This is a genomic window from Paenibacillus sp. FSL F4-0243, from assembly GCF_037963295.1.
In the GTDB taxonomy this organism is placed as follows: domain Bacteria; phylum Bacillota; class Bacilli; order Paenibacillales; family Paenibacillaceae; genus Paenibacillus_AQ.
The window spans coordinates 6,512,742-6,965,501 of record NZ_CP150151.1 but is presented as its reverse complement, the minus strand read 5'-3'; the positions used below and the strand labels follow the sequence as shown (position 1 = coordinate 6,965,501).

Below are 452,760 nucleotides of genomic sequence, written 5' to 3'. Positions count from 1 at the left end.
AGACTGTCACTCCTTTAAATCTTCCAAATGTGGCATCAGCCATGAAGTGGAAATGTCGAAGAAAATAGGTTGGTGCTGATATTTATCCCCAGTAGGCAATATGAAGAGACAAAAAAATATGGATAAATTTGATTTGTTCACAACTTTATCCACAGCTTGTTGATAATTAAGAGAACAAACAAATCTATTCACATTCAAAAGTAATACCATCATAGCAAAACGCCCCTTATTTTTCAATGAGCAGGGCTATTTTATCCACAAATTCAAGCACTTGTGTACAATTATTAGGAACACCACTACATATTGTTGATAATTTGTTTACGGTTCGACACTTTACGCCAAAGCTTCGATAATTTTATACACAGGTTGTGCTCATCTGTGAGTAGTCGACTTTATTTTTTGATCACAGGTGGATAACTGTCATATCTTGTGGATTACTTTTTTTCTAATGGGAGTTGTGGATAAGCGGCTTGAATTAGAGGGAGGGTCTGGAGCCAGCAGTAGGTTGACTTTTGCGCATAAAATATGTTTAAATATATAAAGGTGTTTTCTGTAAGGATATGTCTCGATAATTAAATGATGATTCATGTAGATACTGTCCCTACTATAAGGACGGCTTAGACCGTTTCTGCTTATATGACAGTAATTAAGTTCCTGTAAGGGAGGTGCAATTATGAGACCGACATTTAGACCAAATGTGAGCAAACGCAAGAAGGTTCACGGTTTCCGTAAAAGAATGAGCACGAAAAACGGCCGTAAAGTGCTGGCAGCTCGCCGCTTGAAAGGCAGAAAAGTTTTGAGTGCGTAAGTTAGGCCACTAAGGGACCACTCCGGTGGTCTTTTTTTACTGCTTTTTATTATTATTTGCTCTGCAAACGACTAGGATCTCGCTTAATGCGCTAGCTACACTTTGCGGGGCTATTTAACGTATATACAGAATTATTTTGTGAGAAGTTGAGAATATTTTTCTTTCTATAATATAGAAGGGAAATTTCGGCGTTGTAGTCGCGGTCGTTTATGGCGACATCCAAATGACTATACTATTAGAAGAAAAAAATTCGGAAGGATACTTTTAACCGGATTTATGAAGGAGATTCCCGTGCACAAAAAGTTACGATTACGAAACCGTGCCGACTTCAGTCGTGTATATCGCCATGGGAAGTCATTTGCGAATCATCAATTTGTAGTGTATTGGTTTAGCAAAAAAGAGGTAGAGCGATTTAGAGTTGGGGTATCGGTCAGTAAAAAGGTTGGAAACGCGGTTGTCCGTAACCGAATGAGAAGATTGGTGAAGGAAATCGTCCGTCATCATGAACCTGAAATTGCAGGTGGACTCGATATGGTGTTTATCGTAAGAAAAGGAGCGCTTTCCATGGAATACGCAGAGCTCGAAAAAAGCGTGCTGCATGTACTGCGCAAAGCCAAGCTACTCAAGGCTTCCCGCAAATAAAGGACGCATAAGAGGCTTGTTTATTTGTATTCATAATTATGGTATGATTTACGGTGGAATGGAATGTTCAAGAGAGGGGTTTTGAAGTGTCTCTAATGAAGACTAGACGGGGAAAATGGTTTCTCCTCATCACAGTGATGGTGTTGTCGTTAGCTGTTCTGTCGGGATGCGCTCCGTCAGCTGCTGTTACGCACACTACGGAGGATTTAAAGAATGGAGGCTTCTGGCAAAGTAATGTAGTGTATTATTTCGCCATTGCCTTGGACAAGTTTGCTGATTGGTTTAACGGAGAATATGGTTTAGCCGTACTTGTGATGGTTATTATTGTCCGCACGTTGATTCTTCCGCTTACGATTAAACAGGTGAAGAGCTCGCGGGCAATGCAAGCCATTCAACCGGAACTCCAAAAGATCCAGAAAAAATATAAAGACACACCTGAAAAGGTGCAGCAAGAAACGATGCGTTTGTTCCAAGAGAATAAGGTTAATCCAATGGCGGGTTGTTTACCGCTGATCGTACAAATGCCTATCTTTATCGCTCTCTACAACTCGATCTACTATAATCCACATCTACGGGAGCACTCCTTCTTATGGCTGGAGCTAGGTAAGCCGGATCATCTGTTTATCTTACCAGTGCTTGCAGCATTAACAACATTTATACAAACTAGAATGATGACTAAAATGAACCCGATGCAACAACAAGGGCCAATGCAGTTCATGATGATGATCTATCCAGTTCTGATTTTCGTTATGTCCTACAACTTCCCAGCAGCCTTGCCGCTATACTGGGTTTACAGTAACATTTACACTATTGTTCAGAACTATTTCTTATATCGCAACAACGATAAACATAAATTGGCAATCGCAAGTGCTGTGAAAAGTACAGATGACTCAACTGCTGTGAAGAGCAAAGGCGGCAGTAAAGCATCGAAGGGAGCCAAAAAGTCAAAATGAGCAAAGTCGTCGCAACAGGGAAAACCATTGAAGAAGCTGTAGAACGGGGACTAACCCAGCTTGGAGTTCAAAAGGACCGGGTAACGGTCAACGTACTTGAGCAGCCATCAAGAGGATTCCTGGGATTGATCGGTGCGAAAGGTGCCAAGGTTGAGTTAACCTTGATAGCCGAAGCCGCACCGGCATCAGCGGCGAGTGCTCCGTCACTGCCTCAGCAGTCAACAAGAGAGAGCAAACAGGAGGCTAACGGCGGTGTGCCACGCCAAGATTCCGGACAACCGGTGGAGGAAGCTTACCAAGAAGCCGTTCATTTCATTGTGGATGTCGCTAAGAGCATGGGGCTCGAAGTGGAAGTCGAAATCGTCCACACTAAGGAATCCACGATTCTGCAGATATCAGGTCCAGATTTGGGACTTTTGATTGGTAGAAGAGGACAAACTCTCGATGCTCTGCAGTATTTGGCTAATATCGTAGCTAATCGTTACTCCGACAGTTTTATACGGCTTGTGCTAGATGCGGAGAACTTCCGTGAGCGGCGTAAAAAAACTCTCGAAGAGCTGGCTGATCGTTTAGCCAGTCGTGTCATTCGGACTCGTAAAGAGGTAGTACTGGAACCGATGTCACCTCAGGAACGGAAAATTATTCACTCCAGATTACAGGATCATCGGCAAGTGAATACCCTTAGTAAGGGCGAAGAGCCAAATCGCCGCGTCGTTATAACTTTGAAGTAAAGACTATATGATGCAATGACTCCTTGACCAATGTAAGGGGTCATTGCTTTTTTAACAATATAAGACCGTTTATGATCAAAAAAATATAGGTTTTGGGGTGAAAAACAGCATGCTTAGTGACACCATTGCTGCCGTATCGACGGCATTAGGCGAGGGAGGAATTGCTATTATTCGGGTAAGTGGCCCTCAGGCTATTTCCCAAGTGGCGCCTTTGTTTCGTAGCCGAGTTCCGTTAACTGAAGCGGAATCGCATACCGTTCATTATGGGCATATCGTTAGTCCGGATAACGGAGAGAAGATGGAAGAAGTACTTGTAACCGTAATGAAGGGCCCACGTTCTTTTACGACCGAGGATGTAGTAGAGATCAGTGCTCATGGGGGTGTAATTTCTGTAAGAAGGGTGATGGACTTACTTCTTCAGCAGGAGATAAGGTTAGCCGAGCCGGGTGAGTTCACCAAGCGTGCTTTCTTGGGTGGACGTATTGATTTATCACAGGCTGAGGCGGTTATTGATCTCATTCGCTCGAAGTCGGATCGTGCGTTTTCTGTGGCTTTAAAGCAGGTTAGTGGATCCTTGTCGGATCGAATTCATGCTTTGCGCCATACACTTATTGAGATGCTGGCTCATATCGAAGTGAATATAGATTATCCAGAGCATGATGTAGAATCCATGACAGCTGAATTTATTAAAGATAAAAGCAGTGAAGTGATGGAAGGAATCACAAAGCTTCTTAAGACTTCTAATGAAGGAAAAATTCTTCGTGAGGGGATAACGACAGCTATAGTTGGTCGTCCCAATGTTGGTAAATCTTCTTTATTAAACGCGTTAGCACGTGATAACAAAGCGATTGTAACAGATATTCCTGGAACAACACGTGATGTCATCGAAGAATATATAACGATAAACAACATTCCGCTTAAGCTGCTTGATACCGCGGGAATTCGTGAAACGATGGACGTAGTGGAGAAGATTGGCGTAGAACGTTCCAAGGCGGCAGTTAGTGATGCGGATCTGATTCTACTTGTGCTAAATGCTAACGAAGAGCTGCATGAGGACGAATTGGCATTGATGGAACAAATCCACGGTAGACAATGCCTAGTGATCATGAATAAAATGGACTTACCGCCCAAACTGGATAAGGATAAGTTGCTCTCGTTCTTTGAGGAGTCCAACATCGTACCGATGTCTGTTCTGGAAGAGGAAGGTCTAGACAAACTTGAAGATGCCATTTCGACACTCTTTTTTGGTGGAAAGCTGGAATCGGGTGACTTGACATATGTAAGTAATGTGAGACATATTGCACTGCTTAAAAAAGCCTATAAATCACTACAGGATGCATACGATGCGGCGGAACAGTATATTCCAATTGATATGATTCAAATTGATGTACGGCTAGCATGGGAACAACTCGGTGAAATTATTGGCGATACGGCAGCGGACTCGTTGTTAGATCAAATATTCTCACAATTTTGTTTAGGAAAATAGGTTTTACGTTTTAATATAACATTTAGGGGGAAACAGGACATGAGTTATGATGGAGGCAACTATGACGTAATCGTCATTGGCGCCGGTCATGCCGGTTGCGAAGCAGCTCTAGCGTCAGCACGAATGGGCTGCAGCACGTTGATGATCACAATTAACCTGGATATGGTTGCATTCATGCCCTGCAATCCGTCCATAGGCGGACCTGCCAAAGGACATGTGGTGCGTGAGATTGATGCGCTAGGCGGAGAAATGGGCCGTAATATAGATAAGACTTTTATTCAGCTTCGTATGCTTAACACAGGGAAGGGACCTGCGGTACATGCATTGCGTGCACAAGCTGATAAGTTCTTGTACCAACATACAATGAAGGAAACGATGGAGAAAACGCCTAATTTGACGCTTCGTCAAGGGATGGTTGAGCGTTTAATCGTTGAGGATGGACGTTGTGCAGGTGTAGTTACGAAGACAGGAACAGAATACCATAGTAAGACAGTTATCCTGACTACAGGTACTTACCTGCGTGGTAAAGTGATCATGGGTGAACTGACATATGAGAGTGGACCTAACAATCAGCAGCCATCAGTGAAGCTGTCTGAGAATTTGCGGGAGCTTGGTTTTGAATTGGTGCGTTTTAAGACAGGTACACCTCCACGTGTACATCGCGATACGATCGATTTCTCGAAGACAGAAATTCAACCCGGCGACGATGAGCCTAAATTCTTTTCGTTTGAAACGAAATCATCGAACAATGAACAGCTTCCTTGTTGGTTAACTTATACCTCTGAGGTTACTCATCAGATTATTAATGACAACCTTCATCGTGCGCCGATGTTTACGGGTATTATTGAAGGAACAGGTCCACGTTATTGCCCATCTATTGAAGATAAAGTAGTAAGATTTAGTGATAAATCTAAGCATCAGATCTTTTTAGAGCCAGAAGGAAAAAATACATCGGAATACTATGTACAAGGTCTGTCGACTAGTCTTCCTGAGGATGTACAGCTAGCGATTCTGCGTTCCATCCCTGGTATGGAAAAGGTAGAGATGATGCGTAACGGCTATGCTATTGAATATGATGCAATGGTTCCTACACAGCTATGGCCATCTCTTGAAACTAAACGTCTACCAGGTCTTTTCACTGCTGGACAAATCAATGGTACTTCCGGTTATGAAGAAGCCGCTGGCCAAGGTGTAATGGCTGGAATTAATGCAGCGCGCAAAGTGCAAGACAAAGAACCTGTAATCTTAGATCGTTCACAGGGATACATTGGTGTACTCATTGATGATCTGGTGACTAAGGGCACTAATGAACCTTACCGTCTGCTTACTTCACGTGCAGAATATCGTTTGTTGCTTCGCCATGATAATGCAGATCTAAGACTTACACCTATCGGTTATGACATTGGTTTGATTACGCAGGAACGTTTCGATAACTTCACGGATAAAAAAGAACGGGTGGAGCGTGAAATTGTTCGTCTGCAAGAGACAAAGGTTAAACCTGTTGAGGTAAATCATGTACTAGCACAATATGAATCGGCACCTATTGTTGACGGCAGTAATTTACTTGTTCTGATGCGGCGTCCAGAGCTTGTATATAGTTTCGTGGATCAAGTCTCGCCATCACCGGAAATGCTGGATGCAGAAATGAAGGAGCAAGTAGAAATCCAAATCAAATATGCCGGATATATTGAAAAACAGCTTCAACATGTGGAGCGCTTGCAAAAGATGGAGAAGAAGAAAATTCCAGATGACATTAATTATAATGAAATCCATGGATTAGCGATGGAAGCGCGGCAGAAGCTGACTAAGATCCGTCCAATCTCTATCGGGCAGGCCTCTCGGATCGCGGGAGTCACACCTGCGGACATTTCTATTCTCCTCGTATATCTCGAGCATTACAACCGGGTAACCGCGGCGAAAGGATAATCTATGGATAATACGGAAGTTCAATTCACACAGCTTTTACAAGAAAGAGGCATTACACTTACAGCAGAACAATTGGAGCAATTCGATCTTTACTATAAGGAACTCGTATCCTGGAATGAAAAAATGAATCTCACTGGAATAACAGAGCGTGAGCAGGTTTACACGAAACATTTTTATGATTCGATCTCTCTAGCCTTTTTCCTTAATATCAATGAGATAAACAATTTGGCAGATATCGGTTCGGGAGCCGGGTTTCCAGGCATTCCGCTTAAGATTTGTTTTCCACATTTGAAACTTACGATCATTGATTCATTAAGTAAAAGAATCTCTTTTCTGCAGCATGTCTGTACTACGTTGAAATTAACTGATGTGCAATTGATTCATGGGCGTGCGGAGGATATTGCCCGGCAATTCAAGTATCGTGACGCCTATGATTTGGTGACTGCGCGTGCGGTGGCAAGATTATCCTTGTTGAATGAGTTTTGTCTTCCTTTCACACGTAAGGATGGAGTTTTCGCTGCCATGAAGGGAAGCGATCCATCAGAAGAATTAAGTGAGGCGAAGTACAGCTTAAAAGAGCTTCGTGCTCAACTTGGTAAAGTAGAGTCGTTCAGCTTGCCTGTGGAAGAGTCGGCGCGACATATTGTCATTATTCGTAAGACAGGTGCCACTCCTGCTAAGTACCCACGAAAAGCGGGAATTCCTGCCAAAACACCACTTATCAAATAATGTTTCACGTGAAACATTATAGATTGGTAAATATATTTAAGGTCATTCTCATTTTAGAGGATGACCTTTTTTTGAGTGGAATTGCGATAACGATCTCAAATAAACTTTAATTAAAAGATAAACTAAATTGATATGTTTATTAAGCGGCTATCATTATGAAAATGCAGGAAAAATAGGTCTTTACGGAGAATATGATTATGTAGAGAAAAGTGATAGAATAGCATAGTAGACTTTTAATTTTGTATATAACTCCTTCTCTGTACTCTTGTTCGAAAGAAGGAGAGATTATGATGCCTGATAGCTGCAGGCCATTTCATAATATCAGAATGTTTTTTATTGCTGTACGATACGCTTTCCGAGAAGAAGGTCAAGAAGATCGTACTATAACGAAATTAGGTGGTTATGAACGGAATGAAAGAACAATTTACCAAGCTATTTGGATTTACCGAGCGGAGCAGCGGAGAAGAAATTAAACAAATACCAGTTCATGAGGTCATTAGCAGTCCTTACCAACCACGGACGATATTCGATGACGACAAGATCGATGAGTTGTGCCAGACGATTAAAACTCATGGGGTCATTCAACCCATAGTTGTACGCATGCGAGATTCCGTGTACGAGATCATCGCAGGTGAACGACGCTGGCGTGCGGTCAAAAAGCTTGGTTTAGAGACGATTCCAGCCATTGTTCGTGAATTCAATGATTCACAAGCCGCATCTATTGCGCTTATAGAAAACTTACAGCGTGAGGGCTTGACCTCTATTGAAGAAGCTGTTGCTTATCAAAAGTTAATTGATCTTCATCAATTGACGCAAGAAAGCTTAGCACAACGACTAGGTAAAAGTCAGTCTACCATAGCTAATAAAATTCGCTTACTTAATTTACCTGAAGAGGTTAAGACGGCATTAATGGAGCGTCAGATTTCTGAAAGGCATGCACGTTCATTATTATCACTCGATAGTGTGGAGATGCAACTGAAAGTGTTGGCAGAAATCATTTCAAAAGGCTTAAATGTTAAACAAACAGAAGCTCGTATTGCTTTCTACAAACAAGTCTCACAAACTAAAAAATCAAAGCGGGTCTCCTATACCAAGGATGTTCGTCTAGCTCTTAATACAATTCGTCAATCTATTGATATGGTGTCAGGCTCAGGGATGGAAATCAAAACGTCAGAAAATGACCGTGGTGACCATTACGAGATTGTAATCCAAATCCCCAAAAGATAAATTGTTTCAAAAGCTAAAGGCGGCCTTGAGGTGATTGGCCGCCTTTGGTGTGGCTAGAACCGGGATGTGTTGGCCAGGCCTGTAAAAGTTCCAGTATATAATAGTTGTCTATATTCTTCATAAAGTGTGACGCTATCTCAGCATCAGGAACATTTGTACTTGCGATCTACGAGAAGATTCTTCCTAACTATTCGAGGTGAAATAAGTGTCCAAGATTATTGCCATAGCAAATCAAAAAGGCGGTGTCGGTAAAACAACAACCTCCGTGAACCTAGGTGCCGGTATGGCTACATTAGGAAAAAGAGTGCTTCTAGTTGATATCGATCCTCAAGGTAACACTACTAGCGGCGTTGGCGTCAACAAGGCGGACGTGGCGAATTGTATATATGACATTCTTATAAATGAGGTAAATCCTCTAGAAACCATACTGGAAACTCAAAATGAAGGACTGCATATCATTCCGGCGACCATTCAATTAGCGGGTGCGGAAATCGAGTTAGTATCGACGATTTCCAGAGAGCTAAAGCTAAAAAAGGCGCTGAATGCGGTTAAAAACAATTATGATTATATCATCATCGATTGTCCTCCTTCACTTGGCATTTTAACAATCAATTCCCTTACTGCAGCGGATTCGGTAATCATCCCGATCCAGTGTGAATATTATGCGCTTGAGGGTTTGAGTCAGCTCTTAAACACCGTTCGTCTGGTGCAAAAAAATCTCAACCCGCATCTGAAGATAGAGGGAGTATTATTGACTATGCTTGATGCCCGGACCAATCTGGGAATTCAAGTGATAGAAGAGGTTAAGAAGTATTTCCAAGAAAAAGTATATCGAACGATTATCCCTCGGAATGTCCGGTTAAGTGAAGCGCCGTCACATGGACAATCCATTATTACTTATGATCCTCGCTCTAAAGGAGCGGAAGTGTATTTAGAGTTGGCAAAGGAAGTGATTTCTTATGAGTAAACGATTAGGAAAAGGTCTGGATGCGCTAATTCCATCTTTATCAATTAATGAAGATGATAAGGTAGTTGAGATCCCTTTAGCTCAACTTCGGGCTAATCCATATCAACCGCGCAAAGACTTTAATGAAGAGGCCATTCAAGAACTAGCAGAATCGATCAGACAACATGGCGTGATTCAGCCGATCATTGTTCGTAGCGTATTGAAGGGGTATGAGATCATTGCCGGCGAACGCAGATTCCGTGCCTCGCAGTATTGTGGCAAAGCTACAATTCCAGCAGTCGTTAGAAATCTTAGTGATCAGCAAGTCATGGAGATTGCATTAATCGAGAACTTGCAACGTGAGAACCTAAATGCAATGGAAATTGCAGTGGCTTACCAAGGCTTAATGGATCAGTTTTCACTCACGCAGGAAGAACTCTCGCTTAAGGTAGGAAAGTCCAGATCTCATATCGCCAACTTCCTGAGATTGCTTTCTTTACCTGAAGAAGTAAAAGAATATGTTTCACGTGGAACAATGTCAATGGGGCATGCGCGGGCAATTGTTGCTTTAAAGGATCCAGAAGTAATTAAACAACTGGCCGAACAATGCGTGGAACAACAGTGGAGTGTAAGAGAGTTAGAAGAAACAGTGAAGAACTTGGACCGAAAACCTACTAATGGAGTTAAAGTCAAAGTTATTAAACGTGATCCCTATATTGATAATGTAGAGGAAGTATTGCGTGAACGTTTTAAAACAACGGTGAAAATAAAACAGGGTAAGGAAAAAGGGAAGATTGAACTGAATTACTACAGTGCTCAGGATTTAGAAAGATTGTTGGAATTATTGGGTAACTAAATGGGTATCTATGCCAAGAACATATCCTGAGATATCCTTAATCGGATAATTAGGGGTATGTTTTTTTGAATAAGTTGATTAAAAAAGGGTAATAGACGAGGAGCGAGGTTATGGAAGACTTCGTATATCTGGATCATGCAGCTACTTCCTGGCCTAAACCACCAGAGGTTGCAGCTGCGATGATGAATGCTCTGCAGTCAGGAGCGAATGCTGGTAGAGGTAATTACTCGCTAGCGATAGGAAGCGGTCGAGTGTTAGTAAGGACACGGAGTGTGCTGGCGGGATTGTTCGGTGTATCTAATGCGCAAGATATAGCTTTTACCCATAATACTACGATGAGTTTGAATATGGCGATCAGAGGGACGCTTAAAGCGGGAGATCACGTGATTTCAACGATGACAGAACACAATTCTGTGAGACGGCCGCTGGAATACTTGCGTAAGACACTTGGGATAAAAGTTGACTATTTAAAAGTGGATCGTGAAGGGCAATTGGATTTAAAAGAACTCAAAAATGCTTTCCAGCCGAATACCAAAATGGTGATCTGCAATCACAGCTCCAATTTACTAGGGAGTATACTCCCTATCGGTGATATTGGTGATATCGTTAAATCGCATGGTGCTGTGTTTCTAGTGGATGCAGCTCAAAGTGCAGGCTCAATTGATATTGATGTTAAAAAAATGAATATCGACTTATTGGCATTTCCGGGGCATAAAGGGCTACTTGGACCACAAGGAACCGGCGGGCTTTATATATCACCTGATTTGGATCTTGAACCCTTAATGCATGGAGGAACGGGGAGTCAATCTGAAAATAGTGAACAGCCCTCTGTTCGTCCAGATCGGTATGAAGCGGGGACGCAAAATACGGTAGGGATTGCCGGTTTACTAGCAGGTGTTCAAAAGGTACAATCTTTAGGGACGAAAGTTATCCATGAGAGTGAATGGACATTAACTCAAAAGCTAATGGAAGGGTTGTCCAACATCCCAGGCATTAGAATATTAGGACCCTCTCTAGGGGCGCCGAGAACTGGCATTGTATCTTTTGTGGTAGATGGAGAAGAATCGGCGAATATTGCTCACCGTCTAGATCGTGATTATAAAATAGCGGTCAGAGCGGGTATGCATTGTACCCCTTTGGCACATAAGGCGGTTGACACGCTAGAGAGTGGTGCTGTTCGGGCGAGTGTAGGTGTAGATACGACAGAGCATAATATAAGCAGAATGCTGGCTGCTATGGATGAGTTATATGGCAATGCCCGCAGCAGATGAATAAAAAGGATGGTCCATTCATGTCTGAATTAAATCAATTAATTAGTGAGCAGTTGCAGTGGTTTGTGTTTGGTTTTACAGTAATTATGTTAGGGCTGATAATCACTGTGATCGCCCAGGGGGCTAAGCTGCGTGCTATGCGGCGTAAATATGAGGCCATGATGGCTGGGAGCGGTGTGGAGGATCTGGAAGGCCTTCTAATTGATCTGAAGAACCAAAGCGACATGCTGGAAGAAGAACAACGTGAGCAAAAAACCGTATTAGAAGCAACTCAAACTAGAATGCGTGGCATGAAGTCCAATATTGCGCTGAAGCGTTATAATGCCTTTGGTGAACGTGGCAATGATCTGAGTTTCTCAGTCGCTATACTGGATGACAACAGTAGTGGTATTGTATTAACCAGTCTTCATAATCGTGAGAATTCTTACATTTACTCTAAACCTATGCAGAATGGCGAATCACAATATGTCTTATCACCTGAAGAAAAAGAAGTAGTTACTCTCGCGTTGCAGCGGACCTAGCATGAAGATTCCATTGCTTTAAGGCAGAATATAGACTCGTAGCTATAATATCAGATAATCGCATAACTAAACTTAATCGCGTGTTCTGTAATACAAAATACTCCATAAAGCCGCCGACATTAACGATTCCTGTCAAATGGATATCACCTACCGGCGGCAATTGTTTATTTACGCCAGCACCTGGCCTCAAAGGCCCTTCAACGACTTGGATGCATCCCACACTAGTAGAGTGACCTAAACAAGCATCTATACCGATGATAAAGGGGTTACTATATCTTTCGTTGATTAGGGATAGAGTTTCCTCAAGGTTAACGGCATGGACAGGCTCCTCAAGAGTTCCATATAAATGAAACAACGGACTATGAAAACGCGACAATGCAGTGCCAACAAGAGGGCCAAGAGAGTCTCCTGTGGATCGGTCCGTACCTACACAAATGACGACAATCTGTGTTTCCGGGCGTGTACGTGCAAAGTGAAACAGTAGCCGGTGAGTAATAGCAGAATAGATATCGGGATCGGTATGTGATATTTTTAAACAGGACGTTTCTTGCGCTGATGTAGCTTTGGATGAAAAATTCATACCATCTTCCTTTCTGAAGCTGATTCTATTTGATGGTATCTAGTATATGGATAGAAGAGGGGTTTTATACTACAGCGGCAAGAGATAGGACGATAAACCTATGGGAGGCGTAACGTATATGCAGGAAGAGATGTTGATCGCGTTTGACTCTACCCAGCAGGCGCTTCGTGCTGAAATGCTGCTTGAGTATGCGGAAATTGAAATTGATATATTTCCAACCCCGAAAGAGATCACGGCAGGATGCGCGATATCGATACAGTTTTATCAAAGTGCACTGGAAGAGGTACAAAGGATAGTAACGGAACAGAATATCGAAATACGCGGTATCTACGGAAAACACAACGAGAACTACATACTGATTGAGAGGTAGGGAGGACTATACAATATGAATAGGTGGATATTAGAGGCTACTACTCCCGGTGATGCTGTAAAAGATGCCTTGCGTTTTAAAGATAAGGTGTGGAATTGGTTTACCGATGCTGATATGTGGGCAAATGTTTTATTCTCAGGACTACGAATTCTTATTATTTTTCTCTTAACTAGGGTCATTATTAAGATTGTTTCTAATATTATTGATCGTTCGCTTGAACGTAAAACCGGTGGCAGAATTCTGTCTAACACACGAAGGTTTACTACGGTAGGGGAATTGATGAAAAATGTAGTAACGGTTATCTGTAATTTTGTGATGATCATGCTCGTTCTTTCAGAGTTCCACTTCGATTTAGCACCCTTGTTGGCCGGAGCGGGTGTACTTGGTCTGGCAGTAGGTTTTGGAGCACAAAGTCTGGTGAAGGATGTTATTACAGGGTTCTTTATTATTTTGGAGGACCAATTTGCAGTTGGTGATGTAATTCAGACAGGTACTTATAAAGGGACTGTAGAATTAATCGGATTGCGAACAACAAGACTGTTAAGTGCAACCGGAGAAGTATTTATTATCCCTAATGGACTAATTACGAATGTGACGAACTATTCTCTTTCCAATGCATTGGCTGTAGTTGATGTTCCTGTTAAAATGGAGCGAAGCTTGGAAGTCACGTTAGGATTAATTGGCGAGGCGCTAAAAGGAATAGAACAGCGTAACTTCAATGTGCTTGCTTACCCTAATGTGCTCGGAATACAGTCCATGAGTACCTCGGAATATGTGATTCGTATAGCTGCCAGCTGTGCTCCTAATGCAAGAGATGCAGCGGAGAGACAAATTCAAAACGACATAAAGCAGGCATTAGAGAAACAGAGCATGCTGGAACTGGCTCAAGCTGAAGAAGAAGCACGTAAGAAGGCAGAGGCAGAGGCGAAGGCTCAAATAGATCTTGCAAAAACAGAACATGCACTAGAAGTTACAGGGTCGGCAAGCACTGGATCAAGACGGCAAATCGCAGCTACACAAGAAGGAGAAGAGGGGGAAGAATAGTGGAACGTAAAGTTTTTCAGCTTGGGGATATAGTGCAAATGAAGAAGCAGCATCCTTGTGGATCTAATGAGATGGAAATCATTCGCATGGGGATGGATATCCGAATTAAATGTACAGGCTGTCAGCATAGTGTTCTGATTCCCCGTGCTAAATTCGAGAAGAATATGAAGAAGGTACTGCGCTCTGCGGAGGAAAATACAGACAATAATTAAGCTTGCAAATGGCATGTCTGCATGATACAATTATTTTTGCTGCGGAGAGGTACCCAAGAGGCCCAAGGGGGCTGACTCGAAATCAGTTAGGCGTGTCAAAGCGTGCGTGGGTTCGAATCCCACCCTCTCCGCCACTTCAGCATATATAACATTTAATGAATCCTTCGTTCCTGTAACGGAGGTTTTTTTGTGTCTATAATAGCCGATATACAGGATAATATATAACGCAAAAAGAAGGGCCCTTTCGGGTCCTTCTTCAGGAGGCAGTACATCAATGATGTTTGGAATTTCTCTGTTTATAGCGACTAAAGTGATTTAGGCGTTGCTGAGGCTAATGCTTTTTTAAGGCAATAACCCACTACTCTTCCCAGCTTACAATAGATGCTGAATCAGATCTCCTGTGATTGTGTTCGTCTACGACGGCCAACGGAACCACACCTCTCTTTTGTACTGCCTGAGTATAGTATGTGTAATGTCGGTTTTTTTATACACATTTATTTTTAAAATATTTTTGAATTAGTGGACCCGTGCTTTTTCAACCTTTTTCCACTTTCGATTTTTGTTGGTGGTCTCAGGGAAGGTGTCCCCTTTTTCCATTTTAATGTGCTGTGGATTCGAAATCTCAGTATGGAAGCTTCGCGCTTCGCCTACCTCTGTGTACATGCCTGGATTAGGGGCCTTGTCGCCTTCTTCATATTCCGTTTTCTCACCCATCATTATTCCTCCTTTTTTAGTGTAGATGAATTCGTAATTATTGTGCGCAGGTAGTGATTTTTTCATGTAAAAAGAGGGGGAGGAGTTGTCCTGTATTAATATTGCTTGCACTCTGCTGTTCATTTTGGTATATTAATCAGGTGCGAGTCTATGTTTGTGCTCGTTCCTTGCTCCTGACGTGATTAGGGGCCTCAGACCATAAGGAGGTGAAAATTATGCGCAAATATGAAGTGATGTACATTATTCGTCCTGACATTGAACAAGAAGCCGTTCAAGCAGCAGTCGATAAATTCCAAGGCATCATCTCCAATGGCGGGGAAATTACAAAGCACGAAGTGCAAGGTAAACGCCGTCTTGCGTATGAGATCAAGAAATTCCGTGATGGCGTTTATGTTTTGGTTAACTTCAATGCAGAACCTGCAGTAGTTACTGAATTAGAACGTCTTATGAAGATTTCTGACGAAGTTATTCGTTATCTCATTACGAACGACGTTGCTTAAGATCTTGACAAGCTTTGTAATGAATCGCTCTAAAGGAGGGGACCAGAATTGTTGAACCGTATCATTTTGATCGGACGGTTGACCCGTGACCCGGAACTTCGTTATACTCCCGCTGGTGTTGCCGTAACGCAATTTACGCTAGCCGTAGATCGTAACTTTACGGGCCAGAACGGTGAACGTGAGGCAGACTTCATCCCGGTTGTAACCTGGAGACAGCTAGCAGAAACCTGTGCCAATTACTTGCGCAAAGGTCGTCTGACAGCAGTGGAAGGACGCATCCAAGTGCGGAATTATGAGAATAACGAAGGCAAACGTGTATACGTAACTGAAGTTATTGCTGATAATGTTCGTTTCCTGGAATCTTCACAGAGCCGTGAAGGTGGAAATACTTCAAGTGGTGCAAGTAGTATGCCTGAAGAGCCAGCATATGGTGGCGGTGGTAACGCTGGACGCGGAAATAACAACAATAATTTCTCGCGTAACAACAATACTCAAGATCCTTTTTCGGGCGATGGTAAACCGATTGATATATCGGATGATGATTTGCCATTTTAATTAGGAAGGACTGAAAAGAATATGGCTTTTAAACCAAGAGAAGGCGCCGACAACGACAAAAGACCGGCACGTCGTGGTGGACGCAACAAGCGTAAAAAAGTTTGCTTTTTCACTGTGAACAAGATTACTCACATTGATTATAAAGATACCGAACTTCTTAAGAAGTTCATCAGCGAACGTGGAAAGATTTTGCCACGTCGTGTAACAGGTACAAGTGCAAAATACCAACGCGCTCTTACCATTGCTGTAAAACGCTCGCGTCAAATCGCGTTGCTTCCTTACACAACGGAATAGGACGTTTTATAAAAGCAGTCGGGAAACCGGCTGCTTTTTTTGTATGCAAAAAAGGAAGCATTAATAGTAGGGTAAGCATGAAATCGAATTATTTGGGCGTTGAATCGTTTGACGTTGGCACTTTATTATGTTAAATTACAGCTATCCTATAACTAAAGGGGAAATTTTGATGTCGGTGACCGTTCTTAACTAGCAATTTCATAACACTTGATTAGGAAGGCTTTAGCAGGCTCGTCATTAGGCGATTACGTGCTCTATTTGAGTTCGTATTACGCAGCAGTCTGTTGTTCCTTACGGGTGGATGATTTAGTTAAGAACACACGAAGCGTCAAATGGCCTCTTTACGGCTGTTGTTCTCTTTGTAATTAACCGTGCTCTTATTGCACGGTTTTTTTGTTTTTCGGCACCTGTTCTCATTTCGGGGCCTTAGGACGATAGAGGGCATCAGTATAAAAAGAAGGGCAAGGACTGCCATAGTGGCATTCTTTGCCCTTCTTTGCGTTATGGAGAATTAAGTCCAAACCAATAGAGATTTGAAGGAGGATTTGCTGTGAATTTACAAAGTCTAAACACGCTGGAATACGAAATCATTAAAACAGAGCTTGGGCGCCACGCAGTATCTTATGTAGGAAAAAAAGCTGTAGAAGAGCTTATGCCAATGACCTATTTGCCGACGATTCAAAGAGCAATGGAGGAAACTTCTGAAGCTAAAGAACTGCTGGAACGAGGATCGAGTGTACCCATTCCTTCATTAGAAGGCATTGAGTGGATCATGTCATTAATGGGGACTGGATATTTGTACAGTGAGCAAGATTTCACTGCGATTGCTACATTTCTTAAGAGCTGTAGTCAACTGCGCAAATATATGGCCTCTAAAGAACAGAGCGCTCCACGGATTGCTGCATATGCATCCTCGTTGATGGAGTTAAATCACGTGAGGGAGGCTATTGATCGTTGTATCCGTTTTGGTGCGATTGATGATGGAGCAAGTAAGGGTTTAGAGCGAGTTCGTAAACGGATTGTAGTGGCTAAAGAACGTCTTCATAAAAAAATCGACGGAATTATGTCACGCCATCAATCGATTTTGCAGGAGAATATTTATAGTCAGCGAGGTGGGCGTTACGTTATCCCCGTAAAACGGGAATATCATAAACAAATAAAAGGATCAGTGCTTGATCAATCCACAAGTGGACAGACGGTGTTTATTGAACCAGACGAGATCGCCGCTCTCCAAATTGAGCTTGATTTACTTTTGGGTGAAGAGGCGCGAGAAGAAGCCGTAATCCTCAGCATGCTGACTAGCTTGGTAGAACAGGAACAGGCTGCCCTGCACCTTAATATTGAGGCTACGGGCACGTATGATTTTATTTTTGCTAAAGCTAAATATGCACGAACGCTGGGGGCATCTTCTGTTACGCTGAATGCGAAAGGCTTTCTAAAGATGAATGGAGGCAGGCATCCCATGCTGAAGGGGATGATTCCGATCAATCTGGAGGTAGGTAAGGGGTATAAATCCCTCATCATTACAGGCCCAAATACAGGTGGTAAAACTGTGGTCCTTAAGACACTAGGGCTGCTGACGATCATGGCTCAATCAGGGCTGTTGATTCCGGTCGAGGAGGGCAGCGAATTCACTATTTTTACGGATGTAATCGGTGTAATTGGCGACGGACAAAGTCTGGCACAATCCCTCAGCACATTCTCGGCGCAAATGAAGAGTATTGAGGGAATGCTGAGAGATGCATCTAAGGGGGTGCTGCTGCTCATTGACGAGCTGGCGGCTGGTACGGATCCCGGGGAGGGCATTGCGCTCTCTATCGCGATTCTGGAAGAGCTGAGCCGTAAAGGGGCGAATATTATTGTTACTACACATTTTAATGAGCTAAAAGCCTTTGCAGCCGCAACGACGGGCTTTCAAAATGCGCGAATGGAATTTGATAAAGAAACGCTACAGCCGTTGTATCGATTGACGATTGGAGAAGCGGGGGAAAGTTACGCTCTGCAGATAGCTAAAAAGCTGGGGATAGAGGATAACATTATTAAGAGATCATGGGAAATCGTAGAGGCGCAGCAACAAAGGCTACAGAAAGGCAGCGGAGAGGCATGGGGAAGTCTTTTCAGCAAAGAAGATGGAGAGCAAGAGTATGCTGCACTTCCAGTAGAGGAACATAGCAACGCAGAAGAAGAAGCCACTTCATCTGACCGCAGCAAGGAGAAGTTGATTCAATTTGAAATTGGAGATGCAGTTGTGGTAACGTCACTCGGCCGGACAGGGATCGTTTATGAGAAGAGAGATCATTTAGGAATGGTTGGGGTGATGATCCAGAAACAAAAAATGAAAATTAACCATAAGCGGTTGAAGCCCTATCTTTCAAAAGAAGAGCTATACCCGGAGGAATATGACTTTGATATTATTTTTGAGAGTAAGGATACACGTAAAAAGCGCAAGCTGATGCAGCGTAAACATGTTGAGGGTTTAACGATTACGCACAGAGATGAAGAATAGATTCAATGAAGATCTGTCCACGAGACAGGTCTTTTTTTATAGATATAACGAAATAAGTGAATTTCAAGCAGGAGTAAAGGCCTAGGGCTTAGAAGTTATTGTAACCACCATAAAACTTTGTTACAGTAAAAATATTTATGTTCCATAACTTAAATGTAGATATACGTTCAACTAGAGAAGGGAAGAAACACATGAATAATAAGAAAATATGCAGGTTGTTGTTAACGCTGCTCGTGATGGCAACTCTATTGTCAGCATGTAGTAGAACAACTTCTAGCAGTAATCCATTATCTTCGCGCCATAATATAGTAGACGATAAGCCACAAGCTGGTGGAGTAGTTACCTACGGATTCTCCTCACCATTTACGGGTTTGTTTGAGCCTGCTTTTTATGAAGGTGAAGATGATTTTCATGTGCTGGAATTTATTACTGAGCCGATGTTTCAGGTAAATGATGAACTAGTGACGGTTCCTAATATCGCCTCTTGGCAGGAATCTGATGATCATAAAGTATTTACCTTTAAAATTAAACCGGGAATCCGTTGGCATAACGGTGATGAATTAACGGTAGAGGATTGGAAATTCGCAATTGAAACTATTGCTAGTCCAGATTATACGGGCTCGCATTATTATAGTGTTGAAATGATTCAGGGTGCAGAGGCCTATCATGAGGGAGAAGCGAAGGGCATATCCGGATTGAAGGTTATAGATCCTTATACTTTGAAAATAACTGTAACTGCTGCACGGGTAAACACCATCGATAGTCTGTGGCCCTATCCGATGAATAAAAAATACTATACTGGAATTGCTGTTAAAGATATGCCTGAAAGTGACCAGATGCGAAAATCTCCTATAGGTATTGGCCCTTTTGAGGTTGAACATATTCAGCCTGGCCAGAGGGTAGAAATGAAACGTTTTGATCAATACTACAAGGGCAAAGCGCTATTGGATGGGATAGTGTATAAGGCATTTGACGATAAGGAAGTGGCTGAGCGCTTTCAAACAGGAGAGATTGATATAGAGTCAGCCCCTCGGGATGCTTATGATGATCTAAAAGAACTGGAGAATATAAACATCCTGCAAACTGCTGAGCTAGGCTATGAATATATAGGTTTTAAATTCGGGCATTGGGATACGGAAACCGAGACCATCGTAATGGATAACCCTAAATTTGAAGACAAAAGATTACGGCAAGCTATGTATTATGCTTTAGATCGTGAAGGGATCATCAAAGCATATTCCCACGGTCTAGCTGAGCCTGTAGAGACTCCAATATCTAGCGCTAGCTGGGCGAAGATCCCTGATACTGAGATTAATGCTTATCTGTATAATCCTACAAAGGCCAAGGAACTGCTGGATGCTGCTGGGTTCTTGGATCTAGACGGTGACGGATTACGGGAAGACCCAAAGGGCCAGAAGCTGATGATCCATTTTGATTCTATGCTAGGCAGTCAAACAGCAGAGCTACGTACTAATGCCATTTTAAGAAATTGGCGTGATGTTGGACTCGATGTACAGCTGAACGGTGGAGCCTTAAAGGAATTCCATGTTTTCTACGATGCAGTGGAAGCCGATGATCCGTCTATCGAACTATTTTACGGAGTATGGGGGTTAGCGAGTGATCCCGATCCAACAGGTCTATGGAGAGAAAATGATCTATGGAACTATCCCCGTTGGTCTTCCGAGCGGAATGAAGAGCTGATTCGTGAAGGCGTAAGTATGAAGGCATACGATATGGATTATCGTAAAGAAATATACTATGAGTGGCAGAAGCTGGTTAATGAAGAGGTGCCTATGATCTTTTTTGCCGAACGAAAAGCGATAGTTCCAGTAAATAAGCGCCTACAGGGCGTTCGCGTGAATTCAATGAGTACGATTATTGACCCTTATAAATGGTGGATTAAGGAAGAGGACGAAAAATAAAATAATAATTTTTTGTGAAAAGTGAAATCAAATTGTAGTTTCATTCGTCATATATAGTATGGAGGATGACGACGATGAAGAGACGGATAGTAGTGGGGGCAATCGCAGCTGTATTAGTCGTTGTCTTAATTGCGGTATGGAGGCCAACTGGGCTTGGTTTTAAACCGAATATTGACGCGGAATCAGCAGTGCTTCTAGATATGGATACCGGAGATATATGGGTGGATATTAATGGTGATGTACCCATGCCACCGGCCAGTGTATCTAAATTAATGACAGAAATGATTGTGCTGGATCAAATCTCCTCTGGAATGATTAGATGGGAGGATAGAGTCCCAATTAGTGCCTATGCAAGTAAAATGGGCGGCACAAGTCTCTCATTGAAGCGGGGAGAATTCTATACTATAAGAGAATTATTCGAAGGAGTCACTATTTATTCTGCCAACGATGCTACTGTTGCATTGGCTGAGTATATGGCTGGTTCAGAAGCCTCTTTTGTGCTCATGATGAACGACAAGGCACATAGTCTAGGCTTATCTTCTCGTACAATATTTACTAATGCAACGGGCCTATCAGGTAAGGATCTTGGTTTCACTGATCCGAATATGCATATCAGCGGTGAGACTATGATGACAGCTCGTGATACCGCTAAATTGGCTGCCGCACTAATCTATCATCATCCGGATATTCTCAATATTTCCAGCCGTACACAAATGCATTTGAAGAATAAGGGGCTATATGTAAGTAATAGCAATTTCATGTTGCCAGCTATGGGTGGCATTTACGCTTATGAGGGTACAGATGGTTTAAAGACTGGACATAATAACCGGGCAGGATACTGTATTGCAGGCTCGGCTCAGCGGGATGGGCATAGGCTTATTGCAGTCGTTATGGGGGCAAAGACTTATGAGAGCCGATTTGAAGGGGCAGCAAAATTATTTGATTACGGATTTTTCCGTGGTTTACAATCCGGAGATCGGGTTAAACATATGATGAATCCGCTCAGAATTAGGAACTAAAGTCGGAGCGCCATACCAGTATTTATTACTTGGTTTGGTGCTTTTTCCCTATTCATGTCGTTATTTGTGGTTTCTTTTTATCCATTTAGTGATTACAATAGAAATATTGTTTTAGTCCACATTATTTTAGAACAGCAAAAAACTTTTTTTTCTATAATTTTGAATGACCTGAATTTCTTGAAAGGGGGGACAATAAGATAATGGAATAAGGTCAGTTGATCGCCGTGAGAAATAAAGTCATGACTGCCTGATAAAGATTCAGGAAGCATTATATATATGGCAAGCAATTATTCTACAATAAAGAAGGAATCAAAAATGAAGGAATCAAAGATGAAAAAAATAAAGAAAAGATATATCGCCCTCATTGTTCTTGTTGTTATTATAGCGGGAGGCTTTCTGTTTCGTAATTCCCTGGCTGTATTAGCCTTCGACCTCTTTTTGTCTGATCGGGTTGAAACTAAGCTAAAGGAAGAATCTTACCAGCCGCTTAAGGATGATAATAAGGTTAAGCCAGAACCGGTTGTGTACAAGAGCGATCCGTTCTCAATTATGTTGCTAGGTACCGATCAACGTGATAATGAAACGGCACGTTCAGATACCATGATGTACGCTGTTGTTCGGCCTGAGGACTATAAGATCCTGCTCATTTCTATTCCGCGTGATACGTATACGGAAATTATAGGTCATAAGGATAATAAAAAGGATAAGATTACACATGCCTATGCTTTTGGGGGGCAACAGATGGCCAAGGATTCTCTAGAAGCTCTGCTTGGTCATGATATTCAATATTATGCGACAATAAATTTCCAAGGACTCAAGGATGCTGTAGATGCTATTGGAGGCGTTCCGCTGCCGATTAAGAAAGACATTGTGAACAAGGGTAAGGATCATGAAAAGTTTACAATTGAAGCTGGAAAGTCGCTTTATAACGGACAAGAAGCACTGAACTATACGCGTTATCGTGAGGATAGTGACTTTAACCGTACCAAACGCCAACAGGTTTTTATTGATGTTGTAGCGAATAAAATGTTATCGATCAGTCAAATTGGCAACATTCCGAAGTTGCTGGATATTATGGGAGATAATTTCAAAACCGATATAGAGCCTTCGATGATCATTAGTCTAGCCAAAAAATTCATGGGCGGAAAAGGCATGGATATCTCAAGCTTCACAGTTATGGGTGAAGGTAAACGTATGGATGGTGTTTACTATGATATCGTTGATGAAGAGGATTTGAGTGAAGCTAAGGCGATGATCGACAACTGGATGAGTGCAGCAACACCTGTAGATCAACTAATTGAGCCGGGAAAAGCAAGTAATGCACTGGAGCCTAAATCAACAGCAGTTACGCAATAATTCTAAAGTGGAGTTCAAACTCATATAATTAATTGCAGCAGCCATTCACATTCTTATGGCTGCTGCTTACTGTCTTCATGCTATAATGTATTGGAACGATTATTAAGCTGCCACGTATTAATAATTTTGCATGGTAGTAAAAGGAAGTTAAAGAACCGTAATTCCTTCGGAACTCTTTGAGGAGGATCAAGAGATGAATATTGCATTTTTTTTACTTCCGAAACAGGAAGTCGCTTGCGTAACGATCGATTCAACGCTACGCCAAACGTTGGAGAGGATGGAGTATCACCGTTATACTGCTGTCCCTATTTTGAACCGAAATGGAGAATACGCTGGTACGGTTACAGAGGGTGATCTGCTCTGGTATATGAAGGAATCCGAGGGCAAGGTTACTTTCGAGAACGCTTCAAAATTCTTGCTTAAAGATTTGCCGTTGAGGATGAATAACAGACCTGTCTCGATTGATGCGGATATGGAAGATCTGATTAATTTGGCTAAGGTACAGAACTTTGTTCCTGTAGTCGATGATATGAACCGGTTTATTGGCATCGTTCGCCGGAGTCAAGTCATAGAATATTGTGAGAAATTTGTATCAAAACAATCTCAAGAGTCATTATAGCCCAATTTATTCGCGGTAATAGAAGCAATCGGAACAAGGCCTGTATTTCCGGCGATAACGGAAAGCAGGTCTTTTTTAAAAATGTAAGAAGTACTAGTTCATCCCTTGTTGAAGCATACTTAAGGTGCGTGGGGCGCCCTTGTGTGACACGGAATTTTTTATGCTATAATGGAGAATAAAGCTTTTTGCCGGAGGTAGAGAGACGTGTCCAATGTGCCGAAGGATCTGGATGTCGCTAAACGCGCCAAGGTAATTGAATGGTTAAAAACAGAAGTGATTGACCAAGTTTCACGGTTATTTAAAGCGTTATGGGAAGGCAGTACTACCCGTGTGGGCGACAGCCTGGCTAGTTTGATTATGAGCTCTTATATTTTGGGCCGCAGACTAGGGATTCCCTATCGTCAATTAGATGACTTGCTACTCGAGAAGCTCAGAAAGCATAAGCAGGAAGGGCATCAACTGGAAGAATGGTATCAAGATATATCTGCTTTAGAAGAACATATGCGTAAGAGGTGAATACTGTTGAAATTTCGCTGGTCATCTGTGGCTTGGAGCGTAGTATATTTACTTTTGCTGCTTAGTTTAACGACTCCACTGCTCATCATCACTACCCTATTTATGATTGTTCCGGCAGTAGTGTTATTCACTACGCTGAACACCAAACAATTCGTTATACACGTATTGCCGGTGTTGCTGATTGTTGGTCTGATTACACCTATTTATGTGCTGATCGCGGCGTATTTCTTAATACCTGCTCTGGTAATGGGACGTTGGTATAAAAGACATGCTTCAGCAGTATCTACCGTGATTGCAGGTACGGTTACGATTCTTGGAGAATTCCTGTTACTCTTATTACTCGGTACGGCGTTATTTAACTTTGATTTGTCTAACTATGTGAACGATGTGCTGCAGATGGTTAACTCACCTCTGTCTGATCTTGGTACTGCTAATCCACTGTTTACTGATCTTGGATTTACGACTGAGGATGTAAACAAGCTAAGTCATATGACGGTTCAAATGATCCCAATGACTCTAATCGTAAGCTCTTTTATGATAGCTGTCATTACGCATTCTATTGTTCGTCCGATTCTGAACAGTATGAATTATGCAGTGCCTAAGATGAAGCCTGCTCGTGAATGGAGACTTTCGAGATCGTTTATTTGGTATTATTTGATTGGTGTGGTTCTTCAGCTCTTCTTCTCAGGATCAGAGAATAATTACATCCTCATGATTTCTGCCAATCTACTGCCGTTGCTACGAATTGGCTTTATGATTCAGGCGATTGGATTTTTCTTCTTTCTGGCGCATGAACGCAAATGGAACAAGATGGTTGCCATTCTGCTAGCAATACCGGTCATTTTGCTGCCGCCGCTACGCATTATCGGTATTATTGATCTTGCTTTCCCACTGCGGGAGTATGTGACGAAATCGAAACGATAGGGTGAGAGTTCATGCCTAAATTTCTGCAAAGACGCTGGCACGGCTATCATACCGTATGGGCGTTCATGCTGCTGTTGGCCCTTATTATAATTGTTAGTATTTATAACTGGGCTCTTGGGGTCGTTAGCCTGTTTCTGGCAGGTACATTATGCTTCTATATGCTGAAGACGGAAATTTCGTTCCGCCGTAATCTGGTGGAATATATTAATGGATTAACTTTTCGTATTAAGCGAGTGGAGGGAGAAGCAGTGAGTATGCTGCCCCTCGGAATCATTCTGTTTAGCGAAGATCGAACAGTAGAATGGAATAACCGCTATGCTGGTGATATTTTTGCGCGCAAGTCTTTAGTTGGGGAACCGCTACTGGAATTGCTGCCGGATATGCAGTCTTTTTTTACGACGAATGTATCGGGAAAACGGGATGTTCACAAAGATGGCGTATTGCATGACACTCGCCTTGAGCTCACTGTGGATGAACGATTTTATCAAGCTGTCATTATTCCAAGTGAACGTATTCTTTACATGTATGATATCACTGAGCTTGTGGTGCTACGTGAACGTTATGAGGATGAGAAGCTGGCGATTGGCATAGTGATGATGGATAATCTAGATGAATCTGCTCAAGGAATGGATGATCAACAGCGTACTTCTCTGATCGCTAAGGTAGCGAGTGAGATCACCGAATGGAGTAAACAGTTTGATGTTTACCTGCGTCGTCTGTCGTCTGAGCGTTATCTAATGCTACTTAATCATCGTAGTCTGCAAGCACTGGAAGAAAGTCGATTCGTTATTCTCGATGAGATTAGGGAAATGACGGCCGACCTTAAAGTGCCTATGACACTAAGTATTGGTATGGCATTTGGAGCGGACTCTGCAAGCGAGCTAGGTGCCTTAGCACAATCCAGTTTGGATATGGCGCTCGGCCGAGGTGGAGATCAGGCTGCTGTAAAAGCAGGCCAGAGGTTGTCTTTCTACGGTGGAAAGAGTAATGCTGCGGAGAAGCGTACACGAGTGCGGGCAAGAGTCATTGCGCATGCGCTGCGTGATTTAATGCAGGAGAGCGACCGTGTGCTGATCCTCGGCCACCGAACACCAGATATCGATGCTGTTGGTGCTGCGATTGGCCTTCTAAGAGCCGCACAGATGTATAATGTAGAGGCTAGCATTGTGATGGAGACTCCTAATCCTTCCATAACGAACATGATGGAGCAGATTCGGAAAGATGATGAATTGTTTAAGTCGTTCATCACAACGGAGCAGTCTTTACAAGTGATGACGGAGCATACACTGCTTATTGTTGTAGATACCCATAAGGCATCTATGACAATGGAACCGCGGCTTGTGCAATATGCGAGTAGAATTGTGGTCGTGGATCATCACCGTAGAGGTGAAGAGTTCATCAACGATGCTGTACTTGTCTATTTAGAGCCTTATGCTTCATCAACCTGTGAGCTGGTGACAGAGTTGCTTCAATATATCCATGAGAAGGTAAAGATTAGTCCATTGGATGCTACAATGCTCTTAGCGGGAATTACTGTAGATACGAAGCACTTTGCACTGCATACAGGCTCACGTACATTTGAAGCTGCAGGGTTTCTGCGCCGAAATGGTGCGGATACCGTTCTTATTCAGCGTATGCTGAAAGAGGATTTACAGGAGTATATTTCAAAAGCCGAAATTATCAAACATGCGCGTATGATTTATGATCAAATCGCCTTGGTCGTTACGGCACCAGGTATGAAGATTCCACAGCTACTTATCGCTCAGACTGCGGATACATTACTTGGGATGACGAACGTAGTCGCTTCATTTGTCATTAGTGAGCGACCAGACGGCCTGATAAGCATTAGTGCTCGATCACTTGGGCGTATGAATGTACAGGTCGTGATGGAAAAAATGGGTGGCGGTGGGCATCTATCGAACGCCGCGGTACAGCTAGAAGGAACATGTAAAGAAGCAGAAGCCAGACTGCTGCAAGTGCTGGCTGAAATCGAATCGAAAGAGGGTTTATTCGAATGAAGGTCATTTTCATAAAAGATGTTAAGGGTCAAGGTAAAAAAGGTCAGGTTAAAGAGGTATCCGAAGGTTATGCTTCGAACTTCCTATTACCACGTGGATTAGTTCGTCCGGCAACGGAAGGCAATGTGAAGACGCTTGAGAATCAAGCAGCTGCTGAACAACGCCGTAAAGATAACGAAAAAGAAGAAGCTCAGCAACTGGGCAAGAAGATAGATGAGCTTACTCTTACTATGAAAGCAAAAGCAGGTGAAGGCGGCCGTCTATTCGGCGCAATCACGAGCAAACAAATTGCTGAAACGCTAGCTTCCACTCAAAGCATTTCCATCGATAAGCGCAAGATTGAGCTAGGAGAGCCGATTCGTCATTTGGGAGTGTTTCAAGTAAGTATAAAACTACACACTGAAGTAAAGGCTACCCTTAAGGTTCAGGTAACGGAGGAGTAACATGGGTGGAGATCTCTTTTTCGATCGGGTTCCCCCGCAGAATCTTGAGGCGGAGCAAGCGGTAATTGGTGCTGTTCTGTTGCAGGATGAAGCGCTCATTACTGCAATGGAACGGGTGAATACCGAAGACTTCTACGATAAAGCGCATCAAATGATTTTTGAGGCGATGGTGCAGCTCGGAGAAGAGAGCCAGCCGATTGATCTTGTTACGCTTACTTCTAGACTGCAGGACAAGGGAGAACTCGAAGATATTGGTGGTGTAAGCTACCTAGCTAAGCTGGCGCATGCTGTGCCTACTGCGGCTAACGTAGAATACTACGCGCAGATTATTGAAGAAAAGGCTATGTTACGGCGTTTGATTCGTACAGCGACGCAAATCGTAAGCGAGGGTTACACCGGCGGTGAAGATGTAGCCGATATGCTGAGTGATGCAGAACGGCGAATTCTTGAAATCTCTAACCGGCGTAGCGGCAGTGGATTTATCGCAATCCGCGATGTTTTGATGGAAGTATTTGATAAGGTTGAACTCCTCCATCAGAATAAAGATAAGGGCGGCATGTCAGGTATTCCAACGGGATTTGTGGATTTAGACCATATGACTAATGGATTCCAGCGCAATGATTTAATTATTGTTGCAGCCCGTCCTTCTGTAGGTAAGACAGCATTCGCGCTAAATATTGCTCAGAATGTGGCTGTACGTGCCAAAGAGACGGTTGCCATATTTAGTCTGGAAATGTCTGCGCCGCAGCTAGTACAGCGGATGATTTGTGCCGAAGCTAATCTGGATGCGAATACTATGCGTACCGGTGACTTTAAGAGTGATGATGATTGGTCGAAGCTGACTATGGGCATTCAGTCCCTATCGGAGGCGGAGATTTATATCGATGATACAGCAGGGATTACTGTAACGGATATTCGTGCGAAATGCCGGAGGCTCAAGAAGGAAAAGGGCCTGGGGATGATCGTCATTGACTACTTGCAGCTCATTCAGGGCCGCGGTAAAGGCGGGGAAAACCGTCAACAGGAAGTATCGGATATATCCCGTACATTGAAGCAGATCGCTCGTGAATTGGACGTGCCGGTTATCGCCCTGTCGCAGCTTAGCCGGGGTGTGGAACAACGTCAGGATAAACGACCGATGATGAGTGACTTGCGTGAATCCGGTTCTATCGAGCAGGATGCCGACATTGTTGCGTTCTTGTATCGTGACGACTATTACAATCAGGACACTGAGAAGAAAAATATTATTGAAATTATTATAGCTAAACAGCGTAATGGTCCCGTTGGGACAGTAGAGCTTGTCTTCCTCAAAAACTTCAACAAGTTCGTTAACTACGAGCGAGCACATGCAGAACCATTTGCTGGGTAACCTGTCATGTATGATATCCGAACGATTGCACATTTCTTTGTGTAATCGTTCGTTTTATTTGACTTTGAAAAAAACGGCTGTTACACTGAGTATTGTCCTTTAGTGGGTAAATCCGCTTGGAGTCCGGAGGGCTACGTACATAAGAATGACGTACAGGGCCCATATTTATGAAAAATAATGGTGCTTGCTAGCACCTACGGAGGAATGAACATGTCAACGGTAGTCGTCGTGGGAACACAATGGGGAGACGAAGGTAAAGGGAAAATCACTGACTTTCTAGCGGAAAGTGCAGATGTGGTTGCCCGTTATCAAGGGGGCAATAATGCCGGTCACACGATTCTGATTGACGGTGAGAAGTTTAAGCTCAGCTTAATCCCTTCTGGTGTATTTTATAAAGAAAAGACTTGTGTAATTGGTAACGGGATGGTTATTAATCCAGCTGCCTTGATCCAAGAAATTAATTATATTCACGAGAACGGCTTTGACACTAAAAACTTAGTGATCAGCGACCGGGCTCATGTTATTATGCCTTATCACATGGTACTGGATGCTCTGGAAGAAGACCGCAAGGGTCCGAACAAGATTGGTACAACACGCAAAGGCATTGGTCCATGTTACATGGATAAGGCTGCACGTAACGGTATCCGTATTGCTGACCTGATGGACGCTGAGGAATTCGAATTGAGACTTCGTCACTTGATGGAAGAGAAGAACCAAGTGATTACTCAAGTATATGGCGCGGAAGCTCTTGACGTTGAAGAGATTCTGACTCAGTACCTGGAATATGCGGAAGTGCTACGTAATTATGTGACAGATACGTCGGTCATTCTTAATGAAGCTATTGATGCAGACCGCAAAGTATTGTTTGAGGGCGCACAAGGGGTAATGCTTGATATCGATCAAGGTACGTATCCGTTTGTTACTTCTTCTAACCCTTCTGCAGGTGGCGTATGCATAGGTTCTGGTGTTGGACCTTCTAAGATTAAACAGGTTATCGGGGTTGCTAAAGCCTACACTACTCGTGTTGGAGATGGCCCGTTCCCTACAGAACTGAATGATGCAACTGGTGATTATATCCGTGAAACAGGTCATGAATATGGCACAGTTACAGGACGTGCTCGCCGTGTAGGTTGGTTTGACAGTGTTGTTGTAAGTCACGCTCGTCGTGTAAGTGGAATCACTGGCTTGTCTCTTAACTCGCTGGATGTGCTGAGTGGACTTGAGACTGTGAAGATCTGCACAGGCTACAAATACCGTGGTGAAGTAATCACGCATTACCCAGCTAGCCTTAAGATGCTTGCAGAGTGTGAAGCGGTATATGAGGAGCTTCCAGGTTGGAGCGAAGATATTACTTCTGCAAAAACATTGGACGATCTGCCAGCAAATACACGCAGATATGTTGAACGTGTATCTGAGCTTACAGGGATTCCGATCGCCATCTTCTCAGTAGGCCGTAACCGTGAGCAGACGAATCAAGTAATGCCAATTTATATCTAAATAAATTTAGTCATATATAAGGGACCTCGCGAGAGGTCTCTTTTTTATGTTTACTTTTATGCGTATGTTTCCCGAAGCCGGTTCTAGTCAATACTGGGAGTATAGAAAAACATGGAAAAAATATACCAGATAGACTTGAACATAGGTGAGAGGAGAGAAGAAATGAAGATCGTGAAGCGTGCACTGGGAGTATGTCTAATTGTAGTACTCGCAAGTACACTTTCTATTCTAACTACGGGCGTGGTTGTAAATGCTTATATTCAGTCGGTGCTGGCGAGCTTCGATATTAAAGTGGATAGTCCAGGCCCAGGTTTAGGTGGGATGGTCAAGAGCATTATTGGCATGGATAGCCAATCGGACTCCAATAAAGCGAATAAAGAAGCGACGACAACAGGCAGCGCGGTAAACAAGGATAAAGATAACAGTAAGGATACACCTGAAAAAGGGGAGCCGGTGGAGGAAAAAGCACCCGAGGATGCTTTACCGGTTATGGGCCAAGCCTCAAATGAGTCTTCTACTAACGAAAGCCAGAGTGGAATTTCAGAGGACCAGAAATTGGTAATGACACCTGAGGCAATAGGTGACTTAAAAGATAATCTCCCTTCGGCGGAGAAGGTAAATATATTCAATATCTTGATGTCCAAACTACCGCAGGATGAGATGCAGAAAATCTCCACGGCGATGGAGGATGGTCTAACGGAGGATGAGGTTAAGGAGCTGCAACAAGTCATTGCCAAATATGTTGATCGCGATGAATACGAGAGTATAATGAAAATGCTTACACCAACTACAGAAACTCTACAGCAGCCATAGTAATTGTCAATTTCTAGACACAAGAAAAAGGCTAAATTTTCATATTTGCGCAAAAAACCCGCGTATTTCGTGGGTTTTTTTATGTGTACAAAGTTGAAATTTTTCGCTCAGCTATGGTACATTAGACAAGGATGTTCAAAGGGTTAATTTTTTGTAACCAATTGTAACCTTTTTGAGGGTCCATTAGAAGCAGGAATTTAGAACTAGGATAAGCAGAAACATTCATGGTCGTAATCTATATAATCGAGATCGTACAACTAGCTTGGCCGTTCATATCAGATGACAGAGCGGACTGAAAGGGAGAGTTTCATGAAGGGATTTAAGTTCATGCGCCGGATGGGGAAACTGCGGAATAGTGACACAGCAGAATCCGGAGCAGATGTTCAGCAGAGCCACAATTTCGATCACGACTCCACACACTTTCATCAAGAAAAAGGGACTCGTAGATTCCGGCGTTCTTGGATTTTGGGAGCTGTTGGCCTAGTACTTCTAACCACTGTATTGATCGGTGCAGAGAAAAAGTATGTAGCAGCCAATACCGAAACCTACTATCAAGTGTTGGTGAAGGGTAAGGAGATCGGGAAGCTTAACGATCAGGCACAGCTTAATCAGCTGTATGATAAGAAGCAACAGGAATATCAGGACAAGTATCCAGATTCAACGATGGTGCTTCAGACAGAAGGCATTACAATTAAACAGGAGAAAGCGTACAAGCCGGAAGTTGATAGTGAAGCAACGCTTAATAAACTAGATGGAATGCTGAAGGCCTATGCCGTAGGTGTACAATTATTGGTAGATGGCAAGGTGGTTGGCATTGTTAAGGATCAAGAGACCGCAAATGCGGTGCTTGAAGGGGTAAAGAATCATTATGTTCCGCAAACTAAAGTAGCAACGGCTAGTAAGCTCACAAGAACAGCAGCCTCAAGTTCAAGTGCTGCGAAAGCAAAAGCTCCTAACCAAGTGGAGTCAGTCAAAATTAGTGAAGAAGTTGCTATTGTTCCAGTGAAGACAGATCCTAACAAAGTATTGGATGTCGAGGAAGCGGTCAAAACTCTTACCGAGGGTAAAGAAGCACCACTTCTTTATACCGTTCAAGAGGGCGATACGATTTCGGGGATTGCCAAACGGTTTGAAATTACGCAAAAAGAGATCTATAGTAACAACCCGGATGTGAAAGAGCTAACGTTGAAGATTGGAGATACACTGAAGCTGAAGGTACCACAGCCAGATGTTACAGTTGTTACTGTAGAGCAAGTGTCAGAGCAGGTGGTTACTGAGCCTGAAGTGATCGTGCGGAAAAGTGACCAGTTACCAGCAGGCAAAAGTAAGGTCGTTCGTCCAGGACAAACGGGCCTTAAAGAAATGCAGTATCGGTTAACAAAGAAAAACGGAATGGTCGTACAAGAAGAGTGGTTGGGTCAGACCGTTATTAAATCTTCTCTCCCTGAAGTGGTTTATCGGGGTACGAAGGTAGTTGGTGAAGGAACAGGCATGTTCAGTTGGCCAGTAAGCGGAGCAACCCTTACTAGTAGTTTCGGTGAGCGCTGGAGCCGTGCTCATAAGGGTCTAGATATGGTATCTGGCAACCGGAGCATTAAAGCCTCTGATGCCGGAACTGTAATCTTTGCTGGTGTGAAGAGTGGATATGGAAATGTGGTTATTGTGGATCACCGTAACGGATACGAAACCTATTATGGCCACTTAAACAGCATCTCCGTTTCTACGGGACAGCGTTTGGAGCAAGGCGCCAAAATTGGCGTAATGGGCAATACTGGACGCTCGACGGGAACACATCTGCATTTTGAGATTCGGAAGAATGGCACTGCGGTAAATCCAATGAAGTATTTGCGATAATTCATAGTTTAACCTCAACTGCTCGATTAAACTCGAGCGGTTTTATTTTTTTTAATATAGGAATGACGATATAGCTGTTTCTTTTTGCTGGGGAAGCCGATTCCTTATTTCGTAGGATGTGACGGTAAGACAGGTATGTTAAAATAAAGGAATGATCTTTAAGTAGGGATAGGAAGGTGAAGCTGAGACATGCAGATGGGAACGATTCTGGTAGTAGACGATGAACAGCCTATTGCTGATATATTGAAGTTTAATCTAGAAAAAGAAGGCTACGAGGTTATTTGTGCTTTTGATGGTAACAGTGCAGTAGAATTGGCATTGTCCAAAAAGCCTGATCTTATGCTGCTTGATCTTATGCTGCCTGGTAAGGACGGGATGGATGTTTGTCGTGAGGTTCGTTCTGCACATTTGGACATTCCTATCATTATGCTTACTGCCAAAGACGGAGAGATTGATAAGGTGCTTGGTCTAGAGCTTGGTGCGGATGACTATGTGACCAAACCTTTTAGTACACGTGAGCTACTCGCCAGAGTGAAGGCCCAAATGCGGAGACAGCACAAACCGTCACCGTCGGGAATGGCGAATGAACCTGCAGAGACCAGACAGGGTATATACCATTTTGATCTATTTATTGATACAGATATGTATCTGGTTTATAAGGGTGGGGAGCCGCTTGATTTGACCCATCGTGAATATGAGCTGCTCTACTATATGATTAAACATGCGGGTAAGGTGATGACCCGGGAGCATTTACTGCAGGCTGTGTGGGGATTCGAGTATTTCGGCGATGTGCGGACCGTAGACGTGACGATCCGTCGTCTAAGAGAGAAAATTGAGGAGAATCCCAGCAAGCCGGAATATATTTATACTCGGCGCGGACTTGGCTATTTGATGCATAGCCCTAAAAGCGGAGGACTGTGATGAAGTGGTGGTCCTTTTTCCGGACAATTCAGGCCAAGCTTATTATTATTTATGTGCTGCTGATTCTGATAGCTATGCAGTTAATTGGAGTCTATTTTGTCAGCTCGATGAAGAACTCGTTAACGGATAACTTCACGAAGGATCTTAAAGCACGTGCGGAGATGCTGTCCATCCTGACTGCTGATAAATTCGGTAGTGAGGCTGGTACCGTTGACGAGGAAACGGCTGTAGAAAGTCTGCGTGGTATGGTTAATAATCTTTACATTAACGGGGCCGAGATTCAGGTGCTTGATGCCAGCGGCAAAATCATCACCACCTCCGTGCCCTCACAGAATGACTATGTCGGACAGCGCAACACTCAGACCGTAGTCAATCGCGCCTTGCAGGGGATCAGTGATAATGAAGAATATATTATTGCTGATGATAATGTGCGGAAAAAGGTTGTGGCCAAGCCGGTACTTTCCGGTGACAAGGTAGTAGGTGCAATCTATATTGCTGCTGACATGAAAGATTTATATGCGACCATGGGCAGGATCAACAGTGTATTCATCTCTGGTTTGCTGTTAGCCTTGGGACTGACAGTTGTCCTATGTGTTATTCTTGCACACACCATTACGCAGCCGATTAAAGAAATGACTAGGCATGCAACAGCTGTTGCTGAAGGTCGGTTCAATCGAAAAATGCCCGTACTCGGCAACGATGAAATTGGACAACTCAGTCAGGCATTCAATTATATGACCGGCAGATTGCGTGAGGCGCTCTCTCAGAATGAGGAAGAGAAAGAGAAGCTTACCTCTATTCTGACGAATATGAGTGACGGTGTGGTAGCCACGGATGAGAATGGTGTAGTCATTCTTATGAACCTTCGAGCAGCACTTATGCTGGGAACAGAAGGTCCGTTGCCGGAAGGTGCCCCACTGGATAAATTGCTAGGTCTTGATTATGAGCAGAGTGGTTCCTTGGCTAAAGGAAATGCCCAGTCTGCAATGCTTCATCTGACACATATGGGTGGAGAAGATTCTAATATCGTGAGAGTTACGTTTACTCCGATTCATCGCCGTGAAGGTGGGATTGCCGGTACTATTGCCGTGCTGCAAGATGTAACTGAGCAAGAGAACCTGGAGGAATCACGCCGAGAGTTCGTCGCGAACGTTTCGCATGAGCTAAGAACACCACTTACAACGATTAAAAGCTATGTGGAGGCACTTGATGATGGAGCGCTTGAGGACCCGCAGTTAGCGGTTCGTTTTGTTGGGGTTATTCGTAACGAAACCGAGCGTATGATTCGTTTGGTTACGGATCTACTGCATCTGTCGCGTCTGGATTCCAAGGAGGCACTTCTCAGAATTCAGCAGACGGATATTACTGAAATGCTAGAGGATGTAGCAGACCGCTTTTCTTTTCAGATTCGGCAGAAGCGGATCGACATTAGTACAAGGGTCCGTAGGGATGTCAGCACAGCATGGCTCGATCGTGATCAAATCGATCAGGTCTTGGGGAATTTGGTCTCCAATGCATTAAAATATACGCCAGAAGGCGGTACGATTGAATTGGAAGCCTTGAAAAGTGAGGATGGAATGCTCTCCATTTCTGTACGTGATTCCGGGATTGGTATTCCGAAGAAAGACATCGAGCGGATCTTTGAACGTTTTTATCGGGTGGATAAGGCGCGTTCACGGAATATGGGAGGCACCGGACTTGGCCTTTCCATTGCCCGGGAAATTGTGAAAGCCCATGGAGGCTCTATTTCCCTGCAATCCGAGCTTAATGAAGGCTCTAAGGTAACCTTTACACTACCTCTGAATGCACAAAGGGGGAGTGAGGCATGAAGGAGAGATTGAAGTCATGGATTCTAGCCTTGCTCGTGCTGGGAAGTCTTGTTGAGAGTTACTATTTGATTTATCGCTTGCCTGGTGCAGACTCAGCGGTACTCTCCGAGAATCTATATGTGAAGACAGACAATATGGGACCGGAGGAAAAGGTCGAGAACCTGCTGTACCCTGATAAAATGATCATCCATATGGGCGATAACAAACATACGCTTTTTTATCCAGACTCAACGTTCTATAGTTTGATTATGAATCGGTTAAAAGGGCGTGGATTTGAAAGCTTCCAGCGGCACTCGGTACAGGATTATGATTGGGATAAGATTCGAAATGAGAATCCGGGGATTGAGCTTTCGTTCGGATCCGGCATTCCGGTAACGTTACTGCAGCGGGTTATGCAGCTGTCACCTGATTCCCTATTTGAAGGAGAAAGCATTGATCGCATTTGGATCTATAACATTAAGAATGACTCCAAAGCGCATGCCATTTTCTTCAGTACGAGGGGCGACATTATATATGAAGCGGCAAAAGCGGATTTAACTGTGCAAGACGTGCAGCAGCATGTGGATTTCGGCAAGAACTGGACGCCTTACAAGTCCGTAGATGGTGATTATTATGTGCCAGACAGCAAGATTTCTCTGGTTCAGGTTGAGATGCCTTCAGGCATGTATACCATAGAACAAATGCAGAACAATCTTTTCTTCGATGTTGGAAGCACTAGATATATTCGCGAGAAAAATGGCTCGGAGATTTATACGGATAGCAAACGGAGTCTTCAGGTCGATAAGGAACGGAATTGGATGAGCTATAGCGATCCTGCCGCACTTCCAGCCGGAGACAGTACACCTGCCAAGGATGCGCTTGAAGCTGTAGAATTTGTGAACCAACATGGTGGATGGAATGGAACCTATCGTCTTGAAGCCACCGAGGAGGGGAGACAGGAGAGAAAGGTCTCTTTTCAACAATATTATGGTTCCTATCCATATGGCTCCTATCCGATCATGAGTAACTCGCAGCTGCAGTATGGTGTAATTAATCTGGAATTGCAGCAAGGCACCGTATCCTCTTATGAACGCTCGTTAATCTATATTGATGAGAGTAAGGCAGAAAAGAAAATCGTAGAGCTATCTGGAGGCGTGGAGCTAGAGAATCAATTGTCTGCGGTTAGCAAAACTTCGGCAGTGAAGGATTTAACGCCTGCGTATGTACCTGTAGTGAAAGAAGAGAAGCTGCAACTACTTCCAGTCTGGAAGGTTACGCTTATTGACGGCAGCGTTCTTACATTAAATTAATGTACAAGTTGTTCATATAACATTTAGGAGGTAAGGGTATGGATTGGGGAAGAGCCAAAAATGTACTAATTTGCGCCTTTTTAGGTCTAAATCTGCTGCTATGTTATCAGCTGTGGATTGATTTGCGCGATCAGGTTAGTGCCAATCTCGATTTCACTTCCCTGTCCGAAGAAACCCAGGCGGTCATGGAGCAGAAAGGGATTCGTGTGTTGTGTCCCATTCCGGCTTCTACCCCGCAGCTTCCTAATATAACTTATCGATATTCTGCTGAAGAGCAGAATGAACCACCCATTAAATTAGATGTTCCTATAGACAGCAAGCTGATCTATTCTTCCTTCACTGACCTTAGCAAGGCGCTTGAGAGTCAAATACCGGATATCGCAAATTATCGTTTTGATTCTCAAGAAAGTGAAGTTGGGAAGTTCGTGCTTCACCCGCTAGTTCAGAATCAGTGGTCGCTATTCCGAGTTAGGTTAGAGTTGATTAATAGTGATCAGAAGATTGTAGCTTTCCGCTCACCTAAGATTGAGATAGGGGCAAGCAGTAGCGATAAGGAACAGAAGGTACTGCCGGCATCGCAAGCGCTTAGCAGTTTGATTGAAAAATATTTTCCGGCAGACTCCGTAGTAAAGGAGATTGAGCTTGGTTATTATGGTGAGTTGTTCAACTCCGAAAGTCAGGTAGCGTCGCCAATGTGGCGGTTCATGCTGGAGAACGGCAATGCCTATTATGTGGATGCTATAAGTGCGGACATCATCAGTCCGAAGACAACAGATTAGAAGGAGTAAGGAAAATGGGGATTTCATTTACAGTACTGTCCAGTGGTTCTACCGGAAATGTAACGGTGGTTCGGAACGGGGAGACAACACTTATGATTGACGCGGGACTAAGTGCCAAGCGGATCGATGAGCTGTTGGCCATGCGCGAGCTAACGGGTAATGATATAGACGGGATTCTAGTCACACACGAGCATTCCGATCATATTAAAGGACTCGGGGCAATGGCCCGTAAATACGATCTTCCGATTTATGCGAACACCAATACCTGGGGAGCCATTGAAAAAGGCATTGGAAAAATACCCGACTATAACCGAATCATTATGGAGTCGGGACAGCATAGGGATTTTGGTAGTCTGCGTGTAGAATCGTTTGCAATTTCTCATGATGCGGCGGAGCCGGTGGGTTACAATTTTTATGATGGAAAAGAAAAACTGTGTGTAGCTACAGACCTGGGGTATGTTAGCGACAAGGTAAGAGATGCAATTTCAGAGGCCGACGTATTGGTGCTGGAGGCGAATCATGATATTGAAATGCTGAGGATGGGACGTTATCCGTGGAATACGAAACGACGCATACTTGGCGACATGGGTCACCTTTCTAATGAAGCAGCCGGAGCAGCACTAAGTGAAATTCTCACAGGACGGACTAAACGTACCTATTTAGCGCATTTAAGTCGAGATCATAATATGATGGATTTGGCTAAAATGTCGGTACGTTGCGCAATGGAGGATCGGGGCTGTTTCTTTAAAGATAGTGAGTTTAAGCTTTGCGATACGTATTATGACCAACCTACGCCATGGGATAAGTTGAGCCAGTTGTCATAAGCTGATCAAGCTCGGCAGTCTTTCGTTCTAATTCTTGGCGGGAGATCAGGCCTTTATCGATCATCAATTCGATCATAGCACTGAAGGCAAGGGTCATATGGTAGTGTTCATCCTTCAAATCGCCAAGCTTACCGATAAACTCCACCAGATCCATACTTGTGGAAAAAGAATTCATAATTATACCTCCTTATGTAGTAAAAACAGAACTGGAGTTGTAAAAAATTCGCAGGCTTTTTACCTCAGGAAAATCACGAATTGAGGGTTGCCTGTGATACAATTATAGACGTGATAAGCAAACTCTAAATTTATGGAACCTTTCTATTAGTGTAGTCTTTTAAGTTACAAAATATTCCTAGTAGAGAAGATATATTGAAAGATTCTAAAATTCTTTCGATTAACTGAAACTATTGTGTGGTTAATGGATAAAGTGAAACTTTTTAGTGATTGTTGGAGTCTAAAGGATGCAGAGGTATATGCTTGGAACGTGATTGCTAGAGGTTCAGGTTTTAGATACTGTGAACGGTTGGCAATAGAAGGGGGAGATTTTCGGTGGGATTGTTTGATGACGATTTCTATTCAACTAAAGTATCACGGTCCAGAGGGGATGAAGCATCAAAGGGATCATTTGCTAACCGCAAGCATTCTGTGCGAAGATCGCGCAAGGGCTTATCCACTTGGCAAATATCCGCCGTCTGCTCCTTAATCAGTGCTGTGGTGGCAGTGTTTTTATTCAGTATGCTTACTGGACAAATGAGTCACGAAACTGCCCCGAAGTCGGTAGTAACAACTGGGGAGGTTGCCCCAAGCAGAGATCCGTTTGACCGTATCATTCAAGCCGCTGCTACGGTTCGTCCTGCAGTAGTAAGTATTATCAACCATAAAGAAGATAATAAAGAATTGAACATTCTGGATGAGTCAGCATTAGGCTCTGGAGTGATTTATAAAAAGGTAGATAATAAAGCATTTATCATTACTAATAACCATGTCATCGAAGACTCTAGCAATCTTGAGGTCGTAACAGTAGATGGCGAGACACGTAAAGCTACACTTGTTGGAACGGATAAAGTGAGTGACATCGCGGTGCTTTCTATTGATGCCAAGGGTATCAATACAATCGCAGAGCTCGGGGATTCCTCGAAGCTTCGTCTAGGTGAAACGGTCATTGCCATCGGAAACCCGTTGGGACTTGGTGACACATTGACTTCAGGTATTGTCAGCTATACTGAACGGAAGGTTCCCGTATCCTTGAATCAGGACGGCGTATATGATTGGGAGCAAGAGGTCATTCAGACCGATGCAGCAATTAATGAAGGCAATAGCGGCGGGGCGCTTGTGGATCTGGATGGTAAAGTCATCGGTATTAACACGATGAAAATCTCCGATGCAGGTGTAGAAGGGCTGGGTTTTGCTATTCCAGCTAACCATGTGATAGATACCGCTAATGAACTGGCCGAGAAAGGGCGGATTGCCCGTTCCTACTTAGGCGTATATTCGGTAGATTTAAACAATCCTTACATTCCTCTCGCAGAGGACCAACGCAAGGAACTGAACCTACCGAACAATGTTAAGGATGGGGTTGTCGTTCTGGATGCTGTTGGACCTGCACAAGAAGCGGGAATACAGTTTAATGATGTAATTACGAAATTTAATGATGAACCTATTACATCCACGCTTTCCCTTCGCAAGTATTTATATAATCAGACGAAGATTGGTGAGGATCTGAAGATTACCTATTATCGAAATGGGAAAGTCAATCAGACCACAGTAAAACTTCTTGAAAAACCAGAGGAATAATATGCTGGAAGTCGGCATATAATGATATAGCAGTAATGACAAGTAGAGCGGACTACCCCTTCGGTTGAGAAGGTAGAGCTTCCTGAAATAGCGATACTCTGTATCGCTATCGGGGATCTATTTCTTCTAAGGTTTTGATAAATATGGCAATTATAAGCTGATTTAATCAATTTTGGGCTGACTGGCAACCCTTACATTGGAAGGTAATACTTATTAGGGTAGAAACGGATATATACGGATGCCAGCTTGCCTTTGCTAATCAGGTGTGGTAATATGATATCAATCATACATTTAGTCCCTAATTTTCGCATTGAAAAGGGCTGTTATATTCGGTAATACAACCTTTTTCAATGTGTGAATTTTTTCTTTGTTTGAAGATAAAAAGAACATATTAATTTAAATTTGTGGAGGTAACACACATGCAAACAGGTACAGTTAAATGGTTCAACGCAGAAAAAGGATTCGGATTTATCGAAGTTGAAGGCGGAAGCGACGTATTCGTTCACTTCAGCGCAATCACTGGCGACGGCTTCAAAACTTTGGACGAAGGCCAACGCGTTGAATTCAACGTTGTTCAAGGCAACCGTGGACCACAAGCCGAAAACGTTGTAAAACTGTAATAATAGAAGAAACCGTCCCAGCTTGTGAAAGTTGGGACGGTCTTTTTATATCTAGTTAGTCACTATTGACTTACAGGATGGGAGGAACGGCAATGAACTACCGGAAGAAACCTTTGGAAGAAATACCGGAAGAAAATACCGCGATTTGGGCGTGTACCAATGATGGATGCAACGGATGGATGAGGGATAATTTCGCATTTGAACATGCGCCTTCTTGCCGTCTATGTGACTCTCCAATGGTTCGCAGCACGAAGATGCTACCACAATTGCTTAATTCGAATGGCGATCTCAAATCGCTGAAGAAGGGTATTTCCATTACCTAACCAATGCCTTTATGAGTCAAGCTTGTTATAGAACAGTGAACAACTTCAAGACGGTCAAACCGTCTTATTTTTTTTGCTTTTTTTAAGGTAAATTGTGATTTTTGTCACAAATCATTTGAATTTCACCGTTAAAAGCACCCCTTTGTGTGACATTTATCACAAAAGTGCGTCTAAATTTTTGACACAATATAGTTAACGAAAAGGGGAGAAGGAAGGGAAAAATATGGATACAGTAATGCTGTCGCGTATACAATTTGCGTCGACGACAATATTCCACTATTTCTTTGTACCGGTATCAATCGGACTAGCGCTCTTGATTGCGATCATGGAGACCATGTACGTTAGAAAAGGCAATGAAGAGTACAAAAGAATGGCACAGTTCTGGGGAAAGCTGTTTCTCATCAACTTTGCAGTAGGGGTAGTTACAGGTATTTTGCAGGAATTTCAGTTCGGGATGAACTGGTCTGATTATTCACGTTTTGTGGGTGATGTCTTCGGGGCTCCGCTTGCAGTTGAAGCATTGGCAGCCTTTTTTCTGGAGTCTACTTTTATTGGGATCTGGATATTCGGCTGGGACAAAGTGTCCAAAAGAGTGCACTTGTTATCCATCTGGCTGGTAGCATTCGGTACGATGTTATCCGCTTTCTGGATTCTAGCAGCGAACTCCTTTATGCAGCATCCTGTGGGCTTTGCGATAAATAATGGACGGGCAGAAATGAATGATTTCTTCGCGCTCATTACGAACGGACAATTGCTGGTTGAATTCCCGCACACGGTTCTTGCTGCGTATGCAACAGGCGCCTTCCTCGTAACGGGTATTAGTGCGTATAAGATATTGAAGAAACAAGATGTATCTTTCTTTAAGAAATCTTTTCAAATTGCAGCAATCGTAGGTATCATTTCTTCTATTGGTGTAGCCGTGGCAGGCCATGCGCAAGCACAGTATTTGGTTGAGACTCAACCTATGAAGATGGCGGCTTCTGAAGGACTGTGGGGTAAGAGTGGTGACCCAGCACCTTGGACCGTATGGGCTAACATTGATCCTGACAAGCAGGAAAGTACTGGAGAATTTCAAATTCCGTATATGCTAAGCTTCCTTTCATACAGTAAATTTTCCGGTGAAGTTAAAGGTATGCTTGAGCTGCAAGCTGAGTATGAGCAAACCTATGGCCCCGGTGACTATATCCCGCCAGTACGTACGACATTCTGGAGTTTCCGGATCATGGTTCTAGCAGGAACGTTAATGATCGTAATGGGTATGTACGCAATGTATTTAATGTGGCGCAAAAAGATGGACCGTCCAAACACTTGGTTTATGCGGTTTATGTTATGGGGAATACTGCTTCCTCCAATCGCGAATACAGCAGGTTGGGTCATGACCGAATTCGGGCGTCAGCCATGGACGGTATTCGGATTGATGACAACGGAAGACAGTGTGTCGCCTAACATTACAAGTGGTCAGGTTCTATTCTCTGTTATTTCTTTTACAGCGATTTACGCCATTCTCGGATTAGTTCTAATTGGTTTGTTTATGAAAGTGATTAAAAAAGGTCCTTATGCGATGGATAACGATCACGGGGATTCGCATGATCCATATAACGAGGAGGGCGCCCAATGATGTCTCTTAATGAATTGTGGTTTGTGCTCATTGCAGTTCTGTTTATAGGGTTCTTCTTCCTGGAGGGTTTCGATTTCGGCGTAGGGATGGAAACACAAATTCTCGCTAAGAATGACACTGAGCGCCGGATTCTGATTAACTCGATCGGACCCTTCTGGGATGGAAACGAGGTATGGTTAATTACTGCTGCGGGTGCAATGTTTGCGGCTTTCCCTGAGTGGTATGCAACGTTGTTTAGCGGATTTTACATTCCCTTTGTCTTTGCTTTATTAGCTTTGATTGCACGTGGTGTTGCTTTTGAATTTAGAGGTAAACGGGATTCAGTAGCTTGGAAAAAAACTTGGGATGTTTGTATCTTTTTCGGCAGCTTCCTCCCACCTTTCCTCCTTGCTGTGGTGTTCGCCAGCTTCATCAAAGGTTTGCCGATTGATGGGGATATGCAAATGTACGCAGGTTTTACAGATATCGTAAATGTGTATACCGTAGTAGCTGGTGTGACTGTTGTCCTTCTTTGTTTGGTACATGGTCTCATGTTCACAACGTTGCGTACAGTGGGTGATCTACAGGCTCGCGCTAGAAAAATGGCGCAAAGATTGCTTTTGCCACTTGGGGCTCTATTGCTCGCTTTCGTGGTAATGACTTATTATATGACTGATATTTTCGAACAACGTGGTTTAGTTCTTATGATTATAGTAGCGCTGGGAATTATCGCGTTCATATTATCGGGTTATTTCATGACGAAGAAGAAGGATGGCTATGCTTTTGGAATGACAGGAGCGGTAATAGCATTGTCCGTAACTTCTATCTTTGTAGGATTGTTCCCACGTGTTATGATTAGTTCAATCGATCAAGCCTTTAATTTGACAATTACCAATGCGGCTTCGGGACATTACTCTTTAAAGGTAATGACGATTGTGGCACTGACTATCCTTCCATTCGTATTGGGATATCAAATTTGGAGTTACTTTGTCTTTCATAAACGCGTTCACGAGAAGGAGCATCTTGAATACTAATGGATAAAAATTTGCTTGGGTATAAAGGAGTTAAGCCGGTATTTCTGATTGTTGGCCTCCTTACCCTGGTGCAAAGCATGTCCATACTTCTGCTGGCCAAATGGCTGGCAGAAGTCATCTCTGCGCTATTTGCAGGAGAACCTCTGAAGGAACAATGGGCTACTTCGCTATTGTTCCTTCTTGCATTTCTAGTGCGCCATGCTTGCGCCATGCTGATGAGCCGTATCTCTTACCGCTTTGCGGAAGCAACGGGCAGCAACATGCGGAGGGAAATGATGGATAAGCTCTTCCAGCTTGGACCCAGAATGGTGGGCGGGCGTGGAACCGGGGATCTTGTCACACTAGTGTTGGAAGGCGTAACAAAGTTCCGCACATATTTAGAAGCGATTATCCCTAGAATGGTAGGGATGTCGATAACACCGATTTTGGTGCTTATTTATATCTACAAGATGGATACCGCGAGTGGGATAATTCTAACGATCACCATGCCGATTATTATTGTTTTTATGATCTTGATCGGGATGACGGCTCGCAAGCAGATGGACCGTCAGCTGAAATCTTATCGCACCTTATCTAATCATTTCGTAGACTCCCTCCGTGGGCTAGAAACGCTGAAATTTCTGGGCCGCAGTCGTAGTCATAGCACGAGTATTGCCACCGTCAGCGATCGGTATCGCTCGGCGACGATGCGTACACTGCGAGTAGCCTTTTTGTCTTCGTTCGCGCTGGACTTCTTTACGATGTTATCCGTTGCTTCCGTAGCGGTAAGTCTTGGCCTACGGCTGGTCAACGATCAGATGACCCTTGTTACGGGTTTAACCATTCTGATCTTGGCACCGGAATATTTTTTGCCTGTACGATTGGTAGGTTCGGATTTCCATGCTACTCTCGATGGTAAGGAAGCCGCTGAGGCAATGAAGAGCATTATAGATCAGGATGAAGTGAAAGCTGAAGTAGTAGGTTCTAATGGTGACCAAGCATTGAAATCAGCATCGAAAACACCAGAAGAGATATTCACTTGGCATAAAAATAGCGTACTTACATTAAATGATGTCAGTGTGAAATACGAGGAAGCTGGTCTTTCTTCGCTGGAAGCGGTGAACCTGCAATTTAAAGGAGCAAGCAAAATTGGGATTATCGGAGAGAGTGGGGCCGGTAAATCTACACTAGTCGATATCTTGGGTGGTTTCTTACACCCTACTTCAGGAAGTATCACAGTAAACGGTACAACGGTTAGCGCATTAACGGATGAGGCTTGGCGAAAGCAGACCTCGTATATCCCGCAGCGCCCTTATATTTTTAGTGGTACATTGGCTGATAATATTCGCTTCTATTACCCTGAGGCTTCTATGGAAGCTGTGGCTGCAGCTGTGAAAGCTACTGGATTATCAGAGCTGGCGGCAACCCTTCCGAATGGCTTGGATGAGATGATCGGCGGCGGAGGTCGTTCGTTCAGTGGCGGGCAGGAGCAGCGGGTTGCGCTGGCTCGAGCTTTACTCAGCAGTCGTCCGATTATGTTATTGGATGAGCCAACGGCACATCTGGATATTGAGACGGAATATGAGCTGAAGGAGACGATGGTGCCTCTTTTTGAAGGAAAGCTGGTCTTTCTGGCTACACATCGCCTGCACTGGATGCTTGATATGGACATTATTGTAGTAATGAAACAAGGAAAAGTGGCAGAAATCGGTACCCATCAGGAATTGCTTGCCCGCAAGGGTGCGTATTATGAGTTGATTGGGTCGCAATTGGAGGGAATCCATTGAAACGTGAAGGATGGTTTGCTCCGTATGTATCGTCGTATTTTTGGCGTTTTGTGCTTATTATCGTGCTTGGGGCGTTGACGATTTTTACAGCCTCATCATTAATGTATACTTCAGGATTTCTGATCTCAAAAGCGTCTACACCCGTCGAAAATATTCTAATGATTTATGTACCGATTGTAGGTGTGCGTACGTTCGGAACGAGTAGGGCTGTCATTCATTATGTAGAACGTTTAGTTGGGCATGACACGATTTTGCGAATTCTATCTAAGATGCGTGTGCGTCTGTACAATATTTTGGAGCCACAGGCTTTGTTCCTGTCGTCACGCTTCCGCACTGGGGATATTCTCGGGATGCTTGCAGATGACATTGAATATTTGCAAAATGTATATCTACGCACCGTGTTTCCAAGCATCATTGCTTTGCTGATTTATGGAGCAGCTGTGATTGCACTGGGTACTTTTGATATCGCCTTTGCGCTATTGATGGCTCTGTATATATTGGTGTTAGTAGTGGTGTTGCCGTTCTTATCTCTATTGTTCACACAGAAGCGCCAACGTGAAGTGAAAGTAGAGCGTAATCGTCTCTATCAAAAGCTGACTGACGCCGTACTTGGTATGGGTGACTGGGTCATTAGTGGACGACAAAGCCAGTTCGTAGACACTTACGAAGCAGATGAGAGAAAAGTAGCCAAAACCGATGCAGCGCTGCGCAGCTGGGCACGTATTCGTACGTTCATTGGGCAAGCGGTAATTGGGATTGGCGTGCTTTCTATGCTGTATTGGGCCGCTGGAGAGTTTGCAGATGGTGCTATTGCAGGTACTTTGATCGCGGCTTTTGTATTGGTTGTTTTTCCTATAGCAGATGCTTTTCTGCCAGTGTCCGAAGCGGTGGAGAAAATCCCGCAGTACCGTAACTCCTTGGAGCGATTGTCTGGTGTAAATGGAACTGAGCAGAACATCGTATCTGAAAAAGTATCAGTAGTCGATGCTCTACCTAAGGCCATAAAGAGTGCTCACATCAAGCTCGAAAATGTAGGTTACCACTATGGATCAGCGGATAACTGGTCGGTTCGCGATCTCAGCCTCGATATTCCACAAGGTAAAAAGATTGCGATCATCGGCCGAAGTGGTGCGGGTAAATCGACGTTATTAAAGGCTATTCAAGGTGTTATTGAACCTTCTGAGGGCTCGGTTACGATTAATGGAATCGCTGCAGATGCCTATGGCGAGCATATTCCTTCTATTATAGCGGTGCTTAATCAGAGTCCACATTTATTCGATACTACAGTAGCTAACAATATTCGTATGGGTGATCCGAAGGCTTCCGAACGAGCCATTAAAGAAGCTGGCGCCTTAGCCAAAATGGATACGTTGATCTCCTCGTTGCCAGATGGATATGATACCTTTGTTCGTGAAGCGGGGCAACGTTTCTCCGGTGGAGAGCGTCAGCGGATAGCGTTAGCTCGTATTTTGCTGCAAAATACCCCTGTTGTCATACTCGACGAACCGACTGTAGGGTTGGACCCGCGGACGGAACGTGATCTTTTGAAGACAATGTTTGAAGCCATGAAGGATAAGTCACTAATTTGGGTAACGCATCATTTGGTCGGTGCGGAGCAGATGGATGAAGTGATTTTTATGGAAAATGGCTCGGTAGAAATGCGTGGAACCCATGCGGAGCTGATGAAAAAAGAACCACGTTACCGCAGATTATATGAGCTGGATCGTCCGGTGGAGTTTCTAGGGTAGGATGGAGAGTTTAAAATAATATTTATAGATAATAGAGAGAGAGAAGTGATGAGATTCCTTTTGCCCTTCGGGGTGGGAGGAATCTTTTTTTGGTGAAGGGCAAGAATATAGACAATGGATGAACAGATCGCTGGAATGGATAGATAGGAGTTCCATTTTCGTGGGAAGTATGGTAGAACAATAGAAGGAGTATTAGGCCGTAGCGGCACAGAAAGGGATGCTTGGTTGAATGTATGTAGTATGTAAAGAACATGTAGAATTAGCTATTGATTTGTTTGTGGACGAGTATGAAGATGCACCAGATGTAGTGGATTTGAAGGAAACGGAATTCTCTGACTGGGACCCGCCGGCAAAGTGCACCCAATGTGAGAAGAACGCTGAATATTTGGTGGTCTAAAGGACCTTTAAGACTTATAAAAAAACACCTTGCAGTCCCGGAAATGGGCCGCAAGGTGTTTTTGCGTGGAATAATTATAGGTGCATTGGAGGATTAATCTTATGCATCTGCTGCATCTGCCATATTGGTCAGGGAGCTACCTCGGTTATTCTTGCGGTAGACAATGGCTGAGATGATGGCAAGCATTGCTGCAATAGAGAGTCCCCAGTAGATGTTCGAGTAAGCGGCCCGGAGCGGCAGCCCACGCTGCCATTCCAATGCACTTGCGGCCATAGCTACGCTGAAGGCGCCGCTAAAGAATTGCAGTAGCTGGAACAGTCCCATCCCGGAGCCTATTTGTGAGGAAGGCAGAATCCGTGAGATTTCATTGGATACACTACTGGACAACGTCGTGAAGGCAAGACTCATAATCATATAGATAAGCATAACGGCAATCCAGGACCGCCCAGCGAAGAATGCGAACAGGACGGTAGCAGTCAACACAAGCAGTGGAGCGAAGCGTAATATCCCCGCATTGCCATAACGGTCGATGATTCGTCCGACGGAACGGGAAACGAAGATTGCGAGCAACGAGCCCGGAAAGATCACAAGCCCGGCATGACTTGCACTGAAGCCAAAACGATGAGTTAAAATCTGTGGCAGCAGGAACAAGGTGGCGAAGCTGCATAGATAGGAGGCGATTCCGACCACCGCCAGCACGAGATATGAGCGGTTACGGAAAAGCGCGGGCATTACAAATGGGTCGAGCGTGCTGCGGATGCGGCCAACAAATAAAGCGATGGCGACAAGTCCGGCGACCAAGGCCACCCACAGCCCACTAGTCAGGAACAGCAGCAGACCGGTGGTGCCGACGCCCAAGAGCAGCCCACCAAGCACATCAAAGGAACCCCGGGTGGGCACCTCTTTAGGCAACAGGATGAGGAACAACGGTACGAGAAGCAAAATAGCTGCCGTTACAGCGAACAACCAGATCCAGCCAAGATATTCGACGATGGCTCCGCCCGCGACCGGACCAAGGCCTAGACCGAGTGAAACGGCTGACATAATCGTCGCCATCGATTTGCCGCGACGGGATTGCGGGACATAGCGGGTAAACAACACAAGAGATAAGGACATTACTGCGCCCGCGCCCGACGCCTGTAGAATGCGCACAATAAGTAGAAAGATAAAGTTGGTGCTGAAGAAGCCGGCCACAGCCGCAAAGCCTAGCGTCAACAAGCCTATCACCAGCAGGCGGCGGATCGGCAGAAAATCAGAGAGCCGGCTGTACGTGATTGAAGCAATCGAAAACATAATGGAATACCCGGTAACTATCCAAGAAGCAGATGCAGCTGTAATGCCGAAGGCTTCGGTTACATCAGGCAGTGCCAGATTGAACATGGCTGTATTCATGATGACGAGAACCACAGCGATGCTGAACAGCAGAGTCAGCAGGCCTTCCCGTGGAAGAGTCGCTTCCGGAGCGGAGGCTTCATGATCCGCATTCGCGGAAAGGTTATTTACAGAAGTCATGTGCGAAGCACTCCTTTTTTATTGTTTAATAGTTCGATTACTTACGAACAATTGAAATATAGCATGCGTTGATATAAAATGCAATTAGGATCACCAATATTTTTTTCGCATTAAAAGTAGGACAAAGGGGATAATCATCCATGAAAATACTATTTCATCCGGACCGCAAGGACATTCAGCTTGCTTCCGTATTGTATGCGCTCAGCGATCCAATTCGCCTCCATATCGTATCGGATATTCATAGAAATGGAGAACAGGCTTGCAACGGCTTCAACGTTCCGATCGCCAAATCCACCATGTCTCACCATGCCCGTACGCTGCGCGAGTCAGGGGTTGTGTTTACGCGGGTGCAAGGAACCCAGCGTATACTGTCGCTACGGACAGAGGATCTGAGCGCACGGTTCCCAGGATTGCTGGATTCTATATTGAGTGCTTATGAAGCTGGGGAAAAGCCGGATTTTGTAATGGAGGAGCGGGAGGAGAGTAAGTAGGGGATGGATTGTCTGAAGAATAGGACATTTAAGGAATACGAAAAGGTACTTACTAAAACTACAAGGGACGCCCAGTGCGCGTCCTTTTGCTATTTCAATAGAGGACTATAACAGGAGGCCCTTATGCTTATTCAAATTATTGGCGTAGGAAAATTGAAGGAAAAGTACTTGATTAATGGCATCGCGGAGTATGCTAAACGGCTGACACCGTACCTGAAATTTCAGGTGATTGAGGTGGCAGATGAAAAAGCACCCGACTCTCTAAGCGAAGCAGAGGTCGGTATTGTTAAGGCGCGCGAGGGGGAACGCATCCTCGCGCACATAAAGAGCGAGGCGCATGTCATTGCGCTCGCGATTGACGGCAAGCTGTGGAGCTCGGAAGAGCTTGCCGCAGAAATTGACCGGCTCGGCACCTATGGGACGAGCCATGTCGTGTTCGTCATCGGAGGGAGCCATGGGCTCTCCGACGAGGTCATGCACCGCGCGCAGCAGCGCATGAGCTTCGGGCGCATGACGCTGCCCCATCAGCTCATGCGCCTGGTGCTGGTGGAGCAGATTTATCGCGCGGTGAAGATAAATCGGGGGGAACCTTATCATAAGTAGGGCGAAATATTATGCTTTTGAGTATGAATCTTCGCACAATCTCCGTTGTCGGCTTCGGTAAATGACTACTAAATTAATTTGTCATGTGACAATACTGATGACAGCGGTCACTATTAAATACAATTAGTTCCATTATAATAGATCTAGCTAGTGGTGCTAAGTGGTATACCCGGATTGTTCGCGACAGATGAAGGTAAGGCATATGAGGCAGTGAGCTTTGCTGGAGGAACGGGACTTGAAGGTGATCCCTATCAGATTGAAACCGCCGAACCATTGAATGCTGTTCGTAATTATTTAGGTGCTGGTATCTACTTCGAATTGACTAAATATGGGGGAAAGCAAAGTGATAAAAATAAAAAGACTGCAATTATCTATTGTACTTGTGCTTGTAATGACGTTGTTTGTGGTTCCTGTTGCTCAGGCGGCTCCGGTCGGCCAAGTGGCCGAGATTACTATTATCGTTAATGATAGCGTAATCCCGAGTGACGTCGAACCCGTTGTCCATAAAGGAACCGCGCTTATGCCTTTGAGGGTCCTTGAAGACTCGCTCGGCGTGTCTCTTAACTGGAACAGTTCTACACAAACAATAGCGGTTTTTAAAGGAGATGCATCGGGTACGCTGATTATAGGCGACCCGACCGCCAGCATTAAAGTCGGTGATGTAGAGGAGAAGGTCACGCTCGATCAACCTGCTAAGATCATTCAGAACCGGGTTATGGTACCGGTACGTTTTATTGCCGAATTATTCGGTGCAAAAGTAGTATGGAATTCCACCATGAAAACCATCACCATCAGTACTCAGCCATCGGGTGACCAAGAATCGCAGAATTCTAAAGGCAGTGGAGTCAAGGGTGATAAAGGCGATACCGGAGCGACTGGGCCAGCGGGAGCACAAGGCCCATCAGGACCGGCGGGATCACAAGGAGGTTCAGGGTCAGCGGGAGCACAAGGCCCATCAGGACCGGCGGGAGCACAAGGAGATCCGGGGCCAGCGGGAGCACAAGGCCCATCAGGACCGGCGGGATCACAAGGAGATCCAGGGCCAGCGGGAGCACAAGGCCCATCAGGACCGGCGGGAGCACAAGGAGATCTGGGGCCAGCGGGAGCACAAGGCCCATCAGGACCGGCGGGAGCACAAGGAGATCCAGGGCCAGCGGGAGCACAAGGCCCATCAGGACCGGCGGGAGCACAAGGAGATCCGGGGCCAGCGGGAGCACAAGGCCCAGCAGGACCGGCGGGAGCACAAGGAGATCCAGGGCCAGCGGGAGCACAAGGCCCATCAGGACCGGCGGGACCACAAGGAGATCCGGGGCCAGCGGGAGCGCAAGGCCCAGCAGGACCGGCGGGAGCACAAGGAGATCCAGGGCCAGCGGGGACTTCTTTTACCTCGGAAGGATTTTCTGTTACGGGTACGACATACTCAATCGCTAGTGGCACGATATTTACGAATTGGAGTGAGGCGTCCCCTTATTACGCAAACCCTGCATTTAATCCTGCTACAGGGATATTTACGGCACCGGCCACTGGCAAGTATGCTATACATGCAACTGTTAACTATAAGACTAACGTTCCAGTTAGTATAAGCTTAGGAAGTGGCATTGATCCATTTTTTACCGTAAAGAAGAATGGCAGCACTGATTTAATAAAAGGTTATATGCCTATCTTGGACGTCAATATGGCGTTAATTTTAACTATAAGGACCGTACTAAGTAGTGCGACGGTGACGCTATCCGGTGATGTAGAGCTGCAAGCAGGTGATGAAGTTGGATTATATTACGAAGCTGACGGTCTAACCCTTGGTTTCAGTACGAATATAGTATGGTCGATTCATCGGCTATCCTAATACAAGGTTGCATGAGGTGAAGTTGAAACTTTGGTAATAGAAACACATCTTAACAGATATAGAGTCGGGCCATCCTCTTTGGGAGAATGTCTGGCTCTATTTTTGAATAGGACTCTTTAACGAGGATAGTTAAGCAAATGTCTACAACAAATTATTGATCTTTAGGGGTGACTGGTTCAGAGTAGAACTGTTGATATCGTTCCAACAATTTCTTACCATTCTTCTTGACATAGTCTCGTTACTTTCTAACATTATATCCTTTATAGGAACCATAGAAAATTCCTGAAGATGTGTGTAGATTTACAGCGTTTGATGCCACGCGGTTTGTAGGTTCTGTATTAATTTCTACACTGTCATAAAAGCGACTTCTTTTTGCATCACAACAGTTGCATTCCAACCTTGCTTGTTTTTAATGTGCTTGGCTGGGGAGCGGGCGTTATCGTGTTGGAACCCGAATCATTCCGAAATTGGATTCGTGAGGAAGCCCAAAGAATTCTAAAACGCTACTGACATAACGTTGTCAGTAGCGTTTTTTTATAATTGGACATGTAAATGTAAAGGAGATAGATAGTAAAAAGTATGTTTTACAACGGCTGTGGGACACAGCCAGACCTATTATTAGGAAGGATGATATCTTGTGAATTTCGCTTCTGTACGTATCATTACTGACGACGTGGATCGTCTCGTCGAGTTCTATGAGAAAGTCATGGGGGTTTCGGCAGAGCGACCTGCGCCCGTATTTGCCGAACTCGTTCTGCCATCATGCACCCTTGCAATCGGCCACTCCCAGACGACGCAGCTATTCGGCGCCGGTTCCGCAGTGGGGGCCAATAATCGCACTGTCATTATTGAGTTCCGCATCGACGATATTGAAGCTGAATATATGCGCTTGAAGCCATTTGTTGATGATTGGGTAAAGGAACCGACCATGATGCCGTGGGGGAACCGTTCTATGCTGTTCCGCGATCCCGATGGCAATCTTCTTAACCTCTTCGAGCCGGTGACCGAGGATGCGATTAAACGGTTTAGAAGTAGACATTGACGGGCAGTAAAGGATGGACTTCAAACTTGCCGTTACAGACAGCGCAGGGAACCGTATCATAAGTAGGGCCAAATTTTAATGCATACTATTTTTGGTTAAATCAACGCTCCAGTGAAATAATGCTGGGGCGTTGATTTCTTGTTTGGCGATTAGTTGGCTTCAGCAGAATTTTGCATATGGACAAACTTTCTGACTTCATTTCTAATAAATTTCTTGATTGCGCTTTTATTGTATTGAATTTCGAATAGTTCTGAAAGAGAATATTGAAGGATGTGAGTTTCATTTATTAATAAAAGCATAATGGGTTGAGAAATTACCTTGTAATTGTGTGAGGTTAAGTAGATGTTACGGTGAACCGTATCATAAGTAGGGGCAAGTTTCTTTCATTTTGGGTTGGTGGGTCTTAGTGATAAAAACTTGGATTATAGTCAGAACGGGGTTCAAGCACGTGGCGGATCGGGAAGGGGAACATATGACAAGGGTGCCTGCGGAGAATCTTCCCTCTGCCCGATAAGAAAGAAAATGCCCCCTCCGCTATTTTGGCGGAAGGGGCCGGTTCCTTACATCAAAAACAGCAATCAGGATGTTGTTGTTCTTTCCGCCAGTGTAGTAATCGACTCAATGTCTTGATCGGTTAATAGATCTAGAAAATGCTTGCGTATTGCCTTTGAGACTATGGGAAGGGCTTCGTCTAAGGCTGACCTTCCGGCGGAAGTAATGATGACTTGAACACCGCGATCTGTGTCTAGAGGTTTCCTCAGAACTAGACCTCGTTTTTCCATCCGCGTTAGATGATGTGATAGTCGGCTCTTATCCCAGTCCATCGAGTCAGCTAATTCCTGTTGGCGAAGCTTACCATTGCCAAATTGGACTAGCCGGTCTAATACTCCAAAATCACCCTCTGAGAGTCCTGTGTGTTCAGACATTTCTTTTACAACGCGACCGAAGATTCGTTTAAAGGAGCCTTTCCACATATTCCATATCCGCATTTCATCTTCGTTAAGTTCGTTTATATCCATACGAATATAATATCATGGTTGACGCATCAACCACAAGGTGTTACTATGTATTCATAGGTTGATATGTCAACTTAAGGGAGTGGTATTGTCTTAAGGTTGATACATCAACTGGAAAAGGTATTTAATGGGTCTGCAGATGATGCAAGGAAGGAGAGGGGAAATGCATAAACCCGTCGCCTTGGTCACTGGGGTCAACAAAGGAAACGGCCTTCAAACATCCCGTGCGCCTTGCGCTCCTCGACGAGGACGGTCCGACGGGCACATTTTCAAACGAGAGACGTCAGCTACCTTGGTAATGTAATCACGAGCGACGTATCACCGAGAGATCCACGAAACCTAAAGGCGTAACGCCTTCCCCTACAAATATATAAGGAGTGTGTTATTAAATGGAATATGTGAAGCTTGGACGCAGCGGGTTAGAGGTTTCGAAGTTAAGCCTTGGAACCATGAGTTTCGGCGTACCTGAACGCGGCAATACTCCATGGTCTCTGGATGAGGAGCAAAGCAGACTGATTATTAAGAGGGCACTCGAATTGGGCATCAACTTTTTCAGTACTGCCAACATGTATTCCGACGGAACAAGCGAAGAAATCCTCGGGCGTGCCTTAAAGGACTTCGCTCATCGTGACGAAGTCGTCATAGCTACAAAGGTATTTGTTCCGATGCGCAAAGGTCCGAATGCTATGGGACTTTCCCGCAGGGCCATCATGACCGAAATTGATAACAGTCTAAGACGACTCGGAACAGACTACGTCGATGTGTACCAGATCCATCGGTGGGATCCAAATACGCCGATTGAAGAGACGATGGAGGCTCTTCACGATTTAGTTAAGGCGGGCAAGGTCAGATACCTCGGAGCATCTTCCATGCTGGCATGGCAGTTTGCGAAAGCTCAGCATGTTGCAGAGCGCAACGGTTGGACACGGTTCGTCTCTATGGAGAATAGATTAAACCTGCTCTACCGGGAAGAAGAAAGAGAAATGCTCCCCCTTTGCAGAGACGAGGGAGTTGGCGTCACTCCTTACCTGCCTTTGGCTGCAGGCCGGTTAACTAGGGATTGGAATGAACAGACCTCACGATCCGAGAATGACCAGATAGCTAAAGCGTTGTTTATTAAAACGGAAGAAGCTGATCGTAAAGTAGCAGAGAGAGTTGCGGAAGTCGCTGCTAACCAAGGAATTCCACGCGCACAAGTTGCTCTTGCATGGTTGCTGCAAAAAGAAGAGATCACCGCCCCAATTATCGGTTCGACCAAGACCAGCCATCTCGAAGATGCCGTTTCGGCGTTGTCGGTTAAATTGACACCTGAAGAAATTACCAGTTTAGAAGAACTTTATGTACCACATCCATTAGTATAAATTGGACACATCTATACAACGATCCTATGTATTGAACTCTTCATGGAAACGATCCATGAAGAGTTGATGCATGGAAACTCCCATGAAAGAGGAGCCACAAAAGGTGTTTGTAACACTTAAGAATTCTACGGCAGTTTCAAAAACATGCCGCTTCAGCCATCGCGGTGAACCGTATCATAAGTAGGCCGAAATTTTTGTGCTTTACCACTTAACAACATGAAGAGTTAAGACCACTACCAATTGTCGTTCTGTAGTCTATGTCACTGTTGTGTCTAAAGGTAACAGGCGAACCTTGCCACTCTATTTGGCTGTCACAAGCTCACGCGACGTAGCCGTCGGGGAGATGAATAACTGGTGAAAGAAGATTAATTCCCATTCTGTGTATTCTTTTTGTTTTTAATCAAAATTGCACTTGCGAATGTACCAATTAATAAGAAGATACCAATCAATAGTGTTACATTTTGCATACCTGAATTAAAAGCATTAAAAACGAGCGTCTTCATTTCATCAAAAGCAGGCATAGCTTTAAATGTTTCAGCTTGCTTGCTATCAAAAATTTGTGAACCTGCAAAAGCTCCAGCTTTATGGAAAACATCCAGCATTTGATTTTTAAACTCGGTAGGAATATTGGTTAAATTCATGATATTAGTGTTCAACGAATCGTTATAACCTTCCGTTAATTTAATTCCTAGCATTACAACACCAAAGGAGATTCCCACTTGTCTAAAGACATTTAAGATACCAGAAGCCATACCTACATACTTTTTATCAACTGAACCCATAGCAGCATTTGTAATAGGTGGATTGACTAGAGCATTGCTAATCCCTAAAAGAATAAAGCCAGGCATCAGATAGCTCCATTCAAACGGAACTTTGATCATATAACGCATAACAAATATTCCGATTGCACCGATAAGTAGTGCTCCACTGATTAACCAACGATTACCAATTTTTCCTGAGATAATTCCTGCGATTGGACCAAGAACTATCGTGAAACCACTAATGAGTAGCATTTTTACACCTGTATCAAAAGCTGAATAACCCATGTAATTTTGCATAAGAATGGTTAAGTAAGTAAAACCCCCGTATAGTCCAGCACCTAATACAAAAGCTGCAATATTAGCTCCATTGAATGACCAATTTCTAAAAATAGATAATTCAATCATGGGCTGTGCTACTTTTCTTTCAGTAACGATAAAAGCTATAAGCAAAATAAGTGATAATCCAAGTAGACCTAAAATGTGCCAGTCAGTCCATGCATAATCTCCATTCATCGCCTTTTGAATTAAGGCCAAAATCATCGTAAAAATCATGGCTGTGCTGAAAATCAGTCCCCAAATATCAATTCTTCCATTTTTGTTTGTTTCACTTTCTTTAATAACAAACATTCCTAGTAAAATTGCTACAATCCCAACAGGAATGTTAACTAGAAAAATAGACCGCCAACCATAACTATCAACTAATGCTCCACCAATCAACGGACCACCGGCAATAGCAAGCCCAACGGCGCTACTCCAAATACCTAGTGCAAGTCCTCTTTGTTTTTCAGGAAACGAAGAAGTAACTATCGTTAATGATAATGACATCATAGCTGCTCCACCAATTCCTTGAAATCCACGGAAGATATTTAACCAAATATCACTGCTTGCTAATCCACTGGCTAAAGAGCCAATCACAAAAATACCCAATCCTAATAAAAAGACTTTTTTACGTCCGATAATGTCTCCTAATTTTGAAACTGGCAACAACATCGCAGCATAAACTAAAGTATAGGCATTCAACACCCATTGTAGATTTGAAAAACTCGATAAAAAAGCTTGTTGTATTTCTGGTAATGCAACATTAACAATTGTAATATCTAACATTGCCATAAATACGGTTAAACTAACTGTGGCTAAAACCCACCATTTTCTTTTTGTTTTTATCAAAATAAATGCCCCTTTCATGTATATGTGTGTACAAATGCATGTATTTATTAAAATAAAAAGCACTGCATTATATCAAATTCATGAGTGCTTTCATATTGTTAGCTGTTTGTTCAAATTTATCTACAATGAAATCATTATTAGTTTTGTAATAAACTTCTCGCCCATCTTTTCTTCTTTGAACAATGTCAAAACGACTCATGAAGTCAAGATGCCGAGAGATAACTGAACGATTCTGTGGAAAATGTTCTGCAATACCACCGATAGTCATTTCACCATTAGCTGAAAGAAAAATCAATAACTCACTCCGCACTGGATCAAATACTGCTCGGAAAAACTCAATATCAATATTATCTTCGATCAGTTTTTTACATTTATTTGGATCAAGGTTTAATCCCATTGCCCAACCCCCTTAATTCATTATATGCATACATGCGCACATGTCAACGTTTTTGGAAATGGTATTTCAATAAGTGAAATATTTGACTATGTATCTGCAACAGGATATTCCGCAAGTAAGGTAGAATCTACACCTCTTTTCCCGAATGAATGAAAATCAATGTTCCAATCAAGCTTTTGCTCTATAGATGTTAAGGTGAACCATATGACAAATTTTAGCCATAAAAAAACCCGAAAAGCAACACTTTTCGAGTGTGTTTTCTTTCGGATCATTTCGTCATATCAAGGACGATTCGACCATTGATTTTGCCTTCTAACATAAGATCGTAGATCTCATTAATATCTTCTAGTTTACGTGTCTCAATAATGGTTTTTATTTTTCCTTCTGCAGCGAATTGTAATGTTTCTTGTAAATCTTTGCGAGTGCCGACAATCGAACCGACTACCTTTGTACCGTTTAATACCGTATCAAAGATCGGGACATCCATGGATTCAGGAGGCAGTCCAACCATGACGCAGGTACCGCCGCGACGAATGGCCCGGTAGGCTTGGTCGAATGCTTTTTTCGCAACCGCCGTACAAACGACACCATGCACTCCACCGATTTCTTTTTGAATCCACTCTGCGGCATCTTCTTTTAATGCGTTTACGGTTTTGTCTGCACCAAGTTGTTTGGCAAGCTCCATCTTTTCATCCGACGTGTCGATGGCCACTACGTTCATTCCCATCACTTTTGCATATTGTACGCCAAGATGACCCAATCCTCCGACGCCGAAAATGGCTACCCACTCACCTGGCTTTACACCCGATACTTTCAAAGCTTTATAGGTCGTAACGCCAGCACAAAATAAAGGTGCAGCTTCGATGAAGCTTAAATTATCAGGAACCTTCACTACATAATCGGCAGCTGCCACACAATATTCTGCATATCCACCATCTACGGAATATCCGGAATTTTGCTGATCCAGACAAAGAGTCTCTCTTCCTGTAAGACAATACTCACAATGACCGCAGGCTGAGTACAACCACGGAATTCCTACTCGGTCTCCTATCTTTAAGTGTGTAACTCCTTCACCTATTTCTTCAATAATCCCAACGCCTTCATGTCCGGGAATAAGAGGGAGTTTCGGTTTGACGGGCCAATCGCCATGAGCAGCATGCAAATCAGTATGACACACTCCGCACGCCTGAATATGGACAAGGATTTCTTTGTGTCCGGGTTTTGGTTTAGGTACGTCTTGTAGTTCTAACTTTTCTTTGAATTTCTTTACTACAGCGGCTTTCATCAGCATACTCCTTTAGTTTTTTGCTTTTCAAAAAGTAGTATGTTCATGAGGCTAACTTTAAATTCTTGAGACTTTTATCACTGATTAACACTCACATCACAAGTAATATGTTAGAATATCAGAACAGCTTTACTGCGTTACCGCTTTATCAACTTCATAATTCACGAGCTATGATGGCTAAGGATTACACTTTAGCTGGAGCAGCTTCTGGAGAGACTGCGGAGATTCCGCGGCGCCGAAGGGTTCACAATCTCAGGCAAAAGGACAGAAGAGTACTGAATATGTATTTGTCATGCTGATCGCTATCAGCAGGGCGAATATTATTTGATATTCTTACGATCTGGGAGATTGGATGACATCCAATCTCTCTTTTTTTTATTCCAATTTATTGTACTCACAAGGGGGAACTAGGTATGGCACAACCAGAATTAAAGAGAGAGCTGGCTAATCGGCATGTTCAGCTTATTGCTATTGGCGGCACCATTGGTACAGGATTATTCTTGGGATCAGGCAAGGCGATAGAGAAGGCAGGCCCATCCATTATGATCACGTATTTAATCGTGGGTATTGCTGTGTTTTTTGTGATGAGAGCACTGGGAGAACTCCTATTATCTAAAGCGGGCTATCAATCGTTTACGGATATTGCTGAAGACTACCTTGGATCACGGGTCGCATTCATTACTGGTTGGACCTATTGGTTTTGCTGGATCATGACGGCTATGGCTGATGTCATTGCTGTTGGCGTATATGTACAGTACTGGTTTGATATCCCGCAGTGGGTTCCTGCCATCGCCTGTCTAGTCGTGTTATTAGGACTTAATCTATTAACTGTAAAGAGCTTCGGGGAACTCGAATTTTGGTTTGCTTTAATTAAGGTAATTACGATTCTCGCCTTAATTGGTCTTGGGGTCATTTTGCTGATCATTGGGTTTAAGACGGATGCAGGATCGGTGACGGTACGAAACCTATGGGAGCATGGGGGATTTTTTCCGAACGGCATATCAGGCTTCTTATTTTCTTTTCAAATGGTTGTATTTGCTTACGTGGGTGTGGAATTGGTCGGGGTGTCGGCAGCGGAAACAGCGGATCCGGAAAAAAATATCCCGTCGGCAATCAACAAAATTCCTTTACGGATTCTATTTTTCTATGTCGGTGCGCTTTTTGTCCTGCTATGCATTAACCCTTGGACTGAGCTCAGCCCGGCAGAGAGTCCTTTTGTAAAAACCTTTACTTTAGTAGGGATTCCAATTGCCGCAGGGATTATTAATTTTGTCGTATTAACTTCAGCCGCGTCCGCTTGTAATAGTGGGATGTTCTCGACCAGCCGAATTCTCTATAATTTGAGTAGAAATAACCAAGCGTCACCTCGTTTGGGCAAACTAAATAAAAACCATGTACCAGGTAACTCGTTATTCATTTCTACAATTGTTATATCTGTGGGTGCACTTTTGAGTAAACTTATTCCGGAGCAGGCTTTTGGAATCGTGACAACGATTAGCGCCATTTGTTTTATATGGGTGTGGGGCATTGTTCTTATCTGCCATATTAAGTATAAGAAAACCCGGCCAGACTTACAGGCGAAATCCAAATTCAAAGCACCGTTCACACCGGCTATTAATTATATTGTCTTAGCCTTGTTCGCTGGGATCCTGATCATCATGCTGTTCGCTGGAGAAACACGCCCGGCTTTATTGTGTACTCCGTTATGGTTTATTTTATTATTCATCTTGTATTCGATTAGAAGCAAAAAAGGGAAAAGTAATCAAGCTTGAGTGAGGTCAACATCAACTATCGTATGCCTAGTGTTAACTGCAACTTGGGGTTGCGGGGCTGCAACTAAAGCGTTCTTTACTTCTGCATACGATTAATCCAATATAGGCTTATGAATTGCAGAAAGGTAGTTGCTGCTATGATCTTTGGGGAGAAGTTAAAAGCGGAAAGAAATAAAAAAAGTTGGTCACAAGAAGAACTGGCCGAGAAGCTGTTTGTAAGCCGACAGTCGGTTTCGAAATGGGAGAATGGTCTAAACTACCCAAGCATTGAAATCATTATTAAAATAAGCGATCTTTTTGGGGTAACTATCGATGAGTTACTAAGGAGTGACGAGGAGTTGACCAAAAAGGTGATAGAAGAAGGCAAGAAATTGGCTCACCCGAAATTAAAGTTTGTATTTGATGTCTTCGTAATAGCAGGCATTGTGCTATTAGTGATTAAACTCTGTGTTCTCTTTCTGAACAAAGTAATGGCACTAGAGATTACCTTGAATGGCGGGTCATTCTTTTGGAACTTCGGTTCTTTGATTTTAATGGTTATCGGGGGAATTGGCTCCAGCATACTGAAAGAAAAATATAAACAAGAGTAAGCCGGTGAGCCGGGAATAGCTATTAATAATGTAAAAAGGACAGCTGATCGCTGTCCTTTTTACATTCCACTTTATAAGGTTATTCCTTGTTAACTAGGTTTGCTTTCTTTTCAACCATGATCTTGCTCTTCATCGGCATAAATAATGTTATAACAAACGCGGCGACGGATAAAATCATCATAAAGTAATAGGCGTCACTTGCCCCAAGAATGGATGCAAGAGATTTAAGGATCTCAGGAGTAGTCGAGGGATTGCTCTGCATCACTGTGGCCGCATGACTTGTTGCCTGCACAGTATAAATCGTAATTACGACAGCAGTACCGATGGCTCCGGCAATTTGGCGAACGGTATTGTTCACAGCTGTACCATGCGTGCCGAGTTGTTTGGGCAGTGCATTTAGTCCAGCCGTATTGAGTGGCATAGTGATGAAGCTTAATCCAATTCGCAGGCCAATGGTACGAATCATTAGATACATATACGTTGTAGATTCAGATAGATCAGTTACCGCCCACATAGATGGAATAATAAACAGTAAACCAATAATGAACAGTGGTTTAGCACCAAAACGGTCGTATAATTTACCGGTGACGGGTGACATGAACGCATTTACGAGCGCCCCTGGCAGCAATAGTAGTCCTGCATCAAATGCTGTAAAACCACGGCCATTCTGCAGATAAATAGGCAATAAAATCATATCTGCGTACATCATCATCGTGATTAATACGTTAATAAGAGAAGTCATCGTAAAAACTTTATTTTTGAAGACAGACAGGTTCAGCAGTGGATCATCAGACTTGATTTGTCGAAGACAGAATACGGCCGTAACAGCGATCCCGATCCCTAAGGTCAGAATTACTATTACATCGTCCCAGCCTTTACTGCCTGCACTACTGAAGCCGTATAAAATTAAGCCAAATCCAACGGTTGATAAAAGAACACTTACTACATCAAGCTTAGACTTAGACGTCTCGGATACATTCACTAAATACTTGAATGCCAACGCTATAACAATGATGACGAGTGGAATGAGGCCGATAAATAACCAGCGCCAAGAGTGATATTCAACAATAAATCCTGCAAGCGTCGGCCCAATAGCAGGAGCAAATATCATCGCCAGTCCAAGCAGTCCCATAGCACTGCCGCGTTTTTCAACAGGGAAAATAGCGAGCACAACGCTCATCATGAGCGGCATTATAATACCGGCACCTGCAGCTTGGATCATCCGTCCGACTAAGAGTAGACTAAAGCTCGGCGCTGCTGCACAAATGATTGAGCCAATTAATAAAAATGACATGGCACTTAGAAATAATTGACGTGTTGTAAAACGTTTCATTAAATAGGCTGTAATCGGAATCAAAATCCCGTTGACCAGCATAAAACCTGTTGAAATCCATTGTACAGTTGTTGCCGTGACATCAAATACATCCATCAGACTACTTAAGGCGACATTTAAAAGCGTCTGATTGAGTGTAGATAAGAAACAACCAAAAATTAGAATGGTTAGTAGGATTCCTTTATTTATTTTCTTAATATCTTCTTGCATGGTGCAGGCCTCTCTTCATTGCTTTTTCGACATAGTGTCGATAAAATAAATCATATCAGCATTTAAACGGTATTCCTATTTGCAATTTTATTGAAAATGTCGACTAATCGACAGAATGGGTAAATTAGTTGATGAAATACTATATAAACGATAATAGAGGGATGAAATGTCCGAACATAAAAAAGTTGATCCACGAGCCATTCGCTCAAAAAAGATGCTGAAAAATGCTGTTTTTTCATTATTGGCCGAGAATGTGGAGATTTCTCAATTGACTGTCCAAAAAATCGCCAACCGTGCTGAGCTGAATCGTGCAACGTTTTATTTGCATTATGAGGATATTAACGATTTATTGCGCCAGATCGTACATGAAATCTTTGATGACCTGTCCATGAAGGTTGAACCGTTATTACAAGTGAAGAGCAGTATCGAGCAGGAGCAGTTGGTCACATTTTTAAGTTATTTTTATGAATACCGGCAAATCTTTGCTGTATTGGTAGAGCACAAAGGCTTCAAAAACCAATTAACCAACCTATTAAAAAATACGATCGAAAAGCGAAGAAACGTGAGAAACATAGATTCCACTAAGGAGGTTGTCTCCCTTGATATTATTGCAGCATCACTATTAGGGATTATTATGTGGTGGATTAAGGATGGCAGCCAATATAGTGCGGAATACATAGCAGGCCAAATTACCTTGATGTATAAAAGAAGGTATTTATAATCGCTAGACTTTGCTACAGGAGGATAAAACCGTTGTATGATGTAGAGAGACAAATTTCAAGATAACGGATATTCTCCGCACCAACCTTAGGTAAAACTATAAAAAGCGGCAGTCTAGGGCGGTAATTCTCGTCCAAAGGCTGTCCGCTTTTTTTTATAAATCATTCTATTTAAAATCAACTTTAATTTGTGCTATCTCACTGTTCGTACCAATGCGTAATGGCGGTCCCCAGGTACCCACACCTGATGTAACAATAACTTGAGGACTGTCTAAATTCTTCTGATAGTGCCCGTAATCTACTGTAAACATAGCGTTGGTGATTAGATTTGCAGGAAATACTTGTCCTTGATGCGTATGTCCGCTAAGTATTAAATCGACATCATCTCCGTACTGAATCATATTTGTGGGTTGATGATCCATTACGATAACGGGCATAGTTGTATCAATGTTACCCATCACTTCAGAAGTAACTGCTCTAGCATGTCCTTGATCACCAATCGGTGATGAATCTCTCCTGCCAACTACAACGAATTGATTATCAATAACGACATGCTCATCATTTAGAAGTTTAATATTACTCTTATCTATAAAGTTCACAATCTCATCGTATGATCGTCCTGCATCATGGTTACCTAAACAAGCATAAACCCCATAGGTGGACTGAATAGTATTTAATAACTCTATTCCTTTGGAAGGATTAGAGAGCGCATAGTAGTTACCATTAAATATATCTCCTGACATCAACACAATATCTGGCTGCATGTTATTAATACGATCAACAACGTCTTCAATAAACTTTACATCATTTACGTAGCCTAAATGTAAGTCGCTGATCAGAACAATATTTAAATGATCTAACGACGTGCTTTTATGTATTTGGATCGGATAAGTAACTTCTTTTATCTGATTCGCATTATAAATCCCATAGGACACCAACCCTATGACTAGAATTAATACTACTGACCTTGTATGAAAAATAACACGTTTTGGCGCAGGGGAGGGGATGATTTTGATCCATATACTAATAAGTAAGATTACATCGGAAAGGAGTAACAGCAAGAACAAATAGAAGTAGATCCCCATCCAATAGTCGCCGAATTGACCAATAAAATTAACAATGCTTGAATCGGTCGTCATAGCTGAAGAGGACAATAGTAAATTAATAATGATTGTTACCGCACACAAGCTGTAGATGACTCCGTATATAATCCCATTTATATTTGAAAATACATGTTGTAACCATTTAAAAATTTTTCTTGCGATGTAATAGTTACTTGCCGCGTACATAGCGAATATAAACAGAAATGCGAATACCATATGATGCACCGTCCTATTTTTTTAGATTTCAGAGAGCAATCGTTTATAATCAATAATTATGAGCAAATGGTCAGGTACTCAGTAACAGTAACATATTTTTTCATGTTGGAAGAGGAGATTGTTGATTTTGAATAAGAAGAAAAATGGATCAGATCAAATCGTACTAGCCGCAATCGAAACGATTGAGGAAGTGGATTTTCTACTTATGACGGAGTTAACGGCATGGTTTGTTCTTTCTGGTTATCTGGAAATTATGCGAAACGGTTCGGATATTTTGATTCGGACAGGCGATATTTTCGTTTTTAATAAAGGTGATATTGTCCGTGTAATTGGCAGTGAAGAGAATGCGACGCTCTCGGTAAAGTTTCTAACCAATGAGTATCAAGAGGAGTTTCCGGCATTTAAGCTTAACATTCCACTATCGATGGTGTACAAAAAAGATGGATATGAGCTTGTGAAGAATTGTATGGCGTACTTGTACGTCGAAAGGATATATCCGGGAGCCGGTTCTGATTATATCATCGAAGGGTATTCGAAACGTTTAATCGGATTGCTGTACCGATATCTTGGGCCAGAAGATGAAAAGAAGCAAGTTCATACTGCTTCGGATAAGGTAAAAGAAATTGTATCATATATCAATGTTAATTATGCGGACAAACTCAGCCTGGATGAGATTGCTGAAAAGTCTTATAGTAGCAAATACTACCTGGCACATTCCTTTAAAAATCAGCTAGGGATTTCAATCGGAAATTACATCAAAGAAGTGCGATTGTTTCATAGCTTACGTATGCTGGAAAATACGAACGAGAAGATTGTCACGATTGCTTTAGCTAACGGCTTTCCCAATGTACGCTCATTTAACGAGGCATTTAAAATAAGGTATGAGCTTTCACCTGCTGAATTTCGTGAACAGCGTCAAATAAGAGCGGTGCAGAATCGTGTCGACGCGGAGCTGTCCCAAGATGTATTAGCCTTACTATCGCCGTATGTGCCGTTAGGTGAATTACCGGCTGGCCCATCTATTGCCCCCAATCGCATCGAGGTTCAATTAGATTTGCATAAAACGATCGGCCAGTACTCAAAGGTGAATCATGTTCTTAAAATAAAAGGTAAACTTATGGATAGCCGTTTGCTCGAAGTGCGTCAGCGTCTAGGGGTGAAGTGGGTAGCGGTCAATCGTATTTTTAAAAAAGTGGATATACGGTTGAGCGAAGGGAAGCTGGTCTGTTCATTTAGTGAGTTGGATCGAATATTGCAGCAGATCGTGTCTGTTGGCATGATTCCCTACCTTCAATTTCAATCTATAGATTTGGATGATTGGGAGGAGCGGGGATTTCATAACAATGAATGGTTTCAAACGGTAATGACTGAATTGAATCTCCATCTGCAGCAAAATTATATGACAAGTCAGGATTGGATGTACGAGTTCCGCTGCTTCTATGAAATGAAAAATAGCAGGCAATTGCGTCTGTCGCTAGTGAATGCCATTTCAATTTTTAAAAACTATAAGAACGTGGTCATTCATTTTCCCATCCCGCCAGAAGATGCGGTGTTGCTTGATATAATCTGCCATAATGCCGTTTATTGCATTGATGACTGGACCCGTATGCGCAAGATTCCACTTGAAACTGCGCTTAATTATCTATTTGATGAAGACTACATTCGGGTCATTGGTGAGAATACAAACATACAAGATCAGAACCGTATTTTGGATCGAATGCTGATTTACGATCAGGATGATTATCTACACGCCTATTCGGATCTAGCACAAGCAAATGCAAGCATTTGGCAATATATAAACCTAATGAATCAAAACGAAATTGCAGGTCACTATTTCCCTCCATTATCACTCGATTCAGCGAAGCTGTTTGAGTATTTTCCAGATGAGCTGGCAAGTAAGCTTTCATTACTTACACCGGATGGTCGTTACAAGGACAATTGGTATGCGACAGAGTTTGTGAGTCGCTTGTTTGATGAGATTGTGTTCAAAAACAACTCATGTATCGTGACAAAACAGCAAGATAATTACCGCATTTTAACTGTTTATCCAGAAGAAGAGCAACATCTGTTTATCAATGAAAATAAGGAAAAACTAGAATTAGCTTGGCATAAGGCAAAAAGTCCCTATGTTTTTATAAAGATGGAACTTACAAACCTTGAAGGGACATACCGATTGATCAAGCAACGATTAACTACTGAGCAAGTAGATCAGCGATTAGACCTTGCTGATTTAAGGAAATGCAAAAAGTTGTCTTTCGAAGATATTGCGTATTGGAATGCAATTAATCGACCTTCGAGAAGCGTAGAACAACTGAAAATAAAGGGAAATCATACACTTGAGTTCGAAGTTCCGCTATTTGGGATTGTTATGATCGACTTAGAAAAAACCAACGATTAATGCTAAATATTGCTCACTCGATTTCTTGATAAATCGAATGAACGCAATATTTAGCTTTTTTTTCGACAAGATCCTGATAGTTAAAATGTAAGCGCTATATTATGATTGTGAAAAAGAAAGACGATACCGGAGGGGGTCGCCGTGGTGGACAATTTTAATACTAAACGCGTTAAAAAAAGTGAAATCGTGCAAAAGGTGAAGGAAGATAAAGCTAAGCTGCGAGCGCGAAAGCAAGAAATTAAAGCGCTACCGGAAGCAGAACGAACAGCAGCGATTGAACAGGACAAACAATTAAGAAAAGAGCAAAAGCAACAAACAAAAATGGAGTTGAAAGCTCTAAGTCGCAAAGATCGTAGAGCGATGAAAAAAGAAGCTAAACGCTACAAGAAAATTAAAAATAGACCAAGACGTTTCACCGGCTGGTCGATCGTAGCGCTTGTTGTCATATTGTTGTTCGTACAATTCGGTGCAACCGCTTCTAGCATCATCGATGCGCTGACAGGAAAACACATTACAGCCGTAACCGATTCCCCTGAGGCGCTTGCAGCACGTGAACAGGGCGGGAAAATAGCTGAAGAAATTGCGAATGAAGGCATTGTTCTATTGAAGAATGATGATAAACAGCTGCCTTTGAAAGATAAAAAGGTTAACGTCTTCGGATTAGCTGCATTAGAGCTACGTTATGGCGGTGGAGGATCGGGTGCGGGGGATACTTCCCGTGCGGTTAATTTATTTAAAGGTCTAGAAAATGCAGGTATTTCATACAATACCGAGCTTCATGACTTGTATCAAGAGGTTGGTGCAAAAGCAGGAGTGGGCAGCAAGGCGAGTACCGGAGTCATTCAAGTTGTAAAAGGCATGTTAGGTGGAAACTCTAGCGATGAACCTAAAATCGATTATTTATCGGACGAAGCCATAGCACAAGCGAAATCCTATTCGGGAAATGCAATTATTGTCATTGCTAGTGAGAGTACAGAAGCTAGTGATGCGACCGCTGAGCAGTTGAAATTGACAGCTAATAAACGCGCTTTGATTGAAAAGGTTGCACAGTCCTTTGAAAATGTCACTATCGTTGTAAATGCGGGGAATGCCTTAGAGCTTGGTTTCGTAAATGAATTTAAATCTATTAAATCTGTCTTGTGGATAGGAACACCTGGGCCTTATGGTGCCAACGCATTAGGAAATATTCTTGCAGGAAATATTAATCCATCAGGCCGTATCACGGATACGTACGTGTATGACAATTCATCGGCTCCAGCAAGTGAGAACTTTGGAGACTATAAATACGATAATTTGAAGTATTCATTCCTCAATTATCAAGAAGGTATTTATGTAGGATACCGTTTCTATGAAACCTTCTTTTTAAATGATGAAGCAGGCTATCGAGATACCGTGTTATATCCTTACGGACATGGATTAAGCTACACGGATTTCGAGTGGAAGGTTCTGAATCAGTCATTGTCGGAAGACAAGATTGAACTACAAGTCGAAGTGAAAAATGTTGGCGACAGAGCCGGGAAAGATGTTGTTCAAGTTTATTATTCAGCTCCGTATATTGCAGGCGGCATTGAAAAATCGGCGATCGAACTGGCCACTTATGCAAAGACGTCTCTGCTGGAAGCAGGTCAATCCGAGGTGCTTACCCTTTCGTTCGCTACCGAAGAGATGGCTTCTTATGATATGAACGTAGAAGAAGCGTATGTACTAGACCAGGGCACCTATTCAATTAAAGTGGCTCGCAATGTCCATGATATCGTGGCAAGCTATGACCTTGAGTTGGCTGACAAGAAGGTTTTCAAACAAGATAAGGATACCGGAACGCCTTACGAGAATCGCTTTGAATTAGCAAAAGGTGAAGTTACGTATTTGTCCCGGAACGATTGGGAGAAGACTTATCCTTCGGTTGAAAATATTAGTCATAAAGCACCGCAAAATGTGGTCGACGCATTCTCAAAAGAGCCGGAAGCTTCAACGATGGAAATGCCAACGGTTGGCGCTAATAATGGCTTAGTACTGGAGGATTTGAAAGGTTTAGCCTTTGATGATCCGAAATGGAATGAATTCATGGATCAGTTTACATTGGACGAAATGATTGATTATGTAGCAAACGGCGCTTATAGAACGATGGCAGTAGAGCGTTTGGGTGTTCCTAAAACGTTGTTGATGGACGGACCGGCTGGATTTAGTTACTTCTTTAAGCCAATCGAAGCCGCGTCATATCCGTCTGAAATCGTCATTGCAGCAACATGGAACAATGATCTAGCCTATCAAATGGGAGAAGCGGTCGGTAAAGAAGCGCGTGCGTATGGCATTCAAGGCTGGTATGCACCGGGGATGAATATTCACCGTACAGCACAAGGCGGCCGTAACTTTGAATACTTCTCAGAAGATCCTGTGCTTTCAGGAAAAATGGCGGCATCTATGATAAACGGCGCAGAAGACCAAGGCATTATTGCCTTTATGAAGCACTTCGCGCTGAACGATCAAGAAACCAATGCTCGTTCAGGAAATCTGATCTGGGCCAACGAGCAAGCGATTCGCGAAATCTACTTGAAGCCGTTTGAGATTACGGTTAAAGAAAGCAGCCCTCTAGGCGCAATGTCCAGCTTTTCGATCATCGGGACAAAGTGGGCAGGAGCGAATTCCGTCTTGTTAAATGATGTTCTGCGTAAGGAATGGGGCTTTGATGGATTTGTTTCCAGCGATGCAGTCTTTGGGTTTATGAAAGCGCCGGATGCGGTTGTAGCTGGCAATGACCTCATGCTTGATATTATGACACCAAGTAAAAACGAGAAATTATTAAAACAAGCATACAAGAAGGATCCTGCAGGAATCACAAACGGTGTTCGCACAAGTGTTCAGCATGTGTTGTACACGATCCTGCAAACCTACTTATTCGAAAAATAGGCGTAAGCATGCGGGGTGAAGAGATTGAAGTATAGAGCATTAATCGAAAGTATGACCGTAGAAGAAAAGGCATCTTTAATGTCTGGCGCAAACTTTTGGAATACAAAAGCAATCGACCGGGTGAAGATTCCCAGCATTATGCTGACAGATGGACCGCATGGTTTGAGGAAGCAAGGCGGAAAGGCAGACCACTTAGGCTTAAATAAAAGTCTGCCTGCCACTTGTTTTCCGACGGCGGCAACCTTGGCTAATAGCTGGGACAGACAATTGATCTATGAGGTTGGTCAAACGATTGGAAAAGAAGCAGCTAGCGAAAAAGTGAGTGTGTTGCTTGGTCCTGGATTGAACATCAAGCGGAATCCGTTATGCGGACGAAATTTTGAGTATTTTTCCGAGGACCCTTATTTAACGGGAGAATTAGCGAGTGAGATGGTCAAAGGCATTCAGGTGAACGGCATTTCTGCATGTCCTAAACACTTTGCGGTCAATAGCCAAGAACATATGCGAATGACGATTGACGAAGTCGTGGATGAACGCTCGTTAAGAGAATTGTATTTAGAAGGATTTAGACGTGTAGTTGAGAAGGGTCAACCGAAAACCATCATGACCTCTTACAACAAAGTCAACGGTACGTTCGCCAATGAAAATAACGATTTGTTACAGGATATTCTGTACGGTGAATGGGATTTTAATGGCGTAGTCGTTACGGATTGGGGCGGTAATAATGACCGTGTTGCAGGATTGAAAGCAGGCAATCAATTGGAGATGCCTTCAACCAATGGAATTACGGATCAAGAAATCGTGCAAGCCATTAAAAACAATGAGCTAGACGAAGAAGTGCTGGATGACGCTGTCGATCGTCTGCTTGAGTTAGTCTTTACAACCCAGCTACATGATCAAGATACATCGCGTATCGATTATGAGGAGCACCATGATAAGGCGATTGAAGCTGCCAAACGTTCGATTGTGTTATTGAAAAATGACGACAAGATATTACCGCTTAAACACGGCAATAAAGTTGCGATTATTGGTGATTTCGCCAGTAATCCTCGCTACCAGGGTGCTGGAAGCTCGCTTATTAATCCTGCCAAGCTATCCAATGCCTGCGATGTGCTCGGTCAATCTGGCTTATCGATTGTGGGATATGCGAAAGGCTTCAAGCGAATGGGTGGAAAAAATGACCGTTTACTAAAGGAAGCTGTTACGTTAGCTCAGAAAGCAGATACCATTTTGCTGTTCTTGGGGCTAGACGAAGGAAGCGAAGCCGAAGGTGTTGACCGCGTAAACCTTAGCTTACGTGATAACCAGCTCGAACTGCTTCGTTCATTAACAGAAGTCAATTCCAATATTGTGGTGATTCTCGCTGGCGGTGGTGCCATTGAAATGCCGTTTATAAAGAATGTCAAAGCTATCGTTCATACCTATTTATCTGGACAAGGAAGTGCTGAAGCGTTAAAGAGTGTTTTACTTGGAGAGTACAACCCAAGTGGTAAGCTCAGCGAGACATTCCCGATCAAGTATAGTGATGTCTCTTCTGCTCCTTATTATCCAGGTAAGGAGGCAACCGCAGAGCATATCGAAGGCATTTTTATCGGTTACCGTTATTTTGATACCGTGAATAAACCTGTGTTATTTCCGTTTGGTTATGGGCTGTCCTATACAACCTTTGCATATACAGATTTAACGGTTGATCAGCATCAGGTTTCATTTACCATCACCAATACAGGGGCAGTCGCGGGGGAAGAGGTTGCGCAGCTCTACATCCAGAAACAAGATTCATCGATATTTAGAGCCAAACGAGAATTAAAAGGTTTTGAAAAGGTGAGCTTAGAGCCGGGCGAAAGCAAACGTGTCACAATGATTCTGGAGGAACGTGATTTTTCATATTATAATCCGACGATTCACGATTGGGCGGTCGAGCCTGGCGCTTACGACATTCAAATCGGAGGTTCGATCCAGTCTATTCTTTTGCAGGAACGTGTTATGCTTACGGGCGATTCCGTTTCTTGTGAACATACAAAGGATCAATTCCCGCATTATTTTAGCGGACATGTTCATGAAGTAACGGCAGCGGAATATAAGGGGCTCTTGGGTTATGAACCTCCTTCTCCTTATTGGGATCCAAAGCAGGACTTGGGGTTAAACGACACCATTGCTCAAGCTAAATATAAGAACGCACTTGGAAAAACAATCTATCATATTGTCCTTTTCTTTAACAAGTTTTTTGAAGCAGTCAATAAACCTCTGCTAGCGAATAATGTCTACTTTGTTCTGAATATGCCTTTTCGTCAAATCGACCGTTTTACTGGCGGGAAAATTAGTCGAAAGCAAATCTTGAAGGTGTTGAAATGGATAAACCGATAGGAAAATAGCAAGCGAGGAAAAGGGGATACCACGGTATCTCCTTTTTCTAGGCTTCAAAGGAGAAATAGAAGAGTATGAGCGAAGTAAATATCGAGAAAAACACAGGAATGATGGGTGTTTGGAATAAATTCAAGGGACAACATCCGAATATTGCACAATTCATAGTGTTTTTTATACTGAGTGCTGGAATGACGGTATTACAACTTGTTCTAATGCCTTTATTTAAACTCATATTTGCACAGACATCATTACTATCTACAAGCTTTCAAGTGTTTCAGTTAGGACATAACTTTGATGGGAGTGCTTATTATATATTCGATTATGCGGCTGGTTCGCTTACATCAGGAGGTGGAGGAGGACTTGGCTATTTTCTTGCCGTTCAAATCACGCTCGCCATTGCACAGATCATTAACTTTTTCGCACAGAGAAGCATTACATTTAAATCAAACAGTAACGTTTGGAAGGCTGCTTTCTGGTATGTATTAGCGTATATTTTTATAACCGTTGGTGCTGCCGCGGCGCAAGGATTTTACAAGGCTCCTATCTATAACTTATTAATTAACACATGGGGAATGGGTTCAATGGGGGAGACAACAGCGGATATTATTACAATGATTATCAATAGTACAATTTCGTTCTTGATATTCTACCCTATTTTTAAAATCATTTTTAAACAGGAGCCTGCAAAATAGGCTTAGTAAAGGTACACCTTTCCTGATTTACGGGGGAGGTGTTTTTTTTATTTAAAGCGTTTATTTATCTGAAAGCTTTATAAAAATGTAAACAATAACATTTTACGACAATATTCACCTTACTTTTACATGGGAGGTATGATATATTCTGGTGGAAAATGGATAATAGGAAAAGTGAAAGGAAGAATGCGTATGGAAGCGCTGGTGTGGACATCCAATGATAAGCTAGAGCTCTGCGAATGGGAAGAGCCACAGATTGTAACCCCGGATGAAGTTAAGATTCGGATTGAGATGACAGGCATTTGTGGAACAGATCTAGCGGTCATAACCGGTAAAGAGGAAGGAGTTCCAGGAATCATTCGCGGTCATGAGGCTGTAGGGACCGTAATCGAAATTGGCAGTAATGTTGACCGTGTTAAGGTGGGGGACCGAGTAGTTATCGATCCGAATCAAAGCTGCAACGAATGTTATTTTTGCTTGAAAGAACAGCCGCACTTATGTATAGGCTCCGATGGAAATGGGATGCCTATTGCTGGTTTGAATCGAAATGGGACATTCACTTTTTTTTTCTCAACTGTACAAACGTTTGCACACCTTTTGCCTGATCATATGAGCTGGGAGACGGGGGTATTAATCGAGCCGCTTGCCTGTGTGCTGCACAATTTCAAAGAAGCTAATGTCACGGCTGACGATAAGGTGCTCATTCTTGGATCGGGTCCAATGGGGCTGTTAAGTCAAATGGTGAGTAAATCAAAAGCTGCGCTCACGGTAGCGACGGAAATTAATCCCTATCGGTTGGCATTTGCCAGAGAAATCTCGGATTTTGTTCTAACACCATCCCAATTAAATCAAGCTACCGTAGATGAAATCTGCGCGGGACATAAGTTTGATGTGATTATCGATACGGTGGGCACTCAGCTCGAAGTAGCGGAGGAATGGATTGAGCGAGGAGGGCGCATTGTTCCTTTTGGAATTAATGCGAAGTATCGGTACACCTTTTCCCCTACCAGATTCGTACAGCATGCAATCAAAATTATCGCAGCGGGCGAATACCGCTACATGTTCGAGGAGGCTTTGCGGTTTGCCGCTGAGACACCTGAACTGGAGAAACTGGTGACCAGAAAAGTTAAGCTCAATCAGCACGAGGCAGCAATAAACGAGTTGATCGGCTATGAATTGAACTCTTTGAAGGTGGTTGGGAGTGACACCGTAAAGACGGTTTTTGTTCCCTAAACGTAGAACTGCAATCAATGAGAGGTGGATCTGTTAATGAGCAAAGAAAGCAAATTTAGACTTGTTCAGGATTACTTGTCTACACACAAAGATAAAGACGTCGCGCCAATTTGGATTCCTGCTGTGTGGAATGAGTGCAAATATGAGTGTGTTCTTTTGGAAAAAGACGGTGAAATTTGTCTACATCCGTATGATTTTTTGACAGAGCATTTGAAGTATGTAGACAAGCTTTCGTGGAGATATTCGCTCAAGGAACGCACGAATTTAGACGACAGCGCGATCTATTCTTCATTAATTCGTTATTCGACGGCTTGGGATTATAACCATGATGGAACAATTGAATCCGGCACTTTTTTAAGATTCCTTATTCTTCTGCCGCTGTTAAAAAAAATGGGCATCAATATTCTGTATATGCTTCCAGTGAACCAGTACAGCAAGTTGAATCTGAAAGGAGATATCGGGTCACCTTACGCTGTGCAATCGTTATTCCACTTGGATCAGAACCTACACGATAGCCTGCTGGATGGTATGGAGGAGTTTACGATCCACGATGAGCTCAGCGCTTTGGTAGAAGCTTGTCATTTGCTTGATATTAAGACTGTTGTTGATTTCATTCCCCGTGTAACGGCGAAAAACAGTGCGTTCATTACCGAACATCCTGAATGGGTGTATTGGATCAAAATGCAGGAATTAGAAGGCTTTGCACCGCCATCGATTCCTGAGCTTGGGTTCTTTGAGGAGTGTACGCCTGACAAATTGGAGACGGTCTACCACAGCCAGGAAACCGCAGCATTTCTGCGGAAGTTCTCGCCGCCGCCCAATGAACTTCATCCAATCCTTTGGCAGCAGTTAAAAGAGAGGGCTGCTAAAACTGGAGATGAGCTATTAACTCTGGTGGAGCAAGAGATGGGGATAACGACTGCTCCCGCGCATTCGGATTGGATTAACGATGTGCAGCCGATTTGGACAGACATTACGTTCTTGCGCCTCTACAAGGACTTTTCTCCGCAAGTGAGACATCTTATAAGTTCGGATCAGGCACCATATGTTCTTTTTGATACGATTAAATGCAATGACTACCCCGGTGAGGAGCCGAATCTGGAGCTGTGGGATGTGCTGGAGGAGGCCGTACGGTTTAATCTCGAAAAGTATGGGATTGATGGCTTCCGCATCGATATCGGACATGTACTTCCTATTCCGCTGTTGACTCGTATTTTTGACACGATTAAAGAGTTGAATCCGAATGCGATCTTGATCAGCGAAGATTTGTTCAATCGTAATCACAAGAAGGCGGCGAGCACCGGCTACAACATTATGCTTGGCAGCGGATGGAATGTCATGACGCAAATTAATAAGGACAATCTCGTTTCATTCTTAGAGGAGCTGCCTGAGTTAAACATTCATGTGTTCGCCTGTGCAGAAACAGCAGATACGCCTCGGATCACGAGCCGTGGCGGTGTTGAGGTGGCTCGGATGATTGCGGTATTTAATCAATTTCTTCCGAATGCAATTCCATACGTGACGACTGGCTATGAAATGAATGAGGAGCAGCCCCTCAACTGTGGTCTTGGCGACAACACGAACGGAGAGGAGATTTCTCGCGCTTTTTTTAACGTCATGCAAATCAATTGGACTAATCCTGCACCGATGCTGCCGCTGCTGACGGAGCTGAGTGAATTCAAGAAAGATTGGCCTCAGCTAGTGAAGCCAGAAAACTTTTTCGTGGCTCAATCACCGGAAGGTACAGTTCTGTACGGGTATATGCATGGCGAACAGACGCTGCTCTGCTGCTTTAACTTGAGCGCTGATACCTCCTGCCAAGTTGATTTGAAGGCTGCGGTACCTGGGCGGTGCCCAATGACCGTGACGCTGGATAGTTCCTTAACGGGGAGCATCGTAGGTCAGAAGTTAGACAGCTTACTACTTGCACCTAATCAGGCTTTAGTGCTCGTAAACAATCATAGACAAGTTAGTTAAGGGAGAGAGGCAGCGATGGAAAAGAAGAACAAAGAAATCGTGTTATGGCATGAGTTTGACGGTCCGGGAGATACCTCGATTGAGGTGTTGGAGGGAATTTGCAAGCTGTATACAGAGCGCTTCGGCGTACAAATTACGCCACAAGTGATGAACATTACGGAGTTGACTGCGCGCCTGAACCAAATTAAGGACACCCATCAAGGTCCGCATGTGGCGATGGTTCCTGCGGATATGTCCTCCTATGTTGAGAATGGTCTTTACTCTGAGGTACCGGGCTGGCTATTTGATGATGCATTGACTGAAGGGGCACTTTCAACGATGCAACTGGATGGTGTTCAGTATGGTATTCCGGTATTACGGGGCAATCATCTGGTTGTGTATTACAATCCGGAGATTTACGCCAGTGCGCCGACGACATGGGAAGTGTTCGAAGAGGCAGCAGAGAGGTTGTCCGCTCAAGGCATCATACCGTTTGGAGCAGATTTACAGCAGGGTTATTGGTTTATTCCGTTTCTTACAGCTTTCGGTGGTTGGCCTGTTCAGGATGGAAAGCCAAATATCGTAACCCCTGAAATGAAGCGAGCACTTGAGTTCATCTATGACAAGATGGATCAAGGCGTGCTCGTCAGTCTCGACGGTTCCACAGGACTGCTAGAGCAGTTTATTGACGGTAAGATTGGCGCCATTATTTGTGGAGAGTGGATTTATAACCATCTGGACAAGCAGATGAACAACAGGCTTGCGGTCTGCCAGCTTCCGGTCATAGAAGGCCAGCAATCGCTATCCATGTCTTCTTCTATCGGCCTGATTTACCCGAATCATTCGTTAACGTCGGAGGAACGGGAAGATATCTTGTCTTTCACGCATTTTATGCTGAGTGATGAATGCCAGACCATGTGGACGCTGGGTGTGCAGCGGATTCCAGCTCAGGAAGAGGTGCTGAACCGTCTAGCTGCCTCTGCTACGCCTAACAAACAGATGATTATATCGCTGTTGGAGCACGCACGGCCGATGCCGACGTACCCCTTCATGATTCATGTATGGGAGGCGCTAAATGCGGGTCTAACCGAGCTGCCCTTAAGCAATCCTGAACAAGCATTGAAAAAAATTGAACAGACTATCCAAGCATTCTGGGGTGCATATAAAAGCTAAAAAGAGACGGGGAGAAGAAACATGAAAACAACGATATTCAGCCAAATTTCGATTGACGGTAAGCTCACTATGGGAGCTGGTAATTCGAGTAAGGAGCTTTTTTCTTTGTTTTCCAGTGAGGATATGGAATTCATTCATCTATTCCGGGGGAATGTGCAGGGTATTATGGTCGGCAAAAATACAATTCTGACGGACAATCCCTTTCTTACTAATCGGTATGAGGAGAACAAAAATCCAATCCGGATCATTCCGACGACCACCTTGGATATTCCGCTGGATAGCAATGTACTCTCGGATGAGGGGAGGACGATTATTGTCACAACCGAGAAAGGACGGGATGAATATAAAATCAAGCAGATCCGGGAAAGAGGGAAGGAGTGCCTCATCTGCGGTGAGGATAAAGTCGATTTCGTGGAGCTTGAACGTCAGTTGGAAGACAACTTCGGGATTACCAGCTTGATGGTTGAGGGCGGCGGCTTTTTGAACTGGCATATTTTCGATCAGGACATCGTCGATGAAATTATTCTGATGCAGCTTCCGATCATCATAGGCGGTTCCACGAACATTACTTTAGTGGATGGAGACGGGTATCAGCAATTGTGCTTTGCGAAAAAGTTCAAGGTTGTAGAAATTCAGCCAAAAGATAATTATACGCTCATGCGCTACAAAAAAGTGATATAACCTCACACGAAGTCATAGACTGCGAATGGCTATGGACGCGGTAAAATCGAGAAAATGGGGGTTGTGAATGAGCCATGTCAGAGAAAGAGAACTTCTACAAAAGTGTGTATAAAATCGCTGTACCTGTTACGCTTCAAAGCTTACTGATGGCATTGCTCAATTTGACGGATCAGTTGATGGTCGGGCAGCTTGGAGATGTGGCGATTGCCTCGGTGGGAATGTCCACCAAAATATATGGGATCATCGCGGTTGTCTTGGCTGGTCTATCGACGGGTGTGTCTATTTATGCAGCCCAGTTTTGGGGGAACAAAGATTCTAAAAGCGTCTCCCAGGTGCTGGGCCTTGGACTAATCGTCGGCTTCGCGTTCTCGTTCTTATTTTCTGCGGCTGTCTTCATCGATTCGCCGCTTTTCCTGAGCATGTTCACGACAGATGCGAATGTAATAGATAATGGGTATATTTTTCTGCAGATCATGTCGATCGGCTTTGTACCTGTCATGCTCACGATGATGTATTCCGCGATTTTGCGTAGTACGGGCCATGCCAAATGGCCGATGTATGTAAGCTTAATTGCTGTTGTGTTGAATATTATACTGAATTACGTACTTATTTACGGGAACTTCGGCGCTCCAGCGCTTGGTCTGAAGGGTGCGGCTATTGCTACCCTTATTTCCAGGGTAATAGAATGTTTGTTGATCATTGGTGCCGTGTACCGATATCGTTTACCAGGCGCTGTTGGGTTAAAGAACTTGTTCATCATTCCTAGACCGCTCATCCGCAAGTTTTTTGGAACGACGTATCCGCTGCTGCTGACTGAATTGATCTGGGTATTGGGTGAAACGGCATATGCGATCATCTATAGCCGCATGGGGACGATGGAGATGACGGCGATGACCATTACCTTCCCATTGCAAGGGCTTTGCATCGGCTTATTGTCCGGTCTGGCTAGTGCAGCTGGGGTTTTGGTTGGCAACCGTTTGGGCGCGAACGAAACGGATATCGCACTCGATCATGCGAAAAAGTTCATTCGTCTTGGCATTATCATCTCTCTAATTGTCGGGGTTATCATTGCGGCAGGCTCGAAGCTGTATGTCTCCGCATTCAATATCTCCGAGGATGCTAAACAGATGAGCATATATATCGTTATCGTATTCGCTGGATTTCTTTGGGCCAAAGTTTCCAATATGATTATAGCAGGCGGCATTCTAAACAGTGGGGGAGACAGCAAGTTCGTGTTCAGCATGGAATCGACCGCGACATGGCTGATAGGTGTCCCCTCCGGGCTATTGCTATCATACGTCTGGAAGCAGCCTGTCTACCTTGTATATCTCGTCATATCACTTGAGGAGGTTGTCCGTTTTGGCTTCGGTTACGCCCGGATTTACTCCCGGAAGTGGATGAGAAATTTAGTTAACGATTTGGCTGAAAAAGCGATGTAAGGGCTGATTGGATCGCTCAAGGCTCCCGTGTATTTCCGCTTAAGGGAATGTCACGGGAGTCTTTTTATAACTAATGATATGTTTGTCGTATGGGGTGGCTTTGAACGGGTGATAATTAATTAAACATGTCTAGTCAGAAAGGAACTGCTATGCAAGAAACTTCTAGAAACCATAGGTTCAATTATTTTTTTGAAATGATTCTCTACCTCATTTGCGGAGTATCAATTGTTTATTTTGCCCTGATTGGGAATTATGATAAAACATTTCAAGCGGGTCTTATCATTGTCGTCCTGATACTCTTTAGGGGCTTAATCACATGGACCAAAAGTGAACTGCCTCCTGCACTACGATTCTCGGTGCTGGTCTTTATCGCGATTACGATGATGCTCGCCAATTTGTTCAATATGTATGGTGTTATCCCTTATTTAGACAAGATTGAGCATCTGCTGTCTGGAGTTATTTTATTCTTCGTAGGACGATTCATCTTGATCAAGATGGCTAAGCGTAAAGGGCTGGGCGGTCTGCCTTCCAACATCATCATTTGGTTCGCGTTTCTATTTGCTGTTGCAATGGCTGGAATATGGGAGATTTATGAGTTTACGGTGGATCATCTCTTTGAGCTTCATTCGCAAAATGGTAGTTTGACCGATACGATGATGGATATGATCTGCGGAACATTGAGCGCTGGCATCGCATCCTTTTATTTGTACGATAAAGTACGCAGAACAAGTAGAGTGGATCCACGTTGATTCTAAGGTTCAATGATCTGTTTTTTCGCTGATAGCCCGTTAAGCTCATAAAGGCATAGTTACCTTCATATGACGTACAGGAGAAATACGATCGAACACCGGAAAACTACTGCTTAATCCCGTCAACTACGAGGGACCCGCTTCTTTTTTTATTTTTTTTGTAGTAAGCTCTATAATTATGCTGTTTATTCCAGTAAAGAAAAAGCTTGAAGAGGCTGAGTCTGATTATGGAACGCTTCAGTTCAGGTTAATAAACTAATCATTAAATAATAGGGAGAGACCCTGCTCTTGTATCTCACTAAAATATGATGGAAGCAGGGAGATCTGATGAATAATAGGCAAAAAGAGATTTTTCGCATTTTGTTAACAGAATCGAACCGATTATTGTTAGTGCAGAATCTAGCTGATGAGATCAACTGCTCAGAGAAAACCATTCGGAGCGATCTGAAAATTATAGAAGAATATATAGAAAGGTACTCAAATACAAGCTTGGTGAAAAGGCCGGGGCGGGGCATTTATCTGGAGATTGACGAAGCCGATCAGGCTGATTTATTCCACCGTCTTTATGCAGGAGAAAGTTCGGCTAGACATGAATCCGACGAGGAAAGAGTTCTGCATCTCGCTTATCGGCTGCTGATGGATGCCAAGCCCGTAGCCATTCAGGACTTAGCGTCGCAGTATTTTGTGAACAAAGCTGTTATTCGTAAAGATGTAGAGAAAATTGAGGTGTGGTTACAACCCTTTAATTTAGCCTTAATCTCCAAGCAGAGAGTTGGCCTTGCAATTGAAGGCTCCGAAAAAAATAAAAGGACGGCTTTGGTGCGCTTGGACCAGTTGATAGACAGCTCGGAGTTGACGGGACAGATGATGATGAAGCAATTTGAGCAACACGAGATTGCTGGCGTATACAATGAATTAAGGGCGCTGCAAAAACGGCATTCGCTTTATTACACAGATGAAGCCTTTGAAAGTCTAATGCTACATATTTTGCTGATGGTCAAACGAACCAAACTTAAACAACCAATCTCTCTCTCCGATCAAGAAATTGCTTTTTTGCAGAAAAAAGCGGAATTTATATGGGCCGAGGAGTTTTTGCTGCGTTTGAAACGGCTGTTTGCCGTGTCTTTCCCCAGTAAAGAAGCAGCTTATTTAACATTGCGCCTACTTGGTGGGAAATTCCGCTATCGTCAGGAGAGTGAGGGTTCTAGTGGGGACGATTTGGCGGACAGACAGCCTCTCTTACAGGGGATTGTGGAGCAGCTGACGCGCCGGATGTCGGTGCTTAACATGATTCAGTTTTCCCAAGATCAAGTATTGATGAATGGTCTGAAAGTTCATTTATATACTACCCTGAACCGTCTTGATTACGGGCTGGCCGTGTCCAATCCGATGCTGGCCGAGATCAAAAAAATGTATCCCTATATGTTCGACCGGGTCATTGTTGCGCTGGAAGAGATGGGTGAATCGCTTCATTTATCTATTCCCGAGGAAGAAGCAGCCTATCTGACGCTGCATTTCCAGGCATCTGTTGAAAGGCTTCATAAAGGCCAGAGTAATCCAAAAAAGGTGATTATCATATGTCACATGGGTATTGGTATGTCCCAACTGCTCCGAACGAAAATTGAACGTAAATTTCCATCTGTGCATGTGGAAGCATCGATGGCCAAAGCGGAAGTGCATGACTATTTAGCTACCCATAAAGTTGATCTTGTCATTTCTACCGTCGCTCTTTCGGGGCTGAAGATCCCTCATATCCATGTCTCCCCCTTGCTGGAGGCTAGAGACGAGCGAAAGCTGGAACATGAAATTAAACAGCTTGATGAGCCAAACAACAGACAAGAATCCATTTTTTTGAAGTACACAACACCATTTCTAGTCTTTCTCCAGCAGGATGTGCAGCAGCCAGACCAGATTATAGCTAAGCTGGGGCAAGTATTGGTGGACAAGGGATATGCGGAGGCAGGTTATTCGGAAAGCACTCTGGGGAGAGAAAAAATGTCGTCTACGACTATAGGGGGAGGGATTGCCATTCCGCATGGTAGCCCTCAATTGATCAAACAATCGGTGATTGCAATCGCCACCTTAAAGCAGCCACTCCTCTGGGGAACTGAAAAAGTGGAGCTCGTGTTTATGCTAGCGTTAAAAAGTGAAGAACGGGAAGAAGCGAGGCAGCTATTTAAGGAATTGTCGCTGATCAGTGAGCGTCCGGCTTTTGTCAGTGCTTTGTCCAAGGAAACTGATGTGATGAAATTTCTGAGCAGACTGAAAGGGTAAATTAAAATTAGGCTATACACACGAAAAAGCATGACCTTTTAATATCGCTTTATTTTTTTGACAAGAATAAATTTAGTTTTTCCGGAAGTTGCGGTAAAATTCCAATCTGAGAAGGAGATGGTTGGCGTTTATACTATGAATGTAAGCGGAAACATTTATAGTGAAGGAGAATGGTTATGAAAATATTGGCAATTACCTCGTGTCCTAACGGAATAGCACATACGTATATGGCCGCCGAAAATCTTCAAAAGGCGGCAGCTAAACTAGGCATCAAGATGAAGGTTGAAACTCAGGGTTCTATTGGAGTGGAGAATCAGTTAACCGAGCAGGATATCCGTGAAGCGGATGGCATAATTATCGCGGCAGACAAAACGGTCGTAAAGGATCGGTTTGTCGGCAAGAAGCTGCTTGTAGTTGGCGTACAGGAAGGCATCCGCCATCCGGAAGAGCTGATCAGACGGGTGATGAGCGATGATGTGAAGGTCTACCGAGCACAATTACGGTCTGCTGAAGATATCAAGCAGGAGAAAAAGTCGAAGCAAAATCCGATTTACCGCCATTTGATGAATGGTGTGTCCTATATGGTGCCGTTTATCGTTGTCGGCGGCTTACTGGTCGCAATTGCGCTGACCCTTGGTGGCGTGAAAACTCCGGGAGGACTAGTCATACCGGATGATTCATTCTGGAAGACGATATTGGACATCGGATCGGCCGCATTTACCTTCATGGTGCCCATATTAGCCGGTTTTATTGCGATGAGTATTGCGGATAGACCAGGTCTTGTTCCGGGTATGGTAGGAGGATTCATCGCCGCAAACGGAAGTTTTTACGGAAGTGAGGCGGGAGCTGGATTCATCGGCGGAATTATCGCCGGTTTCCTAGCGGGTTATGTAGCGCTTGGAATCAAGAAAATGAAAGTTCCTAAGGCACTAAAACCTATCATGCCAATCATCATTATTCCAATATTAACCTCCCTGATTGTCGGTTTGATTTTTGTATTCCTGATTGGTTCTCCAATCGCACAGCTGTTTGAATCCCTGACGGGGTGGCTCGCAGGTATGCAGGGTACAAGCTCGATTTTGCTAGCCCTGATTCTGGGTGCGATGATTTCTTTCGATATGGGCGGTCCAGTGAACAAGGTTGCATTCCTATTCGGCTCGGCCATGATCGGAGAAGGTAACTATGAAATTATGGGCCCAATCGCCGCTGCTATTTGTATCCCTCCAATTGGTATGGGACTTGCAACGATGATTAGCAAACGTAAATTTGAACCGGCAGAACGAGAGGCCGGCAAAGCGTCATTTACAATGGGACTGTTTGGTATCACCGAAGGTGCAATTCCGTTTGCCGCACAAGATCCTCTGCGTGTCATTCCGAGTATCATGGTAGGGTCGATGGTCGGTTCGGTGATAGCGATGCTTGGCCATGTTGGGGACAGAGTAGCCCATGGTGGACCGATTGTAGCCGTGCTTGGTGCAGTAGACAATGTGTTGATGTTTTTTGTCGCCGTCATTGTCGGTTCGGCGGTAACAGTTGTCATGATCAGGCTGCTGAAAAAGGATGTTACAGCTGAAACCCAGGCTGTCTTGGGAGAAGCGGATCTTGAATATTCTGTCATAGTAGCTGAGAAAACTACCACAGACGTGTCGGCATTGGAACAGGCAAATGACCGGACCGCGACGGAAGCGCCAGCCATTCACATTGAGAAATTAACCGATATTCTTACACCGGATTTGATTAATCTGGATCTGAATGGAGATACTAAGGACGCTATTATTAACGAAATGATTGGAGCGCTGGAGAGGGCCGGAGCGGTAAGCTCTGCCGGTGAATTCAAAGAGGCTATATTGGCCCGGGAAGAAGAAAGCTCGACAGGCATCGGTCTGAATATAGCCATTCCCCATGGTAAATCGGACGCCGTACTGAAGCCAAGCATTGTATTTGGTATCAAGCAGAACGGAGTAGATTGGAACAGCCTAGACGGAAGCGAAGCTAAACTGATCTTTATGATAGCGGTGCCACGCAGCAGTAAGGGAAACGCCCATCTTAAAGTACTGCAAATCTTATCTCGTAAGCTGATGGATGATGATTTCAGGGGAGATCTCTTGGCGGTTAAATCCAAGGAAGAAGCATACCAGTTGCTTGGTCAGGTGTATTGATCCAATACGCTGAGCTTAAAGTAAATAACAAAAGAGGCTTTCTCGCTGTTGCAGCGGAGAGCCTCTTTTATGATTAATGATTTTGTTTTGAAGAAGAGCTGGTATGGTGCACCGCCCCTTACTCCTGTACAATTTAGAGAATAGTAAAACTGAGGAGGGATAGGAATGGCACGTGTCTTATTTATTAATGCTGGATCAGAGGGACATATCAATCCAACGATTGGCGTTGTACAGGAGCTTATTTCTCGTGGAGAAGAGGTAGTGTACTTCACTATAGAAGCTTTTCGGGAGCGTATGGAGGAGACAGGTGCTATAGTACGGACATTGGACGCTCAACAATTTATAAAAGCCTTTATTTCAGGTGGGAGAGATTATCTGCTTGAAAGAATCAATGGGCTTTTACTTACGGCGGATATCGTTATACCAAGCGTTCTTGAACAGATTAAGGGGGAGCATTTCGATTACATCATCCATGATTCGATGTTTGGTTGTGGACGTTTACTGGCTCAAATTCTTAATCTTCCTGCAATCAACTCTTGTACTTCTTTTGCACAGACAAAGGAATCATTTGATCAAGTCATGGAACGATTCTACACAGAAGCCCCTGCAGAAATAGTAAAAGCTGTAGACGATAGATTTCAAAGTCTGAGCGTAAAAATAAAGGAACAATATGGTGTGCAAATTCACTCTCCTTACGAAGTGTTCTGTAATCCTGCACCACTTACAATCGTGTATACGACAAGGGAGTTTCAACCTTATGGAGAAACCTTCGACCTATCGTATAAATTCGTGGGTCCTTCCATCTCTTCACGATTAACGCCAGATCATTTTGATTTTTCTGCAATCAAGGGGAAGGACCTAATTTACATTTCAATGGGTACGGTCTTCAACCAAGCAAGTGATTTCTATAAGCTTTGTTTTGAGGCATTCGGGAATACGGAGCATACGATTGTTATGTCCATTGGGAACAAAGTGCAAATCTATGATTTGGGAGAAATTCCTCCCAACTTTATAGTTAAAAACTATGTTCCACAGACGGATATATTACAGTACACAAAAATATTCATTACACATGGTGGAATGAATAGTGCGCATGAGGGTCTCTACTATGGGGTTCCGCTAATTGTAATCCCACAAAGTGCGGATCAGCCGATCATTGCGGAGCAAGTCGTCAATATTGGAGCGGGCATTAAATTACAAATGCAAGGATTAACTGCAACCGAACTGCGTGAAGCTGTAGAGCTTGTGCTCACCCTTCCGTCATTCCAAAAAGCTGTTGCAACGACTAAAGATTCCTTTCGGACATCCGGTGGACCTCATCAAGCTGTTGATGAGATTTTCGAATGGAAGTGTCAATATCTTGGTTAGTGTGCATGGCCATCCGTTGAAGGATGGCCATATTTGTTTAACTTTCGAGACAAGCCTATCGCGTACTCTCCACATAATTAAAAATAGCATCTCTCAACTCAAACTCGTACGTTAAACCATTCACAAGTCCCACCACATGATTGCTGTCATACAGATCAAGCATGAAGCCAGCCATTTCCTTTGCGGTATGGAATTTCCGCACAGCGCCGTGATATTCGAAATTCGTGACATCGAAAGCACGTTTCGCGAATTCTGTTTCTGTTGCGGCAGGTGCCAACACTTTAGCCTGCATAGGTGCACCTTGACTCTTCAACTCATGGGATAGTCCTTCAGTAAATGCACTTACATAAAACTTCGTTGCACAGTACGTTATAGCATTGCCTACAATCGTATAACCGCCACCAGATGAAACGTTAATTAATTGCGTGCCATCAATAGTGGAGTAGTCTCGAACGAATAAAGAGGAGAGTATAGTCAACGCTTCTATGTTCAGATGTAGCATTGTAGTTATTTTATTTAAATCTTGCTCGGCCACTGAAGCAAAGTTTCCAAATCCGGCATTGTTGATCCAGGTTTCGATGGCATATCCTCGCAGGCTTTCATACAACGTATAAGCATTCTCGATAACGGATAAGTCAATCTTTTGAATGACAAACTCTACATTAGGATGAATACGAGCGATTTTAGACTGTAATTCCTCTAGCTGTTCCTTTCTGCGGGCCACAAGGATTAAGTTTTTTCCACGAGAAGCAAAAGCTAGGGCAGTTTCATAACCTATCCCTGAACTAGCCCCGGTAATTACAGTATATTTCATGTGATTTCCTCCTATTTTTCTACGAGAATGTAATTCGATCTTACAGCGATTTGATTATATAGGTTAGAGTTTACTCTAAGGCAAATGTTTTTTATAATCAGGGTGACTTTCAAAATAAAATAGATTAGAGGATATGCATGTACACGATTAGCGAGGTATCCAAGTTATTGGAGATAACCACATATACACTGAGATATTATGAAAAAGAAGGGATCGTTGCTCCGATACGCAATGCGAATGGAGAAAGGGTATATGATGATACTCATCTTGCTTGGCTGCGATTTGTACTGAGGTTGAAACAAACCCAAATGCCCATCTCACAAATCCGGCAATATGCCCAGTTATATTTAGAAGGAGAACATACAAGCCAAGCCCGCTTGAATCTTCTGGAAGATCATAGAAGCTCAGTTCAGGATCAAATCAGACATTTAACAGAGACAGAGAGGATGCTGAACGACAAAATTGCTAATTACAAGGTCTTCATTAGTAAAGGGAATACACTGGATTTGTCTATGGATGATTAGTTGTAAAATTACGCTTTATCCATGAAAAAGGGGATTACCTCAGGCCTCACGGCCAACAGGTAATCCCCTTTTCCTCATACATATGGATCTGTTGCAGCGTTTATTATTTCAGAGGAATTTTGATCTCTAGTTGCTTGTTGTAATTTTTAACTACATTACCTTTGGCATCTACTTTATAAGCCCCTGCAGTGCCTTTTTCAAACACTGCTTGATAAGGTCTGATAATGAGATATTCTGCGGCCGGGCGAAGCGCCTCGAACAATAAATCTTCAGAAACAGTATTCTGGGTTGTTGCAACAGATTCCCGTGCAATATATTCTAATTCATTTCCCAGATTATCATAAATATCATATCCTAAAGCCTGTGCTTGGGTAGCAACCCCTTTAACTGCTAAAGCAATGCGCACAGAAGTCTCTCCCACAGCAACACGATTAGTTTTGATTTCAAATTGGTTGTCTTTCTTTAAAGCTGGTAGCTGAATGTTACGCGCTACTCCTGCTTGCTTAAGAGAAAACTTTAGTACATACGGATCTTCGATTCCGTTAAGCTTCACATGGATGCTCAATTCAGAGGAAGCCAGGCTTGCCTTTTGCTGCTCAGTTAGCCATCCGGTCTGCAATACAACAACCGCCTTGTTGGCGTCACCATCACTGATCCAGCGTGGTGATTTAAAATCAATTCCACCTGAATTAGTGAGCTTGGCGTCTACTGCCATAATGGTTCCTTCTGCAAGGTAAGGCTCACCTTTATCGTTCAAGGTTACCCCTGCGAGCATTCCTGAGAACAGGGATCCCTCACGGCTCAGATCGATCTTAATATAATTACCGTCAAACTGTGCACTGCCCTTTAAAGTAAGCTGATCGTGTGAATCGGCGGCTTTTGTTGTATTCAGGGAAGCTTCAGCGGCGGTTTGAACACTGGCTGCTTGGGTTAAAGCCGGCATTCCCAACGCTCCAAGGCATACAGCAGCACTTAAAATTACAGACAATTTCGTTGTCATTTTCTTCATGATATCATTCTCCTTAGTGTTTATTTAACTAGCACGTTTATTTCCAGGCCATCGATATAATGCTTCACAGGATTTCCGGAGCTGTCTGTTTTGAATGCGCCACTCTTACTTTTTGGATCCTCGAACTCATAAAGATAGCCACGGATTGTGAGCATATTGGGATGTTTCTCGAACGGCTCTACAAGCAGATTCAGATCCTGTGATCTATTGGATGAAAGGAGTGCTTTTTGCGATATATTTTCCAAAACCAGTCCCTGTTCATCCGTCACTTCAAAGCCCAATGTATTAAAATCTGCGTAATCCCCGTCAGTCTCTTGTTCAATGTTGAGTAACAGACGCGTGGTTAATGGGCTATATTCCAGCTTTTGCAGCGTCAGACTCCATCCCTCTGCTTGTGCGCGCATATCAGGTACGACAATACTATTTTCTGTAACCTTACGTGCAGGAATCTCCAGAATGTATGGTGTATCTATACCGTTTAAGAGAAGGGTTACAGTCAGTTCAAATTGATCAGGGAAAGGCTTGGTGATCCCCAAATTCGAAGAATCCACCAGTTGAAAAATAGCTGTACTCTGCTCCTTGCCTTCCATCCAGGTTAGAAAAGGAACAGCTTCCCAATGACCATCTGAGAATTCCTCCATTGAAACCCCATCGATCAAAACTTCTGCGGACATTATTGAACCTTTGCCTAGAAAAGGCTTCCCATCCGCTCCAATCGTCACGCCGGTGAGCTTCCCGTCCAGCCCTTCTCCCTCGCGCTTCACTGAGAATGCCAATCGGTTGCCATCAAATACAGCCTCTTCGGAAGACAAGGTGATTCCATCATGCGTATCACTGCTATTCGGTCGGGTAATCAGACCCAGACGCTGAGCAGCTTGCAATCCTATATCATCTGCCCGTTCAAAAATTCCGCCTATCCATGGAAGCTGCTTGAGCGCATTGGCCAACGTTGGCGGATAGACGGCCGTTAGCATAACACTTAGCACTATCGCTGCAGATACAGCAGCTGCGATTTTTGGATATATCCTTTTTTTCTTTTCCTTTTCCACAGGATCCTGGACAATTGTGGCGAGTGATGCATAAATCGAATCCTGCCGCGACCGCAGTAAAGGTGGAAGCTCCTGTATATTAGCCTTTCCTAGCTCCCTGATCTGCTTTTCTAAATTGTTATTATTCATTAGCAAGACCCTCCTCCCGCACAGGATGTATCTGTTTGGACAACAATCTCCGTGCGCGATGAAGTCGTGCCCTGACCGCTCCTTCGGAGATGTCGAGCACATCTGCAATCTGCTTAATGGATAAATCGTCATAATAAAAAAGCACGATAGCAAGCCGCAGGGATTCGTCCAACTGATTAATGAAGCTTTGCAGGTCTACGTTGCCTGAATCTTCAAAATGCACATAGGAATCGACCGGTTCTTCGGGAATTTCCGCCACAGCTATAGTTCGCTCTCGCATACGAAGTAACTGATTGCATTCATTAATCAGGATGCGTATAACCCAGGTTTTAAAAAACTTAGGCTGCTTAAGGTTGGCCAACCCTTTATACACCTTCAGTGTCGTCTCCTGAAGAGCATCCGCGCAATCTTCATCTTTTAGCAGAATGGTTTTGGCTAATCTGTACAACTGGGATTCCAGTTGCCTGAAAAGACGGGTAAACGCCTCGTGGTCGCCTTTCTGCGCTTTTTTGATATCCAGTTCGTTTTCCAGCAAATGATTTTTCCTCCTTGAGGGCCCTCTGTATGATTAGATGGAGAAGGTATACAAAAAGTTATATTTGGATAAAAAAATCTGAAATCTATTTAATATCATCTATTCCAGAATAATGGAAAACGAAGATTAAAGCCTATAAAGCTTGCTTAAGCATACAAAATGTTATCTTTTCATCCGTTACTAAATATTTTAACTATTGGTATATTGATTTGTAAGTGCTTACATAGCTTAGGACGCACACATATGCATCTGAAAATTTAGAATGGAAGGTGATCAGAACGTGAGAGTTAATCAAAAGGGTATCTCTGCATTTTTAGCAGTGTTATTGCTGCTAAGTTCATTCTCATTCAACATGAGGAGTGCTTTGGCTGCAGATTCGAACAGTTCTTTAATAGTAAATGGCGGTTTCGAGGACAATTTCTGGGAAGATGGATCATGGAGTGTCGATACGTCAGATTGGAATCAAGTAGAAATTAAGCATTTTGCATATGCCGATGATACTTGGCTAAATCCAGATGAAGGAGCTCATGCTTTCAAATATTGGATTAACAAAGTCGCTACTGGAAACCAGACCATCTCGCTTAAGCAGACTATAACGAACCTCCCTGCGGGAAGTTATGAGCTCTCAGTCAAGTCGATGGGCGGTACTGACAATGAGACGGGGAATGTTGAATTGTTTGCGGGTGACGAGAAGGCATCCGCTGTTGCTACCACTGGCTATAATGCTTGGGGAACGCTCACCCTGAAATTTATCTTGAAGCAGGATACCCCGAGTCTTGAGGTTGGTGCGAACATAAGCGGCGCTCCAAGCGCATATGGATTTCTGGACAGCTTTGAGTTGAAACAGTTGAGTACGGATACGACCCAGCCGGTGCCGGCGGATATTTTTGTAAAGAAGGTGGAAGGACTCCAGCCTGATTTTATTAAAGGCGTGGATATCTCCAGTATTATTTCTTTAGAGAATAGCGGAGTCGAGTTTTACAATGAAAACGGAGAAGTGCAGGATATTTTTACAACCGTACATGAAGCCGGGGTTAATTACGTTCGGGTACGGATATGGAATGATCCTTTTGATACAGCTGGAAAAGGTTATGGTGGTGGCAATAATGATCTGGCCACCGCGATTGAAATTGGGAAAAGAGCGACCGCAAACGGTATGAAGCTGCTAGTGGACTTCCATTATTCCGACTTTTGGGCCGATCCGGCCAAGCAGCATACGCCTAAGGCATGGGCCAATCTGAGTTTCGAAGATAAGAAGACTGCACTTTACGAATATACCAAAGTGAGCCTGCAAGCCCTGCTTGATGCAGGTATTGATATTGGCATGGTTCAGGTAGGCAATGAAACGAATGGACAATTTGTTGGTGAATCTAATTGGACGAAGATGAGCCAATTGTTCAATGAGGGAAGCAAAGCCATTCGGGAGATCGATCCTAATATTCTGGTTGCTCTGCATTTTACAAATCCGGAGTCGGCAGGCAGATATGCCACTATAGCGAAGAATTTGCAAGATAACAATGTAGACTATGATGTGTTTGCAAGTTCTTATTATCCATTCTGGCACGGTACATTAAGCAATTTGACATCCGTGTTGAAGCAAGTAGCTGATACTTATGGTAAAAAAGTAATGGTAGCCGAAACCTCTTACGCGTATACCGCAGAAGACGGGGATGGACACGGAAATACAGCGCCGCAAAGTTCAGGTCAAACTTTAAACTACCCTATCAGCGTTCAAGGTCAGGCTAACTCAGTTAGAGACGTGATCGAAGCGGTTGCGAATGTGGGTAAAGCGGGAATTGGCGTGTTTTATTGGGAGCCTGCTTGGCTTCCGGTAGGTCCGAAAGAAAATCTGAAGCAGAATAAGTTGATTTGGGAACAGTATGGTTCCGGTTGGGCATCCAGCTACGCGAAGGAATATGACCCTGATGATGCAGGGGAATGGTATGGCGGAAGTGCCGTTGATAACCAGGCTTTGTTTGATTTTAACGGACATCCGCTTGCCTCGCTGAATGTGTTCAAATATGTGAATACAGGCGCAGTGGCCCCTATTGCTGTAGATGAAATTAAGGATGTTTCGATAACGGCGATTGCTGGGGAGCCAATCCATCTGCCAACAGACGTAAGTGTTACTTACAATGATGGAAGTTCCGGCAAGATGTCAGTGGTTTGGGATCAAGTTGCGCTTGAGCAAGCCATTAGCAAGGGTGCGGGCAGCTATGTGATTGGTGGAACGACGGAAGGCGGTCAGGTGGTAAAGGCTCTTCTAGTTATTAAAAAAGAGAACTTTATCATCAACGCAGGCTTTGAAAATAGCGATAGAAGCATGTGGAAAATCACCTATGCTGACGTTAATGCTCCACATACAGACTACCAAAATAAAGTTACAGATGCCAAAACAGGCAACTATTCACTACATTTCTACTCTGCGAAAGCAGTGGATTTTAGAGTAGAGCAGACTATTTCTGGTCTGAAGCCGGGATATTATAATCTTTCGATGTTTATTCAAGGGGGAGATGCTGCCAACCCCAATATGAATCTGTTTGCTGTAACGGATGGTAAGGAAGTAAAAGTAAACACCGGTGTGAAAGGATGGGCACAGTGGAATAATCCTGAGATTCGGGATATTCTCGTTACCGATGGAACGCTAACGATCGGAGCAAATATCAAAGCCGATGGCGGCGCATGGGGAACGATTGATGATTTCTATTTAAGCTATGTAAGAGGTATTGAAGAGTCTGCTATTGTTGATACAAATGCAGAAGTACAACAAATCACTTCTATGACTGCTAAGGTTGGAGGAAACATCACCTCGGATGGTGGTGCTGAGGTTACAGAGCGGGGTGTTGTATATTCCACTACCGCCACTCCTACAATTGCTGACGGTAAGGCCATAGCTGAATCAGGTGGAACAGGAGCCTTTTCAGTGAAACTTACGGGACTTCAATCGGGATCTACCTATCATGTACGTGCCTATGCCGTGAATGGAGTCGGAGTTAGCTATGGGCAAGAGATTACGTTTACGACATTAAGTTCTAGTGCAAGCTTGAATAGCATGAATTTGAGCGGCATAACATTGGATCAAACAGTGAGCGGAAGTGTATACGATTATACAGCGAGTGTACCGTATTCCTTATCTAACTTCACAGTGACGGCAACGGCGAGCGATGCTGTTTATGGTACCTTGACAGCGAGTGTGTACAATAGTGCCAATACGCTTGTGGCTGGTCCGATAAGTTTGGCAAGCGGGGAGACAAGCGTAGAACTTCCTCTTGAAGTAGGTAGTAATCGTTTGGAGTTATTCGTAATTGCCCAGGATGGCACAGGTACTAGATATACTGCAACGATAACGAGAGCTGCGCAAGATAACGGTTCTGATGATAATGGCAACGGTGGTAATGATGGCGGTAGTAGCTCCAACATCGTACTTCCGGTTATCTCCACCAACGGGAAATTGACGCTTCCCGCAGGTCAATCCGGTGAAGTCAGACTGGATAATGGGCTTGTGATTTCTATTCCGGCTAATGCTTCAGGCAAGCAACTGACATTAACAATTGAGAAAGTACTCCAAACAGAGAGTCTTCTCAGCAATCATGAGATTCTCGTAAGCCCGATCTATGAGATTCTAAAAAACTTCGCGGAGAACTTTAGTAAACCGGTCACGCTAACCTTTGTGTTCGATTCAGGACAAGTGAAGAGCGGCCAGACTGTAGCGATCTTTTATTATGATGAAGTGAAGAAGAGCTGGGTGAAAGTTAATGGCGGCAAAATAGATGGAAATCGCATTGCTGCAGATGTGGATCACTTTACGAAGTTTGCTGTACTCGTAGTGGATCAAGCGACTGGATTACCGGTAACCAATGCATCTACTGAACCGACAACAGAGGCTCAATTTAGCGATATCTCGGGACATTGGGCACAGGCTAATATTAAGAAAGCGGTGAGCGAAGGGATCGTCAAGGGTTATACCGACGGAACGTTCAAACCGAATGGTGCGGTGACACGCGCTGAATTTGCGGTGATGCTGATGAATGCGCTGAAGCCAACAGGAAACGGTGTGGAATTGGGCTTCACAGATACAATCCCTGCTTGGGCTGAGAAGTCCATTGCACAAGCTTTAGAGGCGAAGATTATACGCGGCTATGAGGATGTTACCTTCCGTCCGGCAGCGAGCATAACACGTTCGGAGCTAGCAGTTATGATCTCTAGAGCAGCAGGGGGAGATTTAACAACGGCGGCATCAACAGGCTTTGCTGATGATAGCCAAATTCCTGCATGGGCAAAGGATGCGGTTGCAGCCGTGAAGAAATCAGGCATTGTGAGCGGGCGTAACGGCAATGTATTTGCACCAAATGAGACGGCAACAAGAGCAGAGGCAGTAACCATCATTATGAATCTGCTGTAAACTAAATAGTAAACTTACTGTAGTAAGAAAAAAGACCGTCCTTAGGACGGTCTTTTTGTCTATTCTCTATATGTGCCCAAGCTTGGCATTCAAAAAAAGAAGAACCAGCAGAGTCTGCTGGTTCTTCTTACTTATATAAATAATTTGCATGCAAAGAAAGATCGTGATATTATAAAATAATCACTGTTGATTTCACGAATTTACACATAAGTGTAACATCTTATCTACACTATTATAATACCATGTGGATTAACAGTTTGTCAAATTTTAATTTTTGCTTCTTTATAACAAGAATGAAAAGGAGCGTGTTCGTGAAGATGGTAAATGTAATGGATTGGCAGCAAGAACAAGATCGGCTTGATTTGGTTACGGAAAAGCTGCAATCAAGAATCGCAGAACTAGAGCCAGAAGTGACTGGGCTACGTGATCAAGTGGTGGACATTCGCAAGCGGTTTTGGGAAGAAGTCACGGTCAATACGAGCACAGACGAAGATTTCGAAGAGACCTTCTACAGTATAAAGCAGCAAGAAGCGTTGTTGTCGGAGCGGGAGCGCAGCCACCGGCAGCGGGTGCAGCGTTTTAAGAATATGAAACGGCTACTGCCATCTCCCTATTTTGGGCGAATGGATTTTCAAGAAGATGGTTTGGGCTTGAGTGAGAAAATTTATATCGGAGTGGCTTCTTTCGTTGATGCAGACGGTGTGGACTTTCTGGTGTATGACTGGCGAACGCCTATTGCAAGCATGTATTATGATCATTCCCCAGGGCCATCTACTTACGAAACGCCGGGAGGACAGATTACAGGTGAGATGATGCTGAAGCGGCAATATCAGATCCGTTACGGTCAGCTCCAGAACGTGTTCGATACGAGCTTAACGATCGGGGACGAATTGCTTCAGCAGGTGCTTGGCAAAGGCGCAGATTCACAAATGAAGAGCATTGTGGCGACCATCCAGAAGGAACAGAACGCCATCATCCGCAATGACAAAAGCCGTATGCTTATTGTGCAAGGAGCGGCTGGCAGCGGAAAAACGTCTGCAGCGCTGCAACGGGTAGCGTATTTATTATACAAACACCGCGATAGGCTCAAGGCAGATCAGATCGTTCTTTTTTCGCCAAATCCGATGTTTAACAGTTATGTATCGACGGTGCTCCCTGAGCTCGGCGAAGAGAATATGCAGCAAACGACCTTTCAGGAGTACCTTGCCTATTGGCTCGGATCCACGATGAATTTGGAGGACCCCTTCGAGCAGATTGAATATGTACTGACGTCACAATCCTCGCAGGGGTATGAAGCACGGTTAACGGGGATGCAATATAAGGCTTCTGAGGCTTTCCTGCATGCTCTTCAAAGCTACGCGTTATGGTTAGGCAAAGAAGGTATGCTGTTCCACAGTATCCGTTTCCGGGACCGCGAGTTGATTACTGCGGAGCAAATGAAGTCGCAATTTTACAGCTACGACAGCTCTATACGATTGGCTAATCGCGTTGCTTTACTACGTGAATGGCTGCTGCGTGAGCTGACTAAGCTAGAGCGTCAGGAAATGGAAGCGCCCTGGGTTCAAGATGAAGTCGATTACCTCGACAACGATCAATATGCCGAAGCTTACAGTGAGGTGCTTAAGAAGTACCGGCGAGAGGAAGCTGTCTTCGATTTTACAGAGCAGTATCTTGAAATCTATGGCGATTTTCGTACTCAGAAGGACGGGGAAGAGAATGTCTTTGACTTTAGCTCACAGGAAGATGAGTTACTGCGTCGTATGATCGTGAAGGAGCACTTCAAACCGCTAAGACGGGATGCCAAACGGTTGAAATTCATAGATACGATTGGATTATACGAGCAGTTATTTAGGGATGAAGCCACGTATCAGAAAATGACGGGTGAGACCGAAGTGCCTGACCAATGGTCAGAAATTTGTAAGCAGACGAAGGAAAAGTTGAGCCGTACCGAGCTGTTTTATGAGGATGAGACCCCATTCCTATATTTAAAAGAGCTTATCGAGGGTTCGCGTACGAATACAATGGTGCGGCATTTATTTATTGATGAAGGACAGGATTATTCGCCGTTCCAATTCGCGTTCCTCAAGCAATTGTTTCCCCGCGCCAGCATGACAGTTCTCGGCGATTTCAGTCAAGCGATTTTCCCGCAAGCGACGAATCTGCAAGAGGTGAATTCTCCTTTGATCCGGCTTTATGGTGAAGAGGAAACGAATCTATTTCGTTTAATCCGAAGCTATCGTTCGACTCGCGAGATTGTGGAGTTTACGAAGGCGCTGCTACCTAATGAAGAGATCGTGCCTTTTGATAGGGGCGGCAAGAAGCCGCACCTATTGAAGGCTAGCAATGAGGTGGAGCGGGCGGTACGGATAAAAGAGGAGCTTGCGGCGCTTATGGCCGAAGGTCTCGACTCCATCGCCGTTATTACTAAGACTGCTGCGGAAAGCCGCGAAGCCTATGAAGCACTGCTTGCTCAGGGTGGGGAGAATCTGCGGCTTATTACGAAGGAGACACTCACCTTTGAGAAGGGAACGCTAATTATTCCTGCGTATCTTGCTAAGGGCGTAGAGTTCGACGCCGTGCTAATCTACGATGCTTCTACACAGACTTATCATCGGGAGAGCGAACGTAAACTCTTTTATACAGCTTGTACGCGCGCGATGCATCGGCTTCTGCTATACACGACAGGCGATTGGTCGGGCTTTATTCAAGCCTTGGATACCTCTTTGTATGAGGAAGTGTAATTAGACATATCAAAATCAACCTCTTCAAGAAATTCGATAACTTCCCCATTGGGGCTGTGAACGATCGCGTTCTTGATCAGAAGAGGCGGTTCACCAAGAGAAAGCGAATCTGGTTCTATAAAAGCCTTTGCTCCATGAGCAAGGGCTTTTTGGTACATTTCATCTACATTATCCACATAGAAGGCGAAATGTAAGAGTGCTCCGTGAGCTATATCCTCTTCAGACAAGGCTTTTTTGCCTTGGGCTGCAATGACTGCATCCTTATCAAAAATCTCTATGCAAGTTCTTTGATCAGGTGAAATAAGCATTGAAGCTTCTTTGATTTGAAAGGAGGGCAGACTCCAATGATGACCTAACTTAAATCCTAAGGCGTCAATGTAAAATGAAATTGTTGCTTTATAATCTTTGGCTTGAATCGCTATATGTGCAAGACCTTTTACGCTCATTATTAATCACTCCTATATCTAATGTACTATTTATTATAGTTGGATTAAAATAGGAGATACATATATAAGATAAGTGTTTTATCCTGACATGGTTATTGAATATAAGGTATTTTAGTTGAATGGGTTTATTTATTAAAAAGAGCTAGGAGGCGCTTGATATGGAACATCTTATGGATGATATTGATAAAAAGATTATGCAATTATTGCAGTACAATGCTCGAATGCCCATTTCACAAATCAGCAAAGAGGTTTCGATGTCACAACCATCCGTTAAAGAAAGAATCATTAAGTTGGAGGAAAGGAACATCATATCGGGGTATCATACAGCTTTTAATTTGCGGGATCTGAACCGGGGTACGACTACTTTTATTCTAATCAAAACAGAACATTGCCAAGAGCTCATCGATTTTTGCAACGATGCTATGGAAGTTACCGATTTGTTCCGCATTAGTGGAGAATATAATTATCTCATTAAGGTACAGACCTCAACGATTGAGGCGCTTGCTGAATTTCAAGATCATCTTATAAAGTTCGGACCTTCCAAATCGCATATCAGCTTGAAAAATATTTTGGAGAACAGAGTGCTACTCTAAAGCGAAGTTTCCAAATACAAGATATAGTAACCGCTTTCTTTTCATTGTAAAATGGGTCAAAATAGCATTCGTATTGATACGTATATAAGGGAGCATGCGCATGGAGAGGAAACTGTCTAGTAAAAAGTATATTCCATTCACATACAAGATGATGATTCCGTATCTCATTCTTGTATTGCTGACAGATGTGCTGGTTGGCTATATAGCCTATACAATGCTCGTAGAGTCCAGGACTGAAATGGCGGAAACGAATGTCCGGACCGCATTAAAGCAGACGAGGAACAACATCGAATACCAGACAGATGAAATCAAACGTATGACCAACTCGCTGTTTCTAAATACGAATTTTCAGAATGCCCTTCAGTTCAGGGGAGATCCTTTGGAAAACATGCTCAAAATGAGAGATGATATCGTTCCTTATATGAAGGCCCCTCTGCAACTGTATGGCAACAAGCTGAGACTTGCGCTTTTTACGGTCAATGAGACGATGCTTGAAATTACCGGTGATGATATGTCGACACCTATCGGTCGAAGTGATTATTATGTTCTTTCTGATCGGGTGATCGAGAATACGGAGTGGTTTAAGTCGATTGTTGCGAATAATCAAGATAGTTTGTGGCTTCAAGCGGATACCGACCGTGAGCTAGGTAATATTTCATATTTCCGTAAGCTTGTTTCTTCCAAGGCAGCACCTGCGATTATCGGATATATTCGCGTTACGGCGAGGATTGATGAGCTATTTGGTAATTTTGATACTTTTCCGATTGAACAGGGGATTGAACTTCGTCTGTTGGATAGGGCTACAGGAATGACTTTGTATGAACAAGGTGTTGCTGCTGAAGATACGAAACAAGATGATTATTTAATTATTAGTGAAGATATTCCGGTATCAAGCTATGTCATTGAGGCGCGCGTACCTCACTCTTATTTGAACAAAGATGCTAGTAGAATGCGGAAGGTGATTGGTACCGTTTGTTCCATCAGTTTTTTGGTGATGGCTATTATCGGTTTTCTAGTTGCACGTATATCTGGCAAGAAGATCAAGCGGATTGTGTATTTGGTTCGATCTTTTCAGGAGGGTAATTTTTATAAAAGAATCGGATTTCCAGGGAACGATGAATTTGTCTATATCGCTAATAGCTTCAATCAAATGGCGACCAGCATTCAGGAACTCATCCGGAATGTCTATGTGCAGGGCATTCAGAAAAAGCAAGCGGAGCTGGATGTGCTTCAAGCCCAGATCAGTCCGCATTTCTTGTACAATACACTGTCGACCATCGGCAGTTTGGCCAATTTGGGGGAAGTGGAGAAGGTTACGCAGATGGTACAAGGTCTCTCCAAATTTTATCGACTCACATTAAACGATGGGCATGTATATATCTCCCTTGAAAATGAGCTGGAGCAGGTGAGGATGTATCTGGAAATTCAGAGAGTGAAGTATGCGGACGCCTTTGAGGTTTATTATGATATCGATCCGGAAATTTTACAGGTGCCTATTATTAAGCTGATTTTACAACCGTTTGTGGAGAATATATTCAAGCACGCCTGGTTCGGGGAGACTATTGCGATTCGTATTACTGGAAAGCGGCTGGGTGACCGCATCGAACTCAAGGTCATTGATAACGGGATCGGCATGCGGCCGGAGACACTTCAAAACATGCGATCAAGCGCATATCAACCAGGCAGCTACGGTCTGAGAAACGTGGAAGAACGAATTAAACTGCGATACGGGAGCGATTTCGGCATTCAAATCGGTAGCTATTTTGGAGCGGGAACGACAGTTCAAATTATTTTACCGGTGGAAAATGCAGAGATCAGGGAAGTGATGGGGGAGTGAGGAGTATGGCGATGGAAATCAATGTTCTGCTGGTGGATGATGAAGTAATCGATTTGGAATGGCTTAGACGGCGTGTAGCCGGCAGTGATCATTTGCCTTTGCATAGCGTGAGAACGGCAACAAGCGGGTTTGCCGCTCTGAAAATGATGGAGCAGCACCCTGTAGATATCATTCTCTCTGATATCGGTATGCCGATTATGTCAGGCGTGGAATTTGCACGGAAAGCGAAGGAGATTAACCCAGAGGTCCATATTTTATTTATTAGCGGACATCAGGATTTCAATTATGCCAAGGAAGCGATTCAATTGAACGCATACAGTTATTTGCTTAAGCCTGTGGATGATGACGAGCTGAACGAGACGCTGACCGAACTCTGCACAAAGATTGAGAAAGAGAGGACGCAGCGTACTTCCTTGTCGGAAACGCTGACGCTTGTTAATCAGGAGCTACTGCTGCGGTGGTTTAACGAGGCTGCACCGGGACAGGTTGAAACGCACATTCACAACGTTCTCACGCCATACTTACAAGGTGCATCAGCGGTTGCCATCATTGAGATCGACGACATGGCGCGAAAAATCCAAACCTGGACGGAAGAAGAGCGGAGTTTGTGGAGCAGCACTGCCAATCAGTTTATCCGAAAGTTTGCTCAGGATCAAAATTTGGGCATGGTGATTACGACTTATGACTATCACTTTGTGATCCTTGCTGCGGTTCAGGAACAATATTTTACAGCTTTGCTGGAAGAGTTGATTCGGGCGTTCTATCAGGAGTTCTCCTGTTCGATTACGATCGGAAGAGGAATGTACACAACCGACCCGGTCAAGCTACATGATTCCTATCGGCAGGCGCAGGCCGCTCTAAGCATTAAATGGATCGTAGGGAAGAATAGGTTGATCCAAGATGCCTCGGAATGGTCTCCAAAGGAAAAGATGGCTTCGGACTTAGAGGTTATTGTGGATCGTATGCTTAAAGCTATGCTCGACTACGACCTTACCACTATTGATGATTGCTTGCTTCAGCTATTTGCCGGAGACAGCCCGATCTCCCAGAAAAACGACATCTACGATATCATTATCCGGATTACCTCTAAGCTTCATGCTGATCTGCAGCAAATGAATGAGCATTTGTACGAGATTTTGAATTGGGATTCTCATCATCCTTTTGTGCTGTTTCAGTTCGAAACGGTGCATGATATCCTTTCGTGGCTGAGAAGAAGATTCTTTGAACTGTCGGAGCTGCTTTATTTGAAACGCCAAAGGCAAAAGCGCAAGTTAATTGATGAAATCACGGAGTATGTGAAAGAAAGATTAGATCAAAAAATAACGCTAAACGAGGTCGCCGCACATTTCGACTTTACCCCTAACTATCTAGGGCATCTGTTCAAGGTCGAAACCAATAGTCTCTTCAGCGATTTTCTAAGTGAATTGCGTATGAAGCGGGTATGCGAGCTGCTCGAGGATCCAACGAAAAAAGTATATGAGATTGCGGAACAAGCCGGATATAAAAATATTATTTATTTCAATAGGCAGTTCAAGCAATATATGGGCATGTCGCCCGGCGAGTACCGGAAGAAAAATAAAATCTGAATCGATTACTTATTGAGGAGGCTCATGTTCTATATGGAACAGGGGCTTCTTTTTTATCGAAATTGTTTATGAATCGTTGAATTAGTATTATGTTTAGTTGTTTCGCTGAATTATCTCACCGCCGCCTTCCTTTTATAATGAGAGATATAGAGAAGAAAGGGGTGCAAAGATGAAAGGGCATACATTTTGGAGCGATTTAAAAAACTATAGGGTTCTGTTGCTGATGCTGGCTCCGGCGGTTGCTTTTTTTCTTTTGTTTGCCTATGTCCCAATGGCGGGCATTATTATTGCCTTCAAGCATTATGATTACGCGGGCGGTATTTTTGGAAGTGCCTGGAACGGGCTTGATAACTTCCGCTTTTTCTTTGAATCAGGAGATGCCTGGCGGGTAACACGGAATACAGCATTGTACAATATTGCATTCATCGTTGTAAATAACTCTTTGCAAATTTTTGCAGCCATTATGTTGTTTGAGGTCGGTGGCAAATGGTTCCGCAAAATTACGCAATCGGCGTTGTTTCTTCCCTACTTTATTTCATGGGTAGTTGTCGGCGCGATTGCCTATAACCTGCTCAATTATGATATTGGTACTGTGAACGCACTCCTTAGAGGGCTCGGGCTAGAACCTATTGATATTTACAATACGCCTGCCTACTGGCCGTATATCCTAGTTCTCGTTTCCGCCTGGAAAGGCCTTGGATACGGAACAGTAATGTACTTGGCAGCGATTACGGGCATAGATACTGAACAGTATGAGGCAGCTGAAATCGATGGCGCCAATATTTTTCAGCGGATCCGGAAAGTGACGATTCCAAATCTTTACCCGACGATTATTATTTTGGTGCTGCTGGCGGTCGGGAATATTTTCCGCGGTGATTTCGGGATGTTTTATAACATGATCGGTAATAACGGTTTGTTGTTCTCTTCGACGGACGTTATCGATACTTTCGTGTTCAGATCGCTGATTACTTCGAATGATATCGGCATGTCGGCTGCGGCTGGCGTTTTCCAGTCCGTTCTTGGCTTCGCAACGATCATGACTGTGAACTATGCTGTTCGCAAATACGATAAAGACCGCGCCTTATTCTAACCGCATCAGAGGTACAGTTTTCATAATGGAGGTAACGATATGAAGCAGCTCGATCGTAAAATATTCTCGGGTATTGGTTATGTATCCCTAATCTTTCTCGCAATTTTATGTATATTCCCGTTTATACTTGTCGTATCTTCGTCGCTGACGGAAGAGTCAAAAATATTAACAGATGGCTATCAATTTATACCTACGGCCTTCTCAACAGAAGCCTACAGCATTTTGTTTAAGTATCCCGACCAGATGATTCAAGCCTATATGGTGACCATAGGCGTTACTATAATAGGCACACTGTTTGGTTTGTTTCTGACTTCAATGACGGCTTATGCGCTTTCCAGAAAAGATTTTAAATGGCGTAATAAATTTTCATTCTTCTTTTTCTTTACAACTTTATTTAACGGCGGTCTGGTTCCTTGGTATCTGCTTATGGTCAATTACCTCCATATCAAAGATACATTGCTGGCTTTAGTAATTCCGATGATGCTCAACGTCTTCTACATCATTGTTATGAAGTCGTTTATGGGCAGCATTCCGGAAGCAATCGTAGAATCGGCTAAAATTGACGGTGCAGGCGATTTTAAGATCTACGCTCGTCTAATCTTGCCTCTCTCCAAGCCGGCGCTAGCGACTATTGGTTTGTTTCTGGCTCTTGCCTATTGGAACGATTGGTACAATGCCCTTCTATTTATTTCCGATGAGAAGCTGATGCCGCTTCAATATTATTTGTACAAAATGCTTGGCAATATGGATGGCATGCGAAAAGCCATGATGGGTGCAGGAGCAGTCGTAACCACATCGATCCCAAGCGAGAGCTTGAAGATGGCAATGACGGTTGTAGCTACAGGTCCGATTCTGCTCGCTTATCCATTCGTTCAGAGATATTTCGTTCAAGGCTTGACGATTGGCGCTGTGAAAGGATGAACCCGGGGAAATCCGGTTTATCAATATAATTAATACAAGGGGGAAGGCTTGAAATGCTGAGAAAAAATAGATTCATTATGCTCGCACTCGTTTTAACCTTCGTAATGATTTTGAGCGCATGTGGTGGTGGCAACAACAACGCCAATACACCCGCTAAGGCTACCAATAATGCCGCTGAGGTAACAAGTGAGCCTACAGAAACAGCGAGTGCAACGAATGCAGCCGAAACTTCAGATACCATAGACACCTCTAAAGAAGTAAAGTTGAAAATGATCTTCGTTGGGCCTAAACCGATAGACTATGATAGTGTTTTTGCTGAAATTAATAAGAAACTGAAAGAAAAAATTAATGCGACCCTTGAGGGCGAGTTCTTGGACTGGTCTGACTGGGCTCAAAAATATCCACTGAAGCTGGCAGCTAATGAAGATTTTGACCTCATCTATTCGGCAAACTGGGCCGGTTATAATGACCAGGCACTGAAAGGCGGATTTCTAGAATTAACCGATGAGCTAATTACCAAATATATGCCAAAAACTAAGGAAGCTATGTCAGATGTGAGCTGGGATCAGGCAAAAGTAAACGGCAAACTGTACATGGTTCCACAAAACAGAGGGGAATCTGTTGAAAAGCTGATTCTCTATCGTGAAGATTTGCGTAAGAAATACAATCTTCCCGAAATCAACAGCCCGGAAGCATATGCTACTTATTTGAAGACGATAGCAGAAAAGGAAAAAGGAATTACACCGTTCACTCCGGAAACGGGAGACTGGAAGTATCATAACTTGGACCGTGTATTATTGAAGCAGCAAAACGAATGGAATATGTTTGATCTAGATCTTCCATTTGCCTTCAAATTGACCGATGAAACAGGTAAAGTCTTTAACGTCTATGAAACGCAAGAGTTCAAAGATCTACTCGTGTATTACAAAGATCTCGCTGATAACAATGCTTGGTCGAAAAACGTTCTGAACAGTAAAAATGATCATCAGGCGGATTTTAAAGCAGGTAAAACCGCCTCGATTACGCATAATAACGGAACACTTGGAGCACTCATGGCTTTAATGCGCCAAGAAAATTCTCCTTATGAAGTAGCGTTGGCTGATATTAACCAAGGGAAGAAAAAATCAGTGGCGATTTCTACACAAAACGGTACGTCGATTCATGCGACTTCCAAAAATGTAGAACGTTCCTTGATGCTGATCGATCTGATGCAAAACGATAAAGAACTGCACGACCTGATGATGTACGGAATTAGTGGCGTGCACTATGAACCGGTTGGCGACACCAAATATAAAGCACTCGACAAAAATCCGAACTTTACCGGCTTCTCTAATTGGAACTTCAACTCGCCACTTAACCTTGACAATGAAGCATTCCCTCAAGAAGCTAACGATCTGGCTAAGGGCTGGGAAGCTAACGTCTACCACTATGCCCTTGAAACCTTTGTATTCGATAATAGCAAAGTGAAGACGGAAATTGCCAATGTGGGCAATGTAATGCTCCGCTATGCCATTCCGCTTGAGTACGGCGTAATTAAAGATATCGACAAAGGCCTTGCAGATTTGAACAAACAGCTGAAATCAGCTGGCATTGATAAAATCCAAGCTGAGCTGCAAGCGCAAATCGATGCTTTCTTAGCGAACAAGTAAGATACAGGATAAGGGAGGCCCAACAGTCATGAAATGGCTGTTGGGCCTCCCTGTTTTTTGAGATCGATTGTATATGAAGGCGCTATCGGACGCAGCCGAGCGGCGTATGAAGAGTTCTGATGTTGCATTTGTTTTAGTATGAGCTAGTATAATAAGGCAAGAAGCTCCCTCTCGGGAGCCTAAATAGCTTCAAGGGCATCATAAGCGGGCCATTAACTTCGGAAGATTGGAGAGAGAGATGAAAAATATATTGTATAAGTATATGAGTAAATTTACATCTCTTAACGAAGAGGATCAGCAGGATATTGTTGAGGGTATCCTTATAGAGGAATTTAAAAAGGGGACAGTGCTCCTTAGACAAGGAGATGTTCCCACAAAATGTTTTTTCGTGCTAAAAGGTTGTGTTAGGCAGTACTCGATAGATGAATCGGGAAAAGAAGTCACATCTAATTTCTACACAGAAGAGCAAGCGGCTTCGATTTTTAATCGGCATCAAGAAAGTAAGCCCTCTGCGTACACCTTAACCTGTCTAGAAGATAGCACATTGGTGGTTGGTGAACTTAATGCGGAACAAGACATGCTTCACAAACACTCGCAATTGGAAACGATGATCCGCAAAATGGTAGAGGAAAACTTAGGTGAGGTACAGGACGAATTAACTTCATTTATCGCTTCCAATCCTGAAGAACGTTACAAAGCTTTGTTGCGAAAAAGACCTCACTTACTCACTCGCGTACCTCAGCATCAATTGGCCAGCTATCTGGGGATGACACCAGAGTCATTAAGTAGAATCAAGAAGCGGGTTCATTCCAGTAATAACTAAAAAGAAAGTCATACAGTTTTGTGGAGTTTTCCTCCTCTAAGCAGCAGCCATATCCCAAAGCCTAGTTCTCCTACAATCATAGGAATAGTAAAAATATAATTTAATATTGTAATGACCCCTTCGTATTGTGGGAGAAATATTTTGCTTAGATGAATGATCATATAACCTATTGAAGCAAGCAGCAATAAGATGCCGATTACTTTAGGGATGATGCCAGATTTTAAAGCCACATATCCCACAATTAACAGATGCCCGCCAAAAACGACCAATCCCATAGACCAAATCAATTGAAATGCATCCAGAAATAACATTATAAATGCTTGAGTCTGTTCGATTTTTAATGAGGAAAAGTCGATTTTATTTCCCGTGAGCAGCAGCACAACTATCAAGTTAAGTATAGAGACTCCCAATATAGCGGAATAGGTTAGACGAAGCCAGGCGCCGAGTAATGATAGCTTTTGGTTAATCGGTTCTAGAAACACATAAAACGCCCAGGCGACCAGGATGTCAGTAATCATAATGATGATCCAACCCAAGATTTCACCTTTGAAAAGGTTAGTGGATGACACAAGGTTATTGAATGTGACGCTGGCATCGCCCTGAACAACAAGATTCCCATGGACAAAGCCATACGAAAAAAATGAGGCAAGGGTCATGATAATAAGTGAGATTCCAGCAGTTAAAGCGGACTTTCGCTGATTCGATAGATCTTTTTCTGAGATAGCCATAGATAGCCTCCTAAAGGACTTTTTATTTTCATTGTAATTAGGAGTAGTATGGCGGGCATTGACTTAAATCAAGAGTGCATCATCAGACAGAAAAAAATGCTTATTATCACAATAACGGAAGTTCATCCAGCCGTTCGTAAATCAACAATCCTTTCTCTTGCGCAACCTGTACCATTTCATCGGCACCCTGAGATGATCCTCCAACTCGAAGCACGGCATCACAGTAATTAAGCAGGCGAATGGAAGACGGATGGAAAATCCGGTTGAAAACGTCGTCTCCTAGATTAGTGGAACCGGCTGTAGCAATAAGAGGCAAAGCATACCACTCCCCCAGCACTGGCATATGCCCAGCCTCGTAAACTTGAAGAGCAATTTTATTCATGTATTTGACATTTTCCTCTATTAATACTGGATCATCATTGGTTCCAGAACGATAAGGGCCAGCGATAAGGATATGCAGCGGTTTCGATTTTACCTTCAAGAGACCTTGGATCTGAGCGTATTGGAGCAGCATTACCGTCTTAGCATCACGAATCTCGCCGCTTTGGACCATGTCAAGCGCTTGAGCAAACGGAAGTTCCACTACTTCAATATTTTCCTGTTCCTCCTCAAGTCCCCCGCCCGGACCTTTTGTCATGACATCACTATACTCAGCTACAAAGAAGTGAAGGGTTTCGGTAACGGATCCTGGTGACATATAGACCTCGCCAACTTTCTGCACTCGGTCGATATGGTATCCCGTCTCTTCCTCCGTTTCCCTCAGAATACTTTCTTCTGGTGTTTCTTTATCGAGTAGCCCCGCGCAGGTTTCGATAAGCATTCCAGTCACATTGCCGTTTAGATAAGTAGGCATTCGGAATTGTCTCGTAAGTACGATGGTTTGTTTGTGTCGATTATAGAGTAGAATGGTCGCTCCGTTGCCTCGGTCATACACTTCACGGGATTGTGTCTCCCATTGTCCATTTTCTTTTTCATACTTGAATGTGATCTTCTTTAAGATGTACCAGTTATCCGATAGAAGTTCCTCTTTTATGATCCGTACTCTTGGGTTGTAATACTGTGCCTTCATCTCATTTCCTCCCTAGAAAAATCCCATTTTCTTTAGTCATTTCGAGGGCTCCATGCTCCTGTAGAAGCCGATTGACGTGGTTTCGAAATTCGTCTATAGCCGCACCGACAAGTCGCTCTTTTGCGTTCATCGGGGTCGATATCATATATTCAATCAGGGGTTCAGCTTCGTCGACTAACAGACGGTCGTTGTAACGTAGTAACCGAAGATCGGAGAAGCAAGAAGACAGCAGGTCTCCTCCGTTACCCAGATTAAATCTTTTAATAGCTTGATCCAATACATGAAGGTCGGGGTCGAACGAGACCGCCAATTGTTCAATCTCTTGTAGGTGTTGAGTGCTCATTGTAGAGGTGCATATTATACCCCCTCGCTTTAGTACGCGGTGTATCTCGTGGATCGCTTTAGGGATGTCCGGCACGTGATACAGCATGTTGTTAGCGATAACCACATCGAAATGCTCATCGTGGAAGGGGATTTGTTGCGCGTCAACAGATAAGAGCTTAAACTGTGAACTTTTACTTCCTAAGCGGCAACGTGCTTCTTCTACCATCCCGCTCGAAATATCAGTAATTGTGATGCGCCAGCTACTTGGAATTCGTTCGGCGTTTCTTATCCAAAAGGTCCCATCGCCGCCGCCTAACTCTAGAATGTGGGCTCCAGGGTGCACCTCCAATTGTTCAAAGACCCAATTATGCCAGCCTTGTGGATTTGTACTGAACTTGTCATAAAGATGTATCCGCGATTGCAAGCGGCTCGCCGTCCGATACTGTTCCCCCCAATCTTGCTTACTCTGCAAGGTTTGAATAACATTTGCTAAGTGGTTCCAATCAGACCGATTGACCGACATTTGCATAGCATCTCGTATTGCATGAACTACATGCTCCGTATGAGTGATTTTTCTCTGTAGAACATCGAGCTGTGCTTGTAACGAATGTCTGATCTCCCCTATGGATAGCGACTCTGCATCTAAGATGTCTTTTATTTCTTGAAGTGATAGCCCTAAGTATTTCAACGTTTGAATTTGCTGCAATTTTTCTAGGTCTTTCATGTTATAAGATCTTATCGATCCCGCGTGATGATTTTCTGGAATTAGAAGCCCAATCTGATCGTAATATCGCAATGTCCTGACCGTTATTCCTGTACGCTTTGCAAGCTGCCCTGTAGTTAAATAGTACTCTTTGTACATCCTTTCCTCACATCCAATCGATTGCTCCAGCGTGTTGTTCTCAGTTAGTATAGCAGGTGACGTAACGTCACCTTCAAGCAAAATTTATGTATAAGAAACAGAGGGCAAGCACCCTGACAGCAGATGGCCTTTCAGAGCCCTCTTGGAAATAATCGGAGCAAATCAACAAGGGTGGAGATTTCGTTTTCCGGGCATGTTACTTAAAACATGTTAGGAGGGGATAAGGGATGTCCAGAAGAAACAGGAAATATGCAGTGCCGGGAGTCAATCGCGGGATGCAAACGTTTAAGGCCGAGGTGATGCGTCGCGAGGGTTATGATGTAGATCCGGAGCGGCCTGATGATGTGAAATATGAAGTCGCAAAAGAACTTGGTATTCCATTGGAACACGGTGAGAATGGACATTTGAGCACAGAATCAGTGGGTCAGATTGGTGGAAAAATTGGTGGATCGATGGTCCGCGAGATGGTTCGTCTCGCACAGCAGCAATTGGTGGATCAGGAAAGGGAGTAGCATTTTTTCTAAATCATAAAGTTGCAGAAAATATAGGAGGCGGCTTTAGTCCTGAATTGCCTGGGACTGAGACCGTTTTCTTTGTGTTTCCCAAAACAACCTAATTAATGGTAGAATTTTACCGATGTTCCACGGTATAGTGAAGAAGGCTATAACACCATTCAATTCTGTATTGGGAGAGGAATCGTCTGATGAATCAGAGGTATCGTAAACGCAACACAGCTGCTTTCACAGGGGTATCGTATTTTGCATTGGCTGCAGGTCTTTTTCTATTCTGTTTGGGGGTGTACAACGACGATTGGGAATTGAACGTGAAAGGGTATTATTTGCTTTGCATGGTGTTAATTACGATTAGCTGTATCGTTGTGCAAAAGGTCGTTAGAGACAATTCAGAGGATAAAGAAATTAAGCTAGAAAATCCGAAACACAGGATGAGAAATACAGGGGCTTTCACAATTATGGCTTTTGCAGGCTTGGTTATTGGGTATGTAATGTTCTTTATTGGTCTGTACAATGCTCCATTTCAATTGAATGTAAAGGGGTATTATATAGCTGTTATTCTGTTGATTTCATATAGCGCCGTTGGCGTTCAGAAAGTGACGAGAGATAACGCGGAGGACAAAGAGATTCTCGCCGAGCAAGATGCCAGAAGGGACATTCAAGGGTAAAGAGGGACCTAGATAAGGAGTAGTGAGATGAACTTTTTAAAAGAAAATCTTTTTTGGCAGTATCCAGTAAACACTTTTTCTATTACAGATGAGAAGATTGAAATTATAACTGAGCCTAATACGGATTTTTGGCAACGCACCTATTATGGGTTCAGGAACGATAATGCACCTGCGCTGCTAATGAAGACGGATGAGAAATACTTTTCTTTTATAGTGAAAACTGATTTTGACAGCGCTCATAGATTTGACCAGTGTGGAGTAATTGTCTATCAGGACAGTGACAATTGGTTCAAGGCATCGATTGAATATGAGAATGAAGAATATCAAAGATTGGGTAGTGTGGTTACGAATCATGGATATTCAGACTGGGCAACAACAGATCTCGACGCAACAATAAAAACAATGTATTACAGATTAAGTAGACGTGAGAGTGACTTCTGTGTTGAAAATTCTCTTGATGGGATTACATTTAAGCAGATGCGTATTTTTCATTTGTTTGAAGGGAGTGAGCATATCAACTTTGGTTTATATGCTTGTAGCCCAGAGGATTCGTCATTTAAAGCAACATTTACAGAAATAGAAATCACAGAATGTCAGTGGTTGGAACATAAATAAAGTTAAGGAACTAAGATTAAGCTAAAGGAGCCTCGTGAGTAGTGACGAAGCTCCTTTTTATTTTAAAATCTTTGTATGTTAAAAAAGTTTTGAGTGAACTAACTAGGTTCGCGTAGACACTCTTTTTTTAAATAAGCAGCAAAGCTCTTGATATTCATCCGTATATGCCGATTATTTCCCTCGAGCTTACTCATCATGATGCCGCCTTCCATGATGGAAAGGGAGAAGGTAGCTAGTGCCTCAATGTCGAGATCTGCTTTGAATTCACCACTTTGTACACCTTCAGAAATGATTTTCTTTTTGGATTCCAGTGTGCCTATTAGGGCTTGCTGGGCTTTTTCACGCAAGCCTGGATGACTGTCGTCGCTTTCAATAGCCGTGTTGAGGAGCGGACACCCTCCAATAAAGGGTGGCGCTTCAACTACTTTCTCGTACACATGTAAATAAGCTAATAGCTTGCCAGAGGCCGTTTCTTGCTGACTAATGGCATGAGCTAGTTGGGCCCCCACAATACTACCCGCATAGCTAAAGGCTTCATATGCAATCTCATTCTTACTGGAAAAATGACGATAAATGCCACCTTTCTTAATGCCTGTCAATTCTGTTATATCAGATAAGGATGAGCCCGAATATCCTTTCTGGTTAAACAGTTCAGCGGCTTTAGCTATGATGTAATTGCGAGTCTTCTCACCCTTTTCCATTGTCATCCTCCGCCCTTAATTGTATATGTACACGTAGTATATCAAATGAAATTATTCTGTTGCAAAGAAAAGCATCTATGCTATTATAAAAGATACCAATCGGTATCTTTTATAATAGACAGGGGTGGAAACCATAATGGAAACGACATGGTTTAAGGAATCCAGGTATGCATGGATTGGATTAGGATCTCTCTGGGTTATTGGATTTATTGGTGCATTGACTCGCTTCAGCTTGTCTTTTTTTCAGGTGCAAATATCGACGGATTTACAGATTAGCAGGGGATTCATCTCAATGGCATGGTCCACCAATTTATTCATCGTAGCCGTATGCGCGCCTTTGGGGGGCTGGCTCGTGGATCGTTATGGCACAAAGAAGATACTAATGTTAAGTGCAATCATGAGTACTTTGGGTACTGGTATTGTCGTGTTAGGCCACCATCCTATTGTCTTTTTTATTGGATACGGTGTTATCTCTGGTTTGGCAGGTATTGGGGCGACGACAAATTATATATTGATGTTTGAATGGTTTCGGCATCATCGGGCTAAGGCAATGGCCTTGCTGGCGAGTGCCTCTTCTGTAGGGTTAGCGATTATTACACCCATTTTCGTATCCATGGACTGGCTGACTTGGAAAAACGCTTTTATGGCTTCTTTTATCCTAGGTGTTTGTGTAACACTTCCCGTAATTTGGTTAGGAATTAAGAGTTCACAACAGAAAAATACGGAGAGAGCTCCTTCGGATCGTTCAATAGAAGTCGAAGGTCAAGATACATCACCTAGAGTAACTCCACCGTCCAAAAAATTTATTTCTCTTCCTATCTTTGTCGTAGTCGCGATTGCGCTGTTCACCTGCGGTATCAATATGGGATCCGTCGAGATGAATTTGGTAGCCATACATCAGTTGGCAGATGTATCACCAAGCATGATCGCCTTATCTATGAGCATCCTTGGTATTATGGAAATCACGGGGGCACTCATTTGCGGCTATTTTCTGGACCGATACAATAAATTAATGATGATGTCTCTATTGTATGGCATTCGTATTATAGGTTTTGCTTTCCTCTTTATGCACTTGGGAAGTTCACCTATTCTTTTTGCTATAGCGTTCGGAATTACCTACTTAAGTGCATTACCAGGTGGAATGCTTGTCATTAATGAGTTTGCAAAGGGTAAAGGAAAACATACCGGTGTTCTACTTCTCATGCACCAGGGCGGCGGTATAGTAGGTGTATTAATCGGAGGCCTATCCTTCGATTATTTTGGGAATTATCAGAACTTAATTGTAGTTGATGTTATAATCTGTATCCTCGTAACGCTAGGGTACTTCGGATTATTCACGACACATAGAAGGAATCTTCGGATTCAAAATAAGAAGGTTGCAGTAAGTGAGGCACTTTGACTTAGATATGGAGGGATGTAAATATAACTGCGTGCATAATTGGCTATCTTGTCCTTCATATTATAGAGGGTACTCATCTAAGAACAAAGGAGAATATAATTTGCAGCAGCAACCACAGTTAGGAAGTATAACGATGGGCGGACAGCAGCTAGGTCATGGCGCTCACGAAATGTTCGATGTGCACGAGGTATTGTCCTGCCAGATCAATTTACTGGACCAGTTCATGATGTTCAGAACCTTTGTACAGGATCAAGAGCTATTGTCTATCTTGGATCGGCAGTACAATTTCATGCTGGATCAGTACAACTTGACCTGCCAATGCTTTAAGACAGGGCAAAAGCCAAGCCAGGAAACGGCTACCTATCTTATCCCGAATATGACACAGCCGGTTTACGGCCTCCAACCGGCCCCGCCCAAGAAGCCTAACTCGTCACTGGCGGATGTGAAAGATGCGGGCGTCAGCGGGTATATGCTGGGTCTAATCAAATCCCATGCCTCACTGCTGGCCATGTCTTCACCGGAAGTGACGAACCCAGCGTTGCGTCGGGTGCTGGCTTCACAGGTGCAGCATTTTATTGAAATGGGATATGAGTTGTTCCTATATCAGAACAAACATGCCTATTATCAGGTTCCGCAGCTTCAGGTTTCAGTAATACAGCAGATGCTGGATGCCTATGTTCCCGCTGCCGGATCTCCTCAGATGCCCGTAAATAACTAGGGCGCTGACCATTCTAACTGTAGAAGACCCGACTCGCTTGTTGTTGAACAGGAAGTCGGGTCTTCTTTTGCCTGCCTAAGCCTATATCAGAATAAAATAACACCCGATAACGCATAGTAACACCAGACGGAGGGATATACATATGGGTACTCCAACTGGCAAGCTACCTTGGTGGCAGCTTACTTTATTTGGTGTAGGCTGCACGATTGGCACGGGATTCTTTCTTGGTTCCAGCATCGCTATCCGTAAGAGCGGATTATTGGTGTTGGTTATTTTTGTGTTGGCGGCTGTGGCAACTCTGTTCGTCTATGAGGCGCTGGCCCAAATGACTATACAAAATCCTCAAAAGGGCTCTTTTCGTAGTTATGCCAAAGAGGCTTTTGGCCGCTGGGCCGGGTTTGGCATGGGCTGGATCTATTGGTGCTCAGAAATTCTAATACTCGGCAGTACCTTGACTGCTTTGGGCCTGTTTTCGCGGGTCTGGTTTCCGAGTTGGCCGCTTTGGGTTTTTACCGCAATTTATGCTGTACTGGGTCTGCTGGTCATTATTCTAGGTAGCCAGGGGATTAACAAAGCGGAAAATCTATTCGCCATGATCAAAATCGCCGCGGTACTGATGTTCATCGTGGTCGCCGTGGTTGCCCTTTTGAGGGGAAGGGGGAATTGGGATACGGTTCACAGTTCGGCAGCATGGTTGAATAAAGGATGGATGGGTGCTTGGAAAGGGTTACTTTATGCGTTCTATGCTTTTGGGGGTATTGAGGTAATGGGCTTTATGGCGATGGACCTACGCGACTCAAAAGAAGCTCCGAAAGCAGGCAGGTTTATGCTGCTGGGCGTGACCCTGCTCTATGTACTGTCGATAGGACTTGCATTATTATTCGTGAGCCCTGAGAAGTTGAGACCTGATCAAAGCTCAATTATTGCTGCACTTGAAGCGATGGGACTACCTATTCTTGTATATGTACTGAACGGGGTAATGATCGTGGCCGGGTTCTCTATTTTAGTGGCTTCATTGTATGCGGTCTCGACTATGCTGGTAACCTTGGCCGAGGATAAAGATGCTCCTTCTTGGCTGGCGGTGACCAAAGGAAAAAGAAAGATGCCGCTCTACGCGCTTGGTATCAATATGCTGGGCCTGTGCGTGACAATTGTACTGAGCTTGTTTCTGCCAAAGCAAATTTTTGAGCATATCACCACGGCGGCCGGTCTAGTTATTTTGTACACATGGCTATTTATCCTTGCCTCTTTCCTTAAGTTATTGAGACCAAAGATGGGCGGTTGGATTAGATCCATGGTCGCTATGGCGCTGATCATTACTGCCGTGGCAGGTACACTTTTTGAAAAAGGGGGCCGTCCCGGCTTCTGGTCCAGCCTTCTGATCATCTGTGTCATTGCGTTGATTACCTGGTTTAGGGAGCACCTCTTGAAAAAACGCGGACAAACCTCATAAGCGCTTAAGAGTGAAATTTAATTCCTATTGCTTTGAACTTGTTCTTCATATAAGTATATGGACATTTAGACGGCGCACTTTCGTCATCTCGCAGAAAATATTGCTTCCATTCCAGACTATCCTCCTGCCCATACCATTGAAGGGAAGGATGTGCGGGAACACTATCGTAGTCAGCAAGCTTCTTACGGATCTGCTTCTTCATATTGCGCCCAAATGCGGTAGAATCGTTAATATTCTCAAATACCCAACGCGGCTGAAAGGCAATGACAAAATAAGGGGTATGGCGGCTTCTCCGCAGCTCATGTGCCGGGGTTGCGCAGAACGCGAAATACGGGTGCCCATCAAAGCAGAACTCCCACGAAGGATGGGAGGGATCTGTAGAAATTTCATCCGGCCAGGGCACCGTGTCCACCGCACTGACGCGGCCCAGAATGGACCAGAACAAATTCTCATATTCCTCAATGGAGAAACCTTCCGCCAAATCTTCCGGAGTTTCAAAAAATAAAACAAGGGAAGCATATTTTCCGGTATCCCGCGAGCATTCCCCATATTGACGAAGTAATTGAGCGACCTCTATTGCAGACTCTTCACTTCGTGGATCAGCTACGAAGCCAAAACGCAAATGATTGGACAGAAACCCCTGACGTCCCGGAATACAGGGATATTTGCCTTCGGGATCTGCAATCATAGATGTAAATTGACGAAAAGCATCCTGCTGCCAGTACGTCAGCTCAGCTAGATGCTCATCGAGCCAGACCTTTGTGTTCAAATGGGCCATCCAAAAACACCCTCCTCGTTAGGTTCAAAACATCCTATGCGAAGGGAGGGAGATGGGTGAAGGCCTAGAAAAGCTCTTGCTTGTTAAACATATTAGCCAAACAACTGTATAAATGCCTGAGAACCGAAGTAGATGCCAAAACCAAGAAGGCAAATCCCCGCGGCAAGGGAAATGAACCGGAGCATAGAAGGGCCGGTGAACCGATGAAAGAAGCTAGACAGCATCGCCATCACCACATCCCAGAGTAGGATGCCGACAAAAATACCGATGCTGTTCCACAGCACCTGATCGAAATGTTGATTTTCTATGCTTTTGGCCAGAATGGAGCCGTAGATACCTAACCAGAACAGAATGCTGAGTGGGTTCATTAGTGCCATCAAAAAGCCTGAACGGAAGGCGCTAGTGCCGGTCTGTGCACCTCGTGAGGCGGATCCAGGCACGGCATTGAAATTTTTTAAGGTGTCAATTCCGGTATAAAGGAGAACGAAGCTGCCGAATGTCCACAGGAAGGTTTTCATAAACGGGGTATTCAGAAAGTGGGCTAGTCCAAAGTAAATGAGTAGCATATACACTAAATCCGCACACATAGCCCCCAGTCCGATCATCCAGGATTGGAAAAATCCCATCCGCGCTCCCCGGTCGAGCTGGGCTGCATTGATGGGACCAATCGGTGCAGATAACGATATTCCGAGTACGATATAGGTTAAAAAGCTATTCATGGTCATCGCTCCTTGAATGAGATGTTAACTTGTACAAGTCATTCTATTCAAGAAGTAGGTAAGTTAGAAGACGAGCCATTTGGCACGAACCTCTTTGCGACATACTCTAAAGGATCTCCACGGCAATCGGTGTACATTTATACCCGTTGCAGACACTTTCGGAGCAGGGACAAGCCGATATGGCAATGATCAGATCCATCTCAGCCCGCAACTCAATATAATCCCCAGCTTTAGAAAGCGGTCGCTCCACGCTGACTTTTCCAGAAGGATCAATGACAGTATTCATAAAAAGATTAAACGGATAATGCTGATCGGGAGCGGGCAGGCCAAACTCCTCCAGCGCCTCATTCAGGTTATTGTAGCAGCTGGCGTGATTCTTTTTGTTATACAGCACCTCATACATCTCGGGACGACAGGCAGAGTTAATGAAATCATGGCGGCCCACAGTATCCTTAATAATAGTAAACAGTGGTCTGTATTGGTTGGAATAGAGGATGTCCCCCGGAAGAACATTCATCTTGCCTAGAGCATCTATCGTTACACCGGGGTCAATCCGTTCATTAGGGCGAACGGCGTTATAAGCAGCGAAATCGGCTACCTGCTCTCCTTCTACATCGGTTACCCGGACGATCTGCCCTTTGTCCAACTTGAAGCCCAATCCCTTAGTTGCTGGAATCAGCCATTGTTGTTCGCTCATCAGTACTCTCCTTCGGGATAGTCATAGTCTGTGAGGGTTAGTATGGCTCTTTGCCAAAAAAGTCATGCAAAGTATAGAGCTGTCTGCGCGGCATCGTAGAAAGAGTTCGCATTCAATTCGATGACAGTCTTTGAGGATTAGAATGACATTTATTTTGAAGGAAAACTCATTCGAAAGATAGCTCCACCATGCTCTCCGTTATGAGCGGATATAGTACCGTCGCACCGTTCAACAATTGCACGTGAAATGGCGAGTCCAAGTCCCGTTTCTCCATTCTTACCTTTAATAAAACGCTGAAATAGCTGAGGCAGTAATTGATCAGGAATACCTTGACCATCATCAATGACATCGATCTGCACTTGTCCATCCTGCTCCGAAATTTCTATATCCACGGCTTGTGATGCATGTCTGATCGCATTGCTCATAATATTTAGTACTGCTTGTAAGAGTTTTTCCGAATCTCCATGAATATGAAGCTTTCTCGGGTTATCGACTTCGTACTTTACTTTGATGTCAACTCTCTCATTTATAGCTAATGGACGTATTCGATCGGCGGTTTTATCGATTAATTGTTCTACTGACACTTCTTCTTGATCAAAAATACCATCTTCACTTTCAAGCTTGGCTAACAAGATCATCTCTGTAACAATTCCCTTAAGTCGTTCACATTCACTTGAGATGACATCAAGACCATTGTCAGCACGATCCCCGGTGAAAATACCATCTCGTATTCCCTCTGCATAACCTTGAATCGTCATTAGTGGGGTCTTAAGTTCATGAGAAGCATTCTGGAAAAATTGTCTTTGAGCATGATGGTATTGTTTAAGTTCTCCTGCGAGATGATGGACACTTTGGGCTACCTCACCAATTTCCCCGCCAGTTTGAATGAGCTGCACCTCATCGAATTGGCGTTTTTCAACTTTTTTGAGCTCAAGCTTTAATTTCTCTAGAGGAGTAACGAGACGTTTGGTAATAAATAAACTTAGGCCAAAGGCAATAGTGCCCCCAATCACCATAATGAACATCATTCTTGTAAAAAGCTCTGATTGATATGATTTTACTTTGCTTAGCGGTGTAGACAAGACAAGGGTGGCTGCGGTTACAGCACTAGTTGGATCAAGATTCTGTGGATTAGAAGTTAAGGTCTCAACAATATATTTCTCCTGTCCATTTTCCCATAAATCCTGCTGATTGTGACTTGAGTGCTGTTCAATGAGCGGTAGCCATGTCTGTGTCTGCGCTTCAGTCATTGTACTAAATAATATATTACGATTCGGCTCTATGAGTAACGCATCGACGGATCTATTAATTTCTTGAGCCGGCTGTACGATAGCTGCTGCTGACTGGGAAGGTGTTAGGTCTTGAACAGGTAACGAATTGACCAACTCCATCATTGCACTGCCTTGTGATCTTAGCTCTTCTCTTTGATTATTGATTAGTGTGTCCATTAGTAGAGGATAAACGAATGTAGCTGTAAGCACGAGTACACACACCAGTAATATTCCAAATGATAAATGAAGCTTATAGATTAGTTTCATGTTATGTCTTCACTCCATCCACGCGCATTCGATAACCATAGCCCCAAACGGTTTCAAGAGGCAGGTCTTCCATTTTACGACGAAGTCTTTTGACCAAATCGTCAATCGCTCGATCGCTGCCGAAATAGTCATCCCCCCACACTAATGTTAACAACTCATTGCGCGAAAAAGCACGATTCGGTTGCGCTGCTAAGGTATGAAGCAATGAAAATTCCTTCACCGTCATTTCAATTTCTTTAGACCTCCAGTAAACCAGACGACTATCTAATACTAGACGAAGCTCATCGATGATGAGGTCGTTTGATTTAGAAGAGACTATACTCTGTTCTGATCTTTCTGTAAGGGAGTTAAGCCGATGGAATAAACGATTTACTCGTGCGACCAGCTCACGTGGGCTGAAAGGCTTAGTTAAATAATCATCGCTTCCAAGCTCAAGTCCAAGTATCTTATCTACTTCCTCATCACGAGCAGAGATCATAATAATAGGAACTTCGGCTTCCTTGCGAATTTGTTTGCAGAATTCATAGCCATTCATACCTGGAAGCATGATGTCTAGAATCCACATATCCGGGCGCTCTGTGTTCCATAACATGAGCGCTTCTTCTGCTGAACCTAACGATAGGGTGCTATAGCCTTCCTTCTGTAAATAGTTCTCAACGATATCTCTTATATGGCAATCATCTTCAACGATTGCGATTTGATAGTTCTTCATCAACAGACCTCCTGACCAATACATCTATTATTCTAACAAAGTTGTCCTTTCAAGCGGGCTTTTCCATACTTTTTCCACAATTGCTCCAAATTAATACCGAAGCTGATCTATAGAATAGTTATTTGTACGGTAAACATGTTGCTTGTATGGAACAAGCTCGAAAGGAGGTTGAGGCTGTGAGAATTTCATATTTGGCTCGCAAGGAGATTCTTGTGGCGTTCTGCTTTCTTGCTCCGAGTTTGATCGGGTTTGCGCTATTTTATTTGATTCCGTTTGGTCAAAGTGTTGTATTTTCATTTGAGAATCCAAGTGGTGAGGCAGGGTTATCGTTTGCCAATTATCAGAGCCTATTAGCTAGCTCGTCCTTTCAAAAGGCGGCAGGGAATACATTCTGGTTCACAATAATTGGTGTTCCGATCCTTATTCTGTTGTCACTTGCTCTTGCCATGCTGCTTAACAAACGAGTCTATCTTCGGAATTGGCTGCGTACCTCATATGTACTGCCACTGGTTGTTCCAGTAGCGTCAATTGTGCTCGTATGGCAGATCCTATTCGACTGGAATGGTTTTTTCAATCATGCATTAGAGTGGATTGGAATTGAGCGGATCGATTGGATGAAATCAGAGTGGGCGCAAGGGGTCATTATTTTTATCTATGTATGGAAAAACATTGGCTATAATGTGGTTCTATTCTTGGCTGGACTGCAAAATATCCCAGATCAATATTATGAGATAGCAAACCTGGAAGGTGCAAGCTGGGCTCGTAAGCACCAGATCACCTTGATTTATTTAATACCGACAGGATTTTTAGTGATGCTGATGTCGATTCTGAACTCATTCAAGGTATTTCGGGAAATTTATTTAGTTGCGGGTGACTATCCTCATGACAGTATCTATATGCTTCAGCACTATATGAACAATATGTTCTTATCGCTCGATATTCAGAAGCTGTCGGCTGCAGCTTTCTTAATGGTGCTCTGTATTTTAGTCATTGTGTTGATGCTCTTCCGAGTTGAACATAAGTTCCGTTCATTTATGGAGTAAAGGGAGGGGTGTAGATGAACAAGAAACAGATAAGAACACTGCTACTTACTATTATCTTAGCCGTAATCGCGCTGGTAATGCTATTTCCGGTTGTGCTCACAATGGTAAGCTCCTTGATGACGGAGAAGGAAATTATGCTGAATTACGGCATGTTAGGTAATACACAGATGAACGATTTTGTGAATTTGAAGCTGATTCCAGATTGGGTTTCGCTGGAGCAATTTTATAAGGTGCTTATTTCAACCTCGCAATTTCTTCGTATGTTCTGGAACTCTGTATTTATGGTGTTTCCAATCATTATAGGCCAGGTCGTGGTGGCAACATTAGCGGCATTTGCATTTGCTAAGCTGCGATTTCCTGGCAGAGAGCCCTTATTTATTGTGTATCTGATCACGATGCTCATGCCGTTCCAGGTCACGCTTGTGCCGAACTATATCATGTCCGATCGGCTAGGGCTGATTAATAGTCCAAGCTCCATTATTTTACCAGGGATATTTGCGGCGTTTGGTGTGTTCCTGCTCAGACAATTTATGCTCCAAATTCCAACGGCATATATGGAAGCAGCCCAAATGGATGGGGCAGGTTACTTCCGATCCTTTATCAGGATTGTCTTGCCTATGGTGAAACCTGGAATGGCAGCGCTTGTTGTTCTGCTGTTTGCAGATTACTGGAATATGGTGGAGCAGCCCCTGATCTTTCTGCAGGATGCCAATTTGCAGCCCTTGTCCATTTTTCTATCTCGTCTACAGGAAGATGCGCTTGGGGTATCCTTTGCGGCTGCGGTCTTGTATATGATGCCTATGATTCTCTTGTTTCTTTTGGCGGAACGGTATTTTATTGAGGGCATAGAGCTTTCTGGAATTAAAGGATAGGGGAAATGAGATGACAAGCACATCTAAGCGACAACGATTAACGGCTGCTTTGTTTGTATTGTTTTTTGCGATATTGGCTGGCCTGACTTTCTTTAGCAGCACACTCGAAACGATGACGCTGCCCAAAGTAGTTACGGAGAAACTTACCTCGAAATCATTAGTTCATCAGGTTAAAGGGAGTGGAGTCTTAACACCTCGGAAGCAGGTGGATTTGTTGAATGAGACTGGCTCTAAAATTGTGAAGGTTCATGTAAAAGAGAATGCTGAGGTTAAGAAGGGGCAAAAGCTCGTGACATTTGATAGCTCTGATCTGGATGAACAGATCTATCAAGAGGAAACGGCGCTTAAGAAACAAAAGCTAAATCGGGAGATTCTCGAGGAGGATATGCTCAATGCATTGATAGGTGGTGATGAGCAAGTGATTGCCAAGGCAGAGCGAGCTCTTGAACTGGATAGTATGGATCTTGAACTGGCGCAAAGAAAGATGAATAAGCTGCGCAAAGATAAAGCGGATAAACAGACACTGACTGCCCCCTTTGATGGAAAAGTCACAAAGATTACAGCAGAGGATAGTATGAATGCTTCACAAGGGGGGACAATCCTGACCTTAATGGATAGTGGTAAGGGCTTCGAATTTTCATTTGCTGTCGAGTCGGATAATACGGCATTATTCGAGATTGGATCTAAGGTTTCTGTTCGATTGCAGAAAGACAATACACTGGTTAACGGTGTAATTGAAGAGATTAAAGCTGCATCCCAAGAGAGCAGTGAAGAAGATTCATCCGATAAATCGAGTTATCAGGTTGTCGTTTCTGTCTCCGATGATGGTATTAAAGGCGGCGAACAAGTCAGTCTGGACATAAAGAAGGAGTCAAATGAAAAAGGTTATGTGTTACCAAAGAAATGGGTTCATAAAGATACAACAGGGAGCTATGTCTTTGTAATTGAGGAGAAGAAAAGCTCACTCGGCAATACGTTTAATGCACGCAAGGCTTATATTGTAACGGGTGATTCAACCGAGGATGAGATTGTAGCTGTGAGCGGGTTAAGTCCTGATGATGAGATCATTATTGAATCAAGTGAACCATTACAAGAAGGTAATAGAATCCGAGTATATTGAAGGGGATGAATGAATTTGAATAGAAGATGGGTATTGGCCTTATTAGCAATGATAGTCGTATTATCGGGATGCTCTAGCAGCAGCGTGGGATCAGGTACAGAAGGAACATCTAATGAACAATCAGGTCAGGATGGCAAGAAGATTGAGATTGCGACTATGGCGGTAACTCCTTATTTAGAGGAGGCGGTTAAGCAATACAAAAAAATTCGTCCAGATATACAAATTGATATCAAAGAGTATCTAGCTAGACCCCAAACGAATGAAGATGGAATGAGTCAATCAGGAGAAGCATTCTCAAAGGGCGATGTTGAGAAGTATATACAAACAGTGAGCACACAGATGATGTCTGGCAAAGGGGCGGACATGATCGTAATGAACGATCTACCACAGGACAAATATGTCGCCAAGAACATGCTGACTAATTTCTATGATCTGATGGATAAGGATGCTGACTTTGATCGAAATCAGTACTATCAGAATATTTTTGAGGGCTCCCAAGATGGTAATGGTTTGTATGCAATGCCATTCTCATTTGTCATCGACGCGCTAACTGGGAATACAGAGTTGTTAGAACAAGCTAACATTAAAATCGATGATCAGACATGGACATGGGATGAGTTTAAAGATATCTCCAAGAAGCTTAAGGGAAAAGTTGGTGAGGATTATTTCGCATTTGTTAATCTATTCCCGATTCAAATGTTAGCGGAGTATATAGAGGCTAATTATGATAAGCTCATTGATCAAGGTCAAGCGAATTTCGATTCCGATCTGTTTCGAGATATGATGAAGCAAATCAAATCGATGTATGATGAGGGCGTACTTAGTAATGATTTTACGTACGACTATACCAAAACCTTGTTCAACAATGCTAACCTTTTCGATCCAATAGGAGGCCTGTCCCAAGTCCTTGATCCAAAGCTTAAACTATATCAAAAGCCAACAGTAAATGGAAAATATAGTGGAACTTCATTTAAGTCATATTTCACTTTAGGTATTAACAGCAAATCTAAGGTTCAAGAGGAAGCTTGGAACTTTATTAAGTTCATGCTTTCCGAAGAAATGCAATCTTCACCAGTGGTACAGGGTTTTCCGCTGCATAAGGGAGTTGTGGAGAAACAGCTTAATGATGCTAAGCAGCAGGCAGTAGCGGGAACACTACCTCTTCTAGAACAGAAGTTTGATGCTGAGACTGTAGAAAGTAAAATCCAAGAATTACATCAGCTTCTAGATGGAGCAAGTAGGAATTTATCTAGTGATCATAAGGTCGTTTCAATTGCAATTGAAGAATTTGATTCATATATGAGTGGTCAGAAATCCGCTGAAGACGTCAGCAAGCTGATTCAAAATCGAGTCAACACTTACATTAACGAGTAAATAGAACGTTCTAATCGAGAGGCGCTCAATCATTTAACGGTGATTGAACGCCTTTTGTTTATTTTGCAGGAATCATCCCATTTGTCGTTGAATATATCCCGTTAACCGTATTGCGTATTCGAGATACGCAGCCACAGGAGGGAACAGCATTGAAATCGACTACCGTTCAAAGCCTTACAGAGACGTTTAAGCTGGAAGTGCTTGCAGGTGCTAGCTGCATGGATCGTGAAATCACTCGTTCAAAGGCGCATAGACCTGGTCTGGAGTTCGTGGGTTACTTTGATTTTTTCCCAACGAAGCGGGTACAAGTATTGGGCTGCAAGGAAATCAATTATCTGTTAACCCTAAGCGTTGAAGAGCGCAAGTTACATATTGGTAATATCGTCAAGTATCATCCACCATGCTTTATTGTGACGACAGGTCAGCAGGAGATTCCTTATTTAACTCTATTCTGCGAAGAAGAGGGCATCCCGTTGCTTCGGACGCAGGAGACGACGACAGAGATCATCGCAAAGATTGATACCTATCTGGTGAAGGCGCTGGCGCCAGAGCTTTCAATTCATGGAGTATGTGTAAACGTGTCTGGTATAGGTGTCCTACTCAGAGGCAAGTCAGGGATTGGAAAAAGCGAAACCGCGCATACGCTTATTAGAAGAGGTCATCGGTTTGTGGCGGATGATATCGTGGTGCTGAAGAAGCTGGGACCGGCGACGCTTCTCGGCACACATAACGAGACGACCCGCGAATTCCTAGCGCTGCGCAGTATTGGTCTGATCAATGTTGTACGCCAGTACGGGCGTAGAGCTTTTCAGGATGAGACGCGAATTGTACTCGACATCGAGTTATCTCCTTGGCGAGAAAATTCCTTGAATAATGAGCTCGAACTGGAGCCGAAGTTCACAGACTATCTCGGTGTCCAAATTCCGCATATTGAAATCCAGCTTCAGCCCGGCCGTGACGTAGCCGGCCTAATTGAAGCTGCCGCCAACAACTGGTATCTGAAGCAGCTTGGCTATAGCGCCGTTGAAGAGTTCATGCAGAGGATTGAAAACAAGCAATGAGGGGTGCTCATGAATTTGTGTATACGTAACAGACCGCAGAAGAGCTATGTGGTCTGTTTTTTTAACTGAATTTCGCCTTTAATGCGTGATTGGCTGGGCATAGGCTATAAATGGTATAATTTCTAATAGGTATTTTGAGTGATCGTTACTAGGAGGTATTAATGATGAGTGATGAGCTATTGGGAAAATTGGATACTTGGCATGAAGAGGATGAATTTCAAGAAATCGTGGATGCAATAACGGAAATTCCTGAAGAGGAAAGAGATTATGTTCTAACTAGTCATTTGGGCAGAGCGCTTAATAATCTCGGGCAATATGAAGAAGCTTTAGAGCAGTATTTGAGCATTGAAGAAGAGGGTGAAGGTGACCCGCTTTGGCATTACCGTATCGGAGTTTCCTATTATTATCTGAAGCGGTACGACGAAGCTTTAAAAGCATTTACAATTGCAGACGAGCTAGAGCCTGATGATGAGGACACCTTGGAGTTTTTGGGATGGATCAAACGCAAATTGGCTAAGAAAGCTACGAAAAAACCTGTGAGTAAACCTGCAAAGAAGCCTGTAGTAGCGATCGATACCACCAACTTTTGGGATGACAGCGAGTATGCTTTCTCAGAATATATCTCTGAATCGCCTACAGATGCATTGATTGCTTCAGTAGAAGAAGAGCTGGTTTTTAAGCTGCCAAAATACTACGTTGAAATGATGAAGCTACATAATGGGGGAATTCCTCATAACAATCGGTACCCAATTCCGGGAACAGAAGAATTTATTACGATTTCAGGGATCCTTGGAATTGGACGAGATAAGAATAAGTCGCTGTGTGGAGCTTCAGGCAGCCGGACTGTGATTGAAAATGGACGTTATCCTGAGGTTGGTGTGGTGATTTGTGATTGTCCTTCTGAGAATGAAGTAATCATGCTGGATTACCGCGAGTTTGGAAATGATGGCGAACCCGAGGTTATCCATGTAGATCGAGATAACAAATACAAGATCACACGCTTGGCTGACAATTTTGAGTCCTTTATCGGTGGACTGGTGAAATAGTGGATTCGGCGATTTAGCTGAATGTGGGGATGATAAATCAGCCAAATAAACGATCGAAAAAAACAGAGCAGCGGTTCTCCTATAATGGAGGCAGCTGCTCTGTTTTTTAGTCTGCTCAATTGTCGTTATTAAACACCTTGGACTGAAGCACATCGAGTGCTCGGTTGATTTCTTCCAGTTCTTCAGTAGAAGAATCCTTGATCCGGTCCAGGAAACGTTCGCCGATCTGTTCAAAAGCTTTGTTCATCATCGCTTGTCCAGCGTCAGACAACCGAATCATTTGCTTACGCCGATCTTCTGCGACATCCAGCTTTTCACAAAGATTCTTTTCTGTTAATTTCTTGAGCTCACGGCTCGTGTTCGGCATAGAGATATTCTTACAATCACTAATTTGACTGAGGGTAACAGGCTGGCTGACCGCAATATACTCCAGAATACTATATTGAACGGGCGTAATACCTTCCGGTCTAACATCTTTGGTTAAATCGAATGTTACTTCATGGACTGCCGTCGTAAAGGTCACTAATTTATGAAAAAACGCTTCTTTGTCCATAACGATCACCTCTTAGTGTAAACTTTAACAAAATAATTATCATAATACAATTATCATTTGACAACTAAATAAAGATTGTGATACGATTTTGTTATCAAATGATAATTAAAGAGGTGGACCAATGAATGTTTTAGTCATCTATACTCATCCGAATCATAAAAGTTTAAGTTATGCTTTTCTCAATAAAGTCATTCAAGGAAGTAATGAAAATCGAAAGATCACGAACATCGAGGTGCTTGATCTATATGAAGAGCAATTTGATCCGGTGCTGGTCTTTAACGAAAATAAACGTAGAAGAGACATGCATATCGATCCCAAGTTTGAGAAGTATCGTGAGCAGATTCGTCAGGCAGACAAAATTGTGTTTGTGTATCCGATCTGGTGGGGCCGGCCTCCAGCCATGCTGCTCGGGTATATTGATCAAATGTTTGCCTCTAATTTTGCTTATAGAGAAAAGGGCGGCCTTATCCCCGAAGGGCTGCTGAAAGGTAAGTCCGTGGTTTGTATTTCCAGCATGAAGGGGCCAACCCTTTATCCTTTATATTGGTTAAACAATTCCCATAAGGTACTGATGAGAAAAGCATTATTTCAATATTGCGGTATGAAAAAAGTGAAGTTTTTCGAGTTTGGGAATATGGAGAGTCCAAAAGGTAAACATGACAAAAAGCTAAATCAGGTCTATCAATATTTCAAAGCTGTGGCTAATTAATTCTCAAAGATAACGGATCGATGATTATTTGGACTCGTTATAAAGATAGGCAACATAATCCTGCAGCACTGAGGTATGGTCCATTTGTCGCAGCATAGTCCCGATATTCCCACGGTGATAGCTGCCATGGTTTACTACGTGGAAGATAGCACCGGAAATGGATGTCTCAAGTGATCCCATCGTTGGATGATCTAACACAACGGTGGGGTCCTTATCTATTTGACTAGCCAACACCATTTTATTTTTGCTGGTTAGCTCACGATAGAGGACATCCATTTCTTCAATATCTTTTATTGCTAACAAGGGCTCTAATTGGGCAGCTGATGCTTTAGCTTCATTCCTAGTTCGCCCTTCAATCAAGTCAAACCAAATGTTCTCCACGACATAAATATGCGTCACAACCTTCGCTACCGAAGAAAAACCGCTCTGGATATCCTTATGATAAATGTCTTTAGGCAGCTCCTTTAAGCGATGGATGATTGTTTGATTAGCCCATACATTGTAGTCATACATTTCTAACGTCGGATGTTTCTCCATGAGTTTCTCCCCCTAAGATTATAGATACGTTAATTATACCCATTCCAAAAATGTTCGGTACAATTTAGAGATGTTTATTATAGGATCCTTTGTCCAAAGTAAACCAAAATACAGACGACAGCGATAAAGCAGAGGAGTAACCAATTCACTAGCTTCATTCCCATCTAAACCGTACCTGCCTTGATCATTGTTAAATCCTCGCCGCTTACTTGTTTGATTAAGTTCATTACCTTAAAGGCTCCTCTGCCATTCTCATAAGGTTTCATTTTATCTTTGTAAGTAGAGCGGTTCTTGTATACCTTCATTATCGAATGAACAAAGCTTTGAGTGGTCATCTCTTCTTCAAGTAACATTTCAGCGAGTCCAGTTTGTTGAAAATACTCCGCTTGGGCAAGTTGACCAGAGCGGCTCCCACCATTCGTGTGAGGAATTAATAACATTGGCTTTTGCATAGTAAGAAGCTCCATCATAGAGTTTGAGCCTGCACGAGATACGACAACATCAGCCATAGCTAATAAATGCGGCAATTCGCAGCTTGTAACGAATTCATACGATTTGTAGCCTGACATAGAGAGGTGATAATCGACCTTTCCCTCCCCGCAAATATGAACCACTTGAAATTTATCTATCAACTCGGAGAGTACATTTTTCACCATTTGGTTAATGCTATGTGCCCCTTGGCTTCCTCCCATAATGAGAAGAACAGGCTTAACAGAGGTAAATCCGCAAAAGGCAAAACCGCGTTGTTTATCAGCTAATTTGAATTGCTCCTTCAAGATCGGACCGACATGAACGGCTTTGAGGGAAGCAGATTTGGTTACAGTATCCAGAAAATTTGTACATAGATGTGTGGCAAACGGAAGCGAGATTTTATTTGCTAGTCCAAGATTTAGGTCTGGTTCATAAATAATGATAGGCACCTTGTTCAGTTTAGCCCCAATCACAACCGGTACAGAAACAAATCCGCCTTTTGAAAAAATCACACTTGGCTTGATGGTTCGTAGGAGACGGTAGGATTGAGAGATGCCTTTTATGATTTTGAATATATCGGTCACATTCTTCCAATCGAAGTAGCGTCTCAATTTCCCTGTGGAAATGGGATGATAGGTTACCTCCTCCTTGTAGTCAGACAAAAGCTTACGCTCAATCCCGTGTTCGGAGCCTATATAATGAACGTCCCAATCCTCAGCTAGACAGTTAGGAATCAACACCAGGTTCCCTGATACATGGCCTGCGGAGCCTCCACCTGTAAATACGATCGAGGTACTCATGCTAGAAACCCCCCTTGTTGTAACATTTCTTTTATCGCAGGTTTGCTCATCAACACATGATTGGAATCATAGCTCTGGAAGTCCACAGGCGGGCAAGAGGCATAGGCTTCTTGTAAACCTTCTATAGGAAAAGGAGGGAGAATCACATAATAGTGATCATCCAGATGAATGGAAGAAGCACTCTCGAATTCCGAAATTAGGGCCTCACTTAAACTTTCTCCTGGGCGAATCCCCGTTTCATTGATTTGGATCGTGCTAGTTGATAAGTTATCAATTAAGACTTGGGCAAGATCCTTAATGTTACAGGCAGGCATCTTGGTCACAAAGACTTCTCCGCCTCTGCTTTCTTCTGTCGCTTTAAGGAGTAAGGTGATCGCATCATCTATAGTTAGGAAAAAACGAGTCATTCTAGCGTCTGTAAGGGAAATGTCTTTTCCATTTGAAATACTTTGTTTGAAAATAGGCACCACGCTACCCGTTGAACCGAGTACGTTGCCACTTCTCACACATACAAACTGAGTTTTGGTTTGTCTGAGATTGGCATGAACCATTAGCTTTTCACCGAGTGATTTTGTCATTCCGTAGGTGCTCGATGGTTGCGCTGCTTTATCAGTTGAGACATAGACTACTTTTTTTACGCCATGTTTAATAGCGGCTTGAATCACATGCTGAGTTCCGAGTACGTTAGTCTTCATCGCACTGTCCGGTTGTTGTTCACAGATCGGGACATGCTTCAAGGCCGCTAAATGATAGATATAATCTACCTGATGGCAAGCTTGCATCAGTTCTTGCTTATCACGTATATCACCGATGATGAACGTTAGCTTTGGATTATGATGATATTCCTGTTGTAGTTCTACTTGAAGTGACTCATTGCGGGAAAATATTCTAATTTCTTTAGGGTCTCTTTCCAATAACCGTTTCACGAGTTGTCGTCCCCAAGATCCGGTTCCACCGGTAATTAATATGGTTGTATTTTGCACGGTTTGTTCCTCCTATGATCTTAGCTACACAATAATCATAGTGTTCATATGTTACGTGAATATGGCAAAGCGAAAGCTCTCAAAATCAAAAAAAGGTTAAAGAACCCTTATAACAGATCCCTTAACCCTTCATTTAACTTCTAATAACCATCGGTTTGTTTACCGGATTGCTCCGCAATTTCCGCGCCGTCTCGATTCTCTGAAGTACCTAGATGCTTGTGGTCGGCTTTGGCTTGAGCAAGACCTTCAGCCACTCGGCGACCGTAGTCTGGATCAGCTTTTGTAAAATGTTCAATCATATTGGTTTGAATCACAGGCGCACATATTTTTAGGGCATCGACCAGGTTATGAATCAATTCATCCCGTTCCCAATCCTCGAACTTGCGATAGGTATCACCAGCTTGCCCGAAGTCATTTGTCCGACTAATTTTGTCGCGAACTAGTCGATCATTATACATCGGTTGATGTTCTTTGCCAGAAGGAGCTGCCTCCTTTAACCCGCCAAGCGAGGAAGGTTCGTAATTCACATGTGGGTTTTGCTCAGGCGCCTTATCCACATGATAAGTCATTTGCCCATCCCGCTGATTCGTCGCTACCCTTGTCTTTGGAGCATTGATCGGTAATTGAATGTAGTTGGCTCCCACCCGGTGCCGCTGAGTATCCGAATAGGAGAACGTCCGGCCTTGCAGCAGCTTGTCATCCGAGAAATCCAGACCGTCTACTAGAACTCCAGTCCCGAAAGCGACCTGTTCGACCTCGGCAAAATAATTGTCTGGGTTTCGATCCAGAACCATCTTCCCTACAGGTAAAAATGGAAAACGTTCATGATCCCAAAGCTTAGTAGGATCGAGTGGATCAAAATCGAGCTCAGGATGCTCATCGTCACTCAGGATTTGCACACAAAGCTCCCATTCAGGGTAATCCTTGCGCGCAATAGCCTCATATAGATCCTGCGTAGCATGGCTGACGTTTTTGGCTTGTATATCCTCAGCGGCTTGCTGAGTTAGATTCTTAATGCCATGTTTCAGCGGCTCCCAATGGTATTTGATTAAGACAGCTTCGCCGTTTTCATTCACCCATTTATAGGTATTAACTCCAGACCCCTGCATCTGCCGATAGTTGGCTGGAATCCCCCAAGGAGAGAACAGGAATGTAATCATATGAGTAGCTTCAGGAGAGTTCGATACGAAATCAAACATCCGCTCTGGGTTTTGCAGATTGGTCACGGGATCTGGCTTGAAAGCATGAACCATGTCAGGAAATTTCAGCGGATCACGGATAAAGAAAATCTTCAGATTGTTGCCGACCAAGTCCCAGTTGCCATCCTCTGTATAGAACTTTGTGGCGAAGCCACGTGGATCACGAAAGGTCTCCGGAGAGTACACGCCATGAACCACTGTTGAAAACCTTACGAATACAGGTGTTTTTTTGCCTGCTTCTTGAAAAAGCTTAGCACGCGTATACTTCGAGACGGGTTCATCGCCTACTTTTCCATAAGCTTCAAAATACCCGTGGGCTCCTGCACCCCTAGCATGCACAACACGTTCCGGAATACGCTCTCGATCAAAATGAGATATTTTCTCGATAAAGTGGTAGTTTTCGAGCGTCGAGGGCCCGCGATTTCCTACCGTTCGTATATTTTGATTATCTGTAATGGGATGTCCCTGTCGATCCGTTAAAATCATATCTTCTTTTTCCTTATCCATATGACAAAACTCCACCTCTCTTCAGATATGAATAGTATTTTCTACCATAATTCTGAAAAGTATGCGAAATCCACTGACAAGAGATGTTATGAAAGTTACAATTTTTATTGGCATTTGAAATAATGACTGTTATATTTGAAAATACTATGTGTTATAAGCTTAGCAACTTGGTATCGACAGAATGGAGAGGCGGAATTACATGCAACAATTTTTAGATAGTATGATTAGCGTAACAAATGATTTTTTGTGGTCGAAAATATTGGTGATCCTTCTTATTGCTTGTGGACTTTATTTCACCGTAAGATCGAAATTTGTACAGTTTGGTATGTTCAAAGAAATGTTTCGGGTTCTTAAAGGATCCAATGAAAGGTCAAAAGATAGTATTTCATCCTTCCAGGCCTTCTGCATTAGTATGGCGGCGAGGGTAGGGACAGGTAATATAACGGGAATCGCAATTGCTATTGCCATAGGTGGTCCAGGGGCTATTTTCTGGATGTGGGTGATTGCCATTATTGGATCAGCGTCCGGTTTTATAGAAAGCACTTTGGCACAGGTATATAAAGTGAAGGATAAGACCGGATTTCGCGGTGGGCCTGCCTATTATATGGAGAAAGGCCTGAACAAGCGCTGGATGGGTGCGATATTCGCGGTTCTGATTACATTATCCTTCGGGCTTGTATTTAACGCGGTCCAATCGAATACGGTCACAGTGGCCTTTGAGAATTCATTTGGCACCAATCGGGCCATTCTTGGGCTTGTAATGGCTGCTGCCTTTGCGCTGGTTATCTTTGGCGGTGTTAAGCGTATCGCAAGAATGTCCGAATATATTGTAGTGGTAATGGCAGGAATCTACATTGGGGCTGCTCTTATTATTATGCTGATTAATATTACAGAGCTCCCAGGAGTTTTCGCACTCATTGTGAAAAGTGCCTTCGGATTTGAACAAGTCGCTGGTGGCTCTCTTGGTGCAGTAATTTTGCAGGGCGTGAAGCGTGGTTTGTTCTCTAACGAAGCGGGTATGGGTAGTGCACCTAATGCTGCGGCAACGGCAACCACGAGTCATCCGGTGAAGCAAGGGCTAATGCAAGCGCTAGGCGTACTCACAGATACGTTACTTATTTGTTCGAGTACGGCGTTCATTATCTTGTTATCTGATGCCTATAAGCAGCCAGGGCTGGACGGAATCAAGCTGACACAAGCTGCATTAAGCGAGCATATTGGTTCGTGGGCATCCGGATCACTAGCGATTATGATTTTTTTGTTTGCTTTCAGCACGTTAATTGGAAATTATTATTACGGTGAAACTAATATAGAATTTTTGAATTCCAACAAAAAGGTATTACTATTCTATAGATACAGTGTTTTGGCAATGATTATTTTTGGTTCCGTAGCAAAGGTTCAATTGGTATGGGATTTGGCCGACTTATTTATGGGCTTCATGGTTATCGTGAATTTGATTGCCATCCTGCTATTATCTAAAGTGGCCTTTGCCGCCTTGAAGGATTATAAAAAGCAGAAACGTGAAGGGAAGGATCCTGTTTTCTATAAAGACAGCATTCCGGGGCTCGAGAACGTTGAAGGTTGGGACAATTCTTCAGATATAAAAAGATAGAAATGTATTTGAAGGGCTCAGGAGACTGAGCTCTTTTTGCTGTCAAATTAGAAAAACGAGCCTTTAGAATCGCTTCTAAGGCTCGTTTTGCGTACAGTATTTTAAATTAGTCCTGCTTAATTTAGTTTATCCTGCAGCCCAAACATCTAATTCGATTTTCAATTCAGGTAAACCTAATCCTTTAACATAAGCAATGGTCATTGAAGGAGGCGTCATCCCGAATACTTTATTCCAAATTCCATAGAAATGATCCCAATCGATTTCTTCTGTGGCCCAAATGTTGATTTTGATTACGTTATCGGGAGTCAACTTTTGAGAAGAGAGGACTTCCACAATATTACTCATCGTATTTGTTACTTGTTGATTAAAATCTGTAGGGATATCACTGTTTTGATCGATTCCAATTTGACCAGAAAATACATACATTTCAGCGTTTCTGCTAATTTTTGTTACATGACTGTAGTTACCAACGGGTTTCGCAATATTTTCTGGATTATATCTTGTGATCACATGATTATTTAAGTTCATTTTTATGAAGTCTCCTTTAAATAGAAGATACATAACGATAGCTAGGTTATATATCTCCACTGTTTTTTAGTTTTAATTTTTGACAGACTTATCCTATCAATCATTAATTCTAGAAAAAAACAGCAGTAGAATACCCAATACCAAAAGATAAATATTTTAGGGATCTCTTTTTCATCAGGTATTCCTCCTTCATATTTAAAGCAAGATAACTTCATCAGAATGATAACATTAATCCATGTGCGACGGCAACTTTGCCTCCTCCGGCACAACATGACTAGGGTCTTTTTTTGCTGCGTTTTATGAAAACTTCAATGTTTTTTTGAAAAAAAGCAAAAAACACTTACATTAACGGATATTATGTTGTTATAATTACAAACAGACCGGTTGGTATGTTAGGAGGATACGTAATTATGGATACAAAATCACTAATGATTGAGAAGGCGACACTCCTTTTTCAACAAAAAGGTTACAAGAGTGTAGGCGTTAGTGAAATTTTAAAAGCTTGTGATGTTACCAAAGGAGCGCTCTATCATCATTTTCCAAATGGAAAAGAAGAACTATTAATTGCTTGTCTAAAGAGCCTAAAGGAAGCAATCACAATAGATATGGAGGACATTTTCAAAAAGCATTCTTCTACGCAAGAGGCCACGCAATTCATGCTTAATAAGTTAATTCACAACTTGGAAACCGAGGGCAAGCTTACAGGCTATACATTTAGCAGTATTGTCAGTGAAATGGCTACGGTCAGTGAGCCTGTCCGCCAAGCATGTAACTCACTTTATGAGAACATTCAGGCTATTTACTACACGAAGCTTGCAACTGAAGGCTTCTCGAATGAACTAGCTTCTGATATTGCTTTATTGATGACAACCTCGATTGAGGGTGCGATCATGCTGTGTCAAACGCAGCGATCTACCGCACCTTTAAAGACTATTGCGAAACTATTACCGACAATTTTGAAAGGAAGAACATCATGAATCTAGAAACAAGATTACCGAGAAACGGCAAAGAGGGCGCATTATACGGTGCAATTATTTGCACGCTAACCGTTCTGTTTATGTCTTCATTAAATATCATTTTAGCGGTTGGAGAATTTAATGGGGAAGTTGCCTTATCGATCCTTAAGGTGTTTCCGATCATTTGGGTCATTGTTATGATTTTAGAGCCTGTTGTTATTGGGCGTATCGCAGAAAAGCTGACAGCTAAATTCACACAACCTAGCGATAGCTTCAACGCCAAAATTCTGTTTCGCATTCTTTTCACCGTACTAGGAATGTCATTTGTGATGACCTTTATTGGAGACATCATCGGAAACGGATTGAGTTCTGAAACGTTCAATCACTTCTTAGCGAATTGGCCAAGAAATTTCCTAATCGTACTGATCGCTGAAAGTATAGTGATCCAACCTTTTGCACGATTTGTGATGGTAAAGCTACATGCTTCTCAGGATAAAAAGAATTCCAGCGCCGCTGGTATAACTGTAAATGGATTACCGGAACAAAACTCATAACATAACTATGCTCTCAGGCGAAGCGTTTTGTTTGAGAGCTTTTCTATTACCGTATATAATGATATTTTAGTTGAATCATTGAAACCCTCCTATATAACAAAGAAAACTTAACAATGAAAGGTAATATTGAACATGATGATCTATAGTCGTCTTGCCATAATGATGCCCCCATTTCCCTAGCTAGGCTCATATTCTTGTTGCTGTTCGAGGATATAAGCTTGTAGGAGGGCGAATTTAATATGAAAAAATATGCAGCACCATCTTTACTGCTAATGATTGTTCTTGTGGCTTTTCCGCAAATTAGTGAGACGATCTACACTCCATCGTTGCCGGATATTGCGGTAGCACTTGGGGTCTCTAATAGTTCTGTACAGTTAACATTAAGCATATATTTTATCGGATTTGCTTTAGGTGTTTTGTGTTGGGGTTGGCTCTCTGATTTCATCGGACGGAGACCTGCCATGCTAGGTGGCCTCATTGTATATGGTATTGGAAGCTTGATGTGTTTTTACTCGGAATCCATTACTCTACTTCTGGTCAGCCGTTTCATTCAAGCATTTGGAGCAGCAACTGGCTCTATCATTACGCAAACCATTCTTCGGGAGAGTGTATCCGGGAATAAGCGGCATGCCATGTTTGCCCAAATCTCGGCGGTGATCGCTTTTACTCCAGCAGTAGGGCCGCTTATTGGCGGATGGGTGGATCAAGCTTTTGGTTTTCGAGCGGTTTTCTTTACATTAGTGATGATGAGTGTGTTGTTATTTGTGTATGCTTTTTGGAAGCTGCCAGAAACGACTGATGTTTCCGCGAGAAAAAAGGTGGCTATTCTACCTATCGTTAAAAGAATGCTCTCATTGCCACGTGTACTAGTGTTTGGGTTACTGATCGGGGGCATCAATGGAGTTTTATTTAGCTACTATGCGGAAGCACCCTTTATATTTATTGAACACTTTAACATTTCACCGGGAGTATATGGTTTTCTAGGCATTGTTGTGGCTTTGGCATCGATAGTGGGAGCAATGATGTCCAAGAGATTATTGAGTCTCTATGCCGCAGAAAAAATAATTCACATCGGCTGTTTAGTGATGACCAGTGGGGCTTTGCTATTAACAATCGTAAGCAGCCTTGCCTCGTTGCCGAATATGATGTTGATGGTATGCATTCTAATAACCCTTTTTGTCATGTTAATGGGGGCCGGTATCGCTTTACCTAATTGTCTAAGTCTTGCGCTTGTCAATTTTCAGGATGTTGTGGGAACAGCAGGTGCGATCTTCAGTTTGGGATATTACTTATTAGTTAGTTTGGCGACATGGGGAATGAGCGCCCTGCATAATGGTTCATTACTGACGATGCCCATCTATTTCTTAGGGATTAGCGGCGGAATGTGGTTATTAAGTAAAAAGTTTATTGTAGCGGAATAGAATGTACTTCTTAGTTATTTGATTAGAAGGAGATATGGAACGGGGTATCCATAAATGAATGGCAGTCTGGAACTTTTTGAGTTCCGGACTGCTTTTTATTTGTTAGTCCACTTCCGGTACAATGACTTGGATATGACGAGGGAGAACACTTAGCGTAATTGGTAAAATCGGACCTTCTTCACCATCCACATTGGTTTTTACGGCTTCTGGAGAGCTCACAGTCACATTTTGGGCCGTGAAATAGACAACGTCTTTATGATCCTTAAGGCTGCCAAGTAGTAAAGAAATACTGGCTGTAATGGTATTGAGTATACTGAGGTCTTGAATAATAAAACAGTGAAGCAGACCATCGTCAACCTCAGCATCAGGTATCAGATTCTCGAATCCGCCAACGGAGTTGGTTAACACGGCGAGAAAAAGCGGGGAATCGCCTTGCCATGTCTTCTCGTCATAATGAATGACAAGAGGGTGGGGGGAGGTGCTTGTAAGTTGTTTTAGGCCTTCTTTCAAATATGCCAAAGAGCCGAGCTTAGTTTTCTCTTCGATTGAAACGGAGGATAAAGATCCGGCGATTGAACCTACTGCAACAACGTTGCCAAATAAGCGGTCATTCAAGCAACCAACATCCACTGTCTTTACGTTAGAAGAAGCAAGGGTTTGAATGGCTATTTCGGGATTCAGCGGAATCTGTAACGCGCGGGCAAAATCATTAACCGTTCCTAAAGGGACTACACCTAACTTTGGGTGTTGTTTCTGATTCATAAGACCATTAATAGTCTCGTGAAGCGTGCCATCCCCGCCAATGGAGACGACTAGATCGTAACACTCCTCACAGGCAGTGATACAATAACGAGTTGCATCTAGTTCTTTTGCCGTCTCCTTAATCGTAACCAAGTAGCCTTGATCAGCTAGAACTCTTTCTGCATATCTGACATATTCGCCAGCTTCTTCTTTACCAGATGAGGGGTTAATAATAATCATAGCTTGCCGCATAGGGATTATCCTCTCTTGTTCAATCTAATAGCCTATTAGATGATTACCCCAAAGTGGTATAGCAGAAATCATAACAACCTAAAAAAAGGTGAGCAAGAACGACCTAAGTCGTCTTACTCACCTCTTTTATGTTTGTTAATAGACCTTGTCACCATTAAAAATGGAATTCTTAACGATAACATAGTCGACTTTACGAATAGCTTCTAATTTATTGCCTCCAGCATAAGAAATCGAGGACTGAAGATCTTGCTCCATCTCTCTCAACGTTTCTGCTAAAGCACCTTTGTGCTCGACAACAATTTTTTTGCCCTCAACATTCTTCTTTTCACCTTTTTGGTATTCAGAAGCGGAGCCAAAGTACTCTTTATACAGCTTTCCATCAATCTCGATGGTATCACCAGGAGATTCTTCATGCCCAGCAAATAGGGAACCGATCATGACCATGGAAGCACCAAATCTAATGGATTTGGCGATATCGCCGTGTGTCCGAATGCCCCCGTCAGCGATAATAGGCTTACTTGCAGCCTTGGCACACAAGCGTAGTGCGGCTAATTGCCAGCCACCTGTTCCGAATCCTGTCTTAATCTTCGTGATACATACTTTCCCTGGTCCAATTCCCACTTTAGTAGCGTCGGCCCCAGCGTTCTCTAATTCTCTAACGCCTTCAGGAGTTCCCACGTTTCCAGCAATAACGAAACTAGCAGGTAGATATTGTTTAATATGTTTGATCATTCGAATGACAGCCTCGGAATGACCATGTGCAATATCGATCGTAATGAATTCCGGAATCAACTGTTCGTTAGCTAATTGTTCAACGAAATCGTATTCTTCTTCTTTGACTCCGACACTAATGGATGCGATTAATCCGCGGGTGTGCATGTCCTTGATGAAAGACGTACGCTTCTCCGGCTCAAAACGATGCATAATGTAGAAGTAGCCACTTTGGGCTAAGAAGCTGGCGATCTTCTCATCTATGATGGTTTGCATATTTGCAGGTACCACAGGTAATTTAAAAGTATGACCACCTAAGGTGACTGTTGTATCACACTCAGAACGGCTATTTACGATACATTTTGCAGGAATTAACTGAATATCTTCATAATCGAATACTTTTTTCATTATATACACCTCTAAATGCGAACATTATAGTATTTTGGTTTGATTATTGTTCGTCCACTTTGTAATGTACAGCATTCCGAACAAGAAGTCAAAATTCTAGTACATTATGGTGTAAATTGGACTTAATTATACGACGATTTGGTGTACGGGTAATGATTCATATAGTGAACTGAATGTAGGGACAAGAATATGTATAGATATTAACAAAAGGCCATCCCTATAGGGATGGCCTTTCTTCTATTACATCTGAAAAAGCTTGTAAGCAATATATGCTGCAACGACCCAAATGATAATCGCAGAGATCTTATTAATGATCAGCATGATTTTGCCGCTTGAATCTATTTGTCCTACGGTCTTTCCTGCTACAGCAAGCCCAAAGAACCAAATCCAAGAAACAAGGATAGTCGAAACGGCGAATGTAACTTTGTCTATGCCAGTGTAACTAAGGGAGCTGGTGCCGATAACCCCAATTGTATCCAGGATCGCGTGTGGATTTAATAAAGAAACGGACATCGCAAATAAGATCTGTTTTTTTGAAGATAGAGGTGCTGCGTCTTGGGATGAAGAGGTAGGTGTGCTTCTCCAGATGGACCATCCCATATACAAAAGGAATACAAGTCCCACAGCAAATAAAGCGGTCTGCAGAACAGGGATGGCAAACACAAGAACGGAAACACCTAACACGGCTAATAAAATAAGAAGGGTGTCACATAAAGCGGCCGTAATAATAACTGGGATGGCTTTTTTAAACTGTGGCTGTGAGGCACCTTGGTTAAATACAAAAACATTTTGTGCGCCAAGTGGAAGAATTAATCCAAAGGCTAAGGCGATCCCGTGAAGTAGTGCGGCTAACATAGTTGTGTCCTCCGGTGATGAGTAATGCGTTATAAAATTTGCTTTTGAATATGGTGCTCCATATGTTCTAGATAGTCTTGAATCAACCATTCAGGACGTATGGCTGCTCCTCATATTGAATTTTGATGAATCGTTCAAGATTATTGATCGCGGAGTCACATAGATGTCCTAATATTTCTTTTCGTGACCATTTATGCGGCTGGGGGCGCTCTGTCACTTCTGTTTCTGACATAAGTCTGATTTCTTGAGGTGATTTAATGAGCCATTTGTTTAATTGATCCATTACATTTTGTATCTGGATATTCTCGCCCATTGGTTATCGACCCCTTCATCTATAATTTCTGGCTAAATAATATGTACTATCATACAATTTATGCCTTTATAAAAAAAGATGATTAATATAATCTTGTTGTCCCTTAAAAAAGGTAGTAAAGTAACATGATACATACTATTTATGGAAAGAAAGGTTGATATTTTTTGAAAAAAGGAATATTTACAGGTCTTCTTGCGCTCTTGCTGATTACCGCCAGTACGCTATCTTTTAATGTTGTAGAGGCCGCTGGAACAGTAACGAAATTACCTAGCCCCCAATGGAGTCAGCTGAATGTTGTGGGAGCATTAGAAAGCATAGAAGGGGGTCCCGTGGAGGTTCCATCATTAAATACAGTGTATCTCCACACTAAGGAAGAGCATGCTACCCAAACTAAGGTATGGTTGGTTGATACGCTGAAATCTTATGATACACAGACAGGGAAGCTAAAGTGGTCAGTTAATTTTGCAGACCCGGGCACAGCGATGTTTCGTGAATCGAAAGATTATTTAGTGGCGCCAGATGGAACGGTATACATAACCTTTACAGATAATCTTTCACCTGACGCAACTCAGATCTATGCGGTGGGACCAGACGGAAAACGGAAATGGAAAGTGAATTTGTCTCAGACAGAGGGATACTTATATAGACTTGATAACGGGAGTTTAGTCTTTGCATCCCAAGGTAATTTTGATAACAATGGGAATTATAACGGATCACTAACTTTAATTAATAAAAGTGGTACCAAAGTAAAAAATATTTCTTATAAAGGAACGGTGTTGGCGCAAGGAAATCGTGTCTTAATTCAAACGAATTACGGTGGTGGGAAAGGCTCACGTATCCAGGCACTCGATTCTTCCTTAAATTCAGTGTTTACATATCAAATGCCGACCGATTCGTACACTGAAGTGTATTACAATCAGGTGCTTTCCGATGGAACAGTACTAATCCGTACTAATATACCAAAGACAGGGAATCGGTTATTCGGATTCAACTCTAAAGGTAATCTACTGTGGGGAAGAGATATCGCAGGTGATGCTGTCGTATCCTCACTTGGTGAAGTTTATGGGGTTTATGCCAATGGCAAGCTGTCTCTATATAATGTCAAAGGATTGGTTAAGTCGGTAGCGCTTAAAGATGAGACAGAATTTTTTGTATCGTTGGGCCGATTACAGGATGGTAATATTGAGCTTGGCTTCCCGGGTTCCACCACATATGTTTTAAATCCTAAAACGCTCGCAGTAGATTATACTTTTAAGCTGAAGGATGATTTTAATTTAAACTATGTAGGCAATGGCGTGGGGTATGTAATGACAGACAATGGATTTTCACGAATTAAGTTTTAATTCCAGAAATCGATTAGGATTGATCAAGGGATGCTGCCCCTAAAGGGATGGTATCTTTTTTTCTATTCTGTAATTACATCCCTAGCATAAATGTCATCCCATCTCATGACCTTTTGTAACTAGTAAGGCCTCAGGGGGTTACACTATAATAAGGGTCTAGTCAGCAGAATTTATAGGGGGCAATGTCTTGTTTAATCTGGTCAAACAGTGGTTCTGGTACGATTGGCTCGTCCTCCTGTTTCGGATTTGTTTTTCTACTTCTTTTATAGTTACGATGTGTTACCTCTCGGAGGACTTTACGATTCCTTTCTGGATCGTGTTTGTTTGGGGTGTGATCTCTTTTTCAGTGCCTTGGTTTTGTTTGCAGCTGCATTATAAGTATTATCTGATGGCGGAGATCCTTCTTTCAGGTGGTCTATGCTTATATTTGGCTGCTCTGTTTCCTGATTCGTATGTAACTTTTCTGCCAATTGCTTTTATGATTGCCAGCAATAGTGCACAGAAGTCCTATCGTTGGTCAGCTCCGATCACGGTGATCTTGATTCCAATAATGTTATCTAAATTGTCACAACAAATGGATGCTATATCGATGATTGTGAACTTTGGCTTGGTGTATACGATTGGCTTCGCTTTTCACTTGCTGGTGGTGAATCATAAGCAGAACGGGATTATTAAGAACCAGAATGCTGTCCTGGAGCAGTATATCTCACAAGTCGAGCGTATGACCCTTCTGGAGGAAAGAGATCGATTATCCAAAGATTTGCATGACACTGTAGGGCATTCTTATACTTCAATTCTTATGGGGCTGGAGACTTTACGTACGGAGGTGAATACCTCTGAAGGAGAGCAAAAGATAGATTCCTTATTAAAGCTAACTCGCAATGGCTTGGATGATGTGCGTAAATATTTGCACCATGTGGGCTCTTCGCAGGATTCATTGACGCTTATGCAGTCCCTGCAGAAATTAGTGGATGATTTCCAGACCTTTTCGAAGGTTCAGGTTCGTCTAAGAACGTTCGGAGAGGCTTATACAATATCCAAGCAGGCTAAAATGACCTTATATAGATGTTTGCAAGAGTCGATAACCAACGCTGTTCGTCATGGTCAAGCCAGTGAAATTGTCATCACCCTGCATTACGAGGAGAAGTTAATTCGACTGGAAGTGCAGGATAATGGATTAGGCACTGAAGATTTAAAAGCAGGATTTGGTGTGAACGCGATGAAGGAACGTGCTTCCAACCTGCAAGGCCAAGTGTATCTCTACTCTAAGCCAGGGGAAGGAACCTTAGTGACCTGTAGTTTACCAAGGCTTGAAGAGATACAGGAGGAAATGATTCGCTTATTGCTGGTCGATGATCAACCTTATATCCGGGATAGTCTGCGAATTATTTTAGAGCAGCAGCCCGATTTTGAGATCATTGGGTTAGCTGAGAATGGTGAACAAGCAGTAGGCTTCTGTGAGCAGGAACAGCCTCATGTGGTGCTGATGGACTTAAATATGCCTGACATGGACGGTGCGGAAGCAACGAAGCTTATTAAGCAAAAGTGGCCAGGGGTACGAGTGCTGATCCTGACTACTTTTCAAGAAACGGATTTGGCAGTCGAAGCACTGCAAAACGGGGCAGATGGCTACTTGTTAAAGTCTACTGAACCGCAGGAGCTATTCGAAGGGATACGTCTCGTACATCGGGGTGTGAAGATGATAACACCAGCTATTACGAATGTATTAATTGATCATTATGAGATGCATCCAACTTCTGAAGCGCAGACTGAGCAGAGTAATGAGTATGGGCTGACCCCGCGCGAGCTGGAAATTCTAGAATGCCTGTCAAAGGGCATGCGTTATAAATCCATTGCAGCTAAATTGTATTTGTCTGATGGAACGGTGAGAAATTACGCTTCTACCATCTATGCTAAGCTGGGTGTACGGAATCGCGAAGAGGCTCTTGAGAAAGCCTTTGGCACATTGGAATAACTAAAACCGAATGATCTGAAATTGTAGAGCGAGCACCTTGTTGTCTATTTTCCCTTGTGGGAGTAGGCGAAAGGTGCTTTTTTGTATGAAATAACTGTCATATGACATTATGGCACTGGTCGATTTTACATCAGGAGCTCTAACATAGGATTTACAAAGATGAACAAATTTTTAGTGCAGAGAGGAAGAGGAGAATATGAGTCAAATGATCCGGAAGCATGTGAGGAATTTCTGTTTCTTATTAATTACTTTTGCCACAGGGCTATTTTACTTTTGCTTTTATTTGGTAGGCATCACTTTTGGGGTCGCGATGTCCTTCACCATAGTAGGGATTCCGATCCTTTATTATGTTTTGCGTTCTACCGAAACCTTTTTACAACATGAGCGAATTCGAACGAAAGTCTATACGGATATCTCCGTTCGGACGCTTCCAACTCGATCTCAAGAACAAGGAAACATATGGGAAAAGGTTAAGGCGGAGCTGTCCGATGAGCATAACTGGAGAGCAATTATAGGGTTAATGCTGCAATTTGGAATTGGAATGCTCAGTCTCATATGTGCAACTCTTTTCTATTTGTCCCCTATTATTCTCTTGTTGTCCCCTATCTTGTATTTCATCGATATCTCTTCTATATCGTTATTCGGGATTGAAAATAAAACACTCAACACCTCACTTCTGTTCATGCTGTTAGGCGCGGTATCTCTTTGGATAGGTGCTTATCTTGGCAACGGTTTAGTAAAGATGATCGGCAGGTATACGCGGCGTTTAGTGAAAGATTTTGCTAGAAGATAAACTTTTACACGAAAGAAGGAAGATTAATGGTAGCCTCAGTTTCATTTATAAAAGTATTCTCGCAATCTCTTTGGATGATGTGGGAGAACCTATTTGCTATTGTCACCAAATTCCGCAGCCAGTCCGTGTGGAGATACGGGATATGTAAATTGGTCGTGTTAAAGTATCACGGTGAAAGTATAGTCTGCCAAGATGGACATCAGATTCTTCCCGGAGATTGGGTGGGTGAACTTCATCTGGATAATCGTCAGGTAGTGCAGCTTACGCGTACCCTGGGCGCTGATCGGGCCGGAATTCGAACTGCACGTATGCTTCGCGAGGCCATGAAGGAGATTAGTCGTGAACTAGATAGCAATCCAGAACTAAGCAAAGTGCAGGCGCTAACGGGGATTACGCTACTTCACCGGGGGATCATTCATGGAATAGGGTTTGAGCAGCATCCTATCAAGTCCAAATGGCAGCGGCGATGGTTCGGAATCTATCTTCGGTTCTTACTTCGGATGCTGCATCCGGAGGGGAAACATCGCGTTGAGGACAGCACGGAGAAGTTGTCTCCTAAGATGCTCGTGCTTAGTAAGCAGTCTTTGAAAGCGCGGTTTGCTCCTCGAAGGAAAGAGGCGGTTTCCTAATGTGGACGCTCCTTATTTTAGCTATAGATGCGATTATTCTTTATATGATTGTTCCGTTTGTGATTACTCGAATATTGGGATGGGGAGTTGTATCCAGAGGAAATGCCGCGAAGGAAGTTGCCTTTACTTTCGATGACGGGCCAGATCCATGCTATACCCCTGAATTATTGGACTTGCTGCATGAACATGACGTTAAAGCAACTTTTTTCGTATTAGGCAAAAGGGCTGAGCAATTCCCGGATTTAATCCAGCGAATGCACCGTGAAGGACATCAGATCGGCATTCATAATTATACACATACGCCTAACTGGATTTACTCTCCATGGACGAATAGAAGGAAGCAAGTAGATCGAACAGCTGATATTGTCGAGCGGATTACAGGAGAGCGGCCTATCTTGTATCGACCACCATGGGGGCTCCTTAATTTAGGCGATCTTGTCTTTCTTAGACGTTCTTATCGGGTAGTGTTGTGGTCTGTAATGGTGGGAGACTGGAAGGCGTCTGTTAGCGCAGCCCAAATAAAGCATGACTTATTGAAAAAGATAAAACCCGGTTCTATCATCGTTCTGCACGACAATGGTGATACACCGGGGGCAGATCGAGAAGCACCGCTGAACATGATCACCGGACTGGAAGAGGTCTTAAAGGAGATTCCTAGAAGGGGGCTGAAGAGCCATCGAGTGGATGAGCTACTGAACAAGGAAGCTAATCGCATTGGAGAAGCTAGATCCAGCGTCAAACATCACGGTCAGATTAATCTGTAGCTATGGATGACATGATGTCACTAGATTGGAAGGGAATTCAGACATTGAAGAAGAAAACCGTTCGAACCATCGTTATGACCGTTTCTGTAGTATACATGGTGTTGATTTTTGCAGGTCTATGTATGTACACATTTTCTAAGTTTAATGAAATTCTCAGTCATGAAGTTGAACAAAAGCTTAACTATAAGGTGGAGCTTACTTCTACTAAACTGAATAGTCGATTGTCGAATGATTTTCAGAAGAGCTTGGCTGAAATGAGTGAGGAGGATGCAGGTTATTATTTTGTCATAGATAAAGCTGGTCGATATGTAGCAAGCCAGAACCCTAAGCACGATATAGGTAAAGCTATATTTGATGAACCGGACATACAGTTGCAGAAGGTTGGTCAGGTCATAGCACAATCTACGGGAACTAGTGGTACGGAGGACTCGAAGAATGTTTATGCTTTTACAAGGATCGGCGATACAGATTACAAGCTAGTGCTAGTGATGTCTGTAGAACAGATCTTGGAGCCAATGATGAACAACCAATATTTAATTATTGGCGGTTTTGTTATCGCTTTGATTATTTTTATTGTCTTACTCTTCATTATCTTAACCCGACTTATTGTACGACCGCTGCGAAGAATTAATGAGCATGTAATGGAGCTTGTTGAACACGGAGGCGATCTGACTAAGAAGCTGGACATGAAGCGTAATGATGAGATTGGGATGTTGGCGTATTCAATGAATCAGTTTCTGGATAACATTCGGGCCATCGTCGGGAATGTTACTTCACAGGCCAATCATCTGAATGAAAATGCAGAAATACTTCAAGTTTCAGCAGAGCAGACAAATGAGACATCCAAGCAAATTACCACGATTATTACGGATATGGCTGTGAGGTCGACGGAGCAAGCAGATCATGTGCGGCAAGTACTCACGATGATGGAACGGACAGGGGAAATCTCTGAGGAAATTATGCAGGAAACGGTAAAGACAGTTAGCGATTCCAATCATTTAATAAAAGCGGTGCAAACTGGCCAGCGTGCAAACCGGGCATCTGTAGATCACTTGGAAACTATGGTTAGTTCCATTGAGCGCTCAACAGAAACCATTGCACAGTTGAACAGCCGATCCAGCCAAATCGGTGAGATCATTAACGTGATTTCCGAATTGGCTAGTCAGACGAATCTACTCGCGCTAAATGCAGCCATTGAAGCGGCCCGCGCTGGAGAGCAAGGGAAAGGTTTTGCAGTAGTTGCAGGAGAGATCCGTAAGCTTGCTGAAGGTTCCGAAAGAGCAGCCGAGCAGATTGCCGAGCTTGTTGGCGCAATTCAAGCGGATACGAATGCAGCGGTCAAAACGATGGAATCGAGTCAACAAGTGGTCAATCAACAGAATGATTTAGTATTACAAGGGCAACAATCTCTGGAGGAAATCTTTCAGAAGGTTGATCTAACAACCCAAAGCACGCTGCGCATTCAAGGCATATTTGGTGAGCTGTCTACAATGTCACATCAATCATTAAAGGCTCTAGTGCAATCTTCGCAGCTCATTGATCAGTCGGCATCGTCCTCACAGGAAGTAGCGGCTTCCACGGAGGAGCAACTTGCGACTATCGATGAGATGACGACCAAACTTAGAGAACTCAGCGAGTTATCTGTATTTTTAAAGTTAGAAGTTGGGATATTTACGATATAGTCTTATGCTAAAAACCTTTCAAACATTTTTTATATAGGAAGGCTATGGTACCATTTAGGATAAAGTGGTTTGCACCTATATTAAATCGTTGAGAAAAGGATGGGGTAGCATGTTGAATGCTTCTTACTGGTTAACCAATATAAGATTAGAGCAGGGTTATGTTATTGAGGATGGACAAGTGGTTGGTACAGATACGAAGGTTTGTCATATCCGAATTGACGGGGATAAGATTTCGGAAGTGGTTGGAGCGGACGTAGAGCTTCAGAGTCATCTACCTAAATATGACTGCAAAGGGTTATTGATGCTTCCTTCCTTTGAGGAGGCGCATATCCATTTAGATAAAACATATTTCGCTGGACCATGGAAAGCGGTAAAGCCTGCTGCCGGTGTCTTTGAACGCATTGAGGAAGAGAAGGTATTATTGCCTAAGCTGCTGCCTATGGCGAGACAACAAGCGGAGAGCATCTTGACGCTTATACAGCGTTTCGGTGCCACACATGTGCGTAGTCATTGTAATATTGAGCCTGTCAGCGGTCTGAAGCGTTTAGAGGCAACCCTGCAAGCATTGGATACCTTCTCCGGCAAAATTTCATCTGAAATTGTAGCCTTTCCGCAGCATGGTCTGCTTCGCTCTAATTCTGTTGAATTAGTAAAGCAATCCCTAGCAGAGGGGGCAACCTATGTAGGTGGTGTCGATCCATACTCAGTGGATGGAGATATCGAGAAGTCACTCCAGACCATGGTCGAGCTAGCGGTAATGAATAATGCTGGCATTGATCTTCACTTACATGATGGAAAAGAAGCAGGAAAGCAGACGCTGTCGCGTTTGGCTGATCTCACAGAAGAAGCTGGCTTACAGGGCAAGGTGACCGTTAGTCACGCATTCTGGTTCGCAGGTGCATCGCAGCAGGAAGCAGAAGAAATGGCTGCACGGATGGCATCACTTGGTATGGGGATTGCATCCACAGTACCTATCGGAAGAATGATGATGCCACTACCGATGCTGCACAGCCAAGGTGTACAAGTGAAACTGGCAACAGACAGCCTTACGGATCACTGGTCTCCTTTTGGAAATGGAGATCAATTGGAGAAGGCGGGACGGTACGCAGAGTTATATGGGTGTAGTGATGAACGGTCATTATCGCAATCCCTTAGATTCATAACAGGAGGGATAACGCCTCTTAATCTAAAAGGTGAACAGGTATGGCCAAAAGTAGGAGACACGGCAAGCTTTGTGCTGCTGCATGCCAGCTGCTCGGCCGAAGCAGTAGCAAGAAGAGCGGACCGTCAAGCGGTATGGTTCGAAGGGCGTCTCGTGAGTGGATCATTATAGGGACATGAGAGGTGGATGACATGCTCATCTCTAACCATTTACAACAGTATAAATCAGCGATGCTCTCTCTTCCGAAGGGGACCGTGCTATCGAAAGATGATCTGCAGGTGGATAAGCTTCTAATGAAGCGAAGCGGGAAGCTTGAAATGTACTATGCACCGCACAATGAATACATTAATCCATCTGCAAAGGTGATTATTATCGGACTAACGCCCGGGTTTACACAAATGAGAATAGCCATACAAGAAGCAGTTATTGGGTTGAAAGCCGGGCTTTCAGATGAAGAGGTATGCAGAAAAGCAAAAGAAGCGGCGAGGTTCGCAGGCTCCATGAGAAGTACGTTAATTCACATGCTAGATACACTTGGGCTTCATCAGTACTTGAACCTTACCTCTTGTGACCAATTGTTTCAGAAGCAGCAAACGAACCTGCATACCACCTCTGTATTGCGTTTTCCTGTGTTCGTAGAGAAGAAAAATTATAATGGGGCACATCCTAAGCTACGTTCAGATCCGTTCCTTAGAGAATGTACGCTATTGTCGTTAGAGCAGGAGCTGGGCATCCTGAGCCAAGCTTTAATTATTCCTCTAGGAAAAACGGTGGAGGGAATGCTCCAGCTTTTGGTATCTGAGGGTAAGCTCGATGATCACCGCTGTTTATGGGGATTTCCTCATCCTTCTGGAGCGAACGGACATAGATTTAAGCAGTTTGCCAGCCAGCAAGAGGACATGACAAAGACGCTCCAAGATCATTTATGGAACGTCTGAGTGATTGATCTTATCGCAACATTTTTCCTGGACCTCACGTTAAGAATGATAGAGTAGCACAATTTCATTCATCTCAGGAGGTATAATTCACTATGAAAACATTCAAAGTAATCGGAGCGGTCCTCGCTGGCACGCTCATAGCATCGAACGTCATCTCTGCTGCTCCAATCCAGCCAGCTCCAGTCAAACCAGCGACTAATTCCTCAGTACCGCAGGATTCTTATGGTGGTCTAAAATATGTGCTAGTCATTGATGGTAACGGCTACTCCCCAGTCGATGTTCCGCTATACGTAGGTTCAAGCAAGGAAGTTATGATCCCAATCCGTACAGCAGCTGAAGCGCTTGGATACAAGCTAAGATGGACTCAAAGCCTTCAATCGCTAGGTCTTGAGAAAGATAGCCAGTCGATGTCCTTTCAAATTGCAAAAGATGCTTACCGTAATGGTACAACAATTCTTTCGCTGGGTGCTGTACCGGAGCTAAAGAATGGAAAAACCTACGTTCCATTATCATTCTTCGAAAAAGTATTGAAGCTTGAAGTAGTCGCAGGCCCAACTGGAACCATATCGATTAATTCCAAGGAACAAGGCAATGGAGAGACCGCTTCAGACACGATCAAACAAGGATCAATCACTAGTATCTATAAGGGCGAAAAAAATGTTGAAATCGGCCTCAACGGCTATGGTCATGGCGTTCGCCTAGGCATTTCTGATGAAACGGAAATCGTATCTGCTGATAATAAGAAGCTAACCTTTGCTGATCTGCAGCTAGGCATGTCCATCGAGGTCGAGCACAGTATGGTCATGGCTATGAGCATGCCTCCATTGGCGGGCGCGATCAAGATTGTTGTGAAAGAACAAGCTCCCGATCAGCAGACCTTGGGAACAGTTGGCGTGATCGAAGAGGTTACTCCTTCAGATAATGGTACGACCCGCGTTGTAATCAAAGGCGATAAGCTCAGTGATTCTTCCTTCGAGACGATTGTTCTAAATACTTCAGATACTACGACTATTCTCGGCACGAAAGACAATCAGAAGATTGCCATAAGTGAGCTGAAAAAAGGTGACAAAGTGTATGCGTTCTACGGTCCGATGTTGACCAAGAGCTTGCCACCTATCGGCCAAGCGACCAAAATCGTTGTAGAAAACTAATTTACATGAAATCGAAGAAATAACGGATGACATGGAAAAAGACCGGCGAGGTGTAGGTCAAGCTATCCACACGGCTTAAATAGCTTTCTTTTAAAGCTACGAATTTATCGCCATCACCGATGAGCAAATCTCGCTTCAGCACGGAAACCGTTAAGCTACCCAAGAAGCCGCTCAAACTGATTAGCATGCCTGACAGGAAACCGAAGATCGGGTTGAGCGGCGTCAGGTAGGGATAGATCAAATAGGAGACCCCGGTTGTTACGACAAACGCACAGGCAAAACCTTCCCAGGTCAAATACGGGTTGGCGGTTGGGACCACTTTGCGCTTTCCCATATAAAGGGATGCGAGATAGTGGACCACATCATTCAGCTGTGTCAGCACTACTAGGAATAATACAAGCCCCGCTCCATACTCCGGTGTAGCAAATTGAAAATATGCTAAGTGACTAAGTCCGAAGACCATCAGCATTAATCCCCACTGGGTTGAACTAACACTACGCAGGAAGCCAACTGTCCCTTTATTAATGAGCCTAGGTAGCGGTAGGAGTAAGAATACATAGACTGGAATAAACACAATAAACATCCCGTACCATTCGATATAAATCCAGTAGAACTGTAGAGGAATGGATAAGTACGCCCACAGAAATAGTCTGCGGTCGGATTTTCGTGACTTTATCATGGAGAAATATTCTTTGAGTGCGAAGAAGGTCAGCACCATGAGTGCCAATAGTGAGACGACTGGATTAAAGAGAGTAGCCAAACAAAAGATAAAAAGCATTCCCCACCAGGTTTTGATGCGGAAGCCGATCCCTGTATAGTCTTTACTGGGCTGTAATTTGCCTATAACTACATACATCAAGTGAATGGCCGATAAGGCCGCAAAAATCAGGATTACCGTTAATAGAGAGCGGTCGATAGCTAATCACCAACTTGTCGTAGAGTAGATTCCATTAATGGGTTCATATGTTATTATGAAGGAAACGTTCAATCTTGATAAGGGGAAAATTGTAAATGGCAGATGATCCATCGATCTTTATCTTGCTTACGAATACCGGAACGCTCTTTACGAAGCTTATTCAAGGCTACACGAGAGCTCCTTATAATCATGCCTCGATCTCCTTTAATCGGGAGCTTTCCGAGTTATATAGCTTTGGCAGAAAGCACCCGAGCAACCCTCTAAACGGAGGATTCGTGAAGGAGGATATTAAGACAGGCACGTTCAGCAAATATCCAAATACGACGTGTGTTCTATATGAACTTCAAGTTACAGCCCGTGAAGTGGAGAAGATGGAGCGGGTACTCAAAGTCTTTATCCGAAGCCGGCAAAAGTATCTCTATAATATTCTCGGCGTGATTGGTATCGCTTTGAAGGAACCTGTTGAATTCAGCAACTCTTATTTCTGCTCACAATTTGTAGCGGAAATTCTGGAGAGGTCCGGCATTAAGCTATGGAACAAGCTGCCTGCGCTCGTAACGCCGGATGATTTTCGGCAAAGCGATCGGCTGAAGCTAATCTATCAAGGCAAATTAAGTGAGTACGAACCTAAAAGCTAAGGGAGAGTATTGGGATGAATAACAAAGAACGGTTCTCAAATCGGGTAGATTCGTATGTGAAATACCGCCCGAGTTATCCTAAAGAAGCCATTGATTATTTATACAATACGATTGGGCTAAAATCGAATTGTGATATTGCGGATATTGGCGCAGGAACAGGAATATTCTCAGCACTGCTTCTGGAGCGCGGGTGTCGCGTGACTGCCGTTGAACCAAATCCGGAAATGCGTACAGCTGCGGAGGAGAAGTTCGCAAAGGATAACCATTTCCGCGCATTGCCTGGCTCTGCCGAGAAGACAGAATTGCCAGACCAGTCTGTAGACTTTATCGTGTGTGCCCAGGCGTTTCACTGGTTTGATAGGGATGCAGCGCAATTGGAATTCAAGCGGATTCTTAAACCGGGTGGAAAGGCAGTTCTGATATGGAATTCTCGGCGTACTTACGGTACCCCATTTCTGGAGGAATATGAGCAGCTCGTGCAAACCTTCGGCACCGACTACACTCAAGTTAATCATAAGAATATTACCCCCGAAATCCTTAGCTCCTTTTTTAAGGCAGGGCAGATGCAAGTAGCGCACTTTAGCAATCAGCAGGTGTTTGATTTCGAGGGATTAAGCGGACGGGCGAGATCATCTTCCTACATTCCGGCCCCCGGAGATCCACGTTACGAGAATATGATGACGGAGCTGAGGAACCTATTTGAACGAAATAAACAGGATGATAAAGTGTTTTTTGAATATGAGACCGAGGTCTATTGGGGCCAAGTATAATAAATGAAATCAGCATATTAAAAAGACTCAAATCCTAGTGATAACAGGGATTGAGTCTTTTTTTACTTTTAGTTACGAAAGATGAACGTAAAAGGTGGTGGATTCGCCGACCGTGCTTTTGGCGTAAATTTTTCCTTTATGTTGTTCAACGATGGATTTGGCAATCGCCAGCCCCAGGCCATAACCCCCTTGTTTACGCGCTCGGGAAGCATTCGTACGGTAGAATCGGTCAAAGATTCTTGCTAAGTGCTCCGGTGCAATGCCCTCACCCGTATTGGTGACCGATAACACCATATCATTATGTTGTTTTTTAAGGGATAAAGTGACTGAGCCTTTAGGATTCGTATATTTTACAGCGTTGTCCAAAAGGATCATAATCACTTGTTTAATCTGTTCACTATTCCCCATCACAGTCAGGTTAGGCTCAATGTCATATTCAAGCGAGATACGTTTCTCGAAGATAATAGCTTCCATTGTTAAAATAATATTCTCAACCGCTTCGCTCAAATTGAACTTCGAATAGATCATGGTCGATCTGGAGTCGTCCATCTCGGTTAGGTATAGCAGATCATTGGTCAGACTGGTCATTCTCTCTGTTTCCGATTTGATGTAGTGCAGCCACTTTGACTGATTGTGAATAGTATCATCACTGTTGGAGAGAAGAACATCCGCATTGGTGTTAATAATGGTCAACGGCGTCTTCAATTCATGGGAAGCATCGGCAATAAACTGCTTCTGTTTCTCAAAAGCCTCCTTCACCGGTGCGATGGACCGATTAGCGAAAAAACGGCTTGTGAAGTATAAGATAATTAGCATCACCGAGCCAACTACAGAGAAGGTATAGATTAGATTGGTGAGGATTTTCTGCTGGGCAGTGATGTCCAGAAATACAAGCATTGCCCCATCATTCGTATGCTGGATGTTGAAGATCCATTTGCTGCTGTCCAAGGTGAACCTTCCGGTATCTTTATCAGCACTTAGAGCCTCTTGCAGAGCTGTATCATAAAATTCATCGTCCATCGTAAATTTGGAATCTTTCCCGATGAGGTTCGACGCTGTATCTATCTTCAGCATAAATGAGACGGACCGTTCCGGAGGTGGAGTTCCGTTATCCATACGTTTATTATCAGCATGGGGTAACTGGGAACCTCCCTTAGTTGAGCCCATTCGTCCTGTATCACCGCCGGGAGACTTGTAGTTCTCCATAATTCTGTGAAGATCCATCTGAATATTGTTTTGGACATCTTGGTACGTAATGACATAAATCGAGATGAAAGCCACCAGCATTATTACGGATATAGTTACTAGGTTAACAATAAGAAATCGATTTCTGAGCTTCGTGAACATTAGGCCGTCACCTCTAAAACATACCCTACATTTCTGATCGTACTAATGCGTACAGTCGAATTTAAGAAGGTCAATTTTTTTCTCAAAAAAGAAATGTACACCTCCACATTGTTGTGCTCTGCCTCCGAATCGAACCCCCATAACTTCTCAATAATTTGTTCCTTGGAGGTTACGGCTTGTTTTCTAAGAATCAGAAGCTCCAATAATTCACTTTCCTTAAGGTTCAGCTTGATCTCTTTGCCACCCACGGTAAGCTTCAGAGTCGATGTATTCAATTCAATATCCCCGAACTTTAAAGCATCATCTGGAATAACCTCGTTTTTACGTCTTAGTACAGCCCTTATTCGTGCCAGTAAGATCTCCGAGGAAAAAGGCTTGGCGATATAATCATCAGCCCCATAGTCTAGTCCAGTGACCATATCTGTTATCTCCCCCTTTGCGGTAAGCAGGATAACGGGAGTGGATTCCCCTTTCTTGCGCAGCGTCTTGAGGACGCTAACCCCATCCATCTCAGGTAGCATAATGTCGAGCAGCAGCAAATCATAAATTCCGCTCAGTGCGTAATCCAGACCCGATCTACCGTCATGGACTGCATCCACCGAATAATTATGTTTTTTTAATATTTGAGTTAAGGCTTCAGCGAGATGAAGCTCATCTTCTACGATTAATATTCTCATGGTTTTGCATCCCCTACATAAAACGAGTATTTGTTATTGAGGTCATTATATCAGTATTACCTTTACTGAACCTTAATGAAGAGAGACATTGATATGTTTTAAAAACGGACAAATAAGGTGGCAAGTAACGGAGGGGGATTTTGGAACTTTAGGAGCGATAGCGTCCGCCTTTGTCTGCGGATTTCCACTGCGAACAGCAGTTTAAATCAAGAAATTTGCAGACAACAGCGGCCGGAAGTCCAACATTCACCGGAGTTACGATTTACACCTGTAGTGGGGTAGTTTGTAAAACCATTTAAGATTCATTAAAGGTTTGGGATCTAAGATACATTCATAAGCACACGAGACAACGATAAACAGAAAGGGATGATCCCATATGGCGATTGAGGTATTCAACCGTTATGAGAACAAATATTTACTGGATAACGAAGCTTACTATAAATTTTATAACCAATTACTCGAATACATGGAACTAGACGATTTCAACAAGCAGCATGAGTTTTATTCCATCACCAACTTATATTATGATACTGCGCACAATACCCTGATTCGTAATAGTCTTGCGAAGCCCAAGTACAAAGAGAAGCTGCGTTTGCGAGCTTACGGTGTTCCGAATCAAGATACAAAGGTGTATCTGGAAATTAAGAAGAAGGTGTTCGGGCTGGTGAATAAAAGAAGAACGTCGCTCAAATTAGACGAGGCTTATGCTTTTGTTGCCACTGGCAGGGAGCCAGAATTTAAGGATTATATGAACAAACAGGTGATTGAAGAGATTAAATACTTTTTAACGCGGTATGAATTGCAGCCAAAGGTGTATCTGTCTTATGACCGCAAAGCGTTGTTTTGTAAAAAAAATCGTGATTTAAGAATCACGTTCGATACGAATATTCGAAGTCGGCGGTACGATCTCAAGATGGAGCATGGCGTTTATGGCGAACCATTACTAGAGCCAGGTCAGTGGCTTATGGAAGTAAAGGCTGAAAATACGATTCCGGTTTGGTTAGCAAAAATGCTCTCAGAGCATCAAATGTACCGTACAAGCTTCTCCAAGTACGGTAATGAATATAAAAAAATGCTGAAGAACAGTAAAACAGAACGGGGGAGTGCTCTTTATGCTTGATTCATTATTTACCGCAGCAACGAGTACAGAGCTAACGTTTACCAACGCAATCCTAACTATTGTTATAGCTATCGCCCTCGGCGGGATCATTAGCTACACCTATATGAAGACAAATTCCAGTGGGTATTCGCAGAGCTTCACACTCACGATGGTACTGCTGCCCGTAATTGTGGCCATCATCATTCTGCTCATTGGCAGTAATGTTGCCAGAGCCTTCAGTCTTGCCGGAGCGTTCTCCATCATTCGGTTCAGAAGTGCACCTGGTGATCCGAAGGATATCACATTTGTATTGTTTACCATGGCATCAGGACTGGCCTGCGGGGTAGGTTCATTCGGATACGCAGTCTTGTTCACTCTTATCTTGTGCGCACTTATGTTTATTCTTAATCGGACTAATTTCGGGGTAAAAACAACGTTGCAAAAGACACTCAAGGTAACTATTCCAGAGAGTCTGGGCTATGAGGAAGCCTTCGCTGAAGTTTTCAATAAATTTAATGTGGGGTATGAGCTTAAGAAGATTAGAACGACTGAGCTTGGTAGTTTATATGAACTCGTCTACGCCGTTACGCTGGGTGAGACTGTGAACCAGAAGGAATTTCTAGATGCGATTCGCACTCGTAACGGGAATCTAGATCTCTCGTTAACTATGACTCCCTCTGCAAATGACTATTAAAATGATCGAAAGGATTGATGAGATATGAAGAATTATATAACAGTTAGTAAAATAGGGGTCTTGTTACTGTGTGCGGGACTCATGTCGGCTTGCAGCAATAATAATAAGACCGTACAGTCTGAAACCACGTCGAGTGAATTAACGTCGAGCCAGAGTGGAGCTGATAGTGGAGTGCAACTTGCAAGTGCTAAGCTATCGGACTTGGTAACGTTCGATGAAGACGATTCTAATACAAGTTGGACGGCGGACCAATCGACGGAAATTGCTTTGGCTGGAACAAGTGCGCTTGTTGACGGCACCGGGGCTGAGTCTAAGGATGGATCAGTGACAATTACTGCAGCGGGAACTTATGTGCTGTCTGGTAAGCTGAGTGATGGACAGATTGTAGTTAATAATCAGGATGAAGGTATTGTGCATTTGGTACTGAACGGTGTGAACATCACGAACAGCGATAGTGCTGCAATTGATATTAAAGAAGCAGGTAAAGTGATCATTACCTTGGAGGACGGAACAGAGAACTCCGTATCGGATGGAGCAACTTATGTCTATGCTGATGACACTACAGATGAGCCTAGTGCAGCTATCTTTAGTAAAGCAGACTTAACAATCAATGGCACAGGGAAGCTGTCCGTTTCTGCTAATTATAATGATGGGATTACAAGCAAGGACGATCTCAAAATAATGAATGGCACACTTGAAATTCAGGCTGCCGATGACGGGATTGTCGGTAAAGATCTAGTCGCTGTGCAGGATGGAAGTATCAGCATTACAGCTGAAGGTGACGGAATGAAATCAACGAACGATACCGAAACGGACAAAGGCTTCCTTGCTATAGCAGCAGGAACATTTGATATTAAGGCTGGCAATGACGGAATTCAGGCGGAAACTGCACTTGTAATCGATGGCGGAACGTATACCGTGGTTACAGGCGGAGGCAGCGAGAATGGCGAAGTGAAGACAGGTGATCAAGGGGCAGGCATGGGCATGAGAGGTGACCGAGGTCAAGGAACAGGTGGCCAAGCACCGGGAACATCAGAAACATCGACACCAGCAACAAAACCAGAAGCAAAGTCAGAGATAACAACAACGGAAGCACCAACAACTACAACAACAACAGAATCGGAAATACCAAGTACTAAAGGCTTGAAGGCTGGAGGAGATATTAGCGTAAACAACGGAACATTTAACATTGATTCTGCTGATGATGCAGTGCACAGCAACAGTAACGTTGCGATAACCGATGGAGAATTCAACATCAAAACTGGCGACGATGGAATCCATGCGGATGCCTTGGTGGCGATATCCGGTGGCAAAATTGATATTACGAAGAGCTACGAAGGGATTGAAGGAGCAAACATCGAGATTTCCGGTGGTGAAGCTCATGTGGTTGCTTCTGATGATGGAGTGAATGTTGCAGGAGGCAATGATGAAGCGACTGTAGGAGGTGGCCCTCAGGAGCAGGATCAATTCAGCGATGCTGCGGCTAATGTGCTCACGATTAGCGGGGGAACATTAGCAGTCGATGCCACAGGTGACGGATTGGATTCGAACGGCTCTATCGTGATGTCAGGTGGTACAGTAATTGTTAATGGACCTACTAATGGTGGAAACGGTGCTCTCGATTACGATGGCAGCTTTGAACAGAGTGGCGGTACTCTAATAGCCGCGGGAAGCTCGGGTATGGCTCAGGCAACGTCTGACACCTCCAGCCAACATGCAGTCAGCATGACGTTTCCTCAGATCCAGAAGGCCGGAACATTGGTCCATCTGGAGGATAGCGAAGGAAACACGATTCTAACCTTTGCTCCATCGAAGGATTATCAGTCGTTGGTGATGAGCTCCCCTGATTTGAAAGACGGTGGATCATACACCCTCTACTCGGGAGGTACCTCGACTGGCAGTGAAGCAAATGGATTGTATACGGATGGCGAATATACTGGAGGAACGAAAGTAGTAGCGTTTGAAATCACAAGTAGTGTAACTTGGCTGAATGAATCCGGAGTAACCACCGCGAACACCAATCAAGGTCCAGGTGGCGGCGGTGGCGGTGGAAAAGGAAGACCATAATCTATAAATTGCATATTAAAAGCCACTCCAGCACATTGGAGTGGCTTTTTGGTGGTACAGATAATTAGTCGCTATTAATAGAGATTAAATTCTGCTTAATGGGTTGATTTGAAGTCTTTATGATCACATTGTGTGAATTAAAAGACAGAATTTGAATCAGCTGCTCTGCCATATGGTTCGCAGTATATTTGAACCCTCCCTTTACCCATTCCATGATTAATCCAAATAGAGCATAGGCCGTATAGCTAGAAAATAGTTCGATATTTATATTGTTATTAGTATTATTAACCTCGACTAAGTCCTGCTTGGTTAGCTCCTTTAAGATGTCACAAATCTTATTTTGAAACCCAGGCAGAACATTGGAATTTACAATGATGGTATAAAAATTAGAGTAGGAAACGACATGCTCGAAAATTTTGATGCTAGAGGTAGTAAGCTCACTCACCATGAATTTATCGGTATGGAGATAGGGATCTTTATAAGCCTTAATTAAATCCTCCAGCACATCATCAATCAGCTCATTCAGAAGTTCTTCTTTGGTTTGATAATGCTTATAGAAGGTTCCACGGTTTAAATCGGCTAGGGTAACAATATCGGTTATCGTAATGGTGCGGAAATTCTTTTTTTCCATGAGTAATATCAATGCATTTTTTAGTTCTTTCTTCGATTTACTCGTTCTTCGATTTTTAAGCAACAGAAGACCACCTAACTGTCTATTTTCTATTCCTATTTCAACACAATTCCAAGTTATATTTATTTATGAACATTTGATGTCTCATTTGTATATTGATAGTTAAATTGCAGAAGATTAAACTTGAGTAGAATAAATTTTAAGTGATTTAGAGATTTTATAAAATATAAGGAAGTATAAGTTTCACGCTATACTTTATCCTTATATTTCTCGCATATACGCTTACCGTCCCATTAAGGACGCCGAAGGCGTTTTTGCTTGTATTGATACTTACATTATAGATAAACGTAAAGGAGACTTCCAACATGAAACTTCAAGACAGAGTTGCAGTTGTTACCGGAGCAGCCTCGGGTATGGGGAAATCTATCGCAGAGTTGTACGCTAAAGAAGGTGCTAAAGTAATAGTAGCCGATCTTAACCTCGAAGGTGCGGAACAAGTCGCAGCAGGAATCGTTAGTAATGGTGGAGTAGCTAAGGCGTTGAAAGTAAATGTTGCTCTAGTCGAAGATATCAATAACATGATTGATACCGCAGTAAATGAATATGGAACCCTAGATATACTAGTGAATAATGCGGGTATTATGGACGGCTTTGAGCCAGTTGGTGATATTAATGATGAGAGATGGGATCTTATCTTTGACATCAATACCAAAAGTGTAATGCGGTCCACACGTAAAGCGCTACCTATTTTCCTCGAAAAAGGAAGGGGCGTTATTGTGAATACCGCTTCTACCGGTGGCGTAAGTGGTGCTCATGCTGGAGCAACTTATACTGCCTCCAAACATGCAGTAGTAGGCTTGACGAAAAATACAGCTTTTATGTATGCCAACAAAGGCATTCGTTGTAATGCCATCGCACCAGGAGCTACTGCCACTAACATTAGTGCTTCTATGAAAAATATTAATGAGTTCGGCATGAGCCGCACTCAACTAACACAGGCTGTAATTCCTCGTGTAGGTTCACCTGAAGAAATCGCACAAGTTGCGTTATTCCTGGCTTCAGATGATTCCAGTTTTGTAAACGGAGCAGTCCTCGCTGCCGATGCGGGATGGACTTCAGCATTCTAAAATTAGATAGCATAAAAAACTCCGCTAGAGATTACTCTAGCGGAGTTTTTTATGCTCTTGATATTTCCAGGTTAACCCTTCAAAATAGAGAGAATGCTAACTATAGAGGGAGTTATATGAAATGAACGATGTTAGGGCGCGGAATCATGTGAAAGTGATTGGAGAAGGAGAAAGAACCATCCTTTTTGCACATGGATTTGGGTGTGACCAGAGCATGTGGCAGTTTATTACGCCTTCTTTTGAGAAGAAATATCGAATCGTTCTATTTGATTATGTAGGTTCAGGTAACTCAGATTTAAGTGCATATACAACAGATAAATATCATACGCTCCACGGCTATGTACAGGATGTATTGGATGTCATCGAAACGTTGGAACTCAAAGATATTATTTTTATAGGTCATTCGATTAGTTCTATGATCGGGATGCTTGCTTCGATTGAGCGGCCGGATTATTTTGATAAAATGATTATGATTGGTCCTTCTTCATGTTATTTAAATGAGGGGGATACTTATTTCGGAGGCTTCGAGAAGAGCGATATTACTGAGCTTCTGGAGATGATGGAGATGAATTTTGCTGGCTGGGCTAGCTTTATGGCACCTCTTGCTATGAACAACCCTGACCCGATGTTAACGAAAGAGCTGGAGCGCAGCTTTATCTCGGCAGATCCTGTTATTGCAAGGGAATTTGCAGAAGTTACGTTCTTTTCAGATCATAGGGAAGATCTACCTAAGGCTACAATCCCTACACTTATTCTACAATGCTCGGATGACAGTATCGTACCTATAGCGGCTGGAGAATATCTACATAAACACTTGAATAATAGCACCTTCCGGTTAATGGAGGCTAAAGGGCATTACCCGCATATAAGCCATCCTGAGGAGACCATCACTTTAATTAATGAATATCTTACGTAAGCTAGATGAGATTATGCTGTGTTGAAAGGATATTTAGATCATGGATGACCGATTAAGATTTGCGCCTTGTGGCTATGTTTCTATTACCCATGAAGGAATAATCAAGGATGTAAATCAGACGTTCTTGGACCGTATGGGGTATAAGCAGGTTGATTTGGTGCATAAGCATTTTGAATCTATCATGTCTACGGCAAACAAGCTTATTTTTCATTCATACTTCTATCCTTTTATCAATCTGAATGGACAGGTGGAAGAGTTATTTATCAATTTGAAGGACAGCAAGGGACAAGCCGTCCCTTACTTGTTAAATGGCAGACGCCTTGAGTGTGAAGGTGTAGAGGTCATTGATTGTATTTTAGTACAGATGGGCAAACGTATTGATTATGAGCTAGAGTTACGATCTGCGAAGAAGCAAATAGAAGAGGCTTATTGGGAAAAAGATCAGGCGCTGGCAAAGCTCAAACAAATTCACCTGGAAATCGAGCAAAAGCAAGCTGAATTGCTGGAGATGAATGCCGTTTTAGTAGAATTATCTAATACAGATAAGCTGACTGGGCTGAAGAATAGAAGGTTTCTTCAAGAGAAGCTGGAAGAGCAGATTGCAGGGTATGCCCAAGCTGAAGCAGCATTTTCGCTGTGTATTATAGATATTGATCATTTTAAAAAAGTGAACGACACCTATGGGCATCAGACAGGTGACTATGTACTGGAGAAAATGGCGAGTATCTTGAAACTGCAATCTCGTAAAGAGGATATGGCGGTTAGATATGGCGGTGAGGAATTCATACTTCTTTTACCAAATACAGACATCTCGGAGTCAAAGACTATAGCTGAGAATTTACGGCAATCTATCGCGTATTCAACTTGGGAAATGGGCCGGATTACGGTGAGTATTGGTATAGCTACATTTATTCCAGCTGATTCAGAAACCACCCTTCTGCAAAAAGCTGATCAAGCGCTCTATGCCTCTAAAGAACAGGGGAGAAACCGCGTCACGCATAGCATAGATTTGAATGAAAAGCTTCTTTAACAGGGGGCTTTTTTGTTATTTATATACGATACATCCTCTTTGCTCTAATTGCTCTAAAATATCCGTTCCCTTCAAGCTGTGATTCCATCTTAGATCCAGTTTCTCTAATCGTTCAAGCTGTAAAAGGGAATTCGGGATTTCTTGCAGGTTATTATCTCTTAAATCAAGCTCAACAAGGCTGCTTAATTGACCTATTTCCTCAGGCAGCTTATTCAGTTTATTTTTTCGAAGGTTAAGTCTTCTTAACTTGCTTAGTTTACCGATGGATGAGGGCAGTTCAGTGATTCGATTATCACTCATATCGAGTATCCGCAGTTCTTCTAAAGCACCCAAATGCTCTGGCAATACGACCAGTTGATTACCATAAAGATGAATCTCTCTTAACCCTTTAATTTGTGTGATCGAATCAGGTAGACGTTCTAGCTGATTATAATAAAGCCGCAGTTCAATTAGACTGCTCATTTCGCCTATACGGGTAGGCAATTGCTTGAGATGATTATCTGTTACGTTCAGATACTTGAGTTTCTGGAGATTACAAAGCTGCTCCGGCAGCTGTTCGAACTGATTATTACTTAGGTATAGAAAAGAATCTAACCCCTGCAGTCCGCCAATTGTCTCCGGCAATACCTTCAGTCGATTATGGCCTAAATCCAACATTCTTAGGTGAACTAAGCGACCGATGTTCTCGGATAACTGTTCGATTTCATTACCCGCATAATTAAGTACCTCTAATTCGTCATGGAGGAAGAGATGGTCAGGGATTTCTTTAAGATGGTTGTTGTACATGCTCAGTTCTAGTAGAGGATTGCTCTCAAACACGATCTCTGGCGTTTCTGTAAGTCCTTTTCCGTCAAAATTATATCTCATGGAAGGTTCTCCTTTGTTATTGGTTTTGGCATCGTTACGATAGAATATAACAGGATGATGATTTATTATCAGTATGTTGGCATACAAAACTATGGAATGTGGATCATGCCTATGTTATCTATTCGGGGATTATAAGGGTGTACGCTACCACAAAAGGGAAAGAGCATACCGTAGATCTTTTTGGAAAAGGCGATTTATTTGGCGATCTGGAAGTGATCCATCCCTCCAATATAAGAGTGCTGTCTGCGGTGGCTATGAATGATACTGTATTATTTGTGATTAAACGTGAGCCTTTTGAGCAGATGCTTGCCGATTACCCGTTGATTAAGGAACAATTGATGCTGCTGCAAATGGACCGTTTATTTTTATCGAATCGGTTATTACATGAAATGAAATTTCATGATGCGAGAGCGCGTGCGATCTTTACGCTGAGAAGACTATACCAAAGATTTGGAGTCGAGGAGCAAGGCAAACAGAGGATTGATCTTCGATTGACCCATCAGCAGTTCGCGGATATGATCGGAACGTTAAGGGAGACGGCTACCCTTGTGCTTAAAGATCTGCAAGAGCAAAAGATTATTGATATTCAACATCAGCAGATCACCGTGTTAGACCCGACGTATTTACTAGAGTATACGGATTTCGATTGAAGAGCAGTTCCGGGATCTTTTTCAGAGAATTGATTATTAAAGGGGTTATGAATGTGGCATGTAATCATTGTGTAGTAAGAGAGCTGAATTTTGAAATCAAGGCTCATGGTGAGCTTAATCTAAGGATTTTACCTGAGGTTATTCATCACTTGAGTAGAAGTAATACGATACATAAGGTAGAAGAAAATGTGATTACGATTAAGGAGGCTGGGGTGCGGGATTTTCTAGATTTCTGTAATGACCATATGGAGTCGGAGCAGTTTGAATTCCGTATAGATGACCAAACATGGAGACCTCTATCCGAATTACCTACTGTACTTGATATGGAGTGGATTGATGAGGTTATAACTAAGGGCTTAGTTACTTGTCACTTCCAACCGATTGTGAACGTACGGGAAGAGATTTTTGCATACGAGCTCCTATCCAGATTTAAAAAAGAAGATGGGTCCCTTATCTATCCTAATGAGATTTTTGCGGCGGCACGGAATCGTGGGCGTTTATATGCTTTAGACCGGTTATGTAGAATGACTGCTGTAAAATATGCTGCACCCTTAAATAAAAAAACGTTTATTAATTTTATCCCAACGTCGATCTACGCTCCAGAGTTCTGCTTAAGATCAACCGTTGAACTGGCCAATCAATTAGGCGTCGATCCCTCTCTTTTTGTTTTTGAAGTTGTTGAGACGGAGAAAGTGGATGATCTCGCTCATTTGAAAGCTATTTTGACATATTACAAGGATCGGGGATTTGAATACGCTTTAGATGATGTTGGCGAGGGCTTCAGCACGATCGAGATGTTATTGGAGCTTAAACCCCATTACATGAAGCTGGATATGAAATATGTTCAGGGTGTGTCCAGCGATCTGAACAAACAGAAAATAGCTAAACAATTTTTAGAAAAAGCTTTAGAAATCCAATCCGTTCCTCTAGCAGAAGGTGTGGAGTTTAGAGAGGACTTTGAATGGCTTAAGCAGAGTGGTTATCAGTTGTTTCAGGGATATTTATTTGGAAAGCCTGATCCTATTCCCAAACAGTGATCCTAATGAGTATAACTCCGTCTAGAGGATGAGATGAATTTCAGGTCAGAGTCTGAGTGCAGCCAACCCCTAGGGTTGTATAATTAAGGTAATTGAGAAGGGGGACGGGATGGATATGAAATGGCATAAGTACATCACGCACTGGGCGGATTCTAGAGGGTTAGGTGGACGAGAAATTGATTATCAATGGCCGTCTCCATCATTTCCGGTGGTAAGTATTCGCAGCAATTTGGGTCGATACTCAGGTCAGGGGTATGGTCACGGAAGCAAGCCACAAGTGAAGACAGCTGTTGGATTAATTGCTATTGGAGATGTAGCTGTAGGCTTGATTTCCATAGGTGCGATAAGCGTAGGGGTTCTATCCGTGGGTGCAATATCACTAGGAATGTGGTTAGCCCTTGGAGCGATAGCCATTAGCTGGCTTGGCTTCGCAGCTGGGGCGATTGCTATTGCAGGAGTGGCTGTAGGCGCGATCGCGATAGCCGAAAAAGCGTTGGGGGCTGTCGCCATAGGTGATACGGCATTTGGGGCGGTAGCCATAGGACGGATTGCTGGGGGAGCAGTAGCTATTGGCCAATGGGCATATGGTCTAATCGCAGTTGGCGAGCATGGCTTCGGGTTAATTCCCATCACGGGCGATGTGTGGAATTGGTTCCGGCGTTTGTTTGGTGCGGGGAGTTAAGTAGACCTCCAGTCCTAAAGTGTCCTCTCTCTTCCGGGATACTCTATAAAGAATATCTATCACGATAGAAAAAGTAATTGCAATTACCTATTCGGATTTCATACCAATTAATCATGCGATCAGATGTAGCGTTATGTTACTCTTTGTAATGTATTCGAAACTTCATAGGCAAACCTATGGAAATGTAGGGACGCAAAGCTATAGGGACTAAGGTTATCATAACTATTGTCAGCCAGCTGCCAAAGAGTGTATTACGCTTTTTGTTAAAGTTTAATAAAAATTAAGTCTTAGTTTTTATGCGACTTTATACGCAATCAAGCTACTCTTTTGGGGTAGTTTTTTTTGTGCCTATTTTTAGGCACGGAAGAGATTCATATTACATCTGGGGGGTAGAAAAGATGAAAAAAATGATTGCGATCGCTACATCAGCAGCCATGTTAGCTAGTTTTTCGAGTGAGGCAGGTTATGCTTTAGCAAGTGATGTAAGCACGGTAAGTGTAGTGAACACTGTAGTACAAAGCAAGGCTGACCTATTCAGCAATGCGTCAGTTATTCCGTTTGATCTCTACGGCAAGGCTATCCTAAGCGCTTATAATGATGTTTTTAGAATGAATCCTGCGAATATTAAATCCATTACCAATAACGGTGGCAACTACTCAGGTTCACCTATAGCTAAGGCTATGGATGGCGATATGAGTACGCATTGGGAAACGGGCAAACCGAACAGTTCAACGTTTACGAATGAGGTTGTCTTTGTTTTCAATGAGTCCACTGAATTAAATAGAATCGTATACGCTGCAAGACAATCCAGTGCAAAGGGGAAGGGGTTTGCTCAGGAATTTGATATTTATGGCTCAACTACGGATGCAGGCGATTATACGCTAGTATCCTCTGGAGAATATAAAGGCGGAGCAGGTGACGTAGTAGAGATTCAGTTTGCACCTACAGCCTTCAAGAGACTTAAATTTGTCTTCAAAAAAGCTAACCAAGATTGGGCGAGTGCAGCCGAGTTTTCTTTTTACAAAGAAGATACCGTATCCGCTAAAATGAAAAATTTATTTACAGATGATACCTTGAGTCAAGTTAGCACAGCATTTAATACGGTGGAGAAATTAACGGCTTTAGAACAAGAAGTACAGACACATCCACTGTACGCGCAGTTTCAAGCAGATATAGAGAATGCAAAAGTACTTCTGGAGAATCATCAAATAGAGGCAACAGCAGCTAAGGTTTCGAAGCTAAAAGGCTATGGTACAGCATACGAAAATGCCTATAGCGAAGCTTATAGAATGCCCAACTCTAATGTATCAAAAGTAACGGTGAACGGTGGAAGCTATCCAGGTACGAAACCGGAATACATGCTCGATGACCAGCCGAATACACACTGGGAAACGAACAAAAACAATGATGACAGCTTCACGAATGAAGTCGTGTTTGAATTAGCGCAAGCGAAAATACTAGATAGAGTGGCTTTCCTGGCTAGAGATAACCGCAAAGGCTTCCCAGAGGCTTTTGAAATTTATGCATCAGAAACAAGTAAGGGAGAGACCTTCCAACTCGTATCTAGCGGAACCGCGACTAGTACGAATGACTTTCTGGAGTTTAAATTCGAACCTACAAAGTTTAAAAGATTGAAATTCAAGTTCACAAAAGCCAATATCAACAGACCCTTTGCAGCTGAATTTAGATTTTATACAGAGGATAAAGTAAGTGAAGCTGTAAATGGTATTTTCACAGATGGCACGATGAGTGCGGTTGTTCCTGCTTATAATAGCGTCGAAGCAATCAACGAATTAGAAGAAGCGGCAAAAGTACATCCGCTCTATCCAATCCTGAAAGATTCTTTGGATTTAGCTAAGAAGCTAGTGAATGGTGAAGTTCAAACTGAAGGCACCATCATTGAGGCGAAACAACGTGGAGATATGAAAAAGCATGCGCAGGAAAACCTGAGAATTGGTTTCGGGACGAACAACCAGCCTACAGGTCTCGTTGCAATGCCTGGAGATACAATCAACGTTTATGTGGACGCAGCTTCGAGCGATAAACTACCTTCTTTAGTCTTTTCTCAACAAGAGGCGGCTTGGAATGTTTGGGCTAGAGGTGTGCAATTGCGTCCAGGTAAGAATATTATAACCGTTCCTGAATTTGCTACGAATAGTTATTATGCACATGAAGTGACTAAAGGCGGTACAGTGTATATCGTCAATCCATATACAGCAGAGGAACAAGGTAAAGCACCTATGATCCGGTTCGAGGGGCTTACCAAGATCCCTATGATGACCAAGACTACAGATCCTGAACAATTTAAAGCCTTCTTAAACACCTATAAACAAAAATTAGATGAAGATAAGGCAGCGCATCCGAATGTTCAAGATCGCGAGCTCATCGATGTGGTGGAAATGGTCAGCGATCATGTTATTTTCACAGGAACTGCGACAGAAGCTTATAACAAGTTTATTACGCAAGAAAATGATCCGCTGGGTACCGTAACCGGCTATGATACTTGGATGAAGACGATCTTTGACTTCTATGGCTTGGATGGCAGTAGTGTGATTCATGATGCGAAGCTAATTCGTGAGAACATCCGATTGATGCAGCCTTATGGTGCGATGTATGCAGCGGGAGATCATACAGGGATACAAATTGGGACCGTAGGGACGATGTTAGGTGATTTTAACAAAGTCTATCCAGGATGGGGATTGAATCATGAAATAGGGCATCGCTTGGCGATGGGTGAACGAGAATATGGTGAAGTAACCAATAATATGGTGTCTATGCTGATGTCAGTCTATGCGGACTCGATGGATACTCGTATTCCTTTTGAAAGTGATATTTATAAATATGTAATCGAAGAAAATAAAGTGGTTATGAATCAGCAGGGCTTATTTGCACAGCTCGGTGCCTATTGGCAGTTAGAATTAGCGCATCCGGGTTACTGGACAGAACTGACCAAGCTATACCGCGAGCGGAAGGTCTCCCTTCCGAACGGCGACAATTCCAAGCAGCAGTATTTGGTGGAGTTCTCCTCTGAAGTGCTGGGGTTAGACCTAAGTAGCTATTTTGCCAGACATGGCTTCACTGTGAATCCTGAAACGAAAGAGAAGTTAGCTAAATACCCAGCACCGAAAAAGCTCTGGTATTTAAACAATTCAGTGGTTCATTATGAGGGAACAGGAATAGCAGATAAGAATGTTGCGATAAAGGTTAATATCACGCCTAACACTACTGCTAAATCGAACACATTAAGCTTCAGTATAGATAAGGATCTTAAGAAAGATTTCTTAGGTTATGAGGTGTATAGAGACGATAAGTTAGTAGGGTTTACTGGGACTGACCAGTTCGTGGACACGAATGTAGATAGCAGCATCAATTATACGTACAAGATCGTTGGTTATGATAAGAAGCTGAACCCACTGAAGCCGGTACAGGTTAAAGCCTTCAAGCCAGCGCTGTCTGTTGAAGATCAAATTACGTTAAAGCTTAATCAAACTTTTGATCCAATGAACTATGTAAAAGCGACTAACTACCAAGGGAACGATATTACTGCTAATGTCACCCTGAAAGCAAATACCGTTGATGTAACGCAAAAAGGCGACTACGAAGTGGTATATGAAGTGAAGAACGAAGGGGTTACAGAAACCAAAACTACACTGATTACGGTAACGAGTGACTATGCTTATCTTTCGGATCTTACTGCCAAGTCAGTCGTTGTTGGTTGGGGTGAATTAAAGAAAGACAAAGCCGTTTCTGGTGGAATCATCACCCTTGTTCGACAAGGGTTAGCTGCGACCTATACCAAGGGAATCGGTGTACATGCGAACTCTGAAGTTGTTTATGATATTGAGGGTAAAGGTTATGACTTCTTTGAAAGCTACATCGGGATCGATCAAGCGATGAAAGGAAAGCCATCCTCTGCAACCTTTGAAGTGTATGTAGATGGAGAGAAGAAATTCACGAGCGATGTTTTCCGGGCAGGGACAGAGCATGAATTTGTGAAAATACCTGTGACAGGCGCGCGAGAAGTGAAGCTGGTTACCACAGATGCTACAGACGGCAATGCTTCAGATCATACGGTATGGGCGGATGCGAAGTTTACGAATACTTCAAGCAAGCCTACTATCACAGTGCCTGAAGAGACAACGTTTATTGAGCTGAACAGTGACTTTGATGTTTTGACCGGTGTTACAGCCGTTGATAAGGAAGATGGTAACTTGATTGGAGCCGTTGAGGTAAGTCCGAATGGTTTCACTTCAAGCAAAACAGGCACTTACAACGTCGAACTGTCAGTTACAGACCGGGATGGGAATACAGCTGTGCAGACCAGAACAATCGTTGTGTATAGCGCTAGTAAATACTTGAGTGATACAGCGTGGCAGTCGGCAAGAACGGATTATAATGTTGTTCGTAAGGATAAGGCAAGTTCTAACAATCCGATTAAACTACTTGTAAATGGCGTAACCAAAGAGTTCGCTAAGGGCTTAGGAACGCATGCTAACTCTGAGATTGTATATAATCTAGCGGGCGCAAACTATGAATATTTTGAAACGTTTGTAGGGGTTGATAGAAATATCCCGGAGCAAAACAACTCTAGTGTGATCTTTAAAATTTTCGTCGATGGGGTAGAAGTGTATAACAGCGGACTGATGAAATTTGGCACGGAAGCCAAACTAGCTCGAATCCCTGTGAAGGGTGTAAGTGAATTGAAATTGGTATTAGACAATGCAGGCAACGGAAATGCATCAGATCACGGTGATTTCGCGGATGCGAAGTTTATAATTCTGAACAGTACCCCGGAGCTTACCATAGCTAAATCAGTATCTACCAAAGTGGGCCAAGCGATAGCAGTAGGTGTAGACTATTCGGCAACAGATTCAGAAGATGGTGACTTGACGGCACAAGTAAGGGTTACGGGTGAAGATCAAGTTAAATTTAACAGAGCTGGAAAGTATCCGATTACTTATACAGTAACGGATAGTGATGGAAATACGACCACGAAGACTAGAACCATTGCCGTTGTAGACATGACGGACTTTACGTATCTGACGGATTACGACTGGAATTCTACTCAGAACAGCTATACTGCGCCTTTGAAGGATAAATCTATTAGTGCCAATACGCTGAGATTAACCGATGAGAGCAATCAAGTAGTGTCCTACGAGAGAGGGATTGGAGCACACTCTAACTCGACGATTGTATACGATCTAAGCGATAAGAACGCGGACTACTTCACTTCCTATGTGGGTGTAGATCGACAAATGTATGGTACGGTCGGTTCGGTGAGCTTTGAAGTGTTTGTCGATGGAGAGAAGAAATTCGATAGTGGGATTATGGGCTCCAGAGATCCGCAGAAGTTCATCGAATTGGATATTAACGGAGCTAAAGAGCTGAAATTGGTCGTTACAGACGGCGGAAATGGCAACGGATCTGACCATGCTACATGGGGAGGAACCAAACTACATTTTGCGAATGGAGATCACCTATTCACTGGAGATCTGGAGCAAGCCATTGCAGCGGCAAAAGCAATTTCTCTAGAAGGGTTCACGGCTGAGAGTATTGCGGCATTTACGGCAAGCCTTTCGAGTGCAGAAGCGGCTTTGACTAATCCTTCTGTCACACAAAGTGAAATAGATGCAGCCTCGGCAGCGTTACATCAAGCAACAGAAGGTCTGACCGAAATAGACCTTACGCAAGTCATTACCATTGCGGACAAATATTTAAGTGCTTCGATCAAGACTACGTTAGGCGTAACTGGAGAACTAACGCTAGGGGATATGTATAACCTTGCAACGTTAACGAGCGAGACCGGAAGAGCTAGATCCTTGGAAGGTCTACAGTATGCTAAGAACCTAGAGACACTTGATATTACTGGAAATGAAATCACTGACTTCTCCCCATTGCAAGGGTTAACTAAACTAACGAGCTTATTGGCTGACCCTCAAGTGGTAGAGGTGGGAGGATTAAAGGGACCTGTGGTTGAATGGACCAATCCGGTGAAAGGGCTTGATGGCAATAAAGTGATCCCTAGTTCGGCAGGGGTCAGAAACACTGGAACATCTAAAGAAATCATGTTTGATATGAATGAATGGGCAGCTAATCCTGATGTGTTCACTATAGACCTATCGAACGAGGAGAAGGGAACTTACATGCTGGGGTTAACTTACCAAGTCGCAGGTAATCTCGTGCAATTAATTTCTTTTATTGATAACAATTAAATCCCATAGGCAGAAAAAAACAGGCGAATTGTGGTGTATTCAACCATGATTCGCCTGTTTTTATATAGTAGTTGTTTGGGTTGGTGTTAAGCGCTTTTGGATCCGTTGCTCTTCAAGTAGACGTTTCATCCATTGCTGAATACTTCTGCTCTGCTGTGTTGTCAGGGTGGGGTGTGCAAGGTTATATGCCTCCAAAGGATCTTCTGTTAAATTGTACAGCTCATATTCCTCAGGTACGGGTTCTGTCTTAATCCTTGTGGTCCATTCACCGGGTTTTCCCTCCACAGGCTGAAGTGTGACATCCTGAACTCCGGGTTGGCTCCAAAATTGAGGATTATCGAAATAACGCGAGAACTTCCACAGCTCTTTCCGACCATTTCTTTGAAGATACGTTAGAACCGTCTCAATGTGGTTCGGCTGAACGACAGACGAATACGGTTTTCCCAAGGGACTGGTTTGATGCTGGCCGCGTGTAACATCATCGTCGGTCATGAAATAGACGGGCGCATCGACGATTGCAGATGGGCTGTGTCCAAGGATTTGAGGTGCAAGATTGCGGCCTACAAAAGGGCGGGCATCACTGTACCTATTGTGCATACGGCTTTGAAGGTCTGTGATGTTTACATTCGCAAGCCCTAGCATGGTTGGAATCAGATCTACATGACTTGTTAGGGCATGGATGTCCTGAGATTTGGGAAATAAGCGTCTATTATGGATGAGAAAAGGGACATGCAGAAATTCTTCGTAGGCAGAGTACCATTTTTGATGAAGATCTCCATGAGCCCCTAATAAATCTCCATGATCGGAGGTAAAGATGACGATGGTATTGTCATAGAAAGAAGAGCGAGTTAGAGTCTCGAAGATCTTTCGCATTTGAAGGTCAGCGTTTTTTTGAAGTTGATAATACAGTTGGCGATAAAAAGGCTGGTCAATAATAGGCTGCAAGGCTTTTGGATAGAGGTCCCGGTAGCTGGCTTGGCAGCGCGGCTTGGTAGCTAATGATTCATTTTGCGTCGGAGAGGGAGGAACTGCAGGCATAGGCTCGACCTCAAACCTAAAATTAGGTAAATGTGCAGTGAGGGCTCCGTATAGAACAATATCATGTGGATTTACAAGGGAAGAGACGAGAAGCCAGGGAGGCGTATTTTTATCCTGGTTTTTTTGGCGATCCAGCGCTTGGATGAGTTCCACAGTTTCTGCACCGTACACCTCGTCGCGTCCACTTAATCCGATCGCGGCTGAGGAAGCAGAGTTTCGCGGATTTTTTCCAATCGGATCAGGTCCCACCCAACCAGAGAACCCAAAGTTATCTAAGCGATTCGCTCGTAAATAAACTTCTTCAAGATGTCTGTCAGGGACGCCTGTCACCGAATTATAGCTGGGCAAGCTGTCGTGGGTACCGGGAATGATAATATCCTCATTGGAGATATGCCACTTCCCTTTATAGTGGGTCTGGTAACCGGCTTCCCGGAAGTAGTCACCCATTGTAGGTACAGTGTTCCTATCCAGCCAAAACATATTGGAATCAAAGGATTCTTTGGCAATTCCTACGGTCTGACTGACACCATGGAGCGATGGATAATGACCTGTAAACAGCGTTGCCCGGCTGGGGCAGCAAGCGGTAGTTCCAATGTAGTGTCTGTGGAACTCAAGGCTATGGCATTTTAATAATTGCTGTGTGACTAGATTCTGGCGTCGCCATTCTCTGATTTCGGGATGTTCATATATGGGGGCATATCGCTCCTCATCTACGAGAATTAAAAGAAAATTGGGTCTCTCTAAATAGCGTGATGATTCTGCTGCACTGCTCATGGGCATACACATCCTTGGTTAATTAGGTTGTTGCCTTAGATTATGTGGGAAACCGTGGAAACAGTAGCACTCCAATAAAACTCCTTTTACATACTTATATTATAAAATTATCCATTTTGTAATATGACAGAAGTGATGACAACGCTCACTATAACCAGACAAGTCTTTTAATTATAATGAATCAGATGGTCCAACTCTTCCAGCCTATTCAATTAAATACACAAGAGGTGATGTAGATTTTAGGAATCGGATTGGTCATCGCTTTTACAATCGGAGCTTATTTAATAGCTGCTTACATTCGATTGTTTAGCATGCGTAATCTTGTAAAAGAATCTTTTTCTACTATAGAAGTTTATTTGCAAAATCGGTTTGAGGCCTTAACTGAAGTTGCGGAGATGGTTATTGCTTATGCCGCACATGAACACGAAACATTGGCGTTAGTACATAGAATAGGTGCAGGTTTAAGTGATCATCATTCTCCGGTTGAGAAGCTGACTAGATATGTGGAAATGGAAAAGTATCTTCATTCGATCAATGTTCAGGCAGACTATTATCCAGAGCTTAAGGCCAGCGATTCATATATCAAATTGCAACAAAGGATTAATATTTTAGAGGAAAATCTATCTGCTAGTAGACGTATCTATAACGAAAATGTGACAAGCTATAATTCGATGATAAGTACTTTTCCTAATTTTTTATTTGCAGCGGCTATTGGATTTAAGTCGGAATTCCTGCTCAAGATGGAAGGGGCCAAACGGGCAGAAATTAATTGGACGGTAACCTAAGTGGACTTGATATAGAGAATTAAGATTGTCATGAGATTTAGAGGGAGGCGTTTCTATGAAAATCGTTATTGTGGATGATCATCCTTTAGTTAGAAGAGGGCTGGCATCTGTCATTTCAATGCAGCCAGGTGTGCAATTCGCTGGTGAAGCCACGAATGGTCAAGAAGCATTTGATGTGATTGAAGCGACAAAGCCAGATATTGTTCTCATTGATCTTAAGCTTGTTAATGAATCGGGCTTGGATATCATTAAGACAGCACGTGCTCGCGGTATGGTTAGTAAGTTCATTCTGTTGACTTCCTCTGCGAGCAGAGAGGATTTTTTGAGGGCTGAAGAAGTACTAGTAGATGGATATGTCCTAAAAGAGGCACTGCCGGAGGAGTTACTCTTTGCTATCCAATTGGTGCATAAAGGGAGAAAGTACTATGATCCTGGTCTAATGGAAGAAAAGATGCGTATTAGCGGCAGCAGTCCGATGGATGAATTAACACCGAAAGAGAAGGAAGTACTGATTGAACTTGGACAAGGTGCTTGCAACAGAACGATTGCTACACGTCTATATATCAGTGAATTTACGGTGAAGAAGCATGTCAGCCAGATTTTAGCGAAGCTGCAGGTTAATGATCGGACACAGGCAGCATTGTACGCAAACGCGATAGGGCTAACGAAATATGAAATGTGTTATGAGTAAAAATATAACATTAGCTTTAAATACGAGGAGGTGTCTCAGTAGCAGTTCATAGCTCTTGGGACACCTCCTGAATTTTTCTTTTTTTGTATGCAATGTATTTAGGAAGCGGCTATTTTTTGGCGGATTTGGGTAATCGCTTCTCTTGTTACCACTTCTCCGGCGGCTATGTAATCGTCCGCATCCTTAAAGCTGATTTGATTGAAGCCAAGATCGGGACGCAAGATTACATCCGCTAATTGCAGCTCTTCCTTTATCAGCTTTGCGCTCATGATGTCAATCGTATTCATTAAGGAATCTATTAGATGTCTGGCTGCTCCCTTCGTGAAGGATTCAGGGCAAACGTTAACTGCTATCACAATATCAGCTCCCATGCTTCTTACTAGCGCAGCTGGCACAGGATGAACAATGGCTCCATCGGCTAAGTGCTTTCCTTGATAGTTGACAGGTCGCATGGCTACGGGAACGGCTGTACTTGCGGCAATGGCATGTGCAAGCGAACCCGTCCTCATGATATGAGCCTCACCGGTGGAGACGTCTGAGGCTATCGCGCCAAAGGGTATCGGCAGCTCCTCAATTAGACGCTTACCGACATGCTTTTCGATAAAGCTGATGATGGGCGCGTTATGAACAAGGGACCGCATAGGGAAGGTTGGACGCACCAGTTGTCCCCAACTGATCGTAGAAAGAACCTTCATACATTCTTTTACAGACATTCCGGCTGCATAGGCTCCTCCGACCATAGATCCAACGCTTGTTCCTGCGATCATGTCTATGGGAATGCCCTCCTGCTCCAGAATGTTTAACACCCCAAGGTGAGCCATGCCTCTGGCTGCGCCGCTTCCTAACGCCAGACCAATAACTGGGCGGTCTCCTACTTTTCGGACTCGGCCGAAGCGGAGATGGTGACTGTAGATCATACGTCCTTCGCTACGAATATAGGCTTCTCTCACGATATTTCGTAATTCCTCTACATTATTGTCGAGGTAAGGGAACAGGGACAGCATGCTCAGGGCATCTTGAGAGAGGATTTCTTGCGCATTGCCCGCTCCTTCTTTTTCTAGAAAGTATTGCGCAAGCAGCGGTATATCTTCAGTTCGCTCACGAAGAGGAGGCACAGGCAAGACCGCTAAGTGGGAAACAATCTTCAAGGGACAAGTGCTAGTCAGGATGATTCGAATCTGTGCAGTTGCCTCCAGCAGCTGTAGTAGCTTCTCAGAAGGACAGGATTCTGCTTCCTCGATGACAATGGTTCCTCCTTTTGCCGCAATAACCTTGGTCTCCCAATCAACAAGGCTCATGTCTGCTACATTTAACACCAGTAGCGGGTATTGACCGTTCGTTGCTCGGTAATGAAGTGCTCTTGCTACATTTACCTTCCCTGTACCGGATTCACCTATCACGACAACATGGACCCGCTCCGTCGACAGATGTTCAATCGATCTGAGTAGTGTGCGCATTTCGGCACTTTCTCCGATCAGTTCACCATAGCGCTCTTGTTCCTCGGATTCATGAAGCTTCATGATGATCTGACTTTTCGAATGCTCCTCCAGTACACGTTCGTTGGAATTTTGGATTCTCTTGATCATGGATTCGATGATCTGGCTACGGAACTCGCGATTTTTGTCCATTAACAGCAGCATGCCACTTCTGGATACGGATATTACATGAACGTTATCGATCGCTTCTACATGTGCACTGATGGGGTCTCCGGTAAGACAGGACATTTCCCCGAAGAACTGGCCTTTCGAGAGTATAGCCAATTCTACCTTTATTTCCGTACTAATAAATACTTGTACCTGACCGGATACCAAAATATAAACCCGCTGGCTGACCTCGCCCTTTTGCATGATAAGCTTGCCGGGTTCATAATGCTCTTCTTGCATTTCTGGAGCTAACTGCTGTAATTCTTCATCGGACAGGTGCTCAAGCATAGGGTAGTCTATGTAGGAAAGATGCAATTTGAATCCTCCTTATGTGGGGATGATTGAGTATTTTTTCCTATATTATCACAATGGAATTTTATAGATGTCATATGACAAAATAGATGACAAAGTTAATTACAACATAGGATTCTATGGCGAGATCAGATGATATAATGAGTATAATTGCTTTGCGAGATTGCTTATTCTGTCTACCTAATTGTAACTAGGGAGTGCTGTTTATGTTTGAGTTGCAAGGATACCAAACTTTAGATCTGATAGAGACTACCTCAGATATCAGGCTGTACAGACTCCTACGTCAAGAAGATGGCCTTAGGGTTATCGCCAAGACAACTACAGGCGAGTACCCGGGATCTACTATGGTTGATGCTTTTCGTCATGAGTATGACATGCTTAAGCGACTTAGTGGTCGTGGAGCAATCGAGGCATATAGCCTGGAAATCACGCCGGATCGGCCAGTCCTTCTCCTAAAAGATATAGAGGGGAGTACGCTGGATCAGATACTGCGTACACCTGATTCACTGGAGCTTCCAGTGCTGCTTCGGATCGCCATCGCTGTTGCTGATTGCCTTATGCAAATTCATCGTGAAAAAATAACACTAAATGAACTGACCCCCGCTCATCTAATCGTCAATCCAATTACTTTTGAAGTGAAATTTATTGATATACGAATGTGCTCCGCTGAAAATGATACCAGTCCTTTGTCACCCTTAAGCGGGCGGCCGGATGCCTTGCTTCCTTATATATCCCCAGAGCAAACGGGTCGAACTGGGTTGAACCCGGACTATCGTTCTGACTTTTATTCGCTTGGAGTCATTATGTATGAATGTCTCTCAGGCAGTCGCCCCTTTGAGCTTCATGATGTTGTTGATATTGTATACCGTCATCTTGCAGATACACCTGAGCCTTTACATCGCAGGTTTCCCACTATTCCTCTAACTGTCTCTGACATTGTTGCTAAATGCATGGAGAAAATGCCTGATGCGAGATATGCCAGCGCCTTTGGAATCAAGTCGGATCTTGAGGAATGTCTAACCCACCTACAACAATACGGGTACATCGAGCCCTTCCTATTAGGAAGCTGGGATATTCCGGAACGCTGGATGGTATCGGAACGATTCTACGGAAGACATTTTGAGAAACTAAGCTTACGAGAAGCACTGAAACGAGCATCACAAGGTGCTGTAAAGACGGTCTGGCTTAGTGGTGAGAGTGGTATCGGTAAAACAACCTTTCTAAAAGAAACGCTTAGAAATTCGATTTCTTTGGATGGTTTTTTCGCCAGAGGCAAATTCGAATCTCTACATACCTCACTCCCTTATGGCATCTGGCATCAAGTTATAGAAGAATTGGTCAGTCAACTGCTGATGGAAACGAAGCTGCAGGTGGAGGTTTGGAAGCTGCGTATTTTACAGGCAGTGGACAGTTACGGGCAATTATTGATCGAACTTGTCCCTAAGCTTGAGCTCTTGATTGGCCCCCAACCTTCCGTGCCTCCGTTGCCGCCGCTGGAAGCTCAGCATCGATTTCAATTAATTATGAGCCGATTTATTCAACTCTTTCCCCATGAAGATCATCCTTTGATCTTGATATTGGACAATCTGCAATGGGCAGATGAAACATCGCTGCAATATCTCACTTCGCTTATAGAGGACACGGCCACGAGTCATCTGCTAATCGTTCTTTCCTATCGTGATCGGGAAATCACGAGGCTGCACCCACTCAGTAAGCTGGAAAAGCATTTGATAGACCGCAACGTAGTGATGAGTAGAATATCTCTACAAGCGCTTGAACTCACCGATTTAAAACAACTGCTTCTGGATGTTATGCGTTACGAGGCTGCTGACTTGGACGAGTTAGCGCGGGTACTTCTGCATAAGACAGATGGGAATCCACTATTTATTAAGCAATTCCTTCAGGATTTGATTGATGATCAGCGAGTGGAATTTGACGAGGATCTTCGAAGCTGGAAATGGGACCTCCAGCGCATTACTGAATTGAATGTTCCTGATAATGCAGCAGCCTATCTTTCAAGTAAATTACAGCAATTTCCAGATCAGACGGTGTATGCACTTAGTAGAGCTGCATTACTGGGCAGCATATTTGATGTGGGTACGCTTGCCGAAATTACGGAGATTCCGGTAGAGACATTGACCGAAGCGTTGGAAGTCGCTGTAAATGGACGTGTGCTACAACCTGTTAACGGGGAGGAATATACGCATTTTAAATTCCAGCACAACCGCATTCATCGGGCGGCTTATGCTCTTGTTCCCGAAGAGGCGCGCCCAGAGCTACATTGGAGGATTGGCATGCTATTGCTAGGCCGCAGCTCTCTTAGTGAAGGAACGATTCTATTTGAAGCGGTCCATCATTTCAATCAGGCGCTTACATGGATAGATCGCCCCGAACAGAGGCTTCAACTGGTAGAGCTGAACTTACAGGCAGGGATAAAAGCGAAGCAAACCACTGCACATGAGACAGCCTTACAATATATGCTTCAGGCAACAGCGATACTAGAGGAGCAGAGCTGGGAGGAGCATTATGGGCTAACCTTCCGGGTATTTCGTGAGAGGGCCGAGCTCGAATACTTATGTTCACATTTTGATAAGGCTAATGAATTATTTCATCTGTTAATCCATAAAGCTGCGACAAATACGGATAAGGCTTACATCTACGCGATGAAGGTTCAATTGGAAGCAAGTAATGATAACCATGAAGAGGTTATCTCCTTAGGTCGGCATACATTATCGCTATTGAAAGTGAGTCATCAATTTGATCCTAGCTATGTTCAATTGACGCTTCAATGGTTAAAATTGCGGCGCAGACTACAGAAGGTTTCACTCGAATCGCTTAATCTTTTACCGCCGATGACCGACGAGGCTCGTAGAGTCGCAATGATCACTTTAGATCATACGAGCAATGCCTGCTTCTATGTCAACCGAGATGGGTGGCTCGCTTCTTCCTTCACCATGATTGAATTGACGCTCGATTATGGGATGACTCCGGAGGCTTCCATTGGATTCATAGGCTATGCAATGTTTCAATACTATTACTTCCGTAATGATGAAGAAACATTTAAATGGGCCATGCTGGCGTGCAGCTTATCGGAACCCTATCCGAAAGTGCATATGACAACCTTAGCTGCGTTCGCAATGTGCTACGATAGCTGGCGGCATTATGATCCAACTATGCTCCGTATGTTTACCGAGAAAGCAGGTAAAGTGGGACTGGAATCAGGTGACTTATGGAAGGGCAACCAGAGTGTGCTAATCAACTGTGCCTCCCTTTTGCAATTTGGCCATCCGTTAGGCGATATCTATGATCGGTTAATTGCTCATTCCGGTGATTTGCTGCGCCATAACAACAGTCTTCACTGTAAGCAGGCTATCATAGCTGCAGCTACTCTAGTTCGATTGACAGGTTATCGCTCACTAGATGATCCATTTAACATCGTAGAGATTAGCGAACCTGATTTTGCACAGTCGGTTCATGGAGATACCTTTAATTTTATACAAGAAATGGTCTGGATACACCGATATTTGACAGGTTATGTATTTGGGGAGTACCGCGAAGCCAGTGAGGCATTAGCGAAATCAGCTGCCATTATAAAATCACGTGAAGATGGCTTAGACAGTCCTATGCAGACCGTGTATGAATGTTTAGTCTGGGCTCAGTTGTATGAGGAATATAACGCTGAAGAGCAACGTGTATACCGGGTAAAAATGCACAGTCGGCTGAAGAAAATGAAAAAGTTTGCTAAGCGTTGCCCGGAAAATTATGAGCATAAATATTTGTTGATGAAGGCTGAGCTGACTCGCCTATCGCGGGATCCACGACAAGCTGAAGCCTTGTATGAGCAGTCTATTGAGGCTGCTCGTATCAATGGCCATATTCACGATTTAGCGATGGCGGCGGAATGCTACGGCAAATATGGACTTCGTCATGGCAAATTACATCTAGCAAGAATCTATATGACTGAGGCCTACGAGGCTTATCTGCAATGGGGCGCAAAGGCTAAAGCGGCTGACCTTGAGCAGCAGCATAGCCATTTGTTGCATATTAAACGGGAGCCCAGGCTCGATCGAGTCGATTCCCTTTCTGTAGTTATGTCTGCTCAAGCTTTATCGGGCGAGATGGAGATGAGTCGATTGTTGGCCACGCTGATGCGGATCATGCTCCACAATGCTGGGGCCGAATATGGGGCAGTTATTTTTGATCATGATGGCAAATGGATGGTTGAAGCTTATGGTACCTCAGAAGCTCAGCATATCGAATCTGTTCCTCTCGGGGAAGAGTCAGATCTTGTTCCGGCAGCGATTATAGCCTATGCAGCAAGAACACAGGAGCAGGTTGTATTACATGATGCGCTCAGTGAGGGGATATTTACGCGTAACGTTTACGTTAGGAAGAATAGACTGAAATCGGTTCTTTGTCTTCCTATCATGAATCAGAATAAATTGGTTTGCTTGCTCTATTTGGAGAATAACCTATCCCCGGGTGTATTTACGCCAAGTAGACTCGATGTGCTCAAGCTGCTTGGTTCACAATGCGCAATCTCAATCGCTAACGCCAAGCTGTATTCGGGAATCCAATATCTTAAAAAAAATCTAGAGGACCAAGTTGTAGAAAGAACTCGTAGTCTGGAGCGTTCGATGCGAGAAACATCTGCGGCTTTGGCCGAAGCTACCGTCTTTGAGGAACGCAATCGTATTGCCCAAGAGATTCATGATATTGTTGGGCATACACTTACATCGACGATTCTGCAGATTGAAGCTGGCAAGCGGCTGCTTCAGAAAAAAGATATAGATAGTGGTTTTCAGCGACTGGTTGAAGCACAGGATCTTGTTCGGCATAGCTTGAATGAAATCCGCGGCTCTGTCCATATGCTGAAGGAGGACAAGTATTCGGACCTCACGGTCATGTTGAAGCAACTGATACGCGATACTGAACGTAATGCGGGCGTTGTCGTCCATGCCATTATTTATGATCTGCCGGAGGCCATGTCAACAGCCTATAAAAAGGCCATCTATCATGCTTTGCAGGAGGGCCTAACGAACGGAATCAGACACGGTAAGAGTACGGAGTTTCATTTTAGTCTGGAGTCTGTCGGAGCAAATTTACAGTTTAGGCTCAAAGATCGTGGGTCAGGAGATAGTCATATAGTGATGGGGTTTGGACTTAGGACGATGAAAGAACGGGTGGAGCAACTGGGAGGTAGCTTATCCATCGATTCAGAAATGAATGAGGGATGTCTACTGGAAATCGATCTGCCAATGCGAAGGGTTGGGAATAGAAAATGAGTAAGATAAAGATTGTAATTGCCGATGATCAATTGTTGACGCGTGAAGGACTTCGTACCATTCTGGATCTGGAGGATGATATGGAGGTGGTCGGCGCTGCCAAGAACGGGGAAGAGGCCTGCGAGATGGTGGAAGCATTCCAACCCGATCTGGTACTGCTTGATGTTCAAATGCCGATCATGAATGGGATCAGTGCACTAAAACGGATCAAGCAGATACGTCCGGATATATTCATTCTGATTTTAACCACTTTTATAGAGACCGATTATATTGTTGAGGGTATGGCATTTGGAGCAAGCGGCTATATGCTGAAGGATATGGATGCTGATAAAATGATTTCTTCGATCCGTGATACGATATCCGGGCAATTTATTCTGCCAGCTCCGGTAGCAGCCAAATTGGCGACGAGGATGAATAGATTGACGGAGGAGTACGAACATTGGCAAAGATCCAATGTAGATCGTATGAGTCTGACAGAACGGGAAGAGGAGCTGGCGCAGCTCATTATCCGGGGACTTAACAATCGCGAAATTGCCGATACACTGCATATTGCGGAGGGGACAGCCCGTAACTATATTAGTAATCTTTATAGCAAATTAGAGGTGGTTGACCGGGCTCAAGCGATTGTGCGCCTTCAAGCTATTATGTAACCATAGTTGATGCTAACGAATTACTGTAGGGGCCAAGTAATCAAACATTGGAAAATTTCTCAGTACTCCAAATGTAACGGTTAGGATCAACATCACAGCCATAATTCCATGGCTAAGTGGTTGGATACGTTTCTTTTCAGTAATTAAGTACAACATATACAGAGGCGCTAGAATAAATAGCAACGGGTTAAATCTAAACGCCTGAACGAAGTCGAACTTTAACAAGGATAGAATAACTCTTGTGATTCCACATCCCGGACAATAAAATCCAGTCCATTCATGAAATAGACAAGGTATACCTAGATTGGTTAAAGGCATCCATACAGTGAAATACAGTAAGCCAAGGAGACTTAAGGACACACTCCAAAATAGTTTAGGGTGTGTCCTTCTATGAATCGTAAAATTATACCAATTTGTTAACATCAGATTGCACCAAAGCGTATGTGACAATACCAAAACTAAAGATTGTGAGGATCACGTACAGAGCTGAATTATCGGACACGAGATAGCCGCGTTGTCTTTGAGCTTCTGCAACATGTTTACCGATCTGGTAGGCCCAAACCAGGCTCCATATCCCGCAAGTAATCAATGTTAGAAGAAAATGCTTTCCTCCTGTGAATGTGTAGTCTCCACTTAGCTTTCCAACGTCATTCGTTAGAACAATAAACCAAAATATTCCGTATATTCCACATGTAATTAATGACAGTATAATGGAAAATGCGACACTCCTTTGACTAATCATTGTTCACTCTCCTATGTATTTATATGAAAATTTTACATTATTATCATAGACAATTGTGAAAATATATACAAGATAATATTTGGTAGTTTGTTTTTTAAGAAACGTGGAACAAGCTTACTATCTGGATATAGTGGATTCCTTCATGAATATGAAATATACTTTTAAAGATTAGCCGCAAGACAGCTAGAATTTGAACTACGATTGGAGAAAATGAAACAATGTCTAATTTACCGAACTGCCCGAAATGTAATTCTGAGTACACTTATGAAGATGGAAGTCTACTAGTCTGCCCGGAATGTGCACACGAGTGGACATTAGAATCAGAGTCTGAGAATAGTGAAGATCAAAAGGTTATCAAAGATGCCAATGGCAATGTATTAAACGACGGCGACTCAGTAACTGTAATCAAAGACCTTAAGGTAAAAGGAAGCTCATCTGTTCTGAAGATAGGTACCAAAGTCAAAAACATCCGTTTAGTGGACGGAGATCATGATATTGATTGCAAAATTGATGGGTTTGGAGCTATGAAATTAAAATCCGAATTTGTTAAAAAGATATAAAGAAAAGAATCAGCTTACCTTCGATAGAAGTAGGGCTGATTCTTTCTTTTTTTAGGTAATATTTAAAAGCGTGTCATCTTATGATTTCAACAATTTGGTTTCGTCCTGCATTTTTGGCTTGATATAAAGCTTTGTCCACAGATTCGAATAAATCATTTAGTTGATTGGTCGGGCTTTCTGCATACTGCTCTGCAAAATTATTAATGGACAGTAGTCCCATGCTTACAGTGATGGATACAGAATGAGTAACATCATCCACATGTACTTTATTGGCCTCTATCATGAATTTTATATGTTCTGCCCAGAGGTTTGCTTGTGTGTGATTCGTATTTGGTAAATAGACGATAAACTCTTCCCCGCCATAGCGTGCCAGAATATCCGTCTCCCTTAGCGATTGCTTAATGACCTCTACCGTGCTGCAAATTACAACATCGCCCACTAAATGGCCGTAATTGTCATTCACCGTTTTGAAAAAGTCGATATCCAGTAGAATGATGGCAAAAGGCTGCTTCAATATCATATTTTCTATGATCTCTTGTTCTAAGTACTGTGTTAAGTAATGACGGTTATAACAACCTGTTAAGCTGTCGGTTATAGCCATTTGCTTGAGTTTTTGGTTGGTCTGAGAAAGCTCATTCTGGATTGCAATTAATGCCAGATTACGCTCTTGCAGGATCTCGTTCTGCTGATTAGTCTCAGCAATGAGGCGATGCAGCTCGCTTCTATCCTGAAAGGTGAGAATCCGTCCAACCATGATCTCGCCTACGACAATGGGTTCCGCTGTAATATTGATGTATGCTTGGAGCGAGGTGTAGAATACTTCAACTTCGGTTCTCTCCATGGGCTGTTTAAGATATGTATGTTGAAACAATCGGAAAGCGCTGGCAGTCTGCTCCAGGGGTGTTAGCGCCGATAAGTCGAAGCGATCACCGATCTGTAGGTTGATTTTTGGCAAAAGCGATCGATTGATCTCTACCACAGTCTCGTTATCATCCAGTACAAGAATACCTAGTGTGAGTGTGTCAATGATATCCTGATGAGCGATGGTTACGAGATCAAATATTTTATCGCGATGGATGGCAATGACGAAAAAGATGGCAGAGATTAGTATCCCCAGAGAGGTCATCCCCGGAATCACCGGCTGAGATTTAAACAGTACCACATTAAGAAAGACATCCAGTAATACAAATACAGTCAGCACCAGCACACCTTTGAGTACATGAGTAACCTGTTTTTTGATCCGCTGTGTGGCGTTCGATATAAGCGCTGAATAGATGATATACAGAGAAATAATAATGGTGCAGATCAAGAAGAGAATAAACAGCCAAAAAAGCGGACCATAAGATCTTTCAACATATCCACCATGCATTGGCAGTACAAAGCTTTGCTTTGGATTGACGATCACTCCTATTAAGATCAATGCTGCGACAATGTATAGGATCAGCGTTTTCTTTTTTCGGAGGAGATATGATTTTCCAGTGAGAAATATCGTAAAAAGAAGCCATCCAATCGTTAACAGTATCGAGTCAATAAAAGCTAGCTTCACATAAAACAATTGAACATCGGGATCCGCTGTAGTTTTGAGAGCAAATTGACAGAAGGGCCATAACATCATCGTGAAATGGAAAGTCAAGTAAACCTTATGTAAGTTAGTGATTGTTACAGTAACAAATATGTAGATGAATAGAACGAAAAGAACGAAGAATAATGATAAGTCAATCCATGTCATGACATTCAATTCGGTAACACCTTCTTATATAAAAAAATAGGTTCATCTTTATTCATTTAAGCTCGAAACCTTCTCCCACTCGGTTAGCAGCTCTTTTACGCTCTGTGCGGACTGTGGCTTACTGAACAAGTAACCTTGAATTTTATCGCAGCCTTGCTCCTGCAGGTAATCGAGTTGTACAGTTCGCTCCACACCTTCTGCAATAACACACATATTCATGCGTTTACCAATCATAATAATTTGTTCGACAAGAACGGCTTGATGTGTCCCTGTTCGAATGGAATCAATGAAGGACTTGTCTATTTTTAAAGTCGAGATCGGCATATGAGTAAGATAGCTTAAGGAGGAATAACCAGTACCAAAGTCATCCAAGGCAATTTTGATGTTGTGAGCTCTGAGTTCAGTCAGTTTACTGCTCACATATTCGTAAGATTCAACCAGAACACTCTCTGTAATCTCCAGCTCTAAGTATTCAGGATCTAGTCCGGAGGCTTGCAAGGTGTCTAGAACTAACTCATTGAAGTCGCTTTGCAGTAGCTGCAGCATTGAAATATTAACAGACATCGTCAGATGTGATAATCCTTGCTCATGAAGAGTTTTTAAAAAGGCACAGGCTGTTCTGAGCACCCACGCCCCGAGAGGAATGATGAGGTGGGAATCTTCTGCTATTTTGATAAACTTATCCGGAGGGACCATGCCTAGTATAGGGTTGTTCCAGCGCATAAGAGCCTCTAGTCCCGTCACCCTGTTCTGAGTCAGATCAATCTGGGGTTGATAGAATACCTCTAGCTCATTTTTTTCTAAAGCATTATACAACTGCTTTTCAATGTTCATTCGCTCAGTAAAGGTATCATTGAGCGGTTGATCAAAGACAATAATTTGACCCTTGCCAGCGTCTTTGGCTTTATACATAGCGATGTCTGCGCATTTAAGGAGTTCCATAATATTACTTCCATGTTCGGGGTGAGCACTGATTCCGATGCTTAGGCTAACATGTAGCAGACTGTCATCCATCTCAATCGCATCTTTAAAACCGGCAATAATGTGAGAGGCTACACTAGTTATACACTGACTGTTCTCAATAGAATATAAAAGAACGATGAACTCATCCCCGGCGAAACGATACACTTCCCCACTACTCCCAACCAGGGACACCAATCTCTCACTAACCTTAACAATTAGCCGGTCACCAAATTCATGGCCCATCGTATCATTTACATATTTGAAGTAATCAATGTCGATGAACATTAAGGCTGCAATGTTATTCAGTTCAAAGATGTGAGGCCCATTCTCATAAAAAGCTAATTTGTTGGGCAAGCCGGTTAATAGATCATGATACGCCAGGTAATGCATCCTTTCTTCATTCATGGCTAGCTTCTCTTGATTCTCAATGAGCTGATCATATTGCTGTCTGAGCTCTTCTTCCGTAGCTGTGATTTCCTCATAGGCGGCCTCTAGATTCTCGTGGGCGCTCACCCTATCCCTATAGGCAAGATCCAGTTTCTTTTCGATCCTTTTAATCCGTTTCAGAGTACCTAGAATTAATGCAAAGATAAGCAAAGCTGTTATGAGAATAAAGAACCAGCCTTTAATTATATTAATAAGTCTTATCCACTCCGGATCTCTCGTAAAAGTGGAAACGGCCTTATCTGTTAAAGGGATCCATAAGCACCCAACAATAAAATATATTACGGCGATTTTTAAGGAGCCCCGAACAGGATTGAAGGTTTGTTTGGATATGGAATTTTTGTGTTTATTTCTTTGAAGCATATGTCCCTCCTATATCAAGCATGAGATGCATGAGAGCTACTTGTTTTAGATCATTTCAACATATTTCATCAAAATCCTCTATTTGTCAGTGATGTTCTGCAAATTTTAAGAATGAGTTTTTGGACAAGCTGGAGCTAGGCATTAATACCTAGCTCTGCTTGAACGTAACTTGTGTTATAATCAAACAAACAACTCGAAGAGAAAATTATAGTTAAGGGGGAATCGTAAGTGGAAATAGGTATCAGTACGTTCGTAGAAACAACACCGGATGTTCAATCGGGGGAGTTAATAAGTCATGCACAGCGATTGCGCGAGGTAGTAGAGGAGATTGTTCTTGCAGATAAGGTGGGCTTAGATATATTCGGTGTGGGTGAGCATCATCGAAAGGATTATGCCGCATCTTCTCCAGCAGTTTTGCTGGCTGCGGCTGCCTCACAGACGACACGAATTCGGCTGACCAGTGCGGTAACCGTACTGTCCTCTGCTGATCCAGTACGTGTATTTCAGGATTTTGCAACACTTGATGGAATCTCAAATGGACGGGCAGAAATCATGGCAGGGCGGGGTTCTTTTATCGAATCTTTCCCGCTCTTTGGATACGATTTAAATGACTACGATGAGTTATTCGATGAGAAGCTGGACCTGTTGTTAAAAATAACGGCATCCGAAAAAGTAACCTGGAGTGGAAATCACCGACCAGCCATTAATAATCTGGGGATTTATCCGCGCCCCGTTCAGAATCCTTTGCCCGTATGGATTGGCAGTGGAGGCAATACGGAATCTGTGATTCGTGCTGGCCTGCTCGGGCTACCACTTGTGCTCGCGATTATTGGCGGAAGTCCGTTGCAATTTGCTCCACTGGTGAAGCTCTATAAGAAAGCGGCGGCCCAAGCAGGACATGATGTGTCGAAGCTTCCGGTTGCCTCACATTCGCACGGCTTTATTGCAGAGGATAATCAGCTTGCGGCCGATATGTTCTTCCCCTCTACGCAGGCTAGCATGAATGTGATTGGACGGGAGCGCGGCTGGGGTCATTACAGTCGGGCAAGCTATGATGCGGCGCGCAGATTTGAAGGTGCCTTGTATGTAGGAGATCCAGATACTGTTGCTGAGAAGATCATTCACCTACGTAAACACGTAGGCATTACACGCTTTATGCTGCATGTACCGCTAGGTACGATGCCTCATAAGGATGTAATGAGAGCCATTGAGCTATTGGGTACTGAAGTAGCGCCAATTGTTCGAGCTGAGATATCGAGATGGGAAGCAGAGGTCGAACCAAAATAGGATTGACCCTTTCTGGATTAATCAGTATAATCTTACCAATTTATTGAGGTTGTACTGATTGGGGGAGGGAACTGAAGTGGCGGATCGAATCATAGCGGATAGACTTGAGGAATTAGGTATTGTCCTACCTAGTGCTAGTGAACCGGCGGCAAAATATGCTAACTACGTTATTGTTAATGGATTATGTTTTGTATCGGGAAAAGGACCTGCCGGGCATCCCAAAGGCAAGCTGGGACAAGACTTCACCACCGAAGAAGGCTATCATTTTTCACGTCAGACTGGTATAGAGATCCTTGCCGTCCTTGAGTCAGCTTTAGGCTCCTTGGATAAAGTGAAGAGAGTGGTCAAAATTCAAGGATTTGTGAATGCAGATCCCTTATTCGAAGAGCATCATAAAGTGCTCAATGGCTGTTCGGATTTAATGCTGGAGGTATTCGGGGACAAGGGCAGTCATGCTCGTTCGGTATTGGGCGCTGTTTCTGTAAGGGATAATCTTCCGATCATTATCGATTCTATTTTTGAAGTGGATTAAAAAGAGGGCTGTGGCACCGAAAGGTGACCGCAGTCCTCTTTTTTTAAATATAGGCTATGTTAAAACTGGAATTTCTTTTTCCATAATAAAATCATCCATGACGAATCCATTCCCGATATCCGCAATTTGCTCCCGTACGGTCCGGAAGCCTTTTTTCTCATATACCGCAACACTCGATTCGTTATGACGATTGACCGTCAGCCAAATATGGCTTAGGTTTCGATCTTTGCACAGGTCCTCCAAGAATGCCAACGCTTGGCTGGCATAGCTGCGTCCCCTGTACTCCTTGCTTATATAAAACTTGCTCAAGAAGAGCTTTCCCTCTTCTTGTCTGGCCGAAATATATCCGACTGCGGAGCCATCGTTATGGATCAAGTAATAATCGTAGCCCTGATGATGGATCTGATCCGTAATCGCTGGAACCGATTGGTACTTATCAATCATGTAATCTATCTGCTCGATTGTAATAATGGAAACATAATATTCGCGCCATATTTCTGCCGCCAATCGAGCAACCTCAGCGGTTTCTTCCGCTGTATTCACCTGTGGAAACATAAGCCTCATGACATGTGCCTGCCTTTCCTAGATCTTTCGCTTCATCCTATCAATAGAATATCATAAAATGTTTTTATTTCTCGCTGAAACGGCAACCCCAATAATTGTAACAAAACTAATTACCCTAATTTTAGTAATAATAATTGAACATATCAATCAACGAGGTGATGACATCATGAGAATTCATAAGAAAGCGATACTACTTCTACTTCTTACATCTATACTCTACACAGCTCCAGCCCATGCGGCAGTGATGCCTGAGAATCAGGTTACGGGCGTTTTTCTGGATGATCGGCAGCTTGAATTAGAGGTTCAACCCTTGCTCATAAACGGTACAACGCTTGTTCCCATGCGCAAGCTGTTTGAAGAACAGGGAGCAAATATCAACTGGAACAACGATACCAAAACTGTTAAGGCCACTAAGGGAAATCTGGTGCTGACTTATCAAATAGGAGATTTAACCGCGAACAAAAATGGACAAGCCTTAAGCTTAACCGTTCCGGGTCAGGTTGTCGGTGGTAATACGATGATGCCGCTGCGTTTTGTCAGCGAGGCTCTAGGCAGCACCGTGAAGTGGGAGGCCAACACTCGGACCGTCCGTATCTACTCAGCGATGAATTACGATACAACGATTCGTTATGGGGTTAACTTGCGCAGTTCGCCGAATTCATCGGATCAATCAGGTGTCCAGCAAATGTTGTCCGTAGGCGATAAAGTCCATATCGTTAGAGAAGTGGATGCTCTCTGGTTAGAAGTGCGGACGCAAGACAACAAGACGGGATACATATCTGCTAAACCGAAATATAGCGATTATACTAGTGAGTCGCTCGCTGAGAAGCAGGGAAACGCGCTGCTTGCTTACGGAGAGAAGTATCTGGGAACCCCTTATGAATTTGGTGCAGCAACGAACCAAACGTCTACCTTTGACTGTTCTTCTTTCGTAGGGCATTTATTTGAGAACGTATTGTCGGTGGATCTGCCACGTGCCTCTTATAATCAAGCCAAAGAAGGGAAGGAAGTCGGGATCAACGAGCTGCGTAAAGGGGATTTGTTGTTCTTTAGTGCCCGTGGTCTCGACATTGGTCATGTTGCCATGTATGCGGGGAATAATCAGATATTGCATACGTATTCGAAGGAACTTGGCGTGCATTATGAAGATTTTAGTGAGAAGTGGAAGAAGCGTTTCGTGACGGCCCGTAGAATGTTTTAGATTGGATAGCGATTAAGCTATAATGATCACGATGAAGAAGCATCCGAATACATTTGGGGGATGAAGCATAGTGACTAAAACCATCGTAGAAAAGCTGAACTTACAAAAATACAACCAAGTAGCGATATTGAGTAAACCAGAAGGCTCCGATTATTTAGCGGAATTGACGGATTATGATACTTCGCTAAATGGGGCGTATGATCTTATATTTGCCTTTGTACTAGACATGGCGTCGTTACAGGAACTAGTGAACCGTGTGATTGAGCAACAGCATCTTCATAAGAATGGCTATCTCTTTGTGGCGTATCCTAAAAAGGGAAACAAAGTGTATCCGACCTATATTCATCGTGACGACTTACTAGAGGGTCTGGGCAGTGATGAGAAGGGCTACATCGGGACAAGCAATATTAAATTTGCACGCATGGTAGGTTTGGATGATGTCTTTACAGTTGTGGGGTTGAAAGAGGACGCTAAGGGGAAAGGTCAGCTTTCCAATAACCCAAGTCAATCTGTAGATGACTATATTTCTTTCATTCCAAATGTGGAAGAAGATCTGAAAGATACACCGGAGCTTCTAGCCATCTATCAATCGCTTACCCCAGGATACCGCAAAGACTGGGCTCGATATGTCTATAGTGCCAAACAAGAGGCAACAAGAGCTAAGCGTAAAGAGGAAATGAAGATGATTTTACGGGCTGGTTATAAGAGTCGAGAGTTGTATCGGCAAGCCAGTAGTACTGAAATCTAATCCGATCTTTCTTCATTAAAAAGATTATTTGCAGGCATAAAGACGGTTTTTGAACTCCCTTTCCGTCTATGTTATGAGCTTGATTGTTAAGGAGGCAGATAGTGACTTGTACGGATGCAGAACTGGTAAATAAGGTGTGTAAAGGGGATATGGATGCATTCAGTGGACTTATCGGCAAATATTCCAATGCAGTATACGGGGTAGCTTACGGTAAATTGGGTGATTTCCACACAGCGCAAGACATTACACAAGAGGTTTTTGTTAAGACCTATCGTAATTTACCCAACTTAAAGGAGCCAGAGAAACTCGCCAGTTGGTTGTATGCAGTTACTACACGGGAATGTATGGATTGGTTTAGGGCGAATAAGAAGAAAGCTGCCTATGAATTCATGGAGCAAATCGAGTTTTCTCAGCTGGAGACCACTGAAGATCAGCTCCTCCGAAAAGAACTCCAGCAAGATGTGTGGAAGGCATTAAACACCTTATCAGAAGCTAACCGTATAGCCACGATTCTCTACTATATCGACAATTACAAGGTTAGGGAAATCGCCGGTTTTCTTGATCTATCCATCGAAGCTGTTGAGAGTAGACTCCGCAGATCAAGAACGATCTTAAAAAGGGAGATGTTGAGTACAGTGAATAACAATCTAAGTGAAAACAAATTGCAGGACGAATTTAAAAAGAGAGTTTTTCAGGATGAAAGAATGCCTGAAACCAACTTTCGTCGTGTGGCCATGGGCCAAAGTGAATTCGATGATATTGATATGCCTAAGACGAACTTTTCTAATGTAAATATGGCGGGTACTAAGTTTGACAATATTAATATGAGCAGTACTACTTTTAACGATATCAATATGCATCTTGTTAAGTTTAATGAAGTCGGATTGTGGGAAATTGAGATTAGCAATAGTGAATTAGGAGAAGCCTATTTTCATGATATTCACTTGTATGGTAAAGGCAATAAGTTTGAACGATGCCAGCTTAACGGCACATCTTTTGTAGAGTGTGATCTTTCGAATGTAGAGATAAAAGATTGCAATCTTTCAGGCGTCACAGTTAATGGCATCTCATTAGAGGCTCTGCTAGAGAGTTATCATAAAAATAAATAATATTACAACAGTTCTATTTATTCATCATAGATTTCAGCAAAACCACTTCATCCTAGGAGTGGTTTTTAAGTTTGGGGTATAATGGATGTAGATCATATAGCATAAACCTACAGGGGTGAAATATAGATGAAGCGCATTACGATTTTAATTGCGGATGATGAGGCGGAGATTGCGGATCTGGTGGCTTTGCATTTGCAAAAAGAAGGGTATCATATCATTAAAGTATCCGATGGGCGTGCAGCGGTACAAGCTATTGAGTCACAAACGATAGATTTGGCGATTCTGGATATTATGATGCCAGGGCTGGATGGCTATGAGGTAACCCGTCACATTCGGGAGCAGCATCATCTGCCGATTATTTTTTTAAGCGCGAAGACTTCTGATCTGGATAAGATCACGGGACTTGTCATGGGCGCAGATGATTATATGACCAAACCGTTCAATCCAATGGAATTAGTCGCCCGCGTTAATTCTCAACTACGGCGCTCTATACAATTCAGTCAGCCCGCAGCCGTTCTTAAGTCGGTCCTCGAAGTTGGTGGGTTGACGATTTCACCAGATGAACATACCGTCACTCTTTACGGCGAGGTAATAGACCTAACTCCGAAAGAGTTTGATATTCTTCATTTATTGGCGAGCCATCCTAAGCAGGTGTTTAGCGCGGAGAGTATCTTCCAGCAGGTATGGGGAGAAGCTTATTATGAGAGTGGCAACACGGTCATGGTGCATATCCGTACCTTGCGCAAAAAGCTTGGTGAAGACATCAATAAGAATAAATTTATTAAGACAATCTGGGGTGTAGGATATACCTTTACTGGGTAAGGCCGCTGAGCCCTTATACATTTTAAGAAAAACTTTATAATTGTCCTGCTTTTCTTTAAAGTGTCTTCGTTATTCTATTCCTATCAAGCATAAACGTCTTAAGGAAATGGGAGGACATTACGGATGAAAAAGTGGGGCTTTTTGGTGATCGTTGTGTTATTTCTTGGTTACGCAGCCGCTCGTTATTTACCGGATACGGGTAATTTAGCTGATAAGAATGATAAGATCCAGAAAGGATCGATTAGAGATAGTGATAGTTTAAAGGTGGTTACGCAAGATCAGGTATATCAAGGGGATTTATTGCTGGTGAACAAACAATATCCGGTACATGAGGACAGCGTGAAGTCTGATATTGTGACCTTATTTGATCAGAAGGATCTGGTTCAGGGCTATGGATTACTAGATACCTCGATTCGGTTGTCTGAAAGTGTGGCACATAAATTCAATAAGATGATCAAGGCCGCTGAGAAGGATGGCGTGAATCATTTTTTAATTAGCAGTGGGTACAGGGACTTTGAGGAGCAAGAGCAATTGTATGAGGAAAAAGGTTCAGACTATGCTCTTCCAGCGCAATATAGCGAACATAATTTAGGATTATCGCTGGACATCGGATCGTCTCAATCGGAAATGAGCAAAGCACCTGAAGGTAAATGGCTGGAAAAGAATGCGTGGAAATACGGCTTTATTCTACGCTATCCCAAAGACAAAACGGAGATTACGGGGATTAAATATGAACCTTGGCACTTCCGTTATGTCGGCTTGCCGCACAGTGCGATCATTCAGGAGAAGGGGATCGTGCTGGAACAATATTTAGATCTTTTGAAGGAAAATAGTGAAATTTCAACGGTTGTAGACGGCAAAACATATACGGTGAACTATTATCCAGTATCAGGATATACAAGTATTAAGATTCCAAAGGAAGGGCAATATAAAACGTCGGGCGATAATATGGATGGCGTAATTGTCACTACATTTTGATGAGTACGAAGCCTAAGAGCGAGTCTACTATGACATTATTGCTGGCAGCCGTATTTATTGTCTATATGTATTTTTTGATCCGAATTATCGTATTTAAAGGCGCACCTTTTAGCTTGCAATCACTTTGGGAACAGGCAGGGCGTATGCTCGAGCATCCCGACAGAATTTTTAAGCGACAGGGCAACTATGTACCCTTTAAAGAGATCTCGCGGGGGATAGAGCATCTGTCACTTTCAGATCCTTTTTCATCACTTAATTTAGTGGGCAATCTTCTTGCGTTTATTCCGTTTGGAGTCTTTGTTCCAATGCTGTTGTCGCAAAAAGTAAGGTTATTTCAAAAGGTCTTCATGCTCTCTTTTGCGCTGAGTCTGAGCTTTGAAGTTACACAATTAGTATTGTATATCGGCACCTTTGACGTGGATGATCTGATCTTAAACACTTGCGGTGGGGTAGTCGGTTACGCCATATATAGAATGCTGGTTTCTTCTGGATTGTTTACAACTATATCGAAGCGGTGTTAGTATTTGTGGATGGTAGATATAGACAGAGGATAGAAGGGGCATGGTATGAAAAAGCGTATTTCGGATATTGTTTCCATCATTGTAGGAGCATTGCTGTTTTCCTTGGCCGTTAACTTGTTTGTGATTCCGAACGAGTTCGGTGAAGGCGGGGTAACGGGACTGACTATGATTACATACTATTTGTATCAGTGGTCACCAGGTATTGTTAGCTTAATTCTTAATGCTTTATTATTGATTGTGGGTTATAAATTTCTGGACAAAACGACGACAGTATACACGATTATTGCGGTGTTTTTTAACTCGTTATTCCTGATTCTTACGAAGAATTGGCATATCGCCAGCGATGAGTTGATCATCAATGCAATATTTGGAGGCATCTTGTCTGGTGTGGGTATCGGAATGATCATACGTGTGGGTGGGACGACCGCAGGGTCAACCATTATCGCCAGAATCCTGCATAAATTTTTGGATTGGAACGTTAGCTACGCTCTTCTCCTAGTCGATTTAGTTGTGGTATTTGCTTCGTATTTCATCATTGGTGTTCAAAGTCTAATGTTTACGATTGTGATGCTCTATGTAGCGACTAAGGTGATGGACTTCATTATTGAGGGAGTGAATCCTAAGAAGGCTGTTACGATTGTATCCAAGGAGCAGGACAAAATTGCTGAACAAGTTAATGGAATCATGGATAGAGGGGTCACAGTCATTTATGGCCGAGGGTATTATACTAAAGAACCCAAAGAGCTGCTCTATATTGTCATTAGCAAACAGGAAGTAACCATGCTTAAGAAAATCGTAAGATCGATTGATAAAGAGGCTTTTATCGCCATTCACGATGTAAGAGATGTGTTCGGAGAAGGCTTTGTGGAGCTGGCAAAATAAGAGTGAAAGTGCTGTCCGGTAGCTACCTGAGCTGCTTGGGCGGCTTTTTTTTGGATTGGGCATTCGAATGTGATGGATATCATTGCATTTTCTGTTTGTTCACATTTTATTAAATTTTAAAGTGATTCAGCGCACACTCGCTCATTTGCAGCTTCTATATGCTTTTTATAGAGGCATTATCTAATTGCAGGAGAGAGGGTATTCATATGTTAGATCAACAAACGATTGCTATTATAAAATCAACAGTTCCTGTATTACAGGTTCATGGAACAACCATTACTACGACGTTCTATGGCATGTTATTTGAAAACCATCCAGAGCTATTAAATATATTTAATCATGCCAATCAGCGGCAAGGCAGACAGCAGACAGCGCTTGCTAACGCAGTCCTAGCAGCGGCTATGAATATTGATCAACTAGGGAATATCTTACCGGTGGTAAAACAGATTGCAGAGAAGCATCGAGCACTGGGTGTATTACCTGAGCATTATCCGATCGTGGGTGAGACGTTGTTAGCTGCGATTGGACAAGTACTTGGCGATGCGGCAACACCGGAAATTATAGATGCATGGGCCAAAGCCTATGGTGTAATCGCAGATGCTTTCATTGGTGTGGAAGCAGAAAAGTATCGTGAAGCTGCGGAAGCTCCGGGGGGCTGGAGTGGATTCAGAAACTTTGTGGTCACTCGGAAGGTTAGTGAAAGTGAGCTTATTACTTCCTTTTACCTGTCTCCTGAGGATGGAGGGGCGATCTCTTCTTATTTCCCGGGTCAGTACATCACGGTTCGTATTCAGCCCGAGGGGGAAGAATATTCCCATATTCGCCACTACAGTTTGTCCAGTGCTCCGGGACAGGCGTATTACCGTATCACTGTTAAACGGGAAGGTGAAGGGATAGATAGACCTGCGGGCGTCGTATCCACTTATCTGCATGATTTCGTCCAAGTGGGCTCTATATTAGAAGTGGGCTCTCCAGCGGGCGATTTCGTACTGGATCAGCGTAGTGACACTCCGGTGGTTCTAATCAGTGGGGGTGTGGGCTTAACCCCAATGGTAAGTATGCTGGAGACAATAATTGCTGCACAGCCAGAACGCGAGGTAACTTATATTCATGCAGCCATCAATGGAAGTTTGCATGCTATGAAAGATAGGGTGGCAGATTTAGCACAATCTCATTCTTCTCTTCGGTCCTATGTATGTTATGAATCTCCAGGAGAAGGCGACAAGTACAATAGATCTGGTTATATTGATCTTTCTTGGCTTCAAGAAATAGCAGATGTGAACTCTGAATTCTATTTCTGTGGGCCGACCCCATTTATGAAGGTCATATATAAGGCGCTCAAGGAATGGCGGGTACCTGATGACAGAATTCATTTTGAATTTTTTGGACCTGCCGGCAGTTTAGAAGAATAATATAGATAACAAAAAGCGCCTTAGCCGATTGGCTGAAGCGCTTTTTGTTTTGCGTTAGTGTTTATTTGAAAGAAGCAAATGGATCGGTGCCTTTAGGCAGTATTGAGCTGAAATTAAAGGTGTAGGTAGGAATTCCAGCTGCATAAGGTGCGATTTCATATTGTTGATAGAAGATAGCTAAGCCACTTTCACTGACGTAGAAGGCTGGTTTATCTGTGAGTCCACCAGTTGACTCCGGAAAAGCAATATCCTTGGTGCTTTCCTTCAACATTTTATCTAGTTTTTGTTTGTAGTTTGGTTCTGCCTTTAGCAGGTCTTTAAGCTCTATCTTCTTACCATCCTTCAGCGAGAAGGTGTGTCCCTCGCGCATGGTACCGCCGTGTGCTCCACCGCTGTAACCATATTGATCGACTACAATACTAAGTACGCCTTCACGGTTAAAGGTGACAACATAAGTTTGAGAGTAGTCATATTTATTCTCTATTGTACCATCTCTGCGGCTAGCCTCTTTTTCGCTTTCTGATGCGAACAGTTCAGCCTCTTTTTTGAAGGAAGCATTAATCGTGTTTTGTACTTCATCCGCCAGACCGCTGATCTTTGGATATTGTACTTTAATACTAGCATTCTTATTGCTCTTGTCTAAGGTAACAGAGGTGATCTTGATGTCATTCATCACCTTTTTGCTAAGTTCAAGCGATTTCTGGGCTGGATTATATACGCCTTGAACACCTAAATAATCATTTAACAGTTTGAAAGGAACATATAAGCGGTCGTTGATCATCTTCACTTCATGATTTCCGGTCATGCTATAAATGTAATATCCGTTCAAATCGGTACTGACGCCATAGTCAGAGACCTCCATGTTAAGCTTCACCGAGTCACTACTTACACTGTAAGTCTTTGTGGTTGAATTGTATTGAATAGCAAGGCCGAAGGCATCACGCAATACAGTTAAAGGGATCATCGTATTTCCGTCTACGATTTTTCCTTGCTGCGTTAAGACTTGGCCTTTATATTTAAGCACCACAGAAGGCTGCTGAACGGCTTGTGTGACTGTTTTTGTACCAGTGGTTGCAGCTAGAACAGAATTCCCTCCGATGAGTCCAGTACCTCCAAGTAATACTCCAGCTGCTAATACAGCAGACGTCCATTTCACAGTTTTGTTCATGATTTAATTTCTCCTCTCCAATGATGGGCTTATGTAGTTCATTATGATTTTTGATGTTATCTATCACTCCTACAATTATACCTAGGCCCCAAATAGATTTGATTACAAACACGGTTACAGTGTTGTTGCATAGACGTGCAAAAGGTATATACTTTTTAACCATTTATTAATTTTTGACACAATCATGAGGACTTTAAAGTAATTACGGTAAGCTCGGGACGACAATTAAAACGTATAGGCATACGAGTCACTCCAATTCCGCGTGTGGTGTAGACCTGGAGTCGACTATCTGGGAGCTGGTATAATCCGCTTGAATATTTACTGCCATGAGGCGGGGTATACAAGGCACCTACAAATGGGAGACGCACCTGTCCTCCGTGACTATGGCCGGACAATTGCAGATCTATGGGAAGATCACTGTATTCATCGGCAAAATCAGGCTCGTGGGCAAGGAGTAGAGTACATACCTTATCAGGGATATGGCGTAGCGCCTGATGAATATCTGCTTTGCCGACCCACGGATCATCCACTCCAGCTAGATAAAGCGCCTCCGCATCTTTTTTTAAGACAATATGTTCATTATGAAGTACGTGGAATCCAGATTGCGTTAACCCTTTCGTCACAGCTTTCCTAGTGCCAAAAGCATCGTGGTTACCTAACACAGCATATTGTCCAAAGGGTGCCCGCAACTGTGAACAGATGTCCACAGCCTCAGAAATATAATCGACAGAATGATCTAGTAGATCCCCTGTGAAGCAGATCAGATCTGGACTTACATATTGAATTTGCTGTACTAACTCTGTTAAGGCTTCGGACTTCGTATACACGCCTAAGTGTAAATCACTGAAATGAACGATACGAAATCTATCGAATGCTGGAGGGAGTAGAGGAAGCTTTATATCTATATGTTTAACTTCAAGCCAGTAGGGCTCAACCCAGTGTGAATAAATGCCGGATGCACTTGCGGTTCCAAGCAGCCCGAGCGACACTTGAGCACTTTTCTTCAGAAATTGGCGTCTGCTAATAGTATTCATAAACAAATCATACGTGGGGATTGTTACTCTACTATGACAATATTCATTTAATAACCCATTGTGACGATAAAACTACATATACATTTTTTATATGGGAGATGAAGAGATGAGTATTATCGATGCCTTAGTCCTCGCAGCACCTTATTTCAAAAAGATTCACTCGCAGGATATTATGATTGGAATCACGGACAGGGAGATCTTCCATTATTACGCACCAAGTAAAGTTATTGATCTCGGATTGGTTAAGGGTAACCCTATCCCTCCTGAAGATCTGTCGCTTTCAAATGGACTGAAAGGTATAGCAAGCTCTAACCGAATCCCAGCAGAAATTTATGGAGCTCCTGTAATCTCAACATGTGTACCTATCTACGGAACGGATGATGATGTAATCGGGGTTTTTGCCATTGCCTATACACTAGAGAACGAGAATAAGCTTGAAGGATTCACAGATGAGATTAATGAGATAAGTAGTCATCTAATGGAGATGGTGCAGAGCGTAGCTGCCCAATCTCAGGAATTATCAGCTACTTCGCAGCAAATATTAGATAATACGCGTAGAGCCGTAACGGAATCACAAGAAGTGAATAAGGTTGCCGGCTTCATTCGTGAGATTTCTGAGCAGACGAACCTGCTTGGGCTGAATGCGGCAATCGAAGCCGCGCGTGTAGGAGAGCAAGGGGCAGGTTTTGGGGTGGTTGCTACTGAAGTGCGCAAACTGTCCGTTAACACTAAAGAAGCAACCCATAATATTGAAAAATCACTGAGTGATGTTCAAAAGTCCATTAAGCAAATGGAGCAAGAAATTGAAGCGATCTCTGCTTCTTCACACGCACAAGCAGAATTGGTCACTGAATTCAGCGGGGTAATTGAGCGCTTGAATAAGGCCAGCAAAGAAATGACTACTTTCATGCAATCCATCATCCAGTAGGGTGTATGCATAAAGTTACTTATCCTAAACCATGCTAGAAGAGAACAGGCGCATTTCAGAAGGGAGCGAATTTCATTTATGAAACAACCCGATTCCAGTCTGCAAGCGAACGACAATGTAACTCAAGCCAAAAATGCTTTAGGCAAGCTTCATTTCTCTGTCTCTCAGGCGCATAGTCATCCAACAGAACAGACTTTGGCACAGGCTGAGAACCGTTTGGCGCATACCGAACAGGCGGTAGAGCAAGCTCGTGCCTCGTTAGGTCCCCAAGGTGTGGAGTTGGCTGAAGAACTGCTGGCCGAGGATAAGAGCAGGCTTGCTGCATTGAAGACGCAAGGGAAACGTTCAGAACGCTAGATGTTCCTGCTACAACCCGTGAAGCGAATAAGCTTCACGGGTTGTTCTCATGTGCTATTCCCCTAAGGATGTAGCTTAGGAGTGTGGGTGGTATACTGGAACGAGAGTTCTAGCATGGCTTAGATGGAGGATAAAGGATATGAATGGCATGCACATCGAAGAGTTAACCCGGCAGGCGGAGGCTTTCATTCGGCATTGTTATGCTGAACTTGATAAGACTGAAGCTGAGATGGATCAACGCATCCAAGCCGTACGAGAAGAAATTAATCAATCCGGGAGTTACACACATACAAGGGAAGAGCTGGCTCATGGGGCGAGAATGGCTTGGCGAAATAATAGCCGCTGCATTGGCCGTCTCTTTTGGCAATCCATTGAGCTGATGGATGAACGTCTGGCAGAGACCGAGGAGGATATTGCTGAAGCTTTGCTGCGACATCTGGAAAAGGCGAATAATGGAGGACGTATTCGTCCACTTATCACGGTCTTCCGCAGCGGGGAAGCTCCTGATCGGAGAATCCGGATTTGGAACCATCAATTGATTCGTTACGCGGGATATCCTGGTGATGCTGAACATGAACGCGCTGGTGATCCGGCATCGGATGAATTTACGAAAGTGTGCCAACAACTAGGCTGGCAGGGAACAAGGGGCAATTATGATGTATTGCCGCTAGTGATCAGCATAGGTAATGGGCACCCCCATGTATTTCCTATTCCTCAACACCTCATTCAAGAGGTGCCGTTAACACATCCCGAAATTGAACGTTTTGCAGAGCTTCAACTTCGCTGGTATTCTGTGCCGATCATTTCGGACATGCAGTTGGAAATTGGCGGGATTGTATACCCCGCGGCTCCTTTTAACGGCTGGTACATGGAGACCGAAATTGGCTCACGTAACTTAGGGGATACTGGACGATATAACACTTTGCCGGCTGTAGCTGATCTGATGGGACTTGACCGCTCCAGTAACACAACGCTTTGGAAGGATCGGGTGCTTCTTGAGTTGAATCGTGCAGTACTGCATTCCTTTAAGCAAGCTGGGGTCAGTATCGTTGATCACCATACAGCAGCCGATCAATTTGTGAGATTTCAAGAGCAGGAGCAGGGACATGGACGTCAGGTTTCGGGACGCTGGTCATGGCTGATCCCCCCTATGTCTCCGTCGTCTACACCGATTTGGCATGACAGTAAACTGAAAGAATATGATTACAGCCCTCGATTCCTTTATCAGCGATCACCTGTGGCCACCTGTCCTTTTCACTAGCAATCCAATTTATGATCAAAAAAGCGCCAAGTTCCCCTCATAAGGAAACTGGCGCTTTTTAGGCTTTTAAATGCTCTAGAAAGATTTGTTTAAGAAGCTTAAGCTGCTTGTCGGAGTCTAAATCCGATTCTAGCAGGAGGATGTTCTCTTTCATCGTTAGCTTTCTGGAAAAGAGAGCAAAGCTGTTCATCAGCGTGATTAAGGTCTCTTTCACAGGGAGATCGGCGCGAATAGAACCGTCTTCTACTCCATTTTGAATGATCCTGGAGTACTCATGCCAAATCTTACGGTTTAATGCATTGAAATCCAGAACGTCCTCAACAGGCTCATTTAAGTGAGAGGCGTAGCTTTCAAAATTGACCATAAAAATAATGCTTAAATGATTTTGATCCTGAATAAAGAAATCAAATAACATCTCGATCTTTTCGAGACAGGTAAGTGGCAAGTCAGCTACATGCTTAAAGTAATCGAGCATTGGCTCTAGCATTCGGGTGGCCACCGCCACGATGAGCTTTTCTTTTCTAGGAAAATATCGAAACAGCGTCGCAATCCCTATATTTGCTTCGCTAGCGACATCCTGCATCGTCGACTTTTCAATTCCTTTTTGCGAAAATATTCGTTCTGCGGATTCGAGAATCGTATATAATCGCTGCTGTTTACCGTCGGATCGTTCTTTTTCATAGCGTGCTTTAGGATTCATGAGGGATAGACCCTTCCATTTTTTAATTAGGTTCTTTAATTATTAGTATTATATCCACCGTTTATTGGATTAAGCAAGGAGAGGTTGTAGTTATTTCGTAAAAATGATATGATGAATATCACAGTGATAGTGTGACTATCATCACTCGAATTATTATATCACAATACGATTATAGAGGAGACTTAATTATGAATCGTCTAACTAATAAAGTAGCAATTATTACAGGTGCAGGCAGCGGCATGGGTCGTGAAGAAGCCCTTTTATTGTCCAAAGAAGGTGCTACAGTTGTAGCAACTGATATTAACGAAGCTGCTGTACAAGCAGTTGTAAAAGAAATCGAAGCCAATGGTGGAAAAGCCGCAGCTTATGCACATAATGTAGCTTCCGAAGAAGACTGGATCAAAGTTGTAGAAGATGTGATTAGCAAATTTGGAAAAATCGACATCCTGGTAAATAACGCAGGGATCTCGTTCCCAGTTCAATTGCTTGAATCCACTGTTGATCAATGGAACAAAGTAATGAACATTAATGTAAGCAGCGTATTCCTTGGGATGAAACATGTTGTTCCTCAAATGAAGAACAATAAAGGTGGTTCCATCGTCAATATCTCCTCCATCGCAGGTTTGACTGGCAGCAGCGGTGCTGGCGCTTATACAGCTTCTAAAGGTGCCGTTCGTATGCTGAGTAAAGCAGCAGCTGTAGACTTTGGTAAAGATAACATTCGCGTGAACTCTGTTCACCCAGGATTTATCGAAACTCCAATGAGTGCTGAATTTGTAAATGATGAAAGAATGCATAGCTTCTTTATGTCCCAGACTGCATTGCCACGCGTTGGACGTGCTTCTGAAGTAGCTGAAGCTGTATTGTTCTTGGCTTCCGATGAAGCTTCTTACATTACAGGTGTTGAACTGCCAGTTGATGGCGGAGTCGTGGCTAAATAATAAATTTCTAAATAGGCAACACTAAGAAAGCCGTCTCATGCGTAGATGTTATCTATGCGTGGGGCGGCTTTTTTTACATTAGCAAAAGCGTCTCTTTCTATTTAAATGATAAACATTTAATGGCCCATTTCTACCGAACATTAGCCTACATCCCTGCATAACATATAGCACTTGTAAGCAGGAGAAGGGTGTGGTTCAGAGATGGGCATCCAATTAACAGCGCTCCATTATGTATATTTGGCATTCATCGTGTTCATTATGGCACTTCTGATTAAGCGGCGGGATACAACGATGATCTGTATTGCAGGTATCTTTGTATTAGGCTGGCTCGCGACAGAAACGGTTAGTGGTTCAGTCACAGGCGTATTCAACTCTTTTGTATATGCAACAAAAGAGCTAATGGGTACGATTATGATTATTTCGATCATTGTAGCCATGAGCAGAGTATTAACACGTACCGGAATAAACGAGACGATGGTTGCCCCACTTACCCGCTTTTTACGTACGCCGTTTATGGCATTTTGGGGCATTGGCTTGATTATGATGGTGACATCATGGTTCTTCTGGCCTTCGCCAGCAGTGGCCCTGATAGGGGTTGTGCTGCTGCCCGTTGCTATTCGCGTAGGATTGCCTGCACTTGGAGCAGCGATTGCGATGAATCTATTCGGTCATGGGATTGCGCTGTCGAGTGATTATATTATTCAAGGTGCACCTAAATTGACGGCAGATGCGGCAGGACTTCCGGTAAGCAGTGTCATGGAAGCGAGTATTCCGCTTGTTATAGTGATGGGTGTAGTCACTACGGTAACAGCTTATTGGATGATGCGACGAGATCAGAAGAACGGTACTTGGCGAGACGGACTTATTTCCGGGAGAAGTGCCGCGAATGCGCTAGCTGCAGACAGCGACGCGGTCGAGGGTCAAGCGGTGATTCCTCCCACACTGAAGAAATGGCTGGCGATCGTTATCCCACTCTTGTTTCTAGCTGATGTAGCAGGCATGTTTCTACTGGATTTACAGGGTGGAGATGCAACGGCCTTAGTTGGCGGGACTGCTGTATTTATCTTGGTTGTAGTTACGTTGCTCGCACATCGTAATAAGGGACTGGAGCAAGTCACCTCATATCTAATCGATGGACTTACATTTGGCTTTAAAGTATTCGGTCCAGTGATTCCAATTGCGGCATTCTTCTATCTGGGAGATTCGGCCTTTGCTGAATTGTTTGGCAAAGTCTTACCTGCTGCATCTCAGGGAATTGTTAATGATCTAGGAGTTGCTCTGGCGCATAATGTACCTCTAAATGGTGCTGTAGGTGCTGTGACCGCTACCATAACAGGGGCCATTACGGGCCTTGATGGTTCAGGGTTCTCGGGAATCTCACTTGCGGGGTCCATCGGAAAATTGTTCGCTGTTGCCACACATTCCGACGCAGCTACTTTAACTGCACTCGGTCAGGTATCTGCCATTTGGGTTGGCGGGGGAACGCTAATCCCATGGGCATTAATTCCAGCTGCCGCTATCTGCGGCGTAAGTCCATTTGAGCTCGCTAGACGCAATGTCAAACCGGTGCTGATTGGGCTGATAGTTACAACGATTGTTGCTATGTTTCTGGTGTAGACCTGGCATGAATATTGATTCAAAAAAAGGCTGCCGGGAATATCCCGACAGCCTTATATATTTATCGTATACCCTTCATGAAATTTTGAATCTTAGAAGAGAACAGGAAGAGAATTAACGCGAGCACAATGGCGACTCCGCCTATCACTCCAAAGTACAGCATTTCGGTATCCGGGGTATAGAACTTCACAATTTGAGCATTAATAGCTTGTGCAGCAGCATTGGACAAGAACCACATGCTCATCATCTGAGCGGTAAAAGCAGCTGGCGCCAGTTTGGTTGTTGCTGATAAGCCAACAGGCGACAAGCATAGTTCCCCAATGACGACGATAAAGTAGCTGAGAACCAGCCATAATGGATTCACCAGTGAATTGGTTCCACCGAAGTAAGCCGGTACCAGAATCACTAGGAAGGACAGACCGGCAAACAATAAACCAAGCGAGAACTTTTGTGGAATCGTTGGTTGGCGGTTACCGAGCTTTAACCAAAGCCATGCAAATGCAGGTGCAAGGGCGATAATAAATAGCGGGTTAAGCGATTGGAACCAAGCTGGAGAAATGTGTATGCCTGCAAAGTCCAACTGGGTACGCTTATCAGCAAAGCTTGCTAGAACTGTTGATGTTTGTTCCTGAATCGCCCAGAACATAATCGAAGCAATAAATAAAGGGATGTACGCGAGAATCCGTGATCGCTCTACAGCTGTTGTTTTGGGACTGCGGTACATCACGATGAAGTACATTGTAGGAATAAGTAACCCTAACACCCCTACGATTTTAATGAATGTCTCAAAGGTGAGTACTCCAGTAAGAATGCCGACCGTAACTAATACAGCAAGCACAACTAGTCCAATGCCAATCCAAGTAAATAATTTTTTCTTTTGTTCGGCTGGAATCGGGTTGCGTACAATCGTACCTGCCAGACCTAGATTTTTGGTGCGAGTCACTAAGTAAACAACTAATCCAATAAACATGCCCACCGCGGCAATCGAGAAACCGAGATGGAAATTATTCATACCTACAGCGCCTACAATCAGTGGAGAGATGAATCCGCCGAGATTAATACCCATATAAAAAATGCTGAAAGCAGCGTCGCGGCGGTTATCTTGTTCGCTGTAGATTTCGCCTACAATACTTGATACATTGGGCTTAAGAAGTCCGGTTCCAAGCACGATCATAATCATCGAAGCAAAGAATAGTGTGGCATTCCCCGGTATGGCCAATAAAATATGTCCAAACATAATTAAAACGCCGCCGTAAAAGACTGCCTTCGAAGTCCCGAAAATTCGATCCGCAAGCCATCCACCTATAATTCCAGACATATATACGAGTGATCCATAGATAGACATAATCGAAAGGGCCATATCCTCTGGAAATCCGAGCCCGCCTTTGCTTACTTCATAATACATGTAGTAAACAAGGATCGCTCTCATGCCATAATAGGAAAAACGTTCCCAAAATTCAGTAAAGAAGAGTGTGAATAGTCCCTTAGGATGTCCGAAAAATCCGGTTTGCGGGACACTATCTACAATTTTTTGCCTGTCTGTTGCTGACATGAATCAAATCCTCCTAGATGCTAATTGCTCTTTTCATGAAGTTAACACAACTCTACACTACCTTAATATTTATAATACCCTCATGAGGAAAATCACAACCCTTTGGCGAGAAGGTTCTGAATAACGTCATATTTTTTAGTAATATTTCCAGTGGAAATAGGGAAATAACTTTTACTGTATTTTCTGTACGGATGAAAGTTGTAAAAATTATAGTTGATTTTAAGTTGCATTATTTAGGAGATGAGCATATACTCTAATCAAGAAAGTGATTGATCAATAACCTAATGGATTAGGTTGTGTAAGGAGATTATGATGACAACAGAATCTAGTTCCGGTCGCAAGAAAGCGGATGAATCGGTTTCCGTAAACCGCCGAGAACAAATCTTGGAGGCAGCGGTTGTTGTATTCGCCGAGAATGGCTACTACCGAGCTACGACAGCACAGGTTGCGGAAAAGGTAGGTATTTCTCAGCCCTATGTGTTTAAGGTGTTCAAGAATAAAGAAGAATTGTTTGTTGCTTCCTTAGAGCGGGCTTTTGAACGGATTATTCGTTCGTTTCAAGGAGTAGAGGGCACAGCAGATCAAGTGTTAAAGGAAAGCATTAAAGTATACGAGTTGTTGATGGAGACACATCCGAATGAGATTATTTTGCAAGTTCAGGGGTTAGGGATTCGCGATGAAGTCATCCGTGAAACGATGCAAAAAGGAATGCTTGAGATCACCAACCTTGTGCACGAGAAGTTTGTCGCCGCTGGGATCGAGCAGCCTGAAGTAGAGGTAAGTACCTTTATGGCCAATGGTATGCTCTGTAATATTTCTTTGGCTCTTGGAATGCCAGAGTTGAAGCCGAAACACCGGAAAGAGTAGTAGAGATGAAATTCATTCTAACATCTAAGAGCTCAGGCTCTTAGATTTATGATCGTTAGTTAGTGATTAATCAATAACAATAATAGGAGGGATCATTTATGTTAACAAAAGCGCTTGTGCTTGGTGCAACCGGGGGAACAGGGACAGTAATTATCGCTGAATTATTAAAGAGAGGGATAGAAACGGTGGCCTTTGGGCGATCGATTCCAAAGTTGGAGAAGCTTGCAACGAAGCTGGGTAATCCCGCCGCTCTTAAGCTAATAGCAGGGGACGTATTTAATGCGAAGGACGTATTATCAGCTGCACAGGATGTGGATGTTATTTTTCATAGTGCATCTGTTCCGTATAATGAAATGAGCACACGACTGTTACCTATGGGAGAGGCGGTCATGGAGGCGGCTAATAAGCTGGGGATAAAGGTTGTCGCAGTGGATGGCATTTATCCTTATGGAAGAAGACAGAATGACAAGCCGATCAACGAGGAATATCCGAAGAATCCGCATACAAAAAAAGGTAAAGTGAAACTTGAGTTTGAACAAATGTTTTTTAGCCAGCGTTGGAGTAAAGCACAGCGGCTCATTGTCCGTTTACCGGATTATTATGGGCCTACTGCCAATGAGGCTTCCTATTTAGGATCGACTCTGGAGTCCATCGCTGCAGGTAAACCTGCAGTGTTCATCGGAAATATGACCGTTGCCCGTGAGTATGTGTATTTGCCGGATGCCGCTGTCATGATTATTGAGCTCGCTAGTAGAGATGAAGCTTATGGTCAGAATTGGAACATTCCCGGGGCAGGCACAATCTCAGGACGAGATATCGTTAGAATAGCGCAAGCAGCAAGCGGCTCCAAGAAGCCCGTTATCTCATTAGGAAAGACTGGACTATCGCTGCTCGGTATATTCGTTCCAGTCATGAAAGAGATCGTTGAAATGCTGTATTTAACCAAAGAGCCTGTGGTCCTAAGCGGTGGTAAATACGAGCGTGTTGTGGGTCCAATTCCCGCTACTCCTTTTGAGCAAGGGATAACAGAGACTGTTCAAGTTCTAATGAGTCGTCAGTCCAAGGCAGAATAAAGAGCCAGGCTCATTGTGAAAGATAGAATAAAAGGCTAACTTATGATACTATTTACTCCTATATAGAAAGAGGACGTGAGCTAAATGATCAACATAACTATGCCCAATGTGGATGTTAGTATTACTAAACAAATCAACCCGCAGTTAAGCAATATCTACGGATTCACTGATTTCCATCTGATTCCTAGAGATTACGGCGGTATCTTTATGTTCTACAATGACCAAGATGAGTTGTTGTTTGTAGGTAAAGCGAGAAAGCTAAGACCCAGAATCAAAAAACATTTTGAAGATACCGTATCTGATATTAAGCTGCATAGGGACGAGGTCACCAGAATTGATGTAAGTTTAATCGAGAGCCCCGTTCATAGAGAGATCTACGAAACGTATATCATTAATGAATTGAAGTCTAAATACAATGTAGATAAAGTGATGTTCAGATAAGTTTAAGGAAGAGGCGCCGTCTAATGACGGTGCTTTTTTTTATGTAAAGGAAGATAGGAATGAAATAAGAGCATCGGTACACACTATACAAGATTGATAATAGATGCTTAAAAGGAGATAGGTCATATTGAAGCCTAAGTTTTTGATTGCGAAGTTAGTTTTTTTGTGTATGTTCCTTGTTGTTAGTGTAATGCCTGTAACTGCCGATGCTGCAGCCAAAGAGAAAAAGAGTTCACACAAGCAATGCTTTACGCCCTCTGTAATAGAGCTTAAGGATAATCTCAGGAAACTATGGAGCGATCATGTGATATGGACGAAAAACTACATAGTTAGCGCCTTTGCGAATTCCGAGGACAAAGAGAAGGTACTGGCAAGGTTGCTACAGAATCAGCAGGAGATAGGGAATGTTTATAAGCCGTATTACGGTGAGGCAGTAGGTGATAAGCTAGCTCAATTATTGCGGGAGCATATCCTTATTGCCGGAAAAGTAGTTGCTGCTGCACTAGCAGGAAATCAGGCGGATTTAGAAAAATATAATAAAGAGTGGTATGACAACGCTGACGACATTGCTAAGTTCCTTAGCGCACAGAATCCCAAATATTCGTATGAACAATTGAAAGAGATGCTTCATGAACATTTGGAGCTAATAACAGATGATGTGACAGCTAGAGCTAAAAAGGATTGGGATGCCGAGATCGTCGCTTTCGATAAAGGACTCGAGCATATGATTATGTTTGGAGATATACTAACCGAGGGTATTGTTAAACAATTCCCCGATAAATTTAATTAAAACCAGAGCACCCGCAAGGGTGCTTTTTTCTTGTTATTGGCAAGAATTTAGGTCTTTTGATCCAATTCAAAAAGTTAGATATAAAGGCTCACTTACAGACAACACAAGTAAACTATAATAGACTCGTGGGCACTCGACATTTTTTGACATTTTTTTATAATTGAGGTGATAAGATCAATGATTTCTCCCTTTTTTAAAAAGAAAGATTCAGTGGATAAGCAGTCCAAACCGGGTATGGTTCAAAAGGTGCAATTATCAGAAGAGCAGGGCGAGGAAGTAGAGGAACAGATTGCTGGCGAGACTTTAGCAGGAGTGGTTACTACAGGGAAAGCGCCGCTTGATAAAAAATCACTCGATTTGATCTTCTCCGTGGAGCAGATCATTCAGGCCAGACAGCATGCTGAGACGAATATTAATGAACTTCAGGATCGGTTGACTCATTCCAGCAGCCATGTTGAACGTTTGAACCGGGACATGAAGAATCTCAATAAAGTGATTGAGGAAAGAGAGAAGAACGTTCGAGAGCTTGAGCATAAATTGATTGAGAAGAATCTGAAAGTCGATCAAGTGCTGGAAGATTATCGGGAGCTTCAGACTACCCTCACAGCAGAGATTGAAGAATTAAAGAGTACGATTGATCTGGAGCATCAAAAGTATGTAAATCTGATCCAAAAGCATAACGAAGCTCATGCAGAGAAGCTCAAGAAGATGAATGATCTGGAAGAGAAGCTCGGACGGATTGAAACTGAGAACGCGCATTTAAGACAGAAATACGATACGATCCGCCAAGAAAAAGCATATCTCTCCGGTATGATCAGCGATTTTACAAATCGTATGACCGTTCCTTTTGGGAATGGAAGCACACTGGCGGGACGAAATGACGAAAACGGAGATACATAAGATTCATGGCAATGAATGAACCGAGCACTGTTCTAATGATTGAGTTGCTGTCGCTTGAGCATGAACAGGCCGGTTATCAGATTGAAGTAGGTTTAACCCGTGATATTGGGTATGCCAGACGCATGCTAAACATAGACGAATTTACATATGAACAACTAAACGCGCTGGCTCCCTTTTTCGGGGAAAGAATGAGATTGTCATTGTATCCGAAGTGGGATCCATTTCGTAATAGTTATTACAGCACACTGATTATTATGAACCAAACCTTCAGCGAAACTATGTATTTTGCCTGCTCTGAATATTATGTGTCTCAGCTTCTTCAATTAAAGCAAGTGAACGATCCCCATGTACAGGAAGAGATTACTGTTGAAACTACGCCACCCTCTATACCTCCAGCACGCGGGCTAAGAAAGAAGAGCAAAAAACGGGTTGGAAGACTTAGGCTGCAGAGTATCATGTTCGCTTGTTTAGTAGTTGTATTGTTGTCTCTTCGAATGGGTGGTCATGTTATGGACCGTGCAGAAGGATTGGAAGGTCCCTCACTAGGCGCCAGCGCTGAGGGGATCGAGAAAATAGTCTCTCTACCGTTCATTCCTCCTATTGGTAAAATAGAAACGACCCCTAGCCAGCAAGAGGAGTCTGAGCCTACGCCAGAACCTTCTAAACCTACACCAGAACCTACAGAGCCTCCTCAAGAACAAACACAGCGGTATGAGGAGATTAAATTAACCGGGAATAAATACACCTATAGCCTGCCGAAGGGTTACGTGGCCTTGTCATTTGATGATGGTCCGTCGAAGTATACGAAAGAAATCGTAGATATTCTAGTAGAACATGAGGTGGCAGCCACCTTTTTATTTGTTGGGAATAAGGTCGCTCATAATGTGGAAGCGGTTATGTATGCGAATGAACATCAGATGTCGATTGGAAGTCATTCGTGGGATCATAGCAAGATGACCGACAATGGGGCTAACCAGAATCAGAATAATTTGGCGAAGGCTAACCAGGCATTGGAGCAAATCATTCAATCGCCGATTACTGTTTTTCGGCCGCCATATGGTGCGATTAATGATAAGTTAGCAGCCAAAGTGACAGAACAGCAGATGAAAGTATTGTTATGGAATCGTGATTCCGAGGATTGGAGACGCAAGACCCCAGAAGACGTCATTCAATTTGTTCATCATACTGATCCGTCCGGTGCTGTATATCTTTTTCACGAAAAGAAGATTACCGTAGAGGCATTGCCTGCTATCATTCAGTATCTAAAAGGGAAAAACATGAAATTCGTCATTTTTAAATAACATCAATGATCCATGATTGGGTCTTATCTTAGAATAAGAGTAGCTGTTACAGGGTTATGATCGCTGTGTTCAAAAGATAGGTCATGGCCCTGTACGCCACTTATTGTGATATTCGGTGAAACTAGGAAGCCATCAATTACAGCACGGAAATTCACACCTTCTGAATAAGCTATATCAAGTGTCCGGACGGACGGCACTTTAGCATCAACAGCCCATTGAAAGCCCTCCGGTTTGAAATCTTCAGGGAACTGCTGTAGCCATTCTGGCCAAGCTTGTGTAGTCTCAAAGGCCTCAGGGGTTGTGCCCGGTAAAGAATGATTCCAGTCTCCGCCTAAGATGAGGTAATTGCCTTTATCATTCTCTCTCTGAATATAAGTAGAAAGATATTCTAATTGCTGCTTGCGAATCGTTCCCCCTTGGTCAAAGGCTGATAAATGAAGGTTGATCAGGATCAGTTCTTTCCCGTTATCGACGGGGAATCTGCTCTCCAAAAAGGCGCGGTCAAGTTCAAACAGTTGACGAGGCCAGCTTTCTTTTCCCGGAAGATCATATCTAACGTTACTTGTGCTACTGAATTTAGATAAGGTTAATAAACCGCTATTTACTGAGCCCATCGGATCAAGAACGGGAATCGGTACCCAAGGCACCTTGTAGTTCGTCGCGAATACGTTGCTGTAATCAGAGAAGGTATTCGATAACAAGGAGACCTCATCTATATGGTTGCTACGAGAAGAATCGAGATCTACCTCCTGCAACATAAATAAATCTGATCCTGAAGTGGTCATTAGAGAGGCTATTGCCTCAAGATTTGTCCTCGATTGTTCCTCGCTGCTTGAACGTGATTTGGTCCCGCCATCCATAAAGAAATCCTGATCCTTATCCAGCCCAGCATAACCAATATTAAAGGTTGTTATTGCAAAAGGTTCTCCCTGCTTCATCATTTGTTCCTGATTATGGTTTACCGTTAGTGGAGTAGTCTCCTTCGGCTTATAATCGGTAATGGTAATATACAGTAAAAAGCCACCAAAGATTAGAACGGCAGCTAGAAGGGCAAAACCGATGATTTTTATTGTGGTTGAGCTCATTTGATTCGATCTCTCCTCAGATGTAATTTCATAGAACGGACTTCTAATGGTGTAAACTTCGACGCTTCGCTACAACTCCCCTTGTTTAAATAAAAAAAATTTGAGACAATGAGTAGTGATGGACTGAACTTTAATGTTTTGAAAAGAGGATAACGAATGAATATGGAATCCATTTATGGATTAACTTTTGATCAACTGGCGGCATGGCTGTTAGAACGTGGACATAAAAAATTTCGAGCTACGCAGGTCTGGGATTGGCTTTATCGGAAGCGGATTACAGAATTCTCAGAAATGCTCGATGTAAATAAAGATTGTGTAGAATTATTGGAGCAGCACTATGTGATCCATACGTTGGAAGAACATGTGAAGCAGGAGTCTGCGGATGGGACGATCAAGTTCCTATTCCGTTTGAAGGATGGCAACCTGATCGAGACGGTGCTTATGAGACAGAAATACGGTTTGTCCGTATGTGTCACTACTCAGGTTGGATGTAATATCGGCTGCAGCTTTTGCGCTAGTGGACTGTTAGCGAAGAGTCGTGATCTTTCCAGCGGTGAGATTGTAGAGCAGATTATGAAGGTTCAGCAGCATTTGGATGCAGCAAACCTCGAACAAAAGGTTAGTCACGTTGTAGTCATGGGAATTGGCGAACCGTTCGACAACTTCAAGAACCTGCTCAATTTCTTATCGATTATTAAGGACCACAAAGGATTAGCCATCGCAGGAAGAGGTATTACTGTATCGACGAGTGGGCTTGCTAACAAAATCGTTGAATTTGCCGATGCGAATACACAGGTGAACTTGGCAGTATCGCTTCACGCGCCTAATAATGAGCTGCGGACGAAGATTATGAAGATTAACAAGGCCATTCCAATTGAGAAGCTAATGGAGTCCATAGATTATTATTTGGAAAAAACAAATCGCAGAATTACGTTAGAATACATTCTGATGAAGGATGTAAATGACGGCAAGGAGCATGCGCTTGAGCTGACCGAGCTAATCGGCGACCGGCGCCAGCTCGTCAATGTGAACTTGATTCCTTATAATCCAGTCGATGAGCACAGTCAATATCAAAGAAGCGAGCGGGAGACCGTACGAGCCTTTTTTGATACCTTGAAGAAGCAGGGCGTCAGCGTAAGCACTCGTCTGGAGCATGGTGTAGATATTGATGCTGCTTGCGGACAATTGCGAAGCAAGCAGATCAAGAAGTCGAAAGCTATGGCTTAAGGGACGGGCGACCCCTTCATGCAGCTTTTTGTGATACAATGACGTGGCAGGTATTAGGAAAAGAGGTTGATTGAGCAATGTTGACATTTACAAGCTACAACGTGGAGAATGTTAAAGATCCTTTTGGTATACTAACCGGTAAACGGTATGAATTCGTGGTTCAACTGGATGTTCCAGAAGATGATGAGCTCTATTTAGAGAACGGAGTATCCGCTAGAGCGATTATTAAAGTGGATGAAGATCAAGTTAGCATCGTGAGTTATGATCTACAGGAGACAACAACAGGTCAGTTGCTTGACTTTGATATGGAAGAGGACGAGGAAGCAGCATTACTCCTTTTCTGTAAAGAGCATTTGCCAGAATAATGATGCAGCATTGACATCCTTGCCCAATGTTCAATTGTGGCAGGGATTTTTATATTTCTCGCTTAAACGCTTACCGTCCTTACAAGGACGCCGAAGGCGTTTATGCTTGTCGCATGAATGTGAAATATAGGTTAAAATATTAAAAAGCATCCAAAATAGGAGTTGTATACATGTCTAATGAAGAAGTGTTCTTGACCAAAGAAGGATTGGCTCAATTAGAGGAAGAACTGAAGGAATTGAAGGGCCCTGGGCGCAAGGAATTGGCAGCACGGCTCAAATTGGCAATCAGCTATGGAGACTTGAAGGAAAATAGCGAGTACCATTCGGCCAAGGACGACCAATCGTTCATGGAGACTCGTATTATGATTTTGGAGAAAATGCTGACCAAAGCCAAGATCGTAGATGAGAGTCAGATGGATCTGTCAAAGGTTAGTATGGGTTGTATCGTTACCCTGAACGATATCGAATACTCCGAGAAGATTGAATATAGAATTGTAGGGGCTGCTGAAGCAGATGTCCTAAACAACAAGATTTCCTATGAAAGTCCGCTGGGCAAGGAATTGCTGGGTAAAAAAGTCGGGGATATCGTTAGTGTAAACGCACCAATGGGTATCATCAAATATGAATTGCTTGAAATCAAAATGATGTAACACATGATAAAAAGGTCTCAACCCCGTTATAGGGGTTGAGACCTTTTTTAATTATAGGTAATGGCTATTGTGTATATTGATTTCATATCTTAGACGTCTTGCTCTGTTGCGCTTATAGTTTAGAGTAACTTAGAGCAGAGGAGTACTGTTCATGATCCAGAGCGTGTTATCAACGTTGTATCAAGTCATCGTGCCATTATCCATTCCGGTGATCGTCGGTGCACTGCTTGGACGGTTTAAGAATCTGGATACCAAGCCGTTATTGACGCTCTATTTATACTTTTTAACGCCGGCTATTATTCTTAATACACTGGCTACGGCCGAGATTTCTATGGATGATATTTACAAGACTCTCGCTTTTTCGCTGCTAAATCTGTGCTTTTTATGGGCGATTGCAAATATCATCGGAAAGTTATTGAAGCTCGGCCCCTCTGAAATATCGGGATTGACTCTGGTCTCGACATTTACGAATAGTGTGAATTATGGACTTCCCTTGGTGTTGCTGGCTTTCGGACAGCTTGGGCTCGATAAGGCTTCTGTGTATGTGATTGGGCAGATGATTATCGTGAATACTGTGGGCGTTTATTTTGCGGCTAGATCGCAGTTCTCGGTGAAAAATGCGGTAAAGTCCGTGTTCTCTCTCCCTGCCATCTATGCAGCTATGCTAGCACTTTTTCTTAGAATATTTGACCTGCATTTACCTTCTGAGCTTGCTACAGGGGTCTCCATGGTTGCCGGAGGTTATTCACCAGTCGTACTGGCGATTCTGGGTGCACAGATGGTCAAAGTACGAACCATGTCATCTGAACGTAAGGGTCAGTCTACTTTTTGGACAGGGATGATCATTCGATTAATCTTAGCTCCACTAGTGGCCTACCTCGGATTATCTATTCTGCATATTGATGGTATTTTATTCTCTGTGCTGCTGATTCTGGCCTCCATGCCAGTTGCCGTCAACGCGGTGGTATTAGCGGAGCGATTTGACGCCTCTCCAGAGCTGGTATCCAAATGTATTTTATGGACGACGCTTGCTTCCTTTGTTGTGTTGCCGATCCTTATTGTGCTAGTGCAAGGTGCGTAAAGACAAAAAGACCCCTCTTTCATTTCTGAAAGATAGGGTCTTTTTTTACTGTTACTTACCTAGTGGTAATCTCTTAGAAGTCGAAATTATCAGGGTCAGGACCTACCCGTTGATCTTGGTTCAGAGCGTTGATTAGATTCATATCCTCTTCTGTTAACAGAAAATCAAACACATCTACGTTTTCGATGATCCGGTGCTCTTTAGTAGACTTTGGAATGGTAATAATTCCACGCTGCAGGTCCCAACGGATAATCACTTGAGCTACGGATTTACTGTGTTTAGCTGCAATTTGTTTCAGTACAGGCTGATCCAACAATTGCCCTTGCATTAATGGAGACCAAGCCTCCAGTTGAATTCCTTGTTCCTGGCAGAAGCTAAGCAGCGCTTGCTGACTCAAATAAGGATGGAGCTCCACTTGGTTTACCATCGGCTTAATTTCCGCATCCTTCATCACATCTTCAAGATGATGGATCTGGAAATTGCTGACCCCAATTGCTTTTACGCGTCCCTCTTTATACAAGGTTTCAAGTGCTCTCCAAGTCTCTTTATATTTTCCTTTTACAGGCCAGTGGATAAGATATAGATCAAGGTATTCAAGTCCAAGCTTAGCTAGGCTAGCTTCGTAGGCGGCAATGGTTTCTTCGTAGCCCATATCTGCAGTCCAGACCTTTGAAGTTACGAAGAGCTCTTCTCTGGACAGGTTGTTGTCCTGCAAAGCTTCTTTGATCGCTTGACCTACGCCAGTCTCATTCTGATAGATCGCTGCTGTATCGATGCTGCGGTAGCCGTGTGCAATAGCAGATTTAACCGCTTGGATCAGCTCAGAGCCTTCTTCGACTTGAAATACACCAAGTCCAAGCCAAGGCATGTTTACCCCGTTGTGTAATGCAGTTGTATCCTGTAGATGTTGAGCCATAATAAAATTACCTCCTGAGATATTTAAAAGTTTATTGGTATGTTAAGGCAAGGCTGATTAAGCAGCCTCAGACTGGAGAAGAGTCTCATCTTTCTTCTCCAGCGCACGACTCCAAGCGGTTAGGAATACAGCGGATAGAACCATTATAGCACCCACCCAAGTGGTATGAATCAGTCCCATATGATCCGTGACGATACCGCCAAGATAAGCCCCGATGGCAATACCAGCGTTAAAAGCAGCAATATTAAGCGCAGATGCCACATCTCGCGCACTCGGAGCATATCGATCTGCAAGTGTAACTACGTGTACTTGTAGACCAGGTACGTTCATGAAGGCTAACAATCCCATAAAGAAGATCGTAAGTAGTGCAGCCACTTTAAAGGGTGCGGTAAAGGTTAAGACGAAAAGTACAACAGCTTGTATAGCAAACATGTAGAATAGGGCATTCATAGGGTTACGGTTGGCTAATTTGCCTCCAATGACGTTGCCGATGGCGATCGCTATGCCATAAACAAGAAGGATGATGGCAACGGTACTCTCTTTGAAACCGCTGATTTCATGAAGAAGTGGAGATAAATAAGTAAAGACTACAAAGGTACCTCCATACCCTAAAGCAGTGATTGCGAAGGCTAGTAGTAACCGGCCGTTCTTCACGAGTTTGACTTGTTCGCGAAGCGGTGTTCGGGTTCCTTTGCGCAGCCCTGTGGCAGGGACCAAGATCAGATTACCGATGAGCGCTATAAGCCCGATGGCAATAATGGCGATGAATGCAGCTCTCCAGCCTAACTGTTGCCCTAGAAAGGTACCCAGTGGCACACCGGTAACAGTAGCTACGGTTAGCCCTGTGAACATGATCGCAATAGCGCTGGCTTTACGATTCTCAGGCACAAGGTCGGCGGCAATGGTCGAAGCAATCGACATGAACAGACCATGCGAAAGGGCAGATATTACTCTAGCTATTAGCAGAATTGTAATACTGTCCGCAGCTGCGGCAAGGCTATTGCCGATAATAAATACAATCATAATGATAAGCAATAATGTTTTGCGCGATATCGCCGTGGTCAGCGACGTTAAGATTGGGGCGCCAAAGGTTACCCCTAAAGCGTACAAAGTAACAGTTAATCCAGCTGTGGTCAGCGGTATATTCAGGTCATCAGCGATTAAAGGCAGCAGCCCTACACTGATAAACTCGGTGGTTCCGATCGCAAAGGCGCTAATGGCTAAAGCCAGGAGTGCCAGGGTACTTCTTTTTTGGTTTAACAACATGTCTCTCACTCCTACACTCTGATAATCACCGGCCGGTAAGTGCAATTATGAAGGCATGAGTCATTTAAGTATAGTACGTACTTTAAAGTGCTATAGGTACTAAAAAGTACCTATAAGAAATCACCTAAGGATATTGTCATCCATTCCTAGAAAATTATCCGCAAAAAAGCGTTGGGCTTCCTTCAGTTGAAGGGAATACCAACGCTTTGATGATTGATCTATTGTGTTCAGTATGTTATTCGAAGCTGTATTTGATTCCCCATTGTTCTCTAACATTACTCATAATGTCCATGACATCTAAGGAGAGCTTGAGGGTTTCCTGGTTGCTGTTTGCCGCGATATAGCGCTGCATATCCTCGATTTCGTATTGTAGCGCTTTGGAAGTATCGCCGGCTTCGATCGTTTCTAGGGTGCCATCTAAATATTGAATTGTAGCTGTAGAGGCCCGTGGGAAATTGTCTACAGTAATAAAGCCAAGTTCTCCAGCAACGACGCCGCGTTTAGGCATTTTGGAGCGCATGGTAAGGGAGATGATCGCCATTTCATCCGCATCGTTGTTCAGAATGATTCCGGATTGTTCATCGACGCCTGTCTCAAAACGTTTCACTGTCGTTAGAATTTCCTGTGGCTGTTTGGACAGGAAGAATCTTGTGAAGGACAAGGCATACGTCCCAATATCCAGCAGCGCTCCGCCCGCCAGATCTTTGCTGAAGAAACGGTTGTTCACATCATATTCTTTATGGCTGCCAAAGGAGACCTGCACCATTTTGAGGCGTCCGATCTTACCTTCATCCACGATTTTCCGTAGCTTTTTGTACAGTGGCATATGGTAGATGGTCATAGCCTCTGCGACGACTAAGCTTTTTTGTTTAGCAAGCTCGGCGATTTCCTGCAGTTGTTTGCTATTTACGGTGATCGCCTTTTCACAGAGGACATGTTTGTTATTCTGCAAGCTTTCTATGATGTATTCGTAGTGGTTACTATGTGGTGTTGAGATGTAGACGACATCAATTTCTGGATCTTGCAGCATTTCGCTGTAATTGCCATAAGCCTTCTCCGCTCCATATTGGCTCGCGAACGCCTGGGCTTTCTCTAAGGTTCGTGATCCTACCGCATATAAAGTTCCGCCGATGTCATTTAGAGCAGCCGCAAATTCAGTAGCGATACTTCCCGGGCCGATGATTGCCCACTTCAGATTGTTCATGGTTAGCACCTCGCCTGTTTTGATTGTTTGAGCTTACTTAGAGATTACCTTGATTCCATTTGAACCAGCCACAAGTGCTGAGGTAACTTCTTTCGTGAATAGGGAGGTCTCAATGACCCCGTTAATGGCTTTGAGTTCAGTTTGAAGAGCAGTGCTATCCTCTACCTTGTCAAAAAAGACATCCAGCAGCACATTGCCATGATCACTGACCGTATACCCATCTTTACTTGCGCTTGTTCGAATCTCAGGCTTGCCGCCCAGCGATTTCACGGAATGTTGAACATAACTAAGAGCATCCATAAGAATTTCCAATGCTACGGGATGCTTGAAGGTTAGCTTGTTCACAAGTTTAGTTTCATCTACCAGCAATATATAATGATCCGCCATACTAGCAATCAGTTTTTCTTTCGTATGAATGCCGCCACCACTCTTAAGCGCATGCAGTTGCTCATCCACCTCATCACAGCCATCAAAAGCAACAGCTATTCGGTCAACGGACCAAGTGGGTACAACCTGCAATCCATTTTGGACACAGAGTGAAGCTGTAGTGAAGGAGGGGGTCACTACCTTTACTCGAAGATCTGCTTCTTTAATATTCCCGATTAAATTGGAAATCGTACTACCCCCACCTAAACCAATGGTTGTGTCGTTCTCAATATACTTTAGAGCTTCTGCGGCACAACTTTTCTTTCTAAAGTCCATATTCAAAGCCGGTCATCTCCATTAAAAAATTGATAATCTGCACATTTGTGCAATATAATAAAAAATGTGCAAAATAATCGTCTACAGTATAGCTAGGGGTTATGGATCTGTCAAATCCTTGAAAAAAGCGAGGAGTTCTATCATGGATCGAAAAGAAGACAAGAAGCTGCTCATTAAGATTGCACAAATGTACTATGAGCAGAATTTAACGCAAAGTGAAATTTCTAATGAACTTGGCATATATCGCACCACCATAAGTAGGATGCTAAAGAGAGTCCGTGAAGAGGGCATCGTTACAATCACCATCAATTACGATATTGGAGATCGTTGTACACTGGAGCAGGAATTGAAAGAACGGTTCGGGCTGAAGGAAGCCATTGTTGTAGAGATAGATCCAGCCCAGTCAGGGGTGAACAAACGTAAAGCCATTGGACAGGCTTGTGCAAGATGGCTGGAGCAAGTGGTTCAGCCGAAAGATACGATTGGGTTCTCTTGGGGAAGCAGCTTAGCTGCCGTTGTAGACAATCTGACCCTCGGACAGAGGCCTTTTGTAACCTGTGTTCCTACGGTGGGTGGTCCATCTGGAAAGATGGAGAGTGGATACCATGTCAATAATATCTGCTACCAAGCTGCCTTAAAGTGGGGGGCGCGCTCATTAATGATTGACGTGCCAGCGATCACGGAGCAAAAGGAAACCAGAGATCAACTGATGCGTTCGCAGTATTATCAGACCATTGCGAACGCATGGGATCGGCTGGATATCGCTATATTCGGCATTGGATCACCGGAAATTAAAGGCGAAGAGGCATGGCGCGGATTTTATGGCGATGCTGTGATTGATGAGCTGGAGGACGGGAAAGTAGCTGGTGATATTTGCTCGCGTTTTTATGATGGCAATGGATTGCCTGTACGCACAGCAATATCGGACCGAACGTTGACCATTGAGCTGGAGCAGATCAGACGAGCGAGGTACGCTATTGGTGTAGCGGAATCGCTGGAGAAGGTTTCGGGGATCTTGGGCGCGCTAAATGGCGGGTATATGAATGTGCTCGTAACGACCGAAGAAACGGCGCAGAAGATCTTGGAGTAACCCCTACTAAATGTAAACAATTGAATTTCGTGAAAATAACCTGAAAATGGTATGCAAAACACTAAAAATTTTGCTTGTAAGCACCAGACAGAGCGTGTAAGATATACAAGGTATTCATATCGAACATTAATAAAACTCATATAATCTTGGGGATATGGCCCATAAGTTTCTACCGGATAACCATCGTAATTATCCGACTATGAGTGAAATAGCGCATCTAGGGTTCCGCTTTCTTCTTTGGAGGAAAGGTCTGGACCGAGCGATGCGGACACTATGTAGTGTTACACCACTAAGGGACAAAAGCCCAGAAGGACAGATTCACTTGAGAGAAACGACTCAAGGGATTTGTCCTTTTTTTGTTTTTTTAATGAAGAGGAGAGATTAGTTCACGATGAAAGTACTTCAAGAGCGCATTAGACAAGAGGGTCTTATTTTATCAGATACGGTACTGAAGGTAGATTCATTTCTGAATCATCAGGTCGATACGGAGCTAGCGCTGCAAATCGGTCAGGAGTTCAAAAAGTTGTTCGGTCATCAACCGATCACGAAAGTAATTACTATTGAAGCTAGTGGGATTCAGTTTGCCATGGCTACTGCGATTGCATTAGGTGTACCGTTTGTTTATGCGAAGAAAAAGAAAGCAGTAACGCTCTCAGAGGCTGTCTACTCAGCGCCTGTACATTCCTTTACTCGCCAAGAGGATTATCTGGTCAGTGTCTCTCAGAAATATCTTGGGCCGGATGACAAGGTGCTTATTGTGGATGATTTCCTCGCTACTGGTGCTGCTCTTGTAGGACTGGTTGATATCGTAAAAGAGGCGGGAGCAGAGCTCCTTGGCGTCGGTTGTGTCATTGAAAAGAGCTTCCAAGAAGGCCGGAGCCTTCTGGAGAACAGAGGCATAGAAGTCCATGCCTTGGCCCGTATTGCATCTATGTCACCAGGTGAAATTCACTTCATTGATAATGAAAGCTCATTAGAGAAAATCAAGGAGAGTGCGGGATGTTAAGCAAGAAAAAAGTATTTGCGTTAGGATTTCAGCATGTATTGGCGATGTATGCCGGAGCAGTTGTTGTTCCTCTGATCGTAGGGAACGCGCTGAACCTGAATGCCACTCAAATGGCTTATCTTATCGCAGCTGATTTGTTTACTTGCGGGTTAGCTACTTTGCTGCAAATAATGGGCACCAAGTATTTTGGCAGCAGGTTGCCAGTTATTCTTGGATGTACCTTTACGGCAGTTGGACCGATCATCGCTATTGGCAGTTCTAACAATCTGGCGACTGTGTACGGAGCAATTATTTTATCTGGTCTATTCGTGGTACTGGCGGCCCCGCTTTACGGGAAGCTGCTGAGGTTCTTCCCAACGATAGTAACGGGCTCAGTCGTGACCATTATTGGGTTATCTCTTATTCCGGTAGCTATGAATAGCGTAGCTGGTGGAGAAGGCAACGCTGATTTTGGAAATCCTCGTAATTTGTTGCTTGCACTGATCACGCTGCTGGTCATTCTAGCGGTTAACCGTTTTACTACAGGATTTCTTCGCTCGGTTTCTGTTTTGATAGGTCTTTTAGTCGGCACAATAATTGCTTATGGAATGGGCATTGTTAGTTTCTCAACAGTAGGTGAAGCCTCTTGGGTAAGTGTTGCACAGCCTTTCTACTTCGGATGGCCACAGTTCAATCTTACGGCTATTTTCACTATGATCATTGTTAATATTGTTAGTATGGTGGAGTCAACAGGTGTTTACTTTGCGATTGGTAAAGTGACGGATCAGAAAGTGGAACAAAAGCAGATCGTAAACGGCCTACGTTCGGAAGGATTGGCGATTATGCTGGGCGGGATCTTTAATGCATTTCCGTACACAGCATTTTCGCAAAATGTAGGTTTGGTCTCGCTAACTCGGGTCAAAACTCGTAATGTTATTTTTGCAGCTGGTGGGATTATGGTTGTACTGGGACTGTTGCCTAAATTGGCGGCTCTGACGACGGTTATCCCTGATGCCGTACTGGGTGGAGCGATGATCGTGATGTTCGGATCGGTTGCTGTATCTGGTATGTCGATTCTATCAGAGGTAGATCTGCGTAAGGATGGCAATCTGCTAATTGCCGCTTGTAGTATCGCTGTTGGTTTGGGTTCAGCAACTGTGCCTGCGATGTTCGACCAATTGCCTGAATTCGCTCGGATGCTGCTACAAAACGGTATCGTATCTGGTTCGCTTACAGCGATTGTGCTGAACATCTTCCTCTCGAAGACAAAGGATAACGTTCTGGCAGAAGATCCTGCTCCCCCTGTTCTAACGAAAGAAACACAAGTTTCTTAATACGTTTGATTCATGATAAAAGACCAAGCCTGGGTGAAGTATAACCTAAGCTTGGTCTTCTTTTGTGTTCGGGGCTTGTGCATTTGCACAAAAAAATAGGTTGTCCCGTCAATATAATTGGGTTTGTAAGCGCAGTATACTCAGTTTAGAAAGCGTTATCAAAACACACACTTTAAAGTGTCATACTTTTATATTAAGGGGGCAACTAGAGATGGAAGGCACAGTAATTAACTGGATGGGCGCTGTTGCAGGATTGATATTAGCCGTCGTATTGATTTTTAAAAAGGTTAATCCGGTCTACGCACTCTTTTTAGGCGCAATTGCCGGAGGGATATTGGGCGGCGCTTCTATTGCGGAAACGGTACAGTATATTATCGATGGAACGAATAGTGTAATGGGGGCAGTTGTACGTGTACTCGCGGCAGGTGTGCTGGCGGGGGTACTGATTGAATCAGGTGCAGCCGAACGAATGGCTGAGACCATCGTAGACAAGCTTGGTGAAAAGAAAGCCTTATTGTCTATAGCACTAGCTACTATGATTATTACAGCAGTTGGTGTATTCATCACGGTAGCCATCATTATCGTCGCTCCGATTGCTTTGTCTGTGGGTAAAAAAATCGGCATTTCCAAAACAGCCTTACTACTCGCTCTGGTTGGTGGCGGTAAAGCAGGTAATATTATTTCTCCAAACCCAAATACCATTGCCGTAGCGAAGGGCTTTGATGTAGATTTGGCTCAGGTGATGATCCATGGGTTCATCCCAGCTGTTGCGGGTCTGATTGTCACTGTTATTATTGCTAATCTCTTAGTCAACAAAGGTGTGAAAATCGCAGACGGCGATGTTGTAACGAAAGAGGAAGATACCTCTAAGGTTAAACCAAGCTTCGGCCGTGCTATCGTCGCTCCAGTTGTCGCTATTCTGCTTCTGGCCATTAATCCGGTCGGAAATATTCTGAATATCGAATTGCTGAAATCCTTTAAAGTGGACTCTATGATCATCTTGCCTCTTGCCGGTATTATTGGACTGATTGCTATGAAACAGACGAAGAACATCATTTCTTTTACAACCTCAGGGTTAAATAAAATGACAGGTACAGCCATTATCCTGATTGGTGCTGGTGCTATCGCTGGCATTATCTCAAAGTCTGACTTAAGTGCTACGGTTGTTGATGCAATTACAGCTATGGGGATCTCAGGAACCTTCCTTGCTCCGATTGCAGGTATCTTGATGGCGGCCGCTACAGCGTCCACATCTACGGCTTCCATTGTGGCAGCCGGATCGTTCGGGCCCGCTATTCTATCTATGGGGACAGCGCCACTTAATGCGGCGATTATGGTGCATACCGGGGCTACAGTGATTGATCATCTGCCACATGGTAACTTCTTCCACGTCACTGCGGATTCCGTTAAGATGAACATCAAGGACCGGATGTCACTGATTCCTTACGAAAGTCTCGTGGGTCTGACAATGGCTATCGTTGCTACTATACTTTACGGCTTCATCCTATAATAATATCTCTAACTAGAAGGGACAGATATTCTATGAAAAAAGACCTGGTTATCGTTCTGGCACCGGATTCTTTCAAAGAAAGTATGACAGCTAAAGAAGCTTGTGAAGCCATGGAAAGAGGCATTCATAAAGTGAATTCTAATATAAATTGTATTCATGTACCTATGGCGGATGGCGGCGAAGGAACGATGCAGTCCTTAGTCGATGCAACCGAGGGCACCGTATATACTACTAAAGTTAAAGGCCCTCTTGGCAATGAAGTTAGCGCATCCTACGGAATTACAGGTGATGGATTGACAGGCGTACTGGAAATGGCCAGCGCGAGCGGCATTCAGCTGGTATCCCCTGAGGAACGTAACCCTTTGATTACAACAACTTACGGAACAGGACAATTAATCAAAGCCTGTCTGGACCGTGGTGTCAGCAAACTGCTAATAGGTATCGGAGGTAGTGCCACCAATGATGGAGGTGCCGGGTTGGTTCAAGCGCTAGGCGGCAGACTTCTGGACGAAGAAGGGGATGAACTGATATTTGGCGGCGGTGAGCTTGGCAGATTAGCAAGGATCGATTTGAGTGAATTTGACCCTCGCCTGAAGGATGTGCAGGTTGAAGTGGCCTGTGATGTTACGAATCCATTATGTGGTCCGACCGGAGCTTCTAATGTATTTGGTCCGCAAAAGGGTGCTACTTCAGAGATGATCAAACAGCTCGACAGTAATCTTCAGCATTATGCGAGTGTCATCAAGGAACAGCTTGGAAACGATATTATGGATATGCCTGGAGCTGGTGCAGCCGGTGGACTTGGTGGAGGGCTGGTAGTGTTTTTAAACGGAGTGTTAAAAAAGGGCATTGAGCTTGTCATTGACTACACCGGACTTGAAGAAAAGGTGCAACAGGCTGATATGGTGTGGACCGGGGAAGGAAGCATCGACTTCCAGACTCAATATGGCAAGACACCGTTAGGCGTTGCCCAGGTCGCTAAGAAATATAATAAACCCGTGCTAGCCTTCGCGGGACGGATCGGCGATCAGACAGAAGTGCTGTATGATAAAGGAATCGATGCTATTTTTGGCATTATGCCAGGTGCGGCTTCATTGGAGGATGCCCTGAAGAAAGGGCAGGAGAATCTGGAAAGATCCGCTGAGAACGTGGCCCGGCTAGTCGCACTGAACCAAGGTTGATCATTATAAAAAGCGACGGAGATATTACATCATCCTTATTATTCCTACGAGAAACGGTTATCGTCTTTTAAGGACGACAACCGTTTCTTCTTGTTTATTTTTAAGGTAGAAGCTTTCTGAGTAGAATATACAGGAACAGGAGGGGCAGACATGAAGATATCGAAATCACTCGCAGGACAAATCGCACAGGAAATGATGAGTGTAGTTCCTTATAACATTAATGTTATGGATGAGAACGGCTTTATTGTAGGGAGTGGAGATCTAAAACGGGTTGGGACCTTACATGAGGGAGCGAGAATAGCCATTCAAAGTGGGCATGTCTTTGAGGTATACGAGGACGGCATTGGAATGAAGCCAGGGGTGAATGAACCCATTATTATAGACCGTAAAGTTTTGGGTGTGGTAGGCATTACGGGACATCCGGATGAGGTTAGACCGTTTAGCAAGCTGGTCAGAGTTACTACCATATTACTTATAGAGCAGGAAGCAAGGAATAAGCAGGAGCAGGATGACAGAGTAAAGCGTGTGAAATTTTATCATGAATTGTCTTATCGTAAAGAGGCGTATGATCTTGAATTTCTAGAACGGGCGAGTAGCTATGGGCTTGATCTGAAGAAGAAATGCTGGGCCATCCTGGTAGATGGAGACGTGAATGGGAAGGAGTTCAGAAGCGTTTTTAGATCCTATCCGCATTACTGGAATTTGGAGAACGACAAGGCTGTTTTTTTCATCACAGATGGATTTCTCTATAAAGAGCTGATAGGAAAGCTTAGTGCTTGCGGTGATGTGAGACGGATCGGCTCTGGCGAGGCAGAGGAGTTAGCCGCTTATTCGTTGGAACAGGCACAGGCGGCCATTCATATTGGCAGTAGAGTCGATCCACTCAAAAAACTATATACCTATGCAGAATTGAGGTTTCTAATACACTTATCCTATGAAGGGGATGAGCGGCCAGGGACGATTTATGCTCTTCTGGATCAGTCGGGAGACAAGACGGGTCTGATTGAAACACTGCAAGTATTTATTGCGGAGAATGGAGATCATAATCGAACGGTACAGAAGTTGAATATTCACCGAAATACACTGAATTACCGACTTAACCGCATTCATACATTGACGGGTAAAAATCCACGCAACTATATAGAGCTGTTCGAACTGGTATGTGGATTGATGTGGCGCAAGTAATTTCCTCTTCTAATTGCCAACCTCTTTTTATAGGCATAAAATTAGTTGAGCATGTATAGATAAATTAGGACAGGGATGGAGTAGGAATGAATGAGAAAGTAGGAATGAATGATAAAATTGTCATGCCATTATGGACGATGTGCCTCTTTATTGTAGTGATGAACACAACGATGTTTAATGTATCGCTTCCAACCATTATTCAGGATCTCCAAATTTCTGCTGACCTAGGCTCATGGGTCATTTCCAGCTATTCGATTGGATATGCGTTGTCGACGGTTATTTATAGCCGGTTATCAGACTTGGTGCCGATTCGCAAGCTCTTGACCATTGGCTTAATTACGCTTGGGACAGCATCTGTGTTTGGATTGTTCGCACATGACTTTAATATGCTATTGATTACAAGAATCCTACAATCTGCGGGCGCCGGCTCTATGGCTGGATTGGGGCTTGTACTCGCCAGTCGCTATGTTCCGATTGAAAGACGCGGCGCTGCTATTGCGATGATCTCGGCGGGTAGTGCAATGGCCTTTGGTTTGGGCCCTATTGTCGGAGGTGTCATCAGCCAGTACTTTGGCTGGAACGGATTGTTCGGCATAACTTGCCTTGTGCTTATTGTGCTGCCGGTACTACTGCGGTTATTGCCTAAGGAACAGCCACAGCCTGCAAGCTTTGACATCCTGGGGGCGGCGCTGACCGTGGTAAATGCAGCAAGTCTGCTGGTAGCTGTAACTACCCAGTCGCTTGTATGGTTAGCGGTGGGTGTAGTGTCTATTATCGTGCATACCGTACATCTGAAGAAGGCCAAGGAATCATTCATTAATCCACAGCTGCTTACCATGCCGGGTTACTTGAAACTGGTTGCCATAGGCTTTTGTATTCTGGTGCTGAACCTAGGGAACTTGTTCCTGATGCCGCTTGCGCTCGCTAATCTGTTTGATAAATCAGCGCTGATGATTGGTTTGTATATCGCACCGGGAGCGCTATTATCTGCATTTCTGACCCGTTATGTGGGACGTTTTATTGATCGGTACGGTAATATACGCTTCTTAGTGATTGGACATTGTATACTTGCAGCCGTTATGGCTGTGTTTGCCCTGAATCTTTCTGTATCACCTGTAGTACTGCTGCTAGGTTATCTATGCTTCTCTCCCGCTTTCTCAGCTACGATGGCATCCTTAAACAATGAAACTTCTATAGTTCTTCCAAGGACTTGGATTGGTTCTGGTATGGGGCTTTTACAGCTGGTTCAATTCTTCGGAGGCTCTGTATCTGTTGCAGTCTGCGGGCTTTTGCTGCATGCTCAGCGTGATATCTCCCCTGCAAAAGCATATCAGCATGTATACGGCGTGTTGCTCCTCGTTTGCTTATGCTCGTTAGGAATTCTTCTTATATATAGACGTTCTAACGCCAAGAGTAAGGTTGGGCAGTCTATGCACACCTAGAACTGAAACGAAAAGGTAATAAAGACGTATCAGATGCTATAGCAGAACTAAGGAAGGAATGGTAATAATGGACAATGGGATGAATGTAATCTTATTTGAAAAAATGCCGGAAGGCGGGCTGCGAGTCATTGAGGAACGCACGTGGAGCATGAATATGATCGCAGCGCTAGAGCATGTCAATTATATTGTGGTTGGCAGTGTTGAATATGAAACGGTTGAAGGACGGCTGAATGTAGATGAAGGCAAGCTGGAGCTTTTACTTGTTCCGATGCACAACGAATGATTGAGATAAGGGAAGGAGAACCTTACGATGTCTAAAGATGAAAAGGATAAGGAATTAGCGGTATCCAAATTATTCACTTCTGATGGTAAGCCCATTCGAGTATTATCTACTTCGCTAGGCATAGCTTTGTTAGCGAATGCTATGTTTATTCCTGGCGGCGCAGGGGCTAGTGCAAATACTTCTGGAGATGAACCACAGCTAGTGTCCTGGTCTACCGAAGAGGTTAAAGCCTATTTTGACAAAAATGTGGATTGGAATATTCCATATCCGGAAGGTGCACAAGAGGTAGAACAGGAAGGCCAAGGTGTTGTAACCAATAATGGAACGACGGTAGTGAATAACTATGGTGGATATCATTCAGGTTTTGGTTGGGATGACTTGCTGCTATATCACATGCTGTTTAACAGTGGTGGCAATTACTCTTCCAGAGGATGGTCTAAGGACCGTCCAACTTATTATGGAGGCACGAGAACAACTTATAAGCCGCCTACCTATAGCAGTGAGAAATTCCAGAATAAGAAGGTTCCCGGTTCTGTTGTAAAGCCCAAAACATCGACTTCCTCCACAGGCTCCATTACGAGAAGAGGTTCTTCCTCAAAAAATGGAATCGGTGGCACTTCCAGCGGATTAAACTCTTCGAAGAACTCTAAATCTAGCTCAGGCTCGAAGTCCTCTTCGAGATCAGGCTCAAGTAAGAGTGGTTTTGGCGGATGAGTGAGCAGCAGAGTGTATTTGAAATTCTAGATCAGTCTGAGCTTGAAAGAGGTCCACGGGTCAAAGCGTTATATGAACTCGGGTTCACTTGGGCTGATCTTGAGGATGAAGAGTACTGGTTGGATGCAATTGCTCTAATGCAAAGGGACACTTATAAGGAGCTTGAAGAAGCCTCATCAAAACTCTGGGCCATTCTCGATAAAGCGGTTCGCTATGTTCATCTAAAGCGCGATTTGTATGAACTGCTTGGGATTCCCCCTGTACTTTGGGAGATGCTTGACGGGTGTCCTATGCCAGAAGAAGGATTCATTAGTCGGTATGCCAGATTTGACTTTGCCATAGCCCATGATGGGACGATTAAGCTGCTCGAACTGAATGCGGATACCCCAACAGGTTATGTGGAAGCCTCGATAGCTACACCATGGATCTGTGAGCAAGCTGGAATGCAGAGTCCAAATCAAGGGATGAAGGCACAAGTTGCGGCAGCTTGGCAGGTAGAACGTCCGGATACCGCAGCTTGTGTGGCTTATGGATCTCATCTTGAAGATTCAGGTACGATAGAAGCATTAGTGAAGCACAGTGGTCTCGATATCCAGTGTGTGGATTGTCTTGATCTGTGGGTCGACAACGGAATTCTCAAGGATGGGGAGGACCGTGTGATCGAGCGGATGTTCGCTCTATATCCTAAAGAGTGGATGGCTGTGGATGAAGGCGGTGATGCCCTCGCCTATGCGGTAGAGCAAGGGAATCTTCAGCTCTTTAATGGTCCTCACAGTATATTGCTCCAATCCAAGGGGCTGGTTGCAGCGGTGTGGGGAATGTATGAGCTGGGCCTGCTATTCGACAAGGAAGAGCGAGAGACGATCTCGCGCTATATTTTGCCTACTTATAATAAGCCTGTATTCTCAGGGAACTTTGTGTCCAAATCTGTTTTTGGCCGTGAAGGGGGTTCGGTGCGCATGTTTGATGATAGCGGTGCGCTAGAGCTTGAAGATGAAGACGGTTATGACAGTAGTCAGCTCTTCCCCACTGTGTATCAAAAAAGAGCTGATTTAGCACGGATAACGACATCAGAGGGTGAATTTCATCTACTGACAGGCATGTTCGTGATTAACGGGAAGCCTTGTGGTATGCTCGGCCGAGCGGGCGGATTGATTACAGGCAATGCCAGTCATTTTATTGCGTTGGGAGTGAGATAATTGGATAAGAGCAAGAAAGCCCGAATCGGAGTCTTATGTATGATGCTTTTGACGGTACTGTTGCTAAGCGCATGTTCCAGTAATCAGGGCAGTGTATTTGATTCAGGAACAGCTCAAACTTCAGATAGTGTAGCACGGGTACCGTGGGACTACCGGGTGGTAGAGAGTACCGTAGGGGATTTAATTGGGAGTGACATGACGGTTTTGCCGGATAATGAACTGCTCCCGAATGATGGGAATTATGCTACTGGCGATAAAATTTGGACACTTCAGTTCATGGACGCCGAGTTAATCACGGATGCTGATCAGAAGAATGAAGTTCGCCTGTCTTCATGGAGCACGATTAAGTCTTATGCAGATGAAAAAACGGCAGCAGAGGATCTTACCAATCTTAAAGTATCGGTAACCACTGATGTTGATCTTGTAGGAGTATACAAGACTAAGTATAAGGATAAGACAAGAAACTTTGCGGTGCTTGAGCTCCCTTCAGGAAATCGGATTAAGCAGCCGATTGATGATGAACGCTATACCGCATTAGAGAAAAAGAAAACCGCTTCCGTAGTCCTTGAGGAAGTACATGATTTTGCCGACTATGATTCGGCGTATGCGAAATTTCGGGGGTGGGCGAAGTGACGATGGTGGTTAATTTGGTAGTAAGTGTGTTTGTGATTATTCTTTTGCAAGTGTTAGGCATGGTGATCTTTGGTTTAATGACTCCGTTTAAAGATATGGAGGAGCTGAAGAAAGGCAATGTGGCTGTAGCTTTGGCTTTAGGCGGCAAGTTTCTGGCAACGGCTATTATTATTGGCGTAGCGGCGTATACGAATACCTCCATTTTGCACATGATCATTTGGTTTGCGGTAGGTTATGTGTGCTTGATAGCGGCTTATTGGATCTTTGAATTGGCAACCCCAACCTTTAAGATTTCAGAGCATCTGGAGAAAGGGAATGTGGCTGTAGGCACTATGCTTTGCTTGGTGTTTATTGGGACTGCATTTGCGATTAGCAGTTTGATTGTTTAGTTTCAACTTGAAATAGGATAAAGACAAAGGTTGCCCCGATCCATCCGTCGAGTGGCAGCCTTATTGAAAATCTAAGAAAGTATAAGTTTTACTTTTTGCTTGATGTGAAGAAGGGGTGGGCAGATGCATCTGTTTCTGAGAATTTCCACCAAGATGATGCGGTTACGTAAACGGACGATAGGGCTAATCATTCTGATCTTTATAGTTCTTAGTGCGTCGATTGCTTACCTGATCGAGCCGGGTACGTTTCACAGTTGGTTTAATGCATTTTATTGGGTCATGACAACGATGGCGACCGTAGGATATGGAGATTATTTTGCAGAGACCGTAGTTGGAAAGCTGTTTACCATGTTTCTATATATCTTTGGTATCGGCCTCCTCAGCTTGGTTATTGGTAAGGTCATTGACTCCATAGCGGAGGTGCAGAGAAGGAGAGGAGCGGGAACGTTGAGCTTTCGGGGAAAGGATCATGTGATTCTGATTAATTGGAGTAAGAAAGCACAAGCTGCCGTAGAGGAGATTCTATGCTATTCGCCGAAATGCCACATTGTCATCATTGATGAGACTGGAAGTCATCCTCTGGAGCATATGGATCAAGTTCACTTTATAAGTGGCGATGCCTCCAGTGATGAGATTCTTCTTAAGGCTAACATCCATGAAGCAAGAGCAGCCATTGTGTTCGGGGACACAAAGATTGATGAAGCATCGCTGATCGACGGCAAATCTTTGTTAATTGCCTCTAGCATTGAGCGCATTGCACCACAAGTACATACGACTGTAGAAATAATGCAAGAGAAGAATATTCAGAATTTCAGGCATGTCCAAGTAAACGAGTTCGTTCTTTCGCATGATGCCATCTCCAGACTGGCTGTTCGTTCTGCACTGCAAGAGGGCAACTCTGAGGTGATAACGCAGCTGCTGAGCCGTAAATATGGTGATGATATTTATGAGATTCCAGTGAATACTACGTGGAAGACTTATGGGGACGCGTTTCAGAGCCTGCTTCTGCAAGGTGCAACCTTATTGGCGGATCGTAGCGATCTAAGTATCAATCGAAAGCTGGATCAGGCTATTCCTAAGGATGCTAGATTGTATGTTGTTTCCGATGAAGCGACGTATCGTAGGATCAAGGGTTAGGTCAGAATTAGATGGAATAGGCGGATTTTCGGGAGCTATGGCTTCGCGGAATTCCGCCTTTTTTTGTTTGCCAAACTTTCCTAAAGGGTAAGAGATACATGATAATATTTACTTTACCTTTGGAAGGAGCCATTGTTAATGAGTGAACATCAAAAAGTGAACGGAAAAAGCAAGAATGAGCAACTGGAACAGTTTCGCAGTAAGGATGAAGGTCACACCTTAACAACGAACCAGGGTTTAAAAGTATCAGAGGACGAGTTCTCCTTAAAAGCGGGTGATCGGGGCCCAACCTTACTGGAAGACTTTCATTTCCGGGAAAAAATGACGCATTTCGATCATGAGCGAATCCCTGAGCGAGTCGTGCATGCACGTGGATTTGCTGCTCATGGTGAGTTTGAAGTATATAAATCACTGAAAGAATATACAAAGGCGAAATTCCTTCAAGATCCCTCTGTGAAGACACCGGTATTTGTCCGATTCTCGACGGTAGCCGGATCACGGGGATCAGCCGAGACGGTGCGGGATGCCCGCGGATTCTCTACCAAATTCTATACAGAGGAAGGGAATTACGATTTAGTCGGAAATAATATGCCCGTCTTTTTTATTCAGGATGCGATCAAGTTCCCAGATTTAGTACATGCGCTTAAGCCTGAGCCGCACAATGAAATGCCTCAGGCCGCATCGGCTCACGATACCTTTTGGGATTTCATAGCCAATAACCAAGAATCGGCCCATATGGCAATGTGGCTGATGTCGGACCGCGCTATTCCACGTAGCTTCAGAATGATGGAAGGGTTTGGGGTGCATACTTTCAGGTTGATTAATGAGCAAGGAAAAGCCCATTTTGTTAAATTCCACTGGAAACCGGTGCTCGGTGTACACTCTTTAGTGTGGGACGAAGCTCAGAAAATATCAGGTGCGGACCCTGACTTTCATCGCCGTGATTTATGGGAATCGATTGAAGCCGGCAACTTTCCGGAATACGAATTGGGCATTCAGCTTCTAAGTGAAGAAGATGAATTTAAGTTTGATTTTGACGTGCTGGATCCTACAAAGCTCTGGCCAGAGGAAGATGTACCTGTACAGATTGTTGGGAAAATGACCTTGAACCGCAACGTGGATAATGTCTTCGCCGAAACGGAGCAGGTAGCTTTCCACCCTGGACATGTGGTTCCAGGCATCGATTTCACCAATGATCCACTGCTTCAGGGCAGATTGTTCTCATATACGGATACTCAGCTAATTCGGCTTGGCGGTCCTAACTTCCATGAGTTGCCGATCAATAGACCGGTATGTCCTTTCCACAACAATCAACGTGACGGGTATGGACGGCAGACGATTAATCAGGGTTCAGTGAGCTATCACAATAATTCGCTTGCTAACAATACGCCTGCACCTGCAACAGAGGATGCAGGTGGTTATGTACATTATCAGGAGAAGGTTGAGGGCCGTAAGGTGCGTAGCCGGAGCAAAAGCTTTGAAGACCATTTTTCACAAGCCAAGCTGTTCTGGAACAGCATGAGTGCTCCAGAAAAAGCGCATATTATTGAAGCCTATTCATTCGAGCTCGGGAAGGTAAAGAGTAAGTCTGTCCGGCAGCAGGTTGTAGATATGCTCGCGAACGTTACGTTAGAGCTTGCTGTGCCTGTAGCAGAAGCTATTGGAGCGACTTCACCGAAAACAGGGGGTTCCGAGGTAGCTCAAATCTCCCCGGCACTAAGTCAGGCAAATACGAAGAAGCACCCAAACACACGTAAAATAGGTGTGATTATAGGCGACAGATTTGATGAAGACTTGGTGATGCCTGTTCTGGATACGCTTATGAGAGCCGGGATCCAACCAGAAATAATCAGTGATAAGCTTGGATTTATTAAAGGCTCGAAGGGGACAGAGCTTGAAGTCATTCATACCTTATCCACGACAGATTCGGTGCTCTTTGATGCAATTTATGCAGCTGGTGGAAATTCGGAACATAAGAAATTCCATAAAGATACAGCGCAATTCCTGAACCAAGCCTATTCTCACTTTAAGCCCATAGCGGTGACTACTGAAAATGCTAAACTACTTGAAACGGCCGAGCATAGAAGCAGTCCGGGTGTAATCATTGGAGATGGCGGAGAGGTGTTCGCTGCCAGCCTTGTCGCGGCAATTACTGCCCATCGTTTTTGGGAACGTATGAATGAATAAATAACTGATACAGAGGGGATATCCCGCTCGCCAAAGGCGTAAGGATATCTCTTTTTTGTCCAAGGATAGATACATAACACTCACAGTTTGATTTAACATTTTGTTGTATATTACCGTTATAGATAATACTAGGCAGTAAGCAGAATAGGAGAATATTAAAAGGAGGTGATCACTTGAGGAAAATAATTATTGCTGCACTAGCGATATTTGCAGGCATTATAGGGTTAACGGCATGCGAAAAAACGGCAGTACCGAATCCGTCCAATAGTGTTCATACTAATTCTCCAGCTCCAGTAGATTCGGAAAATGATACTAAGGTAATCCAGACGCAGGAAGTAACTAACTTAGAGCAGTTTATTACCTCGAAACTCACAGGTGAGTACGGTGTATATACTAATTTTATTGAAACAGATCAGTCGGCGGAAGCGGCGAGTGGACACGAAGTTCTGAGTGAATCGGCATCTCTCCGGATGCTGGCAGCTGTGCGTAGCGGCCAACAAGAGAGATTTGCAGAACAATGGCAACTGGCTAAGCAAACTTTTGATATCAACAGTGGTTTCAGCTACCGTTACAGTCCTAAACAGCAGAAGCTATACCCCTTGAATGCTGCCGTTGATGATTTGCGTATGATTCAAGCTCTTTATGAGGCGGGGGAGAAGTTCGGCAATAAACGTTATACAGCTGAAGCGGATAAATATGGCGAAAGATTATATGATTATAATGTAAAAGACGGAAAACTTTATGATTTCTACGATATGGAATATTCTTCAACAAACACATTCGTCACTTTGTGTTATATTAATTTGGGCACTTTGCGAAAAATGTCGATTCCTAGCCAATTTAGTAAGAAACTGACGAATGATTTGAACGTAATATTGGAAAACGGATATTTATCGGATGAATTCCCCTTTTATGAGACACGGTTTAATTATGAGAGCGGAAAATATAGTTCGGAAAACATCAATACAGTAGAGTCGCTTTTATCCATTCTAGCCTTAGCTGAGGTGGGCCAGCAGAAAGCCACCAGCATTGATTTTATCAAGCAACAGGTCGAAGCTGGAACGTTGTATGGGCAATATTCGAGAGAAGGTAAGCCGCTGAACGATATCCGCTCCACAGCCATTTATGCCATTACGGCTATGATCGGCTCAGAAATCGGCGATGAATCTCTCCACCATAAAAGCATTGAAAGAATGAACGAGTTCAGAGTAACAGATGTTGATAGCCCACTGTACGGAGGATTCGGTGATGTCGCTAGCGGCCAAGCTTATTCTTTTGACAACCTGATGGCATTACTGGCCTATGTCTATTAACTTAAACTTATTGTATTGAAGGTGAACCTGCATGATGGACAACACGGTGAAAACACCTCTAAGGCAGGGGATAGCACTTGCTAATTTATCGGTTTCTCCGGCATTTCTTGCTGCATTTGGAGTGCTGCTTATAACCATCATTGCGCTGTTCACAGCTCCGTATGTCGGAGTGGCGGATAACGGTGACTTTTTCCGTAGCATTTATAGTAATGGACTCTATTTCAATCTGCCGGATTATGATAGTCAGTACTTTGGTTATTTTGTGAAGCAATATGGGATCTTTCAATATTTTAATGAGAATGGTGCAATGTTATTTTCCTCTCAGTCCTTATTTATCAAGCTGGCTATAGGACTTAACAAGTTGTTCTTCAGTAGTGAGGTATTCGACATCCGCTTTCAAGCGGCGATTTATACGATTCTTTATGTAATCGCAATTTACTTATTAATAGAGGCTATTACATGGAGGATGTCCCGAAAAAAGGGATTCATTATTGCAGGTATTGCTATTTTTATATTCGGAGATACCGGGTATACGGCTTATTTTAACTCCTTTTACGGCGAGAGTGTTGTGATGATCACGATGATCTTCATGTTCGCTTCATGGCTGATGTTATATCGAAAAAGATTCAATGACTACGCGATGCTGGCCTTGTTCGTAATTAGCACGCTGATCCTGACTACTTCTAAGCAGCAGAATGCGCCAGTGGGTATGATCATTGCTGTTCTGGCATGTTCACTGCTGTGGATTCGTAGAGACAAGATATTTCGGATCCTGACAATGGCGTCTCTTGCTCTGATGCTGTTTGCAGGTGTGTTCACGTATTTGAATATCTCAAATGAGTTCGTAAACATTAACCAGTTCCATGCCATGACCCGAGGGGTGCTGAAGGAATCACCTGATCCAGAAGCCGCTTTAAAAGCGTTAGGGATGGACGAGCAATTCGCCATTCTGAAGAACAGCATTCACTATGAGAAATACGTGACCATAGACGTGAATTCACCACTTCTCGAGGAGAATTTCTACAGTCGTTATGGATTTGTATCCATCCTTAAATATTATTTAACGAACCCTGACCAGCTTAATTCGATTCTTAATGTAGCTGCTCAAAGTGCATTCTCGATTAAGCCTGCGGCTATGGGAAATTTCGAGCATTCTGTTGGTAAGGAGTTTCGAGCACAGAGTCACTTTTTCACCGGATACAGCCAACTGAAACAAACGCTGGCCCCGCGAACATTCGGGTTCATCTTCCTCTGGATGGTGCTTGTCATCGGTCTCTATATGCCTTCCTTTGTAAAAGCGATTAAGTCCCGTGACTTCAGAGGTATGCAGCGAATGGTATTGATTGTCGCTTCGATTGGCATTGGGCTTTCAGGTATTTTTGTATCGATTATCGGGGCAGGCGATGCCGATATTTCCAAGCATGAGTTCTTATTTACATTATCCTTTGATTTAGTCACTTTTCTGACCCTATCCAGTGTGATTGGGCGTAGAGTTTCTAAAAACAGCAATCGGGTTAAGCAGGTTAGCAAGAGCACCCCTTCTAGCCTGTATACAAAGCCTCAAAAGGATGTGAGTGTGTGAGCATCAGAGGAGTTTTAAACGGAATATTGCTACTGACGTTGACTCTAACAGCCCTTCTGATTCCCGTCACACCTGTCCAATCTGCTGCTTCGCCACAGCAGGTCCTACTACTCTACGACAGCCTCGCTAAGGGGACAACGAAGGAAGGCAACGTGACTGAACTCCAGCGACTGCTGGCGGCCTATTCCATGAAGGTCACACTTAGGAGTCTGGATCAATATGAACAAGGGATGCTGAATCATTACTCTAAAGTGATTATGGTCCGTAATGCAGCGGATATTTTGATTACTAATAAATTTTATGTAGAGGATTGGGAGCATTATCAGGGACAGTATTTGCACATCGGGTACAGTCCTCCAGCCTCGCTGACAAAGAAACTTCAGTTAACCACAGATGTCATGTATGACGCGAATCCAGATCTCAAGATCGGACAGTTCTCGGGAATTTCACTTCAGGTACAGGATATGCTCTATATAGCCGGAAGTCAGGGAACCCAGTCCCTTGGAAAGCTGATCTTCCAGGATGATAGCCTGCAAGCACCTTATGCTGTGAGTAAAGAGGATGCTGCTTATGTTCCGTATTTTGAACAAGGGAATGTCAGTGCACTGGCGATGGGGTATGTTCTGAAGGATTGGCTTCATATCAACGCAACGCCTAAAGTGTATCTTGCGATCAAAGAGATCTATCCCTTCTCTGATCTGGGACTGCTGACAGAGACTGCGGAGCGGCTGTATCAAGTGGGGATTCCTTTTCTCGCAAGTGTGCGGCCAGTGTTCAGCAATACCGATTATCCAGCAATGCAGCGTTATTTGGTAGCCATCAAAAGAGTGCAATCGAATAATGGCAGCATTCTGGTCAATGCCCCTATTGCGATGCATTCAACGAGTACTAGTAATATGGATCATTCACTTCAGGTAAAGATGAACGCGTTCATTAATCTGCTGGTGCACAACAAGATTGGGCCGCTTGGAATCGGAGCACAAATGCACTGGGCGTATGACAAGGAATACTCGGAGGCGGGGATGGGGTTTTTCGATTCTGTGATACTGTATCCGGATGAAAACGTTGATTATATGGAGCAGAGCGACACCTCCAAGTCCTTTCCATCCTCTTTATATAGTGTGCCGATTGATTTTTTGCAGGATCTGCAAACATCCAATAATGTGATGCCAGAACTGCCGATGGACACGGTAATCACTGTGGATATGCCTAAGGATAAGGAAGAACTTGAGGAAATGCTGAAGATGCTGGAACAATACTGGGTTTCTTTTGCAGATTATAAACAAGAAAGGCATGAGGTTGTTACAGACGTCAATACGATCACTTCATCAGAAGGAGTGATTTCTATTAATGGACAACCCCTGAGTCTGAATTATACGCCAGAAACAGTGAATAGCGATTATCGGTATACAGAAGAGCAGAAGAAGAGCTTTACGACGCTTTTTAATATACAGAATCAGTTCTTTATAGTTGCAATAATGATTTCTCTGTTGCTATTTGGCGGATTAATGATCATCGGATACCGATTGTATAGGAAAAAGTATTTGAAATGAGACAACTAATCGTGATTTGGAGGATCCTATGACGATTTCAGACATACTGATGGTAATTGCAGTGATCTGTATCTGGTCTCTATTACTGGTGAATGTGACCCTCATTATCGCAGGCTATTTATATTACATTAAATCTGAAAATGAGGACATACCAGAGATAGAGGGCGAATATCCTTTGGTTTCAATTATGGTTCCTGCTCACAATGAGGGGGTAGTAATCTGTAAGACGGTAGAGTCTCTGCTAGCGCTTGATTATCCGGAAGATCGATATGAGATTATTGTGATTAATGATAATTCCTCTGATAACAGTGCTGAACTGCTGGCCGGTATCCAAAACCGAAATCCGGGGCGGCAGCTGATCGTCATTAATACGGATGCGATTACGGGTGGCAAGGGGAAATCGAATGCGCTGAATATAGGCTTCACCCATTGCAAAGGGCAGTTAATTGCGATTTATGATGCAGACAACACTCCTGAAAAAACGGCTTTACGTTATCTGGTCGCTGAGATCATGAATGACTCTAGCCTAGGCGCAGTAATCGGTAAGTTTAGAACCCGTAACCGTAACGCAAGCCTACTTACCCGGTTTATTAATATTGAGACGTTGTCCTTTCAATGGATGGCGCAAGCGGGACGCTGGAAGCTGTTCAAGTTATGCACCATTCCCGGCACTAATTTTATTATGCGCAGGTCTATCGTAGAAAGTATCGGTGGCTGGGATGTTAAAGCGATAGCCGAAGATACAGAAATCAGCTTCAGAATATATATGATGGGTTATCGGATCAAGTTCCAGCCGAAATCGGTCACATGGGAGCAAGAGCCACAGACTTTAAAAGTCTGGTTCAAGCAGCGAACGCGCTGGGCTAAGGGCAACATTTATGTCATTGTCAAAAATATCCCCCTGCTGTTCGATAAATCCGCCGCAAAAGTCCGATTCGATATTCTTTATTTTCTAGCCATTTACTTCTTATTGCTGATGTCGTTAATCACCTCGGATGTGCTGCTCATCCTGCATGCTTTGGGCTATGTACATACTACCATTGCTGGGCTTAGCAATTTCCTCTGGCTGCTCGCCATCATTCTGTTCGTTGTAGGTACTTTCATAACGTTGACGACAGAGAAGGGCGAGATGAGCTTCTCCAATTTATGGATCGTAATGTTGATGTACGTCTCTTATTGTCAGCTGTGGATGGTTGTCGCCGCCTACGGACTATATCTTTATGTCAAAGACCTCATCTTCAAAAGAGAAGCAAAGTGGTATAAGACTGAACGCTATTAATAAAGAACAAAGAAGTAATGTGAGAAATATGTGATCACAGGAGAAACAGAACATGATGATGAAAAAACAAATGGTTATACTGTTAACCTGCCTCTCTCTTTTTCTAATTCAATTGAATGTTGCAGCCGCCGAGGCTCCGCCTCAGGATACTAGATTAACCTACACAACCTCTTTTACAGGAACAGATACTGCGTTAAAAGGTTCGAGTGCCCAGCAGCAATATTTTGAGGTCATGGATTATTGGAATGTGGATGAGATCAGAATTAACCTGCACTTTCAAATTTCGCAAATTACCAAGGAGCAGATTTCTAGCGTTACCTTAACACTAAATGGCAGCCCATTCTATACATTTAGACCCTCTCTAAAAGATAATGGCGAACAACAGCTGGTCCTTCAGGCACCTAAAGGGTTTCTAAAAAAAGGAACCAATACGCTTGGAATTCAGGGCTATTTGCAGTCGAACTATACAGATGAACAATCTTGTTCTGTCGATTATGATTTTGATAATTGGCTGCATCTGTTTAATACATCCAGTATTGGCGTGATGTATACGCCAAAGCCCTTGACTGGAGGGATTAGTGACTTTAGCGAGCGCTTCTCTGGCGTTGATACCTTAACGAAGAATTATAGTGTTCTGACCGTACCGGATAAAAGCACAGGGGCAGAACTGGAGTCGGCTACTTATGCGCTCTCCGGACTTGTGAAGGGGAATACATTGGACAATAGAACGATTCCAATGCTTCCCTACCGGTCAGATACGGTGAAGAATAAAGCTGCGGTTGTACTGGTAGCTATGTATGACCGAGTACCAACTGGGCTTAAGGCTCAGTTAAGCACCTCTGAAGATTTAAGTACACATGCACTGCTGCAGTTAGTGAATAAGGATACTCAGCCCACACTAGTCGTAACCTCGAAGGATGAGAACTTACTGATTAAAGCAGGCCGTTTTGTTGCGAATGAAGAGTTATTGGGTCAAATCAGCAGTGATTTAAAGGTGGTCGATGATGCTACAGAAGTATCTGCACCCCCCCTTTCGATTAGCTCCAATATTACGCTTACAGAAACGGGTGATAAACTCACTGGGGCACGTCATCAGGAGCAGACATACTTTGTTGCATTGCCCTCTAACCGCTCGATTGCAGATTCAGGCAGAATCAGATTGGATTTCCGTTATGCACAGAATTTAGATTTCGACCGTTCATTAGTGACTGTCAGCATCAACAACACACCCATTGGCAGCAAGAAGCTGACCAAAGAGCTGGCGAATGGCGATAAGCTGGATCTTCCAGTTCCCCAAAGCTTGAATATTTCGGGTAATTTCACGGTAAATGTAGCCTTTGATTTGGAGCTGAAGGGAGCCGAATGTACTTTAGATAAGCAACAAATGCCTTGGGCGTATATCAGCAAAGATTCTGTAATGCGTCTTAATACTAAGGATCGGACGGATCTTTTGTTTAATAACTATCCGTATCCGTTCATACGCGACGGACTTTACAATCAAGTAGCAGTCGTTCTACCACAAGAAATGGATGATTATTCATATTTGAGTTTAGCTAATGTATTTAATCTACTGGGAAAATACGCTAGCGGAAATATAGGCAACATTCAGTTCTACACGGATAACATTAGCGCTGATCATTTGAAGAATAATAATGTCATCGCCATAGGTACGTATAAGAATAATAAGATCATCCGTGATCATAATGATAAGCTCTATTTTCAATATAACGGGAACGGAACAGCGATTCGCTCCAATGAGAAGATGAGTATTGAAGATCATTACGGTGCTCAAATCGGTACACTGCAGTTGATTGAATCGCCATTTGAAGCGGGACGGGGGTTGCTTGCTGTTACGGGAGCCCACTCTGAAGAGTACTATTTGGCGTCGAAGTTGATCGCAACAGAGCGGGATAAATGGAAGGTGTTTGGCGATGGGGTAATCGTTGATAAGGACGGTAATGTCAATGCGCACCGTTTCAAGATCATTACTGGAGCAGCAGAGGATTCCGTGGTTAAAAAAATAGCGGAACGAACGGACGTGCTGAGTTTCATTATCGTAATTGTGCTGGTGCTGACACTGGTGATTCTATCGCTGATCCTGCTGCTTCGTAAACATATGAAGAAACGTGGTGATAAGCGTGAGACGTAATCGCAGCGGTTTAGTTTCGGATATCGCTCTCTTATCGTTCCTGGTGCTTCTTTTTATTTGTATTGTCTTCATTTCAGGGGCACCCGATGATTATATCCAGAATATTATCATTTTAAATGTGGCCTTTATTCTGGCGATTGTTACGTATTTTACAACGGTGACTGCAGGGTTGGTCTTGAACCTGGTGTTTATATTTGCTTATGGCTTCTACACGATGTATCAGACGATATCTTTGGGAGAGACAATTGGACTGAATACTTACTTCTGGCTAATTATGACCCCATTGTTAACAGTGGTACTGTGGATATTTACACTAAGCAATCGTGAGCTGCAGGCTGAGAATCAGCGTTTGGAGAATAAGACTGCCAATATGGCCATCATCGACGAGAACACAGATCTGCGTAACAGTATTTCTTTTCAGAAGGATGCCGCTTTATTTACAGGCATTTCTACTCGATATCAGATTCCACTCACACTGCTTGTAGTGAAAGTGAAATACTGGAATGAGATTAGACGTATTATTCCCGAAGATAAGCTGGCTGAGGCCATTCATGACGTGTCTCAGCTCAGTCAGGCCAGCATTCGTACCAATGATGCACTGTATCTGCTGGACAAAGATGACGCAACATGGGGCCTTCTGCTGTTCACCGACAACGATGGAGCAAAAATCGTGATCGAGCGGATTAAATTGAAGCTTCAAGAGCTTAATGACACTGAATTTGTCAAAAAGTATAAAGTTAGCCTCGGTCTCAAAATAGGTGCTGTAGAATATCAATCCAGCACTATTGAGAACCCGTTAGATTTTATTGTTCAGGCTAAAAAACAACTGGAGTATGATGTATAAGTCAGTTGAACGTAAGGGAATATAAGGAATATCGGATAGTAGTTGACTTTACATGTCGATTTCACGTATGATGGAGTGGTGGTCTAAATCGTAAGATTTACGAATTTTCCTACGTTTATTAGGTTATACTTATAGATAAACCTACAGATCATTTGGTTAATTTACCATAAAGGCTCCACTAATTTGTTCAGAAGGAGGACGATCAGAATGAGAGAAGGCATACATCCAAAGTACAACAAGGTTATTTTCATGGATGCAAGCGTAGGCTTCAAATTCTTGAGTGCATCTACAAAATCATCCAATGAAACTATGGAATGGGAAGATGGTAACACTTATCCTGTTATCCGCGTGGACGCAAGTTCCGCATCCCACCCATTTTACACTGGTAAACAAAGAGATACAGAACAAGGCGGCCGTGTTGACAAGTTCAAACAACGTCTTGCACAAAAGAAATAAGCATTCATACGGTTTAAAAAGGGACAACCCATTTAGAAGCGATCGCTTCAGGGATGTCCCTTTTTTGTGTTCAGACATGTTAGAATGAAATGGAATTGACAAATTTCGATAGTGGCAGGGGAGCGATTAGTAGTGGAAAATGAAATAAAAGTAGATACCGTCCTTAAGAGTGAGGACGTTCAGGAGTTTAACCTATGGTTCAGCTTGAATAGCCGTATTATACTTAGCTCTTTCAGTGTGGTTGCTTATTTTGTGATTTTGCTGTTAATTACTAAGGATTACAGTATTAAAAATATTTCAATCCTTGCTGTGACTGCTGTGATTCTTGCCGCTGTTTTATGGTATATGACCAAATCAAGCTTGACCAAAAAATCTAAAAAAGCCTTCGCAACAGACAGTTTAGCCCAGCAACCTCAGAGCTATTCCGTATCAGATGAGGGTATAAAGTACGTATCTGAGGCAGGTTCCGGGCAAGTGAAATGGGAAGAGATACATAAAATAGGTGAAACGATGAACCTGTTCGTGTTTTTTGTGTCTTCTAATCGAGCGCTAATTATTCCTAAACGGTACTTTCAGTCGGTACAAGATAAAGATGCATTTAAGGACTTGGCCAGAAAGTATATGTTCTCCCATCGAGTAAAGTTCAAATCGTAAGATGTACAGATGTGCTGGTATTTGTTGATTCATTTGTAGGATTGATTAAGATATAATGATAGGAGCGACTTGAAAAATAGGAGAAATATGGCATGCCGTGGATTCAAGGATATCCGTATTACTTATTAATGGGCAGTGTTCTAAGCTTTTACATGGGCATCAGCTCCTATCGACATCGAAAGTCGGCAGGAAGACGCTATTTATGGATCTTAATGCTGCTGGTCAGCCTCATATTTATTGCAACGGCGGGAGAGATCATGTCATCCTCTTTTCAGGCTAAGCTGTGGTGGAAGAATATGCAGCAGGCTCCGCTTTTTTTAAGTGCGTTATTTACTTATGCTGTCGTTAAAGAATATGTGTCTCCTTCCGCGGAACGCCTACCTGTAAAACTTGCTATTTTCTCGATTCCAATTGCTTTGGACGTACTGCTTATTTTTACGGATACCTATCATCATCTAATGCGTAGTGAAGTGGGCATGGCCACTGTTGCGGGTGTTAGTGGAATTACTGTAAAGCCTACGCTTCTTAGCATGGCTTTTATTGCTTATGATCAGCTATTTGGTCTATATGCGGTCTGCTTGCTAGCTGTTTCCTTAATGAATAGACCGAGAGCTTTTTTGCGACGTGCGTTCTTACTATTTGCCGGGTTACTTGTTCCGGTCGTTTCTGTTTTTTTACTTCCCTTGTTGAAGATCACGCTTACAGGCTTTACGGCCTTCACTTATCTACCCGCAATTATAGCGGCTTATTTGTGTTTATTCATTGACTCCAAATCTACGATCTATCCTTTAACTAAAATTAAAATCCTGGAGCATATGAAAGACGGCGTAGTATTGACAGACCGGAATGATAGTATTATTGGTATAAATGAGGCTGCAACCTCCATTTTGTTTGAGATTACCGGGATATTGAATGAGACCTGGATGGGGAAAAATATTAATCTTTTTATGAGGCATCACAAGGACATTGGCGCTCATTATAGTCAAAGGACCGAAGGACAGTTTGAGATTGTATGTACTGGAATAAGAGAGATTTGTTATGGGGTTTCCTTGATAGCGACTGAACATCAGGCAACAGAGAACAAGGGGATGCTAATTGTTTTTAGTGACCATAGTGAAAAGAAGCGGTATGAACGTGAATTGGTCTATCAAGCAACGGTAGATGATTTGACAGGACTTTATAATCGCAGGCACTTTATGCAAATGGTGCAAAATCAAACGATTCCGGACGGACTTGGACTGGCGCTGTTGTTATTTGATATCGATGATTTTAAGTTAATTAATGATACCTATGGTCATTTAGCAGGAGATCAGGCATTAGTTGATTTCTCGAATAAAATACTTCAGGTGTACCAAAACAAAGGCATTGCCGGAAGAGTCGGGGGCGAGGAGTTTGCTGTATGCTTTTTTGCTGAGGATAAACGTGCAGCCTTGATGGAAGCAGAGGATTTTCGCACTACGATGAGTGATTATAAAATAATTTTGAACGAACACGATAGCATTCAGCTTACCGCTAGCATCGGAATTTCTTTTACAGAGCGCAGAGAGGTGACTTTCGAAGATTTGTATCGGGAAGCGGATGAAGCGTTATATCGTTCCAAGAATTCGGGCAAGAATAGAGTAACACTAGGTCGTGAACCCATTTTAAGAGAAGCGATGAAGGGATAAGAGGTGTTCTAATGAATCTGACAATTAATGAAGTGATGAGTAAGCTTGAAGAAATGGGGACAGAGCAAACGAAGCGTACTTTCGTACGACATGGTGCTAAGGAGCCTTTATTCGGAGTAAAGGTAGGCGATTTGAAGAAGCTGGTAAAGGATATCAAGAAAGACCAAGGTCTAGCTCGCGCTTTGTATCAGACGGGGAATTATGATGCGATGTATTTGGCAGGGCTTACAGTTGACCCCAAGACGCTTACGAAGGAAGAGCTTCAAAGCTGGGTAGTGACAGCTTACTGCTCTGGAATAGCGGAATATACGGTAGCGTCTGTCGCTGCAGAGAGCCCTTACGCACTAGAACTTGCAAGAGAATGGATTTCTTCATCGGATGAAATGGTAGCCACCTGTGGGTGGAGTACTTATGGGAATTACATTTCAGTTACGCCGGATGATCTGCTAGACATCGCTGAGATCAGAATGTTACTACAGCAAATACAATCTACCATTCATCAGGAACAGAATCGAGTCCGTTACACGATGAATATGTTTGTAATTATTGCTGGCAGCAGCGTAGCCCAGTTGCTTGGTGAGGCAACGGAAATTGCTGCAAGCATCGGAAAGGTCCAAGTTCATATGGGACAAACCGCATGTAAAGTACCGTTGGCTGTAGATTATATTGCCAAGGTGGAGCAGGCAGGAAAGCTTGGTGTGAAGAAGAAGACCTGTATTTGTTAATGGAGACAGTATAACATCGCCTTCAAGTTAGTCACTCTATTTCCCCCTCATATTCTATTGAGGAGTGAGTAAACTTGGAGCTTTTTTATGGTCAAATACACAGGTGTTTCAACGGTGCTCAAAAATGTTTAAGTTACCAGCAGTAAAAATTCACATAGAAAACTTAGTGGAGCAGTGAAGAAGGAACAAAGAGCCATTATTATAAGGAATTAGGTAAGGAGTTAGGCTTAGAAGACAGGACGGAGGCACTTTGTGAAAAAACATCGATTTACTTTGCAGTATAAAATACTATCTATAACAATTTTTATCGTGATCTGTCTATTAGGATTCGTGATGGTTATGCATGATAGAATCAATGCGCTGCAGCGGGAAAGTAGCTTTATTTCCCATCAGGATCGAGAGATAACTAGTTTGACTAATCAGATCGAGAAGAACATTCTAGATATGGAAACGGGACAACGAGGTTATATTATCACCGGCGATGATAAGTATCTGGAGCCCTATAATTTGGGGAGAACTCAATGGAAGGCGAATTATGATGAGCTCTCCGTGCTTACTGCTAATGATTCCATGCAACTTCAGCGTCTGATGGGCATTGAAAATAATATCCAGCAGTGGATCAAGCAGTCCGGGGATTATGTGATAGAGTTGAAAAAAGAGGGACAGGAAGCTGAAATCTTACGATATTTCCATTCGGATGATGGCAAAGATCAAATGGACCGAATTCGTAGCCAGATCAGTACTTACCGCGAGACGATGAATAAGAATACTAATGATTTGATAGCTGGACAGGCAGATCAGAATAAATTGCTGCTGGAGCTCCTTTATATTGTTTGGGCGATTATTGCTGTTACCTCAGTGATCGCCTCGTGGATCATTTCACATGCCATCGTTAGTACGATTCGTAAGGTTACTCATACGATTACTGGATTAGATTCCGCTGATGATACGAAGAGAAGAGTGGAGATTACCACGAATGATGAAATCAGGGATCTCAGTTTCGCTACGAATCATCTGATAGACACGCAACAAGAGCGAATATGGATTCAGGATCATGCTAATGATTTGCTGTCAAGGTATCAGGGCATCACACGAGTCTCACAACTGGGCGATATCTTTTTAGGTAAAACTGCAGAAGTTATTGATTATCCATATGGTGCCTTATATATACGGACGCAAGATCATGATCGAGACATGTTAAATAGAACTTCTACTTTTGCTGGAAACAGCGACATAATAGATCATGGGACATTCCAAATTGGAGAAGGTTTGGTTGGTCAATGTGCTAAAGAGGCACGTTTGATTCACATACAGGATCTTCCAGATGAGTATATCAACATTCAGTCCGGGCTGGGCGTTTCCGCACCGAAATTCCTTATATTACTTCCAGTTTGTTTTTCGGGTGAGGTAGTTGCTGTGGTGGAAATTGCCTCCTTTTCTCCACTTACTGAGCCGCAGATTAAATTCTTGGAGTCTATTTCAAATGCATTTGGTGCTGCAATTAACAGTACCATCAGCAGTATGAGAATTGATCAACTTTTGGAGCAATCCCAACGCTTAAACGAAGAACTTCAAGTGTATACTGAAGAACTACAAACCCAGTCTGAGGAGCTGCAAATCCAGACAGAGTCGCTACATGCGACGAATAGAAAGCTGGAAGATAAGAATCTCTTAGCTGAACAAAAGTCATTTGAGGCTGAAAAAGCTCGAATAGAGCTTGCTCAATCTGCAGAATTATTGCGGCAAAGCTCGCAGTATAAATCGGAGTTCTTGGCGAATATGTCTCATGAACTCCGAACTCCGCTTAACGGCATATTGTTACTCTCCGAATTTCTCATGGAGAATCAGTCAGGGTCCTTAAGTGAGGAGGATATTGAATTCTCCCAAGCCATTCATTCTTCTGGGCAAGATCTGCTGGCGCTGATTAACGATATTTTAGATTTGTCCAAGGTTGAGGCAGGGAAGCTGAATATTGAAGTTGAAGCGATAAATCTAACGGAGATCCCGGAGGCAATGCTTCAGAGCTTCAATCACCTGTCTCGAAAAAAAGAGATTCCTTTGCATATACAACTGGGGGAGGACTTACCTCCGCTATTTTATTCGGATGCTCAAAGGGTACGGCAAATTATTATAAATCTGCTGTCCAATGCGTTTAAGTTTACAGCTAATGGTTCAGTAACTCTTGAAATACGTTTGGCGACTACAGACGAACTACGGAGTTTGGCACATTTGGAACCAGGGTTATTTATTGCTTTCGCCATCAAAGATACTGGAATTGGGATTCCTTTTGAGAAGCAGGCTATTATTTTCGAAGCTTTTCAACAGGCGAATGGAAATACAGAACGTCAATACGGTGGAACTGGGCTTGGGTTATCCATATCCAGAGAACTGGCAACACTGCTCGGCGGTAGGATTACAGTGGAGAGTCAAGAAGGAATAGGTAGTGTCTTTACGGTGTATTTGCCAATGAAGCTTCAGGACCCTAGCCTTGAAGAAACCGCTGGGATAGCAGATCTTAATCATGAGGAAGAAAGTTCGGTTGCTCTTCCCGCAGCAACCAGTGAGAACATAAGCAGCGACTTCACCTCTTTAAATCATAAGCATGTTCTAATTGTGGATGATGATGAGCGGAATCTGTTCGCGTTATCTAACACGCTAAGGAAGCGTGGACTGCAAGTAACTACAGCTGCGGATGGAGAGAGAGGCATACATGCGCTGGAGCAATCTGCATCCATAGACATCGTTCTTATGGATATTATGATGCCGGTAATGAACGGATTTGAAGCTATCGCTCGAATCAGAGAAATGCCGGCAGGGAATAAAATTCCAATTATAGCGCTGACCGCGAAGGCGATGAAGGAAGATAAGGCGAAAATCTTACAAGCGGGTGCAACAGATTATCTTAGTAAGCCAATTAACTTAGAACGTTTATTAGCATTGATGCAATTAATCCTAAATAGTGATTCATAAGGTGATAGATTCTAGAAAAATCAAACAGCGCGCGCCAATGGAGTACTGGCGCGCGCTGTTTAGTTTGTACGAGCTGTCGATTGGACAGCTCTAGGGTTGTTGATAATGTTATTGTTGAACGGAATCTACTACGACTTTAGCAGCTGTGCCGATTGGTGGCAGGCTCTTAGTCAGCATAGGGCTGTAGAATCCTATAACTTTTGCGCCTTTTACAAGTTCGCTGCTGTTTACAGCTTTGCCATCGGTATTAATTAGCGCGGTATCTTTGCTAATGCGAAGTACTACTTCTTGTTGTGACTGTTCGTTCAGGCCACTGCCTTTAACGGTGATGCTGATGTTTCCTTCATCGTCTTTTTTAACTTCTTCAATGGTACCTGCAGTACCCAAAAGATCATTTTGTTTCTGCTCATCTAGAACAGTGATCTTGTAAGTTGGAGTTTGCGGTGGCAGGCTCATGGTCATGATCATGGAATGCTCTGCTTTTACGGTCATACCGATATGAAGATCTTTTAGAGCAAGCTTAGTACCGTCTGCCATTTCGATAGTCGTATCTTCACCTACATTCAGTACGATGCCATCTGTGCCTACACCCTGGATCTGAACGGATTGGTATTTGCCCTCATTATTGACAGCTGTAATCACGCCAGTCTTGGTCATATGCTCTTCCTGATTAGCAGCAGTGATCACGATGGAATCTCCCTTCACTGTCATGTTGTGGTGGATGATTTCACTTACAAAGGAAGCTGGAACGTACAAAATGGAGTCAACCAATTGTGGTGCAGTTCCAAGCGTAGTATTCATTTTATTAATGCTATAGCGATCTTCTCCGGCTTTCACTGTAGTGAAGACAGCACCATTGATAAGATCAACGGATTTAGTTTGTCCATTCCAAGTTAATTCAAAGCCAAGTGCTTCAGTAACCGAACGAAGTGGCACCATAGGCTCTTTGCCATTTGTAGTTTGGAAGCCTGTTTCTTTCAGAGCGGAACCGTTGATTTCAATCGCAAATGTTTTTTGGTTAGCGCTAACGGTAGTTTGAGCAGCATCATTTTTGGCAGAAGTTGTTGTTGGTGCGGCATAGGCTGCTCCTGTTGATAGTGCTAGGGACAAAGTTAAAAGAACTGTACTTGTTTTTAAAATGTTGTTCATAGTTGTGAGCTCCTTTTTAAGTTCATTTGTTAGTGTTGTTATTATCTAGACGGGACATCCCTCAAATATGTTGCAGTTTTTTGCATAAAAAAGAGTAAGAGACCCTTCCGTTTGTAGTAAAATGGAAATATTAACAATCGCTCACATTAGGAGGCGCTATGGAGTCATTCAAAGATCGACTTAGATTCATGAAGGTCCAGCAGGACGGGCTTATTAAGGAATATGAAGCTCTGATCGCGGAATATGAAAGTCACGATCTGGTCAACGAGAATGAACACTTAAAGAAGCAATATGAGAAACATAAGCTTGCTTTAGTGGAGTTAAAGACTCAGGTAGGGAAGCTTCAAGAAGAGAATACAGAGCTAAAAGTTACGCTAACGGAACAAATTTTAGATGAGAAGCTTGGCATTCTTAGTCTATCGAGACAGAAGCTGCAGACTTATTTTGCCTCTAAAAGCCTTGCCCATACGGACCGGCTGACGGCTTTTGAGATGGACACAAAGCGTCATATTCAGCAGCTGTACCAAACAGCCGCGAGGCAGCTCGGTGAGGATAAAGCGGAGTTATCCAGTCGACTTGGAGCGTTGTCGGCGGAGTTAAATGAGCGTGTACTAGCGCAGCGACAAAGACTGAGGGAATCCGAAATTGCTCTGAACTCCAGAATGGATAACGGATTACATGATTTTGCCTCAGAAGAGATCAGTGAAGAAGTATTGGAGCGTCGAAGAAAACAAAATCAGATCGAAATGAAAATTGGACTAGGCTGGATTAACAAGCTTGGGATCTTGTTGCTGATCTTGGCCGTGGGAGCGGCATTCAGATACTCCTATTCCAATTGGTTCACCGGTTATATGAAGGGAGGCGCCTTTTTCCTACTGGGTTTACTGATGTTAGGGGGCGGGGAGTGGCTCTACCGCAAAGGAAAAGGGACGTTCGCTTTAGGGCTACTTGGCGGCGGGATTTCAGTGCTGTACGGCTCTATTTTCTATAGCTATTTTTTACTGGATATTATCAGTATTTATGTAGGGCTGTCCTTATCCGTGCTCGTCACTTTGACTGCGGTGCTCCTGTCTTTAAGGTATGAATCACGAAGTATTTGTGCTTTGGGCTTAATCGGAGGGTACCTGCCACTATATTCTTATCTTGGGGCTTTCGGGCTTTCAGGCAACGCAGTTTATGTGGCAATGGGCTACTTATTTCTTCTGAATTTATTCATTCTACTAATCTCCTTCCGCAAACGCTGGAACGTGGTCAATTACATCAGCTACTTATTTAATACACCCTCCATGCTGATATTAATAGCGTTATCGGATAGCAACGGAATGAATATGATTTATGCGGTGCTGACTTTTGCGATGTATTTGGGTATTACGTTATGGTACCCGTTCAAGTATCGCTCCAAGTTGTCTTGGTGGGATTTCTCTCTACTGGGATGCAACACGTTTATTAGCTGTCTTACCTTGTATCTTCTATTTCTGGATGCAGGGCTCAAGGATTACAATGGTGCGCTGGCGCTGCTCTTCTGTCTGCTGTATCTAGGGCTTGGACGAGGGCTTGAAAAACTGATGCCACAAGAAAAAGAAAGCATGCTGCTGTTCTACGCTACTTCGCTGACCTTTGGTATTCTGATGATTCCGTTCCAATTTGGAGCGGCTTGGTGGTCCATTGGCTGGTTGGTTGAAGGCGTTGTGCTTACCTTGTTTGGTAATCTGAATCGGTTTAAAGGGATGGAAAGGGCAGGCTGGGGGATTTTAACGCTTTGCCTTGCGGTGTTCTTCGGATTAAATGTACCAATGCAGCTCAGTATAGCCAATGAATGGTTGAATTCCGCAGACGTCTATTTTCCGCTAAAATATGTCTTCATTACTGCAGGCATGCTGATCATTGCCGTATGGTACGCTGTTCAGCATAATCGAAAGGATGTCCTACAGCGCAGTGAGCCTTACGAAATCACCTTAGCCCTGTGGTTTAAATACGCGGCATTATTGAATTTCTGGATCTATGGTTTGTATGAATCGAGAAGACTGTATCGTCTGGCTGTACCGGAGGATTTCTCGCATAGAACCTTCTATAATTTGCTGCTGTCCGCTCTGTTAACTATTATTCTGGCCTATGTATTGCCAAAGGTGAAGGTGCTTTATGACACGATTGTTAAGTATTTTGTGAGACTTCTCTTTGGGATCGGCTACGCTATTTGTTTGGTGATTACAGTAGGCTTGCCAAGCCTGCAGAATGAGCTTGCACGTAATACCGGGGCTGATTATATCGCACTGGGTGTGCTTATTATCTTCAATATTTTCGTGTGGTTTAGTGGACGTGATCTGCTGATCACCTTGCTTAAACGTGAGTATAAAAGTATGGAGATCTATCCTGTTTTCATGGGAGTGTATCTACTCGGAATCATCACCGCTTTTCTAGGGGTACAGCTGCAATTAAGCGATGCGGGATTAATATTTAGTCTTGTGTATCTGTTGATAGCAGTTCTGTTCATCATGTACGGCTTCCGCAAAAGATATGTGTATATCCGGCGCTTCGGCCTTGGATTAACGCTTCTGGCGACAGGTAAGCTGCTGCTATACGATTTGGGACTACTGAATACCGGAAGTAAAATTATCGCTTATGCCAGCTTTGGGATTTGCCTGCTGGGGATCTCCTATCTCTATCAAAAGGTGTCAAACAAAATGGAGGAGGGGCAGGCAGCGACGGAGAATGTGACTAAGGGGTAACTTACAATGTGAATCATGGGAAGGAAGACGGGGATGTATCAGACTTATATTTTCGATCTGTACGGTACACTGATTGATATTGAGACAGATGAGGAGCAATCTGAGGTATGGGAAAGGTTAGCTCTCCATTTCGGATATCAGGGACTCTCTATATCAGGTAGTGAACTGCAAGAACGGTTTTTGCGGGAGCGGGATCTTCAACTTGGTGAAGCCGCACGGAGCTGCGAGTATCCGGATTTCGTAATGGAGGAAGTGTTTCGGTCTGTGGTCCGTCAATTAGGTGGAGAACCGGATCAAGCGTGGTTATATGAAACCGTGAGGTGGCTACGGACGTTATCAATGGTCCACATCTCTCTATATGAGGGTGTGACTGAAATTCTACAAACGTTAAGAGAACGTGGCAAAAAAGTATTCTTGCTCTCCAACGGGCAGAAGACATTTATTGAGGCAGAGTTAACTATGCTCGGAATCATACATCTATTTGATGGCATTGCGATCTCTTCGGAAGCAGGGGTGAGCAAGCCTGATCCGCTATTTTATCGCTATTTAGTTGAAAGGTATGGAGCGGATTTGAGCTCAGCCATTATGATTGGAAATGATCCTCGTACGGATATTGAGGGGGCTCTGAAGGCAGGGATTGATTCCTGTTACATTCACACGGCTTCTTCACCGTCCGATATGGTTGTGACGAGTACGTATTCTATATGGGATGGTGGTTTGCGGCAAATCCCAGGATGGAACTCATAGTTGAATTAAAAAGTCCCCGTCCCCGGCTTCTTACTCACCGGTTACGGGGACTTCGTATGATCACAACGCCGTTTGTTTATGCTTGATTAGATTACGCCTTCAGCCAACATAGCATCGGCTACTTTCTTGAATCCAGCGATGTTCGCTCCTGCAACGAGGTTGCCGGACTGTCCATACTGCTCGGATGCATCTACAGACTGTTGATAGATGGAAACCATGATCTCATGCAGCTTCGTATCAACTTCTTCAAAGCTCCAGGACATACGCATGCTGTTTTGGGCCATTTCAAGCGCAGATACAGCTACGCCGCCAGCATTAGCAGCTTTGGCAGGTGCGAATAACACGCCAGCTTCTTGGAACTGGTGAATAGCTTCAAGGGTGGATGGCATGTTGGCGCCTTCGCCTACTGCTTTAACACCATTCTCAATCAGTTTCAATGCCATGGCTTCATCAATCTCATTCTGAGTAGCACTCGGAAGGGCGATATCACAAGGAATAGTCCAAATTTGCGTGGAATCTTCGGTATACACAGCGTTAGGGTGTTCATTCACATATTCACTTATCCGTTTTCTTTCGACTTCTTTCAGGCGGCGGACAGTTTCGAGGTTAATGCCGTTTTCGTCATAGATATATCCAGCGGAGTCACTACAAGCTACGACTGTTGCACCTAGCTGTACAGCTTTTTCAATCGCATAGATCGCTACGTTACCAGAACCGGAAACAACAACGCGACTTCCTTCAAAGGAAAGGCCTTTTGCTTTCAGCATCTCGTTTACGAAATAAACTGTACCGTAACCAGTAGCTTCTGTCCGAGCCTGACTACCGCCGTAACCAATACCTTTACCAGTCAATACGCCAGCCGGATATCCTCCGCGGATCCGCTTGTATTGTCCGTACATGTAGCCGATCTCACGACCACCTACACCGATATCTCCTGCAGGAACGTCTTGGTCAGGACCGATGTAATTTTGCAATTCAGTCATGAAGCTTTGTGCAAAACGCATGATTTCGCCTTCGGATTTTCCTTTAGGATCAAAGTCGGATCCGCCTTTACCTCCGCCGATGTGTTGGCCGGTAAGAGCGTTTTTGAAGATTTGCTCGAAGCCGAGGAATTTGATAATACTAGCATTAACGGAAGGGTGAAAGCGAAGTCCACCTTTGTAAGGTCCAATGGCACTGCTGAACTGTACACGATATCCACGGTTAACTCTGACCTTGCCTTGATCATCTGTCCAAGGAACACGGAACATAATCAAACGTTCTGGCTCAACCAATCTTTCCAGAATGGCATTTTCCTGATACTTAGGTTCAGCAGCCAGGATTGGAAGCAAAGATTCAAGGATTTCCTTTACAGCCTGATGGAATTCGGGCTCGAAAGGATTACGCGCAACAACCTGTGCGTATACGTCTTCGATATAACGATGTGCCTTGTTGCTGTTTGTGTCTAATTGCTGGGAAGATACAGAGCTCATGAATTCAACCGCCTTTTCTAGTATTCAATTTGGTCCAACACTTTTTTTATATTTTGGCACAAGTCAATGTTCCTCACAACTGTTTTTATTAAATAACTTACCTGAAGTGGAATGTTGCAGAGCCTGTGATAGCAAGAAAAGTGTGAACAAACCGCGGTATACTTCGCGTAATGACGCGTTAAAGCGTGAAATATGCTACAATGGAGATGTAATAATTGTAGGGAGATGAAATTTGAAAAATGAGTGACAAATTAAACGAGCAGGAATTAGTAACCGTATTATCTGCCAAAACCAAAGTAGATCCTAAATTAATTCGTTTAGTATTGAAGCATGAACAGACCTTTATCAATAACGCCAAGGCCAATGCCAAAGGCGAGGTAGACATCGACAATGATGATCTGGTTGATTATGTTGTTGGCCAGCGTGATGTGAAGCTGGATGAAATCACAGTGGAGACGATTCTTGATGCGGAGATGGATTACTTAATGGATAAAGGGTTGGCAGGATACATCGATTAACCCGTGCACATTTCCGGCTCTAAAGCCTTTAATATAGAGGATATTGAGCCGGAATGAAAAAAGTAGGCATTTACATTGCATTCAATGATTTAGTGTGGTACAATGAAGTTAATCATAAATTTAACCCTTAATTCACATATTGTAAAAGGTTATCATTTGTGCGTATGAGTCCTTTTCCAATGTGTGAATTTTTATTTGTTCGTACACTACGTAGGAATAAAAGGACATGTGTTAAATAAAATATTGGAGGTAATATCATGCAAACAGGTACAGTTAAATGGTTTAATGCAGACAAAGGATTTGGTTTTATCGAGGTTGAAGGTGGAAGCGACGTATTCGTACACTTCTCCGCAATCACAGGCGACGGATTTAAATCTTTGGACGAAGGCCAACGCGTTGAGTTCAACGTAACTCAAGGCGCTCGTGGACCACAAGCCGAAAACGTTGTAAAACTGTAATTCGAAAATTAGGCTGCCCTTAACACAAGTTGAGGGCAGCTTTTTTATTTTTCATCTTATGAATCTGCCCCTAATAGGGTGGCGAAATCGTCTCGATTCGATCCAAGGAGGGGTACTTATGTATTTTCGTAAAAAAGCACTGGAGGATCTTCCGCAGGAAGACACAGCCATTTGGTCTTGTACCAAGGAAGGTTGCACCGGTTGGATGCGCGATAACTTTGCATTTCAGTACGTACCTACCTGCTGGCAATGTAACTCTCCCATGACGAGAAGTATGAAGATACTGCCAATGCTTGTGAACACGAATTCAGATATGAAGGCTATGAAGAAAGGCATCACGATTAAGTAACAGCCTTTACTAAAACCATGCAAGAGATGGTTAAATAGAAGCAGCTAACATACTCAAACAGCTGGACCCTTGATGGTGGGCAGCTGTTTTTTGTTTGAGTATTTTTATTTATGGTCGAGCAATTTCTCCCACTCGGTTAAGATGATATTCTCTGAGAGATGCTTCAAATGTTCAGGAACCTCTACATGGCACATCAATTCCAGGCTGTTGCCGTCCGGGTCGTTGAAGTACACAGAAGCATTCCCTTGATAAGCTCGAATAAAAGGCTCAACGGAAGTTCGATTACGGAACGGAACAGCCTCTACCCCAATGGATTCCAGCCATTGCAGTGATTGCTTCAGATCCTCATAAGTTACGCGGAAGGCAATATGCCGTAAAGATGGGTGGTATGGCGTTGCTACTTCCTTTCCTTCCCAAATGCCGATCCAACTCCGACCTTCCTCCATCCAGAAGAACGCAGTTTCCTCATCCCGCCAGGCCATTTTTAATCCCAATTTCTCATAAAATTCGATAGATACCTCAAGATTACTTACTGGTAAATGTGCTTCGTATAGTCCTTTTATCATATTCTCGTCTCCTCGTGCAGGCTTAGCCTGAATTTTATCAATAACTACCAATTTCTTTCATGTATTAGTTCCCATTCTTTCCAGGGTACCATTCCTAGCTCAGGTCTGGGTGAATCAGGCAGTATAGATAGGAACTCTAAGGAATGACCATCTGGATCACTGAAATACACGGATACGGCTGGCATCCAGCCAAATACATACAATTGTCCCTTATCATCATCGAGGAAGTTGGAGGCTTCAATCCCCTTGGCCTTCAGGTAGGATACTGACTGCTTCAAATCCTCAAGCGTTACTTGAAAAGCAAAGTGCTGACGCACAACCTCGGAAGGTGCCTTCTCCCAAATCCCCAGCATGGCCTGATTACGATCTTCTCCAATCCAGTAAAATCGCCGCTTGCGACCTTCAGTATTCTCCGAATGTGCTAAGGGTAGTCCCAGAACATGTTCATAGAAATGAGCAGATTGTTCAAGGTTAGTCACGTTCAGATGGGTTTCAAACAGTCCTTTGATCATAGGGCGGCACCTGTCGGGCTATTGATTTTGCGAGCTAAATTTAGGAATGATTCTAAGACTAGGCGAATGCGATCTTCAATTTCTTGACCGCCCTCGTACCCGTCGTATTCAACCTCGAACCGCTTGCGCTGCATCCCGCCGATGGAGATCCAGTCTGGCGTATTAATCCCATGTAGATTGCGTACAACCGCCTGCAATTGAAGCAATGAGCTTACACCTACAGCTCCACCTGCAGAGCTAGCGCACAATACCACTTTGCCGTTGAAGTGCGTCTGGCCTAGATGGTCGAGAGCATTTTTCATCACGCCGCTCATGGAACCGTGGTATTCCGGGGTAATCAGGATGATTGCGTTCGCAGTTAGCATCTCTTGATGGAGGGCGCTTAGATGCTCATGCTCCGCGTAAGACTCATCTGGTGAATAAAAGGGCAGTGGGCGTTTATGGAGATTAAACAGGGTGACTTGTTCGCCTTGCTGATTAATAAAATGTGCGGCATGCTCTGCCAACTTCGTGCTGGTCGCTTCTTTTCGATTGCTGCCTGTCAGGATCATGACTTTCATCTGTATCCACTCCTATAAGGTTGATTGCTATAAACCAATGATAGCTGAATCGACATTTGTTGACGTCAGCACATGGAATGAACCTGCATAATAAAAACGCTCAGCCATTGTGCTGAGCGTCTAAGACTATAGTTGTAGATGGGCTGTGGCGCTATGAGTTGTAGCCGCTTTTCAATGCAAAAATGGCAGCTTGAGTCCGATCTGATAAGTTCAGCTTTCCCAGTACATGACTGACATGTGTCTTAACAGTCTTCTCGGTGATGACCAGCTTACTGGCAATCTCTTTGTTGCTCATACCTAGTGCAATGAGGTCTAACACTTCCTGCTCTCGTGGAGTAAGAAGCTCAGATCCGGTGATTGTAACCGATGTAGTACTGGATCCATTCAGATCTGAGTTGCTAACATTCAGTTGTTCTGGTGTAGAAGCTGCCATTAGATTCATCAGTTGACTGGCAGCTGCGGAATGCAGCTCAACTTGACCACTGTGTACCTTGCGGATGGCGACTACCAGCGCTTCTGGTTCTATGTCTTTTAGCAAATACCCTTTGATCCCTACGCGGATAGCAGGGAGTACATGGTCCTGATCTGAAAAGGAGGTCAACACAATGATTTTGACCTGTGGATGGGAGACCCGCAGTTGTTTAGCCGTCTCGATGCCGTCCATAACGGGCATGTGCAAATCCATTAATATGATATCCGGCTGGAGCTCAGCCGTTCTCTCTAGTGCCTCGCGGCCGTTCGACGCTTCTCCGATAACCTTGATGTCCGGTTGTGTCGAGAGAAACACTTGTAGCCCTCGACGAACCATTGCATGATCGTCAACCAGTAATAAACCTATTGTCATTTGTGATCACCCGACTTCATGTGGATTGGAGGGGCAAAGGGATGGTTACCTCAACCGTTGTGCCTTGGTGCTCCTCACTGTGGATCTGAATATGGCCGTAGAGCGCCTCGGCTCTTTCCTTCATAATATGCAGGCCGAGGGATTCATTGGTGTCTGTGTTACAGCGCCGTTTGGCACCACCCTTGCCCTGATCGGCAATGCTCAGTATCACCTCGGTAGCGTTCAAAAATAGAGATACTTCAGCTTTAGAAGCACCGGAGTGCTTTCGTACATTATTAAGTGCTTCTTGACCAATGCGCAGCAGTCCTTCTTCCACATTGCGGGGAAGTTCGAGTACACCGCTGCGTTGAGTCTGTATCAACAGCCCTAGTTGCTGACCATGAGTCTGCAGCGCGGTCAATAACCCGGCTTCCAGTCCTGCAGGACGAAGCTGCATAATTAAAGCACGCATTTCTTTGAGTGCAGATTGAGAGAGCTCTTGAATATCGCGGACAGCCTCAGCTGCCGGATGGGAGGTATGCTCTTGCTGCAGCATGCTTTCTACACCTTTGGCCGTCATCGAGAGGGAGAACAGAATCTGGTTCACCGAGTCGTGGAGGTCACGGGCCAGTCGATTCCGCTCGTCCAGACGCGCGATTTCGCGGCGCTTCTCTCCGAGCTGTACACTTTCCAGTGTAGCTGAAATATGCTCAGCAATCGCTTCGAGTACTTCTCCATCTGCGGTTGCGGAGGCGAGTGCTTTAGGCGAGGTGATGAGTAGAATGGCTGAACCATGTGCAGTAATCTGCCGAAAGGGGACGGCAAGCATTACAACTCGCTCTGTAACAGGCTGTTCGGAACAGCATGAGTTCGTAATTTCCTGTTCTTCGTCAGAGGTTAATGTTGCGAAGCGCTGTCCTTTTGCAATATCCCTTAGACGATTCTTAAAGGAATCCGAGAGCTCAAAAGGAGCTAATTCAGGTGTTATATTAGCTGCATGAGCAGCTGCATGTACTTCGAATTTGCCCGCGTGTTGTCCAATGATCGCTGCAAAAGGCCAATCGAAATATTGACCAATCAGGGCGGTGGTTTTCTCCACCAGAATGCTTGGGGAGATGCATTCACTAGCCGTTATATTCAAAGCAGCGCTGAATTCCCCTAATTTGGCGTACAGATTGGCACGGCGCTGCTCGGTGCTATATAACTGCATGCGTTCAATGGCACTGCCAATTTGCAGGGCCACGGATTGTAGCAGAGCCAGCTCACTGTCGGGGTAATGTGCTTTGCCCGGTGCAGCTACATTCATAAGTCCTAGGTAGCGATCGCCTGAATGCAGTGGGATAGTGGCGTGGTGGGTGATCCCTAATGTATCGCCCCAGTTATTTTGCCTGGCATTACTCAGCCGCTTGCAGTTTAGAATGTTAACAGCATGCTCTAGCCGTCCGTCCCATAGGCGGTCTAAGCACCAGCAGCTTCCACACTGCATCGGCTGTTTATTGTCCCGCTGCAGCGCTGGCGGTAAACCCCGATCTGCGGCGAATTCATACTCCATTTTCTCTTCGCTCAGGAAGATCCAGCCTGCCGTATTTCCTGTTAGATCTAACAGCTTACCCATAACTGTATCGAGCATCGGTTTGAGCTCATTGGAACTGTTTAAGGTCTCCGCAATCGTCTTGAGCGTCAATAACTCGTGGATTCCGGTTTCTTCCGGCATGAGGTTCTCCCCTTTAGATTAATTACGTTCTATCTATTGTAACGTAGAATGCTTCATTCATTCTAATATTTATGTAATCATGAAGCGACAAAAAAGGTGGACCCTTAAGATCTGGTATGACCTTAGAGAACCACCTAAATAAATTCGTTAATTTACAGCTGCAGGGGTAGTGGAAGGCACGCTGTGTTCTACATCATCGTGCTGAATCAGTCCATGTTTCTCCCAAGCTCGACTCTTCCAGCGGAAATACATAATGACAGCTCTTGTCCACTCATCAGCCGCAGTGGCAATCCACACACCGGCTAATCCTAGGTTAAGCTGGAATACCAGAAAATAGCCAAGGGGTAAGCTCATGCAGACCATGGAGATCAGTCCCATATATACTGGGAACTTCGCATCGCCCGAGGCGCGTAGTGAGTTAATGATGACCAAATTAGTTGTGCGCCCGGTCTCTAGGAAGAAACTAAGCAGTATAACCTGAGCCCCCATCAGAATAATGTTCTCGTTGTCTGTGAAGAGGCCGAATAGTGGTACCCGGAAGACGATCACAAGAGCATCTATTACTACTGTGACCAGAAGTGCCCACTTCACACTGGTGAATACACGCGTATAGGCCTCCTTGGGGCGCCTAGCTCCCACCAGATGTCCTACGATAATGGAGGTTCCCATGGAGACGGCTACACTGAATAAATAAATATAATTGGAAATGTTGAGCGCGTATTGACGAGTGGCCATAGCCTCGGCGCCCAGATAGGTAATATACAGCGTGAATACGAGCTGACAAGATTGATAAATAATCGATTCAAACGCGGACGGGATGCCGATTTTGAGAATTTGCTGCACATATTTTTTGGAAAGATGAATGTAGTAGGTTAACTTTACCCGTACCTCCATCACTCTGTAGAGCAGTAAGAAGAAAATAATAAGACAGATAAACCGACTGACAACCGTTGAGATAGCTGCACCTTCGACACCTAACGCTGGAAGTCCAAAATGACCATAGATGAGTAAGTAGTTACCCACCACGTGAATGATGTTCATCAGCAAGGATACGACCATCGTCTGTTTAGTGAAACCGTGCGTACGGATTGTGGTCGCCAGAGCATTGATTAATGCTTGGAGAAAAATACCGCCCCCGACAATATGAATATAGGATTTAGCGTAAACGAGAATGTCCCCTTTTACATTCAGGGCAGTTAGTAGAGTCCCTCCGAATATCAGCAAAAATGTACTTAGGAGAATTCCTACTAACAGGTTTAGAGTAATGGCATTGCCGGTCACTTGAGCGGCTTCCAGAGGTTTTTTGGAACCGAGGTATTGGGAGACTACAATCGCTGCGCCGTTACCAATTACACTGAGAACTAAAATAGCCATCGCGATAATCTGATTCGCTGCGCCAACACCCGATACGGCATCGTCCGATACGGAGCTGATCATAAAAGTATCCACACTGCCCATGAGCATAAATAGGAACAGTTCCAGGAATATCGGCCAAGTTAGTTTTACAAGGTTAAATTCTTGGTGATTATTGTGCTTCATTGTACACCTTCTTACATCATGATTAAATTGCTGTTATTCCATAAACAAACTGTAATGTTAGCACAGCTTTCATGAAAATGCAGTACTTTTACAAAAATATGACAAAAGGTTGTTAATGTCTGCAAAGATAAAGCTGGCAGCAGCACATTAGTATCCTCCAGGTAACTACATCACAATAAAGTGCCTACTTCCCTTAAAGGATGTAAGGATCTACAATTTGTACATGACTTACTAAAATATATTAACAAGGAGTGCAAATAAATATGAAATTGCAATTAGCATTGGATCTAGTGGATATTGCGGGAGCGAAAGAGATTGTCTCAGAGGTTGCTGAATATATAGATATCGTTGAAATTGGAACACCTATCGTTATTAATGAAGGCTTGCATGCGGTGAAAGCAATAAAGGAAGCTTTTCCTGCTTTGACAGTATTGGCTGATTTGAAAATCATGGATGCTGGCGGATATGAAGTGATGAAGGCGGTAGAGGCTGGTGCTGATATCGTTACTGTGCTTGGTGTATCTGATGATGCTACCATTCGAGGTGCGGTGGAGGAAGCTAAGAAGACGAATAGACAGATTCTGGTTGATCTGATCAATGTAAAAGATATTAAGTCAAGAGCGGCTGAAGTAGACGCACTTGGCGTAGACTATGTCTGCGTACACTCTGGATATGACCATCAGGCGGAAGGAAAAAATTCTTTTGCAGATTTGAATGCAATTAAAAGTGTGGTTAAACAGGCTAAAACCGCTATCGCTGGGGGTATCAAGCTAAGTACGCTTCCGGAAGTTATTGCAGCGAATCCTGATCTTGTTATCGTTGGCGGAGGCATTACGGGTGAGGCTGATCAAAAGGCCGCAGCGGCAGAGATGAAACGTCTAGTTAACCAGGCTTAAGATTACAATGGACACATTGAAATATGCGCAGCAAATTATAGAGGAGCTTCAGTGCTCCATTTCTCAGCTTGATCAGCAAGAGGCTGAACGAATGGCTGAACTGCTTCTTCAGTCGAATAAGGTATTTGTGGCCGGGGCTGGTAGATCAGGATTGATGGGACGAGCTTTTGCAATGCGACTCATGCATGTCGGTAAAGAAGCGTACGTCGTGGGAGAAACGGTAACTCCGGGTATTGAGCCTGGTGATGTGCTTGTGCTCGGTTCGGGTTCAGGAGAGACTAAGGGGCTGATCTCTATGGCAGAGAAGGCCAAAGGAGTAGGTGCAGAGGTTATTGCCGTTACGATTGCGCCGGACTCGACCGTCGGACGTTTAGCGAGCTATGTAGTGAAGCTGCCGGGATCTACAAAAGATCAGACCAGCGGAGGCTACAGCACGATTCAGCCAATGGCTTCTTTATTCGAACAGACGATGTTAGTCTTTTACGATGCAGTGATTCTGCGGATGATGGAGAAGACGGGGCAGACGACTAAGCAGATGTTCGGCAAGCATGCTAATTTAGAGTGAGAGTACAGAAACGAATGCCTTCCTAGTAAGGAGGTTATTCGTTTTTGTGTTAGTATGACAACAGGAGAGAGGAGGCGCTTTAGTTATGGCGACCGAGATTAAAGATCGCATCAATTTGAAGGAAATTAACTGCGAGAAGGAACTGACGCTTGCGGTGATCGGAGGCAAATGGAAGCTGATAATCCTGTGGCATCTTGGGCTTGAAGGGACAAAGCGGTTCAGTGAGCTGAAGAAGCTAATTCCTCATATCACGCAGAAAATGTTGACCAATCAGCTTCGAGAGCTTGAAGAAGATCAGTTGGTTCTTCGGAAAGTGTATGCCGAGGTTCCTCCAAAAGTAGAGTATTCTCTGACTTCATATGGACAAAGCCTGCTTCCCGTCCTTCGATTGATGTATGATTGGGGTAAGAATTACGGGGAAAACGTGATCTGGAAAGACACGCCGCCGGAAGAAAGATGCTAATCGAATAGACTTTGAACATTAATAATCCCTGAGAGGTCTGAATCGACCTTTTCAGGGATTTTTTGTGTTCAATATGGAGTGACGTGAATTACGATTTAGGCTTTTTGTTCGAACAGCTTGGCGATCTCGACGATTACGTTTACCGCTTTTTCCATGTTGTCAGCAGAGGCGTATTCGAATTTGCCGTGGAAATTTTCGCCCCCCGTGAAAATATTAGGTGTAGGTAAACCCATGTAGGAAAGCTGTGAGCCATCTGTTCCCCCGCGAATCGGGCGGATGATCGGTGTGATGTTCAGATTCTCCATCGCCTCATGGGCAATATCGACAATATGACGCACCGGTTCGATTTTTTCGCGCATGTTGTAATATTGGTCTTTCATTTCAAGCACGATGTTCTCTTCACCATGGATGCTCTTGAATTCATCTACGATGGCAGAAAGAAAGGCTTTACGTGCCTCGAATTTCTCGCGGTCGAAGTCACGAATGATATATTGAAGCTTGCTGAATTCCGGTGTGCCTTCTATGGAGCTAAGGTGGTAGAAGCCATCATAACCGTCTGTGAATTCTGGAGCTTCCTCAGCAGGGAGTCTAAGGTGGAGCGCCATAGCGATTTTTGCGGAATGAATCATTTTTCCTTTGGCAGTACCAGGATGTACATTGACGCCGTAAACCGAGATTTTGGCTGATGCAGCATTAAAGCTTTCATACTCTAGTTCACCGAGTGGGCCTCCGTCCACAGTGTAAGCATAGGAAGCATTAAAAGCAGCTACGTCAAATTTATGAGGTCCGCGGCCGATTTCTTCGTCCGGTGTGAAGGCAACTCTAATCTTGCCATGTTTGATTTCTGGATGCTGAAGAAGGTAATTCATAGCTGTCATAATCTCGGCAATACCGGCTTTATTGTCTGCGCCAAGCAGGGTGGTACCATCGGTTGTAATTAATGTATGGCCTTTATATTCTGCCAGCTCTGGGAAGCTCGCTTTAGACAATACAACATTTAATTCTTTGTTCAGAAGAATATCTTTGCCATCGTAGTTCTCCACGATCTGTGGCTTTACATTTGTTCCTGTGAAATCAGTTGCTGTATCGAGATGCGCTAAAAAACCAATGGTCGGAACATCCTTCTCCGTATTGGCTGGGAGTGTAGCCATGACATACCCATGCTCGTCCACCTGCACTTCATCCATGCCGATCTCCTTGAGCTCTTCGACCAGCTTGTGAGCCAGCACCATCTGCCCCGGAGTGGACGGACAAGTTTCATTATCCTCGTTCGATTGGGTATCCATTTGAGCATACGAAATAAACCGTTCTATAACCTCTTTTTTCACTGTGGGTCATCTCCTCATTACTGTTGTATCTATATAGTATCACTTTCCATATCCGGTCTCATCCCTGAGGAGGAAGATTAAGAGTTAAGATTAGCTTTAATGAGGCGATATTTCTTTCTTTACTAGCTTCGCTGAAAGTAAATACCGGTCCGGTGCTGACCCCACGTATGAAAAAGGATAACAGGTGATCAAGGTAAGAATAGCCTTATCGCTTGGTTTTATTGCGCCGCGTTCAGTCCCGTCTACAATCGTGCTGCCTGTCACTTCATAGGTGAACGTACCGTCCATGCTTTCCAGTTCGATTAGATCTCCTGCGACAAGTTCTCCTAGATTGCGGAATACGGTATCACGGTGTCCAGCAAGCACGCTATTACCGATGGCACCGATGGCTGCGCTACCTATATAGTGTCCAGCTCCTTTTTTTAATTCAGGGCTTTCCGTACCCTCCAGAATAGCCACCTTCTTATTTAAGGTGGGGAAGCGGATTTCTCCAATCACTTCACCCTCTTTATAGGAGGGAGGAGAAGATGGTTGTTCTTTTGAAGAACTGACCATTCCCTTGGGGAGAGGGTTCTCTTCATTTGAAAGGGGGCGGGCGATGGCTTCCTCCCTCTTTTTTGCCCAATCATTTAGGGCCTGCTTGGCCTCGATGGGTGCTTTGACGACTTGGACGATCGAATAAATCAGCACAACTAAAGAGAGTATGAAGATTAGCTTCACGGTTAATAAAACACCATTACGCTTCTTCATACTCTCTCCTCCAGACTTATATTACTAAATGTTATTCTTTCTTCGATTTCAATCTGCGCATGATGATCACGCTGAGTACCGCAATAGCTAAGCTGGCCAGAATTAAGTTATACCAAGGCTCGGCGGTATTTGGAAGCTCGTTGCCTGCCTCTGGTGCTCCCAAAGGAATGTCGCCGTCAGGTAAGGCTACCTCATCGCTTGGCTGAGGTGTTGCACTGGTGGTTTGACTACCAGCACCTGGTGACGCTGCAGGTGTAGGCTCATTACTGCTTCCGCCCATTGGAATCGGTTCTTCAGTAACGCTTATTTCATCGACTGCAGGCGGTGAAGCCGTAGGTGTAGGCGATGGTGTTGCTGTTGCTGTTGGAGGCACTGACTGACCTGGTGTTACGACAGCTGTAGGTGAGGCAGTAGTCGTTGGTGAATCCGTAGGTGTTGTGGTTGGTGCAACCGTAGGTGACGGTGAAGCTTCAGGTGTAGCTGCTGGTGTTTCAGTAGGTGTTTCAGTAGGTGTTGTAGTAGGTTCAGTTGTTGCTGTTGCTGTTGCTGTAGGTGATGGATCAGGTGTAGGTGCAACCGTCGCTGTTGGCGTAGGCGTTGAAGTAGGCTCGGTGGTTGGACCTGGTTCTCCGGAAGCGGAGAATTCAAAAGCTACGGTCGTGGCCTTCCCTTGATATTCGTTGCCGGCTTCCCATGGGAAGGTTACATCCATTTGAATTACACTCTTCTCTCCTCCAGCAAGTGAACCGATGGTTACTCTGCCAGCAGCCTCACTCATCACTCCCGAATAGATGATTACTCCCTCTTTTTCGAGTGTCATTTGGAGAATATTGTACAACTCTACGTCTCCAGAGATGAATTTAAAGTCCACAAAGTAATCAAAGCCTTCTGTGCCATCATTAATAATCGTGTACTCTGAGCTCATTTCGTCACCGGGCTTCATATTGTTCATGGTGGCTGTGCTCGTGGTATGAGAATTCACAGTAAGCTTAATGGTATCCTGAGCGCTTACCCCTCCAGCGTGCCATATTACTCCTACCAGAATAATCAGAACGTAAGCAGCTATGAAGACCGAATGGTATTTCTTCTTCACTTTCTTTGCTCCTTTCTCCTGAGCCCATTGTAGCTGTTGAAAAACAAAATCTGCGGGCTTCCGGCAAAATCCTCCGTTTTAAACGATTATTCCATTCTACATTGTCGAAATAAGTGGTATTGTGAAGTACCACTCTTTCATTTGTGGGGGGAATCTCTCTGAATGAACGGAGAAAGAGGGCATAGCCAAAATACAAATCGTTCGTTATAGCGAATATATAAAGTATAATCAAAATGATATCCAAAGAAAAATGATGTATTACAACTAATTAGATCATATTTGCTTAAATAGTAAGTATATGGTCTCTTTATCTGTTGATTTCTCTCTATATCTCTTTATTTTTATGTTTTTTACTATCTTAGTAGTGTTTTATTAAGAACGGTTTCGAAAACAAAACAAAAAAGGCAAGACGCATATCTGAAACGGGAGAATTCCCGATACTCAGATAACGTCCTGCCTTGTTAAGACTGCAATCTTACAGTTCTTTCATAGCCTCAGCTACAATTTCATAGGAACGAAGACGAGCTTCATGATCATAAATCCCTGCGGAGATAATCAATTCATCTGCTTGTGTCTCTTTCAGAATGTCTTGAAGTCGTTCTTTAATCGCTGCTTTATCGCCAGAGAAAGAATAACGCTGCTTATCGAGCATGATTGCTTTTTCTTGTACCGTCCATAGCCCATCCATACTCTCAACGGGTGGTTGTAACTTGCCTGTACGCCCGCGGATGATATTGAGGAACTGCTGCTGCTGCGAGGTAGCTAGCTTTCTTGCCTCATCTACAGTATCGGCTGCTGTAACCCCTAGTCCGACCATAACATAAGGTTTGTCTAGTACTTCTGATGGACGGAAATTACTGTGGTATATGTGCAGCGCCTGAAGTAAATACTCAGGTGCAAAATGGCTGGCAAAGGCAAAAGGTAACCCTAGCTTGGCTGCTAGCTCAGCACTAAAGCCGCTGGAGCCTAAGAGCCAGATGGGAACATTTAAGCCTTCCCCAGGAACCGCGCGTACTCCAGCTGGGCGCGATCCTGCTCCTGCAGGGTCGAAGTAAGCTCTTAGCTCACTTAGCTGCTCAGGGAATTCACTGCCATCGCTTCCGAGCCCGCGACGCAGCGCACGGGAAGCTGGTTGATCAGATCCGGGTGCTCTGCCCAGTCCAAGATCGATCCGTCCCGGATATAGAGATTCGAGAGTCCCGAACTGTTCGGCAATAACAAGTGGTGCGTGGTTGGATAGCATAATGCCACCAGAGCCAACACGTATACTTTGGGTGCCACCAGCAATATGTCCGATCAAGAGTGAGGTAGCAGAGCTGGCAACTCCGATCATATTATGATGTTCAGCGAACCAATACCGATGATAGTCCCACTTCTCAGCGTTCCGAGCTAAATCTAGAGAGTTATGAAAAGAGTCTGCCGCGGTCCCTCCTTCCACAATAGAAGCCAGGTCCAGTACGGAGAATCGAATGTCACGAGGTTGTTTCAATGTTATCCCTCCTATAATAAATGCTCTATGCTCATAGAGCAGTATTTGTAGCTACGAATATCGCTACTCGGATAGTATACCATGTAATAAAACTATATACACACTTTAAGTAAGTTGTTTATCTTCCGAGTGAAGAAAGAGGAGGAGAAGATGAATTTTTTAAAATAATGTAAGCGCTTCAAAAATTATATTGTTATTTCCAATCGGGCTTGCTATAATCACATCGAAAAGTTCCCTAAAAAAGGAAGTTATCATTATGAAGCCAACCATAAGAGATGTTGCCAGAATGGCCGAGGTGTCGATTAGCACAGTGTCACGTGTTATGAATGCACCGAATTCGGTAGTGGAGAGCAAACGGAATCGAGTGATGGAGGCTGTAGAACGATTGCGGTATCAACCTAATTCATTTGCACGTGGTCTGATTTACAAGAAGTCCTTTACACTGGGCCTGCTTATTCCCGATATTGAGAACCTGTATTTCGCAGGGGTGATTCGGGGGATGCAGGATGCTTGCATCAAGCTTGGGTATAGTCTAATGATCTGCAATACGGACCGCGACAAAGAACGACTACTGTCCTATATTGATAACTTCCATGAGAAGCAGGTGGATGGAATTGTATTCGCCAGTGATTTTCTTTACCCTGAGTATCATGACAAATTGGTCGGTTGTAGAATTCCATTTGTGCTAGTGTCGTCACATTCCGATGAGTTCGACATTCCAAGTGTGGAGGTGGATGATGAAGCGGCTGCCTATGATGCGGTAAAGTTCCTGATTGATTTAGGTCATAAAGATATTGGTATGATTGGTTTTTACCATGATAATTCGGTATCAGGACCACCACGCTATGAAGGGTTTGTAAGAGCACTAACAGAGTCAGGGTTACAGCAGAATATTGTGAAGAGTAAATATGCCAGTCACCGGTTTGAACATGCTTATCAAGCTGCGCATGAACTATTTACAGATTACCCTGAACTAACTGCTGTTTTCTGTGTGGCTGATGAATTCGCGATGGGGACGATTTCTTATCTGAAGGATCGTAATATTCTTGTTCCGGGTCAGGTATCCGTGATTGGGTTTGATAATCTAAGGATGTCGGGTATGTTCATCCCGAAGCTAACTACGATTGCACAGCCAATTTACGAGTTAGGGTATCGTGCGGCCGAGAAGCTGCATGAATTGCTTACAACTGGTGAAGTGCAGGTATTGAATGAGAAGATGGAGCATAAGCTGATTGTGCGGGAATCTACACGAGAAAAATAGGGGTAGTTCACTTTTGTACCACCCTCTGAAAAGCTTTTCAAAATTCAGTGCTCGTCTTAAGCAACATTTGAATATTTGCTTAGACAATAAAAATAATTTTTACTAAAACATTTCAAATACAGATTGGAAACGCTTACTTTATATGATACTATAACAAATGTAAGCGCTACAATTAATTGGAATTTGTGATTCGATTCTTTTTTAGTATAGATCCTTAGATTCTGAAAAGCTTTGCAAGGAGGTGATCTGCTACAAGCTGCTTATACATGCCAGGGTACCGGATGATTGAGTCAGAAGCAATCTCTAAAACCATTAAAGGGGATGTACAAAAGATGAAGAAAACCTCAGGACGTAAAAAGTCATTGGCTTTAGTACTGTGTTTATCCTTCACTATGATGCTGAGCGCATGCGGCGGAGGCAATAACAACAATGCAGCGCCTACAGATCCACCTGCAGCGACTACCAGCCCAACAGCAGATAACACTGAGAAAGCTACAACTGCTCCTAGCACCGAGCCATCGGGATCTCCGCTAGAGCTAGCCATGAAGGGCGACTATAAAGGAACTAAAGTAACGATGTTCGGCCCCTTCGTAGATGCTGACCAAGTGAAATTTGAGAATAGTATTAAAGAGTTTGAAGAGAAGACAGGAATTGATATTCAATACGAGGGCTCAAAAGAGTTCGAAGCTACGATAAACATTCGAGTAGACGGTGGAAATGCTCCGGATATCGCTGATTTCCCGCAGCCGGGACTGCTAGCCTCGATTGCTAAGACTGGCAAGGTTATCGATTTAACTAACGTGCTGGATCAAGCCAAATTGACGGCTAATTACAACAAGAGCTGGCTTGATATGTCTAATATGGACGGGAAAGACGGCAAGATCATGGCGGGGATCTGGAACCGCAGTAACGTAAAGAGCTTGGTCTGGTATCCAAAAAAGCAATTTGATGAAGCAGGCTACAAGGTTCCTGAGACATGGGATGAGATGATGGCTCTGACGGAACAAATTGCGAAAGATGGTGATCCTGCTTGGGCTATTGGAATCGAGAGTGGTGCTGCAACAGGCTGGCCGGCAACAGACTGGGTAGAAAATATAATGCTGCGCACAACTACACCTGAGAACTACGATAAATGGGTAAAAGGTGAGCTGCCATTTACCTCTCCAGAAGTGAAGAATGCAGTTGAAACCATGTCGAAAATTTGGCTCAACAAGGATTATGTCTATGGTGGTGCAAAATCCATCGTGACGACATCGTTCGGGGATGCCCCAGCGCCAATGTTCAATAATCCTCCTAAAGCATGGTTTAATATGCTCGGCAACTTTATTACAAGCTTCTTCCCTGAAACCGCAAAGGTTGATGTAGATTATGATTGGTTCTACCTGCCGCCTATTGATCCTCAATATGGTAAACCAGTGCTAGTTGCTGGCGATATTTACGCGATGTTCAACGATCGTCCTGAAGTTCGTGCAGTTATGGAATTCTTTACTACAGGAGAATCCATTAAGAGCTGGGTGCAATCGGGCGGCGTAATTGCTCCAATGAATGATGCTTCCCTGGATTGGTATACTTCAGAATCCGATCGCCGGATGGCGAAGCTGGTTCAGGATGCTTCCACGCTGCGCTTTGATGGCTCTGACCTGATGCCGGGCAAAGTGGGCGCAGGTACCTTCTGGAAGGGTATGACCGACTACGTAAGTGGTACTGCGACGCTGGATCAGGCGTTGGAACAAATCCAGTCTGGCTGGAACAACTAACCTAATATTGAAAGCACACAGTTAAAAGAGGGGCAGCGAGATTTGAAGGTTCTCTGCCCCTCTTTTTGTTTTCCAAAGCGCGAGTATAGGAGGAGCTGGAGCTAATATGGGTGGACAATCACAACTACAACCACAACCACAAATGAAGCCACAATTGAAAGCCAAGCAGACGGTAAGCCTTAGGGCGGTATTGCTGTCTCTTTTAGTATTAATAGCCAATGTTGTTGTTAATGGCTCAATCTTTTTATTCTTTCGGGATTCCACGCTAAACCCGCTACTAACGGCGGTTCTGGCTGTTCTATGGGGGGTTCTGGGTGTTTATCTGATCTATTACACACTTACCTGGGCAGTCGAGCAATATCCTGATTACGTACGCCGAAAGGTATTGCCTTATATTTTTATTGGTCCGGCAGTGATTATATTGGGGTGGCTATTGGTGCTGCCTGCGCTGCGGACGCTGTATTTAAGCTTTTTCAATGCTTCTTCAGAGAAATTTGTGGGTCTCAGCAACTATGCAGCGATCTTTAGCGACCATCTAATGGCGACGGCACTGCGTAACAACTTACTTTGGGTATTCGTTGGTACACTGGCATGTGTAGCTTTTGGGCTCTTGATTGCAATTCTTGCCGACAGAAGCAGCTATGAGAAGCTAGCTAAATCGATCATTTTTATGCCGATGGCTATTTCTTTTGTAGCCGCAGGCGTTATTTGGAAGTTTGTATATTACTATCAACCCGGCGATGAACAAATTGGACTTTTGAACGCCATCGTTACTTATTTTGGGGGAGAACCACAGGCATGGACGAGTATGCTTCAGCCGTGGAATAACTTTTTCCTCATCATCATTCTGATCTGGATGCAGACCGGATTTGCGATGGTGATATTCTCGGCAGCTATTAAGGGAGTTCCTGACGACATATTGGAAGCTGCACGAGTAGATGGTGCTAATGAGGTGAAGATCTTCTTTGGAATCATGATCCCCTACATTTCAGCAACCATTCTGACTGTGACAACGACCATTATCGTCTTTACATTGAAAATATTTGACGTCGTCATGGTGATGACAGGAGGTCAATACGATACAGAGGTAGTGGCTACACAGTTTTACCGCCAATTCTTTATGTACCGGAATTTCGGTTACGGCTCCACGCTGGCTATTGTTCTGCTGATCGCGGTGTTGCCTGTGATCATAATCAATCTACGTCAGTTCCGTAAGCAAGGGGGATTCTAATGGCCGGGAAAAAGAAGAGAAAAGGCAGCAAGACGATTGTTAATATCGTGCTGGGTGTGATTTGTTTCATTTGGTTGCTTCCGACCCTTGGGCTGTTCATTTCCTCCTTCCGTCCGGCTGCCGATATTTTGCAGACTGGATGGTGGAAAGCTTTTCCTCATCAGGAGTGGAAGGCTGGAGAGACCCTTCAGCTATCGAAGGATGTGGATCTGCGGGAGCCGATCGAGGTAAACGGTAAAACCTATACCGATGAGCAGCTGAAGGCAGGCGTTAAGGCCGATGGCAGTCGTTTGATGTGGGAGAACCGCAGAGCGCGTACCATAAATCAACAGGAACAAGGCTGGAAAATGACACCGGATCTCACATTGGATAACTACAATAACGTGCTCTCGGGCAAGGAATACAAGCTCAAGCAAGCCGATGGCAGTGAAACGGTGCAAAAAGGCACCGGATTGTCGCAAGCCTTCTGGAATACACTGACGATTGCTGTTCCAGCGACGGTCATTCCGGTGTTAATTGCTTCTTTTGCCGCCTATGCTTTTGCTTGGCTACGTTTTCCTGGGCGCCGCACACTTTTTGTCATCATTATCGCTATGCTCGTTATTCCAATACAAGTGGCACTTATTCCAGTGCTTAAAGATTATACGGCTCTTGGACTGAACGGAAGTTACTTGGGCATTTGGCTGGCGCATACGGCCTTTGGATTACCGCTGGTTACCTACTTTATGTATAACTTTATCAGTCAGCTTCCTAAGGATTTGTTTGAGTCAGCTTTTATGGATGGGGCGAGCCATTTCACTATTTTCAGTAGGCTGATTCTACCGTTATCTGTGCCCGCACTGGCTTCTATCGGAATCTTTCAATTCCTATGGGTGTGGAATGACTATTTAGTCTCGCTGATTTTTATCGGCAATCAACCGTCAGTGCAGGTCATGTCGATGAAGATCGCCGACTTAGTAGGCTCACGAGGCAACGACTGGCATTTACTCACCTCGGCTGCATTTATCTCCATGCTGATGCCGCTCGCGATTTTTTTCCTGCTGCAAAAGTATTTCGTCAGAGGGCTTATGGGTGGATCAATAAAAGGTTGATTTGAACATTGCAGGAATTATAAGGATAAAGTATAGCTAATTGAACAAAACTGTGTCAGGAGGAGCATAGAGAGATGAAGATGAAACCATACGTACATCCGGCTGCGGTGTATCCTTACCGGGAGTGGAGTCTTGATGAGGAGACTTATGATGAAGAGAACAATCAAAGAAGCGAAAGTGTATTTGCTCTGGGTAATGGATACATTGGCATGCGCGGTAATTTCGAGGAAGGCTACCATGGCCACTCGGGCTCATCTGTAATAGGGAACTACTTGAATGGATTTTTTGATTCCGAGCCTATTGTGTATCCAGAGGGAGCTTATGGGTATCCTTCCCGCAACCAAGCCATGCTGAACGTGACGGACGCCAAAATTATTGAGCTCAGCATTGAGGGTCATACCTTTCAGTTGAACAGTGGGCAAGTGCACCGTTATGAACGGAAGCTGGATATGCGAAATGGGATCTTGCATCGGCAGGTAGAATGGGAATCTCCTGCCGGACACAGGGTACAGCTGAACATTCGTCGGATGGTGGCCATGCAGCATAAACATTTAGCGGCCATAGATTATGAGGTCAAGGCATTGAATTTTGAGGGAACCCTAACGTTTACTTCATCGATCGATGGTGAGATCCAAAGGCCGGAGGTCACGGATGACCCCCGGCTGGGATCAGGGAGTAAGGAACCCAATTTGCTGCTAGTCGAAACCGGTCATGAGCTCGAGCAGTCCTTTTTGTGGATGAAGCAGAGGACGCGGCATACCGGGTTTGCTCTTTTAACAGGGATAAGTCACAGTCTGAATTGTAGCGCTGGTTATGAAAGGCTCGTGCAGCTAGAAGATCAGCGATTATCCATGCAATGGGTTGTACCAGTGGTGATGGGGGATAGGATCTCCCTGACCAAGTACATTTCGTATCACACTTCTAAGGATTATGCAGAAGAGGAGCTGTTAAGCAGGTGCTTAGAAGTGCAACACTTGGCGGAGAACTGTGGGTTTGAAGCGCTAGTTCATGAACAACGGGCTTTTCTGGATCATTTCTGGGCACATACCGATGTGGAGATTCAGGGCGATCTTGCGCTTCAACAGGGTATCCGTTTTAATGCTTTTCAATTGCTGCAATCCGTAGGACGTGACGGGGTTACGAACATCGGGGCCAAGGGCCTGACGGGTGAAGGATACGAAGGTCACTATTTCTGGGATACTGAGATGTATATGATACCCTTCTTTACATTTACACAGCCGGAGATTAGCCGGAAGCTACTCGAGTTTCGTTATGCTACGTTAGATAAGGCACGGGAACGGGCAGCAGTGATGTCTCAGAAGGGAGCACTGTATCCTTGGCGCACCATAGACGGGGCTGAGAACTCTTCCTATTTTCCGGCAGGAACAGCACAAATGCATATTAACGCGGATATTGCCTATGCCATTAAACAGTATGTGCGGGCAACTGGCGATTATGAGTTTCTGGTCCTGGAGGGGGCGGAAATGATATTCGAGACCTCCCGCTTTTGGGTGGATCTGGGTCATTTTAATCCGGCCAGAGAGGGTGCGTTCTGTATTGACGCAGTAACAGGTCCCGATGAGTATACAGCTATCGTTAACAATAATGCATACACTAATCTTATGGTACGGGATCAACTCTATTATGCATATGAGATAGCTAGACTGTTAGGAAAGCAGTATCCGGAGGATTTTGAACGTCTGAAGGGCAAGATTGGTCTGACTGAGGAAGAGCCTGGTGATTGGCTGGTCGCCGCAGAAAAAATGTATGTCCCTTTTGATGAGGAGCTTGGCATCTATGCTCAGGATGATACGTTTCTGACTAAGAAGAAGTGGGACTTTGAACATACGCCAGCGGATAAATATCCACTTCTGCTTCATTACCATCCGTTGGTGATTTACCGTCATCAGGTGCTCAAACAGGCAGATCTGGTGATGGCCATGTTTCTGTTAGGTGATCAGTTCAGCTTGGCGGACAAGATCCGCAATTACAATTATTATGAGCCGCTAACGACACATGATTCTTCTTTGTCACCGTGCATTCACAGTATTATTTCTGCTGAGATTGGTGATTTAACGGGGGCATACGCCTATTTTGACCGCACGGTACGGATGGATTTAGATGATATTAACCGCAATGTGAAGGACGGGCTGCATACTGCTGCTATGGCAGGATCTTGGCTATCGATTGTGAATGGGTTTGGTGGGATGCGCTTATGTGGCGGTATGCTATCCTTTAATCCTGCCTTGCCAGCACAATGGGGCAGCTATCGGTTTAAAATAACAAGCGGTGGGCATTTATTGGATATTTATGTTGATAGTAAGGTAGTGATCTATACACTACTGACAGGTGAAGTGGTTGAAATTCTACATAAAGGGAGCCTTGTGCAGTTAACTGTAAAGAAGCCGGTGTCTCTTTCAAATGTGAAGCAGCTTGAAGCTGTTATTTTCGAGCTGGACGGGATTATTACCGATTCTAGTGAGTATCATTATCTGGCCTGGAAAGCCTTAGCCGATGAGCTGGCGATTTCTTTTGATAGAGAGAAGCATGTACGTCTGAAGGGCCATAGTCGAATGGAATGTTTAGAGATTCTACTGGAGGGAAGCGGTCTGAATTTACCCCAACCGGTAAAAGGAATGCTCTGCAACAAAAAGAACGAAAAGTATAAACAGCTGATTCAACAAATGACACCGGATGATTTGCACCCGGGTATCCATAGTCTTCTGACCGATTTGAAGAAAAAGCGAATCCCTGTCGGACTGGCTTCCGTTAATGAGAATGCAATGCTGATTCTTGAACGATTGAAGATCGGGCGCTTGTTTCAGGCGATTGCTGACCCTAAAAACATCCGTATGGGCAAGCCAGATCCGGAAATTTATTTACAGGTTACCGAGATGCTGGGCATATCACCTGACTGCTGCGTAGCTATCGAAGATACAGCGGAGGGGATAGCTGCCAGCAAAGCCGCTGGTATGAGGTCCGTTGGAGCCGGAAGTCCATCCTTGAAAGAGAGTGCTGAGCTCTGGTTTCCTTCTACCGCGGAGTTACATGTAGAGGAATTGGTGCAGCTGTTCAAATAATGAAAAGTGGTTCCTCTGAAAAGTATCAAGCCTCCCAGCCATGGGAGGCTTGCTGCTTTGTCTATTTTAATACTTTTCGTACCAGCTTGATCTTATTCCCATAGGGTGGGTACACAATCCCGAGGTCGATTCGTGTGCCTCTCTTAACGATGCTTTTGCGGTGGGAAAAGACTTCAAAGCTGTGCTTCCCGTGATAACCGCCGATTCCAGAGTTGCCTACCCCACCAAACGGCAAGCTAGCGTTCGCCACATGCGAGATCGTATCATTGATGCAGCCTCCTCCGAAAGAGACTCGGGAAAGCACCTCTTGTTCAACATTTTTATCCTCTGTGAATAGATAAAGTGCAAGTGGTTTTGGGTGCTCGTTAATACTCCGGATAGCTTCATCCAATTGATGATATTCCAATATGGGTAGGATCGGACCGAAGATCTCATCTTCCATAGAAGCGTCAGTCCAAGCGGCAGGATAGATTAGTGTAGGTTCAATATAACGTTCTTCTGAAATGACGGTTCCGCCCATAACCACCTTTTCCCGATCCCGTTCAATGAGACTGGCGAGTCTTTGCAGCTGGCGCTCATTTACGATCCGGCCATAATCTGTATTCGGCTGCGCATTTTGACCGTAGAATTCAGTAATCTGATGTTTGATTTTGGTGATCAATTCATTAGCAATGTCCTTATGAACGAGCAAATAATCGGGGGCGATACAGGTTTGACCGGCATTTAATAATTTTCCCCATACGATTCGCTTCGCTGCAACATCAAGATTGGCTGATGTGTCGACAATGACCGGACTTTTCCCGCCAAGCTCCAAGGTTACAGGCACTAGATTCTTCGCAGCGGCTTCCATCACGATTTTACCGACCGGAACACTGCCCGTGAAGAAAATATAATCAAACTTGGCATGGATCAGCAGATTGGTGGTCTCTTTCTCCCCCTGAACTACGCGAATATACTGGGGTTCGAAGGTCTCCTGAATGAGCTGCTCTATAACAGCCGTAATGGCTGGTGTGCTCTCCGATGGCTTGAGGACAGCGCAGTTTCCAGCGGCAATGGCGCCTATAAGCGGTTCGATCAGCAACTGAAATGGATAATTAAAAGGACCTATAATGAGCACGGTACCGTAAGGTTCACTTAAGATATAACTCTTCGCAGGAAATAAATGCAGTGGTGATCTAACCTTTACGGGCTTCGCCCAACGTCTGAGATGCTTCATCATGTAACCGAGGCTGTCCAAGGTGAAGCCAATCTCTGTGGCATAAGCCTCGAACTCACTTTTTCCTAAATCCTGTTGTAAGGCAGTGATAATGCGAACCTCGTATCGTTTAATGCTGTCTTTGAGTTTCTGAAGCTGACTAAGCCGAAAGGCAACCTCTTTAGTTGCGCCACGATTGAAAAAGTCCTTATGCTCTTCAAGCATCACTTGAATACTAGCCGTTGTATGTGTTGTCATAATACTCCCCTCCTTCATTATAGTAGTTCAGACTATGGGAGCCGATAAAAAGCGAAAGGCTCGCCAAAGCGGAAGGAATCACTTGCCTCATCCAGCTTGCTCACTGTTTCTTCGTTAAGCTGAATGGAGGTGCTATGCAAATTCTGTTCCAGCTGCTCCACGCGTGTAGCCCCCACAATAACTGTCGAGACGGCAGGACGATTCATGAGCCAAGCTAAGGAAAGTGCAGTAGAAGAGGTTCCCAGTTCTTCAGCGATCTGTCCCACTTTGTTCCCCAGTTCGATCCGTTCATGATTCAGGAATCTTTTGAAATTAGGATCGGTATCTGCTCTGGATCCTGAAGGTGCGGAACCGTTTGAATTATATTTGCCTGTGAGAATTCCGCCCGCCAGTGGAAAATAAGGAATAATCCCTACACCTTGATCAAGACAAAGGGAGAGAAGCTCATTCTCCGGGGTCCGATCTGCTAAGGAATAGCTACACTGAATTGAAATATATTTGGCGAAGCTCCGTGCCTCACTAATTCCAATCGCCTTCATTAATTGCCATGCTGTATAGTTGGAAGCCCCGATATAGCGTACTTTGCCCGAAGATACCATATCGTCCAGGGTCCGTAACGTCTCTTCGAGTGGCGTATTGGGATCGAAGGTGTGAATCTGGTATAGATCGACATAGTCCGTTTTTAGGCGGCGAAGACTATCTTCTAATTCCTGCATCAAATGGCGCCTCGAGGAGCCGCTTCCGTTAGGTCCGTCATGCTTAACTAAGCCTGCTTTAGTGGCGAGAACAGCCTCATGTCTTCTACTTTCCAAGGCCAGACCGATGATTCGTTCAGATTCGGAGCCGGCGTAAATATTAGCGGTATCGATAAAGTTAATGCCATGATCCAGCGCAGTATGTACGATCTGAATGGAGGTCTCTTGATCCGCCCTTTTACCAAAAGCATTTGTCCCCAGTCCCAATGCGGATACTTGTAGTCCGCTATTTCCAAGTCTTTTAAAGTTCATCTTCAGCACTCCTCATCATCCATTTTTTTAGGCTTAGTAAAAAGATCCAGAGCTGTATCCATGAACATCTTTACAGCTATGGAAGTATCGGTAAGCGAGCTGACTGCGATATGTATATCTCTATAGGCGTCGGGCTGCAGTTCACGGGTTACTACATTTGGAGGTAAAGATAACAAGGATAGCTCAGACATCACACCTACAGCCAGCCCCTCTTGAACCATATTAAGAGCTGTTGCATAGTTATTAACCACATATTTCACATTCAGATAGCTGCTGCTTCTGCGGAATAAATCTACCACCGGTGGTTCATAACCTGCTTTACAGATCAGCATAGGCTCACCGGCTAATTCTCTAACACCTATGACAGAACGCTCGTGCAAAGGATGGTCATTTCTGATTACAGCGTACAGCTTTTCTCTATATAGTGGGATGGTTTCGAACGCCTCGCAAGGAGCGAGCAATAAGCCAACATCAATTTCTTTGGATTCCAGCCATTCTCTGACTTCGGCGATAGAGCCCTCCTGCAGGCTAATCGTAATATTCGGATATCTTTCAGTGATAGAGCTAATAATCTTCGGTAAAAAATAGGCGGAAGCCACTGGAAAAGCCCCAATTCGAATGCTTCCCTTCTCAAGCCCCCTCTCGGCGGAAATCTCCTGATTGACCTTATCAAAGCCCATTAGAATTTCACGAAAAATAACAAGGATACGCTTGCCGATGTCAGTAAGCATTAGACCGTTCCGTCGATCTCGGAGTAATAGCTTTACATCCAGTTCGGCTTCTAAAGAGGAAATTGCTCGACTGACAGCAGGTTGGGTCATATTCAGTTCTACACCAGCTTTGGTAAAACTACCGCTTTCCGCGATTTTGACGAACAAACGAATTTGATTATTGTTCATAACAAATATGATATGCCCCTTATGAGTATTATTCATTTCATTTATATTCTTAATTATTGTATCATTTGTGATGAATCTACACCAAGGAGTGAATACATGAATCAGCAGAAGAAAAGCATCATCCTTCTTATATTTTTGGTGATTGTATGGGGCATAAATTGGCCTATATCCAAAATCGCCTTAGACTACGCTCCGCCCTTATTATTTGCAGGTATCCGAACCGTCATCGGCGGATTCATTCTGATTCTAATTGCACTTCCTAAGATGAAGGAGCTTCGCTTCAAGCAGCTATGGCCGATCTATCTGACTTCGGCTATATTAAGTATCGTGTTTTATTATGGATTTCAGACGATTGGCTTGCAGTATGTACCCGCAGGATTATTCTCGTCCATTGTATTTCTGCAGCCGGTATTGCTGGGCATTTTTTCATGGCTGTGGTTAGGAGAGAGTATGTACGGGCTCAAAATGGCAGGTCTGTTGCTAGGGTTCATCGGAGTAGGCTCCCTCAGTATTGGAGGACTTAACGGAAGCATCTCTATATGGGGAATTGTGCTTGCTTTAGCCAGTGCTTTGAGCTGGGCATTAGGAACGGTATACATGAAACGAAATGCTATGCGCGTAGATATGCTATGGATGACCGCTATGCAAATAACGATCGGTGGTATCATTTTGCTGCTTTCGGGATCTGCTACAGAGAAGTGGTCGGATATCACCTGGAGTGGAACGTTTATAGCCGATACGCTGTTTATTGCAGTCTTTGTGATTGCTTTAGGCTGGTTGATCTATTTCAAGCTGATTAACGAGGGAGAGGCAGGGAAGGTCGGATCATTCACTTTTTTGATTCCACTGATCTCGATAGGTACTAGCGTAGTCTTTTTAAATGAGCAGATTACTTTGAATCTTGTGATTGGCCTACTGCTTATTGTTAGCAGCATTGTTCTGGTGAATGTGAAAATAGGACGTGCCGCGAAGCAGTCGGTTTAGTTAATTTATGTGGTGATTGTAGTAATCAGGGGCGTATGAGGGCATATTGATGAATAGGCAAGCATTATATTTGAACAAAAGGGACACTCCCGAAGCTTATAGCTTCTGGGAGAGTCCCTTTTTAATAAAACGTAAAGCGCGTGCGACTTCAGCCGTTGAGGGCCGAGTGGCTACAACATAAGTAGCAGATTTAGCCCGCTCTACTTCCTCCAACACCCGGTTTAAGTGACTGAAGACCGCACCAAGATCACGAATGCTTGATAGCGAACAATTCCCTTGTAGTTCAGAGAAACTTGCCAGTTGCAGGTCTCGAGCGCGTTGTATGCAATCGGCAAGAGAACGTTGGCATTCGGCGTCTGATAAGGTTCTGGTTCCATAAAGAGCAATGCAATCTGCGGTTGATTCCAGCACATCCTTCATCCAGTCCGAAGAGGCGTGATGCGCTGGCAGAAGACGAATATCGTCGGCGATTTCTTTGACGTAGGAATGAATGCTTTTTAGATGTGAGGTAGCTTGTATGAGTCCCTTCAGTTCACCACGACACTGATAATGTGTGAGGGTATAGAACATTTCTTTTTGTTCCCGGCTGCTATTCGACAGGAGTTTACCTGCTTCCTCCAGCAAATTGTCTTTCGGAGAATCACGTCTTACGCCTACGAGATCTTTTAATGCATCCGCAAGTAGAAGACTTCCTTCGAATGCCAATGCTTTTACCTTGACGAACCTGTTCGGCGGCACGATAATCATATTGATGGCCAGGGCGATCAGTACACCAATGAACGTTTCCCCTATTCTCCAAAGCACGTAGTCATTCTGGTAAAAGGTAAGAGCTAGAACGGAAGTAACACCCACCTGTGAGACAGCTTGAATGTTCATCTTACAGGCCGTAGCGATGCCAATCCCGATGAGTAGAATGAGCAGGATAGAAAGCCCACCTACATCAAAAAACTGGCCAACAATTAGGCTAACGATCCCGCCAAGAATAATGCCGATCAGGCGGTAGATTCCTTTTTCTAGCGATGCTTTAACACTGGCTTGGGTGATGAGGATAGCCGCAAGGGGTGCAAAGTATAAATATTGGCTACCATATATGCTGTGTACGGCGACCCATGAAAGTGAAGCGGCCAGCGTAATTCGTATCATGTAAAGTGAGAAACCATATTTTTCAAGGCGGTCTTGTAACCCCTCGTTCATTATCATTCATCTTCTTTCGGAAAAAAATGAAAAAACTGTCTGGTCTTTCAGTTCGTTTTCATTATAACATCTTAAAAAAGGCCTGGAGGACTGGATATTTTACAAAGTTGTTAAGTTTACGCATTCCTTATCCATGTAAGCTATCGCATATAATGGTACAATCTAATATGCTATATCTATTGGAGTGTCGAATGAGAGGAGGAATTGTCGCTTATTAGCGCTGAGCATGCCCATTCGATTGTTCTCCGCGAGATGCGGGTAAAATAGTATTGTGATACTTTAGGCAGGGAGGTTGTTAGCTATAGCTATTCAGGAAGGCACCATTATTTCATTTGAAGAGGTTACCAAGCAATATGACGACGAAGATCCGGTGTTAAAAGGAGTCAGCTTTGAGATAGAGCGCGGCAAGTTCTATACACTACTTGGTCCATCAGGCTGTGGTAAAACGACTATTCTACGATTGATCGCTGGGTTCGCAGAGCCAACAAGCGGTTCTATCTATTTAAACGGTAAAGTGATTAACCACATTCCAGCCAATGAGCGGCAGGTCAATACGGTATTTCAGGATTACGCATTGTTTCCACACCTGAACGTATTCGAGAATGTGGCTTTCGGACTGCGCATTAAGAAGCTTAAGAAAGACGTCATCACGAAGAAGGTGCAGGAAGCGCTAAGTTTCGTTAACCTTGTGGGTTACGAGCAGCGTGCCATTAACGAAATGTCCGGTGGTCAACGTCAGCGCGTGGCCATTGCTCGTGCGATTGTGAATGAGCCGCAGGTTCTTTTGCTGGACGAGCCGCTATCTGCGCTCGATCTGAAGCTGCGAACAGAGATGCAGTACATACTGCGTGAAATGCAGCAACGACTTGGCATTACCTTTATTTTTGTTACACATGACCAGGAAGAGGCACTCGCGATGTCCGACTGGATTTTTGTCATGAACAAAGGAAAAATCGAACAAAGCGGAACACCTAATGATATTTATGATGAGCCAATTAACCGTTTCGTGGCTGATTTTATTGGCGAGTCCAACATTGTTCCGGGTGTTATGATTGAAGACTATCTGGTGGAGTTTAATGGGCGCCGCTTTGAATGTTTTGATGCTGGTCTTAAACCAAACGAATCTGTGGAGATTGTTATACGCCCCGAGGATTTGGAAATTTCAACGCTAGAACAGGGTAAGCTACGTGTGCGAGTGGATTCCCAGTTGTTCCGGGGTGTCCACTATGAAATCAGTTGTTATGATGAATCCGGACATGAATGGCTTGTGCATTCTACACGTAAGGCGACGGTAGGTAGTGAAATTGGCCTTTATTTTGATCCGGAAGCGATTCATGTTATGCGTTTTGGTGAAACGGAGGAAGAGTTCGACAAACGTCTGGAAGCTTACGGCGAGGTGGAGAGTCATGAAGAATAAGGGCAGATCGTATTATCTCATCCCTTATTACCTGTGGATCGCCTTGTTTGTAATCGCACCAGTGCTGCTTGTCATCTATTATTCTCTATTTGATCTGGATGGGCATCTTACGCTAGATAACTACGTGAACTTCTTTACACCTGTGTACTTAAAAATGACGCTAACCTCATTCTGGTATGCGTTTTTGATTACAGCATTCTCTTTGCTGGTCGCCTATCCGGCGGCATATCTGTTGACGAGAACGAAGCATAAGCAGCTATGGTTATTGCTGATTATTTTACCAACATGGATTAATTTGCTGCTAAAAACTTACGCTTTTATCGGCATATTTGGTACGTTCGGACCAATCAACAATTTCTTTGATCTGCTTGGAATCGGAGAACAGCAAATTTTGTTTACGGGCTTCAGCTTTGTATTTGTATCTGTGTATATCTTTATCCCATTCATGATCTTGCCGATCTACAGCGCTTTGGAGGATCTTAATTTATCCTTGCTGGATGCGGCACGTGATCTGGGTGCTTCAGGCTGGACGACGTTCCGGCGCGTTATTTTTCCATTGACCATTTCGGGTGTGCGTTCCGGATGTATGGCGGTATTCATACCAGCGCTGTCCCTGTTTATGATTACTCGTCTGATTGCAGGCAACAGGGTCATTACACTCGGCACTGCGATTGAGCAGCATTTTCTGGTCACACAGGACTGGGGCATGGGCTCCACGGTTGCAGTGTTTCTGATTGCTATTATGGCGCTGTTTATGATTATTACCGGCGGATCGCGGAAAGGGGTGCGGAATGAGAAATAAAAACGGTTTCTCCAATCTGTACCTAGTGCTAGTGTTCGCTGTTCTGTATGCGCCAATCTTCTATCTGATGTACTATTCGTTCAACAGCGGGGGGACGATGCACAAGTTCGAGGGCTTTACGCTGGATTACTACCGTGAGGTCCTTCAGGATACACGTCTGATTATCATCATGATTAACACGCTTGTAATCGCGCTTCTGTCCTCGGCTATCGCCACGCTTATCGCTATTATTGGTGCATTGGCCATTAAGAGTGTACAGAACCGCCGTGCTAAAAACACCTTGTTATCTTTGAACAACGTGTTGATCGTTAGTCCGGATGTCATTATCGGTGCATCGTTCCTGATCCTGTTCACCATTGCAGGCATCAAGCTTGGCTTCGTGTCCGTCCTGCTTTCGCATGTCGCGTTCAGTGTGCCGATTGCCGTGTTGATGATTCTGCCGCATTTACAGGATATGAGTCCTTCACTGACGGATGCCGCACGTGACCTCGGCGCAAGCCGCAAGGATGTTCTGACTAAAGTTATTCTGCCGATTATCAAACCGGGGATCTTTAGTGGATTCTTCATGGCACTTACGTATTCACTGGATGACTTTGCAGTTACGTTCTTCGTAACGGGTAATGGTTATTCGACGCTATCGGTTGAGATTTATTCCAGAGCTCGGCAAGGGGTGTCGTTATCCATTAATGCGCTATCGACACTGATCTTCCTATTCACGATACTGCTCGTTGTCGGTTATTACTTCCTGACTCTTAAGAAGAACCGGCAGAATACCTCGGAAGCTGTGGCGGAGCCAGTGGCGGAAGCGGGGGTGCCTAGATGAAACAGCTGGTAAATGCTTTTTTGGCGATCATGATCACGGCATTCGCTCTAATGTACTTGGGCTCTTGGATGAACTCGAGAGAGGGCTATTCCGGTGGGAATACACTGACTATCTATAACTGGGGCGACTATGTCGATCCTGATCTGTTGAAGGAATTTGAAAAAGAGACCGGATTAACGGTCATTTACCAAACTTTTGACTCTAATGAAGCTATGCTAACTAAAGTGGAGCAGGGTGGAACTACTTTTGATGTCGTAATTCCTTCGGATTACGCCATTGCTAAGATGAAAGAAGAAAATTTGCTCATACCGCTGGATCATAGCAAGGTTCCGAATCTAAAGAATATTGATCCGCGGTTTATGGACCTTTCCTTCGATCCTGGCAACAAGTATTCCGTGCCTTACTTCTGGGGAACCGTCGGGATTATCTTCAACCCGGATATGACGAAAGGGATGGATTTCACTAGCTGGGATTCCCTCTGGGACAGCAGGCTGAAGAACAACATTTTCTTGGTGGATGGAGCACGCGAAGTGATGGGTATGGCTTTGAACAGCCTGCACTATTCCGTTAATGACCGGGATGAGGCTCACCTGCAAGAAGCGCTGACCAAGCTGAATAGGCTGTCTCCTAACGTTAAGGCGATTGTCGGAGATGAGATTAAGATGCTGCTTGCCAATGAAGAGGCTGCGGTCGGCATTGTGTGGTCCGGTGATGCTTCTGAGATCATGGATGAGAATGATAAACTGGATTATGTAGTGCCTGAGGAAGGCTCGAACAAGTGGTTTGATAACATGGTCATTCCACGAACTGCGGATAATGTGGATGGAGCACATAAGTTCATTAACTTCATGCTTCGCCCAGATGTAGCGGCTAAGAATGCAGAATACGTAGGTTATTCCACACCTAACATTCCTGCGCTGGAGCTACTTCCGAAAGAAACTTCCGAGGATACCCGTTTCTACCCGCCTGCTGAGATTACGGATCGGCTTGAGGTGTATGATAATCTTGGCAAACGGATGCTTGCTCATTACAATGAGCTCTTCCTGAAGTTTAAGATGAATAAAAAGTAAGTCGTTTGGAGGTAAAGTCAAACGACTTCAAGAGCGTCTACATGCGGATTACCGTGTTAGACGCTCTTTTTTGAAAGATAAGAAAGTATAAGTTTTGCGCTTTTGTGAAACGATCATCACCCTTTAAATGATGCCGAAGGCGTTCCTTCTTGGCTGGAAGTATATTGTAGTATAATGGCTAGGATGGATAACAGGAAAAGAGGGTACGAATGCCTACTATACTAGTTGCTGACGACGACGCGAACATTCGCGAACTCGTCTGTTTATTTCTACGTAACGACGGATTTGATACAGCCGAAGCTGCAGACGGCAAAGAAGCGTTAGCCGTTTACGCCTCAAAGCAGGTTGATCTTGTTGTACTCGATATCATGATGCCGATTATGGATGGGTGGACGTTATGTAAAGAGCTCCGAAAAGCCAATCCGGATCTTCCCTTACTTATGCTAACTGCGAGAGGTGAAACCTGGGAGAAGGTGAAGGGCTTCGAACTGGGGACAGACGATTATTTGACGAAGCCATTCGATCCGCTGGAGTTGACGGTTCGTGTTAGATCCTTATTGAAGCGATACAAGATTGGTTCCACTCAGACGATCCAGTTCGGCAACGTCGTCCTTGATCGGCAAACCTATAAGGTGATGAGAGGAACAGAGTCATTCACGTTGCCACTCAAGGAGTTCGAATTGCTGTATAAGCTCGCTGGAACACCCGGACAAGTCTATACGCGCGAGCAGTTAATCGATCAGATTTGGGGGATTGATTACGCTGGAGACGATCGAACGATAGATGTGCATATCAAACGTCTGCGCGAACGGTTCGCGTCTACACCTGATTTTCGCATTGAGACGGTCCGTGGACTTGGCTACCGGCTTGAGGTATATGAATGATCAAATCGTTATATACACGTGTTGTTCTGACCTTTCTAGTCTCCGTGATCGGAGGCACACTGATTTCTCTATTTGTGACAACCTGGGTATTTCAAGATAAATTAAACGAAAACCTGCGAATTCCCTTACTTCGCTTTGGTCAGGACATCGCCAGGATATACGAAACCTTACCATCACGTGAAGCGGATGTTCTTATAAGTGGAATGAAGCAGCTTGATTCCTACCATATTCGAATTTACGATGAGAATGGTCAGTTTGAGTCTTACGGAGTGCTTAATGGAGAGAGCCCTGTTACCGTGACTAGGGAGCAACTGAAGAAAGTATTGGCTGGTGAAGCTGTTCAAGTTAAACCGAGTATAGGTTCTTCCAACCTCTTAGGACTACCTTTGAAAACTGAAATGGGGACGAAGGCGATGTTTGTGGAGCCGATTGTGCCTCCTACTTTGTCTTCTACGAGGAATCTGCTATTTAATTTTTTGGCGTATTCGTTAATAACGGGAAGCGTATTGATACTGGTCGCTTCTATGTTCTTAGTGAGACCGATCAAAAGGCTTACAAAGGCAACTAGGCGTATAGCAACTGGGGATTTTAATGTCGAATTGAATATTAAGCAGATGGGTGAGCTAGGTACCTTGGCTAATAGCTTCGAGGAAATGATGCACGATCTGCAGCACCTTGAGCAAATGCGCAGGGAGTTCGTAACGAATGTGTCGCACGAGGTTCAGTCTCCGCTTACCTCGATATCTGGTTATGCTATTGCGCTCAAGAAAGTAGCCCTCACAGAGGATGAACGGAATCGTTATCTCGACATTATTATTGCTGAAGCGGAGCGGATGTCCAAGATGAGCGATAGTTTGTTAAAGCTGAGCTTGCTTGAATCGCAATCCCAACAACTGCGGCTTATCACGTTCAGTCTTGACGAACAGATCAGACGTGTAATCGTGGCGATACAGCCCCAATGGTCGGCACGCAACATTAGTTTTGAACTTGATTTGAAATCAGTAATCGTATGGGCAGACCATGATCTGTTAAGTCAGGTGTGGACGAATCTCCTTGGAAATAGCATCAAGTTCTCCAAGGATGACAGTGTGATTAACGTCAGCATCAAACAAGATTTGGACAATGTAATCGTCCGAATATCCGACACTGGCATTGGTATTTCTCCCGAGGACCAAGAACGCATATTTGAACGCTTCTTTAAAGCTGATCGTTCTCACAGTCGCAAGTATGGCGGTAGCGGGATGGGACTAGCCATTGTTAAACAGATCGTATCGCTTCATAAAGGGGATATCCGAGTGGAAAGCGAACCTAGCCAAGGAACGACCTTCATCGTCACCTTACCAATTATAGTGCCGACAGAATAATTATCGTTCAAGGATATTTTGCGAGGGGTTGAACGCGCGCCTCATTGTTCATACTACGGTAGCACAGGTAAGATTTCTTGCTTGCGCTGCCGTAGTATTTTTTTTTGCCTATTCATATTTAGTTCATATTGTGGTCATGAGGAGTACATCATCGTTGGTTAAGATCTCATTAGCGAAACGTTAAGGCGACATAATAAATAGATTAGGACAGGAGAAGATGAGGGTGACACAAACAGAGGTAATAAAAACGGGGAATGAAAAGAAAAAGCATAAAGTACGTAACTTATTGCTTAAAATATTAGGAGCAATAGTGATTTTGATCGTGCTTTTTCTAGCTGTTGTTTATACAGTTAATGTTATTAGCAACAAATCTGATCAGAAAAAAATACATCAATATGGTCAGTTAGTTCCTGTTGACGGAAAAAGTATGAATGTTTTGATCCAAGGACAAGGGAAGCAGACTATTGTACTTATCCCGGGCTTTGGAACTGGAGCGCCAGCACTTGATTTTAAGCCGTTGATTGATGAGTTATCACCATTTTACAAAGTGGTCGCGGTTGAGCCGTTTGGGTATGGATTAAGTGATGAGACCGATAAGGAACGAACTACAGCGAATATCATAAGTGAGGTTCATGAAGCCGTACAGAATCTAAACATTGACCAATATATTCTAATGGGTCACTCCATTGGAGGTATTTACGGATTGGAATATGCGAAGAAATATCCAAACGAAGTGAGTGCATTTGTAGGGGTTGATAGTAGTGTTCCTGAGCAAGGCGGTATGGATGTTAAATTCCCGATAAAAAAATTAAAGCTGCTCAAAGACTCAGGTATCATTAGATTGGGATTGCAATTAAGCGGTGACCCTTATGATGGACTGCCATTTGATGATGAGACCAAAAAACAAATGAAATTGATATCGCTCAAAAATATGAATAATTCCACTACCTTAAATGAAATGGAACATATATATCCTAACTTTGTCGCAGCCAGAGGGTTGAAATTCGACAAGAACCTTCCCATTATATTCTTTATACAAGCGAATAATACAACCGTGAAAGATTGGATTCCTCTGCATGAAGGGCAAGTTAAGGAATCTGTGCATGGAAAAGTGATGACATTCGAAGGCGGACATTATTTACACCATTCCAGATCTAAGGAAATCGTTGAGAACCTAAATTTGTTCATGGAAGAAGTCAAATAAAATAAGAAAACGCTCCGACTTTCCTCCTATAAGGAATATCGGGGCGTTCTTTGCGCTTAAGGGCGGAAATTATTTGATGCCAATTCTCATTCGGTAGCTGATCAGTACCTCTAAGGTGCGTCCTTGAAAATGGTCTTCAACTGCAGCGCTGAAATCTGCAATGTCCTGATTGAGTAGGGTAGCGTCTTGCTTCAGAACGGTTCTTATACCCCCTTGGCTTAGAGCGAGTCCAACATAGCGCTGTGTATCGCAGGACTCAAGATTATGAAATACGATCTCTCTTGCAAAAGAGAAAGCTCCACTAGCCTGAATCCGTGACAAATGCCCTTCTTTGTCCCATTTATGTGCTCTCTCAGCATCAGGTAAGAGTGAGGCGAGCAGTTCCTCGGATTTGGAGATCAGTTGGTTGTAACGTTCTTCTACCTTCTGTTGAAGGGGGAGAGGCCAGTCGCAATCGTAGGCAGCGAAGACACCACCTGTTCTCAAGACCCGGGAGATTTCTCGAAGTGTGCTTTCAGGATCCATCCAGTGGAATGACTGTGAGCAGGTCACTATGTCTACGCTGTCCACTGCAAGAGGAAGCTGGTTAGAATAACCTTGTACAAAAGTGATGGATTGAGGATCTTCTATCCGGCTTAATTTATCGATTGCTTTTCCCAGCATATCTGGATTCGGTTCAATACCAATTACGTTGTCCGCGACATCCTTCCACAGAAAAGTAGACAAGCCCGTGCCGCAGCCTATATCTGCGACGACTGAAGGTGTGCTGCCTAAGTAGTCGGTCAGCAGCTTGATGATCATGCCAGGAGCTTCAGGACGGTAACGGTCATAGTCCTCTTGAAAGCCGAGAAATCGATCGATGTTTTGTTTGCTATTGTTTTCAGGTATCATGTGATCCTCCTTCTTAGAACCTATTTATAGGTCTATTGTATAGCCATCGCTTCGCCATGCCAAATAATGGATCGAAGCAATCGCGGGGAATGTTACTCAGAACAAGCATAAATGCCTTCGGCGTCCTTATAAGGACGGCAAGTGTTTAAGCGAGAAATATAAGACATAAAGTATGGTGTGAAACTTATACTTTCTTATATTTCAAACAAAAATCCCCGGAGAACACCTTATGGTGTACCGGGGATTGTGGGTTATGTCTAGTTTTAAAGTGCGCTAAGAACGTCTAGCAAATGCTACCGAAGTAATGCAGGATCGATGGCAGGTACAAGTCCTTCTGCTGCAGCACGATTTAGTAAGGAGGTGATTGCAGCGTAGCCGTCATCGCCTAGATTCATCGAGAAGTCGTTCACATAGAGATCAATGTGTGATTTAGCCACTTCTGGAGCCAGCTCTTGAGCGTGGCTAAGCACATAGTCTCTAGAATCGGTAGGATGATCCCACGCATATTGTAGAGAGCTGCGAATCCAGCCAGTGATGGCATCGGCATCCAGATCGCGGCGAGCAATGATCGCGCCAAGTGGAATCGGCAGTCCAGTATCGCTTTCCCACCAGCTGCCCAGGTCAGTCAGCATATTAAGACCATAAGATGCGTAAGTAAAACGGGCTTCGTGAATTACCAGTCCAGCGTCGATATGTCCATCGCGTACGGCAGGCATGATCTCATCGAAAGGCATGACGACGATTTCGCCAATCCCTCCCGTTATATGCTGTGCTGCCCATAATCTGAAGAGCAGATAAGCTGTAGAACGTTCGCTAGGTACGGCAATTCTTCGTCCAGCGAGCTTCTCGGGACGTTTAATCGCGGTTGGGCCACTTGCTGTAAGAAGCAACGGCCCGCAGCCACGACCCAGTGCGCCGCCGCATGGCAGCAATTTGTAGCGCTCAAGAACCCAAGGTAGAGCGGCATAGGAGATTTTAAGGACTTCAGGTCCCTCTCCATTAGCAGCAAGCGTGTTGGTAATATCAATGTCGGCATAGGTTACATTAAGCTGTGGTGCATTCGGGACAAGCCCGTGTGCCCAGGCATGGAATACAAAGGTATCGTTAGGGCAAGGGGAAAAAGCGATATTAAGCTCAGTTGTCATTACAGCACCTCCAATAGTATAGCGGCTGCCGCCGTTAATGCTTCCATTGCATCGCCGATCTTCCAGGCGGCCCGGTCGCGGGGACCGACCGGGTTCGAGATGGCGCGGAGCTCCAGTACCGGGAGCCCCAGCGCCTCAGCGGCCACGGCAACTCCGTGGCCTTCCATCGCTTCCGCGACGGCACCGGGATGCCGTGCGATGAGGGCGGCGGCCGTCTCCGCGGTGCCGGTCGCCGTCGAGACCGTAAGCACGGTCCCCGTGCTTACGGTCAGTCCGGCTGCTGCCAGCGCGGCCGAAACTGCCTGTACCGTGCCGCGGTCAGCCGGCACGGACACGCTGCCGAAGCCAAGCTCGGCAGCGCTGCGAAAGCCCTCCGGCGTCTCGGCCCCGAGGTCGGCGGCAATCATCTCGCTGGCAACGACCAGCGAGCCTAAAGGTGCCACCCCCGGGAACCCGCCGCCGATCCCGGCGCTGATTACGCAGCCGTAAGATCCGGCTGCGAGTGCCGCGGCGGTTCCTGCCGCCGCTGCTGCCGTACCTGCGCCGGCAGCAATCACATGGAACCTGTCGCTGCCTTGTAGGCCGCGCAGGACCGCGTCTCGCTCTGCGGCTACGGCTGTTACGATCAGCATGCGCCGCGCACCAGCTTGTTCCTCCACCATCAGGTTGCCTCCTTTGAGAGAAGTGAAATCGCTTACTAAATAGTCATTCGTAAAGACAAGAATACGCCGTTTTAAGGGTCAGGTCAAACTTAGAGTGATTTTCATCACGCTCCTAAAAAGTCGTAGAAAGAACATTAACAGCTCGTTAAGCACCTTATGTTATCTTTTTGGAGTGGCGAGGTTGACAAAGGTAGCGTGAGGAAGTATAGTTATCTTAACTTAAAGATATTTAATGTAAAGACATTTACTTTATATTGAACAACATCGCTGTCAAACTGGAGGTGGGAATGATGAGTAATACCGAAGAGAATGTTCGTAATACAGAGAATACTACGGAGATGGATCAGGCGTCTTCTTTAAAGTTATTTGTTGTATTATCTAAGGCTTACAGAAGCTTGATGGATCAAGCTGTGAAGGATATGAAGAGTTATGGGCTGGCATCTGCCGAGTTCATGGTGCTTGAGGTGCTGTATCACCGGACCCGTATTCCACTACAACAGATCGGGGAGAAGATTCTCGTTACGAGTGGAAGCATCACCTATAATATCGACAAGCTGGAGAAGAAAGGTCTGTTGAAACGTGTGCCGTGTAGTGAGGACAGACGCGTGACCTATGCGGAGATTACGGATGCAGGGCGTGAGCTATTCGATAAGATTTTCCCGCGTCATGTGGCTTCGATTCATGATTTGATGCGTGGACTGGATAAGGATGAGAAGGGTCAGGCGATTGAATTACTGAAGAAGCTAGGCAAAGGTGTGTAGGAGCGCTGAAATATCGCATCAAGGACATTTTATATGGTCGGAAGCAGTTCGCTGCTTCTAACCACTGAAAGATAAAAATTTTTATCATATATCTTAATGTTAAGATAATTAAATCAAAGAAAATTGGAGTGGATTAACAATGATAAGTGTAGGAATATTATTGATGAGATTAGTGATCGGGATTGCGTTTATAGGGCATGGTGCCCAAAAGTTGTTTGGATGGTTTGGTGGTTACGGCCCGAAGGGTACAGGTGGCTGGATGGAATCCATCGGCATTAAACCGGGGGTTACTATGGCGGTATTAGCAGGACTAATGGAGCTGGTAGGCGGATTCATGTTCGCGGCAGGCCTTCTGACGCCTGTTGCAGCGGTGTTGATTGTTGCCACTATGTTGGGGGCTATCATTAAGGTTCACGCTCCAAATGGCTTCTGGTCTACTTCGAACGGAATTGAGTTTCCGCTTACGGTACTGGTAGTCGCTGCAGGTATAGCACTTACAGGGCCAGGTTCGATTTCTCTGGATGCATTGATTTTTAACTAAGAAGGGGGTTTATCATTATGACACTTCAAACTGCAGGAATCCATCATATTACCGCTTTTGTTGGAGATGCTCAGCGTAACGTTGACTTCTACGCCGGTATTCTAGGACTACGGCTTGTGAAGAAGACGATTAATTTTGACGCTCCGGAAGTTTATCATTTATATTTTGGGAATGAAGTAGGTGCTCCGGGAACGATTATTACCTTTTTTCCTTCACCTACCGGGCGTAAAGGCAGAATTGGCAGTGGGCAAGTTGGCGTAACGACTTACGCAGTACCAGTGGGCTCTCTGACATTCTGGGAACAGCGTCTTGCGGCATATCAAATTCCGGTTACTCTTAAGCATAGAATCTCGGAATCTTATCTCTCCTTTGCTGATTATGACGGTTTGCGCATTGAACTCGTGGAACGTGAGGAAGGACCGCTTAGCAAGTGGTCTTTCGGGGGAGTTCCCACGGGGCATGCTATCAAAGGGTTCGGCGGCGCTGTGCTCTACAGCAACAATCCGTCGCAAACTGCAGAAACGCTTGTCGATACAATGGGAATGAAGCATATCGCTGATGGAGACGGGTATAGTCGATATAGAACTACTGGCGATTTGGGTAATATTATTGATCTGAAGACAACACCGGTTCCGCAAGGAGCAGGAGGTACAGGCACCGTTCACCATATCGCTTGGCGTGCACAAGATGACGCTGAGCAGCAGGAATGGGGGCTTCAAGTGCAGAATCATGGGCATCATCCGACACCGGTTCAAGACCGCCAATACTTTAATGCGATTTATTTCCGTGAAAGAGGTGGAATCCTGTTCGAGATTGCTACGGACCCTCCGGGCTTTGCTCGTGATGAAGCGGTGGATGCGCTGGGTGAAAAGCTGATGCTGCCATCTTGGTATGAACCGCATCGTGCGGCTATCGAAGAAAATTTAAGTCCTTTTCAAATAAGAGAAATTGAGGTGAAGCAGGGATGATTCATGTATTCCATAAAGGTAAAGATGTAACGAAACCCACGCTTGTATTATTTCACGGTACTGGAGGCAATGAGCAGGACTTGCTGCCGCTTGCCGGGTTGTTATCTTCTGATTCATCGGTGCTAGGCATCAGAGGGAATGTACTGGAGAATGGTATGCCGCGGTTCTTCCGACGGTTAGCCGAAGGGGTATTCGATGAAGCAGATCTAATCTTCCGTACTCACGAGATCAAGCAGTTTCTGGATGAAGCCGCAGCGCAATACGGATTCGATGCCAACAATCTGGTAGCCGTGGGTTACTCTAATGGTGCGAACATTGCGGGTAGCCTGCTGTTCCATTATAAGGATGTTTTCCGCGCTGCAATTCTACTGCATCCGATGGTACCGCTTCGAAATATTACGCTTCCTTCGATGGAAGGAGTATCTATCTTCATTGGTGCAGGCACAAATGATCCACTTATCGCTTCTTCGGAGACTGAGGATTTGGACATTATTTTACAGAAGGCAGGCGCAGAGGTTACAACACACTGGGGCAACCAAGGTCATCGCCTGAGTGTTGCTGAGGCTGAAGCCGCTAGAGATTGGTTGCAAATGCGCAGCACATCTACAAATGCATAAAACAATCAGAATAACCGCCGAATGGCGGTTATTCTTGTTATACAGGCACCTATAACCCTCCATAAAAGGATTGATCAATCCACTTCCTTTACGTTAGTATGAAGAATACAAAAAAAGGCCCAAGGGTTGCTTTAGAAAGGTTGAAGTAAGGATTATGATTGGAATTCAAAATGGTAATAAGCTTGCCGCAGATGGACCCTCACGGAAGCAGAGATTACAGCTGGCTGTGATTCTCGGCTCCATTACAACAATCGGCCCGTTGTCGATTGATATGTATTTGCCGGCACTGCCTACGCTTGTCGCGGATTTCGGTACGACCGCTGCTTTAGTGCAGCTTAGTCTGACCTTCTTTTTGCTGGGGCTTGCTTCAGGTCAGTTGGTCGCTGGACCTCTGAGTGATGTATATGGCCGCCGTCGCCCGCTGCTTATAGGTATGTTCATCTACGCCGTTTCCTCAGTGCTATGTGCTTTTAGTCCTTCGATTGGACTGCTGATCGTTTTGCGGTTTATTCAAGGTCTTGCTGGTTCAGTGGGGGTGGTTGTCTCTAGAGCGGCTGTTCGTGATTTATATAGTGGCTCTGAACTCACGAAGTTCTTCTCACTATTGATGATTGTGAATGGTCTCGGACCGATATTAGCTCCAGTTATTGGGGGCCAGCTGTTAAGGGTGACTACATGGCAAGGGATATTCCTCGTATTATTTGCTGCCGGAATTATTTTTTGTTTAACTATTCTATTGCGCTTGCCGGAAACGCTGCCGAAGGAGCGACGCTCTAAGAGTGGACTGAAGGGTACACTGCTTACCTTCCGGGTATTGCTGGGCAATCGTAAGTTTATGGGTTATGCCTTGTCTCAAGGTTTCGTTACGGCATCAATGTTCGCGTATATCTCAGGTTCTTCTTTTGTATTGCAAAATATTTTTGCGGTTACCCCGCAAGTTTATAGTCTGATCTTTGCAGTGAATGGGATCGGGATTATTATTACTGGCCAAATAGCCGGTAGACTTGCTGGAAAGGTAAGTGAGACTAAGTTGTTACTTAGTGGACTATTGCTATGTACGATGGGGGGCATCTTGCTACTGCTGACGGTTCTGGTAGGAGGAGGACTGATCCCTATTCTGATCTGTCTATTTGCGGTTGTCTCCAGTGTAGGGATTGTCGGAGCGACCAGCTTCTCACTGGCGATGCAAGATCAAGGTGAAACTGCAGGCAGTGCCTCGGCATTAATCGGATTAATCCCCCTATTGCTGGGTAGCTGTGTAGCGCCACTTGTGGGTCTTGGGGGCGTTGAGTCTGCACTTCCGATGGCGATTGTGATGGCATGTACAGGAATTCTCTCGATTCTATCTTATGTGCTGCTTGTTAGACGAGGAAAAGCAAGCTCCTAGCAGTCTATCATTGTAACCTGGCAAGTAGTACTTTCAGCAAACTTTCAGCGGGTCTTAACGTTCCTTACTTGCAAAAGGATTATATTGGAGGTAAGGAAGGGAGGGATAACCATGAGTATATCGGCAGTCTCAGGTTCCACATCGTATACTACCTCGACATCTAGCACTACAGATACCAGTACGCTTGAGAAACAAAAAGCGAAACTGGAAGCAGAACTGGACAAGATTAATGCCAGCTCAGACGATGACAAGACCAAGGAAACGAAAACGAAGCAAATTGAGCAACAGATTAAGACTATCGAGGCACAAATCTCACAGAAGTCTCAGAGCAGTGCTTCCTCCGCTAGCAGTGTTGTAGAGGCACCTGCCAAACCTGCGAACAATACGCTTGCTGCAGCAAGTCCGCAAGAGATAGCTACCGCAACAACGGATAGTAAAGGCAGATTTGATATTCGAGTATAAACGCTAGTTAAACCCGTGCTACATAACAGAGAGGACATCCTTTGCCGTGAGGGATGTCCTTTTTGTTGTGCAATTTTATGTGTAAACTACAGTCTCAATGTTCTTTAGCTAAATAGAATTTCATTAACATTCTTTAACTATTGCAGGGATTAGGGCTGTGCTGGCAGTCTAATGTAGTAGGTGTTGATTATCATGGGTTTTTTATTCCAATAATTGTTATAATGAAATGGTTGTAAAAATTGTCTAGCACAACGTGTGTCGGCGGTAAGGGTAGGTGGCCTAATGCAATCAAAACAACAAACATTAGAAAGATTCAAAATTGTAAGGCTGTTCTTATCCATCTATCGGATTCGGGCGGTGAGAGCTCTCTTTCCAGTAGCTATCATAGCGCTGGTGTATTGGGAGGGGCAGCATGAGCTGAAGCAGGTTCATTTAGGACTTATTATGCGTGAGCTAAGAAGAGTGCCTACATCTGCCGTTTTGCAAATGATCGGATTTGCACTTCTCGCAGTAGCTGTAATGAGTGCTTATGATTATTTGATACGAGCACATTTTCGTTTAAAAGTAGGGCTGTGGGACACCTTCCGTTATGCTTGGATAGCTAATACATTTAATAATTTAATTGGTTTTGCAGGTCTGGCTGGAGTGGGTTTAAGGACGTTGATGTACAAAAAAAGCGGAGTGTCAACTTCCGTCCTAACGCCGGCAATCGTATTTTTATCACCACTCATGATTACCGGGTTATCTTTACTTTCTTGGGCAAATATTTTTGGTTTACTCCCGGCAACGGCATTGCTGGAAGAGCATCATTGGTTAGTATTTGCGGTATGGGGGATGGCGCTTTATTTGCCGTTTTTTGTGTTTGTACAGCGCTCTGCTCTTTATGCAAAGTGGATTAATCGGGGACAAGGCAGAACACCCTGGCTTACAGTAGTTTCCTCTGTGGGTGCCTCCTTTCTGGAATGGAGTTTTGCTGGCGTAACGTTTTGGACAATCAGTAGTCATCTTTTGCACGAGGTACACTTTCCAGTCATATTCGGCATCTTTACGATTGCTGCCATCGCAGGCATCTTGAGTATGGCGCCTGGTGGTATCGGTGCTTTTGATCTTATTGCATTGCTGGGTCTTACGCAGCTTGGATTTAAAAGTGATCAGGCCATGGCAGTGCTTGTTATTTTTAGATTGTTCTATTATCTCATTCCATGGCTGATCGGATTGGTGCTGGCGGCACTGGAATTTGGTCTGCAGGGAAAAAAGGGACAAGATCGTTCAGCTCCAGGGTTCGAACCGGCTCTTAACATTTGGCAGAGGATTTGGGGTTGGCCGGGTCAGTATACCTTTCTGAGCGATCTTGGTGTGTGGGCTCTAGGCAAGCTTGTACTAGCTAGCGGGCTTATTCTCTTACTATCAACAGCTACGCCCGGATTGTTGTACAGACTGAAGATTACAGAGGAAATATTGTCATTCTCGATCATGCAGCTCTCACATCATTTATCTGTACTTATTGGCTTTATGCTCATTTTGTTGTCGAGAGGCATTACATTACGGGTTCGTAGCGCGTACATCTGGACCAGCATTTTATTATTTTCCGGGTCTGTGTTTGCGGTGGCTAAAGGCTTTGATTATGAAGAGGCGCTGTTTCTGCTCCTCGTTGCACTCATTCTGTGGATCTCCAGATCTCGGTTCTACCGGATCAGTGCTCCCGTAAGCAGACAGAGTACGATTTGGTGGCTTGCGCTTACTTCAGTAATTGCCCTAAGCTATTATCTATTGGGCAGCCATGTCCATCGTGGATTTCTGAAGCATCTCCCGCCCGGTGTAGAGCCAGAGTGGCTACAGCGGCATAGTCATGTTGCTTTTACAGCCGTAGGGGGACTAGCTTTCTCTTGGATCATTCTTACTTTGCTGATCACCCTTAGACCCCATCGTAAACCGGAGGAGTTATTCGGAAATTTTGATATGGCAAGGCTGAAAAACTTCCTAAGTGAAGTTCAAGGCAATGCCTTAACTCATATGTTGTTTTTGGGTGATAAAAGCTTCTTCTGGGCGCAAGAAGGCAAGGTGTTGCTCGCTTTCGCTAGGGTTAGGGATAAGCTCGTAGTCCTTGGTGATCCATTGGGAGAGAGAAGTCTCATGAATGAGGCAATCAGTGAATTTAGACAAGCTGCAGATAAGTACGGTCTGGTCGTAGTTTTTTATCAGGCCACACCTGATTTCTTATCGATCTATCATGAGCAGGGATATCGATTTTTTAAGCTGGGGGAAGAGGCATTAGTAACGCTCGATACCTTTACGCTCAGTGGCAAAAAGAACAGTGATTTGCGAAGCGTATGCAACCGTTTTGAACGGGAAGGCTATGCCTTCGAAGTTGTAGAAGCACCGCACGCTGAAGATTTGCTACGAGAGCTGCGATCCGTTTCGAACGAATGGTTGAATGGGCGTACCGAAAAAGGGTATTCGTTGGGCTGGTTTAATGAAGCCTATCTGCAACTGGCTCCGATCGTGCTGCTTCGGAATGCCAAAGGGACGATCCTGGCATTTGCATCTATTGCATACGGGTATGATCAGGGCATGACCCTATCGATTGATTTAATGCGCCATCGAAAGAATGTACCGAACGGAACGATGGATTATTTATTTGTCCGTTTGCTAGAATGGGCGAAATCTAAGGGATATCATCGATTTAATCTAGGTAATGCTCCGCTGTCCAGTGTAGGTGAGAATGTGGGTGCCTTGAAAGAGGAGAAGCTGGCTCATCTCGTATTTAAAAGAGGGGGGCATTGGTACGGCTTTGTCGGATTGCGCCGGTATAAAGAAAAGTTCAGTCCGGAGTGGGAACCACGTTACTTGGCTTATCCGGCTTCCATAGCGTTGCCGATCTTGACGCTGGATCTGGTGAGGTTGGTATCCCGCCATCCTAAGGCGGAGGAATAGAGGGAGATGAACGCGAAGTCTGCGTACATTGGAGCTAAGGAAAAGGGGACCGTCTCAAAGTAGTTTTAGCTACTTGGGTACGACCCTTTTTTGCGTTGAAGGTTAATTGAAGTTTCAAATGATGGTTTGAGTGAAACATCAATACAACAATTAGGGAATTTTTCCCTGAAATTCTAAGATTACTGGTCATTAGATTTATAATTAGGAAAAATATCCCTAAAATTCATCTGATTTGGTGGGAAATCAAGGCATTACCCTAATTATTAGGGAGGAATTCCCTAATTTCGTTGATTATAAGCGAATATCGAATATTTTTAGGGAGCTTTTCCCTAATTAGTGTTAAATCCACTCTGCCCACCGCAAAAACGTCTACCGCACATCCCCGCTGCATATTCTCATCATCGTCTGCCATCATTACCCAATCTGAAAAGGTTTAATGGTTAAGTGAGATCTTTACTTGGACTATTTCATAAAATAGATGAAGCTGCCCCGTAAGCAGCATTCACTACTTTCGAGAGCAGCCTCATCTATTTTGAGTAACACAACCTTTATTTTTCGTCGGCTTTTTCATCAGGCAGAGCCCAGACAGATACGCTGCCACCGTTGACCGGGAAGGTCGCCCAGCCATCTTTTTCAATCGTTATAGTCGCCTTGTGATTATGAGTGAAATCTACCCATGCTTCACCCGCGCGTTGTTCCCCTACGAACATTCTTTTCTGACCGTTCTCACCGTTACTAATCACAACCGCACAGCCGGAGCGTTCGATGTCTTTCACGCCGAGTCGTGTCCAGCCAATCGTGTTGGGATGATCGAAATAATCCTTCTGCTCACCATAGGCTTTGTGATAGCGGGTATATAGCAGCGGGTCAATCGCCTCTTTTTTGCCTGCGACAGGTGTAGGTCCCTCGATCCCATAATAATCTCCATAAAAGACCACAGGATATCCGTCGCGTCGCAGTAGGATAAGTGCATAAGCACTTTGCTTAAACCAATCATCTACCCAAGATTCCAGAGCTTCATGGGGTTGAGAATCATGATTGTCCACGAATGTTACAGCATTGGTAGGATGGGTCTGCACCAGTGTGTCGTCGAGGATTTTGGTTAAATCAAAGTTTCTACCCCCCAAGGAAGCTGAATGCAGCTTGTAGTGAAGGGAGACATCGAAGAGATCGATCTTATAGTCGACGGTATTTAGAAATTGTCGGCAGGATTCTAAATCCGAATTCCAGAACTCACCCACGATATAGAAATCCTTCTCACATTTATTAAACATTTCTACCGCGAATTGTTTCACAAACTCATGGTTGATATGCTTGATGGCATCTAAGCGAAAGCCGCTGCAGTGGAGCGTGTCCACCAGCCATTTTCCCCATTGGATCATTTCCTTTTTGACTTCTGGATGACTGTAATCAATATTTGCGAACATTAGATAATCGTAGTTGCCGAACTCGTCGTCAACATTCTGGTTCCATGTTTTATTCTCGCCTGTGATACGGAATACACCTGTTCGCCCTGATTTGGCGTCAAAGTCAGTGCCGTTAAAATGATTGTGATTCCATTTAAAGGAAGAGTGTTCATCACCGCGGCCGGGGAAGGTGAATTTCGTCCAGCCCTCAATCTCGAAAGGCTTGGAAATTTCTTTCATCCGGTCATTAGGGTCGACCTCGATCACCTGGAAGACTTCCTTTTCATCCGCTCCTGCCTTGTGATTCATGACCAAATCAACGTACACGGCAATGCCGTTTTTTTGACATTCCGAAATGGCTTCAATCAGTGCTTGTTTGGTGCCATATTTGGTGCGTACCGTACCTTTTTGGTCATATTCGCCCAGATCGTATAGATCATACACGCCATAGCCTGTATCGTCGGCGGAGACGGCCTTTGTCACAGGAGGTACCCAAACAGAATCAATGCCTACGGCTTTTAGTGCGGAAGCTGTTTCTTTTAGGCGATCCCAGTGTTTCCCATCCGCAGCGACATGCCATTCAAAAAATTGCATCATTGTATGGTTCCTCATTATTTCTTGCGCCTCCATATCCATAAAGCGAATTTTTTCTACACTCTGATTAGATTTTCAGATAACTCTTATTAAACGTAAAAACAGACTATGAAAAATAAGGCAGGCTGATGAATGCGCTGGGAGGGACAAAGATGCGATTTATATAGGCTTGAAAAGTGTAATTTCTGATCTCTGGGAGAGGTGGACAGCATTGCGTCCGTTTCGTTTGGAACTGTACAGAGCATGGTCAGCCTCTGACAGTAGCTCTTCTAGAGTGGCTTTAGGACTTAGGGCTTCTACTACTCCGAAGCTGGCAGTCACGTTAATGGACCCGATGAGCGTATATAAGACACTTTGTTCAATATCTGCGCGGATAGTTTCACAGAGTTGTGCGGCTTGCTTCAGCGACGTATCTGGCAAACAGATCACAAATTCCTCACCGCCATAACGTCCGAAGATGTCACCCTCCCGGATATGTCTGTTGCATACCTCGACAATGTGCTGAAGGGCTTGATCTCCATATTGATGTCCGAATCGATCATTAATGCTTTTGAAGAAGTCTACATCCAGCAAAATAATCGATAGTGAACTCCGATTGCTCGCGGCCTGAACAAGAAGCCCTCGGCTCAGCTCCAAAAAATAGGTACGGTTATAAATCCCCGTCAGACTATCCATCGTAGCCAATTGACGCAGCTTATCTTGAAGCAGTATTCGTTCAGTTACGTCAATCAGCATGATCATTTGTCCTGCTAAGTATCCCCCTTGTTTCTGTACGGGAGAGGACCGAATTTGGTAGTAACAAATCTCGTCTCCTTTGATCCAAGCAACTTCCCGTTCTTCGCGTAGCAGTGGCTCTGTATCCATAACATAGGACAAGGCATCTTTGCCGGCATTAAGAAACAGTTGAGCCAGCGGTTTACCAATCGCCGAGGAATTAAGTCCTTCTATCATATCCGCGGCTGCGCGATTGTAATCGACGAGCATGTCCGAACGATCGGTGACAAGCACCCCATCTCGCATGCTTTCGAACAGATTCTCACGGGCGATAGGCGCAGCTGTTAGCATACCTCTTGATAGGATAGCCCAGATATATAGGGTGGAAGTGATACTCATAATGATGGGAACGGGATCCATCCCGTAGGGAGTCAGGCCCATTAAATATAAAAAAGAGCCTAACGTTGGAAGGCTTAGTCCAATTAGAATGGTAACGATTTGTCTCCGGTATACCCGTTTCATCCGGTTCCACTGCCATAACATAAGGCAGATAGCTGCCAGTAGACAGCCAAAAGTAAAGCTGCCGTGAACGATATACCAAGGTCCCATCACTACATCAACGAGTGGGGAGGGCGTATTGTCTCGCAAATAAATGGATTTATAGAAGAGGTGGTGGTAATCATTGGTCCACACCATCAGTGTTGTGATGAACGGTATTATATACAGCGCTGCCCGCATGCCCTTTTTAATTAGACTCTCCAGCCCTACGAAATGCATCACCATAATAAGGCTGGCGGGCGCTATAAAAGGCATCCCCAGGTACTCTACTTTAATCCAAAAACTCATTTCCTCCAGTGTTTTGCCCGACAGCTCTAGTGCGAAGCCGAAGGTATAAATCGCGGAAGTGAAGGAGCTTATAACAAAGGCTCTAATTCCTAAGAAATCCGTTTTTTTATAGTAGGCGAAAAGGGCTAGTAAAACGCTCAGGACACCAGATATAGCCACAATAACAATATAATTCGAAATTACAGATCCCATGGGTCTATTGTCTCCTACTGAGGAAAGATATGGATAAATATTACCACAAATCTACAAATATTTAAAAATCACTTCATTTGAAACTCAAATAAATGTCCCCTAGACAAAATGACGTGATTTAGCGGGAGCTATTTTACTAATTGTCTAATGAGAGTCCAGTGAGCAGCGTGTAACATGTTAGTTAATACTACACAACAGAAGATTTTAACTCGACACACTCTCTAATGAGTCAGATTAATTAAGATTAATTAACATTAATTGCATAGCTTATTTTAATAAGGGGGGCTGAGGATGTCATTACTCGCGACAAATATTCCTGAAATTCAGCTGGAAAATGTTGAAATGCGCTATAGGGCAGAAGCTGCGGAAGTGCTTGCACTGCATCAGGTGAGTCTTGATATTGCAAAGGGGGAGTTCGTCTCACTGCTCGGACCTTCAGGATGTGGCAAAACAACGCTTTTGAGACTGATGGCCGATCTCATCGCGCCAACGGGCGGGAACATTGTAGTCGCTGGAAAAAGTGCTAAAGAGGCAAGGCTGGCGCAGAAATATGGCATTGTTTTTCAAAGTCCTGTGCTGTATGACTGGCGGAAGGTGAAGCATAACATCACATTGCCGCTAGAACTGATGGGAGTCAAAAAGTCGATCCGTGAAGAGAGGGCGCTGGAGCTTCTTGATCTAGTAGGCTTGCAGAGCTTCGCGGATAAATACCCTTGGCAGCTTAGTGGGGGGATGCAGCAAAGAGTAGCGATTGCCAGAGCGCTATCGATGGAGCCGGAAATTTTACTGATGGATGAACCGTTCTCTGCACTGGATGAGTTTACACGTGAGCGTCTGAACGAAGAGCTGTTATCTGTCTGGAGCAAGGTGCAGAACACGATTGTCTTCGTAACACATAGTATTCCTGAATCGATATTCCTCTCTGACCGGGTGTTTGTCCTTTCCCCGCATCCAGGTCGCTTGTCCGCTGTGGTTGAAATTCCTCTGCCACGTCCGCGAACGGCGGAAATGAGAAACAGCCCAGAGTTTTTCGAACTGATCGCAAGTATTCGCGACAGCTTTGAAGGGGTGTAGGGATGAAAGGGGGCAGTATCTTTGTACGGGGTCGCCTGCTGCCGTTGTTTGTCTGGATATTTGGTTTGCTGCTAGTTTGGGAAGGAACCTCCTGGATGCTGCTCCATGTAGTGGAGACACCGTTAGCTCAGTCCAAGTTGCCCTACGTTCATGAGGTGCTATCCACGCTGTGGAAGTATAGTGGCACGCTTCTGAAGGAGGGGGCTGCCACCTTTGGCAATGCTGGTGTTGGCTTCCTGATTGGTGCGGTGGCTGGTGCTTCGCTGGCGGTGCTAATGAGCTTGTCGAAGACGATAGAACGGTTAACTTTTCCTTACGCTATCGCCTCGCAGATGATTCCGATCCTGGGGCTGGCGCCGATCATTTATGGGATTGTGAGAGATGAGCAGACTTCACGGATTATTATTTCGGGTTATATTACATTCTTCCCAGTGGCTCTCAATATGCTGCGTGGCTTGCGAAGTGTAGATCCTTCCGCGCTGGAATTAATGCATTCTTACGCAGCGAAGCCGTGGGCAGTCTATTGGAAACTCAGATTTCCAGCGGCCCTGCCGGGTTTGTTCGGAGGGCTTAAGATTGCTGCTCCGCTCGCAGTGACTGGTGCTATCCTGGTAGAGCTCATGGGTGCGCAGCACGGGATTGGCGTAATCATGCTGCGTAATCTCTACTATGGCAGCTCCCATACCTATATGTTCTGGTCTACGGTGATTGTCGGCGCTTTGTTGGGGATTGTAAGTTACTGGTTGATCAGTCTGATAGAACGTTTGGTGGCGCCGTGGCAGCCTGAATTTCGACCGAAAGGAGGTAGCCGCTAATGGAAACCAACTCCGTTCGGGAGGCTTCATTTATAGGATCTACTAGTAAAGAGGTGGCCCAGCCGGTATTAACGACTACGCAGAAGAATGCTGTAGCCGTTCCGAAACCTGCGGAAGGTAGGGCGAGTCGAGGCGGCTCACGAATGCTGAAGAGGATATTTAGCACAGGGGTGTTGCTGCCTGTACTGGCAGGTCTGTTATTTCTTGCACTATGGGAATTTCAATTCTTTCATAAGATCTTTGATCTGAAAAAGTATCAACTCCCGTTGCCCACAGCAATTGCCACGACCATGAGGGATAATTTCAGCATGTTGCTATCCTATACCGGATACACCCTTACTGAGGCTGTGCTGGGAATGTTGGTTGGTTCTGCTATCGGCTTCCTGATCGCTTTAGCCGCGACAGCTTGGCCGCGCTGGGGGAGTGGAAGCTTGACGCTGGTTGCCGCTCTAAATGCTGTGCCCATCGTCGCCCTCGCGCCCATTATGAATCTGTGGTTCGGAGATGGGATAGGCTCGCGGATTGCCATAGTAACGGCAACTACAATGGCTGCGATGGCGATCAATGCCTATAAAGGCATGGCGGCGATCGATCCATTGGCGCTGGATCTGATGCATTCCTATGCGGCAGGTAAACCGGCAGTGTTTCGTTATCTGCGGATTCGCAATAGCTTACCCTATGTATTTACAGCACTGAAGATCAACGCAACGGCCAGTATGATTGGGGCGATTGTCGGCGAATTCTTCTTTTCCTCAAAAGGGCTTGGGTACCTGCTCTCCAATTCCATTAAAGTTGCCAAAATGCCACTGGGCTGGTCCTGTATCGTTCTGGCCGCAATTGCCGGCGTGCTTTTCTATTTAGTGGTTGAGCGGCTTGAGAAAGTATTCATCAAGTGGCATCCTTCGCAACGTAAATGAGCTCTATAACATCATTACATCCGGTCCTAGTGGGAAGGGAAAAGAGAAACCGCCCACGGCTGTATGCATACAACGCACCACGATGATTGTCCATACTGTGCTGCTTGTTACAAACAAAATTACAATAGGGGGAGTTCGATTGATGAACGGGAAAAAACACAAATTTCGTGGTGGTTTGTTGGCGATCGTGATGATGTTAAGTGTTTCTTTAATGGCGGGTTGCGGGGGCAACAATAATAAGTCGGCAGCCGAAGCTACGACTGCCCCTGAAGCTTCTACAGCTCCTGAGGCAAGTGCTACGGCTGAACCAGTTACAGTGAAGCTGCAATTAAAATGGGTGCCGCAGGCACAATTTGCTGGATATTTTGTGGCGCAGGATAAAGGATATTACAAGGAAGAAGGATTGAATGTAGAGATTTTGCCGGGAGGTCCGGATATTGTTCCGGAACAGCAAGTGGCTGGGGGCTCCGCAGATATCGGTGTTGGCTGGGTAGCAAGCTTGCTTCCAAGTCTTGAGCAGGGAATGCCACTCGTGCAGATCGCGCAAATCTATCAAAAGAGCGGATTGGTCCTGGTCTCCAAAAAATCGGCGGGCATTAACTCAGCCGCTGATCTTAAGGGTAAAAAAGTCGGCAACTGGATGGGTGGCAACGAATTTGAACTATTAGCGTTATTCGATAAATATAAGTTCGATCCGAATAAGGATCTAAGCTTTACGAAGCAAGGGTTCACGATGGATCAGTTCTTGGGCGATCAGATCGATGCGGCCTCAGCGATGACTTACAACGAGTACCAAGTAGTGCTGGAGTCAGGCGTTAAGGCTGAGGATCTGAATGTCATCGATATGAATACAGAAGGCGTAGCGATGCTAGAGGATAATCTGTTCGCTAATAAGGAATGGCTTGCGGAGAACAAGGAGACTGCGGCAAAGTTTGTACGTGCCTCCCTGAAGGGCTGGAAAGCTGCAATTGCTGATCCTGCAGCTGCGGTGGATAGTGTAATGAAGCAAGCAGAAGACGGCAGTACTACTAAGGAGCATCAATTGACGATGATGACCGAGGTTGCCAAGCTGATTCTGCCTGAGGGCTTTGATAGTGCGAAGATGGGGTATACCGATGCAGCGGCGTTCCAGCAAACGGCTGATATTTCGCAAAAGTTCGGTGTTATTAAAGAGCCTGCTAAGGTAGATGAGGCTTATACGAACGAAATCGTAGAAATGGCAGCAAAATAACCAACTGAGCTTAATGTTATAGTGGATGGCCGCCTGATCTGGCGGTCATCTATTATAATCAGCAGTCCATCAGTGCATCTGAAACAGAGAAAGAGGTGCGAGCTATGTCTCTCCTAGTAACGCAGGCTGAAAGAGTTAAGAATTATGTGAATGGAGCTTGGGTAGAATCGTCGTCCGGGCGAGATGAAGAGGTATATAATCCGGCGACGGGTGAAGTGATTGCTTATGTGCCCATTTCCAGTAAGGAAGAGCTGAGTGCGGCGGTAGAGGCGGCTGCTGTGGCATTTCAAGCGTGGAAAAGGGTCGCTGTGCCGCGTCGCGCCCGCTACTTTTTTCAATATCAACAGCTGCTGGTAAAGCATTGGCATGAGCTGGCCCTGCTGATTACGCTGGAGAATGGCAAAAGTCTGGAAGAGGCGCAAGGTGAGGTGCAGCGTGGAATTGAGTGTGTGGAATTTGCCGCAGGCATCCCCACGTTGATGATGGGCAGCCAGCTTCCGGATATTGCTACCGGAATTGAATCCGGGATGTACCGCTATCCATTGGGGGTTATCGGGGGGATTGCCCCGTTTAATTTTCCGATGATGGTTCCTTGCTGGATGTTTCCGCTCGCCATTGCTTGCGGGAATACCTTTGTGCTGAAGCCTTCTGAGCGTACGCCTCTGCTAGTCAATCGGTTAGCTGAATTATTTGCTGAAGCGGGCTTTCCACCAGGTGTGCTGAATGTGGTTCATGGAGCTCATGAGGTGGTGAACGGGCTGCTGGAGCATGATGAAGTGAAGGCGATTTCGTTCGTCGGTTCGCAGCCGGTTGCGGAATATGTATATAAGGCGGGGACGGCGCAGGGGAAGCGGGTTCAGGCATTGGCAGGCGCTAAGAATCACTCGATTGTGTTACCTGATGCGGAGCTGGATAATGCGGTGAAGAATATAATTGCCGCTGCGTTTGGCTCAGCGGGTGAGCGGTGTATGGCTTGCTCGGTTGTAGTGGTTCATGAGGATATTGCTGACGAGCTAGTGAGTCGTCTGGCTGCGGCTGCAGATGAGCTTAAGATTGGTAATGGTGCTGATGACGGGGTGTTTTTGGGTCCAGTAATTCGCCAGTCGAATAAGGATCGGACTCTTTATTACATTGAGACTGGTGAAGCTGAACAAGCCGAGTTAGTGAGAGATGGGCGGAAGGACGCTGCTGCGGGCGGTGTGGGTTATTTTATCGGACCGACGATATTTGATCATGTACAGCCGGGAATGACCCTCTGGAAGGATGAGATTTTTGCACCGGTGTTGTCTGTGATCCGTGTGAAGAGTTTAAGTGAAGCGATTGCGGTAACGAATCAGTCCCCATTCGCGAATGGGGCGTGCATTTATACAGATAGCGCAAAGGCGATCCGCGAGTTCCGGGAAGAGATTGATGCAGGGATGTTGGGTGTGAATCTGGGTGTGCCTGCGCCCATGGCCTTTTTCCCCTTCTCAGGTTATAAGAAATCATTCTATGGAGATCTGCATGCCAATGGGCGTGATGGGGTGGAGTTCTATACGCGTAAAAAGATGATTACTGCCCGTTATTAGAGAAGATGAGCTACTGAGAGGAGAAAATGTTATGCAGAGTCTGGGGAACGATAGTGAGCTTGCGGTAAACAAGGATCGGAAATATTTATGGCACAACATTACACCTTATAGTGAAAAGAATCCGCCTATGATTGCCGCCTCGGCGAGTGGGTCGTGGATTACGGATATACAGGGCAATCGATTTTTGGATGGGATGTCTGGCTTGTGGTGTGTAAATGTGGGATACGGGCGCAAGGAGCTGGCGGAAGCTGCTTACAATCAATTGCTGACCCTGCCATATTTTCCTCTGACACAAAGTCATCTCCCGGCGATTGCGCTGGCGGAGAAGCTGAATGAATGGCTCGGAGACGAGTACGTGATCTTCTTTTCCAATAGTGGATCGGAAGCCAATGAGGCTGCTTTCAAAATGGCCCGCCAGTACCAGCAGCAAATCGGCCAGCATTATCGCCATAAATTCATTGCCCGTTATCGTGGGTACCATGGCAGTTCACTTGGGGCATTATCTGCAACAGGCCAGGCCCAGCGCAAATATAAATATGAACCGTTGGCGGGTGGTTTTCTGCATGTGGCTCCCCCGGACAGCTATCGCCGCCCGGCCGGGATGACTGTAGAAGAATTCAACCTCCAGTGTGCACAGTTCATAGAGGATATGATCATCTGGGAAGGCGTGGAGACGGTAGCTGCGGTGATTATGGAGCCTGTAATTACGGGTGGTGGGGTCATTGTACCGCATCAGGTTTATTTGGATCGGGTGCAGGAAATCTGCCGTAAACACGGTGTGTTGCTCATAATGGATGAGGTGATTTGTGGATTCGGACGTTCTGGACGTAAGTTTGGACATCACAACTATAATGTGAAGCCTGACATCGTGACAATGGCTAAGGGGTTGACCAGTGCTTATCTTCCCTTATCTGCCACTGCTGTTCGTAAGGATATCTATGAAGCGTTCAAGGATAATAGTGATGATTATAGTCATTTTCGCCATGTGAATACTTTTGGTGGCAATCCGGCTTCGTGTGCACTAGCGTTAAGCAATCTGGAAATTATCGAGCAGGAGAAGCTGGTGGAGCGTGCAGAGCTTTTGGGCAAAAGACTGAACACTGCATTCACCGAGTTACTGGATCACAAGCTTGTGGGTGATGTCCGCAGCTTTGGTTTGGTGACAGGGGTTGAGCTGGTTGAAGACAAGGTCAGTAAGAAGCCGGTTGATCTGAATATTGTGAAAGGGATTATTGCCGAATGTAAGTCCAAGGGGCTTATCATCGGTAAAAATGGCGATACCGTAGCTGGGTTCAACAATGTGCTTACCCTCGCCCCGCCGTTATCCTCCACGGATGAAGATATAGAATTTATTATCGATACCTTTAAATCTGTGCTGAACGGGGACTAGGCAAAGTGATTTTGTCTGGATATAGAAATTGGTAAGCGCGCAGGGCGACTTGAATGGAGATCCGATTCTCTGGCTGCATGAAGTCTTCACCCAGTAGCTCTGTTATTTTGTCCAGGCGATAATAAAGGGACTGTCTGACAATGAATAAGTTTCGAGCGGCAATTTGTTTGGAACCATCATGATCCAGATAAACACGAAGGGTAAGCAGCAGCTCGCTGCCTTTGGTTTGGTCGTGGTCGATTAGCGGGCCGAGATAACTGCGAATGAAGTTCTGCAACGTTTTTCCGTCATTCAAGCTCAACAGCAACTGGAATACACCCAGCTCTTCATAGAAGAGCAGTGACTTCTGATAACAAGAGTATAGAGACAAAGCTTGCAAAGCTTCTTGATAACCGGAATAGGCCTGTTTTAGGCGCTTATGCGATTTGCTGACTCCAATGACGAGCTGCAAATCCTTGAGCTTCTCATCAGAGCGGATGTTCTGCAGGGCCTCTAGTGCTTGCTGAAGCCGCATTTTTCCAGGCATTTTCGATTGGATGTCGAGAGCGATGACGGTGAGGCGATTGTTCTTGAGTGTGATCAGCGGACGTAGGGAATATTTTTCGAAAATGGAACGCAAGATGAGCGAAAGGTGGAAGGTGATTGATTCCCATTCGTTCTCTGAGCTGTTCCATTTTACGTCTCTAGGGTTCTTGATTTCGATAAGGCATACACGGTAAGGGAGTTCGTTGACCATGTTGAAATTGGAACCGATCAAGCCTTTTAAGCGATTGTCATCCTCTATACGACCATTGATCAGCTCATCGACCCATAGATTTTCTGAAAAAAGCTTACGCTCCTCCATATATCGGGTACGCAGCAGCTCTTGAGCAATGGACAACGAGGCGGAATCCAGCAGCAGGCAATCAAATTCCTGTGGCTTATGATTGCAGACCATCAGGATATAAGCCCAGGTCTGATCCAACGCGCCTACAGGCTTGATTGCAATCGTCTTTTGTCCATATTCTCGGGTGTAAGGAGCGATGTCTGGTTGAATGCCTTCCATCTCGTCACCGAAGGTGGTGAAGAAATTCAGCAGGGGAGTTTGCTCATCGGGCGGAAGTGCCGGGAAAAATAAGGGTTTGCCTTGCAGCTGCATATAGACGATTTGTGTGCGGGTGCTTTTACATAATAATTGCAGTACCTTCACCGTTACTTGTGAGGTTAAGGTCAGACGGTGGAATTCACGAGAGATGCTTTCGAGTTCTTGCAGCATCCGGTGATGCCGATTGATGATGATGGAATGGAGGTCTAGGGTGATATCGACGAAGCGAACCGTGCGGGTGAAGATAATCAGCGGGAAATCATTTGCGTTAGCTAAGTCGATCATCTCTTGCGGGATAGTGCTGAAATACGTGCCTAACTCAATGCATAGGCAAGCTGCATTTTTGTCGATCAGGTTCTGCATAAACTCCAAGGAGGAAGGGAGATCGACACTTGCACCAATCCCCGTAGTCAAAATCATTTCTTCGCCATGAATCAGAGTCTCGAAGTTGGCACTTTCCAGCACATGCACCCAACGAATGGCACGGCTTAGGCCGCTTTTCCCGCCGAACACCTCGGCTTCTGCGAATAGTGGTCTTTTTAAAGCGTCACGAATGGTTAATACAAGCTCCCAGTCCATAGTTACTCCCCCTCGCTCTTCTGTGCTATGCCCACTGTTAACGTCCTGTTATTCTCAGCCTATTCTCACACGTAAAAAATACAGTTTTGAAATTAGACAAAGTGTCTAATGCAACGAAAATTCGAAATGACTATAGTTTGATTAACGGATGTGAGTATATATAACTTAATCAGGAAGAATATTGAGAAATAATTTCTGTTAGTGCTTATATTACTACAATAATTCAAGGATGTAAGCAAAATTTTCAGAAACAAACCGAAATAATGTTATGTTATATAACATTAAATTGAAAAAGTACCCATAAGGAGGGACTAGTGATGGAGCATTCTTTTCCGTTAACAGCATTTACACCAGATATGTTCATGCGTAACTTTGCCGAGGCTGAGCCGCCTTTGACCCATAAGGGTGCGATGGATGAGTCCAATCGCTGTCTATATTGCTACGATGCCCCATGTATAAAAGCATGTCCGACCAGCATTAATATTCCCTCCTTTATCAAACGGATCGCTACTGACAATTTGAGAGGCTCGGCACAGACGATTATGGATTCCAATCCAGTGGGTGCCAGCTGTGCTCGTGTTTGTCCTACAGATGAGCTGTGTGAAGGAGCCTGTGTGTTAAATAATGCCTCGGCGCCGATCCAAATCGGACTGCTGCAGCGTTATGCGACAGATTGGGCGATGAACAGCGGAGTTCAATTATTTAAGGCAGGCATTCCTAATGGGAAAAAGGTAGCTGTAATCGGTGGTGGTCCTGCGGGATTGTCAGCGGCTAGGGAGCTCGCCCGTGAAGGTTTTGCTGTCGTGATCTACGAAGCGAAGGATTTAGCTGGTGGTCTGGATACACATGGGATTGTGTCGTTTCGGCTTCCGCAGTCTGTATCTCTTTGGGAAGTGGAGCAAATAGAGAAGCTGGGTGTGGAAATACGTACAGGTGTAAAAGTCGGAGTAGATGTTTCTGTAGATGAGCTGAAGTCGAACTATGATGCCATCGTTTTGGCAGCGGGTATGGGTTATGTGCCTCCGATAGGGATTGAAGGTGAAAAATTGGCTGGCGTATACGACGCCATTGCACTCGTAGAATCAACTAAGACTGGCATTCCTTTGCTAGAGCTGATGGGTCAGCGGGTCGCTGTCATTGGTGCAGGGAATACGGCTATTGATGCAGCGACTTGCTCAGTGCGACTGGGAGCCACCAATGTGAAAATGCTCTACCGCCGGACCCGCGAAGAGATAACGGCTTACGATTTTGAATATGAATTTGCGAAGCAAGAAGGTGTGGAGTTCAGCTGGCTTACCTTACCGAAACGTATCGTGGGGGATGAGCTTGGAAATGTAACCGCACTGGAATGTGTGCAGATGAAGCTGACAGAGGAGCTGGGCAAGGATGGACGTCCAGTGCCTATGCCAATAGAGGGTTCGGAGTTCTTGATTCCTGTAGATGCAGTTGTAATAGCTATAGGTCAAAAGCGTCGCCTAGATCTAATAGATTCCTTAGGCCTTGTGCATGACCGTGGGGTTGTAAAGGTGGATGAAGCCACCTGTCAAACCTCCGATCCGCAAATTTATGCCGCAGGCGATATCATATTTGGTTCAGGCAAAGGCGAGGCCATGGTTGTATCCGCGGCACAGCAGGGAAAAGATGCGGCCCATGCGATTGTTAAACAATTCTCAGGCCAGCAGGAGGTCGTTGTTAGATCTGCGGGCTGAGCGTAGAAATCAAATTGGATTTTACATGACAGGGAGGGAACATCAATGGCAGATTTAAGTATTAATCTCGCAGGAATTCAATCGCCGAATCCGTTCTGGCTGGCCTCCGCGCCGCCTACGAATACAGGTTATCAAGTGCAGCGGGCCTTTGAAGCAGGTTGGGGTGGTGCGGTGTGGAAGACGCTCGGTGATCCGATCATTAATACCTCATCGCGTTTTGCGGCAGTAAATTTCAATGGGCAACGGGTTGCGGGCTTTAACAATATTGAACTGATCACCGACCGTCCGCTTGAAGTTAATCTGAAGGAAATTTATGAAACGAAGAAAAGATTTCCGAATCATGCGATTATAGCCTCCCTGATGGTAGAACCAACGCAGCATAAATGGCATGAGATTGTTAAGCGGGTAGAGGATGTGGGTGTAGACGGTCTGGAGCTTAACTTTGGCTGTCCGCACGGAATGGCTGAGCGTGGAATGGGCGCTGCTTCGGGGCAGCAGCCTGATCTGGTGCAGGCACAGACCACCTGGGTAAAAGAAGTTGCAACGACCCCGGTGATTGTGAAGCTGACGCCTAATATTACGGATATCACCGTCGTTGCCCGCCATGCGGTTAAGGGTGGAGCGGACGCGATTAGTATGATCAACACGATCAACAGTCTTGCTGGTGTAGATATTCATAGCTGGAACACAATTCCGAATGTTGGGGGGCAGGGTGCGCATGGCGGTTACTGCGGGCCGGCCGTGAAACCAATTGCGCTTAGTATGGTGGCCGAGTGTGCCCGTGACCGGGGAGTAGGCATTCCTATCTCCGGTATTGGAGGGATTTCGACCTGGCAGGATGTTGTTGAATTCATGCTGATGGGTGCTACGGGCATTCAAGTATGTACAGCGGTCATGCATCATGGCTTCCGGATTGTGGAGGAAATGATCGATGGCCTGAACAACTATTTGGATGACAAAGGTTTGGCTTCCGTAACAGAGTTAATCGGTAAATCGGTATCCCGTTACTCCAACTGGGGTGATCTGGATCTCAACTATAAGGTCGTTGCACGTATTAATGAGAACAACTGCATTAACTGTAATAAATGCCATATTGCCTGCGAAGATGCTTCACATCAGTGTATTGATATGTTAACTAATGCAGATGGGAAAGCTATTCTACAGGTCCGCGAGGAAGATTGTGTAGGTTGTAATCTTTGTTCAATTGTCTGTCCAGCAGACGGCGCGATCGATATGGTTCCAGTGGACACCGGGGCAGCCCCTCTGACCTGGAATGAAAGGCAGAAGGTGATCAGTAGCTTGAATGGCTCCTATTCGGAAGTGGAGGTGGTATAAGGATGAAGAAAATTATTAAAAATGGCATCATCGTTACCGCAGCAGATACTTATACAGGCGATGTGGCGATTGAAAACGGGGTTATTACGGAGATTGGCCTTCATTTGGATGTCCCTGGTGCGGAAATTATAGATGCCTCGGGGTGTTATGTTTTTCCTGGAGGCATTGATCCTCATACGCATCTGGATATGCCTTTTGGCGGCACGGTTACAGCCGATGATTTCGAGACGGGAACCATTGCGGCTGCATATGGCGGAACGACCACAGTCATTGATTTTTGCTTAACCACCAAAGGACAACCGCTACAGCAAGCCGTAGATACATGGCATCATAAGTCGCAGGATAAAGCGGTGATTGATTACAGCTTCCACCTTATGGTCTCAGAATTAAACGATAAAGTACTGGGTGAGCTTCCGGAGATAATTGAGAATGAAGGCATTACCTCGCTCAAAGTATTTATGGCTTATAAGAATACTTTTCAGGCGGATGACGGCACACTTTTTAAGACCCTCCAAGCTGCGAAAAAAGAAGGTGCACTCGTTATGGTGCATGCGGAGAATGGAGATGTCATTGAATATCTTGTAGAGCAGGCTTTGGCCGCAGGCAATACCGACCCGATCTTTCATGCGCTGACCCGCCCACCGGAGCTGGAGGGTGAAGCTACGGGACGCGCAGCTTATCTAACCGAACTGACAGATTCTCAGCTGTATGTTGTACATGTGACCTGTGCGGAAGCTGCTTGGAAGATTGCTGAAGCGCGTAAAAAGGGACTGCGCGTCTACGGCGAGACTTGTCCACAGTATTTAGTGCTGGATCAGACGGCGCTGGAAAAGCCTAATTTCGAAGGTGCCAAATACGTGTGGTCTCCGCCCCTGCGTGAGCAGTGGAATCAGGATGTATTGTGGGATGCGCTATGGAGCGGCAGCTTACAGACGATTGGCTCTGACCAGTGCTCGTTTGATTTTAAAGGACAAAAGGATCTGGGGTTAGGGGATTTCTCCAAAATTCCGAACGGTGGGCCGACCATCGAGGATCGGTTTACGATTCTCTATTCAGAAGGTGTGCAGAAAGGCCGGATCTCATTGAACAAATTCGTAGACATTATTGCTACCTCTAGCGCCAAGCTGTTTGGATTGTATCCGCAAAAAGGCACGGTCGCGGTAGGCAGTGACGCTGACCTGGTTATTTTTGATCCTTCTGTTGAAAGAACCCTTTCTGCGGATACGCACCATATGAATGTCGATTATAGTGCGTTTGAGGGCTTTGAAGTAAAGGGAGAGCCTGTTTCCGTCCTCAGTCGAGGCGAGTTTGTGATTCGAGACAAGCAATTTGTTGGTAAACCGGGGGCGGGAAAATATTTAAAGCGCAAGCGTTTTGCAGCGGAGGCTCCTCTTCCTTCCAAGGCGGAAATTAGCGGAGGTGTTGTCTGATGTCTGCTTTTGCGGAATATGCCAAAGAACAGCAGGAGATTGATGGGCTGCTTTTTAAAGGATATACGATTGCCAGCATCCAAGAGGATTTGGACGGTGCACGAATAAAGTTTGTTAGAGGGGAACCGGCTAAGGGCTCGATGGAGTTATTATTGCTGACAGCAGATGCCCGTAAGTACGTGACAACCCTTGTGGTTGCAGGGCTGAGGGCGGAAGGTGAGCAGGCGGGTTGTTACAGTGGAGAGGTTTGAAGTGAGGGGATTTGAAGCTGAGTAGTGAGCCTGCGCAGGATAGGGGGCCTACTGCTCGGCTTTTTATTGTGCGCATGAAAGGGGCGTGGAGATAACTTCCCTGAAAATAGCCGATTATCATCGCGGAATACACTTTTTAGGGAAATCCTCCCTAAAAAGTAGCTGATTATGGTCCCGAATAGACGTTTTAGGGAAATCCTCCCTAAAAATCCCTGAAATACGCCGATTTTGCTCAAATTCGCTCAATATTAGGGAGGTTTTCCCTGATTTGCAGTTATAGGCACCTGAAAGACCAAAAATCAGGGAGGATTTCCCTAATCTATTGCTGTCGCTGCTACTCACGCTCCATATACTCATGCCGTAATATGGACATGATATGCAGAGATTCAAAGTGTTCTCCTACTTTTATACAGTCACGTAGAGTACCTTCCAGTGTAAAGCCACAGCTTTCATAGACATGGCGTGCCCTGTGGTTATGGTCTCTAACATCTAACCATAGGCGATGTGATTCAGTGTGGCGAAAGATCCAGTCGGTCACGAGACAAAGCGACAGCTTACCATACCCAAACCCCTTGGAATGGATGACGATTCTTTTAATACAAACGGTAAGATGAGTGTCTTGAAGTCCTGTAATGATGATATAACCGACTCTTTTTCCTGAACTGTCCCAAATTGTAAGATGTAGAATATCTGGGTCTTGGAGGGCTGCAGCGTGTTCCGCTTTAGTCCATTGACCAATATAGATGCGGTTTAGTTCACTTTGTTCGATGGCTAGAACGAACGCTAAATCCTGCACGGTGGTACGTTGTAAATCCAAGGCTTCTGAATGGATGATCATAACCATGCGCCCCTGTCTCATATGTATTTTCTATCTATGGTAACTGACGGTCTGCTCGATGTCATTCATGAAGTTCTAGCTTGTTTTCTTTATATTGGAAGAGCTGTAGGAATGCTCGCAACTTCGTGTATAATTGAGACCAGGTGTTAAGAATTCCAATCGGATGAGGAGATCAGCTGGTTATGTACTTTCTTGATATTATGTCTTGGCTGACAGAGGATAATCTGCGGCATCTGCTTGAACAATATCGTTCGTTTGGGCCCTTTCCGGGCATTGCGTTAACGTTTTTGAAATCATTTATACCACCACTACCAACTATTGCGATCGTCGGATTAAACGGGGCTGTATATGGTTTATGGTTAGGTTTTTTGTATTCTTGGATCGGCTTGGTTGCGGGCTGTGTGACAACATTTTGGATTATTCGCAAAGTAGCTTCGCATCGGTATCTGCGAAAATGGGCAGAACGGCCAAAGGTAGCCAAAAGTATGACATGGGTGCGGCAAAGCGGATTCAGTTATGTATTTCTGCTTAGTATATTCCCGGTAGGCCCCTTCGTTGTAATTAATATGGCTGCTGGTCTTGCTGGGATGAGATTTCGATCGTATCTTCTTGCGCTCACTGTCGGCAAAGCGATCATGGTATTCGCTGTTTCATATATTGGAAATGATCTGGAACGATTTATCCGCCAGCCGTGGGAGATCATCTATGTCTTGGTGTTTATTGGATTGTCACTATGGGGAGTTAAAGCCATCGAGGCGCGGTTCGCTAGAACGGTGGAAGATGGAAACAAGGCCGCTTAGTACTGTGAATGGACTATTTTAATAGAACAAAGGAGGAAATGATGATGAAATATCGTAAACTTGGCAGTACAGGGATGAATGTATCGGTGATCGGATTGGGTACTTGGCAGTTCGGTGGAGAGTGGGGCAAGGATTTCACTCAAGCAGAAGTCGATGCCATGCTAGATAAGGCTGGAGAGCTCGGTATTAACCTGATTGATACGGCAGAATGTTATGGAGATCACTTGTCAGAGAAGTTCATCGGGGGTTATCTGGCTCGCCGGAAACGTGAGGACTGGATTGTAGCTACGAAATTCGGTCATCATTTTCAGGGACATTTGCAGCGGGAACAGTTATGGCGTGCTGACGATGTGCTGAAGCAACTGGATGATTCCCTGCGTGCACTTCAGACTGAGTACATCGACCTCTATCAATTCCATTCCGGAACGGATGAGCAATTCGATAATGACAAGTTGTGGAGCATGCTCGACAGACAGAAGCAGGCAGGGAAAATCCGTCATTTAGGCGTCTCGATAAGTGCATCAGTCTCGGGTGTACATCAGACCTCTGCAGCAGCGGATGTGCAAGCAGAGGCCATACAAGTAGTATATAATCGGCTGGATCGTCAACCTGAGGAAGAGATTCTTCCACTCTGCATCGAGCAAAAATTAGGTGTGTTGGCGCGTGTTCCGTTAGCGAGTGGTTATTTAAGCGGCAAGTACAAGCCGGATGCGGTATTTGGTCAGGGTGATGTGCGTGCTAACCATAAAGAGGATGTAAGGCAAAAACAGCTGCGCGCTGTAGCTGAAATTGCTGCCAATGAAGTCCCTTCTGGACTCGATATGGCGCAGTGGGCTTTGGCGTGGTGCCTTCAGCATCCCGCAGTAACCAGTGTAATTCCCGGTTGTAAAAATGTAGAACAAGTTATCTCCAACGCTAGTGCTGCCGATCTGGACATGGTGAAGGACATTACACAATAAGTTGGGAACTACACCGAAAAAAGCGCTTTGACCTTCGCCTCTGCGGGATCCTCATTGTAGATATGAGTCCAACTGTTCGTAGAAGCATCATAAAAATAGTCCTGTTTCCATAGTTGGAAATGGATCACGATAGTTCGTACAGCGGATACAATTCTCTCTACCTCCTGATTTGTCATAATGGGGTGTAGAGAGATGCGGATCCAACCCGGTCTAAGCGACTGGTCTCCTATAGTAATTGCCTCAGCGATCTGAGCAGATTGCGCCCACCCTAATTCAAGTAAGTAATGCCCATAAGGACCTGCACAAGAGCAACCACCCCGGGCTTGTATACCAAAGCGATCATTCAGTAGTTGAACTGCAAGATTATAATGAATATCACGTAGTGTAAAAGAGACAATGCCATGACGTTCTGTATGATGTCCAGCTAGCAGCGAGCATTCGGGTATGCTACGGAGTCCGTTCATTAATTGCTGGCATAGCTCGTGCTCTCTAATCACCATATATTGACCGTTTCCATTCATCTGTTCCTTCAGCTTCACACAAAGTGCCGTCCGAAAAGCTTGCAGAAACCCCGGTGTTCCCCCGTCTTCCCGCATCTCTATTTCGTTGGTGTAGCGGCGTCCTCCCCAAGGATTGACCCAAGCCACTGTACCTCCACCCGGTTCGTCAGGAATACGTCCATTACTTAGAGCCTCATCAAAAATTAGAACGCCATTCGTGCCCGGTCCACCCAGAAATTTATGCGGAGAAAAAAAGATTGCATCCAGCTTCTCCAGCGGTGAGACAGGATGCATATCGATAGGTTCATAGGGAGCGCTGGCGGCAAAATCTACAAAACATAGGCCTCCGTGACGGTGCATAATCGCGGCAAGCTTCTGGTAGGGAGTCTGAATTCCGGTCACATTGGAGCAAGCCGTAAATGAACCGATTTTCCAGCGGCGATGCTGATACAATTTCAACTGGGCTTCAAGCTGCTGAAGATCTATATTTCCGTTTTCTCCGGGAGGAACAGTCACAACATCACCAATCCCCTCCTGCCAGGGAAGGATATTGGAATGATGCTCCATATGGCTGGTGAAGATCACAGGACGTTCCTCCATCGAATGGGCGCTATAGTCCTGAATCCACTCAGGGAGTCTTAAGCCCATGATACGCTGCAGCTTGTTTACGGCTCCCGTTGTTCCATTTCCGCAGAAGAGCAGGATGTCCTGAGGGCCAGCATTTACATGCTTTTTAATAATTTGTCGCGCTTCATTATAAGCCAGTGTCATGGTTAAACCGGTCGTGTTGGAGTCTGTATGTGGATTACTAACATATGGACCGAAGGCTTCCTGCAGCTTCCGTTCAATCGGTTCATATAAGCGTCCGCTTGCGGTCCAATCGGCATACAGCAGGGGCTGTCTACCATAGGGTGTGGTGATCTGATGCCGAATTCCAATGGTGTGCTCACGAAAAATCTCGAAATGGTTTTGTAGTGAAGCGGGCGTCTCTGCAGAAGAGGCGTGGATGATGTTTAGCACGGATTTCCCTCCAGCCCGTACGCCGATAGTGGTAAGGTCATAGTTTATTTTCGGCGTGCCAGTAGTTTCTATGGCATTAGTATATGCTTGCTTGGAGAATTGGGTTAAAGCCTAGGTGGAGTTTATAGGAATAACAAATAAAGGAGATAGAGGTGAATGGTGTAATTAATATACAACATTGTTTTTTATTTACTTATAATGAAACTTTTTGAGATCTACTGCGTCAAATAATACGATTTGAAATAATGAATGTACCATGAAGTAAAAGCACTGTCTCGTTATATAAGAGGAAGGTAAAGTTAGGGGCCACTTATATTCACAAATGGAGCAGAGGAGTCAAATCATGCATTTAAAAAAACTATCATTAGTTGTACTATTGGCCGTATCTCAGACTGCTGCGGCAGTGCCCGTTTTTGCTGAAGCTGGAAATATTACCTCCAGTAACACCAGTGGAGTAAGAGTGGCTACTACATCTGTTGCGGAAGTAATTCCAGAAGCTACTGATCCATTGCCATTATTGACACGTCCGGTAGCAGAAGGGGCAACAGCAACAGCAACAGCAACAGCAACAGCAACACCAACACCAACACCAACACCAACACCAACAGCGACAGTAACGCCTATTACAGGGGTAACAACCGATTCTACTTTAACAACGTTACCATCCCCCACACCGAGTCCAAGTCTTACACTTATACCTGCGACCACCACACCACCGATTACAACTGATATAGTTAATGCAGGGGCTAGCAATCAGCTTGTACTTATGATGAATAGTAACAAAATGTATCAGAATGGCATTGAATATTTGGCTAATCAGCCAATGGCAGTGAAGAATGGCGTTTCCTACGTTTCGATTAGAGCTATGGTTGAACGTGTAGGTGTGAAATACATTTACGATTATAAGACGAAAGAGACTATTGTTACTAAAGGCAGCGACGTTATGCGGTTCAAGACAGACAGTAAGATTTATTCCGTAAATGGTAAGAATGTGACAATGAAAGGTCCAGCATATCAATTCAAAGGAACCTTTATGATTCCATTGACGTCCATTACTGGGGCGCTGGGCATTCCGTATACCGTGGATAATGTGCAAAAACGAGTCATTCTTTCGCTAAATTTGAAGCCTAAAGCTTCTTTTACAGTACCGGCTATAATTTATGCTGGTGATCCAGTGAATTTCCTTACTTCTAGCTCTTCACCGATTGGTTCAGCCATAGTTGAAGAGAAGTGGGAAGGGAAGCAGGATATCTATGATACACCTGGGCAATATGTAGTATCCTACTCTGTTAGGGATGCTAATGGACAATGGAGTGATCCTTACTCCACGACGATCACGATTCTAAAACCGAATACACCGCCGGTTGCAAATTTTACGACCGATAAGAATTCCTACAAAATGGGTGAGATGATCACTTATACGGATATGAGCACCGACCCAGACGGAGATACAATTAAAACAACGACCTGGACAAATAAAGCGGAAGCTTTTTTCACGCCTGGTCCTGCAACAGTTTCTATTCAAGTAGAAGATTCACATGGCGCAATCAGCACTTTTGAAAAAGTCATTAATATTACGGGTGAAGTCTTGTACAGTAAGGAAGATTTCTATAGATTGTTCGCTTCTCCGGGTAGTGTATTTGATGTTGACGGATCCAATGTTCCAAACTGGCAGAAGGTAGCTTATACGCTCACTTCTGAGCCTTATAATCTTATTCGCGCTAACAGTCCAGAAACCGTAAATATGGAAGGGATTACTTATCGTGAAACATCGTTCGGTGGAACCCGCTTTTTGATTCACCACAAGAATAATATGAATACTAAAATGAAGGTATATGTGATAGCTAAGAACAACAATCTATCCCCTACGACGATCACAACAGAATATTTAGGCGTTGGAGGCCCACACCCCTTTCCGGAAGCTACCGGTAAACTCTCAGTGCAACGTTATTGGGAATCCATGCAAACGAAAAAAGATTACAAGACAACGGTCCTGCAACCTGGTGAAAGCGTCTCTATCCTGTCTGATCTGAATAATATTGCAATAAAACCGAGCGAAATCGTTTCACTCCAAGCGGACTTATATAGTGATTATCCTATTGAATACAATGTTATGATGATTGATGCGAATAAAGATCCGTTAACCACACTTCCTACGCTTCCAATACTGGATCGTGATGGCGTGCATAACCGAGGGACTTATGCTGATTCTACACGAATCATGACTGTTACGGATGAAGTAGGAAGAACACCTGCGAGACTTCTCATCGGTGATAATTCAAGTGATTTGAATTTGATGGGCACCGACCCTATGTCAGGAACTGTGGCATCCAATGCAGGCAACTTCGGAGTACTATACAAAATCAAATTTGAACATGTTGCTCCCAATTCATTAATTACCTTTAACCCGCGTGGTGGTAATTATATGGGACCTGTTATGGTGAATGGTCAAATTGTTCAAATGCCAAGTACCGGCAGTATTACAAATGCAAACTTGAATAGTGTGGTTTACCGTACAGGTGATGAAGGGGGCTCTGTTGAGATATTGTTCACTGCAGCGTCTGGTAGTAATTTGCCGGTTAACTTCCTGATTACACCGCAACCACCGAAGAGATAGTTATGCAAAGTAATCATTAGGGGGACCAAAAGGCGAGATTCCATTCGGCTATGAATGAGAATTCGCCTTTTTGCTTTTCATTTCATGTGATCTTTTCGATACTCCCTTGCGGTCATGCCTAGATGCGTCTTGCAGTAGGTAGAGAAGTAGGCAGAGGAAGCGAAGCCAAAGATATCACTAATATCCTGAAGCGCCATATTTGTATGGATCAGGAAGTTCTTGATCGCATCCATTCTTTCTTTATGGATGAAGTTGAGGACAGTGCTCCCTGTTTCTTGTTTGAATAGCGTTGCGAGGTAATTCGGATGCAACTGCACGATTTCCGCAACCCGCTCTAGCGTAGGCTTCTCTTCAATGTGCTTTTTAATATAGGCGATCGTCTTATTAATGATGGGACCATACGAATACGAACGATGGGTTGAGATGACACTAATAAAGCTATTTAGCATGAGGTATTCAATCTCAACGGTCTTCACGATCGAGTCGCTCTCATCAATTAAGTTGATGTAATGGTCACTGAGAATGAACGCGGACTCGGAATCGACTCCCGCCTCAATGATCGCACGCGTAAAAATGGTGCAGCTAGCGACTAGAGAATATTTCAACGACTGCAAAGGCTTCGGTGACAGGTTGGCTCGTTCCAGCAGGTTGATTTCATTCAATATTTTAACGGCACCTTCACGATCAATGCGTTGGATTGCATAGACGAGCTTCTTTTCGTGCTCATAGGAAGGGTGCATATAGTTCTGATAGCGATTCTTCGCCATATTGCGTTCGAGGACGGCAGTAATGTCTAGCATGGATAATCTCCTTTAGGCTACCTGTTTAAGGGAGGATTTTACAATATAATCCGTATTTATAAATCGAAACTAATGTTAAGAATTTATAATTAAGTGTTATATTATCGTGTAATATCAGTTTTGTAAAGGCTTTCAATTTTAGAAATACAAATAAAAATTATGAAATCTTCAGAAGAGGGGTATTGCAGATGAAGAAAAAAGTAGGGGCAGCATTATTATCTGTAGCTATGTTATCCACGTTAGTCGCTTGTGGAGCAAAAAGTGATGATGGGGCAAACAAGGCAAATAGCGCAGACACAACGTCTAAAGGAACTGGTAAAAAAGCGGTTATTACAATCATTCAGAATAAAGTAGAAATCCAAAGTGCACTAGAGGATGCAGTGAAAGAATTCAATAAAACTCAAGATAAATATGAAGTACAAGCATTAGGAGCAGCAGGTGACAACCTGATGACGGTGCTCCAGACACAATTCAGCTCCGCACCAGAAAAAGCACCAACCATTTTCACAACAGCATCTGGCTCAGAGTTTCAAAAATATCTTCCATATATGGCACCCTTGGATGATATGAAAGCGGCTAGCAAAATTGTTGAAGGACAAGATACAGCAGCGCGTAATGATGGTAAATTATATGGCTTGCCAGTTGCGCTTGAAGGCTTCGGACTTATCTACAATAAGGATATGTTCAAGGAAGCAGGCGTGAATGCGGATGATATTAAGACATGGGATGATCTTGTAGCAGCAAGCACGAAGCTAGAGCAAGTGAAGGGCGTGAAGAAGGCAATCGCGTATGCACAAGAGTCTTACTTCCGGTTCATGCATCCATTTAACTGGCCATTTGCATTAATGAAAGATACATCGGGTACGATTGCTAAGATTAATGCTGGCGAATTGAAGCTTCAAGATATTCCTGAATTGAAAGAGTACGTTGCTGATCTGGACAAGATCAAAGACCATACGAACTTGAGTAAGGATACGTATGATGAACAAGTTGCAGGCTTCGCGGCAGGACAATATGCGATGATTCACCAAGGAAACTGGGCACAAGGTCTCTTGAACGATTATGATGTGAAATTTGAATACGGTTTCTTGCCAGTACCGTTCGAAGGTAATCAAGGTATTGCGGTAGGTAACAGTAACTTCTTCCGCGTGAACAAGCATGCATCGGAAGATCAACAAGCGGGTGCGAAGGCGTTCTTGGATTGGTTGCTAACAGATCCAGCGGGTCAGCACTATGTAACGGATGAGTTTAACTTTATCCCTGTGTACTCCGGTTTTGATACTAGCAAAATGGATCCGTTATCCCAAGAAGTGAACCGTTATGCAAGTGAAGGCAAGACAGTGAAATGGGTATTCGATCAATTCCCAGCGGGAGCAGATCAAGAGTTTGCGAACCAAATGGAAAAATACTATGCAGGAAAATTAACGGGCGAGGGCTTGTTAGAAGCACTTCAGAATGTTTGGATGACTGCGGTTAAAAAATAATCGTATGGCTATGGAGGCTGCTTCTCGAATATTCGTTAAGCGGCCTCTTCCTGTTTTGTAGAAATGGATAAGAGGTGAAACCATTGAAGAAAAGTGTAAAGAGAAATTTAATAGCCGCAGCTTTTATTGTTCCATCATTATTCATCTTTATAAATGTAGTCATCATTCCATTCGTTATGGGGATTGTGTACTCTTTTACAGATTGGGATGGGTTTAAATTTGCAGGTTCTAACTTTGTAGGCTTCGATAATTATGTACGGGTGTTTCAAGATTCAGATTTTCTTACATCCTTCGGCCTGACATTTAAATATGCCGTATGCATGATTATTCTCGTTAACGTTATCGGACTTTCACTCGCGATGCTGGTGACTTCCAAAATTAAGTCGCGTAATCTTTTACGCTCAATATACTTCCTGCCGAACTTGATCGGTGGTCTGATCCTAGGTTTCATCTGGAAGTTCGTATTCACGAAATTCTTCGTACAGGTTGGAGAAGTAATGGGGAATAGCTCGATCTTCTTCAATTGGTTGGATGATCCGACGGCTTCCTTCTGGGCGCTGGTCTTCGTAGGAACATGGCAAATGGCCGGCTACGTCATGATCATCTACATCGCAGCTATTCAAGGTGTTTCGGATGAGGTGCTGGAGGCAGCTGATATGGATGGCGCAGGCGGATGGATGCGATTCCGCAAAATTATGTTCCCACTCATTATGCCAGCCTTCACGATCAGCTTGTTCTTGACGCTGTCGAACGCATTCAAACAATATGATACCAATATCTCACTAACGAACGGTGGTCCTTACGGTACAACCGAGCTTGTTGCAATGAATATCTTTAAAACCGCGTTTAGTATGAATCAATATGCGCTCGCGCAATCCAAGGCGATTATTTTCTTCCTCGTCATCTTAGTTGTGACGGTTACGCAGGTCGTTATCTCGAAGAAAAGGGAGGTTGAACAATAATGAAACGTCGCAATAAATCAACTTCAATATTGCTTGAAGTTATAGCTTGGGTTAGTGGACTTCTTATGCTGTTGCCTATGTATATTATGTTTGTGAATTCGTTCAAAGGACGTGCCGAGATATTCACCGATACGTTCGGCCTGCCGAAATCCTTTTCCTTCGAGTACTATGCTGCGGCAATGGACAAAATGAACTTTTTGTCAGCATTTAAAAACTCGCTCTTAGTGAGTGTCATTAGTATTGGGCTTATTATTATCTTCTCAGCGATGACATCTTGGATGCTTGTTCGCATGAAGAATAAATTGTCCAATGGCATTCTCCTCTTATTCGTAGGTACGATGCTCATCCCGTTTCAATCGGTGATGATTCCGTTAATGCAATATTTAAACAAATGGGATATCCCATCACTTAATTTCTCTATGATTAATACACATTATGGCCTAATTTTCATGTACATCGGATTTGGGCTAAGTATGTCGGTCTTCCTCTATCACGGTTTTATTAAAGGGGTACCGATTGCTCTTGAAGAAGCGGCAATGATCGAAGGCTGTAATACGTGGCAGACATTCTGGAAGGTTGTATTCCCAATGCTTACGCCAATTACGATGACTGTAGGAATCTTGAATCTGTTGTGGATTTGGAATGACTATTTACTTCCATCCTTGACCTTAACAAGCCCAGCGCTTCGTACCATTCCATTATCAACCTTCTTCTTCTTCGGAGAATTTACAATTCAGTGGAACCTTGCAATGGCAGGACTTGTCGTATCGATTATTCCGGTTATTATCTTTTATCTGTTCGCACAGAAATACATTATTAAAGGCGTTATGGCAGGTGCTGTGAAATAAAATTGGATGAGGGGGCCTTCATATGAAGTCGGGCTGGATTATTGAGAATCATAGGGATATGCAAGACCTCGGCGTTAGTGAGAGTATTTTTAATGTGGCTAATGGTTATGTAGGTGTTCGAGGTAATTTTGAAGAAGGTTATGAAGGTGACGAGCCAACGGTTCGTGGAACATATATAAATGCATTTTATGATATTACACCGATGCTATATGGGGAGAGTGCGTATGGCTTTCCCGATACACAACAGAAGCTTGTGAATGTGATGGATGTACAGGATGTGACCATTCATATCGGGGAGGAGAAGTTCAGTCTTTTCACAGGAACGGTCGTATCTGGGCGGCGTTATCTCGATATGCGCGAAGGTAAGTACGTACGGCTCGTGCACTGGATTTCACCACAAGGTAAAGAGGTCGAAATTTCATTCACACGCATGGCGTCATTGACAACACTCGAATTGTTCACGATAGATATTGAGGTAACTCGTATCAATTGTCAGGATGAAGTGACGATTACCTCTGGCGTGAATGGCGATGTGAGTAACTATACGAATGCGAAGGACCCTCGTGTTGCATCGGGTCATGCTAAGCTATTGGATATGAAGAATATCGAGGTGTTCGACGAGACCTCCTTACAAATCGTGCTTGAGACAAATACATCGAAGCTACAAGTGGCGGCAACAACAGTTCATCAGACAACGCCTGCGGTGAACGGTGAACTGATCAAGGGTGAGAAAAGTGTAATGGTGCGGTATGCGTTCCCAGCCGGTAAGGATATTGTTCAATTCACAAAATTCAACGTATTTACAGATACACGTCGACACGAAGATCCAGCTGCTCACGGACGTGAGTTGATGGCTTTGGTATTAACGCAAGGGATTCAAGCGGCTTACATGGCACAAGAAGTATATTTACAACATTTTTGGGAAATTGCAAATATCGAGATCCAAGGTGATGAGGTACTTGAGCAAGGTCTTCGATATAATGTATATCAGTTGCTGCAATCTGTGGGCAAAGATAAATACAGTAACATCGCAGCCAAAGGCTTAAGCGGTGAGGGCTACGAGGGACATTATTTCTGGGATACCGAAATCTATATCCTGCCGTTCTTCATCCTCTGTCAGCCAGAGCTGGCGAAGCAGTTGCTTCGTTACCGTTATACGATTCTAGGCGAAGCGAAGAAGCGTGCGCTAGAGCTAGGCCACAAGAAGGGGGCCGCTTACGCATGGCGTACCATTACAGGGGAAGAGTGCTCGGGGTACTTCCCAGCTGGTACGGCACAGTATCATATTAATGGTGATATTGCTTATACGTATATTCAATATTATCTCGCGACAGGCGATAAAGATTTCATTGCGGAATTCGGTGCGGAAGTCGTATTTGAAACTGCAAGAACTTGGATGGAGCTAGGTCATTATCATGAAGGTCTATTCAAGATTGATGATGTAACAGGTCCGGATGAGTATACGGCCATCGTAAACAATAACTATTACACGAATGTACTTGCAAAATATAATCTAGAGTGGGCTGCATCGTGGTATAAACAGCTGGCAGAAACTCATCCTGGAGCATGGGAAGCTTTGTGTAGTCGCATTGGCTTAACAACAGATGAGATTACAGCATTTGAAGAAGCGGCTGCGAAGATGTATCTGCCTTTCGATGAGAAGTTGAACATTCATGCACAAGATGATTCTTTCTTAGCGAAGAAGGTGTGGGATTTCGAGAACACACCGGAAGAAAAACACCCACTGCTGCTTCACTATCACCCGCTACACATCTATCGTCATCAGGTGTTGAAGCAGGCCGATACGGTGCTGGCGCATTTCTTGCTCGAGGATGGCATTTCAACCGATGTCTTGCGGAACTCCTACGATTATTACGAGAAGCTGACAACTCATGATTCGTCCTTATCCTGCGCGATCTATAGCATCATGGCTTCGAAGTTAGGTTACTCGGACAAGGCGTACGATTATTTCATTGAAACGGCACGAATGGATTTGGATAACACTCATGGCAACACGAAAGACGGATTGCATATGGCGAACATGGGTGGTACATGGATGTCGATCGTCTATGGCTTCTCGGGTGTAAGGATCAAGGATGATCATTTGGCATTGAACCCGACATTGCCGAAGCAATGGAAGGGATACACCTTCACGATGCGTTACCGTCAAGCGACGATTACCGTGGAAGTGAACCATTTGAAGACGCAATTAATCGTGGATGCACAAGAGCTGATTCATATCAAAGTAATGGAGAAGAGCTTCAAGATTCCAATGGGCAAGACAATCATCACGGTATAATTTATATCCTTTCAATTGAAATCTGAAGCGGCATGAGAAATTCCCCATGTCGCTTTATGTTTTCTTATATTAATTAATTTCAACCGCTAAATGAACAGCTGAACATCACTCTCCAAAGCATCTCTTAAATACGCCGCAGCATCGATAATCTCGACCTCTGGCAGCAGTTCTTCTGTTTTAAAGCCCATGATTTCGACGGAGAGCTTACAGGCATAGAACTTGATGTTTTTTTTACGAGCTCCTTTAAGAAAATGAATCAGCTTCGGCGCGCCTTGCTCCTCCATCATCTCCTCTAGCATCATCCGGCCCAGCCCGCTGAAATTCAAATGGGAGAGTGGCAGCTGCCCAGGGCCCTTTGGCGTAATGACATCCATCAGCTTCTCATAAATACTTTTATCCTCTAGCGTCATCTTCTCCGGATCACGCACCAGAAACAAACCCCAGAAAGAGAAAAACATCGTAACCTCTACATCAATATCTCTCGCGGCATTCGCTAAGATCAATCCCGCCATGGCTTTGTCGTATTCTCCGCTGAACATCAGAAGATTTATTTTTTTACTCACCTGGATAGTCCTCCCGTTCCTTATATTGAATTATAAGAAAGTATAAGTTTCACGGTATACGTTATCCTTATAATTCTCGCATAAACGTTTAGCCTCCTTAATAGGACGCCGTAGGCATTTTAGCTTGGAATGTCATTAGTATGGTTATGGAGGGGAGAAGTATGCGAAGGGACCTTCCGAATTCACAAAAAAAGCCCCCTTACGGGAGCTTCATCACCTTTATTTTGTTACCTAGCTTCTACTAATGTACTTCAGAATCTTTGGATTCTGGATCTAAGGTGCTGCGGATGTCATGGTAACGGGCGGAAAGCCAAATGCTTCCGGTAAATAATACGATGAGTCCAAGAACGATAGAAAATCGCCAGTCGCCTGCTTTGAAGTTCAGCTGAAGTACCGTTAGTACAAGCGAAACCTGGGTCCAGACCAGTGTTCTTTTGCGAAAAGCCGCAATATCTCCAGACATCTTTGGGATATTCCGAATGATCCAATAGGCAATAACTGCGAGAATAAGCGCAAATATAGCGGTTACGGCTAATTCAGAAGAGGATAGGACATGCATGGTCTCAGGCATCCTTTCGGCTTGCAAAAGTTAGGATTCAAAAAAGGTGAATTACTATTTCTTGAAAATACCTAGCGGAGCTCCGATCGGTAAGAAAGTGCGTCCGAAATGAGCGTTTAGCACAGAAGCGCCACATCCGTATAAGGATACGATACCAATTCCAAGTTCGGCACAAGCAGCAAGCTTATGGAAGAATTCTGGAGCGATACCAAAGGAATCGAAGGTTAGTCCAATAAAAAGGAAATCTATCAATACAAAAATGATAAGCAAAACTCTATTAGCCTCAACCGCGCCAATGGTCATAAAGATTGTAAAGATCAAGTAACCCAGAAATACAAATCCGAGCTGCTTAGGATCTACAGCCTCTGCAAGCGTTGGGCCGAATACGCCGAGCTTGATCAGCCAGCTGCTAGCCATGCCGAACCAAAAGAAAGCGTAGGCGCCAAAGGCGGTCATACCAAAGGTGTTGTTGTGCTTAGCATCTTGAATTGCGGCGAATAGTTGAGCAAATGCTCCGAGGAAGATAGCCCAAGGAATGACGTAGCTAAGTCCTGTTGTAAACTCAAGCTTCTGTGAAGAAGCAACCAATGTGACAATAGCCAGTCCGAATAGCCCGATGGCGCTAGGGTCTGCGGTGACGATTTTGACAGATTGGGTGTTAGGGGATTGCGCTGACATGACAGTAAAAGCCTCCATTATTATATATAGTTTTACGCTCTTAAAAACAGCACTCAAGGAGCGCTGTTCATAGGCTTGCCTATCATATCATATTGGTATGTGCTTGCCTATAAAACAGCGCTCATTTTTTGTTGTAAAAGGGCGGCCTTATGTCCAATAAGAGGTTATTTACATTTTTAGCTTCAACGAAGAAACCTTTTAGCCAAACAAACCGAGGTATTATGTCAAGATTAGACATTATATGCAGTGATAATCTTCACAATCTGTTGAAAATTGATGTATAATAGTCAGTGATAATTATTATCAAGTCATAATGAAAAGGCGGTAAGCTTGAAGTGAGCAAATGGACATTATTTACGAAGGCGACCCGGTTTTGGAGTTTTTCAGTTATGCTTATCCCGATTGTTTTAGGTACAGTTGGGGCATATGTATGGGAAAGGGCATTCCATCCGGTCTTATTTATTCTAACCTTAATAGGAGCGATTTCAGCGCATCTGTTTTCCAATATGGTGAATGATCTGTGGGATTATCGCAACGGAACAGATACAGAGGCGAAGAATTCCGCTGGTGAAATCAGCACAAACTCCGGGCTACTGACAGGTGGAATCCTCTCGGAGTCTTTTTATGCAAAGATGACCTGGAGTATGTTGGCGATTGCCCTCATCTGTGGTGGAGTCCTAAGTATATATAGCGGTTGGAATATCCTCTGGTTTGTACTTGTAGGTGCTTTAATCGCTTATTTCTATGTAGCCCCACCCCTGCGGTATGGCTATCGCGGCAAAGGTTACAGTGAGATGGCTATCTTTATAGCTTTTGGGATCATGCCTGTGTTAGGTTCCTTTTTCGTACAAACCGGTCATTTTAGCATGAAGCCTGTCATCCTTTCATTGCCGGTTGGATTCTTGACTACATTGCTATTGTTTAATCATCATTTCTTACATTGGAAAGCGGACGAGCAGGCTGGAAAACTTACGCTTGTTGTAGTGTGGGGTGAACAGAAGGCACTTGTCTTCTCGCGTGTGCTTCTCTTCACCGGTTATGCATCTGTGGTGATCTGTGTGCTAATGGGCGTACTTCCAGTTTATGCACTTTTGGCATTGGTTACAGCCTTCTGGCCGATTCGTATTTATCGTGGACTGAAGCCACATAATGCTTCACCAGCCTATATCCCGCTCATGGGTGCTTCACAAAAAGCCTCCGTTCGTTGCGGAGTAGTGATGGCAGCAACCTTACTAATTCAAGGATTATTCTGAAGATATAAGAATATATAGGTTTCACGCTATACATTATCCTTATATTTCTCGCATAAACGCTTACCGTCCATTAGGGACGCTGAAGGCGTTTTTGCTTGTACTAGTAATTACCATACAGAAGGAGTGAGCTTTCATGGAAAAGAAGGACAAGGAACTGTTGAAGGAAGAACAAAATGTTAAAGGCAATCAAATGGTGCTTGGAGATTTCCACTCCATTTTAGAAGAAGGAAAGGTCTGGAAGACAGGTGGATTTACACTGCCTGATGGGTCCTTTTGGGCTTATCGTGAACCGGAAGCAGTAGTTATTGTTCGTAATGATACGCTGTATGTGCGTGCGAAATTGTCCCGCGAGAACCATCAAGTACAAATTCTAGACAATGCTAAGCATATGTATTACTCCGCGGAGCCAGTGGTAATTCCTGAGGCTGGAGAGATTAGCTTTGAGCTGCAAATTCGTAGCCGTACACAAGGAACAGCACCTGGAGATTTGTACGATGGTTATGTATCGCTGAACTTGCTCGATTTTACGACAGGTGCGGCGCTAGACTTTTTTGCGGGAAATGATAAATATGCTAGTGTATATGGTATTTTGCCGTTCCCGGGGGTACAAGTACCAGAGAGCAAAGGAACGAAATATTTCTGCATCTTTAAAGAAGATACGGATTTCAAACCACGTGAATTTAATACCTACCGCATAACGTACCACCGTGGCAACGATGAGGCTGTATTCTATTTGAATGACAAAGAAGTGCGTCGTGAGAAAAATATTCCGATCAAGTTCAACAACTTTACAGTCGCGCTTGGAATTATGACAGAGAAGGATCTGAGTCCTGAAGGCAGTGTGTCTGTGCATGGACAGACAGTTATTGCAGAATGGTCCCCAGTGAAGATTACAACGACAGAACAGTAATACCTTGCAGGCTCAATTGATAAATAAGGGTGTATGGTGTGAATATTAAAAGCTTTCTAAGATTTGTGGAGCTGCCGACAAAAGTAGCCAGTATGATCCCCTTTCTGATGGGAACGCTGTATGCCCTGTATCGGTTTGAGGATTTTTATGTGTTGCGTTTTGGTCTGATGTTCGTTTCCCTGCTTAGCTTTGATATGGCAACGACGGCTATTAACAACTATTACGATTTCAAAAAAGCTTCCAAAACTCACGGCTATGGCTATGAGACGCATAATGCGATTGTGCATTTTAAGCTAAAAGAGAGCACCGTCGTGGCGACGATTGTTATTTTGCAAGCTCTGGCTGCAGGGGGCGGGATTGCGCTTGTTACGCAGACGGGTTTACTGGTCTTTTTGCTGGGTGGGCTGTCGTTCTTGATAGGGATCCTTTATTCGTTCGGGCCGATCCCGATTTCGCGGATGCCGTTAGGTGAGTTGTTCTCGGGTTTGTTTATGGGCTTTGTCATTATTTTTATTTCTGCCTATATTCATACGGACGAGCATGTGGTATCGCTGTTGCTTCAGAACGGTTGGGTCAGCTTGAATATCAATATTATGGAAGTGCTGTACCTGTTCTGGTTCTCTGTTCCTGCCATTTTGGGGATTGCAGGGATTATGCTCGCAAATAATATTTGTGATATTGATGAAGATGTGGAGAACCGCAGGTACACTCTTCCGGTCTACATTGGCCGACGTAATGCGCTTGTGCTGTTTAAATATCTATACTATGTCTCTTATCTGGATCTTGTAGTGCTGCTGATCTTGGGGATAAACCCTATTCTTGTCTTGGCGATTCTACTTACACTGATCCCATTGCACCGAAATATCGATTTGTTCAAACAGAAGCAGGAGAAGGCGAGTACCTTTATTCTTGCCGTCAAAAATTTCGTGTTGATGAATGCGGCCCGTATTGCTGTGCTTGGTGCGGCTGTGCTGTTAAACATGATAATGTAATTTTTCCACTGGATTAAAAAGCAGTATCTATCGGAGTCGAATCTCCTATGGGTGCTGCTTTTTTGCGCTCTGACTGTACTTTTCTATTAGTGATGAGTTTCATTCTATGATAAGGTGTCTTAAAGTATAGTAACTAATCCAAGGGAAGAGGTGTAGCCATTATGGTACAAAAACTTCGGTGGGGAATCATAGGCTGTGCGCAGATTGCGACTGGCTCAGTGATGCCAGCTATCATGAATTCAGATTCGGGAGTGATTACAGCGGTAGCGAGTCGTGGCTTGGAAAAAAGCAGCGCTGTAGCCGCAGAGTTCGGAATAGAGAAAGCATATGGCAGTTACGAAGAGTTACTTGCGGATAAAGAAATCGATGCGGTGTATGTTCCGCTCCCTAATCATCTTCATCGAGAATGGGTGATCCGTGCGGCAGAAGCAGGTAAGCATGTGTTGTGTGAGAAACCGATCGCACTGAACAGTGTAGAGGCTGCAGAGATGGTGAAAGCATGTAACGATGCAGGCGTCCACTTAGCAGAAGCATACATGTATCGGCATCATCCACGGATTGCTGAACTCCAGGACATTATCGCTAGCGGTGAAATCGGAGAATTACGCTCGATTCGAGGTACATTTACTTACAATGATGCTACAGACACTTCAAATATTCGTTTTAAATCGGCTTGGGGTGGCGGCTCGCTTTATGATGTTGGCTGCTATCCGTTAAGTGCGGCACGACTGTTGTTTGGGACGGAGCCGGAAGCTGTGACCGTGCATGCGAAGTTCTCCCCTGAGCATGATAATGTAGATATGATGGCTTCAGGGCTGGTAGAGTTTCCAGATGGTTTAAGCTTGATCTTTGATTGCGGAATGTGGGCATATAACCGCCAGCTCTTAGAGATTCTTGGGACCGAGGGACGAATTGAGGTGCCTATGCCTTTCAACGCTAGAGACGAGGATGCGGAATTCTTTGTGTACACTGGTGATGAGGTGAGACGGGTCGATGCCACAGGGGCTAATCCATACATACGGCAGGTGGATGATTTTGCAGCCGCTGTGTTCACAGGTAAGAGACTCATTGCACCGGAGGATCCGGTGCTAAGTATGCGTCTGGTTGAAACCTGCCTTGCTTCAGCTAAACAACGGCAAAGAATTAGCATGGTGTAACAGCGAATCTAATATGGATCTACGTTAAAAAACCTCCGGCTTGCTGCTATAAGCAGCTGCCGGAGGTTTTTTTGTTTGCATGTTCGGATTTTAAACTGTGCTCAAGAGAATATCATCTTCGTCATCATTGCTATTAAAGGCTTCGCGGTCAAATTCACCTTCTGAATTCGCGACCAACAACGCGGTTACAGCTGTTCCTGTTGCATTTACAGCGGTACGACCCATATCGATGAGCGCTTCTACACCTGCAACGATAGCGATTCCTTCAAGCGGCAGGCCAAGAGCGGTTAAGACCACCGTAGTGGAGATTACGGCTGGTCCAGGTACGCCAGCTACACCAATTGAAGAGATGATACTTACTAAGACCAGTGTAATATAGTCAGTCCAGTTCAGATCAATACCGAATACTTGGGCGGTGAACACAGCCACAATCGCCGGCCAAATGCCACCGCACGCATTAAAGTTGACCGATGCTCCTAACGGCGCAATAAAGCTCGCGATCCGCGGGGAGACATGAAGGCGCTTCGTAATCACTTCAAGATTGACAGGAAGTGTTGCGTAGCTGCTTCTAGTCGTGAAGGCAACGGTAATGGTTGGATAGATTTTGCGGAAGAAACGAATTGGATTCACCTTCGCTACTAATAGAACCAACCCGCCAAAGATAAGAACAAAATGAATAATCATTGCGACATATGAGGTAATGATTACGCTGCCCAGTTCCTGCAACGTTTCCCAGCCATAACGTGCGGTAATTCCTGCTATCAGTGCGAAGACACCGTAAGGCGTCAAGCGAATAATGAATTTCACGACCTGATGCAGTATCAGTGTCAGGGATTCAATAAGATCACGTACAGGTTTCACGGCTTCCGGTTTCTTGGAGCCAATTTTGATTATAGCTACTGCTAGGAAGATAGCGAAAATGAGCAGAGGCACAACCTTACCCGTAGCTGCTTCATTCACAGGGTTAGACGGCACAAGATCCAGAATAACCTGTGAGAAGGTCGGGATTTCCCGGGCGGCAAAATCTGCAGGAACATCCTGTTGTATCCCTTGACCAGGATTGAACAGCAACGCAACCGATAGGCCGATAATAGAAGCGATACCCGTCGTTCCGAGGAACCAGGCGAAGGTTTTGATCCCTATTTTGCGCAGATACTCCAGATTAGTTAAGGAAGAAATACTGTTTAATACGAGTATGAATACTAAAGGGATGACGAGCATGCGAATCAAGCTGACATAAATGCTGCCGAATGTACTGATAGCTTTGGTCTCTAAATCGAAGTATTGAAAGAATATTCCGGCAATAAGTCCGATGCCAAGTCCGATGAGTACCCGAGTACCAAATCCAATGCGTTTACGTGCCAGTAGAAACAAAATTGCAAAAACAAATATGGAAGCTACAAATCCATACCAGTTCGTTTCGATGGCGGATAACAAGTTGTTATCTATGTTCACTACTAATACCCCCTTAAACCTAGTTTTTTAATGTGATTAATCCTATTGAGATCAATCTATATAGAATTTATAGTAAAGTCAATGTAATAATATGTTAAAAATAATCAATCCCGATAAAAACCATGTGAAAAATAAAAATTGATTGACAAGGCGCATCGTCATGAATAATATGGAACTTAATCACAAGCCAATTGGAATCGACTGGACAGCCGGAGATTCAACGAAAGACGCGTGTTTTGCGTCTCGTTGAGTCTCTTTTTTTTATTTTAGAGAAAGGAGAATTTAGGGGTTAAAGGTACAACGATGAAGTTAAGAAGCATGGATCTACTGGACAGCCAGAGATTCAACAGGTACGTAATACGTGCTGTGTTGGGTCTTATTTTATTTGAAAAGGATGGTACACATTATGAAAAAACTTACGATATCTTTGGTTGCTGCAACTGTTGTCTTTTCCGCACTGACATATGCCGCAGTATCCGCTAATAAAAAGACAGCAGAGGCAGCATCCATTGAAGCAAGCAGTAATACAGCAGTATCGGTTTCAGCAGCAGCGGCACCTGTAGCTACTTCTGCAGCCGTAGTCGTTGTTCAGGCAGAAGCCTCTTCGGCTCCTGTTACAGAAACGGTTCAGCCGGAATCTTCAGCTCCAGCAGTGGAGACTGTCTCCGCAAAAGCGACTGCTGCCCCAGAAGCAACCGTTGATTCTGCGGAGAAGGCTGTTGCCTCAGCAGCTCCAGCGGTGGGTGAAACTCAGCCTAAGGCGACCGCAGCTCCAGCCGCGGAGACCGCTAAGGTAGCTACAACTACAACCACGGTAGCTGCGACTGTCAAAACGCAAACTCAAACAGCTACACCGGTTCCAACGGCTGCGCCTACGGCAGCTCCCAAAGCAATCGTAACTGCCAAAGCAGCTCAACCGACATCTGCTCCTGTCGTATCGGCTCAGCCTAAGGCCACTGCGGCACCTGTAGTAACGGCAACGGAAGCACCTTCGAAATCGAAATCCATTACTTTCTCCACAACTGAGGTGGTTAAAGCGACAGCCGCTCCGGTCGTTGAGTCTGCCCAACCGAAGACATCGTCTTCTGCACCTGCATCATCCACGGTCAGCGCACCAGCAGCTGCTCCAGCGGAAACGGTTCAGGCACCCGCACCGGCACCAGCCGCTGAGGAAGAGGTTTGTCCTTGATGAGCGGCAGGCTCATTCAGGATTCCTTTCAGCCCATACATCACATAAACCTATTTAAGGCGAGGTGCACATAATGATACGACCATTAACCTTTAAAAAAATTCTAACGCTGCTGTTGGCAGCCTCCCTGCTAATTCTGCCTACTCAGGCAGGAAGAGCTTATGCTAATCCGGATAACGCAGAGGCGCTAACTTCTTTTGGCTCAAGTAGTGGTGTAAGCCACTTTGATTATTTCAGTCATGTCTATGACCGTCTGAATGATCCTGACCATGTATTTAAAACGGCAACCTATGAGGATATCGTTCATCTTTTTGAGAGTGAAGGCACTTACGCTGTTCTGGTTGGCGGCGCTTGGAGCGAGAATACACAGGCCGACATCGGCTTTATCAATGAAGTAGCTAAAGAATATGGCATCTCTACGATTTATAACTTTGATACTAAGCTGGACGGTGACACGCTCCAGATTGCAGACAGCAATAATAAATTTGCTTACAAATACGTTGACCTGGTAAACAAATATTTAAAGAATTTGGATCTGTCCTCGAAGGATGTTCCAGAACGCAATGTTAGCTATACCAATAAAAACGGGGATGTCGTAACTGCTAATAAGATCGAATCTCCATTCCTGTTGGTCTACAACAAGGATCACAAGGATGCACAAGGAAATATCGCTCCTGTTGTATCCTATCTGGATAAAAGCTACTCGTGGAATGAGTTCCTGACGAACGGAACACTTGATGCTGCGAAGGTTAATGCGTATAAAGCATCGGTAAGAGAGGTACTTAGTGCCGCTTCTGGGTATAACAGGATCGATGAATCTGCTTATATCAAGGCTGCATTTAACAAGAACTACGAGGGCGAAAATGAGGGCAAACCTACGATCTTCAACGAATCGGACGGTACGCTCGTGTATGAACATGTGACCTACCATCAGCTGAAGCAAATTTTGGCAAGTGATGGCAACTATGCGATTTTGTTAGGTGGATCATGGTGCCCCAACACGCAAGCGGTTATCAAATATATTAATGAGTATGCCAAAAAGCATAATATCGATAAGGTCTACTTCTTCGATACGAAGCTCGACTCTGGGGTGACGGTTGCTGAACCAAGCAACAACAGCGGCACTAAGGGCAATGCCAATCCGCACAATAATAATGAGCTTCAGATTAGAACAACCAATCACCCATATGCGAAGTTGTATGTTGATCTGGTCCGTACTTATCTGACTAATATCAAGACCGAGAACAATACAGCAGCCAAACCATCTGTGATTAGTTATGTGAATGAGCTTGGAGACACCGTGATTGGAGATAGACTTCAAGTTCCATATCTGTTCACGTACAACAAGGATAACAAAGATGCAGACGGCACTAATGCACCTATTCTAGGGCATATTGAGCTTATGTACAGCTGGACGAACATCCAACCGGATTACGTGCAGGCGAATTACCCTGTCGGAGCCAGATACACTAACACTACAACAGCTCTGGATAAGCTATTCTCTAAACTGGAAGCTGTGCCCGCTGGACTTACAGGTGTAGCACCAACCGCAGCAGACAGTAAAGATGGGCAAATCTTGGGCACAAGTTCGGCCTTGGAATATAAGCTGGCTGGAGATACGGCATATACGCCAGTATCAGGATCCGCAATTACAGGGCTTGCGCCTGGTGTTTATAAAGTAAGATATGCGGCTACATCAGGATATCAAGGACCAACGAACGCAGCGGGACCGACGATCATTCCTTATAATGCTGGAGAAGATGTAAGTGTGGAGGTGCCTGCTTATATCCATCAACAAGCAGCTCCAACAGGTCTATTAGGCGTAGCTCCTACTTCTGAAGCTAACGATGATGGGCAAATTACGGGCTCAGCTGAAGGGCAGGAATATAAGGGTGTTGGAGAAGCTGATTATAAGCCTGTAACAGGCGTAGCCATCACAGGTCTTACTCCGGGCTTTTATAATGTGAGATTTGCGGCAAAAGAAGGATACAGCGTAGGTAAAGATGCTACTGTTGAAGTTCCGGCCTATGGCGAGCAAGCAGCTCCTGTAGGGCTAGTGGGGGTGGCACCGACTACTGCAGCCAATAATGATGGCAAAATCACAGGGACTACGAAAGCGTTGGAGTATAAGTTATCAACAGTTACCGATTATGTCTATGCAACAGATGTAGAGATCGTTGGACTGGTACCGGGAACGTATCAGGTAAGATACGCAGCCAAAGAAGGGTTTAATGCAGGCAGAGCAGCAGAAGTGATTGTTCCAGTATTCACTGCAGAGCAAGCAGCGCCATCTGGTTTACAGGGGGTAGCTCCTACCTCTACAGCGAACAATGATGGAAAAATCACAGGAACCACAACAGCCTTAGAATATAAGCTGTCCAGTGTGACTAATTATGTGTATGCACCAGATAAAGAGATTATAGGTCTAATACCAGGTACGTATCAAGTTCGATACGCAGCGAAAGAAGGTTATAAGGCGAGTCCAGTAACTAATATTATTGTCCCTGCTTATGTATCTATTTCAGACCCAGGAACAAGTGGGCCTGGCGGCAGCAATCCTGCGCCGAGCACGACCACACCAACACCAACAGCAAGCCCTCAACTGGTTGCTACAACAACAACCGGTAACACTGTGAATTTATCATCAACAGCAGCAACCAAAACGGATAAAACCACAGGAGTAACCACAGCAACAATCACGAAGGAAGCGGCTACCGAGCTTGTGAATCTTGCTAAAAAGGCAGAAGCGGATGGGAAGAAAGCCGTACTTGAAATTAAAGTAGCAGCTACTTCTGAAACCCAAACAGCCGAGCTTACGCTACCGAGAAGCATAATTAACGAGTTGGTCTCAGGTACAAAGGCCGAGATTACGATTCATTATGAGAATGTAGGTACGATTACGCTCGATGCCAACTCTTTGGCAAGTATCAGCGCAGCCTCGGATGCAGGAGATATTGTCATAACCATTGCTAAGGTTTCGTTAACGGCAGAAGGTAAGGCCGTTCTCGGGGACAGACCGGTTTATGATTTGTCGGTAAAAGCAGGTCAGAGTACCATTTCCACCTTTGGTGGGGGCATTATCCATATCAGTGTGCCGTATACATTGCAAGCAGGAGAACAGAAAGATGCGGTCATCGTATACTATATCAATACCAACGGAAGCTTGGAGAATGTACGCGGGAATTATAACGCTGCCAATGGAACCGTAGATTTTGTTACCACACATTTCTCCCAATATATTATTGGATATAACAAGGTGAGCTTTGCGGATGTTTCAGAGACTTCGTGGTATAGCAGTGCAGTAGGTTATCTTGCGGCACGCAGTATCACATCCGGCACGGATGCAGAGCATTACAGTCCAAATGCTGCAATAACTAGAGGGCAATTCATAGTCTTGCTCTTGAATGCTTATGGCATCACACCCGACGCTACCGCAACTGATAATTTTGCGGATGCGGGCAATACGTATTACACGAACTATCTCGCGACTGCTAAGCGCCTTGGGGTAGCCACAGGTTCGGGAGATAATCAATTCCAGCCAGAGGTTCAGATCACTAGACAGGAGCTATTTACACTCCTGTATCGCTCACTTGTAGCGCTAGGTGAACTGCCATCCGAGAAGAAGGCTGTAGCTCTTTCTGATTTTGGTGATGCAGGGGAAATTGCTGGCTATGCACAGGAAGCCCTTCAGGCGCTGGTGGAAAGAGGTGTAGTAACCGGAGCGAATAGCAAGCTGAGTCCTAAAGAAGTTACTACAAGAGCGCAAGCGGCACAGGTCATTTATAATCTATTATCGAAATGATTGGCGGTAGCTGAATATAACAGTAGAACCCCCCTGCTTTTTTTACAGGGGGGTTCTACTGTTATAACTTAATGCAGATTTTTCCGAAGTGTGTACCCTTAGCCAAGTATTGCAATGCTTCAACAGATTGTTCAAATGGAAATACAGCGTCAATGATAGGGCGAAGTCCATTTTGTTCAACCGCACGGTTCATCGTCTCAAACATGTCACGGCTTCCGACATTGATGGCTTGAAGGCGTGCTTTTCTCAGAATTGCAGGGATGATTTCAAAGCCCTCGACTTGGAAGCCCGACAGACCGCCTACCAGACTGATCCTTCCACCCACCCGCAGCGCCACGATTGACTTATTTAATGTGGATGATCCACCGAGATCAACAATATGGTCTGCCCCGCGTCCCCCTGTCAGCTCAAGAACAGCCTTATCCCATTCAGGGGTCTTTAAATAATTGATACCGAAATCCGCTCCCAATCCCTTTGCACGCTTAAGCTTCTCATCGCTGCTTGATGTGATGATCACCTGTGCACCGTGAAGCTTGGCAAATTGAAGCGCGAATAGTGAAACTCCACCCGTTCCTTGTATCACTACAGTCTCTCCAGCCTTCACCTTTCCTTCTTCAACAATAGCATGCCAGGCTGTAACACCAGCACAAGGAAGTGTTGCCGCTTCTTCATCAGTTAATAGATCTGGAACACGAACCAATCCCTCCTCGGGAAGCACAACATATTCTGCAAGCAACCCATCAAGCGGACTTCCAAGTGAGCTCACCCAATTTTCTTGTGTAGGTTCTCCCGAAATCCAGCTTTGAGTAAAAATACCGCTTACCCGATCACCAATCTTGAATCTGGACGTATGCTCACCTAAAGCAACAACTTCACCAACACCGTCCGATACCGGAATTAAAGGAGAGTTCAAAATTGGGTTATAAAAACCATCAATGACACCTAAATCTCTAGCGTTAAGGGAAACTGCCCGCATTTTTATACGAACTTCACCAGAACGAGGATTAGGAATTGGATGTTCGGCTACCTTCAGTTGATCGAGCCCAAATTCACTTTCAATTTCGTATACTTTCATGAGCAATCTCTCCTTCTTGAAGTGCATAGACATACAATAATCCATAAATTACACTTAAGTAAGGAGGCACTTTATAGTGTCCAGGGAACCAAAAAGTGCACGGGAGGACTTTATATGAACAATCCATTTTCGACGAATGCCGTAGAGCCTGATATCTCGTTATCGATTTGTGGGTACAGTAAGGTCCTTGATATTATCTCTAATAAATGGACAGCTTTGGTCATCTATGCAATGGAAGATGGAATCATTCGTTACAGTGATATCAGAAGACGAATCGAAGGCATCTCTAAAAAAATGCTAACTCAAACTTTGCGGCAACTGGAACGAGATGGGTTGGTACAACGCGAGATTACACCTTCCGTTCCACCCATCGTAGAGTATTCTCTAACCCCCCTAGGAGTGTCGTTACTTGAGCCTATGAGAGCGTTAAATCAGTGGACGAGTAAAAATTATGTGTGGGTTGAAAAGGCCAGAGCTTCATATGATCAAGTGGATCAAACAGAATAATTTGTGTGGGATAGATCTCTACACTTTAAGGGGGAACCAATGGTTCTCCCTTTTGTGCTGAACAGGGCATTAGCATTCATAGATATAAGATTAGTGAGTTAAATTATGGAGCGGGATTCAGTTCAATGATACAATTATTGTAATTTTATGAAATAGTAATTTTTAACATCTTCAATTAGTCGCTAGAGAGGGGATTAGGATATGGGCCTTGCTGATGATCCAGTCATTGCGATTTCTGGTTTATGGATGAACTACACGGACCGAATGGTGCTAAAGGGCATTGACCTTAAGGTATACAGAGGACAAATTATTGGCTATATCGGCCCTAACGGGGCAGGAAAGAGTACAACTGTTAAGATTATGCTCGGTCTGGTAGAAGGCTATAACGGCAAAGTAGAGATTTTCGGTAGGGATATTGCTGATGGAGATGTTTCTTACAAAAAAAGAATAGGTTATGTGCCGGAGGTAGCCGAATTATATGATAGCCTCACCGCTAGGGAGTATCTAACTTTTGTAGGTGAGTTGTATGGCATGAAGCGTAGTGATGTGGATTACAAGGCTGGAAAATTAATGGCCTTGCTAGGTCTTGAGAAAGCTTATGATTCGCGGATCGCAACCTTCTCCAAAGGGATGAAACAAAAGGTACTGCTGATCTCCAGCATGCTTCATGATCCCGATATTCTGTTCCTAGATGAACCGTTGAGCGGTCTGGATGCCAATAGCGTAATGGTGGTAAAGGAGATTTTTGCATCTTTGGCGGCAAGGGGCAAGACCATTTTCTATTCTTCACACATCATGGATGTAGTTGAGAAGATCAGTAGCCGGATCGTTTTGATCGATGGTGGAGATATCGTGGCGGATGGGAGCTTTGCTGAGCTAAGAGAGAAGGGCCGCGAAGGGTCGCTTGAGGATATTTTTAATCAATTAACTGGATTTGATAAATACCGTGATATTGCTGGGGAATTTGTTGCGGTCATGCAAGAGGTATCTTCTCATGACTGATTTCTATGTGCTGAAGCTTCTGGATAAGCTGCGAGGTGGGTTTAGCCGAATCGGAGTTGATTATGATGTGATGCGGAGTATTCTGCAGGTCAAACTGACGATGGACGGAAGAAGAACACCGACAGTGCTCGCTGGAATGCAGAAGAAGGAGGAGAAGAAAGAGGGCTCGCCGCTGCGGGTGCAATGGATTTATTTACTTTTTGGCGTCATGTTAATTCCTCTTATGATGTTAACGGGGAACTATATGCTGCAGATGAGTCTAGTGTTTGGTGTAGTGATGTTTATGATTACGACCACACTGATCTCTGATTTCTCTTCCGTGATGCTTGATCTTCGGGACAAAAACATACTGGCTTCAAAGCCAGTGAACCGCCGTACCTTGAACATGGCGAAGAGCATCCACATTCTCATTTATTTATTTTCAGTGACGCTGACCTTGACCGGACCTTCGCTGATTTTGTGCCTGTTCAAACAGGGAGTACTATTTTTTCTAATATATGCTGTTGAGATCATTCTGATGGACTGCTTTATTCTCGTCATTACGGCGCTGCTTTATTTACTGATCATGAAGTTTTTCGACGGGGAGAAGCTCAAAGATATTATTAATTATGTACAGATCATTTTGACTATAGGGATTACAGTAGGGTATCAGCTCGTTGTTAGACTGTTCGATATTGCTGAATTGAGCCTCTCTTTTAAGCCGGCATGGTGGCAGTATTTGATTTCTCCGATTTGGTTTGCGGCTCCATTTGAGATGTTGATTGGCGGGGCGAGAGATACACACTTCGTGGTGCTTTCAGTGCTAGCTTTAGTAATTCCGGTTCTGCTGATTGTGGCTTATATTAAGCTGATGCCTTTATTCGAAAAGAGCTTACAGAAGCTTTCAGAGCAAGGGAACGTTGGCAAGAGTAACGCCCGAATGGTGGACTGGTTGTCGAAAGTAACTTGTAAGAACCCGGTAGAGGGCATGTTTTTTCGCTTTAGCTGGTCAATGATGAAGAATGAGCGTGACTTCAAGTTAAAGGTATATCCGGCAATCGGTTATTCCATTGTCTTCCCGTTCATTTTTATATTTGGGATCTTTTGGGATGGGAATGCATCGTCTATCAAGGATTCGAACACATACCTGATGATTTATTTCGGTGCGACGTTACTTCAGACGGTTGTTCTAATGCTAAGGTACTCTGCGGGTTATAAAGGCTCTTGGATTTATAAGCTGATTCCTCTGCCAAACACCGCACCCATCTATCGTGGAATGCTTAAGGCAGCGATAGTTCGCCTGCTATTACCTTTATTCGCTATAGAAGCGATAGTGTATCTTTGGTTGTTTGGGCTGCGGATTGTGCCAGACTTGGTAGTCGTGCTGTTTGCAATGCTGATCTATGCGGTCATTTGTTTCCGTTCTTATCCTCCGGTACTACCTTTCTCAGAACGATATGAGGCAGCTAAACAGAAGGATTACACCGCAAACTCCTTTGGGTTATTATTTTTGCTGATGGGGATGGCAGGTATTCATTATGTCTTCACTTTGTTTCTGGGTGGAGTTTATATCTACCTGTTGGTTTTGGTAGTTTTGAATCTATGGATATGGCGAATTACCTTTCCCAAAAATGTATCATCAACAGGTCGTGGTTCAAGTTTTCCGGGTTGAGTGATTGTGTCAAATATGGACATTTTTCGCGTAATAAAAAAGGGTATAAATTCCAGTATTTACTTAGACAATCTTCTGAATACAGAGTAGAATACATCTAAAGTTTCTTTTTATGGATAACCTATAATCTTTACGCACTCTTCCATATCTGATATTCGTGTACTGATTTTTTACTTGAGAAATACGCTGAGCGATTACGGGATTCAAAACCGGTGAAGAGGTTAACTAATGGATAAAATGGGAATCCACTATAATGTTTGGATTGTTTTACTATCATTTGTGCTAGCGGCGACAGTTACTTATTCTGCACTGAATCTGATTTCGCAAGTTTCACGTTCTACTGGCAAAATCCGACGTCTGTGGTTGATCTCGGGAGCTTGTGTGTTAGGCTGCGGTATTTGGGCAATACATTATGTTGGGATAATGGCGAATCGCTTTCCGGCGGAGGTCAATTATTATCCAGGCAGATCTATAATATCACTATTAGTTGGTGTGTTATTCTGCTATTTGGCATTCCGGATCACTTCTGTTCCTCAGTTAAAGATATGGAATTTAGTAGTAGGCGGTATTCTCTTGGGAAGCGGCTTTTCGGCTATGCATTATATCGGAATGTCTTCTATGAAGATTGCGACGAGGATTCATTATGATATATGGATTCAAGCCGTTGCTGTAATTCTGGTTTTGGTTTCGTCTTATATCGGATTATTGATGTTTCACAAGTTTAAAGAATGCGGAGGGTTTCAGCGATGGAAGCTATACTCGGCGTTGTTTATCGGATTTTCAGTTACCGGATTGCATTACACAAGTGTAAAGGCTTGTCATTTTGAATATAACAACTTACCTGGAAGCAAACCTTTTTTTGTAGAGACTGATGTTATACTGTTAATGGCATTTTCGCTGGCAGCGCTACTTATGCTCGCAGTTTCTGCTGGCGCCGTATTTCTGGATCGCCATGTGCTTGAACGAATGGTTTATCAAGATCCGCTAACAGAGCTGCCGAATCGACATGGACTAGAACGCTATTTTAAAGATGAATTTTTTGAAAGCAGATCTGGTGCTGTTTTTATTGTAGATCTAGATCGCTTTAAGTCGATTAATGATACGCTTGGACATGATATAGGTGATATGCTACTACAGGAGGTCGCTGTTAGATTAATTCGTTCTGTAGGGGATAAAGGAAAGATCTTCCGTTTAGGCGGTGACGAATTCCTGATTGCTCTTCCAGATTGCACGCTGGAGGGTGCGCAGGAAGAAGCAGGGCATATTATGCATGAACTTAAGGAATTCTATCGTATTCAGGGCAATGAGCTATATGTTACTGCAAGTGTTGGAATCAGTATGACTCCTATGCATGGGACTGATCGCTCAGCGCTAATGAAGGCTGCGGATACGGCTCTTTATACCTCTAAGGATTCAGGTAAGAATAAATGCAGTGTGTTCGACCAGGAAGTAAATCGCCATCAGTTGCGGCGGATGTCGCTAGAGAAGGATCTTCGAAAAGCGTTGGCTCGTTCTGAGTTTATGGTTGTGTATCAGCCGAAATGGGATTCATATATGAATGTTACGGTGGGTCTTGAAGCGCTGCTGCGCTGGAGACACCCAGAGCATGGGATCATTTCGCCAGCGGAATTCATTCCTATTGCAGAGGAGACCGGACTGATCGTTCCGATTACCTATTGGATGCTACATGATGTGTGTAGCCAGAACAGGTTCTGGCATAAGGAAGAGATAGCTAACGTACCGGTCTCAATTAATATGTCCGCACGGATGTTTGAGGATGGGAGTCTATACGATGTTGTAGCGGAAGCACTCACATGTGCAGAATTAGAGCCACACTTTCTCGAACTGGAGATTACAGAGTCCATTGCGATGCATAACATGAAAGAGACGGTTGCACAGCTGTCTAGACTTCGATTGCTTGGGGTAAGAGTATCGCTGGATGACTTTGGGACAGGCTTCTCCTCCCTTGGTAATTTGGATGAAATCCCAGTGAACACACTCAAGATTGACCAAGTATTTATTCGTAACAGCAAGATGCACTCCAAGAAAGCTATTATCAGCAATATTATTGCGATTGCGACTCATCTTAATATGGAAGTCGTGGCGGAAGGTGTGGAGACACCAGAGCAAATTGAATTGCTGAAATCACTGGGTTGTAGAGTCATGCAGGGTTATTATTACGGTCGGCCGATGCCTGTACATGAGCTGGGTGAGTGGTTTATAGCGAATACGGCAGCGTCGTGATCTCAATACATAGAAGAGGGGCTAGCGACCAAGCAGAATTTCTCTGCTTGGTCGCTAGCCCCTTTAAGTTTAAGAACTTACATGAATAAGAAGAATTATACTTTGAAACGTTCAATTAGAATCTGTAGCTTCTCAGCTAGCGAGGACAGGAAACCTGCAGCTGACTCCACTTCTTCCATGGCTGCAAGCTGCTCTTGTGAGGAGGCGGATAATGTTTCCGCACCGCTTGCTGTCTGATTAGCGACGTCGACAATATTCTGTAGAGTAGTAACGAGACCATCGGAGATGGAGGCTAGCTCGCGGACTGTTCCGGAAATCTGCTGACTTTGTGAAGCCATCCCAGAGACGGACATCTCAATCTCGGAGAAGGATTGACCTGCCGTTACGATTAATTCCCGGCCTTGATCCATCTCTTCTGTAGAGCGCTTCATGGTTTCTCCTGCTTGGTCCATCTGATTTACGATGATGCTTACGAGTTGTCCGATTTGAGCAGCAGATTGGGCGGATCGCTCGGCAAGCTTGCGTACGGATTGTGCAACTACCGCAAAGCCTCTTCCCTCTTCTCCGGCTCTTGCAGCTTCAATGGCTGCATTCAGCGACAGCAGATTGGTTTCTTCTGCGATGCTCGCAATCGTGCCCACAATATTCTCAATTTCCTTGGAGTAGCCGCCCAAGGTCTCAATAATGACAGCTAAATCAGTGATGCTGTCACTGACGATGCTCATCTGTTGTGTAGTAGAGTCCATTGCTTCTCGACCTGTACGAGCCTTTTCGGCGTTACTGGTAGCATTATTCATTGCGTTATCAGCATTTCCTGCAATCTCTGTAATGAAGTGTGACAAGTCTTGTACAGACTTATATCCACCCTCCAAATTTTGCAATTGTGTATTAGCTCCATCGGCAAGTTCAATCGAAACGTTGACACTGTACTCACCAGCACGGTTAGTTTCCTGTGCACTGGCAGAGAGCTCTTCGGATGAAGACGCCACCTGCATGGAGGTTTCATTAACTTCGGTAATGAGCATGCGCAAGCTCTGCGTCATGCCGTTGAAATTTCGAGCTAGTGTACCAATCTCATCCTTGCTGTTGAATGAAATAGGATCATGAGTAAGATCACCCTGTGCAACAAGATTTACGCCTCTGGATAGCTTCGTTAGTGGACTTACCATTCGGCGGATTAAGAGATATGCTGCCACAATAGCAATAACTAGAATGGAGGTCCCGATAATAAAAGGCTGAACAATGATGTCTCGGGTCCGTTCTTGAATTAATGGGCCATCGAAGTTAATAGCCATTAGAGCGACTATAGGCTTGGACGGATCATGATCCTGATAGATGGGGCCGTAGCCCGTCTTAAGTGAGGTACCTTCGTATGTATAAACCTTGGAGTAAGCGGAATGCTTAGATTTAGTGATCATTTGTTTCTCTTCATCTGAGAAATAAAAAGTGTCGCCTGCTTTATAACCTCTTGCTTTGAAGCTTGAATCTGCGGCGAGGATCTTTCCGTCTAGCGATAAAATGAACGCCTCTTTAAAAATAGCCTTATGTGCCACAATCCAACCGATCCGGTCTTCGACAGCCTCCAATTTGCTTTGATCTCCTGCAATTAACGCGGTAATATCTGATGGGTCAATCAGCCCGGTTGTAATATTGGCGCATCCTACCAATTCGATACCTGCTGCTTCGTCTACTTGCTTATACGCAGTACGGTATCCGAAGAACCCGATGGATGATCCAACAAGAAGTAACACGATGAACATCATCCAAGTTAATTTAGTTGCCAATTTCATTCTTTGCACCAACCTTGACAAAATATGTTTTCGGAGACAATCGCTCTCACTGCTACGATTATAGCGTATCGTTAAGCCTATGACCTTACATAGAATATAGTATTTTTGTGTCGGATATTGTAAATTGATGGAAAAATTATGGAAATAAACGTGATTATGAAATCTTTAGTAGACAAAAGCATTGAATCCTGACCAGTTCTAGTGGTACGCTTGTGTTATTAAAAAACGGATTGGGAGTTGAAACAAGGATGCCACATCAATTAGATCCGTTAATAGAGCGTCTTGGATTATCCATGTGGAGAGTACAGCGTAAGATCATGTCTCAAAGGACTTTGCATAAAGAACTCGGACTTACCGTACCTCAGATGGGTCTGTTAAATATAGTAGCGAAAGAGAAAAAGTCGCGGGTGGTACAACTGGCGGAGTCTATGGAGGTCAAATCAAGTGCCATTACCGTGATGCTCGATCGCCTGGAAGCGCTGGGTTTTATTAAGCGTGAGACGGATGGATCGGACCGGAGAGCGGTTGTGGTGACCATCACCGAGGAAGGTCAGCAAATACTTGAAGAAGGACATTTCCGTTCAAAACAGCTGCTTGCTGAGCATTTATCTATACTGAAGCCGGAAGAGCTGCAAAAGTTTGCGGAGTACTACCGTATGATCGAGGATCAGGAACGGTAAATCTCTAGCTTTAGCTTATAGATACAGAAAGAAGGCCACCTTCTCCGGAGAGAAGGTGGCCTTCTTTGAAATATAATAATGATAAGTTCTAAGGTTTAATTGGTTTGTCTGGCAGCTGCGTAATGTAACTATGGGAAAGCTGTAGAAGTCTCAATGCTCGGTTGTATTCATCCTCAGTAGCAGCCGGTGCTTTTCCATTATAAATAGGGTATTGGGTATTATCTTCAAAGCTGTTACCCGGAATAAGCAGTCCTGAGCTGGAAATGAAAGATCCAGAAGGTAAATAATATCTTTCTGGCAGTAAATTATAAGTCTGACTGAGTAGATCTTGACCGAAAACTAGGTTATTCTCTAATGAAATTCCAAGAAGACCAGCAGCAGTTGGCATAATATCCACTTCGCCACCGACTTGCTCTAAGGTCTGTGGTGCTGTGCTGTCTCCTGCATGAATGAGCAGAGGAATGTTTAACATATCCGCATAGGAATATTCATGACCATAAATTTCAGTCATTAATTGCTTATCATCATGATCGAGAGAATAAATAGGCAGTCCCATATGGTCTCCATAAATCATGATCACGCTGTTATCCCATACGCCATTCGCTTTAAGCTCTTCTACGAAATGTCCGAAGGCATCATCCGCATAGTTCTGGGAACGGATATAGTCACCCACAAAAGTACCTTCGTAACGCTCTGGTAGCTTCATGCGGTATTTTTCCTCAGGAATTGTGAATGGATGATGCGCTGACATCGAAATGATCTGAGCGTAGAAGGGTTGACCCTCGTTGCTCATTTCTTTCAGTTTGTCAGCAGTTTTACTATAGAGCGTATCATCAGAAGCACCGAAGAAGAAAACATCATCTTCACCAAAGAATGAGCGATCATAATAATGATCGAAGCCCAGTGAGTCATACAGCTCACCACGGTTCCAGAACTCTACGACATTGGTGTGGAAGGTTGCGGTCTGATACCCATTGTCTTTAAGCAAGCGTGGCAGACTTGGTAGCACCTTATCTACATAGGACATCGTTGCCGCACCACGCGGAGGGATGTAGGCGGATGTGTTCACTACGAATTCTGCATCTGACGTATTCCCTTGGCCTACCATTTGATAGAAATTAGGGAAGTAAAGACTATCCTTCATTACCTTGTTCAGGTTCGGTGTAATCTCTTGCCCGTCTAGCTCAAGACCCAGCAAGAAGTTCTGGAAGGATTCCAATTGAATGATAATAAGATTTTTGCCTTTAGCCGTGCCATGAAGTGGAGAACTAACCGCAGTATTAATCCCCTTCACTTGGTTGATGGCATCTTGTGTAATGTCACTTGATTGCACAAGCTCTGGTTCTTCTTTTGCAAAGATCGTATAGGCTTCGTAGTTAAGAATACCCATCTCCTGAGCTTTCTTAATTTCGTTCATACTAGCCTTATTAGGCAAAATGTTGAACAAGCATAAACCAAGTGAGACTGCGAATAGAACACTATATTTTATTTTTCCGTTACGACGGTTGATATTCTCTTTTTTATAGACACGGCCTTTCTTATTAAAGAAGAAATAGCCTCCTAGGACAATTATATCTGTAAAGATTAACAGGTAGTAAGGATCCATCAGTGAGAATACGCTGTTGCTGACGGCTGTGACTTGATTCACCTGTTCCGCGGCATGGTAAGTTACAATGACACCATAATATTTAAAATACATAATGGCTGCGAAAAAGATGGCTGTTACTAATAAATTGACTGTCATGTAATATCCAAGCTTTCGTTTGGAGGCGAACCGCTCAATAATACAGAAGAGCGCCCAGGCAAAAGGGATTTCTGTCAGTAATGATTTCCAAGGCAGCACATCATCAAAAATGACGCCCCAAGCCAGAAATGCTTTTAGGATAAAAAGTATTGTGAAAAACACAAAAGGTTTAATAATCCAACGTTTAATATTAAAGGATGACACAGCTTCCCCCTCTTTCTACATGATAAAACGCCATTTCTCAAACAGGACGAAACAGCACCAAGACAAAATGACTCCATAGTAATAAAATTTATTATGCAGGGCTAGCAGAAGAAAGTCAAAAACCGAAAGCGTAAGTATAAGCTTTGTGGAGTGCGTAAAGTTAAACACGCATGGGTGAAAGATAATGTTTATGCTATCCCATGGGGTTATACAGCGATTAAAGGACCGAAATAGACATTGGGAACAAAAAGGATATATGGCTAATTAAGGGAGGTGAGAATAGTTGGATCATACTGTAACCCTATCCGTTAGAACTCTCGTCGAGTATGTTTTTCGCAGCGGTAGTATTGAGCCTGGATTTCATGGTACTTCCTCTATGGTTGAAGGAACACGAATTCATCAGAAAATCCAAAAGCAATATAAGGAAGGTGACCGCAAGGAAGTCTATCTGAAAACAGAGATCCCTTATGGTAGCTTACTCTATATTGTAGATGGGCGCTGTGATGGACTGCTTGTTTCGGAGGATGGGAGCCTAACGGTCGAAGAAATCAAATCAACCTCCGGACTGCTGGACATGCTGGAAGAGGGACATGAGGTTCATTGGGCTCAGGCGCTGATGTACGCATATATGGTATCGCTGGAGCAGGAGCTTTCTTCTATTCAAGTAAAGCTTACCTATGTCCACCGGGCTACTGATGAGCAAAAAAGCTTGTACCGAACGTTGTCTTTAGATGAACTGATCTCATTTGCTAATGATACCATAGCCAGATATGCTCCGTACGCTGAGATGATGGTTCGTCATGATGCTAAGAAAGAGCAGAGCCTTCGAGAGTTACAATTCCCGTTTCCTTCTTATCGAAAGGGACAACGGCATTTTGCCGGAGCGGTGTACAAATCCATCGTAGAAAAGGTCAGTCTGTTCGCTCAGGCGCCCACAGGTATTGGGAAAACAATGTCAACGCTGTTCCCGGTCCTTAAAGCAATGGGCGAAGGACAAGCTAAAGGATTGTTCTATTTAACGGCTAAGACGGTTACCCGTTTTGCCGCACAAGAAGCAATCTCGCTACTGCTGACGCAGGGACTCCAGCTGCATGTCATCACACTTACTGCTAAAGAGAAGACCTGTTTTCATGATGAAGGGATTTGCGGTAAGGATTCCTGTCCCTATGCGGAAGGCTATTATGATCGGATTAATGATGCGGTAATGGATCTGTTAGAGCATGAAACGCTGGTGAGCAGAGACACCCTAGCACTGTATGCTCACAAACATAAAGTGTGCCCGTTTGAGTTCTCGCTGGATGCAGCCTATGCCTGTGATGCGGTGATCTGCGATTACAATTATATATATGATCCCCGGATCAGCCTGAAACGGCTAACAGAGGAGAGAAAGAGAGAAACGGTGCTTCTGGTAGATGAAGCACATAATCTGGTAGACCGGGGACGAGAGATGTTCTCTGCCTCTTTGCTGAAGGCCCCCTTTCTAGAAATCCAGCGTCAGTACAAGGAATTAAACCGTAATTTGAGTGCTGCAGCTAAATCGGTGAATGCTTTTTTTATCTCCCTTCGCAAAATTTGTAATGAAGAGGGGCAAGGGCAGTGGGCTTCGTTCCCGGAGGAGCTGCCAGCCTTGCTTGAGATATTTTCTTTGGAGGCGGAACAGGAACTTATTCACCCGAGCGCCAGCATTGTTCCTCAGAATGGAGAAGGAGAGAATGTTCTCCTGGATACCTATTTTGCAGTTCAGGGGATGCTTCGCACCTTTAAGACCTATGATGAACGCTACATAACTTATGCTGAGGTTCGGCGCGGCGATGTGTACTTGAAGTTATTTAATTTGGATCCATCGCATTTGCTCCGACAAATGTCCAAGAGCTTTCGAAGTCAGATTCTGTTCTCTGCTACGCTTTCTCCATTATCGTATTATCGGGATATGATTGGTGCGGTGGAGGAAGATTACAGTTTAACGGTCTCATCTCCTTTTCAGAAGGAGCAATGGGAAGTGACCGTGCTGCCTGTCTCCACACGTTATCATGACCGGGAAGCTTCCCTCATCCCGTTAACTCAGGCATTGAATCAAATGGTTTCAAAGAAGGGCAATTATCTGGTGTTTTTTCCTTCATATCTCTATTTACAAAACGTATATCAGGCCTTTACGGAGAATTACCCCGAAGTACGGACTTTGATGCAGGATACAGGCATGAGTGAGCAGGCTAGAGAAAGTTTTTTAGCAGCATTTAGTCCAGATAATGACGAGACGCTGTTAGGGTTTGCTGTACTCGGAGGGATCTTTTCGGAAGGTGTAGATCTGCCAGGAGACCGTCTCAACGGGGTAATGGTTGTTGGAGTTGGCCTACCACAGCTTGGTCTTGAGCGTAATCTGCTGCGTCAGTATTTTAATGCCAGAGGTAAAAATGGCTTTGATTATGCTTATGTCTACCCAGGCATGTGCAAGGTATTGCAAGCTGGAGGCAGACTGATTCGAAGTGAGACAGATACAGGCATTATTGTGCTTGCGGATGATCGCTTTTTGCAGAGTCCTTACATGCATTTGCTTCCCGAAGAATGGAGAGATTATCTTATCCGCTCATAAGAGGGTATAATCTATGAAAAGGTATTCATAATCAATCGGCAGGAGGAAAAAGAATGACATTAAAAGTGGGTATTGTGGGTACGGGTTGGTTCTCTAAGGTACATGCTGATTTACTAGCAGAGATGGATAATGTCCGTTTGCAGGCGGTCTGCGGAAGCAGTAAGGCTAAAGGCGAAGATATGGCACGTCCATACGATGCTGCTGGATATGGTGATATTACGGAAATGCTGGATGCTGAGAAGCTCGATGCTGTTTATATTTGTGTGCCTCCACAATCTCATGGTGCGATTGAACGATCATTAATCAAGAGGGATATTCCCTTTTTTATAGAAAAACCGCTTAGTATGACTACTGAAATTCCCGCAAGCCTACTTCAGGATATCAAAGAACATAATTTGTTAACCTCGGTAGGATATCATTTCCGCTATCAGGAGAACATTAAACGTCTGAAAGAAACTTTGCGTGGTGACAAAGTCGGTATGATTATGGGGCAATGGATGGGCGGCATGCCAGGCGTAGCTTGGTGGCGTGATCAGAAGCAATCCGGAGGACAATTCACAGAGCAGACTACACATATCGTTGATTTGGTGCGCTATCTAGCCGGAGAAGTAAAGGAAGTTTACGGCATGTTCGGAAACCGGATTATGCATGAGCAGCATGAAGGTGTGAGCGTGGCAGATGTAGGCACCGTATCCCTGAAGCTTGAAAATGGAATTATTGCTAATATTTCAAATACATGCGTTTTACCTGATGAGGTGGGAAGTGTAGGTCTTAGCTTCTATAATGATCGGGGACTTTTGGACTGGAACCCGGATCGTCTCTTGGAAGTGCGAAGTGGCGATAGCACCGAATTTGCGAATACAGGAAACCCATATTTAGTAGAAAGTGAAGCCTTCATACATGCTGTACGGACGGGGGATCGCTCGCGCATTTTATGCGATTATGAGGATGGGTACAAAACTCTTAAAGTCACCTGTGCGGCCTACGATTCAGCGCAAAGCGGATTGCCTGTTAAGTTCTAAGGTTCAATTCATAGAAAAAGGACATGCTACTTTAGATGTACTAAAGAGACATGCCCTTGGCCCAAGCTGGGTTAGCCTAGTGGAGGAATATCGCGAGCAAAGCTGGCGCCACACCTATAGATAACAGCGCGGACAGAATCATCGCAATACTGGAGATGGTTCCGGTCAGTGAACTAAGCTCGAAGGCTTTGGATGTTCCTGTACCATGTGCAGCGGTTCCCAGCGATACACCGCGCGCAATTTCATTCTCAATGCGGAAGATGCGAAGTACAGTAGGTCCCATCATTGTACCAAGTATCCCGGTAATAATGACGAAGACTGCCGTAATACTCGGTACACCGCCGATACTTTGCGAGATGCTCATAGCGATCGGTGTAGTTACCGAACGCGGGACCAGACTAGCTGCCAGATCGCCGCTAACATGCAGCCATTTGGCGAGAAGTATGGAAGAGATCACCGCAACTATCGTCCCTGATAGCACGCCTGCCGCAATTTCGGCGGCGTGCTTTTTGAGTACCTTGAAGTTCTTATGCAAAGGGATGGCAAAGGCCATGGTTGCTGGTTGCAGCAAATCCGTCAGCCATTTTCCTCCCGCATTGTATGAGTCATAAGTAATGCCTGTTATAAGCAGAAAGATGATCATAATCACTGGTGTGATGATTAATGGAGAGGTGTAGACTTTACCAGTAGAAGCATAGATACGTTTCGCAAGTAAATACACCGCGACCGTGAGAGCAAAGAATAACAGAGCGTTTAACATGATCCTTTCCGCTCCTTCGCTTTATAAATTCTACTGGTAAGTAATCCGGAACTAGCCATCACAACAAATGTGCCTAAGACGACAACGGCAAGAATGCGTAATCCATCCGTTTCCAGAATATTAGCGTATTTCATTACACCTATAGCAGATGGAATGAAGAACAGCAGGAGCTCGGCGAGTAGCCAAGAAGCACCAACTTCTACCCAATTCAGACGAATGACACCGAACTCAAGCAGGAGAAACAATATAATCATTCCGAGTATGCTTCCGGGAATAGGGATATGCAATAATGGGGTCACAGCATTGATAAGTAAAGAGAATAACATAAGTCCCGCTACCTGCAGCAAGCCTATAACAATCTTTTTCATAAGGCTTCGCTCCTTTCATGATAATGAAAGTTTACATCAATTGTTTTCATAGGTAAAATGAATAGATCGAATAAATGACATTCCTTTTGTCTATGGATTAGGGGGCGCATAAATGGATATCCGACAATTAGAATATTTCGTTCAAGCGGCACGAATGAAAAGCTTTACCAGAGCTGCTGAATCATTATATATAACACAGCCCACGATCAGTAAAATGATTCGGAATATGGAGGTCGAACTGGAGGCGGACTTGTTCTACCGTGAAGGGAAGAGTGTAAGGCTTACAGACGCAGGGGAAATTTTGTTCACCAAAGCGCAAAATATCGTGGAGTCTTTCGCTAGCTTGTCTTCCGAACTGGATAACTTACGAAATCTGGAGCAGGGCCACATCCGCATCGGCCTGCCTCCAATGGTAGGAGCGAGCTTTTTTCCTTCGGTGATTGGTCAATTTCATAAACGTTATCCGCAGGTTACGATTCGTCTCCATGAGGATGGGGCCAAAAAAGTGGAGGAAGATGTAGAAACGGGACTGCTGGACATTGGAATGGTCGTATTGCCTGTAGATACAGCCAAACTTCATTGTTTTACCTTTGTTGAAGAGAAGTTGAATCTTATTTTGCCTATGGGGCATCGGCTGGCCGAGGCAGAGTTAGTTCCACTAAGTGAACTGGCTGAAGAGGAGTTCGTGTTATTCCGGGAGGATTTCACGCTGCACGATCGGATTATTACGGAATGTGTAAAAGCTGGATTTCAGCCGAAGGTTATATATGAGAGTTCACAATGGGACTTGATCAGCAAGATGGTAGCTGCGGGAATGGGGATCGCATTATTGCCGGAAACCATTTGCCGTGACATGGATCGCTCGCGATTGGTAGTCATTCCTTTGACAGATCCGGTGATTCCTTGGCAGATCGCTATGGCATGGCGTAGAGACCGTTATTTATCTTTTGCAGCACGTGAATGGATTTCTTTTGCAAAGGGACTATTGAGAACAGTACCCAAATGAGCTTCCCCACAAGCCTATAGAACCCGAATAAATAGCTATTTTATTTTTTGTGGATGTTCTGCAAATTTTTCTTTTTTTTTGAAAATATGTTTTTTGGTATCATGGATTATGATAGGAAGAGATGTTGATAGAGAGAAGGAGAGAGTTGTGACACTATATCAAGGTTCTTCCGAGAAAGCTTATAGAAGAGACTACAGAGAAGATGAGCTGTTTGTGACTATAGAGAGCCTTAGATGCGAATTGCTGGAAGTCGCGGAGCAACGAAGTCTTAGTGACCATGCTGTCCTAGAGCTAAGCGAGCGATTGGACGGTTATATTTTGCTGGCACAACATAAGATGATGGAGAACTTGCGCAGTCGCAAGGCAAGTGCAACAGCTTACTGCTGAAGCTCAAAAGCCGCTATTACAATAAATTAAACTCGATACATCCATAGAATTACACTATTACAAAGATCCAACCGATAAAGAGGAGAGAAATACGCTCCTCTTTTTGTCGTACAATCTATAAGTTGTACAATCCATAACTTTCACCTATAATGTCAATTAATAGGATCTTTTCAAGTCAAACTTTGGGGGTGCCGAGTGGAGGGAAAGTTAACAACTATACGCTCAGAAATTGAGAAAAATCTGTCCCGCTCCGGCCATAATCTCGCCTCATTTTCAAAAATATGTGGCCTGAATCGTGGAAGTCTCAGTGCAATTTTGCACGGGAATCCGCCGAAGCCTATGTCCCTGGGACAAATAGATGCAATCATTAAAGCCTTTGGATTTCCTGACGGTTGGTTGTATCCTTTATATATTGATGAATGCTTTAATGAGGAGAAGGTCTCACGCCGCAGGGTGGAGCCTTTTTTAATACGTTGCGCTGAACTAGGTAAGCAGCAATGCATTGATGAAACATTAAGCAAGTTATTGGAATATCCTAAATCGCTAGATATCGTTTATTCGATAGCCGAAAAATTGTTTAATAAAGGTAAAATAGATGAATCCATGTTTTTCTATAAGGTTGTAGCAGAAAATGAATCTGATAGTTACTCTGAACGCCTTGCAATCAGTCATTTTCGTATTTTTATGTCAGTTAAGGCAATTGTCGATACAGATGAGAAGTTACGCGGAGTAATTACTTTCGGGCCTTTTAGAGGCCGTCTGCCAGAAAACATGCAATTAGATGGACTGTTAAGGCTGACACAATTATGTTTCGATCTACGCAGATGGAAGCAGATGGAAGGATTTGCGGATGAGCTGAGAGCCTTGGCCAATGCTGTTTATCGCGGACAACTTCGAACAAAGGAAGACAGACGTCGCGAAGAACTTAGTACTGAGCGTCCCCTCGTTGTGTATTATGGTCATGGATATCTACTCAAAGCGATTTCACTAACCAAGCAAGGTCAATATGAAGAGGCTAAGAAGTATACAGCAGGTTATGCGGAACTTGGCTGGTTCGAAATGCTGGATGAGAAAGGTCTAGAAGCTGTAGAGCATTTTCGGTTATTTGCAAAAGCGAATAGCTTTACACTGGAGATGCTGGTGGGTAATGTAAATGTTTTGCCTTCATATACTGCTTTTTTAGCAGATAATCCGGGTGAGATACTTGCAGGACTTATTACTATTATGGATTCTGCCAATCGTTACGGCTTCTCTGCTGAAAGTGTGCTCACACGGTTCTCACGGGAGATGCAGAGGTTTGAGCAATACCAGGAACCGAATAATGTAGATCGCTTGTATCGATTGTACTATCAAGTGGCCATGTATCGTATAAACCTTAAACAATATAATATAGGTGTGGATTATATTATTCAGTGTTTGGAGTTGGCCATAAGACAGAACAACGGAAAAGACTTTATTAATTGTGTTACTTTGTTTGAGACGAACAGAGATTATGCCACTGTTACTCAACAGGATAGATATAGAGAATTAGTAAAGGGGGTGAGAAAAAATGAAAAAATCACTATTGATGATGGTCAGCGTGTTAGCATTGTTTAGCTTCATTATTATTGGACCAGTTGGCTCTGGAAACAGCGGAGGTATCACCACTTACGAGCACGGAGCACTGTACTAGGATTAAATCAATCTATTCAGTATTCTTATAATACAGAGTAATACATATACGAAATTGGACTCCCTTGCCATTGTGCTGGGGAGTTTTCTTTTTCGTAATAATTGATACCGTATTCAAAATTTGACAAAGCGTTGCACCGAAAATATAATTAGGTAGCCTAAATAATACAGTGTTTAATAATTAGCTGACCTAACTAAATTAGAGGTGAAAGAAATTGGGATAAACGGAGGAAATACAGAAAATACTGAAAATTCAGTCGCACACGAGCTTTTTGCGGCGATGAAACGGCTGCATAAGGGCCAATGGCAAAAGGGTGTTGAAGGCCATAAGCCGAGTGAGATGACTTTAATGATATGCATTGAAAAATGGAATCATTCTGATGATGAGGGTCTAAAGATATCTGAAATCAGCCGACTTCTCGGATTCACACCTCCAACTATTACGCAGTTGATTAATAGTCTTGAGGCGAAACAGATGGTGGAAAGACACGCAGATCCTTCGGACCGAAGAGTCGTACGCGTGAAATTGACGGAGAGTGGAAAAAAACTCACACGAAGAGCAGAGCAATACAGAGACGCAATGCTGGATGAGCTCGTACGTTACTTAGGTGAAAAAGAGACTAAGCAGCTCACAGAACTGTTGCTGAAAGTACATGCATTCGTTGAGGATAATCCACCACCTAATTGGGATAGGCTACAAATGAACGGAGATGAGAAGCTTGATTAAATTATTTAAACAACTGAAGCCATTTCGAGTAGCTATTGGTGCTGTATTAATTCTTGTGTTCTTGCAGTCCATGGGCGACTTATACCTCCCTACGCTGATGTCCGACATCGTCGATAAGGGTATTGTTCAGGGAGATCGTACTTATATTTGGAAAATAGGTAGCTTCATGCTTTTAGTTGCAGGGGGCGGGGCCTTATGTTCAGTCATTGCCAGCTATTTATCAGCAAAAGTGGCAGCAGGGTTCGGTAAACTTACCCGTGCTCGTGTGTTTAACCACGTAGAGAATTTCACGCTGCATGAATTCGATAAGCTCGGTACCGCATCTTTAATTACCCGTACAACGAATGATATTACGCAGGTACAGACTGTACTTACTATGATGCTGCGTATGATGATCGGTGCACCGATGATGATGATTGGTGGTATCATCATGGCGGTATCTGAAGATGCGAAATTATCATTGATCTTTGTAGTAGTTATTCCGGTACTCGTTGGTGCAATTTTCTTTATCGGGATGAAGGGATTACCACTGTTTAAAGCGATACAGATCAAGCTGGATAAATTAAATCTGGTTCTACGTGAACATTTGACGGGTATCCGTGTTATCCGTTCATTTAACCGGATTGATCATGAGAATAAACGCTTCTCCGAGGCTAACCGTGATCTGACAGACACGGCGATCAAAGTAAATAAAATCATGGCCGGTTTGATGCCGCTTATGATGATTGTTATGAACTTTTCCATGATCGCAATTCTTTACTTTGGTGGGATTCGAATTGGCGATGGCGATTTGCAAGTCGGCTCACTGATGGCATTTATTCAATATGCAATGCAAATCATGTTCTCCCTGATTATGGTGTCGATGATGTTCGTGCTGATTCCTCGTGCTTCAGCTTCAGCCTTGCGTATCAATGAAGTACTTGATATGCGGCCGGAGTTCACAGATCCATCAGAGAGTGAATTACAAACAACGGCTCAAGCAACTAAAAAAGACGGCCGTGATCATATGCGTGGTTTTGTTGAATTCGATAATGTCTCCTTTTCTTATCCTGGCGCGGAACAACCTGCACTTTCGAAAATTAGCTTCAGTGCTCGCCCAGGTGAAGTTACTGCGATTATCGGGGGTACTGGTTCAGGTAAATCTACGCTGCTTAGCTTGATTCCAAGGTTCTATGATGTTAACGAAGGTGCTGTACGTGTTAACGGAGTAGATGTGCGTGAGATGACTCAGGAAGAGCTACGGAGCAAAATTGGTTACATCCCTCAAAAAGCGGTATTGTTCTCAGGTACGATTAACGAAAACATTCGCTACGGTAAAGAGGATGCTACCGATGAAGAAATCATTCATGCAGCCAAGGTAGCTCAGGCCTACGATTTCGTGTCAGCAATGAAAGATGGATTTGATTCGGAAATTGCTCAAGGCGGTAGTAATGTCTCTGGTGGTCAGAAACAGCGGCTGTCCATTGCACGTGCGCTTGTGAGAAAACCTCAAGTTTATCTGTTCGACGACAGCTTCTCTGCACTTGATTTCAAAACAGATGCTAAGCTTCGTGCGGCACTCAAAGATGAAACCACGGAATCCACTGTTCTAATCGTAGCTCAACGGGTTAGTACCGTTATGGATGCCGACCGGATTATTGTTATTGATGAGGGTGAAATCGCCGGAATGGGCACTCACCGTGAACTGCTCGCGAGCAGTGATGTGTACCGCGAGATCGTATCCTCGCAGCTGTCAGAGGAGGAAATAGCATGAGCGAACAAAACAATAAACCTGCTGCTCCGCGCGCCCATAAAGGTCCTGGACCTGGTGGCGGCCCTGGCATGCGGATGCCTGCAGAAAAGGCTAAAGACTTCAAGGGTACACTTCGTCGTCTGATTAAGTATTTAAGACCTCGTATGGTTCAATTGATTATCGTTCTTGTAATGGCAATTGCCAGTACTGTATTCAGTATCTTCAGTCCTAAGGTTATGGGTAAAGCAACAACTAAACTATTCGAAGGTGCTTACGGTAAATTAATGGGTGTTGAGGGAGCTTCCATTGATTTTGGATACATTAATGATATCCTGATCATACTTGCGGGACTGTATTTGCTTAGTGCTCTATTTAGCTATATTCAGCAGTACGTAATGGCTGGCGTAGCTCAGAAGGTCGTCTACGACATGCGTGAGCAGATCAACAGCAAGCTGGAACGTTTGCCTTTGAAATATTTTGATTCCCGTACCCATGGGGAAATTCTAAGCCGTGCTACGAATGATGTGGATAACATCAGTACTACACTGCAGCAGAGCTTAACTCAATTGATTACTTCTATTGTCACCATTATCGGTGTCATCGTAATGATGCTTACCATCAGCCCATGGCTGACGTTGATTACAATTGTTACATTGCCACTCAGCTTCGTTGTGATTATGGCTATCTCCAAGCGCTCGCAGACTTATTTTGTCGGACAGCAGAAGTCACTCGGTCAGTTGAACGGTCATGTAGAAGAAATGTATACAGGTCACCGGATTATTAAAGCTTTTGGTCGTGAACCTCAGTCCCTTAAGGATTTCGATGAAATTAACGATAAGCTTTACGACTCTGGCTGGCGTGCCCAATTCATGTCCGGTATGATTATGCCGCTCATGATGTTTATCGGTAACTTGGGTTATGTAATGATTTGTGTAGTCGGCGGTATCTTTGTTACTAAAAAAATGATCGATGTTGGGGATATTCAAGCTTTTATTCAGTATTCCCGTCAGTTCACCCAGCCGATTGCACAAACGGCTAATATTGCGAATATTATTCAATCCACTATTGCTTCCGCAGAACGTGTATTTGAACTTCTGGATGAAGAAGAGGAAGTTAAGGAAGTTAATACTACACTTGCGAAGCTTGATGAAGGTACTCCGGAAGGTTCCGTTGAGTTCCGCCATGTGAAATTCGGATATAAAGAAGATGCGATTCTGATTGAGGACATGAATATTGAGGTTAGTCCAGGTCAGACCATAGCGATTGTCGGTCCTACTGGTGCTGGTAAAACCACTCTGATTAACCTGTTGATGCGCTTCTACGAGCTTAATGATGGGGAAATTATCATTGATGGCGTCAATATTACCAATATGAGACGGAGTGACCTGCGCAGCAAATTTGGTATGGTGCTTCAGGATACTTGGCTGTTCAATGGTACGATCCGCGATAACATTGCTTATGGACGTGAAGGTGCCTCAGAAGCTGATGTGGTGCGTGCTGCCAAGGCTGCTCATGCCGATCACTTTATCCGCACACTTCCGCTTGGCTATGATACGGTGTTAAATGAAGAGGCTTCTAATATCTCTCAAGGACAGAAGCAGCTGATTACGATTGCGCGTGCGATTCTGGCTGATCCATCGATCCTCATTCTTGATGAAGCAACAAGCAGTGTCGATACACGGACAGAATTGTTGATTCAAAAAGCAATGAAAGCATTGATGCAAAACAGAACCAGCTTCGTAATTGCTCACCGTCTTTCGACGATTCGAGATGCCGACCTTATCCTTGTTATGAATCAAGGTAGTGTAATCGAGAAGGGCAATCACGAGGAACTGCTTGCACAAGGCGGATTCTATGCTGATCTTTACAACAGTCAGTTCTCCGAAGGAGATTTGGACGCAGGCTAAGATGAAGTGAAAGAAAAAGTATAGCAAACCATAAACCCCTCTGTTCACATGTTGCTGATTTTATATGTGAAGAGAGGGGTATTTTATATGTGATGAGGTGTTTTGATTTTTCAAAAAAATAAAAAAAGTTTGATTAAAAATTAAAGCATATATATGATAGAATTAAAAAATGACCCGCGGCTCATTTTTAAGGCGGGAAGGTAAAGGAGAGGATGAAGGGAATGTCAGGCTACGGTAAATGGGTGGCAGGAAAAAAGACGAAATGGATTACTCTTCTCGTATGGATAGTGCTAGTAGGTGCACTTACCCTATTATGGCCTGCAGTGAATTCTCAAGTTGCTAATAATGCGCCCAATCTCCCAGATGATGCACAATCAATACAGGCAACAGCAATTGCAGAACAAGAGTTTCCAAGTGGAAGCGGAGTACCTGCATTGCTCGTATGGCATAGAGAAGGTGGGCTTTCACAAGACGATTTAGTACATATCACTGCTGTATACAACAAGTTGGAGCAGCAACCGTTACCCCATCAGAACTTTGTTCCCCCACTAGGGAAGCTGCCGCCGCAGGCACTGCAAGCCTCATTATCTGAGGATCTTAGTACACTGGTAACCCCGGTGCTTTTTGATAAAACGGCAGATAGTGATCAGCTCGGTGAAGCTGTGACAGAAATGAAGAAGATCATAAACATAGAGACGGGTGGAGACCCCTCCGCGGCTAAGGTAGATGGAAAAGACCTGAGTTTACGTGTTACGGGTCCAGTGGGCATCTCTATAGATGCTTCAGGCCTGTTTCAGAACGCTGACGTTTCCTTGTTAATTGCTACGGTTATGCTTGTGCTGGTGTTCTTATTAGTGATTTATCGTTCGCCGATCTTGGCGTTTATTCCACTTATTGCAGTTGGATTCGCTTATGGTATAACTAGTCCGATTCTTGGAAAAATGGCGCAAGAAGGCTGGATCACCGTGGATTCACAGGCAGTATCCATCATGACAGTTCTGTTGTTCGGTGCGGGTACGGACTATTGTTTGTTCCTGATCTCACGGTTCCGGCAGTTGTTGAAGGTAGAAGAGAGTAAGAGTCGTGCGCTTCTTCGCTCCATTACCGAATCTTCAGGCGCCATCGCTATGAGTGGCTTCACCGTCGTGCTCGCGCTGTTTGCGTTATTGCTGGCTAAGTATGGAGCTTATCATCGTTTTGCAATACCGTTCAGCGTGTCGATTTTCATTATGGGAATTGCTAGCTTAACGCTTGTACCTGCACTTTTGGCGATCTTCGGACGGACCTCGTTCTTCCCATTCATTCCGCGCACGCCGCAAATGGAGGTTGAACGGGCTAAGGCTAAAGGAAAACCAGCTCCAGAACCCAAAGTCTCCCATAAAAAAGGGATTGGCGGATTTGTAGTTTCCAGACCTTGGGCTATCGTAGGAGTGACTGTCATCGGACTGGGGATTCTGGCTTCATTCTCTAGTGGAATCAAGTTTACGTATGATATCCTCTCTTCTTTTCCTAAAAATATGGAGTCCCGCGAAGGGTTCGACCTCATTGGTAAGCAGTTTTCTCCGGGAGAACTAGCACCCGCTAAACTGATTATTGATACTAAGGGGCAAGCGAGTGGAGAGGATCTTAAAGTCATTCTCGGAGGGCTCACGTATGTGGACACGGTTTCCGATCCGCAGCAGGGCGCTGTGAATAAGGATATTCTGGGTTATGATATCGAATTTAAGAACAATCCTTATTCACTTGAAGCGATGGGGCATATTCCAGCCCTTCTAGCAACAGCAGAGCAAGCGCTGATTGATGTAGGGGTAGAGAATCCTTCAGATCATGTGTGGGTAAGTGGTCAGACAGCAACGCAGTATGATACCAAAAAAATCGGAGATCGTGACACCGATCTGATTATCCCAGTTGTTATCGGGTTGATCACTTTGCTGTTGTTGATATATCTGCGTTCGATAGTGGCGACTATTTATCTGGTCGGAACGGTCATTCTCTCCTTCTTCTCTGCACTTGGCTTAGGCTGGATTATCATTCATTATGTGATGGGCGCAGATGCCATTCAGGGAGCGATCCCGCTCTATTCTTTTGTATTCCTGGTGGCACTTGGAGAAGATTACAACATCTTTATGATCTCTAATATTTGGAAAAAGCGTAAGAGCATGCCGCTTAAGCAGGCCATCGCGGAAGGCGTGAATGAGACCAGCTCGGTAATTACCTCTGCGGGCCTCATTCTGGCAGGTACTTTTGCTGTATTAGCTAGCTTACCGATTCAGGTGCTTGTGCAATTTGGTATCATCACCGCTCTAGGTATTCTACTTGATACCTTCGTAGTACGTCCGTTCCTTGTGCCCGCTATTACGACACTTTTTGGTCGATGGGCATTCTGGCCGGGGAAACATCAAGAGGTGGAGCAAGCTCTGTCTCGTAGTAGTGAGCAATAAGCGACACATTGTAAAAACAAACAGGGATGTCTCAAAGCCATATTGGCTTAGGGCATCCCTGTTGTTATTGTCATGGTCGAAACCCAATGCTTAATTGCTGGTGCCGGGTGTTCGGCTGATCATCAGATTATACTTGTCGATCGAAGCACCAAGAATGGCTTCATTGCCACCAGCACCGCGGTGTGATTGACGGAAGGATTCACTGGAGGTCCAGCCTTTAAATGCCTCCTCATTCTCCCACATGGTACAGATCTTTAATTCCTCAACACCTTCTTTGGCACTTCCTTGCCACACCTCCATACGGACGAATCCTGGCATATCCTGTACACCATTATTTCCTCCGAAACGTTGAGCAATGGCTTCACCATGACCTTCTTTAACCTTAATAGTATTAGTTACTACTAGCATATTAGGTAAACCTCCGTTCAGTAGTGTGATATCCATACATAAACAATAGGTTGAATATATAATTGCACTTTATACACTTAAAAGTTCTGTTTCGTTAAAAACGAAGCGATAAGTGTATTCTCTGCAACTAAATTCCATGAATTTGGCGAATGGTTGAAAATTGCCTGCTTTTAGTTGCACAGAGTGCAATTAAAGTGTGAAGGATCCTCTAATTACGCTGAATAGATGTACAAAGTGCAACTATTGCTACTCGAACGCCTAGTAGTGACTAGAGCTCGATGTAACGGCCCTTAACTACAATTACTTATCGTAACTATAAGTACCAATCACAACTATAAGAAGAATATAAGCACCACAATATTATTATTACTAACAATTAAATAAGTACCTAAACCCCAGTTGCCTACTCTGGTGATGAAAGTGAAGTTTGATTGCAAAATGTGCAACAGAATAGCTAGGAACTAGTCTACAAAAGGTATTCTGTTGCACTCTGTACAATTGAATTAAGGTTAAATCGCCTAAAGTAGTGTTTTTCCCCAGTTTGATTGCACAAAGTGCAATCAAACCAAGTTTTAGCCGCCACCAGAGACATTCTATTGCACAAAGTGCAATCAGAGCATCGAGAGGAGTTAGAGCCTGAGGGATTATCGATCACAAATTGCAACAAAACAATCCAAGCTTCTTCCTCCTACATCCAGCCGCATTCTCCTGAACAAGTGCAATCAGAGCATGGCGTAGAACCAGCTGCTCCCTTTTATTGCGGATTAGTGGTCCAGAGTCCAGCTGTTTTTAGGAAGACACGATCCGGCAGCTTCAAGGCTGTTAAAGCCAATTCAGCTACATCCTCAGGCTGCATCATGCGGTCTTCGTCACCGATTTTAAGTCCAGCGTTGGAAGCTAATCCGGTGTTAACAGTGCTTGGAGTCAAGGCTACGACGCGGATGTTGTGCTTACGCACCTCTTGTGCGAGGGCTTCGGTCATGCCCATCAGTGCGAACTTAGATGCGCAGTAAGCCGAGCCTGTAGCAAAGCCGCGTTCTCCGGCAGTGGAAGAGATATTGATGATGTTTCCACCGTTCTTCTCAATCATAGCTGGCAGCGCAGCGCGAGTTACATAATAGGTACCGTAAAGATTGACTTGGATATGACTTTCCCAATCGGCAGGGTCCATTTCTACCAAAGTGCCGAATTTTGCAATTCCGGCATTGTTGATTAATGCGTCAAATGTTCCTATCTCGTTTTGCAGGTAAGCAACCGCACGTTCCGCTTCTTCGCGTACAGCAATATCCGCTACGGCGATGCTGACTTTCACGTCGTATACTTCCGTTAAGGCTGATTTTAACGCTTCGAGATCGCCTGAAGTTCTGGAGATCAGGCCCAAATTAGCACCTTCCTTAGCTAGTGCCATGGCTAAGGCTTTGCCGATCCCTTTGCCTGCACCAGTAATCACAACACTCTTTCCTCTCAAATCCATCTCTAACGTCACGCTCCTTTAAACATTTTTGAAGCTAATGCTTCGTTCATGTCCTATTATACCTGAATGCTATAGAGCATTCACAGTCGCCGAAGGAAACGATTTGAAAATTTCCATGTATAGCGATGTTATTTTCCATGAATCCATCATTTGTTTCCACGAATGAAATGATTTATTCGTAAAGCTTCGTCAGCGGCACGGATGCAGGTCCCTCTAAGACTTCTCCATCATAGGAGAAACGGGAGCCGTGGCAAGGGCAATCCCAAGAACGGTCGCCATCGTTCCATTCGCATTCACAGCCCATATGTGTACAGGTTCTGTCTACCAGATGAAGCGTCCCTTCCGGATCCTTATAAGCTCCCACACGTTTGCCGTCATGGAAGACAACAGCCCCTTCGTCTGCCTTCAAATCACTTGTCTTTTTATGGACGATTTCTACTTTGCCCGCTACAAGCTCTTTTGCCACATTGGCATTTTGAACGAAGAAGCTTTTTAGGCTGGCGCCAGCTTTGAAGCGGGATGGATCGTATAGCTCTGTGTATGGATTATCCTTACGCTGAATCTGATCGGAGATAATTTGAGCGGATAAGGTACCGCTTGTCATGCCCCATTTTCCAAATCCGGTAGCGATATAAATCTCTTCGCTGTCCGAAATCTTGCCGATGTAGGGGACCTTGTCCAGCGTAATTAAATCCTGTGCTGACCACCGGTAAGGGATCGTTTTGATGCCCAGCAAGTGGCCTGCGAACAGTTCCAGATTCTCATAATGACCTATCGTGCAAATGCCTTGGCCCGTCTTATGATTCTCACCCCCGACGATAATCAGATTCTGGCCTTCCCACTCCACTGCACGCAGAGAACGGGTTGGTTCGCTGGCACTTAAATACATTCCACCCTCAAAATCCGTTTCGGGCTGGATCGCCAGACAGTAGGAACGTTCAGCATGCAGTCGCGAGAAATATAAAGCACCTCCGTCGTAGAAGGGGAAATGAGAAGCTGACACAGCGTAACGGCAGGTGATACGGAAGTCATTCTTTTCCGTAAAAAGCGTAAGCGTATCGTTCTTCTCCACCTTGTCCGCCATCATCGTATGCTCATAGATCACGCCACCTTTTTCCACGATAACCTTCAACAAGGCCTTCAGATATTGCAGGGGGTGAAAGCGAGCTTGTCCTGGCAGTTTAATCGCACCGCTCGCCATTAGAGGGATAGAGACGTTATCCAGCCATTCACCGGGCAGGCCTAATTGTTCATAGGCTTTATACTCTTCTTCCAACTGTTTAAGCGTTTTATGATCTTCAGCATCAGCGTACAAATAGGCCGCTTCACGTTTCATGTCACAAGACACTTCAAGTTCTTCAGCCGTTTTTAAGATCCAATTCATAGCCTCATTGTTCGATTGATAATAGCGCCGGGCATTCTCCGCCCCGAAATGTTTCAGCAAATGATGATAGATTAATCCGTGCTGAGTGGAGATCTTGGCGCTTGTAAAACCCGTAGTACCGCTGAGGATTTCCCCTGCCTCCAAGAGTGCGACTTTGTATCCGGCTTTGCTTAAGAGATAGGCTGTTGTAATCCCTGTAATACCGCCGCCCACCACAGCGACATCTGTAGAAATATCTTCAGTCAGCTTTGGAAAGGTCGGTAAATCTGTAGTGTCACGCCATATTGATTCTGGAAATTGCGGAAGACCTTGCGTTATTTTACGGTGTGGATCCATCTTATTATCCCTCCATCTGTACAATGCTCATTTCATTTATTACCACAGTCCCGTTAAAAGAAACTCTGTATTCATATGTGCAGTGCATGAATTCAGAGAAATAGTGCCAAAATAAGGTGGCATCCGGGAAGCGCAGGATAAATAGGAGGGATGATCCATGTCAGTTCAACAGGATAAGCACAATGTTTCTCTGGAATGGATCAAGGGTGAGTTGGACGGATTTGCCGATTTAATTGATAGAACGCTCGTTGCACCTTTTGGGCAGATCAACTTACTTTATATTAAAAGCGTTACAGATTCGCAGACGCTCAGTCGCCATGTGATTACGCCGTTCTATGAGATGGGGGATACTAACGCTTACCTTGATTACATTACGACGTATCCGGGCACGGAAGAGGAGACTACGAAGGAAATAGCGATCGATCTTTTGCTTAGTGGCTACGTTCTCCTTAGCATAAATGATGTGATTTGTTTTTTTGACGCGATGAGTACAGAGAGCAGTGGTGTTAGTGAAACGTCTGCAGAAAGCATTTCACAGGGACCTTCAGATGCACTAACGGAGGATATTGCGGTTAATCTGAACATGATTCGCCGTCGCTATCAATCCACTAATCTCAAAATGGAAACCATGATCATCGGCGATGTCTCCAAAACAAAAGTGGCCATCCTATACGACATCAGTCGTGTTGATCATAATGTATTAGCGGAATTAAGGGAGAAGATGAATACCCTAAAGGTTGATATTTTACAGGCTACGGGAGAACTTGAGAAGTTTATAAGCAGTGATAAATTGAGAGTACTCCCTAAGTCTATTATTACTGAAAGACCTGATAGAGTTGTGTTTAATTTGTCTGAAGGAAAAGTAGCGATACTCCTGGATACAACGGGATATGCGATAGTGTTGCCCTCCATATTTAATGATTTTTTTACATCCATGGATGATAAGATCCAATTTCCTATTGTGGGCCGTTTCTTAAAGCTACTCCGAATTATCGGTGTGTGCATGACGTTGTGGCTGCCTGCGATCTATGTAACACTTACCTCTTATAACCCAGAGATTATTCGTGTGCAGGTTGCACTACTCATTTCGGGTAGTCGCGCGACCGTTCCTTATCCATCTTTTGTGGAAGTACTCTTAATGCTTATGATGATGGAATTTCTGACCGAGGCGAGTTTACGGCTGCCCAAAGCGATTGGTCCTACGGCCACGACAGTCGGAGGTCTAATCTTAGGTCAGGCAGCTACCGCGGCAGGGCTTGTAGGTAATATTATGATTATATTGGTCTCTGCCGTTGCGATATCCAATTTTCTGATTCCTCTGAATATGATGAGCTTGTCGATACGCGTGCTGAAGTACATTTTTCTTATAGCTGCCGCTGTTCTAGGAATGGTTGGTGTAGTGGTCTGTGTTGTAGGATTCGCGATGTATTTATGCAATCAGCGTAGCTTTGGACAACCTTATTTCAGATTGTTTTTTCTTGATAACCTTGGTAAGAAGAAGGGCGGGGAACATTGATGGCCAAAAGCCGTTATTTCTACTGTCTTTTTCTGATGAACAGCTTGATCAACATCATTAATTTTGTTCCTAGGGAACTAATAGACAGACGCTTTGACGGTGCTTTGTTCTCCATACTGATTGCAACGGTCCTTGGCACTTTGTTTGTCTATATATTTACTGTATTGATTGCTAAATTTCCTGGAAAGGGGTTTCCGGAAATATTTACCCCTCTTCTTCCTAAGCTGCTAGTCAAACCCTTACTAGTGTTTTTTGCGGGGTTATGGTGTGTGGCTGGGGGGGTTACCTTGCTTTCCTTTGTAGATATTACACTGCGATATGTCAGTCCGAATTCAAGCCCATATACTGTCGTGATCGGCTTTCTGATATTGGTCTGCATCTGCTGTCGCTTTGATTCACTATCACTTTTGTATGGTCTTGAAATCATTCTTTTCGTTACATTACCGTTAATTGTCTATGGCATCGTAAAGGCGCTGACCAATCCGGACTTCAATTGGGATTCTGTTCTGCAGATTACTACATACATCTGGCATAAGCCGGATTTGATGAGTCTTTCGGCAGCTACCTTTTCTTTTAGTGGTTATATTAATCTAGCCATCTTTAATCGGGTATTTCATGGGTTAAAGCTAAAGCATGTTTGGATTTTAGGGGTGGAAGGACTTCTCGTACTTCTCGTAACCTTTTTAGTCCCTATCGGTTATTTCGGTACTGTTGCGATTGAGAGACATGTATATACGTGGTTCTCGACGGCAGACAGTATCCGGATAGAATCCTTTATTATTGAACGCATGTTGTTTATTTTTTATTTTGCCTACATGACTTTATCTCTGGTGAGTGTAATTGTTCATTGGCATGTAGGGTTAGGGTTATTCAAAGGTGCTATTTCATCTACGAAAAAAAAATCGCAGAAGGCAGAGCAGTGGAAAGAGTGGCTCATCCTGTGCTTGTTTAGCGGACTGGTCCTCTCCTTAATTTGGATGGATCAATATCAGCTCAACGTGTTGGGCATTTGGTTTCTACAGATCCGCTGGTTTGGTGAGATGTTCTTAATCGCTCTGCTGTTTTATTGTTATCGCAAAGTAAGGAGGCAGAGGTTGTGAGAAAAGCACTTAGTGCAATAGGAATTGTATTACTGCTACTCCTTGCCGGCTGTGACTTCAAAGAAATTGATTTAAGGATATTCGTACTGGCGATCGGTGTTGACCCTGGTGAAGAAGAAGGGACTTTCAAGATCAGCTTGAAACTGGCCATCCCACAGGGGGAAGTTACTAAGATTGATGAGAAGATGCAGATATTAACCGAAGAGTCCCCTAGTATTTCGGAAGCGCTCCGCAGAATGAAGTCAAAAGTGGAGAAGGAGCTTGATTATTCCCATTGTAAATCGATTATTTTGGGAGAAGGGATCGCACGTAAAGATATTCAGCATGTTATGGATTGGGCCGTGCGGCGCAGAGATGTCCAGCTTATTGTAAATTTTGCAGTCGGGCGTCCGGAGGCACTTCAAGTGCTGCAGGTACGACCCGAATCGGAGCGTATCCCATCGAATTCTCTTATTCTGGCGATGAGTGGTCAGGGAACGGAATCTCCATTTATTGCTAGTGTGTATTCCTTTCAGCTGATGAGAAATATTTATGAGAAGGGTATTGATCCGATCTTGCCGATTATCGAGGCCAAAGGGAAGAGCGAGTTCTTAATTGATAAAATCGCTCTACTGGATAGCGAGAAAATCAAGATGGTGCTTACACCGAACGAAACCCGGCTATACAATCTGCTGTCGCGCTCCAACTTACGGACCAATTTGCCAGCCCATATTGAGGGGGTCATGTATCAGTATTACACAGAGAGATCATCCTCGGACTACAAGATACTAAATACGGAGAGCGGAAAAGCTACTATTCGATACCATATTAAGATTAAAGGGATCCTCGAAGAGAGTAGCAGCCCGGATTTGGTGACACATAGCAAGTTGAAAAAAATTCAGGCAGCTGGCGAGAAAGAATTGGAAGATGATATCTTAGCATTACTAAAAAAAATTCATACGAGCGGTTTGGATCCTTTTGGGTGGGGGCTGCACTATGGAGCTAGACATTTTAATAATGATACCGAAATGGAAGTGTGGAAGGGGCTCTATGCCGGGCTCGATTTTCAGGTCAAAGCTGATGTTAACATCAAATATTCAGGATTGATTAAGTAACTGAGAAAGTAATGAGTGGATAAAAGTGGGATTGACGTTCTTACATTCACGATTTATACTTGATCTAAAAACAAGTTAGAGGATGATAGCAATGAAAAGTCTAAATTTGACTTCCCAACGTCAAGCCGTTTACGATATCGTCCTTAATTCACATGACCATCCCACTGCTGCGGAAGTAATGAACCGGCTAGTAGAACAAGGTCATAGCTTAGCATACGGTACTGTATATAACTCTCTTCGTTATCTTTCAGATAAACAAATGATTCGTGAGCTTAAGCTTGGTGAGGCTGCCAGCAGATATGATGCCCGCATGGATGATCACCAGCATATCATTTGCGAGGTTTGCGGTGCGGTTGATGAGGTAATGAACCAAGTTCCACGAGACTGGATGAACACAGTGGCCAAGGATACAGGTTATACCATTGGTCATGCTCATGTGGTATTCGGAGGCGTCTGCCCGAACTGCAAGAATAAGAACGTGAACTAGGATGAAAGAACCGGAGCCTTTTGCTACGGTAATGATAAGAAATAGGCTTATTTGAGTAGATCGCTCTCTTTGAGGCGGTCTTTTTGTTGCGTTTATATGACAATTTTTAAGAATGATGAGAAAAATGAAGAAAGATAGGAGGAAAATCGGTTCCAAAGGAGGATATATAATTATATAGTAAGTCTGGTAAATAAGTCCTTCTTTAAGACTCGAAGAGAGAGAGTGTGATGACATCTATGAACAAAAAAGCGGGTATGAGTATCCGAACCAAATTAATTCTGACATACCTATTAGTTCTACTGTTGCCCAGTATCATTATCGGTTGGCGAACCTATCAATCTGCTAGCCATGAAGTGGAAGATCAACTAGTGAACAATGCTACCGAAAGTGTTGAGGCAGTAGATGCAATCATCAACTCGAATATTCAATCGAAAATAGATGCTATTTCTTATTTTGCTGCTGAGTTCACCGCTGAGGGGACCAACAGTGAGGCAAATGGAGAGACGGTAGCTTCTATGAAGGACAGATTAAAGGAATATGCTGTGCTACATCCTGATGTGCTAGATATTTATGTTAGTACAAGCAGAGGGCAATCGATCCATGCTTCGGAAGCCAAGCTGCCCGAAGGCTATGATCCCAGGCAGGAAAGTGCCTATATTAATTCTCTGAAGCACGGGAAAGGTGTTGTGATTTCTCCGGCCTTTCAAACTGTGAATCAGGAAACGGCGATCGCGATATCAACGGTCCTGAAGAGCGGTGACGGGGTAATAACCCTGAATCTCAATCTATCTGCATTAGGAGAATTGACCGCGACCAAGGTGGGCAAGGAAGGATATATTATTATCCTGGATAACAGCAAGAAATATCTTGTTCATCCAACAGAGACTATTGGGCTGGAGTCATCCGATGACTTTATAAAGAAAATGTTTGAGGAAGATCAAGGTACTTTTGATTATGTCTACAAGGGTATGCACAAAAAGATGACGTTTATGGTAAATGAGCTTACGGGCTGGAGAATCGGAGGCACGATAAGCATAGATGAAGTGACTTCAGTAACGAGTGGAATCCGCAATACAGCGCTGCTTGTAATTGTAGCTTCCGTTCTGCTTGCACTGATCGTAATCTATTTTAATATTCAATCTATCTTGAAGCCTCTGATCCGTTTGCGGAAAGCAACTGCCGTGATAGCCAAAGGGGATCTGTCCGAAGACATGGGAGCTTTCCGCAAAGATGAAATTGGCATGCTAGCCGAGAACTTTCAATTAATGGTGCTCAGCCTGCGCGAGATGATCATAGGTGTGCAGGAGATGACGAGTAATGTCTCCTCTTCAGCCGAAGAGCTGACTGCCAGTGCGGAGCAGAATGCCCAAACGATCGAACAAATGACGATAGCGATTCAGGAGGTAGCGGCAGGGACGGAACGGCAGGTAATCGGTGTACGCAAAGGAATGGAAAGTACAGCGGCGACGACAAGCGAAGTAGATCATATTTCCGTATATATGGAGCAGGTGTCTGCGATGATGGACAAGACTTCACTCTCTGCTTCGGAAGGAAATGATTCCGTCATCAGCGTGGTGGATAAGATCAATGGTATCGATAGAACGGTGGGAGAGCTTGGCAGTGTAATCGACAAGCTGAACGAAAGAACCGGTCAAATTGAGGGCATTGTCGGCGTCATCACAGGGATTGCCCGTCAGACCAATTTGTTAGCTCTCAATGCTTCTATTGAGGCGGCCAGAGCTGGAGAGCATGGCCGTGGATTTGCCGTTGTTGCTGCTGAAGTGCGTAAGCTGGCAGAGGAATCAGAGAGATCAGCGCATTTGATTGCAGAGCAGATTACCGCCATTAATAGTGAGATGACGCTGGTGACTCATACGATGGAGGACACAAAGCAGCGCGTAACCGAAGGGATAGAGGCCGTGGATACTTCCGGACGTTCTTTCTCACGTATCCGTAGAGCGGTCAAGAGTGCCGCAGAGAAGATTGAGGCAATGGGTGGCGCTGTACAGACCTTATTGGTGGAATCAGATCACATGGAGAAGGCTATAGGAGAGATTCGCGGCATCTCTGAAGAAGCGGCTGTGAATACAGAGACCATCGCAACGGCAGCGCAAGAGCAGCTCGCTTCTGTTGAAGAGATGGCGTCTTCGTCTACCGACCTTAGCCGTCTTGCGGAGGAACTGCAAAAGCTTGTGAGTAGCTTTAAAATACACTCCTCCTAGTAATAATATATATTTCATATAGGAAAACGATGCTTTTATCTTCCCTTTTGCAGCCCTTTGCAAGTATACTGATAAACAATAATGTTGGGTTAGGCAACGGAGAGAGGAGAGATAATAGTACATGGCAGAGCAACTGAAGGGGTTCACGGTCGCCTTGGCGGGTCCGCGCAAATCGGAAGAGATGGCCAAGCTGGTGCAAAATATGGGGGGGACGGCGTTATGTCGACCTGCTCAAGGTACTGTCTTTCTTGATGATGAGGCATTGGAGGAAGGATTGAATTCATGGATCAGCCATCCACCTTATTTGGTGATCCTTACCACAGGCATGGGACTGGATGCTCTCTTCCAAACGGCTGAACGCCTTAATATCGCTGAGCGTTTCTTAGAGGTCCTTTCTGGTTCTATTATTGCTGCACGGGGTTATAAGACAGTGAATGCTTTGAAAAAAAGAGGACTTACGCCGGAGGTTCGTGACGACGACGGAAGTACGATCGGATTGATTCGTGGGCTTCAATCTTTGGATTTGAAGGGCAAGGAGGTCGTACTGCAGCTGCACGGCGATCCAGCTCCTCGTATGCTCGCATGGCTGCAGGAGGCTGGGGCGAATACCCGCCAAGTGCTGCCGTATCGTCATACTCTACCAGAACCGGGTGAGCTTGAAAGATTGCTTACAGAAATCATAGAAGGTAAGATTGATGCCGTTGCTTTTACAAGTGCGCCACAATTTCGTTTCCTCTCTCAGTTTGCTCGGGAACAGGGCAAACTGGAGGAGATGCTAAGGTCTTTCGAGGATAAAGTGCTTGCTGTTTCTGTAGGGCGTATTACCTCTGAGGCTCTAAAAGAAGAGGGCCTACAACGTATCATCATGCCTGAGCATGAACGGATGGGAAGCATGATTGTAGAGTTGGGCAAATATGTGGCGGCGAATCGCTAGACCACAGTGTGCGGAAGCTTTACAAGATTTACGTTACTATTCAGAAGCATTCCCGCCGGATTCAATGGGTGGGGATGCTTTTTTACCCGGAAGAGGATGCCTTACGAGTAGTAAACCTGCCATCTGCATGGACATTCGCAGCAGTTTTCCTTAGAATATAGGCAACATGTGATGAATAATAACAATGAATAAGGAGGAGGATCCCCATGGACAAAAGAAAATGTCTGTTACTTGGTGATTATACCCATCCCCGTTTCCATCCACTTCAAGGAGTGGACCAACAAATTAGCGAGATCTTAAATGATTTATTAACCGTTCAGTGTTCAGAAAATAAAAAAATGATGCGTATTGAGCATTTGGGAAGTTATGACTTATGCATTGCCTACAACGAATTATGGAATGAAACTGTATCTCCTCAGCAAACCGCTGGCCTACTCAGCTATGTGAGCGGTGGTGGAGGACTGATTGTTCTTCATACAGGTGCTTCATTGACGAAGCGTAACGAACTAGCTCAGCTGATCGGTGGACGCTTTAATGGTCACACTGCTTACGAGCCAATGAATTTTAAGGTGCTAGAGCATGACATTACTGAGGGCGTTGAAGACTTCCAGCTGGATGAAGAGCCTTATCATTTCGAATTTGATCCGTTCACAGATCGGACTATTCTTCTTCAGTATGAATCGGAGGGTCAATGGCTTCCAGCTGCATGGTGCCACAGCTATGGTTTAGGACGAGTAGTGTTCCTTATGCCTGGGCATCATGAGCCATCCTTCCGCCATCCAGCACTACGTAAACTGATCTTGCAGGCAGCTACTTGGGCTGCACGTATTCCGGTAAGTAACTAAGGGATTTTGCGTTTTTTTGAAATACGCACACAGTGAGGTATACTTTAATCATCAACTCCGTTTGTAACGAAACGGAATCTTTGGGAGGAAGTACTATGAGTGATTTGTTTAAAAAAGCGATCTCTTTAGGAGTGGGCCTCACCATTGTTAGTAAGGAAAAAGTAGAAAAGGTTGTTGAGGAACTAGTGAAGCGTGGGGAGCTTGCTCCTTCGGAGTCTAAGGCCCTTGTTGACCGTCTGATTGAACGCGGTGAGGAAGAGCGAGGTATGCTCAAATCTGTTGTACAAGAACAAGTACAACGCGTGTTGAAGGAAATGAAGGTTCCTGTACAAAGTGATATTGACGAGCTGGAAGGCCGAATTGCTGTATTGGAGCGTCGATTGGCCGAGCTGGAGGGCATTTCCCATCTAGAAGGAACATCGGCGGAAACGCGTACGGACTAAATGGCAGTACGTATCAGACATGCCGGACGATACCGGTCCATTGCCATGGCGCTTATGCACCATGGTTTTGGCTATATGGTGGAGGAGCTGGGGCTCTATCATTTATTATCCCTTCCACGCCGTCTTGTAACGCAAGAAGCTCATACAAGTCTTACACTCGGGGAGCGGATTCGGCTCGTATTGGAGGATTTGGGCCCAACCTTTATTAAGCTTGGACAACTCGCCAGTACCCGTTCGGATCTGCTGCCTGATTCTATTATTCAAGAATTGGTAAAACTACAGGATAATGTGCCCCCGTTCCCTGTGGAGCGAGTGCGCACGATTGTGGAGCATGAACTCGATCAACGGATGGATGAAATCTTTAATTCCTTTGAGGATACTCCCCTTGCGGCTGCGTCGATCGGTCAAGTGCATAGAGCTGTTCTTCACAGTGGGCAGGTCGTGGCTGTTAAAGTTCAGCGCCCTGGTATACTGCGAACGATGAGTAGGGATTTGGAAATTCTCAAAGATCTAAGCGCCCTTGCTGAGAAGCAGCTAGGCTGGGCGAGGCAATATCAGTTGTCCCGTATGGTAGAGGAATTCTCGAAATCTCTGCTTGGCGAGCTGGATTACGGCCAAGAAGGACGCAATGCAGAGAAAATTGCTCAACAGATGGATTATGACGGAGTATACATACCGGATATTCATTGGGACTATACGTCAGAACGGGTGCTGACGATGGAATATGTGGTAGGGATTACGCTGAGTCGTCGCGATGAGTTATTGAGTAACGGAGTTAAACTTAAGGTTATCGCTCAGCAGCTCGTGGAAATGATGCTAAGGCAAATCTTCATTCATGGCTTTTTTCATGCGGATCCGCATCCAGGGAATGTTATACGAATGGCTGATGGGAAGCTGGCTTTGATTGATTTTGGCATGATGGGGCGGCTGAACGAAGAGATGAAAGAGCAGCTGTCTGCGCTTGTCATCGCCCTAATGCGCAAGAATACGGATGCGATGGTCCGGGCAATTTTGCGTCTCGGCGTCATCCCTGAGGATGCTGATCGAGCAGCGTTGCATAATGATATGGATCGACTTCGCGAAGAGTATTATGATGTTCCGTTCAGTAAGATGAGCATAGGCAAAGCGCTAAATGATCTGTTTGGCATTGCTCGCAAGCATCGATTAGTTCTTCCCCCGGATCTAACGATGCTTGGTAAGACGATGCTGACGCTTGAGGGTGTCATTAGCAATTTAGATCCAACGATTAGCATTTTAGAGATGGCAGAGCCTTTTGGACGTGAACTTGTGAAGCAGCGATTTAGTGGTCCCCGATTGCAGCGCAAGTTCCTTGGAGGCGTAGCCGATTTAACGGAGAGTCTTTTAGAGCTTCCTGGGCAGGCAAGGCAGTTATCTGCGCTAATTACTAAGGGAAAGCTAAAGGTAGAGATTGCGGCACCTGAGCTCGAGCATCTGGAGCGAAAGCTGGACCGGGTTGGGAACCGCTTAGCATTTAGTATTGTGATGCTTGCGTTCAGTATCATCATGGTTGGACTCATTATAGGCACTGCGATGCGGGGTCAGCCTTCAGTGTTATGGAATTTTCCTACAGTGGAGATTGGCGGCGTAATAGCGCTTCTGATGTTCCTATGGTTGATCTATGCGATTTTTAAATCGGGAAGGTTCTAACCTGCAGGATAGAATAATTATTATTCTGCAGGTTCACACAAATGCCGTTCTATCAAGTACAATATAAAAGATAACTTTCTAAGCTTAACTTTACTTCTATTGTATAAAGTGGAATGGAACGCAAATGGAGTGCCGTCTAAACGTCCGGTGGATCGCTGCTGCCCAGAAACCGAACTTTGACCGCACTCTTTTAACGGGTCAAGGGATACATGGGACGGAAGAATGCCGGTGACGGGGTTCTTCCGCTTTTGTTTGAATATAGCTGAATCGGAAGCATACGCCCCCAAAAGGACAGTCGGGTTAGGGCTGCCTGAATAGGGCTTTGGAAGACGGAAGTTAAGTAAGAGATGTAATCAAATTTAACTGAGAAAATAGTGAGGTGGAGAATTTGCCGGGATTTAAAGAATTAGGTGTTTCAGAATTACTGTGTACATTGCTTCAAGGTCAAGGCATCGTTAAGCCTACACCAGTGCAACAGGAAGCAATACCGCCATTGGTGCAGGGTTTGGATGTAATTGCAAGAGCGAAGACAGGTACAGGGAAGACATTAGCTTTCTTGCTGCCAATTATGGACAAGATCCACACGGAGCGAGCTTATCCGCAGGCGCTAATTATGGCCCCAACACGTGAGTTGGCTTTGCAGATTACAGAAGAGGCACGTAAGCTGGCGCGTCATACGGATATTAAAATCTTGGCCGTTTATGGTGGTCAGGATGTTGAGAAGCAGCTGCGTAAGCTCGAAGGTGGCAGACATCTTATTATCGGTACACCGGGCAGACTGCTAGATCATATGCGCCGGGAGACGCTCGATCTTAGTGGCGTTAAGATGCTCGTTCTGGACGAAGCCGATCAAATGCTGCATATGGGATTCTTGGAGGATGTAGAGACCATTATTACGGCTGTTCCTTATCGCCGTCAAACGATGTTGTTCTCTGCGACAATGCCAGATCCGATTAAACGTCTCGCAGCTAATTACATGAAAGAGCCTCTGGATATCATTATTAAGAGTGGTTCTCCGATTCCGCTGGATAATATCAAACAGCAAGTCGTGGAAGTCTCGGATCGTAATAAAGAAGAGGCACTCAAAACATTGATTGAACGGGATCGTCCTTACTTGGCTATTATTTTCTGCCGGACCAAACGTCGGGTGTCCAAGCTGAACGAAGCACTCCAAGCAGCAGGTTATGATTGTGATGAGCTGCACGGTGATTTGTCTCAAGGTAAACGCGAAGGTGTAATGAAGAGATTCCGTGATGCGAAGCTGCAGCTTCTTGTAGCTACAGATGTAGCGGCTCGGGGGTTGGATGTCGAAGGTATCACTCATATCTTTAACTACGATATGCCACTTGATGTGGATAGCTATATTCACCGGATCGGCCGGACAGGCCGTGCCGGAGGCAAAGGGCTTGCAATTACGTTCACTTCTCCACGTGAGCAAGATGGACTAGACTTGATCGAGCACGGCATTTCGCAGCGCCTGGATCGCCGCCGTTACGACAAAGATGAATTCGGCGTTGGCGAATTCGTTGCAGTACAAGGCGGCGGACGCCACGGCGGTCGTCAAAGCGGCGGCGCTGAGGCAGCGCGCACGGGCCGCGGACCGAAGACTGGCGGCTCTGGCCGCGGCGGTGCTCCGCGCGGCGCAGGCGGAGCGCGGCAAGGTGGCCGCGGCCGCGGTAAGGAAGCAGGCGGCTGGGGTGCGCCTGCAGAAGGTCGCCGCGGTGGTCGTTCCGATGCGGCGGCTGGCAAGCGCGGCGGCAGCGGCTTTGACGCTGCCGCACCTAAGGGCGGCGGCAAGGCTGCCGGCGTAGTACGAGTAGGCGGCGGCTATGGCGCCTTCGCCTCCAGAGGCGATGCGCCAGCTAGCGGCAACGCAGCAGCGCCTAGCAGTGCCGGTTCGCGCGGTGCGAACCGGAAGGGCGGCCCAAGCACTGGCTACAGCGAGAACGTAGCCAGAGGTGCAGACGGCGGCGCTTACGTTGGTGGCACACCACGAGGCGGCTTAGGCAGCGGCTACGGTACGGGCCCGTCTAGAGGCGGCGGCAAAGGTGGTAAAGGTAGCAAAGGCGGCTATAGCGGTGCCAAGGGTGGCGCTGGTAAAGGCGGCCGCAACAGCGGAAATACGGGTTCCTCACGGGGTGGACGTGGTAGCTCCGGCGGCTTTAAAAGTGGCGGCAGAGGCACATCCAGATAATGTGAGTGGAATTTCATAACTAAAACTTGTTACCATAGGGAAGTTAGCGGACAAGCTAACTCCCTATGGTAACTTTATTTTGTAGGCACAATTATCCGAGCGATATTTGTCTAAAAAAGGATCTTAGTGTAACATTTTTGAAGGAAAGCTTGTCTAATAGATAAATAGAGTGTTTCGACTTCGAGGAGGAAGATCTTGCAGATGTCTAAAAAATTGAAAATAATAATCTTGTTAATTGTCGTTATTGCTGTTGGGTGGGGGATTGGGAAATATACGACGCCTTCTCCTTCTGCTTCAGATAGTAGCGGTTCCAATATAAATGTGCAGGATGATCTTCAAGCTGAGCCTGGTGAAGATGGAAACAGCACCGAAGAGGGCATAACAGACCCAGTGGTAGCTAACCCATCTAATACAACGGATCCCTCTGATCCGTCCGAACCGGATAGTAACGGCAAGGGAAATAGCACTGATGATTCTTTTAAAGAGCCTGACAGCATAGCTGTGATGGTGAATAAGGAGTATGGACTGCCGGAGAACTATAAGCCAACGGATCTAGTCTACCCGGAAGTGCGTTTTACATTTAAAGAGAAAATCGAGAAGCGTATGATGCGTAAGGAAGCTGCCGAAGCATTAGAGAAACTGTTCGCAGGCGCAGAGGAAGACGGGATTTACTTGGCTGGCGTTTCGGCCTACCGTTCTAAGGAAACCCAAACAAGGCTGTTCAATCGTTATGTTGAGAAAGACGGAGAAGAACTGGCTCGTACTTACAGTGCCGTGCCTGGCTATAGCGAGCATCAGACAGGGCTTGCTATCGATGTCTCAGGAAGTGACGGGAAATGTGCTGCGGAGAGCTGTTTTGGTGGAACGAAGGAAGCGGAGTGGCTAGCGCAGCATGCAACCGAATATGGTTATATCATCCGCTTTCCAGAAGGAAAGCAGGACATTACAGGATATAAGTATGAGCCTTGGCATATCCGTTATGTGGGCAAGAATATAGCTACTTATATTGCGGATAAAGGGATTACGCTGGAAGAATATTATGATGTCGTACCCGTATCCAAATAACAGAGTGATAGAGAGCAGTCCTAAGAAATACATAGGGCTGCTTTTTTTTATCTTAGTGTTTACAGAAAGTGTCGATAAGTTGCATTCTGTTACAATTCGGGTAAGATACGTAGTGTAGTCTAAGTACATGGAAGGAAGGGGAATTAGGATGTCGATCTACAATTTTTCCGGCGTTACGCCTTCGGGTAAAGAAGTGTCATTTACAGAGTATGAAGGTAAGGTAGTGCTGATTGCCAATACGGCTAGTAAATGCGGACTTACACCGCAGTATGGGGATCTCCAGAAGCTATACGAGCAGTATGGGGATCAGGGACTTGTAGTATTAGGATTCCCCTGCAACCAATTTGCGGGTCAGGAGCCGGGTACAAGTGAAGAGGCAGAAGAATTCTGTCAGATTAATTATGGCGTTACATTTCCTGTGTTTGCCAAAGTGGATGTGAATGGACCGGATGCCAGCCCTCTTTTCAATTATTTAAAAGAGCAGCAGCCGGGTACTGGCGACAGCAGTGATATCAGCTGGAATTTCACGAAGTTTCTTATTGATCGTGGCGGTAATGTAGTAGCTCGTGTGGAGCCAAAGGAATCGCCAGAAACGATGTCAGAACAGATTGAGTCCTTACTGTAGATCATTCTAGGGACTGATGAATTGTTATTTTACAAGTATCCTTTCGACCTCGGTCTTTGGCCGAGCCTCGACGGGATTTTCTTTTTATACATAGGAATATAGAATAGGCGCCTTAAATTTTGTTGTGATAAATTATACTTGACGCTTTACAGAGACCATGTATTCTTTGAAGAGAATGTAATGCCCATGCAAAATATGCATAAAGCGTGGAATACAGCAGGATAATAACGGCAGGAGGGTTCAATACAAGCATGAAGTTAATTACAGAGGTAGCAGCACAAGCGGGAATTGGCGAAGAGCATCTGGAACTATACGGCAAATATAAAAGTAAACTTTCACCGTCCTTATGGGAAGACATGAAGAACAAACCAGATGGCAAGCTGGTATTGGTCACTGCGGTGAATCCAACCCCTGCTGGCGAAGGGAAGACCTTAACAACCATTGGGCTGGCACAGGCATTGAACGCAGCAGGAGTAAAGACCGTGGCTGCCTTGCGCGAACCATCCCTCGGACCATGCTTAGGCATGAAAGGCGGTGCCACGGGCGGCGGCAAGTCACAGATCATTCCGGCAGATGAGATTAATTTGCACTTTACGGGTGATATTCATGCGGTGACTTCTGCACATAATTTATTGTCTGCGATGATTGATAATCATATCTTCCAAGGTAATGAGCTGGGTCTTGATCCGCAGCGTATCGTTTGGAAACGCGTGATGGATATGAATGATCGCAGTCTGCGGAATATTGTGACAGGGCTCGGAGATGGAAATGGAGCCGTGCGGGAAAGTGGATTTCAGATTACAACAGCTTCTGAGATTATGGCTGTATTATGCCTATGCGATAATCTGAGTGATCTCAAAAAGCGTCTGAACCGTATTTTGATTGGGTATGACCAAGAGGGACAGCCTGTAACGGCCGAGCAAATAGGGGCAGTTGAAGCGATGACGGCGCTGCTGAAGGAAGCAGTTAAGCCTAATCTGGTGCAGACCTTGGAGGGCACTCCTGTTATTGTACACGGTGGTCCATTTGCGAATATCGCCCATGGCTGCAGTAGTGTTATCGGTACTCGTTATGCACTCAAGCTGGGAGATGTTGTGGTTACGGAAGCAGGCTTCGGAGCGGATCTTGGTGCAGAGAAATTCATGGATATCAAATGCCGGCAAGCGGGTCTAACTCCTTCAGCGGCAGTGCTTGTCGTGACGGTGAAATCCTTGAAATATAACGGTGGTGTACCTAAGAATGAGCTCCAAACGGAGAACCGGTCGGCGCTGCGCTCTGGATTGTCTAATTTGGAGCGTCATGTAGAGAATCTCGGCAAATTTGGGGTACCTGTTCTTGTTGCCATTAATCATTTTGAAGGCGATAGCCCAGAAGAGATTAATGACGTTGTGGAGGCATGTCACCGATTGAACGTTCCTGCGGCAATATCCAAGGTATGGGCAGAAGGTAGTGCGGGCGGACAAGAGTTGGCTTCGGAATTAAAGAAACTTCTGGATCATAACGACACTGAACGTTTTGCTCCTTTGTATGAGAATGAACTCGACATCTCTTCCAAAATCACCAAGATTGTTCGCGAAATTTACCGTGGTGCGGAGGTTAACTTTTCCCCTGCGGCCAAACGCAGCCTAGCGGTGATTGAGCGTCTTGGGTTAAATAATCTTCAAGTATGTATGGCGAAGACCCCTTATTCCTTCTCAGATCAGCCTAGATTGCTTGGCGCTCCAGAAGGTTTCATGGTAGGTATCCGTGATATTACCCTTTCGCTTGGTGCAGGGTTTGCTGTAGTGATTACGGGCAATATCGTTACGATGCCAGGTCTACCGGCTAAGCCAGCTGCTGAGGCACTATGGATGGATGAGGATGGCGTGATTCACGGTTTGGTGTAGATTCAGTTTATGATCAGGCTTTTCCCTGTTGGTTTAGGGGAAAGCCTTTTTTTGCGCGTTATAAGAAAGTATATCCTGAGGGGGCAGAACATAATGTCTTACGCCCAGGGCAAAGCTAACGAGGTCGCAATCGGCAGCAGTGACGGAAAATGCTTAAAATTGTGAACAATCTGAGAATATAGGCGAAAAGACTTGTAATGTGATAAATATCACAATATAATCAGTTTATAAAGTGAAATAAATCACAATTAACTTATCGGTGATCAGATATCTAATTTGGTCAGTCAAGCAATTCGAATATATAACCAGGTTGTCCATTTGAAGGAGGAAGAAAATAATGAAAGTAGCTGTCATTGGATGTACCCATGCCGGAACTGCCGCAATTGTAAATACTGCCAAGCTTCACCCGGAAGCCGAGATTACGGTGTATGAGCGTAATGATAATATTTCTTTCTTATCTTGTGGAATTGCTTTATACGTAGGTGGAGTGGTCAAGGACCCGCACGGGCTGTTCTATTCTTCCCCTGAGAAGCTTGCTGAGCTTGGTGTAAAGACCAACATGCGTCATGAAGTGACCGTTGTGGATACGAAGTCCAAAACATTGCGTGTTCGCAATTTGGTAACCGGACAGGAGTTTGACGATACCTACGATAAGCTGATTATGACTACGGGATCATGGCCGATTGTACCGAAGCTCGAAGGGATTGAGCTGGAAGGCGTCTTGCTTTGCAAGAACTATGATCATTCCAATACCATTATAGAAAAAGCTAAACAAGCGAATAAAATCACAGTCGTAGGCGCTGGATATATCGGCGTTGAGTTGGTGGAAGCCTTCCAAATGAACGGAAAGCAAGTTACGCTGATTGATGGTGAAGATCGTATTTTGAATAAATATTTGGACCCAGAGTTTACTGCGCCGATCGAACAATCCTTTAAGGATCATGGTATTAAATTAGCGCTGAATGAGAAGGTAAGTTCTTTTGCTGGTGAAGGTGGTAAAGTTACCAAGGTTATCACAAGCGAAGGGGAGCATGAGGCGGATCTTGTAATTCTCTGCATCGGCTTCCGTCCGAATACTGAGCTGTTAAAAGGTCAAGTGGATATGCTGCCAAATGGCGCAATTCTGGTCAATGATTATATGCAGACTAGTTGCCCAGATGTGTATGCCGCTGGTGACAGCTGCGCGATTCATTACAACCCTACAGGTAAGCACGCTTATATTCCACTGGCAACCAATGCCGTACGGATGGGCACTTTGGTCGCACGTAACTTAGTGAAAGAGACGATTCCTTATATGGGTACTCAAGGGACTTCGGGCATTAAGATTTATGAAGATAATATCGCTGCTACCGGTCTTACTGAAGAAGGGGCTAAGGCTGAAGGAATGGACGTAGAAACTACCATGATTATTGACAACTACCGTCCAGAATTTATGCCAACCTTCGAGCAGGTGCAATTAAAAGTGGTATTTGATCGCGCCACACGCCGCATTCTCGGAGCGCAAATCTTGTCCAAAACGGATTTGACGCAATCGATCAACACAGTATCTGTATGTATTCAAAATAAAATGACAATCGATCAGCTTGCCTTTATCGATTTCTTCTTCCAACCTCATTACAACAAGCCTTGGAACTTCCTGAATACAGTAGGCCTCGAATCGCTACCGACATCAGTACCAAGCAAAGAGGCAGTAACCGTATAATTTAATTGCCTGTGAACAATAAAGTTGGGTAAACCGGAGCCATATATGGCTCCGGTTTTTTGTGATTGATGCTGGTACTATTTACCTTTAAAATAATATGGAGCCTGTTCTTACAAATGTAATTATGGATGCGCTTCGTTAAATTTGACATGTCAGTGAAAAGTTTCACTTAGTTTTTCATTAAGTGATAATTATCACGTTAATGTGTTTTATGACACGCTACAATGGTCGTAAAGGAACAAATTTTAAGTAAATAGATGAAGGGGATAGGAATCATGGCTTATAATAAACCGCAGCAGATTGCCGCAGTCACGGTCGAGAACGGCATAAAAAAGGCGCACAATCCTTTAAGCACCGTACTAATTCTGGGCTTTCTGGGAGGAGCGTTTATCGCGCTCGGATTTTTACTGGATATTCGCGTCATTGCTGGCGCACCACATGAATGGGGATCCATCGCTAACTTTATTGGGGCAGCTGTATTCCCTGTCGGATTGATTCTAGTACTGCTTGCAGGAGGAGAACTGTTGACAGGCAATATGATGGCTGTGCCACTTGCTTTTATGGCGAAAAAGATATCCTTCTGGGAAGTGGTTAAGAATCTCGTATTGATTACCCTGAGCAATCTAGCGGGAGCTTTGTTTGTAGCTTACTTTTTCGGTCACGTGGTTGGTTTAACCTCTGACGGTGTGTATTTAGAAAAATTAGTGGAGATGGCAGGACATAAGCTTGAGGCGGACTTCTTGCCGGCATTTGTTTCCGGTATCGGTTGTAACTGGCTCGTAGCTTTGGCGGTATGGCTCTCCTATGGAGCAGATAACTTCAGTGGCAAAATCCTCGGCATCTGGTTCCCAACGATGGCTTTTGTAGCTATCGGCTTCCAGCACGTTGTAGCCAACATGTTCTTAATTCCGGCAGCTATTTTTGAAGGTTATTTTTCATGGGGAGAGTACTTCAACAATTTTGTTCCGGTATGGCTAGGAAACTTGACGGGCGGTGCGATCTTTGTTGCGGCAGCTTATTGGATGGCTTACCTGCGCAAAGAGCCTGCATCTATTCAGTCCGTGGACAGCATGTCCGGCAGCGGTGTAAAAAAACACGCCTAAACCTATCTTATAGAGCACTCCTTAGAATAGTCGAGGGGTGCTTTTTGCTGTATAGACAAATAAAATCCGCCGTGATGTATCCGAGCTCGGGGGAACGAATTCGGATGCACAGCGAATTTTAAAAGGGGGAGTGTTTCTAGGCTCTATTACCCCGACTTTGTAATAACGAAACACTTCATTATTGTTTAGTCTACTTTACGGAAGACAGCGGCAACTATAAAATATAAATAGATAGTAGAAATAGGGAGGACTGCGGACGTGAAAGGTGCTACTTTTTTCTCAGCTACGTTAGAAGTTAGTCCTAAATAAGAGGTGAAGTATACTGAGACTTTATCACGATAGCACGTCAATGCGTCTGCTTGCCCTGAACCCTGTTTTGGGATAATACTGGATGGAATAATGACACATATATTACAGGGGATGTACACTACTTATGAAGTTTTTACAGAATTATCCTAAAGAGGTTAAGATATTTTTAATTGCTAGTCTTATTAATGCAACGGGTAGTGCGCTGATGTGGCCATTGGTTACAATGTATGTTTTTGATGAGCTTGGACGCAGCATGTCGGATGCCGGATTAGTGATTCTTATTCAATCAGTTGGAGGAATTGTGGGTCAACTACTCGGGGGCTCACTCTATCATAAGGTAGGCGTTAACCGGCTGATTGTTGGAGCGCTGGGCATGAATGCACTTGCTCTGTTCACTTTGCCGGCAGCAAGTAACAACTGGACGTTATTTATGGTCGCGATGGGACTGGTAGGGCTCTTTAATTCACTGTCCTTACCTGCGATTCAGGCATTTATCGGCTTTCGTTTTACGAAGCAGCGCGGAGAGCTGTTTAATGTTATTTATGTCGCTAATAATATTGGTGTAGCACTGGGTACGGCGTTAAGTGGTTTTTTGGCCGATATTTCTTATATGCTCAGCTTTGTGATGAACGGCGTAACTTCAGCGGTATTTGCGGTATTCTTTTTTGTATATCTCAAGAAAGTCGGAGGAGATTCTTCACAGGAGGTCGCAGAACACCAGAAGGCTGGTCCTGACAAACAATCTACCTGGAAGTTAATGGGGCATACACGAATTTATCTTTATATGGGTATTGCCTCGATGTTCCTACTATTAGGGAACTCTATCTGGAATACAGGGGTATCTCCGTTCATTATTTCTGAGGGCTGGCCTAAGAAGACTTATGGTTTTCTCTGGACGCTTAACGGGATTCTCATTTTTGCAGCTCAGCCGCTCGTAACAGTAATTAAACGCTGGTTTGCATCTACCTCAACGGCACAAATGACAGTAAGTGCTCTATTTTATTTGGGTGGGTATGCTGTTCTTTTATGGATGCCGACTTATTCAGGTCTAGTGCTTGGGATGGTACTCGCTACGCTTGGGGAAATGCTGATATCTCCGGCCATGCCTTCCTTTATTTCGGATCATGCAGGTCGCAGTGCTCCTTTTTATTTAGGGCTAAGTGGAGGCATGGGGGCAGTCGGTAGGGTGATTGGACCATACTTAATGGGTAGGTTATACGATAGTGGAGGCTTAGCGCCTACCGCATGGTTGGCATGTGCGATGGCACTGCTGTCCGTAGGATTCTTTATCGTTCATGCGTATATCAACCGCCGAGGAAATTCATTGGAGCGGTCAATGGGATAGTTGAGAGTTGAGCATAGTGGATTCAAATGATCTACTGTGAATTCTATAGAGGTGCAAGGCAAGGGGTGTACATCTTTATGAAACTTAGCAACAAGGATAGGTTAATAATAAGGTTCTCAGAGATTAAAGACGTGCGGGAACTGATTCATCTGGATCATATGATCTGGACGGAGAACACTAGCCCGGGGCCATTAATGTGGCGTTCCCAAGAGGATTATCTACTGAATGCTCCCCCGGGTTCGCAGCTAGTAGCGCTAAAGGATGACAAGCTATGCGGATATGTTGGGTTTGGCTGCCCTAGTCGAATGGAGAGTAACAGGCATGTGTGCGAGGTTAATATTGCTGTTCATCCGGATTATCAGCGTTTAGGTATTGGCCGGCAGCTCATAGAGGCTATTAAGGAACATGCCGCAGATAACGCCATTCGTAAGCTGCGTCTACGCGTATTATCCTGTAATGAATCAGCGCTTTCTTTTTATCGTAAATGCGGGTTTGTGGAAGAGGGACGTCTGCGGGAGGAGTTTTATCTTGGCGGTCGATATGTGGATGAAATATTTATGTGCTGCATGCTGACAGGAGGAGAAGGATATGGAGATCATCTCGCTTAATGTGGGGCGGCCGGTAACAGTGGATTATCGGGGGAAACCTTTGGAGACTGGGATTTATAAAATGCCTGTAGAAGGATCAGTTCAGTTAAATACTACTGGTTTTATCGGAGATGGTCAGGCGGATCTGAAACATCACGGGGGCCCTGATAAGGCAGTTTGTGCCTACCCCATCGAGCATTATCCCTACTGGGAGCAGCAGCTAGGGAAGAAACTGGAATACTCTGCCTTCGGAGAAAATATAACAACTACCGGCTTATTAGAGACAGATGTGTGTATTGGCGATGTGTACGAAATAGGTACCACTGTGCTGCAGGTCAGCCAGCCACGTTATCCTTGCTTCAAAATCTCACAAAAGCATGGCCCGGCAGATCTCCCGGCTCAAGTGCTGGACACTAGATATAGCGGATTTTACTTGCGTGTGCTTCGTGAAGGAAAGATCTCAACAGGAGATGCGATTGTCAAAAAAGAAAGTGGAGCTGGCGATGCGTCCGTGGCGCATGTACTACATTTAATGCAAGTGGGGCTGCAAGAGGAAGCTGCACTGGCAGCTCTTGCGGAGCTAGAAACTCTCTCCGCCGTAGTGCGGAACAAGTTTCGAAAACAGCTGGGCCTGCAGGAGAGTTAAACACTATCTACAAACCAAAATAAGCCTGGAGGCGTGTGCCTTCCAGGTTTATTTCTATTTATGAGCTTATATGTGTTGCTTGCTTAGCCTAACTTAGCCGAGCAGCTGCCATTCACTACGCAATAAACCGTATACGGCATGGTTGACGTAGCCGTCAGGCAGTTTCTCTGACTGTCTAATCACACCCTCAAGGACAAAACCAAGCCGTTCCGGGATCGCCCGGCTGGAAACATTTCCGGTCGCGCAGCGAATTTCTACACGTTGCAGCTCCATTTCCAATAGTGCATAGTCTACTAGAACCCGACAGGCACTGGTCATATACCCTTTACCTTCATATCCTTCACCCAGCCAGTAGCCGATCCCAACAGATCGGTTATGCCAGTCAATCTGGTGATACCCAATAACACCGGCGAGCTCACCGCGAACCCATAGTCCAGCGGTAAAAGCACCATTGTCAGTGCTTTGTTTAACCGCATTTTTGATGAAATTTAGAGTGTGGGCCTGTTCCGTAACGGCATCCACCCAAGGGAGCCATTGTCGTAGTCGTTCCCGTGAGTGCTCTACTAACGCGAACATGTGCCGAGCGTGCTCTGGCATTAGCGGCTTTAACATCAGCTCTTCATCGATGACATAATTAAACAAGCGGTTGCCTCCTTTTCGGCACAAGGCCTTATGTATGATTATGGATTATTTCTTATGATTATCATGCTACTCTATCGCCCTGACAGAAGTCAAAAGGTCTAAAGACACTAAAAAATGATCCGTGCCTTGTGCCCCCTTTTATTGAACAATCTACGGTTAACGGGTATATTAGTAGGAAACATGTTTATACAAGAAGTAGTGTAACACTACAGAATGAAAGGTTGATAGCTGTGGAGAACCGTAGCACCCCCTCCAATTTTATTAAGAATGTTATTACCGAAGACCTCCGTACCGGTAAAGTAAAGGAAGTTATCACACGCTTTCCGCCGGAGCCGAACGGTTATTTACATATCGGACATGCCAAGGCGATCTGGATTAACTTTACACTGGCGGACGAGTTCGGTGGCAAGACTAACCTAAGATTTGACGACACGAATCCGGCTAAAGAGGATACGGAATATGTAAACTCGATTCAGGAAGATGTAAAGTGGCTCGGTTATGAATGGGAAGAGCTGCGTTTTGCATCTGATTATTTTGAGGAAATGTACAAACGTGCCGAATTATTAATTACAAAGGGCAAAGCCTATGTCGATGACCTCAGTGCGGATGAAATTCGTCAATTGCGTGGAACGCTGACGGAACCAGGAAAGAACAGTCCGCATCGTGATCGTAGTATCGAAGAGAATTTGGATCTGTTCCGGCGTATGCGTGCAGGCGAATTCAAGGACGGTGAGAAGGTTCTTCGCGCCAAGATTGACATGGCGTCACCGAACATTAACCTCCGTGATCCTGTAATTTATCGGATTACACATGCACATCACCATAACACAGGCGATAAATGGTGTATCTACCCAATGTATACCTTCGCGCATCCGTTAGAAGATGCTATTGAGGGGATTACTCACTCTCTTTGCTCGCTCGAATTTGAAGATCAACGTCCATTCTACGATTGGGTTGTAGCGGAATGTGAGATGCCAGCTGTCCCTCATCAATATGAATTTGGTCGTCTGAATTTGGCTCAAACGATGACTAGTAAGCGTAAGCTGAAGCTGCTTGTAGACGAAGGACATGTGGATGGTTGGGATGATCCACGGATGCCTACGATTTCTGGTCTACGCCGTAGAGGATATACGCCGGAAGCGATTCGTAAATTCGTGTATGAAGCAGGGATCTCCAAGAGTCAGGGTCTGGTGGACCTGCAAATGCTGGAGCACTTTATCCGTGAGGATCTTAAGCTAACTGTACCGCGTACTATGGCTGTGTTACGACCGCTTAAGGTTGTTATCACCAATTACCCAGAAGGTCAAACAGAATGGCTTGAAGCGGAGAATAATACAGAGAATGAGGAAATGGGCGTACGTCAAATTCCGTTCTCGCGTGAAATTTATGTTGAGCGTGATGACTTTATGGAGAATCCGCCGAACAAATATTTCCGGTTGTTCCCTGGTAATGAAGTACGTCTGAAGCATGCTTATTTCATCAAATGTAATGAGGTTATTAAGGATGAGAATGGCGAGGTAGTGGAGCTGCATTGTACGTATGATCCAGAAACGAAGAGCGGAAGTGGATTTACAGGCCGCAAGGTAAAAGGTACGTTGCACTGGGTTGAAGCTAGCCAAGCGGTTCCTGCGGAATTCCGTCTATACGAGCCTCTGATTTCTGCTGAAGATGCGGATGAGGCTGTGGAGGTTGAAGGTTTGGATTCCTCGGTAGAGAAATCGGAGCCTAGCTTCTTAGATCAGCTTAATCCTAAGTCCATAGAAATCCTGCAAGGATTTGTTGAACCTGCGCTTAAGGATAGCGTGGCTCAGGATAAATTCCAGTTCTTCCGTCATGGTTATTTTAATGTGGATAGCAAATATTCGGCGCCTGGACATCTCGTATTCAATCTTATCGTTTCACTGAAGAGTTCATTTCAGCCTCCTAAACAAGGCTAAACAGATAAATTAATCAAGGTAACAACAAAAAGCAGGCTCAAACGTCCCGAATAGGTACGTTTGAGCCTGCTTTTTGTTGAATTATAATGCTTCGATGTCGAAGATCTCTTCATCTTCCTCTGAAGGGGGACGATACCCACCACGGCTAACAAAGAGCCACATGAAACCAAAGCCAAGCGTTCCAATAAGCGTCAAGAATACACCCGTCTGATACATGCTTTGTGCACCCAGATACTGATACATCCAACCTCCGAGAATACCTCCAATGAAACCGGATATCCCACTCCAGCTTAGGGTGTAGAGCGCTTGTCCGGAAGAGCGATAAGGCCGTGGAATCAGGAGCATCGTCAATTGGGTGCCTACATAGAAAAAGCCGCCGAACGTTATGCAGTGTAAAATTTGAATGAACACCACTTGAAGGGCAGTAGTCGCATCAGCCATAAACCACCAGCGCAGAACGAACAAACCACTGACCAATGCAAGCCAGCCGAGCAGAACAGAAATTTTACGTTTCAGGAACCGGTCACAGAGAACAAATACGCCTACCTCCAAAATGGAGGAGAGGAATACGGCAAGACCAATCATTTTTTTAGAGCCGCCCAGATCCGTAATATACAAGGATATAAATGTGGTGTTCATAGTGTTTGGAATGGATACCAGAATACCAAACAATAAAAAACACAAGAAAAAAGGATTGAAAATCAACTTACTTAAGCCCTTATACGGCATCGGAGCTCTCATAATGGTATGGTTAATTTTAGGCAATACAAGAACGGATAGGATTGATGCACCTAGTAACGCTGTAAGCAGATAGGTCAAGATGGATACATCAGCCCAATCCAGGATAAAGCCGGCGACAATCGCAATCACTGCCCACCCTATTGAACCCCAAAGCCGGAAAGAACGGAAGCGCTGATTAGTTCCGTCAATATAGCTGAGAATCATCGTGTTGCTTTGAGCAAATAGTGGTCCTTGGAAGAAATAGAACAAAATAATGGCGTTGTAGATCGTTTCATATGTATTTGCTCGAAACATAAACTGTGAGAACACTAGCGTTCCGAATAACATTAGCAAAACGATACGCCGTATATTCTGAGAACGGTCTGTTAAGAACGCCCAAAATGGATTTGCAAATATGGATACTAGCGCTCCCATAGAGAATAAGACACCAATCTCTAATTTGTTCATCCCTACATCCAGCAGGTATAGTTGAAAGAAGCTGGTGAAGAGGACCATGGTTCCATATACAAAAAAATTGAACCATTTTAAAGACGTGATAGAAGATGGAATAACGCCTTTTCGCAAATGGTTCACTCCTTTCTCACTAAATATCTTGCATGGAGTAGAGTGGCCAATAGTAGGCCCTTCTATCACTGTAACACGTGTTGAAAAGGGATACAAACACCCTTTTTTACTTTTTTACATTATTTTGGGTTTTATTTATGTTTGAGACGATAAGCGACAAAAAATGCGTGAACGCGTGCGTAGAAGGTACAAACGCTAAGTGTATCGGGCGTTATTTTGGCCTGCGACTATTCCCGCAGGATGGGAAATGACAAGGCAGTATTGTCTGATCGGCGCGTTTAACTTCAGTTTACAATCTGCAGATAGGATGGGTGTAAGGCGAGAAAGATATTACTATGCTTTTCTCGTAGAGCTATTAAGAAAAGGGGAGTCATTGTCATGAAGAAATCCGAATCCAAGCGAAAGATGGCGCTGAAGCCGTTCTTAACGCTACTAAGAGAAACCAAGCCTTCATACGGCTTATTGGCTATAGCCATTGCGTTAAGCATGATATCGACATTGGTTAGTCTGGTCATCCCGATGTTCACTAAGAACTTAGTGGATGGCTTCTCTCTGGCCTCCGTGAGCAAGCTGCAGATTGCGGGTATAGCAGCTGCGTTTATTGCGCAGACCATTGCGGGAGGGATCTCTATCTATCTGCTCAATTATGCAGGTCAGAAGATGGTTGCAGGTCTGCGGGACCGACTGTGGCGTAAATTTCTAGTTCTGCCTGTGGCTTATTATAATGACAACCGAACGGGAGAAAGTGTCAGCCGCATGACGAATGATACAGGGATCATCAAAACGCTGATTTCTGAACATCTAGCCAGCTTATTTACCGGAGTGATCTCCATTGTAGGTTCGATCTCAGTTCTGCTATTTTTAAATTGGAAAATGACACTTGTTCTATTCACTGTTCTTCCACTTTCGGCGCTGATACTAGTACCACTTGGGCGGCAGATGTACAAAATTTCCAAGGGAATGCAAGATGAGACAGCTTCTTTTACTGCTACACTTAGTGGTGTTTTATCTGAGATCCGTCTGGTCAAATCCTCAGGCGCAGAGAAAAAAGAGTACGAGGCAGGCAAGACTGGAATTATGAACCTGCTTTCCTTTGGTATTCGTGAAGGCAAGATTAGCGCGATGATCAGTCCACTCGTCTCCTTTGTTTTTATGATGCTGCTTGTGGTCATTATCGGTTATGGTGGGATGCAGGTATCTTCCGGCGTCTTGACGGCTGGAGAACTGGTCGCCTTTATTCTTTATCTTATTCAGATTATTATGCCACTTACTCAGCTGACTACGTTCTTCACACAGATTCAGAAGGCTAAGGGTGCCTCAGAGCGTATTATTGAGACCTTGGCAGCAGAAGAGGAAGTATATGAGGGACAGGAAGAGGCAAATGGCACAGAAGGTCCGATCTCAGTAGAGGGATTAAGCTTTGGATATAAAAATGGTGAGAAGGTATTGAATGATGTAAGCTTCCAGATGCTTCCTGGTCAGGTGACGGCTATTGTCGGACCGAGCGGGGGCGGTAAGACCACGTTGTTCTCGTTGCTAGAACGTTTTTACGAGCCTCAGTCAGGTCTGATAAAGCTGGGTGACAAGCCAGTGTCTACATTCTCATTGCGTTCATGGCGGAAGCTTATAGGGTATGTCTCGCAGGAAAGTCCACTGTTGGCTGGTACGATTGCTGAGAATTTAACCTATGGATTGGATCGTGACGTTAGCAGGGAGGAGATGCACGCAGCAGCAGCAATGGCTTATGCAGATGGCTTTATTGATGCACTTCCTGAAGGATATAATACGGATGTCGGCGAAAGAGGCGTGAAGCTGTCTGGTGGACAGCGGCAACGGATTGCTATTGCTAGAGCACTGCTGCGGAACCCGAAGATTCTTATGCTTGATGAAGCCACTTCCAGTCTGGATAGCCAATCAGAAGCCGTGGTGCAGAAGGCACTGTCCAATCTGATGAAGGGTCGGACTACGATTGTAATTGCGCACCGTTTGGCTACTGTTGTAAATGCAGAGCAGATTATTTTTATGGAAAAAGGTCAAATTACCGGAATGGGAAGTCATGAGGAACTACTGGAAAACCATGAGCTGTATCGTGAATTTGCCACCCAGCAGCTACAGATGAATAACCCCGAGGTTCAGGACATTGAAGAGGAGGCTCCAGTGCTACATGACAAAAATACTAGTAGTGGACGACGATCCGCACATCCGCGAATTGGTAGAAGTATTTCTGAGAGCTGAAGGAATGGATGAGATCTATGGAGCTTCCGATGGACTGGAGGCTCTTCAGATTCTGGAAGGTAATAACATAGATTTAGCTATTATTGATGTGATGATGCCCAACATGGACGGCTGGGAGCTATGCCGGCGGATGCGCCAGAACTATGATTTCCCGATTTTAATGCTGACAGCCAAAGGGGAAACCTCACAAATTGTAAAAGGCTTTGAGTTGGGTAGTGATGATTATTTGGTCAAGCCATTTGAGCCGGTTGTACTTATTGCGAGAGTAAAGGCGCTGCTTAAACGATATCAGATTTCTGCCGCGCAAAGTGTGACCGTAGGCCGATTGCGTATGAATCGCAAAACCTACGAGGTCTCTTCAGAGTATGGGGAAATTACCTTGCCGCTTAAGGAATTTGAGCTGTTGTTTAAGCTGGGCAGCTATCCGGGGCAAACATTGACAAGAGACAGGCTAATCGAAGAAATTTGGGGTTATGATTTTGAAGGGAATGAGCGGACACTCGATGTGCATATCAACCGTTTGCGTGAACGGTTCAATCAGGATGACTATGGATTCGTTATTCGTACGATCCGTGGTCTAGGTTACCGGTTGGAGGCTGAGGCATGAATCGATTTAAGGAGATCATTAAGCGGATTGGGATGTCCTTTGTTTATTTCGGTGGCGTTGGGATTAGCTGGACTGCAGCTTATTTCCTAATGAACTGGATATATAGCAGGGCTGGGCGCCCCTCCTCGGATTATTTGGTCCAATTAATCAGCGTGATGGTCGGTATTGTGATCTTGTTCATGATGGCATTGGTAGTCTCCAAGCTATTTCGTGGCTGGGAACGTGTCTTTTATAGATCAATCATTGAAGGGTTAGGACGAATTGCTAAGGGTGATTTTAATGTAGTATTGGATAATAATAGGGAATACGGTGAATTTGGAGAAATTGTTGATAGTATCAATGTAATGGCAAGTGAGCTGAGTCAGATGGAGACCATGCGCCAGGATTTTATCTCCAACGTATCGCATGAAATTCAATCTCCACTAACCTCGATTCGGGGGTTTGCTCTTGCGCTGCAGGATGAGACTCTGAATGTGGAGAGTAGGAGGCACTACCTTAATATTATTGTGGCTGAGAGTACCCGCGTATCTGGGCTCAGTGATAATTTATTGAAGCTATCAGCGCTCGAATCGGGTAATTTTCCGTTTGAAAATCAGGTTTATCGTCTGGACAAACAGCTTAGAGATACAATTCTGGCTTCTGAGCCACAGTGGCTGGAGAAAAATATAGAGGTAGAGGCCGAGCTGGAAGAAGTGAATGTAACTGCGGTAAAAGATTTAATGACCCAGGTCTGGACCAATCTTCTTCATAACAGCATTAAATTCACTCCCGGGAATGGATGTATTCATATCAAGCTTCGAACGATAGATGAGCGGGTAGAGGTGGAGATTCAAGATAGTGGGATTGGTATCTCTGAAGAAGACTTACCTCGCATCTTTGATCGCTTCTATAAGGCAGACAAAGCTAGAACAGCGAGCGGGGGCGGTAGTGGCCTGGGCCTATCACTGGTTAAGAAGATCGTTGAGCTGCATAACGGTGAAGTAACCGTGGCCAGCCGACCGGGTGAAGGAACGGCTTTTGTAGTGAGCTTGCCAATGCCAAAGAAATAAATCGGCATTGTTTATGTAAATATGAATATTTACATAAACATGCAACAAAATCCGACATGTCTTTACAATTTTCTACTATTCTAAATATAGAATCTACGAAAATCCAAAAGACATCGGAGGATTAATCATTTTGAAGAAGAGCAAAATTCGCGTTTTTCTAACTAGTTCGCTTGCCGTATTATTGTTAGCACCCAACTTTTCATTACAGACAGTTTATGGTGCTTCAGGAGAATCAGCGCCTGATATCACGTCTACTGCTTCTGAACATTCAGGGAAATGGATGACAGGTGAATACCATGCACATACGTATGAATCGAACGATGCTCAGGAGTCATTGAAAAGTGTGCTCGATGCTGCATTTGAACAAAATGGTTTTGACTGGATGGCACTGGCTGATCACCTTCGGGTATCTGACCGGGATGACGAAGGGGTGAATCTCCCTGGCGGCTCCATTCCGATGTCACAAGGTATTGTGGATTATCAGAATGAGAAAATTAAGAAGTTACAGGCAGAAGGCAAATATGCTGGAAAAATCATTTTTTCAGGCTTTGAGTGGGATATGCCCCAATACGATCATGCTGCAGTTGGGATTGTTACAGATCATCCAGGGTCCGCAGAAGCTTTGAAGGCTATTAATCAATTTGAATATTTATTTACTAATCGTGATGTAAGTATGTTCGATCCGGCAGATGTGGCTGAGTGGAGTACGGCGGATAGTAGAGCTTTTTCTACAAAAGAAGATACTCGCACAGCTATGAAATGGCTAAGTAGTCATTATCCAGATAGCTATGTACTGATCAATCACCCCTCCAGAAAAAATGGCACAAGCTCGGAGCTTAAAGTAGAGGATATCCGTGACTTTAACAATATTGATCCGAATCTTGTCTTCGGCTTTGAAGGTATGCTGGGCAATCAGATGGCGAGTGATCGGGGAGAGACGCCTGAGACTTACGGAGGTACAGACGTCAAGGTTGCACAGCTTGGAGGAATGTGGGACGCACTGCTGGGTGAGGGCCGCAGATTTTGGAATTTTGCTAACTCAGATTTTCATTTCAAAACAAAAAATGATCAATTTTCCAGCGGTTACTGGCCTGGTGAGTATTCCAAGAACTATACCTGGGTGGATGGCTCCGATATTAACGCTGTCGTAGATGGCATGCGGTCAGGGAAATCATTCTCTGTTTTTGGGGATCTCATCAACGCATTAGAGTTTAACGTGTCTGGAGATGAACAAGAGGAAGAAATGGGTGGAGAACTGGACGTAAAACAAGGGGACGACCTAGAGCTTACGATCCGTTTCAAAAGTCCACAGCAAAATAATAATGGCGACGCTGTTAAGGTAGATCATGTAGATTTGATCTCCGGTGAAGTCCATGGCAAGGTTGATCCAGGTACACCTGATTACACCAAAGCGACTAACGATACAACAAAAGTGTTGAAACGCTTCACAAGCGAGGACTGGACTACAGATTCCGAAGGCTACAATGTTATTAAGTATAAGGTAGAGGCAGCGGACAAGGATCGTTATTTCCGGTTAAGAGGGACTAACCTTGGAACTGATGTTGCGGGAGAAACGGTTAACGGTGAACCGCAGATTGATCCAAAAAATAATACCGTCGATAACCTGACTCGTTTCGAAGAAATCAACGCCCGTAATTATAGTGATATGTGGTTTTATTCCAATCCGATTTTTGTGGATGTGGAGTCGTACAGCGATCAGCAAGCAGTTAACGATACTATGACTGCATTAGATCTAGGAGATACAAGCGCAGTAACTTCTGATCTAACGTTGCCTACCGAAGGCAAACACGGGACAAGTATTGTGTGGAAAAGCTCCAATCCGGTTCTAATGACGAATGAAGGTAAAATCACCTTCCAACCTAAGAAGGATACGAAGCTGACCTTAACAGCTACAATTCAGCGGGGATTGGCTACGGAAACGAAGTCTTTTGAAGTAACGCTAAGCGGAGATGATAGTATCACCCCATTGGCGCTTCATAGCACATTAAAGACTGAGAACGGACAAGCTTATTTAAGTGGTGACTGGACGAATCAGAGTGTTTCGGTAAGCGTGTATGCTAGCGTATATATTCCTGGTGCGGATGTATCCATTCAATTAGCGACTGATGTAAACGGAAATTTCCTGCCCTATGAAAGTGGGAAAGTGGTTGAGATTTCGGAAGAAGGCCAACATCAACTGCAATTCAAGGCAACGGATTCTTTAGAAAATAAGACAACATTGCCGCTTGCTGTGAATATCGATCGTACAGCACCTGTGATTACCCTGAAGGGGGATAGCCGTCTTAGTCTGACCCAAGGGGATGACTTCAAGGACCCGGGCGCAGACGTTACTGACAAGGTTGGGATTGCAGGCTCTATCCTGGTGACGGGAACAGTGGATGTTCAGACTCCAGGAACCTATACACTGAAGTACAATGCGACAGATTTGGCTGGCAATGCAGCTACTGAGATTGTACGCACAGTAGTTGTAACTGCGGGCACTAGCAGTGGAGGGGGGAATAATAACGGAGGAGGCAACGGACCAGTTGCAACTCCATCTCCTACCGCGACGCCATCTCCTACAGAGCAGCCTTCTACAACTCCGCGTGTGGAATTGGAGGTAAAAGCACAGCAGGGAGGAACGGGCACACTTAAAGATGTGGGCAGCTTTACGATTCCGGCTGGAGCGTTGTCTGGTAACAGCGAAATTGCCTTTTCGGTTATTGCTGCTGATGAGACGCCAGCAATGGGCGCTCTTCAGGCTGTGAGTGCAGCAGTAGAGCTTACTAGTGACAAGGCAGGCATGCTCAATAAGCCTGTGGAACTGTCCCTCAATTACGATGTGACCAAGATTTCATCGGGGCATAAAGCAGCTATCTACTATTACAACGAACAGCTTAAAAAGTGGATTTATGTTGGTGGTCAGAGTCAAACGGGTGGGACTATAACTGCAAGCTTAAATCAGCTTGCCAAATATGCTGTGTTTAATTATCAGGCCCCATCGATTACCGATTTGAATACTCATTGGTCCACGGCGTTTACAGACCGTCTAATCGGTATGGGCGTCATGAAAGGGTACGAGGATCATACCTTCCGTCCGAATGAGGATGTTACTCGGACACAGTTCGCTTCTATGATTGTACGGGCGCTTGGTTTGCAATCAACAGGTAGCACAGTGAAATTCGCGGATCAAGGTGCGATTCCAGCTTGGGCTGCAGATGATGTAGCAGCGGCGGTAAATGCCGGAATCCTTCGTGGATATGATGTGAACGGCAAAATGTTCTTCGAGCCTTCAGAAAAGATTACCCGTGCCGAAATGTCAGTTATGCTCGCGAATGCTTTGAAGGCTAATGCCCATAAGCAAACGGATAAAGAGGAGAACTTCGCGGATCTTACCTCCATTCCACAATGGGCACAGGCATCTGTAAAAGCGGGTGTTGAAGCGGGTGTTTTGGGTGGATTCGAGGATAACACGTTCAGACCTGAGAACAATGCTACAAGAGCGGAGGCAGCAACGACGCTTTACAAGCTGCTCGAGGCTCTATATCTATAATAGTGGATGGCGAAGGCTATCCTTCAATCTCTAAATGAAACGCCGCTTTTCCCAGATGGCTTGGGGAAAGCGGCGTTTTTAATGAGACAGACTAGCCTCCAATTTGAGACATACGCCGAGCCGTCGGCGTGTGGCTTTGTGCTTTTTTCTCCAAGGCTAATGCCATTTCGTGGTTATGTGGCTTGTTACCCAGAGCTTTGCGGAATAAGGCCTGCACTGCTGCGGGATCGCTTATTAGGGGGCGGACATTGTACTCATCTTCCCAATACAGACAAGCTTTGATATGGCCATCTGCTGTTAGTCTTAGTCGATTGCAGTTATCGCAAAAGTGATCGCTTACGGGATGGATTAATCCGAACGTTCCTTGCGCTCCAATAACCCGCCGATTCTGGGAAGGGCCATTACCAGATGGCATCTCAGCTTCCTCGGTTTCCCAGCCGGCCGCAGTACAAGCTTCTATAACGGTTTCCAGCGGCAGATAAGATTGGCGCCAAGAATCAGTAGCACTTCCGATAGGCATATATTCAATAAAACGTACATTTAGTGGACTGTTCAACGTAAGGGAGATGAAGTCTTTGATCTCGTCATCATTAATCCCTTTCATCAACACAACGTTAAGCTTGATCGGCTCCAGCCCGGCAGCTTGTGCTGCCTCGATCCCCTTTAGTACCTTGGAGACCTCACCGCCGCGTGTAATCATAGAGAAGCGATCTTGCCGTAAAGAGTCCAGACTGATATTCACCCGTGACAACCCGGCTTCTTTTAGCAGCGCTGCTTTAGCTGGAAGCATTAATCCGTTCGTAGTCAGTGAAATATCGTCGATCCCCGGAATGGCGGATATCATAGTTACTAGCTTCTCCAGGTCTTTGCGTACAAGAGGTTCTCCACCTGTTAGCCGTACCTTGCGTAATCCAAGTGGTGCTAGCGATTCCACAACTGCGGTGATTTCCTCATAGCTCAGAATCTCGTCCTGCGGCTGGAATTCCATCCCTTCCGCTGGCATACAATAAATGCAACGCAGGTTGCAGCGGTCGGTAACCGAAATGCGGATGTAGTCATGTAAACGTCCAAAAGGGTCCGTCAGCGGCTCCATAGCGTTGCTCCCTTCATTTGTTGGTGTTTTGAATGCTTCCCGTCTTAAGAGGAGGCGAAGGTGTTTATACTTGTTTAGAATTTTAAAGATCGCTCGCGGGTACGTCAATGAGCAAACTATTGAACGGGTTAAACTCCCCCTATTTGAATAAGGAGGGTTGTGATTTAATTGCATAATAATGGACAAACTAAATAGAATGACAAAGCCGAAATAGACTTGCGAAAATGTGACAAAAGTACGACAAATGAAGTGATTAGTCATAGAATGCTCACGGAAAGCGTTTTTAATATCCGATATAATCTAGGTGCGGATTACTTTTACGTTCACTTTTGCGAAAACAGAAAGGATACCGGAAATTGCACGTCGATCATATGACGGTGTGTGACCGGGAAACCCAATGAGGAGGATTTGCAAAATGACTATGCAAACTGTTCCATCGCTCGCCGTGCCGGAGGCATTTAGCCATTGGTTGGAAAGTCGGGGATTAATATATCAGCTTTTAGTGGATTTTTTGGGCAGAAAACCATCACTCTCACTGGTGGCTCAGTGGAGCCGCAATCGCAAGATGAGTGTTGCTGCAGAGATGACGGAAGGCGGACGGGAACTGAAGCGCTATCTGAGTCAGGAACCGAATAAGTTACCCCATATATGTGAGAAAGAGACACAAGAGTATAAACGGCTTATGCACGAACAGACGGTAAGCTCTTTTAAATTACGTGAAGCTGCTATTCTGGGTCGTTCTGAAGATTTCTGCAACGTGCTTGCTGATGTGTATACTTCCGCAGGAATTGTATTTAACAAATGTAATGGTGAAGCTGATGATCATATTGCTATTGAGCTGGAATTTATGGCAGTAATGCATGAGCGGATGTTGTACAATAGCTTCTCAATTAGAAGTGCTATGGATTTACTTGATATTCAGGTAGCCTTTTTGGAAGATCATTTACTGCAATGGACTCCACAGTTCTGTGAGAAGTTAAATGCAGCAACGAATAGTACGTTGTATTTGGGACTTTCCCATATGCTCGCTGAGTTTCTACCCCTTGATCTGCAGATGCTGCGTTCCTGGAGAGCTTCGCTGGAGAGCAGTGCAACAGCAATGGTATAACAACACTATAATACAGAGCCCGGCCTATAAATTAGGTCGGGTTTTTCTTGCTGTGGAAGTGTAAATAGTGATTTAAATGGGGGTCCAAGTGGAGCAAGTAAATGAAAATCTGAGTGAAGTCCCAAATGACGATCCAATTGATGGTCTAGAAGAATAGTTAGGGAATTTCTCCCTGAAATTCTGAGTTTATTGATCACAAACCTTGTAATTAGGGAAAACCTCCCTATAATTCACCTGATTTGGCGCTAAATCAGGTGAATTAGCTAAATTACAGGGAGAAATTCCCTGATTCCATTAATTTAGAGCGATTATCGAATATTTAGAGGGAGTTTTTCCCTAATTAGTTTTAGACCCACTATCCGTCTCATAGTTGCCTATCGCGAATCACCCGGCACATTCCATAAAAAAGAAGCTGCTCCATAAGTAGTATTCACTACTTTGGAGACAGCTTCCTCATTTAGCATGTTTACTTGATTCGTATCAAGTGTTCTAGTCAATTACCTTTTTACTGCGGAATTTCATTAGGAATTCATACACGACTGGCACTACTACAAGTGTCAGCAGTGTGGAGCTGATCAAGCCGCCGATAACGGTAACACCTAGCCCCTTGGAGATGATCCCTGCACTGTTTTCAAGTCCTGTAACCAGTGGCAGCAATGCACCAATCGTTGCAAGTGCAGTCATCAGGATTGGACGTAAACGTGTGCCGCCTGCTTCAAGCAAGGCTTGACGTGTGGTCATTCCTTCTTTTTCCTTATGAATAACGCGGTCGATGAGGACAATGGCATTCGTGACTACGATACCAATCAACATCAGCGCACCCATGAGGGAGGAGACGTTTAAGGTTTCCCCAGCGATCAGAAGGGCTACGAGTACCCCGATAATGGTGAAAGGAAGGGAGAACAGGATAGCAAATGGAGCTAATCCACCGCCAAACGTAACCACAAGCACGAAGTATACGATGGCAATAGCAGCCGCCATAGCAATACCTAATTGACCAAATGTATCATTGATCTGCTCGGTTACACCACCGAAGCTAACCGTCACGCCATCAGGTAATTCCATAGCGTCTATTTTTTCCTTCACGAGGTTTGAAGCACTATTGACGTCACTTGAAATAATCTCGGCAGTGACATCCACCTTCATTTTACCGTCCATACGAGTAATCGAGTCAGGGGAAGAGCCGTTTTCAATTTTAGCGACTTGCCCGATTGGCACGGAAATGCCTAGTGGCGAAGTCAATGTAGCCTCTTCCATTTCTTTAATACTCTTATACGTTTCTTTATCAGTTTCGATATAGACTTTGTAGTTCTTGCCATCCATTTCTACTTCTGTGAGTACTGGACGTGTACCTGCAGGAGCAAGCTTCATCGCAATTTGTCCCGCTGTAAGTCCAAGGGAGCTAAGCTTTTCTTGATCCGCTACAATCGTATATTGATCGTAAGCTTCTTTGAGACTTGTTTCGCCATCCTTGAAATTAGTGGTGTCAGCCTGTACGATCTTGGCGATCTCATCCGCTACCGGCTTAATTTGATCTAGTTCGTCTCCGAATACATTCACGGTTAACGTGCTTCCACCCATACCTCCGCTCATCATCGCGGACATATCGCCCCACACACCATCTGGGACTTCTGCGGTTAAGCCTTCGATCAACTTCTCTTTTACATTTTCGAAATCAGGAGTATTACTATCATAAACGATGAAAAAGAGTCCTGAGTTGCTGGATCCGCCCATACCCATCGGGCCGCCGCCACCAATGGAATATTGCATTTTATCTACATGCTGTTGCGCTAAAATATATTTCTCAGCTTTCAGGCCTTGTTCTTGAACTTCTTCAGTTCTTTGTCCAGCCTTCGGTGAGTAGGTTAGCATAACCGTTTTATCCTCTTGGGAAGGCATAAAGCTAACGCCGATAGGCTTGATCAGGAACAAGCTGCCCGCAAGGAGCAGAACCGCTACTCCGAACGTAACGAGTTTATGGGAAAGACACCAGTTCAGAATTTTTTGGTAACCAGCAGACATTCTGTCTGGTTTCTCACTATGCGTCTTCTTACCTTTCAATCCGTTGCGGAACAGGGAGTGTGCCATTGCAGGAACCAGGGTAATCGCAACTACCAACGAAGCGAGCAGGGCGAAGACCATGGTTAAAGCGAAAGGCAAGAACAGCTCTCCAACCATACCACTTACTAGAGCAAGCGGTAAGAATACCGCGATGGTTACAATCGTAGAGGACATGATTGGTACGAACATTTCACGAGTGGCTGCACTGATTAATTCCCGGCCTTTTAGCTTCTCGCCAGATAACGAGAGTCGCCGGTATATGTTCTCTATGACGACAATCGAGTCATCGACTACCCGTCCGATGGCAACGGTCATCGCACCAAGGGTCATCATATTAAGCGTAATGTCCATTTGACGCAGACATAATACTGCGATCAGCAATGATAAAGGAATAGAGATGATAGAAATGATCGTCGAACGAATATTCCGCAGGAAGACCAAAATGATAATTACTGCGAAAAGGGCGCCAAATACAGCTTTGGACAACATTGTATTTACGGAGTCCTCAATCGGCTTACCTTGGTCAAGCAGAACTGTAAGGTCAATGCCTTTATATTGTGCTTTTAATTCTTCAGTTTTGTCCTTAACACCATTTACGACATCAACAGTGTTGGCATCGTTGGCTTTGACAATCTGGATACCGATCGATTCTTTACCATTCGTACGGGAGATCGATTCAGAATTCCCAACAACCTCAATTGTAGCAAGCTCTCCCAGCTTCACGGTTGGCAATCCCATATTTGCAGCTCCGCCAGCAGCTCCGCCAACAGCGCCTGCACCAGCAGCACTTCCAGCACCTGCATCGGCAGCGCCAGCTCCAGGAGCCCCAGCGCCAGTTGGCATTACTGGAATGGTCACATTTTTAAGATCTTCAACGGTGGTGATGTTGCCATCCACGACAACTGCCTTTTGAGCTTTGTCCATCTCGAACAGTCCTAGTGGAACACGGAGAGAAGAGCCTTGAATGATCCCTTTAACCGTATCTTCGGTCAGTCCGTATTGCTTGAGCTTCTCTTGATTGAACTTAAGCGAAACTTCTTTGACGTATTGTCCAGAGATTTGAATAGAAGCAACACCCTCAACATCTTCAAGGGCAGGGCGAATATCGTTCTCGGCAATACGGGTTAGTTCCTCGAGATCTTCTGAATCCCCATTCGATAAACTAAGGGAGACGACAGGCATTGAGCTAAGGCTAAAACGGGAAATGGAAGGCTTTTGCACATTGTCTGGCAATGAGACCTCATTCAGCGCTTCGCGAACAGCTGCTGTAGCATTATCCAGATTCGTTCCATAATCAAACTCGATTTGGATACTGGAGGCATTCTCCAGAGAAGTGGAGGTGATTGTCTTTACACCATCCACATTGCGCAGCTTTTGCTCCAACGGTTTACTGACATCATTAACGACGCCTTCTGGTGCAGCCCCCGGATAAATAGTTGTTACGCTAAGATAGGGTATACTAATATTAGGTAAGGTTTCTTGCTTCATTGTCAGTCCGCTATACAAACCGGCAAATACAATAATTATCGTCAGAAGCCAAATGGCAAATTTGTTCCTGAGCGAGAAATTAATTAAGCTTTTCATAAGTGTTGTTTCTGCTCCTCTCGGGCCTTTTCTTTACGAAATAGGGCGCCATTTTGAAAATTTATAATACTCGCTATCCATGTTCTTCTCTCTCACGAACTCTTTATAGAGCAATTAACGAAATACGCATGAATGATTTGAAAAAGAGGTAACCAGCTTCCTCAATTCTTCCAATGATGTAGTGAGCTCTGAGCAGGATTGGAGGTTGGACAACATCCCCTGTATGATTGCTTTGCGTGGGTGTGGTAAGAGAACTTCGCCTTCTAGAATGTTGAGTGATTCCAGCAAATCGGCTGACTCTTCGGGTTCTATACTATCTAATTTACTGACCGCAGTCTTCATGTCCTTAATGATCTGCAGTGGATTCTTGCGCTTACTCTCCTCATTCTCCTCCATCCAGCTTGCAAGAATGGTAGAGTTGATGAGAGGAGCCTGCTTACTTTTAAGAAGACCAGCTACAATAATATCTAGTAGATTCATTAGATGATCAGCCATAACAGCAAGGGACAAGTGGGTATCCTGACGAAAAATAACCGCAATATATGACTTGATTAGTCCATGACCTACAATACATAAATCTCCGGTATAGGGGATGATGTCTTTTCCATAAAGGGTCTCCATCTTCACCTGAAACCAGCGCAAGAAGGAAGCATTGTTTCTACGCAGCCATTCCGGTACTTCAGTATCAAATCCTTTTCCGGCAACTTCCTGAATCTGACGCTGTAAGAACTCACGTAATTCGTACACATGACTCAGTAGAATTTCTATTTGATTCCTAAGCTTCTCACGCGGTGTTCTTTGGGCTTCTTGTTCTTCACGTAATAAGGGATCACGAATCATTCGGTAACAATAGAGAAAAATACTGCGTTCCAGTTCTTCTTTGGATTTGAATACTAGATACAAGCTTCCCTTCGAAATTCCGCATAATTCGGCGATCTCTTGCATGGACGTGGAAGAGGAGCCTTTCACAGCGAATAATTGCATGGCGATCTTAATAATCTGTTCCTGCTTGTCCACAGTTTTATCGCTCATTGGGGGGATAACCTCCTTTCTGACTACCCAGTTCTATAATTGACTAATCGGTCAAAATAATTATATTCGATCCATCTTGTCATTACAAATTTCAGAACAGAAGGGTTACAGTTTTGTTGTAAATAGATTTTTACACAGTAATTGTCTAGGAAGATATAGGTTCTTCATGTAATATATAAAATGTGTCATTTTGGTGTTGCTTTTATGAATAAGAAGGTAGGTACAATATGAGAAGAGGACTTCAATCTATAATTATTATTGGGGCTTTCATAGCATTTTATTATTTTGGTTTTGGTATTTTTGGGAGTACTGCTGGAACAATTATTAGTATTTTCTCCACACTGACAGTCGTTTCAATTAGCTTAGCTATTTTTATGGAGAACCGTAATCCTTCTACTACGATGTCATGGATTCTTTTGCTTGCGTTGATCCCGGTGCTCGGTTTGGTCTTTTATTTTCTATTTGGACAAAATGTATTTAAACGTCGTAAATATGATAAAAAAGCACAAAGAGATCTTATGGCCTATGAGCGGATTGAGAATGACGCTTTGCGTACGCATCAAGATTGGTCGGTCTTTGACCCCTCGCGTCAAAAACTACTATTATTATCCAAGACTCTAGCGCGTACTCCTATTTCCTTTGCTTCAGAGACGCGCATCCTTACCAATGGTGAAGAGACGTTTGGAACATTACTGCTAGAGCTGCGACAAGCGAAGCACCATATACATATGGAGTATTACATCTTCCGTGCAGATCACATTGGAACGCGTATTCAACAGATTCTGATCGCAAAGGCGCGTGCGGGTGTATCTGTCCGATTTATGTATGATGCTGTGGGTAGTTTTCAGCTTTCTAAGGCTTTTTTGAAAGAGTTGGTTGATGCTGGAGTACAAGTGGCTTCGTACGGTAATTCCACCTCCTTTTTCTCTAGCCGGGTTAATTACCGGAATCACCGAAAAATCGTCGTCATCGACGGTGATGTCGGGTTCATGGGTGGACTGAATGTGGGGGATGAATATTTAAGCCGCAGCAAAACTTATGGATTCTGGCGTGACACCCATATGTTAGTTAGAGGTGAAGCGGTACGGACGATGCAAATCATCTTCTTGCAAGATTGGATGCATACTACAGGTGAAAAAATACTGGAGCAGGATTATCTAACACCACAGCTACACTTTATGACAGGGGACGGAGCAGTACAGATCATTGCGAGTGGGCCGGACAATGAACGCCGTGCACTCAAAAATATATTTTTCTCCATGATCACCTCAGCTGAGAAATCAGTTTGGATTGCCAGCCCTTATTTCATTCCGGACGAGGATATCCTGACTGCGATACGTGTAGCGGCTATATCTGGTTTAGATGTTCGCTTGTTATTCCCTGCTAAGCCAGATAAATGGATTCCGTTTCTGGCTTCGCATTCTTATTTCCCGGCATTGCTGGAGGCTGGAGTGAAGATTTATGAATACGAGAAGGGCTTTATACACTCTAAGCTGTTAATCGTGGATGGTGAAATAGCGACTATTGGTACAGCAAACATGGACATGCGGAGCTTCCATCTTAACTTTGAGGTAAACGCATTGCTTCTTCAGACAGAGAGCGTTACACGAATTGTTGCTGATTTTGAACGGGATTTATTGTCCACCACTCAGATTGTGCATGAGACCTTTATGAATAAACGCATGGTGGTACGTATACTGGAGTCTGCCGCCAGATTAATGTCTCCACTGCTATAACTTCATTACAGATTAAACCACCGCGGAGGGTGCTGCCTTCTCTGCGGTGGTTTTTGTTTAAAAAGTAGTAAAGCCCAGGTTAGTCTGCAGCCGGAACAGGATGTACTTGAACCAGGTCACATCGCTCTGATAGGCCTCAAAAGGTAAAGTGAACGTATGACCCTCGTTATTCCATAGCCGATAAAAGTAGGCTTCCATATCTTTGAACAGAGGCTGATCTCGCTTCATAGAAATCCACAGATCATTTTCCAGATTGTAGTCATCTAGATTGCGTGTGGTGAAATTGGTGGAACCGCCAAGAACGATGGAGCTGCCGGTTTGTTTGGCGATAAAGAGCAGCTTTGGATGATATTGCTCTTTGGTTGTATTGTACCAACGAATAGAGATTTCGCCGTTCGTGCGTTTATTCAGATCCATGGCAACTGGACGGTTGGGGATCCCGATTTTATCACGCCCGAAGGCGTTCTGATTTGGATCCAGGATTAGGTTTACCTTAGCCCCGCGTGATGTAGCCTCTACCAACGCATCCAGAATGGCATCATCAGCAAGATAAAACATCCCCATCCATACGGTATCCCCCTTCCGAGCGGACCTAATGCCTTGCAGCGCATATTTGTATACCTTTCCTTCTGTTAAATAGCGAACTTCTAGAGCTTTCGCTGATGGTAGGTTCTTTTCTTGGGTGAAATTGGGCTTATGAAGTAGCAATGGACCTGCATCTGAAAGATTGGCTGCCGCCTGTTCGGTCTGGAGAATATCGGCAATAATTGGACCTTGTACCTCCAAAGCAATATTGGAGTGGTAGGCGCTGGCATCGTGAACATTTCCAGAGGAAATTAGTGCAGTGTTCTCACTGACAATTACTTTGCGATGGTTCGCCTTCACATTCAGCAGCTTCAGATAAGATCGAGCGGTAATATCCGGTCCACCACTGGCCATAAGATTGGGGATAAAGCCCTTACCGGATTGTCCGAACCATTGAATGAAGGTGCGCCAGACGGCTGAATAGGCAGGTGTAGAATCTCGCAGGTCATTAACATCGGTCATGATGACTCGGATCCCCACCGCCTTCATTTCTTCCAGAAGATGATTGGGCGCTGAGTTGTAATTGGTATTGACCTCATCGGTGATGAAGACAATCTCCATTTCGGGATAGGTTTGCTTTTGTGAGATTAATTTATCTGTCAGCATTCGACTGACTGGAGGGAATGACTGATCTTTATGGGTATAATCATTGAACAGGAACAGGTCGATGACTAAGAACTCCCTTGACTCCTCGATGATATGTAGCATTCTCGGAAGAATTTCACTCTCCTGCTTACCTGTGTCCGTACCGTCTGGATAGGTTAGGTCATGCCAGAAGGATACATTGTTCACTTTGTATATGGGACTTTCATAGGAAATCCCAACGGGTAGAGGTTTATGTGTCTGGTATATCATGACGCCGATTAACCAGAGAATTAGAATGACGCAAGCCCATATCACTCGTTTGCGGCGTCGTGAAGAGGTGCGTTTCTTTGGAGCAAAAGCATGGGTTCTATCTTGTATCACTTGGGGCTGAACGGGTTGTTCACGATCTGATCTCATCGGAAGTTCCTCCTGAAAGTATTGCAGAGCACTTCCTTTATAATTATTGTGCTCCGGCGTGTACCAACCTATTAACACCTAGTGGGTAGAAATGAAGCATCCCTCGTATTTCACTCACTTCATATTGTAAATTCATCTGAAGGGATATGTTATAATAAGTGCAGTTTAGGAATAGGAGGAACGGAGCATGAATCATACGCCAGAAGAGGCCGGACCATATGATGCGAATAGGCAGTCTGGCGCGGATCATGGCAATGACCTACCGACTGTAGAGGTTTCAGATAAGAAGTCTTTATTGCCTGCATCAAGGACAGGTGAACGCAAAATAGAGCATGTACGCCTTTGTCTAAATGAAGAAGTTGGTGGCGTTGGTGTGACTACGGGGTTTGAACATTACCGATTTCGGCATAATGCTCTTCCAGAGCTGAATTTCGATGATATATCATTGCAGACTACGTTCCTGGAACGTGAACTTCGTACACCACTGCTGATCAGCTCGATGACAGGCGGCAGTGCTGCTACAGGAGCCATCAATGCCCGACTAGCAGAGGCAGCGCAGCGTCGTGGATGGGCGCTGGGGGTTGGTTCTGTGCGAGCGGCGGTGGAGCGCTCTGAGCTAACCGAAACCTTTTATGTACGGGACAAAGCACCTGATATACCGGTTATCGCTAATATTGGCGCCGTACAGCTGTCCTATGGTTTCGGGATTGAGGAGTGTCGCCGCGCTGTGGATATTGCTGGTGCCGATTTTCTTGTACTGCATCTCAATGGTCTTCAAGAGGTCTTTCAACCGGAAGGGAATACTGGCTTTGCTTCTTTACTATCGCAGATAGCAAAAGTATGCCGTGCACTTGAGGTTCCTGTAGGTGTAAAAGAAGTCGGCTGGGGCATTGACGGTGATACAGCAGAACATCTTTATAATGCAGGGGTAGCTTTTGTTGATGTAGCGGGTGCAGGTGGAACATCCTGGAGTCAGGTCGAGAAGTTTCGGAGTAGAGACCCTATACGGCGTGCAGCGGCTGAAGCTTTCGCAGACTGGGGCACTCCAACCGCAGATTGCATTGCAGAGGTACGTGCTGTCTCCCCGAAGGGGGCATTGATTGGCAGCGGCGGCTTGAAGCATGGTGTGGATGCGGCGAAGGCATTGGCCCTCGGTGCTGATTTAGCAGGCTTTGGACGCAATCTTTTAGGACCGGCAGTAGATTCTGAAGAGGCGCTAGATGCTGCACTGGCTCAGGTAGAGCTGGAGCTTAAGATAGCAATGTTCGGCATCGGAGCTCCCGATTTAGCAACTTTACGTGGGACTTCCCGTTTAATACGTAAATAAAAGTATATGGTAAATATAGAAGTGAGGAAGTGAAAAAGATGATGATTAAATTGGTTCATATGGATGAGTCTGCTTTTCAATTTTTCTTAGGTCAAGCTACTCGTGATTACGCTGAAGATAAGATTAAAGCCGGCGCTTGGGACCCTGAAATCGCGATGAAGCTGTCTGAGGAAGCTATAACACAGTCTTTACCTAAAGGGTTGAGCACAGATGGCGCTTATCTATATTCTATAGTAGAAATAAGTAGTGATATCCAGGTAGGATACATCTGGTTTAATGTAAGTGAAGGCCGCAGCGGCCGAGAAGCTTTCATTTATGATTTCTATGTTTTTGAACCGTATCAGAGTAAAGGCTATGGCAAGCAGGCTATGGTCGCACTCGATGAAGAAGCTCGTGAGATGAACGTCACCAAAATCGGGTTACATGTCTTCGGTCAGAACAATCGTGCATTTGAGCTCTACAAAAAAATGGGATATACCGTAACTGACATTACGATGTCTAAAGATTTGTAATACTTAACGTGGAGACCTCGAAGGAGGTCTTTTTTGTGTTGTTCTAAGAAAACCAATGTAAATAATTGTGATAAATATATTTGAATTAGGAGGAATAGAAAAATATGATTATTAAATAAATTCCTAAAAATGGATTCAGCTATATGGAATATTGGAAGGGGGATTAAGGTGAGACCAAGGTTTGTATTACCAGCGGCTTTATCTGTAGCTGCAATACTGTTACTGGTTAGTTGCAACCGTGGGGATTCGCCAGGGAAAAAGCAATCTGCGTCGGAGCAAGTTCAGGCAAGTCCGGTTGCGCCGGTAGCCTCTTCAAAGGTAGCGGAAAAACAGCTAGAAGCGGCGTTGTCTCCATTGACAGTGGAACAAAGATTAGAGGATTTTGATTATATGTGGAAGATTATTGAGGAGAACTACCCTTTCCTAGAGGTAAATAAGCGTCTAAATGGAGAGGATTGGCTTGCGAACAAAGAGGAGTACCGTAATGAAATTGCAGCAGTGAAGACAGATGATGAGTTTTTTAGACGAATGAAATTCGTACTTAGCAGGTTAAATAATGGGCATACGAATTTTTTATCTAAGGAAGAATATCCATGGTTTCTAAACGCCTATGTTCAGGCAGGTTTTGGTTATGAGCCTTGGATCAACGTGTTTCAACAGCCAAATGTGTTGGCTCGTTACAACCAGAAACCTTTAGCGGAGCAGCAAAGCTCTGATGGCATCGTTAACGATATGAATAGTGGTGAGGCAGGGAGTCAGACAGGAAAGACTTCCGGGAATGTAAAAAAGGTTATTATAGAGCCAGAGCAAATAGCGTATCTAGGCATGCGAAGCTTTGCCGGAAGTCTCATGGAGATGGATAGTTCGGAGATTCGTGATTTTTTAATAGAAGTTAAAGATTATAAGACACTAATTCTAGATATCCGCGGAAATGGCGGAGGAAACAGCAATTACTGGAGAGCTCATATTGCTCCTCTGCTGATTAATAAACCTATCGAATACAATACATACTTACTTTATACAAGAGGCAACTATGCTGAGACCTTTATGCAGGCACGTCAGATCACAAGGGGGCAGCAGCCTATTACCAGCATCAAAGACGAACAGTTGCCTAATTTACCATCGGAAGCATTAAAAATGTTCAAGACATATAGTAAAAATACAGATGTAGTAATCCCTCAAGAATCCGTTGGTTTTAAAGGAAAGATCTATTTGCTGGTAGATAGCTCTGTGTATTCAGCGTCGGAAGGTTTTGCAGCATTTGCAAAAGGCACCGGGTTTGCGACGGTTGTTGGTGGCAGAACAGGTGGGGACGGACTAGGGATGGATCCACTTGTCGTTGCATTGCCTAATAGCGGTTATGTATTCAGATTTTCCTTTGAGATGGGACTTAACTCTGATGGAAGCTGCAACGAGGAAGTGAAGACAGTCCCTGATGTGGAGGTTGATCCAGATACTTCTAAGCCCCTATTGGATCAGCCGGCGGTGCAAAAAGTATTGGAACTTGCCAAATCCTATTGAAATGGGTTCGCTTGGATAAGGCTGGATTGACACAACTGTAAGACATCCGGTGTTGCTGGAGAATATGTTCTAATATATAATGGTTTAGATCGTATTACTTATTCGGATGATCAATTTAGCTGAAAATAGGAGTTGTCATATAAATGGCTTTGAAAGCGGGAATCGTCGGTCTTCCTAACGTAGGAAAATCCACATTGTTTAATGCAATAACGCAAGCGGGAGCAGAATCCGCAAACTACCCTTTTTGCACGATTGACCCTAACGTTGGTGTCGTTGAAGTTCCGGACGAACGTCTTGATAAACTGACTGAGCTGGTACAACCTAACAAGACTGTACCTACTGCTTTTGAATTTGTTGATATCGCTGGTCTTGTGCGCGGTGCGAGTAAAGGTGAGGGACTAGGCAACAAGTTCCTAGCTCATATTCGCGAAGTAGACGCTATCGTTCATGTCGTTCGTTGTTTTGAAGATGAGAACGTTACCCACGTGGATGGAAAAGTAAATCCGATCAGCGACATTCAGACCATTAATTTGGAACTGATTCTTGCTGACATTGAGAGCATTGAGAAGCGGATTGAGCGTTCCCGTAAGAACATCAAAGGCGGCGACAAGAAATACGCTCAAGAAGTTGAACTGCTTGAACGCGTCAAAGAAGTGCTCTACGAAGATAAACCTGCACGTAGTATAGAATTGTCCGATGACGAGAAGGTTATTATCCGTGATCTTCATTTGTTAACATTGAAGCCTGTGCTGTATGCAGCGAATGTAAGTGAAGAAGAAGTAGCAAGTGCTGAGAATAATCCTTATGTGCAGCAAGTACGTGAATTTGCAGCAACTGAAGGTGCTGAAGTTGTTCCGATCAGTGCTAAAGTAGAAGCTGAAATTGCCGAGCTTGAGGGCGAAGATAAAGCGATGTTCCTAGAAGAACTTGGGCTAGAAGAATCTGGTCTGAACCGCTTGATCAAAGCGGCTTACAAACTTCTAGGCTTGTATACGTATTTCACGGCAGGCGTTCAGGAAGTTCGTGCGTGGACCATTCGTAAGGGAACTAAAGCACCCGGAGCTGCTGGTGTAATTCACACAGATTTTGAACGTGGATTTATCCGTGCTGAGGTAGTGGCTTACGCAGATCTTTTGGCAGCAGGCTCAATGAATGGTGCCAAAGAACGTGGTCAACTGCGTCTAGAAGGTAAAGAGTATTTGGTGCAGGACGGCGACGTTATGCATTTCCGTTTCAACGTTTAAGAGGACTGAAGCATACTAATGATAAGAGGGTCATCTCAGTCGGTAGAGGGTATCTACTGCTGGGATGATCCTTTTTTTAAAATATAAGACATTTATTAAGGGATTTACGCGTACAGAACTGTAGCCATTTCACAATATCTTTGGTATAATATAAAGTCGTATATCTAATTTTATGACATATGTTTTAATCGCTTTATTTGCGAATTTGAAATTGAACTAGGAGAGGTGAATTCCCTTGTTGGACCGATTGCAATCCCTGGCGGACCGCTATGAGAAGCTCAGTGAACTGCTTTGTGATCCGGATGTTGCAAACGACAGTAAGAAACTGAGGGATTATTCCAAAGAACAATCAGACCTACAGCCTGCATTTGAGGCGTATACTGAATATAAGAGTGTAATGGAAGAGCTTGAAGCTGCTAAGCAGATGCAAGGCGAAAAGCTTGATGATGAGATGAAGGAAATGGTCAAGATGGAAATTGACGACCTTTCCAAACGTCAGGTAGAGCTGGAAGAGCAAATCCGTGTATTGCTACTGCCTAAAGACCCGAATGATGATAAGAACGTAATCGTCGAAATTCGTGGTGCAGCGGGTGGAGATGAAGCGGCATTGTTCGCTTCGGACCTTTATCGGATGTACACTCGGTTTGCAGATTCACAAGGCTGGCGCGTAGAGCTAATGGATGTCAACGCGAGTGATCTTGGTGGATTTAAAGAGGTAATCTTCCTTATTAACGGCCGCGGTGCATACAGTAAGCTGAAATACGAAAGTGGTGCGCATCGCGTACAACGTATCCCAGCGACTGAATCCGGTGGACGTATTCATACCTCTACTTCTACAGTATCGGTGATGCCGGAAGCTGAAGCATTTGAGATTGAAATCCATGATAAAGATATTCGTGTGGATACCTTCTGTTCAAGTGGTGCAGGCGGACAGTCTGTAAATACGACCAAGTCTGCAGTACGTGTAACCCATGTACCTACGGGCATCGTTGCTACCTGTCAGGACGGTAAGTCACAGAACTCCAATAAGGAAAAGGCGCTTCAAGTGCTTCGTGCCCGTATATCTGATATGAAACGGCAGGAAGAAGAAGCGAAGTATGCTGGTGAACGGAAGAGCAAAGTAGGTACGGGTGATCGTAGTGAGCGTATCCGGACGTATAACTTCCCGCAGAGCCGGGTTACAGATCATCGTATTGGCTTGACACTGCACCGTCTGGAGCAGGTTATGAACGGAGAAATCACTGAAATTATTTCGGCTCTTTCAATTGCTGAACAAGCTGATTTGATGGATAGTATGGACAATGGATAATAATGCTTTGAACGATGGCGTATTTGTCATGTCGGAAGTGAAAAGCATCCGGGAAGCCTTTGTGGAGGCTTCTTCTTTTTTGAGCCAGAGCGGTTGTAATGAACCGCAGCGTAGTGCGCAATTACTGCTGGAGCATGCGCTTGGCTTATCCGGGGCAGCGTATTATATGGCGCTGGCGGATTCTTTTCCGGCTGCGGTCAAGGAACAGTGGGAGGCGGGAGTTACCCGCCGGAGTAAGGGTGAGCCGGTGCAGTATATCATCGGCGAGCAAGAGTTCTACGGGCGTCCTTTTGAAGTGACGCCTGATGTGCTTATTCCACGGCCGGAGACGGAGCTGCTCGTCGAGGCGATTTTACGGTACGGCGCGGAGCTTTGGCCGGACGGCACGGTTGCGCCGAGTGAAGCGGCGCAGGAAGAAGGCGCTGCTTCGTTAGCAGCAGCGCAAGATCGTGCGGGCAGCGCGGAAGGTGGACGCGCCGTACGGCCGCTGACCGCCGTCGATATCGGCGCCGGCAGCGGAGCGATTTCTGTCACGCTGGCGGCGGAAGCGCCGGCGTGGCGGGTCTGCGCCGGCGATATTTCGCCGGCGGCCCTAGCTGTGGCGAAGCGCAATGCGATGCGCTCCGGCACAGCTGTGGACTTTCGGCTCGGCGATCTGCTCGAGCCGTTCGCGGGGATGGAGACGGATATTCTCGTCTCCAACCCGCCGTACATTCCCGGCGAGGATATCGCCGGGCTGCAGCGTGAGGTGCGCGACCATGAGCCGCGCACTGCGCTGGATGGCGGAGCGGACGGGCTGGACCCGTACCGCCGCATGATGGAGCAGCTGGCGCTGCTCCCGGCACCGCCGCGCCTGATCGGCTTTGAACTCGGCTTCGGACAAGCCGAGCAGGTAGCCTCGCTACTTGAAGCGGCGGGTCATTGGAAAGAGATCATCACCATTAATGATCTAGCTGGAATTCCACGTCATGTGCTAGGTATAGCACGATAATACTGCATGCTGTGCAGGGGACTCCTGTTGATCGGGGAGTGAAATTGTATTTTCAACCCGACTTCCTTTACAATAGAATTTAACCGGACTTCTTGGTGAACCATAAAAGAAAGCCCAGATTTAGAGTAGGGAGGCAGAACGTGCTTCAGAAGATTAAAAAAATTGATGGTGCTATCGTAGTCGTTCTGTTATTGCTCATGACTGTCAGCATCTTCGCCATATATAGTGTGACTCATGGAAGAGAAAAGCTGGACGGACATCATATCCGTATGATGATGTATTATGCAATTGGCTTTATTGCTTTTATTGGAATGACCTTTTTAGATTACAGAATTTTAGTGAAATACGCGTTATATATTTATTTGTTTGGGATAGGTATCCTGGTCCTCGTCAGCTTTTTGGGCGAGACCAAGAATAATGCCCAAGGCTGGTTGTCCCTACCTGGAGGACTGAGCCTTCAGCCTGCCGAGCTATTCAAGCTAATATTAATTCTATTTCTGGCAGCAATGCTTGTTCGTAAGAATAAGAGTAAACTCTTGTTTTGGCGGGATGTTGTGCCGCTCGGCCTCTTAACCTTATTTCCGTTTCTTATTGTCCTTACACAGAATGACCTTGGGAATGCCTTGTCTTACATCGTGATTCTTGCAGGTCTGTTGTGGATTGGAAATATTAAGTACACTCACGCATTAATCGCGCTGGTGATTGTAGCAAGCTCTGCGATTGCCGGAATTATGAGTTATATCCATTATCATGACGAAATTAAAACGTTTCTTAACGATATTGGCCGTTCGCACTGGATTGAACGTTTCGACCCATGGCTTGTTCCGGATAAAGCGACAGCGAAAGCTCTTTATCATACCAAAAACGCCAAGCTCGCGATTGCCTCAGGTGGGATGAGTGGAGAAGGCTATATGAACGGTAGCTCTGTTCAGACGGATCGGGTGCCTTATACGTATTCAGACTCTATCTTTGTGCAGATTGCCGAGGAATTTGGCTTTGTAGGTTCTGCATTTGTGCTGCTACTGTATTTTATCCTTATTCACCGAATGATTCTGATTGCGCTGGAAGCCAGAGATCGAGCAGGTCCGTTTCTGATCGTCGGCATTGTCGCGATGATGCTGTATCAGATTTTTGAGAATATCGGCGCGTTTATTGGTCTGATGCCTTTGACAGGTATCACATTGCCATTCATCAGCTTCGGAGGTACCTCCCTGCTTATTAACATGGCCAGCATTGGGCTGGTAATGAGTGTGCGTCTGCATGGTCAAGATGTAGAGGAAGATTTGCCTAAGCCTACTCCTTATGCAGCGGCCAAACAGGTTTAATCACTGAATCAAAAGATAACCGTCAGAAACTCATCTTTTAAGGATGGGAACTGACGGTTTTTTATTTTGGGAAGTGAATCTCTGATATCGGGTGTATTACATAAATTTGGAATTGTGGCCTTGAATGCTCTACAATAGAAAGGAGAGACTTTCCTCAGGTGAGGGTGGTTGGAACCTTAATAGAGTAAGGGGTTTGCGTATGCTTAAAAAGCTCAAGAAGATCGATAGCGTGATTCTTATTGTTCTAGTTATGCTGATGGTGATTAGTATTCTTTCGATATACAGCGTGACTAATGGTAGATTAGTTCAGAAACTAGATGGGTTCCATCTACAAATGCTTAAATACTACATTGTAGGGTTTGTAGCGTTTTTTGTGCTTACCTTCGTGGACTATAGGATATTTGTTAAATATGCTCTTTATATTTACATCTTGGGTATTGGTCTGCTAGTGTCGGTTAGTTTTTTTGGTAAGGTAAAGAACGGTGCGCAATTAGGGCTAGAGATAGGTGGACTTAGCTTTCAACCTGCGGAGCTTTTTAAGTTGATATTGATTCTTTTACTCGCGTCCATACTGGTCCGTAAACAAGGAGCCACGCTAACCTTCTGGAAGGGAGTCGTTCCGCTGGCGCTTCTTACATTGCTCCCTTTTGCCATAGTTATTGTACAGAATGATCTCGGAAATGCGCTAAGCTACATCGTAATATTAATCGGTCTTCTATGGATCGGGAATATCAAAATTTCACATGCACTCATCGGATTACTAATCGTTGGCGGATTGGGTCTTGCAGGAATTCTGAGCTATATTCACTATCATGATGAAGCGGTATATTTTTTTGAGGAGACCCTTGGCAGGAAGCATTTAGTGGATCGTTTTGATCCTTGGCTCGTACCTGATTTGGCTTCAGATGATGCAAGCTATCACACGAAAAATGCTAAAGTGGCTATTGCCTCCGGAGGGATGAGCGGCGAGGGGTACATGCAAGGAAGCTCTGTGCAGAGTAACCGTGTTCCATATACCTATTCGGATGCCATATTCGTACAGGTTGCGGAGGAGTTTGGGTTCGTAGGTTCAGCGCTGCTGTTGTTACTCTTTTTTATTCTTCTTCACCGGATGATACTGATTGCTCTAGAGAGTAGGGAGCGTAGTGGCCCGTTTTTGATTATTGGAATTACGGCAATGCTGCTATATCAAATCTTAGAGAATATTGGAGCTTTTATCGGCCTAATGCCGCTTACGGGAATTACACTTCCGTTCATCAGTTATGGAGGCACATCTCTTTTAATTAATATGGCCTGCATGGGGATTGTAATGAGTGTGCATCTTTATGGTCGGGATGTTGAGGAGGATTTGCAGTTGCCTAAGGCGCTTGCTGTAAAATTATAGATTTAATAGATTCATAGGTTTGCAGTCTCTCATCTCTGGACATACTACTAGCATGAGAGTTAAGAGGAGAGGGGCTGCGACAAATGAACGATAATCATATGGATAAAAGAGATTCCTTACGTGTAACTTTTAAGTATACTGCCATTTTAATTTGTTTTTTTATGATCGTTATCATGGCCTGGGAAGGTCAAAAAACCGATGCAGCAGTAGCCGAAGTATCGATTCCGCAGGATTCTATCCGGCTGCGTATTCTGGCGAATTCGGACGGAACACAAGATCAACTAGTGAAGCGGCAAATCCGCGATACAATCGTAGAGCAAATGAACCAGTGGGTAACTGCACTTGAGGACCCACAGAGTTTAGAGCAGGCACGCGCTTTAATTAGAACTCATCTACCAGAGCTTAATGCACTGGTTGGATCGGAGCTAGAGAAACGTGGCATTCAATATTCTTATAACGTTGAGCTGGGTGTAGTTCCTTTTCCGACCAAATTATACGGTGGAACAGTCTATCCGGCCGGAGAATACGAGGCTGTGCGGGTTACGTTGGGCGAGGGAAAGGGTCAGAACTGGTGGTGTGTACTGTTTCCGCCGCTGTGCTTTATCGATGCGGGCTCCGGAGATGCAGCAGCGCCTGCTGCTAATAAAGGGGCGAAGACCGTCTCGGCTGCCGGGGCAGATAGCGGAGTTAAGGCGCAACCAGCAGTAGGAACAGCTGTACAAGCAGATTCTTCGGCGAAGGATGTTGCGGCAGCGGATTCCGCAGAGCCAGAGGTACGGTTCTTCGTTTGGGAACTGCTGCAAAACCTTTGGAACTGGATTAGCGGATTATGGTCGTAATGCTGGTGTTAGCCCTTTGGTTTTGTGGAAATGGTCTATAGTTTTGAATCTAGATATGTTACTATTTCATAAGCAGATCGACTGCGGCGCCTTCATTGGGGCCGCTTTTTGGTAAGATTAGAGTTAATGAACCTCCAGAGTATTTATCCTAAGATTGCAAGAAAAGCTATTGTTCAATATATATCCTGTAGAAAGCCTGTGATGAGAATGAATGAACCACACGACCCTTTATTCGCCGTTCAGCGGCGGAGTGGAAATAGAAATGAGACTGTATATTGGGTACTGGATTTGCTGGAAGATGCAGAATCGGATTCCGATGTGCTTCAGCCAAGTGAGGAGAATAAGTTAGCCATCGTGGAGGCGGCAGCCATGCTTCGTGAAGGTGGAACGGTCGCTTTTCCAACCGAAACGGTCTATGGACTTGGTGCGGATGCAAGGAATACTGCGGCAGTTGAGGCTGTTTTTGCGGCAAAAGGGCGACCGTCTGACAATCCCCTAATCGTGCATATTGCTGATCCAAGTGCTTTAGACGAGCTGGTTACAGAAGTGCATCCTACGGCTGCGGTATTGATGGATGCTTATTGGCCTGGACCGCTGACAGTTGTGCTTCCTGTTCGTGAGGGTGTTTTGTCACCCTGTGTAACGGCAGGACTGGACACGGTAGGTGTTCGTATGCCTGATCATCCGGTAGCTTTGGCGCTGATCAGTGCAGCGGGCTGTCCCGTTGCGGCACCTAGTGCTAACCGTTCCGGTCGTCCGAGTCCGACCTTAGCTTCACATGTGATGGAAGACTTGGCCGGATACATTGGCGGTGTACTTGATGGCGGCGCCGCCGGAGTTGGACTGGAGTCAACTGTGGTGCAGGTGCAGCCTGATGGAAAGGTTGCCGTGCTTCGCCCTGGTGGGATTACTTTGGAGCAGTTAGCTGCTGTAGTGGGAGCAGAAGCTATTGCTGCTGAGCCAGCTGTGGTTAAAGAATTTGGAACTTCCGCAGCAGCGGAAGCTCCAGTAGCCACTGCACCGAAGGAGCGCCACGGTGCAGAAGCTGTTTCCGACAGCTCGGCGCCACGCGCGCCGGGCATGAAATACACGCACTACGCGCCGCGCGGCTGGCTCGGTGTGGTGAGCGGATCTTCTCCGCAACGTGTTGCGGATGAAGCCGCGAGTCTACTTCAGGCGGCACAGCTGAACGGCGAAGTGACGGGCTTACTCCTCTTCGAGGAGCATAAGCCCCTCTATCCCGCCGATCCTGCCGCCTGCGTTCTTTCCCTCGGCTCGTTATCCTCGCCGGAGGAAGGGGCACGCTCCCTATATGCCGCGCTGCGGCGCTTCGATGAAGCGGGAGCGACTTACATCTTGGCCGAGGCTTGTCCGCATACGGGCCTCGGCGTAGCTATTATGAACCGGCTTATGAAGGCAGCCGGTGGTTCCGTCATTGACGCCGGATAGCTACGGCGACCTTTCTATCCGGCTATAGTGCAGGTTCTTCGAATCTGAAATCTCTTATGAAGTCATGATTACCCCCTTGTCCGCATATCGTTGTTGTACAAGATATTTCGGACTTGGGGGGTTAAGCATGGGCATAGGAGATGTATATGCCGGTTGGGGGCAGACAGTTACTATTGCTATAATGGCGATTGCATTAGGGATGGATGCCTTTTCGCTCGGAGTAGGGATCGGGATGAAGGGGATTCGTCTGCTGCATATTCTGCAAATGAGTGTGCTCATTGCTTTTTTTCATATGCTGATGCCTCTTCTAGGTTTATTAACTGGAAGTTATGTCGGACATTTGCTAGGTCAAGTAACAACTTATGCCGCAGGAGGGCTACTTGTGCTGTTAGGCGGACACATGGTGTATAACTCCTTTCGTCCGGAAGTGGTAGGTACGCGAGCTATGAATCACCGAACCTTATGGGGAATGCTGCTTCTATCACTCAGTGTAAGTGTGGATTCTTTTTCCGTTGGGGTATCCTTAGGGATGTTTGTGAATGGTGTGCTTCTGACTATACTAGCTTTTGGTGCCTGTGGAGGTCTGATGTCAATTATCGGCTTGCTTCTTGGGCGGCATGTCAGTCGTGGACTCGGAGAATATGGGGAAGCATTGGGCGGGGCTATTTTATTGGGGTTTGGCTTGCTATTCATCTTTTGATACAATAACGGCATTACAATATTTTAATTTCATGGGGGTGCAAAAGCATGCTGCATATTTTATTCGTCTGCACCGGTAATACATGCCGTAGTCCTATGGCTGAGGGGCTTTTGCGAAAGCTTGCGAAGGAACGTGGAATCGACCTGGAAGTGCGGTCTGCAGGTGTATCTGCCATTTCTGGTACTTCTATATCGAGACATGCTGCAGCTATTTTGCAGGAAGAAGGCATTCATGATCATTTAGAGTCGTCGCAATTAACGGGGCAATCCGTCACTTGGGCCGATCTTGTGCTTACCTTAACCAGTGGACATAAGCAGCATTTGCTACAGTATTTTCCGGATGCCGTAACAAAAACATATACATTGAAGGAATACGTGCATAATGAAGAAGCTGTGACTGAGGATATTAAAGAATTGGACAGCCTTTATGCAGATGCTGAGTTAAGCATAGCTCTAGGTGGTGAACCCAACGCAACGGATCTACAACGAATGATTGAAATCCGCCAGCGTATCCCAAGCTTTGATATTTCTGATCCATTCGGGGGTACGCGTGAAGATTATGAGCTTACTGCTGCTGAGATTCGCACTTCGTTGTTTAGTTTATTAGATAAACTGGAATCCTTACGCCATTTGTAAATGGTTGATTTTCAGTCCGCTTTGCTTTAAGATAAAAGTACAACTAATCGGTTCCGATGTAACTGGCGACAAATGTGGATCAAACCACGATGGAGCATCGGAATAAACGGCCGGTCGCCTGGGCAAAAGAGCAAATCCGCAGCTACCTGCGGACTGCTCTTTTTTGTTTAAATGAAGCTTGTTTGAAGCTTGAGGAGGTAGGGTGATGGACAAAGTTGTGGAGTTATCTTTAACTGAAGCTACTGTCACTGTGTTAAGGGAGTTGGCGGAAGCTGGTAACCTTGGATCTGGTAAAATTGTTGTCCTAGGAGTTAGCACAAGTGAGGTCGCTGGTGTCCGTATTGGAACCGGTGGTGCGCTTGAAGTCGCACAGCAACTGCTTGACGGGGCTCGTTTGGTCGCAGCGGAAAAAGGATTTCATCTCGTTTATCAGTGCTGTGAGCATCTGAATCGTGCGCTTGTAATGGAACGCTCATTGCTAGAGTCGCTTGGGCTAAGTGAAGTTTCAGCTGTACCTATACCGGGTGCTGGCGGTTCGATGGCTGCGGCTGCCTATCGCTCTATGAAAGATCCTGTTCTGGCGGAAACGATAGAAGCACATGCTGGCTTAGACATTGGTGAGACTCTTATAGGTATGCATTTGCGCCGCGTGGCAGTTCCTTTTCGACCGACCTTACGGTACATTGGAGCAGCTAGAGTGAACGCGGCATGGACCAGACCTCCGCTTATTGGCGGCGAACGTGCGGTTTACCGTACTCTTGAACAGAGTGGTTCACAGGTTTGTGATTGATGAACTTAGATTTATGTTTTTGCAGAAACGTAGACCTAAAGCTTTTTCGTGGCGGGCGAATCGTTTCTATTTAAATACAACATATCTACACACACTAGGGAGGAAATAAGAACATGGAACAATTACGTAAGAGTGACCCGGCAGTACTGGAAGCAATGGAACTGGAACTGAAACGTCAGCGTGCCAACATTGAGCTTATTGCCTCAGAGAATATCGTTAGCGAAGCCGTAATGGAAGCCATGGGCTCAGTGCTTACGAACAAATATGCAGAAGGCTATCCAGGCAAACGGTATTATGGTGGCTGTGAAGATGTGGATATCGTTGAGAATCTGGCTCGTGATCGTGCAAAAGAATTGTTCGGTGCGGAACATGTCAACGTACAGCCTCACTCTGGAGCACAAGCGAATATGGCTGTATATCTCGCTGCACTTAACCCGGGCGACACGGTTCTTGGCATGAACTTGGCGCATGGCGGACATTTAACGCATGGTAGTCCAGTAAATGCTTCTGGATTACTCTATAACTTCGTAGCTTATGGTGTACAAGAAGATACTTTCCTAATTGATTATGACGAAGTGCGCAAAGCAGCCTTCAAGCACCGTCCTAAGTTGATTGTTGCTGGTGCAAGTGCGTATCCGCGCATTATTGATTTCGAAAAGCTTGGTGCTATCGCCAATGATGTCGGCGCGTTGTTTATGGTAGATATGGCCCATATCGCAGGGCTTGTTGCTGCTGGTCTTCATCCGAGCCCGGTTCCTCATGCTCATTTCGTTACAACTACAACACATAAGACTTTACGCGGTCCCCGCGGAGGTATGATTATGTGCAGACAGCCATGGGCAGCTGCTATCGATAAAGCCGTATTCCCGGGTTCCCAAGGTGGACCGCTGATGCATGTCATTGCTTCAAAAGCAGTCGCATTCGGCGAAGCTTTGCTGCCATCCTTTAAGACTTATGCTGAGAATGTAGTGAAGAATGCAAATGTTCTCGCAGAAACACTGATTAGCGAAGGGGTTAACATTGTATCCGGTGGTACAGATAACCACTTGATGTTGCTTGATACACGTAACCTGAACATTACCGGAAAAGATGCGGAAAAAGTACTAGATTCCATCGGAATCACTGTGAATAAAAACGCAATTCCATTTGATCCTACAAGTCCTTTCGTAACAAGTGGAATTCGTATTGGTACACCTGCGGTTACTTCCCGTGGTATGGACGAGCAAGCTATGGTGGTTATTGGCCGCATTATAGCTAATGTTCTGAAGAATCCGAAGGATGAAGTGAAATTAGCTGAGGCAGCTCGTCAAGTTGCTGATTTGACGGATCAGTACCCACTTTATCCAGAACTGAAGTACTAGTTCTTACTCGTATTCATTAATAAATTTACCTCCACCGAGTCCTGATTTTAGGGTTTGGTGGAGGTTTTTTGTTGTTTATTGTTCACAATATTACATGGGTGAATTGATGGAAAAACATGAAATCAATCATGAAAGTTCATGGAACTTTCATAAACAATAGTGAAAAAAATGTGAATAGTATGAAAAGTGCAAATTTGCACAACCTAATCTAGGTTTTATTCCTGAAAAGGCAACGGAATTACCAATCCTTACCTTTATAAGCGAAGGAAAACACAAGGGTAGGGGTTCAATATGGGTACATGTGCCTTTCTAGGTGAAATGCGGCGATGGGAATGCTATAATAGACAGGATTTAGCCATAGAGAAGCAAAAGCGCTTTCTAGGGTTATAGACACGACTTACAATTACCGGAGGGACAGGAAATGGGAAAATTGGTGATTTGCGATCATCCTTTAATTCAACACAAACTAACATTTATTCGCGACGTAAGAACAAACACGAAGGATTTCAGAGAGCATGTTGACGAAGTTGCCACATTGATGGCTTATGAGATAACACGTGATATTCCTCTAGAAACCATTACAGTACAAACACCGGTCACTGAAACGGAAAGTAAAGTGATTTCTGGAAGAATGCTTGGGCTTATCCCTATTCTTCGTGCTGGTCTGGGTATGCTTGAGGGCGTTCTGAAGCTTCTTCCTGCTGCTAAAGTAGGACATGTTGGCTTATTCCGTGATCCGGACACGCTTCAACCGGTTGAGTATTACATCAAGCTTCCTACAGATGTACAGGAACGTGAGCTGATCGTAATTGATCCAATGCTAGCTACGGGGGGATCTGCGATTGCTGCTATTACCTCGCTGAAGAAGCGTGGCTGTACACAAATTAAAATGATGAACCTGATTGCAGCTCCAGAAGGTGTTGCTGCGGTTCAAGAGGCTCACCCAGATGTTGATATTTATGTGGCTGCGCTTGACGATCATTTGAATGAGCATGGATATATCGTTCCGGGACTTGGCGATGCTGGAGATCGTTTGTACGGAACTAAGTAAATAGTAATTCGTAATAGGATATAAGAAATTTGTTTATTTTTTGATGAGAGGGTAGGGGTTATGTCCAAAATTAAAGTGATGACTATTTTCGGAGTGCGCCCCGAGGCGATCAAGATGGCTCCTCTAGTTCTTGAACTGAAGAAGCATCCTGAGCACATCGAGTCAATTGTATGTGTAACAGCACAGCACAGGGAGTTGCTCGATCAAGTGTTGGAAGTGTTCAATATCACTCCTGATTACGATCTGGATGTGATGAAGGATCGTCAGACGCTTAATGAGATTACTATTCGAGTACTTGAAGGCCTGGAACCTGTACTCAGAGAGGTTAAACCTGATCTCGTATTGGTGCACGGGGACACATTAACGACGTTCCTTGCAAGCTATGCCTCTTTCCTGCAGCAAATTCAGGTTGGGCACGTAGAAGCAGGACTTCGGACATGGAACAAATTGTCTCCGTATCCTGAAGAAATGAACCGTCAGCTTACAGGTGTATTAGCAGACCTGCATTTCGCTCCAACGGATTGGTCAGCTAGTAATCTGAGACATGAGAACAAAAAAGAATCAAGTATTTATATCACAGGCAACACTGTAACCGATGTGTTTCAATATACCGTACAGCCTGATTACCGGCATCCTGTTTTGGATTTTGCTTCAGGAAAAAAACTTATTTTGATGACTGCTCACCGTAGAGAATCGCAAGGTGAACCGCATCGGAATATCTTCCGGGCTGTCAAAAGAATCGCTGATGAATTCGAAGATGTAGCCATTGTTTATCCTGTGCATCCGAGTCCTGCCGTTAAGGAACCTGCACATGAAATTTTGGGTGGACATCCAAGAATTAAGCTGATTGATCCGCTGGATGTCGTGGATTTGCATAATTTTTATCCGCATACCCACTTGATATTGACCGATTCTGGCGGTTTACAAGAGGAAGCTCCTTCATACGGAGTACCAGTACTTGTGCTTCGTGATACGACGGAGCGTCCTGAAGGGATAGACGCTGGAACGCTAGAACTTGTGGGCACGGACGAGGAGAAGGTGTATGCACGGACACATGCTCTTTTGACTGATAATGAGCTCTATCAGTCGATGAGTCGGGCCGCCAACCCGTACGGAGATGGCAAAGCCTCCCAACGAATTGTCAATGCGATTTTGCACCATTTTGGTGTAAATAAGGAGCGTCCTGAAGAGTTTCACAGAATGTTCACAAAAAATAAATAATTTCATTTAAAGTAATATCTGACCTGATTAAAATCAACATACAGTGAAACTGTACGGTTTATATGGTTTTGGAACATTTTGCTGTGATTATTTTCATGTTTTCAAGGGTTTTTGGGCAATGTTCAATGAATTGACAAAGACTCCAGAAATTCAGTAAAATTAGTTGGGATTGTAGCCATGAAAGAACAAAATAGCAGGGACAGCTTGTTACAGACCGCGCTTATCATTGGAAGTGCAGGCACTATACTAGCCGCTTACATTGTTATTGGTTTTTTTGCGGCAAGGTGGCTGAAAGACTTGATGGAGGGGCCAAAATATTGGCTCGCTATTGGCACTATAACCGGAATGATTCTGGGAATTGTGAACGTCGTCCTGTTAATTAAAAAATTTTTGGGGGAGCAGAATGGATAATATGACTCCCATGATCAATACCGTCACTAGAGTTACGCTCGTCCTTATGGCAGGACTCTTAATGGGCTGGGCGCTTCATCATGAGACCAGGGATTTTACACTGGGCATGACTCTGGGTCTGGTGGCGGGATTGGTAAACTTTCGTTATCTGGCCGTCAAGGTTCGACGGGTAACGCAGTCGATTGCGAGCAACGAAGGGAATGCCTTCAGCCTCGGTTTTGTTACACGGATTAGCTTCGCAATTTTGGTCACCATGTTCGCGGTCAAGATTGAGCATTTCTCCCTGGTAGCAACTGTTTCAGGCGTATTCATTCCTCAGCTTCTCGCCATTCCTGCGGGGATATATCTGAGTGTGAAGAACAAACTTTAACCAGATTAAAGAGAAAGGGGGATGATACTATGCATGAGATGCCGAAAATCTTTGTCGGGGGAATACCGATAGATATATCAGCCGTATTGATGCTTCTGATCAGTTGTACAGTAGTATTTGTGCTGGTGATGCTGTCGGTTCGTAAGCTTTCGGTTGAGAATCCATCTAAGCTTCAGAATTTTATGGAATGGGTTGTTGAATTTGTAGAGGGTGTCATAAGCAGTGCCATGGACCTGAAGAAAGGAAAACCTTACATATCTTTGGGGCTAACGTTGATTCTGTTTATCTTTGTTTCCAACCTTCTTGGATTGCCTTTCTCAGTTGTAACTGAAGCACATGGACCTGTAACCGTGTTTGGCCATGTGATTGAAGCAACCAGGAACTTGGCGCATGGTGATCATGTTGAGATCTTATGGTACAAGTCGCCGACTGCTGACATTAATATCACTGCAGGATTGGCAATTATTGTGTTTATACTGATGAACTTCCTGGGCATTAAGCTCAACGGCAAGCATTATTTCAAACACTATATTGAGCCGTTTCCAATCTTTTTGCCACTGAACATTATCGAGAACCTGGCAAAACCAGTAGCGCTGGCTATTCGTCTATTTGCTAACATTTTTGCCGGAGAAGTACTGATTACAGTCATTTTGAAGCTGGGGATTCTCAGTATTCCGTTCCTGGCTGTATGGCAAGGCTTCAGTATTTTCGTCGGGGCACTACAAGCGTTTATCTTTACGATTCTGACGATGGTTTATATCGCACAGATGACGATTCACGAAGAAGAAGCACATTAATGAACTGCTGCGAAGGGAACGGTTATTGTCTAATTTTCTTTCGCGGGAGATATCTTATATCATTAAACACATTATGAACCGAAATTAAAGGAGGATATTTACAAATGGAATTTTTAGCAGCAGCAATAGCGGTTGGATTGGGTGCACTTGGCGCAGGTCTTGGTAACGGTATGATCGTTAGTAGAACAGTTGAGTCCATCGCTCGTCAACCAGAAGCTCGTAACGCGCTTCAAACAACAATGTTTATCGGTGTAGGTATCGTCGAAGTTATTCCGTTGGCAGCAACAGTTATCGCATTCCTGATCATGTTTTCTTAATAAACCGTATTTACGGTTTGGCGGGGACGGCCGATGCCATCCGCGCCTTACTTTTGTATACGTCCGCATGACGCGGTAACGGAAGGGAGTGACCTCAGTGGAAATTGTTTGGACAAACATCGTATTTTCAATTGTAGCCTTTGGGATTCTATATTTCTTGCTCAGTAAGTATGCGTTCAGCAAACTGTTCGCAGTTATGGAGAAACGCCGTGAGCTGGTAATGCAGCAAATGGATGAAGCTGCGAAGACTAGAGAGCAAGCGGTCGCGTATGTGGAAGAGCAGAAGCAGGCGCTGAACAGTGCACGCCAGGAAGCTCAACAGATTATTCAACAATCGCAAATTACTAGTAATCAACAGGTAGAACAAGCTTTGGCGCAAGCTAAAGTTGAAGCTGCACGCGTCAAAGAAGAGGCCGTGCGCGATATCGAGAACGAGAAGAATAAAGCAGTGGAAGAGTTGCGCAGCGAAATTGGAACGGCATCTGTTCGTATTGCTTCTAAACTTCTTAAGAAAGAAGTTAGTGCTAGCAGTGAGCAGGAGCAGCTTGTGAACCAATACCTCAATGAGGTAGGAGGCCGATCATGAGCCGCGATACGGTAGTTGCCAAGCGCTACGCTAAAGCATTGTACAGTGCAGCGGTAGAGAAGGGGATTACCCTTGAAGTAGAAGAACAGCTCAAGGCAGTGGTCGAAGTATTACATTTAGACCAAGAGGTACAGCGGTTTATTCTTGCACCACGTATCTCGGAGTCCGACAAGCTGAAAGTGCTGCGCACAGCACTTCAAGATAAGCTCTCTCCTATTGTAATGAACATTGTAGAACTGTTAGTAGAGCGAGGCAGAACCGATATTTTTGCCGAACTGCTGGATACGTATATCAAGATTGAAGGAGACGCTCTTGGCATTGGTGATGCTAAGGTATACTCCGTTTATTCTTTAAGTGAAGAAGAACAAGCGGCTGTAGCTGCAGAATTCGGCCAGCTCGTAAACCGTAAAATTCGGGTTACGAATGTGGTCGATCCAAGCCTGCTGGGAGGACTGAAGGTTTATATCGGCGATACGCTGTATGACGGAAGTCTTTCTAGTAAATTGGAACGTCTCGAGAAATCCTTTAATGATAAGCATAGAAGATAGGGGTGAGGATATTGGGCATCAGACCTGAAGAGATCAGCACTTTGATCAAAAGTCAAATTGAGCAATATAAAGCCGATATCGAAGTTGCCGAAGTGGGCACCGTCATTCAAGTCGGAGACGGTATCGCTCGTGTCTACGGTCTGGAAAACGCAATGGCAGGCGAGTTGCTAGAGTTCTCCAACGGTGTAGTGGGCATGGCGCTCAATCTGGAAGAAAGCAACGTCGGTGTTGTTATTCTGGGTGAGTACAAGGAAATTCGTGAAGGCGATCAAGTAAAACGTACTGGACAAATCATGCAAGTTCCAGTTGGAGAGGCCCTTCTGGGTCGTGTTGTTAACGCACTCGGTATGCCGCTTGACGGTAAAGGCCCAATCCAAACGACGGAGTTCCGTCCGGTTGAGAATAACGCTCCTGGTGTTATCGACCGTAAATCGGTTCATGAGCCAATGCAAACTGGTCTTAAAGCGATTGATGCGATGGTACCAATTGGTCGTGGACAACGCGAACTTATCATTGGTGACCGGCAAACAGGTAAGACTGCAATCGCAATCGATGCGATTATCAACCAAAAAGGCAACGGAATGAAATGTATTTATGTTGCCATTGGACAAAAACAATCCACAGTAGCACAGGTTGTAGAAACTCTCCGCCGTCATGGCGCGTTGGAATATACAATCGTTGTAACTGCTTCGGCTTCAGAGCCATCCCCGCTGTTGTATATTGCTCCATACGCAGGTTGCGCAATGGGCGAGTACTTTATGTACAAGGGCGAACACGTACTGATCATTTATGATGACCTTTCAAAACAAGCTTCGGCTTATCGCGAATTGTCCTTGCTGCTTCGTCGTCCACCGGGTCGTGAAGCGTTCCCTGGTGACGTGTTCTACTTGCACTCCCGTCTTTTGGAACGTGCGGCTAAGCTTAGTGATGAGCTTGGTGGTGGTTCATTAACCGCGCTTCCGTTCATCGAAACACAAGCATCTGACGTATCGGCTTACATTCCTACGAACGTAATCTCGATTACAGATGGTCAAATCTTCCTTGAATCCGATCTGTTCTACTCTGGTCAACGTCCGGCGATCAACGTCGGTATCTCCGTTTCCCGTGTAGGGGGCTCCGCTCAGATTAAAGCGATGAAGAAGGTAGCTGGCTCGCTCCGTTTGGATCTTGCTCAATATCGTGAACTTCAAGCTTTCTCACAGTTTGGCTCAGATCTTGATAAATCTACGCTTGCTCGTCTGAATCGCGGAGCACGTATGATGGAAGTTCTGAAACAAGGTGTAAATCAGCCGTTGTCTGTTGAGCACCAAGTGCTTAGCTTGTACACAGCTGTAAAGGGATACTTGGATGATATTCCTGTTAAAGACGTAAAACGTTTTGAAAAGGAATTCCTTGCTTACATGGACAGCAGTGCTGCTGAAGTTGCTCAATCCATCAGAGATACCAAGGATTTGACAGCAGATAACGAAGCCGCTCTTAAAGCAGCGATTGATAAATTTAAAAGAGGCTTTGCTACTAGCTAATCGTACCTAAACGAATCTTACTAAGTGAGCTTTGGCTCTGCCGAAGCTCAGGCTATTACTTATAAAGTAGGCTTTGAATTCGTCAAAGCTAAGAAGATGCTTACGAAGTTAGCTTTGACTTCGTCAAAGCTTTAAGGTGGTGAAATCATGGCAAGAAGCATGCGTGATATTAAACGTCAAATTAAGAGTGTTCAAAACACAAGACAGATCACAAAAGCGATGGAAATGGTAGCCGCCTCCAAGCTGAGAAAAGCCCAGGAGAAGGCAATTGCCGCCCGTCCTTATGCTGAGAAGCTGAAAGAGGTTGTATCGAGCATTGCTGCCGGTACAGAAGGCGTTCAGCATCCCATGCTGGTCAGTCGCCCTGTGAAAAAAACTGGTTATCTTATCGTGACCTCTGATAGAGGGCTTGCGGGAGGATACAACGCTAATATTTTACGTAAGGTGACGATGCTCATCGCGGAACGACATAAATCCAAAGATGAGTACGCCTTGTTCGTTATCGGTCGTAAAGGCCGTGACTTCTTACGCCGCCGTGAATATCCGATTGTACAGGAAGTTACTGAGCTATCGGATGCGCCGAAATTTGCTGACATTAAGTCTATTGCTAATTCGGCAGTACAACAGTTTGTAGATGGTACGTATGATGAGTTGTACGTTTGCTACAACCAATTCGTCAATGCGATTACCCAGATCCCAACCGTTGATCGACTGTTGCCTATGGAAGGCGTAGGAAATCATGAGCATCATGAAGCGACTGCAAATTACGAATATGAACCTTCACCAGAAGGCGTACTCGAAGTACTACTTCCGAAATACGCCGAAACTTTGATTTATAGCGCAATTCTGGATGGCAAGGCCAGTGAGCTGGGTGCGAAAATGACAGCGATGGGCAGTGCAACAAAGAACGCGTCGAAAATGATCGGAGAACTTACCCTTACGTACAACCGTGCCCGTCAGGCGGCAATTACGCAGGAAATTACCGAGATCGTGGCCGGAGCGAACGCTCAGTCTTAAAAATACAAGAACAGTTAAGCAACGTGCTTGACTTGCCTTGTATTTTACGAGAAACAGTGCCGCATGGAGCGATACATAGTATCGCCCGCTTCTGGAGTATGGCTCCTTAAGAACGGCACTGCAGTTCTTCTTAAAATATAAGAAAGTATAGGTTTTACACTATACAAAATGCTTATATTTCTACGAGAAACGGTTGTCATCTTTATAAGACGACAGCGTCGTTTCTTCTTGATGTAACAGCTTTCGAGGAGGGAAATGAAGATGAACAAAGGACGCGTTGTAAGCATTATGGGTCCGGTTGTCGATATTGAATTTGAACGCGGCCAATTGCCCGAGATATTCAACGCTATCAAAATTGAAACCGTCTTGGACAATGGTCGCCAGATTAACCTAACACTTGAGGTTTCCAATCACTTGGGAGACAATTTGGTACGTTGTATCGCGATGTCTTCTACAGATGGTCTGGTTCGCGGACTGGATGCGATTGACCAAGGTGGTCCTATTTCGGTTCCTGTAGGGGAAGCGACATTAGGCCGGGTATTTAACGTACTTGGAAATCCAATTGATAACGCTGGTGAAGTTGTTGCTGAAATAAAGAACCCGATTCACCGTTTGGCTCCGACATTTGATGAATTGTCGACACAAGCCGAAATTTTGGAAACGGGTATTAAAGTTATCGACTTGCTTGCACCTTACGCTAAAGGCGGTAAAGTTGGTCTGTTCGGCGGTGCCGGTGTAGGTAAAACAGTAACGATTCAAGAATTGATTAATAACATTGCCCAAGAACACGGCGGTATTTCCGTATTCGCGGGTGTGGGTGAACGTACTCGTGAAGGTAATGACCTTTATCACGAAATGACGGACTCCGGCGTTATTAAGAAAACAGCAATGGTGTTCGGACAAATGAATGAGCCCCCAGGCGCGCGTCTGCGCGTAGCTTTGACCGGTCTTACTATGGCGGAATATTTCCGTGATGTAGAAGGTCGCGATACGCTGCTCTTTATCGATAATATATTCCGCTTTACCCAAGCGGGTTCCGAAGTATCCGCTCTTCTCGGACGTATGCCGTCCGCGGTAGGTTACCAACCAACCCTGGCTACTGAAATGGGTCAGTTGCAAGAGCGTATCACTTCTACCAAAAAAGGCTCCGTTACTTCCATTCAAGCAATCTACGTACCAGCGGATGACTACACTGACCCTGCTCCGGCAACTGCGTTTGCTCACTTGGATGCAACAACTAACCTTGAGCGTAAGATTTCCGAGAAGGGGATTTTTCCAGCGGTTGATCCACTGGCTTCCAGCTCGCGTCTGTTAGCTCCGGAAATTGTTGGTGAAGAGCATTACAATGTGGCACAAGGTGTTAAACAATTGCTGCAACGTTATACCGAACTTCAAGACATCATTGCCATCTTGGGTATGGATGAATTGAGTGAGGATGATAAGGTTATCGTAGCTCGTGCTCGTAAAGTTGAGCGGTTCCTGTCACAGCCTTTCCACGTAGCTGAACAGTTTACCGGCTTCAAGGGTAAATACGTGCCAATCAAAGAAACTGTACGTAGCTTTAAGGAAATCCTGGATGGTAAGCATGATGATCTTCCAGAAGCAGCGTTCCTTTTTGTGGGTACAATCGAAGAAGCGGTTGAAAAAGCGAAATCGATGTAACACTGAGCTTAGTGAATGCTTTCGAAGCGGGCTTTACTTCGTAAAGCTAAGTGTATGCTTTCGATGAGAGCTTTACTTCGTAAAGCTTTAAGGAGGAATGGAAGTGAATACCTTTTTGTTGGAAATTGTCACGCCGGAGCATCTCGTCTATTCTAAACAAGTGAATAGCTTGACAGTACGGGGAGTCGAAGGCGAGTTGGGTATTTTGCCGGGACACATTCCGCTTGTGACTCCACTTCAGGTTGCTCCGTTATCCGTCAAATCGGACGGTGTTACGATCTCCATCGCCGTTCATGGCGGTTTCGTTGAAGTGCATAAGGACAAAGTAACAGTGCTGGCCGAAAGTGCTGAGCTGCCAACGGATATTGATGTTGAACGCGCCGAGGCTGCTAGAGAACGCGCTCAGCGCCGTCTCCAGACTCGTAGCAAACAAGATGATATCGATCACCGCCGTGCGGAGTTGGCGCTGCAACGCGCTGTTACACGGATTAAAGTGTCCACTGGTAAAGGACAACAGTAGGATATAAGCGGTCAAGCTCTAAGCTTGACTGCTTTTTTTGTTATAGTAATCTATGTAGTAAAGGTTAAGATTTCTTCATTTTTTTGGATATTGGCATTGAATTGTTTAAAAATTTGTAAAAGTACTGGATTCTTTTGCCCTGCGCAAGTATGATATAAGAGTCGATTTCCGAGTAATACGAACACGGAGGGTTAGCATGGGGGATATATTGTCCAATGGATGGTCTAGTGCCGCTGGAACCAGCAGCATGATCTCAATGATTGTTTCTTTGCTCAGTGTTGTATTATCTTGGTGGGCATTGCAGAACCTTAAGCTGGATTTGGTCATAAGATATCCCAAGAGTCCTCAAGGAAGGCTGCTGCACTTGCTTTTGGCTATTGTACTTGGTCGTTTAGTTGCAGGATTCTTTTTGGATTACCTTAGCTGGAGTGGGATGATCCGCTATATGTTTTAGGAATATGTAGTTTGGTTATAAGTGTCATAGGTCGCAATGGTCAAAAAGTGTCGAATAATAAGGTTTTATTATGTCAACACTGAACTTTAAGGAACATGCCCGGCTGAATGGGCGTATTGATGGAGTATGCGAATTTTTTTGCAATTACTTTTAATCTAAAAAAATAATTTAAGAAATAATGGACGCGGAGGGAAACCGAAAATGAGCAAATTTATCGTCCGCGGTGGCAACAGATTGACCGGGAGCGTGAAAGTTAGCGGCGCAAAAAATTCCGTATTACCGATCATAGCCGCCTCTCTATTGGCAGAAGAAGGAGTAAGCGTCATTGTGGACGCACCTCCGCTTGATGATGTAATGACGATTTCAAAAATGTTGGAATCTCTGGGTGCAGGGGTTACATATCAAAACGATATTATCCAGGTGGATGCTACAAACATCACTTCCTGTGAAGCACCTTATGAATGGGTACGGAAAATGCGGGCATCTTTTTTAGTCATGGGTCCTCTGTTATCACGGCTTGGTCATACAAGAATTTCTTTGCCTGGTGGCTGCGCCATTGGCACACGACCGATTGATCAGCATTTGAAAGGATTTGAAGCGCTTGGTGCAGAGATTAGTCTCGGCCAGGGCTACATTGAAGCGAAAAGTAACGGTCGCCTGCGCGGAGCCAAAGTGTATTTGGATGTAGCTAGCGTGGGTGCGACCGAAAATATAATGATGGCAGCGGCACTCGCCGAAGGCGTGACCGTGATTGAGAATGCGGCTAAGGAGCCTGAAATTGTCGACCTGGCCAATTATTTGAATGGTATGGGCGGAATCGTTCGCGGTGCGGGTACAGGTGTTATCCGTATTGAAGGCGTAGAACGTCTGCATGGCGTTAAACATCATGTGATTCCTGACCGTATTGAAGCCGGTACCTATATGGCTGCGGCAGCAATTACAGGTGGGGACGTATATGTGGAAGGCGCAATCGCTGATCACTTGGGACCTGTTATTGCTAAGATGGAAGAGATGGGTGTGACCATTATTCCTGATGAGAATGGGGTTCGTGTAATTAGTGACAAACCTCTTAAAGCTGTTGATTTGAAGACTTTGCCGTATCCAGGCTTTCCAACGGATATGCAGTCACAAATGATGGCATTATTGCTGCGCTCTGAAGGAACTAGTGTCGTTACAGAAACTGTATTCGAGAACCGGTTCATGCATGTGGATGAATTCCACAACATGAATGCTGAGATTAAGATCGAAGGTCGCTCAGCAATCGTTACAGGTAATGCGCAATTGGTCGGAGCCAAGGTTTGTGCTACGGATTTACGTGCGGGAGCTGCGCTTATTTTGGCAGGTCTTGTTGCTGAAGGCACTACTGAGGTAAGCGGAACTCATCATATCGACCGTGGATATGTACATTTGGCTGAGAAGCTGTCTGGACTAGGTGCGGAAATATGGCGTATCTCCATGGAAGACACAGCCGCGCAAACGGTGAAGGACGAAACTCTTAAATCAGAAGTAGCCAAGAGCGAATCAAGCAAAAGCGATGAGGTTAAACCTCGCTTTCAGGTTCAAGCAACTTGGGTATAATATCAGTCATTAAGTGAGAACAGGCTGCAGTGATGCGGCCTGTTCTTTTTTTTAATATAAGAGTTTATATGTTCTACGCTATAAAATATCCTTATATTTCTCGCATAAACGCTTACCGTCCTTATAGGGACAGAGAAGGCGTTTTTGCTTGTATTATTAGAAAGTAAATCTGAATCCTCATCTAATGAGGATTTTTTTTCGTTTGTGATTTTTTAACGCGGGGCATAGTGATAGATACGAGAAAGCTAGTCTCTTTCTCTCAAATATTGTTCTAGTAGTTGCTGTAAATTCATATCTATAAGAATCAACAGTGACTCACGGAAGGAGCCATAGAGATGAAAGATTTCCGCTACTTGCGACGTAATAAGTCAACGCGCTGGCACTCGCGTCCCCTTGCTCCCCGGCTCAGGCGCCTCAGTCCCGCCGCCTGGCTCGCAGCGCCTATCCTGGCGGCGCTGCTGATTCCACTGGCGGTTGTCCCGCTGCACCGGGGACAACCGGCGCCTCCGGCCTTGCCGACGGTAACGGCCTCACCAGCCGCACCAGCGGGGCCGGAGGCGGCTGCGCAGGAAGCGCCGCAGCCGAAGGTCTCCGTCTATTTGTCGCGTAGCGGACAAATAGAGACGTTGCCGCTGGAGGAATACGTCAGCGGCGTGCTTGCGGCCGAGATGCCGGCCAGCTTTGAGCTTGAAGCTCTCAAAGCGCAGGCCGTAGCGGCCCGCACCTTTATCCTTCGCCGCCTGCTGGCTGGCGACAGAAGCGGCGTGCCCGTTCCGGGGGCGGATGTAACAGATACGGTGAGCCATCAGGCTTACGTATCTAAGGACACGCTGGAACGGAAGTGGAAGCTCGGCGGAAGAAGCGCCGACCTCGCAAAGCTTCAGCGCGCGGTCCTTGAGACGCGCGGTATCATTATGACCTATAAAGGGCAGCCGATTACGGCCTCCTTTTTCGCCTCCAGTGGAGGATATACCGAGAACTCGGAAGAATACTGGAATGCAGCGATTCCCTATCTGCGCAGTGTAACTAGTCCTTGGGAGAAAGAGATCACCCCAAACTATGCGGTGACATCTACATTCACCATCTCGGAAATACTTACTAGACTTGGGCTAAACGACAGAGTAATCCCTGCTTCAAAAAATACTACCCAATCAGGCATGACAAAAAATATCTCTACTTCCTCTGAATTGCCGGTAGAAGTGTTGTCTCTCACCACCGGACATCGGGTTAAGGAAATCTCTATTGGAGGTACTGTTTTTACTGGAAGAGAAGTGCGAGAAAAGCTAGGGTTACGTTCCAGCCAATTCAGTTGGGGGCGAAAAGGGAATAAAATCTATATAACTACCTTCGGAAATGGGCATGGTGTGGGAATGAGTCAGTGGGGAGCTAATGGGATGGCGAAGGAAGGCGGAACGGCTACTCAAATTCTCAAACACTATTACAGTGGTATCTCTTTTACGCAAATCTCAACTCTTCTGAAAAAATAACTTGAAAGATACGTATAAAAGATAGAAGCCCGGTAACACTGGTTACTGAGGTGATAACCATATGAATGAACAAGACAAAAACAAAACAAACCATGATGAATCTCTCAAAAAATCGCAGGGAGATTCAGGTGCTAAACCTTCTTCATGGAGCAAGATGTTATCTAAACGTTGGGTGTTCCCAGCAGTCTACACGGCGGCAGCGGCAATTATACTAACTTTGGTGTGGGTCTATCAGGATGCCGGCCAAAAACCGCTGGACACCGCCGCCACATCACAGCAAGTAGGAGCTTCGACTAACGAAGCTGGTACTGCAAACAGTAATCCAGATGCCCTTGAAGTTCTTGCTTCAGCGGAAAGCTTGGTTTGGCCAGTAGCCAATCCAGGTGAAGTAGAAGTGGTCAAACCGTATTATGATGAGAATGGTACAGAAGACAATCACGTTGCCGCAATGGTGCAGTATAACGACAAATTTATTCCTAATGTCGGTATCGATCTTGCCCGTGAAGACAACAATACGTTCGACGTCAAAGCAGCGCTTAGCGGTGAAGTTACTAGAGTGGACGATGTTGCAGTGTTAGGTAAGGTCATTGAGATTACCCATCAAGGTAATATGAAGACCGTCTACCAAAGTCTTGGCGAAACGAAAGTGAAACAAGGCGATGTTGTGAAGCAAGGAGATACGCTTGCAACCGCAGGTCGCAGTGAAATCGAGAAGGACCTTGGCAATCATGTACACTTTGAAGTGTATAAGGACGGCAAAGTAGTTAATCCATCAGAGTTACTGCCAGGGCGATAAGAATATTTACTGCAGGGGGCTAATGCCCCCTGTTTTTATGTGAAAAAGGCTTTTCGTAAGCAGCATGCTTATAAAGAGCCTTATTTTTCTATGAGAAACGGTTATTGTCTTTGATGAACCAACGACGTTCCGTCTTGCTAATAACAAGGCTTCTTGGGTTGTCCATTAAATAAAATGAGCCCTCCCAGGCTTGTCATGTCTTGAAAGCGCGAATATATAAGCCCGCCCCTCATATAATGTACCAAACTATCCACAGTTGGGAGGCGGGAGCGTGCACGATTACATCAAGGAACGTACGATCAAAATCGGACGCTGCATCGTGGAAACCAGGCATACGGTCCGGACCATAGCCAAGGAATTTGGCGTTTCAAAAAGCACGGTGCACAAAGACTTGACGGAGCGTCTGCCAGAGATCAACCCTGATCTGGCCGATCAGGTGAAGCACATTCTTGAATATCACAAATCCATCCGACATCTTCGGGGGGGAGAAGCCACAAAAATTAAATATAAAAAAACGACGGGGAAAAAACGTGAGGTTGCTGTAGCATCAAAGCCATAAGATTTTCGGAAATTTAAGGAAATATTCAGCTTTAAAACATTGTGTAGTTCCCCTAAAGTATGTTATTTTTAAATTTAGTACTAACTGCTGTTTTTTCAATTAAAATAACACTTTGGGGGCTCTTTCATTATGTTTAGCAAGGATATCGGAATCGACCTCGGCACGGCCAATGTGCTCATACATGTTAAGGGAAGGGGAGTCGTTCTGGATGAACCTTCCGTGGTCACACTTGAAAGTGATACGAAGAGAGTCCTTGCGGTGGGAGAACAGGCACGTCGCATGGTTGGACGTACACCCGGAAATATAACAACTATCCGTCCTTTACGGGATGGTGTCATTGCAGATTTTGAAGTCACGGAAATGATGCTGAAGTATTTTATCGACCGTGTTGGCGGTCGCACCTGGTATTCACGGCCTCGCATTCTGATATGCGCCCCTACAAATATTACATCTGTGGAACAAAAGTCCATTCGGGAAGCGGCAGAACGCAGCGGGGCTAAGGAAGTATTTATGGAAGAAGAGCCAAAGGCCGCTGCGATTGGAGCGGGAATGGACATTTATCAGCCAAGTGGAAACATGGTCGTCGATATCGGTGGCGGAACGACGGATGTAGCCGTACTTTCTATGGGCGACGTCGTTACCGCTTCTTCGATTAAAGTCGCTGGAGACAAGTTCGATGAGGCCATTTTAAGATATATTAAACAAAAGTATAAATTGTTGATCGGTGAACGGACAGCAGAGGATATTAAGGTTACTATTGGTACGGTTCGACCTGGTTTGATGAAGTCCGAAATGGATATTCGTGGCCGGGACATGGTAAGCGGACTTCCCCAAACGCTCACTATTACGGCGGCTGAGGTAAAGGAAGCATTATGGGATCCGGTTTCTTCCATTGTGGCTGCAGCTAAATCGGTACTGGAGCGTACACCACCAGAATTGTCTGCGGACATCATTGACCGGGGTGTGGTTCTTACTGGTGGAGGTGCTTTGCTTAACGGATTGGACGAGCTACTCTCAGAAGAATTACATGTACCTGTTTGGGTAGCGGAAGACCCTATGCACTGTGTGGTAAAAGGAACAGGAATTATGCTGGACAATTTGGACAAGGTCGTTAAGAAAAAGTTCTAAGCAGCCGATATAAAAGGTAGCATTAGATTCGGAAGGAGACTACCTTCATGATAAGAGGTTTATATACGGCCGCTGCAGGTATGGTTGCGCAGCAACGTAGACACGATACGGCAACACAGAACATCGCTAACTTAAATACTACGGGATATAAGCAGGTTGACAGTGTTAATCATGCTTTTCCGGATGTCTTGATCTCTGCTATGATTAATGGCAATACCACGCCGGTGGGGCGCCTTAACACGGGAGTTTTTGCAGAACAGTCAATATCCCAATATTTACAGGGTGATTTAAGGGAGAGCGGCAAGTCTATGGATTTTGCTTTATCTACAGATTTGCAAGTCGCCGACCCTGTGACGGGTCAAAATATAGCCTTTGATGGTTCAGGGAAATATGTAAGTCCTGAGGGTGAGGTTATTTACCGTCCACAGGCTTTCTTTACCGTTCAGGATGCTGAGGGCAATAACTTATTTACCCGAAATGGAAGCTTCACAGTAAATGCGGCTACGGGAGAAGTGTTGAGCAGTGGAGGCTTCAAGGTTCTGGATTCCACTGGCAAGCCACTTGTCTTGACAGGAAATCAGGACACCCTTAAAGTGGACGGGCAGGGTAATGTACTAAATCCAGTAACAGGACTTCCGACAGGGACCAAGATTGGTGTGAGTGTAGTTACAAAGCCGCAGGAGCTTGTGCGTGATGGTAAAGGTGTGTTTCACGCTGATGATATAGCGGCGGCGGACATTCGTTACTCCAATGCAACTGATAACTTACAGGTGCGTCAAGGGTATTTAGAGGGCTCCAATGTTGACCCTACTCAGGTTACTGTTGATTTGAATGCCGCATACCGGGCATATGAAGCGAACCAAAAGATCGTCCAATACTATGATAGCAGCTTGCAGAAGGCTGTAACTGAAGTCGGCAGGGTATAAGTGCTGCTTATGAAATGGGTTTTACAGGTACAGCTTATAGGAGGTTTGATCTATGAACAACTCAACGATTAGTGCAGCAGTCTCCATGTCCAGCCTTCAGCAGCGGCTTGATATTATAGCGGATAATCTAGCCAATATGGATACAAATGGTTATAAGAGCAAGAAAGGCTCCTTTGAGGATGTGCTGACTCGTGTGCAGCAGCAATCGGATGACTATGATCAGCCGGGCCGCGCTACACCTCTAGGTTTTAATATCGGTTTCGGGACTTATGTGCCTTCGATTACGACTAATTGGGAAGAAGGTCCCCTTAAAGAAACAGGTAATCCAACCGACTTGGCGCTTCAGGGTAATGGGCTGTTTGGAGTTCAGGTCAATGGAACTACAGCTTATACAAGACAAGGTGACTTTCACTTTACGCCTGACACCACCGATACAACCAAGATGGTCCTTGTAGATAATACGGGGAATCCGGTACTGAATACAGCAGGTAATCCTTTAACGGTCCCTGTGGGTGTGAATGCAGCTATCGATGAATCCGGTCGTGTATTAACGAAACAGTCAGAGAATGGACCTGTTCGGGTAGCAGGTACTATAATGATTGTAGAACCTAAGACACAGAATGCTTTAAAGGCAGTGGACGGGA

Annotated in this window: 390 protein-coding genes, 1 tRNA gene, 1 pseudogene and 4 riboswitches (1 of these 396 cut by a window edge); of the genes and pseudogenes, 294 read left to right on the top strand and 98 right to left on the bottom strand. The window is 44.3% G+C overall.

Going from position 1 to position 452,760, the window contains the following annotated elements; genetic code table 11:
• Positions 1-673: 673 nt before the first annotated feature.
• The 12 genes from rpmH to NSS87_RS30785 all read left to right on the top strand — a co-directional run bounded on the left by rpmH (position 674) and on the right by NSS87_RS30785 (position 12,096).
• Positions 674-808 carry a 50S ribosomal protein L34 gene (gene rpmH, locus NSS87_RS30840; protein ID WP_039295761.1) on the top strand — a complete coding sequence of 45 codons (135 nt, stop codon included), beginning with the start codon at positions 674-676 and terminating at the stop codon, positions 806-808.
• Between the two features lie 291 nt (positions 809-1,099).
• Complete coding sequence (gene rnpA / locus NSS87_RS30835; protein ID WP_042193070.1) at positions 1,100-1,450, top strand: ribonuclease P protein component; 351 nt, start codon at positions 1,100-1,102, stop codon at positions 1,448-1,450.
• Between the two features lie 86 nt (positions 1,451-1,536).
• Entirely contained in the window at positions 1,537-2,403 is an 867-nt protein-coding gene (locus NSS87_RS30830; RefSeq protein WP_042193068.1) for a YidC/Oxa1 family membrane protein insertase, read from the top strand.
• Positions 2,400-3,134, top strand: coding sequence for an RNA-binding cell elongation regulator Jag/EloR (jag, locus tag NSS87_RS30825; protein WP_042193066.1), 735 nt, complete (start codon positions 2,400-2,402; stop codon positions 3,132-3,134). Before NSS87_RS30830 ends, jag begins: the two co-directional genes overlap by 4 nt.
• Before the next feature lie 109 nt (positions 3,135-3,243).
• Positions 3,244-4,620, top strand: coding sequence for a tRNA uridine-5-carboxymethylaminomethyl(34) synthesis GTPase MnmE (gene mnmE, locus NSS87_RS30820; protein ID WP_042193063.1), 1,377 nt, complete (start codon positions 3,244-3,246; stop codon positions 4,618-4,620).
• Between the two features lie 39 nt (positions 4,621-4,659).
• Positions 4,660-6,546 carry a tRNA uridine-5-carboxymethylaminomethyl(34) synthesis enzyme MnmG gene (gene mnmG, locus NSS87_RS30815; RefSeq protein ID WP_042193060.1) on the top strand — a complete coding sequence of 629 codons (1,887 nt, stop codon included), beginning with the start codon at positions 4,660-4,662 and terminating at the stop codon, positions 6,544-6,546.
• A 3-nt stretch (positions 6,547-6,549) separates the two neighbouring features.
• Complete coding sequence (gene rsmG, locus NSS87_RS30810; protein WP_339244160.1) at positions 6,550-7,275, top strand: 16S rRNA (guanine(527)-N(7))-methyltransferase RsmG; 726 nt, start codon at positions 6,550-6,552, stop codon at positions 7,273-7,275.
• A gap of 411 nt (positions 7,276-7,686) precedes the next feature.
• Positions 7,687-8,502 (top strand): nucleoid occlusion protein, encoded by an 816-nt coding sequence (gene noc / locus NSS87_RS30805; protein WP_076285062.1) that lies wholly within the window; start codon positions 7,687-7,689, stop codon positions 8,500-8,502.
• Positions 8,503-8,707: 205 nt separating this feature from the next.
• Positions 8,708-9,469, top strand: a complete 762-nt coding sequence (locus NSS87_RS30800) for an AAA family ATPase (protein WP_042131728.1) — start codon at positions 8,708-8,710, stop codon at positions 9,467-9,469.
• The gene (locus NSS87_RS30795; protein ID WP_149644927.1) at positions 9,462-10,304 is read left to right on the top strand and encodes a ParB/RepB/Spo0J family partition protein; all 843 of its coding nucleotides are present in this window, start codon (positions 9,462-9,464) and stop codon (positions 10,302-10,304) included. Before NSS87_RS30800 ends, NSS87_RS30795 begins: the two co-directional genes overlap by 8 nt.
• A 110-nt stretch (positions 10,305-10,414) precedes the next feature.
• Entirely contained in the window at positions 10,415-11,575 is a 1,161-nt protein-coding gene (locus NSS87_RS30790; RefSeq protein WP_339244156.1) for an aminotransferase class V-fold PLP-dependent enzyme, read from the top strand.
• A gap of 20 nt (positions 11,576-11,595) precedes the next feature.
• The gene (locus NSS87_RS30785) at positions 11,596-12,096 is read left to right on the top strand and encodes a DUF4446 family protein (protein WP_339244154.1); all 501 of its coding nucleotides are present in this window, start codon (positions 11,596-11,598) and stop codon (positions 12,094-12,096) included.
• Here NSS87_RS30785 and yyaC read toward each other — a convergent pair.
• Complete coding sequence (yyaC, locus tag NSS87_RS30780; RefSeq protein WP_042131724.1) at positions 12,071-12,676, bottom strand: spore protease YyaC; 606 nt, start codon at positions 12,674-12,676, stop codon at positions 12,071-12,073. The two genes, NSS87_RS30785 and yyaC, sit on opposite strands and share 26 nt — an antisense overlap.
• A 118-nt stretch (positions 12,677-12,794) precedes the next feature.
• On the opposite strand from yyaC, the gene NSS87_RS30775 reads away from it, so the two are divergent.
• From NSS87_RS30775 to NSS87_RS30760, 4 genes are all read left to right on the top strand, one after another.
• Positions 12,795-13,046 carry a DUF3343 domain-containing protein gene (locus tag NSS87_RS30775; RefSeq protein WP_042193047.1) on the top strand — a complete coding sequence of 84 codons (252 nt, stop codon included), beginning with the start codon at positions 12,795-12,797 and terminating at the stop codon, positions 13,044-13,046.
• A 15-nt stretch (positions 13,047-13,061) separates the two neighbouring features.
• The gene (locus NSS87_RS30770; RefSeq protein WP_339244153.1) at positions 13,062-14,090 is read left to right on the top strand and encodes a mechanosensitive ion channel domain-containing protein; all 1,029 of its coding nucleotides are present in this window, start codon (positions 13,062-13,064) and stop codon (positions 14,088-14,090) included.
• Positions 14,090-14,302 carry a DUF951 domain-containing protein gene (locus tag NSS87_RS30765; RefSeq protein ID WP_042193044.1) on the top strand — a complete coding sequence of 71 codons (213 nt, stop codon included), beginning with the start codon at positions 14,090-14,092 and terminating at the stop codon, positions 14,300-14,302. Before NSS87_RS30770 ends, NSS87_RS30765 begins: the two co-directional genes overlap by 1 nt.
• A 43-nt stretch (positions 14,303-14,345) precedes the next feature.
• Positions 14,346-14,436, top strand: a tRNA-Ser gene (locus NSS87_RS30760).
• A gap of 382 nt (positions 14,437-14,818) precedes the next feature.
• On the opposite strand, the gene NSS87_RS30755 is transcribed toward NSS87_RS30760, so the two are convergent.
• Entirely contained in the window at positions 14,819-15,016 is a 198-nt protein-coding gene (locus tag NSS87_RS30755; RefSeq protein ID WP_042131720.1) for a YjzC family protein, read from the bottom strand.
• Positions 15,017-15,231: 215 nt separating this feature from the next.
• On the opposite strand from NSS87_RS30755, the gene rpsF reads away from it, so the two are divergent.
• From rpsF to NSS87_RS30650, 21 genes are all read left to right on the top strand, one after another.
• Positions 15,232-15,516, top strand: coding sequence for a 30S ribosomal protein S6 (rpsF, locus tag NSS87_RS30750; protein ID WP_036677776.1), 285 nt, complete (start codon positions 15,232-15,234; stop codon positions 15,514-15,516).
• A gap of 48 nt (positions 15,517-15,564) precedes the next feature.
• Positions 15,565-16,071: a single-stranded DNA-binding protein gene (gene ssb / locus NSS87_RS30745; protein WP_036677780.1), complete on the top strand. Its 507-nt coding sequence runs from the start codon at positions 15,565-15,567 to the stop codon at positions 16,069-16,071.
• A 21-nt stretch (positions 16,072-16,092) separates the two neighbouring features.
• Positions 16,093-16,365 (top strand): 30S ribosomal protein S18, encoded by a 273-nt coding sequence (rpsR, locus tag NSS87_RS30740; protein ID WP_036651767.1) that lies wholly within the window; start codon positions 16,093-16,095, stop codon positions 16,363-16,365.
• A gap of 550 nt (positions 16,366-16,915) precedes the next feature.
• The gene (locus NSS87_RS30735) at positions 16,916-18,871 is read left to right on the top strand and encodes a DNA mismatch repair protein MutS (protein WP_339244150.1); all 1,956 of its coding nucleotides are present in this window, start codon (positions 16,916-16,918) and stop codon (positions 18,869-18,871) included.
• A 191-nt stretch (positions 18,872-19,062) separates the two neighbouring features.
• Positions 19,063-20,793 (top strand): oligopeptide ABC transporter substrate-binding protein, encoded by a 1,731-nt coding sequence (gene opp4A, locus NSS87_RS30730; protein ID WP_339244148.1) that lies wholly within the window; start codon positions 19,063-19,065, stop codon positions 20,791-20,793.
• Between the two features lie 74 nt (positions 20,794-20,867).
• Positions 20,868-21,812 carry a D-alanyl-D-alanine carboxypeptidase family protein gene (locus NSS87_RS30725; RefSeq protein ID WP_339244147.1) on the top strand — a complete coding sequence of 315 codons (945 nt, stop codon included), beginning with the start codon at positions 20,868-20,870 and terminating at the stop codon, positions 21,810-21,812.
• Positions 21,813-22,127: 315 nt separating this feature from the next.
• The gene (locus NSS87_RS30720; RefSeq protein WP_179085792.1) at positions 22,128-23,168 is read left to right on the top strand and encodes an LCP family protein; all 1,041 of its coding nucleotides are present in this window, start codon (positions 22,128-22,130) and stop codon (positions 23,166-23,168) included.
• Positions 23,169-23,361: 193 nt separating this feature from the next.
• Positions 23,362-23,787, top strand: a complete 426-nt coding sequence (locus NSS87_RS30715) for a CBS domain-containing protein (RefSeq protein ID WP_042193039.1) — start codon at positions 23,362-23,364, stop codon at positions 23,785-23,787.
• Positions 23,788-24,000: 213 nt separating this feature from the next.
• A complete protein-coding gene (locus NSS87_RS30710; protein ID WP_170880353.1) occupies positions 24,001-24,303 on the top strand; it encodes a MazG-like family protein in 303 nt (100 codons plus the stop codon).
• Positions 24,304-24,309: 6 nt separating this feature from the next.
• Positions 24,310-25,227 (top strand): DUF2232 domain-containing protein, encoded by a 918-nt coding sequence (locus tag NSS87_RS30705; RefSeq protein ID WP_042193038.1) that lies wholly within the window; start codon positions 24,310-24,312, stop codon positions 25,225-25,227.
• An 11-nt stretch (positions 25,228-25,238) separates the two neighbouring features.
• The gene (locus NSS87_RS30700) at positions 25,239-27,245 is read left to right on the top strand and encodes a DHH family phosphoesterase (protein WP_339244144.1); all 2,007 of its coding nucleotides are present in this window, start codon (positions 25,239-25,241) and stop codon (positions 27,243-27,245) included.
• Positions 27,242-27,688, top strand: a complete 447-nt coding sequence (gene rplI / locus NSS87_RS30695) for a 50S ribosomal protein L9 (RefSeq protein WP_042193036.1) — start codon at positions 27,242-27,244, stop codon at positions 27,686-27,688. Before NSS87_RS30700 ends, rplI begins: the two co-directional genes overlap by 4 nt.
• Position 27,689: 1 nt before the next feature.
• Entirely contained in the window at positions 27,690-29,057 is a 1,368-nt protein-coding gene (gene dnaB, locus NSS87_RS30690) for a replicative DNA helicase (RefSeq protein WP_042131710.1), read from the top strand.
• A 210-nt stretch (positions 29,058-29,267) separates the two neighbouring features.
• Positions 29,268-30,554: an adenylosuccinate synthase gene (locus tag NSS87_RS30685; protein WP_042193035.1), complete on the top strand. Its 1,287-nt coding sequence runs from the start codon at positions 29,268-29,270 to the stop codon at positions 30,552-30,554.
• A gap of 162 nt (positions 30,555-30,716) precedes the next feature.
• Positions 30,717-31,367, top strand: a complete 651-nt coding sequence (locus NSS87_RS30680; protein WP_339244141.1) for a hypothetical protein — start codon at positions 30,717-30,719, stop codon at positions 31,365-31,367.
• Positions 31,368-31,676: 309 nt separating this feature from the next.
• On the top strand, positions 31,677-33,221 hold the full coding sequence (locus NSS87_RS30675; protein WP_339244140.1) for a M23 family metallopeptidase: 1,545 nt from the start codon (positions 31,677-31,679) through the stop codon (positions 33,219-33,221).
• A 189-nt stretch (positions 33,222-33,410) separates the two neighbouring features.
• Positions 33,411-34,142 carry a response regulator YycF gene (gene yycF, locus NSS87_RS30670; protein WP_339244138.1) on the top strand — a complete coding sequence of 244 codons (732 nt, stop codon included), beginning with the start codon at positions 33,411-33,413 and terminating at the stop codon, positions 34,140-34,142.
• Complete coding sequence (gene walK, locus NSS87_RS30665) at positions 34,142-35,971, top strand: cell wall metabolism sensor histidine kinase WalK (RefSeq protein ID WP_042193031.1); 1,830 nt, start codon at positions 34,142-34,144, stop codon at positions 35,969-35,971. Before yycF ends, walK begins: the two co-directional genes overlap by 1 nt.
• A complete protein-coding gene (gene yycH, locus NSS87_RS30660; RefSeq protein WP_042193030.1) occupies positions 35,968-37,260 on the top strand; it encodes a two-component system activity regulator YycH in 1,293 nt (430 codons plus the stop codon). Before walK ends, yycH begins: the two co-directional genes overlap by 4 nt.
• A 38-nt stretch (positions 37,261-37,298) precedes the next feature.
• Positions 37,299-38,039: a two-component system regulatory protein YycI gene (gene yycI, locus NSS87_RS30655; protein ID WP_042193029.1), complete on the top strand. Its 741-nt coding sequence runs from the start codon at positions 37,299-37,301 to the stop codon at positions 38,037-38,039.
• Positions 38,040-38,053: 14 nt separating this feature from the next.
• Complete coding sequence (locus NSS87_RS30650; protein WP_042193028.1) at positions 38,054-38,863, top strand: MBL fold metallo-hydrolase; 810 nt, start codon at positions 38,054-38,056, stop codon at positions 38,861-38,863.
• On the opposite strand, the gene NSS87_RS30645 is transcribed toward NSS87_RS30650, so the two are convergent.
• The gene (locus NSS87_RS30645; RefSeq protein WP_042193027.1) at positions 38,829-39,038 is read right to left on the bottom strand and encodes a hypothetical protein; all 210 of its coding nucleotides are present in this window, start codon (positions 39,036-39,038) and stop codon (positions 38,829-38,831) included. The genes NSS87_RS30650 and NSS87_RS30645 overlap by 35 nt on opposite strands.
• A 374-nt stretch (positions 39,039-39,412) precedes the next feature.
• On the opposite strand from NSS87_RS30645, the gene NSS87_RS30640 reads away from it, so the two are divergent.
• From NSS87_RS30640 to NSS87_RS30605, 8 genes are all read left to right on the top strand, one after another.
• Complete coding sequence (locus NSS87_RS30640; protein ID WP_042193026.1) at positions 39,413-40,657, top strand: trypsin-like peptidase domain-containing protein; 1,245 nt, start codon at positions 39,413-39,415, stop codon at positions 40,655-40,657.
• A 419-nt stretch (positions 40,658-41,076) separates the two neighbouring features.
• Complete coding sequence (locus NSS87_RS30635; RefSeq protein WP_019914582.1) at positions 41,077-41,277, top strand: cold-shock protein; 201 nt, start codon at positions 41,077-41,079, stop codon at positions 41,275-41,277.
• A gap of 92 nt (positions 41,278-41,369) precedes the next feature.
• Positions 41,370-41,600 (top strand): cold-shock protein, encoded by a 231-nt coding sequence (locus tag NSS87_RS30630; RefSeq protein WP_042131698.1) that lies wholly within the window; start codon positions 41,370-41,372, stop codon positions 41,598-41,600.
• 223 nt (positions 41,601-41,823) lie between these two features.
• Complete coding sequence (locus tag NSS87_RS30625) at positions 41,824-43,218, top strand: cytochrome ubiquinol oxidase subunit I (protein ID WP_339244133.1); 1,395 nt, start codon at positions 41,824-41,826, stop codon at positions 43,216-43,218.
• The gene (cydB, locus tag NSS87_RS30620; protein WP_042193024.1) at positions 43,215-44,231 is read left to right on the top strand and encodes a cytochrome d ubiquinol oxidase subunit II; all 1,017 of its coding nucleotides are present in this window, start codon (positions 43,215-43,217) and stop codon (positions 44,229-44,231) included. The genes NSS87_RS30625 and cydB overlap by 4 nt, the downstream gene beginning before the upstream one ends.
• On the top strand, positions 44,231-45,997 hold the full coding sequence (gene cydD / locus NSS87_RS30615) for a thiol reductant ABC exporter subunit CydD (RefSeq protein ID WP_339244132.1): 1,767 nt from the start codon (positions 44,231-44,233) through the stop codon (positions 45,995-45,997). Before cydB ends, cydD begins: the two co-directional genes overlap by 1 nt.
• Complete coding sequence (cydC, locus tag NSS87_RS30610) at positions 45,994-47,745, top strand: thiol reductant ABC exporter subunit CydC (protein WP_339244130.1); 1,752 nt, start codon at positions 45,994-45,996, stop codon at positions 47,743-47,745. The genes cydD and cydC overlap by 4 nt, the downstream gene beginning before the upstream one ends.
• A 229-nt stretch (positions 47,746-47,974) precedes the next feature.
• On the top strand, positions 47,975-48,142 hold the full coding sequence (locus NSS87_RS30605) for a CxxH/CxxC protein (protein ID WP_076120603.1): 168 nt from the start codon (positions 47,975-47,977) through the stop codon (positions 48,140-48,142).
• A gap of 99 nt (positions 48,143-48,241) precedes the next feature.
• On the opposite strand, the gene NSS87_RS30600 is transcribed toward NSS87_RS30605, so the two are convergent.
• Complete coding sequence (locus NSS87_RS30600) at positions 48,242-49,654, bottom strand: MFS transporter (RefSeq protein ID WP_339244126.1); 1,413 nt, start codon at positions 49,652-49,654, stop codon at positions 48,242-48,244.
• Positions 49,655-49,794: 140 nt separating this feature from the next.
• Between NSS87_RS30600 and NSS87_RS30595 the strand changes: the two genes are divergently transcribed.
• The 4 genes from NSS87_RS30595 (at position 49,795) to NSS87_RS30580 (ending at position 53,633) form a co-directional block, all read left to right on the top strand.
• Positions 49,795-50,145, top strand: coding sequence for a helix-turn-helix transcriptional regulator (locus NSS87_RS30595; RefSeq protein ID WP_042193020.1), 351 nt, complete (start codon positions 49,795-49,797; stop codon positions 50,143-50,145).
• 123 nt (positions 50,146-50,268) lie between these two features.
• Positions 50,269-50,748, top strand: coding sequence for a 23S rRNA (pseudouridine(1915)-N(3))-methyltransferase RlmH (gene rlmH / locus NSS87_RS30590; RefSeq protein ID WP_339244124.1), 480 nt, complete (start codon positions 50,269-50,271; stop codon positions 50,746-50,748).
• A gap of 343 nt (positions 50,749-51,091) precedes the next feature.
• Positions 51,092-52,591 (top strand): stalk domain-containing protein, encoded by a 1,500-nt coding sequence (locus NSS87_RS30585; RefSeq protein WP_339244121.1) that lies wholly within the window; start codon positions 51,092-51,094, stop codon positions 52,589-52,591.
• A 637-nt stretch (positions 52,592-53,228) separates the two neighbouring features.
• Entirely contained in the window at positions 53,229-53,633 is a 405-nt protein-coding gene (locus tag NSS87_RS30580) for a VOC family protein (protein ID WP_339244119.1), read from the top strand.
• Between the two features lie 578 nt (positions 53,634-54,211).
• Here the strand turns inward: NSS87_RS30580 and NSS87_RS30575 are convergent.
• A complete protein-coding gene (locus NSS87_RS30575) occupies positions 54,212-54,652 on the bottom strand; it encodes a MarR family transcriptional regulator (protein ID WP_042193018.1) in 441 nt (146 codons plus the stop codon).
• Positions 54,653-55,038: 386 nt separating this feature from the next.
• Between NSS87_RS30575 and NSS87_RS30570 the strand changes: the two genes are divergently transcribed.
• Positions 55,039-56,010 carry an aldo/keto reductase gene (locus tag NSS87_RS30570; RefSeq protein ID WP_339244118.1) on the top strand — a complete coding sequence of 324 codons (972 nt, stop codon included), beginning with the start codon at positions 55,039-55,041 and terminating at the stop codon, positions 56,008-56,010.
• Positions 56,011-56,375: 365 nt separating this feature from the next.
• Here NSS87_RS30570 and NSS87_RS30565 read toward each other — a convergent pair whose 3' ends face one another.
• The 3 genes from NSS87_RS30565 to adhP all read right to left on the bottom strand — a co-directional run bounded on the left by NSS87_RS30565 (position 56,376) and on the right by adhP (position 59,620).
• Positions 56,376-57,938: an MFS transporter gene (locus NSS87_RS30565; RefSeq protein ID WP_339244117.1), complete on the bottom strand. Its 1,563-nt coding sequence runs from the start codon at positions 57,936-57,938 to the stop codon at positions 56,376-56,378.
• A 67-nt stretch (positions 57,939-58,005) separates the two neighbouring features.
• The gene (locus NSS87_RS30560) at positions 58,006-58,335 is read right to left on the bottom strand and encodes a metalloregulator ArsR/SmtB family transcription factor (protein ID WP_339244116.1); all 330 of its coding nucleotides are present in this window, start codon (positions 58,333-58,335) and stop codon (positions 58,006-58,008) included.
• Between the two features lie 268 nt (positions 58,336-58,603).
• Positions 58,604-59,620, bottom strand: a complete 1,017-nt coding sequence (adhP, locus tag NSS87_RS30555; protein WP_042193016.1) for an alcohol dehydrogenase AdhP — start codon at positions 59,618-59,620, stop codon at positions 58,604-58,606.
• A gap of 197 nt (positions 59,621-59,817) precedes the next feature.
• Positions 59,818-59,898: riboswitch (glycine riboswitch) on the top strand.
• 135 nt (positions 59,899-60,033) lie between these two features.
• On the opposite strand from adhP, the gene NSS87_RS30550 reads away from it, so the two are divergent.
• Positions 60,034-61,392 carry an amino acid permease gene (locus NSS87_RS30550; RefSeq protein ID WP_339244113.1) on the top strand — a complete coding sequence of 453 codons (1,359 nt, stop codon included), beginning with the start codon at positions 60,034-60,036 and terminating at the stop codon, positions 61,390-61,392.
• Between the two features lie 137 nt (positions 61,393-61,529).
• Positions 61,530-61,982, top strand: coding sequence for a helix-turn-helix transcriptional regulator (locus tag NSS87_RS30545; RefSeq protein ID WP_042193014.1), 453 nt, complete (start codon positions 61,530-61,532; stop codon positions 61,980-61,982).
• A 79-nt stretch (positions 61,983-62,061) separates the two neighbouring features.
• Here the strand turns inward: NSS87_RS30545 and NSS87_RS30540 are convergent, their stop codons facing one another.
• A complete protein-coding gene (locus NSS87_RS30540; RefSeq protein WP_042193013.1) occupies positions 62,062-63,525 on the bottom strand; it encodes a DHA2 family efflux MFS transporter permease subunit in 1,464 nt (487 codons plus the stop codon).
• Between the two features lie 166 nt (positions 63,526-63,691).
• Between NSS87_RS30540 and NSS87_RS30535 the strand changes: the two genes are divergently transcribed.
• Positions 63,692-64,246, top strand: a complete 555-nt coding sequence (locus tag NSS87_RS30535; protein ID WP_042193012.1) for a TetR-like C-terminal domain-containing protein — start codon at positions 63,692-63,694, stop codon at positions 64,244-64,246.
• Positions 64,247-64,411: 165 nt separating this feature from the next.
• Here the strand turns inward: NSS87_RS30535 and NSS87_RS30530 are convergent, their stop codons facing one another.
• A complete protein-coding gene (locus tag NSS87_RS30530) occupies positions 64,412-65,563 on the bottom strand; it encodes a metallophosphoesterase (RefSeq protein ID WP_339244112.1) in 1,152 nt (383 codons plus the stop codon).
• 127 nt (positions 65,564-65,690) lie between these two features.
• Between NSS87_RS30530 and NSS87_RS30525 the strand changes: the two genes are divergently transcribed.
• From NSS87_RS30525 to NSS87_RS30465, 13 genes are all read left to right on the top strand, one after another.
• Positions 65,691-67,961: an AraC family transcriptional regulator gene (locus NSS87_RS30525; protein ID WP_339244111.1), complete on the top strand. Its 2,271-nt coding sequence runs from the start codon at positions 65,691-65,693 to the stop codon at positions 67,959-67,961.
• Between the two features lie 144 nt (positions 67,962-68,105).
• Entirely contained in the window at positions 68,106-70,868 is a 2,763-nt protein-coding gene (locus tag NSS87_RS30520) for a glycoside hydrolase family 3 N-terminal domain-containing protein (protein ID WP_339244110.1), read from the top strand.
• Positions 70,869-70,883: 15 nt separating this feature from the next.
• Positions 70,884-73,232: a glycoside hydrolase family 3 C-terminal domain-containing protein gene (locus tag NSS87_RS30515; protein ID WP_339244108.1), complete on the top strand. Its 2,349-nt coding sequence runs from the start codon at positions 70,884-70,886 to the stop codon at positions 73,230-73,232.
• A gap of 74 nt (positions 73,233-73,306) precedes the next feature.
• Positions 73,307-73,924 carry a hypothetical protein gene (locus NSS87_RS30510; protein WP_339244107.1) on the top strand — a complete coding sequence of 206 codons (618 nt, stop codon included), beginning with the start codon at positions 73,307-73,309 and terminating at the stop codon, positions 73,922-73,924.
• Between the two features lie 192 nt (positions 73,925-74,116).
• Positions 74,117-75,157 carry an alcohol dehydrogenase catalytic domain-containing protein gene (locus NSS87_RS30505; protein ID WP_339244105.1) on the top strand — a complete coding sequence of 347 codons (1,041 nt, stop codon included), beginning with the start codon at positions 74,117-74,119 and terminating at the stop codon, positions 75,155-75,157.
• Positions 75,158-75,193: 36 nt separating this feature from the next.
• Complete coding sequence (locus NSS87_RS30500) at positions 75,194-77,134, top strand: alpha-amylase (RefSeq protein ID WP_339244104.1); 1,941 nt, start codon at positions 75,194-75,196, stop codon at positions 77,132-77,134.
• A 15-nt stretch (positions 77,135-77,149) separates the two neighbouring features.
• A complete protein-coding gene (locus NSS87_RS30495) occupies positions 77,150-78,286 on the top strand; it encodes an extracellular solute-binding protein (RefSeq protein ID WP_339244102.1) in 1,137 nt (378 codons plus the stop codon).
• Between the two features lie 21 nt (positions 78,287-78,307).
• Positions 78,308-78,967 carry a dihydrofolate reductase family protein gene (locus NSS87_RS30490; protein WP_042193005.1) on the top strand — a complete coding sequence of 220 codons (660 nt, stop codon included), beginning with the start codon at positions 78,308-78,310 and terminating at the stop codon, positions 78,965-78,967.
• Between the two features lie 74 nt (positions 78,968-79,041).
• Positions 79,042-80,406 carry an MATE family efflux transporter gene (locus NSS87_RS30485; protein WP_339244100.1) on the top strand — a complete coding sequence of 455 codons (1,365 nt, stop codon included), beginning with the start codon at positions 79,042-79,044 and terminating at the stop codon, positions 80,404-80,406.
• A gap of 125 nt (positions 80,407-80,531) precedes the next feature.
• Positions 80,532-81,155 carry a hypothetical protein gene (locus NSS87_RS30480; protein WP_339244098.1) on the top strand — a complete coding sequence of 208 codons (624 nt, stop codon included), beginning with the start codon at positions 80,532-80,534 and terminating at the stop codon, positions 81,153-81,155.
• A 327-nt stretch (positions 81,156-81,482) separates the two neighbouring features.
• A complete protein-coding gene (locus NSS87_RS30475) occupies positions 81,483-83,429 on the top strand; it encodes a BglG family transcription antiterminator (RefSeq protein WP_042193003.1) in 1,947 nt (648 codons plus the stop codon).
• Between the two features lie 176 nt (positions 83,430-83,605).
• Positions 83,606-85,588: a PTS fructose transporter subunit IIABC gene (locus tag NSS87_RS30470; protein WP_042193002.1), complete on the top strand. Its 1,983-nt coding sequence runs from the start codon at positions 83,606-83,608 to the stop codon at positions 85,586-85,588.
• Between the two features lie 165 nt (positions 85,589-85,753).
• On the top strand, positions 85,754-86,956 hold the full coding sequence (locus tag NSS87_RS30465) for a macrolide family glycosyltransferase (RefSeq protein WP_339244097.1): 1,203 nt from the start codon (positions 85,754-85,756) through the stop codon (positions 86,954-86,956).
• A gap of 55 nt (positions 86,957-87,011) precedes the next feature.
• Here NSS87_RS30465 and NSS87_RS30460 read toward each other — a convergent pair whose 3' ends face one another.
• The gene (locus NSS87_RS30460) at positions 87,012-87,770 is read right to left on the bottom strand and encodes an SDR family NAD(P)-dependent oxidoreductase (protein ID WP_339244096.1); all 759 of its coding nucleotides are present in this window, start codon (positions 87,768-87,770) and stop codon (positions 87,012-87,014) included.
• Between the two features lie 137 nt (positions 87,771-87,907).
• Between NSS87_RS30460 and NSS87_RS30455 the strand changes: the two genes are divergently transcribed.
• Entirely contained in the window at positions 87,908-88,294 is a 387-nt protein-coding gene (locus tag NSS87_RS30455) for a MerR family transcriptional regulator (RefSeq protein WP_042192999.1), read from the top strand.
• A gap of 103 nt (positions 88,295-88,397) precedes the next feature.
• On the opposite strand, the gene NSS87_RS30450 is transcribed toward NSS87_RS30455, so the two are convergent.
• The 3 genes from NSS87_RS30450 to NSS87_RS30440 are packed head-to-tail and all read right to left on the bottom strand — an operon-like array spanning position 88,398 to position 91,016.
• The gene (locus NSS87_RS30450) at positions 88,398-89,303 is read right to left on the bottom strand and encodes a DUF5643 domain-containing protein (protein ID WP_339244095.1); all 906 of its coding nucleotides are present in this window, start codon (positions 89,301-89,303) and stop codon (positions 88,398-88,400) included.
• A 20-nt stretch (positions 89,304-89,323) separates the two neighbouring features.
• Positions 89,324-90,481: a DUF4179 domain-containing protein gene (locus NSS87_RS30445; protein ID WP_339244093.1), complete on the bottom strand. Its 1,158-nt coding sequence runs from the start codon at positions 90,479-90,481 to the stop codon at positions 89,324-89,326.
• Positions 90,474-91,016 (bottom strand): sigma-70 family RNA polymerase sigma factor, encoded by a 543-nt coding sequence (locus tag NSS87_RS30440; protein ID WP_231573368.1) that lies wholly within the window; start codon positions 91,014-91,016, stop codon positions 90,474-90,476. The genes NSS87_RS30445 and NSS87_RS30440 overlap by 8 nt, the downstream gene beginning before the upstream one ends.
• Positions 91,017-91,368: 352 nt before the next feature.
• Between NSS87_RS30440 and NSS87_RS30435 the strand changes: the two genes are divergently transcribed.
• Positions 91,369-95,418 (top strand): glycosyl hydrolase 53 family protein, encoded by a 4,050-nt coding sequence (locus NSS87_RS30435; RefSeq protein WP_339248710.1) that lies wholly within the window; start codon positions 91,369-91,371, stop codon positions 95,416-95,418.
• A 317-nt stretch (positions 95,419-95,735) separates the two neighbouring features.
• The gene (gene helD / locus NSS87_RS30430) at positions 95,736-98,159 is read left to right on the top strand and encodes an RNA polymerase recycling motor HelD (protein ID WP_042192992.1); all 2,424 of its coding nucleotides are present in this window, start codon (positions 95,736-95,738) and stop codon (positions 98,157-98,159) included.
• On the opposite strand, the gene NSS87_RS30425 is transcribed toward helD, so the two are convergent.
• Positions 98,123-98,605: a VOC family protein gene (locus NSS87_RS30425; RefSeq protein ID WP_042192990.1), complete on the bottom strand. Its 483-nt coding sequence runs from the start codon at positions 98,603-98,605 to the stop codon at positions 98,123-98,125. The genes helD and NSS87_RS30425 overlap by 37 nt on opposite strands.
• A gap of 158 nt (positions 98,606-98,763) precedes the next feature.
• Here NSS87_RS30425 and NSS87_RS30420 point away from each other — a divergent pair, with 158 nt between their 5' ends.
• The 7 genes from NSS87_RS30420 to NSS87_RS30390 all read left to right on the top strand — a co-directional run bounded on the left by NSS87_RS30420 (position 98,764) and on the right by NSS87_RS30390 (position 107,104).
• Positions 98,764-99,198 carry an Lrp/AsnC family transcriptional regulator gene (locus tag NSS87_RS30420; RefSeq protein ID WP_042192988.1) on the top strand — a complete coding sequence of 145 codons (435 nt, stop codon included), beginning with the start codon at positions 98,764-98,766 and terminating at the stop codon, positions 99,196-99,198.
• Positions 99,199-99,298: 100 nt separating this feature from the next.
• On the top strand, positions 99,299-101,035 hold the full coding sequence (locus NSS87_RS30415) for a histidine kinase (RefSeq protein ID WP_339244091.1): 1,737 nt from the start codon (positions 99,299-99,301) through the stop codon (positions 101,033-101,035).
• A 5-nt stretch (positions 101,036-101,040) separates the two neighbouring features.
• Complete coding sequence (locus tag NSS87_RS30410; protein ID WP_305953466.1) at positions 101,041-102,621, top strand: response regulator; 1,581 nt, start codon at positions 101,041-101,043, stop codon at positions 102,619-102,621.
• Between the two features lie 169 nt (positions 102,622-102,790).
• On the top strand, positions 102,791-103,711 hold the full coding sequence (locus tag NSS87_RS30405) for an ABC transporter permease subunit (RefSeq protein ID WP_042192982.1): 921 nt from the start codon (positions 102,791-102,793) through the stop codon (positions 103,709-103,711).
• 39 nt (positions 103,712-103,750) lie between these two features.
• Positions 103,751-104,632, top strand: a complete 882-nt coding sequence (locus NSS87_RS30400; RefSeq protein ID WP_076285013.1) for a carbohydrate ABC transporter permease — start codon at positions 103,751-103,753, stop codon at positions 104,630-104,632.
• Between the two features lie 53 nt (positions 104,633-104,685).
• Positions 104,686-106,281: an ABC transporter substrate-binding protein gene (locus tag NSS87_RS30395; protein ID WP_042192978.1), complete on the top strand. Its 1,596-nt coding sequence runs from the start codon at positions 104,686-104,688 to the stop codon at positions 106,279-106,281.
• Positions 106,282-106,519: 238 nt separating this feature from the next.
• Entirely contained in the window at positions 106,520-107,104 is a 585-nt protein-coding gene (locus tag NSS87_RS30390) for a Crp/Fnr family transcriptional regulator (protein WP_339244089.1), read from the top strand.
• Between the two features lie 8 nt (positions 107,105-107,112).
• On the opposite strand, the gene NSS87_RS30385 is transcribed toward NSS87_RS30390, so the two are convergent.
• The 3 genes from NSS87_RS30385 to NSS87_RS30375 form a co-directional block, all read right to left on the bottom strand.
• Positions 107,113-107,832, bottom strand: a complete 720-nt coding sequence (locus NSS87_RS30385; protein WP_339244087.1) for a DUF4386 domain-containing protein — start codon at positions 107,830-107,832, stop codon at positions 107,113-107,115.
• A gap of 106 nt (positions 107,833-107,938) precedes the next feature.
• Complete coding sequence (gene nudK, locus NSS87_RS30380) at positions 107,939-108,901, bottom strand: GDP-mannose pyrophosphatase NudK (RefSeq protein WP_339244085.1); 963 nt, start codon at positions 108,899-108,901, stop codon at positions 107,939-107,941.
• Position 108,902: 1 nt separating this feature from the next.
• Positions 108,903-110,087 (bottom strand): MerR family transcriptional regulator, encoded by a 1,185-nt coding sequence (locus NSS87_RS30375; RefSeq protein WP_339244083.1) that lies wholly within the window; start codon positions 110,085-110,087, stop codon positions 108,903-108,905.
• Between the two features lie 227 nt (positions 110,088-110,314).
• On the opposite strand from NSS87_RS30375, the gene NSS87_RS30370 reads away from it, so the two are divergent.
• The 4 genes and pseudogenes from NSS87_RS30370 to NSS87_RS30355 all read left to right on the top strand — a co-directional run bounded on the left by NSS87_RS30370 (position 110,315) and on the right by NSS87_RS30355 (position 111,882).
• On the top strand, positions 110,315-110,599 hold the full coding sequence (locus NSS87_RS30370; RefSeq protein ID WP_339244082.1) for an alpha/beta-type small acid-soluble spore protein: 285 nt from the start codon (positions 110,315-110,317) through the stop codon (positions 110,597-110,599).
• Positions 110,600-110,790: 191 nt separating this feature from the next.
• Positions 110,791-111,006, top strand: a pseudogene (locus NSS87_RS30365) (YiaA/YiaB family inner membrane protein); the annotation flags it as partial.
• Between the two features lie 24 nt (positions 111,007-111,030).
• Complete coding sequence (locus tag NSS87_RS30360) at positions 111,031-111,267, top strand: YiaA/YiaB family inner membrane protein (RefSeq protein WP_306035596.1); 237 nt, start codon at positions 111,031-111,033, stop codon at positions 111,265-111,267.
• A gap of 27 nt (positions 111,268-111,294) precedes the next feature.
• Positions 111,295-111,882, top strand: coding sequence for a DUF1349 domain-containing protein (locus NSS87_RS30355; RefSeq protein WP_339244080.1), 588 nt, complete (start codon positions 111,295-111,297; stop codon positions 111,880-111,882).
• Between the two features lie 98 nt (positions 111,883-111,980).
• Here the strand turns inward: NSS87_RS30355 and NSS87_RS30350 are convergent, their stop codons facing one another.
• The gene (locus NSS87_RS30350) at positions 111,981-112,583 is read right to left on the bottom strand and encodes a TetR/AcrR family transcriptional regulator (protein ID WP_042192964.1); all 603 of its coding nucleotides are present in this window, start codon (positions 112,581-112,583) and stop codon (positions 111,981-111,983) included.
• Positions 112,584-112,719: 136 nt separating this feature from the next.
• Here NSS87_RS30350 and NSS87_RS30345 point away from each other — a divergent pair, with 136 nt between their 5' ends.
• The 3 genes from NSS87_RS30345 (at position 112,720) to NSS87_RS30335 (ending at position 116,153) form a co-directional block, all read left to right on the top strand.
• Positions 112,720-113,982 carry an MFS transporter gene (locus tag NSS87_RS30345; RefSeq protein WP_339244079.1) on the top strand — a complete coding sequence of 421 codons (1,263 nt, stop codon included), beginning with the start codon at positions 112,720-112,722 and terminating at the stop codon, positions 113,980-113,982.
• 133 nt (positions 113,983-114,115) lie between these two features.
• Positions 114,116-114,700 carry a spore coat protein gene (locus tag NSS87_RS30340; RefSeq protein ID WP_042194715.1) on the top strand — a complete coding sequence of 195 codons (585 nt, stop codon included), beginning with the start codon at positions 114,116-114,118 and terminating at the stop codon, positions 114,698-114,700.
• A 142-nt stretch (positions 114,701-114,842) separates the two neighbouring features.
• Positions 114,843-116,153 (top strand): amino acid permease, encoded by a 1,311-nt coding sequence (locus NSS87_RS30335; RefSeq protein WP_339244077.1) that lies wholly within the window; start codon positions 114,843-114,845, stop codon positions 116,151-116,153.
• A gap of 4 nt (positions 116,154-116,157) precedes the next feature.
• Here the strand turns inward: NSS87_RS30335 and NSS87_RS30330 are convergent, their stop codons facing one another.
• From NSS87_RS30330 to NSS87_RS30310, 5 genes are all read right to left on the bottom strand, one after another.
• Positions 116,158-116,931, bottom strand: coding sequence for a YqcI/YcgG family protein (locus tag NSS87_RS30330; RefSeq protein ID WP_042192956.1), 774 nt, complete (start codon positions 116,929-116,931; stop codon positions 116,158-116,160).
• Between the two features lie 92 nt (positions 116,932-117,023).
• On the bottom strand, positions 117,024-117,650 hold the full coding sequence (locus NSS87_RS30325) for a LysE family transporter (RefSeq protein WP_339244075.1): 627 nt from the start codon (positions 117,648-117,650) through the stop codon (positions 117,024-117,026).
• A gap of 106 nt (positions 117,651-117,756) precedes the next feature.
• Positions 117,757-118,347, bottom strand: a complete 591-nt coding sequence (locus NSS87_RS30320; RefSeq protein ID WP_339244073.1) for an urea carboxylase-associated family protein — start codon at positions 118,345-118,347, stop codon at positions 117,757-117,759.
• A gap of 149 nt (positions 118,348-118,496) precedes the next feature.
• Positions 118,497-119,885, bottom strand: coding sequence for a HAMP domain-containing sensor histidine kinase (locus NSS87_RS30315; RefSeq protein WP_339244071.1), 1,389 nt, complete (start codon positions 119,883-119,885; stop codon positions 118,497-118,499).
• Between the two features lies 1 nt (position 119,886).
• A complete protein-coding gene (locus NSS87_RS30310) occupies positions 119,887-120,597 on the bottom strand; it encodes a response regulator transcription factor (RefSeq protein ID WP_339244069.1) in 711 nt (236 codons plus the stop codon).
• 176 nt (positions 120,598-120,773) lie between these two features.
• On the opposite strand from NSS87_RS30310, the gene NSS87_RS30305 reads away from it, so the two are divergent.
• From NSS87_RS30305 to NSS87_RS30280, 6 genes are all read left to right on the top strand, one after another.
• Positions 120,774-121,640, top strand: coding sequence for a sugar ABC transporter permease (locus NSS87_RS30305; RefSeq protein ID WP_256716186.1), 867 nt, complete (start codon positions 120,774-120,776; stop codon positions 121,638-121,640).
• Positions 121,641-121,654: 14 nt separating this feature from the next.
• Positions 121,655-122,512 carry a carbohydrate ABC transporter permease gene (locus NSS87_RS30300; protein ID WP_339244068.1) on the top strand — a complete coding sequence of 286 codons (858 nt, stop codon included), beginning with the start codon at positions 121,655-121,657 and terminating at the stop codon, positions 122,510-122,512.
• Between the two features lie 10 nt (positions 122,513-122,522).
• Complete coding sequence (locus NSS87_RS30295) at positions 122,523-123,632, top strand: efflux RND transporter periplasmic adaptor subunit (RefSeq protein WP_042192941.1); 1,110 nt, start codon at positions 122,523-122,525, stop codon at positions 123,630-123,632.
• Positions 123,633-123,647: 15 nt separating this feature from the next.
• Positions 123,648-125,006 carry an extracellular solute-binding protein gene (locus tag NSS87_RS30290; RefSeq protein ID WP_339244065.1) on the top strand — a complete coding sequence of 453 codons (1,359 nt, stop codon included), beginning with the start codon at positions 123,648-123,650 and terminating at the stop codon, positions 125,004-125,006.
• Between the two features lie 149 nt (positions 125,007-125,155).
• Complete coding sequence (gene hprK, locus NSS87_RS30285; protein ID WP_042192937.1) at positions 125,156-126,067, top strand: HPr(Ser) kinase/phosphatase; 912 nt, start codon at positions 125,156-125,158, stop codon at positions 126,065-126,067.
• Between the two features lie 164 nt (positions 126,068-126,231).
• Complete coding sequence (locus NSS87_RS30280; protein WP_339248707.1) at positions 126,232-127,113, top strand: SMI1/KNR4 family protein; 882 nt, start codon at positions 126,232-126,234, stop codon at positions 127,111-127,113.
• Positions 127,114-127,228: 115 nt separating this feature from the next.
• Here the strand turns inward: NSS87_RS30280 and NSS87_RS30275 are convergent, their stop codons facing one another.
• On the bottom strand, positions 127,229-127,666 hold the full coding sequence (locus NSS87_RS30275; protein ID WP_339244062.1) for a MarR family transcriptional regulator: 438 nt from the start codon (positions 127,664-127,666) through the stop codon (positions 127,229-127,231).
• Between the two features lie 121 nt (positions 127,667-127,787).
• On the opposite strand from NSS87_RS30275, the gene NSS87_RS30270 reads away from it, so the two are divergent.
• Complete coding sequence (locus tag NSS87_RS30270) at positions 127,788-128,375, top strand: NAD(P)H-dependent oxidoreductase (RefSeq protein ID WP_042192931.1); 588 nt, start codon at positions 127,788-127,790, stop codon at positions 128,373-128,375.
• A gap of 24 nt (positions 128,376-128,399) precedes the next feature.
• Here NSS87_RS30270 and NSS87_RS30265 read toward each other — a convergent pair whose 3' ends face one another.
• From NSS87_RS30265 to NSS87_RS30250, 4 genes are all read right to left on the bottom strand, one after another.
• Entirely contained in the window at positions 128,400-128,912 is a 513-nt protein-coding gene (locus tag NSS87_RS30265; RefSeq protein WP_339244060.1) for a DinB family protein, read from the bottom strand.
• A gap of 164 nt (positions 128,913-129,076) precedes the next feature.
• Positions 129,077-130,183: an undecaprenyldiphospho-muramoylpentapeptide beta-N-acetylglucosaminyltransferase gene (locus NSS87_RS30260; protein WP_339244058.1), complete on the bottom strand. Its 1,107-nt coding sequence runs from the start codon at positions 130,181-130,183 to the stop codon at positions 129,077-129,079.
• Entirely contained in the window at positions 130,180-131,166 is a 987-nt protein-coding gene (locus NSS87_RS30255) for an SDR family NAD(P)-dependent oxidoreductase (RefSeq protein WP_339244056.1), read from the bottom strand. Before NSS87_RS30255 ends, NSS87_RS30260 begins: the two co-directional genes overlap by 4 nt.
• A gap of 140 nt (positions 131,167-131,306) precedes the next feature.
• Positions 131,307-132,872 carry a catalase gene (locus NSS87_RS30250; protein ID WP_339244054.1) on the bottom strand — a complete coding sequence of 522 codons (1,566 nt, stop codon included), beginning with the start codon at positions 132,870-132,872 and terminating at the stop codon, positions 131,307-131,309.
• A gap of 199 nt (positions 132,873-133,071) precedes the next feature.
• On the opposite strand from NSS87_RS30250, the gene NSS87_RS30245 reads away from it, so the two are divergent.
• Positions 133,072-134,484 carry an alanine/glycine:cation symporter family protein gene (locus tag NSS87_RS30245; protein WP_076284987.1) on the top strand — a complete coding sequence of 471 codons (1,413 nt, stop codon included), beginning with the start codon at positions 133,072-133,074 and terminating at the stop codon, positions 134,482-134,484.
• Positions 134,485-134,610: 126 nt separating this feature from the next.
• Here NSS87_RS30245 and NSS87_RS30240 read toward each other — a convergent pair whose 3' ends face one another.
• Positions 134,611-135,012, bottom strand: a complete 402-nt coding sequence (locus NSS87_RS30240) for a Rid family hydrolase (protein WP_339244052.1) — start codon at positions 135,010-135,012, stop codon at positions 134,611-134,613.
• Positions 135,013-135,422: 410 nt separating this feature from the next.
• Between NSS87_RS30240 and NSS87_RS30235 the strand changes: the two genes are divergently transcribed.
• The 3 genes from NSS87_RS30235 to NSS87_RS30225 all read left to right on the top strand — a co-directional run bounded on the left by NSS87_RS30235 (position 135,423) and on the right by NSS87_RS30225 (position 137,943).
• Positions 135,423-135,989: a TetR/AcrR family transcriptional regulator gene (locus NSS87_RS30235; RefSeq protein ID WP_042192916.1), complete on the top strand. Its 567-nt coding sequence runs from the start codon at positions 135,423-135,425 to the stop codon at positions 135,987-135,989.
• The gene (locus NSS87_RS30230; protein ID WP_339244048.1) at positions 135,986-136,522 is read left to right on the top strand and encodes a DUF2798 domain-containing protein; all 537 of its coding nucleotides are present in this window, start codon (positions 135,986-135,988) and stop codon (positions 136,520-136,522) included. The genes NSS87_RS30235 and NSS87_RS30230 overlap by 4 nt, the downstream gene beginning before the upstream one ends.
• 239 nt (positions 136,523-136,761) lie before the next feature.
• Positions 136,762-137,943 carry a multidrug effflux MFS transporter gene (locus NSS87_RS30225; protein WP_339244046.1) on the top strand — a complete coding sequence of 394 codons (1,182 nt, stop codon included), beginning with the start codon at positions 136,762-136,764 and terminating at the stop codon, positions 137,941-137,943.
• A gap of 102 nt (positions 137,944-138,045) precedes the next feature.
• Here NSS87_RS30225 and NSS87_RS30220 read toward each other — a convergent pair whose 3' ends face one another.
• From NSS87_RS30220 to NSS87_RS30205, 4 genes are all read right to left on the bottom strand, one after another.
• On the bottom strand, positions 138,046-138,936 hold the full coding sequence (locus NSS87_RS30220; RefSeq protein ID WP_339244045.1) for a diacylglycerol kinase family protein: 891 nt from the start codon (positions 138,934-138,936) through the stop codon (positions 138,046-138,048).
• A gap of 135 nt (positions 138,937-139,071) precedes the next feature.
• A complete protein-coding gene (gene guaC, locus NSS87_RS30215; RefSeq protein WP_339244043.1) occupies positions 139,072-140,055 on the bottom strand; it encodes a GMP reductase in 984 nt (327 codons plus the stop codon).
• A gap of 240 nt (positions 140,056-140,295) precedes the next feature.
• Positions 140,296-140,910 carry a LysE/ArgO family amino acid transporter gene (locus NSS87_RS30210; RefSeq protein WP_339244041.1) on the bottom strand — a complete coding sequence of 205 codons (615 nt, stop codon included), beginning with the start codon at positions 140,908-140,910 and terminating at the stop codon, positions 140,296-140,298.
• A gap of 82 nt (positions 140,911-140,992) precedes the next feature.
• A complete protein-coding gene (locus tag NSS87_RS30205; protein WP_339244039.1) occupies positions 140,993-141,223 on the bottom strand; it encodes a hypothetical protein in 231 nt (76 codons plus the stop codon).
• Positions 141,224-141,387: 164 nt separating this feature from the next.
• Between NSS87_RS30205 and NSS87_RS30200 the strand changes: the two genes are divergently transcribed.
• The 9 genes from NSS87_RS30200 to NSS87_RS30160 all read left to right on the top strand — a co-directional run bounded on the left by NSS87_RS30200 (position 141,388) and on the right by NSS87_RS30160 (position 151,660).
• A complete protein-coding gene (locus tag NSS87_RS30200) occupies positions 141,388-142,566 on the top strand; it encodes a hypothetical protein (protein WP_339244037.1) in 1,179 nt (392 codons plus the stop codon).
• Positions 142,567-142,753: 187 nt separating this feature from the next.
• Entirely contained in the window at positions 142,754-144,541 is a 1,788-nt protein-coding gene (locus tag NSS87_RS30195; RefSeq protein WP_339244035.1) for a hybrid sensor histidine kinase/response regulator transcription factor, read from the top strand.
• A gap of 196 nt (positions 144,542-144,737) precedes the next feature.
• Positions 144,738-145,334, top strand: coding sequence for a sensor domain-containing protein (locus tag NSS87_RS30190; protein WP_042192900.1), 597 nt, complete (start codon positions 144,738-144,740; stop codon positions 145,332-145,334).
• Positions 145,335-145,360: 26 nt separating this feature from the next.
• Entirely contained in the window at positions 145,361-145,963 is a 603-nt protein-coding gene (locus NSS87_RS30185) for a polysaccharide deacetylase (RefSeq protein WP_339244034.1), read from the top strand.
• The gene (locus NSS87_RS30180) at positions 145,963-146,727 is read left to right on the top strand and encodes a polysaccharide deacetylase family protein (RefSeq protein ID WP_339244033.1); all 765 of its coding nucleotides are present in this window, start codon (positions 145,963-145,965) and stop codon (positions 146,725-146,727) included. The genes NSS87_RS30185 and NSS87_RS30180 overlap by 1 nt, the downstream gene beginning before the upstream one ends.
• A 44-nt stretch (positions 146,728-146,771) precedes the next feature.
• Entirely contained in the window at positions 146,772-148,409 is a 1,638-nt protein-coding gene (locus NSS87_RS30175; protein WP_339244030.1) for a methyl-accepting chemotaxis protein, read from the top strand.
• Between the two features lie 109 nt (positions 148,410-148,518).
• Positions 148,519-149,742, top strand: coding sequence for an amidohydrolase (locus NSS87_RS30170; protein ID WP_339244029.1), 1,224 nt, complete (start codon positions 148,519-148,521; stop codon positions 149,740-149,742).
• A 20-nt stretch (positions 149,743-149,762) separates the two neighbouring features.
• Positions 149,763-150,509, top strand: a complete 747-nt coding sequence (locus NSS87_RS30165; protein WP_339244028.1) for a uracil-DNA glycosylase family protein — start codon at positions 149,763-149,765, stop codon at positions 150,507-150,509.
• Positions 150,510-150,601: 92 nt separating this feature from the next.
• Positions 150,602-151,660 (top strand): copper amine oxidase N-terminal domain-containing protein, encoded by a 1,059-nt coding sequence (locus NSS87_RS30160; protein WP_339244027.1) that lies wholly within the window; start codon positions 150,602-150,604, stop codon positions 151,658-151,660.
• A gap of 1 nt (position 151,661) precedes the next feature.
• On the opposite strand, the gene NSS87_RS30155 is transcribed toward NSS87_RS30160, so the two are convergent.
• The gene (locus NSS87_RS30155) at positions 151,662-152,576 is read right to left on the bottom strand and encodes a phosphatidate cytidylyltransferase (protein WP_042192888.1); all 915 of its coding nucleotides are present in this window, start codon (positions 152,574-152,576) and stop codon (positions 151,662-151,664) included.
• 95 nt (positions 152,577-152,671) lie between these two features.
• On the opposite strand from NSS87_RS30155, the gene NSS87_RS30150 reads away from it, so the two are divergent.
• Both NSS87_RS30150 and NSS87_RS30145 read left to right on the top strand, forming a co-directional pair.
• A complete protein-coding gene (locus NSS87_RS30150) occupies positions 152,672-153,214 on the top strand; it encodes a hypothetical protein (RefSeq protein ID WP_339244026.1) in 543 nt (180 codons plus the stop codon).
• 14 nt (positions 153,215-153,228) lie between these two features.
• The gene (locus NSS87_RS30145) at positions 153,229-153,984 is read left to right on the top strand and encodes a class I SAM-dependent methyltransferase (RefSeq protein ID WP_339244025.1); all 756 of its coding nucleotides are present in this window, start codon (positions 153,229-153,231) and stop codon (positions 153,982-153,984) included.
• Positions 153,985-154,056: 72 nt separating this feature from the next.
• On the opposite strand, the gene NSS87_RS30140 is transcribed toward NSS87_RS30145, so the two are convergent.
• Together NSS87_RS30140 and NSS87_RS30135 are read right to left on the bottom strand one after the other, a co-directional pair.
• Complete coding sequence (locus tag NSS87_RS30140) at positions 154,057-155,331, bottom strand: HAMP domain-containing sensor histidine kinase (RefSeq protein WP_339244024.1); 1,275 nt, start codon at positions 155,329-155,331, stop codon at positions 154,057-154,059.
• Complete coding sequence (locus NSS87_RS30135) at positions 155,331-156,008, bottom strand: response regulator transcription factor (protein WP_339244023.1); 678 nt, start codon at positions 156,006-156,008, stop codon at positions 155,331-155,333. The genes NSS87_RS30140 and NSS87_RS30135 overlap by 1 nt, the downstream gene beginning before the upstream one ends.
• 376 nt (positions 156,009-156,384) lie before the next feature.
• Between NSS87_RS30135 and NSS87_RS30130 the strand changes: the two genes are divergently transcribed.
• Genes NSS87_RS30130 through NSS87_RS30120 form a run of 3 tightly spaced genes read left to right on the top strand, consistent with a single transcriptional unit; the run spans position 156,385 to position 159,868 of the window.
• A complete protein-coding gene (locus tag NSS87_RS30130; protein ID WP_339244020.1) occupies positions 156,385-157,128 on the top strand; it encodes a polyphosphate polymerase domain-containing protein in 744 nt (247 codons plus the stop codon).
• A complete protein-coding gene (locus tag NSS87_RS30125) occupies positions 157,121-157,801 on the top strand; it encodes a DUF4956 domain-containing protein (protein ID WP_339244018.1) in 681 nt (226 codons plus the stop codon). Before NSS87_RS30130 ends, NSS87_RS30125 begins: the two co-directional genes overlap by 8 nt.
• A gap of 24 nt (positions 157,802-157,825) precedes the next feature.
• On the top strand, positions 157,826-159,868 hold the full coding sequence (locus tag NSS87_RS30120) for a carbohydrate-binding domain-containing protein (protein WP_339244017.1): 2,043 nt from the start codon (positions 157,826-157,828) through the stop codon (positions 159,866-159,868).
• Between the two features lie 64 nt (positions 159,869-159,932).
• Here the strand turns inward: NSS87_RS30120 and NSS87_RS30115 are convergent, their stop codons facing one another.
• The gene (locus tag NSS87_RS30115) at positions 159,933-160,562 is read right to left on the bottom strand and encodes a TetR/AcrR family transcriptional regulator (RefSeq protein ID WP_231573363.1); all 630 of its coding nucleotides are present in this window, start codon (positions 160,560-160,562) and stop codon (positions 159,933-159,935) included.
• A 302-nt stretch (positions 160,563-160,864) separates the two neighbouring features.
• Between NSS87_RS30115 and NSS87_RS30110 the strand changes: the two genes are divergently transcribed.
• From NSS87_RS30110 to NSS87_RS30100, 3 genes are all read left to right on the top strand, one after another.
• Entirely contained in the window at positions 160,865-161,626 is a 762-nt protein-coding gene (locus NSS87_RS30110; RefSeq protein WP_339244016.1) for an SDR family oxidoreductase, read from the top strand.
• Between the two features lie 121 nt (positions 161,627-161,747).
• Positions 161,748-162,542, top strand: coding sequence for an alpha/beta hydrolase (locus NSS87_RS30105; RefSeq protein ID WP_042192872.1), 795 nt, complete (start codon positions 161,748-161,750; stop codon positions 162,540-162,542).
• Between the two features lie 40 nt (positions 162,543-162,582).
• The gene (locus NSS87_RS30100) at positions 162,583-163,572 is read left to right on the top strand and encodes a diguanylate cyclase (RefSeq protein ID WP_339244015.1); all 990 of its coding nucleotides are present in this window, start codon (positions 162,583-162,585) and stop codon (positions 163,570-163,572) included.
• 15 nt (positions 163,573-163,587) lie between these two features.
• Here the strand turns inward: NSS87_RS30100 and NSS87_RS30095 are convergent, their stop codons facing one another.
• On the bottom strand, positions 163,588-164,439 hold the full coding sequence (locus tag NSS87_RS30095) for a leucine-rich repeat domain-containing protein (RefSeq protein ID WP_042192868.1): 852 nt from the start codon (positions 164,437-164,439) through the stop codon (positions 163,588-163,590).
• A gap of 98 nt (positions 164,440-164,537) precedes the next feature.
• On the opposite strand from NSS87_RS30095, the gene NSS87_RS30090 reads away from it, so the two are divergent.
• The 4 genes from NSS87_RS30090 to NSS87_RS30075 all read left to right on the top strand — a co-directional run bounded on the left by NSS87_RS30090 (position 164,538) and on the right by NSS87_RS30075 (position 173,020).
• A complete protein-coding gene (locus NSS87_RS30090) occupies positions 164,538-165,089 on the top strand; it encodes a Crp/Fnr family transcriptional regulator (RefSeq protein WP_339244013.1) in 552 nt (183 codons plus the stop codon).
• Positions 165,090-165,136: 47 nt separating this feature from the next.
• Positions 165,137-166,126 (top strand): EAL domain-containing protein, encoded by a 990-nt coding sequence (locus NSS87_RS30085; RefSeq protein ID WP_339244011.1) that lies wholly within the window; start codon positions 165,137-165,139, stop codon positions 166,124-166,126.
• Positions 166,127-166,241: 115 nt separating this feature from the next.
• On the top strand, positions 166,242-166,808 hold the full coding sequence (locus tag NSS87_RS30080) for a hypothetical protein (protein WP_042194709.1): 567 nt from the start codon (positions 166,242-166,244) through the stop codon (positions 166,806-166,808).
• A 157-nt stretch (positions 166,809-166,965) separates the two neighbouring features.
• Positions 166,966-167,052: riboswitch (cyclic di-GMP riboswitch) on the top strand.
• A gap of 154 nt (positions 167,053-167,206) precedes the next feature.
• Positions 167,207-173,020, top strand: a complete 5,814-nt coding sequence (locus tag NSS87_RS30075) for an NPCBM/NEW2 domain-containing protein (RefSeq protein ID WP_339244008.1) — start codon at positions 167,207-167,209, stop codon at positions 173,018-173,020.
• A gap of 60 nt (positions 173,021-173,080) precedes the next feature.
• Here the strand turns inward: NSS87_RS30075 and NSS87_RS30070 are convergent, their stop codons facing one another.
• The gene (locus tag NSS87_RS30070; RefSeq protein WP_339244006.1) at positions 173,081-174,832 is read right to left on the bottom strand and encodes a sulfatase-like hydrolase/transferase; all 1,752 of its coding nucleotides are present in this window, start codon (positions 174,830-174,832) and stop codon (positions 173,081-173,083) included.
• A 251-nt stretch (positions 174,833-175,083) separates the two neighbouring features.
• Here NSS87_RS30070 and NSS87_RS30065 point away from each other — a divergent pair, with 251 nt between their 5' ends.
• Together NSS87_RS30065 and NSS87_RS30060 are read left to right on the top strand one after the other, a co-directional pair.
• On the top strand, positions 175,084-175,617 hold the full coding sequence (locus NSS87_RS30065; protein ID WP_339244004.1) for a LemA family protein: 534 nt from the start codon (positions 175,084-175,086) through the stop codon (positions 175,615-175,617).
• Between the two features lie 55 nt (positions 175,618-175,672).
• Positions 175,673-176,308 carry a response regulator transcription factor gene (locus NSS87_RS30060; RefSeq protein WP_339244002.1) on the top strand — a complete coding sequence of 212 codons (636 nt, stop codon included), beginning with the start codon at positions 175,673-175,675 and terminating at the stop codon, positions 176,306-176,308.
• Between the two features lie 98 nt (positions 176,309-176,406).
• On the opposite strand, the gene NSS87_RS30055 is transcribed toward NSS87_RS30060, so the two are convergent.
• On the bottom strand, positions 176,407-178,266 hold the full coding sequence (locus NSS87_RS30055; protein ID WP_339244000.1) for a patatin-like phospholipase family protein: 1,860 nt from the start codon (positions 178,264-178,266) through the stop codon (positions 176,407-176,409).
• Between the two features lie 203 nt (positions 178,267-178,469).
• On the opposite strand from NSS87_RS30055, the gene NSS87_RS30050 reads away from it, so the two are divergent.
• On the top strand, positions 178,470-183,548 hold the full coding sequence (locus NSS87_RS30050; protein ID WP_339243998.1) for an AAA family ATPase: 5,079 nt from the start codon (positions 178,470-178,472) through the stop codon (positions 183,546-183,548).
• A complete protein-coding gene (locus NSS87_RS30045; RefSeq protein WP_042192856.1) occupies positions 183,545-184,198 on the top strand; it encodes a response regulator transcription factor in 654 nt (217 codons plus the stop codon). Before NSS87_RS30050 ends, NSS87_RS30045 begins: the two co-directional genes overlap by 4 nt.
• Before the next feature lie 12 nt (positions 184,199-184,210).
• Here the strand turns inward: NSS87_RS30045 and NSS87_RS30040 are convergent, their stop codons facing one another.
• A complete protein-coding gene (locus NSS87_RS30040; RefSeq protein ID WP_262495595.1) occupies positions 184,211-184,516 on the bottom strand; it encodes a DUF2752 domain-containing protein in 306 nt (101 codons plus the stop codon).
• An 85-nt stretch (positions 184,517-184,601) separates the two neighbouring features.
• On the bottom strand, positions 184,602-184,940 hold the full coding sequence (locus NSS87_RS30035) for a DUF4234 domain-containing protein (RefSeq protein WP_052404459.1): 339 nt from the start codon (positions 184,938-184,940) through the stop codon (positions 184,602-184,604).
• 218 nt (positions 184,941-185,158) lie between these two features.
• Between NSS87_RS30035 and NSS87_RS30030 the strand changes: the two genes are divergently transcribed.
• Positions 185,159-185,500, top strand: coding sequence for a zinc ribbon domain-containing protein YjdM (locus tag NSS87_RS30030; protein WP_042131582.1), 342 nt, complete (start codon positions 185,159-185,161; stop codon positions 185,498-185,500).
• Positions 185,501-185,573: 73 nt separating this feature from the next.
• Here the strand turns inward: NSS87_RS30030 and NSS87_RS30025 are convergent, their stop codons facing one another.
• Together NSS87_RS30025 and NSS87_RS30020 are read right to left on the bottom strand one after the other, a co-directional pair.
• A complete protein-coding gene (locus NSS87_RS30025; protein ID WP_339248705.1) occupies positions 185,574-187,229 on the bottom strand; it encodes a diguanylate cyclase in 1,656 nt (551 codons plus the stop codon).
• A gap of 48 nt (positions 187,230-187,277) precedes the next feature.
• Positions 187,278-188,999 carry an EAL domain-containing protein gene (locus NSS87_RS30020; RefSeq protein WP_339243987.1) on the bottom strand — a complete coding sequence of 574 codons (1,722 nt, stop codon included), beginning with the start codon at positions 188,997-188,999 and terminating at the stop codon, positions 187,278-187,280.
• A gap of 228 nt (positions 189,000-189,227) precedes the next feature.
• Here NSS87_RS30020 and NSS87_RS30015 point away from each other — a divergent pair, with 228 nt between their 5' ends.
• Together NSS87_RS30015 and NSS87_RS30010 are read left to right on the top strand one after the other, a co-directional pair.
• Complete coding sequence (locus NSS87_RS30015) at positions 189,228-190,286, top strand: LLM class flavin-dependent oxidoreductase (protein WP_339243985.1); 1,059 nt, start codon at positions 189,228-189,230, stop codon at positions 190,284-190,286.
• 76 nt (positions 190,287-190,362) lie between these two features.
• Positions 190,363-190,818, top strand: coding sequence for a RidA family protein (locus tag NSS87_RS30010; RefSeq protein ID WP_256716184.1), 456 nt, complete (start codon positions 190,363-190,365; stop codon positions 190,816-190,818).
• Positions 190,819-190,872: 54 nt separating this feature from the next.
• Here NSS87_RS30010 and NSS87_RS30005 read toward each other — a convergent pair whose 3' ends face one another.
• Positions 190,873-191,382, bottom strand: a complete 510-nt coding sequence (locus tag NSS87_RS30005; RefSeq protein WP_339243982.1) for a GNAT family N-acetyltransferase — start codon at positions 191,380-191,382, stop codon at positions 190,873-190,875.
• Positions 191,383-191,548: 166 nt separating this feature from the next.
• Here NSS87_RS30005 and NSS87_RS30000 point away from each other — a divergent pair, with 166 nt between their 5' ends.
• The 8 genes from NSS87_RS30000 (at position 191,549) to hmpA (ending at position 199,055) form a co-directional block, all read left to right on the top strand.
• A complete protein-coding gene (locus tag NSS87_RS30000) occupies positions 191,549-192,583 on the top strand; it encodes a stalk domain-containing protein (protein ID WP_339243981.1) in 1,035 nt (344 codons plus the stop codon).
• Positions 192,584-192,650: 67 nt separating this feature from the next.
• Positions 192,651-193,331, top strand: a complete 681-nt coding sequence (locus NSS87_RS29995; RefSeq protein WP_339248704.1) for a YdeI/OmpD-associated family protein — start codon at positions 192,651-192,653, stop codon at positions 193,329-193,331.
• 101 nt (positions 193,332-193,432) lie between these two features.
• Positions 193,433-194,440: a sigma-70 family RNA polymerase sigma factor gene (locus tag NSS87_RS29990; protein ID WP_339243980.1), complete on the top strand. Its 1,008-nt coding sequence runs from the start codon at positions 193,433-193,435 to the stop codon at positions 194,438-194,440.
• A gap of 126 nt (positions 194,441-194,566) precedes the next feature.
• On the top strand, positions 194,567-195,262 hold the full coding sequence (locus NSS87_RS29985; RefSeq protein ID WP_042192843.1) for a response regulator transcription factor: 696 nt from the start codon (positions 194,567-194,569) through the stop codon (positions 195,260-195,262).
• Positions 195,263-195,385: 123 nt separating this feature from the next.
• Entirely contained in the window at positions 195,386-196,240 is an 855-nt protein-coding gene (locus NSS87_RS29980; RefSeq protein WP_339243977.1) for a M15 family metallopeptidase, read from the top strand.
• Positions 196,241-196,269: 29 nt separating this feature from the next.
• Positions 196,270-196,761: a VanZ family protein gene (locus NSS87_RS29975; protein WP_052404457.1), complete on the top strand. Its 492-nt coding sequence runs from the start codon at positions 196,270-196,272 to the stop codon at positions 196,759-196,761.
• Positions 196,762-196,806: 45 nt separating this feature from the next.
• Complete coding sequence (locus NSS87_RS29970; RefSeq protein WP_042192837.1) at positions 196,807-197,643, top strand: YitT family protein; 837 nt, start codon at positions 196,807-196,809, stop codon at positions 197,641-197,643.
• A 206-nt stretch (positions 197,644-197,849) separates the two neighbouring features.
• Complete coding sequence (hmpA, locus tag NSS87_RS29965) at positions 197,850-199,055, top strand: NO-inducible flavohemoprotein (protein ID WP_339243975.1); 1,206 nt, start codon at positions 197,850-197,852, stop codon at positions 199,053-199,055.
• A gap of 61 nt (positions 199,056-199,116) precedes the next feature.
• Here hmpA and NSS87_RS29960 read toward each other — a convergent pair whose 3' ends face one another.
• Positions 199,117-200,223 (bottom strand): DUF4163 domain-containing protein, encoded by a 1,107-nt coding sequence (locus NSS87_RS29960; RefSeq protein WP_339243974.1) that lies wholly within the window; start codon positions 200,221-200,223, stop codon positions 199,117-199,119.
• A 182-nt stretch (positions 200,224-200,405) separates the two neighbouring features.
• Positions 200,406-201,257, bottom strand: coding sequence for a metallophosphoesterase (locus tag NSS87_RS29955; RefSeq protein WP_339243973.1), 852 nt, complete (start codon positions 201,255-201,257; stop codon positions 200,406-200,408).
• A 106-nt stretch (positions 201,258-201,363) separates the two neighbouring features.
• Between NSS87_RS29955 and NSS87_RS29950 the strand changes: the two genes are divergently transcribed.
• The 3 genes from NSS87_RS29950 to NSS87_RS29940 all read left to right on the top strand — a co-directional run bounded on the left by NSS87_RS29950 (position 201,364) and on the right by NSS87_RS29940 (position 203,803).
• Positions 201,364-202,185: a methyl-accepting chemotaxis protein gene (locus tag NSS87_RS29950; RefSeq protein WP_076284952.1), complete on the top strand. Its 822-nt coding sequence runs from the start codon at positions 201,364-201,366 to the stop codon at positions 202,183-202,185.
• Positions 202,186-202,263: 78 nt separating this feature from the next.
• Positions 202,264-202,542, top strand: a complete 279-nt coding sequence (locus NSS87_RS29945; RefSeq protein ID WP_339243972.1) for a hypothetical protein — start codon at positions 202,264-202,266, stop codon at positions 202,540-202,542.
• A 148-nt stretch (positions 202,543-202,690) separates the two neighbouring features.
• Positions 202,691-203,803 carry a nitric oxide synthase oxygenase gene (locus tag NSS87_RS29940; RefSeq protein WP_339248702.1) on the top strand — a complete coding sequence of 371 codons (1,113 nt, stop codon included), beginning with the start codon at positions 202,691-202,693 and terminating at the stop codon, positions 203,801-203,803.
• A 58-nt stretch (positions 203,804-203,861) separates the two neighbouring features.
• Here the strand turns inward: NSS87_RS29940 and NSS87_RS29935 are convergent, their stop codons facing one another.
• A complete protein-coding gene (locus tag NSS87_RS29935) occupies positions 203,862-204,503 on the bottom strand; it encodes a helix-turn-helix domain-containing protein (protein ID WP_339243971.1) in 642 nt (213 codons plus the stop codon).
• A gap of 188 nt (positions 204,504-204,691) precedes the next feature.
• Here NSS87_RS29935 and NSS87_RS29930 point away from each other — a divergent pair, with 188 nt between their 5' ends.
• Both NSS87_RS29930 and NSS87_RS29925 read left to right on the top strand, forming a co-directional pair.
• Positions 204,692-205,444 (top strand): SDR family NAD(P)-dependent oxidoreductase, encoded by a 753-nt coding sequence (locus NSS87_RS29930; RefSeq protein WP_042192824.1) that lies wholly within the window; start codon positions 204,692-204,694, stop codon positions 205,442-205,444.
• A 201-nt stretch (positions 205,445-205,645) separates the two neighbouring features.
• A complete protein-coding gene (locus NSS87_RS29925) occupies positions 205,646-207,061 on the top strand; it encodes a hypothetical protein (protein WP_339243970.1) in 1,416 nt (471 codons plus the stop codon).
• A gap of 61 nt (positions 207,062-207,122) precedes the next feature.
• On the opposite strand, the gene NSS87_RS29920 is transcribed toward NSS87_RS29925, so the two are convergent.
• A complete protein-coding gene (locus tag NSS87_RS29920; RefSeq protein ID WP_339243968.1) occupies positions 207,123-208,613 on the bottom strand; it encodes a peptide MFS transporter in 1,491 nt (496 codons plus the stop codon).
• A 309-nt stretch (positions 208,614-208,922) separates the two neighbouring features.
• On the opposite strand from NSS87_RS29920, the gene NSS87_RS29915 reads away from it, so the two are divergent.
• The 6 genes from NSS87_RS29915 to NSS87_RS29890 all read left to right on the top strand — a co-directional run bounded on the left by NSS87_RS29915 (position 208,923) and on the right by NSS87_RS29890 (position 213,985).
• Positions 208,923-209,480 (top strand): TetR/AcrR family transcriptional regulator, encoded by a 558-nt coding sequence (locus tag NSS87_RS29915; RefSeq protein WP_339243966.1) that lies wholly within the window; start codon positions 208,923-208,925, stop codon positions 209,478-209,480.
• Positions 209,481-209,578: 98 nt separating this feature from the next.
• Positions 209,579-210,553: an NAD-dependent epimerase/dehydratase family protein gene (locus NSS87_RS29910; protein WP_339243965.1), complete on the top strand. Its 975-nt coding sequence runs from the start codon at positions 209,579-209,581 to the stop codon at positions 210,551-210,553.
• 84 nt (positions 210,554-210,637) lie between these two features.
• Positions 210,638-210,994, top strand: a complete 357-nt coding sequence (locus tag NSS87_RS29905) for a nucleotide excision repair endonuclease (protein WP_042192814.1) — start codon at positions 210,638-210,640, stop codon at positions 210,992-210,994.
• 127 nt (positions 210,995-211,121) lie between these two features.
• A complete protein-coding gene (locus tag NSS87_RS29900) occupies positions 211,122-211,784 on the top strand; it encodes a glycosyltransferase (protein WP_339243962.1) in 663 nt (220 codons plus the stop codon).
• A gap of 177 nt (positions 211,785-211,961) precedes the next feature.
• On the top strand, positions 211,962-212,684 hold the full coding sequence (locus NSS87_RS29895; protein ID WP_042192810.1) for a hypothetical protein: 723 nt from the start codon (positions 211,962-211,964) through the stop codon (positions 212,682-212,684).
• Between the two features lie 5 nt (positions 212,685-212,689).
• On the top strand, positions 212,690-213,985 hold the full coding sequence (locus NSS87_RS29890) for a polysaccharide deacetylase family protein (protein ID WP_339243960.1): 1,296 nt from the start codon (positions 212,690-212,692) through the stop codon (positions 213,983-213,985).
• A gap of 23 nt (positions 213,986-214,008) precedes the next feature.
• Here the strand turns inward: NSS87_RS29890 and NSS87_RS29885 are convergent, their stop codons facing one another.
• Positions 214,009-215,070: an endonuclease/exonuclease/phosphatase family protein gene (locus NSS87_RS29885; RefSeq protein WP_042192806.1), complete on the bottom strand. Its 1,062-nt coding sequence runs from the start codon at positions 215,068-215,070 to the stop codon at positions 214,009-214,011.
• 156 nt (positions 215,071-215,226) lie between these two features.
• Between NSS87_RS29885 and rlmN the strand changes: the two genes are divergently transcribed.
• The 4 genes from rlmN (at position 215,227) to NSS87_RS29865 (ending at position 218,393) form a co-directional block, all read left to right on the top strand.
• Positions 215,227-216,297 carry a 23S rRNA (adenine(2503)-C(2))-methyltransferase RlmN gene (gene rlmN / locus NSS87_RS29880; protein WP_042192804.1) on the top strand — a complete coding sequence of 357 codons (1,071 nt, stop codon included), beginning with the start codon at positions 215,227-215,229 and terminating at the stop codon, positions 216,295-216,297.
• Between the two features lie 77 nt (positions 216,298-216,374).
• Positions 216,375-216,662, top strand: a complete 288-nt coding sequence (locus NSS87_RS29875) for a DUF6509 family protein (RefSeq protein WP_339243957.1) — start codon at positions 216,375-216,377, stop codon at positions 216,660-216,662.
• A 170-nt stretch (positions 216,663-216,832) separates the two neighbouring features.
• Positions 216,833-217,312 (top strand): transcription elongation factor GreA, encoded by a 480-nt coding sequence (gene greA / locus NSS87_RS29870; RefSeq protein ID WP_042131553.1) that lies wholly within the window; start codon positions 216,833-216,835, stop codon positions 217,310-217,312.
• A gap of 151 nt (positions 217,313-217,463) precedes the next feature.
• Entirely contained in the window at positions 217,464-218,393 is a 930-nt protein-coding gene (locus NSS87_RS29865) for an AEC family transporter (RefSeq protein WP_339243954.1), read from the top strand.
• Positions 218,394-218,466: 73 nt separating this feature from the next.
• On the opposite strand, the gene NSS87_RS29860 is transcribed toward NSS87_RS29865, so the two are convergent.
• The 4 genes from NSS87_RS29860 to rpiA all read right to left on the bottom strand — a co-directional run bounded on the left by NSS87_RS29860 (position 218,467) and on the right by rpiA (position 222,481).
• Positions 218,467-219,309 carry an aldo/keto reductase gene (locus NSS87_RS29860; RefSeq protein ID WP_339243952.1) on the bottom strand — a complete coding sequence of 281 codons (843 nt, stop codon included), beginning with the start codon at positions 219,307-219,309 and terminating at the stop codon, positions 218,467-218,469.
• A 57-nt stretch (positions 219,310-219,366) separates the two neighbouring features.
• Entirely contained in the window at positions 219,367-220,575 is a 1,209-nt protein-coding gene (locus NSS87_RS29855; RefSeq protein WP_076284942.1) for an MFS transporter, read from the bottom strand.
• A gap of 235 nt (positions 220,576-220,810) precedes the next feature.
• Entirely contained in the window at positions 220,811-221,779 is a 969-nt protein-coding gene (locus NSS87_RS29850) for a Gfo/Idh/MocA family oxidoreductase (protein ID WP_042192794.1), read from the bottom strand.
• A 33-nt stretch (positions 221,780-221,812) separates the two neighbouring features.
• Positions 221,813-222,481, bottom strand: a complete 669-nt coding sequence (rpiA, locus tag NSS87_RS29845) for a ribose 5-phosphate isomerase A (RefSeq protein WP_339248700.1) — start codon at positions 222,479-222,481, stop codon at positions 221,813-221,815.
• A 142-nt stretch (positions 222,482-222,623) separates the two neighbouring features.
• Between rpiA and NSS87_RS29840 the strand changes: the two genes are divergently transcribed.
• From NSS87_RS29840 to NSS87_RS29720, 25 genes are all read left to right on the top strand, one after another.
• Complete coding sequence (locus tag NSS87_RS29840; RefSeq protein ID WP_339243951.1) at positions 222,624-223,571, top strand: sugar-binding transcriptional regulator; 948 nt, start codon at positions 222,624-222,626, stop codon at positions 223,569-223,571.
• 116 nt (positions 223,572-223,687) lie between these two features.
• Positions 223,688-223,791, top strand: a riboswitch (purine riboswitch).
• Positions 223,792-223,962: 171 nt separating this feature from the next.
• The gene (locus NSS87_RS29835) at positions 223,963-224,577 is read left to right on the top strand and encodes a xanthine phosphoribosyltransferase (RefSeq protein ID WP_076284939.1); all 615 of its coding nucleotides are present in this window, start codon (positions 223,963-223,965) and stop codon (positions 224,575-224,577) included.
• On the top strand, positions 224,571-225,890 hold the full coding sequence (locus NSS87_RS29830; RefSeq protein WP_339243949.1) for a nucleobase:cation symporter-2 family protein: 1,320 nt from the start codon (positions 224,571-224,573) through the stop codon (positions 225,888-225,890). Before NSS87_RS29835 ends, NSS87_RS29830 begins: the two co-directional genes overlap by 7 nt.
• A 211-nt stretch (positions 225,891-226,101) precedes the next feature.
• Positions 226,102-227,400 (top strand): SLC13 family permease, encoded by a 1,299-nt coding sequence (locus NSS87_RS29825; RefSeq protein WP_042192785.1) that lies wholly within the window; start codon positions 226,102-226,104, stop codon positions 227,398-227,400.
• A 32-nt stretch (positions 227,401-227,432) separates the two neighbouring features.
• Positions 227,433-228,581, top strand: a complete 1,149-nt coding sequence (locus NSS87_RS29820) for a glycerate kinase (protein ID WP_042192783.1) — start codon at positions 227,433-227,435, stop codon at positions 228,579-228,581.
• 150 nt (positions 228,582-228,731) lie between these two features.
• On the top strand, positions 228,732-229,766 hold the full coding sequence (locus tag NSS87_RS29815) for a sugar diacid recognition domain-containing protein (protein WP_042192781.1): 1,035 nt from the start codon (positions 228,732-228,734) through the stop codon (positions 229,764-229,766).
• 86 nt (positions 229,767-229,852) lie between these two features.
• Positions 229,853-231,208: an MFS transporter gene (locus tag NSS87_RS29810; protein ID WP_339243947.1), complete on the top strand. Its 1,356-nt coding sequence runs from the start codon at positions 229,853-229,855 to the stop codon at positions 231,206-231,208.
• A 67-nt stretch (positions 231,209-231,275) separates the two neighbouring features.
• Complete coding sequence (locus tag NSS87_RS29805) at positions 231,276-231,491, top strand: hypothetical protein (protein ID WP_042192779.1); 216 nt, start codon at positions 231,276-231,278, stop codon at positions 231,489-231,491.
• A 27-nt stretch (positions 231,492-231,518) separates the two neighbouring features.
• Positions 231,519-232,205 (top strand): hypothetical protein, encoded by a 687-nt coding sequence (locus NSS87_RS29800; protein WP_149645450.1) that lies wholly within the window; start codon positions 231,519-231,521, stop codon positions 232,203-232,205.
• On the top strand, positions 232,202-233,404 hold the full coding sequence (locus tag NSS87_RS29795; RefSeq protein WP_042192775.1) for a glutathionylspermidine synthase family protein: 1,203 nt from the start codon (positions 232,202-232,204) through the stop codon (positions 233,402-233,404). Before NSS87_RS29800 ends, NSS87_RS29795 begins: the two co-directional genes overlap by 4 nt.
• A gap of 39 nt (positions 233,405-233,443) precedes the next feature.
• Positions 233,444-234,037 (top strand): hypothetical protein, encoded by a 594-nt coding sequence (locus tag NSS87_RS29790; RefSeq protein WP_179085796.1) that lies wholly within the window; start codon positions 233,444-233,446, stop codon positions 234,035-234,037.
• Positions 234,034-234,426: a DUF350 domain-containing protein gene (locus NSS87_RS29785; RefSeq protein WP_042192771.1), complete on the top strand. Its 393-nt coding sequence runs from the start codon at positions 234,034-234,036 to the stop codon at positions 234,424-234,426. Before NSS87_RS29790 ends, NSS87_RS29785 begins: the two co-directional genes overlap by 4 nt.
• Positions 234,427-234,549: 123 nt before the next feature.
• Positions 234,550-235,563, top strand: coding sequence for a potassium channel family protein (locus tag NSS87_RS29780; RefSeq protein ID WP_042192769.1), 1,014 nt, complete (start codon positions 234,550-234,552; stop codon positions 235,561-235,563).
• 138 nt (positions 235,564-235,701) lie between these two features.
• The gene (locus tag NSS87_RS29775) at positions 235,702-237,750 is read left to right on the top strand and encodes a catalase (RefSeq protein WP_339243944.1); all 2,049 of its coding nucleotides are present in this window, start codon (positions 235,702-235,704) and stop codon (positions 237,748-237,750) included.
• A 173-nt stretch (positions 237,751-237,923) separates the two neighbouring features.
• A complete protein-coding gene (locus NSS87_RS29770) occupies positions 237,924-239,063 on the top strand; it encodes a glycosyl hydrolase family 8 (RefSeq protein WP_339243942.1) in 1,140 nt (379 codons plus the stop codon).
• Between the two features lie 31 nt (positions 239,064-239,094).
• Positions 239,095-240,645, top strand: a complete 1,551-nt coding sequence (locus tag NSS87_RS29765; protein ID WP_339243941.1) for a hypothetical protein — start codon at positions 239,095-239,097, stop codon at positions 240,643-240,645.
• Positions 240,642-242,198, top strand: a complete 1,557-nt coding sequence (locus tag NSS87_RS29760) for a hypothetical protein (RefSeq protein WP_339243940.1) — start codon at positions 240,642-240,644, stop codon at positions 242,196-242,198. Before NSS87_RS29765 ends, NSS87_RS29760 begins: the two co-directional genes overlap by 4 nt.
• A 28-nt stretch (positions 242,199-242,226) precedes the next feature.
• Complete coding sequence (locus tag NSS87_RS29755) at positions 242,227-243,477, top strand: glycosyltransferase family 2 protein (RefSeq protein WP_042192761.1); 1,251 nt, start codon at positions 242,227-242,229, stop codon at positions 243,475-243,477.
• 52 nt (positions 243,478-243,529) lie between these two features.
• On the top strand, positions 243,530-245,626 hold the full coding sequence (locus NSS87_RS29750; RefSeq protein ID WP_339243937.1) for a cellulose biosynthesis cyclic di-GMP-binding regulatory protein BcsB: 2,097 nt from the start codon (positions 243,530-243,532) through the stop codon (positions 245,624-245,626).
• Positions 245,616-246,470, top strand: a complete 855-nt coding sequence (locus NSS87_RS29745) for a diguanylate cyclase (protein ID WP_042192759.1) — start codon at positions 245,616-245,618, stop codon at positions 246,468-246,470. Before NSS87_RS29750 ends, NSS87_RS29745 begins: the two co-directional genes overlap by 11 nt.
• A 207-nt stretch (positions 246,471-246,677) precedes the next feature.
• Positions 246,678-246,926 carry a type B 50S ribosomal protein L31 gene (locus NSS87_RS29740; RefSeq protein WP_042131530.1) on the top strand — a complete coding sequence of 83 codons (249 nt, stop codon included), beginning with the start codon at positions 246,678-246,680 and terminating at the stop codon, positions 246,924-246,926.
• Positions 246,927-247,058: 132 nt separating this feature from the next.
• Positions 247,059-247,580, top strand: coding sequence for a YcxB family protein (locus NSS87_RS29735; RefSeq protein ID WP_042192757.1), 522 nt, complete (start codon positions 247,059-247,061; stop codon positions 247,578-247,580).
• 92 nt (positions 247,581-247,672) lie between these two features.
• Positions 247,673-249,247: a diguanylate cyclase gene (locus tag NSS87_RS29730; RefSeq protein WP_339243934.1), complete on the top strand. Its 1,575-nt coding sequence runs from the start codon at positions 247,673-247,675 to the stop codon at positions 249,245-249,247.
• A gap of 17 nt (positions 249,248-249,264) precedes the next feature.
• Positions 249,265-249,972 carry a DNA alkylation repair protein gene (locus NSS87_RS29725; protein WP_339248698.1) on the top strand — a complete coding sequence of 236 codons (708 nt, stop codon included), beginning with the start codon at positions 249,265-249,267 and terminating at the stop codon, positions 249,970-249,972.
• Positions 249,973-250,224: 252 nt separating this feature from the next.
• Positions 250,225-252,942 carry a CHASE3 domain-containing protein gene (locus NSS87_RS29720; protein ID WP_339243933.1) on the top strand — a complete coding sequence of 906 codons (2,718 nt, stop codon included), beginning with the start codon at positions 250,225-250,227 and terminating at the stop codon, positions 252,940-252,942.
• A 108-nt stretch (positions 252,943-253,050) separates the two neighbouring features.
• Here the strand turns inward: NSS87_RS29720 and NSS87_RS29715 are convergent, their stop codons facing one another.
• Positions 253,051-254,091 (bottom strand): copper amine oxidase N-terminal domain-containing protein, encoded by a 1,041-nt coding sequence (locus NSS87_RS29715; RefSeq protein WP_339243932.1) that lies wholly within the window; start codon positions 254,089-254,091, stop codon positions 253,051-253,053.
• A gap of 158 nt (positions 254,092-254,249) precedes the next feature.
• Here NSS87_RS29715 and NSS87_RS29710 point away from each other — a divergent pair, with 158 nt between their 5' ends.
• Both NSS87_RS29710 and NSS87_RS29705 read left to right on the top strand, forming a co-directional pair.
• Positions 254,250-256,817, top strand: coding sequence for a DUF2339 domain-containing protein (locus tag NSS87_RS29710; protein WP_339243931.1), 2,568 nt, complete (start codon positions 254,250-254,252; stop codon positions 256,815-256,817).
• A gap of 33 nt (positions 256,818-256,850) precedes the next feature.
• On the top strand, positions 256,851-257,564 hold the full coding sequence (locus tag NSS87_RS29705) for an HAD family hydrolase (RefSeq protein WP_339243930.1): 714 nt from the start codon (positions 256,851-256,853) through the stop codon (positions 257,562-257,564).
• 86 nt (positions 257,565-257,650) lie between these two features.
• Here NSS87_RS29705 and gdhA read toward each other — a convergent pair whose 3' ends face one another.
• Entirely contained in the window at positions 257,651-259,036 is a 1,386-nt protein-coding gene (gdhA, locus tag NSS87_RS29700; RefSeq protein WP_339243929.1) for an NADP-specific glutamate dehydrogenase, read from the bottom strand.
• Positions 259,037-259,275: 239 nt separating this feature from the next.
• Between gdhA and NSS87_RS29695 the strand changes: the two genes are divergently transcribed.
• The 3 genes from NSS87_RS29695 to NSS87_RS29685 all read left to right on the top strand — a co-directional run bounded on the left by NSS87_RS29695 (position 259,276) and on the right by NSS87_RS29685 (position 260,361).
• Positions 259,276-259,554, top strand: a complete 279-nt coding sequence (locus NSS87_RS29695) for a hypothetical protein (RefSeq protein WP_042192741.1) — start codon at positions 259,276-259,278, stop codon at positions 259,552-259,554.
• A 257-nt stretch (positions 259,555-259,811) separates the two neighbouring features.
• On the top strand, positions 259,812-260,012 hold the full coding sequence (locus NSS87_RS29690; protein WP_019914790.1) for a cold-shock protein: 201 nt from the start codon (positions 259,812-259,814) through the stop codon (positions 260,010-260,012).
• A gap of 118 nt (positions 260,013-260,130) precedes the next feature.
• Positions 260,131-260,361 carry a cold-shock protein gene (locus NSS87_RS29685; RefSeq protein WP_042131520.1) on the top strand — a complete coding sequence of 77 codons (231 nt, stop codon included), beginning with the start codon at positions 260,131-260,133 and terminating at the stop codon, positions 260,359-260,361.
• Positions 260,362-260,465: 104 nt separating this feature from the next.
• Here the strand turns inward: NSS87_RS29685 and NSS87_RS29680 are convergent, their stop codons facing one another.
• The 6 genes from NSS87_RS29680 to NSS87_RS29655 all read right to left on the bottom strand — a co-directional run bounded on the left by NSS87_RS29680 (position 260,466) and on the right by NSS87_RS29655 (position 266,075).
• On the bottom strand, positions 260,466-260,927 hold the full coding sequence (locus NSS87_RS29680; RefSeq protein ID WP_339243925.1) for a VOC family protein: 462 nt from the start codon (positions 260,925-260,927) through the stop codon (positions 260,466-260,468).
• Positions 260,928-260,971: 44 nt separating this feature from the next.
• Entirely contained in the window at positions 260,972-261,439 is a 468-nt protein-coding gene (locus tag NSS87_RS29675) for a VOC family protein (protein WP_339243924.1), read from the bottom strand.
• Positions 261,436-261,999: an NADPH-dependent FMN reductase gene (locus tag NSS87_RS29670; protein WP_042192735.1), complete on the bottom strand. Its 564-nt coding sequence runs from the start codon at positions 261,997-261,999 to the stop codon at positions 261,436-261,438. The genes NSS87_RS29675 and NSS87_RS29670 overlap by 4 nt, the downstream gene beginning before the upstream one ends.
• A 151-nt stretch (positions 262,000-262,150) precedes the next feature.
• Positions 262,151-262,843, bottom strand: coding sequence for a response regulator transcription factor (locus NSS87_RS29665; protein WP_042192733.1), 693 nt, complete (start codon positions 262,841-262,843; stop codon positions 262,151-262,153).
• A 16-nt stretch (positions 262,844-262,859) separates the two neighbouring features.
• Positions 262,860-264,536, bottom strand: a complete 1,677-nt coding sequence (locus tag NSS87_RS29660) for a GAF domain-containing sensor histidine kinase (protein ID WP_339243923.1) — start codon at positions 264,534-264,536, stop codon at positions 262,860-262,862.
• 147 nt (positions 264,537-264,683) lie between these two features.
• Positions 264,684-266,075, bottom strand: a complete 1,392-nt coding sequence (locus NSS87_RS29655) for an MATE family efflux transporter (protein ID WP_042192729.1) — start codon at positions 266,073-266,075, stop codon at positions 264,684-264,686.
• A gap of 263 nt (positions 266,076-266,338) precedes the next feature.
• Between NSS87_RS29655 and hxlA the strand changes: the two genes are divergently transcribed.
• The 3 genes from hxlA to NSS87_RS29640 all read left to right on the top strand — a co-directional run bounded on the left by hxlA (position 266,339) and on the right by NSS87_RS29640 (position 267,999).
• A complete protein-coding gene (hxlA, locus tag NSS87_RS29650; RefSeq protein WP_042192727.1) occupies positions 266,339-266,971 on the top strand; it encodes a 3-hexulose-6-phosphate synthase in 633 nt (210 codons plus the stop codon).
• 7 nt (positions 266,972-266,978) lie between these two features.
• Positions 266,979-267,536 carry a 6-phospho-3-hexuloisomerase gene (gene hxlB, locus NSS87_RS29645; protein WP_042192725.1) on the top strand — a complete coding sequence of 186 codons (558 nt, stop codon included), beginning with the start codon at positions 266,979-266,981 and terminating at the stop codon, positions 267,534-267,536.
• A gap of 85 nt (positions 267,537-267,621) precedes the next feature.
• Positions 267,622-267,999, top strand: a complete 378-nt coding sequence (locus tag NSS87_RS29640) for a helix-turn-helix domain-containing protein (RefSeq protein WP_036682121.1) — start codon at positions 267,622-267,624, stop codon at positions 267,997-267,999.
• 95 nt (positions 268,000-268,094) lie between these two features.
• On the opposite strand, the gene pepT is transcribed toward NSS87_RS29640, so the two are convergent.
• The 4 genes from pepT to NSS87_RS29620 form a co-directional block, all read right to left on the bottom strand.
• A complete protein-coding gene (gene pepT / locus NSS87_RS29635) occupies positions 268,095-269,327 on the bottom strand; it encodes a peptidase T (protein ID WP_042192723.1) in 1,233 nt (410 codons plus the stop codon).
• Positions 269,328-269,423: 96 nt separating this feature from the next.
• The gene (locus tag NSS87_RS29630; protein WP_052404454.1) at positions 269,424-270,077 is read right to left on the bottom strand and encodes a sortase; all 654 of its coding nucleotides are present in this window, start codon (positions 270,075-270,077) and stop codon (positions 269,424-269,426) included.
• A 31-nt stretch (positions 270,078-270,108) separates the two neighbouring features.
• The gene (locus NSS87_RS29625; protein WP_339243920.1) at positions 270,109-271,170 is read right to left on the bottom strand and encodes a hypothetical protein; all 1,062 of its coding nucleotides are present in this window, start codon (positions 271,168-271,170) and stop codon (positions 270,109-270,111) included.
• 475 nt (positions 271,171-271,645) lie between these two features.
• Entirely contained in the window at positions 271,646-272,659 is a 1,014-nt protein-coding gene (locus tag NSS87_RS29620; RefSeq protein ID WP_081951237.1) for an LLM class flavin-dependent oxidoreductase, read from the bottom strand.
• Between the two features lie 256 nt (positions 272,660-272,915).
• Between NSS87_RS29620 and NSS87_RS29615 the strand changes: the two genes are divergently transcribed.
• From NSS87_RS29615 to pgmB, 5 genes are all read left to right on the top strand, one after another.
• A complete protein-coding gene (locus NSS87_RS29615) occupies positions 272,916-273,920 on the top strand; it encodes a LacI family DNA-binding transcriptional regulator (RefSeq protein ID WP_042192717.1) in 1,005 nt (334 codons plus the stop codon).
• A gap of 332 nt (positions 273,921-274,252) precedes the next feature.
• Positions 274,253-275,677 (top strand): ABC transporter substrate-binding protein, encoded by a 1,425-nt coding sequence (locus NSS87_RS29610; RefSeq protein WP_076285069.1) that lies wholly within the window; start codon positions 274,253-274,255, stop codon positions 275,675-275,677.
• Positions 275,678-275,819: 142 nt separating this feature from the next.
• The gene (locus NSS87_RS29605) at positions 275,820-276,908 is read left to right on the top strand and encodes a sugar ABC transporter permease (RefSeq protein WP_042194677.1); all 1,089 of its coding nucleotides are present in this window, start codon (positions 275,820-275,822) and stop codon (positions 276,906-276,908) included.
• The gene (locus tag NSS87_RS29600; RefSeq protein WP_094868352.1) at positions 276,908-277,999 is read left to right on the top strand and encodes a carbohydrate ABC transporter permease; all 1,092 of its coding nucleotides are present in this window, start codon (positions 276,908-276,910) and stop codon (positions 277,997-277,999) included. The genes NSS87_RS29605 and NSS87_RS29600 overlap by 1 nt, the downstream gene beginning before the upstream one ends.
• 74 nt (positions 278,000-278,073) lie before the next feature.
• Entirely contained in the window at positions 278,074-281,079 is a 3,006-nt protein-coding gene (gene pgmB / locus NSS87_RS29595) for a beta-phosphoglucomutase (protein WP_339243917.1), read from the top strand.
• A 61-nt stretch (positions 281,080-281,140) separates the two neighbouring features.
• Here the strand turns inward: pgmB and NSS87_RS29590 are convergent, their stop codons facing one another.
• From NSS87_RS29590 to NSS87_RS29580, 3 genes are read right to left on the bottom strand one after another with little or no spacing between them, the layout of a single operon-like run.
• Entirely contained in the window at positions 281,141-282,532 is a 1,392-nt protein-coding gene (locus NSS87_RS29590) for an aldehyde dehydrogenase (protein ID WP_042192713.1), read from the bottom strand.
• Between the two features lie 32 nt (positions 282,533-282,564).
• The gene (locus tag NSS87_RS29585; protein ID WP_042192711.1) at positions 282,565-283,539 is read right to left on the bottom strand and encodes an aldo/keto reductase; all 975 of its coding nucleotides are present in this window, start codon (positions 283,537-283,539) and stop codon (positions 282,565-282,567) included.
• 2 nt (positions 283,540-283,541) lie between these two features.
• Complete coding sequence (locus NSS87_RS29580) at positions 283,542-284,438, bottom strand: LysR family transcriptional regulator (RefSeq protein ID WP_042192709.1); 897 nt, start codon at positions 284,436-284,438, stop codon at positions 283,542-283,544.
• Between the two features lie 96 nt (positions 284,439-284,534).
• On the opposite strand from NSS87_RS29580, the gene NSS87_RS29575 reads away from it, so the two are divergent.
• On the top strand, positions 284,535-285,422 hold the full coding sequence (locus tag NSS87_RS29575) for a DMT family transporter (RefSeq protein WP_339243914.1): 888 nt from the start codon (positions 284,535-284,537) through the stop codon (positions 285,420-285,422).
• A 96-nt stretch (positions 285,423-285,518) separates the two neighbouring features.
• On the opposite strand, the gene NSS87_RS29570 is transcribed toward NSS87_RS29575, so the two are convergent.
• On the bottom strand, positions 285,519-286,616 hold the full coding sequence (locus NSS87_RS29570; protein WP_052404453.1) for an FUSC family protein: 1,098 nt from the start codon (positions 286,614-286,616) through the stop codon (positions 285,519-285,521).
• Positions 286,617-286,923: 307 nt separating this feature from the next.
• On the opposite strand from NSS87_RS29570, the gene NSS87_RS29565 reads away from it, so the two are divergent.
• The 7 genes from NSS87_RS29565 (at position 286,924) to NSS87_RS29535 (ending at position 294,180) form a co-directional block, all read left to right on the top strand.
• Positions 286,924-288,033, top strand: coding sequence for an ABC transporter ATP-binding protein (locus NSS87_RS29565; protein ID WP_042194671.1), 1,110 nt, complete (start codon positions 286,924-286,926; stop codon positions 288,031-288,033).
• Positions 288,023-288,835: an ABC transporter permease gene (locus NSS87_RS29560; protein ID WP_042192705.1), complete on the top strand. Its 813-nt coding sequence runs from the start codon at positions 288,023-288,025 to the stop codon at positions 288,833-288,835. Before NSS87_RS29565 ends, NSS87_RS29560 begins: the two co-directional genes overlap by 11 nt.
• The gene (locus tag NSS87_RS29555; protein ID WP_042131492.1) at positions 288,825-289,658 is read left to right on the top strand and encodes an ABC transporter permease; all 834 of its coding nucleotides are present in this window, start codon (positions 288,825-288,827) and stop codon (positions 289,656-289,658) included. Before NSS87_RS29560 ends, NSS87_RS29555 begins: the two co-directional genes overlap by 11 nt.
• Entirely contained in the window at positions 289,655-290,728 is a 1,074-nt protein-coding gene (locus NSS87_RS29550; protein WP_339243911.1) for an ABC transporter substrate-binding protein, read from the top strand. The genes NSS87_RS29555 and NSS87_RS29550 overlap by 4 nt, the downstream gene beginning before the upstream one ends.
• Positions 290,729-290,937: 209 nt before the next feature.
• Complete coding sequence (locus NSS87_RS29545; RefSeq protein ID WP_042192701.1) at positions 290,938-291,612, top strand: response regulator transcription factor; 675 nt, start codon at positions 290,938-290,940, stop codon at positions 291,610-291,612.
• Positions 291,609-292,976 (top strand): HAMP domain-containing sensor histidine kinase, encoded by a 1,368-nt coding sequence (locus NSS87_RS29540; RefSeq protein WP_339243909.1) that lies wholly within the window; start codon positions 291,609-291,611, stop codon positions 292,974-292,976. Before NSS87_RS29545 ends, NSS87_RS29540 begins: the two co-directional genes overlap by 4 nt.
• Before the next feature lie 223 nt (positions 292,977-293,199).
• Positions 293,200-294,180 (top strand): alpha/beta hydrolase, encoded by a 981-nt coding sequence (locus NSS87_RS29535; RefSeq protein WP_042192697.1) that lies wholly within the window; start codon positions 293,200-293,202, stop codon positions 294,178-294,180.
• A gap of 69 nt (positions 294,181-294,249) precedes the next feature.
• On the opposite strand, the gene NSS87_RS29530 is transcribed toward NSS87_RS29535, so the two are convergent.
• The 3 genes from NSS87_RS29530 to NSS87_RS29520 form a co-directional block, all read right to left on the bottom strand.
• Positions 294,250-295,071, bottom strand: coding sequence for a class I SAM-dependent methyltransferase (locus NSS87_RS29530; RefSeq protein WP_339243907.1), 822 nt, complete (start codon positions 295,069-295,071; stop codon positions 294,250-294,252).
• Positions 295,072-295,364: 293 nt separating this feature from the next.
• Positions 295,365-296,216: a 1,4-dihydroxy-6-naphthoate synthase gene (locus NSS87_RS29525; protein WP_042192692.1), complete on the bottom strand. Its 852-nt coding sequence runs from the start codon at positions 296,214-296,216 to the stop codon at positions 295,365-295,367.
• Positions 296,216-296,878, bottom strand: coding sequence for a futalosine hydrolase (locus NSS87_RS29520; protein WP_339243905.1), 663 nt, complete (start codon positions 296,876-296,878; stop codon positions 296,216-296,218). The genes NSS87_RS29525 and NSS87_RS29520 overlap by 1 nt, the downstream gene beginning before the upstream one ends.
• A gap of 287 nt (positions 296,879-297,165) precedes the next feature.
• Between NSS87_RS29520 and NSS87_RS29515 the strand changes: the two genes are divergently transcribed.
• The 7 genes from NSS87_RS29515 (at position 297,166) to mprF (ending at position 304,548) form a co-directional block, all read left to right on the top strand.
• Positions 297,166-297,639: a MarR family transcriptional regulator gene (locus NSS87_RS29515; protein ID WP_076284899.1), complete on the top strand. Its 474-nt coding sequence runs from the start codon at positions 297,166-297,168 to the stop codon at positions 297,637-297,639.
• Between the two features lie 139 nt (positions 297,640-297,778).
• Positions 297,779-298,180: a DoxX family protein gene (locus tag NSS87_RS29510; protein WP_042192683.1), complete on the top strand. Its 402-nt coding sequence runs from the start codon at positions 297,779-297,781 to the stop codon at positions 298,178-298,180.
• 17 nt (positions 298,181-298,197) lie between these two features.
• The gene (locus tag NSS87_RS29505; protein WP_339243904.1) at positions 298,198-299,148 is read left to right on the top strand and encodes a ring-cleaving dioxygenase; all 951 of its coding nucleotides are present in this window, start codon (positions 298,198-298,200) and stop codon (positions 299,146-299,148) included.
• Positions 299,145-299,765, top strand: a complete 621-nt coding sequence (locus NSS87_RS29500) for an alpha/beta hydrolase (RefSeq protein WP_339243902.1) — start codon at positions 299,145-299,147, stop codon at positions 299,763-299,765. The genes NSS87_RS29505 and NSS87_RS29500 overlap by 4 nt, the downstream gene beginning before the upstream one ends.
• A gap of 154 nt (positions 299,766-299,919) precedes the next feature.
• The gene (locus NSS87_RS29495; protein ID WP_076284895.1) at positions 299,920-301,152 is read left to right on the top strand and encodes a multidrug effflux MFS transporter; all 1,233 of its coding nucleotides are present in this window, start codon (positions 299,920-299,922) and stop codon (positions 301,150-301,152) included.
• A 111-nt stretch (positions 301,153-301,263) separates the two neighbouring features.
• Positions 301,264-301,614, top strand: a complete 351-nt coding sequence (locus NSS87_RS29490; RefSeq protein WP_042192675.1) for a FlxA-like family protein — start codon at positions 301,264-301,266, stop codon at positions 301,612-301,614.
• A gap of 282 nt (positions 301,615-301,896) precedes the next feature.
• Positions 301,897-304,548 (top strand): bifunctional lysylphosphatidylglycerol flippase/synthetase MprF, encoded by a 2,652-nt coding sequence (gene mprF / locus NSS87_RS29485; RefSeq protein WP_339243899.1) that lies wholly within the window; start codon positions 301,897-301,899, stop codon positions 304,546-304,548.
• Positions 304,549-305,096: 548 nt separating this feature from the next.
• On the opposite strand, the gene NSS87_RS29480 is transcribed toward mprF, so the two are convergent.
• Positions 305,097-306,569: an alpha-amylase gene (locus tag NSS87_RS29480; RefSeq protein ID WP_339248695.1), complete on the bottom strand. Its 1,473-nt coding sequence runs from the start codon at positions 306,567-306,569 to the stop codon at positions 305,097-305,099.
• 138 nt (positions 306,570-306,707) lie between these two features.
• On the bottom strand, positions 306,708-308,300 hold the full coding sequence (locus NSS87_RS29475) for a histidine kinase N-terminal 7TM domain-containing protein (RefSeq protein WP_076297963.1): 1,593 nt from the start codon (positions 308,298-308,300) through the stop codon (positions 306,708-306,710).
• A 291-nt stretch (positions 308,301-308,591) separates the two neighbouring features.
• Here NSS87_RS29475 and NSS87_RS29470 point away from each other — a divergent pair, with 291 nt between their 5' ends.
• From NSS87_RS29470 to NSS87_RS29445, 6 genes are all read left to right on the top strand, one after another.
• Complete coding sequence (locus tag NSS87_RS29470; protein ID WP_076284892.1) at positions 308,592-309,374, top strand: ABC transporter ATP-binding protein; 783 nt, start codon at positions 308,592-308,594, stop codon at positions 309,372-309,374.
• A 2-nt stretch (positions 309,375-309,376) separates the two neighbouring features.
• On the top strand, positions 309,377-310,189 hold the full coding sequence (locus tag NSS87_RS29465) for an ABC transporter permease (protein ID WP_042192667.1): 813 nt from the start codon (positions 309,377-309,379) through the stop codon (positions 310,187-310,189).
• Positions 310,189-311,106, top strand: coding sequence for an ABC transporter permease (locus NSS87_RS29460; RefSeq protein ID WP_339243896.1), 918 nt, complete (start codon positions 310,189-310,191; stop codon positions 311,104-311,106). Before NSS87_RS29465 ends, NSS87_RS29460 begins: the two co-directional genes overlap by 1 nt.
• Before the next feature lie 142 nt (positions 311,107-311,248).
• A complete protein-coding gene (locus NSS87_RS29455) occupies positions 311,249-312,337 on the top strand; it encodes an ABC transporter substrate-binding protein (RefSeq protein ID WP_339243894.1) in 1,089 nt (362 codons plus the stop codon).
• A gap of 104 nt (positions 312,338-312,441) precedes the next feature.
• Positions 312,442-313,905, top strand: a complete 1,464-nt coding sequence (locus tag NSS87_RS29450; RefSeq protein WP_339243893.1) for a CoA-acylating methylmalonate-semialdehyde dehydrogenase — start codon at positions 312,442-312,444, stop codon at positions 313,903-313,905.
• Between the two features lie 31 nt (positions 313,906-313,936).
• Complete coding sequence (locus NSS87_RS29445) at positions 313,937-315,295, top strand: aspartate aminotransferase family protein (RefSeq protein WP_339243891.1); 1,359 nt, start codon at positions 313,937-313,939, stop codon at positions 315,293-315,295.
• Here the strand turns inward: NSS87_RS29445 and NSS87_RS29440 are convergent.
• Positions 315,270-316,958, bottom strand: a complete 1,689-nt coding sequence (locus NSS87_RS29440) for a PucR family transcriptional regulator ligand-binding domain-containing protein (RefSeq protein ID WP_339243889.1) — start codon at positions 316,956-316,958, stop codon at positions 315,270-315,272. The genes NSS87_RS29445 and NSS87_RS29440 overlap by 26 nt on opposite strands.
• Before the next feature lie 317 nt (positions 316,959-317,275).
• Between NSS87_RS29440 and NSS87_RS29435 the strand changes: the two genes are divergently transcribed.
• The 4 genes from NSS87_RS29435 to NSS87_RS29420 are packed head-to-tail and all read left to right on the top strand — an operon-like array spanning position 317,276 to position 321,683.
• On the top strand, positions 317,276-318,667 hold the full coding sequence (locus tag NSS87_RS29435) for an NAD(P)-dependent oxidoreductase (RefSeq protein WP_339243887.1): 1,392 nt from the start codon (positions 317,276-317,278) through the stop codon (positions 318,665-318,667).
• A gap of 45 nt (positions 318,668-318,712) precedes the next feature.
• Positions 318,713-320,002: an NAD-dependent dihydropyrimidine dehydrogenase subunit PreA gene (gene preA / locus NSS87_RS29430; RefSeq protein WP_339243886.1), complete on the top strand. Its 1,290-nt coding sequence runs from the start codon at positions 318,713-318,715 to the stop codon at positions 320,000-320,002.
• A gap of 2 nt (positions 320,003-320,004) precedes the next feature.
• Positions 320,005-321,432: a dihydropyrimidinase gene (gene hydA, locus NSS87_RS29425; RefSeq protein WP_339243885.1), complete on the top strand. Its 1,428-nt coding sequence runs from the start codon at positions 320,005-320,007 to the stop codon at positions 321,430-321,432.
• Positions 321,432-321,683, top strand: a complete 252-nt coding sequence (locus NSS87_RS29420; RefSeq protein ID WP_339243883.1) for a hypothetical protein — start codon at positions 321,432-321,434, stop codon at positions 321,681-321,683. The genes hydA and NSS87_RS29420 overlap by 1 nt, the downstream gene beginning before the upstream one ends.
• A gap of 334 nt (positions 321,684-322,017) precedes the next feature.
• On the opposite strand, the gene NSS87_RS29415 is transcribed toward NSS87_RS29420, so the two are convergent.
• Positions 322,018-322,521: a GNAT family N-acetyltransferase gene (locus NSS87_RS29415; RefSeq protein ID WP_339243882.1), complete on the bottom strand. Its 504-nt coding sequence runs from the start codon at positions 322,519-322,521 to the stop codon at positions 322,018-322,020.
• A gap of 182 nt (positions 322,522-322,703) precedes the next feature.
• Here NSS87_RS29415 and NSS87_RS29410 point away from each other — a divergent pair, with 182 nt between their 5' ends.
• Positions 322,704-323,321 (top strand): TVP38/TMEM64 family protein, encoded by a 618-nt coding sequence (locus tag NSS87_RS29410; protein WP_042192646.1) that lies wholly within the window; start codon positions 322,704-322,706, stop codon positions 323,319-323,321.
• 44 nt (positions 323,322-323,365) lie between these two features.
• Entirely contained in the window at positions 323,366-324,280 is a 915-nt protein-coding gene (locus NSS87_RS29405) for an aldo/keto reductase (RefSeq protein ID WP_339243880.1), read from the top strand.
• A gap of 8 nt (positions 324,281-324,288) precedes the next feature.
• Here NSS87_RS29405 and NSS87_RS29400 read toward each other — a convergent pair whose 3' ends face one another.
• Entirely contained in the window at positions 324,289-325,800 is a 1,512-nt protein-coding gene (locus tag NSS87_RS29400) for an aminotransferase class V-fold PLP-dependent enzyme (RefSeq protein ID WP_339243879.1), read from the bottom strand.
• Positions 325,801-326,143: 343 nt separating this feature from the next.
• On the opposite strand from NSS87_RS29400, the gene NSS87_RS29395 reads away from it, so the two are divergent.
• Positions 326,144-328,417, top strand: a complete 2,274-nt coding sequence (locus tag NSS87_RS29395) for a stalk domain-containing protein (protein ID WP_339243877.1) — start codon at positions 326,144-326,146, stop codon at positions 328,415-328,417.
• A gap of 77 nt (positions 328,418-328,494) precedes the next feature.
• Here NSS87_RS29395 and NSS87_RS29390 read toward each other — a convergent pair whose 3' ends face one another.
• A complete protein-coding gene (locus tag NSS87_RS29390) occupies positions 328,495-329,217 on the bottom strand; it encodes a helix-turn-helix domain-containing protein (RefSeq protein WP_042192637.1) in 723 nt (240 codons plus the stop codon).
• Between the two features lie 188 nt (positions 329,218-329,405).
• On the opposite strand from NSS87_RS29390, the gene NSS87_RS29385 reads away from it, so the two are divergent.
• From NSS87_RS29385 to NSS87_RS29370, 4 genes are all read left to right on the top strand, one after another.
• Positions 329,406-330,701: an ABC transporter substrate-binding protein gene (locus NSS87_RS29385; RefSeq protein ID WP_076297952.1), complete on the top strand. Its 1,296-nt coding sequence runs from the start codon at positions 329,406-329,408 to the stop codon at positions 330,699-330,701.
• An 83-nt stretch (positions 330,702-330,784) separates the two neighbouring features.
• The gene (locus tag NSS87_RS29380) at positions 330,785-331,663 is read left to right on the top strand and encodes a sugar ABC transporter permease (RefSeq protein ID WP_231573358.1); all 879 of its coding nucleotides are present in this window, start codon (positions 330,785-330,787) and stop codon (positions 331,661-331,663) included.
• Positions 331,663-332,511, top strand: a complete 849-nt coding sequence (locus NSS87_RS29375) for a carbohydrate ABC transporter permease (protein ID WP_076284877.1) — start codon at positions 331,663-331,665, stop codon at positions 332,509-332,511. The genes NSS87_RS29380 and NSS87_RS29375 overlap by 1 nt, the downstream gene beginning before the upstream one ends.
• 22 nt (positions 332,512-332,533) lie before the next feature.
• Positions 332,534-334,810 carry a glycosyl hydrolase family 65 protein gene (locus tag NSS87_RS29370; protein ID WP_339243875.1) on the top strand — a complete coding sequence of 759 codons (2,277 nt, stop codon included), beginning with the start codon at positions 332,534-332,536 and terminating at the stop codon, positions 334,808-334,810.
• An 86-nt stretch (positions 334,811-334,896) separates the two neighbouring features.
• On the opposite strand, the gene NSS87_RS29365 is transcribed toward NSS87_RS29370, so the two are convergent.
• The 3 genes from NSS87_RS29365 to NSS87_RS29355 form a co-directional block, all read right to left on the bottom strand.
• Positions 334,897-335,373: a DsrE/DsrF/DrsH-like family protein gene (locus NSS87_RS29365; RefSeq protein WP_042192628.1), complete on the bottom strand. Its 477-nt coding sequence runs from the start codon at positions 335,371-335,373 to the stop codon at positions 334,897-334,899.
• A gap of 241 nt (positions 335,374-335,614) precedes the next feature.
• Positions 335,615-335,932, bottom strand: coding sequence for a hypothetical protein (locus NSS87_RS29360; RefSeq protein WP_042192626.1), 318 nt, complete (start codon positions 335,930-335,932; stop codon positions 335,615-335,617).
• A 54-nt stretch (positions 335,933-335,986) separates the two neighbouring features.
• Entirely contained in the window at positions 335,987-336,610 is a 624-nt protein-coding gene (locus tag NSS87_RS29355) for a GPR1/FUN34/YaaH family transporter (RefSeq protein ID WP_042192624.1), read from the bottom strand.
• Positions 336,611-336,945: 335 nt separating this feature from the next.
• Between NSS87_RS29355 and NSS87_RS29350 the strand changes: the two genes are divergently transcribed.
• The 4 genes from NSS87_RS29350 (at position 336,946) to NSS87_RS29335 (ending at position 340,922) form a co-directional block, all read left to right on the top strand.
• The gene (locus tag NSS87_RS29350) at positions 336,946-337,863 is read left to right on the top strand and encodes a prenyltransferase (protein WP_339243873.1); all 918 of its coding nucleotides are present in this window, start codon (positions 336,946-336,948) and stop codon (positions 337,861-337,863) included.
• Positions 337,864-337,996: 133 nt separating this feature from the next.
• Positions 337,997-338,773 (top strand): DUF6081 family protein, encoded by a 777-nt coding sequence (locus tag NSS87_RS29345; RefSeq protein ID WP_339243871.1) that lies wholly within the window; start codon positions 337,997-337,999, stop codon positions 338,771-338,773.
• A gap of 38 nt (positions 338,774-338,811) precedes the next feature.
• Complete coding sequence (menA, locus tag NSS87_RS29340; RefSeq protein WP_339243870.1) at positions 338,812-339,765, top strand: 1,4-dihydroxy-2-naphthoate polyprenyltransferase; 954 nt, start codon at positions 338,812-338,814, stop codon at positions 339,763-339,765.
• Positions 339,766-339,926: 161 nt separating this feature from the next.
• Positions 339,927-340,922 carry a Gfo/Idh/MocA family oxidoreductase gene (locus NSS87_RS29335; protein ID WP_339243869.1) on the top strand — a complete coding sequence of 332 codons (996 nt, stop codon included), beginning with the start codon at positions 339,927-339,929 and terminating at the stop codon, positions 340,920-340,922.
• A 90-nt stretch (positions 340,923-341,012) separates the two neighbouring features.
• On the opposite strand, the gene NSS87_RS29330 is transcribed toward NSS87_RS29335, so the two are convergent.
• The gene (locus tag NSS87_RS29330) at positions 341,013-342,371 is read right to left on the bottom strand and encodes a dicarboxylate/amino acid:cation symporter (protein ID WP_042194660.1); all 1,359 of its coding nucleotides are present in this window, start codon (positions 342,369-342,371) and stop codon (positions 341,013-341,015) included.
• A 412-nt stretch (positions 342,372-342,783) separates the two neighbouring features.
• On the opposite strand from NSS87_RS29330, the gene NSS87_RS29325 reads away from it, so the two are divergent.
• On the top strand, positions 342,784-343,566 hold the full coding sequence (locus tag NSS87_RS29325; RefSeq protein ID WP_339243867.1) for a hypothetical protein: 783 nt from the start codon (positions 342,784-342,786) through the stop codon (positions 343,564-343,566).
• A 73-nt stretch (positions 343,567-343,639) separates the two neighbouring features.
• The gene (locus NSS87_RS29320; protein WP_339243864.1) at positions 343,640-347,368 is read left to right on the top strand and encodes an S-layer homology domain-containing protein; all 3,729 of its coding nucleotides are present in this window, start codon (positions 343,640-343,642) and stop codon (positions 347,366-347,368) included.
• Positions 347,369-347,429: 61 nt separating this feature from the next.
• Here the strand turns inward: NSS87_RS29320 and NSS87_RS29315 are convergent, their stop codons facing one another.
• Positions 347,430-348,443 (bottom strand): NAD(P)-dependent alcohol dehydrogenase, encoded by a 1,014-nt coding sequence (locus NSS87_RS29315; RefSeq protein WP_339243862.1) that lies wholly within the window; start codon positions 348,441-348,443, stop codon positions 347,430-347,432.
• A 114-nt stretch (positions 348,444-348,557) separates the two neighbouring features.
• On the opposite strand from NSS87_RS29315, the gene NSS87_RS29310 reads away from it, so the two are divergent.
• The 4 genes from NSS87_RS29310 (at position 348,558) to NSS87_RS29295 (ending at position 353,847) form a co-directional block, all read left to right on the top strand.
• The gene (locus tag NSS87_RS29310) at positions 348,558-348,950 is read left to right on the top strand and encodes a helix-turn-helix domain-containing protein (RefSeq protein ID WP_042192606.1); all 393 of its coding nucleotides are present in this window, start codon (positions 348,558-348,560) and stop codon (positions 348,948-348,950) included.
• Between the two features lie 201 nt (positions 348,951-349,151).
• Complete coding sequence (locus NSS87_RS29305; RefSeq protein WP_339243859.1) at positions 349,152-349,952, top strand: ABC transporter ATP-binding protein; 801 nt, start codon at positions 349,152-349,154, stop codon at positions 349,950-349,952.
• Positions 349,945-351,603 (top strand): hypothetical protein, encoded by a 1,659-nt coding sequence (locus tag NSS87_RS29300; protein ID WP_339243857.1) that lies wholly within the window; start codon positions 349,945-349,947, stop codon positions 351,601-351,603. Before NSS87_RS29305 ends, NSS87_RS29300 begins: the two co-directional genes overlap by 8 nt.
• 228 nt (positions 351,604-351,831) lie before the next feature.
• Positions 351,832-353,847, top strand: coding sequence for an EAL domain-containing protein (locus NSS87_RS29295; protein ID WP_339243855.1), 2,016 nt, complete (start codon positions 351,832-351,834; stop codon positions 353,845-353,847).
• 95 nt (positions 353,848-353,942) lie between these two features.
• Here NSS87_RS29295 and NSS87_RS29290 read toward each other — a convergent pair whose 3' ends face one another.
• Positions 353,943-355,637 carry a methyl-accepting chemotaxis protein gene (locus NSS87_RS29290; RefSeq protein ID WP_042192597.1) on the bottom strand — a complete coding sequence of 565 codons (1,695 nt, stop codon included), beginning with the start codon at positions 355,635-355,637 and terminating at the stop codon, positions 353,943-353,945.
• Positions 355,638-355,885: 248 nt separating this feature from the next.
• Here NSS87_RS29290 and NSS87_RS29285 point away from each other — a divergent pair, with 248 nt between their 5' ends.
• Positions 355,886-356,317: a MarR family transcriptional regulator gene (locus NSS87_RS29285; protein WP_052404451.1), complete on the top strand. Its 432-nt coding sequence runs from the start codon at positions 355,886-355,888 to the stop codon at positions 356,315-356,317.
• An 88-nt stretch (positions 356,318-356,405) separates the two neighbouring features.
• Here the strand turns inward: NSS87_RS29285 and NSS87_RS29280 are convergent, their stop codons facing one another.
• On the bottom strand, positions 356,406-358,265 hold the full coding sequence (locus NSS87_RS29280) for an LTA synthase family protein (protein ID WP_042192594.1): 1,860 nt from the start codon (positions 358,263-358,265) through the stop codon (positions 356,406-356,408).
• A 283-nt stretch (positions 358,266-358,548) separates the two neighbouring features.
• Between NSS87_RS29280 and NSS87_RS29275 the strand changes: the two genes are divergently transcribed.
• On the top strand, positions 358,549-360,855 hold the full coding sequence (locus NSS87_RS29275; RefSeq protein ID WP_339243852.1) for a helicase C-terminal domain-containing protein: 2,307 nt from the start codon (positions 358,549-358,551) through the stop codon (positions 360,853-360,855).
• A gap of 53 nt (positions 360,856-360,908) precedes the next feature.
• Positions 360,909-361,877, top strand: coding sequence for a Gfo/Idh/MocA family oxidoreductase (locus NSS87_RS29270; protein WP_339243850.1), 969 nt, complete (start codon positions 360,909-360,911; stop codon positions 361,875-361,877).
• A gap of 76 nt (positions 361,878-361,953) precedes the next feature.
• On the opposite strand, the gene NSS87_RS29265 is transcribed toward NSS87_RS29270, so the two are convergent.
• Together NSS87_RS29265 and NSS87_RS29260 are read right to left on the bottom strand one after the other, a co-directional pair.
• Positions 361,954-362,637: a CidB/LrgB family autolysis modulator gene (locus tag NSS87_RS29265; protein WP_339243848.1), complete on the bottom strand. Its 684-nt coding sequence runs from the start codon at positions 362,635-362,637 to the stop codon at positions 361,954-361,956.
• Positions 362,631-363,005: a CidA/LrgA family holin-like protein gene (locus tag NSS87_RS29260; RefSeq protein ID WP_076285612.1), complete on the bottom strand. Its 375-nt coding sequence runs from the start codon at positions 363,003-363,005 to the stop codon at positions 362,631-362,633. The genes NSS87_RS29265 and NSS87_RS29260 overlap by 7 nt, the downstream gene beginning before the upstream one ends.
• Positions 363,006-363,117: 112 nt before the next feature.
• On the opposite strand from NSS87_RS29260, the gene NSS87_RS29255 reads away from it, so the two are divergent.
• From NSS87_RS29255 to NSS87_RS29225, 7 genes are all read left to right on the top strand, one after another.
• Positions 363,118-364,011: a LysR family transcriptional regulator gene (locus NSS87_RS29255; protein ID WP_339243845.1), complete on the top strand. Its 894-nt coding sequence runs from the start codon at positions 363,118-363,120 to the stop codon at positions 364,009-364,011.
• 147 nt (positions 364,012-364,158) lie between these two features.
• Complete coding sequence (locus tag NSS87_RS29250) at positions 364,159-364,398, top strand: aspartyl-phosphate phosphatase Spo0E family protein (protein WP_042192581.1); 240 nt, start codon at positions 364,159-364,161, stop codon at positions 364,396-364,398.
• 195 nt (positions 364,399-364,593) lie between these two features.
• Positions 364,594-365,994: a DNA-binding protein gene (locus NSS87_RS29245; protein WP_339243844.1), complete on the top strand. Its 1,401-nt coding sequence runs from the start codon at positions 364,594-364,596 to the stop codon at positions 365,992-365,994.
• A gap of 355 nt (positions 365,995-366,349) precedes the next feature.
• A complete protein-coding gene (locus tag NSS87_RS29240; RefSeq protein ID WP_076298122.1) occupies positions 366,350-366,796 on the top strand; it encodes a MarR family transcriptional regulator in 447 nt (148 codons plus the stop codon).
• The gene (locus tag NSS87_RS29235) at positions 366,789-368,549 is read left to right on the top strand and encodes an ABC transporter ATP-binding protein (RefSeq protein WP_042192573.1); all 1,761 of its coding nucleotides are present in this window, start codon (positions 366,789-366,791) and stop codon (positions 368,547-368,549) included. Before NSS87_RS29240 ends, NSS87_RS29235 begins: the two co-directional genes overlap by 8 nt.
• The gene (locus NSS87_RS29230) at positions 368,546-370,435 is read left to right on the top strand and encodes an ABC transporter ATP-binding protein (protein ID WP_042192571.1); all 1,890 of its coding nucleotides are present in this window, start codon (positions 368,546-368,548) and stop codon (positions 370,433-370,435) included. Before NSS87_RS29235 ends, NSS87_RS29230 begins: the two co-directional genes overlap by 4 nt.
• Positions 370,436-370,647: 212 nt before the next feature.
• The gene (locus NSS87_RS29225; RefSeq protein WP_339243841.1) at positions 370,648-372,876 is read left to right on the top strand and encodes an MMPL family transporter; all 2,229 of its coding nucleotides are present in this window, start codon (positions 370,648-370,650) and stop codon (positions 372,874-372,876) included.
• A 90-nt stretch (positions 372,877-372,966) separates the two neighbouring features.
• On the opposite strand, the gene NSS87_RS29220 is transcribed toward NSS87_RS29225, so the two are convergent.
• From NSS87_RS29220 to NSS87_RS29210, 3 genes are all read right to left on the bottom strand, one after another.
• Positions 372,967-373,284: an antibiotic biosynthesis monooxygenase gene (locus NSS87_RS29220; protein ID WP_339243838.1), complete on the bottom strand. Its 318-nt coding sequence runs from the start codon at positions 373,282-373,284 to the stop codon at positions 372,967-372,969.
• A gap of 754 nt (positions 373,285-374,038) precedes the next feature.
• A complete protein-coding gene (locus tag NSS87_RS29215) occupies positions 374,039-374,758 on the bottom strand; it encodes a 3-ketoacyl-ACP reductase (protein ID WP_339243837.1) in 720 nt (239 codons plus the stop codon).
• A 172-nt stretch (positions 374,759-374,930) separates the two neighbouring features.
• Positions 374,931-376,478 carry an FAD-dependent oxidoreductase gene (locus tag NSS87_RS29210; RefSeq protein WP_339243836.1) on the bottom strand — a complete coding sequence of 516 codons (1,548 nt, stop codon included), beginning with the start codon at positions 376,476-376,478 and terminating at the stop codon, positions 374,931-374,933.
• Between the two features lie 157 nt (positions 376,479-376,635).
• Between NSS87_RS29210 and NSS87_RS29205 the strand changes: the two genes are divergently transcribed.
• The 18 genes from NSS87_RS29205 to NSS87_RS29120 all read left to right on the top strand — a co-directional run bounded on the left by NSS87_RS29205 (position 376,636) and on the right by NSS87_RS29120 (position 398,249).
• On the top strand, positions 376,636-377,994 hold the full coding sequence (locus NSS87_RS29205) for a spore germination protein (RefSeq protein WP_339243835.1): 1,359 nt from the start codon (positions 376,636-376,638) through the stop codon (positions 377,992-377,994).
• The gene (locus NSS87_RS29200; protein ID WP_042194655.1) at positions 377,994-379,094 is read left to right on the top strand and encodes a GerAB/ArcD/ProY family transporter; all 1,101 of its coding nucleotides are present in this window, start codon (positions 377,994-377,996) and stop codon (positions 379,092-379,094) included. The genes NSS87_RS29205 and NSS87_RS29200 overlap by 1 nt, the downstream gene beginning before the upstream one ends.
• On the top strand, positions 379,091-380,188 hold the full coding sequence (locus tag NSS87_RS29195) for a Ger(x)C family spore germination protein (protein ID WP_339243834.1): 1,098 nt from the start codon (positions 379,091-379,093) through the stop codon (positions 380,186-380,188). The genes NSS87_RS29200 and NSS87_RS29195 overlap by 4 nt, the downstream gene beginning before the upstream one ends.
• A gap of 91 nt (positions 380,189-380,279) precedes the next feature.
• Positions 380,280-380,675, top strand: a complete 396-nt coding sequence (locus tag NSS87_RS29190; protein ID WP_042131422.1) for a transcriptional repressor — start codon at positions 380,280-380,282, stop codon at positions 380,673-380,675.
• A 227-nt stretch (positions 380,676-380,902) separates the two neighbouring features.
• Complete coding sequence (locus tag NSS87_RS29185; RefSeq protein ID WP_339243832.1) at positions 380,903-382,897, top strand: methyl-accepting chemotaxis protein; 1,995 nt, start codon at positions 380,903-380,905, stop codon at positions 382,895-382,897.
• A gap of 121 nt (positions 382,898-383,018) precedes the next feature.
• Positions 383,019-383,831, top strand: coding sequence for a uroporphyrinogen-III synthase (locus NSS87_RS29180; protein ID WP_339243830.1), 813 nt, complete (start codon positions 383,019-383,021; stop codon positions 383,829-383,831).
• Between the two features lie 206 nt (positions 383,832-384,037).
• Positions 384,038-384,676, top strand: a complete 639-nt coding sequence (locus NSS87_RS29175; RefSeq protein ID WP_042192549.1) for a ThuA domain-containing protein — start codon at positions 384,038-384,040, stop codon at positions 384,674-384,676.
• Positions 384,677-384,771: 95 nt separating this feature from the next.
• On the top strand, positions 384,772-385,119 hold the full coding sequence (locus NSS87_RS29170; protein ID WP_042131416.1) for a phasin family protein: 348 nt from the start codon (positions 384,772-384,774) through the stop codon (positions 385,117-385,119).
• Entirely contained in the window at positions 385,120-386,787 is a 1,668-nt protein-coding gene (locus tag NSS87_RS29165; RefSeq protein WP_042192546.1) for an AarF/ABC1/UbiB kinase family protein, read from the top strand.
• Positions 386,788-387,175: 388 nt separating this feature from the next.
• Positions 387,176-388,981, top strand: a complete 1,806-nt coding sequence (locus tag NSS87_RS29160) for a DEAD/DEAH box helicase (protein ID WP_339243828.1) — start codon at positions 387,176-387,178, stop codon at positions 388,979-388,981.
• A 201-nt stretch (positions 388,982-389,182) separates the two neighbouring features.
• Positions 389,183-390,046: a M15 family metallopeptidase gene (locus tag NSS87_RS29155; protein WP_339243826.1), complete on the top strand. Its 864-nt coding sequence runs from the start codon at positions 389,183-389,185 to the stop codon at positions 390,044-390,046.
• 148 nt (positions 390,047-390,194) lie between these two features.
• Complete coding sequence (locus NSS87_RS29150) at positions 390,195-390,671, top strand: glutathione peroxidase (protein WP_339243824.1); 477 nt, start codon at positions 390,195-390,197, stop codon at positions 390,669-390,671.
• Positions 390,672-390,922: 251 nt separating this feature from the next.
• Positions 390,923-392,557 carry a formate--tetrahydrofolate ligase gene (locus tag NSS87_RS29145; RefSeq protein ID WP_339243823.1) on the top strand — a complete coding sequence of 545 codons (1,635 nt, stop codon included), beginning with the start codon at positions 390,923-390,925 and terminating at the stop codon, positions 392,555-392,557.
• A 337-nt stretch (positions 392,558-392,894) separates the two neighbouring features.
• On the top strand, positions 392,895-394,259 hold the full coding sequence (locus tag NSS87_RS29140) for an FAD-dependent oxidoreductase (RefSeq protein ID WP_042192536.1): 1,365 nt from the start codon (positions 392,895-392,897) through the stop codon (positions 394,257-394,259).
• Between the two features lie 275 nt (positions 394,260-394,534).
• On the top strand, positions 394,535-395,362 hold the full coding sequence (locus NSS87_RS29135) for a formate/nitrite transporter family protein (RefSeq protein ID WP_042192534.1): 828 nt from the start codon (positions 394,535-394,537) through the stop codon (positions 395,360-395,362).
• A gap of 433 nt (positions 395,363-395,795) precedes the next feature.
• On the top strand, positions 395,796-397,016 hold the full coding sequence (locus NSS87_RS29130) for an MFS transporter (protein ID WP_042192532.1): 1,221 nt from the start codon (positions 395,796-395,798) through the stop codon (positions 397,014-397,016).
• Between the two features lie 77 nt (positions 397,017-397,093).
• Positions 397,094-397,624 (top strand): GNAT family N-acetyltransferase, encoded by a 531-nt coding sequence (locus NSS87_RS29125; RefSeq protein WP_339243821.1) that lies wholly within the window; start codon positions 397,094-397,096, stop codon positions 397,622-397,624.
• Complete coding sequence (locus NSS87_RS29120; RefSeq protein ID WP_339243818.1) at positions 397,605-398,249, top strand: MOSC domain-containing protein; 645 nt, start codon at positions 397,605-397,607, stop codon at positions 398,247-398,249. The genes NSS87_RS29125 and NSS87_RS29120 overlap by 20 nt, the downstream gene beginning before the upstream one ends.
• 93 nt (positions 398,250-398,342) lie before the next feature.
• Here the strand turns inward: NSS87_RS29120 and NSS87_RS29115 are convergent, their stop codons facing one another.
• Positions 398,343-398,891, bottom strand: a complete 549-nt coding sequence (locus NSS87_RS29115) for a GNAT family protein (protein ID WP_076285633.1) — start codon at positions 398,889-398,891, stop codon at positions 398,343-398,345.
• A 230-nt stretch (positions 398,892-399,121) separates the two neighbouring features.
• Between NSS87_RS29115 and NSS87_RS29110 the strand changes: the two genes are divergently transcribed.
• Positions 399,122-400,828 carry a glutamine--tRNA ligase/YqeY domain fusion protein gene (locus NSS87_RS29110; protein WP_339243816.1) on the top strand — a complete coding sequence of 569 codons (1,707 nt, stop codon included), beginning with the start codon at positions 399,122-399,124 and terminating at the stop codon, positions 400,826-400,828.
• 81 nt (positions 400,829-400,909) lie between these two features.
• On the opposite strand, the gene NSS87_RS29105 is transcribed toward NSS87_RS29110, so the two are convergent.
• A complete protein-coding gene (locus NSS87_RS29105; protein WP_262495582.1) occupies positions 400,910-402,133 on the bottom strand; it encodes an MFS transporter in 1,224 nt (407 codons plus the stop codon).
• 378 nt (positions 402,134-402,511) lie between these two features.
• On the opposite strand from NSS87_RS29105, the gene NSS87_RS29100 reads away from it, so the two are divergent.
• From NSS87_RS29100 to NSS87_RS29085, 4 genes are all read left to right on the top strand, one after another.
• Positions 402,512-404,368, top strand: coding sequence for an ABC transporter ATP-binding protein (locus tag NSS87_RS29100; RefSeq protein WP_339243813.1), 1,857 nt, complete (start codon positions 402,512-402,514; stop codon positions 404,366-404,368).
• Positions 404,298-404,975 carry a response regulator transcription factor gene (locus NSS87_RS29095; RefSeq protein ID WP_042192517.1) on the top strand — a complete coding sequence of 226 codons (678 nt, stop codon included), beginning with the start codon at positions 404,298-404,300 and terminating at the stop codon, positions 404,973-404,975. Before NSS87_RS29100 ends, NSS87_RS29095 begins: the two co-directional genes overlap by 71 nt.
• The gene (locus NSS87_RS29090) at positions 404,972-406,024 is read left to right on the top strand and encodes a HAMP domain-containing sensor histidine kinase (RefSeq protein ID WP_339243811.1); all 1,053 of its coding nucleotides are present in this window, start codon (positions 404,972-404,974) and stop codon (positions 406,022-406,024) included. The genes NSS87_RS29095 and NSS87_RS29090 overlap by 4 nt, the downstream gene beginning before the upstream one ends.
• A gap of 130 nt (positions 406,025-406,154) precedes the next feature.
• The gene (locus tag NSS87_RS29085) at positions 406,155-409,577 is read left to right on the top strand and encodes an S-layer homology domain-containing protein (RefSeq protein WP_339243809.1); all 3,423 of its coding nucleotides are present in this window, start codon (positions 406,155-406,157) and stop codon (positions 409,575-409,577) included.
• 91 nt (positions 409,578-409,668) lie between these two features.
• Here the strand turns inward: NSS87_RS29085 and moaA are convergent, their stop codons facing one another.
• Entirely contained in the window at positions 409,669-410,670 is a 1,002-nt protein-coding gene (gene moaA / locus NSS87_RS29080) for a GTP 3',8-cyclase MoaA (RefSeq protein ID WP_076285640.1), read from the bottom strand.
• 415 nt (positions 410,671-411,085) lie between these two features.
• On the opposite strand from moaA, the gene NSS87_RS29075 reads away from it, so the two are divergent.
• Positions 411,086-411,778, top strand: a complete 693-nt coding sequence (locus NSS87_RS29075) for a molecular chaperone TorD family protein (protein ID WP_042192508.1) — start codon at positions 411,086-411,088, stop codon at positions 411,776-411,778.
• Between the two features lie 489 nt (positions 411,779-412,267).
• Here NSS87_RS29075 and NSS87_RS29070 read toward each other — a convergent pair whose 3' ends face one another.
• Positions 412,268-415,423 carry an efflux RND transporter permease subunit gene (locus NSS87_RS29070; RefSeq protein ID WP_339243806.1) on the bottom strand — a complete coding sequence of 1,052 codons (3,156 nt, stop codon included), beginning with the start codon at positions 415,421-415,423 and terminating at the stop codon, positions 412,268-412,270.
• Between the two features lie 114 nt (positions 415,424-415,537).
• Positions 415,538-416,455 (bottom strand): TetR/AcrR family transcriptional regulator, encoded by a 918-nt coding sequence (locus NSS87_RS29065; RefSeq protein WP_339243804.1) that lies wholly within the window; start codon positions 416,453-416,455, stop codon positions 415,538-415,540.
• A 227-nt stretch (positions 416,456-416,682) separates the two neighbouring features.
• Between NSS87_RS29065 and cls the strand changes: the two genes are divergently transcribed.
• The gene (cls, locus tag NSS87_RS29060) at positions 416,683-418,191 is read left to right on the top strand and encodes a cardiolipin synthase (protein WP_042192502.1); all 1,509 of its coding nucleotides are present in this window, start codon (positions 416,683-416,685) and stop codon (positions 418,189-418,191) included.
• 57 nt (positions 418,192-418,248) lie between these two features.
• Here the strand turns inward: cls and NSS87_RS29055 are convergent, their stop codons facing one another.
• On the bottom strand, positions 418,249-419,778 hold the full coding sequence (locus NSS87_RS29055; protein WP_339243801.1) for a phospholipase D family protein: 1,530 nt from the start codon (positions 419,776-419,778) through the stop codon (positions 418,249-418,251).
• Positions 419,779-419,965: 187 nt separating this feature from the next.
• Here NSS87_RS29055 and fni point away from each other — a divergent pair, with 187 nt between their 5' ends.
• The 34 genes from fni to NSS87_RS28885 form a co-directional block, all read left to right on the top strand.
• Positions 419,966-421,105 carry a type 2 isopentenyl-diphosphate Delta-isomerase gene (gene fni, locus NSS87_RS29050; RefSeq protein WP_339243799.1) on the top strand — a complete coding sequence of 380 codons (1,140 nt, stop codon included), beginning with the start codon at positions 419,966-419,968 and terminating at the stop codon, positions 421,103-421,105.
• Between the two features lie 38 nt (positions 421,106-421,143).
• On the top strand, positions 421,144-421,617 hold the full coding sequence (locus NSS87_RS29045; protein WP_231573354.1) for a GNAT family N-acetyltransferase: 474 nt from the start codon (positions 421,144-421,146) through the stop codon (positions 421,615-421,617).
• 168 nt (positions 421,618-421,785) lie between these two features.
• Positions 421,786-423,138 carry a S41 family peptidase gene (locus tag NSS87_RS29040; protein WP_339243798.1) on the top strand — a complete coding sequence of 451 codons (1,353 nt, stop codon included), beginning with the start codon at positions 421,786-421,788 and terminating at the stop codon, positions 423,136-423,138.
• A gap of 143 nt (positions 423,139-423,281) precedes the next feature.
• Entirely contained in the window at positions 423,282-424,382 is a 1,101-nt protein-coding gene (gene ychF / locus NSS87_RS29035) for a redox-regulated ATPase YchF (protein WP_060625988.1), read from the top strand.
• Positions 424,383-424,617: 235 nt separating this feature from the next.
• The gene (gene prfA, locus NSS87_RS29030) at positions 424,618-425,691 is read left to right on the top strand and encodes a peptide chain release factor 1 (RefSeq protein WP_042192496.1); all 1,074 of its coding nucleotides are present in this window, start codon (positions 424,618-424,620) and stop codon (positions 425,689-425,691) included.
• A complete protein-coding gene (gene prmC, locus NSS87_RS29025) occupies positions 425,684-426,682 on the top strand; it encodes a peptide chain release factor N(5)-glutamine methyltransferase (protein ID WP_339243796.1) in 999 nt (332 codons plus the stop codon). The genes prfA and prmC overlap by 8 nt, the downstream gene beginning before the upstream one ends.
• A 140-nt stretch (positions 426,683-426,822) precedes the next feature.
• Positions 426,823-428,007: an FtsW/RodA/SpoVE family cell cycle protein gene (locus NSS87_RS29020; RefSeq protein WP_042192492.1), complete on the top strand. Its 1,185-nt coding sequence runs from the start codon at positions 426,823-426,825 to the stop codon at positions 428,005-428,007.
• 199 nt (positions 428,008-428,206) lie between these two features.
• On the top strand, positions 428,207-429,391 hold the full coding sequence (locus NSS87_RS29015) for an FtsW/RodA/SpoVE family cell cycle protein (RefSeq protein ID WP_076285647.1): 1,185 nt from the start codon (positions 428,207-428,209) through the stop codon (positions 429,389-429,391).
• Between the two features lie 83 nt (positions 429,392-429,474).
• Entirely contained in the window at positions 429,475-430,230 is a 756-nt protein-coding gene (gene spoIIR, locus NSS87_RS29010; protein ID WP_339243793.1) for a stage II sporulation protein R, read from the top strand.
• Between the two features lie 207 nt (positions 430,231-430,437).
• Complete coding sequence (locus NSS87_RS29005) at positions 430,438-431,679, top strand: L-threonylcarbamoyladenylate synthase (RefSeq protein WP_042194638.1); 1,242 nt, start codon at positions 430,438-430,440, stop codon at positions 431,677-431,679.
• A 127-nt stretch (positions 431,680-431,806) separates the two neighbouring features.
• Entirely contained in the window at positions 431,807-432,379 is a 573-nt protein-coding gene (locus NSS87_RS29000) for a manganese efflux pump (protein ID WP_042192488.1), read from the top strand.
• A gap of 47 nt (positions 432,380-432,426) precedes the next feature.
• Positions 432,427-433,014, top strand: coding sequence for a low molecular weight protein arginine phosphatase (locus NSS87_RS28995; RefSeq protein ID WP_339243791.1), 588 nt, complete (start codon positions 432,427-432,429; stop codon positions 433,012-433,014).
• A 48-nt stretch (positions 433,015-433,062) separates the two neighbouring features.
• A riboswitch (ZMP/ZTP riboswitch) is annotated at positions 433,063-433,145 on the top strand.
• Positions 433,146-433,219: 74 nt separating this feature from the next.
• The gene (locus NSS87_RS28990; protein WP_339243790.1) at positions 433,220-433,804 is read left to right on the top strand and encodes a TIGR01440 family protein; all 585 of its coding nucleotides are present in this window, start codon (positions 433,220-433,222) and stop codon (positions 433,802-433,804) included.
• Positions 433,805-433,917: 113 nt separating this feature from the next.
• On the top strand, positions 433,918-435,165 hold the full coding sequence (glyA, locus tag NSS87_RS28985; protein ID WP_042192482.1) for a serine hydroxymethyltransferase: 1,248 nt from the start codon (positions 433,918-433,920) through the stop codon (positions 435,163-435,165).
• A gap of 421 nt (positions 435,166-435,586) precedes the next feature.
• The gene (gene upp / locus NSS87_RS28980; RefSeq protein WP_042131376.1) at positions 435,587-436,216 is read left to right on the top strand and encodes a uracil phosphoribosyltransferase; all 630 of its coding nucleotides are present in this window, start codon (positions 435,587-435,589) and stop codon (positions 436,214-436,216) included.
• A 60-nt stretch (positions 436,217-436,276) separates the two neighbouring features.
• Entirely contained in the window at positions 436,277-437,437 is a 1,161-nt protein-coding gene (gene wecB / locus NSS87_RS28975; protein ID WP_042192480.1) for a UDP-N-acetylglucosamine 2-epimerase (non-hydrolyzing), read from the top strand.
• 177 nt (positions 437,438-437,614) lie between these two features.
• Complete coding sequence (locus NSS87_RS28970; protein ID WP_042192476.1) at positions 437,615-437,848, top strand: AtpZ/AtpI family protein; 234 nt, start codon at positions 437,615-437,617, stop codon at positions 437,846-437,848.
• A complete protein-coding gene (locus NSS87_RS28965) occupies positions 437,841-438,218 on the top strand; it encodes an ATP synthase subunit I (RefSeq protein WP_042192473.1) in 378 nt (125 codons plus the stop codon). Before NSS87_RS28970 ends, NSS87_RS28965 begins: the two co-directional genes overlap by 8 nt.
• A gap of 29 nt (positions 438,219-438,247) precedes the next feature.
• Positions 438,248-439,015 carry a F0F1 ATP synthase subunit A gene (gene atpB / locus NSS87_RS28960; protein WP_042192471.1) on the top strand — a complete coding sequence of 256 codons (768 nt, stop codon included), beginning with the start codon at positions 438,248-438,250 and terminating at the stop codon, positions 439,013-439,015.
• A 104-nt stretch (positions 439,016-439,119) separates the two neighbouring features.
• Positions 439,120-439,332 (top strand): F0F1 ATP synthase subunit C, encoded by a 213-nt coding sequence (gene atpE, locus NSS87_RS28955; protein ID WP_039877624.1) that lies wholly within the window; start codon positions 439,120-439,122, stop codon positions 439,330-439,332.
• A gap of 97 nt (positions 439,333-439,429) precedes the next feature.
• Positions 439,430-439,918, top strand: a complete 489-nt coding sequence (gene atpF / locus NSS87_RS28950) for a F0F1 ATP synthase subunit B (RefSeq protein WP_042131371.1) — start codon at positions 439,430-439,432, stop codon at positions 439,916-439,918.
• Positions 439,915-440,466, top strand: coding sequence for a F0F1 ATP synthase subunit delta (locus NSS87_RS28945; RefSeq protein ID WP_042192468.1), 552 nt, complete (start codon positions 439,915-439,917; stop codon positions 440,464-440,466). The genes atpF and NSS87_RS28945 overlap by 4 nt, the downstream gene beginning before the upstream one ends.
• Before the next feature lie 11 nt (positions 440,467-440,477).
• Positions 440,478-441,989 (top strand): F0F1 ATP synthase subunit alpha, encoded by a 1,512-nt coding sequence (gene atpA / locus NSS87_RS28940; RefSeq protein WP_042131369.1) that lies wholly within the window; start codon positions 440,478-440,480, stop codon positions 441,987-441,989.
• Positions 441,990-442,136: 147 nt separating this feature from the next.
• Positions 442,137-443,006: an ATP synthase F1 subunit gamma gene (gene atpG / locus NSS87_RS28935; protein ID WP_042131368.1), complete on the top strand. Its 870-nt coding sequence runs from the start codon at positions 442,137-442,139 to the stop codon at positions 443,004-443,006.
• 261 nt (positions 443,007-443,267) lie between these two features.
• Positions 443,268-444,668, top strand: a complete 1,401-nt coding sequence (gene atpD, locus NSS87_RS28930) for a F0F1 ATP synthase subunit beta (RefSeq protein ID WP_042192466.1) — start codon at positions 443,268-443,270, stop codon at positions 444,666-444,668.
• 103 nt (positions 444,669-444,771) lie between these two features.
• Positions 444,772-445,188: a F0F1 ATP synthase subunit epsilon gene (locus NSS87_RS28925; protein WP_042131365.1), complete on the top strand. Its 417-nt coding sequence runs from the start codon at positions 444,772-444,774 to the stop codon at positions 445,186-445,188.
• Positions 445,189-445,384: 196 nt separating this feature from the next.
• Positions 445,385-445,642 (top strand): DUF1146 family protein, encoded by a 258-nt coding sequence (locus NSS87_RS28920; protein WP_042131364.1) that lies wholly within the window; start codon positions 445,385-445,387, stop codon positions 445,640-445,642.
• A 201-nt stretch (positions 445,643-445,843) separates the two neighbouring features.
• A complete protein-coding gene (gene murA / locus NSS87_RS28915; RefSeq protein ID WP_339243784.1) occupies positions 445,844-447,220 on the top strand; it encodes a UDP-N-acetylglucosamine 1-carboxyvinyltransferase in 1,377 nt (458 codons plus the stop codon).
• 512 nt (positions 447,221-447,732) lie between these two features.
• Complete coding sequence (spoIID, locus tag NSS87_RS28910; protein ID WP_339243783.1) at positions 447,733-448,707, top strand: stage II sporulation protein D; 975 nt, start codon at positions 447,733-447,735, stop codon at positions 448,705-448,707.
• A gap of 61 nt (positions 448,708-448,768) precedes the next feature.
• Positions 448,769-449,503, top strand: a complete 735-nt coding sequence (locus tag NSS87_RS28905) for a M23 family metallopeptidase (protein ID WP_042192459.1) — start codon at positions 448,769-448,771, stop codon at positions 449,501-449,503.
• Positions 449,504-449,774: 271 nt separating this feature from the next.
• On the top strand, positions 449,775-450,062 hold the full coding sequence (gene spoIIID, locus NSS87_RS28900) for a sporulation transcriptional regulator SpoIIID (protein ID WP_019915029.1): 288 nt from the start codon (positions 449,775-449,777) through the stop codon (positions 450,060-450,062).
• A 129-nt stretch (positions 450,063-450,191) separates the two neighbouring features.
• Positions 450,192-451,190, top strand: a complete 999-nt coding sequence (locus NSS87_RS28895) for a rod shape-determining protein (RefSeq protein ID WP_042192456.1) — start codon at positions 450,192-450,194, stop codon at positions 451,188-451,190.
• A 47-nt stretch (positions 451,191-451,237) separates the two neighbouring features.
• On the top strand, positions 451,238-452,116 hold the full coding sequence (locus NSS87_RS28890) for a flagellar hook-basal body protein (RefSeq protein WP_149645345.1): 879 nt from the start codon (positions 451,238-451,240) through the stop codon (positions 452,114-452,116).
• A 52-nt stretch (positions 452,117-452,168) separates the two neighbouring features.
• On the top strand, positions 452,169-452,760 hold the 5' portion of the coding sequence (locus NSS87_RS28885) for a flagellar hook-basal body protein (RefSeq protein WP_339243781.1). 230 nt of this gene lie beyond the right edge of the window; the window shows 592 of its 822 coding nt (coding positions 1-592); it begins with the start codon at positions 452,169-452,171; its stop codon lies off the right edge, out of view.

Excerpts from the sequence above, each read along its gene's own strand:
- rpmH (WP_039295761.1), top strand. The coding sequence starts at position 674 with ATGAGACCGACATTTAGACCAAATGTGAGCAAACGCAAGAAGGTTCAC.
- jag (WP_042193066.1), top strand. The coding sequence starts at position 2,400 with ATGAGCAAAGTCGTCGCAACAGGGAAAACCATTGAAGAAGCTGTAGAA.
- mnmE (WP_042193063.1), top strand. The coding sequence starts at position 3,244 with ATGCTTAGTGACACCATTGCTGCCGTATCGACGGCATTAGGCGAGGGA.
- mnmG (WP_042193060.1), top strand. The coding sequence starts at position 4,660 with ATGAGTTATGATGGAGGCAACTATGACGTAATCGTCATTGGCGCCGGT.
- rsmG (WP_339244160.1), top strand. The coding sequence starts at position 6,550 with ATGGATAATACGGAAGTTCAATTCACACAGCTTTTACAAGAAAGAGGC.
- noc (WP_076285062.1), top strand. The coding sequence starts at position 7,687 with ATGAAAGAACAATTTACCAAGCTATTTGGATTTACCGAGCGGAGCAGC.
- NSS87_RS30795 (WP_149644927.1), top strand. The coding sequence starts at position 9,462 with ATGAGTAAACGATTAGGAAAAGGTCTGGATGCGCTAATTCCATCTTTA.
- NSS87_RS30790 (WP_339244156.1), top strand. The coding sequence starts at position 10,415 with ATGGAAGACTTCGTATATCTGGATCATGCAGCTACTTCCTGGCCTAAA.
- NSS87_RS30785 (WP_339244154.1), top strand. The coding sequence starts at position 11,596 with ATGTCTGAATTAAATCAATTAATTAGTGAGCAGTTGCAGTGGTTTGTG.
- yyaC (WP_042131724.1), bottom strand. The coding sequence starts at position 12,676 with ATGAATTTTTCATCCAAAGCTACATCAGCGCAAGAAACGTCCTGTTTA.
- NSS87_RS30775 (WP_042193047.1), top strand. The coding sequence starts at position 12,795 with ATGCAGGAAGAGATGTTGATCGCGTTTGACTCTACCCAGCAGGCGCTT.
- NSS87_RS30770 (WP_339244153.1), top strand. The coding sequence starts at position 13,062 with ATGAATAGGTGGATATTAGAGGCTACTACTCCCGGTGATGCTGTAAAA.
- NSS87_RS30755 (WP_042131720.1), bottom strand. The coding sequence starts at position 15,016 with ATGGGTGAGAAAACGGAATATGAAGAAGGCGACAAGGCCCCTAATCCA.
- rpsF (WP_036677776.1), top strand. The coding sequence starts at position 15,232 with ATGCGCAAATATGAAGTGATGTACATTATTCGTCCTGACATTGAACAA.
- rpsR (WP_036651767.1), top strand. The coding sequence starts at position 16,093 with ATGGCTTTTAAACCAAGAGAAGGCGCCGACAACGACAAAAGACCGGCA.
- opp4A (WP_339244148.1), top strand. The coding sequence starts at position 19,063 with ATGAATAATAAGAAAATATGCAGGTTGTTGTTAACGCTGCTCGTGATG.
- NSS87_RS30725 (WP_339244147.1), top strand. The coding sequence starts at position 20,868 with ATGAAGAGACGGATAGTAGTGGGGGCAATCGCAGCTGTATTAGTCGTT.
- NSS87_RS30720 (WP_179085792.1), top strand. The coding sequence starts at position 22,128 with ATGAAGGAATCAAAGATGAAAAAAATAAAGAAAAGATATATCGCCCTC.
- NSS87_RS30715 (WP_042193039.1), top strand. The coding sequence starts at position 23,362 with ATGAATATTGCATTTTTTTTACTTCCGAAACAGGAAGTCGCTTGCGTA.
- NSS87_RS30700 (WP_339244144.1), top strand. The coding sequence starts at position 25,239 with ATGCCTAAATTTCTGCAAAGACGCTGGCACGGCTATCATACCGTATGG.
- rplI (WP_042193036.1), top strand. The coding sequence starts at position 27,242 with ATGAAGGTCATTTTCATAAAAGATGTTAAGGGTCAAGGTAAAAAAGGT.
- dnaB (WP_042131710.1), top strand. The coding sequence starts at position 27,690 with ATGGGTGGAGATCTCTTTTTCGATCGGGTTCCCCCGCAGAATCTTGAG.
- NSS87_RS30685 (WP_042193035.1), top strand. The coding sequence starts at position 29,268 with ATGTCAACGGTAGTCGTCGTGGGAACACAATGGGGAGACGAAGGTAAA.
- NSS87_RS30680 (WP_339244141.1), top strand. The coding sequence starts at position 30,717 with ATGAAGATCGTGAAGCGTGCACTGGGAGTATGTCTAATTGTAGTACTC.
- NSS87_RS30675 (WP_339244140.1), top strand. The coding sequence starts at position 31,677 with ATGAAGGGATTTAAGTTCATGCGCCGGATGGGGAAACTGCGGAATAGT.
- yycF (WP_339244138.1), top strand. The coding sequence starts at position 33,411 with ATGCAGATGGGAACGATTCTGGTAGTAGACGATGAACAGCCTATTGCT.
- walK (WP_042193031.1), top strand. The coding sequence starts at position 34,142 with ATGAAGTGGTGGTCCTTTTTCCGGACAATTCAGGCCAAGCTTATTATT.
- yycH (WP_042193030.1), top strand. The coding sequence starts at position 35,968 with ATGAAGGAGAGATTGAAGTCATGGATTCTAGCCTTGCTCGTGCTGGGA.
- yycI (WP_042193029.1), top strand. The coding sequence starts at position 37,299 with ATGGATTGGGGAAGAGCCAAAAATGTACTAATTTGCGCCTTTTTAGGT.
- NSS87_RS30650 (WP_042193028.1), top strand. The coding sequence starts at position 38,054 with ATGGGGATTTCATTTACAGTACTGTCCAGTGGTTCTACCGGAAATGTA.
- NSS87_RS30645 (WP_042193027.1), bottom strand. The coding sequence starts at position 39,038 with ATGAATTCTTTTTCCACAAGTATGGATCTGGTGGAGTTTATCGGTAAG.
- NSS87_RS30635 (WP_019914582.1), top strand. The coding sequence starts at position 41,077 with ATGCAAACAGGTACAGTTAAATGGTTCAACGCAGAAAAAGGATTCGGA.
- NSS87_RS30630 (WP_042131698.1), top strand. The coding sequence starts at position 41,370 with ATGAACTACCGGAAGAAACCTTTGGAAGAAATACCGGAAGAAAATACC.
- NSS87_RS30625 (WP_339244133.1), top strand. The coding sequence starts at position 41,824 with ATGGATACAGTAATGCTGTCGCGTATACAATTTGCGTCGACGACAATA.
- cydB (WP_042193024.1), top strand. The coding sequence starts at position 43,215 with ATGATGTCTCTTAATGAATTGTGGTTTGTGCTCATTGCAGTTCTGTTT.
- cydD (WP_339244132.1), top strand. The coding sequence starts at position 44,231 with ATGGATAAAAATTTGCTTGGGTATAAAGGAGTTAAGCCGGTATTTCTG.
- NSS87_RS30605 (WP_076120603.1), top strand. The coding sequence starts at position 47,975 with ATGTATGTAGTATGTAAAGAACATGTAGAATTAGCTATTGATTTGTTT.
- NSS87_RS30600 (WP_339244126.1), bottom strand. The coding sequence starts at position 49,654 with ATGACTTCTGTAAATAACCTTTCCGCGAATGCGGATCATGAAGCCTCC.
- NSS87_RS30595 (WP_042193020.1), top strand. The coding sequence starts at position 49,795 with ATGAAAATACTATTTCATCCGGACCGCAAGGACATTCAGCTTGCTTCC.
- rlmH (WP_339244124.1), top strand. The coding sequence starts at position 50,269 with ATGCTTATTCAAATTATTGGCGTAGGAAAATTGAAGGAAAAGTACTTG.
- NSS87_RS30575 (WP_042193018.1), bottom strand. The coding sequence starts at position 54,652 with ATGGATATAAACGAACTTAACGAAGATGAAATGCGGATATGGAATATG.
- NSS87_RS30570 (WP_339244118.1), top strand. The coding sequence starts at position 55,039 with ATGGAATATGTGAAGCTTGGACGCAGCGGGTTAGAGGTTTCGAAGTTA.
- NSS87_RS30560 (WP_339244116.1), bottom strand. The coding sequence starts at position 58,335 with ATGGGATTAAACCTTGATCCAAATAAATGTAAAAAACTGATCGAAGAT.
- adhP (WP_042193016.1), bottom strand. The coding sequence starts at position 59,620 with ATGAAAGCCGCTGTAGTAAAGAAATTCAAAGAAAAGTTAGAACTACAA.
- NSS87_RS30550 (WP_339244113.1), top strand. The coding sequence starts at position 60,034 with ATGGCACAACCAGAATTAAAGAGAGAGCTGGCTAATCGGCATGTTCAG.
- NSS87_RS30545 (WP_042193014.1), top strand. The coding sequence starts at position 61,530 with ATGATCTTTGGGGAGAAGTTAAAAGCGGAAAGAAATAAAAAAAGTTGG.
- NSS87_RS30540 (WP_042193013.1), bottom strand. The coding sequence starts at position 63,525 with ATGCAAGAAGATATTAAGAAAATAAATAAAGGAATCCTACTAACCATT.
- NSS87_RS30535 (WP_042193012.1), top strand. The coding sequence starts at position 63,692 with ATGTCCGAACATAAAAAAGTTGATCCACGAGCCATTCGCTCAAAAAAG.
- NSS87_RS30530 (WP_339244112.1), bottom strand. The coding sequence starts at position 65,563 with ATGGTATTCGCATTTCTGTTTATATTCGCTATGTACGCGGCAAGTAAC.
- NSS87_RS30510 (WP_339244107.1), top strand. The coding sequence starts at position 73,307 with ATGAGCGAAGTAAATATCGAGAAAAACACAGGAATGATGGGTGTTTGG.
- NSS87_RS30505 (WP_339244105.1), top strand. The coding sequence starts at position 74,117 with ATGGAAGCGCTGGTGTGGACATCCAATGATAAGCTAGAGCTCTGCGAA.
- NSS87_RS30500 (WP_339244104.1), top strand. The coding sequence starts at position 75,194 with ATGAGCAAAGAAAGCAAATTTAGACTTGTTCAGGATTACTTGTCTACA.
- NSS87_RS30495 (WP_339244102.1), top strand. The coding sequence starts at position 77,150 with ATGGAAAAGAAGAACAAAGAAATCGTGTTATGGCATGAGTTTGACGGT.
- NSS87_RS30490 (WP_042193005.1), top strand. The coding sequence starts at position 78,308 with ATGAAAACAACGATATTCAGCCAAATTTCGATTGACGGTAAGCTCACT.
- NSS87_RS30485 (WP_339244100.1), top strand. The coding sequence starts at position 79,042 with ATGTCAGAGAAAGAGAACTTCTACAAAAGTGTGTATAAAATCGCTGTA.
- NSS87_RS30480 (WP_339244098.1), top strand. The coding sequence starts at position 80,532 with ATGTCTAGTCAGAAAGGAACTGCTATGCAAGAAACTTCTAGAAACCAT.
- NSS87_RS30475 (WP_042193003.1), top strand. The coding sequence starts at position 81,483 with ATGAATAATAGGCAAAAAGAGATTTTTCGCATTTTGTTAACAGAATCG.
- NSS87_RS30470 (WP_042193002.1), top strand. The coding sequence starts at position 83,606 with ATGAAAATATTGGCAATTACCTCGTGTCCTAACGGAATAGCACATACG.
- NSS87_RS30465 (WP_339244097.1), top strand. The coding sequence starts at position 85,754 with ATGGCACGTGTCTTATTTATTAATGCTGGATCAGAGGGACATATCAAT.
- NSS87_RS30460 (WP_339244096.1), bottom strand. The coding sequence starts at position 87,770 with ATGAAATATACTGTAATTACCGGGGCTAGTTCAGGGATAGGTTATGAA.
- NSS87_RS30455 (WP_042192999.1), top strand. The coding sequence starts at position 87,908 with ATGTACACGATTAGCGAGGTATCCAAGTTATTGGAGATAACCACATAT.
- NSS87_RS30450 (WP_339244095.1), bottom strand. The coding sequence starts at position 89,303 with ATGAAGAAAATGACAACGAAATTGTCTGTAATTTTAAGTGCTGCTGTA.
- NSS87_RS30445 (WP_339244093.1), bottom strand. The coding sequence starts at position 90,481 with ATGAATAATAACAATTTAGAAAAGCAGATCAGGGAGCTAGGAAAGGCT.
- NSS87_RS30435 (WP_339248710.1), top strand. The coding sequence starts at position 91,369 with ATGAGGAGTGCTTTGGCTGCAGATTCGAACAGTTCTTTAATAGTAAAT.
- helD (WP_042192992.1), top strand. The coding sequence starts at position 95,736 with ATGGTAAATGTAATGGATTGGCAGCAAGAACAAGATCGGCTTGATTTG.
- NSS87_RS30425 (WP_042192990.1), bottom strand. The coding sequence starts at position 98,605 with ATGAGCGTAAAAGGTCTTGCACATATAGCGATTCAAGCCAAAGATTAT.
- NSS87_RS30420 (WP_042192988.1), top strand. The coding sequence starts at position 98,764 with ATGGAACATCTTATGGATGATATTGATAAAAAGATTATGCAATTATTG.
- NSS87_RS30415 (WP_339244091.1), top strand. The coding sequence starts at position 99,299 with ATGGAGAGGAAACTGTCTAGTAAAAAGTATATTCCATTCACATACAAG.
- NSS87_RS30410 (WP_305953466.1), top strand. The coding sequence starts at position 101,041 with ATGGCGATGGAAATCAATGTTCTGCTGGTGGATGATGAAGTAATCGAT.
- NSS87_RS30405 (WP_042192982.1), top strand. The coding sequence starts at position 102,791 with ATGAAAGGGCATACATTTTGGAGCGATTTAAAAAACTATAGGGTTCTG.
- NSS87_RS30400 (WP_076285013.1), top strand. The coding sequence starts at position 103,751 with ATGAAGCAGCTCGATCGTAAAATATTCTCGGGTATTGGTTATGTATCC.
- NSS87_RS30395 (WP_042192978.1), top strand. The coding sequence starts at position 104,686 with ATGCTGAGAAAAAATAGATTCATTATGCTCGCACTCGTTTTAACCTTC.
- NSS87_RS30390 (WP_339244089.1), top strand. The coding sequence starts at position 106,520 with ATGAAAAATATATTGTATAAGTATATGAGTAAATTTACATCTCTTAAC.
- NSS87_RS30385 (WP_339244087.1), bottom strand. The coding sequence starts at position 107,832 with ATGGCTATCTCAGAAAAAGATCTATCGAATCAGCGAAAGTCCGCTTTA.
- nudK (WP_339244085.1), bottom strand. The coding sequence starts at position 108,901 with ATGAAGGCACAGTATTACAACCCAAGAGTACGGATCATAAAAGAGGAA.
- NSS87_RS30375 (WP_339244083.1), bottom strand. The coding sequence starts at position 110,087 with ATGTACAAAGAGTACTATTTAACTACAGGGCAGCTTGCAAAGCGTACA.
- NSS87_RS30370 (WP_339244082.1), top strand. The coding sequence starts at position 110,315 with ATGTCCAGAAGAAACAGGAAATATGCAGTGCCGGGAGTCAATCGCGGG.
- NSS87_RS30360 (WP_306035596.1), top strand. The coding sequence starts at position 111,031 with ATGAGAAATACAGGGGCTTTCACAATTATGGCTTTTGCAGGCTTGGTT.
- NSS87_RS30355 (WP_339244080.1), top strand. The coding sequence starts at position 111,295 with ATGAACTTTTTAAAAGAAAATCTTTTTTGGCAGTATCCAGTAAACACT.
- NSS87_RS30350 (WP_042192964.1), bottom strand. The coding sequence starts at position 112,583 with ATGGAAAAGGGTGAGAAGACTCGCAATTACATCATAGCTAAAGCCGCT.
- NSS87_RS30345 (WP_339244079.1), top strand. The coding sequence starts at position 112,720 with ATGGAAACGACATGGTTTAAGGAATCCAGGTATGCATGGATTGGATTA.
- NSS87_RS30340 (WP_042194715.1), top strand. The coding sequence starts at position 114,116 with ATGGGCGGACAGCAGCTAGGTCATGGCGCTCACGAAATGTTCGATGTG.
- NSS87_RS30335 (WP_339244077.1), top strand. The coding sequence starts at position 114,843 with ATGGGTACTCCAACTGGCAAGCTACCTTGGTGGCAGCTTACTTTATTT.
- NSS87_RS30330 (WP_042192956.1), bottom strand. The coding sequence starts at position 116,931 with ATGGCCCATTTGAACACAAAGGTCTGGCTCGATGAGCATCTAGCTGAG.
- NSS87_RS30325 (WP_339244075.1), bottom strand. The coding sequence starts at position 117,650 with ATGAATAGCTTTTTAACCTATATCGTACTCGGAATATCGTTATCTGCA.
- NSS87_RS30320 (WP_339244073.1), bottom strand. The coding sequence starts at position 118,347 with ATGAGCGAACAACAATGGCTGATTCCAGCAACTAAGGGATTGGGCTTC.
- NSS87_RS30315 (WP_339244071.1), bottom strand. The coding sequence starts at position 119,885 with ATGAAACTAATCTATAAGCTTCATTTATCATTTGGAATATTACTGGTG.
- NSS87_RS30310 (WP_339244069.1), bottom strand. The coding sequence starts at position 120,597 with ATGAAGAACTATCAAATCGCAATCGTTGAAGATGATTGCCATATAAGA.
- NSS87_RS30300 (WP_339244068.1), top strand. The coding sequence starts at position 121,655 with ATGAACAAGAAACAGATAAGAACACTGCTACTTACTATTATCTTAGCC.
- NSS87_RS30295 (WP_042192941.1), top strand. The coding sequence starts at position 122,523 with ATGACAAGCACATCTAAGCGACAACGATTAACGGCTGCTTTGTTTGTA.
- NSS87_RS30280 (WP_339248707.1), top strand. The coding sequence starts at position 126,232 with ATGAGTGATGAGCTATTGGGAAAATTGGATACTTGGCATGAAGAGGAT.
- NSS87_RS30275 (WP_339244062.1), bottom strand. The coding sequence starts at position 127,666 with ATGGACAAAGAAGCGTTTTTTCATAAATTAGTGACCTTTACGACGGCA.
- NSS87_RS30270 (WP_042192931.1), top strand. The coding sequence starts at position 127,788 with ATGAATGTTTTAGTCATCTATACTCATCCGAATCATAAAAGTTTAAGT.
- NSS87_RS30265 (WP_339244060.1), bottom strand. The coding sequence starts at position 128,912 with ATGGAGAAACATCCGACGTTAGAAATGTATGACTACAATGTATGGGCT.
- NSS87_RS30260 (WP_339244058.1), bottom strand. The coding sequence starts at position 130,183 with ATGAGTACCTCGATCGTATTTACAGGTGGAGGCTCCGCAGGCCATGTA.
- NSS87_RS30250 (WP_339244054.1), bottom strand. The coding sequence starts at position 132,872 with ATGGATAAGGAAAAAGAAGATATGATTTTAACGGATCGACAGGGACAT.
- NSS87_RS30245 (WP_076284987.1), top strand. The coding sequence starts at position 133,072 with ATGCAACAATTTTTAGATAGTATGATTAGCGTAACAAATGATTTTTTG.
- NSS87_RS30240 (WP_339244052.1), bottom strand. The coding sequence starts at position 135,012 with ATGAACTTAAATAATCATGTGATCACAAGATATAATCCAGAAAATATT.
- NSS87_RS30235 (WP_042192916.1), top strand. The coding sequence starts at position 135,423 with ATGGATACAAAATCACTAATGATTGAGAAGGCGACACTCCTTTTTCAA.
- NSS87_RS30230 (WP_339244048.1), top strand. The coding sequence starts at position 135,986 with ATGAATCTAGAAACAAGATTACCGAGAAACGGCAAAGAGGGCGCATTA.
- NSS87_RS30225 (WP_339244046.1), top strand. The coding sequence starts at position 136,762 with ATGAAAAAATATGCAGCACCATCTTTACTGCTAATGATTGTTCTTGTG.
- NSS87_RS30220 (WP_339244045.1), bottom strand. The coding sequence starts at position 138,936 with ATGCGGCAAGCTATGATTATTATTAACCCCTCATCTGGTAAAGAAGAA.
- guaC (WP_339244043.1), bottom strand. The coding sequence starts at position 140,055 with ATGAAAAAAGTATTCGATTATGAAGATATTCAGTTAATTCCTGCAAAA.
- NSS87_RS30210 (WP_339244041.1), bottom strand. The coding sequence starts at position 140,910 with ATGTTAGCCGCACTACTTCACGGGATCGCCTTAGCCTTTGGATTAATT.
- NSS87_RS30205 (WP_339244039.1), bottom strand. The coding sequence starts at position 141,223 with ATGGGCGAGAATATCCAGATACAAAATGTAATGGATCAATTAAACAAA.
- NSS87_RS30190 (WP_042192900.1), top strand. The coding sequence starts at position 144,738 with ATGAGTCAAATGATCCGGAAGCATGTGAGGAATTTCTGTTTCTTATTA.
- NSS87_RS30185 (WP_339244034.1), top strand. The coding sequence starts at position 145,361 with ATGGTAGCCTCAGTTTCATTTATAAAAGTATTCTCGCAATCTCTTTGG.
- NSS87_RS30180 (WP_339244033.1), top strand. The coding sequence starts at position 145,963 with ATGTGGACGCTCCTTATTTTAGCTATAGATGCGATTATTCTTTATATG.
- NSS87_RS30170 (WP_339244029.1), top strand. The coding sequence starts at position 148,519 with ATGTTGAATGCTTCTTACTGGTTAACCAATATAAGATTAGAGCAGGGT.
- NSS87_RS30165 (WP_339244028.1), top strand. The coding sequence starts at position 149,763 with ATGCTCATCTCTAACCATTTACAACAGTATAAATCAGCGATGCTCTCT.
- NSS87_RS30160 (WP_339244027.1), top strand. The coding sequence starts at position 150,602 with ATGAAAACATTCAAAGTAATCGGAGCGGTCCTCGCTGGCACGCTCATA.
- NSS87_RS30150 (WP_339244026.1), top strand. The coding sequence starts at position 152,672 with ATGGCAGATGATCCATCGATCTTTATCTTGCTTACGAATACCGGAACG.
- NSS87_RS30145 (WP_339244025.1), top strand. The coding sequence starts at position 153,229 with ATGAATAACAAAGAACGGTTCTCAAATCGGGTAGATTCGTATGTGAAA.
- NSS87_RS30140 (WP_339244024.1), bottom strand. The coding sequence starts at position 155,331 with ATGTTCACGAAGCTCAGAAATCGATTTCTTATTGTTAACCTAGTAACT.
- NSS87_RS30135 (WP_339244023.1), bottom strand. The coding sequence starts at position 156,008 with ATGAGAATATTAATCGTAGAAGATGAGCTTCATCTCGCTGAAGCCTTA.
- NSS87_RS30130 (WP_339244020.1), top strand. The coding sequence starts at position 156,385 with ATGGCGATTGAGGTATTCAACCGTTATGAGAACAAATATTTACTGGAT.
- NSS87_RS30125 (WP_339244018.1), top strand. The coding sequence starts at position 157,121 with ATGCTTGATTCATTATTTACCGCAGCAACGAGTACAGAGCTAACGTTT.
- NSS87_RS30120 (WP_339244017.1), top strand. The coding sequence starts at position 157,826 with ATGAAGAATTATATAACAGTTAGTAAAATAGGGGTCTTGTTACTGTGT.
- NSS87_RS30110 (WP_339244016.1), top strand. The coding sequence starts at position 160,865 with ATGAAACTTCAAGACAGAGTTGCAGTTGTTACCGGAGCAGCCTCGGGT.
- NSS87_RS30105 (WP_042192872.1), top strand. The coding sequence starts at position 161,748 with ATGAACGATGTTAGGGCGCGGAATCATGTGAAAGTGATTGGAGAAGGA.
- NSS87_RS30100 (WP_339244015.1), top strand. The coding sequence starts at position 162,583 with ATGGATGACCGATTAAGATTTGCGCCTTGTGGCTATGTTTCTATTACC.
- NSS87_RS30095 (WP_042192868.1), bottom strand. The coding sequence starts at position 164,439 with ATGAGATATAATTTTGACGGAAAAGGACTTACAGAAACGCCAGAGATC.
- NSS87_RS30085 (WP_339244011.1), top strand. The coding sequence starts at position 165,137 with ATGAATGTGGCATGTAATCATTGTGTAGTAAGAGAGCTGAATTTTGAA.
- NSS87_RS30080 (WP_042194709.1), top strand. The coding sequence starts at position 166,242 with ATGAAATGGCATAAGTACATCACGCACTGGGCGGATTCTAGAGGGTTA.
- NSS87_RS30075 (WP_339244008.1), top strand. The coding sequence starts at position 167,207 with ATGAAAAAAATGATTGCGATCGCTACATCAGCAGCCATGTTAGCTAGT.
- NSS87_RS30070 (WP_339244006.1), bottom strand. The coding sequence starts at position 174,832 with ATGAGCAGTGCAGCAGAATCATCACGCTATTTAGAGAGACCCAATTTT.
- NSS87_RS30060 (WP_339244002.1), top strand. The coding sequence starts at position 175,673 with ATGAAAATCGTTATTGTGGATGATCATCCTTTAGTTAGAAGAGGGCTG.
- NSS87_RS30050 (WP_339243998.1), top strand. The coding sequence starts at position 178,470 with ATGTTTGAGTTGCAAGGATACCAAACTTTAGATCTGATAGAGACTACC.
- NSS87_RS30045 (WP_042192856.1), top strand. The coding sequence starts at position 183,545 with ATGAGTAAGATAAAGATTGTAATTGCCGATGATCAATTGTTGACGCGT.
- NSS87_RS30040 (WP_262495595.1), bottom strand. The coding sequence starts at position 184,516 with ATGCCTTTAACCAATCTAGGTATACCTTGTCTATTTCATGAATGGACT.
- NSS87_RS30035 (WP_052404459.1), bottom strand. The coding sequence starts at position 184,940 with ATGATTAGTCAAAGGAGTGTCGCATTTTCCATTATACTGTCATTAATT.
- NSS87_RS30030 (WP_042131582.1), top strand. The coding sequence starts at position 185,159 with ATGTCTAATTTACCGAACTGCCCGAAATGTAATTCTGAGTACACTTAT.
- NSS87_RS30025 (WP_339248705.1), bottom strand. The coding sequence starts at position 187,229 with ATGACATGGATTGACTTATCATTATTCTTCGTTCTTTTCGTTCTATTC.
- NSS87_RS30020 (WP_339243987.1), bottom strand. The coding sequence starts at position 188,999 with ATGCTTCAAAGAAATAAACACAAAAATTCCATATCCAAACAAACCTTC.
- NSS87_RS30005 (WP_339243982.1), bottom strand. The coding sequence starts at position 191,382 with ATGAGGCTTATGTTTCCACAGGTGAATACAGCGGAAGAAACCGCTGAG.
- NSS87_RS30000 (WP_339243981.1), top strand. The coding sequence starts at position 191,549 with ATGAGAATTCATAAGAAAGCGATACTACTTCTACTTCTTACATCTATA.
- NSS87_RS29985 (WP_042192843.1), top strand. The coding sequence starts at position 194,567 with ATGAAGCGCATTACGATTTTAATTGCGGATGATGAGGCGGAGATTGCG.
- NSS87_RS29980 (WP_339243977.1), top strand. The coding sequence starts at position 195,386 with ATGAAAAAGTGGGGCTTTTTGGTGATCGTTGTGTTATTTCTTGGTTAC.
- NSS87_RS29975 (WP_052404457.1), top strand. The coding sequence starts at position 196,270 with ATGACATTATTGCTGGCAGCCGTATTTATTGTCTATATGTATTTTTTG.
- NSS87_RS29970 (WP_042192837.1), top strand. The coding sequence starts at position 196,807 with ATGAAAAAGCGTATTTCGGATATTGTTTCCATCATTGTAGGAGCATTG.
- hmpA (WP_339243975.1), top strand. The coding sequence starts at position 197,850 with ATGTTAGATCAACAAACGATTGCTATTATAAAATCAACAGTTCCTGTA.
- NSS87_RS29960 (WP_339243974.1), bottom strand. The coding sequence starts at position 200,223 with ATGAACAAAACTGTGAAATGGACGTCTGCTGTATTAGCAGCTGGAGTA.
- NSS87_RS29955 (WP_339243973.1), bottom strand. The coding sequence starts at position 201,257 with ATGAATACTATTAGCAGACGCCAATTTCTGAAGAAAAGTGCTCAAGTG.
- NSS87_RS29950 (WP_076284952.1), top strand. The coding sequence starts at position 201,364 with ATGAGTATTATCGATGCCTTAGTCCTCGCAGCACCTTATTTCAAAAAG.
- NSS87_RS29945 (WP_339243972.1), top strand. The coding sequence starts at position 202,264 with ATGAAACAACCCGATTCCAGTCTGCAAGCGAACGACAATGTAACTCAA.
- NSS87_RS29940 (WP_339248702.1), top strand. The coding sequence starts at position 202,691 with ATGCACATCGAAGAGTTAACCCGGCAGGCGGAGGCTTTCATTCGGCAT.
- NSS87_RS29935 (WP_339243971.1), bottom strand. The coding sequence starts at position 204,503 with ATGAATCCTAAAGCACGCTATGAAAAAGAACGATCCGACGGTAAACAG.
- NSS87_RS29930 (WP_042192824.1), top strand. The coding sequence starts at position 204,692 with ATGAATCGTCTAACTAATAAAGTAGCAATTATTACAGGTGCAGGCAGC.
- NSS87_RS29925 (WP_339243970.1), top strand. The coding sequence starts at position 205,646 with ATGGGCATCCAATTAACAGCGCTCCATTATGTATATTTGGCATTCATC.
- NSS87_RS29920 (WP_339243968.1), bottom strand. The coding sequence starts at position 208,613 with ATGTCAGCAACAGACAGGCAAAAAATTGTAGATAGTGTCCCGCAAACC.
- NSS87_RS29915 (WP_339243966.1), top strand. The coding sequence starts at position 208,923 with ATGATGACAACAGAATCTAGTTCCGGTCGCAAGAAAGCGGATGAATCG.
- NSS87_RS29910 (WP_339243965.1), top strand. The coding sequence starts at position 209,579 with ATGTTAACAAAAGCGCTTGTGCTTGGTGCAACCGGGGGAACAGGGACA.
- NSS87_RS29905 (WP_042192814.1), top strand. The coding sequence starts at position 210,638 with ATGATCAACATAACTATGCCCAATGTGGATGTTAGTATTACTAAACAA.
- NSS87_RS29895 (WP_042192810.1), top strand. The coding sequence starts at position 211,962 with ATGATTTCTCCCTTTTTTAAAAAGAAAGATTCAGTGGATAAGCAGTCC.
- NSS87_RS29890 (WP_339243960.1), top strand. The coding sequence starts at position 212,690 with ATGGCAATGAATGAACCGAGCACTGTTCTAATGATTGAGTTGCTGTCG.
- NSS87_RS29885 (WP_042192806.1), bottom strand. The coding sequence starts at position 215,070 with ATGAGCTCAACCACAATAAAAATCATCGGTTTTGCCCTTCTAGCTGCC.
- rlmN (WP_042192804.1), top strand. The coding sequence starts at position 215,227 with ATGAATATGGAATCCATTTATGGATTAACTTTTGATCAACTGGCGGCA.
- NSS87_RS29875 (WP_339243957.1), top strand. The coding sequence starts at position 216,375 with ATGTTGACATTTACAAGCTACAACGTGGAGAATGTTAAAGATCCTTTT.
- greA (WP_042131553.1), top strand. The coding sequence starts at position 216,833 with ATGTCTAATGAAGAAGTGTTCTTGACCAAAGAAGGATTGGCTCAATTA.
- NSS87_RS29865 (WP_339243954.1), top strand. The coding sequence starts at position 217,464 with ATGATCCAGAGCGTGTTATCAACGTTGTATCAAGTCATCGTGCCATTA.
- NSS87_RS29860 (WP_339243952.1), bottom strand. The coding sequence starts at position 219,309 with ATGGCTCAACATCTACAGGATACAACTGCATTACACAACGGGGTAAAC.
- NSS87_RS29855 (WP_076284942.1), bottom strand. The coding sequence starts at position 220,575 with ATGTTGTTAAACCAAAAAAGAAGTACCCTGGCACTCCTGGCTTTAGCC.
- NSS87_RS29850 (WP_042192794.1), bottom strand. The coding sequence starts at position 221,779 with ATGAACAATCTGAAGTGGGCAATCATCGGCCCGGGAAGTATCGCTACT.
- rpiA (WP_339248700.1), bottom strand. The coding sequence starts at position 222,481 with ATGGACTTTAGAAAGAAAAGTTGTGCCGCAGAAGCTCTAAAGTATATT.
- NSS87_RS29840 (WP_339243951.1), top strand. The coding sequence starts at position 222,624 with ATGGATCGAAAAGAAGACAAGAAGCTGCTCATTAAGATTGCACAAATG.
- NSS87_RS29835 (WP_076284939.1), top strand. The coding sequence starts at position 223,963 with ATGAAAGTACTTCAAGAGCGCATTAGACAAGAGGGTCTTATTTTATCA.
- NSS87_RS29830 (WP_339243949.1), top strand. The coding sequence starts at position 224,571 with ATGTTAAGCAAGAAAAAAGTATTTGCGTTAGGATTTCAGCATGTATTG.
- NSS87_RS29825 (WP_042192785.1), top strand. The coding sequence starts at position 226,102 with ATGGAAGGCACAGTAATTAACTGGATGGGCGCTGTTGCAGGATTGATA.
- NSS87_RS29820 (WP_042192783.1), top strand. The coding sequence starts at position 227,433 with ATGAAAAAAGACCTGGTTATCGTTCTGGCACCGGATTCTTTCAAAGAA.
- NSS87_RS29815 (WP_042192781.1), top strand. The coding sequence starts at position 228,732 with ATGAAGATATCGAAATCACTCGCAGGACAAATCGCACAGGAAATGATG.
- NSS87_RS29810 (WP_339243947.1), top strand. The coding sequence starts at position 229,853 with ATGAATGAGAAAGTAGGAATGAATGATAAAATTGTCATGCCATTATGG.
- NSS87_RS29805 (WP_042192779.1), top strand. The coding sequence starts at position 231,276 with ATGGACAATGGGATGAATGTAATCTTATTTGAAAAAATGCCGGAAGGC.
- NSS87_RS29800 (WP_149645450.1), top strand. The coding sequence starts at position 231,519 with ATGTCTAAAGATGAAAAGGATAAGGAATTAGCGGTATCCAAATTATTC.
- NSS87_RS29795 (WP_042192775.1), top strand. The coding sequence starts at position 232,202 with ATGAGTGAGCAGCAGAGTGTATTTGAAATTCTAGATCAGTCTGAGCTT.
- NSS87_RS29790 (WP_179085796.1), top strand. The coding sequence starts at position 233,444 with ATGATGCTTTTGACGGTACTGTTGCTAAGCGCATGTTCCAGTAATCAG.
- NSS87_RS29780 (WP_042192769.1), top strand. The coding sequence starts at position 234,550 with ATGCATCTGTTTCTGAGAATTTCCACCAAGATGATGCGGTTACGTAAA.
- NSS87_RS29775 (WP_339243944.1), top strand. The coding sequence starts at position 235,702 with ATGAGTGAACATCAAAAAGTGAACGGAAAAAGCAAGAATGAGCAACTG.
- NSS87_RS29765 (WP_339243941.1), top strand. The coding sequence starts at position 239,095 with ATGATGGACAACACGGTGAAAACACCTCTAAGGCAGGGGATAGCACTT.
- NSS87_RS29755 (WP_042192761.1), top strand. The coding sequence starts at position 242,227 with ATGACGATTTCAGACATACTGATGGTAATTGCAGTGATCTGTATCTGG.
- NSS87_RS29750 (WP_339243937.1), top strand. The coding sequence starts at position 243,530 with ATGATGATGAAAAAACAAATGGTTATACTGTTAACCTGCCTCTCTCTT.
- NSS87_RS29740 (WP_042131530.1), top strand. The coding sequence starts at position 246,678 with ATGAGAGAAGGCATACATCCAAAGTACAACAAGGTTATTTTCATGGAT.
- NSS87_RS29730 (WP_339243934.1), top strand. The coding sequence starts at position 247,673 with ATGCCGTGGATTCAAGGATATCCGTATTACTTATTAATGGGCAGTGTT.
- NSS87_RS29715 (WP_339243932.1), bottom strand. The coding sequence starts at position 254,091 with ATGAACAACATTTTAAAAACAAGTACAGTTCTTTTAACTTTGTCCCTA.
- NSS87_RS29710 (WP_339243931.1), top strand. The coding sequence starts at position 254,250 with ATGGAGTCATTCAAAGATCGACTTAGATTCATGAAGGTCCAGCAGGAC.
- NSS87_RS29705 (WP_339243930.1), top strand. The coding sequence starts at position 256,851 with ATGTATCAGACTTATATTTTCGATCTGTACGGTACACTGATTGATATT.
- gdhA (WP_339243929.1), bottom strand. The coding sequence starts at position 259,036 with ATGAGCTCTGTATCTTCCCAGCAATTAGACACAAACAGCAACAAGGCA.
- NSS87_RS29695 (WP_042192741.1), top strand. The coding sequence starts at position 259,276 with ATGAGTGACAAATTAAACGAGCAGGAATTAGTAACCGTATTATCTGCC.
- NSS87_RS29690 (WP_019914790.1), top strand. The coding sequence starts at position 259,812 with ATGCAAACAGGTACAGTTAAATGGTTTAATGCAGACAAAGGATTTGGT.
- NSS87_RS29685 (WP_042131520.1), top strand. The coding sequence starts at position 260,131 with ATGTATTTTCGTAAAAAAGCACTGGAGGATCTTCCGCAGGAAGACACA.
- NSS87_RS29680 (WP_339243925.1), bottom strand. The coding sequence starts at position 260,927 with ATGATAAAAGGACTATACGAAGCACATTTACCAGTAAGTAATCTTGAG.
- NSS87_RS29675 (WP_339243924.1), bottom strand. The coding sequence starts at position 261,439 with ATGATCAAAGGACTGTTTGAAACCCATCTGAACGTGACTAACCTTGAA.
- NSS87_RS29670 (WP_042192735.1), bottom strand. The coding sequence starts at position 261,999 with ATGAAAGTCATGATCCTGACAGGCAGCAATCGAAAAGAAGCGACCAGC.
- NSS87_RS29665 (WP_042192733.1), bottom strand. The coding sequence starts at position 262,843 with ATGACAATAGGTTTATTACTGGTTGACGATCATGCAATGGTTCGTCGA.
- NSS87_RS29660 (WP_339243923.1), bottom strand. The coding sequence starts at position 264,536 with ATGCCGGAAGAAACCGGAATCCACGAGTTATTGACGCTCAAGACGATT.
- NSS87_RS29655 (WP_042192729.1), bottom strand. The coding sequence starts at position 266,075 with ATGAAGCACAATAATCACCAAGAATTTAACCTTGTAAAACTAACTTGG.
- hxlA (WP_042192727.1), top strand. The coding sequence starts at position 266,339 with ATGAAATTGCAATTAGCATTGGATCTAGTGGATATTGCGGGAGCGAAA.
- hxlB (WP_042192725.1), top strand. The coding sequence starts at position 266,979 with ATGGACACATTGAAATATGCGCAGCAAATTATAGAGGAGCTTCAGTGC.
- NSS87_RS29640 (WP_036682121.1), top strand. The coding sequence starts at position 267,622 with ATGGCGACCGAGATTAAAGATCGCATCAATTTGAAGGAAATTAACTGC.
- NSS87_RS29630 (WP_052404454.1), bottom strand. The coding sequence starts at position 270,077 with ATGAAGAAGCGTAATGGTGTTTTATTAACCGTGAAGCTAATCTTCATA.
- NSS87_RS29615 (WP_042192717.1), top strand. The coding sequence starts at position 272,916 with ATGAAGCCAACCATAAGAGATGTTGCCAGAATGGCCGAGGTGTCGATT.
- NSS87_RS29610 (WP_076285069.1), top strand. The coding sequence starts at position 274,253 with ATGAAGAAAACCTCAGGACGTAAAAAGTCATTGGCTTTAGTACTGTGT.
- NSS87_RS29605 (WP_042194677.1), top strand. The coding sequence starts at position 275,820 with ATGAAGCCACAATTGAAAGCCAAGCAGACGGTAAGCCTTAGGGCGGTA.
- NSS87_RS29600 (WP_094868352.1), top strand. The coding sequence starts at position 276,908 with ATGGCCGGGAAAAAGAAGAGAAAAGGCAGCAAGACGATTGTTAATATC.
- pgmB (WP_339243917.1), top strand. The coding sequence starts at position 278,074 with ATGAAGATGAAACCATACGTACATCCGGCTGCGGTGTATCCTTACCGG.
- NSS87_RS29590 (WP_042192713.1), bottom strand. The coding sequence starts at position 282,532 with ATGACAACACATACAACGGCTAGTATTCAAGTGATGCTTGAAGAGCAT.
- NSS87_RS29585 (WP_042192711.1), bottom strand. The coding sequence starts at position 283,539 with ATGAACTTTAAAAGACTTGGAAATAGCGGACTACAAGTATCCGCATTG.
- NSS87_RS29580 (WP_042192709.1), bottom strand. The coding sequence starts at position 284,438 with ATGAACAATAATCAAATTCGTTTGTTCGTCAAAATCGCGGAAAGCGGT.
- NSS87_RS29575 (WP_339243914.1), top strand. The coding sequence starts at position 284,535 with ATGAATCAGCAGAAGAAAAGCATCATCCTTCTTATATTTTTGGTGATT.
- NSS87_RS29570 (WP_052404453.1), bottom strand. The coding sequence starts at position 286,616 with ATGAACGAGGGGTTACAAGACCGCCTTGAAAAATATGGTTTCTCACTT.
- NSS87_RS29560 (WP_042192705.1), top strand. The coding sequence starts at position 288,023 with ATGAAGAATAAGGGCAGATCGTATTATCTCATCCCTTATTACCTGTGG.
- NSS87_RS29555 (WP_042131492.1), top strand. The coding sequence starts at position 288,825 with ATGAGAAATAAAAACGGTTTCTCCAATCTGTACCTAGTGCTAGTGTTC.
- NSS87_RS29550 (WP_339243911.1), top strand. The coding sequence starts at position 289,655 with ATGAAACAGCTGGTAAATGCTTTTTTGGCGATCATGATCACGGCATTC.
- NSS87_RS29545 (WP_042192701.1), top strand. The coding sequence starts at position 290,938 with ATGCCTACTATACTAGTTGCTGACGACGACGCGAACATTCGCGAACTC.
- NSS87_RS29540 (WP_339243909.1), top strand. The coding sequence starts at position 291,609 with ATGATCAAATCGTTATATACACGTGTTGTTCTGACCTTTCTAGTCTCC.
- NSS87_RS29530 (WP_339243907.1), bottom strand. The coding sequence starts at position 295,071 with ATGATACCTGAAAACAATAGCAAACAAAACATCGATCGATTTCTCGGC.
- NSS87_RS29525 (WP_042192692.1), bottom strand. The coding sequence starts at position 296,216 with ATGACAACTGAGCTTAATATCGCTTTTTCCCCTTGCCCTAACGATACC.
- NSS87_RS29520 (WP_339243905.1), bottom strand. The coding sequence starts at position 296,878 with ATGGTGGAGGAACAAGCTGGTGCGCGGCGCATGCTGATCGTAACAGCC.
- NSS87_RS29515 (WP_076284899.1), top strand. The coding sequence starts at position 297,166 with ATGATGAGTAATACCGAAGAGAATGTTCGTAATACAGAGAATACTACG.
- NSS87_RS29510 (WP_042192683.1), top strand. The coding sequence starts at position 297,779 with ATGATAAGTGTAGGAATATTATTGATGAGATTAGTGATCGGGATTGCG.
- NSS87_RS29505 (WP_339243904.1), top strand. The coding sequence starts at position 298,198 with ATGACACTTCAAACTGCAGGAATCCATCATATTACCGCTTTTGTTGGA.
- NSS87_RS29500 (WP_339243902.1), top strand. The coding sequence starts at position 299,145 with ATGATTCATGTATTCCATAAAGGTAAAGATGTAACGAAACCCACGCTT.
- NSS87_RS29495 (WP_076284895.1), top strand. The coding sequence starts at position 299,920 with ATGATTGGAATTCAAAATGGTAATAAGCTTGCCGCAGATGGACCCTCA.
- NSS87_RS29490 (WP_042192675.1), top strand. The coding sequence starts at position 301,264 with ATGAGTATATCGGCAGTCTCAGGTTCCACATCGTATACTACCTCGACA.
- mprF (WP_339243899.1), top strand. The coding sequence starts at position 301,897 with ATGCAATCAAAACAACAAACATTAGAAAGATTCAAAATTGTAAGGCTG.
- NSS87_RS29475 (WP_076297963.1), bottom strand. The coding sequence starts at position 308,300 with ATGGGATCTGTAATTTCGAATTATATTGTTATTGTGGCTATATCTGGT.
- NSS87_RS29470 (WP_076284892.1), top strand. The coding sequence starts at position 308,592 with ATGTCATTACTCGCGACAAATATTCCTGAAATTCAGCTGGAAAATGTT.
- NSS87_RS29465 (WP_042192667.1), top strand. The coding sequence starts at position 309,377 with ATGAAAGGGGGCAGTATCTTTGTACGGGGTCGCCTGCTGCCGTTGTTT.
- NSS87_RS29460 (WP_339243896.1), top strand. The coding sequence starts at position 310,189 with ATGGAAACCAACTCCGTTCGGGAGGCTTCATTTATAGGATCTACTAGT.
- NSS87_RS29455 (WP_339243894.1), top strand. The coding sequence starts at position 311,249 with ATGAACGGGAAAAAACACAAATTTCGTGGTGGTTTGTTGGCGATCGTG.
- NSS87_RS29450 (WP_339243893.1), top strand. The coding sequence starts at position 312,442 with ATGTCTCTCCTAGTAACGCAGGCTGAAAGAGTTAAGAATTATGTGAAT.
- NSS87_RS29445 (WP_339243891.1), top strand. The coding sequence starts at position 313,937 with ATGCAGAGTCTGGGGAACGATAGTGAGCTTGCGGTAAACAAGGATCGG.
- NSS87_RS29440 (WP_339243889.1), bottom strand. The coding sequence starts at position 316,958 with ATGGACTGGGAGCTTGTATTAACCATTCGTGACGCTTTAAAAAGACCA.
- NSS87_RS29435 (WP_339243887.1), top strand. The coding sequence starts at position 317,276 with ATGGAGCATTCTTTTCCGTTAACAGCATTTACACCAGATATGTTCATG.
- preA (WP_339243886.1), top strand. The coding sequence starts at position 318,713 with ATGGCAGATTTAAGTATTAATCTCGCAGGAATTCAATCGCCGAATCCG.
- hydA (WP_339243885.1), top strand. The coding sequence starts at position 320,005 with ATGAAGAAAATTATTAAAAATGGCATCATCGTTACCGCAGCAGATACT.
- NSS87_RS29420 (WP_339243883.1), top strand. The coding sequence starts at position 321,432 with ATGTCTGCTTTTGCGGAATATGCCAAAGAACAGCAGGAGATTGATGGG.
- NSS87_RS29415 (WP_339243882.1), bottom strand. The coding sequence starts at position 322,521 with ATGATCATCCATTCAGAAGCCTTGGATTTACAACGTACCACCGTGCAG.
- NSS87_RS29410 (WP_042192646.1), top strand. The coding sequence starts at position 322,704 with ATGTACTTTCTTGATATTATGTCTTGGCTGACAGAGGATAATCTGCGG.
- NSS87_RS29405 (WP_339243880.1), top strand. The coding sequence starts at position 323,366 with ATGAAATATCGTAAACTTGGCAGTACAGGGATGAATGTATCGGTGATC.
- NSS87_RS29395 (WP_339243877.1), top strand. The coding sequence starts at position 326,144 with ATGCATTTAAAAAAACTATCATTAGTTGTACTATTGGCCGTATCTCAG.
- NSS87_RS29390 (WP_042192637.1), bottom strand. The coding sequence starts at position 329,217 with ATGCTAGACATTACTGCCGTCCTCGAACGCAATATGGCGAAGAATCGC.
- NSS87_RS29385 (WP_076297952.1), top strand. The coding sequence starts at position 329,406 with ATGAAGAAAAAAGTAGGGGCAGCATTATTATCTGTAGCTATGTTATCC.
- NSS87_RS29375 (WP_076284877.1), top strand. The coding sequence starts at position 331,663 with ATGAAACGTCGCAATAAATCAACTTCAATATTGCTTGAAGTTATAGCT.
- NSS87_RS29370 (WP_339243875.1), top strand. The coding sequence starts at position 332,534 with ATGAAGTCGGGCTGGATTATTGAGAATCATAGGGATATGCAAGACCTC.
- NSS87_RS29360 (WP_042192626.1), bottom strand. The coding sequence starts at position 335,932 with ATGCATGTCCTATCCTCTTCTGAATTAGCCGTAACCGCTATATTTGCG.
- NSS87_RS29355 (WP_042192624.1), bottom strand. The coding sequence starts at position 336,610 with ATGTCAGCGCAATCCCCTAACACCCAATCTGTCAAAATCGTCACCGCA.
- NSS87_RS29345 (WP_339243871.1), top strand. The coding sequence starts at position 337,997 with ATGGAAAAGAAGGACAAGGAACTGTTGAAGGAAGAACAAAATGTTAAA.
- NSS87_RS29335 (WP_339243869.1), top strand. The coding sequence starts at position 339,927 with ATGGTACAAAAACTTCGGTGGGGAATCATAGGCTGTGCGCAGATTGCG.
- NSS87_RS29325 (WP_339243867.1), top strand. The coding sequence starts at position 342,784 with ATGAAAAAACTTACGATATCTTTGGTTGCTGCAACTGTTGTCTTTTCC.
- NSS87_RS29320 (WP_339243864.1), top strand. The coding sequence starts at position 343,640 with ATGATACGACCATTAACCTTTAAAAAAATTCTAACGCTGCTGTTGGCA.
- NSS87_RS29315 (WP_339243862.1), bottom strand. The coding sequence starts at position 348,443 with ATGAAAGTATACGAAATTGAAAGTGAATTTGGGCTCGATCAACTGAAG.
- NSS87_RS29310 (WP_042192606.1), top strand. The coding sequence starts at position 348,558 with ATGAACAATCCATTTTCGACGAATGCCGTAGAGCCTGATATCTCGTTA.
- NSS87_RS29305 (WP_339243859.1), top strand. The coding sequence starts at position 349,152 with ATGGGCCTTGCTGATGATCCAGTCATTGCGATTTCTGGTTTATGGATG.
- NSS87_RS29300 (WP_339243857.1), top strand. The coding sequence starts at position 349,945 with ATGACTGATTTCTATGTGCTGAAGCTTCTGGATAAGCTGCGAGGTGGG.
- NSS87_RS29295 (WP_339243855.1), top strand. The coding sequence starts at position 351,832 with ATGGATAAAATGGGAATCCACTATAATGTTTGGATTGTTTTACTATCA.
- NSS87_RS29290 (WP_042192597.1), bottom strand. The coding sequence starts at position 355,637 with ATGAAATTGGCAACTAAATTAACTTGGATGATGTTCATCGTGTTACTT.
- NSS87_RS29285 (WP_052404451.1), top strand. The coding sequence starts at position 355,886 with ATGCCACATCAATTAGATCCGTTAATAGAGCGTCTTGGATTATCCATG.
- NSS87_RS29270 (WP_339243850.1), top strand. The coding sequence starts at position 360,909 with ATGACATTAAAAGTGGGTATTGTGGGTACGGGTTGGTTCTCTAAGGTA.
- NSS87_RS29265 (WP_339243848.1), bottom strand. The coding sequence starts at position 362,637 with ATGTTAAACGCTCTGTTATTCTTTGCTCTCACGGTCGCGGTGTATTTA.
- NSS87_RS29260 (WP_076285612.1), bottom strand. The coding sequence starts at position 363,005 with ATGAAAAAGATTGTTATAGGCTTGCTGCAGGTAGCGGGACTTATGTTA.
- NSS87_RS29255 (WP_339243845.1), top strand. The coding sequence starts at position 363,118 with ATGGATATCCGACAATTAGAATATTTCGTTCAAGCGGCACGAATGAAA.
- NSS87_RS29240 (WP_076298122.1), top strand. The coding sequence starts at position 366,350 with ATGAAACGGCTGCATAAGGGCCAATGGCAAAAGGGTGTTGAAGGCCAT.
- NSS87_RS29230 (WP_042192571.1), top strand. The coding sequence starts at position 368,546 with ATGAGCGAACAAAACAATAAACCTGCTGCTCCGCGCGCCCATAAAGGT.
- NSS87_RS29225 (WP_339243841.1), top strand. The coding sequence starts at position 370,648 with ATGAAGGGAATGTCAGGCTACGGTAAATGGGTGGCAGGAAAAAAGACG.
- NSS87_RS29220 (WP_339243838.1), bottom strand. The coding sequence starts at position 373,284 with ATGCTAGTAGTAACTAATACTATTAAGGTTAAAGAAGGTCATGGTGAA.
- NSS87_RS29215 (WP_339243837.1), bottom strand. The coding sequence starts at position 374,758 with ATGGATTTGAGAGGAAAGAGTGTTGTGATTACTGGTGCAGGCAAAGGG.
- NSS87_RS29210 (WP_339243836.1), bottom strand. The coding sequence starts at position 376,478 with ATGGATCCACACCGTAAAATAACGCAAGGTCTTCCGCAATTTCCAGAA.
- NSS87_RS29205 (WP_339243835.1), top strand. The coding sequence starts at position 376,636 with ATGTCAGTTCAACAGGATAAGCACAATGTTTCTCTGGAATGGATCAAG.
- NSS87_RS29200 (WP_042194655.1), top strand. The coding sequence starts at position 377,994 with ATGGCCAAAAGCCGTTATTTCTACTGTCTTTTTCTGATGAACAGCTTG.
- NSS87_RS29190 (WP_042131422.1), top strand. The coding sequence starts at position 380,280 with ATGAAAAGTCTAAATTTGACTTCCCAACGTCAAGCCGTTTACGATATC.
- NSS87_RS29185 (WP_339243832.1), top strand. The coding sequence starts at position 380,903 with ATGACATCTATGAACAAAAAAGCGGGTATGAGTATCCGAACCAAATTA.
- NSS87_RS29180 (WP_339243830.1), top strand. The coding sequence starts at position 383,019 with ATGGCAGAGCAACTGAAGGGGTTCACGGTCGCCTTGGCGGGTCCGCGC.
- NSS87_RS29175 (WP_042192549.1), top strand. The coding sequence starts at position 384,038 with ATGGACAAAAGAAAATGTCTGTTACTTGGTGATTATACCCATCCCCGT.
- NSS87_RS29170 (WP_042131416.1), top strand. The coding sequence starts at position 384,772 with ATGAGTGATTTGTTTAAAAAAGCGATCTCTTTAGGAGTGGGCCTCACC.
- NSS87_RS29165 (WP_042192546.1), top strand. The coding sequence starts at position 385,120 with ATGGCAGTACGTATCAGACATGCCGGACGATACCGGTCCATTGCCATG.
- NSS87_RS29155 (WP_339243826.1), top strand. The coding sequence starts at position 389,183 with ATGTCTAAAAAATTGAAAATAATAATCTTGTTAATTGTCGTTATTGCT.
- NSS87_RS29150 (WP_339243824.1), top strand. The coding sequence starts at position 390,195 with ATGTCGATCTACAATTTTTCCGGCGTTACGCCTTCGGGTAAAGAAGTG.
- NSS87_RS29145 (WP_339243823.1), top strand. The coding sequence starts at position 390,923 with ATGAAGTTAATTACAGAGGTAGCAGCACAAGCGGGAATTGGCGAAGAG.
- NSS87_RS29140 (WP_042192536.1), top strand. The coding sequence starts at position 392,895 with ATGAAAGTAGCTGTCATTGGATGTACCCATGCCGGAACTGCCGCAATT.
- NSS87_RS29135 (WP_042192534.1), top strand. The coding sequence starts at position 394,535 with ATGGCTTATAATAAACCGCAGCAGATTGCCGCAGTCACGGTCGAGAAC.
- NSS87_RS29130 (WP_042192532.1), top strand. The coding sequence starts at position 395,796 with ATGAAGTTTTTACAGAATTATCCTAAAGAGGTTAAGATATTTTTAATT.
- NSS87_RS29125 (WP_339243821.1), top strand. The coding sequence starts at position 397,094 with ATGAAACTTAGCAACAAGGATAGGTTAATAATAAGGTTCTCAGAGATT.
- NSS87_RS29120 (WP_339243818.1), top strand. The coding sequence starts at position 397,605 with ATGGAGATCATCTCGCTTAATGTGGGGCGGCCGGTAACAGTGGATTAT.
- NSS87_RS29100 (WP_339243813.1), top strand. The coding sequence starts at position 402,512 with ATGAAGAAATCCGAATCCAAGCGAAAGATGGCGCTGAAGCCGTTCTTA.
- NSS87_RS29095 (WP_042192517.1), top strand. The coding sequence starts at position 404,298 with ATGACAAAAATACTAGTAGTGGACGACGATCCGCACATCCGCGAATTG.
- NSS87_RS29090 (WP_339243811.1), top strand. The coding sequence starts at position 404,972 with ATGAATCGATTTAAGGAGATCATTAAGCGGATTGGGATGTCCTTTGTT.
- moaA (WP_076285640.1), bottom strand. The coding sequence starts at position 410,670 with ATGGAGCCGCTGACGGACCCTTTTGGACGTTTACATGACTACATCCGC.
- NSS87_RS29075 (WP_042192508.1), top strand. The coding sequence starts at position 411,086 with ATGACTATGCAAACTGTTCCATCGCTCGCCGTGCCGGAGGCATTTAGC.
- NSS87_RS29070 (WP_339243806.1), bottom strand. The coding sequence starts at position 415,423 with ATGAAAAGCTTAATTAATTTCTCGCTCAGGAACAAATTTGCCATTTGG.
- NSS87_RS29065 (WP_339243804.1), bottom strand. The coding sequence starts at position 416,455 with ATGAGCGATAAAACTGTGGACAAGCAGGAACAGATTATTAAGATCGCC.
- cls (WP_042192502.1), top strand. The coding sequence starts at position 416,683 with ATGAGAAGAGGACTTCAATCTATAATTATTATTGGGGCTTTCATAGCA.
- NSS87_RS29055 (WP_339243801.1), bottom strand. The coding sequence starts at position 419,778 with ATGAGATCAGATCGTGAACAACCCGTTCAGCCCCAAGTGATACAAGAT.
- fni (WP_339243799.1), top strand. The coding sequence starts at position 419,966 with ATGAATCATACGCCAGAAGAGGCCGGACCATATGATGCGAATAGGCAG.
- NSS87_RS29045 (WP_231573354.1), top strand. The coding sequence starts at position 421,144 with ATGATGATTAAATTGGTTCATATGGATGAGTCTGCTTTTCAATTTTTC.
- ychF (WP_060625988.1), top strand. The coding sequence starts at position 423,282 with ATGGCTTTGAAAGCGGGAATCGTCGGTCTTCCTAACGTAGGAAAATCC.
- prmC (WP_339243796.1), top strand. The coding sequence starts at position 425,684 with ATGGATAATAATGCTTTGAACGATGGCGTATTTGTCATGTCGGAAGTG.
- NSS87_RS29015 (WP_076285647.1), top strand. The coding sequence starts at position 428,207 with ATGCTTAAAAAGCTCAAGAAGATCGATAGCGTGATTCTTATTGTTCTA.
- spoIIR (WP_339243793.1), top strand. The coding sequence starts at position 429,475 with ATGAACGATAATCATATGGATAAAAGAGATTCCTTACGTGTAACTTTT.
- NSS87_RS29005 (WP_042194638.1), top strand. The coding sequence starts at position 430,438 with ATGAATGAACCACACGACCCTTTATTCGCCGTTCAGCGGCGGAGTGGA.
- NSS87_RS29000 (WP_042192488.1), top strand. The coding sequence starts at position 431,807 with ATGGGCATAGGAGATGTATATGCCGGTTGGGGGCAGACAGTTACTATT.
- NSS87_RS28995 (WP_339243791.1), top strand. The coding sequence starts at position 432,427 with ATGCTGCATATTTTATTCGTCTGCACCGGTAATACATGCCGTAGTCCT.
- NSS87_RS28990 (WP_339243790.1), top strand. The coding sequence starts at position 433,220 with ATGGACAAAGTTGTGGAGTTATCTTTAACTGAAGCTACTGTCACTGTG.
- glyA (WP_042192482.1), top strand. The coding sequence starts at position 433,918 with ATGGAACAATTACGTAAGAGTGACCCGGCAGTACTGGAAGCAATGGAA.
- upp (WP_042131376.1), top strand. The coding sequence starts at position 435,587 with ATGGGAAAATTGGTGATTTGCGATCATCCTTTAATTCAACACAAACTA.
- wecB (WP_042192480.1), top strand. The coding sequence starts at position 436,277 with ATGTCCAAAATTAAAGTGATGACTATTTTCGGAGTGCGCCCCGAGGCG.
- NSS87_RS28970 (WP_042192476.1), top strand. The coding sequence starts at position 437,615 with ATGAAAGAACAAAATAGCAGGGACAGCTTGTTACAGACCGCGCTTATC.
- NSS87_RS28965 (WP_042192473.1), top strand. The coding sequence starts at position 437,841 with ATGGATAATATGACTCCCATGATCAATACCGTCACTAGAGTTACGCTC.
- atpB (WP_042192471.1), top strand. The coding sequence starts at position 438,248 with ATGCATGAGATGCCGAAAATCTTTGTCGGGGGAATACCGATAGATATA.
- atpE (WP_039877624.1), top strand. The coding sequence starts at position 439,120 with ATGGAATTTTTAGCAGCAGCAATAGCGGTTGGATTGGGTGCACTTGGC.
- NSS87_RS28945 (WP_042192468.1), top strand. The coding sequence starts at position 439,915 with ATGAGCCGCGATACGGTAGTTGCCAAGCGCTACGCTAAAGCATTGTAC.
- atpG (WP_042131368.1), top strand. The coding sequence starts at position 442,137 with ATGGCAAGAAGCATGCGTGATATTAAACGTCAAATTAAGAGTGTTCAA.
- atpD (WP_042192466.1), top strand. The coding sequence starts at position 443,268 with ATGAACAAAGGACGCGTTGTAAGCATTATGGGTCCGGTTGTCGATATT.
- NSS87_RS28920 (WP_042131364.1), top strand. The coding sequence starts at position 445,385 with ATGGGGGATATATTGTCCAATGGATGGTCTAGTGCCGCTGGAACCAGC.
- murA (WP_339243784.1), top strand. The coding sequence starts at position 445,844 with ATGAGCAAATTTATCGTCCGCGGTGGCAACAGATTGACCGGGAGCGTG.
- NSS87_RS28905 (WP_042192459.1), top strand. The coding sequence starts at position 448,769 with ATGAATGAACAAGACAAAAACAAAACAAACCATGATGAATCTCTCAAA.
- NSS87_RS28895 (WP_042192456.1), top strand. The coding sequence starts at position 450,192 with ATGTTTAGCAAGGATATCGGAATCGACCTCGGCACGGCCAATGTGCTC.
- NSS87_RS28890 (WP_149645345.1), top strand. The coding sequence starts at position 451,238 with ATGATAAGAGGTTTATATACGGCCGCTGCAGGTATGGTTGCGCAGCAA.